General features: G+C 66.4%; 388 protein-coding genes, 2 tRNA genes, 2 other RNA genes, 5 pseudogenes, 3 riboswitches and 1 other annotated feature (2 of these 401 cut by a window edge). Of the genes and pseudogenes, 195 read left to right on the top strand and 202 right to left on the bottom strand.

The window, feature by feature from the left end:
- Both ACFPPA_RS02890 and ACFPPA_RS02885 read right to left on the bottom strand, forming a co-directional pair.
- Positions 1-246: the 5' portion of a VOC family protein gene (locus tag ACFPPA_RS02890; protein WP_377317090.1), read on the bottom strand. 123 nt of this gene lie to the left of the window's left edge; only the first 246 of its 369 coding nucleotides appear in the window; the start codon lies at positions 244-246; its stop codon lies off the left edge, out of view.
- Between the two features lie 114 nt (positions 247-360).
- Positions 361-2,319, bottom strand: a complete 1,959-nt coding sequence (locus ACFPPA_RS02885) for an ATP-dependent DNA helicase (protein ID WP_377319431.1) — start codon at positions 2,317-2,319, stop codon at positions 361-363.
- A 114-nt stretch (positions 2,320-2,433) separates the two neighbouring features.
- Here ACFPPA_RS02885 and ACFPPA_RS02880 point away from each other — a divergent pair, with 114 nt between their 5' ends.
- Positions 2,434-2,823 (top strand): MAPEG family protein, encoded by a 390-nt coding sequence (locus tag ACFPPA_RS02880; protein WP_377317088.1) that lies wholly within the window; start codon positions 2,434-2,436, stop codon positions 2,821-2,823.
- Positions 2,824-2,839: 16 nt separating this feature from the next.
- On the top strand, positions 2,840-3,403 hold the full coding sequence (locus tag ACFPPA_RS02875) for a DUF4166 domain-containing protein (RefSeq protein WP_377317086.1): 564 nt from the start codon (positions 2,840-2,842) through the stop codon (positions 3,401-3,403).
- Between the two features lies 1 nt (position 3,404).
- Here the strand turns inward: ACFPPA_RS02875 and ACFPPA_RS02870 are convergent, their stop codons facing one another.
- From ACFPPA_RS02870 to ACFPPA_RS02850, 5 genes are all read right to left on the bottom strand, one after another.
- Positions 3,405-3,938: a tetratricopeptide repeat protein gene (locus ACFPPA_RS02870; protein ID WP_377317084.1), complete on the bottom strand. Its 534-nt coding sequence runs from the start codon at positions 3,936-3,938 to the stop codon at positions 3,405-3,407.
- A 2-nt stretch (positions 3,939-3,940) separates the two neighbouring features.
- Complete coding sequence (mrcB, locus tag ACFPPA_RS02865) at positions 3,941-6,292, bottom strand: penicillin-binding protein 1B (protein ID WP_377317082.1); 2,352 nt, start codon at positions 6,290-6,292, stop codon at positions 3,941-3,943.
- 114 nt (positions 6,293-6,406) lie between these two features.
- Entirely contained in the window at positions 6,407-7,246 is an 840-nt protein-coding gene (locus ACFPPA_RS02860) for an NAD-dependent epimerase/dehydratase family protein (RefSeq protein ID WP_377317080.1), read from the bottom strand.
- Between the two features lie 7 nt (positions 7,247-7,253).
- Positions 7,254-8,954, bottom strand: a complete 1,701-nt coding sequence (locus tag ACFPPA_RS02855) for a tetratricopeptide repeat protein (protein WP_377317078.1) — start codon at positions 8,952-8,954, stop codon at positions 7,254-7,256.
- An 87-nt stretch (positions 8,955-9,041) separates the two neighbouring features.
- Entirely contained in the window at positions 9,042-11,168 is a 2,127-nt protein-coding gene (locus ACFPPA_RS02850) for a bifunctional (p)ppGpp synthetase/guanosine-3',5'-bis(diphosphate) 3'-pyrophosphohydrolase (RefSeq protein ID WP_377317076.1), read from the bottom strand.
- 158 nt (positions 11,169-11,326) lie between these two features.
- Between ACFPPA_RS02850 and ACFPPA_RS02845 the strand changes: the two genes are divergently transcribed.
- Complete coding sequence (locus ACFPPA_RS02845) at positions 11,327-11,803, top strand: hypothetical protein (RefSeq protein ID WP_377317074.1); 477 nt, start codon at positions 11,327-11,329, stop codon at positions 11,801-11,803.
- A 9-nt stretch (positions 11,804-11,812) separates the two neighbouring features.
- Here the strand turns inward: ACFPPA_RS02845 and hrpA are convergent, their stop codons facing one another.
- Positions 11,813-15,961, bottom strand: a complete 4,149-nt coding sequence (gene hrpA, locus ACFPPA_RS02840) for an ATP-dependent RNA helicase HrpA (protein ID WP_377317072.1) — start codon at positions 15,959-15,961, stop codon at positions 11,813-11,815.
- 131 nt (positions 15,962-16,092) lie between these two features.
- On the opposite strand from hrpA, the gene ACFPPA_RS02835 reads away from it, so the two are divergent.
- Complete coding sequence (locus ACFPPA_RS02835) at positions 16,093-16,560, top strand: Dps family protein (protein ID WP_377317070.1); 468 nt, start codon at positions 16,093-16,095, stop codon at positions 16,558-16,560.
- 76 nt (positions 16,561-16,636) lie between these two features.
- On the opposite strand, the gene ACFPPA_RS02830 is transcribed toward ACFPPA_RS02835, so the two are convergent.
- Positions 16,637-19,300 (bottom strand): M16 family metallopeptidase, encoded by a 2,664-nt coding sequence (locus tag ACFPPA_RS02830; protein ID WP_377317068.1) that lies wholly within the window; start codon positions 19,298-19,300, stop codon positions 16,637-16,639.
- Between the two features lie 748 nt (positions 19,301-20,048).
- On the opposite strand from ACFPPA_RS02830, the gene ACFPPA_RS02825 reads away from it, so the two are divergent.
- The 3 genes from ACFPPA_RS02825 to ACFPPA_RS02815 all read left to right on the top strand — a co-directional run bounded on the left by ACFPPA_RS02825 (position 20,049) and on the right by ACFPPA_RS02815 (position 28,405).
- Entirely contained in the window at positions 20,049-22,667 is a 2,619-nt protein-coding gene (locus ACFPPA_RS02825) for a glycosyltransferase family 2 protein (protein ID WP_377317066.1), read from the top strand.
- Positions 22,668-22,821: 154 nt separating this feature from the next.
- On the top strand, positions 22,822-24,594 hold the full coding sequence (locus ACFPPA_RS02820) for an autotransporter assembly complex protein TamA (RefSeq protein WP_377317064.1): 1,773 nt from the start codon (positions 22,822-22,824) through the stop codon (positions 24,592-24,594).
- A gap of 1 nt (position 24,595) precedes the next feature.
- Positions 24,596-28,405 carry a translocation/assembly module TamB domain-containing protein gene (locus tag ACFPPA_RS02815; RefSeq protein WP_377317062.1) on the top strand — a complete coding sequence of 1,270 codons (3,810 nt, stop codon included), beginning with the start codon at positions 24,596-24,598 and terminating at the stop codon, positions 28,403-28,405.
- Positions 28,406-28,410: 5 nt separating this feature from the next.
- Here ACFPPA_RS02815 and ACFPPA_RS02810 read toward each other — a convergent pair whose 3' ends face one another.
- The 4 genes from ACFPPA_RS02810 to ACFPPA_RS02795 all read right to left on the bottom strand — a co-directional run bounded on the left by ACFPPA_RS02810 (position 28,411) and on the right by ACFPPA_RS02795 (position 31,405).
- A complete protein-coding gene (locus ACFPPA_RS02810; RefSeq protein WP_377317060.1) occupies positions 28,411-29,112 on the bottom strand; it encodes an SDR family oxidoreductase in 702 nt (233 codons plus the stop codon).
- Positions 29,113-29,223: 111 nt separating this feature from the next.
- Positions 29,224-30,369, bottom strand: a complete 1,146-nt coding sequence (locus ACFPPA_RS02805; protein WP_377317058.1) for an HlyD family secretion protein — start codon at positions 30,367-30,369, stop codon at positions 29,224-29,226.
- Complete coding sequence (locus tag ACFPPA_RS02800; RefSeq protein WP_377317056.1) at positions 30,366-30,815, bottom strand: PaaI family thioesterase; 450 nt, start codon at positions 30,813-30,815, stop codon at positions 30,366-30,368. The genes ACFPPA_RS02805 and ACFPPA_RS02800 overlap by 4 nt, the downstream gene beginning before the upstream one ends.
- Positions 30,812-31,405, bottom strand: a complete 594-nt coding sequence (locus tag ACFPPA_RS02795) for a TetR/AcrR family transcriptional regulator (RefSeq protein WP_377317054.1) — start codon at positions 31,403-31,405, stop codon at positions 30,812-30,814. The genes ACFPPA_RS02800 and ACFPPA_RS02795 overlap by 4 nt, the downstream gene beginning before the upstream one ends.
- A gap of 66 nt (positions 31,406-31,471) precedes the next feature.
- On the opposite strand from ACFPPA_RS02795, the gene ACFPPA_RS02790 reads away from it, so the two are divergent.
- The 4 genes from ACFPPA_RS02790 (at position 31,472) to ACFPPA_RS02775 (ending at position 34,896) form a co-directional block, all read left to right on the top strand.
- Positions 31,472-33,067 carry a DHA2 family efflux MFS transporter permease subunit gene (locus tag ACFPPA_RS02790; RefSeq protein ID WP_377317052.1) on the top strand — a complete coding sequence of 532 codons (1,596 nt, stop codon included), beginning with the start codon at positions 31,472-31,474 and terminating at the stop codon, positions 33,065-33,067.
- A gap of 92 nt (positions 33,068-33,159) precedes the next feature.
- The gene (locus tag ACFPPA_RS02785; protein WP_377317050.1) at positions 33,160-33,420 is read left to right on the top strand and encodes a hypothetical protein; all 261 of its coding nucleotides are present in this window, start codon (positions 33,160-33,162) and stop codon (positions 33,418-33,420) included.
- Between the two features lie 24 nt (positions 33,421-33,444).
- Entirely contained in the window at positions 33,445-34,515 is a 1,071-nt protein-coding gene (hemE, locus tag ACFPPA_RS02780; RefSeq protein ID WP_377317048.1) for a uroporphyrinogen decarboxylase, read from the top strand.
- Positions 34,516-34,545: 30 nt separating this feature from the next.
- Positions 34,546-34,896: a DUF3147 family protein gene (locus tag ACFPPA_RS02775; RefSeq protein ID WP_377317046.1), complete on the top strand. Its 351-nt coding sequence runs from the start codon at positions 34,546-34,548 to the stop codon at positions 34,894-34,896.
- Between the two features lie 28 nt (positions 34,897-34,924).
- Here the strand turns inward: ACFPPA_RS02775 and ACFPPA_RS02770 are convergent, their stop codons facing one another.
- From ACFPPA_RS02770 to ubiH, 3 genes are read right to left on the bottom strand one after another with little or no spacing between them, the layout of a single operon-like run.
- On the bottom strand, positions 34,925-35,719 hold the full coding sequence (locus tag ACFPPA_RS02770) for a dienelactone hydrolase family protein (protein ID WP_377317044.1): 795 nt from the start codon (positions 35,717-35,719) through the stop codon (positions 34,925-34,927).
- Between the two features lie 56 nt (positions 35,720-35,775).
- Positions 35,776-36,987 carry a UbiH/UbiF/VisC/COQ6 family ubiquinone biosynthesis hydroxylase gene (locus ACFPPA_RS02765; protein ID WP_377317042.1) on the bottom strand — a complete coding sequence of 404 codons (1,212 nt, stop codon included), beginning with the start codon at positions 36,985-36,987 and terminating at the stop codon, positions 35,776-35,778.
- Positions 36,984-38,213: a 2-octaprenyl-6-methoxyphenyl hydroxylase gene (gene ubiH / locus ACFPPA_RS02760; protein ID WP_377317040.1), complete on the bottom strand. Its 1,230-nt coding sequence runs from the start codon at positions 38,211-38,213 to the stop codon at positions 36,984-36,986. The genes ACFPPA_RS02765 and ubiH overlap by 4 nt, the downstream gene beginning before the upstream one ends.
- Positions 38,214-38,300: 87 nt before the next feature.
- Here ubiH and ACFPPA_RS02755 point away from each other — a divergent pair, with 87 nt between their 5' ends.
- The 9 genes from ACFPPA_RS02755 to ACFPPA_RS02715 all read left to right on the top strand — a co-directional run bounded on the left by ACFPPA_RS02755 (position 38,301) and on the right by ACFPPA_RS02715 (position 47,567).
- Positions 38,301-38,897 (top strand): hypothetical protein, encoded by a 597-nt coding sequence (locus ACFPPA_RS02755; protein WP_377317038.1) that lies wholly within the window; start codon positions 38,301-38,303, stop codon positions 38,895-38,897.
- A 9-nt stretch (positions 38,898-38,906) separates the two neighbouring features.
- Positions 38,907-39,479 (top strand): cob(I)yrinic acid a,c-diamide adenosyltransferase, encoded by a 573-nt coding sequence (locus tag ACFPPA_RS02750; RefSeq protein ID WP_377317036.1) that lies wholly within the window; start codon positions 38,907-38,909, stop codon positions 39,477-39,479.
- Between the two features lie 11 nt (positions 39,480-39,490).
- The gene (locus ACFPPA_RS02745; protein ID WP_377319430.1) at positions 39,491-40,411 is read left to right on the top strand and encodes a histone deacetylase family protein; all 921 of its coding nucleotides are present in this window, start codon (positions 39,491-39,493) and stop codon (positions 40,409-40,411) included.
- A gap of 199 nt (positions 40,412-40,610) precedes the next feature.
- Positions 40,611-43,022 (top strand): LPS-assembly protein LptD, encoded by a 2,412-nt coding sequence (locus ACFPPA_RS02740; RefSeq protein WP_377317034.1) that lies wholly within the window; start codon positions 40,611-40,613, stop codon positions 43,020-43,022.
- Positions 43,023-43,056: 34 nt separating this feature from the next.
- Positions 43,057-44,400: a peptidylprolyl isomerase gene (locus ACFPPA_RS02735; RefSeq protein ID WP_377317032.1), complete on the top strand. Its 1,344-nt coding sequence runs from the start codon at positions 43,057-43,059 to the stop codon at positions 44,398-44,400.
- A gap of 14 nt (positions 44,401-44,414) precedes the next feature.
- On the top strand, positions 44,415-45,464 hold the full coding sequence (gene pdxA / locus ACFPPA_RS02730) for a 4-hydroxythreonine-4-phosphate dehydrogenase PdxA (protein ID WP_377317030.1): 1,050 nt from the start codon (positions 44,415-44,417) through the stop codon (positions 45,462-45,464).
- Positions 45,461-46,252 carry a 16S rRNA (adenine(1518)-N(6)/adenine(1519)-N(6))-dimethyltransferase RsmA gene (gene rsmA, locus ACFPPA_RS02725; protein ID WP_377317028.1) on the top strand — a complete coding sequence of 264 codons (792 nt, stop codon included), beginning with the start codon at positions 45,461-45,463 and terminating at the stop codon, positions 46,250-46,252. The genes pdxA and rsmA overlap by 4 nt, the downstream gene beginning before the upstream one ends.
- Before the next feature lie 64 nt (positions 46,253-46,316).
- Positions 46,317-46,700 (top strand): Co2+/Mg2+ efflux protein ApaG, encoded by a 384-nt coding sequence (gene apaG / locus ACFPPA_RS02720; protein ID WP_377317026.1) that lies wholly within the window; start codon positions 46,317-46,319, stop codon positions 46,698-46,700.
- Positions 46,701-46,715: 15 nt separating this feature from the next.
- On the top strand, positions 46,716-47,567 hold the full coding sequence (locus ACFPPA_RS02715; RefSeq protein ID WP_377317024.1) for a symmetrical bis(5'-nucleosyl)-tetraphosphatase: 852 nt from the start codon (positions 46,716-46,718) through the stop codon (positions 47,565-47,567).
- Between the two features lie 65 nt (positions 47,568-47,632).
- Here ACFPPA_RS02715 and secA read toward each other — a convergent pair whose 3' ends face one another.
- Both secA and ACFPPA_RS02705 read right to left on the bottom strand, forming a co-directional pair.
- Positions 47,633-50,374: a preprotein translocase subunit SecA gene (gene secA, locus ACFPPA_RS02710; RefSeq protein ID WP_377317022.1), complete on the bottom strand. Its 2,742-nt coding sequence runs from the start codon at positions 50,372-50,374 to the stop codon at positions 47,633-47,635.
- A gap of 191 nt (positions 50,375-50,565) precedes the next feature.
- Positions 50,566-51,495 (bottom strand): M23 family metallopeptidase, encoded by a 930-nt coding sequence (locus tag ACFPPA_RS02705; RefSeq protein ID WP_377317020.1) that lies wholly within the window; start codon positions 51,493-51,495, stop codon positions 50,566-50,568.
- A gap of 27 nt (positions 51,496-51,522) precedes the next feature.
- On the opposite strand from ACFPPA_RS02705, the gene ACFPPA_RS02700 reads away from it, so the two are divergent.
- Positions 51,523-51,987 (top strand): DciA family protein, encoded by a 465-nt coding sequence (locus ACFPPA_RS02700; protein WP_377317018.1) that lies wholly within the window; start codon positions 51,523-51,525, stop codon positions 51,985-51,987.
- A gap of 247 nt (positions 51,988-52,234) precedes the next feature.
- On the opposite strand, the gene lpxC is transcribed toward ACFPPA_RS02700, so the two are convergent.
- From lpxC to rsmI, 17 genes are all read right to left on the bottom strand, one after another.
- On the bottom strand, positions 52,235-53,149 hold the full coding sequence (gene lpxC, locus ACFPPA_RS02695; RefSeq protein ID WP_377317016.1) for a UDP-3-O-acyl-N-acetylglucosamine deacetylase: 915 nt from the start codon (positions 53,147-53,149) through the stop codon (positions 52,235-52,237).
- 484 nt (positions 53,150-53,633) lie between these two features.
- The gene (gene ftsZ / locus ACFPPA_RS02690) at positions 53,634-54,824 is read right to left on the bottom strand and encodes a cell division protein FtsZ (RefSeq protein WP_377317014.1); all 1,191 of its coding nucleotides are present in this window, start codon (positions 54,822-54,824) and stop codon (positions 53,634-53,636) included.
- A gap of 144 nt (positions 54,825-54,968) precedes the next feature.
- Positions 54,969-56,201, bottom strand: a complete 1,233-nt coding sequence (ftsA, locus tag ACFPPA_RS02685; RefSeq protein ID WP_377317012.1) for a cell division protein FtsA — start codon at positions 56,199-56,201, stop codon at positions 54,969-54,971.
- Positions 56,202-56,211: 10 nt separating this feature from the next.
- A complete protein-coding gene (locus tag ACFPPA_RS02680) occupies positions 56,212-56,946 on the bottom strand; it encodes a cell division protein FtsQ/DivIB (protein WP_377317010.1) in 735 nt (244 codons plus the stop codon).
- On the bottom strand, positions 56,943-57,896 hold the full coding sequence (locus tag ACFPPA_RS02675) for a D-alanine--D-alanine ligase (protein WP_377317008.1): 954 nt from the start codon (positions 57,894-57,896) through the stop codon (positions 56,943-56,945). Before ACFPPA_RS02675 ends, ACFPPA_RS02680 begins: the two co-directional genes overlap by 4 nt.
- A complete protein-coding gene (murC, locus tag ACFPPA_RS02670; RefSeq protein ID WP_377317006.1) occupies positions 57,893-59,332 on the bottom strand; it encodes a UDP-N-acetylmuramate--L-alanine ligase in 1,440 nt (479 codons plus the stop codon). Before murC ends, ACFPPA_RS02675 begins: the two co-directional genes overlap by 4 nt.
- Entirely contained in the window at positions 59,329-60,402 is a 1,074-nt protein-coding gene (murG, locus tag ACFPPA_RS02665) for an undecaprenyldiphospho-muramoylpentapeptide beta-N-acetylglucosaminyltransferase (protein ID WP_377317004.1), read from the bottom strand. Before murG ends, murC begins: the two co-directional genes overlap by 4 nt.
- A complete protein-coding gene (gene ftsW, locus ACFPPA_RS02660; RefSeq protein WP_377317002.1) occupies positions 60,399-61,637 on the bottom strand; it encodes a putative lipid II flippase FtsW in 1,239 nt (412 codons plus the stop codon). Before ftsW ends, murG begins: the two co-directional genes overlap by 4 nt.
- Entirely contained in the window at positions 61,637-62,737 is a 1,101-nt protein-coding gene (mraY, locus tag ACFPPA_RS02655; RefSeq protein ID WP_377317000.1) for a phospho-N-acetylmuramoyl-pentapeptide-transferase, read from the bottom strand. The genes ftsW and mraY overlap by 1 nt, the downstream gene beginning before the upstream one ends.
- The gene (locus ACFPPA_RS02650; RefSeq protein ID WP_377316998.1) at positions 62,727-64,109 is read right to left on the bottom strand and encodes a UDP-N-acetylmuramoyl-tripeptide--D-alanyl-D-alanine ligase; all 1,383 of its coding nucleotides are present in this window, start codon (positions 64,107-64,109) and stop codon (positions 62,727-62,729) included. Before ACFPPA_RS02650 ends, mraY begins: the two co-directional genes overlap by 11 nt.
- Positions 64,106-65,611 carry a UDP-N-acetylmuramoyl-L-alanyl-D-glutamate--2,6-diaminopimelate ligase gene (locus ACFPPA_RS02645; protein ID WP_377316996.1) on the bottom strand — a complete coding sequence of 502 codons (1,506 nt, stop codon included), beginning with the start codon at positions 65,609-65,611 and terminating at the stop codon, positions 64,106-64,108. The genes ACFPPA_RS02650 and ACFPPA_RS02645 overlap by 4 nt, the downstream gene beginning before the upstream one ends.
- On the bottom strand, positions 65,608-67,425 hold the full coding sequence (locus ACFPPA_RS02640) for a peptidoglycan D,D-transpeptidase FtsI family protein (RefSeq protein WP_377316994.1): 1,818 nt from the start codon (positions 67,423-67,425) through the stop codon (positions 65,608-65,610). Before ACFPPA_RS02640 ends, ACFPPA_RS02645 begins: the two co-directional genes overlap by 4 nt.
- Entirely contained in the window at positions 67,425-67,694 is a 270-nt protein-coding gene (gene ftsL, locus ACFPPA_RS02635; RefSeq protein WP_377316992.1) for a cell division protein FtsL, read from the bottom strand. The genes ACFPPA_RS02640 and ftsL overlap by 1 nt, the downstream gene beginning before the upstream one ends.
- Entirely contained in the window at positions 67,691-68,656 is a 966-nt protein-coding gene (gene rsmH / locus ACFPPA_RS02630) for a 16S rRNA (cytosine(1402)-N(4))-methyltransferase RsmH (RefSeq protein WP_377316990.1), read from the bottom strand. Before rsmH ends, ftsL begins: the two co-directional genes overlap by 4 nt.
- 41 nt (positions 68,657-68,697) lie before the next feature.
- On the bottom strand, positions 68,698-69,144 hold the full coding sequence (gene mraZ, locus ACFPPA_RS02625; RefSeq protein WP_377316988.1) for a division/cell wall cluster transcriptional repressor MraZ: 447 nt from the start codon (positions 69,142-69,144) through the stop codon (positions 68,698-68,700).
- A gap of 310 nt (positions 69,145-69,454) precedes the next feature.
- Positions 69,455-69,817, bottom strand: an RNA gene (rnpB, locus tag ACFPPA_RS02620) — RNase P RNA component class A.
- Positions 69,818-69,876: 59 nt separating this feature from the next.
- Positions 69,877-70,710 carry a 16S rRNA (cytidine(1402)-2'-O)-methyltransferase gene (gene rsmI / locus ACFPPA_RS02615; protein WP_377316986.1) on the bottom strand — a complete coding sequence of 278 codons (834 nt, stop codon included), beginning with the start codon at positions 70,708-70,710 and terminating at the stop codon, positions 69,877-69,879.
- Positions 70,711-70,787: 77 nt separating this feature from the next.
- Here rsmI and ACFPPA_RS02610 point away from each other — a divergent pair, with 77 nt between their 5' ends.
- The 10 genes from ACFPPA_RS02610 to ACFPPA_RS02565 all read left to right on the top strand — a co-directional run bounded on the left by ACFPPA_RS02610 (position 70,788) and on the right by ACFPPA_RS02565 (position 82,176).
- Positions 70,788-72,719 carry a penicillin-binding protein activator gene (locus tag ACFPPA_RS02610; RefSeq protein ID WP_377316984.1) on the top strand — a complete coding sequence of 644 codons (1,932 nt, stop codon included), beginning with the start codon at positions 70,788-70,790 and terminating at the stop codon, positions 72,717-72,719.
- On the top strand, positions 72,719-73,075 hold the full coding sequence (locus tag ACFPPA_RS02605; protein ID WP_377316982.1) for a YraN family protein: 357 nt from the start codon (positions 72,719-72,721) through the stop codon (positions 73,073-73,075). Before ACFPPA_RS02610 ends, ACFPPA_RS02605 begins: the two co-directional genes overlap by 1 nt.
- A gap of 30 nt (positions 73,076-73,105) precedes the next feature.
- A complete protein-coding gene (locus tag ACFPPA_RS02600; protein ID WP_377316980.1) occupies positions 73,106-74,476 on the top strand; it encodes an FAD-binding oxidoreductase in 1,371 nt (456 codons plus the stop codon).
- Between the two features lie 12 nt (positions 74,477-74,488).
- Positions 74,489-75,085 (top strand): uracil-DNA glycosylase family protein, encoded by a 597-nt coding sequence (locus ACFPPA_RS02595; protein ID WP_377316978.1) that lies wholly within the window; start codon positions 74,489-74,491, stop codon positions 75,083-75,085.
- 117 nt (positions 75,086-75,202) lie between these two features.
- Positions 75,203-76,483, top strand: a complete 1,281-nt coding sequence (locus ACFPPA_RS02590) for a nucleoside permease (RefSeq protein ID WP_377316976.1) — start codon at positions 75,203-75,205, stop codon at positions 76,481-76,483.
- A 58-nt stretch (positions 76,484-76,541) separates the two neighbouring features.
- Positions 76,542-77,528, top strand: coding sequence for a tRNA dihydrouridine synthase DusB (dusB, locus tag ACFPPA_RS02585; RefSeq protein WP_377316974.1), 987 nt, complete (start codon positions 76,542-76,544; stop codon positions 77,526-77,528).
- Positions 77,529-77,838: 310 nt separating this feature from the next.
- Complete coding sequence (metK, locus tag ACFPPA_RS02580; protein WP_377316972.1) at positions 77,839-79,038, top strand: methionine adenosyltransferase; 1,200 nt, start codon at positions 77,839-77,841, stop codon at positions 79,036-79,038.
- 269 nt (positions 79,039-79,307) lie between these two features.
- The gene (locus ACFPPA_RS02575; RefSeq protein WP_377316970.1) at positions 79,308-81,182 is read left to right on the top strand and encodes an ATP-binding cassette domain-containing protein; all 1,875 of its coding nucleotides are present in this window, start codon (positions 79,308-79,310) and stop codon (positions 81,180-81,182) included.
- Positions 81,183-81,254: 72 nt separating this feature from the next.
- Positions 81,255-81,884, top strand: a complete 630-nt coding sequence (locus ACFPPA_RS02570; RefSeq protein WP_377316968.1) for a glutathione S-transferase family protein — start codon at positions 81,255-81,257, stop codon at positions 81,882-81,884.
- A gap of 4 nt (positions 81,885-81,888) precedes the next feature.
- Entirely contained in the window at positions 81,889-82,176 is a 288-nt protein-coding gene (locus ACFPPA_RS02565; RefSeq protein WP_377316966.1) for a GIY-YIG nuclease family protein, read from the top strand.
- Positions 82,177-82,213: 37 nt separating this feature from the next.
- Here the strand turns inward: ACFPPA_RS02565 and ACFPPA_RS02560 are convergent.
- Positions 82,214-83,488, bottom strand: a pseudogene (locus ACFPPA_RS02560) (phosphoenolpyruvate carboxylase); the annotation flags it as partial.
- A 129-nt stretch (positions 83,489-83,617) separates the two neighbouring features.
- Positions 83,618-85,156: pseudogene (locus tag ACFPPA_RS02555) on the bottom strand (phosphoenolpyruvate carboxylase); the annotation flags it as partial.
- A 96-nt stretch (positions 85,157-85,252) separates the two neighbouring features.
- A riboswitch (S-adenosyl-L-homocysteine riboswitch) is annotated at positions 85,253-85,382 on the top strand.
- A 20-nt stretch (positions 85,383-85,402) separates the two neighbouring features.
- Here ACFPPA_RS02555 and ahcY point away from each other — a divergent pair.
- From ahcY to ACFPPA_RS02535, 4 genes are all read left to right on the top strand, one after another.
- Positions 85,403-86,845 carry an adenosylhomocysteinase gene (gene ahcY / locus ACFPPA_RS02550; RefSeq protein ID WP_377316964.1) on the top strand — a complete coding sequence of 481 codons (1,443 nt, stop codon included), beginning with the start codon at positions 85,403-85,405 and terminating at the stop codon, positions 86,843-86,845.
- A 380-nt stretch (positions 86,846-87,225) separates the two neighbouring features.
- Entirely contained in the window at positions 87,226-88,050 is an 825-nt protein-coding gene (gene metF, locus ACFPPA_RS02545; RefSeq protein WP_377316962.1) for a methylenetetrahydrofolate reductase [NAD(P)H], read from the top strand.
- A 25-nt stretch (positions 88,051-88,075) separates the two neighbouring features.
- Complete coding sequence (locus tag ACFPPA_RS02540) at positions 88,076-88,675, top strand: DUF4124 domain-containing protein (RefSeq protein WP_377316960.1); 600 nt, start codon at positions 88,076-88,078, stop codon at positions 88,673-88,675.
- Positions 88,676-88,717: 42 nt separating this feature from the next.
- Positions 88,718-89,635, top strand: coding sequence for a branched-chain amino acid transaminase (locus tag ACFPPA_RS02535; protein ID WP_377316958.1), 918 nt, complete (start codon positions 88,718-88,720; stop codon positions 89,633-89,635).
- A gap of 52 nt (positions 89,636-89,687) precedes the next feature.
- On the opposite strand, the gene ACFPPA_RS02530 is transcribed toward ACFPPA_RS02535, so the two are convergent.
- The 8 genes from ACFPPA_RS02530 to ACFPPA_RS02495 all read right to left on the bottom strand — a co-directional run bounded on the left by ACFPPA_RS02530 (position 89,688) and on the right by ACFPPA_RS02495 (position 96,321).
- Positions 89,688-90,971 carry a sensor histidine kinase gene (locus ACFPPA_RS02530; RefSeq protein ID WP_377316956.1) on the bottom strand — a complete coding sequence of 428 codons (1,284 nt, stop codon included), beginning with the start codon at positions 90,969-90,971 and terminating at the stop codon, positions 89,688-89,690.
- Positions 90,955-91,641, bottom strand: a complete 687-nt coding sequence (locus ACFPPA_RS02525) for a response regulator transcription factor (protein WP_377316954.1) — start codon at positions 91,639-91,641, stop codon at positions 90,955-90,957. The genes ACFPPA_RS02530 and ACFPPA_RS02525 overlap by 17 nt, the downstream gene beginning before the upstream one ends.
- A 347-nt stretch (positions 91,642-91,988) precedes the next feature.
- Positions 91,989-93,734, bottom strand: a complete 1,746-nt coding sequence (locus tag ACFPPA_RS02520) for a TonB family protein (protein WP_377316952.1) — start codon at positions 93,732-93,734, stop codon at positions 91,989-91,991.
- Positions 93,734-94,129: a BlaI/MecI/CopY family transcriptional regulator gene (locus tag ACFPPA_RS02515; protein WP_377316950.1), complete on the bottom strand. Its 396-nt coding sequence runs from the start codon at positions 94,127-94,129 to the stop codon at positions 93,734-93,736. The genes ACFPPA_RS02520 and ACFPPA_RS02515 overlap by 1 nt, the downstream gene beginning before the upstream one ends.
- A gap of 77 nt (positions 94,130-94,206) precedes the next feature.
- Positions 94,207-94,695 carry a hypothetical protein gene (locus ACFPPA_RS02510; RefSeq protein WP_377316948.1) on the bottom strand — a complete coding sequence of 163 codons (489 nt, stop codon included), beginning with the start codon at positions 94,693-94,695 and terminating at the stop codon, positions 94,207-94,209.
- A gap of 110 nt (positions 94,696-94,805) precedes the next feature.
- Complete coding sequence (gene rimK, locus ACFPPA_RS02505; protein ID WP_377316946.1) at positions 94,806-95,729, bottom strand: 30S ribosomal protein S6--L-glutamate ligase; 924 nt, start codon at positions 95,727-95,729, stop codon at positions 94,806-94,808.
- A gap of 10 nt (positions 95,730-95,739) precedes the next feature.
- Positions 95,740-96,207, bottom strand: a complete 468-nt coding sequence (locus ACFPPA_RS02500) for an ATP-dependent zinc protease family protein (RefSeq protein ID WP_377316944.1) — start codon at positions 96,205-96,207, stop codon at positions 95,740-95,742.
- A 40-nt stretch (positions 96,208-96,247) separates the two neighbouring features.
- Positions 96,248-96,321: transfer RNA gene (locus ACFPPA_RS02495), tRNA-Gly, on the bottom strand.
- 284 nt (positions 96,322-96,605) lie between these two features.
- Between ACFPPA_RS02495 and ACFPPA_RS02490 the strand changes: the two genes are divergently transcribed.
- The 3 genes from ACFPPA_RS02490 (at position 96,606) to ACFPPA_RS02480 (ending at position 101,700) form a co-directional block, all read left to right on the top strand.
- Entirely contained in the window at positions 96,606-98,798 is a 2,193-nt protein-coding gene (locus ACFPPA_RS02490; RefSeq protein ID WP_377316942.1) for a DUF6600 domain-containing protein, read from the top strand.
- 133 nt (positions 98,799-98,931) lie between these two features.
- Positions 98,932-99,648, top strand: a complete 717-nt coding sequence (trmB, locus tag ACFPPA_RS02485; RefSeq protein WP_377316940.1) for a tRNA (guanosine(46)-N7)-methyltransferase TrmB — start codon at positions 98,932-98,934, stop codon at positions 99,646-99,648.
- Positions 99,649-99,882: 234 nt separating this feature from the next.
- Complete coding sequence (locus tag ACFPPA_RS02480) at positions 99,883-101,700, top strand: SLC13 family permease (protein WP_377319429.1); 1,818 nt, start codon at positions 99,883-99,885, stop codon at positions 101,698-101,700.
- Positions 101,701-102,086: 386 nt separating this feature from the next.
- Here ACFPPA_RS02480 and ACFPPA_RS02475 read toward each other — a convergent pair whose 3' ends face one another.
- On the bottom strand, positions 102,087-102,449 hold the full coding sequence (locus ACFPPA_RS02475) for a Rieske (2Fe-2S) protein (RefSeq protein ID WP_377316938.1): 363 nt from the start codon (positions 102,447-102,449) through the stop codon (positions 102,087-102,089).
- Positions 102,450-102,526: 77 nt separating this feature from the next.
- Here ACFPPA_RS02475 and ACFPPA_RS02470 point away from each other — a divergent pair, with 77 nt between their 5' ends.
- From ACFPPA_RS02470 to ACFPPA_RS02460, 3 genes are all read left to right on the top strand, one after another.
- Positions 102,527-102,802, top strand: coding sequence for a hypothetical protein (locus ACFPPA_RS02470; RefSeq protein ID WP_377316936.1), 276 nt, complete (start codon positions 102,527-102,529; stop codon positions 102,800-102,802).
- A 126-nt stretch (positions 102,803-102,928) separates the two neighbouring features.
- Complete coding sequence (gene yedA, locus ACFPPA_RS02465; protein WP_377316934.1) at positions 102,929-103,846, top strand: drug/metabolite exporter YedA; 918 nt, start codon at positions 102,929-102,931, stop codon at positions 103,844-103,846.
- A 108-nt stretch (positions 103,847-103,954) separates the two neighbouring features.
- On the top strand, positions 103,955-105,343 hold the full coding sequence (locus ACFPPA_RS02460; RefSeq protein WP_377319428.1) for a short-chain fatty acid transporter: 1,389 nt from the start codon (positions 103,955-103,957) through the stop codon (positions 105,341-105,343).
- 46 nt (positions 105,344-105,389) lie between these two features.
- Here the strand turns inward: ACFPPA_RS02460 and ACFPPA_RS02455 are convergent, their stop codons facing one another.
- The 4 genes from ACFPPA_RS02455 to ACFPPA_RS02440 all read right to left on the bottom strand — a co-directional run bounded on the left by ACFPPA_RS02455 (position 105,390) and on the right by ACFPPA_RS02440 (position 110,051).
- Positions 105,390-106,646 carry an ABC transporter permease gene (locus ACFPPA_RS02455; protein WP_377319427.1) on the bottom strand — a complete coding sequence of 419 codons (1,257 nt, stop codon included), beginning with the start codon at positions 106,644-106,646 and terminating at the stop codon, positions 105,390-105,392.
- Between the two features lie 29 nt (positions 106,647-106,675).
- On the bottom strand, positions 106,676-107,842 hold the full coding sequence (locus ACFPPA_RS02450; RefSeq protein ID WP_377316932.1) for an ABC transporter permease: 1,167 nt from the start codon (positions 107,840-107,842) through the stop codon (positions 106,676-106,678).
- A gap of 181 nt (positions 107,843-108,023) precedes the next feature.
- Positions 108,024-108,710 (bottom strand): ABC transporter ATP-binding protein, encoded by a 687-nt coding sequence (locus ACFPPA_RS02445; protein ID WP_377316930.1) that lies wholly within the window; start codon positions 108,708-108,710, stop codon positions 108,024-108,026.
- A 105-nt stretch (positions 108,711-108,815) separates the two neighbouring features.
- Positions 108,816-110,051, bottom strand: a complete 1,236-nt coding sequence (locus ACFPPA_RS02440) for an efflux RND transporter periplasmic adaptor subunit (protein ID WP_377316928.1) — start codon at positions 110,049-110,051, stop codon at positions 108,816-108,818.
- A 272-nt stretch (positions 110,052-110,323) separates the two neighbouring features.
- On the opposite strand from ACFPPA_RS02440, the gene ACFPPA_RS02435 reads away from it, so the two are divergent.
- The 3 genes from ACFPPA_RS02435 (at position 110,324) to ACFPPA_RS02425 (ending at position 113,108) form a co-directional block, all read left to right on the top strand.
- Positions 110,324-111,010, top strand: a complete 687-nt coding sequence (locus tag ACFPPA_RS02435; protein WP_377316926.1) for a fumarylacetoacetate hydrolase family protein — start codon at positions 110,324-110,326, stop codon at positions 111,008-111,010.
- 80 nt (positions 111,011-111,090) lie between these two features.
- Positions 111,091-111,501 (top strand): large-conductance mechanosensitive channel protein MscL, encoded by a 411-nt coding sequence (gene mscL / locus ACFPPA_RS02430; RefSeq protein WP_377316924.1) that lies wholly within the window; start codon positions 111,091-111,093, stop codon positions 111,499-111,501.
- 164 nt (positions 111,502-111,665) lie between these two features.
- On the top strand, positions 111,666-113,108 hold the full coding sequence (locus tag ACFPPA_RS02425) for a M20/M25/M40 family metallo-hydrolase (protein ID WP_377316922.1): 1,443 nt from the start codon (positions 111,666-111,668) through the stop codon (positions 113,106-113,108).
- A 74-nt stretch (positions 113,109-113,182) separates the two neighbouring features.
- On the opposite strand, the gene ACFPPA_RS02420 is transcribed toward ACFPPA_RS02425, so the two are convergent.
- Both ACFPPA_RS02420 and ACFPPA_RS02415 read right to left on the bottom strand, forming a co-directional pair.
- The gene (locus ACFPPA_RS02420; RefSeq protein ID WP_377316920.1) at positions 113,183-113,575 is read right to left on the bottom strand and encodes a hypothetical protein; all 393 of its coding nucleotides are present in this window, start codon (positions 113,573-113,575) and stop codon (positions 113,183-113,185) included.
- A 336-nt stretch (positions 113,576-113,911) separates the two neighbouring features.
- Positions 113,912-114,376, bottom strand: a complete 465-nt coding sequence (locus ACFPPA_RS02415) for a MarR family winged helix-turn-helix transcriptional regulator (RefSeq protein ID WP_377316918.1) — start codon at positions 114,374-114,376, stop codon at positions 113,912-113,914.
- Between the two features lie 67 nt (positions 114,377-114,443).
- Here ACFPPA_RS02415 and ACFPPA_RS02410 point away from each other — a divergent pair, with 67 nt between their 5' ends.
- Complete coding sequence (locus ACFPPA_RS02410) at positions 114,444-114,965, top strand: O-acetyl-ADP-ribose deacetylase (protein ID WP_377316916.1); 522 nt, start codon at positions 114,444-114,446, stop codon at positions 114,963-114,965.
- On the opposite strand, the gene ACFPPA_RS02405 is transcribed toward ACFPPA_RS02410, so the two are convergent.
- The 11 genes from ACFPPA_RS02405 to ACFPPA_RS02355 all read right to left on the bottom strand — a co-directional run bounded on the left by ACFPPA_RS02405 (position 114,952) and on the right by ACFPPA_RS02355 (position 127,360).
- Positions 114,952-116,637, bottom strand: a complete 1,686-nt coding sequence (locus tag ACFPPA_RS02405) for a BatD family protein (protein WP_377316914.1) — start codon at positions 116,635-116,637, stop codon at positions 114,952-114,954. The two genes, ACFPPA_RS02410 and ACFPPA_RS02405, sit on opposite strands and share 14 nt — an antisense overlap.
- Positions 116,634-118,535, bottom strand: a complete 1,902-nt coding sequence (locus tag ACFPPA_RS02400; RefSeq protein WP_377316912.1) for a VWA domain-containing protein — start codon at positions 118,533-118,535, stop codon at positions 116,634-116,636. Before ACFPPA_RS02400 ends, ACFPPA_RS02405 begins: the two co-directional genes overlap by 4 nt.
- A complete protein-coding gene (locus ACFPPA_RS02395) occupies positions 118,532-119,518 on the bottom strand; it encodes a VWA domain-containing protein (protein ID WP_377316910.1) in 987 nt (328 codons plus the stop codon). Before ACFPPA_RS02395 ends, ACFPPA_RS02400 begins: the two co-directional genes overlap by 4 nt.
- Complete coding sequence (locus tag ACFPPA_RS02390; protein ID WP_377319426.1) at positions 119,511-120,041, bottom strand: DUF4381 domain-containing protein; 531 nt, start codon at positions 120,039-120,041, stop codon at positions 119,511-119,513. The genes ACFPPA_RS02395 and ACFPPA_RS02390 overlap by 8 nt, the downstream gene beginning before the upstream one ends.
- Positions 120,042-120,043: 2 nt before the next feature.
- A complete protein-coding gene (locus ACFPPA_RS02385; protein WP_377316908.1) occupies positions 120,044-120,964 on the bottom strand; it encodes a DUF58 domain-containing protein in 921 nt (306 codons plus the stop codon).
- Positions 120,965-120,975: 11 nt separating this feature from the next.
- On the bottom strand, positions 120,976-121,971 hold the full coding sequence (locus ACFPPA_RS02380) for an AAA family ATPase (protein WP_377316906.1): 996 nt from the start codon (positions 121,969-121,971) through the stop codon (positions 120,976-120,978).
- Between the two features lie 170 nt (positions 121,972-122,141).
- Positions 122,142-124,316 carry a type IV pilus secretin PilQ gene (gene pilQ / locus ACFPPA_RS02375; protein ID WP_377316904.1) on the bottom strand — a complete coding sequence of 725 codons (2,175 nt, stop codon included), beginning with the start codon at positions 124,314-124,316 and terminating at the stop codon, positions 122,142-122,144.
- Positions 124,317-124,372: 56 nt separating this feature from the next.
- Entirely contained in the window at positions 124,373-124,915 is a 543-nt protein-coding gene (locus ACFPPA_RS02370) for a pilus assembly protein PilP (RefSeq protein WP_377319425.1), read from the bottom strand.
- Positions 124,915-125,559, bottom strand: a complete 645-nt coding sequence (locus tag ACFPPA_RS02365) for a type IV pilus inner membrane component PilO (protein WP_377316902.1) — start codon at positions 125,557-125,559, stop codon at positions 124,915-124,917. Before ACFPPA_RS02365 ends, ACFPPA_RS02370 begins: the two co-directional genes overlap by 1 nt.
- A complete protein-coding gene (locus ACFPPA_RS02360; protein WP_377316900.1) occupies positions 125,559-126,302 on the bottom strand; it encodes a PilN domain-containing protein in 744 nt (247 codons plus the stop codon). The genes ACFPPA_RS02365 and ACFPPA_RS02360 overlap by 1 nt, the downstream gene beginning before the upstream one ends.
- The gene (locus ACFPPA_RS02355) at positions 126,302-127,360 is read right to left on the bottom strand and encodes a pilus assembly protein PilM (protein ID WP_377316898.1); all 1,059 of its coding nucleotides are present in this window, start codon (positions 127,358-127,360) and stop codon (positions 126,302-126,304) included. The genes ACFPPA_RS02360 and ACFPPA_RS02355 overlap by 1 nt, the downstream gene beginning before the upstream one ends.
- A gap of 252 nt (positions 127,361-127,612) precedes the next feature.
- Here ACFPPA_RS02355 and ACFPPA_RS02350 point away from each other — a divergent pair, with 252 nt between their 5' ends.
- Together ACFPPA_RS02350 and ACFPPA_RS02345 are read left to right on the top strand one after the other, a co-directional pair.
- Positions 127,613-130,138: a penicillin-binding protein 1A gene (locus ACFPPA_RS02350; RefSeq protein ID WP_377316896.1), complete on the top strand. Its 2,526-nt coding sequence runs from the start codon at positions 127,613-127,615 to the stop codon at positions 130,136-130,138.
- Between the two features lie 70 nt (positions 130,139-130,208).
- Complete coding sequence (locus ACFPPA_RS02345; protein ID WP_377316894.1) at positions 130,209-130,880, top strand: hypothetical protein; 672 nt, start codon at positions 130,209-130,211, stop codon at positions 130,878-130,880.
- A gap of 96 nt (positions 130,881-130,976) precedes the next feature.
- On the opposite strand, the gene ACFPPA_RS02340 is transcribed toward ACFPPA_RS02345, so the two are convergent.
- The 7 genes from ACFPPA_RS02340 to rpoZ form a co-directional block, all read right to left on the bottom strand.
- Positions 130,977-132,272, bottom strand: a complete 1,296-nt coding sequence (locus ACFPPA_RS02340; RefSeq protein ID WP_377316892.1) for a citrate synthase — start codon at positions 132,270-132,272, stop codon at positions 130,977-130,979.
- A gap of 278 nt (positions 132,273-132,550) precedes the next feature.
- Complete coding sequence (locus tag ACFPPA_RS02335) at positions 132,551-132,805, bottom strand: type B 50S ribosomal protein L31 (protein ID WP_377316890.1); 255 nt, start codon at positions 132,803-132,805, stop codon at positions 132,551-132,553.
- A gap of 105 nt (positions 132,806-132,910) precedes the next feature.
- Entirely contained in the window at positions 132,911-133,846 is a 936-nt protein-coding gene (locus tag ACFPPA_RS02330) for a nucleoside hydrolase (RefSeq protein WP_377316888.1), read from the bottom strand.
- Between the two features lie 60 nt (positions 133,847-133,906).
- Positions 133,907-136,021 (bottom strand): ATP-dependent DNA helicase RecG, encoded by a 2,115-nt coding sequence (recG, locus tag ACFPPA_RS02325; RefSeq protein ID WP_377316886.1) that lies wholly within the window; start codon positions 136,019-136,021, stop codon positions 133,907-133,909.
- Between the two features lie 94 nt (positions 136,022-136,115).
- Positions 136,116-136,499, bottom strand: a complete 384-nt coding sequence (locus ACFPPA_RS02320; RefSeq protein WP_377316884.1) for a RidA family protein — start codon at positions 136,497-136,499, stop codon at positions 136,116-136,118.
- 84 nt (positions 136,500-136,583) lie between these two features.
- A complete protein-coding gene (locus tag ACFPPA_RS02315) occupies positions 136,584-138,752 on the bottom strand; it encodes a RelA/SpoT family protein (RefSeq protein WP_377316882.1) in 2,169 nt (722 codons plus the stop codon).
- 126 nt (positions 138,753-138,878) lie between these two features.
- Positions 138,879-139,169 carry a DNA-directed RNA polymerase subunit omega gene (gene rpoZ, locus ACFPPA_RS02310; protein WP_007509529.1) on the bottom strand — a complete coding sequence of 97 codons (291 nt, stop codon included), beginning with the start codon at positions 139,167-139,169 and terminating at the stop codon, positions 138,879-138,881.
- Positions 139,170-139,365: 196 nt separating this feature from the next.
- On the opposite strand from rpoZ, the gene ACFPPA_RS02305 reads away from it, so the two are divergent.
- Positions 139,366-140,193, top strand: coding sequence for an MlaA family lipoprotein (locus tag ACFPPA_RS02305; RefSeq protein WP_377316880.1), 828 nt, complete (start codon positions 139,366-139,368; stop codon positions 140,191-140,193).
- A 69-nt stretch (positions 140,194-140,262) separates the two neighbouring features.
- Here ACFPPA_RS02305 and ACFPPA_RS02300 read toward each other — a convergent pair whose 3' ends face one another.
- From ACFPPA_RS02300 to ACFPPA_RS02270, 7 genes are all read right to left on the bottom strand, one after another.
- Positions 140,263-140,571, bottom strand: a complete 309-nt coding sequence (locus tag ACFPPA_RS02300; RefSeq protein WP_377316878.1) for an STAS domain-containing protein — start codon at positions 140,569-140,571, stop codon at positions 140,263-140,265.
- Positions 140,568-141,254 carry an MlaC/ttg2D family ABC transporter substrate-binding protein gene (locus ACFPPA_RS02295; protein WP_377316876.1) on the bottom strand — a complete coding sequence of 229 codons (687 nt, stop codon included), beginning with the start codon at positions 141,252-141,254 and terminating at the stop codon, positions 140,568-140,570. Before ACFPPA_RS02295 ends, ACFPPA_RS02300 begins: the two co-directional genes overlap by 4 nt.
- 52 nt (positions 141,255-141,306) lie before the next feature.
- Positions 141,307-142,155, bottom strand: a complete 849-nt coding sequence (gene mlaD, locus ACFPPA_RS02290; RefSeq protein ID WP_377316874.1) for an outer membrane lipid asymmetry maintenance protein MlaD — start codon at positions 142,153-142,155, stop codon at positions 141,307-141,309.
- A gap of 52 nt (positions 142,156-142,207) precedes the next feature.
- Positions 142,208-142,984 (bottom strand): lipid asymmetry maintenance ABC transporter permease subunit MlaE, encoded by a 777-nt coding sequence (gene mlaE, locus ACFPPA_RS02285; RefSeq protein ID WP_377316872.1) that lies wholly within the window; start codon positions 142,982-142,984, stop codon positions 142,208-142,210.
- Positions 142,981-143,817: an ABC transporter ATP-binding protein gene (locus tag ACFPPA_RS02280; protein WP_377316870.1), complete on the bottom strand. Its 837-nt coding sequence runs from the start codon at positions 143,815-143,817 to the stop codon at positions 142,981-142,983. The genes mlaE and ACFPPA_RS02280 overlap by 4 nt, the downstream gene beginning before the upstream one ends.
- A gap of 81 nt (positions 143,818-143,898) precedes the next feature.
- On the bottom strand, positions 143,899-144,525 hold the full coding sequence (gene gmk, locus ACFPPA_RS02275; protein WP_377316868.1) for a guanylate kinase: 627 nt from the start codon (positions 144,523-144,525) through the stop codon (positions 143,899-143,901).
- Positions 144,526-144,606: 81 nt separating this feature from the next.
- A complete protein-coding gene (locus tag ACFPPA_RS02270; RefSeq protein WP_377316866.1) occupies positions 144,607-145,467 on the bottom strand; it encodes a YicC/YloC family endoribonuclease in 861 nt (286 codons plus the stop codon).
- Between the two features lie 93 nt (positions 145,468-145,560).
- Between ACFPPA_RS02270 and rph the strand changes: the two genes are divergently transcribed.
- The 12 genes from rph to cydX all read left to right on the top strand — a co-directional run bounded on the left by rph (position 145,561) and on the right by cydX (position 158,270).
- A complete protein-coding gene (gene rph / locus ACFPPA_RS02265) occupies positions 145,561-146,289 on the top strand; it encodes a ribonuclease PH (protein ID WP_377316864.1) in 729 nt (242 codons plus the stop codon).
- A 19-nt stretch (positions 146,290-146,308) separates the two neighbouring features.
- Positions 146,309-146,908: an RdgB/HAM1 family non-canonical purine NTP pyrophosphatase gene (gene rdgB, locus ACFPPA_RS02260; RefSeq protein ID WP_377319424.1), complete on the top strand. Its 600-nt coding sequence runs from the start codon at positions 146,309-146,311 to the stop codon at positions 146,906-146,908.
- Positions 146,905-148,071: a radical SAM family heme chaperone HemW gene (gene hemW, locus ACFPPA_RS02255; RefSeq protein ID WP_377316862.1), complete on the top strand. Its 1,167-nt coding sequence runs from the start codon at positions 146,905-146,907 to the stop codon at positions 148,069-148,071. Before rdgB ends, hemW begins: the two co-directional genes overlap by 4 nt.
- 75 nt (positions 148,072-148,146) lie before the next feature.
- Positions 148,147-150,372: a DUF1631 family protein gene (locus ACFPPA_RS02250; RefSeq protein ID WP_377316860.1), complete on the top strand. Its 2,226-nt coding sequence runs from the start codon at positions 148,147-148,149 to the stop codon at positions 150,370-150,372.
- Positions 150,369-150,737 (top strand): PilZ domain-containing protein, encoded by a 369-nt coding sequence (locus ACFPPA_RS02245; RefSeq protein ID WP_377316858.1) that lies wholly within the window; start codon positions 150,369-150,371, stop codon positions 150,735-150,737. Before ACFPPA_RS02250 ends, ACFPPA_RS02245 begins: the two co-directional genes overlap by 4 nt.
- Positions 150,738-150,888: 151 nt before the next feature.
- Positions 150,889-153,180 carry a DUF1631 family protein gene (locus tag ACFPPA_RS02240; RefSeq protein ID WP_377316856.1) on the top strand — a complete coding sequence of 764 codons (2,292 nt, stop codon included), beginning with the start codon at positions 150,889-150,891 and terminating at the stop codon, positions 153,178-153,180.
- Entirely contained in the window at positions 153,177-153,536 is a 360-nt protein-coding gene (locus ACFPPA_RS02235) for a PilZ domain-containing protein (RefSeq protein WP_377316854.1), read from the top strand. The genes ACFPPA_RS02240 and ACFPPA_RS02235 overlap by 4 nt, the downstream gene beginning before the upstream one ends.
- A 169-nt stretch (positions 153,537-153,705) precedes the next feature.
- A complete protein-coding gene (gene pepQ / locus ACFPPA_RS02230; RefSeq protein ID WP_377316852.1) occupies positions 153,706-155,022 on the top strand; it encodes a Xaa-Pro dipeptidase in 1,317 nt (438 codons plus the stop codon).
- Between the two features lie 132 nt (positions 155,023-155,154).
- Positions 155,155-155,385 carry a cytochrome oxidase putative small subunit CydP gene (gene cydP, locus ACFPPA_RS02225; RefSeq protein ID WP_377316850.1) on the top strand — a complete coding sequence of 77 codons (231 nt, stop codon included), beginning with the start codon at positions 155,155-155,157 and terminating at the stop codon, positions 155,383-155,385.
- Entirely contained in the window at positions 155,385-156,944 is a 1,560-nt protein-coding gene (locus tag ACFPPA_RS02220) for a cytochrome ubiquinol oxidase subunit I (protein ID WP_377319423.1), read from the top strand. Before cydP ends, ACFPPA_RS02220 begins: the two co-directional genes overlap by 1 nt.
- Before the next feature lie 10 nt (positions 156,945-156,954).
- Entirely contained in the window at positions 156,955-158,085 is a 1,131-nt protein-coding gene (gene cydB, locus ACFPPA_RS02215; RefSeq protein WP_377316848.1) for a cytochrome d ubiquinol oxidase subunit II, read from the top strand.
- Positions 158,086-158,129: 44 nt separating this feature from the next.
- Positions 158,130-158,270, top strand: coding sequence for a cytochrome bd-I oxidase subunit CydX (cydX, locus tag ACFPPA_RS02210; protein WP_377316846.1), 141 nt, complete (start codon positions 158,130-158,132; stop codon positions 158,268-158,270).
- On the opposite strand, the gene ACFPPA_RS02205 is transcribed toward cydX, so the two are convergent.
- Together ACFPPA_RS02205 and ACFPPA_RS02200 are read right to left on the bottom strand one after the other, a co-directional pair.
- A complete protein-coding gene (locus tag ACFPPA_RS02205) occupies positions 158,267-159,649 on the bottom strand; it encodes an aminopeptidase P N-terminal domain-containing protein (protein ID WP_377316844.1) in 1,383 nt (460 codons plus the stop codon). The genes cydX and ACFPPA_RS02205 overlap by 4 nt on opposite strands.
- Positions 159,607-160,170: a UPF0149 family protein gene (locus tag ACFPPA_RS02200; protein ID WP_377316842.1), complete on the bottom strand. Its 564-nt coding sequence runs from the start codon at positions 160,168-160,170 to the stop codon at positions 159,607-159,609. Before ACFPPA_RS02200 ends, ACFPPA_RS02205 begins: the two co-directional genes overlap by 43 nt.
- A 110-nt stretch (positions 160,171-160,280) precedes the next feature.
- On the opposite strand from ACFPPA_RS02200, the gene ACFPPA_RS02195 reads away from it, so the two are divergent.
- The 6 genes from ACFPPA_RS02195 (at position 160,281) to rpiA (ending at position 162,945) form a co-directional block, all read left to right on the top strand.
- Positions 160,281-160,514 carry a TIGR02449 family protein gene (locus ACFPPA_RS02195; protein ID WP_377316840.1) on the top strand — a complete coding sequence of 78 codons (234 nt, stop codon included), beginning with the start codon at positions 160,281-160,283 and terminating at the stop codon, positions 160,512-160,514.
- An 8-nt stretch (positions 160,515-160,522) separates the two neighbouring features.
- Complete coding sequence (locus ACFPPA_RS02190) at positions 160,523-160,831, top strand: cell division protein ZapA (RefSeq protein ID WP_377316838.1); 309 nt, start codon at positions 160,523-160,525, stop codon at positions 160,829-160,831.
- A 76-nt stretch (positions 160,832-160,907) separates the two neighbouring features.
- Positions 160,908-161,093: non-coding RNA, 6S RNA (gene ssrS, locus ACFPPA_RS02185), on the top strand.
- Positions 161,094-161,196: 103 nt separating this feature from the next.
- A complete protein-coding gene (locus ACFPPA_RS02180) occupies positions 161,197-161,802 on the top strand; it encodes a 5-formyltetrahydrofolate cyclo-ligase (protein WP_377316836.1) in 606 nt (201 codons plus the stop codon).
- Positions 161,799-162,257, top strand: a complete 459-nt coding sequence (locus ACFPPA_RS02175) for an EVE domain-containing protein (protein ID WP_377316834.1) — start codon at positions 161,799-161,801, stop codon at positions 162,255-162,257. Before ACFPPA_RS02180 ends, ACFPPA_RS02175 begins: the two co-directional genes overlap by 4 nt.
- A 46-nt stretch (positions 162,258-162,303) precedes the next feature.
- Entirely contained in the window at positions 162,304-162,945 is a 642-nt protein-coding gene (gene rpiA / locus ACFPPA_RS02170; RefSeq protein WP_377316832.1) for a ribose-5-phosphate isomerase RpiA, read from the top strand.
- A gap of 232 nt (positions 162,946-163,177) precedes the next feature.
- On the opposite strand, the gene ACFPPA_RS02165 is transcribed toward rpiA, so the two are convergent.
- The 3 genes from ACFPPA_RS02165 to rplM all read right to left on the bottom strand — a co-directional run bounded on the left by ACFPPA_RS02165 (position 163,178) and on the right by rplM (position 164,094).
- Positions 163,178-163,251: transfer RNA gene (locus ACFPPA_RS02165), tRNA-Gln, on the bottom strand.
- Between the two features lie 12 nt (positions 163,252-163,263).
- On the bottom strand, positions 163,264-163,656 hold the full coding sequence (rpsI, locus tag ACFPPA_RS02160) for a 30S ribosomal protein S9 (RefSeq protein ID WP_377316830.1): 393 nt from the start codon (positions 163,654-163,656) through the stop codon (positions 163,264-163,266).
- Between the two features lie 9 nt (positions 163,657-163,665).
- Complete coding sequence (gene rplM, locus ACFPPA_RS02155) at positions 163,666-164,094, bottom strand: 50S ribosomal protein L13 (RefSeq protein ID WP_077440973.1); 429 nt, start codon at positions 164,092-164,094, stop codon at positions 163,666-163,668.
- Between the two features lie 138 nt (positions 164,095-164,232).
- On the opposite strand from rplM, the gene ACFPPA_RS02150 reads away from it, so the two are divergent.
- Together ACFPPA_RS02150 and coq7 are read left to right on the top strand one after the other, a co-directional pair.
- On the top strand, positions 164,233-165,441 hold the full coding sequence (locus ACFPPA_RS02150; protein ID WP_377316828.1) for a (Fe-S)-binding protein: 1,209 nt from the start codon (positions 164,233-164,235) through the stop codon (positions 165,439-165,441).
- Between the two features lie 76 nt (positions 165,442-165,517).
- Positions 165,518-166,159 carry a 2-polyprenyl-3-methyl-6-methoxy-1,4-benzoquinone monooxygenase gene (gene coq7 / locus ACFPPA_RS02145; RefSeq protein ID WP_377319422.1) on the top strand — a complete coding sequence of 214 codons (642 nt, stop codon included), beginning with the start codon at positions 165,518-165,520 and terminating at the stop codon, positions 166,157-166,159.
- A gap of 113 nt (positions 166,160-166,272) precedes the next feature.
- On the opposite strand, the gene speD is transcribed toward coq7, so the two are convergent.
- Complete coding sequence (gene speD / locus ACFPPA_RS02140) at positions 166,273-167,055, bottom strand: adenosylmethionine decarboxylase (protein ID WP_377316826.1); 783 nt, start codon at positions 167,053-167,055, stop codon at positions 166,273-166,275.
- Between the two features lie 373 nt (positions 167,056-167,428).
- On the opposite strand from speD, the gene crp reads away from it, so the two are divergent.
- Complete coding sequence (crp, locus tag ACFPPA_RS02135) at positions 167,429-168,043, top strand: cAMP-activated global transcriptional regulator CRP (protein ID WP_377319421.1); 615 nt, start codon at positions 167,429-167,431, stop codon at positions 168,041-168,043.
- 165 nt (positions 168,044-168,208) lie between these two features.
- On the opposite strand, the gene ACFPPA_RS02130 is transcribed toward crp, so the two are convergent.
- The 9 genes from ACFPPA_RS02130 to pdsR form a co-directional block, all read right to left on the bottom strand.
- Positions 168,209-168,910, bottom strand: a complete 702-nt coding sequence (locus ACFPPA_RS02130; RefSeq protein ID WP_377319420.1) for a haloacid dehalogenase-like hydrolase — start codon at positions 168,908-168,910, stop codon at positions 168,209-168,211.
- Positions 168,911-168,915: 5 nt separating this feature from the next.
- Complete coding sequence (gene trpC / locus ACFPPA_RS02125) at positions 168,916-169,710, bottom strand: indole-3-glycerol phosphate synthase TrpC (protein ID WP_377316824.1); 795 nt, start codon at positions 169,708-169,710, stop codon at positions 168,916-168,918.
- Positions 169,711-169,799: 89 nt separating this feature from the next.
- On the bottom strand, positions 169,800-170,858 hold the full coding sequence (gene trpD / locus ACFPPA_RS02120) for an anthranilate phosphoribosyltransferase (protein ID WP_377316822.1): 1,059 nt from the start codon (positions 170,856-170,858) through the stop codon (positions 169,800-169,802).
- On the bottom strand, positions 170,855-171,451 hold the full coding sequence (locus tag ACFPPA_RS02115; RefSeq protein ID WP_377316820.1) for an anthranilate synthase component II: 597 nt from the start codon (positions 171,449-171,451) through the stop codon (positions 170,855-170,857). Before ACFPPA_RS02115 ends, trpD begins: the two co-directional genes overlap by 4 nt.
- 138 nt (positions 171,452-171,589) lie before the next feature.
- Entirely contained in the window at positions 171,590-173,065 is a 1,476-nt protein-coding gene (trpE, locus tag ACFPPA_RS02110; RefSeq protein ID WP_377316818.1) for an anthranilate synthase component I, read from the bottom strand.
- A gap of 185 nt (positions 173,066-173,250) precedes the next feature.
- A complete protein-coding gene (locus ACFPPA_RS02105) occupies positions 173,251-173,643 on the bottom strand; it encodes a hypothetical protein (RefSeq protein ID WP_377316816.1) in 393 nt (130 codons plus the stop codon).
- 173 nt (positions 173,644-173,816) lie between these two features.
- The gene (locus tag ACFPPA_RS02100; RefSeq protein ID WP_377316814.1) at positions 173,817-175,832 is read right to left on the bottom strand and encodes an ATP-binding protein; all 2,016 of its coding nucleotides are present in this window, start codon (positions 175,830-175,832) and stop codon (positions 173,817-173,819) included.
- A gap of 30 nt (positions 175,833-175,862) precedes the next feature.
- Entirely contained in the window at positions 175,863-176,465 is a 603-nt protein-coding gene (locus ACFPPA_RS02095; RefSeq protein WP_377316812.1) for a hypothetical protein, read from the bottom strand.
- Positions 176,453-177,142, bottom strand: coding sequence for a proteobacterial dedicated sortase system response regulator (gene pdsR, locus ACFPPA_RS02090; RefSeq protein ID WP_377316810.1), 690 nt, complete (start codon positions 177,140-177,142; stop codon positions 176,453-176,455). Before pdsR ends, ACFPPA_RS02095 begins: the two co-directional genes overlap by 13 nt.
- 303 nt (positions 177,143-177,445) lie before the next feature.
- Between pdsR and ACFPPA_RS02085 the strand changes: the two genes are divergently transcribed.
- The 3 genes from ACFPPA_RS02085 (at position 177,446) to ACFPPA_RS02075 (ending at position 180,366) form a co-directional block, all read left to right on the top strand.
- A complete protein-coding gene (locus tag ACFPPA_RS02085) occupies positions 177,446-177,577 on the top strand; it encodes a hypothetical protein (protein WP_377316808.1) in 132 nt (43 codons plus the stop codon).
- 246 nt (positions 177,578-177,823) lie between these two features.
- Entirely contained in the window at positions 177,824-179,782 is a 1,959-nt protein-coding gene (locus ACFPPA_RS02080; RefSeq protein WP_377316806.1) for a marine proteobacterial sortase target protein, read from the top strand.
- Positions 179,779-180,366, top strand: coding sequence for a class GN sortase (locus ACFPPA_RS02075; RefSeq protein ID WP_377316804.1), 588 nt, complete (start codon positions 179,779-179,781; stop codon positions 180,364-180,366). The genes ACFPPA_RS02080 and ACFPPA_RS02075 overlap by 4 nt, the downstream gene beginning before the upstream one ends.
- A 245-nt stretch (positions 180,367-180,611) precedes the next feature.
- On the opposite strand, the gene rpe is transcribed toward ACFPPA_RS02075, so the two are convergent.
- The 3 genes from rpe to ACFPPA_RS02060 form a co-directional block, all read right to left on the bottom strand.
- A complete protein-coding gene (rpe, locus tag ACFPPA_RS02070; protein ID WP_377316802.1) occupies positions 180,612-181,280 on the bottom strand; it encodes a ribulose-phosphate 3-epimerase in 669 nt (222 codons plus the stop codon).
- 126 nt (positions 181,281-181,406) lie between these two features.
- Positions 181,407-182,213 (bottom strand): co-chaperone DjlA, encoded by an 807-nt coding sequence (gene djlA / locus ACFPPA_RS02065; protein ID WP_377316800.1) that lies wholly within the window; start codon positions 182,211-182,213, stop codon positions 181,407-181,409.
- Positions 182,210-182,530: a c-type cytochrome gene (locus ACFPPA_RS02060; RefSeq protein ID WP_377316798.1), complete on the bottom strand. Its 321-nt coding sequence runs from the start codon at positions 182,528-182,530 to the stop codon at positions 182,210-182,212. The genes djlA and ACFPPA_RS02060 overlap by 4 nt, the downstream gene beginning before the upstream one ends.
- Positions 182,531-182,656: 126 nt before the next feature.
- On the opposite strand from ACFPPA_RS02060, the gene ACFPPA_RS02055 reads away from it, so the two are divergent.
- The 3 genes from ACFPPA_RS02055 to ACFPPA_RS02045 are packed head-to-tail and all read left to right on the top strand — an operon-like array spanning position 182,657 to position 184,448.
- Positions 182,657-183,553: a phosphoribosylaminoimidazolesuccinocarboxamide synthase gene (locus ACFPPA_RS02055; RefSeq protein ID WP_377316796.1), complete on the top strand. Its 897-nt coding sequence runs from the start codon at positions 182,657-182,659 to the stop codon at positions 183,551-183,553.
- Positions 183,554-183,573: 20 nt separating this feature from the next.
- Complete coding sequence (locus tag ACFPPA_RS02050; RefSeq protein WP_377316794.1) at positions 183,574-184,044, top strand: Mpo1 family 2-hydroxy fatty acid dioxygenase; 471 nt, start codon at positions 183,574-183,576, stop codon at positions 184,042-184,044.
- The gene (locus tag ACFPPA_RS02045) at positions 184,041-184,448 is read left to right on the top strand and encodes a hypothetical protein (RefSeq protein WP_377316792.1); all 408 of its coding nucleotides are present in this window, start codon (positions 184,041-184,043) and stop codon (positions 184,446-184,448) included. Before ACFPPA_RS02050 ends, ACFPPA_RS02045 begins: the two co-directional genes overlap by 4 nt.
- 67 nt (positions 184,449-184,515) lie before the next feature.
- Here the strand turns inward: ACFPPA_RS02045 and ACFPPA_RS02040 are convergent, their stop codons facing one another.
- The 6 genes from ACFPPA_RS02040 to ACFPPA_RS02015 all read right to left on the bottom strand — a co-directional run bounded on the left by ACFPPA_RS02040 (position 184,516) and on the right by ACFPPA_RS02015 (position 191,999).
- Positions 184,516-184,947: a hypothetical protein gene (locus tag ACFPPA_RS02040; RefSeq protein ID WP_377316790.1), complete on the bottom strand. Its 432-nt coding sequence runs from the start codon at positions 184,945-184,947 to the stop codon at positions 184,516-184,518.
- A 117-nt stretch (positions 184,948-185,064) separates the two neighbouring features.
- Positions 185,065-188,142: an error-prone DNA polymerase gene (locus tag ACFPPA_RS02035; RefSeq protein WP_377316788.1), complete on the bottom strand. Its 3,078-nt coding sequence runs from the start codon at positions 188,140-188,142 to the stop codon at positions 185,065-185,067.
- A complete protein-coding gene (locus tag ACFPPA_RS02030) occupies positions 188,139-189,542 on the bottom strand; it encodes a Y-family DNA polymerase (RefSeq protein WP_377316786.1) in 1,404 nt (467 codons plus the stop codon). The genes ACFPPA_RS02035 and ACFPPA_RS02030 overlap by 4 nt, the downstream gene beginning before the upstream one ends.
- 12 nt (positions 189,543-189,554) lie before the next feature.
- The gene (imuA, locus tag ACFPPA_RS02025; protein ID WP_377316784.1) at positions 189,555-190,199 is read right to left on the bottom strand and encodes a translesion DNA synthesis-associated protein ImuA; all 645 of its coding nucleotides are present in this window, start codon (positions 190,197-190,199) and stop codon (positions 189,555-189,557) included.
- The gene (lexA, locus tag ACFPPA_RS02020) at positions 190,199-190,819 is read right to left on the bottom strand and encodes a transcriptional repressor LexA (RefSeq protein WP_377316782.1); all 621 of its coding nucleotides are present in this window, start codon (positions 190,817-190,819) and stop codon (positions 190,199-190,201) included. Before lexA ends, imuA begins: the two co-directional genes overlap by 1 nt.
- A 103-nt stretch (positions 190,820-190,922) precedes the next feature.
- A complete protein-coding gene (locus ACFPPA_RS02015; protein WP_377316780.1) occupies positions 190,923-191,999 on the bottom strand; it encodes a tetratricopeptide repeat protein in 1,077 nt (358 codons plus the stop codon).
- 310 nt (positions 192,000-192,309) lie between these two features.
- Between ACFPPA_RS02015 and ACFPPA_RS02010 the strand changes: the two genes are divergently transcribed.
- The gene (locus ACFPPA_RS02010) at positions 192,310-192,654 is read left to right on the top strand and encodes an antibiotic biosynthesis monooxygenase family protein (protein ID WP_377316778.1); all 345 of its coding nucleotides are present in this window, start codon (positions 192,310-192,312) and stop codon (positions 192,652-192,654) included.
- A gap of 269 nt (positions 192,655-192,923) precedes the next feature.
- Positions 192,924-193,322 (top strand): MAPEG family protein, encoded by a 399-nt coding sequence (locus ACFPPA_RS02005; protein ID WP_377316776.1) that lies wholly within the window; start codon positions 192,924-192,926, stop codon positions 193,320-193,322.
- A 118-nt stretch (positions 193,323-193,440) separates the two neighbouring features.
- Here the strand turns inward: ACFPPA_RS02005 and ACFPPA_RS02000 are convergent, their stop codons facing one another.
- Together ACFPPA_RS02000 and ACFPPA_RS01995 are read right to left on the bottom strand one after the other, a co-directional pair.
- Positions 193,441-195,582, bottom strand: coding sequence for a beta-agarase (locus ACFPPA_RS02000; RefSeq protein WP_377316774.1), 2,142 nt, complete (start codon positions 195,580-195,582; stop codon positions 193,441-193,443).
- Between the two features lie 59 nt (positions 195,583-195,641).
- Complete coding sequence (locus ACFPPA_RS01995) at positions 195,642-196,973, bottom strand: APC family permease (RefSeq protein WP_377316772.1); 1,332 nt, start codon at positions 196,971-196,973, stop codon at positions 195,642-195,644.
- 180 nt (positions 196,974-197,153) lie between these two features.
- Positions 197,154-197,229: riboswitch (S-adenosyl-L-homocysteine riboswitch) on the top strand.
- Positions 197,230-197,245: 16 nt separating this feature from the next.
- On the opposite strand from ACFPPA_RS01995, the gene ACFPPA_RS01990 reads away from it, so the two are divergent.
- Positions 197,246-198,499: a gamma-glutamylcyclotransferase gene (locus ACFPPA_RS01990; protein ID WP_377316770.1), complete on the top strand. Its 1,254-nt coding sequence runs from the start codon at positions 197,246-197,248 to the stop codon at positions 198,497-198,499.
- 304 nt (positions 198,500-198,803) lie between these two features.
- On the opposite strand, the gene ACFPPA_RS01985 is transcribed toward ACFPPA_RS01990, so the two are convergent.
- A complete protein-coding gene (locus tag ACFPPA_RS01985) occupies positions 198,804-199,481 on the bottom strand; it encodes a type 1 glutamine amidotransferase domain-containing protein (RefSeq protein WP_377316768.1) in 678 nt (225 codons plus the stop codon).
- Positions 199,482-199,613: 132 nt separating this feature from the next.
- Between ACFPPA_RS01985 and dinB the strand changes: the two genes are divergently transcribed.
- Positions 199,614-200,708, top strand: a complete 1,095-nt coding sequence (gene dinB, locus ACFPPA_RS01980; RefSeq protein ID WP_377316766.1) for a DNA polymerase IV — start codon at positions 199,614-199,616, stop codon at positions 200,706-200,708.
- Between the two features lie 245 nt (positions 200,709-200,953).
- Entirely contained in the window at positions 200,954-201,631 is a 678-nt protein-coding gene (locus tag ACFPPA_RS01975) for a hypothetical protein (protein ID WP_377316764.1), read from the top strand.
- Positions 201,632-201,651: 20 nt separating this feature from the next.
- Here the strand turns inward: ACFPPA_RS01975 and ACFPPA_RS01970 are convergent, their stop codons facing one another.
- The gene (locus tag ACFPPA_RS01970; protein ID WP_377316762.1) at positions 201,652-201,978 is read right to left on the bottom strand and encodes a DUF6249 domain-containing protein; all 327 of its coding nucleotides are present in this window, start codon (positions 201,976-201,978) and stop codon (positions 201,652-201,654) included.
- A 124-nt stretch (positions 201,979-202,102) separates the two neighbouring features.
- Here ACFPPA_RS01970 and ACFPPA_RS01965 point away from each other — a divergent pair, with 124 nt between their 5' ends.
- Both ACFPPA_RS01965 and ACFPPA_RS01960 read left to right on the top strand, forming a co-directional pair.
- The gene (locus tag ACFPPA_RS01965) at positions 202,103-202,681 is read left to right on the top strand and encodes an RNA polymerase sigma factor (RefSeq protein ID WP_377316760.1); all 579 of its coding nucleotides are present in this window, start codon (positions 202,103-202,105) and stop codon (positions 202,679-202,681) included.
- Positions 202,678-203,154, top strand: coding sequence for a hypothetical protein (locus ACFPPA_RS01960; RefSeq protein ID WP_377316758.1), 477 nt, complete (start codon positions 202,678-202,680; stop codon positions 203,152-203,154). The genes ACFPPA_RS01965 and ACFPPA_RS01960 overlap by 4 nt, the downstream gene beginning before the upstream one ends.
- A gap of 21 nt (positions 203,155-203,175) precedes the next feature.
- Here ACFPPA_RS01960 and dapB read toward each other — a convergent pair whose 3' ends face one another.
- Positions 203,176-203,976: a 4-hydroxy-tetrahydrodipicolinate reductase gene (gene dapB / locus ACFPPA_RS01955; RefSeq protein ID WP_377316756.1), complete on the bottom strand. Its 801-nt coding sequence runs from the start codon at positions 203,974-203,976 to the stop codon at positions 203,176-203,178.
- 84 nt (positions 203,977-204,060) lie between these two features.
- Between dapB and ACFPPA_RS01950 the strand changes: the two genes are divergently transcribed.
- On the top strand, positions 204,061-204,654 hold the full coding sequence (locus ACFPPA_RS01950) for an NADPH-dependent FMN reductase (protein ID WP_377316754.1): 594 nt from the start codon (positions 204,061-204,063) through the stop codon (positions 204,652-204,654).
- 49 nt (positions 204,655-204,703) lie between these two features.
- Here ACFPPA_RS01950 and ACFPPA_RS01945 read toward each other — a convergent pair whose 3' ends face one another.
- Positions 204,704-205,051: a glycine zipper 2TM domain-containing protein gene (locus tag ACFPPA_RS01945; protein WP_377316752.1), complete on the bottom strand. Its 348-nt coding sequence runs from the start codon at positions 205,049-205,051 to the stop codon at positions 204,704-204,706.
- A gap of 485 nt (positions 205,052-205,536) precedes the next feature.
- Between ACFPPA_RS01945 and ACFPPA_RS01940 the strand changes: the two genes are divergently transcribed.
- Positions 205,537-207,735: an HD domain-containing phosphohydrolase gene (locus ACFPPA_RS01940; protein ID WP_377316750.1), complete on the top strand. Its 2,199-nt coding sequence runs from the start codon at positions 205,537-205,539 to the stop codon at positions 207,733-207,735.
- A gap of 168 nt (positions 207,736-207,903) precedes the next feature.
- Here ACFPPA_RS01940 and lpdA read toward each other — a convergent pair whose 3' ends face one another.
- From lpdA to ACFPPA_RS01925, 3 genes are read right to left on the bottom strand one after another with little or no spacing between them, the layout of a single operon-like run.
- Positions 207,904-209,751, bottom strand: coding sequence for a dihydrolipoyl dehydrogenase (lpdA, locus tag ACFPPA_RS01935; RefSeq protein WP_377316748.1), 1,848 nt, complete (start codon positions 209,749-209,751; stop codon positions 207,904-207,906).
- Between the two features lie 27 nt (positions 209,752-209,778).
- Positions 209,779-210,867, bottom strand: a complete 1,089-nt coding sequence (locus ACFPPA_RS01930) for a mechanosensitive ion channel family protein (protein WP_377316746.1) — start codon at positions 210,865-210,867, stop codon at positions 209,779-209,781.
- 11 nt (positions 210,868-210,878) lie between these two features.
- On the bottom strand, positions 210,879-212,300 hold the full coding sequence (locus tag ACFPPA_RS01925) for a dihydrolipoyllysine-residue acetyltransferase (RefSeq protein ID WP_377316744.1): 1,422 nt from the start codon (positions 212,298-212,300) through the stop codon (positions 210,879-210,881).
- 229 nt (positions 212,301-212,529) lie between these two features.
- Between ACFPPA_RS01925 and ACFPPA_RS01920 the strand changes: the two genes are divergently transcribed.
- Positions 212,530-213,414 carry an ABC transporter ATP-binding protein gene (locus ACFPPA_RS01920; RefSeq protein ID WP_377316742.1) on the top strand — a complete coding sequence of 295 codons (885 nt, stop codon included), beginning with the start codon at positions 212,530-212,532 and terminating at the stop codon, positions 213,412-213,414.
- A 49-nt stretch (positions 213,415-213,463) separates the two neighbouring features.
- Positions 213,464-217,048, top strand: coding sequence for an ABC transporter permease/M1 family aminopeptidase (locus tag ACFPPA_RS01915; RefSeq protein WP_377316740.1), 3,585 nt, complete (start codon positions 213,464-213,466; stop codon positions 217,046-217,048).
- 45 nt (positions 217,049-217,093) lie between these two features.
- On the opposite strand, the gene ACFPPA_RS01910 is transcribed toward ACFPPA_RS01915, so the two are convergent.
- The 10 genes from ACFPPA_RS01910 to ACFPPA_RS01865 all read right to left on the bottom strand — a co-directional run bounded on the left by ACFPPA_RS01910 (position 217,094) and on the right by ACFPPA_RS01865 (position 223,948).
- Positions 217,094-217,972 carry a mechanosensitive ion channel family protein gene (locus tag ACFPPA_RS01910; RefSeq protein ID WP_377316738.1) on the bottom strand — a complete coding sequence of 293 codons (879 nt, stop codon included), beginning with the start codon at positions 217,970-217,972 and terminating at the stop codon, positions 217,094-217,096.
- 127 nt (positions 217,973-218,099) lie between these two features.
- Positions 218,100-218,909, bottom strand: coding sequence for a DUF2884 family protein (locus ACFPPA_RS01905; RefSeq protein WP_377316736.1), 810 nt, complete (start codon positions 218,907-218,909; stop codon positions 218,100-218,102).
- Between the two features lie 124 nt (positions 218,910-219,033).
- Positions 219,034-219,345: a DUF2845 domain-containing protein gene (locus ACFPPA_RS01900; RefSeq protein WP_377316734.1), complete on the bottom strand. Its 312-nt coding sequence runs from the start codon at positions 219,343-219,345 to the stop codon at positions 219,034-219,036.
- Between the two features lie 55 nt (positions 219,346-219,400).
- Positions 219,401-219,976, bottom strand: a complete 576-nt coding sequence (locus ACFPPA_RS01895) for a DUF924 family protein (RefSeq protein WP_377316732.1) — start codon at positions 219,974-219,976, stop codon at positions 219,401-219,403.
- Positions 219,977-219,986: 10 nt separating this feature from the next.
- Positions 219,987-220,424 carry a DUF2383 domain-containing protein gene (locus tag ACFPPA_RS01890; protein ID WP_377316730.1) on the bottom strand — a complete coding sequence of 146 codons (438 nt, stop codon included), beginning with the start codon at positions 220,422-220,424 and terminating at the stop codon, positions 219,987-219,989.
- 124 nt (positions 220,425-220,548) lie between these two features.
- Positions 220,549-221,301 carry a DUF2884 family protein gene (locus tag ACFPPA_RS01885; protein ID WP_377316728.1) on the bottom strand — a complete coding sequence of 251 codons (753 nt, stop codon included), beginning with the start codon at positions 221,299-221,301 and terminating at the stop codon, positions 220,549-220,551.
- Positions 221,302-221,435: 134 nt separating this feature from the next.
- Positions 221,436-222,275 carry an energy transducer TonB gene (locus tag ACFPPA_RS01880; protein ID WP_377316726.1) on the bottom strand — a complete coding sequence of 280 codons (840 nt, stop codon included), beginning with the start codon at positions 222,273-222,275 and terminating at the stop codon, positions 221,436-221,438.
- A 101-nt stretch (positions 222,276-222,376) separates the two neighbouring features.
- The gene (locus ACFPPA_RS01875) at positions 222,377-222,847 is read right to left on the bottom strand and encodes a hypothetical protein (protein ID WP_377316724.1); all 471 of its coding nucleotides are present in this window, start codon (positions 222,845-222,847) and stop codon (positions 222,377-222,379) included.
- A complete protein-coding gene (locus tag ACFPPA_RS01870) occupies positions 222,847-223,377 on the bottom strand; it encodes a peroxiredoxin (protein WP_377316722.1) in 531 nt (176 codons plus the stop codon). The genes ACFPPA_RS01875 and ACFPPA_RS01870 overlap by 1 nt, the downstream gene beginning before the upstream one ends.
- A gap of 112 nt (positions 223,378-223,489) precedes the next feature.
- Positions 223,490-223,948: a hypothetical protein gene (locus tag ACFPPA_RS01865; RefSeq protein WP_377316720.1), complete on the bottom strand. Its 459-nt coding sequence runs from the start codon at positions 223,946-223,948 to the stop codon at positions 223,490-223,492.
- A 304-nt stretch (positions 223,949-224,252) separates the two neighbouring features.
- Between ACFPPA_RS01865 and ACFPPA_RS01860 the strand changes: the two genes are divergently transcribed.
- Both ACFPPA_RS01860 and ACFPPA_RS01855 read left to right on the top strand, forming a co-directional pair.
- Entirely contained in the window at positions 224,253-224,669 is a 417-nt protein-coding gene (locus ACFPPA_RS01860) for a universal stress protein (RefSeq protein WP_377316718.1), read from the top strand.
- A 137-nt stretch (positions 224,670-224,806) separates the two neighbouring features.
- Positions 224,807-225,628 (top strand): ferritin-like domain-containing protein, encoded by an 822-nt coding sequence (locus ACFPPA_RS01855; protein ID WP_377316716.1) that lies wholly within the window; start codon positions 224,807-224,809, stop codon positions 225,626-225,628.
- A gap of 94 nt (positions 225,629-225,722) precedes the next feature.
- On the opposite strand, the gene ACFPPA_RS01850 is transcribed toward ACFPPA_RS01855, so the two are convergent.
- The 4 genes from ACFPPA_RS01850 to ACFPPA_RS01835 all read right to left on the bottom strand — a co-directional run bounded on the left by ACFPPA_RS01850 (position 225,723) and on the right by ACFPPA_RS01835 (position 228,362).
- Positions 225,723-226,169, bottom strand: a complete 447-nt coding sequence (locus ACFPPA_RS01850) for a DUF6491 family protein (protein WP_377316714.1) — start codon at positions 226,167-226,169, stop codon at positions 225,723-225,725.
- Positions 226,170-226,322: 153 nt separating this feature from the next.
- The gene (locus ACFPPA_RS01845) at positions 226,323-227,057 is read right to left on the bottom strand and encodes a hypothetical protein (RefSeq protein ID WP_377316712.1); all 735 of its coding nucleotides are present in this window, start codon (positions 227,055-227,057) and stop codon (positions 226,323-226,325) included.
- Positions 227,058-227,127: 70 nt separating this feature from the next.
- On the bottom strand, positions 227,128-227,994 hold the full coding sequence (locus ACFPPA_RS01840) for a LytTR family DNA-binding domain-containing protein (RefSeq protein WP_377316710.1): 867 nt from the start codon (positions 227,992-227,994) through the stop codon (positions 227,128-227,130).
- A 65-nt stretch (positions 227,995-228,059) separates the two neighbouring features.
- Positions 228,060-228,362 (bottom strand): DUF3247 family protein, encoded by a 303-nt coding sequence (locus ACFPPA_RS01835; protein WP_377316708.1) that lies wholly within the window; start codon positions 228,360-228,362, stop codon positions 228,060-228,062.
- 160 nt (positions 228,363-228,522) lie between these two features.
- On the opposite strand from ACFPPA_RS01835, the gene ACFPPA_RS01830 reads away from it, so the two are divergent.
- The 6 genes from ACFPPA_RS01830 (at position 228,523) to ACFPPA_RS01805 (ending at position 234,501) form a co-directional block, all read left to right on the top strand.
- Positions 228,523-229,788, top strand: a complete 1,266-nt coding sequence (locus ACFPPA_RS01830; RefSeq protein WP_377316706.1) for an MFS transporter — start codon at positions 228,523-228,525, stop codon at positions 229,786-229,788.
- A 35-nt stretch (positions 229,789-229,823) separates the two neighbouring features.
- Entirely contained in the window at positions 229,824-230,741 is a 918-nt protein-coding gene (locus tag ACFPPA_RS01825; RefSeq protein WP_377316704.1) for an arginine deiminase-related protein, read from the top strand.
- Between the two features lie 108 nt (positions 230,742-230,849).
- Positions 230,850-232,691, top strand: coding sequence for a family 43 glycosylhydrolase (locus ACFPPA_RS01820; RefSeq protein ID WP_377316702.1), 1,842 nt, complete (start codon positions 230,850-230,852; stop codon positions 232,689-232,691).
- A gap of 101 nt (positions 232,692-232,792) precedes the next feature.
- A complete protein-coding gene (locus tag ACFPPA_RS01815) occupies positions 232,793-233,392 on the top strand; it encodes a hypothetical protein (RefSeq protein ID WP_377316700.1) in 600 nt (199 codons plus the stop codon).
- A complete protein-coding gene (locus tag ACFPPA_RS01810; RefSeq protein ID WP_377316698.1) occupies positions 233,389-234,060 on the top strand; it encodes a glutathione S-transferase family protein in 672 nt (223 codons plus the stop codon). Before ACFPPA_RS01815 ends, ACFPPA_RS01810 begins: the two co-directional genes overlap by 4 nt.
- A gap of 105 nt (positions 234,061-234,165) precedes the next feature.
- Positions 234,166-234,501, top strand: a complete 336-nt coding sequence (locus ACFPPA_RS01805; protein ID WP_377316696.1) for a hypothetical protein — start codon at positions 234,166-234,168, stop codon at positions 234,499-234,501.
- Between the two features lie 80 nt (positions 234,502-234,581).
- On the opposite strand, the gene aceE is transcribed toward ACFPPA_RS01805, so the two are convergent.
- From aceE to rsgA, 5 genes are all read right to left on the bottom strand, one after another.
- Positions 234,582-237,275, bottom strand: coding sequence for a pyruvate dehydrogenase (acetyl-transferring), homodimeric type (gene aceE, locus ACFPPA_RS01800; RefSeq protein WP_377316694.1), 2,694 nt, complete (start codon positions 237,273-237,275; stop codon positions 234,582-234,584).
- 146 nt (positions 237,276-237,421) lie between these two features.
- Complete coding sequence (locus ACFPPA_RS01795; protein ID WP_377316692.1) at positions 237,422-239,713, bottom strand: NADP-dependent malic enzyme; 2,292 nt, start codon at positions 239,711-239,713, stop codon at positions 237,422-237,424.
- Between the two features lie 101 nt (positions 239,714-239,814).
- On the bottom strand, positions 239,815-241,104 hold the full coding sequence (locus ACFPPA_RS01790) for a flavohemoglobin expression-modulating QEGLA motif protein (RefSeq protein WP_377316690.1): 1,290 nt from the start codon (positions 241,102-241,104) through the stop codon (positions 239,815-239,817).
- Positions 241,101-241,574 carry a hypothetical protein gene (locus tag ACFPPA_RS01785; protein WP_377316688.1) on the bottom strand — a complete coding sequence of 158 codons (474 nt, stop codon included), beginning with the start codon at positions 241,572-241,574 and terminating at the stop codon, positions 241,101-241,103. Before ACFPPA_RS01785 ends, ACFPPA_RS01790 begins: the two co-directional genes overlap by 4 nt.
- A gap of 67 nt (positions 241,575-241,641) precedes the next feature.
- Positions 241,642-242,697, bottom strand: a complete 1,056-nt coding sequence (gene rsgA / locus ACFPPA_RS01780; protein ID WP_377316686.1) for a ribosome small subunit-dependent GTPase A — start codon at positions 242,695-242,697, stop codon at positions 241,642-241,644.
- A gap of 166 nt (positions 242,698-242,863) precedes the next feature.
- Here rsgA and ACFPPA_RS01775 point away from each other — a divergent pair, with 166 nt between their 5' ends.
- The 4 genes from ACFPPA_RS01775 to grxD all read left to right on the top strand — a co-directional run bounded on the left by ACFPPA_RS01775 (position 242,864) and on the right by grxD (position 246,706).
- On the top strand, positions 242,864-244,111 hold the full coding sequence (locus tag ACFPPA_RS01775) for an aminotransferase class I/II-fold pyridoxal phosphate-dependent enzyme (RefSeq protein WP_377316684.1): 1,248 nt from the start codon (positions 242,864-242,866) through the stop codon (positions 244,109-244,111).
- 18 nt (positions 244,112-244,129) lie between these two features.
- Positions 244,130-244,753 (top strand): SGNH/GDSL hydrolase family protein, encoded by a 624-nt coding sequence (locus tag ACFPPA_RS01770; protein ID WP_377316682.1) that lies wholly within the window; start codon positions 244,130-244,132, stop codon positions 244,751-244,753.
- A gap of 94 nt (positions 244,754-244,847) precedes the next feature.
- Complete coding sequence (locus ACFPPA_RS01765; RefSeq protein ID WP_377316680.1) at positions 244,848-245,705, top strand: UDP-2,3-diacylglucosamine diphosphatase; 858 nt, start codon at positions 244,848-244,850, stop codon at positions 245,703-245,705.
- Positions 245,706-245,782: 77 nt separating this feature from the next.
- The gene (gene grxD / locus ACFPPA_RS01760; protein WP_377316678.1) at positions 245,783-246,706 is read left to right on the top strand and encodes a Grx4 family monothiol glutaredoxin; all 924 of its coding nucleotides are present in this window, start codon (positions 245,783-245,785) and stop codon (positions 246,704-246,706) included.
- An 88-nt stretch (positions 246,707-246,794) separates the two neighbouring features.
- Here the strand turns inward: grxD and ACFPPA_RS01755 are convergent, their stop codons facing one another.
- Together ACFPPA_RS01755 and ACFPPA_RS01750 are read right to left on the bottom strand one after the other, a co-directional pair.
- Positions 246,795-248,285, bottom strand: coding sequence for a tetratricopeptide repeat-containing sulfotransferase family protein (locus tag ACFPPA_RS01755; RefSeq protein ID WP_377316676.1), 1,491 nt, complete (start codon positions 248,283-248,285; stop codon positions 246,795-246,797).
- Between the two features lie 560 nt (positions 248,286-248,845).
- Positions 248,846-250,177, bottom strand: coding sequence for an aspartyl/asparaginyl beta-hydroxylase domain-containing protein (locus ACFPPA_RS01750; protein ID WP_377319419.1), 1,332 nt, complete (start codon positions 250,175-250,177; stop codon positions 248,846-248,848).
- Positions 250,178-250,372: 195 nt separating this feature from the next.
- On the opposite strand from ACFPPA_RS01750, the gene ACFPPA_RS01745 reads away from it, so the two are divergent.
- A complete protein-coding gene (locus tag ACFPPA_RS01745) occupies positions 250,373-251,947 on the top strand; it encodes a tetratricopeptide repeat-containing sulfotransferase family protein (protein ID WP_377316674.1) in 1,575 nt (524 codons plus the stop codon).
- Between the two features lie 184 nt (positions 251,948-252,131).
- Positions 252,132-253,673, top strand: a complete 1,542-nt coding sequence (locus ACFPPA_RS01740; protein WP_377319418.1) for a tetratricopeptide repeat-containing sulfotransferase family protein — start codon at positions 252,132-252,134, stop codon at positions 253,671-253,673.
- A 16-nt stretch (positions 253,674-253,689) separates the two neighbouring features.
- Here ACFPPA_RS01740 and ACFPPA_RS01735 read toward each other — a convergent pair whose 3' ends face one another.
- The 3 genes from ACFPPA_RS01735 to ACFPPA_RS01725 all read right to left on the bottom strand — a co-directional run bounded on the left by ACFPPA_RS01735 (position 253,690) and on the right by ACFPPA_RS01725 (position 259,872).
- Positions 253,690-255,525 carry a tetratricopeptide repeat-containing sulfotransferase family protein gene (locus tag ACFPPA_RS01735; protein ID WP_377316672.1) on the bottom strand — a complete coding sequence of 612 codons (1,836 nt, stop codon included), beginning with the start codon at positions 255,523-255,525 and terminating at the stop codon, positions 253,690-253,692.
- A gap of 80 nt (positions 255,526-255,605) precedes the next feature.
- Complete coding sequence (locus tag ACFPPA_RS01730) at positions 255,606-258,575, bottom strand: TonB-dependent receptor plug domain-containing protein (RefSeq protein WP_377316670.1); 2,970 nt, start codon at positions 258,573-258,575, stop codon at positions 255,606-255,608.
- Positions 258,576-259,080: 505 nt separating this feature from the next.
- On the bottom strand, positions 259,081-259,872 hold the full coding sequence (locus tag ACFPPA_RS01725) for an AMP nucleosidase (protein WP_377316668.1): 792 nt from the start codon (positions 259,870-259,872) through the stop codon (positions 259,081-259,083).
- A gap of 190 nt (positions 259,873-260,062) precedes the next feature.
- On the opposite strand from ACFPPA_RS01725, the gene ACFPPA_RS01720 reads away from it, so the two are divergent.
- The gene (locus ACFPPA_RS01720; protein ID WP_377316666.1) at positions 260,063-261,007 is read left to right on the top strand and encodes a DegV family protein; all 945 of its coding nucleotides are present in this window, start codon (positions 260,063-260,065) and stop codon (positions 261,005-261,007) included.
- A gap of 87 nt (positions 261,008-261,094) precedes the next feature.
- On the opposite strand, the gene ACFPPA_RS01715 is transcribed toward ACFPPA_RS01720, so the two are convergent.
- Entirely contained in the window at positions 261,095-261,877 is a 783-nt protein-coding gene (locus ACFPPA_RS01715; protein WP_377316664.1) for an SDR family oxidoreductase, read from the bottom strand.
- Positions 261,878-261,999: 122 nt separating this feature from the next.
- On the opposite strand from ACFPPA_RS01715, the gene ACFPPA_RS01710 reads away from it, so the two are divergent.
- On the top strand, positions 262,000-262,203 hold the full coding sequence (locus ACFPPA_RS01710) for a hypothetical protein (protein ID WP_377316662.1): 204 nt from the start codon (positions 262,000-262,002) through the stop codon (positions 262,201-262,203).
- A gap of 56 nt (positions 262,204-262,259) precedes the next feature.
- On the opposite strand, the gene sppA is transcribed toward ACFPPA_RS01710, so the two are convergent.
- Entirely contained in the window at positions 262,260-264,134 is a 1,875-nt protein-coding gene (sppA, locus tag ACFPPA_RS01705) for a signal peptide peptidase SppA (RefSeq protein WP_377316660.1), read from the bottom strand.
- Positions 264,135-264,156: 22 nt separating this feature from the next.
- The gene (locus ACFPPA_RS01700) at positions 264,157-265,554 is read right to left on the bottom strand and encodes an MATE family efflux transporter (RefSeq protein WP_377316658.1); all 1,398 of its coding nucleotides are present in this window, start codon (positions 265,552-265,554) and stop codon (positions 264,157-264,159) included.
- Positions 265,555-266,322: 768 nt separating this feature from the next.
- Here ACFPPA_RS01700 and ACFPPA_RS01695 point away from each other — a divergent pair.
- Positions 266,323-268,500 (top strand): primosomal protein N', encoded by a 2,178-nt coding sequence (locus tag ACFPPA_RS01695; RefSeq protein ID WP_377316656.1) that lies wholly within the window; start codon positions 266,323-266,325, stop codon positions 268,498-268,500.
- Positions 268,501-268,521: 21 nt separating this feature from the next.
- On the opposite strand, the gene tatC is transcribed toward ACFPPA_RS01695, so the two are convergent.
- The 4 genes and pseudogenes from tatC to ACFPPA_RS01675 all read right to left on the bottom strand — a co-directional run.
- Entirely contained in the window at positions 268,522-269,307 is a 786-nt protein-coding gene (gene tatC, locus ACFPPA_RS01690) for a twin-arginine translocase subunit TatC (RefSeq protein WP_377316654.1), read from the bottom strand.
- On the bottom strand, positions 269,294-269,716 hold the full coding sequence (gene tatB, locus ACFPPA_RS01685) for a Sec-independent protein translocase protein TatB (protein WP_377316652.1): 423 nt from the start codon (positions 269,714-269,716) through the stop codon (positions 269,294-269,296). The genes tatC and tatB overlap by 14 nt, the downstream gene beginning before the upstream one ends.
- 24 nt (positions 269,717-269,740) lie before the next feature.
- Positions 269,741-270,004 (bottom strand): Sec-independent protein translocase subunit TatA, encoded by a 264-nt coding sequence (gene tatA, locus ACFPPA_RS01680; RefSeq protein WP_377316650.1) that lies wholly within the window; start codon positions 270,002-270,004, stop codon positions 269,741-269,743.
- A 66-nt stretch (positions 270,005-270,070) separates the two neighbouring features.
- Positions 270,071-270,742, bottom strand: a pseudogene (locus ACFPPA_RS01675) (lipid-binding SYLF domain-containing protein); the annotation flags it as partial.
- Between the two features lie 109 nt (positions 270,743-270,851).
- Between ACFPPA_RS01675 and hemH the strand changes: the two are divergent.
- The 7 genes from hemH to ACFPPA_RS01640 all read left to right on the top strand — a co-directional run bounded on the left by hemH (position 270,852) and on the right by ACFPPA_RS01640 (position 277,939).
- Positions 270,852-271,988 (top strand): ferrochelatase, encoded by a 1,137-nt coding sequence (gene hemH / locus ACFPPA_RS01670; RefSeq protein WP_377316646.1) that lies wholly within the window; start codon positions 270,852-270,854, stop codon positions 271,986-271,988.
- Positions 271,972-272,865, top strand: coding sequence for an alpha/beta fold hydrolase (locus ACFPPA_RS01665; protein ID WP_377316644.1), 894 nt, complete (start codon positions 271,972-271,974; stop codon positions 272,863-272,865). Before hemH ends, ACFPPA_RS01665 begins: the two co-directional genes overlap by 17 nt.
- Positions 272,866-272,993: 128 nt before the next feature.
- Complete coding sequence (locus ACFPPA_RS01660) at positions 272,994-274,325, top strand: TCR/Tet family MFS transporter (RefSeq protein WP_377316642.1); 1,332 nt, start codon at positions 272,994-272,996, stop codon at positions 274,323-274,325.
- Positions 274,322-274,828 (top strand): DUF1993 domain-containing protein, encoded by a 507-nt coding sequence (locus ACFPPA_RS01655; protein WP_377316640.1) that lies wholly within the window; start codon positions 274,322-274,324, stop codon positions 274,826-274,828. Before ACFPPA_RS01660 ends, ACFPPA_RS01655 begins: the two co-directional genes overlap by 4 nt.
- Before the next feature lie 186 nt (positions 274,829-275,014).
- Positions 275,015-275,308: a hypothetical protein gene (locus ACFPPA_RS01650; protein WP_377316638.1), complete on the top strand. Its 294-nt coding sequence runs from the start codon at positions 275,015-275,017 to the stop codon at positions 275,306-275,308.
- 198 nt (positions 275,309-275,506) lie between these two features.
- The gene (locus ACFPPA_RS01645) at positions 275,507-277,153 is read left to right on the top strand and encodes an NAD(P)/FAD-dependent oxidoreductase (RefSeq protein WP_377316636.1); all 1,647 of its coding nucleotides are present in this window, start codon (positions 275,507-275,509) and stop codon (positions 277,151-277,153) included.
- Between the two features lie 123 nt (positions 277,154-277,276).
- Positions 277,277-277,939 (top strand): DsbA family oxidoreductase, encoded by a 663-nt coding sequence (locus ACFPPA_RS01640; protein WP_377316634.1) that lies wholly within the window; start codon positions 277,277-277,279, stop codon positions 277,937-277,939.
- Here ACFPPA_RS01640 and ACFPPA_RS01635 read toward each other — a convergent pair.
- Both ACFPPA_RS01635 and ACFPPA_RS01630 read right to left on the bottom strand, forming a co-directional pair.
- Entirely contained in the window at positions 277,918-280,884 is a 2,967-nt protein-coding gene (locus tag ACFPPA_RS01635) for a bifunctional diguanylate cyclase/phosphodiesterase (protein WP_377316632.1), read from the bottom strand. The genes ACFPPA_RS01640 and ACFPPA_RS01635 overlap by 22 nt on opposite strands.
- A gap of 200 nt (positions 280,885-281,084) precedes the next feature.
- Positions 281,085-284,042, bottom strand: a complete 2,958-nt coding sequence (locus ACFPPA_RS01630; RefSeq protein ID WP_377316630.1) for a bifunctional diguanylate cyclase/phosphodiesterase — start codon at positions 284,040-284,042, stop codon at positions 281,085-281,087.
- A 225-nt stretch (positions 284,043-284,267) separates the two neighbouring features.
- Between ACFPPA_RS01630 and dinG the strand changes: the two genes are divergently transcribed.
- The gene (dinG, locus tag ACFPPA_RS01625; RefSeq protein WP_377316628.1) at positions 284,268-286,373 is read left to right on the top strand and encodes an ATP-dependent DNA helicase DinG; all 2,106 of its coding nucleotides are present in this window, start codon (positions 284,268-284,270) and stop codon (positions 286,371-286,373) included.
- A gap of 169 nt (positions 286,374-286,542) precedes the next feature.
- Here dinG and ACFPPA_RS01620 read toward each other — a convergent pair whose 3' ends face one another.
- Positions 286,543-289,500, bottom strand: coding sequence for a bifunctional diguanylate cyclase/phosphodiesterase (locus tag ACFPPA_RS01620; protein WP_377316626.1), 2,958 nt, complete (start codon positions 289,498-289,500; stop codon positions 286,543-286,545).
- 758 nt (positions 289,501-290,258) lie between these two features.
- Between ACFPPA_RS01620 and ACFPPA_RS01615 the strand changes: the two genes are divergently transcribed.
- From ACFPPA_RS01615 to ACFPPA_RS01595, 5 genes are all read left to right on the top strand, one after another.
- Entirely contained in the window at positions 290,259-290,819 is a 561-nt protein-coding gene (locus ACFPPA_RS01615) for a HutD/Ves family protein (RefSeq protein ID WP_377316624.1), read from the top strand.
- Positions 290,820-290,873: 54 nt separating this feature from the next.
- Complete coding sequence (locus tag ACFPPA_RS01610; protein WP_377316622.1) at positions 290,874-291,452, top strand: NnrU family protein; 579 nt, start codon at positions 290,874-290,876, stop codon at positions 291,450-291,452.
- Positions 291,453-291,542: 90 nt separating this feature from the next.
- Positions 291,543-291,740 (top strand): hypothetical protein, encoded by a 198-nt coding sequence (locus ACFPPA_RS01605; protein WP_377316620.1) that lies wholly within the window; start codon positions 291,543-291,545, stop codon positions 291,738-291,740.
- 1 nt (position 291,741) lies between these two features.
- The gene (locus tag ACFPPA_RS01600) at positions 291,742-292,338 is read left to right on the top strand and encodes a DUF938 domain-containing protein (RefSeq protein WP_377316618.1); all 597 of its coding nucleotides are present in this window, start codon (positions 291,742-291,744) and stop codon (positions 292,336-292,338) included.
- Positions 292,339-292,384: 46 nt separating this feature from the next.
- Positions 292,385-292,786: a YchJ family protein gene (locus tag ACFPPA_RS01595; RefSeq protein ID WP_377316616.1), complete on the top strand. Its 402-nt coding sequence runs from the start codon at positions 292,385-292,387 to the stop codon at positions 292,784-292,786.
- Positions 292,787-292,814: 28 nt separating this feature from the next.
- On the opposite strand, the gene ligB is transcribed toward ACFPPA_RS01595, so the two are convergent.
- The 5 genes from ligB to gltB form a co-directional block, all read right to left on the bottom strand.
- Complete coding sequence (ligB, locus tag ACFPPA_RS01590) at positions 292,815-294,506, bottom strand: NAD-dependent DNA ligase LigB (RefSeq protein WP_377316614.1); 1,692 nt, start codon at positions 294,504-294,506, stop codon at positions 292,815-292,817.
- A gap of 108 nt (positions 294,507-294,614) precedes the next feature.
- Positions 294,615-295,388, bottom strand: a complete 774-nt coding sequence (locus tag ACFPPA_RS01585) for an NRDE family protein (protein WP_377316612.1) — start codon at positions 295,386-295,388, stop codon at positions 294,615-294,617.
- A 10-nt stretch (positions 295,389-295,398) separates the two neighbouring features.
- Positions 295,399-296,628 carry a nucleoside recognition domain-containing protein gene (locus ACFPPA_RS01580; protein ID WP_377316610.1) on the bottom strand — a complete coding sequence of 410 codons (1,230 nt, stop codon included), beginning with the start codon at positions 296,626-296,628 and terminating at the stop codon, positions 295,399-295,401.
- Positions 296,629-296,698: 70 nt separating this feature from the next.
- On the bottom strand, positions 296,699-298,135 hold the full coding sequence (locus ACFPPA_RS01575; protein ID WP_377316608.1) for an FAD-dependent oxidoreductase: 1,437 nt from the start codon (positions 298,133-298,135) through the stop codon (positions 296,699-296,701).
- A gap of 112 nt (positions 298,136-298,247) precedes the next feature.
- Positions 298,248-302,702: a glutamate synthase large subunit gene (gene gltB, locus ACFPPA_RS01570; protein ID WP_377316606.1), complete on the bottom strand. Its 4,455-nt coding sequence runs from the start codon at positions 302,700-302,702 to the stop codon at positions 298,248-298,250.
- A 271-nt stretch (positions 302,703-302,973) separates the two neighbouring features.
- Here gltB and ACFPPA_RS01565 point away from each other — a divergent pair, with 271 nt between their 5' ends.
- Both ACFPPA_RS01565 and ACFPPA_RS01560 read left to right on the top strand, forming a co-directional pair.
- Positions 302,974-304,209, top strand: coding sequence for a murein hydrolase activator EnvC family protein (locus ACFPPA_RS01565; RefSeq protein WP_377316604.1), 1,236 nt, complete (start codon positions 302,974-302,976; stop codon positions 304,207-304,209).
- A 130-nt stretch (positions 304,210-304,339) separates the two neighbouring features.
- Positions 304,340-305,734 carry a S41 family peptidase gene (locus ACFPPA_RS01560; protein WP_377316602.1) on the top strand — a complete coding sequence of 465 codons (1,395 nt, stop codon included), beginning with the start codon at positions 304,340-304,342 and terminating at the stop codon, positions 305,732-305,734.
- A 101-nt stretch (positions 305,735-305,835) separates the two neighbouring features.
- Here the strand turns inward: ACFPPA_RS01560 and rpoH are convergent, their stop codons facing one another.
- The 6 genes from rpoH to ACFPPA_RS01530 form a co-directional block, all read right to left on the bottom strand.
- Positions 305,836-306,693 carry an RNA polymerase sigma factor RpoH gene (gene rpoH / locus ACFPPA_RS01555; protein WP_377316600.1) on the bottom strand — a complete coding sequence of 286 codons (858 nt, stop codon included), beginning with the start codon at positions 306,691-306,693 and terminating at the stop codon, positions 305,836-305,838.
- Positions 306,694-306,886: 193 nt separating this feature from the next.
- Positions 306,887-307,585 carry a uracil-DNA glycosylase gene (ung, locus tag ACFPPA_RS01550; protein ID WP_377316598.1) on the bottom strand — a complete coding sequence of 233 codons (699 nt, stop codon included), beginning with the start codon at positions 307,583-307,585 and terminating at the stop codon, positions 306,887-306,889.
- Positions 307,582-308,424 carry a response regulator gene (locus tag ACFPPA_RS01545; RefSeq protein WP_377316596.1) on the bottom strand — a complete coding sequence of 281 codons (843 nt, stop codon included), beginning with the start codon at positions 308,422-308,424 and terminating at the stop codon, positions 307,582-307,584. The genes ung and ACFPPA_RS01545 overlap by 4 nt, the downstream gene beginning before the upstream one ends.
- Before the next feature lie 139 nt (positions 308,425-308,563).
- The gene (gene ftsX, locus ACFPPA_RS01540; protein ID WP_377316594.1) at positions 308,564-309,544 is read right to left on the bottom strand and encodes a permease-like cell division protein FtsX; all 981 of its coding nucleotides are present in this window, start codon (positions 309,542-309,544) and stop codon (positions 308,564-308,566) included.
- Positions 309,541-310,218: a cell division ATP-binding protein FtsE gene (ftsE, locus tag ACFPPA_RS01535; RefSeq protein WP_377316592.1), complete on the bottom strand. Its 678-nt coding sequence runs from the start codon at positions 310,216-310,218 to the stop codon at positions 309,541-309,543. The genes ftsX and ftsE overlap by 4 nt, the downstream gene beginning before the upstream one ends.
- A 121-nt stretch (positions 310,219-310,339) precedes the next feature.
- Positions 310,340-312,118 (bottom strand): DEAD/DEAH box helicase, encoded by a 1,779-nt coding sequence (locus ACFPPA_RS01530; RefSeq protein ID WP_377316590.1) that lies wholly within the window; start codon positions 312,116-312,118, stop codon positions 310,340-310,342.
- Positions 312,119-312,509: 391 nt separating this feature from the next.
- Between ACFPPA_RS01530 and trxA the strand changes: the two genes are divergently transcribed.
- From trxA to ACFPPA_RS01505, 5 genes are all read left to right on the top strand, one after another.
- The gene (gene trxA / locus ACFPPA_RS01525) at positions 312,510-312,836 is read left to right on the top strand and encodes a thioredoxin TrxA (RefSeq protein WP_377316588.1); all 327 of its coding nucleotides are present in this window, start codon (positions 312,510-312,512) and stop codon (positions 312,834-312,836) included.
- A gap of 187 nt (positions 312,837-313,023) precedes the next feature.
- Positions 313,024-314,874 carry a transcription termination factor Rho gene (rho, locus tag ACFPPA_RS01520; protein WP_377316586.1) on the top strand — a complete coding sequence of 617 codons (1,851 nt, stop codon included), beginning with the start codon at positions 313,024-313,026 and terminating at the stop codon, positions 314,872-314,874.
- A gap of 117 nt (positions 314,875-314,991) precedes the next feature.
- Positions 314,992-315,777 carry an ankyrin repeat domain-containing protein gene (locus tag ACFPPA_RS01515; RefSeq protein ID WP_377316584.1) on the top strand — a complete coding sequence of 262 codons (786 nt, stop codon included), beginning with the start codon at positions 314,992-314,994 and terminating at the stop codon, positions 315,775-315,777.
- Between the two features lie 132 nt (positions 315,778-315,909).
- Positions 315,910-317,277, top strand: coding sequence for a glutamate--cysteine ligase (locus ACFPPA_RS01510; RefSeq protein WP_377316582.1), 1,368 nt, complete (start codon positions 315,910-315,912; stop codon positions 317,275-317,277).
- Between the two features lie 131 nt (positions 317,278-317,408).
- Positions 317,409-317,924 (top strand): SecDF P1 head subdomain-containing protein, encoded by a 516-nt coding sequence (locus ACFPPA_RS01505; RefSeq protein WP_377316580.1) that lies wholly within the window; start codon positions 317,409-317,411, stop codon positions 317,922-317,924.
- A gap of 22 nt (positions 317,925-317,946) precedes the next feature.
- Here ACFPPA_RS01505 and pyrC read toward each other — a convergent pair whose 3' ends face one another.
- The 3 genes from pyrC to hemB form a co-directional block, all read right to left on the bottom strand.
- Positions 317,947-318,993: a dihydroorotase gene (gene pyrC / locus ACFPPA_RS01500; protein ID WP_377316578.1), complete on the bottom strand. Its 1,047-nt coding sequence runs from the start codon at positions 318,991-318,993 to the stop codon at positions 317,947-317,949.
- Positions 318,994-319,820: 827 nt separating this feature from the next.
- A complete protein-coding gene (locus ACFPPA_RS01495; RefSeq protein WP_377316576.1) occupies positions 319,821-320,330 on the bottom strand; it encodes a HEPN domain-containing protein in 510 nt (169 codons plus the stop codon).
- A 40-nt stretch (positions 320,331-320,370) separates the two neighbouring features.
- Positions 320,371-321,363, bottom strand: coding sequence for a porphobilinogen synthase (gene hemB / locus ACFPPA_RS01490; RefSeq protein WP_377316574.1), 993 nt, complete (start codon positions 321,361-321,363; stop codon positions 320,371-320,373).
- Between the two features lie 197 nt (positions 321,364-321,560).
- Between hemB and glk the strand changes: the two genes are divergently transcribed.
- From glk to ACFPPA_RS01465, 5 genes are all read left to right on the top strand, one after another.
- Positions 321,561-322,577, top strand: a complete 1,017-nt coding sequence (gene glk, locus ACFPPA_RS01485) for a glucokinase (protein ID WP_377316572.1) — start codon at positions 321,561-321,563, stop codon at positions 322,575-322,577.
- A gap of 42 nt (positions 322,578-322,619) precedes the next feature.
- Complete coding sequence (locus ACFPPA_RS01480) at positions 322,620-323,303, top strand: HAD family hydrolase (RefSeq protein WP_377316570.1); 684 nt, start codon at positions 322,620-322,622, stop codon at positions 323,301-323,303.
- Positions 323,304-323,435: 132 nt separating this feature from the next.
- Positions 323,436-323,756: a hypothetical protein gene (locus tag ACFPPA_RS01475; protein ID WP_377316568.1), complete on the top strand. Its 321-nt coding sequence runs from the start codon at positions 323,436-323,438 to the stop codon at positions 323,754-323,756.
- Positions 323,757-323,897: 141 nt separating this feature from the next.
- A complete protein-coding gene (locus ACFPPA_RS01470; protein WP_377316566.1) occupies positions 323,898-326,642 on the top strand; it encodes a DUF2339 domain-containing protein in 2,745 nt (914 codons plus the stop codon).
- On the top strand, positions 326,632-328,023 hold the full coding sequence (locus tag ACFPPA_RS01465; RefSeq protein ID WP_377316564.1) for a DUF3999 family protein: 1,392 nt from the start codon (positions 326,632-326,634) through the stop codon (positions 328,021-328,023). Before ACFPPA_RS01470 ends, ACFPPA_RS01465 begins: the two co-directional genes overlap by 11 nt.
- A gap of 9 nt (positions 328,024-328,032) precedes the next feature.
- On the opposite strand, the gene ACFPPA_RS01460 is transcribed toward ACFPPA_RS01465, so the two are convergent.
- From ACFPPA_RS01460 to secB, 3 genes are all read right to left on the bottom strand, one after another.
- The gene (locus tag ACFPPA_RS01460) at positions 328,033-331,050 is read right to left on the bottom strand and encodes a DEAD/DEAH box helicase (RefSeq protein ID WP_377316562.1); all 3,018 of its coding nucleotides are present in this window, start codon (positions 331,048-331,050) and stop codon (positions 328,033-328,035) included.
- A gap of 105 nt (positions 331,051-331,155) precedes the next feature.
- Positions 331,156-332,181 carry an NAD(P)H-dependent glycerol-3-phosphate dehydrogenase gene (locus ACFPPA_RS01455; protein ID WP_377316560.1) on the bottom strand — a complete coding sequence of 342 codons (1,026 nt, stop codon included), beginning with the start codon at positions 332,179-332,181 and terminating at the stop codon, positions 331,156-331,158.
- 9 nt (positions 332,182-332,190) lie between these two features.
- Positions 332,191-332,694 (bottom strand): protein-export chaperone SecB, encoded by a 504-nt coding sequence (secB, locus tag ACFPPA_RS01450; RefSeq protein ID WP_377316558.1) that lies wholly within the window; start codon positions 332,692-332,694, stop codon positions 332,191-332,193.
- A gap of 327 nt (positions 332,695-333,021) precedes the next feature.
- Here secB and rpmB point away from each other — a divergent pair, with 327 nt between their 5' ends.
- Both rpmB and rpmG read left to right on the top strand, forming a co-directional pair.
- Positions 333,022-333,258 carry a 50S ribosomal protein L28 gene (gene rpmB, locus ACFPPA_RS01445; RefSeq protein WP_377316556.1) on the top strand — a complete coding sequence of 79 codons (237 nt, stop codon included), beginning with the start codon at positions 333,022-333,024 and terminating at the stop codon, positions 333,256-333,258.
- A gap of 10 nt (positions 333,259-333,268) precedes the next feature.
- A complete protein-coding gene (gene rpmG, locus ACFPPA_RS01440; protein ID WP_184418896.1) occupies positions 333,269-333,436 on the top strand; it encodes a 50S ribosomal protein L33 in 168 nt (55 codons plus the stop codon).
- A 315-nt stretch (positions 333,437-333,751) separates the two neighbouring features.
- Here rpmG and ACFPPA_RS01435 read toward each other — a convergent pair whose 3' ends face one another.
- Positions 333,752-334,945 (bottom strand): DesA family fatty acid desaturase, encoded by a 1,194-nt coding sequence (locus ACFPPA_RS01435; RefSeq protein WP_377316554.1) that lies wholly within the window; start codon positions 334,943-334,945, stop codon positions 333,752-333,754.
- A 172-nt stretch (positions 334,946-335,117) separates the two neighbouring features.
- On the opposite strand from ACFPPA_RS01435, the gene ACFPPA_RS01430 reads away from it, so the two are divergent.
- From ACFPPA_RS01430 to mutM, 6 genes are all read left to right on the top strand, one after another.
- A complete protein-coding gene (locus ACFPPA_RS01430; RefSeq protein WP_377316552.1) occupies positions 335,118-335,882 on the top strand; it encodes an ABC transporter ATP-binding protein in 765 nt (254 codons plus the stop codon).
- Entirely contained in the window at positions 335,879-336,649 is a 771-nt protein-coding gene (locus tag ACFPPA_RS01425; RefSeq protein ID WP_377316550.1) for an ABC transporter permease, read from the top strand. The genes ACFPPA_RS01430 and ACFPPA_RS01425 overlap by 4 nt, the downstream gene beginning before the upstream one ends.
- Positions 336,649-338,004, top strand: coding sequence for a GldG family protein (locus ACFPPA_RS01420; RefSeq protein ID WP_377316548.1), 1,356 nt, complete (start codon positions 336,649-336,651; stop codon positions 338,002-338,004). The genes ACFPPA_RS01425 and ACFPPA_RS01420 overlap by 1 nt, the downstream gene beginning before the upstream one ends.
- 3 nt (positions 338,005-338,007) lie before the next feature.
- A complete protein-coding gene (locus tag ACFPPA_RS01415; protein ID WP_377316546.1) occupies positions 338,008-338,505 on the top strand; it encodes a hypothetical protein in 498 nt (165 codons plus the stop codon).
- A 103-nt stretch (positions 338,506-338,608) separates the two neighbouring features.
- Complete coding sequence (gene gndA, locus ACFPPA_RS01410) at positions 338,609-339,892, top strand: NADP-dependent phosphogluconate dehydrogenase (protein WP_377316544.1); 1,284 nt, start codon at positions 338,609-338,611, stop codon at positions 339,890-339,892.
- On the top strand, positions 339,893-340,720 hold the full coding sequence (mutM, locus tag ACFPPA_RS01405) for a bifunctional DNA-formamidopyrimidine glycosylase/DNA-(apurinic or apyrimidinic site) lyase (protein ID WP_377316542.1): 828 nt from the start codon (positions 339,893-339,895) through the stop codon (positions 340,718-340,720).
- 126 nt (positions 340,721-340,846) lie between these two features.
- Here mutM and ACFPPA_RS01400 read toward each other — a convergent pair whose 3' ends face one another.
- The 3 genes from ACFPPA_RS01400 to ACFPPA_RS01390 all read right to left on the bottom strand — a co-directional run bounded on the left by ACFPPA_RS01400 (position 340,847) and on the right by ACFPPA_RS01390 (position 343,717).
- Positions 340,847-341,614 (bottom strand): hypothetical protein, encoded by a 768-nt coding sequence (locus ACFPPA_RS01400; protein ID WP_377316540.1) that lies wholly within the window; start codon positions 341,612-341,614, stop codon positions 340,847-340,849.
- A 24-nt stretch (positions 341,615-341,638) separates the two neighbouring features.
- Positions 341,639-342,271 (bottom strand): thymidine kinase, encoded by a 633-nt coding sequence (locus ACFPPA_RS01395; RefSeq protein ID WP_377316538.1) that lies wholly within the window; start codon positions 342,269-342,271, stop codon positions 341,639-341,641.
- Positions 342,272-342,376: 105 nt separating this feature from the next.
- Positions 342,377-343,717: an NAD(P)/FAD-dependent oxidoreductase gene (locus tag ACFPPA_RS01390; RefSeq protein ID WP_377316536.1), complete on the bottom strand. Its 1,341-nt coding sequence runs from the start codon at positions 343,715-343,717 to the stop codon at positions 342,377-342,379.
- A gap of 288 nt (positions 343,718-344,005) precedes the next feature.
- On the opposite strand from ACFPPA_RS01390, the gene ACFPPA_RS01385 reads away from it, so the two are divergent.
- Positions 344,006-345,988, top strand: a complete 1,983-nt coding sequence (locus ACFPPA_RS01385; RefSeq protein ID WP_377316534.1) for a UvrD-helicase domain-containing protein — start codon at positions 344,006-344,008, stop codon at positions 345,986-345,988.
- A 284-nt stretch (positions 345,989-346,272) separates the two neighbouring features.
- Entirely contained in the window at positions 346,273-347,850 is a 1,578-nt protein-coding gene (locus tag ACFPPA_RS01380) for a tetratricopeptide repeat-containing sulfotransferase family protein (protein WP_377316532.1), read from the top strand.
- A 134-nt stretch (positions 347,851-347,984) separates the two neighbouring features.
- Here the strand turns inward: ACFPPA_RS01380 and ACFPPA_RS01375 are convergent, their stop codons facing one another.
- Together ACFPPA_RS01375 and ACFPPA_RS01370 are read right to left on the bottom strand one after the other, a co-directional pair.
- Positions 347,985-351,011: a TonB-dependent receptor domain-containing protein gene (locus ACFPPA_RS01375; protein WP_377316530.1), complete on the bottom strand. Its 3,027-nt coding sequence runs from the start codon at positions 351,009-351,011 to the stop codon at positions 347,985-347,987.
- Positions 351,012-351,142: 131 nt separating this feature from the next.
- Complete coding sequence (locus tag ACFPPA_RS01370) at positions 351,143-352,174, bottom strand: AI-2E family transporter (protein WP_377316528.1); 1,032 nt, start codon at positions 352,172-352,174, stop codon at positions 351,143-351,145.
- A 135-nt stretch (positions 352,175-352,309) separates the two neighbouring features.
- Here ACFPPA_RS01370 and ACFPPA_RS01365 point away from each other — a divergent pair, with 135 nt between their 5' ends.
- The 6 genes from ACFPPA_RS01365 to ACFPPA_RS01340 all read left to right on the top strand — a co-directional run bounded on the left by ACFPPA_RS01365 (position 352,310) and on the right by ACFPPA_RS01340 (position 360,389).
- On the top strand, positions 352,310-353,203 hold the full coding sequence (locus ACFPPA_RS01365; RefSeq protein WP_377316526.1) for a 5'-nucleotidase, lipoprotein e(P4) family: 894 nt from the start codon (positions 352,310-352,312) through the stop codon (positions 353,201-353,203).
- 305 nt (positions 353,204-353,508) lie between these two features.
- Positions 353,509-354,450, top strand: a complete 942-nt coding sequence (locus ACFPPA_RS01360) for a hypothetical protein (RefSeq protein ID WP_377316524.1) — start codon at positions 353,509-353,511, stop codon at positions 354,448-354,450.
- 25 nt (positions 354,451-354,475) lie between these two features.
- Entirely contained in the window at positions 354,476-357,181 is a 2,706-nt protein-coding gene (gene plsB, locus ACFPPA_RS01355; protein ID WP_377316522.1) for a glycerol-3-phosphate 1-O-acyltransferase PlsB, read from the top strand.
- Between the two features lie 139 nt (positions 357,182-357,320).
- Positions 357,321-358,679 carry a metal-dependent hydrolase family protein gene (locus ACFPPA_RS01350; RefSeq protein ID WP_377316520.1) on the top strand — a complete coding sequence of 453 codons (1,359 nt, stop codon included), beginning with the start codon at positions 357,321-357,323 and terminating at the stop codon, positions 358,677-358,679.
- A 216-nt stretch (positions 358,680-358,895) separates the two neighbouring features.
- Entirely contained in the window at positions 358,896-359,663 is a 768-nt protein-coding gene (ubiE, locus tag ACFPPA_RS01345; protein WP_377316518.1) for a bifunctional demethylmenaquinone methyltransferase/2-methoxy-6-polyprenyl-1,4-benzoquinol methylase UbiE, read from the top strand.
- A 60-nt stretch (positions 359,664-359,723) separates the two neighbouring features.
- The gene (locus ACFPPA_RS01340) at positions 359,724-360,389 is read left to right on the top strand and encodes a Pr6Pr family membrane protein (RefSeq protein WP_377316516.1); all 666 of its coding nucleotides are present in this window, start codon (positions 359,724-359,726) and stop codon (positions 360,387-360,389) included.
- Between the two features lie 15 nt (positions 360,390-360,404).
- Here ACFPPA_RS01340 and ACFPPA_RS01335 read toward each other — a convergent pair whose 3' ends face one another.
- Positions 360,405-361,103 (bottom strand): glutathione S-transferase family protein, encoded by a 699-nt coding sequence (locus tag ACFPPA_RS01335; RefSeq protein WP_377316514.1) that lies wholly within the window; start codon positions 361,101-361,103, stop codon positions 360,405-360,407.
- 19 nt (positions 361,104-361,122) lie between these two features.
- The gene (locus ACFPPA_RS01330) at positions 361,123-362,043 is read right to left on the bottom strand and encodes a DMT family transporter (protein ID WP_377316512.1); all 921 of its coding nucleotides are present in this window, start codon (positions 362,041-362,043) and stop codon (positions 361,123-361,125) included.
- A 125-nt stretch (positions 362,044-362,168) separates the two neighbouring features.
- On the opposite strand from ACFPPA_RS01330, the gene ACFPPA_RS01325 reads away from it, so the two are divergent.
- From ACFPPA_RS01325 to pip, 5 genes are all read left to right on the top strand, one after another.
- Entirely contained in the window at positions 362,169-362,663 is a 495-nt protein-coding gene (locus ACFPPA_RS01325) for an Lrp/AsnC family transcriptional regulator (protein WP_377316510.1), read from the top strand.
- A 247-nt stretch (positions 362,664-362,910) separates the two neighbouring features.
- Positions 362,911-364,467, top strand: coding sequence for a S10 family peptidase (locus ACFPPA_RS01320; protein WP_377316508.1), 1,557 nt, complete (start codon positions 362,911-362,913; stop codon positions 364,465-364,467).
- A 16-nt stretch (positions 364,468-364,483) separates the two neighbouring features.
- Positions 364,484-366,046, top strand: a complete 1,563-nt coding sequence (locus ACFPPA_RS01315; protein ID WP_377316506.1) for a S10 family peptidase — start codon at positions 364,484-364,486, stop codon at positions 366,044-366,046.
- 27 nt (positions 366,047-366,073) lie between these two features.
- On the top strand, positions 366,074-367,780 hold the full coding sequence (gene acpA, locus ACFPPA_RS01310) for an acid phosphatase (RefSeq protein ID WP_377316504.1): 1,707 nt from the start codon (positions 366,074-366,076) through the stop codon (positions 367,778-367,780).
- Positions 367,781-367,804: 24 nt separating this feature from the next.
- Positions 367,805-368,758 (top strand): prolyl aminopeptidase, encoded by a 954-nt coding sequence (gene pip, locus ACFPPA_RS01305; RefSeq protein WP_377316502.1) that lies wholly within the window; start codon positions 367,805-367,807, stop codon positions 368,756-368,758.
- Between the two features lie 17 nt (positions 368,759-368,775).
- Here the strand turns inward: pip and ACFPPA_RS01300 are convergent, their stop codons facing one another.
- On the bottom strand, positions 368,776-370,989 hold the full coding sequence (locus tag ACFPPA_RS01300; protein WP_377316500.1) for a hypothetical protein: 2,214 nt from the start codon (positions 370,987-370,989) through the stop codon (positions 368,776-368,778).
- Between the two features lie 165 nt (positions 370,990-371,154).
- Here ACFPPA_RS01300 and ACFPPA_RS01295 point away from each other — a divergent pair, with 165 nt between their 5' ends.
- The 4 genes from ACFPPA_RS01295 (at position 371,155) to ACFPPA_RS01280 (ending at position 375,552) form a co-directional block, all read left to right on the top strand.
- Positions 371,155-371,796, top strand: coding sequence for a glutathione S-transferase family protein (locus ACFPPA_RS01295; RefSeq protein WP_377316498.1), 642 nt, complete (start codon positions 371,155-371,157; stop codon positions 371,794-371,796).
- An 86-nt stretch (positions 371,797-371,882) separates the two neighbouring features.
- Positions 371,883-373,742: a M1 family metallopeptidase gene (locus ACFPPA_RS01290; protein WP_377316496.1), complete on the top strand. Its 1,860-nt coding sequence runs from the start codon at positions 371,883-371,885 to the stop codon at positions 373,740-373,742.
- Between the two features lie 114 nt (positions 373,743-373,856).
- Positions 373,857-374,801 (top strand): alpha/beta fold hydrolase, encoded by a 945-nt coding sequence (locus ACFPPA_RS01285; RefSeq protein WP_377316494.1) that lies wholly within the window; start codon positions 373,857-373,859, stop codon positions 374,799-374,801.
- Positions 374,802-374,964: 163 nt separating this feature from the next.
- Positions 374,965-375,552 (top strand): sterol desaturase family protein, encoded by a 588-nt coding sequence (locus ACFPPA_RS01280; RefSeq protein ID WP_377316492.1) that lies wholly within the window; start codon positions 374,965-374,967, stop codon positions 375,550-375,552.
- Positions 375,553-375,559: 7 nt separating this feature from the next.
- Here ACFPPA_RS01280 and ACFPPA_RS01275 read toward each other — a convergent pair whose 3' ends face one another.
- The 5 genes from ACFPPA_RS01275 to ttcA all read right to left on the bottom strand — a co-directional run bounded on the left by ACFPPA_RS01275 (position 375,560) and on the right by ttcA (position 380,313).
- Positions 375,560-376,138 carry a methyltransferase family protein gene (locus tag ACFPPA_RS01275; protein ID WP_377316490.1) on the bottom strand — a complete coding sequence of 193 codons (579 nt, stop codon included), beginning with the start codon at positions 376,136-376,138 and terminating at the stop codon, positions 375,560-375,562.
- A 167-nt stretch (positions 376,139-376,305) separates the two neighbouring features.
- A complete protein-coding gene (locus ACFPPA_RS01270; protein WP_377316488.1) occupies positions 376,306-377,076 on the bottom strand; it encodes a M48 family metallopeptidase in 771 nt (256 codons plus the stop codon).
- A 127-nt stretch (positions 377,077-377,203) separates the two neighbouring features.
- A complete protein-coding gene (locus ACFPPA_RS01265; RefSeq protein ID WP_377316486.1) occupies positions 377,204-378,121 on the bottom strand; it encodes a recombination-associated protein RdgC in 918 nt (305 codons plus the stop codon).
- A gap of 83 nt (positions 378,122-378,204) precedes the next feature.
- Complete coding sequence (locus ACFPPA_RS01260; RefSeq protein ID WP_377316484.1) at positions 378,205-379,407, bottom strand: amino acid aminotransferase; 1,203 nt, start codon at positions 379,405-379,407, stop codon at positions 378,205-378,207.
- Between the two features lie 42 nt (positions 379,408-379,449).
- Complete coding sequence (ttcA, locus tag ACFPPA_RS01255) at positions 379,450-380,313, bottom strand: tRNA 2-thiocytidine(32) synthetase TtcA (protein WP_377316482.1); 864 nt, start codon at positions 380,311-380,313, stop codon at positions 379,450-379,452.
- Positions 380,314-380,422: 109 nt separating this feature from the next.
- Between ttcA and ACFPPA_RS01250 the strand changes: the two genes are divergently transcribed.
- Both ACFPPA_RS01250 and ACFPPA_RS01245 read left to right on the top strand, forming a co-directional pair.
- Positions 380,423-380,629: a YdcH family protein gene (locus tag ACFPPA_RS01250; RefSeq protein WP_377316480.1), complete on the top strand. Its 207-nt coding sequence runs from the start codon at positions 380,423-380,425 to the stop codon at positions 380,627-380,629.
- 14 nt (positions 380,630-380,643) lie between these two features.
- Positions 380,644-381,264, top strand: coding sequence for a GNAT family N-acetyltransferase (locus tag ACFPPA_RS01245; protein WP_377316478.1), 621 nt, complete (start codon positions 380,644-380,646; stop codon positions 381,262-381,264).
- Here ACFPPA_RS01245 and pssA read toward each other — a convergent pair.
- Positions 381,248-382,642 (bottom strand): CDP-diacylglycerol--serine O-phosphatidyltransferase, encoded by a 1,395-nt coding sequence (gene pssA / locus ACFPPA_RS01240; protein WP_377316476.1) that lies wholly within the window; start codon positions 382,640-382,642, stop codon positions 381,248-381,250. The genes ACFPPA_RS01245 and pssA overlap by 17 nt on opposite strands.
- Positions 382,643-382,879: 237 nt before the next feature.
- On the opposite strand from pssA, the gene ACFPPA_RS01235 reads away from it, so the two are divergent.
- The 4 genes from ACFPPA_RS01235 to ACFPPA_RS01220 all read left to right on the top strand — a co-directional run bounded on the left by ACFPPA_RS01235 (position 382,880) and on the right by ACFPPA_RS01220 (position 386,210).
- Positions 382,880-383,515 carry a sigma-70 family RNA polymerase sigma factor gene (locus tag ACFPPA_RS01235; protein ID WP_377316474.1) on the top strand — a complete coding sequence of 212 codons (636 nt, stop codon included), beginning with the start codon at positions 382,880-382,882 and terminating at the stop codon, positions 383,513-383,515.
- Positions 383,512-384,174 (top strand): ChrR family anti-sigma-E factor, encoded by a 663-nt coding sequence (locus tag ACFPPA_RS01230; protein ID WP_377316472.1) that lies wholly within the window; start codon positions 383,512-383,514, stop codon positions 384,172-384,174. The genes ACFPPA_RS01235 and ACFPPA_RS01230 overlap by 4 nt, the downstream gene beginning before the upstream one ends.
- Before the next feature lie 35 nt (positions 384,175-384,209).
- Positions 384,210-385,622 (top strand): cryptochrome/photolyase family protein, encoded by a 1,413-nt coding sequence (locus ACFPPA_RS01225; RefSeq protein WP_377319417.1) that lies wholly within the window; start codon positions 384,210-384,212, stop codon positions 385,620-385,622.
- A gap of 234 nt (positions 385,623-385,856) precedes the next feature.
- Positions 385,857-386,210, top strand: a complete 354-nt coding sequence (locus tag ACFPPA_RS01220) for an HNH endonuclease (protein ID WP_377316470.1) — start codon at positions 385,857-385,859, stop codon at positions 386,208-386,210.
- Between the two features lie 150 nt (positions 386,211-386,360).
- Here the strand turns inward: ACFPPA_RS01220 and ACFPPA_RS01215 are convergent, their stop codons facing one another.
- From ACFPPA_RS01215 to ACFPPA_RS01200, 4 genes are all read right to left on the bottom strand, one after another.
- On the bottom strand, positions 386,361-388,589 hold the full coding sequence (locus tag ACFPPA_RS01215; RefSeq protein WP_377316468.1) for an AAA family ATPase: 2,229 nt from the start codon (positions 388,587-388,589) through the stop codon (positions 386,361-386,363).
- A 262-nt stretch (positions 388,590-388,851) separates the two neighbouring features.
- Positions 388,852-389,445, bottom strand: coding sequence for a GNAT family N-acetyltransferase (locus tag ACFPPA_RS01210; protein ID WP_377316466.1), 594 nt, complete (start codon positions 389,443-389,445; stop codon positions 388,852-388,854).
- A gap of 29 nt (positions 389,446-389,474) precedes the next feature.
- The gene (locus tag ACFPPA_RS01205; protein ID WP_377316464.1) at positions 389,475-390,086 is read right to left on the bottom strand and encodes a hypothetical protein; all 612 of its coding nucleotides are present in this window, start codon (positions 390,084-390,086) and stop codon (positions 389,475-389,477) included.
- 143 nt (positions 390,087-390,229) lie between these two features.
- On the bottom strand, positions 390,230-390,718 hold the full coding sequence (locus ACFPPA_RS01200; protein WP_377316462.1) for a TspO/MBR family protein: 489 nt from the start codon (positions 390,716-390,718) through the stop codon (positions 390,230-390,232).
- A gap of 162 nt (positions 390,719-390,880) precedes the next feature.
- Between ACFPPA_RS01200 and ACFPPA_RS01195 the strand changes: the two genes are divergently transcribed.
- The 8 genes from ACFPPA_RS01195 to ACFPPA_RS01160 are packed head-to-tail and all read left to right on the top strand — an operon-like array spanning position 390,881 to position 398,281.
- Positions 390,881-391,888 carry an acyl-CoA desaturase gene (locus ACFPPA_RS01195; protein ID WP_377316460.1) on the top strand — a complete coding sequence of 336 codons (1,008 nt, stop codon included), beginning with the start codon at positions 390,881-390,883 and terminating at the stop codon, positions 391,886-391,888.
- 3 nt (positions 391,889-391,891) lie between these two features.
- Complete coding sequence (locus ACFPPA_RS01190) at positions 391,892-393,190, top strand: NAD(P)/FAD-dependent oxidoreductase (RefSeq protein ID WP_377316458.1); 1,299 nt, start codon at positions 391,892-391,894, stop codon at positions 393,188-393,190.
- On the top strand, positions 393,187-394,014 hold the full coding sequence (locus tag ACFPPA_RS01185) for a DUF1365 domain-containing protein (RefSeq protein ID WP_377316456.1): 828 nt from the start codon (positions 393,187-393,189) through the stop codon (positions 394,012-394,014). The genes ACFPPA_RS01190 and ACFPPA_RS01185 overlap by 4 nt, the downstream gene beginning before the upstream one ends.
- Entirely contained in the window at positions 394,011-395,297 is a 1,287-nt protein-coding gene (locus ACFPPA_RS01180; protein WP_377316454.1) for a class I SAM-dependent methyltransferase, read from the top strand. The genes ACFPPA_RS01185 and ACFPPA_RS01180 overlap by 4 nt, the downstream gene beginning before the upstream one ends.
- Positions 395,294-395,848, top strand: a complete 555-nt coding sequence (locus tag ACFPPA_RS01175; RefSeq protein WP_377316452.1) for a DUF2878 domain-containing protein — start codon at positions 395,294-395,296, stop codon at positions 395,846-395,848. Before ACFPPA_RS01180 ends, ACFPPA_RS01175 begins: the two co-directional genes overlap by 4 nt.
- Entirely contained in the window at positions 395,845-396,627 is a 783-nt protein-coding gene (locus tag ACFPPA_RS01170) for a DUF1295 domain-containing protein (protein ID WP_377316450.1), read from the top strand. Before ACFPPA_RS01175 ends, ACFPPA_RS01170 begins: the two co-directional genes overlap by 4 nt.
- Positions 396,624-397,706 carry an SAM-dependent methyltransferase gene (locus ACFPPA_RS01165; RefSeq protein ID WP_377316448.1) on the top strand — a complete coding sequence of 361 codons (1,083 nt, stop codon included), beginning with the start codon at positions 396,624-396,626 and terminating at the stop codon, positions 397,704-397,706. The genes ACFPPA_RS01170 and ACFPPA_RS01165 overlap by 4 nt, the downstream gene beginning before the upstream one ends.
- 23 nt (positions 397,707-397,729) lie before the next feature.
- Positions 397,730-398,281, top strand: a complete 552-nt coding sequence (locus tag ACFPPA_RS01160; RefSeq protein WP_377316446.1) for a lipocalin family protein — start codon at positions 397,730-397,732, stop codon at positions 398,279-398,281.
- A 16-nt stretch (positions 398,282-398,297) separates the two neighbouring features.
- Here the strand turns inward: ACFPPA_RS01160 and ACFPPA_RS01155 are convergent, their stop codons facing one another.
- The 3 genes from ACFPPA_RS01155 to ACFPPA_RS01145 form a co-directional block, all read right to left on the bottom strand.
- Complete coding sequence (locus ACFPPA_RS01155) at positions 398,298-399,002, bottom strand: DUF1003 domain-containing protein (protein ID WP_377316444.1); 705 nt, start codon at positions 399,000-399,002, stop codon at positions 398,298-398,300.
- Positions 399,003-399,208: 206 nt separating this feature from the next.
- Complete coding sequence (locus tag ACFPPA_RS01150; RefSeq protein ID WP_377316442.1) at positions 399,209-399,613, bottom strand: DUF4156 domain-containing protein; 405 nt, start codon at positions 399,611-399,613, stop codon at positions 399,209-399,211.
- A 141-nt stretch (positions 399,614-399,754) separates the two neighbouring features.
- Positions 399,755-402,676, bottom strand: coding sequence for a M16 family metallopeptidase (locus ACFPPA_RS01145; RefSeq protein WP_377316440.1), 2,922 nt, complete (start codon positions 402,674-402,676; stop codon positions 399,755-399,757).
- Positions 402,677-402,946: 270 nt separating this feature from the next.
- Here ACFPPA_RS01145 and ACFPPA_RS01140 point away from each other — a divergent pair, with 270 nt between their 5' ends.
- The 7 genes from ACFPPA_RS01140 (at position 402,947) to ACFPPA_RS01110 (ending at position 407,888) form a co-directional block, all read left to right on the top strand.
- The gene (locus ACFPPA_RS01140) at positions 402,947-403,150 is read left to right on the top strand and encodes a hypothetical protein (protein WP_377316438.1); all 204 of its coding nucleotides are present in this window, start codon (positions 402,947-402,949) and stop codon (positions 403,148-403,150) included.
- 41 nt (positions 403,151-403,191) lie between these two features.
- On the top strand, positions 403,192-403,662 hold the full coding sequence (gene trmL, locus ACFPPA_RS01135) for a tRNA (uridine(34)/cytosine(34)/5-carboxymethylaminomethyluridine(34)-2'-O)-methyltransferase TrmL (RefSeq protein WP_377316436.1): 471 nt from the start codon (positions 403,192-403,194) through the stop codon (positions 403,660-403,662).
- A 27-nt stretch (positions 403,663-403,689) separates the two neighbouring features.
- Positions 403,690-404,340 carry a ubiquinone biosynthesis accessory factor UbiJ gene (locus tag ACFPPA_RS01130; RefSeq protein WP_377316434.1) on the top strand — a complete coding sequence of 217 codons (651 nt, stop codon included), beginning with the start codon at positions 403,690-403,692 and terminating at the stop codon, positions 404,338-404,340.
- Positions 404,337-405,986, top strand: a complete 1,650-nt coding sequence (gene ubiB / locus ACFPPA_RS01125) for a ubiquinone biosynthesis regulatory protein kinase UbiB (RefSeq protein WP_377316432.1) — start codon at positions 404,337-404,339, stop codon at positions 405,984-405,986. Before ACFPPA_RS01130 ends, ubiB begins: the two co-directional genes overlap by 4 nt.
- A gap of 132 nt (positions 405,987-406,118) precedes the next feature.
- On the top strand, positions 406,119-406,841 hold the full coding sequence (locus ACFPPA_RS01120; RefSeq protein WP_377316430.1) for a pseudouridine synthase: 723 nt from the start codon (positions 406,119-406,121) through the stop codon (positions 406,839-406,841).
- Between the two features lie 31 nt (positions 406,842-406,872).
- Positions 406,873-407,295: an alternative ribosome rescue aminoacyl-tRNA hydrolase ArfB gene (gene arfB, locus ACFPPA_RS01115; protein ID WP_377316428.1), complete on the top strand. Its 423-nt coding sequence runs from the start codon at positions 406,873-406,875 to the stop codon at positions 407,293-407,295.
- A complete protein-coding gene (locus ACFPPA_RS01110) occupies positions 407,292-407,888 on the top strand; it encodes a 1-acyl-sn-glycerol-3-phosphate acyltransferase (RefSeq protein WP_377316426.1) in 597 nt (198 codons plus the stop codon). The genes arfB and ACFPPA_RS01110 overlap by 4 nt, the downstream gene beginning before the upstream one ends.
- Positions 407,889-407,999: 111 nt before the next feature.
- Here the strand turns inward: ACFPPA_RS01110 and ACFPPA_RS01105 are convergent, their stop codons facing one another.
- On the bottom strand, positions 408,000-409,040 hold the full coding sequence (locus ACFPPA_RS01105) for a LysR family transcriptional regulator (RefSeq protein ID WP_377316424.1): 1,041 nt from the start codon (positions 409,038-409,040) through the stop codon (positions 408,000-408,002).
- Between the two features lie 123 nt (positions 409,041-409,163).
- Here ACFPPA_RS01105 and aceB point away from each other — a divergent pair, with 123 nt between their 5' ends.
- Both aceB and aceA read left to right on the top strand, forming a co-directional pair.
- The gene (aceB, locus tag ACFPPA_RS01100; protein WP_377316422.1) at positions 409,164-410,759 is read left to right on the top strand and encodes a malate synthase A; all 1,596 of its coding nucleotides are present in this window, start codon (positions 409,164-409,166) and stop codon (positions 410,757-410,759) included.
- Between the two features lie 36 nt (positions 410,760-410,795).
- Positions 410,796-412,091, top strand: coding sequence for an isocitrate lyase (gene aceA, locus ACFPPA_RS01095; RefSeq protein WP_377316420.1), 1,296 nt, complete (start codon positions 410,796-410,798; stop codon positions 412,089-412,091).
- 114 nt (positions 412,092-412,205) lie between these two features.
- On the opposite strand, the gene ACFPPA_RS01090 is transcribed toward aceA, so the two are convergent.
- The 6 genes from ACFPPA_RS01090 to ACFPPA_RS01065 form a co-directional block, all read right to left on the bottom strand.
- Positions 412,206-413,951, bottom strand: a complete 1,746-nt coding sequence (locus ACFPPA_RS01090) for a sensor domain-containing diguanylate cyclase (RefSeq protein WP_377316418.1) — start codon at positions 413,949-413,951, stop codon at positions 412,206-412,208.
- 128 nt (positions 413,952-414,079) lie between these two features.
- Positions 414,080-414,379 (bottom strand): hypothetical protein, encoded by a 300-nt coding sequence (locus tag ACFPPA_RS01085; protein WP_377316416.1) that lies wholly within the window; start codon positions 414,377-414,379, stop codon positions 414,080-414,082.
- A gap of 174 nt (positions 414,380-414,553) precedes the next feature.
- The gene (locus tag ACFPPA_RS01080; RefSeq protein WP_377316414.1) at positions 414,554-415,387 is read right to left on the bottom strand and encodes an SAM-dependent methyltransferase; all 834 of its coding nucleotides are present in this window, start codon (positions 415,385-415,387) and stop codon (positions 414,554-414,556) included.
- Positions 415,388-415,483: 96 nt separating this feature from the next.
- Complete coding sequence (locus ACFPPA_RS01075; RefSeq protein WP_377316412.1) at positions 415,484-417,316, bottom strand: cation:proton antiporter; 1,833 nt, start codon at positions 417,314-417,316, stop codon at positions 415,484-415,486.
- 102 nt (positions 417,317-417,418) lie between these two features.
- Positions 417,419-418,912: a YifB family Mg chelatase-like AAA ATPase gene (locus ACFPPA_RS01070; RefSeq protein ID WP_377316410.1), complete on the bottom strand. Its 1,494-nt coding sequence runs from the start codon at positions 418,910-418,912 to the stop codon at positions 417,419-417,421.
- A 152-nt stretch (positions 418,913-419,064) separates the two neighbouring features.
- Positions 419,065-419,322, bottom strand: a complete 258-nt coding sequence (locus tag ACFPPA_RS01065; protein ID WP_377319416.1) for an accessory factor UbiK family protein — start codon at positions 419,320-419,322, stop codon at positions 419,065-419,067.
- A gap of 193 nt (positions 419,323-419,515) precedes the next feature.
- Here ACFPPA_RS01065 and glnK point away from each other — a divergent pair, with 193 nt between their 5' ends.
- Positions 419,516-419,854, top strand: coding sequence for a P-II family nitrogen regulator (glnK, locus tag ACFPPA_RS01060; RefSeq protein ID WP_377316408.1), 339 nt, complete (start codon positions 419,516-419,518; stop codon positions 419,852-419,854).
- Between the two features lie 138 nt (positions 419,855-419,992).
- A riboswitch (cobalamin riboswitch) is annotated at positions 419,993-420,206 on the top strand.
- A gap of 288 nt (positions 420,207-420,494) precedes the next feature.
- On the top strand, positions 420,495-422,810 hold the full coding sequence (locus tag ACFPPA_RS01055) for a ribonucleoside-diphosphate reductase subunit alpha (RefSeq protein WP_377319415.1): 2,316 nt from the start codon (positions 420,495-420,497) through the stop codon (positions 422,808-422,810).
- 102 nt (positions 422,811-422,912) lie between these two features.
- Here ACFPPA_RS01055 and ACFPPA_RS01050 read toward each other — a convergent pair whose 3' ends face one another.
- Positions 422,913-423,209, bottom strand: coding sequence for a GIY-YIG nuclease family protein (locus tag ACFPPA_RS01050; protein WP_377316406.1), 297 nt, complete (start codon positions 423,207-423,209; stop codon positions 422,913-422,915).
- 195 nt (positions 423,210-423,404) lie between these two features.
- On the opposite strand from ACFPPA_RS01050, the gene ACFPPA_RS01045 reads away from it, so the two are divergent.
- The 3 genes from ACFPPA_RS01045 (at position 423,405) to ACFPPA_RS01035 (ending at position 426,845) form a co-directional block, all read left to right on the top strand.
- Positions 423,405-424,430, top strand: coding sequence for a ribonucleotide-diphosphate reductase subunit beta (locus ACFPPA_RS01045; protein WP_377316404.1), 1,026 nt, complete (start codon positions 423,405-423,407; stop codon positions 424,428-424,430).
- Between the two features lie 149 nt (positions 424,431-424,579).
- Complete coding sequence (locus ACFPPA_RS01040; protein ID WP_377316402.1) at positions 424,580-424,966, top strand: BlaI/MecI/CopY family transcriptional regulator; 387 nt, start codon at positions 424,580-424,582, stop codon at positions 424,964-424,966.
- 1 nt (position 424,967) lies between these two features.
- Positions 424,968-426,845: a M56 family metallopeptidase gene (locus ACFPPA_RS01035; protein WP_377316400.1), complete on the top strand. Its 1,878-nt coding sequence runs from the start codon at positions 424,968-424,970 to the stop codon at positions 426,843-426,845.
- A 54-nt stretch (positions 426,846-426,899) separates the two neighbouring features.
- On the opposite strand, the gene ACFPPA_RS01030 is transcribed toward ACFPPA_RS01035, so the two are convergent.
- Positions 426,900-429,260 (bottom strand): S9 family peptidase, encoded by a 2,361-nt coding sequence (locus ACFPPA_RS01030; RefSeq protein ID WP_377316398.1) that lies wholly within the window; start codon positions 429,258-429,260, stop codon positions 426,900-426,902.
- A 260-nt stretch (positions 429,261-429,520) separates the two neighbouring features.
- Between ACFPPA_RS01030 and ACFPPA_RS01025 the strand changes: the two genes are divergently transcribed.
- Positions 429,521-430,273 (top strand): glutathione S-transferase family protein, encoded by a 753-nt coding sequence (locus tag ACFPPA_RS01025; RefSeq protein WP_377316396.1) that lies wholly within the window; start codon positions 429,521-429,523, stop codon positions 430,271-430,273.
- Positions 430,274-430,300: 27 nt separating this feature from the next.
- On the opposite strand, the gene ACFPPA_RS01020 is transcribed toward ACFPPA_RS01025, so the two are convergent.
- On the bottom strand, positions 430,301-431,200 hold the full coding sequence (locus tag ACFPPA_RS01020; protein ID WP_377316394.1) for a LysR family transcriptional regulator: 900 nt from the start codon (positions 431,198-431,200) through the stop codon (positions 430,301-430,303).
- Between the two features lie 103 nt (positions 431,201-431,303).
- Here ACFPPA_RS01020 and ACFPPA_RS01015 point away from each other — a divergent pair, with 103 nt between their 5' ends.
- The 3 genes from ACFPPA_RS01015 to ACFPPA_RS01005 all read left to right on the top strand — a co-directional run bounded on the left by ACFPPA_RS01015 (position 431,304) and on the right by ACFPPA_RS01005 (position 433,991).
- On the top strand, positions 431,304-432,311 hold the full coding sequence (locus ACFPPA_RS01015) for an aldo/keto reductase (protein WP_377316392.1): 1,008 nt from the start codon (positions 431,304-431,306) through the stop codon (positions 432,309-432,311).
- A 55-nt stretch (positions 432,312-432,366) separates the two neighbouring features.
- Positions 432,367-433,191, top strand: coding sequence for an NADPH-dependent 7-cyano-7-deazaguanine reductase QueF (gene queF, locus ACFPPA_RS01010; protein WP_377316390.1), 825 nt, complete (start codon positions 432,367-432,369; stop codon positions 433,189-433,191).
- Between the two features lie 209 nt (positions 433,192-433,400).
- Positions 433,401-433,991: a hypothetical protein gene (locus ACFPPA_RS01005; protein ID WP_377316388.1), complete on the top strand. Its 591-nt coding sequence runs from the start codon at positions 433,401-433,403 to the stop codon at positions 433,989-433,991.
- Positions 433,992-434,441: 450 nt separating this feature from the next.
- Here the strand turns inward: ACFPPA_RS01005 and ACFPPA_RS01000 are convergent, their stop codons facing one another.
- From ACFPPA_RS01000 to ACFPPA_RS00990, 3 genes are all read right to left on the bottom strand, one after another.
- Complete coding sequence (locus tag ACFPPA_RS01000) at positions 434,442-435,326, bottom strand: ThiF family adenylyltransferase (RefSeq protein ID WP_377316386.1); 885 nt, start codon at positions 435,324-435,326, stop codon at positions 434,442-434,444.
- Positions 435,327-435,513: 187 nt separating this feature from the next.
- Positions 435,514-436,338 (bottom strand): PEP-CTERM sorting domain-containing protein, encoded by an 825-nt coding sequence (locus ACFPPA_RS00995; protein WP_377316384.1) that lies wholly within the window; start codon positions 436,336-436,338, stop codon positions 435,514-435,516.
- Positions 436,339-436,918: 580 nt separating this feature from the next.
- The gene (locus ACFPPA_RS00990; RefSeq protein WP_377316382.1) at positions 436,919-437,974 is read right to left on the bottom strand and encodes a nitroreductase family protein; all 1,056 of its coding nucleotides are present in this window, start codon (positions 437,972-437,974) and stop codon (positions 436,919-436,921) included.
- Between the two features lie 200 nt (positions 437,975-438,174).
- Here ACFPPA_RS00990 and ACFPPA_RS00985 point away from each other — a divergent pair.
- The 8 genes and pseudogenes from ACFPPA_RS00985 to prsT form a co-directional block, all read left to right on the top strand.
- Positions 438,175-439,092, top strand: a pseudogene (locus tag ACFPPA_RS00985) (IS3 family transposase); the annotation flags it as partial.
- Positions 438,407-438,522: a sequence feature (AL1L pseudoknot), on the top strand. It overlaps the preceding pseudogene by 116 nt.
- Before the next feature lie 291 nt (positions 439,093-439,383).
- A complete protein-coding gene (locus ACFPPA_RS00980; protein ID WP_377316380.1) occupies positions 439,384-440,202 on the top strand; it encodes an N-acyl amino acid synthase FeeM domain-containing protein in 819 nt (272 codons plus the stop codon).
- 684 nt (positions 440,203-440,886) lie between these two features.
- Positions 440,887-442,254: a nucleotide sugar dehydrogenase gene (locus ACFPPA_RS00975; protein WP_377316378.1), complete on the top strand. Its 1,368-nt coding sequence runs from the start codon at positions 440,887-440,889 to the stop codon at positions 442,252-442,254.
- Entirely contained in the window at positions 442,254-443,375 is a 1,122-nt protein-coding gene (locus tag ACFPPA_RS00970; protein WP_377316376.1) for an SDR family oxidoreductase, read from the top strand. Before ACFPPA_RS00975 ends, ACFPPA_RS00970 begins: the two co-directional genes overlap by 1 nt.
- Positions 443,376-443,443: 68 nt before the next feature.
- Complete coding sequence (gene wecB / locus ACFPPA_RS00965; RefSeq protein WP_377316374.1) at positions 443,444-444,640, top strand: non-hydrolyzing UDP-N-acetylglucosamine 2-epimerase; 1,197 nt, start codon at positions 443,444-443,446, stop codon at positions 444,638-444,640.
- Between the two features lie 39 nt (positions 444,641-444,679).
- Positions 444,680-446,746 carry an XrtA/PEP-CTERM system histidine kinase PrsK gene (gene prsK, locus ACFPPA_RS00960; protein WP_377316372.1) on the top strand — a complete coding sequence of 689 codons (2,067 nt, stop codon included), beginning with the start codon at positions 444,680-444,682 and terminating at the stop codon, positions 446,744-446,746.
- Positions 446,743-448,104, top strand: a complete 1,362-nt coding sequence (gene prsR, locus ACFPPA_RS00955; protein WP_377316370.1) for a PEP-CTERM-box response regulator transcription factor — start codon at positions 446,743-446,745, stop codon at positions 448,102-448,104. The genes prsK and prsR overlap by 4 nt, the downstream gene beginning before the upstream one ends.
- 38 nt (positions 448,105-448,142) lie before the next feature.
- Positions 448,143-450,962 (top strand): XrtA/PEP-CTERM system TPR-repeat protein PrsT, encoded by a 2,820-nt coding sequence (prsT, locus tag ACFPPA_RS00950; RefSeq protein ID WP_377316368.1) that lies wholly within the window; start codon positions 448,143-448,145, stop codon positions 450,960-450,962.
- A gap of 618 nt (positions 450,963-451,580) precedes the next feature.
- Here the strand turns inward: prsT and ACFPPA_RS00945 are convergent.
- Together ACFPPA_RS00945 and ACFPPA_RS00940 are read right to left on the bottom strand one after the other, a co-directional pair.
- Complete coding sequence (locus tag ACFPPA_RS00945; RefSeq protein WP_377316366.1) at positions 451,581-451,784, bottom strand: hypothetical protein; 204 nt, start codon at positions 451,782-451,784, stop codon at positions 451,581-451,583.
- On the bottom strand, positions 451,781-452,470 hold the full coding sequence (locus ACFPPA_RS00940; protein WP_377316364.1) for a phosphatidylserine decarboxylase: 690 nt from the start codon (positions 452,468-452,470) through the stop codon (positions 451,781-451,783). Before ACFPPA_RS00940 ends, ACFPPA_RS00945 begins: the two co-directional genes overlap by 4 nt.
- 525 nt (positions 452,471-452,995) lie before the next feature.
- Here ACFPPA_RS00940 and ACFPPA_RS00935 point away from each other — a divergent pair.
- A complete protein-coding gene (locus tag ACFPPA_RS00935; protein WP_377316362.1) occupies positions 452,996-454,207 on the top strand; it encodes a VanZ family protein in 1,212 nt (403 codons plus the stop codon).
- 83 nt (positions 454,208-454,290) lie between these two features.
- On the opposite strand, the pseudogene ACFPPA_RS00930 reads toward ACFPPA_RS00935, so the two are convergent.
- Both ACFPPA_RS00930 and ACFPPA_RS00925 read right to left on the bottom strand, forming a co-directional pair.
- Positions 454,291-455,015 (bottom strand): annotated as a pseudogene (locus ACFPPA_RS00930) (IS5 family transposase); the annotation flags it as partial.
- A 55-nt stretch (positions 455,016-455,070) separates the two neighbouring features.
- Positions 455,071-456,786 carry an asparagine synthetase B family protein gene (locus tag ACFPPA_RS00925; protein WP_377316360.1) on the bottom strand — a complete coding sequence of 572 codons (1,716 nt, stop codon included), beginning with the start codon at positions 456,784-456,786 and terminating at the stop codon, positions 455,071-455,073.
- A gap of 902 nt (positions 456,787-457,688) precedes the next feature.
- Between ACFPPA_RS00925 and ACFPPA_RS00920 the strand changes: the two genes are divergently transcribed.
- Positions 457,689-459,692 carry an acyltransferase family protein gene (locus tag ACFPPA_RS00920; protein ID WP_377316358.1) on the top strand — a complete coding sequence of 668 codons (2,004 nt, stop codon included), beginning with the start codon at positions 457,689-457,691 and terminating at the stop codon, positions 459,690-459,692.
- Positions 459,693-460,226: 534 nt separating this feature from the next.
- On the opposite strand, the gene ACFPPA_RS00915 is transcribed toward ACFPPA_RS00920, so the two are convergent.
- A complete protein-coding gene (locus ACFPPA_RS00915; protein WP_377316356.1) occupies positions 460,227-460,976 on the bottom strand; it encodes a hypothetical protein in 750 nt (249 codons plus the stop codon).
- Positions 460,977-461,049: 73 nt separating this feature from the next.
- Positions 461,050-461,373, bottom strand: the 3' portion of a protein-coding gene (locus ACFPPA_RS00910) for an asparagine synthetase B family protein (protein ID WP_377316354.1). Its footprint extends 1,329 nt past the window's final position; the window shows 324 of its 1,653 coding nt (coding positions 1,330-1,653); its start codon lies off the right edge, out of view — the gene reads right to left on this strand; the stop codon is at positions 461,050-461,052.

Here is a 461,373-nt window from a genome sequence, read left to right as displayed (position 1 = left end):
CAGCAATGCGTCGAGATCGTCGACGCGGAAATTCACCATGAACGGCTGCGTGCTGGGCGCGAAGTAGGTGGTGTCGGCAGCAAACGCCGACCACAGAGTGTAGCCGGGACGCTCCTCGTCCTCGTCGAAACGCACGCCGCCCCAGTCGTCGACCTGCAGGCCGAGATGCTCCGCGTACCACGCGGCCAGCGCGGTCGGGTCGCGCGACTTGAAGAAGATGCCGCCCAGTCCGGTGACCCTGGCCATGACCTGCCTCCTGTCGAAACTGCTGTCTTTGCGGGAGCGGCTTCAGCCGCGATGCCTTTGCCGTGTGTACCGAAACAGTCTTCGCGACTGAAGTCGCTCCCACAGGGTGCGCTTCTACCGATCGGCCGTCACGTCCACGGCTACATCATCGAAGAATGCCTGCACCTGCGCCAGTTCGTTCGTTCGCGGCATCGGCGGCAGGCTGGCCAGGAACAGGCGTCCATAACCCTTCGTGGTCAGCCGCGGATCGCACAGCACCAGCACGCCGCGATCGTGCACGTCGCGGATCAGCCGGCCGGCACCCTGCTTCAACGCGATCACCGCGCTGGGCACCTGCCAGCCCATGAACGGGTTGACGCCGGACTGCTCCAGCGCCGCCAGCCGTGCCATCAGCACCGGATCGTCCGGCGCGGCGAACGGCAGCTTGTCGATCACCACCACGCTGAGCGCCTCGCCGACCACGTCGACGCCTTCCCAGAAACTGGCCGCACCCAGCAGCACGCCGTGGCCGCTGGCACGGAACTCCTCCAGCAGTCGCGGCCGCGGTGCGGTGCCTTGCACGAACAGCGGCCAAGGCACTTTTTCCTGCAGCAGCTCGGCGGCGCGGCGCAGCGCGCGATGCGAAGTGAACAATAGGAACGCCCGACCGTTCGATGCCTGCAGCACCGGCAACACCGCCTCGATCACCTTGTCGATGTAGTCGCGCGCATTCGGGTCGGGCAGCGCGGGCGGCAGGTAGCACAGCGCCTGCCGGGCATAGTCGAACGGGCTGTCCAGGCTCAGCGTGCGCGGATCGTCCAGCCCGAGCTGGCGGGCGAAGTGGTCGAAGTTGCCGGCGACCGACAGCGTGGCCGAGGTATGGATCCATGCCGCCTGGGTGCGCTCGCGCAGGCCGCGCATCGGCACGGCCAGGTCCAGCGGCGTGGCGTACAGCGCGAAGCCGCGCGGGTACTGCTCGTACCAGCGGACATCGCGATCGCCGTGGCCTTCGACGATGCGGTCGAGCCGCGAGGTGAACAGCACGGCGCGTTCGTGCAGGTTCGCGAAGCCGCGCGAGCGTTCCGCCTGCGAGGCGAGCAGTTCGGTCAGCGTGGCCAGCAGTTCGCGCAGGTCGTGCAGCGCCCCGGGCACGCCGGCGCGGTCCTCCAGTTGCTGGAACGCGCCGCGCTGCGGCAACGGATCCATCGCCAGGCGCAGGCGTCGCGCCGCATCCTGCAACGCCTCCACCGGCTCCAGCAGCAACCCGATCGCACCGGTGACGCCGCCGCATTCGGCCAGCGCATCCTGCGCCAGCTCGGTCAGCTGGCGCGCGCTGATGCTCTGCGAGAAGAACTGTCCGGCCAGTTCGGGAATCTGGTGTGCCTCGTCGAGGATGAAAGCCGCCGCGCCGGGCAGGATCTCGCCGAAGCCTTCCTGTTTCAGCGCCAGGTCGGCGAACAGCAGGTGATGGTTGACCACCACCACGTCCGCCTCCAGGGCCTCGCGGCGGGCCTTCACCACGTGGCAGTCGTCGAAGAACGGGCACTCCACGCCCAGGCAGTTTTCCGGCGTCGAGGTGACCCGTGGCCACAGCGGCGATTCCTCCGGCACCTCGGCCAGCTCCATCCGGTCGCCGCGACGGGTGCGCGCGGACCACGCGCGGATCGTCGCCAGCTGCGCCGCCTGCGCTCGCTCGAAAGTGGCACCCTCGCGCACGGTCTGGTCGAGCCGGTACAGGCACAGATAGTTCGCGCGCCCCTTCAGCAAGGCAGTCTTCAGGCGGGCGCCCAGCACCGAACGCACCTTCGGCAGATCGCGGAAATACAACTGATCCTGCAGCGCCTTGGTGCCGGTGGAGATGATCACCCGCTCGCCCGACAGCAGCGCCGGCACCAGATAGGCATAGGTCTTGCCGGTACCGGTGCCGGCCTCGGCGATCAGCGTGTCGCGTGCGGCAATCGCCTGCTGCACCGCCCGCGCCATCGTCTGCTGCGCCTCGCGCGGGGCGAAGTTCGGCAGTTCGCGGGCGAACGGGCCTTCGGCGCCGAGCAGGGCTTCGACGTCATCGCCGTCGTTGGTATCGAGATCCATCATCGACGCAGTATCGCCCAGCACCGGCAAGCGGCATACCCGTGGCAGCCACGGCAGCTGGCAGGGGCCGGCGGATTGATTCACCATGGCCGCACAACTCAACAGGGGAAACGCATCATGACGACCGAATTGTGCCTGCTGACGGCGAGTGTCGCGCTGGGACTGCTGCAGATCGTGATTGCCGCCACCGGTTCGACGGTGCAGCGCGGACTGGGCTGGGCGACCAGCGCGCGCGACGGCGATGCCAGGCTGCTGACCGGCGTCGTCGGGCGTCTGGATCGTGCCCGCGGCAACTTCCTGGAAACCTTCCCGCTGTTTGCGGCGGCCGTGCTGCTCGCGTTCGCCCTGCAGCGCCACAACGGCATGATCGTGCTCGGCGCGCAACTCTACTTCTGGGCGCGCGTGGCCTACGTGCCGGTATACGCCGCCGGCATTCCCTACCTGCGCACGCTGATCTGGACGGTCAGTATCGTCGGCATCGTGATGGTGCTGGCGGCGTTGTTCTGACTTGCGCCGGCCCGCCGTGACGACGGACACCGGTGACACGGTCGCAAGCGCGTGGTTCGGATCGAACTTCACCCGGCTGCATCCGCTGCTGCAGTCATTGCATCGCCACGGCGGACGGCTGCGCGGCCCCGTCGAGGTTTCGTTCGGGCGCGGCCTGGCGGGCGCGACGGGCCGCCGGATTGCGCGCCGGCTCGGCATTCCCCCGGAGGCGGGAACCCACCAGCTCGAGGTGACCATCAGTCATCACGACGGACTGCTGCACTGGGATCGGCGCTTCGATCAGGGACAACGCTTTCCGTCGACCTTTCTTCCGCTCGGCCACTGGCCCGACGGTTGCTGGATCGAGCAGACGGCCGCGATCGCATTGCGGCTGCAGGTCGATGTCGTTGACGGCGGCTGGTACTGGCGCTGCATCGGCGCGCAACGCGGTCGCTGGCGCCTGCCTCGCTGGCTGTTGCCACGCAGCGAGGCGTTCAAGCGCGTGGAAGGCGGCCACTACCGCTTCAGCGTCAGTTTCGCCTTGCCCCTGCTCGGCGAGGTACTGCGCTACGGCGGACTTCTCCTCGCCGTGACCGATTGACTCAATAGCGCGGAACGCCGGCCTTGTGGCATGCCTGCACATCCTTGCGCGCCGTAGCTGCACCGAAACGATCACCGGCCTGCAGACGTGTCTCCACGATGGTCTGCCAGTTGCGCGCACACAGCGGGCCCAGTTTCGGGCCCAGCGACCACGACTGCCGCGCCAGCTGCTCGGCGCGAGCGAAATCCCGCATGCCGATCGCCGCCTCGGCGCGCTCCTGCAACAGGTCGGGTGCGTCCGGATTGAGCTTGATCGCCTGATCGAGCTTGCCCGCGGCGTCGGCAAACCTGCCCGTCTGTTCGTCGTGTTGGGCGGCATCCTGCAGCGCGGTGACCGCCGGATCGCGCAGCGGGTTGACGCTGATGATCGAGGTTTCGTGCTCGCCTGCCGCACGGATGGAGGCCACCAGATCGTGGCTCGGCGTCGCCGGCGGTCGGGCCGCCGGAGGCTTGGAGGCAAACAGGCTGCAGCCGGCGGCCAGCATGGCGAGCAGCGGCACGGACAACAGGCGAAGACGCTTGAACGGGAGCGGCATGATCAATTCCTGGTCGGGGTGCCGGAAGGTTGCGCGGGAGGGGGCGTGCCGCCATTCGGCGGCGGATGGTCACCGCCGCCGAACAGGCTTTGCACGCCCTGCCAGAAACAGCCTTCGGTATCGGCAGGCAGGCTGCCGGCAACCACCGGCACCTGCTGCGCCCCCTGGCATTGCGACTCGGTGCGCTTGCCGTCGGCCGGGTTGACCCAGGCCATTTCCAGACCGGCGCCGGGCGCCGCCGACAGCGGTCGGGTGGGCAGCTTGGAGAACAGGTCGCGCCAGGCGCGCAGGCCGCCGCTGGCACCGAACAGGGTGGTCGGCTTGTTGTCGTCGCGGCCCAGCCAGAACACCGCCAGGTGTTCGCCGGTGAACCCGGCGAACCAGCTGTCGCGCATGTCGTTGCTGGTGCCGGTCTTGCCGGCGGCATGCAACCAGGCCAGGCCGGAATTGCCGATGGCGCTGGCGGTGCCGTATTCCGCCACCTGCTGCATCGCCCAGGTGGTCAGCCGCACCGCCTCCTGGTATTCGCCGTTGCCGCCCTGCACCTGATAGCGCTTGATCGTGCGGCCATTGCCGTCGAGTACGCCACGCACCGCCACCAGCGGCAGCGCGTGTCCGTCGGCGGCCAGGTACTGATACAGCTGGGTCACCTGCAGCGGAGCCAGGTCGATCGCACCGATCAGCAGCGAAGGGCTGGGGTTGACGTCGGTGAGGCCGAACGATTCGAGGAACGAGACGATCCGCGGCAGGCCTACTGCCATGCCCAGATGAATCGTCGCCAGGTTCCACGAATGCGCCAGCGCATCGACCATCGTCAGCGGGTCGTGGCTGCGGTGGTCGTCGTTCTGCGGTGTCCAGGTGCTGCCGTCGGGCTGGCGCATGCTGACCGGGCCGTCATCGAGCAGAGTGGCCAGGTTCCAGCGCTCGGGCTGGGTCAGCGCCACCAGGTAGACGAACGGCTTGATCGTCGAACCGATCGACCGGCGCGCGTCGAGTGCGCGATTGAAGCCCGGATCACCCGGCGTGCTGCTGCCGACCACGGCCAGCACGCTGCCACTGTGCGCGTTGGTCACCACCGCCGCCGCCTGCACGCCGTTGCCGCGCTTGCCCAGGCTTTTCAGCGTGCTGGTGATCGCCTGCTCGGTGTACAGCTGGGCCGCCGGATCGAGCGTGGTGAAGATCGACAGGTTGCCCTCGCGCAGGGCCTTCTCGTCGAAGTCGGCGGTGATCTGCTTGCGCACCAGATCCATGAACGCGGGGAAGCGGTTGTGTGGCAACTGGCCATTGCTGACGACATCCAGCGAGGCGGCCTGGGCGGCATTGAGCTGCGCGGCGCTCAGCAGGCCCGTGTCGGCGAACTCCTGCAACACCAGGTTGCGGCGGACCAGCGCACGTTTCGGCGAACGGCGCGGATCGTAGTAGCTCGGCCCCTTGACCATGCCGACCAGCAGCGCGATCTCCTGCGGGCGCAGGTCCTGCAGGCGGCGGCCGAAGTAGAACTCCGACGCAGCGGCGAAACCGTGCACCGCCTGGCCACCCTGCTGACCGAGGAACACGTCGTTGACGTAGGCCTCGAGGATCCGCCCCTTGCTGTAGTGCGCCTCCAGCAGCAGCGACATCAACGCCTCGTTGATCTTGCGCGTGAAGTTCTGGTCGCGACTGAGGAACAGGTTGCGCACCAGCTGCTGGGTCAGCGTCGAGCCACCCTGCACGGTATGCCCGGCTCGCAGGTTGGCGAACGCGGCGCGCGCGATCGCACCGAAGTCGATGCCGATGTGATGCTTGAAATTGCGGTCCTCGACTGCCTGCAGGCCATTGATCAGCAAAGGCGGCACGTCGGCCAGACGAACGAAGCGGCGCTCTTCCTGGGTGGCGCCGTAGAGGGTGGCGATGCGCGCCGGATCCAGATGCGCCAGGGCGATCGGCTTGCCGCTGCGCGCATCCTCAACCGACTGCACGATGCCCCTGCCGAGCGTCACCTGGATGCGCTTGGGCAGTTCGCCACCGTCGGGCCCGGCGTAGCCGCGCGAGGAAATCGTGTAGTGCACGCCATGCTTCACCCAGCTGCCGGCCACCTCGCCGTGTCCGTCGTGGCTGTAGCCGGCGAAGGTGAGCTCGAGCTCCAGCGCCGCCGGTGTCATCGGCACCCCGGCAGCCAGCGGCAGTGGCCGTGCGTAGACTCGCGTGGGCACCGCGAATACCAGGTCGCTGAAGCGATCCTGCACGCGCTTGTTCAACACCAGTGTGTAAGGCAGCACGAAGCCGAACAGCAGGCCCATGCCGATCCAGAACGGGATGCGCAGCCATGGCCAGCTGCGGCGTGCGAACGAACGAGTGCGGGTCAGAAAAGCCAACGTGGGGGGAATCCGGCAATCAGGAGGGTTCGATCATAGGGCCTGCATACCGGCGCGCATATGAACGCAGCGGCCGATTTGCGGGCAAAACGCGGGCAATGCGGAAAGTGTGCGTCAGCGCGGCGGGATCCACATCGACGACTCGGGCTGGAACGGTCTCGGATGGACACCGAGCAATCGGTGCAGTTCACCGTTGTCCGCCACCAGATCGCTGTCCAGGCGGCTCAGCGGGCCACGCAACGGCGGCAGCAGTTGCCGTCCCATGCGCAGCAGCCACGCCGGCAACGGCAGCGGTACGGTGGCGCGCGGCAGGCTGCGGCGCACCCGCGCAAACATCTGTCCGCTGGGCAGTCGCTCGCCGCCGCCGATCGGAAGAATCTGCCCGCTCGCCGCCGGGCAGTCGAGCGCCGCCAGCACCGCCTGCGCGATATCGTCGGCATGCACCGGCTGGCGCAGGCCCTGGCCGGACGGCAACGGGAACAGCCGCAGGCGCATCGCCCGGCGCGCGATCGGGGTCAGGCTGCGGTCGAGCCCGGCACCGTAGACCAGGGTCGGTCGCAGCACGGTCCAGGCACAACCGTGGCGGGCGCAGGCCGCGGCCAGCGCGATCTCGCCATCGCGCAGCTGACGGGAGATCTCGCGTTCCGCCGGCACCGCCGAATCGCGTTTGGTCTCCGCGCTCATCGAACTGGTGGCGATCACCCGCGGCGCGTCGCTCAAGCGCGCCTGCGCCAGCCAGCCGGCCAGCGCCTGCAATGGGCCGAAACTGATGATCGCCGACAACGCCGGCAGCGCCGGCACGGCATCGGGCAGCGCCCCCTGCAACCACTGCACGCCGGACTGCGGCGGTCGTGGCTGCCGGCTCAGCGCCAGGATCGGTTCGCCGCTGGCCAGCAGTCGGGGCAACAGGAAATGACCGATCTGGCTGCTGCCGCCGAATACCAGTACCGTCATGCGGCGCTCACCGGCCACCCTGCAGTCGGGCGGTCAGATCGAGCACGCGCGGATGATTCGGCGCCAGCTTGCGCGCATGATCCAGCGACTGGCCGGCACCGATGCGATCGCCGCTGGCCAGCTGTTGCTCGGCCTGATCCAGCCAGGCAGTGGCCAGTCGATCGCTGAGTGCAGCCTGCGCGGCGTCGCCCGGCGAAAGTTCGCCCAGGTCGGCCAGCATGTCGCCGGCCTGGGCCAGCCTGCCCGCCGCCAGCGACTGGTTGAACTGCTGCTCGACCTGGCCGGGCAAGGCCTGCAATCCGCGCAGCGCCACCGCACTGTTGCCGTCGATCGCCAGCGCGCTGCGATACAGGTCATAGGCGCTGTCACCGGGCGGAGTCATGATGTTGCCGTGACTGGCGGCCACCTGGGCGCGCTGCACCAGCTGGGCCACCGCTGCGCTCTGCTGCGGCGACAGCACGGCTGCCGCCAGCGGCGCTGCCGGTGCACGCTCCTGCCCGGTCGTCGCGGTCGCCGTCGAGTGCGCGCTCATGTTGTCCAGGCGCGCCCGCGCCGCCGCGAGATCCGCCGATTTCGGTGCCAGCTCGGTCGCCTGGTCGAGCAGTCTGGCGGCCTGCATCGCGTCGCCGCCGTCGATCGCCGCGTTCGCCTGCACGGTCAACGCCTGCGCGACCCGGCCCAACCCGGCCCGGGCCTGTGCATTGTCCGGGTCGAGTGCCAGCGCCGCCTTGAAATGGGCCAGCGCGGTGTCGTCGCCGGCGCCCGCGATACGGCCGGCACGCAGCGCGTCCTGACCCTGCTTGATGGCTGCGTCCAGCGCGCTGCTGTCCTGCTTGCGCGCCTGCGCCTGCAACGCACGCAATGCCGGCAACGCACCATTGTTCGGCTGCAACGCGGCCAGTTGCTCGATGCGCGCACTGGCCGTGGCGTCATCCTTCGCGTCGAGTGCCTTGCGCGCCTGCATCGCCAGCGCGTAGCCCACCTGATCGAGCCCGTGCGCCGCCACCGCATTGTCGGGATCCGCGTGCAGCACACGCAGGTACAGCGCCCCGGCGCCATCGGTACCATCCAGCTTGCCGGCGGCGAACGCCTGCTGTGCCTGATCGACCAGGTCCACCGTCTTCACCTGGGTCGCGTGTGCATGGCTGATCAGGCTGTCGAGCCGGTCGACGTCGCGGCCGCCGCCAAGCAATTCGCGCGCGACCGCGGCCTCCTGCGCGGCCTGGGTCAGCTGACCGGCTTGCAGCGCCTGGTCGGCCTGTACCAATTCTGCCTGGCCTACCTGACGCAGGCCGGCGCGAGCGAGGTCGTTGTCCGGCTCCAATGCCACCGCTTTCTGGAACAGCTCACGTGCGCTGGTGCCGTCCTGGCCGTCCAGATGGCCGGCCTGCAATGCCTGTTGCGCCTGGGTCAGCACGTTGTTGAGATCGGTGCGTGGCAGCAGGCCGCGCAGGCGGCTCTGGTTGAGCCAGAGCGCGCCGACCAGCACCATCGCCAGCAGCAGCAGAAACGGCAGCAGCCATCGGCGTCGTTTGCGGCGCGCCTGCGACGCCGCCCGGGTGCTGCGCGAGCGGCGCGGCTCGACCGTGACCTGGGGCAAGCCATCGCCCGCAGGCACGCGCGGCGCGTCCGGGCGATCGAGCTCACCCAGGGTGGGCTCGGTGCGAAGATGGGGGCTTGCGTTGTACGGGTCTCGGCGTCCGCTCATGATCCATGGCTGTCAAGGCTTGCCGGGCAAGCTTAACATCGGGCCGCGCACCGCCATGCCGCCGATGCTCCGGCATTGCAGGGGCATTCAGCCGACGCCGACCCGCCGCACATCCACGACATTCGGCAGCGCCAGCAGCTTGCCGAGCAGGGTCGACAACTGCTCGAAGTCGCGCACGCGCAGGGTGAAGCGCATCTCCACTTCGCCGGTCTGCGCGAACAGGCGACTGGACGAGGCGATGATGTGGGCACCGGCATTGCTGATCACGCCGGTGACGTCCTTCTGCAATTCCTTGCGATCGTAGCCGCGCAGCTCGATGTCGACCTCGTAGGCCTGGCTGGCGGCACTGCCCCAGCTCACGTCGATCACCCGGTCCGGATCGCGCCGCGCCAGCCGCGCCAGGCTGCCGCAATCGGCCCGATGCACCGACACGCCGCGACCCTTGGTGATGAAACCGCGCACCGGATCGCCCGGCAGTGGCTGGCAACAGCGCGCCAGCGTCGTGAGCAGGTTGCCGACCCCCTCGATCGTCAGCGCGCTGTGGTCGAGCGCGGGGAGCCGCGCGGTCGAGCCGGTCGGCGCGATCGCCGCCGGCGCGGGCTGGGCAGCCTCCTGCAGGACGCGGGCAATCTGGCCGCTGGTGATTTCCCCGAGCGCCAGCGCCACCAGCAATTCGTCCTGGGTCTGCAGGTGAAAATGCGCGGGCAGGCGCGACACGTCCGCACTGGACAGCGCCAGCCGCTTCAGCTCGCGCTCGAACATGTTGCGCCCGACGCTGAGGTTGGCGTCATGGGCGATCCGCCGGAACCACGCGCGCACCTTGTCCTTCGCCCGCGAGGTATGCAGGTAGCCGTGATGCGGCGACAGCCAGTCGCGGCTGGGCTCGCCCAGCTTGGTGGTGAGGATCTCCACCCGATCGCCGCTTTGGGGCTGGAAGGTCAGCGGCACGATGCGGCCGTTGACCTTGGCGCCGCGGCAGCGATGGCCCACCTCGGTGTGCACCATGTAGGCGAAATCGAGCACGGTGGCGCCGCGCGCCAGGTCGAACACCTCGCCCTTGGGCGTCAGCAGGTAGACCCGGTCCTCCAGCAACTCGGTATGCAGGTCGGCGGCCAGGGTGCTGTCGTCGTCGCCGCGCGGCTCCAGCAGCTTGCGCATCCAGGCGATCTTCGCCTCGAACTCGGCGTCGCCGCTGCCGCCCTCCTTGTAGCGCCAGTGCGCGGCCACGCCGAGCTCGTTGGCGCGATGCATCTCGTGGGTGCGGATCTGCACTTCCAGGGTCTTGCCGGCCGGGCCGATCACCGCCGTGTGCAGCGATCGGTAGCCGTTCGGCTTGGGCCGCGCGATGTAGTCGTCGAACTCGTTGGGCAGGTGCGGCCAGCGCGCGTGCACCACGCCAAGGGCGCCGTAGCAGTCGGTGATGTTGTCCACCAGCACGCGCACCGCGCGGATGTCGTACAGGTCGGAGAAGTCCAGCGCCTTGCGCTGCATCTTCTTCCAGATCGAGTAGATGTGCTTCGGCCGTCCGGCCAGCTCGGCATGGATGCCGGCGACGGCCAGGGCGCGCTGCAGTTCGTCCAGCGATTCGCGGATGAAACTCTCGCGGTCACTGCGCCGCTCGTCGAGCAGCTTGGCGATGCGCCGATAGACCTCCGGCTGCAGGAAGCGGAATGCCAGATCCTCCAGCTCCCATTTCAGCTGCCAGATGCCGAGTCGATTCGCCAGCGGCGCATGGATATCGCGGGTCAGCCGCGCCAGCGCGGCCGCCTGTTCGGGCGGCAACGCCGCCGCCGCGCGCATCCGCGCCAGCTGCCGCGCCAGCAGCACGAACACCACGCGCAGGTCGCGCACGATCGCCAGCAACAACCGGCGCAAGCCCTCGGCAGCGCCCTCCGGTGGCCGCTGCGCATGCAGCGCCCAGACCTGCTCGGCCGCCTGCTGACCCGTGACAAGCCGGCGCAGCTCGTCCGGCAGCTTGCCGCTGCGCGCGGCCCACAGCGCCGGGTCGACCCGGGCCAGCTCGAACCACAGCGCCGCTGCCTGGGTCTGCGCATCGCACCCCAGCATCGCCAGCAGATCCAGTACGTCGCAGCACTCCGCTTCGTTCAGCAGCTGCGACTCGGCCACCTCCAGCACATCGGCCAGCGGCGGCGCCAGCGTGCCGGCACGATCGCGCCACTGGGCCAGCCGGGAAGGTTTTGGGGGTTGAGCCATGTCGCCAATGTCCTTTGCGTGGCCCCATAGTAACGACAGCGCGGCAGGATGAACGCCGGATACGCGGATGGCACCGGTGCGATAACAGGACGCTTGGCTTGGGCATGGCTTACCGCGCAGAATCGCCACTTGCCTTCCGCGTCCAGAGGATTCACCCGATGATGATCCGTCCACGTCACCTGATGCCGTTCGTGCTGGCGCTTGCGCTGTGCGGCCTGTCCGCGCATGCCCAGCAAACCGGCGGGCTGCAGCAGCGCATGAGCCAGGCCGAGTTCGAGGCCGCGGGTCTGGACAAGCTGTCGCCGCAAGAGCTGCAGAATCTCGACAACTGGTTGCACACGCACGGCCAGGTCACCACCAAGATGGTCGACTCCAGCGGCGAACCGGTGTTTTATCCCGGCAAGAAGAAATACAGCAAGATCGAGGCCCATCTGGTCGGGCATTTCGACGGCTGGCACGGCAACAACGAGATGACCCTGGACAACGGCCAGGTCTGGAAGCAGATCGGTTCGGATGCGCCGATGTGCATGAACTCGGACAACCCGGCCGTCAAGGTCAAGCCTTCGCTGATGGGCAACTGGCTGATGTACGTCAAGGGCTGCAACGATACCGCCCACGTGCGACGGATCCGCTGACCGGGCCGGTCAATCCAGCGCTGCCAGCGCCTTCGCCAGCCGCTTGGCCGACACCGGCTCGGCGGTCTTCAGTTCCTGCGCGAACAGCGACACGCGCCATTCCTCGATCAGCCAGCGCAGTTCCTCCAGGCCCGAGGCATCGGCACCGGCGGCGCGATGCTGCAGGTACGCCCGCCAGTACGGCATGACCTGCAGCATGCGTTGCTGATCCTTCGCCGGATCCTGGCGCAGCCGTTCGCCGCGCAGGCGCATCGCCTTCAGATAGCGCGGGAAGTGGGCCAGCCGCGTTGTCGGCAGTTCGCGCAGGAAGCCCGGCGTGAGCAGCGCATCGAACTGCTCGCGCAGGTCGTCGTAGCTGGCGCGGGCGAAGCCCAGCAGCGGCGGCTGCAGCCACGGTTTCAGTTCGGCCTGCGCCTCGATCACCGGCTCGGCCAGCTTGAGGCGTTCGACGCCGGCACCAAACAGTTCGCGTGCGCACTGCACGCGCAACTGCTCGAACGCAGCGGCGGTACGCACGTCCAGTTCGTGGCGCTCGAGCAGGTCGCCGAAGCCGCCTTCCAGCAGATCCTCGCGCAGCCCGTCCACGCTCCCCAGCGGCGCGTACTTCAAGGCCAGTGCGTTGCCGATCGGCAGGCGCCGGCGCGCCTGCTTGGTTTCGCTGGCCAGCGCATTGCGCAGCAACCGCACCACACCGTGCCGGTGCGCGTCGCGTGCCTCGTCGCTGCGTTCGAACACCCGCAACGCCACCGTCTCGCCCAGGTCGACCAGCGCCGGAAATGCCATCAGCCCGGCATCGGAACGCACCTGCGCGGGGATCTCCGCGAAGTCCCAGCTGGCGACTTCCTCGCGGCTCAATTCGATATCGGTCTTGCGCGAAAACGCCGCGCGCGCCTGGCCTTCCCATTGCCCGCGCAGCACGGCCAGGTCACGACCGCTGGCCAGGGTCTCGCCCGGCGCGGACGAGGCGTCCGCGTCATGCAGCCGGTAACGCATGCGAAAGTGCGCCGGCAGGTCGATGCCGGCGAATTCCGCCGCGCTCACCTCGACCCCGGTGGCGCGTTTCAGGAAGCCCGCCAGGGCCTTCGCCAGCGGCTCGTCGCGGGGTGACTCCGCCTCGGCGAACGCCCGTGCGAAGTCCGGCGCCGGCACGAAGTTGCGTCGCAACGCCTTGGGCAGGCCGCGGATCAGCTCGGCCACCTTGTCGGCCAGCAGGCCGGGCACCAGCCACTCGCAACGCGCGGCAGGCAGGGCATTGAGCATCGCCAGCGGCAGATGCAGGGTCACCCCGTCGGCCTCGTCGCCGGGCATGAAGCGGTATTCGAGCTTGTAACGCTGCGCGCCGATCTCCAGCGTCGCCGGGAAGGCCTTCGCATCCAGCCCGCTGCCGCCGACCAGCACGTCGTCCAGCGACCAGCGCAAGGCCGCCTGCTCGGCCGGGCGCGCGTTGCGATACCAGGCATCCAGCGCGCGGCTGCTGGCAATTTCCTCGGGCAGCTTGCCTTCGAAGAACGCCACCAGATCGTCCTCGTGGCGAATCAGTCCTTCGCGCCGCTGCTTCGCCTCGATATCGGCCGCCTCCTGCAGCACGCGCTGATTGGCACGCACGAAGTCCGCAGCCGCTCCTGCGCGTCCTGCGCCCGCGGCACTTGACCTTCCCTGGTCGGCGCGGCTGTCGATGTCGCCGCGGGTCAACGCCTCGCGCAGGAAGATCGCATGCGCCAGCGCCGGATCCTGCGCCTGGAACGTCACCGCGCGCTTCTCCACCAGCACCAGTCCGAACAGGCTGACCTGTTCCCAGGCGACCACGCAGCCACGCTTCTTCGACCAGTGCGGATCGCGGCAACTCGTGCGCAGCAGATGCGCCGCCTGCTGCTCGATCCACAGCGGCTCGACCCGCGCGTTCGCCATGCCCCACACGCGCCCGCCGACATCGAGGATCTGCGCCGAGAAAATCCAGTTCGGCGGCGCCTTCGCCAGCGCCGAACCGGGAAACACCTGGAACTTGCGCTCGCGCGTGCTCTGGTACACGCCCTTCTCGTCCTTGCGCCCGACCTGGGTCGGCAGCCCGGCCAGGAGGCAGCGGTGAAGTGCCTCGAAGAGGCGCGAAGCCGCTGCCTCCTGATCAATAACCGGCTCTTCGCGTTCGCCCCCTCTCCCCTGCGGGGAGAGGGTTGGGGTGAGGGGCGGGTGCTCGCGCGAAACTCTCCTGTCCGTGCTCTTCCGTGCCGCTACCGCGTTGACTCGCGGAGTCTGCCGCGAGCGCGCCCCCTCATCCCAGCCTTCTCCCCGCAGGGGAGAAGGGGCAGAGCCGCTGGCCTCCAACTGCCAGCCCAGCTCCTGCACCACCAGCAGCAGCTGCCGATGCAGCTCGCGCCATTCGCGCATGCGCATGAAGCTGAGGAAATGCCGCGAGCACCAGTCGCGCAGCTTCGACTGGGTGAGTTCCTCGTGCACGTCGTGATAGGCGCGCCAAAGATTCAGCACGCCGACGAAATCCGAGCTGGGGTCGGCGAACACGGCATGGGCCGCGTCGGCCTGCTGGCGGGCGTCGGAGGGGCGTTCGCGCGGATCCTGGATGCTCAGGAACGACACGATCGTGAGCACCTCGCGCAGCGCATGCCGTTTCTCGCCCTCGACCAGCATGCGCGCCAGCTGCACGTCGATCGGCAGGCGCGCCAGCGTGCGACCGGTCGCGGTGAGCTTGCGCGCCTCGTCGATCGCCGAGATTTCGGCGAGGCGGCGATAGCCGTCGGCGACCACGCGCGGATCGGGTGCCTCGAGGAACGGGAACCGGTCCACGTCGCCCAGCTGCAATGCCAGCATGCGCAGGATCACGTTGGCCAGCGACGAACGCAGCAGCTCCGGATCGGTGAACGCGGCGCGGCTGGCGAAATCCGCTTCGTCATACAGGCGGTAGCAGATGCCCGGCCCCACGCGGCCGCAACGACCCTTGCGCTGGTCGGCGGCGGCCTGCGAGATCGGCTCCACGTGCAGCCGTTCGAGCTGGCTGCGCTGGCTGTAGCGCTTCACCCGTGCGGTGCCGGTGTCGATCACGTAGCGGATCCGTGGCACCGTCAGCGAGGTCTCGGCCACGTTGGTGGCCAGCACCACGCGGCGCTTGATGCCGGGCTTGAACACGCGATCCTGGTCGCCGGCGGAGAGCCGCGCATACAGCGGCATGATCTCGGTCTCGCGGTATTGCCGACGCGACAGCAGCAGATGCGTGTCGCGGATCTCGCGCTCGCCGGGCAGGAAGATCAGCACGTCGCCGCGCGGGTCGTCATGGCTGATTTCGTCGAGCACGGCGGCAATGTGTTCGGCGCTGCCCTGCTGCATGTCCTTGCTGCGTCCCTGCCGCGCGGCGACTTCGTCGAGCGAGCGCCAGCGCAGCTCGACCGGATGCGCGCGCCCCTCCACCTCGACCACCGGCGCGCCGTCGAAATGCTCGGCGAAGCGCGCGGTGTCGATCGTGGCCGAGGTCACGATGATCTTCAGCTCGGGCCGCTTCAGCGCCAGCTGCTTCAGGTAGCCGAGCAGGAAGTCGATGTTGAGGCTGCGCTCGTGCGCCTCGTCGATGATGATGGTGTCGTACGCGCCCAGCCAGGGATCGCCCTGGGTCTCGGCCAGCAGGATGCCGTCGGTCATGAACTTGATCAGGCTGCGTTCGGAGACCTGGTCGTTGAAGCGCACCTGGAAGCCGACGATCTCGCCGACCGGGCTGCCCAGTTCCTCGGCTACCCGCCGCGCCACCGAGCGCGCGGCCAGCCGGCGCGGCTGGGTGCAGCCGATCATGCCCGCCTCGCCGCGACCGGCCGCCAGGCACAGCTTGGGCAGCTGGGTGGTCTTGCCCGAACCGGTCTCGCCGGCGATCACCACCACCTGGTGCTGGCGGATCAGCTCGATGATGTCCTCGCCGCGGGCGCTGATCGGCAGCGATTCGTCCAGCCGGATCGGCGGCTTCGCTTCCACCCGCGCTCGTCGTTTGCCGGCCGAACGCTCGATATCCGCCTGCAGCGCCGCCAGCTTTCCTTCGTCCGGCCGACGGGTCAGCACGCGCCAGCGCCCCAGCAGGCGACCGAAGTCGCGGCTGGAGACCGTATCGAGCTGCCGGCGCAGGGCGCGCAGGCCGGGGTCGGCGGCGGAATCGGAAGCGGGCATGCGGATATCGTTCATCGGGCCGCCCATGATAGCCGCTGGCTATCGGCAACATCGGCAGGATTCATTTCCACGCCGTCGCTCGACCCGCTAGTGTCTGCAAACAGCATTCCCCCTCCCGGAAGGAGCAGCACATGGCCATTTCCATCGGTATCGCCAGGAAGGACCGCGAAACGGTCGCCAAGCATCTGTCCAAGATGCTGGCCGACACCTATTCGCTGTACCTGAAGACCCACAGTTTCCACTGGAACGTCACCGGACCGCAGTTCAACAGCCTGCACCTGATGTTCGAGGCGCAGTACAACGAGCTGTGGCTCGCCGCCGACGAAGTCGCCGAGCGCATCCGTACGCTCGACGTGTTCGCCCCCGGCTCCTACAGCCAGTTCGGCAAGCTCACTTCGATCAAGGAAGAGGCGGGCGTGCCGGAATGGAAGGAGATGGTAAGCCAGCTGGTCGAAGGCCACGAGATCGCGGCGCATACAGCCCGCCTGGCGACCAAGGCGGCCGCCGGTGCAGGCGACGAGGGCACGGCCGACATGCTCACCGGCCGGCTGAAGGCGCACGAGAAGACCGCCTGGATGCTGCGCTCGCTGCTGAAATAGGCGGCTCGCGGCACCAGAAGAAAAGGCCCGTCGATGACGGGCCTTTTCTTTTTGCCGATTTGCTTCGCGGACTCGTTCAGCCCTTCGGCGCCGGCCCCTTCACCGCGATGACGAAGCCGTCCGGGCGGATGTGCTTCGCGTACGCCTGCTGCACGTCCTTCGCGCTGAGCTTGAGGTAATGCTGGCCGGCAATCGTCATCGCATCCAGCGGCTTGCCTTCGATCGACAGGTTCAGCAGCTGGCCGCCGATCGCGCCGAAGCTGGACTCGCCCAGCGGGATCTGCCGCAGCAGGATGCCCTTGGCGCGCTTCAGTTCGGTCTCGGTCACCGGCGCCTGCTGCATCTGCTTCAGGTCGTGCACCACGATGGCGCTGGCCGCCGCGACCTTGTCCGGGTCGGCACCGAACGACACGGTGTAGGTACCGCGATGCGCGTCGAGGTCGAAGCTGGTGCCCACGTTGTAGACCAGCCCGCGGGTATCGCGCAGGTCGTGGTACAGGCGCGAGGCGTAGAAGCCGCCACCGAGCACCTGATCGCCCAGATTCAGCGCGAACCGGGTCGGGTCATTGCGGGTCACGTCCAGGGTCTGCGCCATGTCCACGCTGTCCTGGCTGGCGCTGGCGTCCGGCGCGTTGAACTGGCCGGGCCGGTTGGCCGGCACCGCGGCGTAGTCCACGTCGGGCCTGGCGCCGTCCGCCTTCCAGTCGCCGAATGCCTGCTCGACCAGCTGCCGGGCCTTCGCCGGATCGACCTTGCCCACGATGACGATGGTGGTCATGTCCGGTCGGAACGTTTTCGCGTAATAGCTCTTCACCTTGTCCAGCGTCAGCGCCATCACGTTCTGCGGGGTGGCGTGGCGCAACTGCGGATCGTTCGCCGGCAGCAAGGCCTTGCCCAGGCCCAGCTGGGTGAGGAACTCGGGCGACTGCAACTGGCCGGCGACGATGCCGGCCACCTGGTGTTGCACCACCGCGAACGCCTGCGCGGGCATTGCCGGATGCAGCTCGTTGTCGGCCAGCAGGCGCAGGCCCTCGGCGAAATGCGCGGACGGCACCGCCAGCGAAAAGCTGGTACCCGCCGATTCCGTCGCGCTGATCCCGTCCAGTGCCTGCTGCAGCTGCAGCCGGTTCAGGCCGGTGCTGCCGAACGGGAACAGGCCGTCGAGCACCTCGGCCACGCCCTCCTCGCCCTTGCCCGACTGCAGGTCCTGGTTGGTCTTGACCCGGCCGAACAGTTCCACCGTGTCGCTGATCGACTCCGGCTGCACGATCAGCTTCAGCCCGTTCGGCAAGGTGTACGAGGTCGGCTTCAGCGTGGAAGGCGGCACTGCCAGCCTGGCGAACGCCTGCGCGGCCCAGGCCGGCAACTCCACCGGCTTGTCCGGGCTGGAGGCGAAACTCTCGGCGCCACCGAAGCCCTTGCCGGCGATCGGCTTGCCGGAACTCTCCGGAGTGAGGATCGCGGTCACGGCATGCGCCGGATCGAACGTGGCCCGGGCCAGCGCGTCGACCGACACGGGGGTGACTGCCTCGATCGCCTGTTTCATCGCGTCGGGCGATTCCAGGCCCTGGAATGCCAGCGCGCCCGACCAGGCATTGGCCAGCCCGTCGACCGAGTTCTTCTTGAACTCCAGCTCGGCGATCGCCTTGCGCTTGGCCGCCTCGACCAGGGCCGGGTCGATGCCCTTGCTGGCAGCTTGAGCGAGGATGGCCTGCATCCGGGCCAGGATCGGCTGCGGATTGCCGCCCCGGGGGAAAATGCCCACGGCCATGCCGAACCCGGCCTGCGGCATCAGGTTGGCGCCGAACGTGCCGTACAGCGCGGTGCCGTCCATGCCCATGCCGAACAGCGCCGCACGCTGCGAGGCCAGCGCACTGCCCAGCACCATCGCGGTGGCGTAATCCTTCGACTGCGTGCCGGGCATGCGATAGCCGAGATATACCGAGCCATATGGGCTGTCGGTGGGCAGCTTGATCGTCTTCGCCTGCACCGGTTTGAACGCGAACGTCGGCCGTGCCGGCAGGGCCTTGCGTGCAATATCGCCGAACTCGGCCTTGACCGTCGCCAGCGTGGCGACCGGGTCGACGTCGCCGGCAATCACCAGGATCGCGTTGTTCGGCACGTACCAGCGGTCATGGAATTGCTTCAGCATCGCCGCGGTGGTCTTGTCGAACGAGGCCCGCGTGCCCAGCGGCGTGTGCGCATAGGGCGTGCCGTCGAACAGCCGTGCCTGCAGCTGCTCATAGAACTTGTACGAGGGGTTGGACAGGTCGCGCGAGACTTCCTGCTCGATCGCCCCACGCTCCTTCGCCCAGGCCGCCGCGTCCATGTCCACCCCGCGCATGCGCAGGCTCTGCACATGCAGCGCCACGTTCAGATCCTGCGATGGCGCCACGAAGTAGTACTGGGTCACGCCCTGGGTCGTGTCGGCGTTGAACGCCCCGCCCATGTTCGCCGCGATCGCTGCCAGCTGATCCTTGCTCAGGCCCGGACTGCCACGGAACATCATGTGCTCCACCGCATGCGCGGTGCCCGGAAAACCGGCCGGCACCTCGTCCGAACCGGCCAGGTAATTCATCTCGGTAGTCACCACCGGCGCCAGCGCATCGCGCACGATCACCACGCGCAGGCCGTTGTCGAGGGTGGCGCGGGTGACGTCGGCTGTGCCACTCGCAAGAGCACCGCCGGCACTCAATGCCAGCGCGATCGCGGTGGTCAGTAGCACAACTCGTTTGTTCATCAGGTTTGTCCTTGCAGGTGAATTGGATGTCAGGCCGAGGCATCAGGCGCGCTCCCGACTTGCCGCAACGCCGGCTTGTCGCAGTCGGACTCTTGTGTCCAGGCACACTCGTCAATCCGACCGTGGGTGGCCACTCAACGTTCCCGGCGGCTGCCGGGTGAGGGCACGGGCCGGAATCGGCGTGCTGCATCCAGGGGGCGGCCGGCAACGTGACGACCGCTGCGAGCAGTACGGCGACGATGCCGGAAAACTTCTCTTTTTCAGACTTCATGTTTCGGCGACAGGGGTCTATAGGAAATATTCGCGGTTGTGGATCCCCGCAAGAAAATGCAGGACCGGCGACGGCCGGGGATCGCCTCGAGGCCACTGCGTCGAAACAGGAGCGTAGGAGGCGGATGGCGGGCTCCCTGACGGCTCTTCCCGAGCGAGCCCCGAGCGGAGTCGCGTAAGCTGACGGCGGCGTGTGCGACGGAACGGTCGCGGCCGACCTGAGCCACCCGTTACTGTCCCCCCCGGGGCCGTCCTGGCCTTTCCATGATCGACGCGCTTCCGGTCAAAGGAGCATGGGTCCACCACGTCGACGATATCCGTCGACCAGACCTCCCCCGGGCCGGCTGTCGCACCGGTCATGGCTGGACTTCTGACCTTGCGCTGACCGGCCGGCCCGGGGTTTATTGGCCGCCGGCCCCACATTCGTTAAGCTCCTCAGGCTTCATTGCCTGTTGCGCAGGCTCCCCCGGGAATTTTCTTGAGCGCTACCGCAACAAACCACGACAGCCGCTATCCCCTGTTCACCGCCCTGGTGCTTGCGCTGGTCGTGGCCGCGATGAATATCGGGCTGTGGTGGTGGGGCAACCTGCCGCACGGGCCGGAGGACTGGCACGGCGAGATCGACGGCTTCGCGCTGTCGGTGTTCCAGCGTTACCAGAGCCCGCTGAAGGGAGACTTTCCCACCGACGAGCAGATCGACGGCGACCTGAAGCTGCTCAGCCGGTACACCTCGCGCGTGCGCACCTATTCGATGCTGCAGACCCCGCAGTTGCCGCGGCTGGCCGAGAAGGAAGGCCTGAAGGTGATGGCCGGCGCCTGGATCGACCGACGGCTGGGCAACAACGAGAAGGAAATCGAGACCCTGATCGCCCAGGCGCGGCACTACCCGGGCACGATCAACCGGGTGATCGTGGGCAACGAGGCACTGTTCCGCAACGACGTCACCCCCGAGCAGATGATGGCCTACGCCGACCGCGTCCGCGCCGCGCTGCACCAGCCGGTGTCGATCGCCGAGCCGGACTACATCTGGTTGAAGTACCCGGAGCTGGTCCAGCACGTGGACTTCATCACGATCCACCTGTTTCCGTTCTGGAACGGTGTGCCGCTGACCAATTCACGCGGCGACAAGCTCGCCGTGAACCAGGCGATCGGCGCCTACGAGGCCATCCGCAGCCGTTATCCGGACAAACCGGTGGTGGTCGGCGAGATCGGCTGGCCATCCAACGGCGACCGGCATGAATATGCCTCGCCGTCGGTATCCAACGAGGCGATCTTCCTGCGCACCTGGTTCAACGTGGCCAGACGCGACCACATCGACTACTACGTGATGGAAGCGTTCGACCAGCCGTGGAAGGAAGGCCTGGGTGAAGGCCGCACCGGTGCCTACTGGGGCATGTTCAATGCCGATCGCCAGCCGAAGTTTCCGTTCACCGGCCCGGTCACCGAGGACACCGCCTGGCCGTTGAAGGCACTGGCGGCGGCACTGCTCGCGCTGGGCCCGATGATCTGGTTCGGCCGCCGCTTCAGCCGCTTCAAGCTGACCGGACGGTTCTTCTTCGCCGCCCTGATCCAGCTGGCCTGCGGGTTGATCGTGTGGGCCGCCACGCTGCCGTTCAATTTCTACCTGAGCTGGATCGACTGGACCATGCTCACGCTGTTGTTCCCGGCACAGATCGCGATCCTGGCGATCCTGCTGATCAACGGCTTCGAGTTCACCGAGGTGCTGTGGCGCCCGACCTGGATACGCCATGGCAGCATGCTGCGACCGGATCGGCCGGACCGTCAGCCGTTCGTGTCGATCCACCTGGCCTGCTACAACGAGCCGCCGGAGATGGTGATCGTCACGCTCGATTCGCTTGCTGCGCTGGACTACGCCAACTACGAAGTGCTGGTGATCGACAACAACACCAAGGACCCGGCGGTGTGGAAGCCGGTGCAGGAATACTGCGAGAAGCTGGGCAAGCGCTTCCGCTTCTTCCACCTGGAGCCGTGGCCCGGCTACAAGGCCGGCGCGCTGAACTTCGGCCTGAAGGAAACCGACCCGGCTGCCGACGTGGTGGCGGTGATCGACGCCGACTACGAGGTGCGCCACGACTGGCTGGCCACCCTCACCGGTCACTTCCACGACCCCAAGGTGGCGGTGGTGCAGTGCCCGCAGGCGCATCGCGAGTTCGAGCACAACACGTTCCGCCGCATGACCGCGTGGGAGTACGACGGCTTCTTCCGCATCGGCATGCACCACCGCAACGAGCGCAACGCGATCATCCAGCACGGCACCATGACCATGGTCCGGCGCAGCGCGCTGGAAGGTACCGGTGGCTGGTCGGAGTGGACGATCTGCGAGGACGCCGAGCTGGGCCTGCGCCTGATGCATGCCGGCTACGACCTGGTCTATGTCGACGAGCTGATGGGCAAGGGCCTGACCCCGGCCGACTTCAAGGCATACAAGAGCCAGCGTTACCGCTGGGCGTTCGGCGCGATGCAGATCCTCAAGGGCCGCTGGAGCTGGATGGTCAGACCCGGACCGCTGTCGGCCGGCCAGCGCTTCCATTTCCTCACCGGCTGGTTCAGCTGGTTCGCCGACGCGCTGCACCTGATCTTCACCCTGATGGCGCTGTTCTGGACCGCCGGCATGGTGGCGTTCCCGCAGTACTTCAGCCTGCCGATGCAGCTGTTCCTGATTCCGGTGATCGGCTTCTTCTTCGCCAAGGCGATCTTCGGCATCGTGCTGTACCGCGCCCGCGTGCCGTGCAGCTGGCGCGACACGCTGATGGCCTCGCTGGCCAGCATGGGCCTGTCCCATGCGATCGCCCGCGGCATCCTGCACGGGCTGACCCGCGAGAAGACCTCGTTCGTGGTCACCGCCAAGAGCCGTCGCCTGGGCGGCAGCAACTTCGCCGCGTTCGCCCCGGTGCGCGAGGAGCTGCTGATGGCGATCGCGCTGGCGCTGTGCATCGTCGGCATGGCCGCGGGCTACGGCACGCGCTACCTCGAAAGCACCTTGTGGATGATCATCCTCGCGGCGCAGTCGATCCCTTATGTGTCGGCGGTGATCGGCGCCTGGATCGCGCACAAGGCGGGCGACAAGGCCGGTTGACGGCGCCTGCCGATGCGGCGTCGCTCGTATCGGCAGGCGAAGCGGGCGCTGCGACGCTGCCGCTGAAGGCATCCCGCGCTTTCATGCGAAGCCCACTCCGACTTGGGTAAGCTGCCTTCACTCCCGCACACGCCCCGAGGATGGATCCCCACGCATGCGCCGATCTTCCCGACGCCCGAGCCTGCTGCTGTCGCTGTTGCTGCTGGCATCGCAGGCGCATGCCGGTGTGCAACTGGTGGTCGACGGCGTCGCGGATCCGCTCAAGGCTGCGGTGATCTCGGGCGTGGAACTGTCGCAGTATGCAACCCGCCAGGTCAGCGCGGCACAGGTCACGCGGCTGGTCGAGCGGGCGCCGGGACAGGTGCAATCGGCACTGCAGCCCTATGGTTACTATGACGCCGGCGCCAGTACCGACCTGCGGCAGCTCGGCGAGAACTGGCAGGTGACCCTGCACGTGAAGACGGGCGAGCCGGTGAAGGTCACGTCGGTCGAGGTGCAACTGGACAAGGCCGCCGCCGCCATCGCGCCGATCCGGCGGGCCCGGCGCACGCTCGAACGACTGCAGGGCCGCACCCTCGATCACGGCACTTACGAGACCGCGCGCGATGCCCTGAGTGCCCAGCTCACCGCCAACGGCTTCCTCGATGCGCGGCTGGTCACGCACCGGGTCGAAGTGACCCGCGCCAGCCACAGCGCCGCGATCAAGCTGGCGTGGCAGGCCGGACCCCGCTACCGCTACGGCGAGGTGCGCTTCGAGGGCTCGCAGTTCAACGATGGCTTCCTGGATCGCTATGTGCCGTTCAAGTCCGGCGATTACTTTTCGCAGGATCAGCTGCTGGAGCTGCAGCAGGCGCTGAACGGCGCCGACTATTTCGCGGTGGTCGACGTGCTGCCGGACGTGGACACGGCCAGCAACGGCAAGGTGAATGTCACCGTGCAGCTGACCCCGGCCAAACGCACGATCTACACCGGCGGTCCGTTCATCGGCACCGACACCGGCTTCGGCCTGCGCGGCGGGATCGAGCGACGCTGGGTGAACCGGCGTGGACACAAGTGGAAGAGCGAGCTGGCGATCGCGCAGCGGCTGAAGACGCTGTCCACCCAGTATTCGATCCCGCTGCCCGGCGAGGACCAGCGCAGCTACAACTTCGGCGCGAACTATCGCGATGCGGACACCGACACGTCGCAGTCGCGCACGCTCGAACTGGTCGCCAACGAGAGCCGCCAGTGGCATGGCTGGGTCCGCAGCGTGGGCGTGCATGCGCTCGCTGGCACGTTCACCGTGGGGCGCCGCGGCAACGAACCGGAGAACACGCCGGGGATCGATCACGGTCGCAGCACGCTGGCGTTCGGCGAGGCCTCGCTGACCCGCAAGCAGGCCGACAACCCCACGTTCGTGCGCCGCGGCTGGTCGATCAGCCTGGCCGCGCGCAGCACCGCTGGCAGCCTGCTGTCCGACACCCGCTTCAGCCAGCTGACCGCCGACGCCAAGTGGATCCGTGCATTCGGCGCCAGGCAGCGCAACCGGCTGATCCTGCGCGGCAGCGCCGGCACGACCTGGACCGGCGACTTCAGCGCGTTGCCGCCGCAGTTGCGCTTCTTCGCCGGCGGCGACCGCTCGGTACGCGGCTACGGTTACCAGTCGATCGGCCCGACCAACAGCTTCGGTCGCGTCATCGGCGGCAGGAACCTGCTGGTCGCCAGCAGCGAAGTCGAGCATTACTTCACCCGCAACTGGGGCATGGCCGCCTTCGTCGACGCGGGCAACGCGTTCAGCGGCACCGATTACCGGCCGAAGATCGGCGCCGGCCTGGGCCTGCGCTGGCTGTCGCCGGTGGGCATGGTCCGGGTCGACCTCGGCACGCCGATTCACGACGCGCATCGCCATGGCATCGAGCTGCACCTGGTGATCGGGCCGGACCTCTGAGATGAGCACGACAACCGCCCCCGCCGCAGCCGCCCCCACACCGCCACGCCGACGCTGGCTGCGCCGGCTGGGCATCGCGTTGCTGTTGACCCTGGCCCTGCTCGCCCTGCTCGCCCTGGCGGCCGGCTGGCTGCTGGGCACCGGCGCCGGCCTGCGTTTTGCGCTGGCGCGGGTCGAGGCGGCCAGTGCGGGTGCGCTGCAGGTACGGCAGGCGCGGGGCCGGCTGATCGGTCCGCTGGATCTGGCCGGCATCCGCTACGACGACGACGGCGAGGGCACCGTGGCCAGGGTGGCCACGCTGCACCTGGACCTGCGCTTCTGGCCGCTGCTGACCGGGCGCGTGCACGTGATCGTGCTCGATGCCGACGGGGTCGAGGTGACGCTGCCGCCCCCCGCGCCGGCCAACGGCACCGCTTCCGGCCGCCTCTCGCTCGAGCCGCCGATCGGCTTGATCCTCGACCGGGTGCGGGTGGGAACGCTCAAGGTCAGCCGGGCGGGCGAGCCGCTGTTCGCCTCCAACCAGCTCGAGCTGGCCGGCAGCTGGACCCGGCAGGGGATCGAATTGCGCCAGCTCACCCTGCAGGCACCCGACGGCCATGTCGGTCTGGCGGGCAAGCTGGCGGTCGGGCGGAACTACCGGGGCGACGGCAAGGCCAGCTTCGCCTGGAAGGTCGGCGATACCGAATACGCCGGCGACCTGCTGGCGCACGGCGACGGCCAACGGGCGCATCTCGAGGTCCGGCTCAGCGCCCCGACCGTGGCGCAGCTGCAACTGGATCTGGACCAGGGCAGCGATCTTGCCTGGACGGCCCGGCTCGATGCACCGCGTTTCGATCCCCGACCGCTGCTCGGTGGCGGCTCGCTCAAGGCGTTGGCGCTGGCGCTGCAAGGCCATGGGGATCGCCACGGCGGCATGCTCGACGGCAGGATCGATCTGAACGACTACCGGTTGCTGCTGCAACCGCTGCGCGCGCAATTCAGTCATGACTACACCACGCTGGACCTGCAGCGGGTCAGCCTCGGCTCGCCACAGGTCAAGGGCCAGCTGGAGGCCAGCGGCACCGTGCAGCTGGCGGCGCGGCCGCTCAGCGGTGAGCTGGCCATCCGCTGGAACGATCTGCTGCTGCCGGCGGCCCTGGCCGGCCAGGAGCTGGCCAGCCACGGCGCACTCACCGCCAGCGGCAGCGTGGGAAAATATCACGCCGAGGGCGACCTCGAAGTCGGCCCGCCAGGCAGGCCGACCCGGCTGGCGCTGAATCTCGATGGCAATGCACGACTGATCACCCTGCACACGCTGGCGCTGAAACAGGCGCAGGGTGGCTTGCAGGCGAACGGCACGCTGAGCCTGCAGCCGATCGTGGCGTGGCAGGCCGAGGTCAGCGCGAACCGGTTCGATCCGGGCCAGATATTTGCCGGCTGGAATGGCGCGCTGGATGCCGACATCGTCAGTCGCGGCAGCCTGCCCGCCGCGGGCCCGGATGCCACGCTGGAGATCCGTCGCCTCACCGGCAAGCTGCGCGAACGCGCGGTCAGCGGCGGCGGCAAGCTGCATCTGTCGCCGAGCCAGGTCGTCGATGGCCGGCTGCGGCTGGCCTCCGGCGACAGCACGCTGCAGCTGGATGCACGACCGGGCAACAGCAATGATGCGGAACTGCAGCTGGTGGTCGCTTCGCTGGGCGACTGGCTGCCGAATGCCGGCGGCCGTCTGGACGGCCATTTCGCGATCCGCGGCAGGCAACCGAAACTCAGCATCAATGGCCAGCTGCATGGGCAGGCGCTGAGCTGGCAGCAACAGCGTGCGGAAAACCTGCGCCTGATCGTCGGCGTCCCCGACCTCACGCGACCGGCCGGCAAGCTGGATCTGCAGGCGAGTGGCCTGATCCTGCAGGGTCTCACGTTCCAGCGTCTGCACCTGCTGGCCGAGGGTAGCCAGGGCGATCACGTGCTGCAGGTGGAGGCGCATGGCACCCAGCTTTCCGGCCAGCTGGCCCTGCACGGCGCGCGCCAGGGATCGAGCTGGAACGGCACGCTTTCCAGGCTCGACCTGCAGCCCCAGGGCATGCCCGGCTGGCACCTGCTGCAGCCTTCCCGACTGAGCTACGACGAAGGGGCGATGAGCCTGTCCGAGCTGTGCCTGGGCGCCGGCGATCCGCGACTGTGCGTGGCGGCCAAACGCGACCGACCCGGCAATCTCGACGCCAGCTATCGGCTGAACAAACTGCCGCTGGCGCTGCTGCTGAATGCGGCCGGCGAAGCCGATCTGCCGATCCGCGCCGATGGCCTGTTGCAGGGCAGCGGCGAGATCTGGCGCAGCGCCGGTGGCACCCTCGGTGGCCACGCGTCGATCGGTTCCGCCCGGGGCAGCATCAGCTACGCCGACCGTACCGACGCGCCGCTGCTGCACTACACGCAGCTGCAGCTGAACGCCGAATTCGGCGCCACAAGCCAGCGCATCGACGTGCACAGCGGCCTGGATGACGGTGGCCGCATCGATGGCCGGGTCACTCTCAGCGGGGCGCAGCAGACGCTGGCCGGCCGGCTCGACCTGCACCTGAACAACCTCGCCTTCATCGAGCTGCTGAGCAGCGACGTGGCCAGCGTCAAGGGGCACGCCGACGGCCATTTCCTGGTGGCCGGCACGCTGCAGCAACCGGCGCTCAGCGGCCAGGCCACGCTCGACGGCCTGAGCGCCGAAGTGCCGGCGGCCGGACTCAAGCTCAGCCAGGGCCGGCTGCGGGTCGGCAGCACCGATGCGCGGCAATTCCAGATCGAGGGCAGCGTGATGTCCGGCCACGGCACGCTGGCCGTCAGCGGTCACGCCGGCCTCGGCGCCACCGCGCAGACGGCGATCACGCTCAAGGGCAGCCGCTTCACCGCCGCCGACATCCCCGCCGCCAGACTGGTGGTCTCGCCGGACCTGACCCTGCAGCAGGACGCTACCGGCATCCGTATCGGCGGCAGCCTGGGCATCGACAGTGCCGACGTGAATGCCGACAAGCTGCCCGGTGCCGGCGCCACCCAGGCCTCGCCCGACGTGGTGGTGATCGACGAGAAACAACAGCAGCAGGCGGTCCGCAAGCTGCCGATCAGCGCGCTGGTCAAGGTGGATCTGGGCAGCAAGACGCACATCGTCGGGATGGGGCTCGATGGCCGCGTGACCGGCGTGCTGACGGTGCGCGAACAACCCGGCCGCGCCACCACCGGGCAGGGCCAGATCGCGGTCGACGGCACCTATCGCGCGTATGGCCAGAAACTTGACATCCAGCGCGGCCAGCTGCTGTTCGCCAGCACCCCGATCGACAATCCGGGGCTGAACATCCGCGCCGTGCGCAAGCTCAATCCGAACGCCACCATCGACGCCGGCCAGCAGGTGGGCCTGTACGTCACCGGCACCGCGCAGCGGCCGATTCTCACCGTGTTCTCCAATCCGGCGATGGAGCAATCCGACGCCCTGTCCTACCTGATCACCGGCAAGCCACTGTCCGAGGTTCGGGGTGGTGAAGGCAACATGGTCACTGCGGCCGCCCAGGCACTGGGTTCGGCCGGCGGCAACCTGCTGGCCAGGAGCGTCGGCTCTCGCCTCGGCATCGACGACATCGGCGTCGCCAGCAACGCCGCGCTGGGCGGCGGCTCCGCGTTCACGGTCGGCAAATACCTGTCGCCGCGGCTGTACCTCAGCTACGGCGTCGGCCTGTTCGAACCGGGCGAGGTGATCACCCTGCGCTACCGACTCAGCAAGCGCTGGAACTTCGAGGCGCAGCAGGCCACCGAGTTCAGCCGCGCCAGCCTGAACTATCGCCTGGAGCGATGAGCAGCTCAGCTGCCATGAGCCTTCAGGTACATCGAACCGGCGAAGCCCAGCTTCACCTGCCTGGAAGTCTCGTCGGACAGCACTTCGGTATCGCCCGCCTCGATGCCGGCGATGACGGCAGCGGCGATATCTTCCGGCCGTGACTTCGGGCTGTCGACGTCCTTCACCATGTCGGTATCGATGTAGCCCGCATGCACGCCGACCACCTGGGTACCCTGCCCGCGCAGTTCGTTGCGCAGGCCGTTGCTGAGCGCCCACGCGGCCGCCTTGGTCACCGAATACGCACCCGAGCCCGGCAGGCTCACCCAGCTCAGTGCCGACAGCATGTTGACCAGCGCGCCACCACCGTTTTTCGCGAGTACCGGCGCAAACGCCTGGCTGACCGCCAGCATGCCGTAGAGATTCGTCTCCATCGCCGTACGCAGGGCGTCCGTGCCGTTCGTGCCGAGCAGGGGCTCGCTCGCAATCACGCCGGCATTGTTGACGACCAGATCGACATCGGCGCATTGCGCCGCGGCCGCCGCGATATCGGCCGGGTCGTTCACATCGAGCTTCACCGGCACCACGCCTGCGAGCGTCACCGTCGACGGATCCCGCGCGCCGGCGTAGACCTTCCTGGCACCGGCGGCCAGCAACGCCCTGGCATAAGCCAGGCCGAGTCCGCGATTGGCACCCGTGACGAGTGCGGTACTGCCTTGGATTTTCATGAGAAGTCACCTGATTCGAATGGAGAGAGAGAAGCCGGGCGCCGCGCCATCACGGGTTGTGCCCGACCACGCGATGCGGCGCATTGCGCATCGGGGGAAACAGCGGGGCCGTCAGCGCGAGGCCTCGCGTACGGGCTCGCCGGTCAGTCGCACCGTGACCGTGCTCGACAGGCCGGGGCGCAACCGCGCCAGCGCGGCCTGACCGGGGTCGAAGCGGATGCGTACCGGCACCCGCTGCACGATCTTGGTGAAGTTGCCGGTGCCCGGCTCGAACGGCAGCAACGAAAATTGCGAGCCGGAGCCGGGCGCGAAGCTCTCCAGCCGACCCGTGAGCGTCCGGCCCGGCAAGGCATCGACCTCGACATCGGCGCGCTGGCCGACCAGCATCCGCGCAGTCTGGGTTTCCTTGAAGTTGGCGACGACGTACAGCGCGTCCAGCGGCACCACGGTCAGCAAGCGGCTGCCCGGCTGCACGTAGTCGCCCGGCTCGACCTGCCGGTCGCCGACCACGCCGTCGATCGGCGCACGCACGATCGTGTTCGCCTGATCCTGATGGGCCAGATCGAGGGCCGCCCTGGCGCTGGCCACCGACGCCTCGGCCTGGGCCAGATTGGCCTGCAGGCTCAGCCGCCTGGCGCGCGTCACCGATGCGGCATCCCGACTCACCGCAAACTCGGCGCGACTGTGCTGCGCATTCGCCTGTGCGGTCACCGCCGCCGTGCGGAAGTGCTCGGCCGCGCTGCGCGCCACCGCGCCGCTGGCGATCAACGCGTCGTAGCGGCGGCGATCGGCCTCGGCCTGGTGCTGTTCGGCATCGGAGGAGAGGATCGACGTTCGCGCCGCACGCACGTTCGACGCGGCGAGTTGTTCTTCCGCATCCAGTGCCACCAGCCCCGCCTGCGCCGCTGCTACCGAGGCCCGGGCGTTCTGCAGTGTCGCGGCGGCGGCGGCCACCCTGGCATCGAATTCCTCCGGGTCGATGCGCACCAGCGGGTCGCCGCGATGCACGGCCTGGTCGTGCATCACCAGCACCGCGGCCACCAGGCCACGCACTTTCGGCGCGACCACCGAGCTGTCGGCCTGCAGATAGGCATTGTCGGTGGACACGCTGCGCGCGGGCGAAGCGATGTACAGCGCGCCGGCCAGTGCGATCACGACTGCCGCGGCGGCGACCACCAGCGGCCGCCGTGACAGCGGCAGACGCCGCGGCGGCGCCACGTCGGAAACAACCGGGGGGACAGTACCGTCAGCGCTCATTTCTGCATCACCAGCAAGGTGGAGGTGGCCGAGGCGTAGAGCTTGCCCTCGGCATCGACGAGACGGGCTTCGGCAAACGCCACGCGGCGGCCGATCGAGAGCACGCGGCCTTCGGCCCGCACGCGACCGCTCTGCGCGGTCAGTGGCTTGTGGAAGGCCACCTTCAGCTCGAGGGTCGTATAGGCCTGGTCCGCCGAAAGCGCGGAATGCACGGCGCAACCGCAGGCCGAGTCGAGCAAGGTGGCGAACCAGCCGCCATGCACCATGCCCATCGGATTGAAGGTATGCGGGCCCGGTTCGCCGGCGAATACGGCCACGCCGTCGCCCACCTCGACCAGGTCGAAATCCAGCGCATCGCCGATGCCCGGGCGCCGGCCAGCGGCCATGAACGCTTCCAGTTGCGCACGACCGTCCAGACCGGCGCCGAGGTCACTGACCATGCTCATGCCCTGGACTCCAGGCCGAGACGCCGGATCAGCTGCGCCCTGGAGGCGGCCAGGATCGCGTCCGAGCGCGCGCGATCGGGCTCGATCCGGGCCAGCGACAGCGCACCGACCAGTTCGGCCACCATCGAACGTCCCTCGTCTTGTGCATCGGCATGGCCGAGCAAGGCGAGCTTCTCGCCCAGGCTGCTGGCCAGGTATTCCACCCCGGCGGCGAATTCCTCGCGCGACGGTGCCGTCAGCCGCGGCAGGTCCGAGGCCAGTGCCGCGATCGGGCAGCCGCCACCGCGCGCATCGCGATGTTTCGCCGACAGATAGAACGCGATGTAGGCGAGCAGGCCTTCGGCCGGAGTGCGCCCTTCGAGTTCACGCACCATGCGGGTACGCGACTCGTCGAACATGGTGCCGATGGCCGCGGCGATCAGCTCGTCCTTGGATTTGAAGTGGGCATAGAAACCACCATGGGTCAGCCCCGCCTCGGCCATCACGCCGGCCACGCCCACGCGCTCGGGGCCGTCGGCGCGGATGGCCCGGGCGGCCACCTGCAGCACCTTGGCGCGGGTCTTCTGCTTGTGCTCGGTGTCGTAACGCATGGACTTTCGCCTCGCTTTATATGATGATCATCATACTTAAAATTTCCGCCGATGCAAGAGGCTCGCGTGAACGCCGTCGTCGCCACTTTCCGAAACACCCCCATCGCGCCCGCCGAGCTGCCGCTGGCGCGCAAATACCTGATCTTCGGCATCATGGCGTTCGGCCAGTTCATGGCGCTGATCGACATCCAGATCGTGGCCGCCTCGCTCAACGACGTGCAGGCCGGCCTGTCGGCCGGGCCGGACGAGATCAGCTGGGTGCAGACCGGCTACCTGATGGCCGAACTGGTGATGATCCCGTTCGCCGCGTTCCTGGCCCAGGCGCTGTCGACGCGCTGGCTGTTCGCGCTGTCGGCCGGACTGTTCACCCTGGCCAGCGCGCTGTGCGGCCTGGCCTGGGACATCCACTCGATGACCGCGTTCCGGGTCATCCAGGGCTTCGTCGGCGGCGCGATGGTGCCGACCGTGTTCGCCACCGGTTTCGCCCTGTTCACCGGCAAGCAGCGCGCGATGATCCCCGCCATCCTCGGCATGATCTCGGTACTGGCGCCCACCCTCGGCCCGACCGTGGGCGGCTGGCTCACCGACGCGGTCGGCTGGCGCTCGATCTTCTACATCAACATCGTGCCGGGCATCGCGGTGACCGTGCTGTCCGCCCTGTTCGTGAAAGTGGACGCGCCGAACCTGTCCATGCTGAAACGCATCGACTACGTGCATCTGGGTGCGATGGCGGTATTCCTGGGTGGCCTCGAGTTCGTGCTGGAGGAAGGCCCGCGGCACGAATGGTTCGGCGACCCGACCATCGTCACCGCCGCCTGGCTGTCGTTCGTGGGCTTTGCGCTGTTCCTCGAGCGCTCGTTCCGCTCGAGCATGCCGGTGGTCAGGCTGTCGCCGTTCCGCAAGGCGACGTTCGCGTTCGCCTGCCTGTTCAGTCTGGTGATCGGCTTCGGGCTGTATTCCGCCACTTACCTGATTCCGGTCTTCCTCGGCCGCGTGCGCGACTACAACAGCCTGCAGATCGGCACCACGGTATTCGTCACCGGCATCGCGCAGATCGCCAGCGTGGTGGTCGCCGCGCGACTGTCGCAGAAGATCGACCCGCGCTGGATGATCGCCGCCGGCCTGCCGCTGTTCGCCGCCAGCCTGTGGCTGGCCTCGACCATGACACCCGAATGGGGCTTTGCCGCGCTGCTGGCGCCGCAGATGCTGCGCGGCTTCGCGATCATGCTGTGCATCGTGCCCAGCGTGACCATGGCGCTGGGCGGCTTCGCCCAGGCCGAGCTGCGATATGCCTCCGGCCTGTTCAACCTGATGCGCAACCTCGGCGGCGCGATCGGCATCGCGGTGGTCAATACCTGGCTGCAGGACCAGACCCGCATCCACGCCGCGCGACTCGGCGAAAGCCTGGGCGAGGCCGGACGCTCGGCACCGGACACGGTGGCGGCGCTGGCGGCACGCATCGGCACCTTCACCAGCGACTCGACGCATGCCTTGCTGATGGCACAGGCTGAAATCGCCCACGTGGTGGCGCGCAACGCGCTGACACTCGCGTTCAACGACGTGTTCCGGCTGATGGCCTGGCTGTTCCTCGCGGCGTTGGTGCTGGTGCCGTTCTGCCGGCCACCGGCCCATGTCGCCCCGGACGCCGCGGCGGCACACTGAGGCGCTTGTCGCCCGCAGCGCTCGCTACCCGGTCGCCAGCCTTCTAGAATGCGCAGTCTGCGGCACACCTTGCCGCCTCGCCCCTGGAACCCATGCGCCTTTACCTGCAAACCGCGCCCGGCAGTGCCGACGCCCCACGCTACGTCCAGATCACGCTGGAGCAGGATCTGCTCGGCGGCTGGACGCTGTACCGCGAGTCGGGCACGCAGGGCGGCCGCGCCACGATGAAGCGCGAGCAGTTTCTCGAGCGCGACGAGGCGATCGCCGCGTTCGAGAAGGCCCGCGACGTCCAGCTCAAGCGTGGCTTCCGGGTGATGTTCGCGCAGGGACAGGAAGGCCCGTACGGCCGCTGACACCCACCCCACCAGTTGATGACCATGCCCGATGTGTTGAAGAACGACCGCTTCCTGCGCGCGCTGCGTCGCGAGCCCACCGACACCACGCCGATCTGGGTGATGCGCCAGGCCGGCCGCTACCTGCCCGAGTACCGCGCCACGCGCGAACGCGCCGGCAGCTTCATGGGCCTGGCGCAGAACCCCGAATACGCCTGCGAAGTAACCCTGCAGCCGCTGGAGCGGTTCGAGCTCGACGCGGCAATCCTGTTCTCCGACATCCTCACCATTCCCGATGCGATGGGCCTCGGCCTCAGCTTCGCCGCCGGCGAAGGCCCGCAGTTCGCACGGCCGGTGCGCAGCGCGGCCGACGTCGCCCACCTGGCCGTCCCCGACATGGACGGCGAGTTGCGCTACGTGATGGACGCGGTGCGGCTGATTCGCCAGGAACTGCATGGCCGCGTGCCACTGATCGGCTTCTCCGGCAGCCCGTGGACGCTGGCCTGCTACATGGTCGAAGGCCACGGCTCGAAGGACTTCGCCACGCTCAAGACGATGTGCTGGAATGAGCCGAAACTCGCCCACCAGCTGCTCGACACGCTGGCCGAGGCGGTCGCCGCCTACCTGATCGCCCAGGCCGCTGCCGGTGCGCAGGCGCTGATGGTGTTCGATACCTGGGGCGGCCTGCTCGGCCCTGCCCCGTTCCGCGAATTCTCGCTGCGCTACATGGCGCAGATCGTCGCCGTGCTGAAGGCCGACCCGGTCTCGCGCGAGCTGCCGGTGATCCTGTTCTCCAAGGGTGCCGGGGCGCACCTGGCCGCGCTGGCCGATACCGGCTGCGCCGGCCTGGGAGTGGACTGGACGATGGATCTGGCCGACGCCCGCCGCCTGGTCGGCGACCGCGTCGCGCTGCAGGGCAACCTCGATCCGGCGATCCTGCGCGCCAGCCCCGAGGTAATCCGGCGCGAGGCGCGTGTCGTGCTGGACAGCTACGGCAACCATCCGGGCCATGTGTTCAACCTCGGCCACGGCATCACCCCGGAAGTCGATCCCGGGCACGTGCGGGTGCTGGTCGACGAGGTCCACGCCTATGGCCGCACGCTGCGCGGCGGCTGATCACTTTCCTCCCTGCATGGAGTTGTGCCGATGGCATGGCTGTTCACCAAATACCTGATCACCGCTGCCGTGGTGGTGATCGTGTCCGAAGTCGCCAAGCGCAGCGACCGTCTCGGCGGCCTGATCGCCGCGCTGCCACTGGTCACCGTGCTGGCGCTGATCTGGCTGTACGTGGAACGTCAGTCGGAAACCAAGATCGCCAACCATGCCTGGTACACCTTCTGGTACGTGGTGCCGACGCTGCCGATGTTCCTGGCCTTCCCGGTGCTGCTGCCGCGCCTCGGGTTCTGGCCAACCCTGGCCGCCTGCGTGGTCATCACGCTGGTCTGTTTCGGCTTGTTTGCGCTGCTGGTGCGTCGCTTCGGCATCAACCTGCTGTAACCGCCGGCTTGCCGCAAGCGGCCGCAGCTCAGGGCGTACCGGCGAACGCGTGATCGAGCCAGTCGTGCATCAGCCGGTAGCTGCGCGCCGCGGCGGCGGCGTCGTAGCGGCAGCCGGGCGACTGCTCGTCGACCTCGGTGAAGCAATGCACCGCATGACCGATCACCACGAACTGCCAGTCGGCCGGGCTGCCGCGCATTTCGTCCATGAACTTGTCCGCATCAGGCATGGTGCCCTTGTCGTCAGCGCCGTTCATCGCCAGCACGCGTGCCTTGATCTGCTTCGCCAGCGCCGGATCGTCGGTGCCCAGGCCGCCATGGAAAGACACCACCGCCGCGATGTCGGCACCGCTGCGCGCCAGGTCCAGCACGGCCGAGCCGCCGAAACAGAAACCGATCGCGGCCAGCCTGGTCAGGTCGATCGGCGCGCTGCCGGCCTGCGCCTTCAGTTGCTCGAGTGCCATGTCGATCCGCTTGCGCATCAGCGCGCGGTCGCCGTACAGCGGCTTCACCGCGGCCTGCGCCTGTGCCGCGTTGCCCTGCTGCGGGCGCACGCTGGCGCCGTACATGTCGGTGAGCAGGATCACGTAGTCGCTGCCGGCGATCATCTCGGCCTTCTTCACCGCCGCATCGTTGATGCCGTACCAGTTCGGCACCATCACCAGGCCCGGGCGTTTCGCCGCGCCCGCATCGTCGTAGACCAGCACGCTGTGGAAACGCGTACCGTCCAGGTTCCATTCGACCGGTCGATGCACCATCTTCGCCTGCGCGGCGAGGCTTGATCCGGCCAGCAACAGCAGACAGCAGAGTCGGGCGATGCGCATGACAGCTTCCTCCAGCGTGGGGAGTGGTTGATCGCCGACGGACCCGAGAGGGAAACTCAAAGTCCGCCAGCGTGTTCCGAAAGACGCCGCTTCAGCGGGGTGAGGCGATCGAGCAGGCGCACGCCCAGCCCACGCGCCGCGACCAGCGCCGGCGACTGCCAGGCGTAGATGCGCGCCAGGGCGTCGAAACCCAGCGCATCCAGCGTGTCGGCGCTGCGCCGACGACGCGCGTAGCGGCGCAGCACGTGCGCGGCGCCGATATCGCGCCCGGCGGTGCGCGCAGCCAGCAGCGTATCGCGCAACTCGACCACGTCGCGCAGGCCCAGATTCACGCCCTGTCCGGCCAGCGGATGCACCGCATGCGCGGCGTCGCCCAGCAACACGAACCGATCGGCCTGGTAGCGTTCGGCCAGCTGCAGCTTCAATGGAAAGGCGGCGCGCGGCGTGGTCGAGGTGATCCGCCCCAGCCGGAAGTCGCTGGCCAGGCCCAGCTCCTCGAGGAACGCCCGGTCGTCCAGCGCCAGCACGCGCTGCGCCTCGGCTTCGGGCAGGGACCACACCAGCGAACTGCGCCCGTCGGCCAGCGGCAGCAGGGCCAGCGGCCCGCTCGGCAGGAAGCGCTGCCATGCGGTGTTCTGGTGCGGCCGCTCGGTGCCCACGTGCGCCACCACCGCGCGCTGCGCATAGTCGCGACCGCGGGTACCGATGCCGGCCAGCCGGCGCAGCGGCGAGGCCGCGCCGTCGGCAGCCACCAGCAGCAGCGCGGACAGCGTCTCGCCATCGGCCAGCTGCAACTGGATGCGATCCTCGTTCGCCTCGAATCCGGTGACCTCGGCCGGACACAGCCGGCGCACGCCGGCCGCATCCAGTGCCTGCCACAGGGTCCACTGCACCAGGCTGTTCTCGACGATATGGCCGAGCCCGTCGCGTCCCTCGTCGGCCGCATCGAAATCGATCGCCGCGCCGCTCTCGGCATCCCATACATGCATATGCGCGTAGGGCCCGCTACGGGCCTCGCGAATGGCCGTCCAGACACCCAGATCATTCAGCAGGGCCAGCGACGACGGTGCCAGGCCGACCACGCGAAGATCGACTTCGGCAGCGGCATCCCACGGTGCCGGTGCGCGTGCCTCCAGCAAGGCCGTACTGAACCCGGCCCGGGCCAGCGCCAGCGCGGTGGCGGCGCCAACCATGCCGCCACCGACTACGGCCACGTCCAGCGCCGGCGCGCGGCGACGCCTTGAAACATCGGCTGCGGATGCGCTCATGGCAAGCGCTCCAGTACCGCCAGCGGTGGATCGCCGCGGAAACCCATGCCCCGCCGGGCCAGCGCCCGTTGCAGCGGCGGTACCCGGTCGCAGGCCAGCAGGGCCAGCGATCGCAGCGGCGCCAGCAGCGGTTGCGGCAGACAGGCCAGTTGCACCAGGCCATGGCTCATCGCCATGGTGCCTTCGCGATCCGGTGCACGACGGGCCGCGTAGCGCTGCAGCAGATCGGCCGCACCGGGATCGGCCGCGCCCGCCACCATTTCGGCCAGGGTCAGCGCATCGCGCAGGCCCAGGTTGAAACCCTGCGCACCGATCGGATGCACGGTCTGCGCCGCGTTGCCGACCAGTACCGCACGCGGCGCCACCAGCGCGCTGGCGGCAACGCGCCGGATCGCATACGGATGACGCTTGCCGGGCCGGCTGAGCCGACCCAGCCGCCAGCCGAGACGGCGCTGCGCCAGTTCGATGAAAGCCGCATCGTCGAGCGCGGCCACCCCGTCCGCCGCCTCCGCCGCCACGGTGAGTACCAGTCCGCAGCGACGTTCAGCCAGCGGCAGCAGCGCGATCGGCCCGCCGTCGGCAAAGCGTTCCCAGGCACGGTTCGCGTGATCGCGTTCGGGTGTGATCGTGCAGACGAACAGCGTCTGCCGGTAGTCGTGGCGCTCGGCCTCGATGCCGAGTCGGGCACGCACGAACGATTCGGTGCCGTCGGCGCCGACCAGCAGCGGCGTATCGATGCAACGGCTGCCGTCGGCACTGTCGATCCGGGCACGCCAGCCGCCAGCCAGCGGCTCCAGCCCGGCCAGGGTGGCGGGCGCGAGCCGGGTCAGCCGGGTGCATTCGTCGAGCCGGCGCAGCAGCGCCACGCCCAGCTCGCGCGCCGGCAGGGTCCAGCCCAGCGCATCGACCCCGTGTTTGTCCGCATCGATGCGCGCACTGCCGAATTCGCCGGCACGACTCACATGGATGTGCCGGATCGGCGTGGCGCCGGCACGGGCATGGCGCCACACGCCGATCGCCTCGAGCCCGTTGACGGTGGCCCGCGCCAGCGCCAGGTTGCGTTCGTCATAGCTGGGCTGTGCGTCGGCCCGCGGCGCGGCCGTTTCGACCAGGGTGGCGGCGATGCCGGCTGCATCCAGCGCGATCGCCAGGCTGGCGCCGACCAGGCCGCCACCGATGATCAGCACGCCGGAGTCGTTCGTGGCGGGGGATGTCGGGACATTCATGCGCCGATGATACGCGCTGAGGCCGCGTGGGTCGCTACGCATTGGGCTAGACTATTGGACTATTCAGACGCCTACACGGAGCACCACATGGCCAAGACGCAGACCCAACGCCTGGGCATCTTCCTGATGCTTGCCCTGGTGATGGCGGCCACCCGCCTGCATCATTTCGACGCCTTGCCCGACGCCTCATGGGGGGTGTTCTTCCTCGCCGGCTTCTGGCTGCGCGGATCGGCCCGCTGGGCATTCCCGCTGCTGATCGCCGAAGCGGTGCTGGTGGACTTCTTCGTGATCACCGGCCAGGGCATGGACTTCTGGGCGCATTACTGCGTGTCGCCGGCATACTGGTGCATGCCGGTGTATTTCGGCGCGCTGTGGCTGGGCGGCCAGTGGCTGGCCCGTCACCAGTTCGGCCTGCGCCTGCCCACGCTGGGCCTCGCCGCGGTGACGCTGATGGTCAGCGAGACGGTCTGCTACCTGATCTCCAACGGCAGCTTCTACTGGCTCAGCGACAGCGTGCCGCTGCCGCGCAGCTTCGCCAGCTGGTTCGTCAATCTCGGTGACTGGTACCTGCCGTTCCTCGCCACCACCGCGCTGTACGTCGGCATCGGTGCCGTGCTGCACGTGGCCGCCACGCTGCTGGCGCGCACGCTGCGCGGATCCGGCCAGCCCGGCCTGAGCCACTGAGCGATCGCGATGGGCAACCGCCTCTCGAAGATCTACACGCGCACCGGTGACGACGGCAGCACCGGCCTCGGTGACGGCTCGCGCGTGGGCAAGGACTCGCTGCGGGTCGGCGCCTACGGCACGGTGGACGAGCTGAACAGCACGATCGGCATGCTGCTGGCTGCCGAGGGCGTCACCGACGACGTGCGCGAAGCCCTGACCCAGGTGCAGCACGACCTGTTCGACCTGGGCGGCGAGCTGTGCATCCCCGGCATGGCGATGGTCGAGGACAGCGACATCGATCGGCTCGAGGCGATCCTCGACCGGCTCAACGAGCCGCTGCCGCCGCTGAAGGAATTCATCCTGCCCGGCGGCGGCATGGCCGCGGCCTGTGGCCATCTGGCCCGCACGGTATGCCGTCGCGCCGAGCGCGAGGTGATCGCGCTGGCGCGGGTGGAAGCGGTGCGCACGCAACCGCAGCGCTACCTGAACCGGCTGTCCGATCTGCTGTTCGTGATCTCGCGGGTGCTGGCGCGCGCCAGCGGCCACGGCGAAGTGCTGTGGCAGCACGAGCGTCGCCGCAAGCCCCAGCCGGCCGGATAGCTGCCAGCATGCTGCGGCTCTATACCCACCCCGCCTGCCTGCAGCACGATCCCGGCCCCGGCCATGCCGAACGGCCGGCACGGCTGAACGCGGTGCTGCAGGCGCTGGATCACGATCGCCATGCCGCACTGGACCGGATCGATGCACCGGCCGCCACCCGCGAACAGTTGTTGCGCGTGCACAGCCTGGCCCACGTCGACCACATCCTGGCCAGCAGCCCGCCCGAGGGCGGTCACTATCTGCTGGACGAGGACACCGTAATGTCGGCGGGCTCGGCCGAGGCAGCGCTGCACGCCGCCGGTGCCGCCGTGGCGGCCGTCGACGCAGTGCTCTCGGGCGCGACCCAGCATGCGTTCTGCGCGGTGCGGCCACCCGGCCACCACGCCACCCGCGACCAGGCCATGGGTTTCTGCCTGTTCAACAACATCGCCGTGGCCGCCGCGCACGCGATCGCCGTGCACGGCCTGAAGCGGGTCGCGATCGCCGATTTCGACGTCCATCACGGCAACGGCACCCAGGCCATTTTCGAGCGCGAGCCACGCGTGTTGTTTGCGTCCAGCCATCAGTCGTCGCTGTATCCGCACAGCGGCCAGGAGGATGAGCGCGGCGTGGGCAACATCATCAATGGCATGCTCTCGCCCGGCGCCGGCTCGCATGAGTTCCGCGAGCTGTGGGACAGCATCCTGCTGCCGAGGCTGCACGCCTTCAAGCCACAGCTGGTGCTGGTTTCGGCCGGCTTCGACGCGCACCGCAGCGACCCGCTGGCGGACGTCAGACTGGGCCAGGAAGACTTCGCGTGGATCACCGGACGGCTGGTGGCCCTCGCTCGCCAGCATGCGGGCGGGCGGCTGGTTTCCACGCTCGAAGGGGGCTATGACCTCGCCGCACTCGCCGCCAGTGCCAGCGCGCATGTCGGCGGACTCGTCGATTGAATGCACTCCTGGCGGCATCCTGCCCCGCTCATTCGAAAAACCGGCGCGAAGATGCCCTGCCTGAACCGGAGCGCCCGCGCGGATCACGCAACCGGACGCCTACCCGGACTGAATCCGCCGATCGGCTGCGAATGTTTGCCTGCCGTCCACCGGGTCTTTCTGCTAGCTTAACGAGCCTTCGAAGCCGGTAGATGCCATCGTGACGCCCAAGCTACCCCCACGCCGCCTGCTGGCGATAGCCGCCGCCCTTGCCCTGATGGGGGGCCACGCCGATGCCAAGGCCGGTCACGGCCACCGGAAAGCCGCGTCGGACGACGCCGACCAGTCCTGTCCGCTGGGTTCGTTCAGCTGTGCGCCGCGCCCGCTCAACTACGCGATGTGCCGCCCGAATGCGCTGCTGGAGTTCTACGATCCCAGCCTGGACAAGGACAGCAGCCTGCGCGATACCAGCCCGGCCCACGTGCAGGCACAGCGCGTGGACAGTTCCAATCAATCGGTCTACCACCTGTCGGGCAACGTGAAACTGCAACGCGCCGACCAGTTGCTGCAGGCCGACCGTCTCGATTACAACAGCGGCAGCACCGACTACGACGCGCGCGGCAACGTGCGCTACCAGGAAGCCGGCCAGCTGCTCGCCGCCTCGCACATGCAGGGCAATACCGAAGCCAGCCGCGGCACGGCCGACGACGTGCGCTATCAGATGCTGGAGGCACGCGGCAACGGTGTCGCCAGGCAGGGAAACATGCTGGACGCCCAGCACACGCGTTATTCGGGGGCCACGTATTCCACCTGTGACGTCGGCCATCATGTGTGGGAGTTCCGCGCCAGCTCGATCAGCATCGACAAGGCCACCGGCGTGGGCGTGGCGCGCAACGCCACCATGCGGCTCGGCAGCGTGCCGTTCCTGTACCTGCCCTATTTCACCTTTCCGGTCGATGATCGGCGCAAGAGCGGCTTCCTGTACCCGACCATCGGCAACACCAGCCGTTCCGGTTTCGAAGTCAGCCTGCCGTACTACCTGAACCTGGCGCCGAACTACGATGCCACGCTGGATCCGCGCACGTACAGCGATCGCGGCGCGATGCTGGCCGGTGAATTCCGCTATCTGTTGCCCGGCACCCATGGCCAGCTGAACCTGCAATACGTGCCGAACGATCATGGCGCCAGCGACGGCCTCGCCGATACCAAGGGCACGTCGCGCTACCTGATCAACTTCGCCGATCAGACGAACCTGTGGCAAGGCTGGCGGTTCGTCAGTTCGTACAACCATGCCTCGGACAGCAGCTACCTGTACGACTACGGCAATGCGCTGTCGCACGCGGCGATCTACACGCTGGGTTCCAATGCCGCGGTCTTGGGTGGCGGCAAATGGTGGAGCGCATCATTCGGCGGGACGATCTACCAGAACGTGAATCCGTTCGTGGGCGACCGCGGGTTGCCTTACCGGCAGCTGCCGTATGCGAAGTTCAGCATGGAAATTCCGCTGTCACGCTGGCTGGAGGTCGGCATGGACAGTTCGGCTGTGGCGTTCCGCAAGAACGGCTTCGTCGAGGGCGAGCGAGAGGATCTGTACCCCTATCTGGCGGCCGATTTCGGCAGCTCGGCGTGGTTCGTGCGACCCCGGCTGGCCTACCGCTACACCGCTTACCAGTTGAGCGGCGATTACCGGAATTACGGCTACTACGGCCTGCTGGGCAGCGGCAGTACCGGCCCGTTCACGCAGAAGTCGCCGAGCCGTTCCCTGCCCGTCGTCAGCATCGACAGCGGACTGGTGTTCGACCGCAGCACCTCGCTGTTCGGCAACAGCTACACGCAGACCCTGGAGCCACGGCTGTACTACCTGTACGTGCCGTACCGCAACCAGAACGACCTGCCGCTGTTCGACACCAACGTGATGTCGTTCGACTACTGGCAGCTGTTCTCGCCCAACCGCTTCTCCGGTGCCGACCGGCAGATGGATGCGAACAACCTCACCGCGGCGCTGACCACCCGACTGCTCGATGACAGTGGTGTCGAACGGCTGTCGGCCAGCATCGGCCAGATCCACTATTTCAGTCCGCAACGCGTTCAGTTGCCGAACGGACAGGTCCACGTGGTAGCGGGTACCGACTGGGTCCACTCGGCCTATGTCGCCCAGCTCGACCTGCAGCTCAGCGACCTCTGGCGCTTGAGCAGCTCCTACCAGTGGGATCCGAATACGCGCCTTACCGACCTGGGCGCACTGGAACTGCAGCGCCGCCTGGGCAACGACGGCATCCTGAACTTCTCGTATCGCTATCGTCGCGGGCGACTGGAACAATACAGCGCCTCGGTGGTCTACCCGATATCCGAGCGCTGGCGCCTGATGGGATCGTGGACATATTCGGTGAAAGAACGCGAGACCGTCGAAGCGCTGGCTGGCGTGGAATACGACAGCTGCTGCGTGACATTGCGGCTGGTCGATCGCAACTACGTGAATCAGACGTCCTACGGCTCCATACCGGCTCCAGCAGGCAGCAACGTCAACCTGCGTGACAACGCGATCATGTTCGAAGTGGTTTTCAAGGGGCTCGGCTCATCGGGTGGCCAAATCGATCCACTGCTGCGCCGTGATATTCTCGGCTATCAATAAACGCACTCGCCCCGGCGACTCAGGCTTTCCACTGATGAAGCAACTCATTGCATCTTTCCTGCTCGCGCTCGCGATCATGTCCCCCGTCCACGCCCAGCTGTTGACGCCCAACGCGCCTGCCAGCCAGCCGCTCGATCGCATCGTTGCCGTCGTCAACGACGATGTCGTCCTGCAGAGCGATCTGAACGATGCCGTACGCTCGGTCCAGCAGCAATACGCCGGTCATGCCGAGCAGCTGCCGCCGATGAACGTGCTGCAGCAGCAGGTGCTCAATCGCCTGATACTGATGCGCCTGCAGATCCAGAAGGCGCAGGAACAGGGCGTTACCGTTTCCGATGCCGATATCGACCAGGCCGTCGCCGGCGTGGCACGGCAGAACAAACTGACCCCGGAACAATTGCGTGCGGAAGTGGAACGCAGCGGCGCCAGCTTTGCGGCGTTCCGGCAGCAGCTCGGCGAGCAGATCACCGTGCAGCGACTGCATCAGAGTGTGGTGCAGAGCTCGGTATCGGTCACCGACAGCGAAATCGACAACCTGCTCAGCAGCCCGTCCTACAAGGCTGGCGAGGTGCATCTCGCACACATCCAGATCAGCATCCCCGGCGGCGCTGATGCGGCGGCGATCCAGGCCAGCCAGGCCAAGGCCGAGCAGGCACTTGCGGCGATCAAGGGCGGCATGGATTTCAACGCCGCGGCGATCCGCTATTCCGACGCCCCCGATGCACTGGACGGCGGCGACCTGGGCTGGCGACGGATGGACGAGGTGCCGGCAGCCTTCGCCGACACGCTCGAATCGATGAAGCCCGGCGATGTCAGCCCGGCACTGCGCGGCCCTACCGGTTTCCACATTCTCAAACTGATCGACCAGCGCCAGAGCAGCCGCAAGATGGTTACCGAATTCCACGCACGGCAGATCCTGATCAAGCCGAGCGAGCTGGTGACGCCGGCCCAGGCCGAACAGAAGGCAAGGGATCTTTACAACCGCATCGTCAAGAAGCACGAGGACTTCGCCACCCTGGCGAAGGAGAACTCCAAGGACGACACCACGGCCAATCTCGGCGGTGACATGGGCTGGTTCCAGCAGGACGCATGGGGATCCACCATCGCCGGCCAGCTGAACGCGCTGAAGGACAATCAGGTATCGCAACCATTCCAGAGCCAGATGGGCTGGCATATCCTGCAGCGCCTGGGGACACGCCAGAGTGACCTGACCGACAAGATCGCACGCGACCAGGCACGCCAGGCCATCGGCAACCGCAAGTCCGAACAGGTTTACGACGATTTCCTGCGCGACCTGCGCTCCAATGCCTACATCAACATCCTGGTGCCCGAGCTGCGCGTTGCAGACAGCCAGACTGCCACCGGCAGTGCGCCGTAAGACGATTGGACGCCATGCCACTGCCCCGGCTCGCGCTGACCGCCGGTGAGCCGGCCGGCATCGGCCCGGAGCTTCTGATAAGACTGGCCGCCATACCGCTGGCGGCCACTCTGGTTGCGATCACCGATCGGGCTCTGCTGGAACGTGCTGCCGCACGCTGCGGCGCCAGCATCGAGCTGATCGAGGACGATGGCAGCAACGCAACTGAACCCTGCCCCGGCACCCTGCGCGTGCGTCACCTGCCGCTGGCGATCGACGAGGTCCCCGGCCAGCCGGATCCGCGCAATGCCACGCATGTGCTGGCCACGCTGACCGAGGCGGCCGATGGCTGCCTGGCCGGCCGCTACGATGCGGTGGTCACCGCGCCGTTGCAGAAATCCTCGATCAACGACGCCGGCATCCGCTTCAGTGGGCATACCGAGTTCTTCGCCGAACGGGCGCATGTCGATGTGGTGATGATGCTCGCCAGCCCGGAGTTGCGCGTGGCCCTGGCGACCACCCACCTGCCACTCGCGGCGGTGGCGTCGGCGATCACGGCCGAGTCGCTGACCCGCACGCTGCGCATCATGCACGGCGAACTGCGCATGAAGTTCGGCCTGGCCGACCCACGCATCGCCGTGCTCGGGATCAACCCGCATGCAGGTGAAGGCGGCCACCTCGGGCACGAGGAGATCGACACGCTCATCCCGGTCCTTGAAACGCTGCGCGGCGAAGGCATGCGCCTGACCGGCCCCTTGCCGGCCGATACCGCCTTTGTCCCCGCACAGCGGCGTCACTATGACGCGGTGCTGGCGATGTACCACGACCAGGCCCTGCCGGTACTGAAGAGCGAGGCGTTCGAGCGCACCGTGAACCTCACGCTCGGCCTGCCGTTCATCCGCACCTCGGTCGACCATGGCACGGCGCTCGACCTGGCCGGCACCGGGCAGGCCGACCCGGCCAGCCTGATCGCCGCCGCCAGGATGGCGTTGGAACTCGTGGCGCGCCGCGTCACTCATTCCCCTTCTCCCTTGCGGGGAGAAGGCCGGGATGAGGGGCCAATCTTGCCGAGAACGATCAAATGAATGCCCGCCCCAAGAAAAGTTTCGGCCAGCACTTCCTGCACGATCGACGCTACATCGAGCGCATCGTCGATGTCATCGCGCCGCGCAGCGAGGACTTCGTGGTCGAGATCGGTCCCGGCGAAGGCGCCTTGACGCTGCCCCTGCTGGCCGCGGCGGGCAAGCTCACCGCGATCGAGCTGGATACCGATCTGATCCCGGGCCTGCAGGCCCGCGCCGCCGGCAAGGGCGAGTTGCACATCGTCCACGCCGATGTGCTGAAAGTGGATTTCACCGCGATGGCGCACAGCCATGGCGTGCAGCGGCTGCGCGTGGCCGGCAACCTGCCCTACTACATCTCCAGCCCGATCCTGTTCCACTGCGTCGAGCACGCCGCGGCGATCCAGGACATGCACTTCATGCTGCAGAAGGAAGTGGTCGACCGGATGGCCGCCGAACCCGGCAGCAAAGTGTACGGGCGGCTTTCCGTGATGCTGCAGCTGGCCTGCCGGGTCGAGCCGCTGTTCAATGTGCCGCCGGAGGCATTCCGTCCGCCACCTAAAGTGGAGTCTTCGGTGGTGCGGCTGCTGCCGCTGGCATCGCACGAGTTGCACGATGCCCGACCGCAGGATGTCTACGCAGTGGTCAAGGCGGCCTTCGGGCAACGGCGCAAGACGCTCGCCAACGCGCTCAAGCAGTTGCTCGACAGCGATGCCATCCGCCGGGCGGACGTCGACCCCAAGGCGCGCGCGGAAACGCTCTCTCCGACTGATTTCGTGCGCCTGGCCAAGGTCTACGCCAGCCGGGAATGATCATGATGGAGCCCAATCGCGACCGCTCCGCCCCATTCCTCCCGGCAGGCCTTACAATCCTCGCATGACTGAAAAATCTTCCTACACGATCGACGTGCAGGTCGAAACCCGCTTCGTCCCCGATCAATCGAAGCCCGGTGACAATCGCTACGTTTTCGCCTACACCATCACCCTGCGCAATGCCGGCAAGATGCCCGCACGCCTGCTCACCCGCCACTGGATGATCACCGATGCCAACGGCAAGGTGGAGGAAGTGAGCGGTGACGGCGTGGTGGGTGAACAACCGTGGATGCGGCCCGGTGAAAATTTCGAATACACCTCGGGCGCGGTGCTCGAGACGCCGGTCGGCATCATGGGTGGCAGCTACCGCATGCTGGCCGACGATGGCACCGAGTTCGAGGCCACCGTCCCGACGTTCACCCTGTCCATCCCGCGCACGCTGCATTGATGGCTCCGGTCTGACATGGCTACGTACGCGATCGGCGACGTACAGGGCTGCTATCCCGAACTGCAACGCCTGCTGGAAAAGCTGCGTTTCGATCCGGCGCGGGATCAGCTGTGGTTCTGCGGCGACCTGGTCAACCGCGGCGGCGAGTCGCTGGAGACGTTGCGGCTGATCCATGACCTGCGCGAGCAGAGCGTGATCACCCTGGGCAACCACGACCTGAGCCTGCTGGCCATCGCCCAGCGACGGCCCGATGCCCAGGCGCGGGTGAATCCCGAACTGCGCGAAGTGCTGTTCGCCGATGACGCACCGGTGCTGTTCGAATGGCTGCGCTCGCAGAAGCTGCTGCACCACGACGAACGCCTGAACTGGACCATGGTGCATGCCGGACTCGCCCCGATGTGGACGTTGCGGCAGGCCCTGCGCGCGGCGCAGGAGGTCGAGCGCGAACTGTCCAGTCCGCGTCATCCCCGCCTGCTGCGCAATCTGTTCGGCAACCGCCCGGCGATGTGGTCAAGCCGGTTGCAGGGGCTGGAGCGGCAACGCGCCACCATCAATACCATGACCCGGATGCGCTACTGCGACGTCAACGGGCGCATCGACTTCGAGGCCAAGGACATCCCCGGTACGCAGAAGCCCGGACTGTATCCGTGGTTCTCGGTGCCCGGCATGCGCCGGCGCGACACCCGCATCGTCTGCGGCCACTGGTCGGCCCTCGGTCGCTTTGCCGGACTGGGTGTATACGCGATCGATACCGGTTGCGTCTGGGGCGGGCAACTCACTGCACTGCAGATCGACGCCGAAGAGCCACGGTACATCACGGTCAATGCCGAGCCGCATCGCAAGCGCCCCCCCGGCGCCGAGGACTGAGTTCGCGCCCATGAAAAACCCCGCCGCGGCGGGGTTTTTCATGGGCGCTGGAACTGCTCGACTGCTCAGGCCAGCTGGCCATGGCAGTGCTTGTATTTCTTTCCCGAGCCGCACGGGCAAGGCTCGTTGCGCCCCACCTTGGGGCCGTCGTGCTGCGCCGGCTGTTGGGCGATGCGCATCCCGGGACCGACCGCAGGCATGTCCGGCTCGCCGCCGCCAAATGCACCTACCGGTGCACCGCCGCCCGTGGCCAGCATCTGCTTCTGCAGGCGCTCGGCCATACGCTGCTGTTCCGCCTCCATCGCCGCGACTTCCTCTTCGCTGCGGACGCGGATACGCGCCAGCATCTGCACGACCTCGGCCTTGATCCGGCCGAGCATCTCGGAGAACAGCCTGAACGATTCGCGCTTGAACGCCTGCTTCGGATCCTGTTGCGCGTAGCCCACCAGATAGATGCCCTGGCGCAGGTAGTCCATGCTCGCCAGGTGATCCTTCCAGGCGTTGTCGACCACGGTAAGCATGATGTGCTTTTCCAGCTGGCGCATGGTCTCGGCACCGATCTGTGCCTCTTTCGCCTGGAACAACCCGTTCACCGCATCGCGCACATGCTCGAGAATCATCTCGGCATCGATCTCGTGCTGCTGCTCGACCCACTTCCTGAGTTCGAGCGACAGGCCGAACTCGCTTTCCAGCTCACGGTCGAGGCCGGCCAGATCCCACTGCTCATCGATGCTTTCGGCCGGCACGTAGGCACGCACCATGGTCTGCACCACGTCCTCGCGAATGTCGGCGACGGTGGCCGAGACATCCTCGCCCTCGAGCAATTCGTCGCGCTGGCGATAGATCACCTTGCGCTGGTCGTTGGCGACGTCATCGAATTCCAGCAGGTGCTTGCGGATGTCGAAGTTGTGCTGCTCGACCTTGCGCTGCGCCTTCTCGATCTGCCGGCTGATCATGCGATCCTCCAGCGCGTCGTCGTCCTTCATGCCGAAGCGCTTCATCCAGCGCACCAGGCCTTCGCCACCGAAGATCCGCAGCAGGTTGTCTTCCAGCGACAGGTAGAAACGCGATGAACCCGGATCGCCCTGACGCCCGGAGCGACCACGCAGCTGGTTGTCGATGCGCCGCGACTCGTGCCGCTCGGTGCCGATGATGTGCAGACCGCCGGCGGCGAGCACCTGTTCGTGCAGCTTCTTCCACTCGGTCTTGGCGCGCTGGCGATCCATCTCGCTGGCACCCTCGGGCAAGGCCGCCAGGGCCGCTTCCAGACTGCCGCCGAGCACGATGTCGGTACCACGGCCGGCCATGTTGGTGGCGATGGTGACCTGGGCCGGCGCGCCAGCCTGCGCCACGATGTGCGCCTCGCGCTCGTGCTGCTTGGCGTTGAGCACTTCGTGCGGCACCTTGGCCTCGGTCAGCAACCCGGAAAGCAGCTCGGACACCTCGATCGAGGTGGTACCCACCAACACCGGCTGGCCACGCTTGTGGCAGTCCTTGATGTCCTCGATCACGGAGCGATACTTCGGCCCCTGCGACAGGAAAATCATGTCCGAGTTGTCCTTGCGGATCATCGGCTTGTGGGTGGGGATCACCACCACCTCCAGGCCGTAGATGCTCTGGAACTCGAACGCTTCGGTATCGGCCGTGCCGGTCATGCCGGCCAGCTTCTTGTACATGCGGAACAGGTTCTGGAACGTCACCGTCGCCAGGGTCTGGTTCTCGCGCTGGATCGGCACGCCTTCCTTCGCCTCGACCGCCTGGTGCAGGCCGTCGGACCAGCGGCGGCCCGCCAGGGTACGGCCGGTGAATTCGTCGACGATGATCACCTCGCCGTCGCGCACGATGTAATCCACGTCGCGCTGGTAGATACCGTTGGCGCGCAGGGCGGCATTGAGGTGATGCACCACGGCCAGATTCTTCGAGTCGTACAGGCCGCTGTCCTGCTCGATCACTCCGGCCTCGCGCAGAAGCTCGTCGGCATGCTGCATGCCTGCCTCGGACAGATGCACCTGTTTCTGTTTCTCGTCGACCCAGTAGTCGCCCTCACCGTCTTCTTCGGTCTGCCGGATCATCCGCGGCACGATCTTGTTCACCGCCAGGTACAACTGCGGCGAATCCTCGGCCGGACCGGAAATGATCAACGGCGTGCGCGCCTCGTCGATCAGGATCGAGTCGACCTCATCGACGATCGCGTAGTGCAGGCCGCGCTGATAGCGCTGCTCCTTGCTCAGCGCCATGTTGTCGCGCAGGTAGTCGAAGCCGAATTCGTTGTTGGTGCCGTAGGTGATGTCGGCGGCATAGGCTGCGTGCTTGTCCGCGTGATCCATGCCCGGATACACCACGTCGACGGTCAGGCCAAGGAAGTTGTACAACTTGCCCAACTGCGCGGAATCGCGCCGCGCCAGATAGTCGTTGACGGTGACCACATGCACGCCCTTGTCGGCGAGCGCATTGAGGTAGACCGGCAACGTGGCGACCAGGGTCTTGCCTTCACCGGTACGCATCTCGGCGATCTTGCCCGAATGCAGCACCATGCCGCCGATCAGCTGCACGTCGTAATGACGCATGCCCAGCGTGCGCTTCGCCGCTTCGCGTACCACCGCGAAGGCTTCCGGCAACAGCTTGTCCAGCGATTCGCCGCCGGCCAGCCGCTGCTTGAACTCGTCGGTCTTGCCGCGCAGGGCCTCGTCGCTCAGCTTCTCGAATTCGGGCTCCAGCGCATTGATGCGATGGACGGTTCTGGAAAGTTGGCGCAATACGCGTTCGTTGCGGCTACCAAACAGGCTCGTCAGGGCACGGTTGAACATCGATTTTCCGGATTGGGGAACAGAAGGCCCGCAACAGACACGGGCCAATCGAGCATGTTACTACATGCCCGCAAAGGCAGGCCTGCCGCAGGCAGCCCGGATCGAACCAGGCCCGATCCGGGCACGCCGACACAGCCATTCTTGATGGCGTCGATCGGGGCTCGATTCAAGTGGCGTCAGACGGGAGGGGTCTAGCGATGATTGCGCACAAACGCCAGCGGATTGACCACGCGGCCGTCGTACCAGACCTCGAAATGCACGTGTGACCCGGTCGAGCGGCCGGTGGATCCGGCCTGGGATATCACGTCACCTACCTGAACGTGCTGGCCCGGATGCACATCCAGCCGGCTGTTGTGGGCATATCGGGTCATGTAGCCGTTGCCATGGTCGATCTCGACCACGTTGCCGTAACCGCTGCGCACGCCGGCAAAGGTCACCATGCCTTCGGCCACGGCATGCACCGGGGTACCTAACGGGGTGGCGATGTCGATACCGGTGTGCCGCGCCGAGTGCCCGTCGAATGGATCCGGACGCACGCCGAAATAGGACGAGATGTAGCCCGCCACCGGCATCCCGGTCGGTTTCAGATTCGATTCGATGCGGGCATCGAGCAACAAGCTCTGCAGCGCCGACAATTGCGCCTGCTGAATGTTGAACTGGCTGGCCAGCTGGTTGATGCTGCTGTCCAGCGCCGGCGGCAGCGCATAGGCACTCCCCCCGAGATCCTCGACACCACCGACGGCCGGCTGCTGATTGAAATCGAACTCGCCGTCGTCAAGCTTGCCGACCTGGGCCAGTCGTTCGCCCAGCGCATTCAGCCGGATCGACTGGGCCTGCAACTGCCCCAGTTTCACCGCCAGTGCATCGAGGTCACGCTGGGCATCCTGGCGCACGCCACCCAACTGGGCCTTCTGCTGCCGGATCTGTTGCTGCAGATCGTGGATCTCGGTCAATGCCCGGTCACGCGGACTGGCCACCATCAGGGCCAGGGCCATGCCTGCCCCCATGCAACCAATCACCGCCAGCGACAGCATGGAAAGAAGCTTCCAGCGTACGCGCCGATTGGCCAGATCGAGAGTCTTCGGCAATTTCCTGGCGCGTGATACGAGTATGATCTGCATGTCGTTCCAAAATCGAATTCCGGCACCATGCAACGCGCTACGCCCGCCACTTCCCGCCGCCTCGGCAACGGACCGAAGTCCCTCGTCGACTGCGGCTCCTTCGCGACGCTGGCCAGGAAGGCCGGCGCGCTGGAAGCGCTGGATCGCGCCTTGCGCCAGACGTTGCCGTCACCGTTGCGCGAGCAGGTGAGATTCGCCAACCTGCGCAACGACCGCCTCGTCTTTCTGGCGTCCTCACCGGCCTGGGCCTCGCGCCTGCGCTTGATGCAGACACAAATCCTTGCCACCGCACATGCCATCGGCACCTGCGCCAGTTCAGTCACCGTGAAAGTGGCCCCCCAACCACCGGTTGCAATAACGCCGGATCGGTCAAAACCGCTTTCGCCTGCCGCCGCCGCCCATCTCAGGGCCGCTGCCGCGTCATTCACAGACCCCGAGTGGCGGGCACTGTTCCTTGAGCTGGCGTCCCTCGCCGAAACCGCTGATTCCTGAACCGATACATGCGCCGCGCATCTGGCAGCGCATCACAATACCTCTCGCGACAGCCCGGCCTGTGCCCGATACCGTCGCGAACGCTGGGTTTATACCACGCGTTCCGGGCTGAACACCAACGGGATGATGAAACCGTGAAGTTGATTCGGCCGGCGCCATCGGGCGCACAAAAGAAAACGGCCGCGTCTCGCGACGCGGCCGTTTTCGGAAAGTCCTGGCAACTGCAGACGGAAAACAGGACGGAAAATCAGATCGCCTGTGCCGGATGAGCATAGGAGATCGGCGAGGTCGCCGGATCGTCCTGGTAGCTGACTTCTTCCCACGCCGAGGCATCGGCCATCAGCGCGCGCAGCAGTTTGTTGTTGAGCTCGTGGCCGGACTTGTGCGCGTGATAGGCACCGATCAGGCTGTGACCGAGCAGGTACAGGTCGCCGATCGCGTCGAGGATCTTGTGCTTGACGAATTCGTCCTCGTAACGCAGGCCGTCCTCGTTGAGCACACGGTAATCGTCCAGCACCACCGCGTTGTCCATCGAGCCGCCGAGCGCGAGGTTGTGCTCGCGCAGCATCTCGATGTCGCGCATGAAACCGAAGGTACGCGCGCGACTCACTTCCTTGACGAAGGAGGTGGTGGAGAAATCGATCTCGGCGCGCGAAGTCCGCTTGCTGATGATCGGATGATTGAAATCGATCGAGAAACCGACCTTGAAACCCTCGAACGGATCAAAGCTGGCCCACTTGTCGCCTTCCTGCACCTTCACCGGCTTCTTGATGCGGATGAAGCGCTTGGCCACGTTCTGCTCTTCGATGCCGGCCGACTGCAGCAGGAACACGAAGGGGCCGGCGCTGCCGTCCATGATCGGTACTTCCGGCGCGGACAGGTCGACGTAAGCGTTGTCGATGCCCAGACCGGCCATCGCCGAGAGCAGGTGCTCGACCGTGGAGACGCGGGCATCGCCATTGACCAGTGTCGTCGACAATCGGGTATCGCCGACATTGTCCTGGCGTGCCCGTATGTCCACCGGCGGATCAAGATCCGTGCGACGAAACACGATACCGGTATTGGGCGCGGCGGGACGCAAGGTCATGTACACCTTGTCGCCCGTGTGCAGTCCGACACCGGTCGCCCGGATGATGTTCTTAAGCGTACGCTGCTTAATCATTGTTGTTGGTACCTGTGTAGGCAGCAGCCAATCAGGAGCGGATGCTAACACAGTTTTAACCTGTGATAAAAGCAAACCGTACCGTACAGTGTTGTTAAGCCTTCATGCTCCTTTCATCCTTGAAAGTCATCGGCATCCTTCGCCGCCACTCCCGACACTCCGGCGGATCGACACAATGCCCCGTGCCTGGGACGGGAATCCGGCACGGAACATCGGACCAGCCATAGCGCGCAAACCCGCGTGGACTGGCCATGCGTCATCCCGACGCACAGTCTTGCTGCTACACCAGCGAACGCCTGACCCATCTCGATCCATCCGAGCCCTCCATGTGCAGCCGGACCCGGCTGCACCGGACACCGAACCATGCCGCGGAACAGCTGGGATGGACACGTTTGAACAGTGACCGGTCCAACGTGCGTTCGTTCAATACTTTCTCATTTTCTTAACGTATGCAATCCCCCCGGGGTTGACCGGTCAGTCCGATTCAGTCCGCCTGACGGCGCAGGAATGCAGGAATGTCCAGATAGTCGAAACCCGGTTCCGCCTGCTTGGCCGGCGCGGTTGACTCGGTTCGCCCATGACTGCTCACGGCCATGTCCGGCTGCGCATAGTCGACCACTTCGTTGCCGGTACCGGTACGCAGTACCACCGGGCGTGGGCGCATCTGCACCTGCTGCGTCTCGACCATGCGGATCGACGGCTGCTGACGCGAAGCCGCGGCGCGGTTGAGGCCGGTGGCCACCACGGTAACGCGAACGTCGTCCTTCATGTCCGGATCGAGCGAGGTACCGATCACCACGGTGGCATCTTCGCTGGCGAAGTCGTGGATGATCCGGCCGATCTCGTCGAACTCGCGCATGGTCAGGTTCGGACCGGCAGTGACGTTGACCAGGATGCCGCAGGCGCCGTTGAGGTTGACGTCTTCCAGCAACGGGTTCTTGATCGCCGCTTCGGCGGCCGCCTGGGCACGATCGTCGCCGCGGGCCGTACCCGAGCCCATCATCGCCAGGCCCATTTCCGACATCACGGTGCGCACGTCGGCGAAGTCGACGTTGATCAGGCCGGGGGCTGTGATCAGGTCGGCAATGCCCTGCACGGCGCCCTGCAGCACGTCGTTGGCTGCCTTGAACGCATTCAGCAGCGTCACTTCACGGCCGAGTACGCTGAGCAGCTTCTCGTTCGGCACGGTGATCAGCGAGTCGACATGCTGCGACAGATCCTCGATGCCCTTCAACGCCACCTGCATGCGCCGGCGACCTTCGAACGGGAACGGCTTGGTCACCACCGCCACGGTCAGGATGCCCTTCTCCTTGGCCAGCTGCGCCACCACCGGTGCCGCGCCGGTACCGGTACCGCCGCCCATGCCGGCGGTGATGAACACCATGTCGGCACCTTCGAGCATCGCCTCGATCCGTTCGCGGTCCTCCAGCGCCGCCTGCCGACCGACCTCCGGATTGGCACCGGCACCGAGGCCCTTGGTCACGTTGCCACCGAGCTGCAGGTGGGTGCGCGAGCCGCAGCTGCTCATCGCCTGCGCATCGGTGTTGGCGACGACGAATTCGACGCCTTCGATATTGGCATTGAGCATGTGTGCCACGGCATTGCCGCCACCACCGCCCACGCCAATCACCTTGATCACCGCATTGGGTGCGAGTTTATCTATCAATTCAAACATTTCCCGTCCTCCTTAGAGTTGTTGTCGTTGTAACCAGGGAACGCGACTCCTGCCGGCTCCTGGTGCTGGGCGAACGTCCTTCTGCCCATGGCTGCGCGTCCTGCACCGCCGAAAAAATCACGTTGAAAAACACATTGGCGCCCATCAGAAATTCCTCGTCAGCCAGCCGCGCAGCTTGCCGACCAGGCCACCGACCGTGCCGCCGGCGGGACCGCCGATGCGCATGCCACCGGCACGCGAGCCGTGCAGCAGCAGGCCCACGCCGGTGGCGTGCAGCGGACTGGCGACGACGTCGCCGAGACCCTCGATCTGCTGCGGCACGCCGATGCGCACCATCTTGTGGAAGATCTCCTCGGCCAGCTCGAGCGCGCCCTCCATCTTCGAGGCGCCCCCGGTCAGCACCACGCCGGCGGCGACCAGGCTCTCGTACCCGGAGCGGCGCAGCTGGTCCTGCACCATCTCGAAGATTTCCTCGTAGCGCGCCTGCACGCTCTGCGCCAGCGACTGCCGGGCGAGCCGGCGCGGCGGGCGGTCGCCGACGCTGGGCACCTGGATGGTCTCCTCCGCATGCGCCAGTCCGGTCTGCGCGCAGGCGTACTTGATCTTGATTTCCTCGGCGTGCGCCGTGGGCGTATGCACGCCGTAGGCGATATCGCTGGTGACCTGGTCGCCGCCGACCGGCAGCGAGGCGGTGTAGCGGATCGAGCCCTGGGTATAGATCGCGATGTCGGTGGTGCCGGCACCGATGTCGACCAGGCATACGCCGAGCTCGCGCTCGTCATCGGTCAGCACCGCCTTCGCGCTGGCCAGCGCCGAGGGCACCAGCTCGTCCACGGTCAGGCCGCAGCGCTGGATGCACTTGCTGATGTTCTGCACCGCCGCTGCCGCCCCGGTAACCAGATGCACGTTCGCCTCCAGCCGCACGCCACTCATGCCGACCGGCGAGCGGATGCCGTCCTGGCCGTCGATGCGGTACTCCTGCGATTCCTTGTAAAGCACTTTTCGATCGGCCGGAATCGCCACGGCGCTGGCGGCCTCCAGCACCTGCTCCAGGTCGCTGGCGGTCACTTCGCGGTCACGGATCGCCGCGTTGCCGTGCGAGTTGCGGGTTTCCAGATGGCTGCCCGAGATGGAGGCATACACCGAGCGGATGTCGCAGCCGGCCATCAGCTCGGCTTCCTCCACCGCGCGCTGGATCGAGTGCACGGTCGACTCGATGTCCACCACCGAGCCGCGCTTCATGCCGCGCGACACATGAGTACCGATCCCGATCACGGTGATCGGCTCGCCCGGTTCGTATTCGCCGACGATCGCCACCACCTTCGAGGTGCCGATATCCAGCCCGACCACCAGCTGCTTTTCGTTGCGCGGTTTCATAGGGAGATAGTCATGAGCGGGGCGAACCTCCAGCGTTGGCGGTGGCCGCTGGCGGCCAGCGCACGGCAAATCCGTTGGTGTAGCGAAGATCGGCATAGGCGAAGCCGTCGGTGTGACCGGCCATCAGCTGCGGATAGACATCGAGAAAACGGTGCAACCGGCGCCCGGCCTGGTCGCGGTCGCCGATCACGATCCGCGCCCCGGTGGCCGTACTGACGCTCCAGCTGCCGCGCTCGGTCAGCGCGACACCGGTGATCTGCAGGTGCGTGCCGGCAAACGCCTTGCGGGTTTCCGCATAGAAGCTCACCACCTCGGCCAGCCGCGCATCGGGGCCGCGCAGGTCCGGCAGGGCGCTGAGGTCGGCCGCGCCGGGCGCATCGAATACCCGACCCTGCCGGCTGATCAGCTGTCTGTCGTTCCAGCGCGCGAACGGCTGCCGCTCGTAGATGCGCAGCTGCAAGGTGTCCGGCCAGCGCTTGCGTGCCTCGACCGACTCCACCCACGGCAGCGCGGCGACGGCCTGCTGCACCGCATCCAGGTCCAGCGCGAAGAAGCCCTTGCCCAGGCGCGGACGCACCGCCGCACGGATATCGGCGGCGCTGACATGTTTGAACTCGGCCTGCACCGTCAGCTGTGTCACCGGCCAGCGACCGGCGGCAAACCAGCCACGCAACACACCGACGATCGGCAGCGCGACCAGCGCGATCGCCAGGCACCAGGCAACGAGGCGGATGCTCCCTTTCACGTGCCCTCCCGGAAGCTGGTTTCCAGCACGCGCCAGCACAGCTCCTGATAATCGATGCCGGCCGCCGCGGCGGCCTTGGGCACCAGCGAATGCGAGGTCATGCCCGGCGCGGTATTCACTTCCAGCAGCCAGTTGCGGCCGTCGCGATCCCGCATCACGTCGACCCGGCCCCAGCCGGAGCAGGCGAGCGCGTCGAACGCGGCGAGCGACAGCGCACCCAGCTCCTCGCCGGCGACACCTTCGAGGCCGGGGCAGATGTACTGGGTGTCCTCGGCCACGTATTTCGCGTTGTAGTCGTAGAACGCCGCCTTCGGCACGATGTGGATGCTGGGCAGGACCTGGCGACCGAGAATCGCCACGGTCAGCTCATCGCCCTCGATCAGGGTTTCCATCAGCAGGTCGCCGGGATATCTGGCGGCCAGCTCGACCGCCGCGTCCAGATCCTTCGCGGCGAACACCCGGGTCACGCCGACGCTGGAACCTTCGCAGGCCGGTTTCACGATCAGCGGGAAGCCGATCCGCTGCGCGGCCGCGTGCACGTCCGCACCGCGCGGCAACGGCACGAACGTCGGTGTCGACAGCCCGAGCGACTGCCACACCCGCTTGGAGCGGGTCTTGTCCATCGACAACGCCGAGCCGAGCACGCCCGAGCCGGTGTACGGCACATTGAGCGATTCCAGCGCGCCTTGCAGCACGCCGTCCTCGCCCCCGCCATGCTGGCCGTGCAGGATGTTGAACACGCGGGCGAAGTGTCCGGCTCGCAATGCATCGAGCAGCGCGGGGATGCCGTCGATCGCATGCGCGTCGACTCCGCGCGCGCGCAACGCGGCCAGCACGTTGCGACCCGAATCGAGCGACACCTCGCGCTCGGCCGAACTGCCGCCCATGACCACGGCGACACGGCCGAACTGGGCCGGATCGGTGATTTTCGGGGTGTAGTTGCTGTTCACTTGTCTGTCCTCAAATGGCCGGCCTGCGCCAGCTCCAGTGCCGCCGCGCCGATATCGCCGGCACCCAGCAGCAACAGCACATCGCCATCGCGCAGCAGGCTCGGCAAGCTGTCGCGGAATTCGCGCGGATGCTCGACCAGCACCGGATCGACCTTGCCGCGGGCACGTACCGCGCGTGCCAGCGCGCGCCCGTCGGCGCCGGCAATCGGTGTCTCGCCGGCCGGATACACGTCGGTCAGCACCAGCACGTCGACCTCGGCCAGCACGTTGGCGAAATCGTCGAGCAGATCGCGGGTGCGGCTGTAGCGATGCGGCTGGAACCCGACCACCAGGCGGCGGTCCGGCCAGCCGCCACGGACGGCCGCGAACACGGCCGCGAGCTCCCGCGGATGATGACCGTAGTCGTCGATCAGCAGCACGCTGCCATGGTCGAGCGCGATCTCGCCGCGCCGATGGAATCGGCGCCCGACGCCCTCGAAATGCTTCAGCGCGTGGGCGATCGCCTCCGCCTCCACGCCGAGCTGCCAGCCGATCGTGGCGGCGGCCAGCGCGTTCAATACGTTGTGCCGACCCGGCAGATTCAGCGTCACCGGCAGCGTCTCGTCCCGGCCCGGCAGCTGCAGGTCGAAATGCATCTCGAAGCCCTGCTGGCTCAGGTTCAGTGCGCGCACGTCGGCGTCCGCGCTGTCGATGCCGTAGGTCGTCACGCGGCGGGTGGTGGACCTGGCCAGCTCGGCCACTTCCGGGTCATCCACGCACAGCACGGCCAGGCCATAGAACGGCAGGCGGTGCAGGAAGGTGTCGAACGCCTGCTTGACCTGGGCGAAGTCGCCGCCGTAGTTCTCCAGGTGATCGGCATCGATATTCGTCACCGCGGCGATCACCGGCGACAGCAGCAGGAACGAGCCGTCCGACTCGTCCGCCTCGGCGACCAGATACTGGCCGGTGCCGAGCCGCGCGTTGGCGCCGGCGGCGTTGAGCTGACCGCCGATCACGAAGGTGGGGTCGTAGCCCGCCTCGGCCAGCACGCTGGCGGTGAGGCTGGTGGTGGTGGTCTTGCCGTGGGTGCCGGCGATCGCCACGCCGCGACGGAAGCGCATCAGTTCGCCGAGCATCTCCGCGCGCGGGATCACCGGGATGCGCGCCTCGCGGGCGGCGACCAGCTCCGGATTGTCCGGCCCGATCGCGCTGGAGGTCACCACGACGTCGGCATCGCCGATGTTCCCGACGGCGTGGCCCACGTGCACGGTGACACCCATCTGCTGCAATCGCTGCGCCGTCGCCGAATTCGCCCGATCCGAACCGGACACCGCATAACCGAGGTTGTGCAAGACCTCGGCGATGCCGCTCATGCCGACGCCACCGATACCGATGAAGTGCACCCGACGAAACGTGCTCATCAGGTCCTCGTGTGCAAGCAGTCGACGCAGCGTCATGCGGCCACCTCCACGCAGGCACGCGCGATCATCTCGGCGGCATCGGGTTTGGCCAGCGTGCGCGCCGCCTCGGCCATGGCCAGCAGCGTGCCGCGGTCAGCCAGCAGCGACTCCAGCCGCTGCGCCAGTATCTGGACGTCCAGTTCACTCTCCTGCATCACGATGGCGGCGCCGACCGCCACCAGTACTTCGGCATTGCGCGTCTGGTGGTCATCCACCGCATGCGGAAACGGCACCAGCACGGCACCGAGTCCGGCCGCGGTGAGCTCGGCCAGGGTCAGCGCCCCGGCGCGGCACACGGCCAGGTCGGCCCAGCCGTAGCTGGCCGCCATGTCATCGATGAACGGCACCACCTCGGCATCGACACCGGCGTTCGTGTAAGCCTCGCGCGCTTCCTCGAAACCGCGGCTGCCGGCCTGGTGCAGCACGTCGGGGCGCTGCTCCGGCGCCAGCCGGGCCAGTGCCTGCGGCAACGCCAGATTCAGCGCACGGGCGCCCAGGCTTCCACCGAGCACCAGCAGGCGCGGCCGGCCCTCGCGCCCGGCCATCCGCCGGGAGGGCGCTGGCAGCGCCGCAATCGTCGCGCGCACGGGATTGCCGACCCAATCGGCCTGCGGCAGCGCGTCCGCGAAACCGACCAGCACGCGCCGGGCCACGCTTGCCAGCTTGCGGTTGGTGAAGCCCGCCACGCTGTTCTGCTCGTGCACCAGCAGGGGTCGATGCAGCAGCCAGGCGGCAAGCCCGCCGGGGCCGGCCACGTAACCGCCCATCGAGAGCACGCTGCGCGGTTTGACCTTGCGCAGCACCGCCAGCGACGCGAACAACGCACGGAGCAGCATCAGCGGCGCCTGCAAGCGGGTCTTCAGGCCCTTGCCGCGCAGGCCGCCGACCGCCACAGAGTGCAATTCGATCCGCTGCGCCTGCACGACCTTCGTCTCCATGCCGCCGACCGCACCCAGCCATACCACCGGCACGCCCTGCGCCCGCAGGCACTCGGCCACGGCCAGGCCGGGGAAAATGTGGCCGCCAGTACCACCGGCCATGATCAGCACGGGTGCGGAAGTCTTCATGCGGCCTCCGCCTCGCGCGGCTTCGCCGCGACATTCGCATCGGGCACGGCAACCGCCGCGGGCATGCGCGTGGCCATCTGCCGCGCGTCCAGCGCGCGATTGATCTCGAAGGTGGCGCGCAGCAGCACACCGGCCATGGCGCAGGTCAGCACCATCGAGGAACCGCCATAACTGATCAGCGGCAAGGTCAGGCCCTTGGTCGGCAGCGCGCCGAGGTTCACCCCGACCGACACGATCGCCTGCATCGCCAGCATCAAGGAGACGCCGAAGGCGACATAGCCGGCAAAGCGCTGGCCCACCTCGACGCCCTTCAGACCCAGATACAGGCCACGCCCCACCGCCAGCCCGAACAGGCCGATCACCAGCACCACGCCGGCCAGACCCAGTTCCTCGCCGATCACCGCGAAGATGAAATCGGTGTGTGCCTCGGGCAGGTAGGACAGCTTGAGCACGCTGGAGCCCAGCCCCACGCCGGTCCACTCGCCGCGACCGATCGCCATCAGCGACTGGGTCAGCTGGAAGCCGTCGTTGAACGGATCCTTCCACGGATCCATGAACGAGGTCAGCCGCTTCATGCGGTAGCTCTCGCCGGTCGCCGCCACGTACAGCAGCGGCATCAGCGGCAGGCCCATCAGGAACAGGAAGATCGGCCGTGCGCCACCGAGCCACACCATGGCAATGGTCACCGCGATCACCAGCGTGGCCGAACCGAAATCCGGCTGTGCCAGCAGCAGCAGCACGATGATGCCGGCCACCATCACCGGCTTGAACAGGCCCAGGAAACGTGTTTCCACGCTGTCGCGGTGGCGCACCAGGTAGCTGGCGATGTAGATCACCAGGATCAGCTTCACCGCCTCCACCGGCTGGAACGTGGTGACCAGCAGGTTCAGCCAGCGCCGCGCGCCATTGATGCGCATGCCGAAGTGCGGCACGAACACGGCGAGCAGCAGCACGAACGCGAGCAACATCAGGTGGAACGCGTATTTTTCCAGCAGCTTCAGTTCGGTGCGCATCGCCAGGCCTGCCGCGACGATACCCAGGCTGAGGAAGATCAGATGCTTCCTGAGGAAGTAGAACGCGCCCAGGTGCTCGCTGTCGGCGACCGAGATCGAGCTCGATGCCACCATCACCACGCCGACACTGGCCAGCCCGACCAGCGCGACCAGCAGCCACAGGTCGAAGCTGCCGCGCGGGCCGCTTCGCTTGATCGCCTGTGAGGAGCCGGGCTCGAACATCAGCGCACCTTCAACGTGGCAAGACCGATCAGCACCAGCACCACGCTGATGATCCAGAAACGCACGATCACCCGCGGCTCGGGCCAGCCTTTCAGCTCGAAGTGGTGATGGATCGGCGCCATTCGGAACACCCGTTTGCCGGTGAGCTTGAAGCTGGCCACCTGGATCATCACCGAGGCGGTTTCCATCACGAACACGCCGCCCATCACCAGCAGCACGATCTCCTGGCGCACGATCACCGCGACGCAACCCAGCGCTGCGCCCATCGCCAGCGCGCCGACATCGCCCATGAACACCTGCGCGGGATAGGTGTTGAACCACAGGAAGCCCAGGCCCGCACCGGCCAGTGCGCCGCAGAAGATCGACAGCTCGCCCGCACCCGGGATCGACGGTATGCCCAGGTACTCGGAGAACACCTTGTTGCCGGCCAGGTACGCGAACACACCCAGCGCGCCGGAAACCAGCACCGTCGGCATGATCGCCAAGCCGTCCAGCCCGTCGGTGAGGTTCACCGCGTTGGAGAAGCCGACGATCATGAAATACGCCACCACCACGAACATCAGCCCCAGCGGCAGCGCCACGTGCTTGAACAGCGGCAGGTACAGCGCGGTCTCGGCCACCGGCAGGCCGGCGGCCGCATGCGGCGCGCTGAGATAGAGGAACAGCGCTGCGCCGAGGCCGAACACCGACTGCCAGAAGTACTTCCAGCGGCTGGCCAGTCCGCGGCTGTCCCGCAGCACCAGCTTGCGGTAGTCGTCGTAGAAGCCGATCGCGCCGAACGTCAGCATCACGGCCAGCACCGCCCAGACATAGCGGTTGCCCAGGTCGGCCCACAGCAGCGTGGCGACGCTGACCGAGAGCAGGATCATCACGCCGCCCATGGTCGGCGTGCCGGCCTTGATCAGATGGGTCTGCGGACCATCGCTGCGCACCACCTGGCCGGCCTTGAGCGCGCCCAGTTTGCGGATCAGCGCCGGACCGAGAAGCAGCGACACGGCCAGCGCCGTGAGCGCCGCCATGATCGTGCGGAAGGTGATGTACTGGAACAGATGCATGGCGGTGAAATGCCGTGCCATCCAGTCGGCCAGCTCAAGCAGCATCGGAAGCCCCCTTTTTGTCCTGTTGCGCATCGCCGGCGCGATGACCCAGCGCCATCACCACCTGCTCCATCCCGGCCGAGCGCGAGCCCTTGACCAGACAGGTGACCCCTTCATGCAGTTGCGCCTGCAGTGCGGCGATCAGCATCGCCTTGTCCTCGAAATGGGCGCCCTGCGCGCCGAAGGCCTCTACCGTGGATAGCCCGAGCGGGCCGACCGCGAACAGGCGGTCGACCCCGCGTTCGCGCGCGAGCGTGCCGACGGCGGCGTGCAGTACCGCTGCCTGCGGGCCCAGTTCCGCCATGTCGCCCAGCACCAGCCAGCGTTCGCCCGTGGCCAGCAACAGCGTGTCGATCGCCGCCGCCATCGAGCTCGGATTGGCGTTGTAGCTATCGTCGATCACGGTCCAGCCGCCAGCCATCACTTCGCGGCGCAACCGCCCGGCCACGCCGGGTACCTGTTCCAGGCCGCTGACGATGGTGTCCAGCGGCACCTCGAGCGCCAGCGCGATCGCCGTCGCCGCCAGCGCGTTGGCGATGTTGTGACGACCGGGCAGCGGCAGCGCCACCTCGGCATGGCCGGCCGGCGTGCGCAGCACGAAGCGCGAGCCGTCCGCGCGTTGCTCGATGATCTCCGCGCCGATATCCGCCGGCTGGTCGAGGCCGAAGCGCAGCACCTTGCGCGTGCCGGCCAGTCCAACGAAGAAACTGGCGAAGCTGTCGTCGGCATTGATGATCGCTACACCGTCGGCAGGCAGCGCCTGGTAAATCGCCCCCTTGGTCTCGGCCACGCCTTCGATGCTGCCCATGCGTTCAAGATGCGCCGGCGCGATGAGCGTGACGAGGCCGATGTCGGGCCGCGCGATGGCAGCGAGATACGCGATGTCGCCCGGCTTGCCGGCACCCATCTCGAAGACCGCGTAGTCGGTGTCCTGCGGCATCGCCAGCAGGCTCAGCGGCAGGCCCAGTTCATTGTTGTAGTTGCCCGCGCTGACATGGGTGCGGCCATGTCGCGACAGGATCGACGCCGCCAGCGTCTTCACCGTGGTCTTGCCATTGGAACCGGTGATGCCGACCACGCGCACGCGGCGTTGCGCGCGGACCGCACTGGCCAGGTCGCCCAGCGCCAGGGTGGTGTCATCCACCAGCACCTGTGGCAGTTCGCTGTCGACCCGACGCGTCACCAGGGCGGCGACGGCGCCACGAGCCGCGGCCTCGGCCAGGTAGTCGTGCCCGTCCACCCGCTCACCCTTGATCGCGACAAACAGGTCGCCCGGCTGCAGCCGACGGGTATCCATGGCCACGCCCGTGATCTCCGCGTCGTCCCCGAGCAGGCGACCGTGGGTCCACATCGCAATGGTGTTCAGCCGCATCATGCGCGCGACCCCCGCTGCATCCGTTCCAGCACGGCGTGCGCCACCGCCAGATCGTCGAACGGGCGCTTGCCGGCAGCGCCCTCCTGATAGGTTTCATGGCCCTTGCCGGCAACCAGCACCACGTCGCCGGCGCGTGCCATGCCAAGCGCGGCGCCGATCGCCGCGGCGCGATCGCGCTCGACCGTCATCGCCCGGGCCGCCGTCATGCCCGCGACGATCTGCGCCACGATCGCGTCGCCGTCTTCGCCGCGCGGGTTGTCGTCGGTGACGATGGCGACATCCGCCAGTCGTGCCGCAATCGCCCCCATCAACGGACGCTTGCCGGCATCGCGCTCACCGCCACAGCCGAACACGCAGATCAACTGGCCGGCGCAATGCGCACGCAGCGCGGTCAGGGCCTGCTCCAGTGCATCCGGGGTATGGGCGTAGTCGACCACCACCAGCGGCAGGCCATGCAGACCACCGAGCCGGCTCATCCGGCCATTGACCGGCTGCAATTGCTCGACGGCGTTGACGATGCGCCCGAACGATTCTCCCAACGCGCCCAGACAGGCCACCACGACCAGCAGGTTCGCCACGTTGAAGCGGCCCAGCAGATGACTGTGCAGCGTGCGACTGCCCCAGGGCGTGCGCAGCTTGAACTCCAGGCCCTCGGCCGAGGTGACGATGCCGCTGGCGGCGATTTCGGCCTCGCTGTCGTCGGCCATGCTGAAACGCAGCGCCTGCACGCCGGCGGGCAGCTGCGCTGCCAGTTCATGGCCGTACGCGTCGTCGATATTGATCACCGCCGCCTGCAGGCCCGGCCAGGCGAACAGCCGGGCCTTGGCCGCGCCGTACGCTTCCATGCTGCCGTGATAGTCCAGATGGTCGCGGGTGAGGTTGGTGAACGCGGCCACTTCGAAGTCCACCGCGGCCACGCGGCTCTGCTCCAGCGCGTGCGAGGACACCTCCATTGCCACATGGCTGACCCCGGCTTCGCGGAAGTCCGCCAGCAGCTCCTGTACCGTGACGGCATCCGGCGTGGTGCGCTCGCCTTCCCGCAACTGCCCATGCACGCCCGCACCCAGGGTCCCGATCGAGGCCGCGCGATGGCCCAGCAGGGTCAGCGCCTGGGCCAGCAACTGCACGCAGGACGTCTTGCCATTGGTGCCGGTGACCCCGATCACCCGCAACGACTCGCTGGGGCGATCGTGAAAGCGCGCGGCGATCTCACTGACCTGCCGGCCCAGATCGTCGATCCACAGCAGCGGCACATCGAGCTCGGCGACCTCGACGGGCGGCGCCTCGGCCAGTACCACCTGGGCGCCGCGCCGCACCGCGCCGGCCGCGAATTCGATGCCGTGGCCCTGGCTGCCGCGCAGCGCGAAGAAGGCGTCGCCACGGTTCACCCGGCGGGAGTCGAGGGTCAGCCCGGATACCACGATGCGCCCGGCGGCGGGCGCGGCGGCGAGCTGCGCATCGGCGATTCCCAGCAGCAGCTGATCGAGATGGCCGGTGCTCATGGCGTGTCCTCGTCGACGGGCGCGTCGTCGATCGGCGCATCGACCGGCGGCTGGCTGCCGACCAGTCCGCCGGCGCCCTGCAACGGACCGCCGACGTACCAGCGGCCGATGTTGTCCGGTGGCACGTCGAGCAGGCGCAAGGCGCCGTCCATCACCTTGGCGAACACCGGAGCGGACACCATGCCGCCGTAGTAGCTGCCCTTCTGCGGATTGTCGACCACCACCACACCCACCAGCCGCGGATTCGACGCCGGGACGATGCCGGCGAAGGCGGCGGTGTAGCTGCTCTTGTCGTAGCCGCCGGCATTCGCCTTGTGCGCCGTGCCGGTCTTGCCGGCCACGCTGTAGTTGGCGATGCGCGCCTGCGGCGCCGTGCTGCCCGGCCCGGTCACCGTTTCCATCATCCGGATCAGTTCGTGCGCCACTTCCGGCGAGATGATCTGCTTCGCGCTGTTGTCGTTGCCCTTGATGAAGGTGGGGCTGTGCATCACGCCGCCATCGGCGATCGTGGCGTATGCGTTGGCCAGCTGCAGCACGGTCACGTTGAGACCGTAGCCGTAGCCCAGAATCGCCTTTTCCAGCGGCCGCCAGTCGCGCCCGATGCGCAGGTGACCCGACGCCTCGCCCGGAAAGCCGCTGTCGGTGCTGTTGCCCAGCCCGAATGCGCGATAGGTGTCGTACATCAGCCCGGTATCGAGCTGCATGGCGATGTGCGCCGCGCCGACGTTGCTCGACTTGGTGATCACCCCGGTCGGGGTCAGCAGTCCGTAATTGTGGGTGTCGTGGATGTCGTGGCCCTGGAAAAACCAGTGGCCGCCGGTGGTGTCGATGATCGGGCTGGTCGGGGTGAACTTGCCGCTGGACAAGGCCGCCGCCATCAGGATCGGCTTCACCGTGGAGCCCGGCTCGAGCACGTCGGTCATCGCCCGGTTGCGACGCTGGCTGGGCTTGCTGCCGTTGATCGCATTCGGGTTGTAGGTCGGCAGGTTGACCATCGCCAGCACTTCGCCGGTCTTCACGTCGAGTACCACGATCGAGCCCGAATCGGCCTGGAACTTTTCCAGCGTGCTCTTCAGTTCACTGTAGGCGAGGAACTGGATGCGCCGGTCGATGCTGAGCGTGAGGTTCTGCCCCGGTTTCGGCGCGCGCACCTGCTCGACGTCCTCCACCACATGGCCCATGCGGTCGCGGATCACCCGCTTGGCACCCGGCTTGCCGGACAACCAGTCGTCATAGGCCAGTTCCAGCCCTTCCTGACCACGATCGTCGATATTGGTGAAACCGAGTACGTGCGCGGTCACTTCGCCGGACGGGTAGAAGCGCTTGAACTCGCGCTGGCCGTTGATGCCGGGAATGCCCAGATCCAGGATCGCCTGGGCCGCTTCCGGCGCCATCTGGCGGCGCAGGTAGACGAATTCGCGATCGGAGCGCTGCGCCAGGCGGCTCTTCAACTCGTCCGCATTCACGCCGAGCGCCTGCGCCAGCTGGGGAATGCGCTCGTCGTTGTCCAGCACCTCGGAAGGATTGGCCCAGATCGACATCACCGGGGTCGACACCGCGAGCGGCTCGCCGTTGCGATCGAAGATGGTGCCGCGCGAGACCGGAATGGGCATCTCGCGCAGGAAGCGCGCGTCGCCCTGACGCTGATAGAACTGCTTGCGCACCACCTGCAGGTCGAACGCCCGTGCCATCAGCCCGGTCGCGGCCAGACCCAGCAGGCCGACCACCACCACCATGCGCCGGCGCGCACTGGGCCCGGCGCCGCGACGGCGACCGGGCGGATGAGGCGGGCTGATGTGTTTGCGCCAGCTCATCAGCGCAGCAACCGGATGTCTTGCGGGCGCGGATCGACCATGCCCAGCTTCTGCCGTGCCTCGTCGTCGATGCGGCGCGGCTCGGCATAGGTAGCCTGCTCGAGCTCGAGCTTGCCGTATTCGATGTTCAGTTCGTCGCGCTGGTTCTGCAGCGCGGTCAGGTTCACGAACAGCACGCGACTCTGATGGCGCGTCCATACCACGCCCAGCGCACTGGCCAGTACGGCAACCAGCGCGGCGAACGCGAACAGGGCGCTGACCGCCTTCATGCCTGCCCTCCGTCTGCCAGCTTCTGCGCCACCCGCAGCACCGCCGAGCGCGAACGCGGATTCGTCGCCAACTCGGCATCGGACGGAAACTGCGCCTTGCCGACCGCCACCAGCTGCGCCGGCGCCGCCGCCACCGGCGGCCCGCGACGACGATTCTGCACGTGGCCGGAGTGGTCGCGAATGAACAATTTTACCGCACGGTCCTCCAGCGAATGGAAACTGATCACCGCCAGTCGGCCACCGGGCTTGAGTCGATCCAGCGCGGCCTGCAGACCCTGCTGCAGGGCCTCCAGCTCGCCGTTCACGCGAATGCGCAAGGCCTGAAAACTGCGCGTTGCCGGGTGCTTGCCCGGCTCGCGCCGCCCGACCACACGCTCGATCAGCGAAGCCAGCTGGGCGGTGCGGGTGAACGGAACAGTCGCCCGATCGGCCACGATCGCCCGGGCGATGCGACGCCCGTGACGCTCCTCGCCAAAATGCCACAGCACCTCGGTGATCTCGCGCTCGCTGGCATGCGCCAGAAAATCGGCCGCGCTCTCGCCCTGGGTGGTGTCCATGCGCATGTCCAGCGGCGCATCGGCCATGAAACTGAAGCCGCGTGCGGCTTCGTCCAGTTGCGGCGAGGACACGCCCAGATCGAGCAGCACGCCATCGAGGCCGGCAGCGGTTTCGTCCCACTCGGCCAGGCTGGAGAAATTGGCATGCCGGATCGACACGCGTGCGTCGCCGGCAAACTCGGCCTGCGCCGCGGCGATTGCCTGGGGGTCGCGGTCCATCAGCAGCAGCCGGCCGTCGGGGCCCAGGCGCGACAAGATCGCGCGAGCGTGTCCGCCGCGTCCGAACGTACCATCCAGATAGCGCCCGCCAGGCTGCACGGACAATCCCTCCACCGCCTCACCCAACATCACCGGGATGTGCTGCAGCGGCCCGGCGCCTGAATCTGTATTCCGGCTCTGGGCCATACCGCACTCCCGCTCCCGTTGTTCGTTCATTCCCGCGCCGGTTACAGGCGCAGGTCTGCCATTTCGTTGGTGATCTCGTCTTCGCCGATGCTCTGGCGGATCTTGGCCAGATGGGCCTGTTCGCTCCACAGCTCGAACTTGTTGCCCATGCCCAGCAGCACCGCCTTCTTCTCGATGCCGGCCGCGCTGCGCTGGCTGGCCGGCAACAGGATCCGCGCCGCGCCGTCGGGCTCGACCACGGCGGCGGCGCCGACCAGCTTCATCTGCATGTCGCGGTGGGCGGTCTTGACCTTGGGCAGTGCGTTCACCTGGTCACGCACCTGTTCCCATTCGGCATAGGGGAACAGCCACAGGCAGCCCGACTCGAACGGGTTGTAGGTGACCACCAGACGATTCGCGCATTCGCCCGCAACCTGTTCCCGATACGCGGTCGGGATGGCCAGGCGGCCCTTGTCGTCAACGGTGATGGCGGTTTCGCCCTGGAACACGATCAGCAGACTCCACTAAAACCCACGATTTCACACTGGAACCCACGATAGTCTCGGGACATGAGACTGTCAAGGGAAATCGCTTGCGAATCAATGAGTAAAGGCGGAATTCTGACCGTATGTGCAGCATTTTCTCAGGAACACCAGCAAGGTGTTTGAATGCATGGATTTTTTTGCGAATCAATCCGCGCCAATTCGGGATCAAACCGGACGAAATTGCGCGTCGACAGCGGTTCGGGATGAATCGGCGTTCACAAAGCCGCGTACCCCGCCAGCGCGGTGAGCCGCGCTGGCGGGGTACTTGCGAAAGAGGTGGAGTCGGCCTGTAAGCCGGGTTCTGTACGTCTTGCGACGCGACAGTCATTCCTCTCGGCCAGACGTCACCGTCTGGCTCCAGCAACCTACCCGGGAACAACGCGGGCCGCGTTATCGTTCCCCTATTTGGTCTTGCTCCGAGTGGGGTTTACCGTGCCACGCGACGTTGTCCCCGCGTGCGGTGCGCTCTTACCGCACCCTTTCACCCTTACCTGTGCCCTTGCGGGCCATCGGCGGTCTGCTCTCTGTTGCACTGGCCGTCAGCTCACGCTGCCCAGGAGTTACCTGGCACTCTGCCCTGCGGAGCCCGGACTTTCCTCGATGCGCTTGCGCGCGACGCGACTGTCCGGCCGACTCCGCCGACAAGAATACAGGAGTGAGTGGAGAGGAGTGAGAAAAGAGTGTTCAGGCTTCCCCTCATTTCTCGCCCTCGTAGAGCGCCTTGCGTTGCGCCCCTGTGATCGCCGCGGCCATTTTTGCCGCCTTCGCCGGCGGCAGTTCCTCGCGCAGGATCGCAAACACACGCTGCCCCTCGGCCAGCTTCGCATCGATCTCCTCGCCACGCCCGGCAACCAGGATCACGCATTCGCCCCGCTGCTGGTCGGGATCGGCCGCCACCCGGGCCGCCAGATCCGCCAGCGGCTCACCCAGCACCGTCTCGAACATCTTGGTGAGTTCGCGCGCCAGCACCGCCTCCCGGCCCGGCCCGAAGATGTCGCGCATGTCGGCCAGGCTTTCGGCAACCCGGTGCGACGACTCATAGAAGATGAGGGTGCGCGCATCCCCGCACAGTTCCTGCAGACGACTGCGCCGCGCCGCCGCCTTGGGTGGCAGGAAACCCTCGAACACGAAACGGTCGCTGGGCAGGCCGGCCACCGACAGCCCGGCGATCGCGGCACAGGCACCCGGCACCGGGATGCAGCGGATGCCGGCCGCGCGTGCAGCACGCACCAGCCGAAAGCCCGGGTCGCTGATCAATGGCGTCCCGGCATCGGAGATCAACGCCACCGAATCGCCCGACTGCAACCGCCGCACGATCGCATCCACCGCATCACGCTCATTGTGCTCATGCAGCGCGATCAGCGGGGTGTCGATGTTGTGGTGCACGAGCAACGGTCGACTGTGACGGGTGTCCTCCGCCGCGATCACCGCCACCTGGCGCAAACTCTCGATCGCACGGGCGGACAGATCATCGCGATGACCGATCGGGGTGGCCACTACCCACAGGCAGCCTGGCTGAACAGATGACATCGGGGGGAACTCCATGGGCCGGCAAGACGATCGGCTATGATCGCGCATTGACGACCATGACGAACAAGGGATCGCCCATGCGCTTCATGCGCCTATCGCGCGCCGCCGCGACCGGATTGCTTTTTTCACTCGTGCTGGCCGCCTGTGTGCCGATGAATGCCCCGCGTTCGCCGGCGGAGATGGCTGCCGCGCAGAGTGCCGCCGCGCTGGCGCGCCAGGGCCAGTTCGATCAGGCCGCACAGGCTTACCTGACGCTGGCCGGCCAGTCCCCCGGTCACGCCGACAGCTATCGCCTGCTGGCTGCCGAGGCATGGCGCCAGGAAGGCCAGATCGAGCGCGCCGGCCCGATCCTCGCCAGCATCAAGCGCCAGCATCTCACCGATGACGAGCCATTGCGCCTCGACCTGCTGCAGGCCGAACTGGCACTCAAGCTGCACGATGCGGCCACCGCACTGCGACTGACCACCCAGCCCAACCTCGTCGTGCCCGCCTCGCTGCAATTGCGCTTGCTCGAGTTGCGCGCCCGTGCGATGGCGGCAAGTGGCGACAACTGGGGTGCCGCGCGCACGCGCGTCCAGATGGACGAGCAGCTGAGCGGCTTCGATCACGCCCAGAATCGCCAACAGATCCTCGACCTGCTGAACAAGCTGGGCGTCGAGCCGCTCCAGCGACGCGCCGCCGCGATGCAGCCGGGTGATCGCATGCTGCCCTGGGTCAATGAAACCCTGAGTCAGCTCGGCGTCGCCGTCGCCCAGCCCCAGCCGGAATTGCAGCAGCAGGTGGGCACGCTGCTGCCGGGTGCCGATGCCAACGTGCGCGAAGGCTACAAGGTGCCATCCCAGGTGGCCCTGCTGCTGCCCGCCGATGGCAATTTCGCGGCCGCCAGCACATCGATCCGGCAAGGTTTCTTCGCGGCCTATCTCGATGCCGGCCGCAATCATGCCCCGCGTCCGCTGGTGCGCGTGTACGACAGCAAGGGTACGGCTGACGGCGCGATCGCGGCATATCGACAGGCGGCAAGCGATGGCGCCCGGCTGGTGGTCGGCCCGCTCACCCGGGGCGAAGTCACCGCGGTGTTCAGCCAGGCGAGTTTGCCGGTTCCCGTGCTGGCGCTGAATCATCCGGACGACCGACAGTTGCCGAGCGGCGATGCCAGTGAATTCGGCCTGCTGCCGGAAACCGAAGGGGCCCAGGCCGCGGACCACATGGTCGAGCGCGGCCTGCGCCGCGGTTACGTGCTGATCTCCGGCGACGACTTCGCCCAGCGCGCGGCCAGCGCATTCAAGGCCGAGCTGGTGGCCCGCGGCGGTGAAGTCGCCGGCATGGTCGTGCTGCCGGCTGGCACGACCAGTTACGCCGACGCCATCGCCGGCATGCACATGCAAGCGTCCAGCTCCGCGCCCGCCACCGCTGCTTCGACCGGCAGCGCCACGGGTACGGGCATGGGCGGCGTCAACGACGATGCGGGCATCTTCATCAGCATGCGCCCGCAACAGGCACGCCTGCTGCTGCCGCAGCTGCGTATCGCCCAGGTCAACCTGCCGGTGATTGCGACATCGCATGTCTATGCAGGCGACGACGATGTCGCCGCCAACCGTGACCTGGATGGAGTGGAGTTCTGCGATGCACCGTGGCTGTTCGACGCCCAACCGGGCCTGCCGAACCATGCCGACGTCGCCGCGCAGCTGCCGGCTGCCCGCGGGGGTGCCGCCCGCTTGTTCGCCTTCGGCATGGATGCGTGGAATCTGGTGCCCTACCTCGACTGGCTGCGCGCACATCCGGGCAGCTACGTGCCCGGTGCCAGCGGCCAGCTCGCGGCCGACCACTTCGGCCGCGTGCGGCGCGTGCTGATCTGGGCGAAATTCCAGGACGGCCTGGCGCGACCGCTGGGTGGCAGCCTGCAGATGGACGACGTACCTTCCAGCGCGCCACCGACCAGCGCGCCACCGACCAGCCCGGCACCCGCCAGTTCGTCACCGGCGACCGGCAACCCGCCCGTCACGGGCTGATGCGCGCCGCCGGCGATGGCTTCGAGCAGCGTGCCTGTGTCGAACTCGAACGCGCCGGACTGAAGCTGCTGGCGCGCAATTACACCACGCGCCACGGCGAGCTGGATCTGGTGATGTGCGATGGCGACACCGTGGTCTTCGTCGAGGTGCGCTATCGCAGGAGTGCCAGCCACGGCGATGCCGCCGCCTCGGTCACGAACAGCAAGCAGGCGAGGCTGATCCTGGCCGCCAGGCACTGGCTGGCGGCCCATCCGCAGCACGCCCGGCGGGCATGCCGTTTCGACGTGGTCAGCTACGATGGTCCGGTCGACGCGACCCAGCGCCGATGGCTGCGTGGCGCGTTCGAAGCGGACTGACACGGCCCACGATTGCGATAGGCTTCATCCATGCCTCCAGCCGCCGAACTGCTCACCCGCCTGCGCGGAATCTTCCCCGCCGATGCGCTCGCCACCGGCGAAGCCGAGCGGATTGCCTACTCGTATGACAATTCACGCCGCCACGCCTTGCCCGATGCCGTAGTGTTTCCCACCGGGCACGCGCAGGTCGAGGCGCTGGTGCAGGCCTGCCGCGAGTACCGATTGCCGGTCGTCGCGCGCGGCCGCGGCAGCAACACCACCGGCGCCACGGTGCCGGTGGAGGGCGGCGTGGTGGTGAGTTTCGAGCGGATGAACCGGATCCTGCGCATCGATCCGGACAACCGCCTCGCCGTAGTCGAGCCGGGCGTCCTGAACGGCGATCTGCAGAAGGCGCTGGCGCCGCACGGCTTCTTCTGGCCACCGGACCCCAGCTCGGCGCCATGGTGCAGCGTCGGCGGCAACCTGGCCTGCAACTCGGCCGGACCGCGCGCGGTGAAGTACGGCACGCCGCGCGAAAATACGCTGGGCCTGCGCGCGGTGGCCGGCAGCGGCGAAGGCTTTCGTTGCGGTACATACACCAGCAAGGGGGCCACCGGTTACGACCTGACCCGCTTGCTGATCGGCTCGGAAGGCACGCTGGCGCTGATCACCGAAGCCACCCTCAAGCTCACGCCGAAGCCTTCGGCGATACGCACCGTGCGCGCGACCTACCGGGATGTGGGCGCGGCCGCCCGAGCGGTGGCGCGGATCATGGCGCAACCGGTGACGCCGTGCGCGCTGGAATTCATCGACGACGTGGCGCTGAAGCTGGCCCACGCGCATGGCGGCGACAGCGTGCCGCTGGCCGGCGCCATGCTGATGATCGAAGTCGATGGCGAACCGGCCACGCTGGACGGTGCGGTGGAGGCGGTTTCCGCCGCGGCACGCGGTGACGGACTGGAGCAGCTGAGCATCGCGCGCAGCGCCGAGGAGACGCTCGCGCTGTGGTCCGCACGCAAGGCGCTGTCGCCGGCGCAACGCACGATTTCGCCGAACAAGATCAACGAGGACGTGGTGGTGCCGGTCAGTCACCTGCCCGCACTGGTCGATGGGATCAAGCAGCTGTCGGCCCGACACGACGTGCTGATCGTCAGCTTCGGTCATGCCGGCAACGGCAACCTGCACGTGAACCTGCTGCCCCGCGACGAGGCCGAACGCGAGCGCGCGCATGCCTGCCTGGCCGACCTGTTCGCGCTGGTGATCGCACTGGACGGCACGCTGTCGGGCGAACATGGCATCGGCCTGGTCAAGCGCGAGTTCATGCCACTGGCGCTGTCGCCGAATGCACTGGGGCTGATGCGCAACGTCAAGAATGCATTCGACCCCGACGGCATTCTCAATCCGGGCAAGCTGCTGCCTTGAACGGAGCTCGCGATGGCTGACCGGCTGACCCGATTGCTTGGCGAAATCCACCGCTGCCGGCTCTGCGCGGCCCACCTGCCGCTGGGGCCACGACCGGTATTGCAGGCGTCGTCTACCTCGCGGCTGCTGATCGTCGGCCAGGCGCCGGGACGCAAGGTGCATGAGAGCGGCCTCCCGTTCAACGACGCCAGCGGCGAACGACTGCGCGAGTGGCTCGGCATCGACCGCGACACGTTCTACGACGCGACCCGCATCGCGATCGTGCCGATGGGCTTCTGTTTTCCCGGCACCGGCCGTGGCGGCGACCTGCCGCCCCGACCGGAGTGCGCACCGACCTGGCATCCGCGGCTGTTGCCGTTGCTTCGCCGGGTGCGGCTGACCCTGCTGATCGGCCAGTACGCGCAGGCCGGCCTGCTCGGCGTACCGCGCGGCACGCGCCTTACCGACACCGTACTGGCATGGCGCGCCCATCTCGCCCGCGGCCAGCTGCCGTTGCCGCACCCGAGCCCGCGAAACCGGCTGTGGCTGACCCGCAATCCGTGGTTCGAAACCGAATTGCTGCCGGCCGCACGCGAGCACGTCGCCGCGGCATTGCATGACGACGACTGAGCGCACTCACGGCGCGCCTTGCCCGGCGCCCGCCGCTTCATCTAACCTGCCGAAGCTACATGGCCCGGGATCGTCCCCCGGCCCAACCTGGGGACTCCACATGCCGGATATCTGTCGATGAGCATCAAGCTCCGCCTGATCGCGATGAACTTCATGCAATTTTTCGTGTGGGGCTCATGGCTGATCACCATCGGCGCCTACTGGTTCCAGTACCGGCACTGGTCCGGCGCCCAGTTCGGCGCGATCTTCTCGACCATGGGCATCGCCTCGCTGTTCATGCCCTCGCTGATGGGCGTGATCGCCGACAAGTGGATCAATGCGGAAAAGCTCTACGGCCTGCTGCACATCGCCGGCGCGGTGGTGCTGTTCATCATCCCGAGCATCGACAATCCCACCACCCTGTTCTGGGTGATGCTGCTGAACATGATGTGCTACATGCCGACGATTTCGCTGGCGATCGCGGTGGCCTACTCGGCACTGAAGGGCGACGGCAAGGACGTGGTGATCGACTATCCGCCGATCCGGGTGTGGGGCACGATCGGCTTCATCGCGGCGCTGTGGACCGTCAGCCTGCTGCATCTGGAAACCTCGACCGGACAGTTCTACGTGGCGTCCGCCGCAGCGCTGGTACTCGGCCTGTATGCGTTCAGCCTGCCGCCCTGCCCGCCCAAGCTCGGGCGCCTGCCGGACAAGTCGCTGCTGGACATGCTCGGGCTGACCTCGTTCAAGCTGTTCCGCAACGGCAAGATGGCGATCTTCTTCATCTTCGCGATGCTGCTGGGCGCCGCGCTGCAGCTGACCAATGCCTACGGCGACACCTTCCTGCACGATTTCGCCACGGTCGATGCCTACAAGGGCATGGTCGCGGTGCGCTACCCCGCGATCATCATGTCGATCTCGCAGGTCTCCGAAACGCTGTTCATCCTGGCCATCCCGTTCTTCCTGAAGCGTTTCGGCATCAAGACGGTGATGCTGATCAGCATGCTGGCGTGGACCCTGCGCTTCGGCTTGTTCGCCTATGGCGATCCGGGCCCCGGCCTGTGGATGATCGTGCTGTCGTGCATCGTCTACGGCATGGCGTTCGACTTCTTCAACATCTCCGGCTCCCTGTTCGTCGAGGGGCAGAGCGACCCGGCGATCCGCGCCAGCGCGCAGGGCCTGTTCATGCTGATGACCAACGGCGTCGGCGCGGTACTGGGCAGCTCGCTGAGCGGCCTGATCATCGACACCTGGTTCACCCACGCCGACGGCAGCAAGGACTGGCACGGCATCTGGATGACGTTCGCCTCGTATTCGCTGGTGGTGGCGCTGCTGTTCGTGTTCCTGTTCCGCCACAAGCACGATGCCGGTGTGCTCAGCAGCGCCCATCCCGGCCGCGGCGAGGTGGCGGCACCCTGACGCGGCGGCCCGCGCCTTCGCCGCGGGCGGCGATCCCGACTGCCGCTACAATGCGCGGATGAAGATCGGCCGCTACTGCATCGACCCGCCACTGGTGCTCGCCCCGATGGCCGGCGTCACCGACAAGCCGTTCCGCCTGCTGTGCAAACGGCTCGGCGCGGGTCTGGCCGTGTCGGAGATGACCAATGCCGATCCGCGGCTGTGGCATACGCGCAAGTCGCTGCAGCGGATGGATCACGCCGGCGAACCCGAGCCGGTCAGCGTGCAGATCGCCGGCTACGACCCGGCCATGCTGGCCGAGGCGGCTCGCTTCAACGTCGCCAACGGCGCACAGATCATCGACATCAACATGGGCTGCCCGGCCAAGAAGGTGTGCAACGTATGGTCCGGTTCGGCCCTGCTGCAGGACGAGCCGCTGGTCGCGCGCATCGTCAAGGCAGTGGTCGAGGCGGTCGAGGTGCCGGTAACGCTGAAGATCCGCACCGGCTGGAATCGTGACAACCGCAATGCGCTGAACATCGCCCGGATCGCCGAAGATGCCGGCATCGCGGCGCTGGCCGTGCACGGGCGCACCCGTGCCGACAAGTACGAGGGCAACGCCGAGTACGACACCATCGCCGCGGTGAAGGCCGCGGTACGCATGCCGGTGCTGGCCAACGGCGACGTCACCACGCCGCAGCAGGCCCGCCGCGTGCTGGACCTCACCGGCGCCGATGCGCTGATGATCGGTCGCGGCGCACAGGGGCGGCCCTGGATCTTCCGCGAGATCGCACATTACCTGGCCACCGGCGAGCTGCTGCCGGAACCCGGGCCGGGCGAAGTCGGCCACATCCTGATCGGCCACCTCGAACAGCTCTACGCCTTCTATGGCGAATTGGCCGGCGTGCGCATCGCCCGCAAGCATCTGGGCTGGTATGCGAAGGACCGCCCGGAGAATGCCGCGTTCCGGCAAGTGGTCAATCGCGCCGAGTCGGCCGATACGCAACTGCGGCTGACCCGCGACTACTTCGCTGCGCTCGCGGCCGGCGAACGCCTGGCCGCATGATCACCCGGCTGCCCCATGCGGCCGAGGGGCGCGGCGTGCCGCGGGACACCGTGTCTGGAAATCTCCGCCGGCGGGCGCGTTCGACGCCGGCCAGGCCTCTCGCCCTGGTCGGACCGACCCGGACCGTTGCCCGGCCAGGCAAGACGGTCGCAATCGTTGCGAGACGCTTTGGGAAAACACCTGCGGCCATCCAGACGTCTGAACGGACCCTGCCACGGCTGCCGGCATCCAGCTGCAAACCCGGCCGAGCCGTTGTATCATGGCCAGCTACCCTTTATCTCTCTATCCGCACGAAAGGATATATACCGCGATGTCCAACTACCTGTTCACCTCCGAATCGGTCTCCGAAGGCCATCCGGACAAGGTCGCCGACCAGATCTCCGACGCCGTGCTCGATGCGATCCTGATCCAGGATCCGCGTGCCCGCGTCGCCTGCGAAACCATGGTCAAGACCGGCGTGGCGATCGTCGCCGGCGAAGTCACCACCAGTGCGTGGATCGACCTGGAGGCGCTGACCCGCAAGGTCATCGTCGACATCGGCTACAACTCCAGCGAAGTCGGTTTCGACGGCGAGACCTGCGGCGTGCTGAACCTGATCGGCAAGCAGTCGCCGGACATCAACCGCGGCGTCGACCGCAAGAATCCGGAAGAACAGGGCGCGGGCGACCAGGGCCTGATGTTCGGCTACGCCACCAACGAAACCAGGACCTTCATGCCGGCGGCGATCCACTTTTCGCATCGCCTGGTCGAGCAGCAGGCCAAGGTGCGCAAGCAGAAGAACTCGCCGCTGCCGTGGCTGCGCCCGGATGCCAAGAGCCAGGTCACCCTGCGCTACGAGCATGGCGTCGCCACCGCGATCGATGCGGTCGTGCTGTCGACCCAGCACGATCCGGGCATCAAGCAGAAGGACCTGATCGAGGCCGTGCGCGAGTACATCCTCAAGCCGGTGCTGCCGGCGAAATGGCTGCACAAGGGCACCAAGTTCCACATCAACCCGACCGGCAAGTTCGAGATCGGCGGGCCGGTGGGCGACTGCGGCCTGACCGGGCGCAAGATCATCGTGGACACCTACGGCGGCTGGGCCCGTCACGGTGGCGGTGCGTTCTCCGGCAAGGACCCGTCCAAGGTCGATCGTTCGGCCGCCTACGCCGCGCGCTACGTGGCCAAGAACATCGTGGCCGCTGGCATCGCCGACCGCTGCGAAGTGCAGGTCAGCTACGCGATCGGCGTGGCCCACCCGACCTCGATCTCGGTCACCACGTTCGGCACCGGCAAGATCAGCGACGAGCAGATCGAGAAGCTGATCCGCAAGCATTTCGACCTGCGCCCGTACGGCATCCTCAAGATGCTCGACCTGATCCACCCGATGTACCAGCAGACCGCCAGCTACGGCCACTTCGGCCGCACCCCGCAGAAGGTCAAGGACGCCAACGGCAACAGCTACACCACGTTCTCGTGGGAGCAGACCGACCGCGCCGAGGCGCTGCGCAAGGATGCCAAGCTGAAGTAAGCCGTCGCCACGCGCTGCAAACGAGACGGGCCGCCTTGAGCGGCCCGTTTCCATTTCAGGCCAGGATGCTGTGCCACCCGGATGCGACAGGCCGCTTGTGGCCGGGCCGTGCGATCGACTTGCGCGATGCGATGCGTGCGTCAGTGCAATATCCGCGATGGCCCGGCTTGCAAGCGGTGACACCGATCCACAGGAACCACCATGAACCTTTCAAAACGATCGGAACTCTGAAAAGCGGCTTTCAAAGCGCCAGCCGCTACAATGGGCGGATGTCTCTTATCCAACTGCAACGCGTCGACTTCAGTATCGGCGGCCCGCTCCTGCTCGAACACGTCGATCTGTCGATCGAGGCGAACGAACGGGTGTGCATCGTCGGTCGCAACGGCGAAGGCAAATCCACCCTGATGAAGCTGATCGCCGGCGAGCTGCATGCCGACGACGGCGAGGTGCGCATCCAGAACGGCGTGGTGGTGGCCCGGATGGCGCAGGAAGTGCCGCAGGACACCGCCGGCAACGTGTTCGACGTGGTGTCCGAGGGGCTGGGCGATCTCGGCCACCTGCTGGCGCGCTATCACCATCTGTTGCACGAGCTGCATACCCAGGCCGATTTCGATGCGTTGGGCGAGGTGCAGTCGCAGATCGAGGCGCAGCACGGCTGGGACCTGGATCGCCGGGTGACCGAGGTGCTGACCCAGCTCGAACTGCCCGGCGAGACCGACTTCGCCGCGCTGTCCGGCGGCATGAAGCGGCGCGTGCTGCTGGCCCAGGCGCTGGTGCGCAAGCCCGACGTGCTGCTGCTGGACGAACCGACCAACCACCTCGACATCGAGGCGATCGGCTGGCTGGAGACGTTTCTCAAGCAGTTCGCCGGCAGCATCATCTTCGTCACCCATGACCGCAGTTTCCTGCGCGCGCTGGCCACCCGCATCGTCGAGATCGACCGCGGCGCGCTGACCGACTGGCCGGGCGACTACGACAACTACCTGCGCCGGCGCGAGGAGCGCCTGCATGCGGAGTCGCAGGCGAACGCGCTGTTCGACAAGAAGCTGGCGCAGGAGGAAGTGTGGATCCGCCAGGGCATCAAGGCCCGGCGCACCCGCAACGAGGGGCGCGTGCGCGCGCTGAAGGCGCTGCGCAACGAACGCGCCGAACGGCGCAACCTCACCGGCAATGCGAAGATGGCCGTGGCGACGGGGCAATCTTCCGGCAAGAAGGTGATCGACCTGCAGCACGTGCACCAGGCCTTTGGCGGTCGGGTGCTGATCGACGATCTCAGCACCACGATCATGCGCGGCGACCGCATCGGCATCATCGGCCCGAATGGTGCCGGCAAGAGCACGTTGCTGAAGATCATGCTGGGCGAGCTGCAGCCGCTGCGCGGCGAGGCGACCCTGGGCACCAGCCTGCAGATTGCCTATTTCGACCAGCATCGGCTGCAGCTCAACGACAAGTTGAACGCGCTGGACAACGTCGCCGAGGGCCGTGAGTTCATCGAGCTCAACGGCCAGCGCAAGCACATCGTCGGCTACCTGCAGGACTTCCTGTTCTCGCCCGAGCGCGCGCGTTCGCCGATCACCCGCCTGTCCGGCGGCGAGCGCAACCGGCTGCTGCTGGCCAAGCTTTTCGCCCAGCCGTCGAACCTGCTGGTGATGGATGAGCCGACCAACGACCTGGACGTCGAGACACTGGAGCTGCTCGAAGAGTTGCTGACCGACTACCAGGGCACCCTGCTGCTGGTCTCGCATGACCGCGCCTTCCTCGACAACGTGGTCTCCTCGACCCTGGTGCTGGAGGGCGAAGGCCGGATCGGCGAATACGTGGGCGGCTACACCGACTGGTTGCGCCAGCGACCCGCTGCACGCGGCGTGGCCACGGGCAAACCGGCCGCCTCCGGACCGGTGGCAGCCGTCACCCCGGCGGAACCCAGGCGCAAGCGCAGCTTCAAGGAACAGCGCGAGCTGGAGCAGTTGCCCAAGCGCATCGAGCAACTGGAAGGCGACATTGCCAGTCGCACGGCGGCGATGAACGATCCGGCCTTCTTCCAGCAGGACAGCACCGCCATCGTCAAGGCGAACGAGGCCCTGGTGGCGCTGCAGGCCGAACTCGACATCGCATTCGCACGCTGGACCGCGCTGGACGGCTGAACCCTCCGGCTCACCGGGTCCGCCCTGGCTGCGCGGCGTATCATCCGCGGACGATTCCGACGGACGATGCCCATGTACACGCTCTACTACAGCCCCGGCTCAGCCAGCATGCTGGTACACCTGGTCCTGCTCGAGTGCGGTGCCCCGCACGTGCTGGAACGGGTCGATCTGGAGGCCGGACAGCAGCGCAGCGTGGCCTACCTGGCGCTGAATCCGAACGGCGTGGTGCCGACCCTGCTGATCGATGGCGTGCCACACGGCGAAGCGGCGGCGCTGGCCATGCTGCTGGCCGAGCGGCATGCCGACGCCGCGCTGGCGCCGGCGATGGGCAGCCCCGAGCGGGCCGATTACCTGCAATGGATGCTGTACCTGGCCAACTCGCTGCAGCCGCGATTCCGCCAGTGGTTCTATCCGGACGACGACCTTCCCAGCGCCAGCGATGCGGTCAAGGAAGCGGCACGCATCGGCGTGGAGGCGTGCTGGTCGCGGATCAACACCCACCTGGCGACCCACGGTCCGTACCTGCTCGGCGAGACATTCAGCGTGGTCGACCTGTATGCGTTGATGCTGATGCGCTGGTCGCGCAACATGCCGCGTCCGGCAACCAGCTGGCCGCATCTGGCCGAGCTGGCCACGCGGCTGAAGGCGCGCCCCTCGTGGCAACGCCTGTGCGCCAACGAGGGCCTCACCGAGTGGGCCTGAACCCATGAGAGCGGCGCCCGACGCCGATGCCTGGGCCGTCTACCTGCTGGAATGCGCCGACGGCCGCGTCTACACCGGCATCGCGCGCGATCCCGAACTGCGTTACGCGAAACATCTCGGCGGCAAGGGCGCCCGCTTCACCCGCTCCAACCCGCCACGCCAGTTGCTCGGCTGGGTCTGGGTCGCCGGCCACAGCGAGGCGCTGCGCCTGGAGATCGCCTGGAAGAAGTTGCCACGCGCTGCGCGCATTGCCGCGTTGCACGAAGGCATGGCGGCGCGAGGCACGCGGTGACCCGCACTGGTGATCGCTGATCAGCCAGCCGGATCGATCAACCGGTGTTTTGCAGCCCCTGGGAAACGCCGTTGACACAGGCCACCAGCGCCTGCAGCAGGGCATCGTCGCTGCGGTCGCCTGCGCGCCAGCGTTGCAGCAGGTCGACCTGCAGCAGGCTCATCGGATCGACGTAGGGATTGCGCAGACGAATCGAGGCGGCCAGACGGGGCGCATCCTGCAGCAGCATGTCATGGCCCTTCAGCCGCAGCAGCCAGCGACGGGTACTGGCGAACTCGCCGCGTATCTTCCCGAACAGCTCATCGTGCAGGGAACCGGACAGGCGGGAGAATGCCTCGGCGATATCCAGATCGGACTTGGCCAGCACCATTTCGACGTCGTCCAGCATGTTGCTGAAGAACGGCCAGTCATTCGCCATCTCGATCATCGCCTCTTCGCCGAATTCGTGCACGCCCTGCTCCAGCGCGCTGCCCAGGCCATACCAGCCGGGCAGGATCGAGCGGCACTGGGTCCAGGCAAAGACCCACGGAATCGCGCGCAGGTCCTGCACCCCGCGCATGCTGCGGCGGCTGGACGGACGCGAGCCCAGGGTCATCCGCTCGATCACGTCGATCGGCGTGGCCGCGCGGAAATAATCCACGAAATGCGGGTGGTCGACGAAGGCGCGATAGGTTTGCCGGCTGCTGGCCGACAGCATGTCCATCTGCGCACGCCAACGCCCCTCGCGCGGTTCGTCCTCGCGCGGGCGCAGCGACGCGCTGAGCACCGCACCGACGGTCTGCTCCAGGTTGCGCAGCGCCAGCGCGCGGATGCCGTACTTGCGGTGAATCACCTCGCCCTGCTCGGTCACCCGCAGCACACCGGCGACCGAGCCGCGCGGCGATGACATCAGCGCCGGCGCGATGCGCGCGCCGCCGCGACTGGCCGAGCCGCCGCGACCATGGAAGAACGCCAGATGGATGCCGGCGGCGTGGGCCACCTCGAGCAATTCGACCTGGGCGCGCTGCAGACCCCAGCGCGAGGCCAGCGTGCCGCCGTCCTTGCCGCTGTCGGAATAGCCCAGCATCACCCACTGCTGGTCCCCGCGGGCAGCCAGATGCTGGCGATAGACCGGATCGCCCAGCAGCGCGCGCAACGTGGCCGGCGCATTCTTCAGGTCGTCGACCGTCTCGAACAACGGCGCAATGTCCAAAGGCACATTCTGCAACGCAGTATGACTTGCTCTCTTCTCCCCCTCGGGGAGAAGGTGGCCCGAAGGGCCGGATGAGGGGCGGGTGCTCGCCATGAGCACGCTGTTTGCGTTCGCCTCCTCTCCCCGTCGGGGAGAGGATTGAGGTGAGGGGCCGGTGCTCGCGGGGCCGCCGATCGAAGCTCGCTCATCGGACGCCTCTTCTCCAGCGTGTCCCCTCACCCCAGCCCTCTCCCCGACGGGGAGAGGGGGTGATTCGACCAGCCCGCCATGGCGCGCCAGCGCCAGCACCGCCAGCACATCGGCGGCCGTGCGCGCCATGCTGATGATGTACAGCCCGATCGCCCCGGCACCGTAGCGCGCACGGGCCTCACCCAGCTCGTGGAACACGGCGCGCATGGTCACCGCGTTCTCGTCATCGCTACCCGCAAATACCCGGCTGCCAGCGGCGTACGGCTCCAATCGACGCACGCGCTCCTCCGGCAGACGCTCATGCCAGTCCGGGTCGTCCTGCAACGCGGCCAGCGCATCGTCATGCACGCGCGAATCCTGGCGTACGTCGAGCCGGGCCAGATGCAGGCCGAACGTGCGCACGCGGCGGATCAGTCGCTGCACGGCGTAGGCACCGGCATGCAGGCCCCGATGCTCGATCAGGCTGTCGGCGATCAGCTGCAGGTCGTCGAGCAGCTCCGCGACCGTCCGGTAGCCTTCGGCATGATCGTCATCCAGGCTGGCTTCGAGACGGGCACCGACCAGGGTCAGCAGGCAGCGGTAAGGCATGTCGGCGTGGCGTGGGCGGATCTTCGCGGCGGCCTGCGGAAAGCGCGCGCGATAGTCGGCCAGCCGCTGCTGCAGGGCGGCGGAGACGGCGACGCGCCCCTCGGTCTGGCTGAGCAGTCGCGCCAGACCGGTCACGTCGGCCAGATAGTGTTCGATCACATGCGCGCGCTGGGTGGCCAGGCTGGCGGCGATGGTGTCCGCGCCCACGTTCGGATTGCCGTCCATGTCGCCACCGACCCAGGTCGCGAAGCCCAGCAATTGCGGCAGCCTCGCCGCCACCCCATAGACCTTCTGCAGCGCATCGGCCAGCGATTCGTACAGCGCCGGCACGATGCGATAGAGCGGGTTGGCGAGGTAGAAACCGACGTGATGGTGCTCGTCCTGCACGGTGGGACGCACCGGCGACGCCTCGGCAGTCTGCCAGCCGGAGGACAACGCCATGTAGATGCGGTCGTCGTCCTCCTTGCGTTCCTGCGGGGTGCGGGTGGGGTCGAAATTGTCGATCAGCGAACGCACGACCGCCTGCTCCTTCTCCAGCAGCGAGCGACGCACCGCTTCGGTCGGATGCGCGGTGAACACCGGCTCGATCCACAGCTTCTCCAGCCACTCGAGCAATTCCTCCGGTCCCACCCCCTGTGCCTTCAGCCGCCCCAGCACATCGAGCAGGGATTCGGGTTGCGGCGCCCCGCCCTCGCGCTGGTAGTCGCGGCGACGGCGGATGCGGTGCACCCGTTCAGCCGTGTTCACCGCCTGGAAATAGGTGGCGAACGCGCGCGCCAGCGCCTCGGCATGTCCGGCATCCAGGCCGGCCAGCGAGTCAGCCAGATCGGTGACCGGCGCCCCTTCCCGGCGCCGCCGGATGGCCGCCATGCGTACCTGTTCGACCCGCTCGAAAAAAGCATTTCCGCCCTGCTCGGCCAGCATCCGGCCGACCATCGCGCCAAGCCGCCCCACGTCCTCGCGCAGTGGACCGTCGTGCGGCAGGAAGTCGGGTTCGCGGCTGCTTTCCATAAACGGGCTCCAAACGGGTCAAGCCCCCAGCGTAACCAATCCGGGGCATGTAAGGCGTCAAATCGAATCTCCCGCTACAATAAGCGGCTTGTACTGCCCGCCGAGGGGCGCTGCGACCGTTGTCGTGATAGTGCGGAACCACCCGCGATCGCCTGCACAGCTTGTGCATGCACATCACCCGACGGCCAGGCTCGGCGCGCACGTTCCACAACGGCGCCCGGTTGATACAACTAACCGGAGATACGCATGAACGCTGTCAGCAAAGACGCTGTTACCCACGATTACAAGGTCGCCGACCTTTCGCTCGCCGACTTCGGCCGCAAGGAACTGGACATCGCCGAGCACGAGATGCCGGGTCTGATGTCGATCCGCAAGAAGCACGCCACCGCGCAGCCGCTGAAGGGCGTGCGCGTGACCGGCTCGCTGCACATGACGATCCAGACCGCCGTGCTGATCGAGACGCTCAAGGACATCGGCGCCGACGTGCGCTGGGCCTCGTGCAACATCTTCTCGACCCAGGACCACGCCGCCGCCGCGATCGCCGTGACCGGTACGCCGGTGTTCGCCTGGAAGGGCGAGACGCTGGAGGAATACTGGGACTGCACGCTGGAGGCACTGAGCTTCCCCGACGGCAAGGGCGGCTTCCTCGGCCCGCAGCTGGTGGTCGATGACGGTGGCGACGTGACCTTGCTGATCCACAAGGGCTTCGAACTGGAGAACGGCTCGGACTGGGTCAACGAGAAGGCGTCCTCGCACGAGGAGCAGGTGATCAAGAACCTGCTCAAGCGCGTGCACAGCGAGCGTCCGGGCTACTGGCATACCGTGGTCAAGGACTGGAAGGGCGTCTCCGAGGAGACCACCACCGGCGTGCACCGCCTGTACCAGATGCTGGAGGCCGGCAAGCTGCTGGTGCCGGCGATCAACGTCAACGACTCGGTCACCAAGAGCAAGTTCGACAACCTGTACGGCTGCCGCGAGTCGCTGGCCGACGGCCTGAAGCGCGCGATGGACGTGATGCTGGCGGGCAAGCTCGCTGTGGTCTGCGGCTACGGCGACGTCGGCAAGGGCTGCGCCCACAGCCTGCGTGCCTACGGCTCGCGCGTGGTGGTCACCGAGATCGATCCGATCAACGCGCTGCAGGCGGCGATGGAAGGCTTCGAGGTCAATACCGTCGAGTCGACCCTGGGCCGCGCCGACATCTACGTCACCACCACCGGCAACAAGGACGTGCTGACGCTCGATCACCTGAAGGCCATGAAGGACCAGGCGATCGTCTGCAACATCGGCCACTTCGACAACGAGATCCAGGTCGACGCGCTGAACACCATGGCCGGCGTGCAGAAGATCAACATCAAGCCGCAGGTGGACAAGTACGTGTTCCCGGATGGCCACGCGATGTTCCTGCTGGCCGAAGGCCGGCTGGTCAACCTGGGCTGCGCCACTGGCCACCCCAGCTTCGTGATGTCGAACTCGTTCTCCAACCAGACCCTGGCGCAGATCGACCTGTGGGCGAACAAGGACACGTACGAGAACAAGGTCTACATCCTGCCGAAGAAGCTCGACGAGGAAGTCGCGCGTCTGCACCTGGAGAAGATCGGCGTGAAGCTGACCAAGCTCAGCACCGAGCAGGCCAAGTACCTCGGCGTGCCGGTGGATGGCCCGTACAAGCCGGAGCATTACCGCTACTGATCGGCCGATCGGCCAGCTGCTGGTGAATGAAGAAGGGCGCACTCCGGTGCGCCCTTTTTTTGCCTCGGCGACTCTCCAGTCCACGGGAATCGGCGGCTCATGCGTCTTCCCGGGTTGTCCCCTGGGAGGCCTGCCATGTCCTTGGCGCGGTCCCACCCGGCCGAGTCGATTCGCGCAGGAAACACCGATCGACGCCGCGGTCCCCGGTACCCGATGGCCAGCCGGTCAGTACCTGATGACGGACGACCCCCGACAGGCCGTCGTGACGATCGGCTCCGGAACGATGGACCCGCCCGGGCGTGCCGGATCCATACGATATATCGCTTCATCGCGAAATAGAGATATATACTTGCCCACATCGTTCATCAGGAACCCAGGCGATGCCGGCCATCAGCTTCGAATTCTTCCCGCCCAAGACCGACGAACAGCGCACCCAGCTCGACCGCGCGGCGCAGTTGCTCAAGGCCCATCGGCCGGAGTACGCCTCGGTGACGTTCGGCGCCGGCGGCTCCACGCTCAGCTATACCGGCGATACCGTGGCGCGGCTGCATTCGCACCATGGCCTGAACGTGGCGCCGCATCTGTCCTGCGTGGGCGGCACTCGCGCCGAACTGGCAGCGTTGCTGGATGAGTACCGCGCGGCGGGTTATCGACGCATCGTCGCGCTGCGCGGCGACATGCCGTCGGGCATGGCCACGGCCGGTGACTTCCGCTACGCCGCCGAGCTGGTCAGCTTCATCCGCGAGCATTGCGGCGACCACTTCCACATCGAGGTGGCGGCCTACCCGGAAACCCATCCGCAGGCCGACGACGCGCTGCGCGACCTGCACCATTTCAAGGCCAAGATCGACGCCGGCGCGAACGGGGCAATCACCCAGTATTTCTTCAATCCCGACGCCTACTTCCGCTTCGTCGACGACGTGCGCAAACTGGGCGTAAACGTGCCGATCGTGCCGGGCATCATGCCGATCTCGAACTACAGCCAGCTGAAGCGCTTCTCGGACATGTGCGGCGCGGAAATCCCGCGCTGGATCGTCAAACGCATGCAGGCCCACGGGGACGACGCCGAGTCCGTGCGCGCCCTCGGCACCGAGGTGGTGGCGCAGCTGTGCCGGCGCCTGCTCGAGGGCGGTGCGCCCGGCCTGCATTTCTACACGCTCAATCGGGCCAGGGCGACACAAGCGGTACTGCAGCAGCTTTCCTGACGCACGGGACGCGTATGCTGATGCGATGCGCCGTCCGATCATCCTGCTGTGCCTCGTCCTGCTTGTCCGGGCCGTCCCGGCCATGGCCCAGGCGGCTATCCACCACTGCATCGGTGCGAATGGCGGCGCGGTGTTCACCGACCAGCCCTGCGCCGCGCTGCAGGCCACACCGGTCGACTCCGCCGCCCGACCGAATGCCGAGGCGCCGTCTGCCGCGCCGCCGCCGATCCTGTGCGCCGCCAGCCTGGGCCAGCTGCGACAGGGCGTGATCAACGCGTTTGCCGGTCGCGACGCCAACCGCATGGCCGGCCTGATGCTGTGGGACGGTTACGGCCGCGGCGACGTGGTGGCGGACATACGCTCGCTGACCCAGTTGATGAAAACGCCACTGCTGGATGTCGACATCCCGGGCGAGCCAGCCGACAGCGACAACGATTCGCCAGCGCAGCCCGGGGCCGGCGACGACGGTGCCCCATTCGGCGCCGATGCCCCGCCGGACCAGCCGCCGCGGCACGATCAACTGGTGCTGCACATGGCCGGCAACGACGGCGGCGAGAGCCCCCGCGAGCAGCGGTTCGACGTGGTGCGCAGTGCCGGCTGCCTGTGGCTGCGCAGCGCGGACTGAGCCGCAGCGGTTATCATGGGCAGTCCCCCTTGGAGAACCGACATGGCCCAGCAATACCCCGATTGGATCTGGCAGAACGGCAGCGTCAAGCCGTGGGCCGAGGCGACCACGCATGTGATGTCGCATGCCCTGCATTACGGCTCGTCGGTGTTCGAGGGTATCCGCAGCTATGCCACGCCCGATGGCGCGGCCATCTTCCGGCTCACCGACCATCTGAACCGGCTGTACCAGTCAGCCAAGATCTACGACATGGTGCTGCCGTATTCCGTCGACGAACTGGCCACGGCCTGCCGTGCGGTGCTGAAGAAGAACGGACTGGGCGCCGCCTACCTGCGCCCGGTTGCCTACCGCGGCCTGGGTGGATTCGGCCTGTCCGCCGAAACCCCGATCGACGTGGCCGTGGCCGCGTGGCCGATGGGTCCGTATCTCGGGCCGGAAGCGCTCAAGAACGGCATCGACGCCTGTGTGTCGAGCTGGCAGCGGTTCGCGCCGAACACCCTCCCGGCGGGCGCCAAGGCCGGCGGCAACTATCTGTCCGGCCAGTTGATCGCGCGCGAGGCGCGCAGGCTCGGCTTCGGCGAAGGCATCGCGCTGGCGTCCAGCGGCCTGCTCAGCGAAGGCGCGGGAGAGAACCTGTTCCTGGTCTTCGATGGCGTGTTGCACACCACCCCGGCCAGCGCCTCGATTCTCGCCGGGATCACCCGCGATACCCTGAAAACGCTGGCCCGCGAGGACGGCATCGAGGTCATCGAACGCGACATCCCGCGCGAATACCTCTACCTCGCCGACGAGTTGCTGATGTGCGGCACCGCCGCCGAGATCACCCCGATCCGCTCGGTCGACGGCAAACAGGTCGGCACGGGCAAGGCCGGCCGCGTCACCGAGCGGCTGCAGGAACTGTTCTTCGGCCTGTTCGATGGCCGCACCAACGACAAGTGGGGCTGGCTCGAGCAGGTCTGAGTCCGGTGCAAAAAGAACCCCGCATCGCGGGGTTCTTTTTGCACCCGGGTACTCAACTGAAGACGATGCTGGCGATGGCGCCGTTGCCGTCGCTGCGCGGTCGCATCGAGACATCCCAGCCATAGAGCTCGCACAGCCGCCGCACGATCGCCAGGCCGAGGCCGGCGCCGCTGCCACCGGCACCTTCACCGCGCACGCCGCGCTGAAACAGCCGCTCGGCATCTTCCGGCTTGATCCCCGGGCCGGTGTCGATCACCTCGATACTGTCGACGCCCACCTCGACCCTTACGCTGCCTTCCAGGGTGTACTTGATCGCGTTGCCGATCAGGTTGGTCAGTGCCACCGCCAGTACGGAAGCGGGTGCGTTGACGGTCACGGGGTCGATCACGTTCAACTCGATGGTCAATGGCTTGCCACGCATCTGCGGGCGCTGGCTCTCGATCACATCGGCGGCGACCTTGCCGACTTCGGTGGTCTCGCCACGGGTCGGGCCGCGCCGCTCGGCGCGCGACAACAGCAGCAGCGCCTCGATCAGCTCGGTCGCCTGGCGCGAGGCACGCTCGATCCGCTTCAGCCGCTCGCTGATCTTTTCGGTGAGATCGGGCGAACCCTGCAACAATTCGGTGGTGCTGGCGATCACCGCCAGTGGCGTGCGCAGCTCGTGGCTGACGTCGGAGTTGAACTCGCGATCACGCTCGACCATGGCGGTGAGCCGCGCCGAATATTCGTCCAGCGCCAGTGCGAGCTCGCCCACCTCGTCGTCCGCAAAATGCGGTGCCAGCGGCTCGGCCTTGCCCGCCTTGCGGAAGTCGCGCAGGCGCCTGGCCAGCTCGCTGACCGGCTTGAGCACCTTGCGCGAGAGCCACATGCCCAGCACCAGCGAGAGCAGTCCGAATAGGAAGACCGCACCGATCACGCTGACCAGCAACTGCTGCTTGCCCAGTTCATCGCGCGAGACGTCGTAGCGCAGGAAGCTGATCACGCCACCTTCCCGCCGCACCGCCAGCTTGTAGCGCTTGGTCTGGCCGTCGGCGTCGGTTTCGCTGATGTCGTGCACGCCCGTCGTCAGCTGTTGCCAGCTGAGCGGCGCCTTGTAGATCGTACGATCGCTCCACGTCCACGCCTTGACGATGTTGAAGTGGGGCGTCTGGGTAGGATCGGCACGCACCTGTGCATTGAGGCTGTCTACCTCGTCCTGCAGGCTTGCCGTGATCAGCTGGTCTTCCACCTTGGCGCGGATATTCAACGCCGCCACGGCAAACAGCGCGCTGAGGCCGAAGCCGAACAGCGCGAACGAGACGATCAATCGGAAGCGAAGCTTACGCCTGGACTGCATCCGGCTCGACCATTCGATAGCCAATGCCGTGCCGCGTGTGGATCAGCGGCTTCTCGAATGGTTTGTCGATCGCCGCACGCAGACCGTGGATATGCACGCGCAGCGAGTCGCTGTCCGGCAGTTCCTCGCCCCACACGCGCTGTTCCAGGTCCTGCCGGGTCACCACCGACGGACTGGCCTCCATCAGCGCTTGCAGCAGCTTCAGGCCGATCGGATTGAGCTGGATCGACTTGCCTTCGCGGTTCACCGTCAGCGTGTCGAGGTTGAAGGTAAGGTCGGCCACCTTCAGCACCCGGCTCTGCGGGCCCTTGCCGCGACGCGCCAGCACTTCCAGCCGCGCCGCCAGTTCCTGCAACGCGAACGGCTTGGTCATGTAGTCATCGGCGCCGGACTCGAAGCCGGTCAGCTTCTGCTCCAGCGCATCGCGCGCGGTGAGCATCAGGATCGGCGTCTGCTTGTGTGCCTCGTGCCGCAGCTTGCGCGCCACTTCGAGGCCATCCATGCCAGGCAGCGTGAGATCCAGCACGATCACGTCAAAATCGTGCACCACGGCCAGGTGCAGGCCGGTCACGCCATCGCCCGCAAAATCGACCATGTTGCCGCGGTCTTCCAGATAATCGCCGATGTTGGTCGCGATATCGCTGTTGTCTTCGATCACCAGTACACGCATGTGTCACTCCTGCACAACCGGCGCACGGGCCGACTGGGGCTGCCAGCTTAACAAGCTTGCGTGAATGAAGCGTACCGCTTGCCAGGCGAAAATGAACGTCCCGGGACACAGGCAAGAAAAAGGCCCAGATGCGCGACTCGCCGTCGTCACACCTGGGCCCAAACTACTGCCCCGATACCATCATCTGCCTTCGCTCGGCCTTGCGGCTGAAATACCTGACAAATCGATAGAGACTGAGTTATACGACGCCCATGGTTACGGTACGGTTAATCGGACCTGCTCTGCGAGCAAGCACATCGGAAGACGCCATGGCGTTCTCTCCCAATGGTCGGTGCCAACGGCAATTTTCACTGGCGCCCCCTGACGAGGCCCGCATCGTCTCCGGGCCAGCGGCAAATATGCGTCCCGGTGACGACCTGGCAAGCCGCCCGGGCCCGGATCTCCTCGCTGCCCGCATGTGCATCGGATGACGCGCGCGTGCCGGCCATCGCCGCATTCAGCACGAACACCATGGTCTGGCGGTATCGCCGCTGCTCCGCCGAGCCCCGCGGGGCCGGATATCTCCAGCCTCGCATCGCACGCATCGCCGCCTGGTCGAATATGCCGGTCGGCTCGGCGTGGACGACCTGCAAATCCCGCAGACCGCCATCGGCAGTGAGCCCGAATTCGATCACCACCTTCCCTTCGATCCCCCGCATCAACGCCATCTGCGGATAGATCGGCTGCCGGATGCGGGTTGGCGTCAATGGAGGCGTCGATGCAGGGGATGGCGGCGACTCCGTCGTCGCTATCGGTGCCACTTTCGGCATGGTCGCTGTCGCCAGCGGTGGCGCGACCCGCTGGGTCGGTACGGCCAGTTCAGGGATGGCTGCGCTGGGCACAGACAGCCGCGGCGCTTCGATCGCCCCGGCCACAGGCTCCTGCCGGACCGGAATCACCGGCGATGGACGCAGCGGTGCCAGATGCGGCAGGAAGGCCGCCGCCGCGACATCCAGTGCGGGGATCATCGGACTTTTCATCGCGATCACGAACGGAGCAATCGTCGAGGGCATTTGCAGGGAGGCTTCGGCCAGCGTTTCCTGCTGACGGATCTGCCTCCACTCCAGCCGCAGGGTGAGCGCAATCAACGTGGCGCCAAGCAGCACCGCGACGAGGTGAGCTGGCGTCCTCCTCCGTTCGACCCGCTGCGCCGGCAGGACCATGTACTGCACGCGATCAAGCAAAATACCGCCATTGGCAGCGAGCAGCAGCGAGCCGGGACGCTGACGCAACTCACCGAGTTGGGCCAGTGTCGCCGCGAATTCCTGCCGGCTGCCACCGGTGACCGACAATGCGAGCTGGTCGCAGCAGATTTCGCGTTCGTTGCGAACATCACGCGAAATCCAGTGCACCACCGGATGATAGAAATGCAATGTTTCCAGGATCACCTGGAACAGGTTGGCCACCGGATCCAGCCGCTTCAGGTGCGCCAGCTCATGGGCCAGGATCAGCTCGACCTGGGTCACCGGAAAATCGCACGCCACCGCCATGGGCAACAGGATCACGGGGCGTATCCAGCCCACCAGAATGGGGGTGACGACGAGCTTGCTGCACAGCACGGCGACACGCCGGCGCAACCCGAAGCGGTCGGCCATCAGGTTGAGCCTGGCCTGCCACAACGGTGCTCGTTCAGCCACGCACACCAGGACCTTCAGTCGCCGCCACTGCTGCCAGGCACGCAGCGACAGCAGCAGCACACCCGCCGACCAGGCCAGCACCAACCAGGGCAGCAAGGCGTCTAGCCCGGCCTGCCAATCCAGTCCCTCATTCGCTGTTGCGGAGGACATGGACAGGGCCGGCGTCACCGTGTCGATGGCCGCCTGAGCTTGCCCGGCAACGGTCGCCGCATCCAGCAGCCACCAGCAAGTGAACACGGGGCACGCCGCAAGCACGATCAGCGCGCCCATGCCGAAGCGGTAACGCCATTCGCCGCGCGGCAACGCCGACCGTACGGCCCCGTAGACCACACCCACCAGGGCAGCCTGCCACAGGAAATGCAGCAACACCCAGCCGATGATCCGCACGCCGCTCAGCATCAGGGAGAACGCGTCCATCACGGCGCGTCCTTGTCGAGCTTGTTCAACAGGCGGCGGATCTCGCGCAATTCCTCGGGGCTTGTCTGCTGACTGCCCAGCGCATGCAACACCAACTGGGAGGACGAACCGTCGAATACCCGCTGCACCAGATCGACCAGGAACCGCTTCTGCGTACGCTCCTTGCTCACCGCCGCACGATACACATGCGCGCGCTGCGAATCGTCACGCTCCACCAGTCCCTTGGCATGCATGACCTGCAGCAGTTTCAATGCCGTGGTGTAGCCGGTGCCTTCATTGAGGTGCAGCACGTCATGCACTTCGCGCACCGTGCAAGCATCCCGCGACCACAGCACGTGCAGGATCTCCAACTCGCCCTCGGTTGGCTTCGGCACACCCGCGCGCGTCTTCTTCATGTGAAATCACCCTCTGCGGCGGGCCGGGCATCCCTTGCCCGGCCCGCCTCGGTTCGGCAATGAGCGGCGCTCTTTCTTCAGTTGCCGCCGCCCCGGAGATTCTGCACGTGTTTCATCTGATCCATCACATGCAGCCTGTCGCGTTCGTTCTGCATTTTCTGTCCATAGGTCACGCACGTTGTCCGCGGGATATGCGATCCCACCGGTGCGATCGACTCGCAAATCAGACGATCATTGTCCCGATGGGTCAAGGTCGCATTTACCGCTTCCTGATCATTGAAAAGCTGGATCTTTGCGTTCGGATCCATCTTGTCGACAGTATCGTATTTGTCGAACAGCGACTGCATGTCGGCCAGATGGCTGTCCACTTCGCCACGCTCTTTTTCACTGATGAGATCGTATCGGCCGCCCGGAAGCATTTCCTTGTGCACCGTCGCGACGACCGCCGTAAAGTCCGCCTTGTTGTCCACCTTGACGGCCACCTTGGCCTTGGATGCCTGCGCGGCTCCCACCTGCAGCATCACCGCGACAGCAAATACTCCGATCAAACTACCCTTCAGTTTCATGCCCCACTCTCCCGATCAAGCCGCACACCCGTTGCGGGCTGCCTGTCGCAAGATCCCTGTGCGGGGATCATAAGAGAGAGTTTTCGACGCTGTCAACGAAGATTGTCGTACTACGCTTTTCGTAGCATATTCCGTCTCGGCCGGGCCTCTGCCGCCACCTCGGCTGCATTCGATTGAAGCAGCTCGATGATGGCGCCGGCCACATCGACGCCGGTGGCCGCCTCGATCCCTTCCAGCCCGGGTGAGGCATTCACTTCCAGCAACAACGGACCGCGCCTGGAACGCAGCAGGTCGACCCCCGCGATGCCCAGGCCGAGCGCACCGGCGGCACGCACGGCGATGCGTTTTTCCTCCGCGCTCAGGGTCGCCGCCAAGGCGCGCCCGCCCCGATGCAGGTTGGCGCGGAACTCGCCGGGGCTGGCCTCGCGCTGCATCGCCGCCACGACTTTCTTGCCGACCACGAAGCAGCGCAAGTCGCTGCCGTTGGCCTCGGCGATGAACTCCTGCACCAGGAAATTGGCGTACAGGCCGCGGAACGCCTCGATCACGCTTTGTGATGCGCTGCGTTTCTCGGCCAGCACCACGCCGGTGCCCTGGGTGCCTTCATTGAGCTTGATCACGTGCGGCGGATCGCCGAGCAGGGCCAGCACGTCGGCGGTGTCGTCGGGGTTGTCGCCGAATACCGTGACCGGCATGTCGATGCCCTGCGCGGACAGGATCTGCAGGCAACGCAGCTTGTCGCGCGCGCGCAGCACGGCATCGGAGGGATTGGGCGTGTACACGCCCATCATCTCGAGCTGCCGCAACACGGCCGTGCCATAGAACGTGCTGGAAGTGCCGATGCGCGGAATCACCGCATCGATGTCGCGGACCGCCTTGCCGTTGTAGCGGATCGCCACGGCGCCCGGTGCGATCCGCACATAGCAGCGCAAGGGGTCGAGCACGCGCACCACATGGCCGCGCACGCGCGCCGCCTCGACCAGTCGCTTGGTCGAATACAGGCGGGTGTTGCGCGACAGGATCGCAATTTTCATACAGAGGCCATCATGCCGGGAAAGCGGCCGCCGAGAGCGGTCGCGACTGGGTATAGGAAAGTGCCGGGTCCACCGCGAAACGGCCATGCAGCGCACTGCGGCCCAGCAACATCGGAAACAGCATGTGCCGACGATCGGTGAGGTTGATGTCGACGCTGAATTGTTGCCCCGCCAGCAATACTTCGCTGCGGATGAACCAGCGCTCGGTACGACGACCGCCGGTGTCGGTCACCGTGCGCCGATCCAGTGCCGGTGCCTCGCAACATACCTCCAGCGGATGCCGGCGACCGACATGCATGGTGAAGCGCAGCCAGGTGGCGCCGTCGTGCTGAAATTCCTCCAGCGTGTCGACATGCAGCGAGCTGCTGCGGGCGCCGGTGTCGAGCTTGGCCTTGAGCATGCCGATGCCCAGCTGCGGCAGCGCCAGTCGCTCCCGCCAGCCCAACGTAACCAGGCGCGCGCTGATCAGATCCGCCATAGGGGTTCGCGATAGCTCGGGGATCGGAGGACCGGGGGAATGGAGCGGGTGAAGGGAATCGAACCCTCGTCAGTAGCTTGGGAAGCTACAGCTCTACCATTGAGCTACACCCGCGCTGGTCGGCGGATGGTAACCCGGGATTCGCCCGGTTGGAACTACCGGAATCCTTTCCCACGGCATCCGATTCGATTCGACCGCGTCCAAGGCGGGCCGTCACTCTCGACCCAACAGCGCATGAATCGCAGATGGCGGCCAGCTGAACCGGCAACGGCACGGAGCGGCAAAACTAAGCCCGTCCTAATCCCGCCCATGCGCATAATCTGGCCGTCATCGCAGAACGGACCGCGGATCGAGTGGATCCATCGTGCGATACATGCCACCTCACCCGAGGAAACACCATGCGCTTGCTTGCGAAGTTCCTTGCTCCACTGCGCCGCCACGGACGACTGCTGGCTGTTCTGCTGCTGTGTGCCGGCGCCGGCCTGGCCCAGGCCCAGTCCGGCGTGAACGACGACAGCGCCGACCCGCCCGGCCGGGTCGCCCGGCTGTCGTACGTTGCCGGCGACCTGGGCTTCCTGCCCGCCGGCGCCAGCGACTGGAGCGATGCCGACCTCAACCGGCCGCTGACCACCGGCGACCGCTTGTCCACCAGCGACAATGCCCGCGCCGAACTGGAATTCGGCGGCGGCACGCTGCGCATGGACCACCGGACCGACGTCGGCCTGCTCGACCTCGACGATCGGCTGGCCCAGGTCGAACTGACCCAGGGCACCCTCAGTCTCAGCGTCCGTCATCTGGATGACGGCCAGAGCTACGAGATCGACACGCCGACCGTGGCGCTGGTGATCGACCAGCCCGGCACCTTCCGGGTGGACATCGACGACCGTGGCGGCACCCGGGTCACCGCGTTCGACGGCAGCGCCTCCGTCTATGGACAGGACAACGCCCAGCGCACGATCAATCCCGGTCGCAGTTATCGCTTCGCCGATTCCAGCCTGGCGATGGTGACGATCATGGATATCGACGGTGGCGATGCGTTCGACGCCTGGACCGACCGGCGCAACCGGCGCTACGCGGAATCGGTCAGCCGCCGGTACGTCTCCGACGACGTGGTCGGCTACCAGGATCTGGACCAGTACGGCGACTGGCAGGACACCAGCGACTACGGTGCCGTGTGGTACCCGACCCAGGTCGCCGCCGACTGGGCGCCTTACCGCGACGGCCACTGGGCCTATATCGCGCCGTGGGGCTGGACCTGGGTGGACGATACCCCGTGGGGTTATGCGCCCTACCACTACGGTCGCTGGGCCTACACGCATCGCGGATGGGGCTGGATCCCGGGGCCGCGCGACGTGCGTCCGATCTACGCGCCGGCGCTGGTTGCGTTTGTCGGCGGCGGCGGCTGGTCGGTCGGCATCGGTAGCGGCCCGGTCGGCTGGTTCCCGCTCGGCCCGGACGAAATCTACGATCCGTGGTACCACACCAGCCGCGGCTACTACGCCGACATCAACATCCACAACATGCGCGAGCGCCATGGGCACGATCACCGCGCCGACATCGATCATCACTACGATCGCTATCGGCGGGGCCTGCCGGATGCTGACGGGCGCCATGCCAACCGCGACGCGCCCCGCGGCTTCACTGCCGTGCCGGGCCGGACGTTTGCCGCCGGCCGGGATGTCCGCCGCAACCTGGTCCGGGTCGACGCACGCGAACGCGCCGCGGCGCCGATGCTTGCACGCGGATCCCGTCAGTTGCGCCCGGATGCGGAAGCCGCAAGAGCACCCGGAAATGCCCATGTGCGCAATCTGCCGGCCGGCGGTTTCAACCGCGAAGTGGTGGCGCGCCACGCGCCACCGGTCATGACGCGAGGCGCAGGAGACATCGGTCATGCCGACCGTTCGATCGGTTCGCGGCGCGCTGGCCCTGCCGTCGACTCCCATGTCCGCGTGCTGGATCGGCGCCAGGTCTCCGGCCCGATCCGGGCGCTGCCGGTCGCCACGCGGGTGACCGCGGGTACGCCGGCCGACCGGGGTCATGGCGATGCTGCCACCGTCCGCGCGGAGTCCGGATTGCCATCGGCCCGATTCGCCCATCCGCAGGGCCGGGACCATATGGACCGACGCGAGTCGATGCCGCGACCGGGCGTCAGCTACATCTCCGGCGCCGGCGAAAGAGCGAGTCGCCCGATGTCCCGAGGTGGTCCGGACCTGCCCGCCGTGCCGCAGATCCGGCGCGCCGAACCGGTCAACCGGATCGCGCCGACCAGCGAGGCACGCCCACAACAGCGCTTCGAGGCCGACCGCAGCAGACAGCCTGACCGGGCCGCCCGGAACATCCCCATGCGCAACGCCCCCGAGCCACGCTTCCAGCGTGCGGCGCCCGAGCCGCGCAGCTACGTCCGTGAGGCTCCACGCCCGATGCCGGCGCGCAGCGAACCGCCGCGGCAAATCATGCAGCAGCCGCGCTACCAGCAGCCGCCACGGGTCGCCGCGCCACCCCGCGCCGAAGCACCTCGTGCGCAGCGCAGCGAGCCCCGGCCCGAGAGAGAGCCGCCACCGAAACGGCGGAAGGACGGGCAGCGACCATGAAGCTGAGGTAGAGTCTGCTCCCTCGCCGCGGCACCCGGCAGATCGGGTGCCGCGCAAGCCACGACGCCTCACCACGTTGCATGGGTGCGCCGCCCCGCCGTTGCCGGGGCGGCGTCACACCCCTGGATTCAGCATGACCGACATCAGCGACAGCGAACCCCACGACACCTCCACGGGCTACATGCGCCGCATCCGCAGCTTCGTGCTGCGCGAAGGCCGCATGACCCCCGCTCAGCAACGGGCGTTCGATACCCTGTGGTCGCGCTTCGGACTCGACTACCGGGGCAAGCCACGCGATCTCGACGCCAGCTTCGGGCGGCAGGCGCCGCACGTACTCGAGATCGGCTTCGGCAACGGCGAAGCGCTGGCCTGGGCCAGCGAGCACGACCTGGCGCGCGACTTCATCGGCGTGGAAGTGCATGGCCCCGGCGTCGGCCGCCTGGTGAACGCGCTGGCCGCACGCGATGCCGGCAATGTGCGGGTGTACCGGCACGATGCCGTGGAAGTGCTGGAACACGAGATCGCCCCGGCCTCGCTGGCCGAAGTGCGCATCTGGTTTCCCGATCCGTGGCACAAGAAGCGCCACAACAAGCGCCGCTTGATCCAGCCCGACTTCGCCGCGCTGCTCGCTTCGCGCATGGTGCCGAACGGCCTGCTGCACCTGGCCACCGACTGGCAGCCCTATGCCGAGCACATGCTCGACGTGATGGAGGCGGCACCCGGCTGGCGCAACGACCTCGGCCCGGGCCAGTACGCCGAGAAGCCCGCGTGGCGCATCGAGACTCACTTCGAGCGGCGCGGACTGAAGCTGGGGCATGGGGTGCGGGACCTGCTGTACCGCAGGGTCTGAACTCGTTGCTGCACCGTTTCGACACCGGCGTCGCGGGAAACGGCATCGTGGTGCATGCAACCGAGCCATCCATAGTGCGGCGATTCACCAGCCGATGCGCTGGCCCGCTTATACTCGCCCCATCCACCCAGGGACGAATCGACGCAGCGTGAAGCTTCCACTGCCCTGTCATATCCAGCATTCCCCGCCGCCCTTCCGGGACGTCCGCTAGTGGGACTGTCGCTCACTCCCGAAATGATCCTGGTACTCGGGCTGGTGGGCTTCACCATGCTGATGCTGGTGCTGGAATGGATCCGCGCCGACATGGTCGCGCTGCTGGTGGTGGTGGCGATCGGCCTGACCGGGCTGATTCCCTCCGACCGCGTGTTCAACGGCTTCGCCGGCAACGCGGTGATCGCGATCATCGCGATCATGATCATGGGCGAGGGACTGGACCGTGCCGGCGTACTCAGCCACACCGCGCACTTCGTGATGCGCATGGCGCGCGGCATGGAATCGCGCCTGGGCGTGGTGATCAACCTGGTGACCAGCCTGTTCAGCGCGGTGATCCCGAGCCAGGCGCTGGCCGCGCTGATGATCCCGGTCAGCAGCCGGCTGTCCGCGCGCACCGGTGTGCCGCTGTCCCGGCTGTTGCTGCCGATGGCGTTCTGCATCCTGACCGCCACCAACACCACGCTGATCGCGAACTCCCCGCTGATCGTGCTGAACGACCTGATCGCCAGCGCCAACCTCAACCTGCCGCCGGGTGCGCACACGATCCCGAAGTTCGGCCTGTTCAGCGTGACCCCGATCGGCCTCGCCCTGGCCCTGGTCGGCGTGCTCTATTTCTACCTGTTCGGCCACAAGCTGCTGCCCAGCCACGAGGACGAGCGGCTGAAGGTGACACCCGGACGCACCGAGAGTTACTTCGCCGAAACCTACGGCATCGGCGGCGAGACCGCCGAACTGACCGTCACCGCGGAAAGCCCGCTGGTCGGCATGAGCATCGGCGAGGCCGAATCGCTGTACGAGGCGCCGCTGATCCTGGCGATCAAGAGCGGCAACGACTCACGCATGGCACCGCCGGCCGATCATGTGATCTGGGTCGGCTCGGTGCTCGGTGTGCTCGGCCCGCGCGAGCAGCTGAGCCAGTTCGCCAACAACCAGCTGTGCCGGCTGTCCACCCGCATGCGCCAGCTCGGCGAGCTGTTCAACCCGACCCGCGCCGGCATCTCCGAGGTGGTGATCCCGCCCAGCTCGCGCTTCATCAAGCAGACCGTGGGCGAGTTGCGGCTGCGCAAGCGCTTCGGCATCTCGGTGCTCGCGGTGACCCGCGGCGACCAGGTGTTTCGCGATGACGTGCGCGCGGTGAGCCTGCGTGCGGGCGATACGCTGGTGCTGCACAGCAACTGGCGTGACCTGGCGCTGGCCTCGGAAGACAAGGATCTGGTCGTCGTCACCGACATCCCGAAGGAAGAACAGCGTCCCGGCAAGATCTGGCAGGCCGTGGGCTTCTTCCTGATGGCGCAGGGGCTGGCGCTGTTCACCAACCTCGACCTGTCGGTATCGATGATGACCGGCGCGATCGCGATGCTGCTGACCGGCGTGCTGAACATGGACGAGGCGTACAAGGCGGTCAACTGGAAGACGATCTTCGTGATCGCCTGCCTGATCCCGCTGGGCTGGTCGATGGACGCCACCGGCACCGCCGCGTGGATCGCACAGGAAGTGCTGCTGCATCTGGGCGGCGGCGCGCCCTGGGTGCTGCAGCTGTGCCTGGCGGTACTCACCCTGCTGTTCTCGCAGGTGATGTCGAACGTCGGCGCCACCGTGATGATGGTGCCGATCGCGATCAGCGTGGCGGTCGCCACCGGCGGCAATCCGTCGGCCTATGCGCTGATCGTGGCGGTGTCCTCGTCCAACACCTTCCTGCTCAGCTCGGGCCACCCGGCGCTGATGATGGTCACCGGCCCGGGCGGTTATCGCGGCAAGGATTTCCTGCGCGTCGGCGCACCTCTGACCGTGGTGGTACTGGTCGTCACCCTGGTCGTGGTCAACCTGATGTTCCATTGAATGCCCACCCGGGTCAGCGCGCCATGACGGTCAACTCCGCTCGCGGCAGCTCCGACAAGCCCGTGCCGCCCACGTCGCGGAGCGGCACGACGGTTGCGTGGTCGACGTCCTGCACGAGTGGCGGGCCGTGAGCGCTGGGATCACGTCCATGATCCCTGGGCGGATGCGGACGAGGCGCAGCAGAAACTCGGCATCCGGCCCATCGCGCAGGTCGAGGAAGGGGTCTACGACGCCGTGATACTCACCGTGGCCCACCGGTGTTTTGCCGAGCTGGGCAGCGAGCCCATCCGTCGCTTCGGGCGGGCAACCTGTGCGATCTTCGACATCAAGAACCTGCTGCCACGGGATGTCGCCGACGGCCGTCTGCAAGCGGCGGATCGGGCGGATCAGGCGCCGGGCAACAGGTGGATCTCGCCGCCCTCCACCCGCAGCGCCACTTCGCGCAGATGTTCGCCGCGGCAGGGTCCGGCGATGCACAACCCATCGACGCGGTTGAACGTGGCCCCGTGCACGGCACAGATCAGCGTGTCGTTCTTGAGCAGGAACTTGCCGGGAGCGTAATCGAGCCGGCGACCGGTATGCGGACAGATGTTGAGGTAGCCGCGCACCTGCCCGCCATGGCGCAACAGGATCAGATTCTCCTCGCCATCGGCCAGCACGGCATCGACCGCGCTGGCACCGCCATCCGGAATCTCGTCCAGCCGGCACAGCGGCTGACTTGTGGATTCGACCGGGGTAACTGTATCCATCGGCACTTGCCTCGCGGGCCGGTTGGCCTCATCGTTGTCGCGTAAGTCGTTGATTTTAACACACGGATTTTTAACACATGTACTTTTCCATGCCCTCCATGCGTCGCCCCCGTCACCCGCTGGCCCGTTTCCTGTCGCTGCTGCTGGGCATGGCGGTCATCGGTGTGTTGCTGGTGTTCGGGCTGGTCGTGGCCGGGGTGCTGCTGGTCGGCGGCATCGTGCTGCTGGCCGTGCGCCAGTGGAAGCATGCACGCAGCCCGGCGCAATCCGCGTCGTCGGTCTCCGCCCACCATCCGGCCGTGCTGGAAGGCGAGTTCGTGGTGGTCCGGAACCATCGTCCCGTCGCGCATTGAGCTCCGCCGCAACCGACTCCTGACTCAATCCGGGCGATCCCGCTGTCGATCACGGGGTGCCGCTTCGGCTGACGACAAGCGCTGCAGGCTCGCGGATAATGCGCCCTCCCCACACGATCCGCGCCCATGTCCGATATCTCTGCCCCTGCCGCGGCGGAATCACCGCACCCGCTGAGCGATCCCCGCTGGATGATTCCGTTGGCGCTGTTCGCGCTCTACGTGATCTGGGGCTCGACTTATCTGGGTATCCGCTTCGCGCTGGAAAGCTACCCTCCGTTCCTGCTCGCCGGCATCCGCTTCCTTTGCGCCGGCCTGGTGCTGTACGGCTTTCTGCGCCTGCGCGGGATGGCCTCGCCGACGCCCCTGCAATGGCGCAATGCCGCGTTCACCGGGTTGCTGCTGCTGGGCATGGGCAACGGCCTGGTCTGCTTTGCCGAAGAGCGGGTGAGCTCGGGGATCGCGGCGGTGGCGGTGGCCAGCATGCCGCTGTTCGCCGCGCTGTTCACCGGCCTGTATGGCCAGTGGCCGAACCGGCGGGAGATCGCCGGCCTGGCGATCGGCTTCGCCGGCGTGATCGTGCTGAACCTGGGCAGCAGCCTGTCCGGCTCGCGCCTCGGTGCACTGGCGCTGCTGGTCGCGGCGATGTGCTGGGCGTTCGGCTCGGCCTGGAGCCGGCATCAACAGATGCCCCCGGGGCCGATGAACACCGCCGCGCAGATGCTCTGCGCCAGCGTCGCCCTGCTGCTCGTCGGTTTTGCCGGCGGCGAGCACCTGCCGTCGCATCCCACCGTGCATGCCACGCTGGCGCTGGTCTACCTGGGCGTGTTCGGTTCGATCGTCGCGTTCAGCGCCTACCTCTACGTGCTCAAGCACGCCCGGCCGGCCTTGGCCACCAGCTACGCCTATGTGAATCCGCCGGTGGCGGTGCTGTTCGGTGTCATGCTGGCCGGTGAACATGTCGGCCCGTATGACCTCGCCGGCATGGCGATCATCCTGTTCGGCGTGGCGGTGATCACGCTGGCCCGGCAGAAGCGTCCCGCCTGAGTCCGTCCGCCGACCCCGGGCATGGCCGACTTGCCTGCATGCCGGGTCGGGCGCGACGATGTCGCGTCATCAGCGGAGAACGGAATGAACGCCTCGCAGGACGGATGGATGGCACGCGCCGCGCTGCGCTGTGCAACGTGGGCGGAGCAATGGTTTCCCGATGCCTGGGTGTTTGCCGCACTCGGCGTGGTCATCGTGACCGTGGCGGCGCTCGGCTTCGGCGCCGCGCCGACGGCCGCGCTGAACGCGTTCGGCGAGGGCTTCTGGAGCCTGATCCCGTTCACCATGCAGATGGCATTCGTGGTCATCGGCGGCTACGTGCTGGCCACCGCACCGGTGGTGGCACGCTTCATCGACGTACTCGCGCGCGCGCCACGCACGGGCCGGGGCGCGATCGTCTACGTGGCCCTGGTCAGCATGCTGGCGTCGCTGCTGAGCTGGGGTTTCTCGCTGGTGTTCGGCGGCCTGCTGGTGCGCGCGCTGGCCCGACGCCACGACCTGCGCATGGACTATCGCGCGGCCGGCGCGGCGGCCTACCTCGGACTGGGCGCGATCTGGGCGATGGGCCTGTCGTCGTCCGCCGCGCAATTGCAGGCCAATCCGGCCAGCATGCCGCCGGGCCTGCTGGCGATCACCGGCGTGCTGCCTTTCAGCCAGACGATCTTCCTGTGGCAATCGATGGTGCTGACCGGGGTACTGATCGTGGTCTCGCTGCTGATCTGCCGGGTCACGGCACCGTCGGACGCGTATGCCCGCACGGCAGCGGACTTCGATGCCGTCGTGGCGCCGGCGCCGCCCTTGCCGGCGCGCACGCGCCCCGGCGAATGGCTGGAGTACAGCCCGCTGCTGTCGATGGCGATCGGCCTGCTGGGCCTGGGCTGGCTCGGCCACGAGTTCGCCAGCAAGCCGGCGATCAGCGCGATCGCCAACCTCAATACCTACAATTTGCTGTTCCTCACCCTGGGCATCCTGCTGCACTGGCGCCCGCGCAGCTTTCTCGATGCGGTGACCCGCGCCGTGCCCGCCACCTCGGGCATCCTGATCCAGTTCCCGCTGTATGGCGGCATCGCTGCGCTGCTGACCCGGGTGCCGGGTGCCGGCGGTGTGACGCTGGCGCACCGGCTGTCGAAGCTGTTCGTGCATGTGGCCAGCACCGACAGCTTTCCCGTCGTGATGGGGGCCTACTCCGCCGTGCTCGGTTTCTTCGTGCCGTCCGGCGGCGGCAAGTGGCTGGTCGAGGCACCCTACGTGATGCAGGCCGCCAACGACCTGCACGTGCACCTGGGCTGGGCGGTGCAGGTGTACAACGCGGCCGAGGCGCTGCCGAATTTGATCAATCCGTTCTGGATGCTGCCGCTGCTCGGCGTGCTGGGATTGAAGGCACGTGACGTGGTGGGCTACACCTTCATCCAGCTGGTGGTGCACGTGCCGCTGGTGCTGGGCATGCTGTGGCTGCTCGGCACCACCCTCACCTACGTGCCGCCGATGCTGCCGTAGCCAGGCTTCCGGGAGCGCCTGCCGCACGCTCCCGGAAGTGTTCCCGCTACAACTCGCGCAATGCCGTAGTCACCGGCAACCGCGCCGCACGCAGGGCCGGGAACAGGCCACCGATGAAACCGATGGTCAGTGCCCACAGCAGGCCGACCCACAACAGCTCGGCGGATACCCTGAGTTCGAAGCTGAGCTTGCCGACCGTACCGGCAGCCAGTGTGGAGGCGCTGTAGCCGTTGAACAGCAGCCATGCGAGCAAACCACCGATGAGCCCGCCGAGCAGGGCCAGCAACATGGTTTCCAGCATCACCGCCACCACCACCGGCAGACCGCGGAAGCCGATCGCGCGCAACGTGGCGATCTCGCGGGCGCGCGCCGCCACCGCGGCGAACATGCAGTTGAGCGCACCGAAGATCGCGCCGATCGCCATGATCGCGCCGACCACGATGCCGATCACGGTGAGAAAGCGGCTCATGCCCTCGGACTGCTTGCTGAAGTAGTCCAGCGTGGTGCTGACATCCACCTTCAGCTGCGGATTCGCCTCCAGGCCGGCCTTGAACGCATCGAATGCCGCGGGATTCGCCAGCTTCACGGTGACCGAAGCGCGGCTGCTGCCGCGACGATAGGTATTCGCCACCACGTCGGCGTCGCCCCACACCTCCGAATCCATCGCGTCACCCGAGGAGAAGATGCCGACCACCGTCCAGAGCTGGCTGCCGAGCCGGACCTCGTGACCGGGTACCAGTCCTTCGAACTGCCGCGCCGCACCCTTGCCCACGATCAGCTCGCGCAGGCCGGGCTTGAAGTTGCGACCCTCGACGATCTTCAGGTTCGGCCTGACCGCGAATGCCTGCTCACCGACGCCACGCAGCTGCACGCTGCCTTCGTCGTCCGCCTGGCCACCCTTGAGCGGCAGGTTGGCCGCCACCACCAGCTCGGGCGAGGCGATCGGGCGTCCCTTCGCATCCTTGGCGATGCCTGCGGCCTGCTGGATCAAGGTCGCGCTGTCATGGTCGAGCACCGACATCACCTCGGAGGCGGAGGCGCCGCGCATCACGATGGCAGTGTCGGTGCTGCCGGTCTTGCTGAGCGTCTCGCGATAGCCGTCGCCCATCGCCAGCAGCGCGACCAGCACGCCGACCACGCCGGCGATGCCGATCACGATCACCGACGACATGCCGATCCGTTGGCGCAGCGTGCTGATGCCAACGGCGGTCACCGAAACTGCCTGCCGTCCCTGTCGGGTAAGCAGCATCCAGCCGCCGATGGCGATGACGAACAACAACACCAGCGTGGAAAAAAACAACATCAGGGAATGCAGGAACATGGATGTTCTCCTCAGCGACCGGCCAGTGCATCGACGATGTTCAGACGCATCGCGCGCATCGCGGGCAAGGCGCCCACCAGCAGGCCGACGATGATCATCAACAGCAACCCGTGCAACCAGATGCCACCGTCCACCGGCGCCATCGGAATCGCCCCGCCCATCGCCGCATGCACGCCACCGACCACCAGCATCGCCAGCGCCAGGCCCAGCACGCCCCCGAGCAGCAACAGCAGCACCGACTCGGCCAGCACCATGGCCAGCACGGCATGGCTGGAAAAGCCGATCGTCTTCAGCACCGCCAGTTCGGACGTGCGTTCGCGCACCGCCTGCATCATGGTGTTGCCGGACAGCAGCAGCAGGGTGAAGAACACCGCGCCCATGATCGAGCTGACGATCAGCCCGATATCTGCCAGCTGCTTCATCCACGAGGCGGTCGCCGCTGCCTCGGTCTGGGTGCGGGTTTCGTGATCGGAGTTGGCCGAGATCGCATCGATCGCCTTCGCCACCCGATCCGCCTGGTTGACGTCGCTGACACGCGTCACATACCAGCCGACCTGGCCGCGATTGTATGGCGTGGTCTCGTCGAAGTACTTCCAGTGCAGCAGGAACAGCTGGTCGTAGAAGCCGGCAGCCTTCTTGTCCTTCGAATGCATGATGCCGGCGATGTCGAACGTCCAGTTCTTGCTGCCTTCGTGGTTCGGGAAGATGGTCGACTGCATCGGGATCTTGTCGCCGACCTTCCAGTGGAACCGCTGGGCCAGTTTCTCGCCCACCAGCGCGCCGGTGCGGGTATCGTCGAAGGCCTTGCGCTCGGCCGCACTGACCGCGATCTCCGGATAGATGTCGATGTAGTTCGGCGCCACCGCGAAACTGAAGACCTGGTTGTGCGGATCCTGGTAGGCACCGCCGAACCAGTTCGCGTAGGTGACCATCTTCACGCCGGGCACCTGCGCGATGCGTGCCTCCAGCGACGACGGCAGCGTCTGGATGAAGGAAAGTTTCGAGCCGGTCTGCAACCGTTCCGCGCCATTGGCGCTGTTGCCGGCCTGGTCGAAGCCGGTGCGCACCGCATCGAGCATGCCGAACAGCAGGAACGCCGCGATGATCGACACCAGGGTGAGAATCGTGCGGGTCTTGCGCCGGAACAGCGCCGCCCAGATCAGATGAAGGTATTTCATGAGAAATGCTCCTCTGCAAAGCCGCTTCTCTCCGCCGGGGAGACCAATTGGCAGGACTGCCAATTTGCACGACGCACGTCGCCCGGAGGGTGAGCGCCAGGGATGGCGCGAATGAAGGTGGCCCGAAGCGATGGGCGAAGGTTTCGGGATCGTGATGAAACGAACATGATCCGGATGCTGCTCACGCGGTCGCCTGCTCGACCAGGGTGCCCTTGTCCAGGTGCAGGGTATGGCGAGCGTATTCGGCAGCCTTCGGATCGTGCGTGACCATCACGATGGTCTTGCCGTGCTCTCGGTTGAGCTGCTGCAGCAAGCCCAGCACGTCCTCGGCCGACTGACGATCGAGGTCACCGGTCGGCTCGTCGCAGACCAGCAGCGCGGGATCGGAAACGATGGCACGGGCGATCGCCACGCGCTGCTGCTGACCGCCGGAAAGTTCGCCAGGCTTGTGCGTGGCGCGATCGGCCAGGCCCACCAGCTGCAACGCGATCGACGCGTTCTTCCTGCGCTGTGCCGCTGACAGCCTGGTCAGCAGCAGCGGCAGCTCGACATTGCGCTGCGCCGACAGCATCGGCATCAGGTTGTAGAACTGGAAGATGAAGCCGACATTCGAGGCGCGCCACTTCGCCAGTGCGCCACCACCGAGCTGGTCGATACGCTGACCGCCCACGACGATGCTTCCCGCACTCGGTGCATCCAGCCCGCCGATCAGGTTGAGCAAGGTGGTCTTGCCGGAGCCGGACGGCCCCATCAGCGCCAGGAAATCGCCCTCGGCGATGTCGAGGTCGACGTGGTGCAGCACCTCGACCTTCTGCTTGCCGCGTTCGTAGGTCTTGGCCAGGTTGTTGATCTCGATCAGCGTGCCCATGGCGGTTCTCCAGATGGCTGTACGGATACGTGGTGAAGCGTTCTTGTGTATGAAAACAGGGGGAATGCGGCGCTTCCTTTTCCGCGCTTTAGCGAATGGATGCAACTACGGCTTGGCCGTCCGGACGTCCGAACCGTCCCGCAGCCCGGCCGGCGGCGCAATCACCACGCGATCGCCCGGCTTCACCGCCGCGGGCAGCAGGCGCAACTCGCCGTAGGTCCGGGGGGCCGGGCTCACCGTGCGCCGATGCACGCGGTCGCCGTCGAGCACGAACACCACGCTGTGCCCGTCGCGCTGCACGATCGCCGCCGCCGGTACCAGCACGCCCTGCGGAACCTGCGCTTCGGTCTGCGGCCGCTCTTCCAGGAACGAGACCCGTGCGCCCATGTCGGGCACCACGCGGGCATCCTTCCTTTGCAGGGCCACGCGGACCTTGATGGTGGCCTTGCCGCGATCGGCGGTAGGCACGATGGCGACCACGTGGGCGGGAATCTTCCAGTCGGGGTAGGCGTCCAGCACCGCTTCGGCGGCCATGCCCGGCTTGATCCGGCCGATGTAGGCCTCATTGACGTCCACGTCCACTTCCAGCGAATCCATGTCGACGATGGTGCCCACGCCGGTGCGGGTAAAGCCGCCGCCGGCCGACAGCGGCGAGATGATCTCGCCGACCTGCGCATCCTTGGTGGTGACCACGCCGCTGAACGGCGCACGCACCACGGTGTAATCGAAGTTCACCTTCGCGACCTTGGCCTGGGCATCCGCCGACCTGGCCTGCTGCTGCTGCGCGTGGAGCTGGGCGCGCAGGCTGTCGACCTGGGTCCGGGCCTGCTCGGCACTCTGCCTGGAAACGAGCCCGCGGGCAGCGAGCGACTGCAGTCGCGCCGCATCGTGCTCGCTCTGCGCCAGTTGTGCCCGATTCTGCGCCAGCAGCGCATGCGCCGCATCGGCCTGCGCCCGCGCCGCGGCGAGGTTGGCCTTGTAACCGCTGTCGTCCAGCCGCGCCAGCACCTGGCCCTGCCTCACGTGATCGCCCTCCTCGATCAACACCGCCGTCAGCGTGCCGGTGATCTGCGCCGACACCGTGGCCTGCCGCCGCGCGGTGACATAGCCGGTCGCCTGCAGCACCGCGCCAGCCTCGCTGTCGGAACCCGGGCTCACTGCCTGGGCAACCTGCACCGTCACGACCCGGTGACCCAGCCAGGCCCAGCCGATGCCACCGAGCAGCAGCAGGATGGCTATCGCGCCGCCGGCAAGCCATGGCCAACGCCCCGGATCGCGTCCCTGATCCTCGCGCTGATGCCGCTCGATGCGCAGTTCCTTCAACAGATCGGCGTTGTCCACTCGTGTTCCCCGCCCGGCGCTGCCGGTTGCTCGATGGATACAAGTCTGGCCGATCGACCGTCCCACGATCAGGGCGCGGCATCAGCCATCGGCGATGACAGGTGTCATCCCGGGCGCGCCTTGCGCTGCGCGGTGTCCCGGGCCCGGTCGAGATTACCGCCGGGCCGGCATCGACTGCCACCTTGCGTCGCAAGCGACCTTCGCGGCGCGCCCGAAGTCGGCTCCGGGTCGGGGCCACGACGGCGCGGATCCGGTTTGCTACGCTTGCCGGCATGACCTACGCCATCGCCCCACCTGCCCCGACCAGCCTGCCGATCATCGGCAGCGAAGTGCGCTTCCCGATCCGCCGGGTGTTCTGCATCGGCCGCAATTACGCCGAACATGCGCGCGAGATGGGCGCCAGCGTGGACCAGACCGCCCCGATGTTTTTCTGCAAGCCAGCCGACGCGGTGGTCGGCGACGGCGCCGACGTGCCCTATCCGCAAGCCACCGGCGACCTGCATCACGAAGTCGAGATGGTGGTGGCGCTGGGTGCCGGCGGCCATGACCTCACGACGGAACAGGCTGCTGCCCTGGTATGGGGTTACGGCGTGGGGCTGGACCTGACCCGCCGCGACCTGCAGGCGCAGGCCAAGGCCAAGGGTCATCCATGGGACGTGGCCAAGGCATTCGATCACTCGGCACCGGTCTCCGCCCTGCGGCCGGCTGCCGCGACTGCGCTGGATGCAGACAGCGTGCTGCGCCTCAGCGTCAACGGCGAGGTGCGTCAGCAGACCACGCTGGGCGAGATGGTCCACGACGTGCCGCAGATCATCGCGGCGCTGTCCGGCCTGTTCGAACTGAAGGCCGGCGACCTGATCTTCACCGGCACGCCCGCCGGGGTGGCTGCCCTGCAGCGCGGCGACCGCTTTCATGCCGAACTGGTCGGCGTCGCCGAGCTGGAAGGCCGGATCGTCTGAGCCTTGCCGGCATCCCTTTGCACGATCCCGATGCCGCGCTAAAGTCTCCTGGCCATTCGGCGCACACCGGGGAGAAATGCATGAGCATGCTGCAGGAATTCAAGACCTTCGCCATGCGCGGCAACGTGATGGACATGGCCGTGGGCATCGTCATCGGCGGCGCCTTCGGCAAGATCGTCAGCTCGCTGGTCAACGACATGATCATGCCGCCGATCGGCTGGCTCACCGGCGGCATCGACTTCTCCGAGCTCAAATGGGTGATCAAGCCGGCCGACGCCAGCAATCCCGCGCACAAGATCGCCGAAGTGGCGATCAACTACGGCAGCTTCATCAACACCATCATCACCTTCATCATCATTGCCTTCGCGATCTTCATGATGATCAAGGCGATCAACCGCATGCAGCGCAAGCAGGACGAGGCGCCCGCTGCACCTGCCGCGGACGTGGTCCTGCTCACCGAAATCCGGGACCTGCTGAAGAACAAGTCGTAATACCGCTTTCCTGCGCGGGAACGAGCGGCATCGGCGGCACGGCCTCCGGCCAGATCGTGCCGAAGGCATCGCGGTGGAGCCGCTCCGACCACACCCATGACTTCCGGCCTGAGCGATCGTTGACGATCACGCCATAATCGGGGCTCCCCCAGCGGAGTTCCCCGATGCATCGTCCCCGTCTCTCCCTTCTTGTCGCCAGCCTGTTGCTGGCCAGCGGCATCGCCGGCGCCACCCCTCCCGTCACCACGATTCCAGGCACCGCGGTGAAAACCGCCGAGCGGCTGCGCGACAAGGCGCTGCACGACGACACCGGCTACCGGATCGTCACGTCGCTGACCACCGAGGTCGGCCCGCGCCTGGCCGGCAGCGACGCCGATCAGCGCGGCCGCGACTGGGCCATCGCCAAGTTCAAGGCGCTGGGTTTCGACAAGGTCTACACCGAGCCGGTGACGTATCCGCTGTGGGTTCGCCGCAGCGAGCACGGCGCCATCGTCGCGCCGTTTCCGCAGGCACTGGTGCTGAGCGCGCTGGGTTATTCGGCGGGTACGCCGAAGGGCGGACTTACCGCACAGGTCGTCCGGTTCGACAGCCTGGATGCGCTGAAGGCGGCCGCGCCGGCTGCGGTGAAAGGCAAGATCGTCTACATCGGTTACCGCATGCAGCGTGCGAAAGACGGCCACGATTACGGCATGGGCTCGGCCGTGCGCGTGACCGGGCCGGCGATCGCCGCGAGCAAGGGCGCGGCCGGCTATCTGCTGCGTTCGGCCGGTACCGATGCGCACCAGCGCATCGCCCATACCGGTGTCACCGACTTCGAGGATCCGGCCAGGGCGATCCCCGCCGCGGCATTGTCCAATCCCGACGCCGACCAGCTCGAACGCATCCTGGCGATGGGCAAGCCGGTCACCGTGAAGCTGGACCTGGACTGTGGCGTGGTCGGGGAATATACCGGCGCCAACGTGATCGGCGAAATCACCGGCCGCAAATACCCCGATCAGGTGGTGGCGATCGGTGGCCACCTGGATTCCTGGGATCCGGGCACCGGTGCGATCGACGACGGCGCCGGCGTGGCGATCGCGATGGCGGCCGGCAAGCTGATCGGCGACTTGCCGCGACGACCCGATCGCACGATCCGGGTGATCGCCTTCGCCAACGAGGAGATGGGCCTGTGGGGCGGCCGCGCTTACGCCGCGAAGCATGCCGACGAAGTGACGAAGTTCCAGCTCGGCACCGAGTCCGATTTCGGTGCCGGCCCGGTCTGGCGCATGAGCGCCAGCGTCAAACCCGGTGCGCGCGATGCGATCGGACAGATCGCGGGTGTGCTGGCACCACTCGGCGTGACCTATGACGTCTCGAAACCCGGCGGTGGCGGCTCGGATCTGTCGCAGATGCATGGCAAGGGCATGGCGGCGTTGTCGCTGACCCAGGACGGCACGCACTATTTCGACTGGCACCACACCAGCAACGACACGCTGGACAAGATCGATCCGAAGGAACTGGCGCAGAACGTGGCCGTGTATGCCGCCTTCTCCTACATGGCGGCGCAGGCCGATGGCGATTTCGGCTCGGCGACCGGTGCGTTTGCCGGCGACGGTGCCGGCGAATAACCGGGCAGCAGCGAGCAAGCGCGGGGAAGGGAGACGAGTGAAAGCCGGACTCGTTTCCCGTTCCTCTCCGCTTCCTACTTGCTGTAGTACTGCCCCGAGGCCACCAGCGGCTGCGGTATGCAGAACGTCTTCTGGCGTACGGTGATCGCGATCGGCACCAGCACGTCCTTCTCCACGCCACCGACGCTGGCGCAACGGGTATCCGCCGGCAGGCGGTAATGGATGATGCGCACGGTGTACTGCGGACACACGTCCGAACAGGGAAACTCTGCAACCACCGGCACATTCCGATAACGGCCCAGTTCCACCGTGGTGTTCATCAGGGCCGCCTTGTCCCACGGCTTGCTGGCATAAGCGCGCAAGGCGGCGGCATCCATCTGCACGGGCGAGCCCGCGCAGGCGGCCGCGCCGACGGCCAGGCCGATGCAGACGGCGAGTACGGAAATGATCGATATCAGCCGGTGCATGGTCGCTTCCTCGCATGGGGTTCGACCAGCCTAGCCGCCCCGCCCTGAACATCGCAAATTATTGCGCCCGTTTCACCGGGCTTGCAGGCCTTCGGCAGCGCGTTCGCCGGCAACTTCGGCTACGCGGGCAAGCCACACACCACCAGCGCGGTCGGCGGCAGCACGGTCATCACCCCACTCTCAACCCTGACCGGCGAGGATGCGCCCATGTGCACCGTCGACCCACAGCGGCCAGTGCGCGTTTCTTCCCGGGTAGCTGTGCGGCATGACGTCCGCGACCATGCTCAGCGGGACGCCCCACCGGCACCGAAGGCACATGCCATGCCGGTCGTCGGTTCACTCGCCGCGATCCTGCACCGACTCGGTGACATCCAGCGCCTGCAGGTTTTCCTTGATCCGGTTGAGTACCGTGATCGCCTGGGTCATCTCGGCATGGGTGATGCCGGTGGTGGCGTCGTGGCGCAGGTCCCGCGCGATCAACTCCATGTCGCCGACGATGACGCGCGCCTGCTCGGTCGTGTACAGCCGCCACGCACGGCGATCCTTCGGGTCGGGTCGACGCTCGACGAAACCGGCGGCCTGCAGGCGGTCGATCACCCGCCCCACCGCAATCGGCTCCATTTCCAGCAATTCGGCCAGTTCGGTTTGCCGCAACCCTTCGCGGTGATGCAACATCTTCGTCGCACGCCACTGCGCGCGGGTCAATCCGAATTTCACGGCGCGCCGATCAAAATGCTTGCGGAACAACAAGGTCACGTCATTGAGCAGGTAGCCGAAGCTGATGTCTTCTGTTTTGGCCATGATCCGTCGTCGTCCCGTCACACTCCGATGCATGGCCGCAGCATAAGCCGCTACCCTCCATGAAGCCATGTTCCTGAAAGTCATCACCGCCGACATCACCCGCTTGCGCATGGACGCGATCGTCAACGCGGCGAACCCGAGCCTGCTCGGCGGTGGCGGCGTGGATGGCGCGATCCACCGGGCGGCCGGCGCGGCACTGCTGCAAGCCTGCCGCAGCCTGCCCGAATGCTCCCCCGGCGTGCGCTGCCCCACCGGTGAGGCACGCATCACGCCGGGTTTCGCGCTGCCCGCGCTCTACGTGATCCACACGGTGGGACCGGTCTGGCACGGCGGCCAGGCGGATGAAGCCTTGCTGCTTGCGCGCTGCTACCGAAACTCGCTGCGGCTGCTGCGCGAACAGCAATTGCACACCATCGCATTCCCCGCCATCAGCTGCGGCGTCTACGGCTATCCCGCGGACGCTGCGGCGGTCGTGGCGACGAGCATCCTTCGCGACGAACTGCAGCACGACGATGCCATCGAGGTGACCCTGTGCTGCTTCAGCGAGGCGATGCGCGAGGTCTTCCAGCGAGCCCTCAATGCAGCTTGAATGGATACAGCGGCGGCAGGTCCGAACCCGGCTCCCCAGCGTCTTCAGCGCGCCAGGCAAAGCCGCGCTTGAACGCCTCGGCCAGCATTCCGCCGGTATCCGGCCCCGGTGTGCCTCCGGCGTAATGGCGTTCCTGCAGGGCGGCGATCGCCGCCTGTTGCCGCGGGTCGTCCAGCGCCGCCGCCAGTCCGCCCAGATGCTGGATCAGCGGCCGTTCCGTACGCGCCCACGCCAGCAGGCAGCGCACCTGGGTGGTTGGGTCGCCGCCACGCGCGGCGGCGAGAAAGGCCAGCTGCGCCTGGCGTGACGAAGGCCGTTCCACCGGTGAATTGATCGACGACATCACGCGACGCCGACGCCACAGCCACCATGCCATTGCGCTGAACAGCCACAGGCCGATGCTTGCCAACGCGATCCAGCGCCATGTCGAAGGCATCGCGGCAGTCGCCGTGTCAACCTTGCCGGCACTCGACGCGGCGGCGGGCGCGGACGGCGGCGCGGTCGCAACCCCTGCCGCGGGCAATACGGTCAAACTGTGTTCCGGAATCGTGGCCATTTCCGTCCGGTCGGTCAGCACGTTCCACCACTTCACCGTGGTCGCCGGGATCGTCAGCGTCCCGGCACGTTCCGGCACGACCGCAAACGCCTGCTGGCGTCGCCCGACCAGCCACTGGCCGTCCTGCCGGGTGCCGGTAACCGGTTTGTCCGGATACACCGTGGCGCCATCCAGCGCCGGCAGGCTGAGCGCCGGCAACGCCTCGAACGACAGCCCGGTAGCCTGCAGTTTCATGGTCAGGTTCAACGGCTGCCCCACCCGTACCGGTTGCTGCGGGTTCGGCCAGCCCTCCAGGCTGAGGCTCAGCTCGCGCGCCGGCAGCCAGGCGGTATTGCCCCAGTCGGCAGGCGCGGGCTGCACGTCGATCGACACGGCCGGCGAGCTGGCCGACACCGTCGCGCTCGCCCCGAAGAAACTGTTCGGGTCAGTCGGGTCGATCGCCTCGCCCTGAAAGTCCGCGGCGGGAATCTCGATGTGGCCGGCACGCTGTGGAATCAGGGCATAGCGTCGTTCCAGCACATGGTAGTTGCGGTCGCCGCGTTCGGTGTCGTAATTGATATCGCTTCCGATCTGGTTCAGCTCCACGCCATCCACTCTGGGCGTGTTCAGCGCGCCGCTGCTGATGCTGGTGGCGTAGTACAGCCGCAACACGTAACTCAGTTGCTGGCCGACATAACCGCGGGCGGGGTCGACCCGCGCCTCCAGGAAGACGTCCTTGCCGGTCGCCGCCGCAGCGTTCGGAGCGGCCGCGCCGACCTCCAGTTGCAGCGGCTCGGTCAGCTGGCCGGCTACGTTCAGCGCGGGGATCCGCAGCGTTCCAACATGCTTCGGCCGCAAGGCCACACCGAAGGTCAGGCTCGACGTGGCCTTGCCGTTGATCACGCTGAGGCTGCTGTTCTGCGAGGTCCCCAGGATCTCGAAGTCCTGACCGAGCACACGCAGGTCGGGCATCTGAACATCATCGCCGGCACCTTCGACCCGCAGGTTCAGGGTCACCGTGTCGCCCAGCTGCACGCTGTTGCGATCGAGCGTCGCGGTCACCTGGGCCGCATGCACCAGAGCCGGAACCAGCAGCAGGGCCAGCATCCAGGCGCCGATGAGTCGTCGAAACTTCACGGTTGTCCCTCCTCTTCCGGAACGCCGCCGTGGCGCTGTTGGTACTCGAGTTCGAACTTGCGTCGAAGCAGTGCACCGGGGTCATCCGGCACGCGTTGCAGCGCGTGCTGCAGATCGGCCGGCAGCTTCGATTGCGGATCGTCCTTCCCGATGGCACCCAATTGGTGCGGCGAGGTCTTCCCGGACGGTTTGTCCGGCCGCCCGGCCAGGGCCTGGTCCATCTGCTTCTTCAGCGCCTGCCGCGCCTTGTCGAGCTGCGCCTGCTGGGCGGCCTGTTCCTGCGCCGACGGCGGTTTCGGTTGGTCGCCGGACGCTGCCTGGCCGGAACGATCCCGGGCGGATGCGTCCTGGCCGGAACCATTCTGCCCTTGCGGCTTGCCCTGCTGGCCGGCCTGGCCGGAAGGCTTGGCGCCCTCCTGCCCGGATTTCTGCTGCGCCCCGGGCTTGCCACTCTTGCCCTGATCATCCGGCGACGACGATCCCTTGCCGCCCTCGTGGCCCTCGTGCTTCCGCTGATCCGACGACTGCTGTTTCTGCTGCTGACGCAGCCAGTCCTCGACCGCCTTGCGGTTGGCGCGGGCGTCGGCATTGGCCGGATCGAGTTTCAGCGCCTCGTCATAAGCCTTGATCGCCTGCTGATAGTGCTTCGCCCTGGCCAGGGCATTGCCCCGGTTGTATGCCGCGTCGGTGCCCGGCTGACCCTGCAAGGCGAGTACGGCCGCGGGGTAATCGCCGGCGCGATACGCAGCCGCACCGCGCCAGGCCGGATCACGCGCGAGTCGTTGTGCCCGCTTCGCATGCCCTTCCCGCAAGGCCTGCACCGCCTGCTGATCCGGGCGCTGCCACAGGTCCTGCCAGGTCGTCGCCTCGGCCGTGGCCGGCAGCATGGGAAGCAGCACCAGCGGCAACAGCAGCAGCCAGCCGCGGCGAAATGCCAGGGCCACGATCAGCAGCAAGGGCAGCAGCAGCCAGGGGCCGCGATCCTGCCACTCGTCACCGACCTGAGCCGTTGCCGTCGTTGTCGGCGCCGCACGCAATTGCCCGTGCAATGCGTCGATATCGCGCCGGTCCGCCGTCATCGTCACGTAACGGCCACCACCGGCGTTGGCCAGTGCACCGAGTGCCGCATCATCGCGGCCGGCAAGCACCATGCGACCATCCGCATCGTGCAGAAACCCGCCGTCGGGCAGTGGCACCGGTCCACCCTGCGATGTGCCGACGCCGAGTACCGATACCCGCACACCGGCCGCGCGCGCCTTGCGGGCCGCGGCCTGGGCCGCGGCATCGGCCTGGTCGGTGATCAGTACCAGCGAACCGCCACCGGCCTTGCCGTCGTGGATCAGTTGCACACCCAGCGCGATCGCCGCCGCCGCGTTGTTGCCGTCCTCCGGCATGGTATCGGGCGCCATCGCCTCGAGCAGGTCGTTCAGACTGTTCGCATCGGAGGTCAGCGGCGCCACCACGAAGGCCTCGCCGGCATAGCCGATCAGCGCATTCAGTCCGTCGCGATTGCTGGCCAGCAGATCACGCGCCTTGTAGCGCGCACGATCGAGACGGCTCGGTGCGACGTCGCGTGCCAGCATGTGCCGCGACAGCGAAATCGCCACCACTTGCGCGGCGCGACTCGCGTACAGCGGTTGCTGGATGCGGTTCCAACTCGGTCCGGCCAACGCCAGTGCACTCAGTAACCAGCCCACCATGAACAGCCACACCGGCAAGCTGCGGTTGCCGGCGCGCCCGTGCAGCAGATGCGGAAGCAGGTCGGCATCGACCAGCCGCGACAACGCCTGTTGCGCCGTGCTGCGTTGCAGACCCAGCCAATACAGCAGAGGCAGCGCGGCCAACGCGGCCAGCCACCATGGCCGAAGAAAGTGAAACTGCTGCAGCGCTTCGTTCATCCGGCTCGCTCCGCTACGCGACCGATCCGCCGCGGCACGATCACCAGCAACAGCAACACGATCGCGGCCAGCAACGGCCAGCGGAACAACTCATGTCGCGGCCGCAGGGTCGGCCCGTGCTGCGGCATCGGCTCCAGCGCATCGATCGCGCGATAGGCTTCGGCCAGTTCGCTGCTGTCGGTGGCGCGAAAGAACTGGCCGCCGGTCTCCCTGGCGATCGCGGTGAGCATGTCGGCATCCAGATCCGCCGAAGGATTGACCAGCTGGCTGCCGAAGAAACCCGGCACGCGCATCCGCGTGGCACCGATGCCGATCGTGTAGATCCGCACGCCGGCGGCCTTGGCCGTACGCGCCGCCTCGCGGGGGGTAATGTTGCCGGCGTTGTTGACGCCATCGGTCAGCAGCACCAGCACGCGAGCCTGCTCGGGCAACGCCGACAGCCGCTTCACCGCCACCGCAATCGCATCGCCGATCGCCGTCTCGCTGCCGGCCAGTCCCACCGCGGCACTCTGCAACTGCGCGCGCACGGCCGACAGGTCGTAGGTCAACGGCGTCACCAGGAAGGCCTGGCTGCCGAACAGGATCAACCCCATCTCATCGCCGCTGCGGCGACTGATGAAATCGCCCGCAATCGCCTCGACTGCACCGAAGCGGCTCACCGGCTGACCACCCAGTTCCATGTCACCGGTGCGCATGCTGCCGGACAGATCGACGGCCAGCATCATGGCGCGTCCGCTGCGCTGCTGCGCCTGGGGCGGGCCGACCCATTGCGGTCGCGCCACGGCGGCCAGCAGAAGCAGCCAGGCCAACCCCAGCGCCCAAGGGGCGATGCCGTGGCCGCGCTTGCCCGTCACCGTGGCCAGCTGCATGCCCGGCTGCGGCAGATGCAGCGCCTGTCCCGGAGCCGCCGGCCGCAGCCATCGACGGAGCAGCCACGGCAAGGGCAGCAGCACGATCACCCACGGCCATGCGAAGTCAGGCATCGGCGTGCTCCGGCGACAGCGGCTTCCAGCTTGCCGGCACCACGGCCAGACGCAACCACCGCCGCATGGCCTCGATCATGACGGCATCATCGAACGACGACGGCGGTTGATAAATCAGTCGATCCAGCGCGAGCAGATGCTCCAGCGTGGAGGCGTCGACCGGAACACGGGCCAGGGTCTGGCGCCACGCGTCACCACGCTGCTGTGCCGCCGTCGAATCATGGCGTCGAGCCACCCGCCGCAACAGTTGATGCATGCCGCTGACCAGGGCCGCCTGATCACCCGACTGCCGATGCTGGAGCACGAGGCGATCGAGTTCGCGCAGGACGTCCTGCTGTTGCCGTCGCACGCGCCGGCGGCGTCGCCACCACCAGGCAGCGGCGACCATCACGGCCAGCATCAGCGCCGCCAGCACCCACCAACCCGGCGCCGGCGGCCACCATGACGGCGCCGCGGGCAGATGGATGTCCCGCAACTGGGGACCCGGCGTGGATGCCGCCGGCACCGGCTGGACGGGCGGCATCCTCATCGTGGCGCCCTCGCCACACGGAACAGGCCAGTGACTGCGTCGAATGGATCGGCGGTGGTGTCGATGCTGCCGCAGCGCAGTCCCAGCGACCGGGCCAGCGCGCCCAGCCGGGCCGGGCCCACGCCCAGCGCATGCTGGAACTCGCGGCGCTGGCGCTCGGACTGCAGCAGCACCTCGCGGCGCTCGCCCGCATGCTCCAACGGATAACGTCCCGGCGGAGCCGGCACCAGCTCCAGCGCATCGGCTACCACCAGCACGCTCAACCCGGCATGCCGGGTGAGATCGAGCATGCGTTGGCGCGCCAGCGCATCGCAGCTGAAGCCGTCGCTGATCAGCAGCACCCGACTGGCACCATGCAACACGCGCGAGGCGCGGGCCAGCGCATCGGCCAGCGGCTCGACCTTGCCGGACGGCGGCTTCGTGTCCCACTCGGCAAGTGCACCGCATACCGCCAGCGCGCCGTGCGGCCCGGCGCGGGGACGCAGCAACTGATCGGCATGACCGAACGCCATGACGCCGACGCGCTCGCCCGCGCGTACCGCATGCCAGGCGGCCACCGCCGCCGCGCGCGCGGCCTGCACCGACTTGAAGCGCTCGCGTGTGCCGAAGTGCATGCTGGCATGCGTGTCCAGGAGGATCAGCAGGCAACCCTCGCGATCCTCCTGGAACAACTTGGTGTGCAACTTGCCGCTGCGTGCGGTGAGTCGCCAGTCGAGCCGCCGCACATCGTCGCCCGCCTGGTAGACGCGCGATTCGGCATAGTCCATGCCGCGGCCGTACAGACGGCTGGACTGTTGACCGCTGCGCATGGAGCGACTCGGCAGAGGTACCAGCCGCACGCGCCCGACCCGCGCCCGCAGTGCGATCAATTCGGCCAGCGAAACCTGGCTTCGGCCATCGCCATCGATGTAAGGCATCACGGCGGTGTTCACGGCAGCGGCACGAGATCCAGCAGGCGGTCGATCACCTGATCCGGTCGCACGCCCTCGGCTTCCGCCTCGTAACTGAGCAACACCCGATGGCGCAGGACTTCATGGGCGATGCCATGCACGTCCTCGGGCAGCACGTAATGACGCCCGTCCAGCCACGCATGCGCCCGTGCGCAGCGATCCAGCGCAATGGTGGCGCGGGGGCTGCCGCCCCACGCGATCCAGCGCTTCAGTTCGGCCCCGTAGCGACCGGCATCGCGGGTGGCCAGCACCAGCTGGGTCAGGTATTCCTCCAGCGCCGGCGCCATGTGCACCGCCATCGCCGCATCGCGTGCCGCAAACACGTCGCTCTGGCTCAGCAGCGCCGGCTGCGTCGGCAGCGGGTGTGCCCGCCGGCTGGCCTGCTCGCGCGCGAGCTTGAGGATCGCCAGCTCCGCGACCGCGTCCGGATAGCCGATTGTCACGTGCATCAGGAAACGATCGAGCTGGGCTTCCGGCAGGGTGAACGTGCCCTCCTGCTCGATCGGGTTCTGGGTCGCCATCACCATGAACAGCTCGGGTAGCTTCCAGGTACTTCGCCCCACGGTGATCTGCTGCTCGGCCATGGCCTCCAGCAGCGCGGATTGCACCTTGGCCGGCGCACGGTTGATCTCGTCGGCCAGGATGATGTTGTGGAACAGCGGTCCGCGCTCGAACTCGAAACTGCCCGACTGCGGGCGAAACACATCCGTACCGGTCAGGTCGGCGGGCAGCAGATCGGGGGTGAACTGCACCCGATGGAAATCCGCCTCGATCCGCGCGGCCAGCGCCTTGACGGCCGTGGTCTTGGCCAGGCCCGGAGCGCCTTCGACCAGCAAGTGACCATCGGCAAGCAACGCCACCAGCAGGCAGTCGATCAGGTGTGGCTGGCCGATGATGCAATGGCGCAGGTCCTCGCGCAGCTTTGCGAATGACTGCTGCAAATGGCTCAAGACAGGGATTTCAGGCATGTCCATGATCGGGTTCCGTGGTCGACGTGACGCTGGCGGCATCCGGCGATACGCGGTGGGCGCCGCCAGCGTGCTACAGACCACCATCGGCGCAGGAAGTTTAATCTGCTGTCTGCTGCATGCAGACGGCAAAAAAAAAGGCGGCCGAAGCCGCCTCTTTTTTCAGGTGCTGAAACTTACTGCAAGGTGTCGCTGAGAATACGCGGCGTCACGAAGATCAACAGCTCGGCTTTGGTGTCGTCGCGGCTCGTTTTCCGGAACAGTATGCCGATGCCCGGGATGTCGCCCAGCCCCGGAACCTTGGTCACGGTGTTGGACTTGTTGACCTCGTAGATGCCACCAAGCACCACGGTCTGCCCGTTGTCCACCAGCACAGAAGTGTTGATTTCGCGGGTGTCGATGGTCGGCACCTGGCCACTGCCGGGAACCGTCACGTAGCCGGCCAGAGCATCCTTTTTGACGTTGATGGCAAGGTAGACGCGATTGTCCGCGGTGATGGTCGGCGTGACCTTCAACTCGAGCACGGCGTCCTTGAACGCCACGGTGGCGGTACCGCTGCCGGCGGCACTGCCGCTGGTATTCTGGAACGTGACGTAGCCGATCTCCTGACCCTGCCGGATCACTGCTTCCTGCTGGTTGGCGGTGATTACCCGAGGGCTGGAGATCACTTCGCCCCGACCCTCGGTCTGCGCGGCAGACAATTCCAGGTCGAGAGCATAGTTGGCGCCCAGGATGGCCAACCCGAGACTGCCTGCAGCCCCGCTGGCAGGCAGGTTCACGTTGAGCCCACTTGCGGTGCCCTTCCCGTTGTCGGTTCCGCCGATGGAAACCACGTTGCCACCACCAGTACCAGCAGTCAGCGCCGGCACCGCCGCCGCGGCATTCTGGAACTGCGTGTTGTTCTGGCGGCCGCTCACACCAAACTTGGCACCCAGTGTGCGGGTGAAATCGTCGGTGGCCACTACGATGCGCGACTCGATCAACACCTGCTGCACTGGCTTGTCGAGCACCGCGATCAGCTCACGCAGCTGCTTTATTTTTTCCGGCGTATCGTTCAGCAACAAGGTGTTGGTGCGCTGATCGAAGGAGACGCTGCCCCGGGGCGAGAGAAAACCGTGCTGTGTATTCGCTCCGCCGCTTCCGCCGGCACCCTGCTTGCTGCCCGTAGTCAGAAGGGTCGCAATATCGGAGGCCTTGCCATAGCTGATCGGTACGTAGTCGGTCACCAGCTCGGCGGTGTCCTGCGCCTTGAGCTTGGCCTCGGCGAGATCCTGCTCGTATTTGGCCAGTTCGGCCTGCGGCGCAACCCACACTACGTTGCCATTGCGACGCTTGTCCAAGCTCTTGGCGCGCAGGATGACGTCGAGCGCCTGATCCCACGGCACATTCACCAGGCGCAGGGTGACACTGCCGCCGACGCTGTCGGACGCCACCAGATTGAGACCGGAAATGTCGGCGATCAACTGCAGCGCGGAGCGCACCGGAATGTCCTGGAAATTGAACGTCACGCGCTTGCCGTTGTAGCTCGGCTCGCTGCCCAGCTTGGCCAGCTTGGCGTCCTTGGCATCGGCTTTCTTCGGCGCCACTTCGACCACGTACTGGTCGGGAGTCTGGTAGGCCGAAGTCTCGACGTTGCCCTTGATCGCGATCTCCATGCGGGCGCCACCACCGATGCCACTATGGGTGACGATGGATTGCACCGGCGTAGCGAAGTCCAGCGTATCCAGCCGCTGAGCCAGATTGGCCGGTAGATTGGCATGGTCGATGGTGACCAGCACCTTGTCGCCCTTGCGGGTCATCTCGGCATTCGCGCCGCTGCCGCTGAAGCTGATCAGCACGCGACCCTCTCCGTTCGGACCACGGCGGAAATCGATATTGGAGATGGCCGGCCCAGCCGAGGACGAAGGCAATGCCTTGGTCGGATCGATGGTGGAGGCCGTGGTGACGGACTGATCCGTGCTGCCGTTGTTGACCGTAAGCACCAGGCTGTGGCCCTCGACCCGCGACCGATAACTGGACTCGCGCATCAGCTCGACCACCACCCGGGTACGACCGCCAGCGGATACCGCGGACACTCCGGAGGTCGAACCCTTGCCGATATCCAGATGACGCGCAGCGGCATTGTCGGTATCGGCAAAATCCACTGCGATACGCGGCGGATTGCCGGTGGTGAATATTTTCGGCTGCGGCACGGGACCATCGCCGAAGTTCATGTGCAACTCGACGCTGCCCCCAGGCAGGGCGTCGTAGCTGATGTCCTTCAGCGTGGTGGTCGCTGCCATCGCAGCACTGGCCCAGGTGGCACCGGCGATCAGCAGGCCCATCAGCATGTAACGGCTCGCATGGCGCATGACTCGGCCCCGGACGGATTGGATTTGGTTGGTCATTGCATCTGCCCCTGTATTTCCTATTGCTCGCCGAGCGCGATGCTGGCAGGACGTTCCATCCAGCCACCATTACCGTTGGATACCAGCTCGACCAGATCGATGTGGTCTTCACTGATCGCGGTGATATGCCCGTAGTTCTGACCCATGTATTCATTGACGTGGACACGATGGATCACGCCACCCGGATCCTTGATCAGGACTTCCATGTTCGCGCCGACACCGACCGTACCCACCATCTTGAGGCTGTCCAATGCGAACATTTCCAAGGGCTCCTTGGCGCGATTGGCATCCGGTCGCGGACCACTGGTACTGCTGGTGGTCTGCAACTCTGCCGTGCTCGGACTGAATGGATCGCGTCGATCCTGATCGTCGTATTTGAACGTTTCGAAGGTCTTGATCACGGGCAAAGGCTGGATCGGCACGCCTTTCTTGGCCTTTTCCTGCGCGACCCAACTGCGCAGATCCGACATGCCGCGGGTGCAACCACTGAGCACCACGGCCGCAGTCAGCATGATCAGGAGACGCGCAGCCTGGGTCGGCTTGATGGCAATCGACTTGTTCATCATTTCGCCCCCCTCGCCTTGCTGCCCGGGGTGGTGCTCTCCTCGTCATCCAGATAACGATAGGTCTTTACCGTGCCCTGCAGCACAAGCTGGCCGCTGCCCTCACCCTTGCTCGGTCCTTTCGGGGTCAACGAGACATCATGCAGGGTCAGGATCACCACTCGTGGCAGTGACGCCACACCACTGATGAATGTGCCGAACTGGTGATAGGTACCGCTCATGCGCAGCGTGATCGGCTTCTCCGCATAAAAATCTTTCTTGGTTTCGGGGCCAGGCTGGAACAATTCAGTCTCCAGTCCCGCCGACTGCGCCGTCTGCGAAATATCGATCAGCAATTCGGGCATTTCGGTCTTGCTTGGCAGCTGACGCAGCAACTGGCGCAGCATGTCCTGCATCTCGTCGAGCTGCTGCTGCAGCGCCTCGAGATTCACCGATTTGGCTTGTTTGGTCGAGAACTCCTGCTTGAGCTGGTTTTCCTTGCCGGCCAGTGTCGCCAGCGAATCCTGTTGATCGCTGACGAAGAAGTACCAGCCGACCAGCAGGACGACCGCGCACAGCAGACCGGTGAAGAACACCTTGACCGACTGCGGCCAGCCACCGACGTTGTTGCGGTCGAGGTTCTGGATGTCGTTTAGAAAGCTCATCACCTGACCCCTCCCTTGGCAACTGGCGCAGTCGCCGGTTTGGCATCCGGCACCGCCGGTGCAGCTGCGGGATTCTGTGGCACGCCGGTCATCGCCTTGGCAGCGTTGCTGACCCCGGCCGGAATTGCCGCCGCCGGAGCCGCAGTGGAACTGGCTTCACCCGGCATCACCGGCGTCTTGCCGGCATCGACCTCATCCGTCTTGGGTCGGCTCAGCGCCACATTCAGCCCGAATACGTACGGCATGCGGGTGGCGTCGTGGGTATTTTCGGTTTTCCTCAGGTCGGCATGTCCCATCCAGGGGGAGGCCTCGATGTTGCGCATGTACTCGGCGACGCTCGCGTTCGATTGCGCCACGCCGTCCAGCGTCATGGCTTGACCGCTCTGCTTCAGCCCGGTCAACCGTGCGCTGGAGGGAATCGTCTTCACCAGCTCATCGAACAGATGGACCATCTGCGAACGATCCGCCTGCAGTTGCTCGATGATCTGCTTGCGCGCCAGCAGGTGCTCGCGCACCTTCTCCAGATCCTTGATCTTGGCAATGCGCACGTCGAGCTGCTTGATTTCGGTTTGCAGGTACGCGTTGCGATCGTTCTGGTTGTCGATGCGCTGATCCATCCAGAAGATCCACAGCAGCAGTACACCCAGGGCGACCACGAAGGCCGCGGCGAGTTGCATGTAGAACTCGCGTTCGCGTTGCTTGCGCCGCTCGGCGCGCCATGGAAGTAGATTGACGTGTGCCATCAGTCGAAGCTCCTCAGGGCGAGGCCGACCGCGATCATCAGTGCGGGCGCGTCCTGTGCCAGCGACTGTGCCTGTACCCGCGGAGACAACGACATGCGCGCCAGCGGATTGGCAACCACGCAGGGCACCCCGAGCTGCTCTTCCAGCATCGGGCCCAGCCCTTCGATCGAGGCGCAGCCACCGGCCAGCACGACCTGATCGACCTTGCTGTATTCACTGCCCGCAAAGAAAAATTGCAGCAAGCGACTTATCTGCTGGATCAACGATTCCTTGAATGGCTCCAGCGCCTCGGTCTCATAGGATTCGGGCAAGCCGCCCTTGCGCTTGGCACGACCGGCCTCCTCATAGGAGAGCCCGAAGCGACGCATGATCTCGTCGGTCAACTGCTTGCCGCCGAAAACCTGTTCGCGCGAGTAGATCGTGCGCTGATTGCGCAACACCGACAGTGTGGTCATGGTGGCGCCGATGTCGACCACGGCCACCAGGGCATCGCGGCCGACGTTGAGCTGATCGGCGACCATCGCGAAGGCGTTCTCCATCGCGAACGCCTCGACATCGATCACGCCAGCGGTGAGTCCGCCCAGATCCAGTGCAGCCACCCGCATGTCCACGTTCTCGGTGCGCGAGGCAGCGAGCAGCACGTTGTTCATGTCGGGGTTGTCGCGTACCGGGCCGACCACCTCGTAATCGAGGCTTACCTCATCGATCGGGTACGGAATGTACTGGTTGGCCTCGACCTGGATCTGGCCTTCCAGATCGTCGTCGGAAAGCTCGCTGGCCATCGGAATGATACGGGTGATCACCGCCGACCCGGCCACTGCGGCCGCCGCATGCTTGAGCTTCGAACCCGAGCGGGCCAGCGCGCGACGAATCGCGTCACCGACCGCCTCGACCTCGACGATGTTCTTTTCGACCACGGCATTGGGTGGCAGTGGCTCGACCGCGTAATGCTCCACGCGATAACGACCGCCCGCTTGACTTAGCTGCAGCAACTTGACGGCAGTCGAACTGATGTCGACACCAATCAGCGCCGGCTTCTTCGGTGTAAAGAGCCCCACGGTGTTTCCCCCTTGCCGCTGACGCCCCGAACCAGAATCCTGGCGGGATGCGCACTGGCATTAAATCGAAAATTTGACGTAAAGGCAACGGTCTACGGCGACTTTCTCAAGTAATTGACGTGATGTCCACCACATTTGCAGCAATGGTCGGATGGCCCGACCCTTGCTTTAACCGACGCACATCTCATGCGTCGAATACTGCTACATCTATACTCTGCCATGTTTTGACTCAGGTCTCGCTATCCCCACACCATGCAAATTTTCAAGCGTTTGTTGCGCTGGGCACTGATCCTGGCCTTTTCCGGTTTGCTTCTGGCAGTTGTCGCGGTTGGCGTGGCGTATTGGCTGATAGCACCAAGACTTCCTTCGGTGACAGTCCTCAAGGACTATCACATGCAGGTGCCGCTGCGCGTGCTGAGCGCCGATGGAAAGCTGATTGCCAGCTTCGGCGAGACCCGGCGCATCCCGGTGGACATCGCCGACGTGCCCGACCGGCTCAAGCACGCGGTGCTCTCGGCCGAGGATGCCGACTTCTACCACCATCCCGGGGTGGACTGGCACGGCATCGCGCGCGCGGGCTGGCACGTGATCGTCACCGGTGGCGACAAGGGACCCGGTGGCTCGACGATCACCCAGCAGGTCGCGCGGAACTTCTTCCTCAGCCCTGAGAAGCTGTACTCGCGCAAGCTCACCGAGATTTTCATCGCGCTGCGCATCGAGCACGAGCTCAGCAAGGATCAGATCCTCGAGCTGTATCTCAACAAGATGTTTCTCGGCCATCGCGCCTACGGCGTGGCCGCGGCAGCGGAGTATTACTACGGCAAGACCCTGGATCAGCTGACCGTCGCCGAATGCGCGATGCTGGCCTCGACCTTCCAGCTGCCCTCGGCGGTCAATCCGATCAACAGTCCCAAGCGCGGGATCGCCCGGCGCAACTGGGTACTGGGCGAGATGCTGCGGCACGGTTACATCACCAAGCCCGTGTATGAACAGGCAGTGGCCGAGCCGAACCACGCCTACCCGCATGAGCAACCCATCGAGGTGGATGCACCGTATCTGGCGGAGATGGTCCGCCGACAGGTGCTCGACCGGCTCGGCAATGACGCGCTCACCGAAGGTTACGTAGTCAGGACCACGGTGCAGAGCGATCGTCAGCAAACTGCGGTGGATGCCGTGCGCAACGGATTGATTGCCTACGATCATCGGCATGGCTGGCGCGGCCCCGAGGCCCATCAGGATCTGCCCGCCAGCGCCGGCGAGTCGGACTACGACCGTCTGCTGTCGAATTACGGCAGCATCTCGGGCATGCAGCCTGGCCTGGTCACGGCCAGCGATGCCAAGCAGGCCACGATTTATCTTCCCAGCCACGAGAACGTCATTCTCGACCTGGCCGGCATGAGCTGGGCCCGGCCGCATATCAATGATGACCGGGTCGGCGCTGCGCCAACCCGCGTGGACAGCGTGCTCAAGCGGGGCGACATCATCCGGCTCGCGCGCGATGACAAGGGGGAGTGGCAGCTTGCACAGATCCCCGCCGCGCAGGCCGGGTTGACCTCGATCAATCCGGAAGATGGCTCGATCCAGGCCCTGGTGGGCGGCTTCAACTTCGCGCGCAGCAAGTTCAACCGCGCAGTGATGGCGGCACGCCAGCCCGGATCCAGCTTCAAGCCGTATCTGTATTCGGCCGCATTCGAGCGCGGGTTCACCCCGGCATCGATCATCAACGATGCGCCGTTGGCACTGCCCGATCCGTCGCGACCGAACGGCATCTGGACCCCATCCAACGATGACGGGAAGTTCGCCGGGCCCATGCGCTTGCGCGAAGCGCTGGTGCAATCGAAGAATCTGGTCTCGGTGCGCCTGCTCGACGCCGTCGGCGTGCGCTTCGTGCGTGAATACGCCACCCGCTTCGGCTTCTCGCTCGATGCGATACCCGCCAATCTGTCGATGGCGCTGGGCACCGCCTCGGTGTCGCCGATGAGCATGGCCCGCGGCTACGCCGTGTTCGCCAACGGCGGCTACCTGGTCACACCGTATTTCATTCACGAGATCGATGACCGGGACGGCAAGCCGATCTACGTGGCCAATCCCGCACGCGCCTGCCGCAACTGCCAGGAGCGGCTGCTGGACACCAACCCACCCGGCCCGCCTCCCACCGAGATGAACAAGACACCCGGCAACAGCGTGGCCAGCGCCGAGGCAGCACCGGCAGCCCCCAGCAGTGTCGATGGCGTGGGTGAAGCAGTCCTGCCGGCCGACGTGCACGACGAAAGCACTCATCCACCAGTGCTGGCACCGCACGTCATCGGCCCCCGCAACGATTACCTGATCACCTCGATGATGAAGGACGTGATCCTGCACGGCACCGGCTCGGCGGCGCGCGCGCTGGATCGCGCCGATCTGGCCGGCAAGACCGGTTCCACCAACGATCACCGCGATGCGTGGTTTGTCGGCTTCAACGAAGACCTGTCGACGGCGGTGTGGGTGGGCTTCGACGACTACAGCTCGCTGGGTCGCGGCGAATTCGGCGCCAAGGCCGCGCTGCCGATCTGGATGGAGTACATGGGCGCCGCGCTGAAGGGTCTGCCACTGAGCACGTTGCCGATGCCGCCGGGAATCAGTACGGTATGGATCAACCGGCAGAACGGCCTGCCCACCTCGTCGTCCGATCCGGACGGCATGAACGAGATGTTCAAGGTGGAAGACATCGATCGGCTGCGCAGTCAGGCGGCCCAGCAGAAGGAGCAGGATCAGCAGCACGCCTACGACATCTTCTGAATCCCTGGGGGGAGTCCCGGTCATGCGGGCTTCGCCCCCGTGCCGCCCACCGACAGATGAGGAGTGCGCCATGTCCCGAGGCGAACACCACCGCATCCACGCGCATGACCGATTGCAGCGCAATCGTCTGCGCGTCGCACAGGAAGCCGCTCGCCTGATGAGCGAGCACGGCATTCGCGACTTCCATCACGCCAAACTGAAGGCGGCCGAGCGCCTCGGCATCGTCGACACCCAGGCGCTGCCACGCAACCTGGAGATCGAGCGGGCACTGCGCGAACACCAGCGATTGTTCCTCGCCGACAGCCAGCCACGCTTGTTGCGGCAGCGGCGCGAGGCAGCGGTGGAAGCCATGGGTTTCCTGGCCACGTTCGAGCCCCGTCTGGTCGGCGCCGTACTCGAAGGCACCGCGGATGCGCACTCGGCCGTATGCCTGCATGTATTCAGTGACGACCCGGATGCAGTCGCACTGTACCTGCGCGAACACGGCGTGCCGATCGAGGCGCAGGTTCGCCGCTTGCGCTACGGCCGCGACGAGCAACCCGAATACCCGGTACTGCTGTTCGCCGCCGACGAGCTCCCCTTTGACCTCACCGTGCTGCCGCGGGATGCGCTGCGCCAGGCGCCGCTGAACCGGACCGATGACCGGCCGATGCGCCGCGCCACGCTGGCCCAGGTGGAAATGCTGCTGGATGAAGACTCCGATGACGCCTTCGAACAGCAATTGACCGCTGCGTTGCGCTGAGCCGTTTCCCCAACGAAAACGCCCCGACCGAAGCCGGGGCGTTTTTCATTGGGCGGGTCGGGGAACCTCAGCCGCCCGTCGGCATCGACACGGCGCTCAGCGCTTCGCGGTCGGCACGTAATCGCGCACATCGGCACCGGTATAGACCTGGCGCGGACGGCCGATCCGCGATCCCGGTGTTTCATGCTGCTCGATCCAGTGGGCAATCCAGCCGGAAGTGCGCGCTATCGCGAACATCACGGTGAACATCTCGGTGGGAATGCCCAGTGCCTTGTAGATGATGCCCGAATAGAAATCGACATTCGGATACAGCTTGCGCTCGATGAAGTACTCGTCCTTCAGCGCCGCCTCTTCCAGCTTCATCGCGACATCCAGCAGCGGGTCCTTGACACCCAGTTCGGCCAGCACCTTGTGACACATCTCGCGAATGATCTTGGCGCGGGGATCGAAGTTCTTGTACACGCGGTGACCGAAACCCATCAGGCGGAAGCTGTCGTTCTTGTCCTTCGCACGCAGGATCGCCGACTCGACATTGTCCGGGCTGCCGATCTCCTCCAGCTGCTTGAGCACCGCCTCGTTGGCGCCGCCATGCGCCGGACCCCACAGGGCGGTGATACCGGCAGCGATCGATGCGTACGGATTCGCGCCCGTCGAGCCGACCAGACGCACGGTCGAGGTGGACGCGTTCTGCTCGTGATCGGCATGCAGGATGAACAGCAGGTCTAGCGCCCTGGCGGCCACCGGGTTCATCTGCAGCGGCTCGCTCGGCACTTCGAACATCATGTGCAGGAAGCGGTCGACATATTCCAGGTTGTTGCGCGGGTAACGCAGCGGCCAGCCCACCGAATAGCGGTAGCAGGCAGCAGCGATCGTCGGCATCTTGGCGATCAGGCGGATCGCGGCGAGCTTGCGGTCAGCCGGATCGTCGACGCTCAGATTGTCATGGTAGAACGCCGACAGGGAGGCGACCGCGGCGGCAAGCATCGCCATCGGGTGTGCGTCGTGGCGGAAGCCCTGGAAGAAGTTCTTCTGTGCCTCGTGCATCATCGTGTGATGCGTGATGTCGTGCTCGAAGCTGGCGAACTGCTCCTTGTCCGGCAGCTCTCCGTTGAGCAGCAGGTAGGACACCTCGAGGAAACTGGAGTTTTCCGCCAGCTGCTCGATCGGGTAGCCGCGATACAGCAGCACGCCCTGGTCACCGTCGATGTAGGTGATCGCGCTCTTGGTGCTGGCGGTGCTGCCGTAGCCAGGATCGTAGGTGTAATGCCCCGTGTCCTTGTACAGCGTGCTGATGTCGATGCAGGCCGGGCCGAGCGTACCGCTGACCAACGGCAGCTCACTGCTGCGTTTGCTCGACTCATCGACCAGCTTGACGATATGGGAATCGGACACGGAAACCTCCTTACATGTGGGTCACCACCAGCGGCTACCGCGATGACGGCGCCGCCCGGCGAGGGGAATGTCTGGGTATCGCGTACCGGGGCAGGCAGGCGATGCAACCGACGCGGCGGCGTCAGTTCACCCGCCATTATCGCACAGGGTCCCACCTGCATTCGATGGCGAATGGTCGAAATCCGGCCACGAAAAAACACGGGGCAAGCTTGCGCTCACCCCGTGTCTGAATTCGATACCAATGGCCGGCCGCCGCGAACGATGGCCGCGACCGTCGCTTACTCCTTGACGGAGCCCGCGTAGCGGCGACGGAACTTGTCGACGCGACCGCCGACATCCAGCGTCTTCTGCTTGCCGGTGTAGAACGGATGCGAATGGCTGGAGATATCCACCTTGATCAGCGGGTACTCATTGCCGTCTTCCCACTTGATGGTTTCCTTGCTGGACATGGTCGACTTGGTCAGGAACGCGAAGTCGGACGACAGGTCCTGGAATACCACCGGCTTGTTGTTCGGATGGATATCAGGCTTCATGACAGGCTCTAAAGCGGTGGTGAAAAGAGCGGCATTGTAACGAGGAAGCGCTCCTCGCCGCAAGTCTGGCGGTAGTGGGCTCCGAATCGGGGGGCCTGCATGCGATCAGCGCTGAGCTCCGAGGGCACGCTGCACCATCGCGGCAAAGCGGGTCTGATCCACCTCCAGCACGATGCGGGCCTGGGCCGGACGTCCCAGTCGCCCGGCCCAGTCCACCACGGTGGCACCGCGGGTGAGGCGTCCGTCCAGTTCCACCGCCACCGCCCGCGTCTCGCTTCGCGTGACGATCGACGGATCGAGCGCCACCGCCATCGCCAGCGCGTCGGCCGCGATCAGGCCGCTACGCTCATGGCTGGCGTTGTAGCGACGCGCCGCCCCCACGATCTTTCCGAAAAAGTCCGCCCGTCGATCGCCGGCGGCCAGCCAGTCATCGAATTCCGCATTGTCGAACGCATGCCGCAAGGTGACCTCCCAGTCGATCAGGTCGAACGCCGGAAATGCCTCGAACACGACGTGTGCCGCCTCCGGATCGAAGCCGACGTTGAATTCCGCCGGCACCCTGCCGGTGTTGCCGTGGCCGGTCACCGCGCCACCCATCACCACCAGCCGGGCCACGCGCAGGGGCAGCGTCGGATCCAGCCGCAACGCCAGCGCGAGATTGGTCAACGGCGCCAGCGCCACCAGGGTCAGTTCGCCCGGTCGCTCACGGGTCAGGCGCAGCAAGGCCAGGGCGGCCGACTCGTCGGCCAGGGCGCTGGCCGGTTCGGGGAAGCCGATATCGCCAAAGCCATCCTGCCCGTGCACGAACGCGGCGTCCTCCTCCGCCGCGCGCACCAGTGGCGTGGCACATCCGGCGAACACCGGCACCGGCGAGCCGAGCAGATCGACCAGGGTGCGCGCGTTGCGCACGGTATGACCGAGCCCGACGTTGCCCGCGGCAATGCACAGGCCGGCGATGTCGGCATGCGCATGCGCCATCAGGATCGCCAGCGCGTCGTCGACGCCGGGGTCGGTATCAATCAGGAGTTGCGGTCGAATCATGGGTCGCGGTCACCGGGCGGCAAAGCGGCAGCTTAGCGGAACAGGCGCGATGTCCGGCCGTCATGCGTGCACGTAACGTGCGGCGCCTCCGATCCAGCGCTCGATCAGCTGCCCGGTCTGCCGTGGGTGGTGCACCAGCATGTGCTGGCCTACCCGTTGCACCGCCGGCAGCAGATGCGCGTCGCGGGTCAGGTCGGCGATGCGGAAGCTGAGCTGACCGGTCTGGCGCGTACCGAGCACCTCCCCGGGCCCGCGCAGTTCCAGATCCTTCTCGGCGATGCGGAAGCCGTCATTGGTCTCGCGCATCACCTGCAGCCGCTCGCGGGCGAGCTGGCCCAGCGGGGGCTGATACAGCAGCACGCAGTTGGAGGCCTGCGCGCCCCGCCCCACCCTGCCGCGCAGCTGATGCAGCTGGGCCAGGCCGAGCCGCTCGCTGTTCTCGATCACCATCAGGCTGGCATTGGGCACATCCACGCCGACCTCGATCACCGTGGTCGCCACCAGCACGGCCAGCTCGCCGGCCTTGAACGCCGCCATCACCACCTGCTTCTCCTTCGGCTTCATGCGACCGTGGATCAAGCCGACCCTGTAACCGGCGAGCGCGGCGGAGAGCTCGGCATGCGCCACCTCGGCCGCCTGCGCACGCAGTTGCTCGGACTCCTCGATCAAGGTGCATACCCAGTAGGTCTGCCGCCCCTCGCCACAGGCTGCATGGATGCGTTCGATCACCTCGCTCCGTCGTGCATTCGAAATCGCGATGGTCTGCACCGGGGTGCGGCCGGGCGGCAACTCGTCGATCGAGGACACGTCCAGATCGGCATACGCACTCATCGCCAGGGTGCGTGGAATCGGCGTGGCGGTCAGCACCAGCTGGTGCGGCACCCGTTCGCCATCGCGACCCTTGTCGCGCAGCGCCAGCCGCTGCTGCACGCCGAAGCGATGCTGCTCGTCGACGATCACCAGCCCGAGCTGCGCGAACGCGACCCCCTCCTGCATCAGCGCATGCGTGCCGATCACCACCGGCGCGCCGGCGGCGACCCGCTCCAGTGCCAGCTTGCGCGCCTTGCCGGAAACCTTGCCGGCCAGCCATTCCACCTCGATCCCCAGCGGCTGCAGCCAGTACCGGAAATTGTGCAGATGCTGTTCGGCCAGCAACTCGGTCGGCGCCATCAGCGCCACCTGCCGGCCCGACTCCACCGCGGCCAGCGCCGCCAGCGCCGCGACCACGGTCTTGCCCGAACCGACATCGCCCTGCACCAGCCGCAACATCGGCCGGGGCCGCGCCAGGTCGCCGGCCACTTCGGCGCTCACCCGTTGCTGCGCCGCTGTCAGCTGGAACGGCAACCCCGCCAGCAGTTGCTGCCGCAGCACGCCATCGCCGCCCAGCCGAGGCGCCTGCCGGCGTTTCACCGCAGCGCGCATGCGTTTCAGGCTCAGATGCTGGGTCAGCAACTCCTCGAACGCCAGCCGCTGCTGCGCCGGATGCCGCCCCTGCATCAGCTGATCAAGATGCGCGTCCGGCGGCGGTCGATGCACATACATCAGCGCATCGCGCAACGAGGTCAGGCCGTGCTCGGCGCACAGTTCAGGCGGAATCAGCTCCAGTTGCGCGGCAGGTGGCAGCAGCGCCAGCGCCTTGCCGATCACCCCGGCCAATCGTTTGGTTCCCAGCCCCTCGGTGGTCGGATAGATCGGGCTGAGCAGCTCATCCACGGCGGCCGCTTCGGCGCCACTGAGCCGCTGGTAGCTCGGGTGCACCATTTCCAGTCCCTGCGCACCATGGCGTACTTCGCCGTAGCACAGCAGACGGGTCCCGGGCAGCAATTGGTCGGCCTGCGCGCGGTTGAAATGGAAGAAGCGCAGCAGCAGGGTCTGCAGGCTGGCGTCGCCGATCGCGACTTTCAGCTGCGGGCGATAGCGAAAACCCCGCTCCACCGCCTCGACCACACCCTCGACCTGCGCGCGCTCGCCGGTCCGCAGGTCGGCGATCGCGGTGACCCGCGTCTTGTCTTCGTAGCGCAGCGGCAGGTGAAACCACAGGTCCTGCACCCGCTCCAGCCCGAGCCGTGCCAGCGACGCGACCAACGCGGGGCCGACGCCGGGCAGCGCAGCCACCGGCGTGACGCCCGGATCGGTGCAGGAAGTGGAAGCGGGACGGACGGTGCGGGCAGCCATGACGCAAGCCTAACCGAGCGACGCTCGTTGCCGTAAGCCGGACGCCGACAGGGGCTGTCGGTGCAAGCCGGCTGGAGCAATCAGACCATCCCGATCAGGGCAATACCATCACCGCATCGACCTCGACCTGGGCGGCCTTCGGCAGGCCGGACACCTCGATGGTGGAACGCGCCGGATAGGGTTGCTGGAAGTATTCGGCCATCACCGCATTGACCGCGGCGAAATTCGCCAGATCGGTGACATAGATGCCGACCCGCACGATCTGCGCCAGCGAACCGCCGGCGGCCCTGGCGACGGCATCGAGATTGTCGAACACCCGCCGCGCCTGGATCGTGATGTCGCCGTCGACCAGCGCCGCGGTGGCCGGATCGAGCGGAATCTGGCCGGAAAAGTACACCGTGTTGCCAGCGCGCACGGCCTGCGAATAAGGGCCGATCGCGGCCGGCGCCTGCTCGGTGAAGATCGTGCTGCGGGACATGGGCAACCTCGCATGATGGAAAGCCCGATTGTAGGACGAGACCGGGGGTCGGTAGCGGCTTCGCCGATTTCGCCGGTGCCCGCTTCACAGCGGGTAGCGATAGGCCCCGCTGACCACGCCGGTACGACGCACGCGACGGATCACGTCGGCGAGGTGCTTGCGGCTCTTCACTTCCATCGCAAACAGCAGCGTCGCGGCCGACGCATCGCGCTCCACATATTCCACGTTCTCGATATTCGAATCGGCCGCGGCAATCGCCGCGGCCACGGTGGCCAGCACGCCCGGGCGATTGATCACCTCGATGCGCAGTTCCGCGCGATAGTCGCCCTGGACGCCACGATCCCATTCGATCCCGACGCAACGCTCCGGCGACTTGCGCAGCTCGACCACGTTCGGGCATTCCTCGCGATGCACCACGATGCCCTTGCCCGACGACAGGTAACCGATGATGTCGTCGCCCGGCAGCGGATGGCAGCAGTTGGCAAAGCTGAGCACGCCTCGTTCGGCACCGGTGATGCGAATTTTTTCCTGCACGGGCGACGTTGCCTGTTTCGTCCCGGTGGCCTTCTTGCGACGCGAACCCAGCAGCTGGCTGGCCACCACGTCGGGCATGCGATTGCCCAGCGCGATGTCCGACAGGAGCTCCTCCAGCCGCTTGAGCTTGGAGGTCTCGAGGAAGCGATCCAGCACGGCCGCCGGAATGCCGTCCAGACTGCTGCCCTGCGCATCCAGCGCGCGATCGAGCATGCGATGACCGAAGTCGACCGCATCCTCGTGCTGCAGGTGCTTCAGGTACTGCCGGATCGCGGTGCGCGCCTTGCCGGTGACCACCACCTCCAGCCACGCCGGATTCGGCACCGCCGACGGCGCGGTGATGATTTCCACCAGCTGACCGGATTCCAGCCGCGTGCGCAGTGGCAGCAGTTTCTTGTCGACCCGCGCGGCGACGGCGTGATCGCCGACATCGGTATGCACGGCGTAGGCGAAATCCAGCGCGGTGGCGTTGCGCGGCAGCGAGAGGATGTCGCCGCGCGGCGTGAACAGGTAGACCTCGTCGGGAAACAGGTCGATCTTGACGTTCTCGATGAACTCCGACGAGGAAACCGTGTTCGCCGAGCTGTCGACCATCGAGGACAGCCATTCGCGCGCCCGCGCCTGCGCGCTGTTGGCCGGACCGCTGTCGGTCTTGTAGGCCCAGTGCGCGGCCACGCCACGCTCGGCGACGGAATCCATCTCGGCGGTCCGGATCTGCACCTCGATCGGCGCACCGAACGGCCCCAGCAGCACGGTATGCAGCGACTGGTATCCGTTCGCCTTGGGAATCGCGATGAAATCCTTGAAGCGCTTGTCCACCGGCTTGTACAGCGCATGCACGACGCCGAGCGCCATGTAGCAGCTGGTCGCGCTATCGACGACCACGCGAAAACCGTAGACGTCCATCAGCTGCGTGAAACTCTTGTGCTCGCCGCGCATCTTCGAATAGATGCTCCAGGGCGATTTGATTCGCCCCACCACATGCGCTGACAGGTGCTCGTCGGAGAGCCTCGTCGACAGCGCCGTCTCGATCCTGCCCATCGCCTCGCGGCGGTTGCCGATCGCGGCCCGGATGCGCTCGCTGATCACGCGGTAACGATCCGGATACAGGGCGCGGAAACCCAGGTCCTGCAGCTCCGCCTTGAACTTGTTCATGCCCAGCCGCTGCGCGATCGGGGCGAAGATTTCCAGCGTCTCGCGCGCGATCCGGCGACGGGAGTCCGCGTCCTTGGCACCCAGGGTGCGCATGTTGTGCAGCCGATCGGCCAGCTTGATCAGGATCACCCGGATGTCGCGCGCCATCGCCAGCAGCATCTTGCGGAAACTTTCCGCATCCGCCTCCTGACGGCTGCCGAAGCGCATCTTGTCGAGCTTGGTGACGCCGTCGACCAGCTCGGCCACGACCTCACCGAACTCGGCCGCCAAGGCCTCCCGGCTGAGCTCGGTGTCTTCCAGCGTGTCATGCAGGATCGCCGCGATGATCGTCTCGGCATCCAGCCCGAGTTCGGCCAGGATGCCGGCCACGGCCACGGGATGGGTGATGTAGGGCTCGCCGCTCTTGCGCTCCTGCCCGGCATGCGCCTTGGCCCCGATCTCGAACGCGCGCAACACCCGCTCGACCTGCGCGTCGGACAGGTAGGCAATGCGCTCTTTCAGCGCCAGCACATAGGGCGGCAGCGCGGACATGTCGGCAGAAGCGGAATGAGTCGCCGCAGTCATGGATGCTGGCGCCGAGTCAGGCGCCTACCCCGCGGCACGAACCACCAACGACCGCCATGCGCGCGCACGCCGTCATACCGGATCCACCGGCATGAAAGAACCGCGCGCTACAGCAGTCGCCTTCCATCAGTCGTCGCCACCCTTGGACAGATCGTCGTCAACCTCGGCCGCAGCCCACTCCAGCGCCTCGCGCTCGGCACGCTCCCGCTCGGCCTTGTCGATCTGGTCGATCGTGGCCTGGTCGATGCGGCGGGCGGCGATCTCGCGCAGCGCCAGCACGGTCGGCTTGTCGTGATCGGGATTGACAGCCGGCTCGGCGCCCTTTTCCAGCTGGCGCGCACGCTTGGTCGCCATCAGCACCAGCTCGAAACGGTTGTCGACCACCTCGAGGCAGTCTTCCACGGTAATACGTGCCATGCGAAATCCTCTAAGAATAAATAACTTATATGGTCTGACAGTGTAGCCAGCGGCTTCTTTGCTGGCAATGCGGCTGACGCGTATGATGGTGGGCTGACCATGGATCGGCTCTTGCGAAAGCACAACGAAAGCCGTGCAAGATATAAAACCAGACAGTACACTTAATGCTGTCCCCGACATCAATCCCCGGCACCCAATGTCCCTACAGCTACGACTTTCCTCCCTGAGCCGCTGGTTGCCCGTGCTGGCAATCGTCTTGTTGACCGGCTGCACCATCGCCAAGCCGCGTACCGACGATCCGCTGGAAAAATTCAATCGCGGCGCCTACAAGTTCAACGACACGCTGGACAAGGCCGTCATTCGGCCGGTCGCCATGGGCTATCGCAAGGTGACCAATCCGCCGGTGCGTCGCTCGTTCAGCGACTTCTTCACCAATATCCGCATGCCGGTCACGGTTGCCAACGACCTGCTGCAGGCGCGCCCCAAGCAGGCGCTGCAGAGCACCAGTCGGTTCCTGGTCAACCTGACCCTGGGCATCGGCGGCTTCTTCGATCCCGCCAGTCAGCTCGGCCTGCCACTGGAGGACAATGACTTCGGCATCACCCTGGCTCGCTGGGGTGCGCCGGAGGGCGACTTCCTGATGGTGCCGTTCCTGGGTCCCAGCACCGCACGCGATATCTGGCGCACACCCGTCGACGGTTATTTCTTCGACCCGCTGGTCCTGTTTGCCAACAATCATCATTACAACGGCCTGCAGTATCTGCCGCAGGCGATGTATCTGGTGACCCTGCGTTCGCGGGGGATCGACGCCGAGAGCTTCCTGCAATCGGCCTATGATCCTTACGTGTTCATCCGCGACGCGTACCGGCAGCAACGCCTGTACAAGATCTACGACGGCAACCCGCCCATGGAGATCATCCAGCAGATGCAGGGTCTGGATACCCCGGACTTCGATCCCGAACAGTTGCTCGACCAGCAGCACCAGTGGGAGAACAAGCACGTGGAGCAACCCGCCAAGCACTGATCGGCGGGCTCGAAAAGAGAAAGGGGCCGATCGGCCCCTTTCTCTTGTTTCAGTGCAAGGCAGACGGGATCAGGACATCAGGCGATCGACTTCGCACACCTGCGCCAATGCCTTCATGCCCTCCGGCATGTGGAGCACCTGCAGCACCTGCCCGCGTCGGTCGGCCTCGGCCACCACCGCCAGTACACAGGCAAGGCCGGCACTGTCGCTGTGATCGAGGCCGGCCAGGTCGAGTTCCACCACGGTCCCGGCCGCAGCGGCCAGCGCAGCCTCGATCGCCTGCAGGGCCGCGGCGGCGGTGTCGAAGCTCAGCACCCCGCTCACCCCAAGCCTTCCGGGGGCGGCGGTATCCAGTTGGAACCCGTCGATGGCCGTCACTTCGCTTCCCTGTTTTCCTTGTCCATGATCTCCAGTGCCTTTTCGCCCTGGGTTTCGAGATTCGTGATCAACTGGTCGATACCGACCTTGCGGATCTCCGCATCCACCTGGTTGCGATAATTGGTGACATAGGAGATACCTTCGATGATCACGTCATAGGCCTTCCAGTCGCCGCTGCGGCTCTTGCGGAAGGCATAGTCGATCGACACCAGCTTCCCGTCGTCCAGCACCACCTGCGTGCGCACCACCGTGCGCTTGTCGTTGAGGTCACCCTTGAACGGAAGCACCTTGACCCGGCCACGGGTGTAGTTGAGCAGGCCCTCCGCGTAGCGGTGCGTGATCGAATTGTAGAACGCCCTGGCAAAGCGCTCGCGCTCGGCCGGAGTGGCTTCCCGGGCGTGCTGGCCGAGCACCAGGATCGACGCATAATCGAGGTCGAAGTGCGGAAGGAACACTTCGTCGATGATGCTGATCAACTTCTCCCGGTTGTGCTTCAGCTCGTCGCGGTGGCCGTCGATCGCGGTGGCCAGCTGATCGGCAATGCCCTGCACGATCTGCGCCGGGGTCTGCAACTGGGTGGCGGCCGTCGGTGCGGCAACCGGGACGGTATCCTGGGCGATCGCGGGGACGGCGACCACGCAAGCGAACGCGAGGGCGGCGGCAAGGGCCAGTCTGCGCAACATGGGTAACTCCTTCAGCAGAACCGGCTCAATGCGAGCCGGTGGGGAAATCAGGCTATTTGCCGTTGCCGGCGTCTTTTTTGTCACTGGGCGAACCATTGACCAGGAATTTGCCGATAAGGTCCTCCAGTTGCATCGCCGACTGGGTCAGGATCATCTCGTCACCATTCTTGAGCGCGTCCGGCGAACCGCCGGGCTGGATCGCAACATACTGGCTCCCGATCAAACCGCTGGTGAACACCGCGGCAGCCGAATCGTCCGGAATCTGGTTGTAGCGCTTGTCGATCGCCATCACGACCTCGGCATTCAGCTTGACCGGATCGGCATGCACCGACTGCACGCTGCCGATCGCCACACCGGCCATCTTCACCGGTGCGCCGGCAGACAACGTGCCGACATTGGTGAAGTTCGCCTTCACCGTATAGGTGCCACCGATATTGTCGGCCACGCCGCCTGCGCCGAAGAACTTGCCCAGCATCTCCTCCAGCGGCTGGGAGGACTTCGTGCGTGCCAGCGTGCCACCGGCCGCCACCACCTGCTTCGAACTGCCGTACTCGATACCGACGTACTGGTCACCCAGCAGACCGCTGGTGAAGATGGTCGCCACCGAATCCTGCGGAATGTGGTCGTACTTCTTGTCGATCGACAGCTGCACTTCGGCCACGTCGTGACCCGGCGTCAGCGTGATCGACTGCACCTGGCCGACCCGGACGCCGGCAATCTTCACCGGCGCGCGTTCTTTCAGCTGGCCGATGTTGGTGAACCGCGCATCGACGCTGTAGCTGTCGCCCTGATGCACGTTCGCCACCGAACTGGTCTGCGTCGCCAGGTAAGCCAGGGCGGTAAAGCCCAGCACGATGAACAGACCGGTGCCGACGGCATAGGAACTTCTCTGTTGGCTCACGGCACGATCCTCGATGAACGATGGGAAATAACGGTAATGGTCATGGCGGCAGTCACATCAGGAAGGCGGTCAGTACGAAATCCAGCGCCAGGATCGCGATCGACGAGGCGACCACGGTGCGGGTGGTGGCGTAGGCCACACCCTCGCTGGTCGGTGGCGTGGTGAAGCCCTGGTACACCGCGATCAGGGACACCACCGCGCCGAACGCCAGGCTCTTCAGCAGCACGCCGTTGACGATATCGGTGTGCACGTCCACTTGCGCCGTCATGTTCGACCAGAACGTACCGTTGTCGATGCCCAGCCAGGTCACGCCAACCAGATGGCCGCCGAATATCGCCATCGCGCAGAATACGCAGCACAGCAGCGGCATCGCGATCAGACCGGCCAGGAAGCGCGGCGTGGCCACGTAGGCGACCGGATCGACCGCCATCAATTCCATCGCATCGATCTGGTCGGTGGCGCGCATCAGGCCGATCTCGGCGGTGATCGACGTGCCGGCACGGCCGGCGAACAGCAGCGCCGTGATCACCGGACCCAGCTCTCGATAGACCGCCAATGCCACCACCATGCCGCTGGCCGAGGTACCGCCGAAGATCGACAGCACGTGATACAGCTGCAGCATCAGCACCATGCCGACGAACAGGCCGCAGACCATGATGATGGTCAGGCTCATCGCACCGACAAACCAGAGCTGGCGGATGGTCTCGCGGAAGTAACGCAAACTGCGCGGAACCGCCGCCAGCAAGGTCAGCAGGAACAGACCGCAACCACCGATTTGCGTCAGCGCCTGGGTCACTACGTTGTTGCCTTGCGGCGTGTACCGGTTCATTTCGCGACTCCGGAAAAACCCAGTGCCTGTGCGTAATCGTCCGCCGGATACTGGAACGGCACGGGGCCGTCCGCTTCGCCGCCGAAGAACTGCCGCGTCCACGGCGAACCATCGTCGGCGATGGTCTTCGGGTCGCCCTGCGCGACCACCTTGCCGTTCGCGATGAGCAGCACGTGCTCGGCGATCTGCCGCACGGCAGCCAGCTCGTGCGCCACCAGCACGCTGGTAATGCCCAGGGTCTGATTCAGCGTACGGATCAACTTCAGCACCTGGTTCAGCGCCACCGGATCGAGTCCCACGAACGGCTCGTCGTACAGGATCAGCATCGGGTCGAACACGATCGCCCGCGCCAGCGCCACGCGACGCGCCATGCCACCGGACAGCTCGCTCGGAGTCAGCCGCGCGGCACCGCGCAGGCCCACGGCCTGGAGCTTCAGCAACACCACGTCGCGGATCAGCACCTCGGGCAATTTCGTATGCTGACGCAGCGGAAAGGCGACATTCTCGAACACGTCGAAATCGGTCAGCAGGGCCGAGTTCTGGAACAGGTAACCGATGCCCTCGCGCAACTTGTACAGCTGTTCGCGCGACAGCTCGGCCACGTTGCTGCCGTTGACTTCGATCGTGCCGGCATCGGCATGCATCTGCCCGGTGATGTGCTTGAGCAGGGTGGTCTTGCCGGTGCCGCTGGGCCCCATGATCGCGGTGATCTTGCCGCGCGGGATGTCCATGTCCAGCGAGTCGAAGATGGTCTTGCCATTGAGTACCGTGGTCAGTCCACGGATCCGCACCAGGATGGTGTCGTCAGACGTGGCGCGAACGGGATCGGTCATGGGCGGCAAATACAGTCGGGGAGTTGCACAAGGTAGCCGAAGCGCGTTTCGAAGGCCATGCGGGAAGTCTCACCGGGAAACTCAGGCTTCAGCCGCCAGCAGGTCGGCGATCAACCCTTCGTGCCGCTGCCACTGCAACGCACCGCGCAGACGCACCGCCCGCACGATCGCCTGCAGGTCGGCCAACGCATTCTCGAACGAGTCGTTGACCAGGATGTAGTCGAACTCGTGTGCGTGGGCGATTTCCCCGCGCGAGTTGCGCAACCGGCGCTCGATCACCTCGGCGCTATCCGAACCGCGTCCGCGCAGGCGCCGCTCCAGCTCCGCCCGCGAGGGCGGCAGGATGAACACGCTGACGCAATCGGGCTTGCTGCGACGGATCTGCTCGGCGCCCTGCCAGTCGATCTCCAGCAGCACGTCACGCCCCTGAGCCAGCAACTCCTGCACCATGGTCCGCGAGGTGCCGTACAGGTTGCCGTGCACCTCTGCGTGCTCGAGGAAGATGCCCTCGGCTACCTCGCGCTCGAATTCGCTGCGCTCGACGAAATAATAATGCCGCCCGTACAACTCGCCCGGGCGGGGCGGACGGGTGGTGTGCGAGATCGACAGCGAGATCGCCGGCTCGCGTTCCAGCAGGGCATTGACCAGGGTGGACTTGCCCGCGCCCGAGGGTGCGGCGACCATGAACAGGGTGCCTTCAACGGACATGATGCGCACCTCCGTGCACCCGCTCGACGCCGGGGCGGCAGCCGCCGGGCTCAGGGGCCGAAACCCGCGTGATACACGTCTTCATTCGATGTTCTGCACCTGTTCGCGCATCTGCTCGATCAGCACCTTCAGCTCGACCGCGGCGTTGGTGCTGCGCGAGTCGACCGACTTGGAGCCCAGGGTGTTCGCCTCGCGGTTGAACTCCTGCATGAGGAAATCCAGTCGGCGACCCACCGGCTCCTTCAGGCCGAGCACGCGCCGGGTTTCGCCGATGTGCGTCGTCAACCGGTCGAGTTCCTCGTCCACGTCGGTGCGGGTGATCTGCAGCACCAGCTCCTGCTCCAGCCGACCCGGCTCCACCGGCTGCTTCAGATCGGCCAGCCGCGTCTCCAGCCGGGTACGCAGGGCCGCACGGATCTCCGGCATCCAGCCGCGCACGTCGGCCACCACCCGCTCGACCGCATCGAGCTTGTCACGCAGGATCTCGCCCAGCTTCTCGCCCTCGCGCTCACGGGTCGCGGTGAGCGCGTCCAGCGCACGATCCAGCACGTCGAACAGCGCAGCCTGTTGCGCCTCCGGATCCGACTCGGCCTGTCGCATCACGCCGGGGAAGCGCAACAGCTCGGTGAACTGCACCTGCAGGCCGGGGAACAAGGCGGTCATGTCGAGATTCAGCTCGGCCAGCCGGGACAGCAGCGCGCTGTTGACCTGCAACGACTCGCCGGGCGCGTCACTGGCCCGACGCACGGTCAGGTCGAGCTTGCCGCGCGACAGCTTTGCCGCCACACGCTCGCGCAGCTGCGATTCGAAGGCGCGCAGGTCGTCGGGCAGGCGCGGGCTCAATTCCAGGTAACGGTGATTGACCGTGCGCAATTCGCAACTGAGCGTACCGGCGGGACCGGTGGATTCGGCACTGGCATAAGCCGTCATGCTGCGGATCATTGGGGCGGCGTCCGGACGTGGAGAAAGAGCGCAATGGTAAACTCTCCGGTCACGCCTTGCCCAATCCGGCCAAGCGACGCCAGGAACCACCCCATGAACTCCGTCACCCGCCCCAGTGGCCGCGCCAGCGACCAGCTGCGCACCGTCAGCATCGAACGCCACTACACCCGCCACGCCGAGGGCTCGGTACTGGTGAGCTTCGGCGACACCCGCGTGCTGTGCACCGCCAGCATCGAGGACCGCGCCCCGGCCTGGCTGCGCGGCAAGGGCGAGGGCTGGATCACCGCCGAGTACGGCATGCTCCCGCGCGCCACCAACACCCGCATGCAGCGCGAAGCGGCGCGGGGTGGCCAGGGCGGCCGCACGATGGAGATCCAGCGCCTGATCGGCCGCTCTCTGCGCGCCTGCGTCAACCGGCAGGCCCTGGGCGAACGCGTGATCACGCTCGACTGCGACGTGCTGCAGGCCGACGGCGGCACCCGCACGGCGGCGATCACCGGCGCCTACGTGGCCCTGGTCGATGCGGTCAACCTGCTGATGAAGCGCGAGAACCTCAAGCGCAACCCGATCGTGGGCGCGGTCGCCGCCGTCTCGGTCGGCATCTATCAGGGCATGCCGGTACTGGACCTGGACTATGCCGAAGATGCCAATTGCGACACCGACATGAACGTGGTGATGAACGACGGCGGCGGCTTCATCGAGGTGCAGGGCACCGCGGAAGGACATGCGTTCCGCCGGGACGAGATGGACGCGCTGCTGGCGCTGGCCGAACAGGGCATCGGCGAGCTGGTCATGGCGCAGCGCGCGGCGCTGGCCGAATAAGCCGGGGAGTCCGTACATGATGCAACGTGTGGTTTTGGCCAGCGGCAACCGCGGCAAACTGGCGGAGTTCAACGCCCTGCTGGCCGACAGCGGTCTCGAAGTCGTGACGCAAGCCAGCCTCGGGGTGGACGACATCGAGGAAACCGGCCTGAGTTTCGTCGAGAACGCGCTGCTGAAGGCGCGTCATGCCGCCAGGATCACCGGCCTGCCCGCACTGGCGGACGATTCCGGCCTGTGCGTGAATCACCTGGATGGCGCGCCGGGCCTGCATTCGGCCCGCTATGCCGGCGGCCATGGCGATGCGGCGGCGAACAACGCGAAGCTGCTGCGTGAACTGGCCGGCGTATCGGATGAACGACGCCGCGCATTCTTCATCTGCGTGCTGGTGCTGTTGCGCCGCGCCGACGACCCTGCCCCGCTGATCGTGGAAGGCCGCTGGCACGGCCGCGTGCTCGAGGTGGCGCGCGGTGTCCAGGGCTTCGGTTATGACCCGTTGTTCCTGCCCGATGGGCAGGCGGTCAGTGCCGCCGAACTCGATCCGGCCACGAAGAACCGGCTCAGCCATCGCGGCCAGGCGCTGGCGGCCCTGCGCGCGCGACTGGCCGGACAGCCCGCATGAGTCTGCTGGCGCCCCCGTTGTCGCTGTATATCCACATGCCGTGGTGCGTGAAGAAGTGCCCGTATTGCGATTTCAACTCGCACGGCCTGCGCAACGAGCCGCCCCCCTACGCCGACTACATCGACCACCTGCTCGCCGACCTGGATGCCGACCGCAGCGACTTCGCCGCGGCGCTGGAGGGTCGTCCGATCCTCAGCATCTTCTTCGGCGGCGGCACGCCGAGCCTGTTTTCGGCCGAACTGATCGATCGCCTGCTCGACGGCGTGCGCGAACGCGTGGCGCTGGCCGATGACGCCGAGATCACCCTGGAGACCAATCCCGGCACCGTCGAACACGGCCGCTTCGACGGTTATCTGGCGGCCGGGGTGAACCGGATCTCCTTCGGCGTGCAGAGCTTCGACGACGACAAGCTGCGCCGCCTCGGCCGCATCCATTCGGCCGGCGAGGCCGAGGCGGCGGTGAAGTCGGCGCAGGATGCCGGCTACCGCAATATCAATCTCGACCTGATGTACGCACTGCCGCTGCAAACGCTGGACGGCGCCCTCGCCGATGTCGAGCGTGCGCTGGCGCTCGAACCCACGCATATCTCGCACTACCAGCTGACCCTGGAGCCGAATACCGCGTTTGCCGCCAACCCGCCACCGTTGCCGGACGATGATCATGCGTGGGCGATGCAGGAGGCCTGTGAAGCCCGGCTGGCCGGCGCCGGCTACGGTCAGTACGAGATCTCCGCCTATGCGCGGGCGGACCGGCGCTGCGCGCACAACCTCAACTACTGGCGCTTCGGCGACTACCTCGGCATCGGCGCCGGCGCACACGGCAAGATCAGTGATGCCCACAGCGGCCAGATCCATCGCCGCTGGAAGACCCGCCACCCACGCGCCTATCTCGATGCCGCCGGCGGCGCTGCGCGCCTCGGCGGCGACCAGCGGATCGACCCCGCCGAGCTGCCGTTCGAGTACATGCTCAACGCCTTGCGGCTGGTCGACGGCGTGCCGATGACGGACTTCGCCGAGCGCACCGGCCTGCCGGTCGACCGCATCGCCACCGCGCTCGGCGCCGCGCGTGCTTGCGGCTGGCTGCACGACGACCCGGACCACCTGCATACCACCCCGCTGGGCCAGCGCTTCTTGAACAACGTGATCACCAGCTTCATGGAGTGAAGACCCCTTCACACCGGGCCCTCACGGTTGGGCATAGACTCAAGTCACAAGTCTGGTCGCCGATAACTGGGTGCCATGAACACTGATTGCCTGAATTCGCCGCCTTCGGATCACGCCAGCCCCGGCCAGCATCCCGATGCGCGCTGGCCACCGCGAACCCGACGTCTGCTTGGCGAATTGCGCGTGCTGTGCGGCAAGTGGTTGCACAAGCCGCTGCTGCGAAGCCTCGATCACTTCGACATGTGCCTGCACCAGCAGGCAGAACGCAGCCGCAGCCACCTGGACCAGACGCATTACCTGGCCACCCGGCAGCTGCTGATGATGGAACGCCAGACGTTCGACGAGCGCTTCATCGCCAGCATCGACCAGGCGTTCGACCGACTGGGCCAGCCAGCGGCGGAGCCGGTGGCTCGTGCCAGGCAGGCACTGAGTCTGGTCGATCCGACGGAGCACGAGCTGACCACCTCGATCGATCAGCTGGTCGCGCGCAGCGAGGCCCGCGGCGGAGCCCAACTGGTCGAACTGGGCTACCGGCTGGCCGCGCTGATTGCCTCGGCACCGCTCGAAGGCGCAAGCGTGCCGATCGGCCCGCAGGCGATGGCCAGGGCATTCTGCGACGCCAGCAAGATATTGGAGCTGCCGAGTCAGCACGAGTTGTTGCTGCTGCAAAGCCTGGAAAGCAGCCTGATCCAGGAACTGACCTCGCTGCACGAGCTGGCCAATGCGCATTTGCAGGCCGACGGCATCCTGGCGTGCCTGCGGCCGTTTGCGCTGCCGCGTGCCACGCCCCGGCGCGAGCGCACATCGGAAAAGGCCGCCCCCGCCGCAACAACTGCGCCACCGGACAGCGAGCCGTCACCCGCCGAAGCACCGACGATGCAGGACAGCCCGCCCGAGCCCCCCGCGCAGGCCTCCGCTCTTGCGCGAGCCGACCTGCCGGCCAGCGGCACCGTCAGCAATGCCGAGCTGCAGGTCGCGCTGGCCGCACTGCAGGACTATCTCGTGCAAGCCGACGAGCAGGCCCGTCGCGCCCTGCGCGACCCGCAGCATCTGCGCGAGGAACTGCTCATCCAGCTCAACGTCGGACGCTCCGGCGATGCCGCACGTGCCATTCTCGGGACCGAGCAGGACGACGCCCTGGAAATGATCGCGCGGCTGTTTGAACAGATTGCGCAGCAGCTGCCACGGAGCCGCGAAGCGCAAACGTTGCTGGGCAATCTGCAGTTGCCGATGCTGCGCGCGGCATTGAACGACCACCGATTTTTCGAGCAGCACGAGCACCCGGCACGCAAGATGCTGGGCAGGATCGCTGAAATCGCCCGCGACTGGCTCGATGACGCCAACGGCGAGACCGACCGCACGCTGCGCACCAAACTGGGCCAGCTGATCGAACGTGCAGGACGCGAGCCACCTGGTGCCAGCCTGTACATCAACCTGCTGGATGACATCGAGCAGTACCTGACCCAGCTGCAGCACAAGACCCGGCTGGCCGAACGCCGTCAGGTCGAGGCGATGCAGGGACTGGAACGGCTGGAGCAGGCACGCCACCGCACCGCCGAACTGCTGGGCATGCGTTTTGCCCCATCCTCTGCGCAATGCCGGCGACTGGGCCAGCTCGATCGCGCCTGGTCCGACGTGCTTGCGCTGACCCTGTTGCGACACGGCGAACATAGTGAAGTCTTCGATACCCGGCTGGTGGTCACCGACCAATTGCTCGGTGCCCTGCCCGTCGGTGACCGGGGCAAACTGCTGCATGAAGTGGATGCCGGCCTGCGCCAGATCGGGCTGCACGGTGACGAGGCCGCTCAGGTGGCGCAGCGGCTGATCGATGCCCGCCACACCGAGCCCGGCCGGGATGCCGGTGCGGCTGATGTTGCGGGCAGCGGGCCCACCGAACGAAGGGGTTCGCCCGACCAGCGGCAGCGGGGCGTCGCCGAAATCACTACCGATAACGCGTCCGTCGAGCCCAGTCCCGAGGTATTGCGCATCCATCGACACCTGCGTTCGTTGCCGGCCGGGGTCTGGTTCGAGTTCGTGGATCCTTCCGGCGAACGCGGCAAACGCCGCCGACTGGCCTGGTATTCGCCGCTGACCGGGCACAGCCTGTTCGTTACCCGCAGCGGCCATCGCGCCGAGGAATTCAACCAGCTGCAACTGGCGCATGAAATCTCCTGCGGCCACATGCGTGAGGTTGCGATCGACCACGATGAGGACATGCTCGATCATGCATGGCGTGTCGTCTCCGAGGAGCTGGCCTTGCCCCATTCGCATCGTCCGCTCGCTCCCGGGGCGAGCTCATGAACCAGGCCAGTCAGGACCAGGCTCAACGTGACCAGCGCAGGAAACAACGCAAGCCGGTCGATTTCGACGCCGTCGTCACCGACGTCATCACGGATCAGCCGTTCGGCCGGATCGGCAACCTGTCTGCCACCGGCATGCTGCTGATCAGCCCCACGGCACCGCAAGACGAGGCGATCTATCAGCTGCGCCTGCCCTTGCCCGACAACGGCAGCGGCAGCGGCCAGGTGCATATCGATGTGGGGGTACAGGAGCAGTGGCACGACCAGGCGGCCTCGGCCGACCTGATATGGGCAGGCTATCGCATCATTGCAATCAGCGATGCCGACGCCACGCGGCTCCACGCATGGCTGGAACAGCCGGATTGACGCCTGCGCAGCACGCTCGTTCAGGTTGGAAGTGCCCCCACTCGACGACGCAAGAGCCCGTCTTGCCGGGCACGGCACCGATTCGGCGAATATGGCGTACGTGCGGCATCCGGCATAGACTGAGCCCTCCGGGGAAAAGACAGGTTCTTGCATGGATGTCGGACAGGATCGACGCCGCTCGCTCGCGCCGCACCAGCCCGCTCGCCTCACCAGCGGGCGCTGGCCTGCGCGTGCGGAGCGTTTGATCGAAGCCAGCTATGCCTCGTGCATCGAGGGTTTGCATGAACCCGTGCGGCATTGCATGAGCGAGTTCGAGCAAAAGCTGTTCACCCTGGCCGACCATGCCCTGCGCGCGGACGAGCAGCAGGATCTCTTTGCCAGTCGTCAACGCGTGCTGCAGGATCGAACCACCTTCCAGCAACGTTTTCTGGAAGCGCTCGCCACCGCGTTCAATGAACTGGGCAATCCGGCCACCCCGCCAGTCGCTGCTGCGCTCGAAGCGAAGCCGTGGCAGTCGCTGGAGCTGCTCGACCCGGTCGTGCAGGAGCTGTCCATCGCGCTGACCCAGCTGGGAGCGCGTGGCGAAGTGCGCCACAGTGGCGTGCTGCACGAACTGGGTTACCGGCTCGCCGTGCTGATCGGCGCGCCACCGCTGGAGGGCCCGGCGCTGCCGTTGGGGCCGCATGCGCTGGCGCAGGCATTTCATCGAGCCAGCGCCGAGCTGGAGCTGCCACTGAAGCATCAGCTTCTGCTGTTGCAACTGTTTGATCAATGGGTGATTTCATCGCTGGCGCCGCTGTACGGCATCATCAACGCGCAGCTGCAGGCCGATGGCATCCTGCCGCAGATCCGCAGCATTCCGATTCCCCGACATATCACCAAGCGTGCACGTTCCGCCGGCGCGGAAACGGCGCCGGCAGCTGAACCGGCAGCGGCTTCGGAGAAGACGGCAAAACCCCAGAGCGGGGGTGCCGGCGGCGATTCCATCGAGGTGCTGGAGTCCCTGCGTGACCTGCTGGCGCAGCGGCGGGCCAGTCAGGGAGGCATCCCCGGCCAGCCCGCCGGTCGCGCTGCCAGCGAGGATGAACTGCAGTCCGCGCTGGGCGCGTTGCAGCAGCATCTGGCCAAGGTCACCGATCACGCCAGCCGTGAACTGCGCAGTGCGGCGCGCCTGCGCGAGGAACTGCTGACCCAGCTCAATCTCGGCAAGCCCAGCGACGCTCCCCCGACCCAGCTCAGCGCAGAACAGGGCGATACCGTGGAGCTGGTCGCCGGATTGTTCGAGCAGCTCGGCCAGCAACTGCAGCAGGGCGGCAATGCCCGCGGCCTGCTCAGCAACCTGGAGCTGCCGGTGCTGCGCATGGCGGTCGCCGATCATGCCTTTTTCGAGAAGCGCGAGCATCCGGCGCGGCAGTTGCTGGAGACCGTCGCCACGGCGGCCAACGACTGGCTCGACGGCAGCGATGACGAGAGCAACCGTCCGCTGGCGACCAAGCTCGAACAGCTGGTCGGCCGCGCCAACCAGGAGCCGCCCAGCACGGGCCTGTACACGACCCTGCTGGCCGACATCGAACACCATCTGGCCCTTCTCACGCGCAAGGCGCAGGCCGCCGAGCGCCGTCACGTGGAGGCCGCACAGGGTCGCGAGCGGCTGGATCAGGCGCGCCACCGTGCCAGCGAGCTGATGGCCGAACGTTTTGAGCAATCGCCACCCCGTGGCCTGCTGCGCGCCCTGCTGGATCGCGCCTGGTCGGACGTATTGGCACTGACCTTGCTGCGCCATGGCGAGGACAGTGATGCGTTCCGGACGCAACTGGCGATTACCGACCAGTTGCTCGGTCGCCTGCCCACGAGCGACTGGCTGCAGCTGCAACAGGACGTGGAAAGCGGGCTCCAGCAGATCGGCATGCATGCCGAGGAATCGGTGCAGGTCGCGCAACGGTTGCTCGGCGCGGGCAAGCCCGATCCGGTCGTGCCGCTTCCCAGCGCCACCGATCTCGCGCTGCGCCTGAAACAACATCAGCGGCTGGGTGAACAGCATGCCGCGCATGAGCCGCTCGCTGCCGGCCCGGCATCCCAGTCACCACCGACGCCGCCACCTGCCATCACACCGCGCGAGCTGCATATCCAGCAGCACCTGCGCGAGCTGCCGTTCGGCAGCTGGTTCGAATTCGTCGATCCGACCAATGGGCAGATCGTGCAGCGCAAGCTGGCCTGGTATTCGCCGATGTCCGGACGCTGCCTGCTGGTCAGCCGACGTGGCCAGCGGGGTGAAGAAATGACCCTGACCCAGCTCGCACGCGAAATAGCCAGTGGCCGCGTATGTGAGGTCCCGCCGCAGCGCGAAGGCATGCTCGATCGCGCCTGGCGCAGCCTGACCGGCAGTCTGCGCCAGGCCAGCGGCGCCCGGCGCGCCAATCCGCAAGAGTCCGATCGCCGATGAGCAGCAACGACAGCGCCAGCAACCAGCGTCGCGCCGAACGCAAGCGCGCGGCCACGAATGCCATCGTGACCGACGTGATCAGTGGCCTGCCGATCGGTCACCTCGGCAACCTGTCCAGTACCGGCATGCTGCTGATCAGCGGAAAGGCCCCCCGCAGCGAGGCGCTCTATCAGGTCAGCGTCGCGTTGCCGGCGAGTGGCCGGGCGCTGCTGCAGTCGCAGCCGATCGAGATCGGTATCCAGGAGCAATGGCACGAGCAAGCCGCCAGTTCGGGGCAGATCTGGGCCGGCTTCCGGATCGTGGCGATCACCGATATCGATGCCGTCCGGCTCGAAGGCTGGCTTGCCGAGGCGTGATCCGCCGGTCGACTGGAACTGTCGACGTCAGCGCGTCATCATGGACGTTCGCCTCCCAGACCCCCGGGCCCTGCCGCGTGCGCGTGCTGCTGAAGCGGCCGACCCAGCCGATCGCAGACGTCATCATGTACGCCTATCGATGGCATGGCCCCTTTCCGCAGGAACCCCCATGCACGATCGACTCGCGACGCTTTATCCGCAGCACCTGGCCACCGTGCGCGAGCATGCCGACAAGGCGCTGGCGCTGGGTGGCTTCGACCACCTGCTGATCGCCGCCGGCATGCCCGGCCTGAAATTTCTCGATGACCTGCACTATCCGTATGCGGTCAGCCCCCACTTCAAATACTGGCTGCCGCTGACCGGCGCACCGGGCAGCTGGATCGTCCACACCCCGGGCGCGAAGCCGAAGCTGATCTTCCTGCAGCCGCGCGACTACTGGCATGTGGTGCCGGACGCGCCCAGCGGTTACTGGGTGGATTCGTTCGACATCGTGATCGTGCGCACGGCCGAAGACGCCGTCGCCCAGTTGCCGCAAGGTCGCTGTGCGGTCATCGGCGAAGCCACGGCCGGGGTGGCCGGCATCGTGATCAACAACCCGCAGCCGGTGATGGACTACCTGCACTACTACCGGGCGTACAAGACGCCGTACGAGCTGGTGTTGATGCGCGAGGCCAGCCGCATCGGTACCCGCGCGCATCGTGCGGCCGAGCAGGCCTTCCGCATGGGCGAGAGTGAACTGGGCATTCACCAGGCTTACCTGGCCGCTGCCGGCCAGATCGACGCCGAGCTGCCGTATGCGAGCATCGTGGCACTCAATGAGCACGGTGCCGTGCTGCATTACACCGAGTTCACCCGCACGCCGCCGCAGCCGGCGCGCTCGCTGCTGATCGATGCCGGGGCCAGTGCCCGCGGCTATGCCAGCGACATCACCCGCACCTATGCCGCAGCCGATGCCGGCGAGTTCCAGGCACTGATCGATGCGATGGACGCGGCCCAGCAGAGTCAGGTCGCGATGGTACGCAGCGGCCGCCCCTATGCCGATCTTCATCTTCACGCCCATCACCAGCTGGCCGGCGTCCTGAACGAGCACGGCTTCATCCGCATGAGTGCGGAAGCCGCCGTGGCCAGCGGGGTTACCCGCGCGTTCTTCCCGCACGGACTGGGTCATTCGATCGGTCTGCAGGTGCATGACGTGGCCGGTTTCGCCCGGAACGATCGCGGCGACACGATTGCCCGCCCGGACGGCCATCCATTCCTGCGCATGACCCGCACGCTGGAACCGAACATGGTGGTGACGATCGAGCCGGGCCTGTACTTCATCGACATGCTGCTGGCCGAACTGCGCGACAAACCGGTGGCCAGGGACATCGACTGGGCGAGGATCGAGGCATTCAAGCCTTACGGTGGCATCCGCATCGAGGACGACGTGGTGTGTACGGATGACGCACCGGAGAACATGACCCGCGATGCGTTCGCGTTGAACTAGCTCGTATCGGGCCGGCAGGAACACCATCGCGTTGCTGCCGGCAGCGGCGATCCGCCGCTGCGACATCGCTCCACGTCATCGCAGCGGCGATGCGGCGTATGCTTGCACCAAGCCAATGCACGGACACGTCGCATGCCCAGTTCCGCGGTTTACGTTTCGTCGCCCGCGAATTCAAGCACCCCGTCACGACCGCTGCGTCGGCTGACACTCGAACTGTTCGGCCTCATCGCGCTCAAGCTGGAGCTGCTCATGCTGATCTGGTGGGTCGCGTTCGCGCCGCACGCCAGACCCGACGTCAGTCCGGCGATGGTTGCCGATCGGCTGGCCCCCGCTTCCCCTGCATTGCCGGAACACCGACCATGATCATCGATACCGATGTCGTCACGCTGTCGCGCCTGCAGTTTGCACTGACCGCGCTGTACCACTTCCTGTTCGTGCCATTGACGCTGGGTCTGGTCTGGATGCTTGCCGTGATGGAGAGCGTCTACGTGATGACCGGGCGTGAGGTGTGGAAACGCATGGTGCAGTTCTGGGGCGTGCTGTTCGGCATCAACTTCGCGATGGGTGTGGCCACCGGGGTGACCATGGAGTTCCAGTTCGGCATGAACTGGGCCTACTACTCGCATTACGTCGGCGACATTTTCGGCGCGCCGCTGGCGATCGAGGGGTTGATGGCGTTCTTCCTCGAGGCCACCCTGGTCGGCGTGTTCTTCATGGGCTGGGAGCGCATCTCGCGGGTCAAGCACCTGTTGGTGACCTGGTTCCTAGCCCTCGCCACCAGCCTGTCCGCGCTGTGGATCCTGATCGCCAACGCATGGATGCAGCATCCGGTGGGGGCCGAATTCAACCCACAGACGATGCGCATGGAAGTGACGTCGTTCTCCGACGTGCTGTTCAACCCGGTGGCACAGGACAAGTTCGTGCACACGGTGAGCGCCGGCTACGTGATGGGGGCGATGTTCGTGCTGTCGATCAGCGCCTGGTACCTGCTGCGCGGTCGCAACGTGGATTTCGCCAGGCGCTCGATGACGGTGGCCGCCAGTTTCGGCCTCGCCGCCGCGCTGTCGGTGGTGGTACTGGGCGACGCCTCAGGCTACACGGTGTCGCTGAACCAACAGATGAAGATGGCCGCGATCGAGGCGATGTGGCATACCGAGCCAGCACCCGCCCCGTTCACGCTGATCGGCATCCCCGACGTGCAGCAGCGCACCACCCACTTCGCGCTGAAGATCCCCTGGGTCATGGGGTTGATCGGCACCCATTCGACCGACCAGACGATGCCCGGCATCGCCGAGCTGGTGGACACTGCCAAGGGGCGCATCAGCAACGGCATCCCCGCCTACGACGCGATGCTGATGCTGCGGCAGGACCGGAACGACCCACAGGCCAAAACCACGCTTGCCGCGCACGAGCAGGATCTCGGCTACGCCCTGCTGCTGAAGAATTATGTCGATGACCCGCGCCAGGCCACGCCGGCGGATATCCAGAAAGCCGCGGACAGCACGATCCCGAACGTGCCCGTGCTGTTCTGGGCCTTCCGCATCATGGTCGGCTGCGGCTTCTATTTCATCGCGCTGTTTGCGCTGTCGTTCTGGAAGGCCAGCAAGCGCCATCTGGACACGCCACGCTGGTATCTGCGCGCGGCGCTGTGGAGCCTTCCGCTGCCCTGGGTCGCCGCCGAGCTGGGCTGGATCGTCGCCGAATACGGCCGTCAGCCCTGGGCGATCGAGGGCATCCTGCCCACCGCGCTGGGCGTGTCCTCGGTAACTGCCGGTCAGGTGCTGACCTCACTGGGCGGCTTCGTGCTGTTCTACAGCGCACTGGCGGTAGTCGACGTGATGCTGATCCTGAAGTTCACCCGCAAGGGTCCGGACGGGCTGGGCCTCTGGCCTCCCGCCGACGCCGCCGCGCTCGGCCACTGAGGATATCGATATGCTCGACTACGCCACGCTGCGGGTGATCTGGTGGGCCCTGCTGGGCACCTTGCTGATCGGCTTTGCGATCATGGATGGCTTCGACTTCGGGGTCGCCGGCCTGCTCAAGGTGCTGGGCCGCGACAACGAGGAACGGTTGGTGCTGCTGGAGGGCATCGAGCCGACCTGGGAAGGCAACCAGACCTGGTTCATCCTGGGCGGGGGCGCGACGTTCGCGGCGTTCCCGATGCTCTACGCGGTATCGTTTTCCGGCATGTACCTGGCCATTTTCCTGGTGCTGCTGGCCTTCATCCTGCGCCCGGTCGGCTTCAATTTCCGCGGCAAGATCCACGATCCGCGCTGGGCCAGCCTGTGGGACTGGGTGCTGGTGGGCTCGGGCATCGTTGTCATGCTGATCTCCGGCGTGGCCTTCGGCAACCTGTTCCTGGGCCTGCCATTCCGCTTCGACGACGATCTGCGGATGACCTGGCAAGGTGGCCTGCTCGACCTGCTGCACCCGTTCGCCCTGCTCACCGGGCTGGTATCGCTGAGCATGTTGCTGGCCCATGGTGCCTGCTGGGCCGCGCTCAAGGCCGACCACGTGATTGCGGCGCGGGCGACCAGGATCGCTCGCTGGATGACGCTCTCCTACGCGGTGTTCTATGTCGCTGCCGGCATCTGGCTGGCCTACGGCATTCCCGGCTATGCCGTCACCGGCACCGCGATAAGCGAAGCGGTGTCCAATCCGCTGTACAAGCAGGTGGCCCGGGGCGGCAGCTGGTTCGCCAGTTACATGCAGTATCCGGGGTTCTGGCTCGCGCCCCTGCTGGCCCTGACCTCGGCGGTGGCGGTGCAGATGCTGATTGCCCGGCGCAGCATCGCCGGCTTCATCGCCAGCAGTCTGATGGTGGGCGGCACGATCGCTTCGGCCGGGTTCGCGCTGTTCCCGTTCCTGCTGCCCTCGAGCCTCGACGCCCGCTCCAGCCTGACCCTGTGGGATGCCTCCTCCAGCCGCGGCACCCTGCAGCTGATGCTGGTGGTGACGGCCATTTTCCTGCCGATCATCATCCTGTACACCGGTTGGGTGTACCGCGTGATGCGGGGACGGGTCACCCTGGAACAGGTGCGCAAGGCGCACGGCGGCTATTGAACGGCGACCACGGTCGCTTCCGCACCGACACGAGGACAACCTGCATGTGGTATTTCGCCTGGATCCTGGGACTGGGACTGGCCTGCGCCTTCGCCATCCTCAATGCGATGTGGTACGAGGTACATGCCACCGACGAGGCCCATCGGCGGCCCATCGATGCCGACCTGCCGGACGAGCTGAGCTAGCCGCGAGTTGTGAGCAGCGCCTCGATCGCGTCCGCGTCCTTCGGCATCGCCGCGGTGAGCACCTCGTTGCCCTCGCGGGTGACCGCCACGTCGTCCTCGATGCGGATGCCGATGCCACGCCAGCGCTCGGCCACCGAACGGTCGTCCGGCGCCACGTACAGGCCCGGCTCCACCGTCAGCACCATGTCGGGCTCCAGCAACCGCGATTCGCCGTCGATCCGGTAATCCCCCACATCGTGCACATCCAGCCCCAGCCAGTGACCGGTCTTGGCCGGGAAGAAGCGCTGGTAGCTGCCCTCGGCCACCGCCGCTTCCGCATCGCCCTTGAGCAGGCCGAGCTGGCACAGGCCTTCGGTCAGCACCCGCACGGCCATGGCATGCGCGGCGTCGAACGGCCGGCCGGGCCGGACTTCGTCGATCGCCGCCAGCTGGGCGGCCAGTACCACTTCATAAAGCGCCCGCTGCTCGCGGCTGTAGCGACCGTCGACCGGGAACGTGCGGCAGATGTCGGACGCATAGCAGTCCAGTTCGGCGCCGGCGTCGATCAGCAGCAGCTCGCCCGCGCGCAGCGGCGCGCGATTGCTCTGGTAGTGCATCACGCAGGCATTCGCGCCGCCGGCGACGGTGGGGGCGAATGCCGGCACCGCGCCGCGGCTGCGTATCACACTCAGCAGTTCGGCCTCGACCTCGTATTCGTGGCGATCCGGCCGTGTCACCCGCAAGGCGGCCAGATGTGCCTCCACCGCGATGACTGCCGAGGCACGCATCAACTTCAACTCGGCGCGCGATTTGAACAGCCGCAAATCATGCAGCAGATGGCCGAGCGCCACGAACTCCTTCGGCACCACCCCGCCACCGCGCAACTGGCGCAGTCGGCGCACCCAGCCGAGCAGTTGCGCATCGAATTCCGGTTCGCGGCCGAAATGACAGTAGACCCGGCCACGACCCTCGATCATGCCGGGCAGGATGTCGTCGATGTCATCGATCGGAAACGCGTCGTCCATGCCGTAGTCGGCCACCGCCTGTTCGGTGCCGATCGTGCGGCCATGCCAGCGCTCGCGCGCGGAGTCGCGCTCGCGGCAGAACAGCACCGCTTCGCCATGCTGGCGCCCGGGCAACAAGGCCAGCACCGCGTCGGATTCGGGAAACCCGGCCAGATAGTGAAAATCCGAGTCCTGCCGGTACGGCCAGGCCGCATCGGCATTGCGCATGCGCTCGGGCGCCGCGGCGACAAGCAGCACGGCATCATCGCCGGCCATCTGCATCAGCTGGCGCCGCCGCCGCGCGAACTCGTCCGCCGTGATCGCCAGCGCGGCCAGCTTCGGCGCGCTGGGGATCAATGCAGGGTGCCGCGGGTGGAAGCGTCGCGCGCCGCGCATTCGGTATGCAGCAGCATGGCGGCGACCCGCACGAACTCCTGCACCTCGATCAGCGCGTCCTCGTCCTCGCTTTCATTGCCGAAATCGAACGCGGAGGCGGCGACCGTGCCCAGGTCACGCAGGATCTCCTGCGCCTCCTCCGACAGCTGCGCGTGGGCGCCGGTCCCGGCCAGGCCGAAGCCACCGAGGAAACCGCGGCACCAGTCGACCATCGCCTCGGCGCGCTCGGTCAGCGGCCGGTCGTCCTCGGGCAGCAGCGGCTCGAAACCCAGTTCCGGGTCGAGCAGCTCGCTTTCACACTGGCTGGCCAGACGCTGGAGCAGGGCCTGGTCTTCCGGCGACGGGTCGGTCGCCTCGCCGTCGAGCTGCAAGGCAGCCAGTACCGAAGTGCCGCGCAGGGAACCGCCCCCGGCCAGATAGCCGCACAACGAGCCATGCAATTCGCTGGCCTCGGTACCCAGGCGCAGGCGCATGATCAGTGCATCGATTTCGTCGTGGCCCACAAGCCCGCTTGCCGTCATGGAGATGCTCCCGCTGGAATTGACCGCCAGTTTAATGCAGCACGCATGCCTTCCCTCGCCCTGCCAACGGCTCCGCTGATTTCCGCCGACGTCCTGCTATAGTTTCGGGCATGAGCACGCCTGATCATGTTGACCCCGTCCACCAGGAATTGGCCGCACTGAGCCAGCAGCTCGATCGCCTGCTCGACACCGTGCGCCGGCTCAACGAGGAGAACCGCAGCCTGCGTCAGAGCCAGGAGCAGTTGTCCGGTGAGCGGGCAGGTCTGCTGGCCCGCAACGAGCAGGCCCGCAGCCGCGTCGAAGCAATGATCCAGCGGTTGAAATCGCTTGAAAGCAATGGTTGATAGAGCCCATGTCCAGCAGTGAACCGGTCGCACTGCGACTGATCGACCGCGAATTCCTGATCGCCTGCGCGCCGGAAGAGCGCGACGGCCTGCTCGAGGCAGCCGGCTTCCTCGACCGCAAGATGCGCGAACTGCGGGCGAACGCGAAAGCACCCAGCTTCGAGCGGCTGGCCGTGCTCACCGCCATCAGCGTCACCCACGAATTGCTGACCCTGCGCAAGCAGCACGACAGCCAGGAGCAGCGCCTCACCGATGGCCTCGCCGCCCTGCGCAGCAAACTGGATCTCGCGCTCGACGGCGACCCACGGAAATCCTGAACCCCGGGTCGCGGATGAACCCCGGTTGCCACGATCAGTGGCGCATTCCGGGACAAGCGCTTAAAATGAAACCCGGCGTTTTCTGCGATGTGCGCCAGCACACTCTTACATTTGCCTTGTTCCTAATTACGGCCCCGGGTCGGCTTAACATGGCTGTTGTGCATGTCCGCCACGTGCGGAAAGCCTTGAGGTCATGTAGCTCTCCCACCTGATCCATCTTGGATCAAGGTCGTTTGGTGGGCAGCGGCATCGCGGTTGACGCCACTTCATTCCCTGCCCCGGTTGTCGCCCACGGCGACGACCGGGATCAGTCGCCCGCAGCGACGTCCGCCGGGCGCGCTTTTCGCCTGGAGACGCCCGACAACGTGGACGCCCCCGCCCAACGCCGCCAACTGCGCCAGGATCTGGCGGAGCGCCGTCGAGCCCTCAGCCCGCCCGAGCGGATGGCTGCGGCGCAAGGCCTGCGCCGCAGCCTGGAGCTGCTGCCGGAATACCTCACCGACGCCCGCGTGGCCGGCTACTGGGCCAGTCAGGGCGAGCTACCGCTGAACCTGGTGATTGCCCCGCTGGCGGCACGCGGCCAGCAGTTCCTGCTGCCGGTGATCGGCAAGGGGCGCCGGCTGCGCTTCGCGCCATGGCAGTCCGGCGAGGAGGTACAGCCGAATCGTTTCGGCATCCCCGAGCCGGTCGCCCCCGCACAGCTGTTCGAACCATTCCAGCTCGATCTGGTACTCGTGCCGTTGCTGGGTTTCGATCGCCGCGGCAACCGGCTCGGCCATGGCGCCGGTTACTACGATCGCAGCTTTGCCTTTCTCAACGAGCAGGTGCGCCCGACCGAACCGTTGCTGGTCGGCATCGCCTACTCGTTCCAGGAATTGCCGCGGCTCGAGGAGCAGGACTGGGATGTCCCGCTCGATTTCGTCGCCACCGAACGCGAGCTGATCGATTGCAATCCCCAGGCGCACCCATGAATCACTGGTTGATGAAATCCGAACCCGAGGCGTTCTCGATCGACGACCTCAAGCGCAAGAAGCAGGAGGCCTGGGACGGCGTACGCAACTACCAGGCGCGCAACTTCATGCGCGACGGCATGCGCCCCGGCGACCAGGTGTTCTTCTATCACTCCAACTGTGCCGTACCGGGAATCGTCGGCATCGCCGAAGTGGCCACGGATGCGTATCCCGATCCCAGCCAGTTCGATCCGAAGAGCAAGTATTTCGATCCGGGCAGCTCGCGCGACAACCCGCGCTGGATGCTGGTCGACGTGAAGTTCGTGCGCAAGCTGAAGCGCACGATCAGCCTGGACGAACTCAAGGGCCATGACGCGCTGGTCGAGATGCCGCTGCTGCGCAAGGGCAACCGGCTGTCGGTGATGCCGGTGGATGCCGCCGACTGGAAGTACATACTCGCGCTGGAAAAGGCCTGACCCTCCCTGGCGCGCACCACTCCAATTCACACCCGGAATCGATCCCATGAGCAACGCCAACGAAAAACGCCAGGCCGGTGAGGCCGCGATCCGTTACGTCGAGGACGGCGCCATCGTCGGCGTCGGCACCGGCTCCACCGTCGCCTTCTTCATCGAGGCGCTGGCCGACCTGAAGGATCGCATCCAGGGCGCGGTATCCAGTTCGGAGCAATCCACCGCGCAGTTGAAGCGGCTCGGGATCCCGGTGCTCGATCTCAACAGCGCCGGGCCGCTGACGATCTACATCGATGGCGCCGATGAGTGCGACCCGCACAAACGCCTGATCAAGGGCGGCGGTGCGGCGCTGACCCGCGAGAAGATCGTCGCGGCGGCGAGCGAGAAATTCGTCTGCATCATCGACTCGAGCAAGCTGGTGAAGCTGCTCGGCACGTTCCCGGTGCCGATCGAGGTGATTCCGATGGCGCGCAGCCTGATCGGTCGCGAGATCGTCAAGCGCGGCGGGCAGCCGGTGTGGCGCGACGGCGTGGTCACCGACAACGGCAACTGGATCATCGACGTGCACAACTGGCAGATCACCGATCCGGTGGCGCTGGAGAGCGAGCTCAACCAGCTGCCGGGCATCGTCACCGTGGGCCTGTTCGCGCGGCGGCCCGCCGACGTGGTGCTGGTCGGCGACCGCGTCCTGTAAGGCCCGCCTGCCTCGGCGGCATCTGGAAAACGGCCCTGACGGGCCGTTTTTTTTGTCGCGTCGCACGGCGCGCGCCACACCTTCAACCTACCTGCCCTGCGCGGGTTCAAACCGCGGCGACTGCTGCAGGGCAAGCCACCGGAACGTCGGCTTGCGGAAACGAAAAAGCCCGCCGAGAGGCGGGCTTTTGACCGTGTCAGCCTGCATGACTGCAGACGATCGGATCGGGATATGGCAGCCCCGGATGGATTCGAACCACCGATGCCTGAGTCAGAGTCAGGTGCCTTACCGCTTGGCGACGGGGCTATAAAACGGATTTTAGCGCTTGGAGAACTGGGTCGCGCGACGCGCCTTGTGCAGACCGACCTTCTTGCGCTCGACTTCGCGGGCGTCGCGGGTCACGAAACCGGCCTTGCGCAGCGGCGACTTCAGCGCTTCGTCGTATTCGATCAACGCGCGGGCGATACCCAGGCGGATCGCGCCGGCCTGGCCGGTAATGCCGCCGCCAGCGACGGTGACCGTGATGTCGAACTTCTCGGTGTTCTCGGTCAGTTCGAGCGGCTGGCGCACGATCATGCACGAGGTCTCGCGACCGAAAAACGCCTCAAGCGTCTTGCCGTTGACCACGATCTCGCCCTTGCCCTTGCGCAGGAACACGCGGGCGGCGGAGGTCTTGCGGCGGCCAGTGCCGTAATTCTGCTGGATCGTCATGATGGGTCCTTAGAGTTCCAGCGCCTGCGGCTGCTGTGCGGTATGCGGATGTTCGGCGCCGCCGTAGACCTTGAGCTTGCGGTACATCTCGCGGCCCAGCGGGTTCTTCGGCAGCATGCCCTTGACGGCGATCTCGATCACCCGCTCCGGGTAGGTCGCCAGCAGATCCTTCAGACTGGTGGTCTTCAGGTTGCCGATGTAGCCGGTGAAGCGGTGATACTTCTTGTCGTCCAGCTTGGCACCGGTGACGGCCACCTTCTGCGCGTTGATCACGACGATATAGTCGCCGGTGTCGCAATGCGGGGTGTATTCCGGCTTGTGCTTGCCGCGCAGACGACGGGCGATTTCAGTCGACAGGCGACCGAGCGTCTTGTTCGTGGCATCGACCACGAACCAGTCGCGCTTGACGTTGTCTGCATTGGCGCTAAAGGTTTTCATTTCAAATACCTGGTATGCCGCCGTCAGGCGGTACGCGTCATCGGTGGATCAAAGGCGCGAGATGATAGCGGAGCCGTCATCCATGGCGCAAGCCCACCGACCGGCGGGCTGTGAGCTGGCAATGATAGCATGATGACCATGCCGCTTGAAAAGTCCCCCCTGCACGCGCCCGTCGGACGCATCGCCGAGCTGGCCGATCAGTGCGTGCAATGCGGGCTGTGCCTGCCGGTCTGCCCCACCTATGCGCTGGATCGGAACGAGGCGGAATCGCCGCGCGGGCGGATTGCCATCGCCTCCGCGCTGGCACGGGGCCTGGCCGACCCCACCGCGGAGCTGCGCGCGCACCTGGATCACTGCCTGGGTTGCCTGAACTGCGAAAAGGTCTGTCCGGCCCACGTCCAGTATGACGAATTGCTGATCGACACCCGGGCCCTGCTGGGTCCCACGGTCCGGCGGCCGCGACTGCTGCTGGGCCTGATCCGGCGGCCGGCATTGATGCGCGCGTTGCGCCGGGCCGGCGCATGGCTGGGCCTGGCGCACTGGAAGTCGTGGCTGGCCGGACGGCTGCCGGCGCATTCGCCCTGGCGCGCTGCGCTGCTCAGCCTGTCAGGCGATCCGCCGGCAGGCCGCGCGAAAACTCCTGAACGGGATAGCGGAAAGCCCGTTCTGGCGCTGTTTCCGGGTTGCGTGGCCAGCGTCGACGATGCCGAGGCGCAGCGGGCGGCGATCGTCCTGCTGCAGGCGACGGGCTTCCACGTGCACGTGTTGCCGGCGTTCTGTTGCGGTGCGATGGACTTGCACGGCGGCATGCCGGAGGCGGCCGAACGCGCCGCGCAGCAGGTCCGCCAGGCCTGGCTCGCCAGCGGCGCGACCCGGCTGCTTTCGGTGACGCCTGGCTGCCTCGGCACGCTGCGCCGCGCCTTGCCCGGGGTGAGCGTGGTCGATCCGGTGGAACTGCTGGCGACACGGGCCGAGTCCCTGCGCTTCCGCCCGCTGGCGCAGCGGGTGGCACTGCACTTGCCATGCACGCAGATCAACGTGGCAGGCACCGATACCGCCCTGCTGCAGTTGCTGCGCCGCGTTCCCGGGCTCGAGGTGCTGCCGCTGCCGCGGCCACCGCACTGCTGCGGTGCCGCCGGCAGCCATCTGCTGGAGTTTCCCGAACGCGCCGCGCAGCTGCGCGACGCGACCCTGCGGCAGGCCGCCACGCTGGAACCGCAGCAGCTGTTGTCGTCCAATATCGGTTGTCGCCTGCATCTGGCGGCCGGTCTTCGAGCGCAGGGCCTTCCCTGGATGCAGCAGCATCCACTGAGCCTGCTGGCACGACAACTGGAAAACGACCATTGAATAATGAAGAGTCCGCGCACGAAGTGCGGTTTTACCCTTCGCAAAACGGACTTCGCGTAAAATGACCTTCATGCCCATGAATGCCCGCACGCTCACTTCACTGGATCGTTTCCTCGCCGGCTGCGAGCGCGCCCTGGAAGCGATCGCCGGATCGCCGCCGGCCCGTCGCCCCACTCCCGCCGCCGACATCGGCGAGGCGGATCTGGACGACACCGAACGCCGTCACGTGGCCGGCCTGATGCGGATCAACCACACCGGCGAGGTCTGCGCGCAGGCGCTGTATTTCGGTCAGGCGGCACTGGCACGCGACAGCGACAATCGCGAACACCTGCTGCACGCCGCGGCCGAGGAGACCGATCACCTGGCCTGGTGCGCCGAGCGCCTGGAGCAGCTGGACAGTCGCCCAAGCCTGCTCAACCCGCTGTGGTACGCCGGCAGCTATGCGATCGGTGCCGCCGCCGCCCTGGCCGGCGACCCGGTCAGCCTCGGCTTCGTGGTCGAGACCGAACGCCAGGTGGAGGCGCATCTGGCCGAGCACCTGGAAAAGCTGCCGCCGCAGGACGAGCGCTCGCGTGCCGTGCTGAGCCAGATGCAGGCCGACGAGATCCGCCATGCCCAGGCGGCGCAGCAACGCGGCGGCATCGACCTGCCCTTCCCGCTGCCGCAGCTGATGCATGCCAGCTCGATGGTGATGAAGGCGGTGGCCTACCGCCTGTAGGAGCGCACCCTGTGCGCGATGCTGTTCCTCACGCCACGCAAAGAGCTATCGCGCACAGGGTGCGCTCCTACAAGAGAACCCCGAAAAAAACCCGCCTTTCGGCGGGTTTTTCGTCACATCAGGTTGCGGCCGTGGAACAGTTCCTCGATCTCGCGGCGCAGCAGCGACTCGATGCGCTGGCGCTCCTTGAACGACAGGTCGTCGGCATGCGACTCGAACAGGTAGGTGTCCAGGTCGAAGTCCTTGATGTGCATCTTCGTGTGGAACATGTTTTCCTGATACACGTTGACGTCGAACATTTCGTACTTCTGGCGGATGTGCTTGGCCAGGTAATCCTGCACCGAGTTGATCTTGTGGTCGATGAAGTGCTTCTTGCCCTTCACGTCGCGGGTGAAACCGCGCACGCGGTAATCGCACACCACGATGTCCGACTCGAAGCTGTCGATCAGGTAGTTCAACGCCTTCAGCGGCGAAATCACGCCGCAGGTGGCCACGTCGATATCCGCCCGGAAGGTGGCTATGCCGTTGTGCGGATGCGTTTCCGGGTAGGTATGGACGGTGATGTGACTCTTGTCCAGATGCGCCACGGCGCCGGCGATCGAGTCGCGACCGAGCTTCTCCAGCACCGGCTCCTCGGAGATCAGCATGGTCACCGAGGCGCCCTGCGGGTCGTAATCCTGACGTGCGATGTTGAGGATGTTCGCGCCGATGATGTCGGCCACGTCGGTGAGGATCTGGGTCAGGCGATCGGCATCGTATTGCTCGTCGATGTACTCGATGTAACGTCCGCGCTGCTCCTCGGACACCGCATAGCAGATATCGTAAATGTTGAAGCTCAACGCCTTGGTCAGGTTGTTGAAACCCTGCAGGCGCAGACGGGGGAGTGGTTTGACCACAAGCGACTCTCCATGACCGGACTCGGTCAGCATGTAGAGGCGGGTTAGCGACAAGGGTCCCCGCGGAATGGTGTGGAGCACAGGCGGCAGCCTGCACGACCCTTGTGAACGACAGGCGACAACGGCGTCGCTGCCGAAAGACCGCGAAGTATGCGACAAATCGACAGAAAATTGAACCTGCGGCAAGTCGCCCAGGTTTGCCATAATGCCGGGCATACGGCCCGATTGGCGCAACCGCGGCCCGCGGGCCGGCAATCTCCGCTGAAATCCGACAGATCCAGGAGTCATCGTGGCGCAACCCCTCAAATACCAGCTGCAACAGGCCTTCGAACGCTCGCAGGCCCCACTCGGCTTCGCCCCGGATCCCGCCTCGATGGAGCGATTTCTGGCGCTGTGCCATCGCCGGCGCTACCCGGGCAAGACCGCGATCATCCGTCCCGGCGATCCAGCCAACACCTTGTACTACGTGGTCGAAGGCTCGCTGGCGGTATGCACCGAGGACGAACAGGGACGTGAACTGATCCTCGCCTACATCAGCCGCGGCCAGTTCATCGGCGAGATGGGCCTGTTCGTGGAGCAGGCCCAGCGCGAGTCGATGGTGCGCACGCGCACGCCGTGCGAGATGGCCGAAATCAGCTACGAGCGCCTGTTCCAGCTGATGGAAGGGCCGTTGCGCGAGGAGTGTCCGAAAATCCTGTTCGCGATCGGCGCCCAGCTCACCAACCGACTGCTGCGCACCTCGCGCCAGGTCAGCCGGATGGCGTTCATGGACGTGACCAACCGCATCTCGCGCACCCTGCTCGACCTGTGCCAGGAGCCGGATTCGATGACGCACCCCGACGGCACCCAGATCCGCATCTCGCGCCAGGAAGTGAGCCGCATCGTCGGTTGTTCGCGCGAGATGGTCGGCCGCGTGCTCAAGCAGCTGGAGGAACAGCGGCTGATCGACGTCTCCGGCAAGACCATCGTGGTGCGCGGCACGCGCTGATCCCGCTGCGTTTCGATACGCCCGCCATCCGGACCGGATGCCGACGCTGGCGGAGCGAGCACGGTATATCGCCATCGGCTGCGGGACGGCACGCGGATGGCGGCCCCGCCCATCCTCGTCGGGGCCGGTCTACCCGCCCAGTCGGCGCAGCCGCTGCGGCGACGGTCAGAACCAGTCGACGCGGGTGATCACCCGGCCCAGTGCCTTCTCGACTTTCTTGCACAGGGTCGGCGTGCCGTTGACCAGCACCACCTCGACCGACGGCCGCAGCATCGGCACGTCCTGCAGCGAGTCGCTGTAGGCCAGCTGCCACGCCGTGACACCGTGCTGCGCCAGCAGCTGCACCTTGCGCGGGCCCACGTTGTGTCGCAGCGTGCGCATGCCGAGCCAGCCGGGGCGCAACTGCGAGGCAAGCACCTCGAGGTTGGTCAGCCCCAGCTGCTGCAAGATCCCGCTCACCAGCGTGTGCTCGCAACCGGTCACCACGATCACGCGGTCGCCTTGCGCCTGATGCTGGCGCAACGCGCGCAGACCGTCGCGACTGAACTGCCGCGGCCGCCGCGCCAGGGCGTCGGCGAACGCGTTCGCGGCGGCCCGGTAGTGCTGTTCGGCGAGCCCGAGCAGCGCGATGCGCACCAGTACCCGCTCGGGCAAGCGGCGCGAGAACGGCAACAGCAACAACAGCAGCGGCAGACTCGACAACGCCAGCAACTTCCGCCACAGCGAACCGGCGTAGCGCTGGCGCATGAACAGGTAGAACGCGTCGCCATGGATCAGCACGCCGTCGAAATCGAACAGCACCACGCGTGGCTGCGTTGCAGTCATCTCCTCGGGCAGCGCCTGCGCCTCCTGCTCCTCCTCCGGCATGTTGTTCACGGCGTGGCGAACAGCCGTCGCAACTCGCTGCCCGGATCCTCGGCACGCATGAACGCCTCGCCGACCAGGAACGCCTGGATGCCGCCCTCGCGCAGCCGCGCCACGTCGGCCGGCGTGTGGATGCCCGACTCGGCGACCAGCACGCGGTCGTATTCGATCAGCTCCTGCAGCGCCAGTGAGGTCTCCAGCGAAGTCTCGAAACTGCGCAGGTTGCGGTTGTTGACGCCGATCAGCGGCACCGGCAGCGCCAGCGCGCGTTCCATCTCCTCCTCGTCGTGCACCTCGCACAGCACGTCCATGTCGAGTTCGGCCGCAAGCAGCGACAATTGCAGCAACACGTCGTCATCCAGCGCCGCGACGATCAGCAGGATGCAGTCGGCGCCGATCGCGCGCGACTCGTACACCTGATAGGGGTCGATGGTGAAATCCTTGCGCAGCAGCGGCAGCGAGCAAGCCGCCCTCGCCTGCTGCAGGAAGGCCTCGCTGCCCTGGAAGAAATCGCTGTCGGTCAGCACCGACAGGCAGGCCGCACCGGCCGCCTCGTAACTCTTCGCAATCGCGGTCGGGTCGAAGCTGGCGCGTATCACGCCCTTGCTCGGGCTGGCCTTCTTCACTTCGGCGATCACCGCCGGCAGGCCGGCGGCGATCTTCGCCTCGATCGCTGCGGCGAAGCCGCGCGTGTCCGGCTGCTTCTCGATGCGCGCGATCAAATCTGCCAGTGGCAGCTTGGTCCGGCGTTCGGCAATCTCTTCCGCCTTGCGGGCAAGAATTCGATTGAGGATGTCGGTCATGGCATCTCGCTCGTGGGTGTATGAGCGCATCCTATGCGCGATTGGGGTGCGGCGTACCGATCGGCAGCAATCGAGCGCACGCTGAACCGCTACATCGGGCTGGTCAACCGCCGGGTGGCGGCCACGAAGGCCTGCATTTTCGCATGCGCGGCGCCGCTGGCAATCGTGCCGCGGGCCAGTTCGATGCCCTCGCCGATCGATCCGGCAACATCCGCCGCATACAGCGCCGCTCCGGCATTCAGGCAGACGATGTCGTGCGGCACACCGGCCCGCCCTTGCAGCGCCTCCAGCAGCATCGCCTTCGACTCGTCCACGTTCTCGACCCGCAGATTGCGGCTGGACGCCATCGCCAGACCGAAATCCTCCGGCTCCACTTCGTATTCGTGCACCACGCCATCGCGCAGCTCGCCGACCAGGGTCGCCGCGCCCAGCGAAATCTCGTCCATGCCGTCGCGCCCCCACACCACCAGCGCATGCCGTGCGCCCAGTGCCTGCAGGGCTCGCACCTGGATGCCGACCAGATCGGGATGGAACACGCCCATCAGGATATTCGGCGCGTCGGCCGGATTGGTCAACGGGCCGAGGATGTTGAACAGCGTGCGCACGCCCATTTCCCTGCGCACCGGCGCCACCACCTTCATCGCCGGATGATGGTTCGGTGCGAACATGAAACCGATCCCGGTCTCGACCATGCACTCGGCCACCTGGGCCGGCGCCAGGTCGATCGACGCCCCGAGCGCCTCCAGCACGTCCGCACTGCCGGACTTCGACGACACGCTGCGCCCGCCGTGCTTGGCGACCCGCGCACCGGCCGCGGCCGCGACGAACATCGAGGCGGTCGAGATATTGAAGCTCGAGGCACCATCGCCGCCGGTGCCCACGATGTCGAGGAAATGCGGATGCGGCGCGGCTTCGACCTTGGCCGACAGCTCGCGCATCACCCGCGCCGCGCCGGTGATCTCGCCCACGGTTTCCTTCTTCACGCGCAGGCCGGTCATGATCGCGGCGGTCATCAGCGGACTCACCTCGCCGCGCATGATCTGGCGCATCAGCGAGATCATTTCGTCATGGAAGATCTCGCGATGCTCGATCGTGCGCTGCAAGGCCTCCTGCGGCGTGATCGTGGTGATCCGCTCCCGTCCGTTCATGCCGCCAACCGCAGCGGCAGCCCGAGGAAATTGCGCAGCAGGTCATGCCCGTGCTGGGTCAGGATCGACTCCGGGTGAAACTGCACGCCCTCGACCGGCAGCGTGCGGTGGCGCAGGCCCATGATCTCGTCGATCGAGCCATCCGGATTTTCCGTCCACGCGGTGACTTCCAGGCAATCCGGCAACGACGACTGCTCCACCACCAGCGAGTGATAGCGCGTCGCCTCGAACGGATCGGGCAGGCCGGCGAATACGCCCTGGCCGCGATGACGCACCGGCGAGGTCTTGCCGTGCATGATCTGCTTGGCCCGGATCACCCTGCCGCCGAACACCTGGCCGATCGCCTGGTGGCCGAGACACACGCCGAACACCGGAATCTCGCCGGACAGCTCGCGCAACACGTCCAGCGACACGCCCGAATCATCCGGCGTGCCCGGTCCGGGCGAGATCATGATGTGCGTGGGCTGCAGCGCCCGGATGCCGGCCAGATCCAGCGCATCGTTGCGCACCACCTTCACCTGCTGGCCCAGCTCGCCCAGGTACTGCACGAGGTTGAAGGTGAAGCTGTCGTAGTTGTCGATCATCAGGAGCATGGACGGGCCTTGCCGAAATCATGGCGCCACGCGCCAATCGATAGCGCATTATAGCCATCCCTTTCAGGCTGCCCGGTACGCCTGATCCCGTGCCAGCGCCGGGCAACCACCGCGAACTTGGCGCCGGTGCGCCCGGGGTTACAGCCCTTTCGCAGCCTGCGCCACCGCACGGAACAGCGCGCGGCCCTTGTTCATCGTCTCCTCCCACTCCGTCGCGGGATCGGAGTCGTAGACGATGCCGGCGCCGGCCTGCACGTGCAGGCGACCGTCCTGGATCACCGCGGTGCGGATCGCGATCGCGGTGTCGGCATCGCCCCACCAGCCGATCCAGCCGATCGCACCGGCGTAGATGTTGCGCTTGTACGGTTCCAGTTCCTGGATGATTTCCAGCGCGCGGATCTTCGGCGCGCCGCTGAGCGTGCCGGCGGGAAACGTGGCCTTCAGCACGTCCATGTAGCTGAGGTTCGGCTTCGCCGTGCCCTGCACCTGCGACACGATGTGCATCACGTGCGAATAGCGCTCGATCGCGAACGAGTCGGTCACCTCGACCGTGCCGGTTTCGCTGATCCGGCCGATGTCGTTGCGGCCCAGGTCGATCAGCATCACGTGCTCGGCGCGCTCCTTCGGATCGGCCAGCAGCTCGGCCTCCAGCGCCCGGTCCTCTTCCTCGGTGGCGCCGCGCCGGCGCGTTCCGGCCAGCGGCCGCACCACCACCTTGCCGTCCTTCAGCCGCGCCAGGATCTCCGGCGAGGAGCCCACGATCTGGGTCTCGCCGAGATCGACGAAGTACATGTACGGCGACGGGTTCAGCGCGCGCAGCGCGCGGTACACGTCGACCGGCCGCGCATTGAAGCCCACGCTGAGCCGTTGCGACGGCACCACCTGGAAGATGTCGCCGGCGCGGATGTATTCCTTGGCCTTCTCGACCATCGCCTCGAATGCTTCCCGGGTGAATGAGGATTTGAAGTCGCCCTCGTCCAGCGCGATCGACTGGGTCAGTTGCGGATACGAGGCGCCGCCCTGGCGCAGCCGGTAGACCAGCGCGTCGAGCCGGCGCTGCGCCTGCGCATAGGCCTGCGGCTGCGCCGGATCGGCGTGCACGATCAGGTACAGCCGGCCCTTGAGGTTGTCGAACACAGCCACTTCCTCGGCCAGCATCAGCAGCACGTCGGGTGTGCCCAGCTCGTCGGCGCGATCCCACTGCGCCAGCCGCGGCTCGATGTAGCCGATCGTCTCGAAGCCGAAGTAGCCGACCAGGCCGCCGCTGAAGGCGGGCAGCTGCGGCAGCCGCGGCACGTCGTACTGCAGGCGCAGCTGCTCGATCTCGGCCAGCGGATCGTCCAGGTGACGGCGTTCGGTGACCTCGCCCGAATCCTCGACCTCCAGCTCATGCCCGCGCAGGCGATACACCCGCTTCGCCGGCAGCCCGATGATCGAATAGCGTCCCCAGGTGGCACCGCCCTCGACCGATTCGAACAGGAACGTGTACGGGCCGTCGGCCAGCTTCAGGTACACCGACAGCGGCGTGTCGAGGTCGGAGAACACCTCGCGCACCAGCGGAATGCGCGTATGCCCCTGGGCGACCAGCGCGTCGAATTCGTCTCGGGAGATCACGTGGGGAACATCCGGATGGCCAAACGAGGAAGCGGCCATTGTAGGGGAAGCGCGCGTCTTCCCATGCCATCACCGCCTGCGCACCGCCCGGGTCAGCAGGCACACGGCGGATCCTGCCCGTCCATCCGGCCGAATCAGGTCGTCCCGGCGGATTCCCGGCGAGCTGTCGCAGGCCGGTCGACGGATCAGGCGTCGCCCACCGCTTCTTCGGCGACAACCGCCCGGTCTGCGCCTTGCGCCGTGCCATGGGGTTCGCGCTCGTCGTCCGGCGTACCGTTGCCGGCCCCGAAGGCGCCCCGAGCCGCGCCGGCCGAGTTCCCGTCGAGCTCATCGCGATCGGCACGCATGGCGATACGCGACGCCACCAGCGCGCGCATGTTGCGTTCGACTTCCGCGATCGTCATCGGAAAGAAACTGTCGTCCCGGTCGCTCACCGACCAGCTGCGCACCCGTTGCTGGTCTACCGCCACCTGCATGTCCTGCAGCGCTTCGACCATCTCGGCCGCCTGCACGTCGGCCACTTCGCAGATCAACCGCCACAGCCAGTTCATGCGCATGGGATCGGTGGCGCGGCTCATCGGCGGTCGTCGATAGGGCTGTCGGCTGAGATCGAATGAATTCATCGGTGGCATTCCGGCACGTGAACACGGTAGTGACCTAGCGGCCCGCAGCGAAAAATCTTGAGCCGGTTCAAGCGGGTGTGTCGGCCAGCCAGAGCCAGGGGGAAGCCGCGGCGGTGCGACGACGGCGCTCAGCCCCCCAGGCGCAGACGCGACATGCCGCGCAATTGCAGCGTGAACGCCACGCCGCTGCCGTCGTCGAGGTTGCGCGCCGACGCCACCCCGCCGTGGCGCTCGGCCACCAGTCGCACCACGTACAGACCCAGGCCCAGATGCGGTGCATCGCCGGGAGTGGCCTTGTCACGCAGGCTGACCAGCGAATCGAACAGCCGGCCCTGCATCGCCTCGGGCAGCAGCGGACCCTGGTTGGCCAGCTCGATCTCGGCACCGTCGGCGCTGGCGCGCAGGCTCAGCCGCAGCCAGCCCTGCTCCGGGGTGAACGACAGCGCGTTGTCGAGCAGCTTGTCCAGCGCCTGCGCGATCAGCTCCGGCGCGCAATGCAGGGACAAGGGCGCGTCGGGCAGCACACAGTCGAGCCGGCGCTTGCCGATCAGCGCGCGATAGGCGTCCGCGCAGCCGCGCACCACCTCACGCAGGTCCACGTCCTCGGGCTCGGCTGCGGTGATCGAGCGTTCCATCCGGCTCGACTCGCTCATCGCCCGTACCAACGCACCGAGCCGCGCCACGCCATCGCGGGCACGCGCGAGATACGGCTGCGCCTCGGGCGGCAGGGCCGCATGCTCGAGGTTGTCCAGCGAGGACTTCACGATCGCCAGCGGCGTGTTGAGTTCGTGCGACAGCTTCGAGGCCAGCGTGCGCAGGTAGTCGGTGTAGCCACCGACCACCTCGAACAGCCGCTCGAAACTGCGCGCCAGGTCGCCGATCTCGTCCGCCGCATCGGTCATCGGGAAGCGGCCCTGGGCGAACAGCCCGTCCAGGCGGCCATCGCCGAGCTGCGCGCGCTCGGCCGCATTGCGCAGGCGGCCCAGCCGCAGGCTGAGCCGGGTGGCGAAGACCAGCAGGATGGCGCCGGCCGCCAGCAGCACGCCCAGGCTGGTCAGCAGCAGGCCGAACAACGCCCGATTGGCGAGCAGCGGCACGCTGCGGCTGGCCTGCTCCAGCAACAGCACGCCATCGACCCTGCCCGCGCGTTTGATCGGTACCGTGGCGGACAGCACCACGCTGCCGCGCTCCTCGCCGCTGCGCCAGACACTGACCGAGCGGCCGGCGCGCGCCTCGGCGAATTCGGTCGTGTCCAGTCGCGGCACGTCCTGCGACCACAGGTTGGCGTCCTCCAGCCGGGTCGCCAGCAACGAGCGATAGACCAGCGAGGCGAACCAGCCCGGCTGCCCGTCGGCACCGGCTGCACTGTTCAGACGGCCACTGCGCGCCAGCAGCCAGCCCTGCGACGACAGCACGCGCGCCTGCACCCGATCGGGCACCAGCCGCGCCAGCTCGCCGGAAAGCTTGTCGGAATAATCGACCAGGGCGCGCGTGTCCGCCGCCATCCGGTCACCACCGTATGCGGCGTCGTACGCACCCAGTCCCAGCGCGCGCAACGACAGCGCGCGCGGCAGGCGCAACTCGACCCGGTAGCCGCTGCCGTCCTCCTGCCATTGCGCGGTGATCAGGTCGGGCAGGCCGTCGACCGCCGGATCGAGCGGGCGGGCGACCAGTCCGCCCGGCGCCGCGCTGGCCAGCAGGTAGCGCCGCCGGCCGGCGGCGTTCTCCAGGGTCAGGATCAGGTGGTCGGCGGCCAGCGCATTGGCATCGTCGGCATCGGCGCGCGTACGCTGGATATCGCTCACGTCGGCGTACAGATACAGCCAGTCATCGTCCTCGGCCAGCAGCAACTTGCCACGCCGGGCGAACGGCTGGCTCCACGGCGTCAGCGGGGCCCAGTCATCACCGTAACCGTCGACCGTGATCGGTCCCGGCATCGGCTGCACGTACCAGGTCGGACCGGTGACCGGCGATACCGCGCCGGTCACCACCAGGCTGCGCGCCACCACGTCGGCCGAGGCCAGCAGCGCCTGCGCCTGGCCATCGCGCAGCAGGGTTTCCATCTGCCGCACATACGTCCAGCCGGCAATCGGCAGGGCCAGCGTGCACAGCGCGACCAGCAGCAGTTTCTGGCGCAGGGTCATCCGCGACCACCAGCTGTGGAACGATGAAGTTCAGCCACCATGCGCGGGCGGGGCGACATAGGGCAGGTAGCGTGATGCCACCACCACCTGCATGAACGCATCGAGCAGGGCGCGGCGGGAGGGATCGGCGGCGTCGAACGCCATCGACCAGCTGAAGCGCAAGCCGCTGGCCTTGCCCGGATCGCAGAACACCACCACGTCGTCGACGTGGTCGCTGCCCTGATAGACGCTCGCCTGGCACGGCATGCCCGGATGGTGCACCGCGAAGCCGGACACCTTGCCGGCCGGATCGTGTCGCAGGTAGCGCTGGTGGTCGGCCTGCACTTCGGCGGCCAGCGTCGGCAACTTGCGCGGGGTCACGTTGAGCACCATCACCCGCTGCGGCTTGCCGCTCCAGTCGCCCTGGTAGAGCACCGCGTCGACGCCGATCGCCCGCGCATAGGTGCAGCAGTCGCGGGTCCAGCCGGCCGGGGTCCGCAGCGCGATCGCCCATGCCGACGCATCGCCATCGCGCGCACCGTGCGCCAGCACGTCGCCGGGCGGCGCACCCGCCCGTGCCGGCGCGACCCACCCCGCTGTCATCAGCACGGCCAGCAGGCCGAACAGCAGCCGCTGCCGGATCATGGCTTCCATCGGTAGCCGACTCCGTGCACGGTCTCGATCGCGTCGAACTCCGGCGCCACCGCGATGAACTTCTTGCGGATGCGCTTGATGTGCGAGGTGATCGTGGCATCGTCCACCACCAGTTCCGCCTCGCGCATCAGCTGGTCGCGGTTCTTCACGTGGCCGGGAAACCGGATCAGCGTGTGCACCATCCAGAACTCGGTGACGGTGAGCGGCACCTCCTCGTCGTTCCAGCTGATCCGCATGCGCTCGGACTCCAGCTTCAGCGGCCCGTGCTCGATTACCGTCTCGCTCGAGGCCGGCGCCTTCAGCGACTCGATCCGGCGGAACAGCGCGGCGATGCGGGCGGCCAGCTGGTGCAGGCTGGTGTCCTTGCTGAGGTAGTCGTCCGCGCCCAGGCGCAGGCCGGAGATCACGTCGAAATCCGAATCGCGCGCGGTGAGGAAGATCAGCGGCAGGGTCGACGATTTCGCGCGCAACTCGCGGCACAGGTCGAAGCCGCCCTCCGGCTCGTCGCCGAGACCGATGTCGATGATCACCAGTTCCGGCAGGCGCATCGCGAAGGCACTGGACGCTTCCTGGCGCGAACCGTAACCGCGCGCGTCGTAACCGAAGCGGTTCAGCGCCTCGACGTAGTTGGCGCGGATCAACGGCTCGTCTTCGACGATGGCAATGCTGCGGCCCATGCTGTGCTCCCTTGGTGGTGGACGCAGCGTGCTATGCGGATCGCGTGCGCGCAAGCCATCCGGCGCCACTGCCCGCGTTTTGCCACAAGCCGGCGGCAAACCGGCCGCTTTGCGCCGCACACGGCGCCGCACACGGCGCTTTCATGTGAATCACGTACCACGCAGGGAGACCGGCCATGAAAGTTGAATCCAGCGAACACGACCCGAATGCCGAGCTGCACGGCTTCGAGCCGCTGCGCATCACGCTGGCACTGGGCGCCCTGCTGCTGGGCCTGCTGCTGGGCATCCACTGAGGAGATCACCATGCAGACCACTCCGTTCCGAACCATCCGATTCATGCCGTTTGCCGTGGAAGGCGTTGGCACGCCCGGCGCGAAGGGAATCGCGCCGGGCCTGGGCCAGGACGAGCCCGATCCCGACTGGCACCCGCTGTAGCACCCACCGATTCCGCGGCCCTGCCGCACTCCCGTTCCCTCCGACATGGTGGTTACTTTCCCCTCCTCGCGAGGGGATTTTTTTGCCTGTCGCGCGGGCGGCCCGCGCCGGTCAGGCCGGCGATCGCCCGTGCGGTCAGCGTTTCGCCCCGAATGCGCCGCATCCCGACGCAAATGCGACCGCATCCGGGCCGCTGGCGATGCGGCAATGCAAGCCGAAAGACCCGTATTCCACCAGGGGATGGCCATGTACCGATCAAGACGATTGTTTCCCGCGCTACGCAACCTGCTCGCACTCGGCGGGCTGCTGCTGGGGCTCGCCGCACACGCCGGCACACCGGGCAGCGGCGAGCTGCGCCTGCACGACCGCGCCGGCCATGCACAGAGCCTGGCCAGCCTGGACACCGACGTCGATTATCGCGTCAGCGGCCTGGTGGCCGAGGTGCAGGTGCGCCAGCAGTTCCGCAATACCGGCAAGGACTGGCTGGAAGGCGACTACCTGCTGCCGCTGCCCACCGGTGCGGCGGTGTATGCGATGGCGCTGGACATCGGCGAGCGCCACATCGTGGCCGAGATCAAGCGCAAGGAGGCGGCGCAGAAAGTGTTCGAGCAGGCCCGCGCCAACGGCCAGAAGGCCGCCCTGATCGAGGCAGACAGCGGCAACCTGTTCCGCACCGCGGTCACCAATGTGGCGCCGGGCGAGACGGTGACCATCGTGCTGCACTACTGGCAGCGGGTCGACTACCGCGCCGGCGGGTTCTCGCTGCGCTTCCCGCTCACCTTTACCCCGCGCTATCACATGCGCGAGGGCGCGCAGCCGGGCGATGCCGGCATCGCCACCGCCCAGGTGTTTGCCGACGACGATGCGCGGGCGCCGTTGCGCACGCATATCGCGGTGCGGCTGGACGCCGGCGTGCCGCTCGTCGCGGTCAGCAGTCCCAGCCATGCGATCGTCAGCGAGCGGCACGGCAAGCGGTGGGATGTCCGCCTGCGCGACGCCAGCGTGCTGCCGGATCGCGACTTCGTGCTGCGCTGGCAGCCGAAGCCGCAGACCCAGCCGAACGTGGCCAGTTTCAGCCAGGACATCGACGGCCAGCACTACGCCATGCTGATGTTGTTGCCGCCGCAGCAGCAGGCGCAGCGGCTGCCGCGCGAGCTGATCCTGATCATCGACACCTCCGGTTCGATGGGCGGCGAGTCGATCCGACAGGCGCGCGCCGCGCTGGATCTGGCGCTGAGCCAGCTGCAGCCGGGCGATCGCTTCAACGTGGCCGAATTCAACTCGATCCTGAACCCGTGGCGCAGCGACGCCGTCGCCGCCACGCCGGAGGCCTTGCAGCAGGCGCGCGCCTGGGTCGACCAGTTGCAGGCCCGCGGCGGCACCGAGATGGAGCCGGCGCTGCGCTTTGCGCTTGCCGGCCACGCGCCGCCGGGCTATGTGCGCCAGGTGCTGTTCGCCACCGATGGCGCGGTCGACGATCCGAACGGCCTGATGCAGCTGATCGACCGGCAACTAGGTGACTCGCGGCTGTTCCCGATCGGCATCGGCAGCGCGCCGAATGCCGGCTTCCTGCAGGCGGCGGCCCGCCACGGCCGCGGCAGCGAAACCCTGATCACGGATCTGGGCACGCTCACCGAGTCGATGCAGGGCCTGCTGGCCAGGCTCGACCATCCGGCACTGCGCGACATCAAGGTCGACTGGCCCGCCGGCACCGACGCCTACCCGCGGCAGTTGCCGGATCTGTACCTGGGCGAGCCGCTGCTGGTCACCGCGAAACTGCCCCAATCGACCGCGCAGGTGCAGGTCCACGGCAGTCTGGCCGATCGCGCCTGGACCGCGCCGGTGGACCTGTCGAGCCCGACCGCCGCCGAAGGACTGGACCGGCTGTGGGCGCAATCGCGCATCGCCGACCTGGAGGACCAGCTGGCCCGCGGTGGCGAATTGCCCGCCCTGACCGAGCAGATCACCCGGACCGCGCTGGCCGCGCATCTGGTCAGCCGCTATACCAGCCTGGTCGCGGTGGACCGCACGCCTTCGCGCAGCGCCGATGCCGCGCTCAGGCACGAGCAGATTCCCAACGTGATGCCGGCCGGCACCCACTTCGCGCAGACCGCCACCCCGGCCGAACTGGAACTGTGGCTGGCTCTGCTGGCCCTGCTGCTGGCCGCGCTGGGCTGGTGGATGCAAAAGAGGGTATGTCGATGAAACGGCGGCAGGCGTGGCGCTGGTTGATGTTCGGCGCGCTGATGCTGGCCGCCGGGCTGGGCCTCGACGGCATCTGGATCCATGCCAAGGCGGCGCTGGCGCAGGTGCTGATGGCGCGGGCCTGGGCACGATCGGATCACGGCCGCGTAACGCAGCGGCCGTGGCCGTGGGCCGACATCGCGCCGATCGCGCGGCTCAGCGTGCCCCGGCTGCAGCGGGATCTGATCGTGCTCGACGGCGACAACGGCCAGGCACTGGCATTCGGCCCCGGCTGGATGCGCGCGAGCGCGCCACCAGGCACGCCCGGGCTCAGCATCATCAGTGCCCATCGCGATACCCAGTTCCACTTCCTGCAGGCGCTGCATCCGGGCGATCTGCTGCATCTGGAGGGCCGGGGCGGCGGCAGCGACTACCGGGTGGAGGGCAGCCGCGTCATCGACAGCCGGCATGTCCGCGTGCCCGCCGCCGACAGCATGGACGGCCTGTGGCTGGTCACCTGCTATCCGTTCGGGGCGATTGTCCCGGGCGGGCCGCTGCGTTATGTCGTCCAGGCACGCCGGCTGAATCCCCGCTCCAGCGGATGATCCATCCCGCGGGAACCAAACCGGATCGGCCCGGTCAACCATATCGATTGGTGGCGTTCCTCTTGCCGTGGAACGTGCCGGTACGGCGGCTGACCCTCCCTCTGCAGTCGCCGTATCGGCAGCCCCAATCCATGGTGTTCCCTCTTGCGTCAACCGATGACGTTCATCCCGGCGCAGCCGTTCACTGCGCCGGGATTTTTATGCGCTGAAGGTGTGTCGCCGGAGAGCACCCGCGGCGGGAGTCTTCAGCCGATCGCCTTGCGCATGGCGTCGATCTCGGCACGGTAGTCCTTGGCGTGGAAGATCGCCGAGCCGGCCACGAAGGTGTCCGCACCGGCCGCGGCGATCGCCCCGATATTCTCCGCGGTGACGCCGCCATCCACTTCCAGCCGGATCGTGCGACCGCTGGCATCGATCCGCTGACGCGCCTGGCGCAACTTGTCCAGCGTGCCGGGGATGAATTTCTGGCCGCCGAACCCGGGGTTCACCGACATGATCAGGATCAGGTCGAGCTTGTCCATCACGTAATCGAGATGATCCAGCGGCGTGGCCGGGTTGAACACCAGCCCCGCCTGGCAGCCGGATTCGCGGATCAGCCCCAGCGTGCGATCGATGTGTTCGCTCGCTTCCGGATGGAAGCTGATCAGGCTGGCACCGGCCCGGGCGAAATCCGGCACGATCCGGTCGACCGGCTTGACCATCAGATGCACGTCGATCGGCGCGCTGATGCCGAACTTGCGCAGCGATTGCAGCACCATCGGGCCGATCGTGAGGTTCGGCACGTAATGGTTGTCCATCACGTCGAAATGTACCCAGTCGGCACCGGCCGCCAGCGCGGCGGCGGTGTCTTCGCCCAGCCGCGCGAAATCGGCGGCGAGGATGGACGGGGCGATCATCGGAGCTTGCTTGGGCATGGTGGCACCTGGCTGTACGGATGGTGTCTGTGCGCGAACGCTCTTGACGCAACACCCGGGCAAAAGGCATCGCGCACTGGGTGCGCTCCTGCACGTATGGGAGTACCTGGGGGACTCAATCTACGATTATTTGAATCCTCGCGCTTCCTTGATGCGGTCATAGGCGGCATTGATCTCGCTGGCGCGCGACTCGGCACGCTTGCGCATGTCCTCGGGCAGGTCGCCGAGGCGATCGGGATGGTGCTCGGAAATCAGCTTGCGGTAGGCGCGCTTGATGGCGCGGTCGTCGGCCTGGCGGTCGATCCCCAGCACCGCGTACGGATCCGGCCCCTGTGCCGAACGCTGCGGCGGTACATAACCGCTGCTGCCCTGGCCGTGGCCATACTGGCGCTGACCACCGCCTGCGTTCCACGCGTAGCCCTTCATCGCCATCAGCGCCATCAACTCCATGTCGCTGACCCGCAACGCGAACGCCAGCTGGCGCAGGATCGACATCTTCTCCGGCCCCGGATTGCCCTCGGCCAGCACCGTCTCGATCACCACGTCGAGTACCGGAAATGCATGATCGCGGCGCATGCCGACCCATTTGCGCAACGCCGTGATGGTCTGGGTGACGTCGAACTCCGGCTGCTTGCCGACATTGAAGCTGACCACCGCCTGCTTGCGCAGCTCGGTGTCCAGCTTCATCCGGGTCATCAGGCGCTCGGCGATCGCGATCTCGGCCTCGGACACGCGGCCATCGGCCTTCGCCACCGCACCGAGCAGGGTGAACAGCGGGCCGACGAAACCGCCTGCCTCGGGAATGGCCCGCTTGCGCTGGCCATAGCGCAGGTTGTCGAAGATGAAGCCGATCACCGCGCCGACCAGGGCCCCGGGCAGGCGCCCCATGAGCAGGCCGAAGAACGCGAACCACATCGTGTAGGTGAAGCTCATGAATGATCCTGCGGCTGCGGCGACTGCATGCTGTACCAGCGGGCCAGCGCGTCGAGTTCGGCCTCGCTGAGCGGGCCGATCGCGGTACGCATGACGGGCACGTCGCGGCGGCCATCGCGGTATTGCCTGAGCGCATGGCGCAGGTAATCCAGCTTCTGGCCCGCCAGGTTCGGCACGCCGGGCATGCTGGCGTGGCCACTCGGCCCATGGCAGGCCGCGCACAGGCCCAGCCGGGTGGGCGGTGCCGATGGTGCCGTCTGGGCATGGCTGGGGAGGGCTGCGGCCAGGCAAAACGCCGCGGTCAGTAGGATACGCATCGGCAACAGATGGGGCTAAAGGTCGCCAATTCTAGCAGTCCGCCCGGGATCGCCCATGCGACATCTTCGGCAAGCGCGCCGCAGCGGCTAGAATGGGTCGCTTACTCGCCCGCGGAAGTGCCGAACGTGCCCACCACCCTGCTGCAATCGAACCTGCCCGGTCTGGAGCTGATCCATCGCGGCAAAGTGCGCGATGTCTACGCGTTGTCCGACGATCGCTTGCTGATGGTCGCCACGGACCGGTTGTCGGCGTTCGATGTGGTGTTGCCCAACCCGATCCCGGGCAAGGGCGAGATGCTCACCCAGATCTCCAATTTCTGGTTCCACAAGACCGCGCACCTGCTGCCGAACCACCTGCTCGACGTGCCGCTGGCCGAGGTGTTGCCGCCCGGCACCGATCTGGCGCTGTACGAGAAGCGCGCGGTGGTGACGCGCCGGCTGAAGCCGGTGCCGGTGGAGGCGATCGCCCGTGGCTACCTGATCGGTTCGGGCTGGAAGGATTACCAGGCCAGCGGTTCGCTGTGCGGCATCGTGTTGCCGCCCGGCCTGCAGCAGGCGCAACAGTTGCCGGAACCGATCTTCACGCCGTCGACCAAGGCCGCGGTGGGCGACCACGACGAGAACGTCAGCTACGACGCGGTGGTCGACGCGATCGGCGCCGAGCTGGCCGGCCAGGTGCGCGACGCAACCCTGGCGATCTATCGCTGGGCGGCCGCCTATGCGGCGGAGCGTGGCATCATCATCGCCGACACCAAATTCGAGTTCGGCACCGATGCCGGCGGCACGCTGTACGTGATGGACGAGATGCTGACGCCGGATTCCTCGCGCTTCTGGCCCGCCGACGAATACCGCGTGGGGATCAGCCCGCCCAGCTACGACAAGCAGTTCGTGCGCGACTGGCTGGAGACGCAGGACTGGAACAAGACCGCGCCCGGCCCGGTGATTCCCGACGAGGTGATCGCCCGCACCGCCGCCAAATATGCCGAGGCGCTGCAGCGCCTGGCCGGTATCCGACTCAGCTGAATCCGACGGGGGAAAGGCAGATGCGCGACATGCAGAGCTGGCTCGACAGTTACAGCGAGGACCACCGGAATCCGGTCAATCGGGTGTTCCACTGGTTTTGCGTACCCCCGATCGTGTGGTCGGTGATCGCGCTGCTGTGGGCGATCCCGGTGCCGGCCTCGCTGCTGCGCCCCGGCTCATGGGCGGTGGCGGTGATGGTGCTGGCGTTCTACTGGTACTGGAAGCGCTCGCACCGGCTGGCGATCGCGCTGCTGATCGCGTTCGCCCTGCTCGGCCTGCTCACCAACCTGCTGTATTACCGGCTCGGCGCGGCTTCGCTCTGCTACCTGGCCGTCGGCGTGTTCGTGGTCGCCTGGATCGGCCAGTTCATCGGCCACAAGTTCGAGGGGCGGCGCCCCAGCTTTCTCACCGACCTGTCGTACCTGCTGATCGGCCCGGCCTGGCTGATGGCCAAGCTGTTGCGCGGACTGGGATTCAAGCAAGTCACATGACCACCCTGCTTACCGTGATCAGCAGCCTGCTCTGGTGGGTGCTCTACAGCAGCATGGCGGCGCTGGTGTTTGCCCTGATCGGCTGGTCGGTGCTGCGCTGGACCGAACGTTGTGCGGTGGTGTTCAACCGCATCTACTTCGCCTGCCTGCTGTGGAGCATGATCGGCATGCTGCTGGTCGTCGGCGTAGCCGCCTACGAAGGCCACCTGCATCCCCCGTACACGGCACTGCTGAGCTCGGGCCTGTTGCGCGTCGTGCTGGTGCTGGACATGTTGATCGGCACCGTGCTGCTGTGGCGGCTGGTGCCGCGCATCGATGCCCGGCGCATTCGCCCCGGCAGTGCCTGCATGGCGATCGCCATGATCATGGCGATCGGCTTCGGCGTGGCCACCAGCCTGGTGTGAAGCCGCACGAGACGACGGCGGGGTGGACCATCCACCCTCGCCGTCGTCCTGCCTCGCCGGTCCGGACTCAGTGCATGCCCAGCATCGCCGCGCCAAACACCATCGAGAAGATGAAGCCGATGATCAGGGCCAGCAGGATGCCGATCACCAGGTAGAGCAACTGCACCACGCAGGCCTTGCCGTAGCCGATCCGGCTGCCGTTCCGGGCGAGCAGCAGATAGTTGACCACCGCGGCGCCGACCAGGAATTGCGTCACCAGCGACAACAGGCCGCTCAGGCCGCCCGGCAGGATCATGCGCAGGATGATCGACACCACCACCACGGCTACCGCGGTCAGCAGCACCGCGCCCAGCGCACGCAGATAGGACGGCATGTAACCCACCACCAGCCGGAACGCCACGCCCAGCACGAGTGCGGCTACCAGGATGCCGACCACGCACGTCACCAGCATGGCGAACAGGCCCATGCCGGCCAATGCAGCAAACGAAGAAGTACCCATGACTGACTCCCCTTTCATCGGTAATTAAGGAAAACCGCCGGTGGCATCCCCATGCCTCCCCTTTCCCGGCGGTGTGGGCAGCCTAGGGGCCCGGGCGACGGCAGCGCAAGCGGAGCCTCAATGGAAGTCGCGCGAGCGGCTGTCCAGTGAACCCAGCAACGCACTCAGGTCGACCAGCCGCCGGGCAATCAGGTGACTGACCCCGTCGACGGCTTCCCATTGCCCTTCCACGCCCAGCAGGCGGGCCTCCAGATAGACGCGCCGCTGCCGCTGCGCCACGTGGTTCCAGACCACCACGTTGATGCAGCCATGCTCGTCCTCGATGGTGATGAAGGTGACCCCGCTGGCCGTCTGCGGCCGCTGCCGCTGGGTGACCAGACCGGCCGCGCGCACCCGGCTTTCGTGCGGCTGGCGGCGCAGGCTGTGCGAATCGGCGTAATGCGCGGCGCGCAGCCGCGACCGGATCAGCTTCAGCGGATGCGGCCCCAGGCTGAGGCCGGTGCGCGCATAGTCGGCCGCCAGGTTTTCCGCGACCGAGGGCGGCGGCAGCACGATGGCCTGCTCCGTCGGGCTGTCCCGGCCGAACAGCGGCAGCTGCGGCTCGACCCCGGCCACCGCCCACTTCGCCCGATGGCGGTGCCCGGCCAGCGCGCTCAGCGCACCCGCCTCGGCCAGCAGCTCCTGCTGGCGCCGGTCGATGCCGGTGCGCGCACACAGATCCACCACATCCGTGAACGGATGTTCGGCGCGTGCCCGCGACAGCCGCTCGGCGGCGTCCTGCCGGAACCCGCGCACCTGCCGCAGCCCCAATCGCAGCGCCGGCTGCCCACGACCGCGCGGATCCTCCTCCAGGGTGCAGTCCCAGTCGCTGTGGCGTACATCCGGCGGGCGCACCGCGATGCCGTGGCGCTGCACGTCCTGCACGATCTGGCTGGGCCCGTAGAACCCCATCGGCTGGGCATTCAGCAGCGCGCAGGCGAACGCGGCCGGCTCGTGGCATTTCAGCCAGCAGCTGGCGTAGACGATGCCGGCAAAACTCGCGGCGTGGCTTTCCGGGAAACCGTAGCTGCCGAAGCCCTTGATCTGCTCGAACAGCTGCGCGGCGAAGGCCTCGGAATAACCGCGTTCGGTCATGCCCCGCATGATCCGCTCGCGATGTTTTTCCATGCCGCCGTGGCGTTTCCACGCGGCCATCGCCCGACGCAGCTGATCGGCTTCGCCGGGCGTATAGCCGGCCGCCACGATCGCCAGCTTCATCACCTGCTCCTGGAACAGCGGCACGCCCAGGGTGCGTTCGAACACCGCCTTGAGATCCTCCGACGGATAGTCGATCGGCTCCTCGCCACGGCGCCGGCGCAGGTACGGATGCACCATGTCGCCCTGGATCGGCCCGGGCCGCACGATCGCCACCTGGATCACCAGGTCATAGAAATTCGCCGGCCGATGCCGCGGCAGCATCGCCATCTGGGCGCGACTCTCGATCTGGAACACGCCGATGGTGTCGGCGTTCTGGATCATCCGGTAGGTGGCCGGATCATCGTCGGGCAACGTGGCCAGGGCGTAATCCTGGCCGCGATGCGCGCGCAGCAGATCCAGGCACTTGCGCACGCAGCTGAGCATGCCCAGCGCCAGGCAATCCACCTTGAGCAGCTTCATCGTGTCCAGGTCGTCCTTGTCCCACTGGATGATCGTGCGCCCGGGCATCGCCGCGTTTTCCACCGGCACCAGTTCGCTCAGCGGTGCATCGCTGATCACGAAACCGCCCACGTGCTGCGACAGGTGCCGTGGCATGTCGAGCAGCTCGGCGGTGAGTTTCAGCACCCGCCGCAGCACCGCACTGTGCGGATCGAAACCGCCTTCGCGCAGCAACTCATCCAGGCAGGCCTCGCCATCCCACCAGGCGAAGATGCCGCTCAGCTGGTCCACCTGCTCCGGCGGCAGACCCAGCGCCCTGGCCACGTCGCGCACCGCGCTCCGGCCGCGATAGCAGATCACCGTGGCCGCCAGCGCGGCCCGCTCGCGGCCGTACTTGCGGTAGATGTACTGGATCACTTCCTCGCGCCGCTCGTGCTCGAAATCCACGTCGATGTCGGGCGGCTCGTTGCGCTCCTTGCTGATGAAGCGTTCGACCAGCAGGTTGATCCGCGCCGGATCGACCTCGGTGACGCCGAGCGCGAAACACACGGCGGAGTTGGCGGCCGAGCCGCGGCCCTGGCAGAGGATTTTCTCGCTGCGCGCGAAGTGGACGATGTCGTGCACGGTGAGGAAGTACGACTCGTAGTGCAGCTCCTCGATCAGGTTCAGTTCGTGCTCGATCTGCACGCGCACCTTTTCCGTCGGCCCTTCCGGCCAGCGCCAGCGCATGCCCTGCTCGGTGAGCTGGCGCAGCCAGCTGATCGCACTGTGCCCCGCCGGCACCAGTTCGTCGGGGTAGCGGTATTCCAGTTCGTCCAGGCTGAACCGGCAGCGCGCGGCGATCGCCACGCTCTCCTGCAGCAAGGCGGCGGGATAGATCGCCGCCAGCGCCTCGCGCCGGCGCAGATGGCGCTCGCCATTGCGGAAGATCAGCGCGCCGGCCTCGGCAACCGGCACGCGATGACGGATCGCGGTCAGCGTGTTCTGCAGGGCCAGCCTGCGGCGCACGTGCATGTGCACGTCGCCGGCCGCGACCAGACGCAGGTCCAGGCTGGCCGCCAGCAGCTCGAGCTCGCGCAGGCGCTGCGCATCGTCGGCGCCGTGGTGCAATTCCACCGCCAGCCACGCCCGCTCGCCGAAGGTGGCGCGCATCCAGCGCCCGTGCGCGGGATCGGCATGACGCCCGGGCAACCACAACGCGAACGTGCCCGGCAGGCCATCGGCCAGGTCGGCGCAGTGCAGCCGATACGTACCCTTGGCCGAGGCGCGCCGGCCGCGCGTGATCAGTCCGCACAGCGCGGTATAGCCGGCGCGGTTCTCGCACAGCAGCACCAGCTTCGGTCCGTCCTCCAGCTGGAACTCGGCGCCCACGATCAGTTTCACCCCGGTCTCGCGCGAGGCTTCCAGCGCACGCACGATGCCGGCCAGCGAGCATTCGTCGGTGATCGCCAGCGCACTGTAGCCGCAGGCCCTGGCCCGTTCGAACAACTCGCGCGCGCTGGAGGCGCCGCGCCCGAACGAGAACGCCGACAGGCAATGCAGTTCGGCATACGCATTCATGCGAACCAGCCCTGCAGCATCCAGCCAGCCTGCTCGCCCGGCGCACAGAACACCCATGCGCGCTGGCCCTGCGCGGTCTCGACCACGTAGTAATCGCGACACACCTCGCCGCCATCCCACCAGCCGGTTTCCAGCCGCTCGGGGCCGGCCAGGATGCGCGGCGCGCCCCCGCGCAGGGGAATCGGTCGCTCGAGCAGCCAGGTCGGCCGCGGCGACGGTTCCTGCCAGCCGTCGTCGCGCGCCGCAATGCGCTGGGCCCGCTCGGGACGCGGGTCGGTGGTGCTGCCCAGTTGATGCACGGCACGGTCGCCGAGCCGCGCGCGCAGGCGCTCGCGCAGCTGCTCGATCGGCAAGGCGTTCGCCGGGCGTTCGTCGAACAGGTCGCGACCGGCCGGCACGAACGGCGGCAGCTCGCGCGCCACCAGCCGCAACGCCAGCACCGGCGCGGGCAGCTGCACCTGTTCCAGCCGCCCGCGCGCCAGCTCGAACAACATGCCGGCATCGCGCTCCGGCGCCAGCAGGCCGACCGGCACGTCGGTGCTGCTGCCGTCACGATGCTCCAGGCGCAACACGAAGCGCTGCACGCCACCGTCCCGACCGGTCAGCCAGGCGGCCAGGTCGCCGGTCAGGCGGCGCAGCGGAAAGATCAGCGCGGCGAGGTTCTCCACCTCGTGCTGCAATTCGCTGCGCAGGTCGAAGCTGTCCGGCGGGCGGAAGATTTCCAGGCCGGCAGGGACATCGCCGGTCAGTCGATCCAGCGCCGCCAGCAATTCGGCGCCGAAGCGGCGGCGCAAGCCATCGCGCGGCAGGCTCAGCAACTGGCCCAGCGTGCGGATGCCCATGCCCGGCAGGGCCTCGGCCGCGGCAGCGGGCAAGCGGCTCTTGCGCAACGGCACCGGCTGCAGCGCGCGGCGCAGCGCCTCCGGTGCCAGCACCGCCTGGCCGTCATCGACGCCCGCCAGCACATAGGCGGCATGCGCGGTGGGCGCGACACTGATGCGATGGCGAAAGCCCAGCGCGGTGAAGTCCGCACGCAACAGGCCTTCCAGCCGCGGCCACGGACCGAACAGGCCCATGCTGCGGCTCACCTCCAGCACGATGGCATGCGGCAGCAGGCTCACTTCGGAACTGTAGCGATACGCCACCGCAGCCAGGAATCGCTGCCAGCGCTCGACCATCCCGGGGTCGTACGGCAACGCATCGAACGGGGTGAGCAGCGCCTGGGCCGCGCTCAGTTGCTGACCCGGGTGCAAACCGGCCTCACGCCCTGCGGCATTGACCGCCACGATGCGCCGCGCCTGCGCGGCGCCGGCCACCAGCACCAGCGGACCGTCGCCGGACCGCCGACGGAGGACCCCATCCAGCGCCAGTTGCGGCAGCAATACACAGGCCCACAACATCTGCGCCGGCCATCAATGCAACGAAGCGCAAGCGAGCGGCACCGGTTGCGCCGGCACCGCGCCACCACGGCATTTGCGCACCCATGCCTGGGCGCGCGGCGTGGCTTCCAGCTCCAGTCGCAACGCGGCCGGCGAGGCATTCGCCAGATGCCGGCGATCGCGAAACGCGAAGGCCAGCGCGCGACCGCGGTCGGCCGCCACCTGCAGGCGGCGCAGCGCGCGGTCGTCGGCCTGCTGCGGCCACGCCAGCACCGCCGCGCAACTGCCCGAGCGCAGGCACTGCTCCGTCGCCCACAGCACGTCGCGCTCCGTCGCCGTGACGATCTCGACCCGGCGCATGTCCACGCCCTGCTGGCGCCAGCCGGCCACGCAGGGCACATACGGCGGCGCCACCAGCACCACCGGGCGCGCGCCCCGACTGAGCCGCGCCAGCGTGGGCAGCACCAGCTGCAGCTCGCCCACGCCATCCAGCGGCAGCAGGATCTCCGACAACGAGGCCTCGGGCCAGCCGCCGCTGGGCAGCACGGCATCGAGCGCGGCCCAGCCGGTCGGCTGCGCGCCGGCCGACCGTTCACCGTTGGAAGCCGGCGCGGCGCGCCCGCGCCAGACCTGTTGCGCGTCGAGCAGCGAGGACAAGGCCACCACCACCGCGCTCATCAGCTGCCCCTCAACAGGCCCGCAAACAGACCTTCGATGGCGAAGTCCTCGGTCGGATCCGGATCGATCGGCTGGTAGCCCGCGCTGTTCGGCAGCAGGCGGATCACCTCGCCCTGCCAGTGCAGCCGCTTGATCGTGAAGCGATCCCCGCCGACCCGCGCCGCCACCACCTGGCCGTGCCGCGCCACCGGCGTGGCATGCACACCGACCAGATCCTGATCGAGGATGCCCTCGTCGCGCATCGAGTCGCCGACCACCCGTACCAGATAGTCCGGCCGCAGCCGGAACAGCCAGCGCGACACCCGCAGCGTGCGCTCGATCCGCGCCTCGGAGAACAGCGGCTCGCCGGCGGCGATCCGGCCCACCAGCGGCAACTCCATGGTGTCCGCATCCAGCGCATCGGCCGAGCTCACCAGCCGGATCCCGCGCGAGCGATTCGGCTCGATCACCAGCCGCCCCTTGGCCTCCAGCGAGCGCACGTGCTTCAGCACCGCGCTGACATTCGCCAGCCCCATCGCCTGGCCGATCTCCTCCAGCGTGGGCACCTGCCCGGCCTGCTCCAGCCGGGCCCGGATGAAGTCGAGGATGTTGGATTGGCGGCTGGTCAGTTGCAGGCTCATGGCCGCCATATTTTCACCTTTTTTGGTGAAAATAAAGAAAAACATGGCATAGCCCTGAAATGCGTGTCGGAGCCGCGCCAGGCCGCATGACGGCGTATTCCCCTCATTGCCGCTGGCTGACCCGCCCGGCCTGATACGGCTCGTCAGTGCTGGCCTGACTGAGCCGGTGGGCGTGGCCGAGGGCATGACGTGCGCGGCGTTGGTCGCCCAGCTGCTGGTAGGCGCGAGCCAGTCCGAAGTAAAAGAGCGGCTCGCTGTCATACAGATGGATGGCCTGCTTGTAGTGTTTCACCGCCTCCGCGAAGTCGCCCTGCTTCTCGTCATCCAGGGCCTGCAGGAACTGGTAGTAGGGGTCCTTCAGCTGCACTTTCTCCAGGCGCCGTTTGAAGACGGCGCTGCGTGCCTCATCGCCCTGGTTCTGGTACAGGGTCACCAGGTTGAAGAGCGCGCCGGTATTCACCGGATCCAGTGCCAGCGCCTTCAGGTAGTCGCGCTCGGCGCCGCGCAAGTCGCCCAGGCGCAGTTGCAGCACGCCGGCGTTGCTCCAGCTGTTCGCGTAGCCGGCATCCAGCTGCAGCGACATCATCATGTAGGGAACGGCTGCGGCGGGTGATGCACCGGCCATCAGCTCGGCGGCGCGGTTGTTGTAGTAGAGCGCCAGCAGTCGCTGGTCGGAAATGGTCTTGGGCGGGTGCCGCACGAGCACCGAATCCCGCGCCACGTCCATGGTGAAGCGCCTCTGGCCGATGGCGATCCCCGTGTTGACGTGGTCGCTGCGATAGACGATGCCGCCCTCTTCGCGCCAGGCCAGGGCATCCTCGATTTCCTGTGCGTAAGCCCGTAGCCCCGCTTCGCGTGCCAGCGCCACGGTCAGCAGGGTGAAAGTCAGGCAGTTGGCCTTGCGTGTCCGGTAGGCCTGCCCGACCGTCAAGGTGGCATCGGTCGCGTATTGCATGCCCAGGTCGGACTCCTGGAACATGAAGTCCACCAGCCGCTGCAGCCGCTGCATGCTCGAGCCGCCCGCACCGATGACCTTTTGCTGCAGTTGCGCGCGCAACTCCGGCGGCACCGCCATGACCTGTTCCGGGCGCGGCATCTCTGGTTCGGCCAGCGCAACCGGTGCCGGCGTGGCGGTGGAAGTGGAAAACGCCAGTACTGCCGCGTACACCCAAGTGACCACACTGAAACCCTCCGCGCCCTGGGGCGGGAACGTCCGGTTGCAGCCAGTCTAGACCTTTCAGCGCGGGCCGGCGCACCATCGGCCACTCGGTCTGTTTTTCCGTTTCCACAGCCATGAGACACGACACCTCGAGTCGCGGGAATGCAACGACGATCCTCACCCCTCATGACGGGCCAACCCTCCGCGGAACCCTTCCGCGTGAGCCCACGTGCGCTCGCTCAAAATTGGCTGTACGGTCTTGCCTGCCATTCCGCTCGAGGCGGACGGCTACGTCGCCTGACTCCAGCGTTGCACGGCATGGGAGAGTTTGATGATCTGCCGCATGTGGCACGGTGTTACCCCGCGCTCGAAGGCCGATGCCTATGCAGCCTTCCTCGAGAAGCGGGCGATTCCGGATTACCGCTCGGTTCCGGGCAACCTGAGCGTCGCGGTGCTGCGCCGTGACGAGGCCGAGGTGTCGCATTTCATGACCGTCACGCATTGGGCGTCGGAGGAGAGCATTCGTGCCTTTGCCGGCGACGATCTGCTCAGGGCCAGGTACTACCCGGAAGATCAGGATTACCTTCTGGAGTTCGAGCCGTTGGTTCGACATTTCGTGGTCACGGCCATGGAAATGCCGCCCGGCCACTCGTTCACGTCCGGCAGCCCGGCCTGATACAGCGCGCGGCCGTGAGGGCCTCGTTCGTGATTGCTGCGCATCGAACTTTCCTTTCAGGTCATGGCAGCGAAGACGCGAGACCCGCCGGTCGAAATGCGGGCACCGCGGAAGACCCTGGTGAGCAGCGAACGAGGGCAAGGGAGTTCAACTTCCCCGGTCTCCCCGTCGCTGCTTGACGCAGGCCGCCAGGAAGCTGAACATCCGGCGCACGAGCCCCTACCGGGGTCTCGACAGCGTCAGGCACCTCCGCCGGCGAAGGAGCCACCTTGATCCCGTTTGAGATTCGCGTCCTCGGCTTCGGTGTCCTTCTCGGCTTCGCCCATATTGTTCTTGCCTCGCATTCGGCAAGTCTCCAGCGCGGTTATCGCTGGACAGCAGGTGCCAGAGACGAGCCCGTTGCACCGCTTGCAGGAACCGCCGCTCGCCTCGCTCGCGCGCTGGCCAACTTCTGCGAAACGTTTCCTTTTTTCGCCGCTCTCGCACTCGCCGTCGTTCTCGCTGATCGAGTTGGCCTGGTATCCCGGTGGGGCGCGGGCCTCTACATCACCGGCCGAATCCTGTACCTGCCGCTCTATGCCTTCGGCGTCCCGCTTGTTCGTTCGCTGGCGTGGAACGTCTCCGCAGCCGGAATCCTGTTGTTGGCATTTGCGTTGCTCCGGGGCTGAGCGGGTTCTCCCCCGTCGATGCGGACACTTCCAGAAATTCGGCACAAGGGGAAACAGGGCCTGACGGCAGGGTGAGTCGTGGAGTCGAGCGGTGGATGCACCATGCCCAGGTCCCTCGTCATTGCAGCGGCTGCTTTTGCGACTGCCGGTTCGCCGCCCGCACCGCCCCGACAAATCCCCCGAACGGGATATCGGTGATGCCGACCAGGCCGATATGGCTGTTCTCGCCATCCAGCAACCGCCCCGTCACCGGCTGGTCGGTGTACTGGAACCAGTGCGCGCCGACGATCTGCGGGTCGCTCTCGGCAGCGGCGAGGAAACGGGCATAGGCCGTCCCGCGCTGCGCTTCGTTCGCGACCGACACCACGCCCTTGCCGAACGGGCCGCGGTCGTCGGAGCCGAAATGGAACTCGCTGATCAGCACGGGCTTGTCCAGCGACTGCATGGCGGTCGCATCGAAGCCGTGTTGCGGCAGGTCGGCGTAGATGTTGAAGCTGACCACGTCGCAGTACCGGGCGCAGGCGGCGACGGCTTCGGGGGTGTTGACCGCGAAGCGGCCGCCGAGGAACAGGTGGTGCGGGTCGTGGCGGCGGATCGCCTCGGCCACCGTACGGAAATAGGTATCGGCATAGCGGCGCAGCCAGGCGCTGTAGTCGCGTGCGATCGCCGGGTGCGCCTCATCCGGCGCCGGCGCATGGAATCCGGTGACGTTCAGCGCATCCCAGGAGGTCAGCGCGATGCCCCACGCGGTGGCCAGGGTTTCCGGCGCCACGTATTCCTTCTTCAGCGTCGCGATGAAGGCCTGCTTGGCCGGGCTGTGTGCGTCACCGGCGAGCGTGCCCAGCGCCAGCCCCCAGCGCCCCTGCGCCCCGCTGCCGGCCCAGGCCAGCTCGTTGTCGGCGAAGTAGCCGAGCAGCCAGGGATCGTCGCGTACGTCGGCGCTTGCCTTGAGCACCGCACGCTCGGTGGCCTGCACGAAGCGCGGGTCGAACGGATCGGGCATGCGCCCCCAGTAGTCGTAGCCGCTGGCGACGTTGGCGTAATCGCCGGCGATATTGATCGAACGCGTATACGGCAGCCGGTGCGCCTGGCCCAGCGCGGCATCGCTCCAGTCGCCGAGGGTATTGAAACCCCAGGCCTGCAGGCGATCCAGCGTGCGGCTGCGCCATGCGGCCAGCCAGTGGTTGCCGTCGACGCGATACAGGTTCGCTGCCTGGAAATCGAACCAGCGGCCGTGGTTGTCGCCGATGCCCGCGCTGGCGGCCTGCTCGGGGCGACGGCTGTCGCTGCGGCCGTAGAACGCGGCCCACGCCCCGCTGTCCGGCGGCAGGTCGTGGAACATGAACTCACGGCCTTCGACATAGCTGCGACCGCCATCGGCTGCCACCGCGTTGACGCCCAGCGAGAAGAACGCGTGGCCGTCGGGGCTGACCAGCTGCCAGCGGCCGTCCAGCTTCTGCGTGTGGAACCAGCCCGTCCTGTTCAGGCCCTGGACGTCCAGACGTCCGCCCCAGACATCCCGTCCGCTCGGCGGCGGTTCCGCCGGCGCGGCTTTCACGGCCGCCCGCAGTGCGGCATCGGTGGCGATCTTCTCCGGCCAGCCGGCGCGGGTGAACTGGCCGTAGCGGTCGACGATGCCCGCATAGGCCTGGTGCAATGCGGCGGTGCCCGGCGCGGTCTCCACCCGACCGAACAGCAGGGTCTGCACCGCCTGCGGCGCGGGCACTTCCAGCCGGATCGCGCCGACCTTGTGCAAATCCAGCCGACCTTCAACCGTGGCCGCCACCAGCACGGGCTGGCCATGATCGTCGAACGGCATCGGCGGGCCCGCCTGCATGCCCTGCACCCGGGGCGAAGTGGCCTGCAACGGAATCACCAGGGTCTGCGCCGGCCCCGCCGGCACGCCCACGATGGCCTGCAGGCGCTGGGCCGGAACCGCGCCGTCGATCTCGACCCGCAGGGTGACCGCCCATGGCATCGCATTCTGCACGCGCAGGCGCAGCTCGCCCTGGCTGGACCAGTCCCAGCTGCCGCGGGCGGGCGTCAGCACGAGCTGGGGATGCGTCGCCGGCTGGAACGCATAGCGCTGTTGCGCCACACGATCGCCGGCCTGCTCGGCCGCACCGATCCGCTGCACATGATCGAGAGTGAGCTGCGGCGTCGCCGCCGGGCTGGCCAGGTCGAGCACCCCCGGCGCGGTCGCCGCGTGGCAGCCGCCCAGTCCGCCCAGGCACAACCAGATCAACAGGTGACGTTTCATCGGCAACGGGTCCCTGCGGAAAATGCCGCCATTATGCCGAGGCGCCAGGTCAGCCGGGATTACACCGGATGGCGACGCGTCCAGCGCTGCCAGCCGTAATACACCGGCACACCCAGCGCGATGATCAGCAGGCTCATGCCCGCGTCACCCGGCGCATGGATCGCGCTGGCCACGATCACGCCGAATACGGTGATCACGAAGATCAGCGGCAGCAGCGGATAGAACGGCACCCGGTACGGCGCGGGATCGTCGATGAAGTGCTTGCGGTACCAGAACAGCGTGCCGATGCCGAACACATGCCCCAGCCATTCGCCTACCGTGGTGTAGTTGAGCAACTGGTTGAAGGTGCCCGACAAGGTCAGCACGATCGCCCACGCACCCAGCACGGCCAGCGCGATCTGCGGCGCACGCGTGCGCGCATCCACGCGTCCGGTGGCGCGGAAGAACACGCCATCGGCACCCATCGTCTGCAGCACGCGTGCGCCGCCGGCGATCGCGATGCTGCAGTAGCCGAAGGTGGAACAGGCGATGCCCACCTCGATCACGGTGGCCCCGCGTACGCCGAACAACCGCTGCATCAGGTCCGCCGCCGGCGCCAGGCTGGCCGCGAGGCCGGCATGGCCGAGCCCGGCCAGGTAGGCGTAGTTGACCAGCAGGTAGCAGATCACCACGCCGGCCATGCCCATGCCCAGCGCGCGCGGCAGCGTGCGCTGGGGATTGCGCACTTCGCCGGCGAGGTCGTTGAGGTAATGAAAGCCGCCATAGCTGAACAGCACCGGCAGCAGGGCGCCGGCGAGGGCGCCCGACGACACCGACTGCGACGTATCCACCGCCAGCGCCAGGCCCAGGTGCCCGTCCGCCAGCACCAGCCCGGCGACCACCAGCAAGGCGATCGCCGCCACCTTGAGCACGGTGAATACGTTCTGCATCCACGCGCCGGCGCGGATGCCGAAAAGATTGATGCAGACGATGAACACGATCGCGCCGACCGCGACCGGCAACTCGTAGAGCCGCGTCACGCCGAGTGCCCGGCACAAATACACGGCGAACTTCGTCGCCACCGCCGCCACGCTGCCGGGGTAGTTGATCAGCGCCATGGTCCAGCCGAACAGGAACGCCGGCAGCAGGCCGAATGCCTCGCGCAGGTACACGTAGATGCCGCCCGCCTGCGGCCGCCGCGCGCCCAGCTCGGCGTAGCACAGCACGCCGGCCAGGGTCAGCAGGCCGCCGAGCGCCCACAGGATCAACACCTGCGTGCCCGACGACGTGTTGTGCGCGACCGTTGCCGGGGTGAGGAAGATGCCCGCCCCGATCACGCCGCCGATGACGATCATCGCGGCGTCCCAGGTATTCAGGCGACGGGCATAGGCATTGGCGGGTTCGGTCAGCATGGCCGCTACCATGCCATTGTGGACCGTGGTTGAGCCAGTCCCGATTGGCAGGTGCGGCTGGCGAGGCGGCAACAGGGGCATCGTGCAAATTGACAAGCGCCGGCCGCACCGGAACACTTCGCTCCGCGGCGCGGCACGCGCCGCCAATGCATGACGCGGCGGTCGCTTCGCCGGGTCGGCGCTGCCGAGGGGTGCTGCAGCGGATCGTCGTCCGCCACGCTCGGCATGCGATCTCTCGCAAGGGCGCCCTTTCCGTTACTTGAGATGTCGCCATGTCCAACCCCCCTGCCGCTCGCCGGCTCGCCTTCGCCACGTGCGCTGAACTGCCATCGATCCAGCGGGATGACGCTCATCTGGCCGTATCGCTGGAACGCCTCGGCATCCAGCCAATCTCCTGCATATGGAATGATCCGACGGTCGACTGGTCGCGCTTCGACGCGGTGCTGATCCGCACGATCTGGGATTACTTCAAGCAGCACACGGCATTCCTGGCCTGGCTCGATCGACTCGACCAACTGGGCGTTCCCACCATCAACGACAGCCGGCTGCTGCGCTGGAACAGCGACAAGCGCTACCTGCTCGAGCTGGCCGAACACGGCGTCGCGATCATCCCCACCCGGCTCGCCGGCGCGCAGCAGCTGCACGACGTGCTGGCGACGATGCCGGCACAACAGGTGGTGATCAAGCCGCGCATCAGCGGCGGCGCCTGGCATACGCTGCGCGGCACCGTCGGCGATCCGGCCTTCGCGCAGGCGGTGGCCCGGTTGCCGCGGGAACTGGACTACCTGGTGCAGCCGTTCGTGCCGGAGGTCGTCAGCGACGGCGAATGGTCGCTGCTGTATTTCGGCGGCAAGTTCAGCCACGCGGTGATCAAGCGCCCGGCTCCCGGCGACTACCGCGTACAAAGCGAATACGGCGGAAGCATCGAGCCGATCCAGCCCGGTGCCGCGACGCTGGCCGCCACCGAACTGGCACTGGCCGCGGTCGCCGGGATCGGACATGCCGATCACGGCTACGTGCGCGTCGACGGCGTGATCAGTGGCGGACGCTTCCTGATCATGGAGCTGGAACTGATCGAGCCGTTCCTGCACCTGGCCGAACGGCCGGAGGCGGCCGAGCGCTTCGCGCGCCTGTTGGCGGCGCAACTGGACCAGCTGCCGTCGCGCGACACCGATGCCGATGCCACCGAATACCTGTTCTCCTACGGCACCCTGCAGGATGCCTCGGTCCAGCTGGCCACGTTTGGCCGTCTGCTCGCCGGCCAGCCCGACCGCCTGCATGGCTATCGCCGCGAGATGATCCGCATCGACGATCCGCAGGTGGTCGCCACCAGCGGCGCCGGTCACCACCCGATCGTCCACTACACCGGCAGCGCGGAAGACGCGGTGGACGGCAGCGTCTTCCGCATCAACCCACGCGAGCTGGCCCACGCGGACGCCTACGAGGTCGACGACTACCGCCGTGTCGCCGTCACGCTCGCCTCCGGTATCGAGGCATGGGTCTTTGTCGGTACCGCCGCGGGCTGACGTCGAACGCACGCGTGCCCCGTGGGCTCGCGGTGTGCGCGGGCGCGGTCATCCGGGCTGCATCGATGACCGTATCCGATGCGATCCATACGGCGCCAGCACGTCCGCCAGATTGCCGAGGCAGCTGGGGTGCGCGTCGGCGCGGATGATGCAGGGCATCCCAGCCGAGCATGACGCGGGATTGCCGTGCAGCACACCGGGGATACCGAAGACCGCTCCTCACGGACGACCGCTTTCATGCCGGCACGCTCTTCGATGACTCGCGCAGAAGCCCGCTAGAGCGTCCGCCGGACTGGCCTGACCGTCAGCGCAACAGGGCCAGCACGGCCGCCGCCGCGGCCTCCGACGAAGCCGGATTCTGCCCGGTCACCAGGTGGCCGTCGGTGATCGCATGGGATTGCCAATCATCCTTCTTCGAGTACTTGCCACCGTTGTCCCTGAGCATGTCCTCGACCAGGAACGGCACTACCTCGGTGAGGCCGACCGCAGCCTCCTCGGTATTGGTGAAACCGGTGACCGCCTTGCCCTTGACCAGCGGCGTGCCATCGGCTGCCTTGACGTGGCGCAGCACGCCGGGCGCGTGACACACCGCGCCGACCGGCTTGCCGGCGGCGTAGGTGGATTCGATCAGCCGGATCGAGTCGCGATCCTCGGCCAGGTCCCACAGCGGACCGTGCCCGCCGGGATAGAACACCGCGTCGTAATCGCCACCGGCCACATCGGCCAGCCTGTGGGTGGCCGCCAGTGCGGCAACGGCCTCGGCATCCTTGCGAAAACGTTCGGTATTCGCCGTCTGCGCATCCGGCGCATCGCTCTTGGGATCCAGCGGCGGCTGGCCGCCGCTGGGCGAGGCCAGCACGATCTCGGCGCCGGCATCCTTGAAGACGTAATACGGCCCGGCAAACTCTTCCAGCCAGAAGCCGGTCTTGTTGCCGGTATCGCCGAGGCGATCGTGCGAGGTCAGGACCATCAGGATCTTCATGGGCGCTCCACTTCGAGTCGAACCCGAAGCATAGCCGCCACCTCGCGAACCGAATGTGACGCCGGCCGGCTCCGCTCGCGGTGGGGCCCGCATCGACCTAGAATCGAGGCCGATCCCCCGTCGGTTGACCGCGTGCCTTCGCCCCCCCGAAAAATCCTGCATGTCGACATGGATGCGTTCTACGCCTCGGTGGAGCAGCGCGACGATCCCGCGTTGCGCGGCAAGCCGGTGGCGGTGGCGTGGCGCGGCGCCCGCTCGGTGGTGTGCGCGGCCAGCTACGAGGCGCGCGTGTTCGGCGTGCGCTCGGCGATGCCGGCGCTGCGCGCCGAGCGGCTGTGCCCGCAGCTGATCTTCGTGCCGCCGGACTTCGTCCGCTACAAGGCGGTGTCGCGGCAGATCCGCGAGATCTTCGCGCGGCACACCGAGCTGATCGAGCCGCTGTCGCTGGACGAGGCCTATCTCGACGTCACCGTGACGCATAGCGGGTTGCCCTCGGCCACCGCCACCGCCGAGGCGATTCGCGCGGCGATCCGCGAGGAGACCCGGCTCACCGCATCCGCCGGCGTGGCGCCGAACAAGTTCCTGGCCAAGATCGCCTCGGACTGGAACAAGCCCGATGGCCTGTGCGTAATCCGCCCGCATCAGGTCGAGGCGTTCCTCACGCCGTTGCCGGTCGGTCGGCTGCCCGGCGTCGGCAAGGTGATGGAGGCGAAGCTGGCCGAGCTGGGCATCGGCACGGTCGGCGAGCTGCGTTCACATGCGCTGGCCGCGCTGGAGATGCGCTTCGGCCGCTGGGGACGGCGCCTGCACGAACTGGCGCGCGGCATCGACGAGCACCCGGTGCAGCCGGAGCGGCCCACCGTGCAGATCTCCGCCGAGGACACGTTCGAGCACGACCTGCTGCTGGACGAGCTCGAACCGCATATCCGCCGGCTCGCCGAAAAGGCCTGGGCCGGCTATCAGCGGGAGCACGAGCGCGTGGCCCGCACCGTGGTGCTGAAGCTGAAGACATCCGACTTCCGCACGCTGACCCGCAGCCTCACGCCGCCGCAACAGCCTCGTTCGGCCATCGAACTGGCCGACATCGCCTGTGCGTTGCGCGAGCGGGTCGAGCGTGCCGCCGACGACCGCTATCGGCTGGTCGGCGTGGGTCTGGCCGGCTTCGTCGACCGCGACAGCTACCAGGCCCAGGCCGACCTGTTCGAACAACCTGCCATCGACCGCTGATCCAGCGCGGCAACTCGCGCCACGACGGCTTCTTGCCGCTCGTCGGGAAGAGGCCGTCGCCGTTTTCTCCATGCGGCTTCTCCCGCGCGACCGTGGCGCCGGCGATCCGGGCAATGCAATGGCATGCAGCGACGACACGCACGAAGGTGGTCGGCGGCGCGGCACGCGTACTGCGCTGATCGGGCGGCACGGATCGTGTACCCTGCGCGTCGATGGGGCGCGACGCCCATGCACGGAACCGCGAGATGCACATCGAGTTACCCAAAATCCGCCTTCAATCGCCGAAGGAGTTTCTCAAGCATTACCTGATGATCGTGCTGAGTATCCTCACCGCGCTGGGGCTGGAGGCGTGGATCGAGCACGCCCACCACACCGATGCGGCAGAGACGGCGAGCCGGCAGATGAGCGCCGAACTGCGCGAAAACCTGGCCGAGACCCGCGACTCGTTGCGGCAAAACGACCAGTCGCTGCAGGCGGTCGACCAGCTCGACGCCATCCTCACCGCCGACCTCAGGAACGGCGCCCCGGTCGCCGTCATCAACCAGCACCTGCAGGCGCACAGGAGCGGCTTCCGGCTCAGGATCAACTGGCCGACCCTGCCGACCTCGGCCTGGGACGTGGCCGTGACGAACCACTCGGTGAGCTGGATCGCGCCGGGCCCGCTGAAGAAGTATTTCGCAGCCTACGCAGCGCAACACGATGCGGCCTCGTGGGTACAGCACGACAGCTTGCTGTCGCTGGACATACGCCAACAGATCAATTTCAGCACCGACCTGGACATGAATCGCCCGGTCGATCCGCAGGCGTTCCAGTACACGCTGCGGCAGATGAAGATAACCCTCACGTCGATGAACAACAACCTGCGGGCGCTGGAAAAACACCTTGCCGATGCGATGCCGGGCGACGACCACGCCGCCGGGTAGACCGTCGCCGGACCGGTCGGCTAACCCAGTTTGCGGGCGATCGCGAAGAAAGCCAGATTGCCCAGGCCGGTGACTCCGGCCAGCACGGCGATCATGCCGGGGGTCACGTCGCGCCAGCCGAACCACTGGATCAGGCCGAAGCCGAGACCCACCGATATCAACACGATGCCCCATTGCAACGAGGAATGCCGCCGCCGCTGCGCCTCGTCGCGCAGGATCGAATTCACCAGCTCTTCCGAGCCGCCGGCGCCGATCATGCGGCTGCGCACCCTGGCGTCGACCACCACCTTGATCGCGTAGGTGATGCAGATGAACAGGCTGATCGGGATGAACATTCCGAGATCCATGATGAAACTCCTCGTTGGCTGGCCGCGGAAGGGCGGCCGTTCACAACGATAGATACGCGCAGGCTCGCGGCGGTTGCAGCGAAAGGCTTGCAACCGTTCACCGGGTGGGCGTATCCCTTGTGCCATGGATGACATCAGCAGCCCGGACCGCGAACTGGTCGACGCCGTGCTGGCCGCGAGGCCGGGCGCGTTCGAGCGGCTGGTCCGCGAATACCAGGGCTTGTGCTGGCACATCATCCAGCGCATGGTGCGCAACCCCGAGGATGCGCGCGAGCTGTGCCAGGACACCTTCCTGCGCGTGCACCGCTACCTGCATCAATACCGCTACGAGAGCGCGCTGAAATCCTGGATCGGACGGATCGCCTACACCACGGCGCTGCGGCACCTGCAGCGCAAGCGCATTCCGCTGGTCGACTCCGCCGGGCCCGACGACGACCATGCACTGGTGGACAACATCGGCAGCGACTTCGACCTGGAAGCCGCCTGCGCCGACCAGCAGACCGCACAGCACCTGCACGCCGCGATCGAATCGTTGCCGCCGTTGCAACGCGCGGTGCTGACCCTGTATTACCTCGAGGAGACGTCCATCCCGGAGATCGCCAGGATCACCGGACTGGCCAGCGGCACCATCAAGAGCCACCTGTTCCGCGCCCGACTGCGCCTGCGCGGCGCGCTCGAAGCCCGGCTTGGAGTTGCAGCATGAATCACGACATCGACGAGCACATCCCCGCGTTCGACGATCCTGCCAGCGAACGCGAATGGCTGGCACAGGAACGCGCGATGCGGCGGGAACGGCTGCAGCTCGATCCCGCCGGCGACGATGCCCGCGGACAACGCTACCGCCTGCTGGCGCGGGTCTTGCGCGAACCGCTGGCCGACGGCCTGCCGGCCGATTTCGCCGAGCAGCTCGCTGCCCGGGTGGCCGCGGCGCCCGCGCGCACGGCCGATGCCGGTTTCGAGCGGGTGTTGACGCTGGCCCTGGGCATCGCGCTGCTGTTGGGCGCGATCGTGGTCGGCCTGCTCTACGGCAGCACGTGGCTGCCGCCGATCCTGGCGATCCTGCCGACGCCGCAACCCTCGGCCGCACGCTGGCTGCTGGTCTTCGCCGCCTGCATCGGCGGGTCCTGGCTGCTGGGCGCGTGGCAGCAGCACGGGCACGGACAACGGCCGCACTGAACGGCACGGCGGGCCCGGGGCTCACAGCTCCAGCACGGTATCCAGCCCGCGATGCAGGCCGATCAGGCCGGACACCTTGCGGATCGCCAGCAAGGCGCCGTCCACGTACGGCTTCGCGCTGTTCCCCGCATTCTGGCGCAGGCTCAGGGTCTGGTCCGGCATGCCGAAGATCACTTCGGCGCCGATCACGAAGCCCGGCAGGCGCACCGCATGCACCTGGCTGCCGGCCAGCGTGCCGCCGCGGGTCTCGCGTATGCCGATGGTCTGCTCCAGCGGCACATCGAGCTGCGGTTGGCGCAGCTTGCCCAGCCGTCCGGCCAGTTCGCGCACCGTGCCGCTGGGCGCATCCGGCTTGCCCGCGTAGGCATAGTCGATGATCTCCCAGTGCGGAATGATCTTCGCCGCCATCTCGGCGAATTTCTGCAGCAGCACCACGGTCAGCGCGAAGTTGCCGCAGGCCAGCACGCCGCGCTGGCGTTCCCGCGCCACCGCGTCGATCTGCGCGTAGTCCTCGTCGGACAGACCCGAGCTGCCCACCACCACGTGGGTGCCGTGTTCCAGCGCCGCGAGGACGTTCGCCTTCGCGCTGTCCGCATGGGTGTACTCGACGAATACGTCGCACGGTTGCGCCAGGGCTTCGTCCACACGGGCAAAGATCGATGCCGTCAGCCGCGGTTCGTCCAGCACGTCACCGAGCTTTTGCCCGGCGTGCCGGCGCGCCACCGCGGCGACCATGCTGAGATCGTCGGTCGCGGCAATCCCCCGCGCGAGCTCGGACCCGGCCCAGCCGGTGGCACCGGCAACACAGACTGTGAGTGACATGGCTATCCCGTTTCATCCGATCGGTCGGTCAGGGTAATCTGGATCGGCGGAATTATCCCAGTCCACGGATCCATGGAGCCCGGCATGCCCAGCGAAACCCCGCCGATGTCGTTCGCCGTGCTGCTCGGTTCGGTGCGACACCAGCGCATGGGCATCCGCGCCGCGAAGCTGGTGATCCGGGCGCTGCAAGCGCGCGGCCACGAGGCGGTGCTGGTCGATCCGATGGAACTGCAGTTGCCCCTGCTCGACCGCATGTACAAGGAATACGCGGCCGGCACCGCGCCCGCCGCGCTGGGACAACTGGCCACGCTGTATCGCCGGGTGGACGGCTTCCTGATCGTCAGCGGCGAATACAACCACGGTATCCCGCCGGCACTGAAAAACCTGCTCGATCATTTCCTCGAGGAGTATTTCTGGCGTCCGTCCGGCATCGTCTGTTACTCGGCAGGCATGTTCGGCGGCGTGCGCGCGGCCGTCGCGCTGCGCACCACGCTGGCCGAACTGGGCATGCCGAGCATCTCCAGCGAATGCCCGATCCCACGCATCGCCTCGGCGCTGGATGAAGACGGCGTGCCGCAGAACGAGCACGTCAGCCACACGCTCAAGCGTTTCCTCGACGAGTTCGAGTGGTACGCCCGCGCGCTGCGACGGCAGCGCCAGGACGGCACGCCGTATTGAGCGGAGGCACGGACGGACGGCCTGATCGGCCCGCCCACGCCGGCACGCCTCAGTCGTAGACCTCGTGGCAGCGACGCTCGGTGGTGTAGTAGGTCTTCTTGTCCTGGGCGTGCTTCTGCACGCGATTGCCGACGTAACCGCCGGCGACCGCACCACCCACCGTGGCCAGCGTCTTGCCCTTGCCGCCCCCCACCTGATGGCCGAGCAGGCCACCCGCGAGCGCTCCGATACCGGTACCGATCAGGCGGTGTTCGTCCTTCGAGCCGATGTGCTTGACCCGCACATCCCGGCAGACCGTGTGATGGTGATGATGGCGGCTCTGCGCCTGGACGCTTGTCGCCGTGAGTGCTGGCAAGGCCAGGGCCAGCGAGGCAACCAGGATCAGTGACTTTTTCATGGAGGATTCTTCGTGTGGGTGGAGACTCTTCATAATCCGCAACGCGTGATGGAGCGGTCAAGCGGCATCGTCCAGCCACAGGTCCAGTCCCGTCTGCCCGGTCACGGTACGCACCACCCTCGCCCCCATCGATCGGCGCAATGGACGCACCGGAGTACCGACGCTGCCGGGCCAGCACTTCACGTACCGAGTGGACTGGCGAACGGTTTCCACGGGGAGGGAAATCAGCCCTCCTGCAATCGGATTGGAGCGCCGGGGGCCTGTCGACAAGAGACCGCTGCGCGACACCGGGCCGCACGACATCGCACCCATGAAAACGGCCGATACCGCTTCGCGAGAGTATCGAGCCAAGCCGGGCCGGACGTTCGCGACAGGCTTCCTCGATGCCCGGAGCGACGGCATGCGGCCAGTAAAGCCGGGCGCTGCGCGGCGCGCGCGATGGCGGTAGCATGACGGGCGGCATCAGCCGCCGGAGGGGGCGAGCAATGGGTCCAAGGAAATGGCTTGCGTGGCTGACAAGTCCTGTCGGCGCCGCTTCGCTGGTCGGCGTGCTTGTTTTCGGTGCAGGGTTCCTGCTGCTGTACGTGCTGCGCACCTATTTCGCGCCGTTGACCCAGTTGGAGATGGAGCACGTCAGCTGGGATATGGTCAACGCCGCCGTGCTGACGCTGCTGGTGGCTCCGGCGCTTTACCATTTGGTCCTCCGCAGGCTGCATGCCAGTGAAACGCGCCTTGGTCAGGCCAATGCCGCGCTGCTGGAGGCGCTGGCGGCACTGCGCGTCCACGAAGCGCATCTGGCGCTGATCCACGACCACGCCTCCTGCCCCCTGTTCATGCTGGAAGTGGAAGCGGACGACCGCTTGCGCTTCGCCTCGGTCAACCGCAATTTTCTCGAGACCACCGGCCTGATGCCGGAGCGGCTTGCGGGCGCCTTGCTCGAGGAGATCGTTCCGGCCGCTGCGATGGGCGTCGTGTTGAAAAAATATCGCGAGGCGCGCGCCACCGGCGAACCGGTCAGCTGGGAGGCCTCCGCGAATTATCCGGCGGGACGCAAGACCGGCGTGGTCACCATTGCCCCGGTCTTTGGCGCCGATGGCCGCTGCACGCAACTGGTCGGGACAGTACACGACATGACCGAACTTCGGGCCAGCGAACGGAAGCTGCTGCACCAGACCCAACTGTACGTAGCGCTGTCGGAGTGCAACGAGGCGATCGTGCGCTACAGCAGCGAGCAAGCCTTGCTGCGGGAAATCTGCCATATCGCAGTGGAGAGCGGTGGCGTGAAACTCGCGTGGATCGGCCAAGTCGACCCCCACAGCGGAGCATGCCGGGTTGTCGCCAATACGGGGGGCCATTCTGATGAATTCCTGGACGGCCTGCAGGTCTCGGTAGCGGGCAACAGCCCGCTCGTCGTCGACATGGCCATGCTGGCCGCGCGGGAAGACCGACCGGTCTGGCACGAGGACTTTCCAGGCGACGCGCGCGATGCGGGCTGGCATCAGCGCGTCGCCCGCTTCGATCTGGGTTCGGCAGCGGTGCTTCCGCTGCGACGCAACGGCATCCCCACCGAGATGTTGGTGCTGTTTTCTCACGCCGCGGATGCCTTTGAACCGGCGACGCGCCAGCTGCTGGTGCAGATGGCAGCAAACATCAGTTTTGCGCTCGACAACTTCGCCCGCGAAGCAGCACGCCGAAAGGCGCTGGACGAATTGCGCGAGTCCGAGCAGCGCTATCGCTGCCTGATCGAGCAGTCGATTGCCGGGGTCTACCTGATTCAGGATGGCAGGATGCGTTACGTGAACCCGCGCATGGCGGAGATGCTCGGCTATACGACCGCCGAATTGATCGACCAGGAGCCGTTGCTGATCGTGGCCGAGAAGGATCGCGGTGCGGTCGCCGAAAACATCCGGGTGCGCCTCGAGGGCAACGTGGACCAGATCAGCTACGCCTTCACTGCGGCATGCAAGGATGGGCATGAGATCGAGGTCGGAGCGCATGGCGCCACTGCTTCGTTCCACGGCCGGCCGGCGATTGTCGGATTGATGCAGGACATCACCGGAAAAGTACATGCCGAACGGCTGGCCAAACAGCATCTGGCGGAGCTCGAGGCGGCTTTCATGAGCACCGTGCGAGTGGCCACCAATCTGTCCGAATTGCGCGATGCCTACACGCAGGGCCATTCGCACCGGGTCGGCGAAATCGCCGTGGCGATCGGCGCCGAGCTCGGCTTCGACGAGCGTCGCCAGCAGGGCCTGCAGGTTGCCGGCAGCCTGCATGACATCGGCAAGATCAGCATTCCATTGCAGACCCTCACCACGCTCGAGCCGCTGACCAACGACCAGTGGGAACTGGTCCGCCAGCATCCGCAAACCGGCTACGAGATCCTGCAGGGCATCGAACTACCCTGGCCGGTGGCCATGGTCGCCTGGCAGCATCACGAACGGATGGACGGCAGCGGCTACCCGCAGGGGCTGAGTGGCGAGGCCATCCTGCTCGAATCGCGCATCGTGATGGTCGCCGACGTGGTCGAATCGATGGCATCACGCCGACCGTACCGGTCAGAGCTGGGCATCACCCGGGCACTGGCGGAAATAGAACGGGGACGCGGCAGTCTCTTCGATGCCGAGGTGGTCGACGCGTGCCTGCGGCTGTTTCGCCAGAACGGTTATGCACTGTCGGCCTGAAGTGATGGCAAGCGAAAGCCTTCGGCCTGTGCTGCATGTCGGTCCATCCGGCACGCAGCTGCGCTGCCGGCCTTGCTGGCCAGGCGCCGATGGCAATGTCTGCACGGCGGGCGGCGGCGTCAACGGAAAGTCCGGGAAGGCCCGGACTTTCCGTTTCGCCTGAGCCGCCTACTTCTTTTTCGGCATGTACAGGTCGGTGATGGTGCCTTCGTAGATCTCCGCCGCCATGCCCACCGATTCGCTGAGCGTGGGATGCGGGTGGATGGTCAGGCCGATGTCGGCCGCCTCGCTGCCCATCTCGATCGCCAGCGCGATCTCGGAGATCAGGTCGCCCGCGTGCACGCCGACGATGCCGCCGCCGACCACGCGATGGGTTTCCTCGTCGAACAGCAGCTTGGTGAAGCCCTCGGTGCGGTCGATGCCGATCGCGCGGCCACTGGCCGCCCACGGAAACTTGCCCACGCCGATCTTCAGGCCCTTTTCCTTCGCCTCGCGCTCGGTCACGCCGACCCAGGCGATTTCCGGATCGGTGTAGGCGACCGACGGGATCACCCGCGCATCGAAGTGGCTCTTCTGCCCGGCGACCACTTCGGCGGCCACCTTCGCCTCGTGCGTGGCCTTGTGCGCCAGCATCGGCTGGCCGACCAGGTCGCCGATCGCGAAGATGTGCGGCACGTTGGTGCGCATCTGGCCATCGACATTGATGAAGCCACGCTCGGTGACGGCGACGCCGGCCTTGTCCACGCCGATCTTGCCGCCGTTGGGCGAGCGACCGACCGACACCAGCACGCGATCGAACAGCGTGGTCTCGGGCATGCTGTCGCCCTCGTAGCTGACTTCGATGCCCTTCTTGGTGGCCTTGGCCTCGACCACCCTGGTCTTGAGATGGATGCCCTTGAGCCGTTTGCCCAGGCGCTGCGCCAGCGGCTTGACCAGGTCGGCGTCGGCGCCGGGGATCAGCTGGTCCATGAACTCGACCACGGTCACCTCGCTGCCCAACGCCACGTAGACGGTGGCCATTTCCAGGCCGATGATGCCGCCGCCGACGACCAGCAGTTTCTTCGGCACGTCGCGCAGTTCCAGCGCGCCGGTGGAGTCGACGATGCGCTCGTCGTCCCACGGAAACGAGGGCAGCTTCACCGACTGCGAGCCGGCCGCGATGATCGCGTTTTCGAAACGGATCAGCTTCACGCCATCCTTCGTCCGGACTTCCATTTCGTTCGGCGACACGAAGCTGCCGATACCCTGGAGCGTACGCACCTTGCGCTGCTTCGCCATCCCGGAAAGACCACCGGTGAGCTTGCCGACGACCTTGTTCTTGAAATCGCGCAGCTTGTCGATGTCGATGCTCGGCTTGCCGAAGCTGACGCCGTGCGCGGCCATCGCCTCGGCCTCGTCGATCACCGCGGCGGCATGCAGCAGCGCCTTGGACGGAATGCAGCCCACGTTGAGGCAGACGCCGCCGAGGCTCTCGTACCGCTCGACCAGGATCGTGTCGACACCCAGATCGGCGGCGCGGAAAGCCGCGGTATAGCCGCCCGGGCCGGAGCCCAGCACGACCAGCTTGCACTCGAGGTCCGCCGTTCTTCCTGACAACGACGCCGCTTGCGGCACCTTCGCCTCCTCTCCCCTCTGGGGAGAGGATTGAGGTGAGGGGCGGATGCTCGCGGGAGACTCACCGCCTTTGTTCGCGCTGTTCGAACTGTCCGGCGACCGTGCCCCCTCATCCCGGCCTTCTCCCCGCGGGGGAGAAGGGGTGGTCGTGTCGGCTACGCCGACTGTTTCCAATACGGCGATCACCGCCCCTTCGGACACTTCGTCGCCCACCTTGAGCCGAAGCTCCCTGATCACGCCGGCGGCGCTGGAGGGGATCTCCATGGTCGCCTTGTCCGACTCCAGCGTGATCAGGCTCTGCTCCTTCGCCACGGTGTCGCCGGCCTTCACCAGCACCTCGATCACCGGTACGTTGTCGTGGCCGCCGATGTCTGGAATCTTGATCTCGATGGTGTTGGCCATGGCTTGCTTCCTTCGTGTTGCGGGACGTCAGCGCGCTGCGTCCGGATCTTGGGGGGGATGGGTGTCGGAGCGGCCGGCGGATTTTTCCGCGATGTCGCGTGTGACATCCTTTGCCGCGTCGTTGTCATGCGTGCCGGCGTCGCGCGCGATCGGAGCGGCCGCTTCGGGCCGGCCCTCATCGTCGCGCTGACCTGGCCGGGTCCAGCTCTTCACGTGCAGGTCGCGCTGCGGGAACGGGATCTCGATGCCGTACTTTTCCAGCGCGGTATGCAGGGCCCAGTTGTAGGCGGCGGTGATCGCGCCGACGCGACGGGTGGCCTCGGCGTTGAGCCAGACCACCAGCTGGAAATCCAGCGAGGAATCACCGAAGCCGGCCAGCCATACCTGCGGCGCGCGCGGGCCATCCAGGCTGAGCGTGAACGGCACCGCGGCGGCGGCTTCCAGCGCGGCCTTCTTCACCAGCTCCTTGTCGGTGCCGTAGGCGACGCCGAACGGGATCTTCTGTCGCCGCGCCACCTCGCGCAGGGTCCAGTTGACGACCCGCCCGGTCACGAACTCGGAATTCGGCACCAGGATGTCGATGTCGTCGTTGGTGCTGATCAGGGTGGCGCGGATGCGGATCTCGCGCACGTGACCGTGCACCCCGGAAGCCAGCTCGACGAAGTCGCCGACCTTGAGGCTGCGGTCGAACAGCAGGATCAGGCCGGACACGAAATTGTTGAAGATCGCCTGCAGGCCGAAGCCCAGCCCCACACCCAGCGCGCCGGCAAAGACGGTCATCTTCGCCATCGGGATACCGGCCACGCTGAGCGCCCACAACAGGCAGATGCTCAGCAACAGGTAGTGCAGCAAACGCTCGACGGTGTAGACCGTGGAGAGATTGACGTGCTCGTTGCGCAGGGCGTAGCGATGCAGCAGGCGCTTCAGCACCCCGGTGCCGAACAGGAACAGCGCAAACAGCAGTACCGAGCCCAGCAGCGAGCCGATGGTCACGGTGACGCCGCCGAACCTGACGCCCAGCTCCAGCCACTCGGCGACCTGCCTGATGCCCTGGTGGATGGCCGTCGACGTGGCCGGAGCCATGTCGAGGTAGAGGAATGCGCTGGGAGCCTGCACCGGGTCGTCCGTTACAGCAGCAGCCGACGGATATCGCCGAGCTGGTTGGCCAGGAACGAGGCGAAGCGCGCGGCCAGCGCACCGTCGATCACCCGGTGATCGTAGGACAGCGACAGCGGCAGGATCATCCGCGGGGCAAACTCCCTGCCGTTCCATACCGGCTTCATCGCCGCCTTGGACACGCCGAGGATCGCCACTTCCGGTGCATTGACGATCGGCGTGAACGCGGTGCCGCCGATGCCGCCCAGCGAGCTGATCGAGAAGCAGCCGCCGGACATCTCGGCCGGGCCGAGTTTCTTGTCGCGTGCCTTCTTCGAGATCTCGCCCATTTCGCGGGCCAGCTCCAGCAGGCCCTTCTTGTCGCAATCACGCAGCACCGGCACGACCAGGCCATCGGGCGTATCGACCGCGATGCCGATGTGGAAATACTTTTTCAGGATCAGCTTCTCGCCGGATTCGTCGAGCGAGGCGTTGAACTGGGGGAACGCCTTCAGGGCCGCCACCACCGCCTTGATCTGGAACACCAGCGGGCTGATCTTCAGCTCCTTGTTCTCGGCACCGAGCTGCTTGCGAAACGCCTCCATCTCGGTGATGTCGGCGTCCTCGTGCTGGGTGACGTGCGGGATCATCGCCCAGTTGCGCGCCAGGTTGGCACCGGAAATCTTCTGGATGCGCGACAGCGGCTTCTCCTCGATTTCGCCGAACTTGGCGAAATCGACCTTCGGCCACGGCAACAGGTTGAGCCCGCCCAGCGAGGCGGACGCGCCGCTGCTCGGACGCGCGCCGGAAGCCAGCGCATGCTTGACCCAGGCACTGACGTCCTCGCGCTGGATGCGACCGCCGCGGCCGCTGCCCCTGACCTGGGTGATGTCCACGCCCAGCTCGCGCGCGAACGCGCGGATCGCCGGGCTCGCGTAGGGGGCGTCGCCGGGCATCACGATGCTGGCATCCAGCGGCGGGCGCGCGGCCGCGGGCGCGACAGCGGGCGCCGGTTGCGCGGCCGGTGCGGCAGCGGGTGCGGACTTCGGTTCGGCTGCCGTCGGGGCCGGGGCCGGGGCGGATTCTTGCGTGGGCTGTGCGTTTGCTCCCGCTGCGGGAGAGCGGCCGGTCTCCTTGTCGGAGCCACCCCGTACGCCCGCACCCTCACCCCTGCCCTCTCCCGAAGCGGGAGAGGGGGACGCTGTGTCGGCTGCGCCGACGACTTCTATAAGGGCGATCACCGCGCCTTCGGACACTTCATCGCCCACCTTCAGCTTCATCTCCCGCACGATGCCGGCGAACGGTGCGGGAACTTCCATGGTCGCCTTGTCCGACTCCAGCGTGATCAGGCTCTGCTCCTTCTCCACCCGGTCGCCGGCCTTGACCAGCACTTCGATGACGGGGACGTCGGCGTGGCCGATATCCGGGACGCGGGCTTCTTTGAGGTCGGCCATGATGACTCCTGCTGATGGCTGTGGCGTGCCGCTCGGGGATGGCGGTCGCATGCAAGGCCTCAATCATAACGAAGGCATGGGCCATCCGTACTGCACAACGCGTTCCGAACCGACGAATCGACCTGTTCCATGCGCAGGCGTATGCATTACCTTGTGCGCACGCACCACCCCCGCCCATGCCCTACCCTGACTTATCTCCAGCCGCGCGGAGCGGCGCAGGAAGCCAACGATGCTGACGATACGTGACCTGTCCAAGACCTATGCGAACGGCGTCAGGGCCCTGCGCGGCGTCTCGCTGGACATACCCAACGGCATGTTCGGCCTGCTCGGCCCCAATGGCGCCGGCAAGTCCTCGCTGATGCGCACGATCGCCACGCTGCAGGATCCGGACGAAGGCAGCATCAAGCTCGACACGATGGATCTGCTCGCCGACAAGCAGGCCACCCGCCGCCTGCTCGGCTACCTGCCGCAGGAATTCGGCGTGTATCCGAAGGTCTCGGCCGAGGCGATGCTGGAGCACTTCGCCGTGCTCAAGGGCGTCACGGTGAAGGCCGAGCGGCGCGAGCTGGTCGAGGCGCTGCTGCGCCAGGTGAACCTGTGGGACGTGCGCAAGCGCAAGCTGGGCACCTACTCCGGCGGCATGCGCCAGCGCTTCGGCATCGCCCAGGCACTGATCGGGGATCCGCGCCTGGTGATCGTGGACGAGCCCACCGCCGGCCTCGATCCGGAGGAACGCAACCGCTTCCTCAACCTGCTGGCCGAGATCGGCGAGCGGGTGGTGGTGATCCTGTCCACCCACATCGTCGAGGACGTGACCGACCTGTGCTCGCACATGGCGATCATCGGCCAGGGCCAGGTGCTGCTCAGCGGTGAGCCGGCCGAGGCGATCCGCTCGCTGGACGGCCGGGTCTGGCGCCGCACGATCGACAAGGCCGAACTGGACGGCTATCGCGCCCGCATGAACATTCTGTCCACCCGCCTCGCCGGGGGCCGCACCCTGCTGCACGTGCTGGCCGACTCGCTGCCGGAAGAAGGCTTCGAGGCGGTCGCGCCGGATCTGGAAGACGTCTACTTCGGCCGCCTGCGCGCGCAGGCCACCGCCAGGGCCGCCTGAGCGACTCCACGCTCACCGCCGCTTCCGACACGCCGGACGGGAATACCGAATGTTCTTCGAGATACTCCGCTTTGAATTGCGCCAGCAGCTGAAGGCACCGTTGTTCTGGATCATCGCGGTGGTGTTCGGTGCGCTCGCCTTCACCCTGGTCAGCACCGATGCGGTGGTCGCCGGCGGCGCCAGCGGCAACGTGCTGCGCAATGCGCCACTGGTGATCGTGCGGCTGCTCACCGTGCTGACCCTGCTCAGCACGTTCCTGGTCACCGTGTTCGTGGCCGGTGCCGCCCTGCGCGATTTCGACCATCGCACCGCCGAGCTGTTCTTCAGCACGCCGATCAGCCGCACCAGCTACCTCGGCGGACGCTTTGCGGCCGGTTACCTGGCGGCGCTGGCGGTGATGCTGGCCTGTGCCCTCGGCATCGCCATCGGCGGCATGATGCCGTGGATCGACGCCGCGCGGCTGGGGCCGTCAAGCTGGCATGGCTATGCGTGGGCGTTCGGCGTGATGGTGGTGCCGGACATGCTGTTCATCGCCGCGCTGCTGTTCCTGATCGCATCCACCACGCGCTCGTTGCTGGCCACCTACATCGGCCTGATCGCCTACTTCGCGTTGAATCTGATCGTCGGCCTGCTCTCCCGCGACGTCAACAACCATTTCCTCGCGGCCATGCTCGATCCATTCGGCGGGCGCACCGTCGGCCTGGTCACGCGCTACTGGTCGGCCTACCAGTCCAACCACGAGCTGCCCGCGCTGACCGGCGTGCTGCTGTTCAACCGGCTGCTGTGGCTGGGCGTGAGCCTGGCCCTGCTGGGCGCCAGCGCCGCGTTGTTTCGCCCGAACCGGGAGGGCCTGCAACTGCCGCGGCGCAAGAAGCGCTCGGAGCCGCCGATGATGCGGCCTGGCGCGAGCCATGCCACGCTGAGCTTGCCCACGGTGCGGCTGACCGACGACTTTCGCGCCCACTTGCTGCAGTTGCGCGCGCAGTTCGCCTTCGACACGCTCGGCGTGCTGCGCGGCGCTCCGTTCCTGATCATGCTGGCGCTGGGCCTGACCAACCTGGTTGCCTCGCTGTTCCTCGCCGGGAAGATCTACGGCACCGCGACCTGGCCGGTCACCCACCAGGTGCTGGAGATGTTGCAGGGCGCATTCCAGTGGCTGCTGTTCATCATCATCACGTTCTATGCCGGCGAGCTGGTGTGGCGCGAGCGCAGCCAGCGCTCGGCCGAGGTCAGCGACGCGTTTCCGCTGCCCGACTGGATCCCGCTGACCGCCAAGCTCGGTGCGCTGCTGGCGGTGATCGGCACATTCCTGCTGGTCGGCGCCGTGGTCGGCATCGGCTGGCAACTCGGTCATGGCTACACGCACATCGAGCCGGGTCTGTACCTGTCGACGCTGGCGCTGAACGCGATCCCGTTCGTGCTGCTGGCGGTGCTGGCGCTGTTCCTGCAGGTGCTGTCGAACAACAAGTTCCTCGGCTACCTGCTGACCATCCTGTGGTTCGTCGCCCAGCTCGGTTTCGGCCTGCTGCACTGGGAGCAGAACCTGTACAACTACGGCAACGCGCCCGGCGTGCCGTATTCGGACATGAACGGCTTCGGCCATTACCTCGGCGCCGCACTGTGGTTCGACTTCTACTGGGCGAGCTGCGCCGCCGCCTTGCTGGTGCTGGCCGCGCTGTTCTGGGTACGCGGCACCGGCCAGGCGTGGCCCGACCGGCTGCGCGAGGCGCGGGCGCGGCTGCATGACCCGGCGAAGCTCGTGCTGGCACTGGCCCTGCTCGCGTTCATCGGCAGCGGCATCTGGATCTACTACAACACCAACGTGCTCAACCATTTCCAGAACAGCACGGCGAAGCTGCGCCAGCGCGCGGACTACGAGAAGAAATACGCGAAGTACAAGGATCTGCCGCAACCGCGGATCACTTCGGTGCAGGCGGATGTGGACATCCATCCGTACCGGCGCAGGCTCGACATCCGTGGCCACTACACGCTGGTGAACAAGCACAGTGCGCCGATCAGCGAGCTGTACGTCAACTTCACCGACGGTTTCACGGTCAAGTCGCTGAACTTCGCACCGCACGACACGGTCAGCGCGGACAAGGCGCTGGGCTTCACCATCTACCGGCTGAAGACGCCGCTGGCGCCGGGTGCGTCGATGGCTTTCGACTTCAGCCTGGAATACGCGCCCAGGGGCTTCACCAACAGTCCGCAAGGCCAGTTCCTGGCGCACAACGGCACGTTCTTCAACAACCAGGTGATGCCGCAGTTCGGCTACCAGAGCCAGGTGCAGATCACCGACCGCAACGACCGGCGTAAATACGGCCTCAAGGGCGACGTGCCGCGGATGCCGGAGCTCGGTGACGAGAAGGCGCGTGCCAACACCTACATCAGCAACGACGCGGACTGGATCAGCTTCGACACCACCGTGTCCACCGCCGCCGACCAGATCGCGGTGGCACCGGGCTATCTGCAGAAGGAATGGACGGCGCATGGCCGGCATTACTTCCACTACACGATGGACAAGCCGATGCTGCCGTTCTTCTCCTGGCTGTCCGCCCGCTACGCGGTGAAGCAGGTCGAGTGGAAGGGCGTGCAGATCGGCGTCTACTACAACCCCGCGCATGCCTGGAACGTGGACCGGATGATCCAGGCGGTTAAGGATTCGCTGGACTATTACGACGCGAACTACACGCCGTACCAGTTCCGCCAGCTGCGCATCCTGGAGTTTCCGAACTATGCCGGCTTCGCGCAGTCGTTCGCGAACACCGTGCCGTTCTCCGAATCGATCGGCTTCATTGCCGACCTGCGCGATACCTCGAAGATCGACTACGTCTATTACGTCACCGCCCACGAAGTCGCGCATCAATGGTGGGCGCATCGGGTGATCGGCGCCAACATGCAGGGCTCGACCATGCTCAGCGAGTCGCTGGCGCAGTACTCGGCGCTGATGGTGATGAAGCACAAGTACGGCGCCGGGCAGATGCACAAATTCCTGAAATACGAACTGGACAGCTACCTGGCCGGGCGCGCCACGGAAAAGCTGGCCGAGGAGCCGCTGGCCCGGGTGGAGAACCAGCAATACATCCACTACCGCAAGGGCTCGCTGGTGTTCTACGCCCTGCAGGACTACCTCGGCGAGGACGTGGTCGACCGCGTGCTGAAACAGTTCCTGATCGACAAGGGCTTTCAGCAGCCGCCCTACACCACCTCGAGGGAATTCCTGGACGCGCTCGGCGGCGCCATCGATCCGAAATGGAAGAGCCTGCTCGACGACCTGTTCTGGAAGATCACCCTGTTCGACAACCGCGTCATCGACGCCACCGCGAAGAAACTGCCCGACGGCAAGTACGAAGTCACCCTGAAAGTGCATGCCAGCAAGGTCTACGTCGACGGTACCGGCAAGGAGACCACCGGCAGGCCGGACGTCCCGATCGAGATCGGCGTGTTCGCCGCCTCGCCGGGAGCCGGCAAGGACGGCAAGCCGCTGTACCTGCACAAACGCATGCTGCCCGATGGCGACAGCACGCTCACGGTCACCGTCGACGGCCTGCCCGCGCTGGCCGGCATCGACCCCTACAACGAGCTGATCGACAAGGTGTCCAGCGACAACCGGCGCACGGTGACCGTGGAATGATCCCGGTATGGCAGCGGCGGAATTGCCCGTCGCTGCCGTGTCCGGTCAGTCCTTTCGCGCCGGCGAACCTGCCGGCAGGCTGCCCTGCACCACCGTGAGCTCGCGCTGCGGAAACGGGATGCTGATGCCGGCCGCGTCGTAGTGCTCCTTGATCGCCCGCAGCAGGTCGGTCTTGGTGGCCCAGAAATCTTCCGGCCGGGTCCAGGCCCGCACGATCAGGTCCACCGAACTCTCGCCCAGCGCGGACGTCCACACGCCCGGCGCGGGATCCTCGAGGATGCGCTCGTCCTGCTCGAAGAGCTGCTTGATCTCGGCCATCGCGGCACCGATGTCGTCCTTGTAGCCGATGCCCACGGTGAGCTCGAACCGGCGCGTGCCCCGGCGGTTGTAGTTGATGATGGCGTCGCTGCCGACCTTGCCGTTCGGCATGATCGCCTCGCGACCGTCCGGCAGCGACAGCAGGGTATGCATCAGGTTGATGCTCTCCACGGTGCCCTCGACGCCGCCGGCGGTGACGAAGTCGCCGACCCGGAACGGCCGGAAAATGACCAGCAGCACACCCCAGGCCATGTTGCTCAGCGTTCCCTGCAAGGCCAGCCCGATCGCCAGCCCCGCCGTGCCGAGTGCCGCGACCATCGGCGCCGAAGGCACACCCAGCACGCCCAGTGCGGTCACCACCAGCAGGGCGACCAGCACGCCGTAGGTGAGATTGCGCACGAAGCCGCTGAGGGTGGTATCCAGCCTGGCCCGCCCCAGCGCGCGCTGGGTGAAGTTCGCCATCCGGCGCGCGATCCACATGCCCACCAGCAGCACCAGCAGCGCACCGATCAGGCGCAACCCGATCTGCACCGCCTGATCGGTATAGCCGGAAATCCCGTGGGTCGCCGCGACGGCGGCGGCCGCCTTGATCGGGCTATCGAGCATGGCCTTGCCTCGTGTCAAGAAAATCGAGGGTCAGCCTAGCAGCGTGCCCGTGAAAATATCTCCCGGGGCCGCGGCAACCGATCAGGACAAGCGGCAGTCGCCGGGCGATGGCACCGCCGCAACCGGCTCAGCGACCAGCCCCGGCCAGGGCTGCCTCGTCCTTGCGGGCGCTCGTGCGGCTCAGCAACTGCAGGCGCGAACCGTCGCCGAGCCGGAACTGCCACTGCTGCTGCAGCTGTTCCAGTTCACTCAGGCGGGGACATAGCGCCTGGGCACGCTGGCCGAGTCGGTCCGCGCGTGCATCGACCTCCTGTTCGATCGTCTTCTCCAGCGAGTCGGCGCGTGCCTGCAAGGCCGCCACCCGGGCGTCGTCGCCGCTGAGCGCGGCGCTTACCGCGCTGGCGGTGATCGTGCCGACCATCTCGGAGACGCCGCTCTCGACGCCGTCCTCGATCGTGTCCGCGATGTCGCTCTGCTTCCACACGCCGCTGCCGATGCCGTCGTCGACCTGGCGCAGTGCCGCCGCATGCCTGCGATTGAGCCGCTGCAGCAACTTGTCGCGCTGCTCGCCATTCGCGGCGAACGTCGTGGCCACCATGGTCATCGCGGAAAAGCCGATATCCAGCCCTTCCCGCACGATCCCCGCCACCGCCGGAAGCAACTGGCGAACGTCGCCCTCGTATTGGCGCAGGCGATCGGCATCCGCGGCGGACAGGGCCACTGGCCGGCCATCCACGCGCAGCCGCCCGTCATGCATGAAGACGCTGGCCGCCGGCCGGCCCTGGCGATCGAACGCGATGCCGTCCGCAGTGACCCGTATGTCGTAGTCCGTGGTGTAGCCGCAGTGGTCGTTGTCGAAGTGCAGGTCATGCGCCTGCGTCTGCGCAGCGGAGGCCAGGCCGAGGGCCAGCGCGAGCAGCGGGAGTATCTTGCCCATGAGCGTATCCCCGTGAGGGCGGCCGGTACCCGATGACCGGACCGTACGACCACGATGTACCGGTGCGAGCGCTGCGGCATGGGCCAGCCGTCATGCCCTGTCATCAGTCACGGATGCCGCGGGATCAGAGCCGCTCGTCCTCGATGTCGGTGACCCGGCCATCCACCAGCGTCACCACGGTGACGTGGTCGCCACGCCGGTACCGCCATCGTTCGCCGCCCGGGTTCCGCTCCAGCACGCGCACGCCGCCGCGACGGCTGCCGTGGCTGTTGCGAGAGCTGTGCTTGTGCGACTTCGAGGACGGCTTGCCCAGCAACTCGGTGACGCGCTCGCGGCTGTCGCCGGCGGTAAGCACCTGGTTGCCCACGCGCAAGGTGCTGGAGGCCTGCCCGGCGGCACTGAAGACGAACAAGGCAACAACGAGACACATGCGCATGACCTGCTCCCTGGTCGGTGATGAATCGGCTATCCATTGCGCCGCATCGGCCGGTTCAGAACCCCGCGCCGGGCTGGGCCAGGTAGTGGATTTCTTCCGGCGTACTGAGCCGAGCCAATGCAGCATTGCGATGCGGAAAGCGGCCGAAGCGCGCGATCACCTCGCGATGTCGCCGAGCATAGTCCAGGAAGTCCGCAAACTGCGCGCGCTGTTCCGGCGGCACTTCCACGCCCAACGCCTCGAACAGTTCGACGGAACGCTGCTGCAGCGCCATGTCTTCGGCATGTTCCAGCGGCAGGTAGGCGAATACGCGCTGCAACGGCAGCAGTTGCCGGTCATGCCCGCGGGCAAGACCTGACAAGGCGACACGTTGCGCCTTGACGTCGGCGGCCCAGGCACCGGCGTCGCCACGGTACAGATTGCGCGGGAATTGATCGAGCAGGATCAGCAACGCCAGCCACCCTTCCGCTGTGGCCATCCATTCGTCCAGCTGTCCGCTCGCGGCCGCTTTCACCGCCGTGCCGAAGCGCTCGCGGATCTGCGCATCGAAGTCCGCATCCGCAACAAACCAGTTTCCCGCATGCGCTTCGTCGAACCAGAAATCCACAACCTCTTGCGCGGACGCTGCCATCGCGACTCCTTCAGTGTGCGCTGCCGACCAGACTGTGCATGTCCAGCTGGATGCCGCGCAAGCGCGGCAACTGCCGGCACAGGCCCGGCACCGAACCGGGCGGCAGCGCGGCGATGGTCTGCTCGAACGCCTGCAGCAGGGCACTTTCCTGATGTGCCAGTGCGTGGATCCAGGCCGTGTCCGGTCGACTGGCAAGGCGTACCAGCCATCCGGTCAGCCGCCGTCGGATGGCGCCATGCCAACTGCCGTGTGCCTTCGGGCTGCCGCCATCGGCGCGCAGCTGCGCCTGCAGTTCGGCGATCAGCAGACCCAGCGTCTGCGCATTGTCATTCAGCACCACGCGCAGCCCCGGCTCGCACGCCGATGCCGCCTGCCGATACAGCAGCCGCAGGTCGATGCCACGCCGGATCAGGGCATTGCAGGCGCCATGCGGAGTGCGCGGCGGCATGAGCGCTTTTTTCCGGGTCGGGGACTGATTCACCGGGCCATCGTCGCCCCCGGCCACTTAGCGCAGCATTAACCCCTCGCCGAATAGCGCAAGCCAGTCAGCTGGCAGTGGGCCACCCCGGCTCTCACTGGCCGATCTGCAACAGATCCAGTGGCTGTCCGTTGCTGCCACGCACGCCCTGCTGCAATTCGGCGAGGCGCCGGATCGAGGGACACAACGCCTCGATCTGGGGGCGCAGCGCCTGCATGCGCTGCTGCAGCCGCGGCTGCAGTTCGGTCGCCAGCGAGGTGGCGCGGTCGCGCAGACTGCCGGCAGTCTGCATATCCCCGCTCAAGGCCGCGCTGATCGCCTGCTGGCCGAGATCCGCCGCCAGCAGGGGCAGCAGGTCCGCCGCCATCCGGTTCATGCTCTGGTCCGCGGCCTCACCCTGCCAGTCGTGGGTACTGCGGCTGATCGCGATGCGTCGCTTGAGCTCGCTCGCGTCCGCACTCAGGCGGCGATCGAACTCGGCGCGGGTATCGGCACCCAGGCCCATGCCATCGGCTTCGGCGCGAATGGCCCGCACCGCCATGTCCACGCCGTTCAGGGCCACCGAACGCACCCGCGGTGCCAGCGCGCGCAATGCACGCTCGAACAGCACCATTCGATCCTGGTCCTCGGCATTCAGAGACACGGCCGCACCATCGGTACGCAGCGCGCCGTGCTGGATATCGACATGGAAAGGCGCCGGCGCGGCGCGGTCGAACAGCACGCTGTCCGTCTTCAGGGTGACGTCATAGCTGCTGCTGGCATGGCAGGTAGCGGCCAGATCCTGCGCCTGCAGCGGCGATCCGGCGAACAGGAAAAGGAGGATGGCAAGCGAACGGTAGAGACGCATCGGCAGTTTTTTCCGGGGACAAGGCCTACCAGCGATAGCTGCTGTCCTGCCAACCTCGGCTGAATGTGCTGGCGCGTGCAGGCGAAACGTCGCCCGAACAGGATGATGGCACTATGCAACAGAGCAGGCTCAGTTCAGGCGCCATTGAGTGAGGTGGTCATCTGCAGGCCCCGGCCAACCTGGGAGATGCTACCCGCGGGAATGGCATCGGCACTGCCCCCTACGCCAGGCTCCTCCATCATCCAAGCGGGCGTATTCTGCGGCCCCGGCACATAAGCATGCCAGGCGCCATACTTCGCGACCGGAACCGGCTTACCCCACTCACTCAAACTGAACTCGACCGGTACCCTGATCACCCAGGAGGGCGCCGCAGCATCGCGTCCCGAGGTTGGCGGGTTGTACGTCCATTTCCGTGCTGCGCGCAACGCCGCATCGGCAAGCACGGTTCGCCACCGCTTCATCTCTGTATCGTTGGCAACAACGTCCAGGTTGACCTGTTCCGCCGCAGCATCCACCACCATTCCCTGCCGGTTCACCCTCAGCACCAGATAGACCGTACCGGAAACGCGCGCTTCCACGGCAAACGGCGGGTAGTTGGGTGGCCGCCGCTGCCTGGCAGTGACGGTTTCCCTGCCGGGATCACCGCTCGATGATGGCTGGCTGAAATAACTGCTGCCGATGCCCAGCGAGTACTTGCCGTCACCCAACGGCTTTGCCACGATGCGCAGGTTCATGGCCGCCTTGGCGAACACCGGCCGACCATCGAGAACGACCGGCACGAACCGCCACGTCGGCACGCTGCGCTTGATCAGACCGATGACCGGCGACGGCAGCTGTTCGGGCTGGTCAACGACATAGCTTTTGACACTGCCGTCCGGCGCCACCGTGATCGAGCCGGTGACCAGCATGCTCGCCTGCACCCGCTTGCGCACTGCGGCTGGCCCGGCAGCCAACGCCATACCGGTCAGCATCATGCACGACAAAACCAGCCATCCACGTTTCATTCCCCAGCCCCCGAGGTAAACCCGAAGCGAGTCTAGCGCCGGTTGGCTCCGTTGCACCGATCGTGCGCAGTTCAGCGCCGCCGCCGGAATTGCGCGCGCACCGCCGGCCGGCCCAGCTGCCAGGCCAGCCACAGCAGCAGCGGTATCCCCAACGCTTTCAGCGCCAGCCCGATCTGCCAGGTGCGTTGCGCCCGCGCGATCATCCACAGCGCGATCGGGCCCAGTTGAGGTTGTGCCTGGGCGTGTTGTCGGGCGATCTCGAAATCGCCCCAGTGCTGCAGCATCAGCACGCCGCTGGCCAGCGCCCACAGCGCCAGCAGCACGGCCAGCAGCTGCATCGTGGAGCGCGCCCACCCCTGCCGCAGGATGCAACCGGCGCTCACCACGATCACCAGCAGGGCTGCCAGCAGATAGGCGTACTCGGCGTGCTGCAGATACTGCACGAAGCCCAGGCCTGCGATCAGCAGCAGCACCCACGGACCGATCGCCCATGGCGCAAACCGCCGTGCCGCCGCCGTGTCGGTGCGTATCGCCAACGGCATCAGGGTGTGGCCTTCAGCGTGGCGAGGTCACTCAGCACCTGGGCCGAGTTCTTCTCCGGGTCGACATCCACGTAGACCTTGGCGATCCTGCCCCGGGGGTCGATCAGGAAGGTGGTGCGCCTGGCGTAGTGCATGCCCATGTGCGAGGTCAGCACACCGTAGCGGGTCGCCACCGTGCGGCCGGTGTCGGACAGCAGCGGGAACGGGACGTGGTATTTCGCGGCAAAATCGGCGTGCGACTTCACGTCATCGAGGCTCACCCCGACCACGTCGGCACCGGCCTTGCGCAGTTTGGCGATGTCGTCGCGGAACGTGCATACCTCGGTGGTGCAACCGGGGGTGAAATCCTTCGGGTAGAAGTACATCACCAGCCAGTGACCGTGGAAATCGGCGGGTGTGCGCCAATGCCCGTTCTGGTCCTGCAAGCGGAACGTCGGTGCGGCGTCGCCCGGTTGCGGGCTGGCAGCAGATGCCGGGGCGGTCAACGCGCACAACAGGGTCAACACGAGCAGACAGGCAAGGCGACGCATGAGGAATTCTCCTACCGGGAAAGGGCGCGGTGCAGCGATCGCCGCAGTCTACCCGCAACCACGAAAGAAGGGCGCCCGGGGGCGCCCTTCTTCTTGTCGCCTTCGGTGACTATCAGAGCTTGCTGATGGTGAACTTGCCGGCCGAAATGCCCAGGTTGACGCCTTCGCCCGTGCCGGCGATCGCCAGCGACACGGTGCCCTTGGTCATGACCTGCGCGGTGGAACTCTTGACCACGCCCGCCTCGGCGCCGGCCTGTGCATAGTCGCCATAGACATCGGCGATGCTGTGCACGTGGCTGATTTCGCCCTTGCCGTGGTCGATGTGGTACTTGCCGGCGGTGAGGCCACCACCGACCACCGTGATCTTCACGCGTGCGGTCTGACCGTTGTTGCAGGTCACCGTGCCGGTGCCTTCGGCATGCTTGTAGATCAACGACCAACCGGACAGGTTGAAGCTGAGGTCACATTCCACCGACGCTTCGGCAGCCTGTGCATTGCTGGTCGGCAGCACGGTCATCGCTCCAGCACAGGCCATCACCAGGGCAGCCATTCCAAAAGTACGCTTGATCATCGGTTCTCTCCTTGTCACATGCAGGATGGGATTGATTGCCGCCGCAGCATCGGCGATGCCCCTCGAAAGGTCGGCAGGTCGCTGCGTTGGTGTTGGAATCGTGTGCACTGCAGCGTGATAGAGACGTGCACAAGGATGACTGTCCGTTCAGGCAGCCCGCCTTGATGCCGCAATAACGGGGTGCCGCGCAGACTGTCCCTGACCGGCGAGACCGGGTCGCTGCAGCATGCCGCGGGTTGTGGCGAGACCGAAACACTGCATAGACTCGACAAGGCTCCGAGGCCGGATCGCAGGATGGAAAAGCATGGTCAAGTACTCACTCGTGGGATATGACGGCTCGGATGCTTCCCGCCGAGCATTCCAGTTCGCGATCGATCTGGCCCGCTGCGGCGGCGGCCGGGTCCGCGTGGTGTCGGTGCTGCAGGTCACCGAGGGCGGCGCCGACGTTTGCGCCCTGATGATGGCGGACTCCGGCACCCGGCGGGCGCAGGAGCTGCTGGCCGAACTGACCGCGATCGTGCCGGACGCAGCCAGCCTGGTCGATGTCGAATTGACCCATGGCAGCCCCGGCGACGTGCTGCTGAGCCAGGTCGAACAACACGGCATCGATCACATCGCGATCGGCCATACCGAACGGGGTGCGCTGGCACGCTGGCTGCTCGGCTCGGTGTCCGGCAACGTGCTTGCGCGCGCCCACGTTCCGGTGACGGTGGTTCGCTGAAAACGGCGCCACCCTGAACGGCAAGTCGGTTGGCGTTAATCCGTGGCCCGGCCAAGGCCTTATCCTGTGCCATCTTCCGGTCACGTGAGTGACCTCGCAGCAGCCTTGTCGGCTGCCTTGCCGCACGGGAAATTCGCTTGAGTCATGGCACCGACCTACCCTGGACGCTGGACAGTCTGGACTTCGACCGGATCGACATCGCACGCGTGCGTCACAACGAGGATCTGTTCTTCCTGCTGTGCAGCGCGTCTTTCGTCGAGAGTGGTTCCGACCTGTATGCGCGCAACCTGATCGATCATTTCGCCGGCGACCAGGAGCTGCAGACCTGGCTCAGCCAGCACTGGGAACACGAGGAACTGCAGCATGGCCGCGCACTGGCCGCCTACGTCGGCAAGGTCTGGCCGGAGTTCGACTGGAACAAGGGCTTCCAGGCGTTCTGGAATGCATACGGCGCGGTCTGCACCACCGGACAGCTCGAGGCCAATCGCGGGCTGGAGCTGGCCGCACGCTGCGTGGTGGAAACCGGCACGGCCAGCCTCTATCGCGCCCTGCACGAGATCACCGACGAACCCGTGCTGAAGCAGCTGACCAACCATATCAAGGGCGACGAAGTACGCCACTACAAGCACTTCTACCAGCACTTCCGGCAGTATCGGGAACGCGAGGGCTTCGGTCGCTACAAGGTCTTTCGCGCGATCCTGCGGCGGGTCAACGAGGTCAAGGGCGAGGACAGCGACATCGCACTGCGCCAAGTGTTCAACCAGTGCTATCCACAGCACCTGGGCAACGAGCAGGAGTTCCGCCGCATCAGCGACCGGACGCAGGGCCTGCTGCGCCGGCACATGCCGGCGGCCATGACGGTGAAGATGCTGCTCAAGCCACTGGACCTGCCGGCGGGACTGCAAGCCGCGCTGGAAAGGCCACTGGCCCGGATTACCGCGAAGCTGTTCCTGCACTGACGCCCCGATCGCAGACCGGTGGGGCCGGAAGCTGTTCCGGCCGCCTTCGTGGGCACCATGGCCGCGGCCCGCTACCGCGGTCGGCGCCGGCAGTTCACTGCGCGCCGGCGGCGGAACGCGGCTCCGTTTCGATCTTGCGCTGCTGCGCCTGGGTGGCCTTCAGGCGCTTCACGTCGATCGGGCGGATCTGCGTGATCGTGCAGGGAAGATTGCGTCGCCCAGTCAGCACCTTGTCGAAGCCGACGCTGACCTCGCCCAGGTTCGAGGTCAGCCCGATCGCGTTGGTGTAGTCCAGATCGAGGCAGCCGCCGGCATCGAGCAGGAACGCCTGCTGCGGCCGGGTGTAGACCACCAGCTGATCCCGGCCCAGCGGCTCCCACGACCACAGCGAATGATAGAAACGGAAGCTGTGCACCGGCGCACCGGCCGCTGCCGCGTAGGCGGCCTGGCGCTCGGCGAGCCGCTGCGAATACGGCACGCTGGAGCAGGCAGCAAGCCCGAGGCTGGCCGCCAGGAGACCCAGCACGAATATTCTCGACATGACCTGATCCTGCTTGGGGAACCCATGACTAGATACCACGCCGCGCCCGCGAAGTTCATCGCCGCCGGCCGGGCCGGCGCAAACCCGTTTCCCGAAAAACACGACGGACAGCCAGCACCACCGTTTCTCGGCGGAGCAAGCGCGCTCCCGACGCTACTTCCTGCCGCCCTTGCCCAGGGGCTGCCATTTGGCCGGATCGAAACCCGCCACCTCGTAAACCAGGGTTTCCTTCTTCTCGCCGTCGGCCAGCGTTACCTGCATGCTGAGCTTCGCACTCTTCTGCAACAGGGCGAGGAAGGCCTTGTCGTCGCGGATCATCAACGCAGGCTCGCCGGTGGAGGGCGCAAACGCCTTGATCCGCACCGGCTTGCCGTCGGCCGTGGCGACAACGGTGCAGTTGCCGCGGCAGACAAACCCGGGCTTGCTGCCGTACAGGAACACGCTCTGGCCCCAGCTGGTATGCCGACGCAGCACCAGCTGCACCCGCTCGCCGCCGGACGGCTCGCTGTTGTAGATGGCGGCAGTGGACTGCGTGCCGCCGGCCATCGGCGCCACCTGGTAGACCCACAGGGCCGCCAGGCGGTTCTTCTCGTGGTTCTCGGTGTAGCGCTTTTCGATCGCCGGCAGGGTCTTCTGTACTTCCTTCGCCGCAGCACTGTTCGGGAAGCGGCTGACGATGTCCTTGCCCATCGTCACCACCATCTCGTCGTTGCCGATGCGCAGCAGTTGCCGATAGGTGTCCAGGTTGCGCGCTGCCGCGGCCGCGTCGGCTTGTGCCTGCTGCTGCGCGGGCGTCGGCGCGGGCGCGCTCGCCTGTTGCGAACAGCCGGCCAGCAACAGGCCCGCGCACAGCGCGGTCGCGTAGTAACGATGGATAGCGGAATTCATCAGTGGCACACCGATCGGAAACGGGGCTGTAGCTTGGAACGAGCGACCCGCATGGCGCAACCGGCGCGGCTCAGTCCACCGACCCGAAGCGCTCGCGCAAGGCCGCCCGGTAGCGCCGGCTGCACGGAATGCTGGCGCCGTCGCGCAATTGCAGGCGGGCGTCGCCGGTCTCCAGCGGTTCGATCGCGGCGAGGCAATCGAGGTTGACGAAGTAGCTGCGATGCACCCGCACGAAGCGCGCCGGATCCAGCCGCCCCTCGATGCCCGCCATGGTGGCGCGCAAGGGATAGTCACGGCCGTGCAGATGCAGGTTCACGTAGTTGCCCGAGGCCTGCAGCCACTCGATCTCGCGCGCGTTGAGCAGGAATTCGCGACCCAGCTTGCGTACCAGGAATCGTTCGGGGCGCTCCAGCGGCTCGGCCGGCGCGCCTTCATCCGGCGCGGCCAGCAGGCGCGCCTCGCCCTGCAGCCGCAGCAGCCATAACCGGTACAGGGTCAGGACGGTGATGATCGAGAAATAGGTCCGTACGTCCTTGAGGTACTCGTAGCCGGCATTGATCCACCACGGGCCGAAATCGTAGTGCAGTCCCGCCACGGCATAGGCCAGTTTGCGCAACGCGATCATGCCGCCCACGTGGAGCAGGCTGAACGGCACGCTGGCCAGCAGGTGCCATGGCAGGCTGCGCGACCACGTATCGAAACGGATCGGCCAGCGCCGCTCGGCGGCGATCGCGGCCGGCAGCAGGGCCAGCAGCGCCAGTGCGCTGCTCCACTCCCACGACCACGGCTGCCACGCCGGAACCCCGGCATGATCGATCGTCGAGGTGACGCTGTTGAATGTGGCGTTCAGCGTGAGCAACAGCAGCCAGAAGCCGATTTCGACCGGTCGTTGCCAGCGCTGGAAGTCGCGGTAATCGAAAGCGGCAGGATTCGTCATGCCGGGGATTCTACGGCCTGCACCGCCGATCGCCCGACGCCCCACCCCCACGGGCTCGCGCGGGCTCAGCTTTCGCCGGCCATGCCCGAATCCAGATGTTCGACCCGCAGGACCTGGTCCAGCCATATCCGGCGACGCCACTCCGGCACGTCGGGGCGCTGCAGCTGCACCACGGCATTGATGCCTTCGTGCTCGTCGGCATCACGGAACACCTGCACGGTCGGTCGCGCGCTGACCACGCCATCGCAACTGCTGCCGTCCTTCATCAGCAGCACCACGTGGCCCTGGGCCGGCAATTCGTCGACCAGCAACTCGAGTTGCCGGATGCTGGCTTCGTCGGTGTATACGCGCTGCGCCTGTCTGCCCATGAGCTTCGCCCTCAACGGAACGGTGCCTGGTGACCCTTGGCCGGAAGATGGCAAGAACATGTCAATTCGCCTGTCTGCCAGCTAAACGGTCGCCCGCGGCCCACGGCACTTTGCCGGATGCGGCGCCGGTTCGATAATGGCCTCCCCGCAAGGACACCCGATGCCATCGCCCACCACGCCCCCGGCGGATTCGCTGCTGCAACACCGCGCGTTTGTCGCATTCTGGCTGGCCCGGATCGCCTCCAGCTTCGGCTTCCAGATGCTGTCGGTCGCGGTGGGCTGGCAGATCTATTCGATCACCGGCCGCGCGCTCGATCTGGGCCTGATCGGACTGGTCCAGTTCATCCCCTCGCTGCTGCTGGCCTTGCCGGCCGGCCACGTGGCCGACCAGTTCGAGCGGCGCCGCATCGTGCTGTTCGGGCAGATCGTCGAATGGATCGCGATTGCCCTGCTGGCGGGCCTGAGCCTGCGCCACGGCATCCATGAAGTCGGCATCCTGGCGCTGGTGTTCGCGATCGGCGTGGCCAAGGCGTTCGAGTTTCCCGCGCTGCAGTCGATGCTGCCCGCGCTGGTGCCGGCGCAGATCCTGCCGCGGGCGATGGCGGTGAACGCCTCGGCCGGACAGGCCGCCATGATCATGGGCCCGGCGCTGGGCGGCTTGCTGTATGTCGCCGGGCCGGGCGTGGTCTATGCGGTGGCCGCCGCGCTGTATCTGGTCTCGGTGATCCTGCTGAGCCGGCTGCGCCATGAACAGGCGCCGCCACGACGCGAGCCGGCCACGCTGAAGACCGTGTTCGCCGGCGTGCATTTCATCCGGCACCGACCGGACGTGCTGGGGGTGATCTCGCTGGACCTGTTCGCCGTGCTGCTGGGCGGTGCCACTGCGCTGCTGCCGATCTTCGCCCGGGACATCCTGCACACCGGGCCGTGGGGCCTGGGCCTGCTGCGCGCGGCGCCGGCCGTGGGTGCGCTGCTGATGTCGCTGTGGCTGGCGCGGCACAACATGCAGCGGCGGGTGGGCCCGATCATGTTCGCGTCGGTGGCGGGCTTCGGCGTGGCCACGCTGGTCTTCGCGCTGTCGACCACGTTGTGGCTGTCGCTGGCCGCACTGTTCGCACTGGGCGCGTTCGACATGGTCAGCATGGTGATCCGCGGCGCGCTGGTGCAGCTGGATACGCCGGACGACATGCGCGGCCGGGTCAGCGCGGTCAACGCGATCTTCATCAACACCTCCAACCAGCTCGGCGAATTCGAGTCCGGCATGCTGGCCGCGTGGCTGGGCGCAGTCGGCGCCACCGTGATCGGCGGTGTCGGCACGCTGCTGGTGGTGGGCCTGTGGATGGCGATGTTTCCCGGCCTGCGGCGGCGCCAGCAGTTGCATGTCGAGGCCAGTGGCCCGGGCGAGCCGGTACCGGATATTCTCTAGGCTGCACACCTCTTCACAGCATGCGGAGTCCTGCCGTGATCACCCAGTCGCCAAGCGAGTTTCTAGAGGCCTATGTCGCACTGGCGCCACATCCCGCTGCCGCGGCGACGGCGCGCGCGGCGTTTCTGGTGGCGCCGGCCGAGTTCGCCCTGGCGGCCGAGTCGGCACGGGACAACCGCTACATGGACACCAGCCTCGCGGTCGACCCGCTGAAGGCGCTGGCGCAGCACGGCGCCCTGGCGCAGGCCTTGCGGGCCGACTGCCCGATCATCACGTTTCCCGGCGATCCGGCCACGCCGGATGCCATTTTCCCCAACAACGTGTTCGCCACCGCACCGGGGCGGCTGATCATCGGCCGCATGCGGCATGCGGTGCGCCAGCGCGAGGCCGAACGCACCGACATCCGTGCGTTCTTCGGCGACCTGCTGGGCTACGACGAGATCGACCTGTCCGCTTGCACCGACCTGGTCGCCGAGCTGACCGGTTCGCTGATCATCGACCGCGTGCGGGGCGTCGGCTATTGCGGCCTCAGCGAGCGTTGCGACATGGCCGGCGCACGCGCGATGCACCAGGCATTCGGGCTGCGCCTCACGTTCTGCTTCGAACTGGCCGACTCGGAATACCACACCAACGTGGTGCTGGCCCTGCTGGCCAGTCGCGCGGCGATCATCGCGGTCGACGGCTTTCGTGATCCCGCGGTCGCCGCCGCGATCGCGCAGGCCTACGGCAACCGCGCGATCTGGTTGACGCCCGCCCAGAAACGGGCGTTCGCCGCCAATGCCATCAGCCTGTCCGACCGCAGCGTATGGATGAGTGTCGGCGCCGCCGCCGCACTCACCACCGAGCAGCGCGAGACACTGGCCGATTACGATTTTGCGATCGGCGCGGTGGAACTGGACGAGATCGAGAAGGCCGGCGGCAGCCTGCGCTGCTGTGTCGGCGAGATCTACTGAGTTCGAATCGCAGCCGCCGCCATCGACCTTGCACCCGGCGAATCGCCGTTGCATGCTCGCCCGATGCCGCAGTCAGGTCGCCCTCCACGCATTCCCCCCGGACCGCCGATGCGGTCCTGGCGGTTGCCGCTCGCCGTCATCGCACTGCTCGGTCAGGGTGTCGTGGCTGCCCCGGCCGCCGCGGCCGGCGCCCATGGACGCACCTGGGCAAACCCGGTCGATATCGACTACCGCTACAACTACGAGCAGATGAACGACGGCGTCTCGTACCGCACCGGTGCCGACCCGGCGATCGTGCGCTTCGGCGATGCCTGGTACCTGTTCCAGACGCTGGCCGATGGTTACTGGCGCTCGACCGACCTGCTGCACTGGCAGTTCGTGAAACCGGATCGCTGGCCGTTCGACGGCCCGGTCGCACCGGCCACCCTGGTGGCCGACGGCAAATTGTTCCTGATGCAGTCGGCGATGCAGCCGGTGCCACTGCTGTATTCCACCGACCCCGCCCACGGCCACTGGAAGTTCTGGACCCGCATGCTGCCGCCGGTACCCGGCGCCACCTGGGTCGGTCACGAGAGCGAGATGAAGCCCGGTGACCTGCCGCCCGGGCCGTGGGATCCGGGCCTGTTCCGCGACGAGGACGGCAAGACCTACCTGTACTGGGACTCCTCCAACATCTTTCCGCTGTACGGCGCGCAGATCGACCTGGCGCTTGACCACGCCAGCGAAGGCGAAGGCAAGCGCGTCTCGTTCGTCAGCAAGCCGCAGGCCCTGCTGCGCCTGCATCCGGAGGAGCACGGCTGGGAGCGCTTCGGCCAGGACCATACCGACAACACCGTCGCGCCATACGTCGAGGGCGCCTGGATGAACCGGCACGGCAACCGCTACTACCTGCAGTACGCCGCGCCGGGCACCGAGTACAACGTCTACGCCACCGGCGTCTACACCAGCGACAAGCCGCTCGGCCCGTTCCATTACGCGCCGTACAACCCGATCGGCTACAAGCCCGGCGGTTTCGTGGTCGGTGCCGGCCATGGCTCCACCTTCGAGGACGCCTACGGCAACAGCTGGAACACCGGCACCATGTGGGTCGGGGTGAACTGGAAGTTCGAGCGGCGCATCGACCTGTTCCCGGCCGGCTTCCATGCGGACGGCCAGATGTGGGTCGACACCCGCTTCGGCGACTTCCCCCAGCGCATGCCCGAGCACAAGCTCAAACCCGGCGAGAGCACCTTCACCGGCTGGATGCTGCTGTCCTGGCACAAGCAGGCCAGCGCCTCGTCGCAGTTGCCCGGTCACGGCCCGGCCGAGGTCACCGACGAAAACCCTCGCACTTACTGGGTCGCCGCGTCGAGCGCGCCGGGGCAGACGCTGACCGTCGATCTGGGCGGCGAGCGCACCGTGCGCGCCGTGCAGGTGAACTACACCGACTACAAGGCCGGCCGCTACGGCGACGCACCGGACATCATCACGCGGTTCAAGCTGGAAGGCTCCAGCGACGGCTCGCACTGGAGCACGCTCGCCGACCTTTCGCACGAGCAGCGCGATCGCCCCAACGCCTACGTGGAACTGGACCGGCCCGCCCGCATTCGCTATGTGCGCTATGTGCATGTGCACGTCGGCGCAAGGCACCTGGCGATTTCCGACCTGCGTGTCTTCGGCAACGCGGACGGCGACCCGCCTCCGGCGCCCGAACTGGTTTCCGCCACCCGTGATGCCGATACGCGCAATGCCGACATCGTCTGGAAGCCGGTGCCGGGTGCCGTCGGCTACAACGTGCGCTGGGGACTCGCCGCAGATCGCCTGCACGAAACCTGGCAGCGCTTCGCCGACCAGCCGACGCAGCTCCGGCTGCGTGCCCTCAACAAGGGCGTGCGCTACGTGGTGGCGGTCGAAGCCTTCGACGAAGCCGGTGTATCGGTGCTCTCGCGGACGGCCACGCTCGATCCATAGTCAGCGCCTCATGCAACCCGTCGGGAAACGTGCGCACGGTGTCGTTGCCGGTCGGCGCCCGATCCCCCATGCTGGCAGCTCTTCAATGGAGAGCTGCCCCGATGTCCGTGCCGCCAGCCATGCCCGTCGCCCGCTCCAGTTTCATCAACGTGCTGGGATGGATCTTCATCTGCCTCGCCGGTTTCACCACGCTGATCGGGCTGCTGCAGAACCTGATGCTCCAGCTGGTATTTCTGCCCACCATGCAACAGCCACTCGCTACCCAGCCCTTGCCGCCGGACATGCCGGCGCCGACGGGCTGGATGCTGGCCCACATGGTCTGGTTCTTCCGCGGATTCCTGCTGCTGTCCATCATCACCCTGACCGCCGCCATCGGGCTGTTGCGTCGGCGCGAATGGGCTCGCCGCCTGTTCATCGGCCTGATGGCTTTTGCCATCGCCTACCAGTTGTTCGGCCTGGTCTTCCAGTGGTGGTTCATGGGATCGATGCAACGGGTCATGGCCTTGCCGGCCAACGCGCCAGCCCAATTCGCCAGTGGCATGCATGGGTTCATGCTGGCGATGCAGGTCTTCGGCGCGATCATGGCGATCGGTTTCAGCGTGCTGTTCGGCTGGATCATCAAGCGGCTGCGCAGCGCGCCGATCCGGCGCGAATTCCATCCCGCCCGCACACCGTCCACCGTTTCCGGTGCTCCCGAATGATCACCCTCCACCATCTGAACAACTCGCGTTCGCAGCGCGTCCTGTGGCTGCTCGAGGAACTGGGCGTGCCGTACGAGATCAGGCGCTACCAGCGCGATCCGAGGACCATGCTGGCGCCGCCGGAGCTGCGCGCGATCCATCCGCTGGGCAAGTCGCCGGTGATCACCGATGGCGAACTGACCGTGGCCGAGTCCGGCGCGATCATCGAATACCTCGCCGGGCGTTACGGCGAGGCCCGCCTGCTGCCGCCCGCCGGCACGCCCGAACGACTGCGCTGCACCTACTGGCTGCATTACGCCGAGGGTTCGGCCATGCCGCCGCTGCTGCTGAAACTGGTGTTCCGCCGGGTCAGGACGGCGCCCGCGCCGTTCTTCGTCAGACCGGTCGCCCGCAGCATCGCGGACAAGGTCGAGCGCAGTTTCATCGACCCCCAGCTGAAGCTGCACCTGGACTATCTGGAAGGCGAGCTGGGCAGCGGCGACTGGTTTGTCGGCGATGCCTTCAGCGCCGCCGACATCCAGCTCAGCTTTCCGCTGGAGGCATTCGTGGCCCGCGGCGGCCTGGGCGGCGACTATCCGCGGCTGGCGGCGTTCCTGCAGCGTATCCATGCCCGGCCGGCGTATCAAAGGGCGCTGGAACGCGGCGGCGAGTACCGGCTCGGCGGCTGAACACCTCCCGCCGGCTGAACGGAGGTGACCGGCACAGGCCGCTGTTTACGCTTCGGTCACGGCGACGCTGGCAGCCTGTGGGACCAGATGCCAAGGAGAACCCTCATGCGCAATCGTGATATCGAGCGTCAGATCCGCGACACCGCCGAACAGGCCGGTGAGCGTGTACGCCATTACGCCGACGGTGCCAGCAGCAGCGCGCAGAGCCTGCTCGAACGTGGCCGCCGCCGCATCAACGAGCGCTTCGGCAAGCGCGGCAAGCCGTACGGCCAGCAGCTGTCGCACGCGGCCGAGGACCTGGCCGACGAGGCCAACTATCAGTATCGGCGCCTGCGCCGGCAGGTGAACCGTCATCCGGCCGCCACGGTGGCGATCGTGGCCGGTACGATCGGCGCGTTCCTGCTGCTGCGCCGTGCGTTCCGCAGCGACGACGAGGATTGAATCGGCGCGGTCGCGGGTGAGCCCGCCGCGCATGAAAAAACCCGCCGAGTGGCGGGTTTTTTCATGCGCGGTCCCGTTGCTCAGACGGTCAGCGGATTCGGCTTGTCCTGGTCGAGCTTGTATTCCTTGATCGCCCGGCTGACGTCCTTGGCATTGACCTTGCCATCCTTCGCCAGCGCCGCCAGCGCGGCGTGCGCGATCCAGTAGCGATCCACCTCGAAGAACTCGCGCAGGTGCGCGCGTGTGTCCGAACGCCCGAAGCCGTCGGTGCCCAGCACGGTGTAGCGCATGCCATCGGGCATGAATGCGCGGATCTGGTCGGCGAACTCACGCACATAGTCGGTGGCGGCGATCGCCGGACCCTGGCGCCCCTCCAGCAGGGCGGTGACGTACGGCACCCGCGGCTCCGCCTCCGGGTGCAGCCGGTTCCAGCGTTCGGCATCGAAGCCGTCGCGACGAAGCTCGATGAAGCTGGGGCAGGACCAGATATCCGACTTCACGCCGAAATCCTTCTCCAGCAGCTCGGCCGCCGCGATCGCCTCGCGCAGGATCGTGCCCGAGCCCAGCAGTTGCACGCGCGGCTCGCCCTTCTTCGGCTTGCCGCCGTCCTTGAACAGGTACATGCCCTTGATGATGCCTTCCTCGCTGCCGCCGGGCAGGTCGGGGTGGCTGTAGTTCTCGTTCATCACGGTGATGTAGTAGTAGATGTCCTCCTGCTCCTGCATCATCCGGCGCGTGCCGTCCTGCAGGATCACCGCCACCTCGTACGAGAACGTGGGGTCATACGACTTCACGTTGGGGATCACGCCGGACATCAGGTGCGACTGGCCGTCCTCGTGCTGCAGGCCTTCGCCATTCAGCGTGGTGCGACCCGCGGTACCGCCGATCAGGAAGCCGCGCGAACGCATGTCGCCGGCGGCCCAGGCCAGGTCGCCGATGCGCTGGAAACCGAACATCGAGTAATAGATGAAGAACGGCAGCATCGCCTGGTTGCTGGTCGAATAGCTGCTCGCGGCGGCCATCCACGACGCCATGCCGCCGGCCTCGCTGATGCCCTGCTGCAGTACCTGGCCCTTCTGGTCCTCGCGGTAATACAGCAGCTGGTCGGAGTCCTGCGGTCGGTATTTCTGCCCGAACGGCGCATAGATGCCGATCTGGCGGAACATGCCTTCCATGCCGAAGGTACGCGCCTCGTCGGCCACGATCGGCACCACGCGCTCGCCCAGTTGCTTGTCGCGCAGCAGCAGGTTGATGCCGCGCACCAGTGCCATGGTGGTGGAGATCTCGCGCTCGCCGGTGCCCTTGGTGATCTGCTCGAACGCCGAAAGCTCCGGTGCCTTCAGCTTCGCCTCGGCCTTGCGTCGGCGCTGCGGCAAGGCACCGCCGAGCGCCTTGCGGCGCTCCAGCATGTACTGCACTTCCGGCGAGTCCTGGCCCGGGTGGTAGTACGGCACGTCCTTCAGCTTGTCGTCGGGGATCGGGATCTGGAAGCGGTCGCGGAAGTGGCGCACCGAATCCTCGTCCAGCTTCTTCTGCTGATGGGTCGGGTTCTGCGACTCGCCGGCCGCGCCCATGCCGTAACCCTTGACCGTCTTGGCCAGGATCACCGTCGGCATGCCCTTGGTGTTGGATGCCGCGTGATATGCCGCGTAGACCTTGTGTGGATCATGGCCGCCGCGGTTCAGCCGCCAGATGTCGTCGTCGCTGAGGTTCGCCACCATCTCGCGCGTCTCCGGATACTTGCCGAAGAAATGCTCACGCGTGTAGGCCCCGCCGAACGCCTTGCAGGCCTGGTACTCGCCGTCGACGGTTTCCATCATCAGCTTGCGCAGCACGCCCTTGTGGTCGCGCGCCAGGAGCGGGTCCCAGTAGCTGCCCCAGACCAGCTTGATCGCGTTCCAGCCGGCGCCGCGGAACTCGCCTTCCAGTTCCTGGATGATCTTGCCGTTGCCGCGCACCGGACCGTCCAGCCGCTGCAGGTTGCAGTTGATCACGAAGATCAGGTTGTCCAGACCTTCGCGGCCGGCCAGCGAGATCGCGCCCAGCGACTCCGGCTCGTCGGTCTCGCCGTCGCCGAGGAAACACCACACCTTGCGGTCGCTCTTGGGAATCAGTCCACGATGCTCGAGGTATTTGAAGAACTGCGCCTGGTAGATCGCCTGGATCGGACCCAGGCCCATCGAGACCGTCGGCACCTGCCAGTAATCCGGCATCAGCCACGGATGCGGGTACGACGACAGCGCGCGGCCCTTGCCGACCACCTCCATGCGGAACAGGTCGAGCTGATCCTCGGCCAGCCGGCCTTCGAGGAACGAGCGCGCATAGATGCCCGGGCTGGAGTGGCCCTGGTGGAATACCAGGTCGCCCGGGTGATCGGCGGACGGCGCCCGCCAGAAATGATTGAAGCCCACGTCGTACAACGTCGCCGACGAGGCGAAACTGGCGATATGCCCGCCCAGTTCGCCCGGTTTGCGGTTGGCCCGCACCACCATCGCCATCGCGTTCCAGCGGATCAGCGAGCGGATGCGCCATTCCATCGCCGCATCGCCGGGGCACTTGGCCTCCTGGGCGGGGGCGATGGTGTTGACGTATTCGGTGGTCGGATCGAACGGCAGGTAGCCACCCGAGCGGCGCGTGGTATCGACCATGCGCTCCAGCAGGAAGTGCGCGCGCTCGGTACCGTCGTGCTGGATCACTGCATCGAGCGAGTCGACCCACTCACGGGTTTCGGTGGGGTCGATGTCCTGGTTGAGGATATCGTCGAGCTGATCCATGAAGTTCTCCACGGCACGGTGGGACGTGCCTGCAAGGGGTTCGCGCCGCCGGGGATGTGGCGCGGCAACAGTTGAGTTTAGCGGCCTGTCCCGGTGGTCGCCAAATAGCCGTCCGTACGTGAGCGCATGGACGGCATGACGGCCCGTCAGCCGCGCCGCTCGCTCTGGGCCGCACGAATCTGCGCATCGACCGCGGCCACCGCCGTCATGTTGACCACGCGGCGCGCGGTCGAGGCCGGGGTCAGGATATGCGCGGACTTGTCCAGCCCCATCAGGATCGGACCGATCGCCACGCCGTCGGTCATCACCCGCACCATGTTGTAGGCGATATTGGCCGCATCCAGGTTCGGCATCACGAACAGGTTGGCGCGGCCGCTGAGCGTGGTGTGCGGAAACATGCGCTGGCGCAGCACCTCGTCCCACGCGGTATCGGCCTGCATCTCGCCGTCCATCTCCAGCTTCGGTGCGCGCGCCTTCAGGATCTGCCACACCTTGCGCATTTTCGCGGCGCTGGGGTTGTCGTGGCTGCCGTAGTTGGAATGCGACAGCAGCGCCACCTTCGGCTCCACGCCGAACCGCTTGAGGCGATAGGTGGCCTGCAACGTGGCCTCGGCGATCTGCTCGGCGGTGGGGTCGCACTGCACATGGGTGTCGAGGAAGAACCATGCGCCCTTGTCGTTGATCACCCCGCTCATCGCCGAGGTGCACTGCACGCCCGGATCGAGGTTGAACACGCTGCGCAGGTAACCCAGTTTCTTGTGATAACGACCGACCAGACCGCAGATCATCGCGTCCGCCTCGCCACGCTCGACCATCAGCGCGGCAATCAGGGTCGGGCGGGAACGCAGCAGGTTCTTCGCTGCCGCCGGGCTGACCCCGCGGCGCTCGGTCATCGTGTGGTACTGCTGCCAGTACTCGTTGAAACGCGGGTCGTCGTTGATGTTGGTCAACTCGAAATCCACGCCGGCGCGCATGCGCAGACCCAGTCGCTCGATACGGGTCTGGATCACGTCCGGACGGCCGATCAGGATCGGGAACGCGAGGTGCTCGTCGATCACCGTCTGCACCGCCTGCAGCACGACCTCCTCCTCGCCTTCGGCGTAGGCGACGCGCTTGCGGTCGGCGCGCGCGCGTTCGTACACCGGCTTCATCAGCAGGCCGGTGCGGTAGATGAACTGGCCGAGCTTCTCGACATAGGCTTCCATGTCGGCGATCGGTCGGGTGGCCACGCCCGAGTCCATCGCCGCCTGGGCCACGGCCGGTGCCAGCACGACCAGCAGGCGCGGATCGAACGGCCGCGGGATCAGGTACTCGGGCCCGAAGCACGGCACTTCGCCGCCGTAGGCACCGCCCAGGTCGGAAGCCTCCATCCGCGCCAGCGCGGCGATCGCGCGCACGCAGGCCAGCTTCATCGCCTCGTTGATGACCGTGGCGCCGACGTCGAGCGCGCCACGGAAGATGTACGGAAAACACAGCGCGTTGTTGACCTGGTTCGGGTAGTCCGAACGGCCGGTGGCGATGATGCAGTCCGGGCGGACCCGCTTGGCATCCTCCGGCATGATCTCGGAATTGGGGTTGGCCAGCGCCAGGATGATCGGCCGGTCGGCCATCGTCGCGACCATCTCCGGCTTCAGGATGCCGCCGGCGGAGAGGCCCAGGAATACATCGGCGCCCGCGACGATCTCGGCCAGGCTGCGCTTGTCGGTATCGCGCGCGTAGCGCTGCTTGTCCGGATCCAGATGGTCGCGCCCGGTGTACAGCACGCCCTCGCGGTCATAGGCGAGGATGTTTTCCGGTTTCAGCCCCAGCGCCACCAGCATGTCCAGGCAGGCGATACCCGCCGCACCGGCGCCGGCGGTGGCCAGCTTCACGTCCTCGATCTTCTTGCCGACCACTTCCAGCGCATTGAAGATCGCCGCACCCACGATGATCGCGGTGCCGTGCTGGTCGTCGTGGAACACCGGGATCTTCATCCGCTCGCGCAGCTTGCGTTCGACGATGAAGCATTCCGGCGCCTTGATGTCCTCCAGGTTGATGCCGCCGAAGGTCGGCTCCATCGAGGCGATGATATCGACCAGCTTGTCCGGGTCGTTCTCGCTGATCTCGATGTCGAACACGTCGATGCCGGCAAACTTCTGGAACAGCACGCCCTTGCCTTCCATCACCGGCTTGGCGGCCAGCGGGCCGATGTTGCCAAGCCCCAGCACCGCCGTGCCGTTGGTGATCACCGCCACCAGGTTGGCGCGGGCGGTGTACTCGGCGGCCGACCCCGGCTCCTCGACGATCGCGTCGCAGGCGGCGGCGACCCCCGGCGAGTACGCCAGCGACAGGTCGCGTTGGGTCAGCAGGGAGGTGGTCGGGGTGACCTTGATCTTGCCCGGCCGCGGATGGCGGTGATACTCCAGCGCGGCAAGGCGAAGTTCTTCGGGAAGGGACATGGGATGCGCTTTCATCGGGGAGGGAACGCCATCCGCCAGGGCAGATGACGAATGCCGATATTAGCATCGGGCGGGCTTCGTCGGCCGCCCGCAGGCGACGGCTACACGCTCAGCAGCAGCTCGTCTTCCTGCACCCGGTGCATGTGGATGCGGTTGACGAACAGCGAAAACGCCAGCTTGCCGGCAAGCCCGTGCACGTGCTGCATCCACGGCGGCAGCCACAACGGCGGCAGGATCGCGCCGGACTGGAAATGCGGTTGCAGGCTGATCACGTCGTGCAGCGCCAGCTTGCCGGCGAACAGGTGCCGCAGCAGATCCATCCGGCGTTGCTTCAGGGCCCAGCGGAAGAACGTGTGCACGGTGAGCAGGCCGGACAGGTAGACGTTGTCCTTGGCGAAGGCGGCGCCGCCGCCCAGCGGCACGCCGCGAAACACCCGCTGCGCCGAATGGAAGCTGTCCGCCACGCTCTGGCCGCGATCGCTGAAATAGCGGTAGACCTCGACGAAATCGGCCCCGTTCAGGGCCATGTCGATCGCCAGGATGCGCAGGCTGATCCGCTTCAGCCGGGTGATGTCGATCGCACCGGACATCAGCTCGGCAAACACGGCCAGCCCTTCCTGGGTGGCGGTCACTCGCGGCGAGGTACGCCCCAGCGAGCTCAGCAGCGGCTGCCGGCGGCCGTTCAGCGCGGTCAGCGAGTGCACGTAGGCCTCGTGCGCCAGCAGTTGATGACGGTCGTACTCGCTGAAGCTGGCGCCGCCGCGCAGGCGGATCCGGGTGGCCCCGGCGGCGGCCTTGGCGGTGAGCTCGGGATCGACCTCGACGCTGATCCGGCCGGCGCCGAAAAACGCATCCAGGGTCAGCGCCAGCTCCGCCTGCAGCACGTCGGCCGGCACGTTCACGCTGCTCTCGTCGGCCAGCAGATCGGCACCGAGCTCATCGGACAACTCGACGAAATAACGTGCCGCATCGAGGTTGCTGCGCTGGCTGCCGGGAATCAGGTCGCCGGGCTTGCCGTACAGGGCGATCGACGGCGCGGTGACTTCGCTGGTACCGACGGCTTCCAGCATCTGTGCCGCGATCCGCCACGATTCGGCGGTGCGTCGCAGGTAGTCGCCGAGCGGATCGACATCCTGCGGATCGCTGCCACCGGCGGCCGCCTCGATCGCTGCCAGCTCGGCGCGGGCCTCGGCCAGATCCGGCGGACGGTAGTGCACCTGCGGCAGGGCGAACCGGCCGTTGCCGTACGCCTCGATCATGCGGTTTTCCAGCGATGCCGGCCAGCCTACCGTGCCCAGGATATGGATGCCGCGGACCGCCGCCAGCAGGCGCTGGTCGAGCGCGGCGTAGCGCCTGAGCCCGGGCGCGAGCGCGCCGTGATCGGCGTTCATCGACGGACCTGGCGCAGCGCATCGACTCGCCCGATCAACTCGACGGCGATCGGATCGGGCTTGAACGCCGAGGCAAAGCCGCGCGGGCTGGCCGGGATGAAACTCACGTTGCGGCCGAAGCGCGAGTCGCTGCGCAACATCAGCGTGATGCGCCGCGGGTTGGTCATGCTGGTGGTATTGACGTTGACCACGTCGGCCAGCGCGATGCGTGCCTGCAGTCCGCGGCTTTTCACCAGCAATTGCTCGCCATCGAGCCAGACCTCGTCGACCAGGTCGAAGATCAGCTTCTTGAACAGCACCAGACCGATCGCGGGGATTACCAGCATCGGAAAAAGAGCGGGCCAGCGAGGCTGTTGCGCATGCGCCGGGATGTTCCACAGCAGCCAGGCCGACAACAGCGGAAGCAGCAACCAGACGAAGGGCAGCACGCGCTTGTAGAACACGGTATAGCTGGAGGACAACCGGCGCATGTGGCAATCCATGGGGGCTCGACCCGATAGTAAACCGACCGCCGGGCAGCCGACAGCGTGCGACCGGTCAATCCCGATCGCGCTGCCCGCGATGCCCACGCGGTTGCTCGATCGGCCGGCCACCGCGCTGCCGGCGCAGTCGGGCTTCCAGCGTCGCCGCCTGCTCCTCGCGCTCGTCGTGCAGCTTCAGGTAATTGCGCCAGCGGCCCGGGGTCAGCTCGCCGTTGTCCAGCGCCACCTGCACCGCACAGCCGGGCTCGCTGCCGTGGCCGCAATCGGCGAAACGGCATTGCTCGGCGAGCGCCTCGATGTCGGCGAACAGGTCGAGGTTTTCCTCGCCGGTGAGTTTCAGTTCGCGCATCCCGGGCGTATCGATCAGGCAGCCGCCGCTGGGCAACTGCAGCAGCGCCCGATGGGTGGTGGTATGGCGGCCGCGGCTGTCGTGGCTGCGCACGGCGGCGGTGGCCATCGTGGCGCTGCCGAGCAGCGTGTTGGTGAGGGTGGATTTGCCCGCGCCGGACGAGCCGACCAGCACCGCGCTGTCGCCCGGCTGGAGATACGCCGCCAGCAGCAACGCGCTGGCCGGGTCCTTGCAGTTCAGGGCGTGGATCGGGGTGGTATCCGGCAGCCGCGCGCGCAACGCGGTGATTTGCCCGGCGGCGTCCTCGCGCGTGTCCAGCTTGCTCAACAGCACCACCGGCTGGGCGCCGGAGTCCTCGGTCAACGAGAGGTAGCGCTCGATCCGTGACGGGTTGAAATCGCCGTCCAGCCCGGTCAGCACCAGCACGTAGTCGATATTCGTGGCGATCAGCTGGCGTTCGTAGCGCTCGCCGGCAGCAGCGCGGGAAAGCACCGTGCGCCGGGGTGCCACGGTGACGATATGCGGCGGCGCGCCACTGACCACTTCGACGAAGTCGCCGACCACCGGGCGCTCGCCGGGATCGATCCCGCGTTTGAGAAAGCGCCCGTCCGGCTGCGCGCCGAACAGCGTTTCGCCATCGTGGAGCTCGTAACCGGCGCGGTGCTGGGCAACTACCCGGGCCAGGCGCAGGCCGGCATCGGGCAGCGTGTCGCCGCGCCAGCCGATGTGCCGCAGCCGTTCGATCGTTTCGGCATCACTCATGGCGAGGGTCTGTCTGCATGGTCTGGTGATTATGCCCTGCCAGAAGGTTTCCAGACGATGAACCGCGATTTGGCCCCGACGGGCCTCGCGCTGCAGTGCATCACGCTGCTAGCATCGACCCGACCGGCACTGGCGCCGGCCATTGACCTCACCTAGGACACCGGCGTTGGCTTCGATCACACCCAGTGCGCACCTGGCTGACGTGCGCTACGAGATTCGGGGCGCGCTGACTAGGCGCGCCCGCGAGCTGGAGGCGGCCGGCCTCGACATCATCAAGCTCAACATCGGCAACCCCGGTCGCTACGGTTTCGAGGCGCCAGCGCACCTGCGCGAGGCGATCGCCAGCCACCTGCATGAGAGCGAGGCCTACGGCCACGAGCAGGGACTGGAGGTCGCCCGCGAAGCCATCGCGGCACAGCAGCGGGCCCGCGGCGCCCGGGGGATCGAGCCCGAACGCATCTTCATCGGCAATGGCGTCAGCGAGCTGATCGACATCTCGCTGCGCGCGCTGCTGCACCCCGGTGACGAAGTCCTGCTGCCGAGCCCGGATTACCCCTTGTGGAGCGCCGCCACGATCCTCAACGGCGGCCAGCCGCGCTATTACCGCTGCCTCGCCCAGCACGGCCACCTGCCCGACCCGGAGGAGATCGAGGCACTGATCACCCCGCGCACCCGTGCCCTGGTGCTGATCAATCCGAACAATCCCACCGGCGTGGTGTATCCGCGCGAGCTGCTGCAGCGCCTGGCGGCCATCGCGGCACGCCATCGGCTGCTGCTGCTGGCCGACGAGATCTACGACGAAATCCTTTACGACGGCGAAACGTTCCAGCCATTGGCCGAGGTGGCCGGCGACGTGCCCTGCCTCAGCTTTGGCGGCCTGAGCAAGGTGCATCGCGCCTGCGGCTACCGGGTCGGCTGGATGAGCCTGTCCGGCGATCCCGCCCGCACGACGGCGTATCGCGATGCCCTGCAGTTGCTCGCCGCGCTGCGCCTGTGCGCGAACGTGACCGCGCAATGGGCGGTGCAGCCGGCGCTGCAGAGCGCCGCCACCATCGGCGCCCTGACCGCGCCCGGCGGGCGCCTGCACGAGGCGCGTCGCGCCGTGCTGGAAGGGGTGGCCGCCAGTGATTATCTCGAGCTGGTGACCCCCGGCGGTGCGCTGTACGCCTTCCCGCAGGTACGTGCCGATCGCATCGTCAGCTTCGACGACGAGTCGTTCGCACTGCGCCTGCTCGAGGAGGAATCGGTACTGGTGGTGCCGGGCAGCAGCTTCAACGTGCCGCGCAGCCGCCATTTCCGGCTGACCCTGCTGCCGCCGCCGGTGCAGTTGCACGAGGTCTTCGTGCGCATCGAGCGGGTGCTGGCGCGGATGGCGCGGGAACAGTCGGATACCGCCGTCGTCGCGGTCGCCTGAATCCCGGCACGTCGCCACATGACGCCTGCCAGCACTTCATCGCACTATCTCGCCCTCGGTGACTCGTACACCATCGGCGAAGCGGTGGCCGCCTCCGGGCGCTGGCCCGCCGTGCTGGTGCGGCAGCTGCGCCAGGCGGGCCGGGTGATCGACGAGCCGAAGATCGTGGCCGTCACCGGCTGGACCACCGACGAACTGGCGCACGGCATGGATGCGGCGTCGCTGGCGTCCGCGCACGCGCTGGTCACCTTGCAGATCGGCGTCAACAACCAGTATCGCGGCCGTCCGGTGGATGACTATCGCGAGCAGTTCGCCAGCCTGCTGGCCCGCGCGATCGCGCTGGCCGGCGATCGGGCCGGGCGGGTGCTGGTGGTGTCGATTCCCGACTGGGGCGTTACCCGCTTTGCCGGCGAGCAGGGCCGCGACCGCGCGGTCATCGCCGCCGAGCTGGATGCCTACAATGCGGCGGCCCGCGACGAGGCCCGGCGGCGCGGCGCCCGGTTCGTCGACATCACCGACATTTCGCGCAGCCACCCCGGGCTCGTCGCCGACGATGGCCTGCACCCTTCAGCGGCGCAGTACGCCTTGTGGGTCGAGCGGATCGCGCCGGTGGCGGACGCGGCGCTGCGTTCGCCGGACTGAGCGGGGCGGCAACGCCGCTGCAACCTGTTCGCCATCGCACGGTGATTTGACGTCCGCATACTGGCGCCCCGGCAACCACCGGGGAATCCGCGCCATGAAGACTTTCCACTGCCGCACCGCGTTCATTTCCGATGTCCATCTGGGCACGGCGGACTGCAAGGCGACCTACCTGCTCGATTTCCTGCGCCAGTTGCGCTGCGAACGGCTCTATCTGGTCGGCGACATCATCGACATGGAGGCGTTGGCGAAGCGACCCTGGTGGCATGCCACGCACAGCGCGGTGATCGGCGAGCTGTTCCGGCTGGCCCGTGGCGGGGTCGAGGTGACCTATATCCCGGGCAACCACGATGCACCGATGCGCGCGCTGCATGGACAGAATTTCGGCGGGATAAGGATCGAGCGGGAGGCCGTGCATGTCGGGGCCGATGGCCGTCGCTACCGGGTCAGCCACGGCGACGAATTCGATCCCGAGCAGCTCGGCCGGCGCTGGATGCTGCAGCTGGGCGAGGCGATGCATCGCTTCATCTGCTGGGGCAATCGCCGCCTGCACGTGGTGCGGCAGCGGCTGGAGCTGCCTTATCTGCCGCTCTCGATCATCGTCAAGTCGCATATCGGCAAGGCGCTGGCCTATATCCGTGCCTACGAGGAGCGTGTGGCCGGCGATGCGCGCGCACGCGGATTCGACGGGCACATCTGCGGTCACATCCACTTTGGCCATGTGCGCGAGCTGGGCGGCGTGCTCTACCTCAACGACGGCGACTGGGTGGAGCACTGCACCGCGCTGGTCGAGGATCACACCGGGGCGATGGAGCTGTTCCACTGGAGCGAGCGGCCGACCGCGCTGGGCCGCGCCAGCCGCGAGCTGGTCTGGCCCTCGCCCGCCGCCGCGCTCGCGCTGGCGCCACTGGGACTGTGCCGGCGCGATCTCAGCGAACTGCACCGGGCCGCCTGAACGGCGGCCTTGAAGGCGGGCGGGATCGCCGCATATCTGGCGGGCGTATCATTGCCTTCTTTGCCCGGAGTTTCCCCATGTCCCTCGACACCACCACCCGCGAACGTATCGAAACCCTGCTCAAGGACCACCGCGTGGTGCTGTTCATGAAGGGCAACCGGCAGCAACCGATGTGCGGCTTCTCCGCCGCCGCCACCAATACGCTGAACGAATTGCTGCCCGACTACTACACGGTCAACGTGCTGGACGACCCCGAAATCCGCGAAGGCATCAAGGCGTATGGCGAATGGCCGACGATTCCGCAGCTCTACGTAGAAGGCGAGCTGGTCGGTGGCGCCGACATCATCAGCCAGATGTACGGCAGCGGCGAACTGCACGCGCTGTTCGGGGCGGCCGCGCCGGATCGCACGCCGCCGGAGATCACCATCACCGATGCCGCCGCCGAGGCCATCCGCCAGGGCACCGCGAACGCACAGGGCGTGGCGCTGCACCTGGAAATCGGCCCCGACCACAGCGCCGGCTTCCAGCTGGCACCGGCCGGCGCACACGACATCGTGGCGCATGCGAACGGCCTGGAAGTCCATTTCGACCCCGCCAGCGCCCAGCGCGCCAAGGGCATCGTGATCGACTGGGTGTCCACCGTGCAGGGCGAGGGCCTGAGCCTGAAGTTCCCGGGCGCGCAGGAGATCAAGTCGCTCAGCGTGCAGGAATTGCAGGCGCGGCTCGCCGCCGGCGACATCACCCTGATCGACGTGCGGCCTGCCGCCGGTCGTGCCCAGGCCGCTCCGCTGGCCCAGGCGCGCGTGCTGGAGGACGAGGGCTACGAGAGCCTCGCCGGCTTGCCGAAGGACACCCCGCTCGCCTTCATCTGCCACCACGGCATCTCCAGCCGCGGCATGGCCGAGCGCTTCGCCGCTCACGGCTTCAGCAACGTGCACAACGTCGAAGGCGGCATGGACGCCTGGGCGCGCGAGGTGGATTCCAGCGTGCCGAGGTACTGAGCGAGCGGGAAGCGGCGACGCAGTGAGCCTGCGAGACGCATCGGCCGGTCGAAGCCCGGCCTGACCATCGAACGGGGTCTTGCCCCCGTCAGAGGGCGACAGCCTCGTAAAGCGACTGCAGCTGCTTCTCGTAGTGCCGCCACTCCTGGAAAAAGCGCTGGTGGATCGGCTCGCGGACCTGGGCGGCGCTGAGGGTCGCGACCACTGCCTTGTTGCTCGTGATATCCACGCAGCCCGGCTCCCACTCCAGACCGCAGAACGCAAGCGCCTTGCGGGTGGTAGCTTCCGGATCCCTGACCAGTTCACTGTACGACACGTCATGGACGACCCCCGGCATGGCCGCGTGCCAGTGGGCCAGCACCTTCCGGTATTGCAGATAGTGCGCGGCAAGCGCCTGCAGGTCGTAGTTCCACGGAAACGATTCGCCCATGACCCAGGTGCGGAAATTGGAAAAGCACACGTCCATGGGATCGCGCACCATGTTGAGTATCCGCGCCTGCGGCAAGGCGCGATGGATCATCCCGGCAAGCATCCAGTTGCGCGGCATCTTGTCGACAAAAAACCGCGTGCCCTGAGCGCGCCACTGGGTCCGGTTCAGGTACCGGCGCCCGATATCCGCATAGTCCAGTCCGGGCAATCGCTCCACGACGCGTTCGTCCAGGATGCTCTGGTTGTCCGCCGCCCAGCGAAGCTGCATCCCGAAATCGTAGAGTTCGCCCGCGGAGGTCACCTGTGAGTGGTTGCTGATCACGCGCTCCATCAGCGTCGTCCCGGAGCGGGGCATGCCGATGATGAAAATGGGTTGCGGCCCTTCGTGAACCACATCCGCGGGCTGCAGAAATTCCGGGGTGCAGCGTTCGATCAGGCCATCGAACAAGCGCCACGCATAATCGGGATCATGGTTCTGGCGTGCATACATGGCCGCATTCGCACGTTCCAGCGCATCCCAGGCCTCGTCATAGCGACCAAGATCTTCCAGTTCCTTGTAATACGCAAACAGCAGGATCGCCTGGTCGTCCGTCCCCGCGGCGACCTGCTGCAACTGCTGCCTCAATCGGTCCAGGTGATTGCGCTCGCTGGTCTGCTTGCGCACCCTGGAGAGTGAGAGCGTCGTCATGCCGTCCAGCGGCCTCAGGCGAAGGCTCGCTTCCAGTTCGGCCTCCCCCTCCTGCAGATGCCCGTTGAAGATCAGCGCATGCGCACGATCGAATCTGAACTCGGGGCTGTTCATGCCCGCGGCGTCAGCGCGATTCAGCAAGGCCAATGATCCCTCATGGTCGCCCAGAATGCGGCGCAGCTTGGCCATCCGGGCAAGCATGGCGGCGTCGCCGATTCGCGCAAGGGCGGCATGTTCCAGGGTGTCCCGCGCCACCACCGTTTCGCCCACCTGCAATAGCGCATCCACCACATCGATGATCAACTCCGGATCGTCCGACAGATGCTCCACGGCGGTCAGAGCCAGCGCAGTGGCCGCCTGCACCCGTCCATCCTCCAATGCAATGGCGTGAAGGGCCAGCATCGAGGGAACATGCACCGGATTGCGCTGGAGCAGGGACTCCAGAGCAATGCGTGCGGCCATGGTCTGGCCATTGAGAAGATAGCGCTGGGCTCGATCCCAGTACTTGGTTGTTGCATCAGACATCTTGGATTGCGCCGGCGATTGCTGTCACGAATCAGGGCGAAGCAGCAGTGAGTTGGCCAATGACCCGAACGGCATGCAAACGCATCTGCGTTCGTCATCGATTGAGTCACCATGCTCTCAGATTGAACTTCGGCGCGCCAGCTTGGGCCTCGTCCGGCAAGAGGCGGGCCTGGGAGACGCCGGCCGGTTCCGCTGGCGGGCGAGCCAACGGGCTTCCTCGCAGGAGGATCTTGTCCCGGGCATCCCGTCGCTGCCCCCGCAGGTGCGGGCGTGCCGGAGCCAATGGTCCCGTGCGCCACACCGCGATCGGCGTACCGAGCGAAACGGGGAACCGGCGCCCGCCCCTGCGGGTGGCGAGATCCCTGCCGAACGCTACGCTACCCGGGCGCCAGCCGCGGCAAACGAATGGCACCGCACTGAAATTGGCGGGTTCGGCAACGGTTCCATTCCACCCTGGATCATCTCGGCCCGAAGCGATTCGAGCGGCTCCAGGGGGCTCAGGCCGGTGTCGGGGATTCCGAGGCTGCCTCACTCGCCTGGTTGAAATCGCCGATGGCCTCCACCAGGTCCGTCACCGCGAGGCACTCGGCCTCGCTGAGATCCGGATTCCAGCTGTCCAGAATGAGCACGACCCGGGTTTCGCCGCTGCGGTTCCACGCCTCGTGTTCAAAGGTATCGTCGAAGGTGACACAGTGACCTTCCCGCCAGACGTGGTCCTCGCCACCCACGCGAATAGCGCAATCGGGCGGCACGATCAGCGGAAGATGAGTCACCAGACGCGTGTTGGTCACGCCGGTGTGCGGCAGGATATGGGCACCCGGACTCAGTACGGAGAAAAGTGTTTCCGGCGCATGATCGCGGATGCGAACCAGCGGCAGGGTGTCGAGCAAGCTCGTGGTCTGCGGACAGGCGGCGCAATGTGCGTCGTAGCGCTTGCCGTGACGGTAGAAGAAGTAGGCATCCCAGGCGGCAGTCCGATCACTGGATGAACGCAGCATCTCCCTGGCATCTTCGGGAGACTGTACGCCGAGGAACGGTTCCAGTTGACGATCCTCCGACAACACCGCGCGCAGTTCCTCACGCACGGCGCCGGTCGCCGCCTCCAGCGCCTCCAGCCAGGGGAAGCGCTCGCGCGGATAGAACGGCTGGCTCGGAATATCCGGAAAGTAGAGGAATTTCGGCTTCTGACGCTGATCCGGGATGCTCTTCGGCTGCTCGCCCAGATAGATGGCCAGGGCATGTTCCACCCGTGTCAGTTCGGACCTGCCGTAACGCTGCCGCAGCGGGTCCAGCACCTCGTTGAACAACCGCTTGCGCCCCTCGTTGGCGTAGTTCATGGCGTACTTCACCACGTCACGCAGCACCGGCGCCGTGGTGGCATCGTCAAGCCAGCGCCCTTTCATTTGCGCCGTTCGCACTGCCGTGAAATAGGCCTGCAGTGCCTCATGCGCACGCCCCAGCTGCTCCAGCGCGATACCCAGCTGCAGACGCGTGATGAAGGCCTGCGGTGTCCGCGCGAGCGCGCTCCCGAGACTGACCGCGGCGGCGCTGAAATCGCCGGCTGCCAGCTGGACCGAACCCAGCTGGCTCAGGACGGCGGGGTCTTCCGGTTTGACCCGGTCGGCGTCCCGCAACAGTTTGATCGCTTGCGCGTGGTCATTGCGGGCAAGATGACGATCGGCAAGGAACTGCAGCGCCTGCACGTCATCCGGCGCGATTCCGTGAAGACGGGCAAAGCACTGTTCGGCCAGATCGGCCTCGCCGCGACGCAAATGCTCCATCGCCATCGACCGGCATGTCTCGGGAGTTGCCTGCTGCAAGTTGTTCATCATTCCGGTTTCATTCCCTCGTTGACTGGTACCGACACCATGCTGCGTCTACGGGCCGGCCACAAAGGCATAATACGCGTTCGCGCGATGCCTCCATCACATACCCGGCCAGTCACGGGCAGTACGGTCTCTGGTCGGAATACGACGCATCGGAACAGCGGCCATGGCGCCGCCGCCGGCAACCCGGAGTGAAGAATGACTACACGCCTCGATGGATTGACAGTGACTGCCGCGCAACGAGTGGTCGCCGCGGGGCAGGCACTGGATGCCGGTCGTGTCGACCAGGCCAGCCTCTATCTGGCCAGCGTCACGGCGGAGCACCCCGAGCATCCGGAAGTCCTGCGCATGTTGGCCGGCATCCAGGGTATGCAGGGGCAACACCAGGAGTCGGTCCGCACCATGCGCCGCGCGCTGGCGCAGCGGCCTGACGATCCCGCTTATCACAACACCCTGGGCACCCTGCTCGGCCAGGCCGGCGAATACGATGCTGCCATCACCGCCCTGCGACGCACCTGCGAACTGCAACCGGACATGGCCATTGCCTGGTACAACCTGGGCGTGATGCTGGTGCGTTCGGTGCGCAACGAAGAGGCGCTGGGCGCACTGCAACGGGCCGTGGCGATTGCCCCCGATCACATGCCGGCACGAGCCCTGCTGGCTGACATGCTGCGCATGCGTGGCGAAGCCGGACAGGCCGCTACGGAGTATCGGCGGGTGATCGCGGAGCAACCCTGGGCCGGCATGGCGTGGTGGGGGCTGGCCGATCTCAGAGCGCAGCGTCTTGACGAAGGAGATATCCAGCAGATGCAGCAGGCGCTGCTTGCGCCACAGGCAACGGACGACGATCTGATGGCGATCGGCTTCGCCCTGGCCAAGGCCTATGACGATACCGGGCAATACGCTCAATCGCTCGAGGCGCTGGCCACCGCCAATGCGATTGCACGCCGTCGCCGGACCTGGGACCGACGGGGCTACTCCACGGCGATTTCTTCGCTCAATGCGGTCTTTACGCCGCCGCCCGCGGGTGCGCCGGGGATGTTGGGCGAAGAGGTTGTCTTCATCGTCGGCCTGCCACGCTCCGGCTCGACCCTGGTCGAGCAAATACTCGCATCGCATTCATTGGTGAACGGTGCCGGTGAGTTGCCCGACCTGCCTCAGGTGCTGGCTGAAGAATCGCGACGTCGTGGCCAGCACTTTCCGCAATGGGTCAATGCGATGCAACCCGCCGATTGGGAGCGGCTGGGCCGCCGCTACCTCGAACGTACCGCCTATTGGCGGAGCACGCGGCCGCGCTTCACCGACAAACTTCCGGGCAACTGGATCTATCTCGGTGCGATCCGCGCCATGCTGCCGGGCGCGCGCATCATCGGCTGCCGTCGCGACCCGCTGGAAACCTGTTTTTCGTGCTATCGACAGCGCCTCGACAACAATGAATACACCCGGGACTTCGACGATCTCGCGAGTTTCTGGCGTGACTACGACCGCAGCTTGCGGCACTGGCAGAACCTGCATCCCTCGCGCGTACTGATCCACGATTACGAGGCCATGCTGGCGGACCCGACCGCCCGCATTCGCCAGCTGCTGGAGTTCTGCGACCTGCCGTTCGAGGAAGCCTGCCTGCGGTTCCACGAGAACACGCGCGAGGTGCGCTCGCCCAGTGCCACCCAGGTGCGCCAACCGCTGATGTCGAACACCGCCAGGGCGCCTCGTTACGGCGCCTTGCTCGATCCGCTGCGTTCCGCGCTGGACTTGCCCGCGTGGCGCGACTGACAGGGCGCGGGGCGGTCGTGTCGAGACTCACCTCGCCCAGTTCGACACCTGAGTCCGTGCATCGTAAGGTCGCTTTCCAATGAATCATTCCACCGAAAGCGCTTCCGGCGGTCCCAGCAGGACCGACCTCGCCCTGGCTGAGTACGATCGCCAATGCTCCGCCGGCATCCGCACGCACCGGGCGTTGACTGATGCCCTCACCGGCGCACCGGAGCCAGTCTGGCTGGAATGTGCCCAGATGCTGATTCTTCGCGGGGATAGCGAGGCTACGCTGGCCGTTCTGGACGCTGCGTTGGCGCAATTCCCCGCGTCCCCCGAAGTACGACTGGCGCTGGCCGGCATCGTGTTTCAACAGGGATCGAGCGAACGCGCGGAATCCTTGCTGCGCGGCGTACTCGATGATGACCCGGACTGCGTCGCGGCGACCTTCCAATTGGCACGACTGCTGAAGGAGCAGGGACGCATGCATGCCGTTGCATCGGTGGTTCGCGCCGGCTTTCAGCGCGAGCGGCATGATGCCGACCTGGTCATCCGTGCTGTCGAACTGCTCGACGACTGCGGTCGCAAGCGCGAGGCGGCGGCGTTATGCGAACACGAAATCGCCGCCGGGTCCGGCGATCCCCGCCTGCATGCCTATGCGGGCATGCTGCTGACCCAGCTGGGTCAGTTCGAGCTGGCCCGCAAGCGGCAGGAATACGTACTCGATCACGACCTGGCCGGCCTGGAATGGCACGTCCCGCTGGGCCTCACCGGCCTGCAGCGTTACGCCGACGGCAGTCACCCCGACTTCGCCCGATTGCGCCGATACCTTCTGCTGCCCGACCTCAGCGACCAGGCACGAGCCTCACTGCTGTTCGGACTGGGCAAGGCCCACGATGACATCGGCGACTATGCCCAGGCCACCGGCTACCTGCGCCAGGCAAACACCATCGTCCATGCCGCCACCCGCTGGCCCCGCAAGCGCTGGCGGCGGAGCATCGAGGCGAGACTCAGCCGCACCCTCCCGGCCGAACAGCTCGCTGCGCCCATGGACTGGACGCCCCTGTTCATCATCGGCTTGCCCCGCTCCGGCACCACCGTGCTGGCCGAGCGGCTGGCCCGACATCCCGAGGTCTGCCAGCGCGGCGAACTGCCCTGGCTCCCCGTGCTCGCCGAGCAGGTCATCACCGGCAGCGGCGAATATCGCGAGCGCCTCCAGCGGGCGGCCGTGACCTATGCAGCCCAACTGCGCCAGGACGATTCCAGTGCGCGCTGGATGCTCGACAAGCAGCCGCACAACTTCATGCACGTCGACCTGATCCTGGCGCTATTTCCGAATGCCCGCTTCCTCTATTGCAGGCGCCATGCGCGTGACAATGCGCTTTCACTGTGGATGCAGTCGTTTCAGGCTGGAACGCAGGATTTTGCCTATGATTTCACCGACATCGGCGCGGTGATCCACGGCTCGCGCCGGCTGATGAAACATTGGCTGACGCGCTATCCCGATGCCATCCGCACGGTCGAGTACGAACAGCTGGTAGCGGACCCGGCAAGCCTGTTGCGCAGCGTGGCGGACTGGCTGGAGCTGCCACCGCATGACCTGCTTTCAGGCAACGCGGATAGCGGCTCCATCATCAGCACCGCCAGCCTGTGGCAGGCCCGGCAGCCGATCAACGCGCGATCGCTTCGCCGATGGAAGAATTACGCCGCGTACGTGCCCGAGTTGCTGCAGATTCCGGACAACTGAACGATTCCCCCAGGCATCAAACGGGCGCATCCACCGAATAGCCCCAGTGATCGAGCATGGGCTGCAAGATGGGCAGCGCCGGCGCCAACGCCTCCCGATAGCGCACCCATCGATTGAGCCCCTTGCGGTTCACCGGCACGATCACCTGGGCATAACTCGGTGTGGCGATGTATCCCTTGTCGCGTGCATGCTGATCGAAATTCAACATGGCCGAGGCATCTTCAAGGCCGATGAACTCGGCGATCTTGCGGGTCTGTCCGACCGTATCGGCGACCAACTCCTCGTACCGCGAAATGAAGACGTTGGGCTTGAACACCTCGACATGATCGAGCCAGCATTCCATCGCGGTGACGTAGGCCCTTGCCAGCTGGGGCAGCGATTCGCAGGCCATCGCCAGCACGGTCGAACGGAAATTCTGCATGTAATTGCTGAGCAACACGTCGCATGGGTGCCGCAACGCCAGGATGATCTTCGCCTCCGGAAAGAGTCGATGAATCATCGGCAGCCACAACATGTTGAGTGGATTCTTGTCCACCAGTTGCGTGTCCCACCGGCGCGGAACCTTGGTGCACACCATGCTCACGTAGGCCTTGCGCAGCTCGTCGCAGTCGCGCTGGTCGAGCTTGTACATGTCCCGTGGAAACTGGAATTCATGGTCGTCCAGACGATCGACCAGGACGTTGAAGAACGGCCGCTCGTCCATCGACTGCAGCTTTGGATGAGCATCCAGCATCTGTTCCAGCAAGGTGGTTCCGGAACGGGGGAACCCGACGATGAAGACGGGGGAGTGCGACGCGTCGGGGGCGCTGAGTGTCGGCCATGCGCGGAAATCCTGTGCCGTCACCCGGCCTACCGCGGTCGGAATGATGGGGGCGTCCGGTGCGTAACGATCAGGCACGACCGCACGCATTTCCTCTGCCTGCAATGCGTGTGCCGACTCCAGCGCCCGCAGTGCGCCCGGGAGATCGCCGAGCTTGTCGCACACACCTGCCAGGATGAAGTAGTGGGTGTAGTCGCCCGGAGTCCGCGGTCCGGCAAGCTCCAGCAAGGCCCTTCCGGCTGCCATATCACCCCGGCGCACCGCGAGCGTAGCCCGCTGGTGCGCGATTTCGCGGCGCACCGTGTCGTCGGACTCGTGCTCGCGCTGCCCGGCTTCGATCTCCTGCAACCTGGCTTCGGCCAGATCCAGCTGATTGACCCTCTCGTACACGCTCGCCAACTGCAGTTGTGCCTGCAGGTGCGACGGCATCCGCATCAGCAGATCCTCGAGCAGCGCCTGCACCGAATTGGCATCGCCCAGCATCAGCTGCAGCATGGCCAGCTCGAACTGCTCGTCCGGCTCCAGCGGCAGCCAGCTACGCCACGGCTTGAGCAATTCGTCTACGCGTTGATCATCCCTGCAGGCCGCACAGGCCCGCGCCGCGTGGATCCGGATCGACGGAACATCCGGCTCGATTGCGAAGGCATCCAGCAAGGTGTCGCGCGCTTCGATGAAACGATGCTGTTGCAACTGCAGCATGCCCAGGTTGAGTAGTTGCTCGGTATTCGCCGGGTCCAGCCGCAGCGAAACACGATACGCCTCTTCGGCCTCGTCCAGGGCACCGGCATCCCGCAAGGCGGTGGCATGGTTGCCCACATGCAGGCTGTTTTCCGGAAACAGTCGCGCCAGTTCCGCGTATACCGGCAGGGCTTCCTGGAACTTCTGCTGCTGCTGCAGGCTCAGAGCCAGCAAGAACAGCAGATCTTCATCTCCCCCCTGCTGCTCCAGCTGGGACCGGGCGAGTTGTTCCGCCTCGGCCAGTTGGCCGATCTGGAACGCCTCGAGAATTCTTTGTTTCGCTTGTGTCGTCATGGCCATCTTGAAAAAAAAGGAGCCGCGCGAAGTGATTCGCGCGGCTCGTCAACATACAACTATTGCAGCAGGTTACTCGATCAGAACTTGACCGTCACGCGAGCCCAGAAGTAGCGGCCAATGAGGTCGAAGTCGCTCGGATCGGTGTTCGCATTCAGCGTGTTGTTCGCGTACAGGAACGGCGGCTGCTTGTCGAACAGGTTGTTCACGCCGAAGTCGACGCGGGTGTTGTACGGCTCGATGTTGTAGCCGACCGATACGTCGTTGTAGACCGTGGCGCCGTACTTGAAGACCAAACCGGTCGCGTTGCAGTGGTTACCCGCGGGCTTGCCCTCGTAGTAGCACACGCCACCCGGGAACGTATCCTGGCTCGGGCTCTTCGAACCGTTCTGGAAACGGCCGATGTAACGCATGCGCCAGGAAGCGTCCCAGTTGCCCAGGTTCCAGTTCAGGAAACCCTGCCCACGCCAGCGCGGGAACAGGCAGACGCCACCGCCGCTGGGGCAGGCTGCAGCCTGTGCCGAACCGAACGGCATGAAGTGACCGGCATCATGATAGACCGCGTTGGCATCGCTGCCCGGCGCCGTCTGCTGGTCCCAACGCGACAGGTAGGTCGCGTCCACACCGATCGTGAAGTTGCCGAAGGAGAACTGCGGCAGCTTGTAGCGCAGGGACAGATCCACGCCGCCCGCATCGGTACGGCCGAGGTTGCCGGTCGGCTCGATGATGTTGTCGATCTGTCCGGCATTGACGTTGCCGGCCGGGAAACGCTTGATCAGCGGGCAGTACGTGGTTTCACCGGCGTAGCACAGGTTGAGTACCGTCTGCGCACCAATGGTGGTGATGGTGTCGTTCAGGTAGATCTTCCACATGTCCACGCTGGCGGACAGGCCCGGAGCGTAGCTCGGCGAGTAGACGAAGCCCCAGTCGAAGGACTTGCCCTTCTCCGGCCCGATCGGAATGCCCGCGTACGAGGCACCGGATGCCACACCCTTGATCTGCTGGCCGGCCGCCACATCGGTATTGGTGAAGGTGCCGTCGGTCGGCACGCCCACGCAAGCCGGGTTGCCGGCGGTGGTGATGCCGTTGCAGGGATCGTTGCTGAGCTTGGGCGCATCGCTCGTCGCTGCACCGAACTTGTCGAGCACGGTCGGGGCGCGGAACACGTCCGACACGGTGGCACGCAGCAGCAGGTCGTTGATCGGGCGATATTCCACCGCGAACTTCTTGCTGTTGTTGGTACCGAACAGGTTGAACTTGGAATAACGGTCACCGATAGTGACGTTCAGGCTCTGCACGCCCGGCAGATCCTTCAGGATCGGCACGAATACCTCGGCGTAGGCTTCCTTCGCGGTGTAGCCGCCCTGCAGCGGCGACGCGCACTGGCTACCCAGCGTGCAGTTCAGGCTGACCGGATCGATCAACAGCAACGGGTCGACCGTGCTGTTGGTGTATTCCTTGCGATAGTCGGCGCCGGCAGCGAGCTGCACGGTACCGGCCGGCAGGTCGAACAGGCCACCGTTGACATCAACCGAGTAGACCTTCTCGATCCGGTGGCGGTTGCTGATCGCGGGAACGGCGGCGGCCTGCAAGGCAGCGACCGACTTCGGGTCAAACATGTTGAACGGGTTGAACGGGGTGCAACCGGCAGCGCCCGAATCGCAGACCACCTGGCCGGTGGCCGGATCGAGATGGGACGGACCGAGATCGGCATTGAGCTTGGCCGTGTTCGGCAGGCCGCGGGTAATCAGATCCTGCGAGAAATGGCCATAGCTCATTCCCGCATCCCAGTTCCAGGCCTGGTCGAGGATGGTGAAGTCACCCTTCAGTCCGGCATGAACCTGATCGGTCGAGGTGCCGTAGTTGGCGCTGCGATTGCCGGCCGAGACCAGGCGCACGCGGAAATCATTGCCACCTGGTACGAAATCCTGACCAAACGGGTTGTAGTAGCTGTCCTTCGAGATCATCGCACCGTAGGCGGTACCGTACAGGGCCGGCGCGAGCTGGAAGCCCGACGTGGTCTTGTTGTGGTATGCATCCATGTACGCCGTGACGTGCTCACCCAGGTTATAGGTGCCGTTGACGAACAGGCTGGTACGTTCCTGCGGGGTCTGGATCAGATTGACGCTGGCGTAGTTGTACTTGTCGGCATTGGTGAAGCAATGGTAATCGGTCGCCGGGTTCTGACCGCTGGCGCCGGTATTGGCCACGCCGTACTTGCAACCCAGGCTGGCCTGCAGAGCGGCCGGCAGCTGGACGCGACCGTGCGCGATGAAGGTCGAACCACCGATAAAGCTGTGAACCGGGGTGCTCTTGGTGCCATAGAGCGACACCGAGTTCTGGGAGAACTTGCGGTTCGAGGCCAGGATGGCGTCGGACTTGTTGTAGTCGATGCCGGCAACGATGCTGCCCTTGTCCGAGGTCTGGCCGAACGTGAACTGGGCACCACGCGAGGCACCGTCGTTGTGGTCGGATTCACCGTAGTTCACCGAAACCTGGGCGCCCTGATAATCCTTCTTCAGGATGAAGTTGACCACGCCGCCGATCGCATCGGAGCCGTACACCGACGAGGCACCGTCGGTCAGCACTTCGACGCGCTCGATCATGTCGGCCGGGATCGAGTTCGGATCCTGGTTGATGATGCGCTTGCCGTTGATCAGCAGCAGGGTCCGCTGGGAACCCAGGCCGCGCAGGCCGACCGAAGAACCGCCGGTGCCGCCGCTGTTGTTGACCTGCGGGTTGATGTTGCCGCCCGTCACTGCCGGCAGCGACTGCAGCACGTCACCGAGGGTCAGCTTGCCGGTTGCCTTGATGGCGGCGGCGTCGATCGTGACGACCGGGTTGGACGTTTCCAGATCCACACGACGAATGTGCGAACCGGTAACCACGACCGTCTGCAGTGTCTGCGCCTGCTTGGTGCTGGCGGTGTCCTGCGTTGAGTTGCTCGTATCCTGCGCGAATGCAGTGCTCGAGGCACCCACCGCGATGACAGCACCCAGCGAAAGCGCCAGGCGAACTGCCGAAGAAAGTTTCTTGACCCCAAGTTTCATAAAGACACCCTCCGATTAATTATTTACCTTGGGTCAGAAACGTTCTGCCCAAAAGCTTGACGACTTGGCCCGACTCTCCCAGACCGATGAACCGCAGACCCTGGAGTTGCTGATCCAGGGTGATACTAACAGGCAAATAACGCTACGTGAACAAGCTGCAAACCTTCGCGAACCATCAAGCTCAAGCTCCCGATGGCGCGCGGTACGCTTCGTCCTTAAGTACCCAAATCACACGCTTCACCAGTCCTTCGCCGCCTCTTGTCTCGTGCACCTTAACGCATTGTCAACATATTTTGTACAAGTGCGGCCGAGGTCGCGGGGCTCGAGACACCTCATTCCCGATCCATACAGCTCCGATACGGATTTCCCCAGTGCTCACCATGCCGGCCCGTGCGAGGCACTGCGCGGCATACGCCCGTGCGGACTTCAGCAAGCCGACAACCAGCACGCCAAAACATACGCGCGCGTATCCATAATCCCGGATACAAGATTCCCCGCGACCGGTTCACTCGGCTTCCCCATCCTCCTCGAAGCGCAGGTGTTTCACGCTGCGTCCGTTGCGACGCACCAGCTTGAGCGCCTCGATGCCGATCCGGATATGCGCCTCCACAAACTGCGAGGTGATGTTGCGATCGCTGGCCTCGGTCTTCACGCCTTCCGGAATCATCGGCTGATCGGACACCAGCAGCAGCGCACCGCAGGGAATCCGGTTCGCAAACCCGGCGGCGAAGATCGTGGCGGTCTCCATATCCACGGCCATGCAGCGGGTACGCCGCAGATAGCTCTTGAATGCGTCGTCGTGTTCCCACACGCGGCGGTTGGTGGTGTACACCGTGCCGGTCCAGTAGTCGTGGCCCAGGTCGCGGATCATCGTCGACACCGCTCGCTGCAGCTGGAACGCCGGCAGTGCCGGGACTTCCGGCGGCAGATAGTCGTTGCTGGTGCCTTCACCGCGAATCGCCGCGATCGGCAGCACCAGGTCGCCGAGCCGGTTCTTCTTCTTGACCCCGCCGCACTTGCCCAGGAACAACGCGGCCTGCGGCTGGATCGCACCGAGCAGATCCATCACGGTGGCCGCGTTGGGGCTGCCCATGCCGAAATTGATCAGGGTGATGCCATCCGCGGTGGCGTTCGGCATCGGCCGGTCGCGCCCTTGCACCTCCACCCCGTGCCATTGCGCGAACAGCTCCACGTAATGACCGAAATTGGTCAGCAGGATGTGCTCGCCGAACTGCTCCAGTGGGGTACCGGTATATCGCGGCAACCAGTTGGAGACGATTTCGTGCTTGTTTTTCATCAGGACCCTACTCGAATCACGTGACCGGGGAAGACACCCGCGCGGGACGTCGGATATGTCCTTCCATCTTAGGCGGCGGACGCGGCGGCCTGCCAGCTTTCTCCCGGGTGGATCCGGCCCTCGCTGGCGCTCCTTCCACGTCACGGTCCGCATGCTATGTTTCTCCTGCCATCCATGGGGGAATCAAGTCATGCGGATAGGTCTTGCAATAGATGCGGCCTGCGATCTCTCGCCGGCATTCATGCAGCAGCACGACATCGCGGTGATGCCGATCACGGTCAAGGTGGATGGCCAAGTCTTCCTGGACGATCGCAAGCCGGCTGAGCTTCAGCGGTTCATCGATCTTCGGCTCGGCAGCCGCAGCCATTCGGCGGAAACCGAGCCATGCCCGGTGGAAGAGGTACAGAAGTTGTTCCTCGACAAACTGGTACTGGAGCAGGATTGCGTGTTCTGCCTGACCATCACCGCTACCCGCAGCCCGATCAACGAGCATGTCAACCGCGCCAGCTTCGTGATCCTCAAGAACTATCGCCAGGCACGCGAAGCGGCCTCCATCCCCGGTCCCTTCATGATGCGGGTCATCGACACCCGCAACATCTTTGCCGGTGCAGCCCCCGCCGTGTACGAGGCGACCCGGATGATCGCGGCCGGCGACACCCCGGCGGCGATCCGTGAGCGACTGCTTTACATCGCCAACAACAGCTATGGCTACATGCTGCCGCGGGACCTCTACTATCTGCGTGCCCGCGCCAAGAAAAAGAACGACCGCAGCGTCAGCCTGTTCAGCGCGATGCTTGGCTCGGCACTGGACATCAAACCGCTGCTGCGCTGTTTCCGCGGCGAAACCGGCCCAGTCGGCAAGGTTCGTGGCTTCGAGCAGGGCGCGGAAGCACTGTTCGGCTATGCCGCCCAGCGGGTGCGTGCCGGTCTGCTGGTGCCGCTGGTCTGCGTGAGCTACGGCGGCGACCTGGCCGTGCTGACCCACCTGCCCGGCTATGCCGGACTGCGTGCGGCCTGCGAGGAGCATGGCGTCGAACTGATGGAGGCACCGATGAGCATCACCGGCATGGTCAACGTCGGCGAGGGTGCCGTGACACTCGGTCTGGCCGCCGAGGAACACGACGCCGAATTCTGAGGACTCCTTGGACTTTTGCCCGGCAGGGGAAGACGACACGCCTTTGCGCTCACCGGCAGGCGGACCGGGTCGTTCCGGGCGTGCCGCTCAGAAACCGTAGTTCAGAAATCCGCCGTCCACCGCCAGTACCTGGCCGGTGATGTAGCTGGCCGCCGGCAGGCTGAGAAAGGCGATCGCCGCCGCCACCTCCTCGGGCTCGCCGATGCGCTTGAGCGGCGTCCTTTCCAGCACCTCATCCAGGTAGTCGGCGTCCGCCAGCGCCGGTTCCGAGCGCTGGGTGCGGATATACCAGGGCGCCACCGCGTTGACGCGGATGCCATCCACCGCCCATTCGGCGGCCAGGTTGCGGGTGAGCTGGTGCAGCGCCGCCTTGCTCATGCCGTAGGGTGAACCCGTGCGCACATGGGTGATTGCCGATACCGAGCCCACGTTGACGATCGCCGCATTGGCGTGCTGCACCAGGTGGGGGTGCGCCAGCCGGCACATCTCGAAGGCGGAAATCAGGTTCTGCTCCAGGATCGCCCTAACCTCGTCCGTGCTGTATTCGAGCGTCGCCCTAGGCAGGTTGCCACCCACATTGTTGATCAGCAGCGACACCGGCGCGCCCAGATCCGCGATCCAGTCGAACACCGCCAGGCGCTCCTCGGCCTCGGTCAGATCCGCACCGAAGGCCAGGATCTCGACGCCGGGAAAGTCATCGGTCAATTCCACCCGGACCTGCTCGAGGTGGTCTTCGTCGCGCGCCACCAGCAGGAGGTCGCAACCCAGCGCGGCCAGTTCCCTGGCAACGGCGTAACCGATGCCCTTGCTGGCACCGGTGATCAGGGCGGTGTGGCCTTGCAGTTGCCAGGCATCGAGGCGGCTGTTCATGGACGCAGCTTAAAACGTCGGCCCCGGCACGCATAGCTCGGACATCGCCTTGCCGACACCATGCTTGCCTGCACGCACCCGCGGCGAGACACTCCCAGCGCTCATCCATTGCGAGAAACGCCATGAACAAGTTGCCGCTCCTGCTCTGCCTGCTGGCTCTGGGCGCCTGCTCCGGCAAGCCGCCGGAACCGAAGGCCAGGGCGGCGGATGTCGCCACCCCGTTCGACGCCATGAAGGCGCAGGAACAGCGCGCCAGGGACGTGCAGAAAGTGGTGGACAAGCAGGCCGAAGAACAGCGCAAGCAGATCGAGGCGCAGCAGCAGTAACCCTGCCCCGCGGCCTTACCCTCCGGCGGCCACCGCCGCCTGCCGCGGGTCCGCGCCTAGCGCGGACGGCACAGGCAGTCGGCGTAGATGTTCGGCGTGCCGGCCCGGGCATCGCGCAGCAGCTGCAGTTCCGGCGCCAGCGCGGGCAACTGGGCGAACCAGCCCGGCAGGCGAATGCCCCAGGACTGCATCACCCGCACGCTGGCACTGCGGTTGAGGCCGATCAGGAAGCGCTCGAAACCGCCCAGCGGGGCCTCCTCGTAACGCACCGGATAACCCTTGCCCAGCTTGGCCAGCCGGGCCGCTTCGGCGACGGCGGCGGCCAGTCCGCCGAGCTGGTCGACCAGACCACGATCGAGCGCCTGCTGCCCGGTCCAGACACGGCCCTGTGCGATCGCATCGATAGCCGCATAGCTCTTGCCGCGGGCCTTGGCCACGTTGCCGACGAAGTCGCGATAGCCCTTGTTGATGATCGCCTGGATCACCGCACCGACATGCGGATCCAGCGGACGGGTGATGTCGAATGCGCCGGCCATCGGTCCGGTACCGACGCCGTCGCTCCGGATGCCGAGCTTCGCCAGGGTATGCGGCACCGAGTAATACATGCCGAAGATGCCGATCGAGCCGGTGATGGTGTTCGGCTCGGCAAAGATGCGGTTGGCGTTCATCGAGATCCAGTAGCCGCCGCTGGCCGCCACGTCGCCCATCGACACCACCACCGGGATACCGGCCGCCCGGGTCAGCTCGATCTCGCGACGGATCTGCTCGGCCGCATACACTTCGCCGCCGGGGGAGTTGACCCGCAGCACCAGCGCCCTGGTCTTGCGGTCCTCGCGCGCGGCGCGGATCAGCGCAGCGGTCGATTCGCCGCCGATGGAACCGGGCGACTGCTTGCCGGCGCTGATTTCGCCTTCGGCCACCACGATCGCCACCCCGGCCGCGAACGGATGGCCATCGCTGGGCAGGCTGGCGACATAACGCGACAGATCGACCTGCCGGAAACTGTGTCCCTTGCGGTCGGCCGGCACGCCTTCCTTGCGCATCATCGCGATGAGCTCGGCGCGGGTTGCCGTGCCGTCGATGAGATGCTCGTTCAGGGCCAGCTGGGCCAGGTCGCCCTGGGTGCTGGCGATATGCTGCGGCAGGTTGTCGATGTCGTCGCGCAGCGTCGCCGGGTCGAGTTTCCGCAACGCGGACACTTCGGCGAGATAGCTGTCCCACAGGCCGCCCATCCAGTAGCTGTCGGCCTGCTTGGCTTCGGCCGAGGCGTGGTCGAGGATGTACGGCTCGGCCGCGCTCTTGAACTCGCCGACACGGAACAGGTGCACGTCGACGCCGAGCTTGTCCAGCAGATCCTTGTAGAACAAGCGGTAATTGGCCAGCCCGGTGATCATCACGCCGCCCTGCGGATCGACCAGCAGACGGTCGGCGTGCGCGGCGAGGTAATACTGGCCCTGATCCAGATTCACCGCCCACGCGATCACCGGCTTGCCCGCCGCGCGGAACCGGTCCAGCGCCGCACCGACTTCGCGCAACGCGGCAAAACCGCCGCCTTGCAGGTCGCCGGGAAGCAGCAGGATGCGGCTGATCCGCTTGTCGCTCGCCGCCGCGTCGATCGCGCCGATCAGGTCGCGCACCTGCACCTGCTTGGGATCCTCGCCGGACAGGCCGGTCAATGCACGCTGCAGCGGCTCGATGCTGTACTGCTCGACCAGCTGGCCCTGCGGCCTGATCACCAGCACGCTGTCGCTCTGCAGCGTGCCATCCAGCCTATTGCCGGCCACGCCGGCGGTAACCACCAGCAGCAGCACAAGAAGCAGGCCGAAGAACACCAGGTTGAGGATGATCAACCGGATCATGTTGAGGCCACGCCCGAACGTGCGCAGAAAGGCCCAGAAGCCGTGGCGACGGAGCGGGGGCGGAGGGGTCATGCGGGTTTCCTGAGTCATGGGATCAAGCGTAGCCGGTCGCACCGGCGTGGTCATGCGAACGTGGCCGCCAGCGCTGTTTCCAGGCGCTGCGCCAGAACCGGGTGAACAACATCACCGCGGCCACCGACAGGCCGGCGATCAGGCCGATCCACATGCCGCGCGCGCCCATGCCGCGATGGAACGCGAGCCACCAGCCCACCGGCATGCCGATGCCCCAATAGGCGAACAAGGTGATCGCCATCGGCACGCGGGTGTCCTTGAGGCCGCGCAACGCACCGTTGGCGGCGACCTGGATGCCGTCCGAAAACTGGAACAGGCCAGCCAGCATGATCAGCTGCGCGGCCAGCGTGATCACCCGGGGGTCATGCGTGTACAGCACCGCGATGAAGTACGGCAGGCACAGCATCAGCGTGGCCGAGAACAGTTGCGTGACGAGAGTCAGCCCGATGCCGCAGAGGCCGGCATAGCGCACACCGCGTTCGTCGCCGCGCCCCACCGCGTTGCCGACCCGTACGGTAATCGCCATCGCCAGTCCGAGCGGGATCATGAAGAACAGCGAGGCGATGTTGACCGCGACCTGGTGACTGGCAATCACATCCTCGCCAAGCGTGGCGATGATCAGCGCCGTGGCCACGAACAGCCCGGCCTCGGCCAGCAGGCTCACCGCCATCGGCAGGCCGACCTGCACCAGCGCGCCGATCCGGCGCAGGTCCGGCCACTCGAAATGATCGAACAACCCGAGCCCGCGGTAGTGGCGCCGACAGATCACGTAGACCGCGAAGGACAGCATTTCCAGCCACAGGACGATCGCGGTGGCGACACCGCAGCCGTGCGCGCCCTGCGGCGGGATGCCCAGCTTGCCGAACATCAGCACATAGCCCAGCGGCACCAGCAGTACCAGTCCGGCCAGGCTGAAATACATCGACGGCCGGGTCAGCGACAGGCCTTCGGACAATCCGCGCAGCGCGAAATAGCAGGTCAACGCCGGGGCGCCCCAACTGATCGCCAGCAGGAAGCGCTGCACGTCATGGCGCAAGCTCGGCGTCACGCCGATCAGATCGATCAGCGGCGCCGCATGACGCACCGCGAACCACAGCAGCACACCCATGCCCAGTGCCAGCCACAGCGCCTGGCGGAACACCGCGCCCACCTCGTGTCGACGGCCGGCGCCATCGAGCTGCGCTACCGACGGCGGCACCGCCATCATCATGCCGATGCCGCTGACGATCGCCAGCGACCAGATGCTGGCACCCACGGCCACGGCACCGAGTACATGCGCACTGACGTGTCCGGCCAGCACCGCATCGATCACATTGCTGCCGATCGCGGCCAGCTGGGCAGCGATCAACGGCAGGGCGAGACGCACGGTGGCACGCATCTCGTGCACCAGACGGGCGCGCTCGGGACGGAAAGCTTTCATGGGCACAGCAGACTCCAGGGCCGGCCATTCTACCTGAGCCATAGGTCACGGCTGGCCTGCATCCCGACCGGTGTGCAGATCGCCCGCTGCGCCGGGTGGGGAATCTTGGTGAAGCGGCCGGCCCACCGAGGGCCCGCACTGCGCCAGCTGCGGCGTCTGGCTCGGCAAGCCGCCGGGCAGGACGGAAACCGGCCCGGGCTTCCGGGCCCCGGTCTACCTGCCGATCAGGCATGAACGGATCGATCGGCAACGCTGCCCGCCGACGGTGTAGAAATATCGGGTGGCCGGCTGCTGCCGCATCCGCCTGCTGGTCCCTGCCCTGCTCGTCTCCGGCTCGTCGGGCATGGCCCACCGACGCTCGAAAGCCCCTCCCAAAAGCCCGCTCGACGAGCACCGCCGTGGCGGTTTTGCACAGCGTCACCGGCCTGTCAAGGTGCGTGAAGATCGTTTGTCAATCATGTGAACGTCGGCTTACCGACATTTTCAACAGATTGAATTAAAACGTTTTTTTTGCCTGACCAAAACTTGGTCATGCTGTCGTGAAGGGCGCCACGGCGCGCTTTGAGGCCCTCCTTCCCCGCCACATCCACAGACTTATCCACAGCTCTTGTGGATAAGCGCAAAAACCTCCGATTGATAGCTACTTACCCTCAACTCCTCAGATAGATGAGCAGCAAGTGCGCGCAACACCTGACCGGTAATTTCCAGACCCGCCGCGGTCAGGGTGCGACGATGCTGCGGTTACACTGGGCCGCCATTGAGGTCACCATGCCCGCCGTCCTTCGCGTCGCCCTGCCACTGCCCTTGCCCACCCTGTTCGACTACCTGCCCCCCGCGGCGGGAGAGTCGCACGTGGGCAGCCGGGTGCTGGTGCCGTTCGGCCGTGGCAAACGGGTCGGGGTGGTGGTGGCGATCGATGCCGAGGCGACGATCGGCAGCCACCGGCTGAAACAGGTCGTCCGGCTGCTCGACGATGCCCCGCTGCTCGATGCCGAGCTGATGCGGACCCTGGCCTGGGCCGCCGATTACTGGCTGGGCGCCCCCGGCGAGGCCTATGCCAACGCGCTGCCCCTGAGCCTGCGCGAAGCCAGGCCCCTGCCGGCCATCGGCGACGAATACTGGTCGCTTACCCCCAGCGGTCGCAGCACCCATGATGCCGGCGGCCGGCGCGGTGGCAGCCAGGCCTTGCTGGCCGCCCTGGCGGCTGGCGCATCGAGTGCCCAGGAGCTGACCGAGGGTCTGCCCGGGTGGCGGGCGGCGGCCCGTCGCCTGGCCGAGGCCGGCCTGCTCGAACGCAGCGAACGCCCCCCGCTCGATCACCACCCGTTGCCGGCGTCGCTGGCGCCGCAACTGAGCGACGAACAGCACCAGGCCGTAGCCGCAGTCGGTGCCTGCCTCGGCCAGTACCAGCCGTTCCTGCTCGATGGCGTGACCGGCAGCGGCAAGACCGAGGTCTACCTGGCGCTGATCGAGCAGGTGCTGGCGCAGGGCCGACAGGCCTTGCTGCTGGTACCGGAAATCGGGCTGGCGCCGCAGACCGTGCGACGGCTGCGCGAACGCCTCGGGGTGATCGTGGAAGTGCTGCACTCCAACCTGTCCGAGGGCGATCGCGCACGCGCCTGGCTGCGGGCGCGGGCGGGCACGGCACGAGTGATCCTGGGCACCCGCTCGGCGGTGTTCACGCCGCTGCCGCAAGCCGGACTGATCATTGTCGACGAGGAGCACGACAGCGCCTACAAGCAGCAGGAGGGTTTCCGCTATCACGCCCGCGACCTGGCGCTGGTGCGTGCCCGCGCGCTGGGCGTGCCGGTGCTGCTGGGTTCGGGCACGCCGTCGCTGGAATCGCTGGCCAATGCGGAGAGCGGCCGCTATCGCAGCCTCCATCTGCGCGCCCGCCCCGGGGCGACCCGCCCCCCGCAGGTGCAGATCATCGACATGCGCGCGCAGCGACTGGAACACGGCCTGTCGCCGGCCCTGCTGACCGCGGTCGCGGAAACGGTGGCCCGCGGGGAACAGGCCCTGGTATTCCGCAACCGCCGCGGCTACGCGCCGGTGCTGCTGTGCCACAGCTGCGGCTGGCACGCCGAGTGTTCCCGCTGCGACCGGCCCTTGACCCTGCACGCCGGCCGGCGCCAGCTGATCTGTCATCACTGCGACTATCGCCAGCGCCTGCCGGACGCCTGTCCCAGTTGCGGCGCGACCGAGCTGAAGGCGCAGGGCCAGGGTACCGAGCGACTCGAGGAGGCCCTGGTCACGCAGTTCCCGCAGGTGCCGGTGCTGCGGGTGGATCGCGAAACCACCCGCCGCCGCGACGCGTTCGAGCAACTGCTGGGCACCCTGCGGGACGATCAGCCGGCGATCCTCGTCGGCACCCAGATGCTGGCCAAGGGCCATGACCTGCCCAACCTCACCCTGGTGGCGATGGTGGGCGTGGACGAGGGCCTGCACAGCGTGGACTTCCGGGCCAGCGAGCGGCTGGCCCAGCTGGTGGTGCAGGTGGCCGGGCGCGCCGGGCGGGCGCGCAAGCCCGGCCGCGTCCTGCTGCAGACGCACCAGCCGGATCACCCCTTGCTGCGTGGCCTGCTGGCCCACGGTTATGCCGCCGCCGCGCGCGGACTGCTGGCCGAGCGGCGCCAGATCCAGTTGCCGCCGTACAGCCATCAGGTGCTGCTGCGCGCCGATGCCGGGTTGCGCGAGCATGTCGATGCATTTCTCGCCGACGCCTGCGCCGCCCTGCCGCCCGACGGCGCCTGGCAGCTCGCCGGCCCGATGCCCGCGCCCATGCCGCTGCGCGCGGGTCGGCATCGCAGTCAGTTGCTGCTGGAGGCAGTCAGCCGCAGCGTGCTGCATGGCATGTTGCGCTCGTGGCAACTGGCCCTGCTGGCGCTGCCATCGGCACGCCGGGTGCGCTGGTCACTGGATGTCGATCCGATCGACCTGTATTGAACCGGTCGCAGCGGGCCGCGCTCAGCTTGCGTCGGGTCGCAACGAACCCGGCTTCACCAGCCAGCGCACGGCCAGCACACCCAGTTCGTAGAGCAGGCACATCGGAATGCCCAGCATCATCATCGAGGTGATGTCCGGCGGGGTGATCAGCGCCGCGATCGCGAACGCGCCGACGATGGCGTAACGGCGTCCACTGCGCAGCTTGTCCAGGTCGACCACGCCCACCGCGGCCAGCACCACCACCGCCACCGGCACCTCGAAGCACAGCCCGAAGGCGAAGAACATCAGCATCACGAAGTCGAGGTAGTGGCTGATGTCGGTCATCATTTCCACCCCCTCCGGCGTCACCGCCGTGAGGAAGCGGAAAGCCGCCGGCAGCACCAGGAAATAGGCGAACGCGCAGCCCAGATAGAACAGGCCCATCGCCGCGACCAGCAACGGCCGCGCCAGCCGCTTCTCGTGTTTGTACAGGCCGGGGCTGACGAACGCCCACAGCTGGTACAGGATCACCGGCATGCTGATGAAAAGTGCCGTATAGAAGGCCAGCTTCAAGGGCGTGATGAACGGACTGGTGACCTCGGTGGCGATCAGGTGCGCACCGTGCGGGAGACGCGCCACCAGCGGCGCGGCCAGCTCCGAATACAGCCTGTTGGCAAACGGCACCAGCGCCAGCAGCAGCAGCACGACGGTGGCTACCGACTTGAGCAATCGCGTGCGCAGTTCCAGCAGATGCGAGAACAACCCCTGCTGCAGGCTCTCGCCGACACCGTCGGAATTCTCCGGTGCGTCCGGCTCAGGCGTGGTCATGCGGGGGTTTCCTGGTGGTTTCAGGCGGCAGGTCCAGCGGCAGCTCGGCCTGCACCTCGTCGGCCCCCTCGTCGCCGCTCGGCACCGGATCGCCGGGGGCGGGCGGCGGACCGGTTACCGCCGCGACCTCGGCAGCGACCTTTTCGAGCGGCTCGCGCATCTGCTGCAGACTGTCTTTCATTTCGTTCTGCGTCGCTTCGGCCAGGGCGGCGGCTTCGCGTGCGCTGCGCCGGATCTGTTCGATCTCCAGCTCGCGCTCGACTTCGGCACGCACATCGTCCCAGCCGCTGCGCACGCGCCGCAACAGGGCGCCGGCGGTTCGCGCCGCACCGGGCAACTTCTCCGGACCGAGCACGATCAGCGCGATCAGGGCGAGCAGTACCAGTTTGCCGAGACTGATCTCGATCATCGCCGCGCCCCGCCCACCATGCGTCTACTTGGCTTTTTCGCTGGAGTCGCGCTGACGCTGCGTGCTGGCGCGGTCGGTCGGCGCCTCGTCGGCGCGCAGTTGCTCGGCCTCCTTGCGCCGGGCCTCTTCTTCCTTCTGTTTGGCCTCGTCGTCGCCGCTGAGGCCCTTCTTGAAGTCGCGAATGGCGGCGCCCAGGTCCGGCCCGAGGTTGCGGATCTTCTTGGTGCCGAACACCAGCAGCACGATCGCCAGCAGGATCAGCCAATGCCACACACTGTCAAAACCCATAATCGACCTCTGAACCCATCTTGGCGAACCGACGGCGCCCCATGCGCCACAACACTTCCGCGTTCAACGCGCAGTGTACTCCTCAAGCCGGTCGCGAAAATCGACGACCGGGGTCGGCACGTGGCTGACACCGCCCTCGAATATGCGTCGCGGCGTGATGCCGGCCCCATAGACCGCCGCGTTGGCATCGTAGTCGATGCGCAGCGCCGAGCCGTCCAGCGCCACGCCGGCAAACAGGCCGCGGGTGCGCGAATAGGAATAGATCTCGGCCTTCAACTGGCTGTCGGTGGCCGCCGTGGCGGTACGCCCGACCGGGCCGGCCGCGGCCGAAGCATCGGCGCCCAGGGTGAACTTGCCGCGCACGATCGAATCCACTCCGCGCTGGGTGCGGAACACCAGCACCACGTCGGTCGAGGACACCCCGGCCTGGAAACCGATGCTGCCGCCGGTCATGGTGATGAAGCTGGGATTGGACCAGGTGCCGTCCGGGCTCTTGATCGAGATCAGGCCTTCGCCACGACGGCCGCCGAAGATGAAGCCGGCCTTGATCATGTCCGGAATCACCGCGATCGCCTTGGCGTCGCGCAGCAGGTCCTGCGGAATTGCCTTGTCCGGCGCCTGCATGATGTCGTTCAGCACGCGCACGGCGTTGGTCGCGCGCACCAGCGGGGGATCCTCGGCATGCACGGCCAGCGCCGGCAGCAACAGGGCCATGCCGACAAGCAGCAGACGACGCAATGGGGTCTTCAACATGGGCAGCTCCGTACAGATTCGGGGACGGGGCGACGCACCGCGGTGCGCCGGGCTTGTGGCAGACTCCAAGGCTGATCCAGCCCTGACTGCCACGATGCCATTCAGCAACAACTATACCGGCCTTGCCGGCTATTCCCACGAGCCGGGCACGCCGTCCGTTCAGGCTGGCGTATTGCTGGTCAACCTGGGCACCCCGAGCGCCCCCACGGCCAGGGCGGTACGGCCGTATCTGGCGCAGTTCCTCGCCGACCCGCGGGTGATCGAATACCCGCGCTGGCTGTGGTGGCTGATCCTGCACGGGGTGATCCTGCGCATCCGGCCGGCGCGTTCGGCACACGCCTACGGCAAGGTCTGGACCGAGCGGGGCTCGCCGCTGCGCTTCGGCAGCGAGGCGCTGGCCAGCGGACTGCAGGCCGAGCTGATCCGGCAGCGGCCCGACGCACCGATCCGGGTGGCACTGGCGATGCGCTACGGCGAGCCCTCGGTGGCACACACGATTGCGCAGCTGCAGCGCGAGGGCGTACGCCGGTTGCTGGTGCTGCCGCTGTATCCGCAGTATTCGGCTACCTCCACCGGCTCGGTGCTGGATGCGCTGGCCGACAGCATCAAGACCCTGCGCTGGCCGCCGGAGCTGCGCATCGTCAACGATTACCACGATGATCCCGGCCACATCGAGGCGCTGGCGCTGAGCATCGAACGCTGGTGGAAAGCCCATGGCCGCGGCGAGAAACTGCTGCTGTCGTTCCACGGCATTCCCGAGCGCTACCTGCATGCCGGCGACCCGTATTTCTGCCAGTGCCATGCCACCGCGCGGCTCCTGCGCGAACGACTGGGACTGGCCGACGACCAGCTGGTGATCAGCTTCCAGTCGCGCGTGGGGCGCGAGCGCTGGCTGCACCCCTACACCGACGCGACGGTGCGCCGGCTCGCCGCCGAAGGGGTGCGCAAACTCGACGTCGCCTGCCCCGGGTTCGCGGTGGACTGCCTGGAGACGCTGGAGGAGATCGCGATGCAGAATCGTGATTTCTTCATCGACGCCGGCGGCGAAACCCTGCGCTATATCCCCGCGCTCAACGACAGCGCCGAACAGGTCGACAGCCTTGCCGCCCTGGTCCTTCGCCACACCCAGGGCTGGCCGGAATTCGCGGCCGACTACGATGCGACCGCCGCACGGCAAGACCGCAGCGACGCCCGGCAACGCGCGCAGCAACGCCGTGACCGCCCCGACTGAACTGGCGGTCCGGCTGGCGCATCTGACCCTGCGCGCGCAGCTGTGGGGCGATGCGGCGGCGCCGCCACTGCTGGCGCTGCACGGCTGGCTGGACAACGCCGGCAGCTTTGCGCTGCTGGCGCCGCTGCTGGCCACGCATTATCGGGTGATCGCGCTGGAGCTGCCCGGCCATGGACACTCCGATCACCCGCCTGGGGGCGCGGACTACCACTATCTCGACCACGTGCAGACCGTGCTGGCCGCCGCCGAGATCCTGCAGCTGCCCCGCCATGCCCTGCTCGGCCATTCGCTGGGCGCCGGCATCGCCTCGCTGGTCGCGGCCGCCCGGCCGGACCGGATCGAACGCCTGTTGCTGATCGAGGGCCTCGGGCCGCTCGGCGACGATGGCTCGCATACCCTGTCGCGCTTTCGCGAGGCGCTGGCGCCGCGCGCGGAAAACCGCCGGCCGTTGCGGGTATTCCACAGCATCGAGCAGGCGGTCGGCGCGCGCTGCCTCGCCAGCGGCATGCGCGCCGAACTGGCATGGCCGATCGTGCAGCGCGGCCTGACGGAAACCGAAGGCGGCTGGCGCTGGCGCAGCGACCCGCGCCTGACCCGGCCCAGTCCGTTGCGACTGGCCGAGTCGCAGATTCACGCCCTGCTGCGCGGCATCGCCGCACCCACCGCGCTGCTGCTGGCACAACCCGCCACGTCGTACCTGCCCAGCGCGCTGATGCAGGCGCGTGCGGCATGCGTGCCGGACATCGCGGTCAACCACATGCACGGCAGCCATCACCTGCATCTCGAACATCCCGAGGCCGTGGCCGCCTGGATCCACGCGTTCGGCCAGGGGCGCATCGGCGCCGAACCCGTCCCCGCACATCCGGACCCTGCATGAAGCGGATGCCGGCCGGTGTCATCGTCGGATCGAACGCTCGGTAGCGCCATCGGGCCACCCCGACCATTGCAGATGTGGCGCCATCGCGATTCCGCTATCGTGCACGTCCCACCGCATCGCCCCGCCCGATGGACTCGCCGACTGCCGCCGCACCACCCCAACGCGCCGCGCTCACCTTCATCTTCGTCACGGTGATGCTGGACATGCTGGCATTCGGCATCATCATCCCGGTGCTGCCGCATCTGATCGTGCAGCTGATCGGTGGCAGCATCGCCAAGGCCGCCGTCTGGGCCGGGGCGTTCGGCGCGCTGTTCATGCTGATGCAATTCGTGTTCTCGCCGGTGCAGGGCGCCTTGTCGGACCGCCATGGCCGGCGCACGGTGATCCTGATTTCCAGCCTCGGCCTCGGCATCGACTTCATCCTGATGGCGCTGGCGCCGGCACTGTGGCTGCTGTTCATCGGCCGGGCGGTGTCCGGTGTGTGCGCGGCGAGTTTCTCGACCGCCAATGCCTACATCGCCGACATCACCCCGAAGGAGAAGCGCGCGGCCGCGTTCGGCACGCTGGGCGCCGCCTTCGGTATCGGTTTCATCGTGGGCCCGGCGCTGGGCGGCTTTCTCGGTCACCTGCATGTGCGCCTGCCGTTCTGGGTCGCGGCCGGCCTGTCGCTGGTCAATTTCTGCTACGGCCTGTTCGTGTTGCCGGAGTCGCTGCCGAAGGAGCGACGCAGTGCGCGCTTCGACTGGCGCCACGCCAACCCGTTCGGCGCGCTGGTGCTGCTGCGCCGCTACCCGCAGGTGTTCGGGCTGGCAGCCGTGTTCTTCCTGATCAATCTGGCGCAGTTCTCGCTGAATTCGACCTACGTGCTCTACACCGACTACCGCTACGGCTGGGGACCGCAGGCGGTCGGCTACACGCTGGGCCTGGTCGGCCTGTGCAGCGGCCTGGTGCAGGCGGTGCTGGTGCGGCGGCTGATGCCGGCGCTGGGCGAGCGCCGGCTGATCCTGGCCGGACTGCTGCTGTGCGTCGGCGGTTATCTGCTGTTCGGCTTCGCGGGGACGGCGTGGGTGTTCGTGCTGGGTATTCCGTTCCTGTGTCTTGGCGGGCTGGCCGGGCCACCCGCGCAGGCGATGATGTCGCACCAGGTCGACCCGCACGAACAGGGCCGACTGCAGGGTGCACTGACCAGCCTGGCCAGCCTCGCCGGCATTTTCGGGCCGGCACTGTTCGCGAACCTGTTCGCGCTGTTCATCAGCGACCACGCGCCGGTACCGCTGCCCGGTGCCGCATTCCTGCTCGCCGCGACCCTGCTGATGGTCGCCGCCGTGCTCGCGCTGCGCGTGACCGGGAATCGACCCCTCGTGGCGGCCGCGCCGATCGTCGCGCCCGTGGCCGCGCTGCCCTTCAACGACGTATCCACCGACACCTTGTCCCACGACCCATCGGAGCCATACCCATGACACTTTCCATGTATCAGGCCAGCGTCCCCGTGTTCGTCCGCGCACTGGACAACCTTGCCCACGTGCTGAACAAGGGCGCGGCGCATGCGAGCGCCAAGGGCGTCAGCGACGAGGTGCTGCTGCAGACACGCCTGATCCCCGACATGCTGCCGCTGGTCAAGCAGGTGCAGATCGCCTGCGACATGGCCTCGCGCGGCACGGCCCGGCTGGCCGGCGCCGAACCCCAGACGTTCGAGGACAACGAGACCACGCTGGAACAGGTCCACTCACGCATCGCCCGCGTGATCGAGTACATCCAGGGCTTCGGACCGGAACAGATCGACGGCAGCGAGGCACGCGCCATCGTGCTGAAGATGCGCAGCGGCGAGATGAACTTCGAGGGCCAGGCCTACCTGCTGCAGTTCCTGATCCCGAACCTGTTCTTCCACTGCACCACCGCCTACAACATCCTGCGCGAAGCCGGCACCGAGATCGGCAAGAGCGATTTCATCGGCAAGCCCTGAGCTGTGCCCGCGGCGATCCGGCAACGGATCGCCGCAGCCCGGCCGCCGTCAGATGGACCTGCATCGCGAATTCCGACAGCAAGACTCGAAACTGTGACGAGGGTCCCGTTCGCACCCTCCATGCTGGCCCGACACCTGCTTGATGTATCGCGTACCTCCAACCCACGCGACACGAGAGCGGACATCATGGAAAAGATCATCGAATGCATCATCGCCGGCGGCCCGCAACATGGGCTCGTGCGTCGCCAGCTGTGGGATTCGGAGTATTCCGCGATGCCGGTACTGGCCACCCGGGACGGTCAGATATGCATCGCGGCCGCCCATCGCCCGGCCGACACCCAGAGCGATTGCTTCATCCTGCTGCACCCGCAGGCCACCGGCGAGCAATTCACCGATCTCCTGGCCTCCCTGAGTTGCCGCAGGGCGTCAGCTTCTGCCCCTGCCCGAATGGATCTCCGCCGCATCGCGTCAGCCGCCTGAAGATAACCGCCCGCCTCCCGGCCGACAGCCGGAGCAGCTGAAGGCGCCCCGCCGCATCGATCCACTCGTTGGCGCCCGCGCCGCTCGCGGCAGGGTTCGACGGCGGCGATCGAGCCGCGCCATCCGGCGGATCCCCCGCACCGCCATGGCGACGTGCGAAAATCCGGCCCTGCCGCCGGAAGAACCCCACGACCCCGCATGCTGCGACTCACCGACCTCAAGCTGCCGCTGGATCACTCCGGCGATGCGCTGACCGCTGCGATCCTGCGGCGGCTGGCGATCACCGCCACCGAACTGACCGGTTACAGCGTGGCCAAGCGCAGCTACGACGCGCGCAAGCGCGGGGCGATCGCGCTGATCTACGCGCTGGACATCGATACCCCGCGGGAAGCGGAGCTGCTGCAGCGCTTCGCCGATGATCCGCACGTCCAGCCCACGCCGGATACCGACTACCATGTCGTGGCGCAGGCGCCGCCACGGCTGGCGCACCGGCCGCTGGTGATCGGTTTCGGTCCGTGCGGGTTGTTCGCGGGACTGATCCTGGCCCAGATGGGTTTTCGCCCGATCATCCTGGATCGTGGCAAGGCGGTGCGCGAGCGTACGAAAGACACCTGGGACCTGTGGCGCAAGCGCCAGCTTCACCCCGAATCCAATGTGCAGTTCGGCGAGGGCGGTGCCGGCACGTTCTCCGACGGCAAGCTGTACAGCCAGATCCGCGATCCGCTGCATCACGGCCGCAAGGTGCTGACGGAATTCGTCAAGGCCGGCGCGCCGGAGGAAATCCTCTACGTCAGCAAGCCGCACATCGGCACCTTCCGGCTGGTCACGATGGTGGAGAACATGCGCGCCACGATCGAATCGCTGGGTGGCGAAATCCGCTTCAGCAGCCGCGTCGACGATCTCCTGCTGGAGCCGGCGGCGGACGGGCGGCAACAGATCCGCGGCGTGACCCTGGCCAGCGGCGAACAGCTCCGCGCCGACCACGTGGTGCTGGCGCTGGGCCACAGTGCGCGCGACACCTTCGAGATGCTGCACGCGCGTGGCGTCTACGTCGAGGCAAAGCCCTTCTCGATCGGCTTCCGCATCGAACATCCACAATCGGTGATCGATCGCGCCCGCTTCGGGCCGCAAGCGGGCCATCCGATCCTGGGCGCCGCCGACTACAAGCTGGTGCATCACGGCAAGCCCGGCCCGGATGCGCCCGGACGCACGGTATACAGCTTCTGCATGTGCCCCGGCGGCACCGTGGTGGCCGCCACGTCCGAACCCGGCCGCGTGGTCACCAACGGCATGAGCCAGTATTCGCGCAATGAGCGCAATGCGAACGCCGCGATCGTGGTCGGCATCGACCCGTCCGACTTCACCCCGTTCGACGGCAGCGGCAGTCCGCTGGCCGGCATCGCGCTGCAGCGCGCACTGGAAAGCCACGCCTACGTGCTGGGCGGCAGCGATTACAGCGCACCGGCCCAACTGGTCGGCGACTTCCTCGCCGGACGGGCCTCGCGCGAGTTCGGCGACGTGCAGCCGTCCTACCAGCCCGGCGTGGTCCTGGGCAACCTCGAAAGCGCCCTGCCCGACTACGCGATCGCCGCGATCCGCGAGGCGTTGCCCGCATTCGAGCGCCAGGTGCGGGGCTATGCGATGCACGACGCCATCCTCACCGGGGTCGAGACGCGCACCTCCTCGCCGGTGCGGATCAAGCGCGACGACAGCCTGCAAAGCCTGAACACGCGAGGACTCTACCCGGCCGGCGAGGGCGCCGGGTATGCCGGCGGCATCCTCTCGGCCGCCGTCGACGGCATCCGCATCGCCGAAGCCGTGGCGCTGGACATCACCGGCGGCTGACCTGCGCAGATCGGTCGCGCATCCGGTGCAGCCCTGGCCAGGCGCGATTGAATGCACGCCAGGCGACCTCATCTAGGCGTGACGGGCAGTCGCCCGGCTGCGCCCTCCCGGCCAAGGTTTCCCATGTCCACCTCAAGCACCGCCGTCCCGATCCGCATCGACTTCGTCTCCGACGTTTCCTGCCCGTGGTGCGCGGTGGGGCTGGCCTCGCTGCAGCAGGCGCTGGCCAATCTTGATGGCGAAGTGGCCGCGGAGATCCACTTCCAGCCATTCGAGCTGAATCCGCAGATGCCCGCCGAAGGCGAGGATTCCACCGAACACCTGGTGCGCAAATACGGCAGCACCGCTGAGCAGATCGATGCGAACCGCGAAGCGATCCGCGCCCGCGGTGCGGCGCTGGGCTTCACCTTCAACATGGATCGGCGCAGTCGTGTCTACAACACCTTCGATGCGCATCGGCTGTTGCACTGGGCCGAACTGGAAGGTCGCCAGCTGGCACTGAAGCAGTTGCTGCTGCGCGCTTATTTCACCGATGGCGAGGACGTCAGCGCGCACGACACGCTGCGGCGACTGGCGCAGCAAGCGGGGCTGGACGCGACACGGGCGAGGGAAATCCTTGCCGGTGACAGCTACGCCGACGAGGTGCGTGCGCAGGAACAGTTCTACCTGACTCGCGGCATCCAGTCGGTCCCGGCCACGATCATCAACGGCCGGCAGCTGATTTCCGGCGGCCAGCCACCGGAAGCCTTCGAATCGGCCCTGCGTCAGATTGCCGCCAGTTCGTGACCGGCCGGATGCGGCTCGGCGCGGTCGAGCCCTCCGGCCAGCGGGCCGGGATATCCAAGCAGATAGCCCTGGCCCATGTCGCCGCCCATCGCTTTCAGGGCGGCGCGCTGGGTCTCGGTTTCGATGCCTTCGGCGATGACCTGGATGTTCAGCGCGCGCGCCAATGCGAGGATCGCCGCCACCACCGTGGTGCTGCTGGTATTGGCCCCATGCTGCAGCTCGTGCACGAACGACTTGTCGATCTTCAACATGCGCAGCGGCAGCGAATGCAGATAGCTCAACGACGAGTAGCCGGTGCCGAAGTCGTCCAGCGCCGCACCCACGCCCACCATCCGCAGCCGATCGAGCGTGTCGCGCACGCGCCCGGGGCTGTCCAGCAACGCGCCTTCGGTGACTTCAACGATCACGCGCGTGGGTGACAGTCCGGTTCGGGCCAGCAGCTGCAGCAGGCGCACATCGAAGTCGAGATGGCGAAGATGGCGCGCCGAGACGTTGATGGTCACGAAGATCCCGGATGGCGCGTCCCGTTTGAAGCGCGTGCAGCTCATTTCGAACATGCGCCAGTCGATCGTCTCGATCAGGCCGCTGTCCTCGGCCACCCGGAGGAAATCCGCCGGCATCAGCACACCCCGCTGCGGGTGGTTCCAGCGGATCAGTGCCTCGTAGCCGACCACCTCGCCGCCATCGAGGCGGCAGATCGGCTGAAAGTGTGGTTCGAACTCGTCGTGCATGAGCGCGTGGCGCAAATCGCCTTCCAGGGTCAGCACGTCAATCGCATCCGTCGCCAGCGTCTCGTCGAACATCTCGAACCGCTTGCGCCCGCGTTCCTTGGCGCGATAGAGCGCGATGTCGGCGTCGCGCAACAAGTCGTCGCTCTTGAGATAGCGGCTGTCGCCAATCGCGATCCCCATGCTGGCCGACGGCTCCAGCTCCTTGCCCGACAACCGCAGCGGCGCGCCCAGCACGCGCAGGATGCGCTGGGCGACTTCCGCCGCGGTTTCGGCTCCCGGAACGTCCTCGAGCAGGATCGCGAATTCATCGCCGGACAGCCGCGCGACCATGTCCGGGTCGCGAACGCAGCAGCGCAAGCGATCGGCGACCGCCTTGAGAAACTCGTCACCGGCCAGGTGACCGATGCTGTCGTTGATGACCTTGAATCGATCGACATCCAGGTAAAGCAGCGCACAACGCCGCTCCGGATGACGCTGCAAGGTCTCCAGGACACAGTTCAGACGATCGCGCAGGAAACCCCGGTTGGGCAGCCCGGTAAGCCGATCGTGCATCACCTGATGTTTCAGTTGCTCCTGCACCCGCTCGCGCTGCTGGATTTCCTGGCGCAATTCCTGTGTGCGCTCGTCCACCCTGCGCTCCAGTTGCACATTGGATTCATGCAGGGACACCGCCGTGCGGCGCCGGTAGATGCTGTTGGCGATCTGCAGGGCCGCGAAGGTCAACAGCTCGCGGTCGGCCTCGCTGTAGCGTGCCTCGGGCACGTAGCTCTGCACTACCACCAGCCCGATCACCTCATCACCGACCTGCAGCGGCACGCCCAGCCAGCTGGTGGCGACGTTCGGCGTGTCGCTGGGACCCATCTCGCCCTGGCGCACCAGCTCGTCGATTTCGGCCCGACAGACCAGTATCGGCCGGGCATGCCGCAGGACATGCTCGCTCAGCCCACGGCCCAGCGCACGCGACGATTTGCTGTGTCCGTTGACATCGACGTAATAGGGAAACTCCAGCATGCTGCGGTCGTCGGCAAGCAGCGCAATGAAGAAATTCTCCGCATTGAGCAGCGCGCCCACCACGGTGTGCACGCGCCGATAGAACGAGTTCTCGTCGATGTCGACAGTGGCCAGCTGGGCCAGCTGGAACAGCGCGCGCTGCAACTGCTCGGCGCGCTGGCGATCGAGTATCTCCTGCTGCAGGCCCGTGTTGGCCTGGGCCAGCTCGCGGGTGCGCAGCCGCACGCGCGACTCCAGTTCGTCCTTGTCCTGCTTGCGCTCCAGCGCAGTCAGGATGTGGTTGCCGACGAAGCCGAGCAACTCCTGATCCTCCATCGTGAAGCTCACGCCCGGCTTGTAACTCTGCACCACCAGTGCACCGTGTACCTGGCCGTCGAGCACCATCGGCACGCCAAGCCAGTCACTGCTGTCGGGACCCATCTTGAGCAGGACGCCGTCGATCGTGGCGCGCAACGCTTCGGCGCTGCCCCTCATCGGCTGGCCGCTGGTCAACACCCGGTGGGTCAGGGTGCCGCGCCAGTCATCCAGTGGCGTCTCGCGCGTCGTGTCCTGCCCCTCAGTGTCGATCACGTCGGCGTAGTACAGGAAACGCCAGGTCCGACGTAGCGGGTCATGCCGCACGATGAAGAAATTCTCTCCATACATCAGGCTGCTGACGATCTTGTGGATACCGCGCAGCATCTTCGGCATCGGCAGGTCGGAGCCAGCCAGATCGGCGATCGCGAATAGCGCGCGCTGCAGGATTTCCGAGCGCTCCAGTTGCTTGTTCGCGCCTTGCAGATTGCTCAGCTCGAACGTCTGCGCCAGGCGCTGGCCGGCCAGCCCGAGGTCGGCGGAGAGCGCTTCGCGCAGTTGTTCCGCCACCTGGCCAGCAGCGAAGTGAAGCAGCAGAACCACGCGTTCGCCCGAGAGCAGCGGCCATGCCGCCCAGCGGCCGTCCTCACTGAGACAGAGTTCGTCACGGCTCAGTGCGGCCCGCGCCCAGACCATGCCCGCCGGCCTCGCCGCGGTGCCTGGGCCGATCGACGCCTCGTCGGGTCCATGCAGCAACGTTGCCGTCTGGCAATCCGGCAGCGACTGCGCCAGCGCGATGATCAGTGCCGTCACGTCCGCCGGCGTCGCCGCCTGGATCAGGCGACTCAGCCATGCTGGCCGGTCCGTCCCGTCCGACGCGTTCGGACTCGGCGTGCGCTTGGGGTTCATCCGAATGACCCGACTCCGGCGCTGACCCGCCGAAACACGAACCCCGCGCCGCCGCGGTCGCCACCACTGTCAATCGGTGTCGCGTGGCGCCGGAGATCGAGGTTATCCATACGATGATATCGGCCCGGGCGTCGCCGGCTTGAGCCAGCCGTGACAGCAGCCCATCGTGGCACCCCCGGACAGCGCGATCCTTGCGCCGGTCACGCACCCGCGGCGCGGGATTCCAACCAGAAGGCGATCGGTGACGGACGCCCGATCAGATAGCCCTGAGCCATGTCGCAGCCCATCGCGGTGAGGGCCGCACGCTGGATCTCGGTCTCGATGCCTTCGGCGATGACCTGGATGTTCAGCGCGCGCGCCAGTGCGAGGATCGCCGCCACCACCGTGGTGCTGCTGGTATTGGCGCCCTTGTCCAGCTCCTGCACGAAGGCGCGATCGATCTTCAGGATGCGCAGCGGCAGCGAATGCAGGTAGCTGAGCGAGGAGTAGCCGGTGCCGAAGTCGTCCAGCGCGGCACCTACGCCGATCACCCGCAGGCGCTCCAGTGTGGCGCGCACGCGCTCGGGGTTGTCCAGCAGCGCGCCTTCGGTGACCTCGACCACCAGCCGCGACGGCGGCAGGCCGGTACGCTCCAGCAACTGGATCAGGCGCGTGTCGAAATCCGCGTGACGCAGATGCAACGCGGAGACGTTCAGGGTCAGGAAGGTGTCGTCGGATGCGTACTGAAGCAGCAGCTGGCAGCTGAGCTCGAACATGCGCCAGTCGATCACCTCGATCAGGCCGCTGTCCTCGGCGATCCTCAGGAAATCGGCGGGCTGCAGCAGGCCGCGCAACGGGTGGTTCCAGCGGATCAGCGCTTCGTAGCCCAGCACCCGGCCCCCATCGAGCTGGCAGATCGGCTGGAAATACGGCTCGAACTGGTCGTGCTGCAGGGCCTTGCGCAGTTCGCCCTCCAGCGCCAGCACATCGATCACGTTCTTGGCCAGCGTCGCATCGAACAGCTCGAAGCGCTTTCGCCCGAGCTCCTTCGAGCGATACAGCGCGATGTCGGCATCGCGCAGCACCTCATCGGCTGCCACGTAGTTTCCATCGGCGATCGCTATGCCCACGCTGGCGGTCACCTGCAGCTCCTTGCCGTCGATCTGCATGGGTGCACTCAGCGCATCCATCACGCGCTGCGCCACGGCGGTGGCATCCACCGGCAACTGCACCTGTTCCAGCAATATCGCGAATTCGTCTCCCGCCAGTCGGGCCACCAGGTCCGGATGCCGCACGCAACTGGCGAGCCGGGTCGCGACCTCCTTCAGTACCTCGTCGCCGGCCAGGTGACCGAGGCTGTCGTTGATGATCTTGAAGCGGTCGACATCCAGGTACAGCAGCGCGCAGTGACGCTGCGACTCGCGCCGGATCACGGCCAGCACGCGGTCGATGCGGTCGCGCAGGTAGCTGCGGTTCGGCAGCCCGGTCAGGGCATCGTGCATGACCTGGTGCCTGAGCTGGTCCTGCATGCGCTCGCGCTCGACGATCTCGTTGCGCAACGCCAGCGTGCGCTCCTCGACCCGGTGTTCGAGCTGTTCGTAGGCACGCCTGAGCGACTCGGCGGAACGGCGCCGGGCCACGCTGTTGGCGATCTGCGACGCGACGAAGCTGAGCAGTTCCTGGTCGGCCGGCCCGTACACCACCTCCGGCCGGTAACTCTGCACCGTCACCAGGCCGATCACCTCGTCGCCGACGATCAGCGGCACGCCCAGCCAGCATATCGCCGGCGAACCCATGCGCCCCGGGGCGATCTCGCCGCGCTGATCGAGTTCCTCGATCTCGGCATTGTCGACGCGCAGCGCGGTACCCAGGCGCAGCACGTACTCGCTCAGGCCACGTCCGAGCTGGCGACTGACCGGCGGACGCTTGACCGCGTCCACCGCGTACGGAAACGTCAGCTGCTGGCGATCGTCCGAGAGCAAGGCGATGAAGAAGTTCTCTGCATTCAGGAGTTCACCGACCACCTCGTGCACGCGCCGGTAGAACGCCTCCTGATCGACATCCGCGGTGGCCATCTGGGCGATCTGGAACAACGCCGCCTGCAGGTGCTCGGCGCGCTGCCGCTCGAGGATTTCCAGCTGCAGGCCCCGATTGGCCTCGGCCAGTTGCTGGGTACGCAGATGCACCCGCTGCTCGAGGTCGTCCTTGCCCTGCTTGCGCTCCAGCGCGGTGAGGATGTGGCTGCCGACAAACTCCAGCAGGGTCAGGTCCTCGCCGGTGAAACCGATGTCCTGCTGATAACTCTGCACGACCAGCACACCGGCGGGCCGGCCCTCGCGCATCATCGGCACGCCGAGCCAGTCGTAGCTGTCCGCACCGACCAGGGCGACCGGCCCGCGCACCTGGCTGCGCAGTTCCTCGGCATCGCCCATGCGCGCCTTGCCGTCGCGCAGCACGTACCAGGTCAGCGTGTACTCGATCGCACTCAGCGGCAGGTCATCCCCGTCGCCGGGTGGCGTCGGATCCTGCACGTCGACGAAATACAGGAAGCGGATCGTGTCCTGCACGGCGTTGTGCAGCACGATGAAGAAGTTTTCCGCGTACATCAGGGTGCTGACGATGGCATGGATGCCGCGCAACATCGCCGGCATGTCGCGCTCGGAGCCGGCCAGGTCGGAAATCGCGAACAGTGCGCGCTGCAGGTTTTCCGAACGCTCGAGCTGCTTGTGCGAGTCCTGCAGTTCGGACCACTGCAAGGCGCGCCGCAGATGCAGGCCGGCGAGTTGCAAAGGCGCGGCGAGGCCATCGAAAAATGCGTCGGGGGCCACGCCGGCCTGCAGGCGCAACAGCAGCACCGCGGCCTCGGGCTGTTCGCACAGGCGAATCGCGACGCGTTGCCGATCCGGATGCCCGTGGGGGCCGCCCGCCCGGCTGGCGTCGCCGAGCCAGGTGCGATCGGCCGCGTCGATCGGGGTTGCCGGCACGCTGTGGCACGAGGTGGGATGGTCCAGTCGCCACACCACGCAGGCCGCCATGCAACCCGGCCGGTCCTGCGCCAGCAGCGCGATCGCCTCGGCCACTTCATCGGGCGTTTGCGCGGCGCTCAGTCGTGCCAGCCAGACCAGCTGCAACGAGCTGTTGTCGGACGGCGTCGACTCAATGGCACCCCGATGCGTCATGGATGGAGCTCTCCCCCAAGCCCGGGCTGGCCAACGCCCGTGGACCAGCATACCGCGCAATGCCCCTGGCGGGACCTGTGCAGGGCACTTGTCTGCGCCCGGGTACGCAATGACGATAGACTGCCCGATTGACTCGGGCGCGGCCTTTCCGGCGCGACGCGCATCGGCACAATTCGCCGCTGCCGCGACCCACGCGTCATCCGCGCCACAGGCTCTCCATCCCGCATGCTCGCCGACACCACCAAAGATGCCATCCGCGCCGCCTATGCCCGCCTGAAGGACGGCCTGCCGGGTTTCCGCGCGCGCGCCTCGCAGGGCCGGATGATCGCCGAGGTGGCCAAGGCGTTCGGCACGACCGGCGGCGTGGCGGTGATCGAGGCGCCGACCGGCACCGGCAAGTCGATGGCCTACCTGATCGCCGGGGTGGAGGTGGCGCGCTTCCAGAAGAAGAAGCTGCTGATCGCCACGGCCACGGTGGCGCTGCAGGAACAGCTGGTACAGCGCGATATCCCGTTGTACCTCAAGCTCAACGGCATCGAGGCGAAGGTGGCGCTGGCCAAGGGGCGCGGCCGCTACCTGTGCCCGCGCAACCTGGCGATGGCGGTGAACAGCATCAACGACACCGCGCAGATGGGTCTGGCCGGTTTCGATGCGGACCTGGTGTTGTGGACCAGGCCACCGCAACCGCGCGACAAGCAGGCATTGGCCAGCCTGCGCACCGCCTTCGACCAGCACGAATGGAACGGCGACATGGACACGGCGCCCGAACCGGTCAGCGATCTGCTGCGCCCGATGGTGACCACCAGCGCCGGCGGCTGCACCGGGCGCAAGTGCGGCCAGTTCATGATCTGCCCGTTCTTCGCCGCGCGCCGCGCGGTGGACGACGCCGAGATCATCGTGGCCAACCAGGACCTGGTGCTGGCCGATCTCACCATGCCGGGCGAGGAAGAAGGCTGGGGCGGGGTGATCCTGCCGCGGCCGGACGAGACGCTGTATATCTTCGACGAAGGCCACCACGTGCCGGCCAAGGCGATCGACCGCGGCGCCAGCGAGGTCTACATGAGCGCCACCGTGCGCCAGCTGAGTCGACTTGGCCGGCAGGTGCACGCGGCCTATTCGCTGACCGACAAGGAAAGCCTGGGCAAGCTCAGCCTCGATCGCGGCGACGAGAAGCTGCAGGAACTCAGCAACGCGCTGGAGGAACTGGAGAAGGAAATCCGTCTGGGCTGGCTGCCCGATCCGGCCGAAACCGAGCCGATGTACCGCGGTTCGCTGGGCCAGTTGCCCGCGCCGTGGGTCGAGCACGCACGCATGCTCAGCCTGAGTACCGGCGAGATCCAGCGCTGGCTCACCGCGGTGCGCCGGGCCGTGGTCGAGATGACCGATGGCGGCCCGACCCAGGAAGCCCTGTCGCGCGAGCTCGGCATCGCACTGGAACGCATCGGCAAGCAGGCCAGCTGCTGGCGGGCCTGGTCGAGCGAGGATCCCGACGAGGCGCCGCCGCTGGCGCGCTGGGTCACCCTCGGCAGCGACCAGCAACTGGTCTGCCATGCCTCGGCGGTGTCCGCCGGCGGCCTGCTGCGCAGCGTGCTGTGGGGCAACGCCAGCGGCGTGGTGATGACCTCGGCCACGCTCAGCGCGGGCGGCAACTTCCGCGGTTTCGCCGACGCGGTGGGGCTGCCCGACGACGCGATCACCCTGAGCCTGCCCTCGCCGTTCGACCTGGCCGCGCAGGCGCGGCTGGAAGTGCCCGCGATGCGCACCCTGCCGGATGCACGCGAGGCCCACGCCGAGGAGATCAGCCAGTGGCTGGCCGATCACCTCGACTGGGACGCCGGCAACCTGGTGCTGTTCACCTCGCGCGCCAAACTGGACCGGGTGCTGCAGAAGCTGCCGATCGCGCAGGTGCGCAAGGTGCGCGCGCAGGGTTCGCTGGGCAAGTCGCAACTGATCGCCGAGCACTGCGCCGACATCGAGGCCGGCAAGGGCAGCACGCTGTTCGGCCTGGCCTCGTTCGGCGAGGGCCTCGACCTGCCCGGCAAGCTGTGCGAGACGGTGGTGATCACCCAGCTGCCGTTCGCGGTGCCGACCGATCCGGTCGGCGCCACCTACGCCGAATGGCTGGAATCGCGCGGACGCAATCCGTTCATGGAGGTCAGCATTCCCGAGGCCACGCGCCTGCTCACCCAGTACTGCGGTCGCCTGATCCGCAACGAAACCGACCGCGGTCGCATCGTGCTGCTGGATCGCCGCGTGGTGACCAAACGCTACGGCAGCGGCATGCTGAAGGCGCTGCCGCCGTTCCGGCGACTGATCGAGCGAACCGCGTGAACGCCTCCGCCGACCGCCGCCAGGGATGAGCGCCGACGGCACGCGAACACCGGCTCGACGGACGCCCCGGCACAGTCATCCTTCCATCTGACGCAGGCAGCGAACACCCTGCCCCGCTGATCGGCCTCGGCGCGCCCGGCCTGCCGGCGGCGTCCCGCATCACGCGGTTTCATGCCTCCAGGCTCCCTGTCGGCACGGGTGGATGATGGGGTGCCAGTCGCGCACGCATCGGTTCGGGATGGCCCAGCAGGTAGCCCTGGCCCATCTCGCAACCCATCGCCAGCAGGGCGGCGCGCTCGACTTCGGTTTCGATGCCTTCGGCGATCACCTGGATATCCAGCGCCCGTGCCAGCGCAAGGATCGCCGCGACCACCCGGGTGCTGCTGGTGTTGCTGCCCTTGTTCAGCTCGCACACGAACGCGCGGTCGATTTTCAACATGCGCAGGGGCAGCGAATGCAGGTAGCTGAGCGAGGAGTAGCCCGTGCCGAAATCGTCCAGGGCCGCGCCCACCCCGAAGCTGCGCAACCGCTCCAGCATGGCCCGCACGCGCTCGGGGTTCTCGATCAGCGCGCCTTCGGTCACTTCGGCGATCAGTCGCCCCGGCGGCAGACCGCTGCGCCCGACCAGCTCGAGCAGGCGCGCGTCGAAATCCGCGCTGCCCAGGTGCAGTGCCGAGACATTCAACGTCATGAAGGGCTCACCCTCGTCATAGCCCGCCAGCGCACGGCAGCTGAGCTCGAACATGCGCCAGTCGATTGCCTCGATCATCCCGCAGTCCTGGGCGATCTTGATGAAATCATCCGGCTTGAGCAGGCCACGCCGTGGATGATTCCAGCGGATCAGCGCCTCGTAGCCCAGCACCTGGCCACCATCGAGGCGGCAGATCGGCTGGAAGTAGGGCTCGAATTCGTCGTGCAGGAGGGCATGGCGCAACTCGCCCTCCAGGGTCAGTACATCGACCACGTTCTTCGCCAGCGTCTCGTCGAACAGTTCGAAGCGCTTGCGGCCCTTTTCCTTGGCGCGATACAGCGCGATGTCGGCGTCACGCAGCACTTCGTCGGCGCCGGCATAGCTTGCGTCGCCGATGGCGATACCGATGCTGGCGGACGGTTCCAGTTCCCTGCCCGCCATCAGCAACGGCATGCCAAGCGTGGAGAGAATCCGTTGCGCCACGCTGACCGCGGTGGCCGGCAGCGGTACGTCCTCCAGCAGGATCGCGAACTCATCCCCGGAAAGCCGCGCGACCAGATCCGGGTCGCGTACGCAGCACAGCAGCCGACGGGCCACCTCCTGCAGGAATTGATCGCCGGCCAGATGCCCCAGGCTGTCGTTGATCACCTTGAAGCGGTCGACATCCAGGTAGAGCAGCGCGCACCGCCTGCGCGGCTCGCGCTTCATCAATCCCAGCACGCGACCCAGCCGATCGCGCAGGAAACCCCGGTTGGGCAGTCCGGTCAGCGGATCGTGCATCACCTGATGCTTCAGCTGTTCCTGGATCTCTTCACGCTGGCGGATCTGCTGGCGCAACTCGTGCGTACGCTCCTCCACACGTCGCTCCAGCTGCGTATTGGCCTCGTGCAACGAGGCGGCCGAACGGCGTCGGTAGATGCTGTTGGCGATCTGCAGCGCGGCGAAGGAAAGCAGCTCCTGATCGGCCAGGTCGTAGGCCACTTCCTCGGCATAGCTCTGTACCGCCACCAGGCCGATCACCTCCTCCCCCACCATCAGCGGCACACCCAGCCAGCACGCCGAAATCGATCCCACGGCCTTCAGCTCGACGAGCCCGCGCGCGGCCATGTCGAACACGGTTGCCTTGTCGGTGATCAGCGGCCCATGCGCCATGACGTATTCGCTGAGACCGCGCACCAGCGGCCGATCCTCGTACGCTTCACCGGTGACATCGACGACGTAGGCGAATCTCATCATGGCCACGGTCTGATCGACCAGACCGATGAAGAAGTTCTCCGCGTTGATCAGCGCCCCGACCACGGCGTGCACCCGCCGATAGAATTCGTGTTCATCGATGTCGGCCGTGGCCAGCTGGGCCAGCTGGAACAACGACGCCTGCAGTTGCTCGGAACGCTGGCGCTCCTCGATTTCCAGTTGCAGGCCACGGTTGGCTTGGGCCAGTTCCTGCGTGCGCAGGCGCACGCGGGTCTCCAGTTCGTCCTTGCTCTGCTTGCGCTCCAGCGCGGTAAGGATGTGGCTGCCCACGAACTCCAGCAGCGCGCGGTCCTCATCGGAGTACACCAATGCCTCGCGGTAGCTCTGCACTACCAGTGCCCCCAGCACCTGGCCGTTTCGAAGCATCGGTACGCCAAGCCAGTCGTCGCTGTCCGGGCCGTTCACGACCAGCTCCCCGTCCACCTGTTCACGCACCTGATCGAGCGAGCCCATCAGCGGCTTGCCGCCGGTCAGCAGATGCCAGGTAAGCGTGTGGCGCAAATCCTCCAGCAGTACGTCCCGGCTGGTGTCGGGCACCTCGATGTCCTCGGCGTCGACGAAATACAGGAACCGCAGCGTGCCGCGCTCGGGATCGTGCCGCACGATGAAGAAGTTTTCGCCGTACATCAGCGTGCAGACGATGGCATGAATGCCCCGCAGCAGTTCAGGCATCTCCCGCTCGGAGCCGGCCAGGTCGGATATCGCGAACAGCGCGCGCTGCAGACTTTCCGAGCGCTCCAGCAACCCGTGCGACCGGTGCAGGTCCGCCAGATCCAGCACGTGACGCAGGCGGCGTATAGCCTGTGCGAGGTTCGAATCGAGAAGCTCGCGAATCCGCGCAACCGACTGCGCGCAGCTGAAATCCAGCAGTAGCACGAAGCGTTCGCCCGGCATCAGGCGCCAAGCCACGCGACAATCATCGTCGGCAAGGCACAGCCCGTCGCCGGTGAGCGCACGCCGGGCCCAGGCAATTTCGTCCGACGTGCCTGGCGCCCCATAAGGGTGCGCTTCGGCCTCGTCCCAGAACAGGCTCACGCGCCTGCAATCGGGCAGGGATTCGGCCGATTCAACGATCAGGGCGCCGACTTCCATCGGTGTGTTGGCTTCGATCAGCCGGCTGAGCCACACCAGCGGTGCGGCACCCGCAGGCGTTTCGAGAGGCGGGGCGAGCCGGAGATTCATCACCCGACGCCCCGCCACGGACCGGAGGTCCGAAGGATCGAAAGCCGATCGGCGTTGTCGCCGCGCTCATCCTCCGTTGTCCACCGCTTTTCGTCAAACGCCGTATTCACTCTCCTCATCTGCCTGTAAATCCACCTTGATAGTGCCTTGCCTGGTATGACCCGGTTGCCACCCGCGAGGAATCCAGTGGATCACCAAAGGGGTGGATGATATTCAACCCACGTCGCAGGAACGTGATTGCGTGAGGATCTCCATGCAATCTCTGTTCCATCACGTGACGGCACCGTGGTGACAGCGCTGTCGCCTTCATTTCGAGACAAGCACGAACCTCGGGCGGGCATATTCCACCGGGTATCGGCCGGAGCCCCACCCGTGCAGCCCCGCACGTCGCGCCTGCCGAGTGGGGCATCCGGCGTCGGCGCATGCGCGCCCGCAAGGGAAGCCACATGCCGATCCGGCCCGATCGGCGATGTCGCGATGAGAGTGCTTCCGGCGAGCAAGACCGTCGCCGGCCGACCCGATGGCGCGCCTCACAGTGACCCCATGTGTCCAATGGTGCCCCCGCGTGCCGATCGCTGCGCACGGCGGCCATGCCATCGTCCCCGGAAGCGGGTCCCGCTGCTCTCGAAGGAATGCCTCTCGACGACGTAAGGATCTTGCGTGCCGCGTTCATCCATCGCCGGCGTGATGACCCAGGAGTGCCGCAACGTTATGCTCGACGCCCCGTCGCCCTTCCAGCGCATGCACCGGCGAAACCCATGATCATCCGCCTGCAGGATTGCCCGCCGCAGCCATGGAGAAACGGTCTCGGCCGCACTCGCGAAATAGCCGTCCATCCGGCGGACGCAGGCAGTGGCGATTTCCTGTGGCGGGTCAGCGTTGCCGAAGTCGACAGCGACGCACCGTTCTCGCGTTTCCCGGGTATCGACCGGCAGATCGTGCTGCTCGACGGCAATGGCTTCACGATGACCCTCGACGATGACCGCGTCCATGCGCTGAGCGTGCCCCTGCAGCCGTTTGCATTCCCCGGCGAAGCTGCGGTGGCGGTGACCCTGATCGACGGCGCGACCCGTGATTTCAACCTGATGTCCCGTCGCACGCAGGTGCGCGGTGAAGTGCTGCCGTGGCGGCAGCCCGGAGACCGCGCGGTGGATCCGGCGATCGTGCTGGTCCATTGCGCCGGCGGCGTGATCGACACCGTCGATGGGCCGCTGCATGCCGGCGATGCCTGGTTGTCCTCCGGCCGTCCAGCCGCCCCGGTCACACTGCGCCACGGCGCCGCGGCACTCGCCGTCCGGATTGAACCACGCACCGCCTGAGCACCCCCCGTCGTCGCCTATACTCGGCCCACCTTTCGAACCAGGGTGCCCGTCATGTCCGTGCTGATCCTCGGTCTGCTGATCTTTCTCGGCGCGCACTCGCTGCGCATCTTCGCGGATGACTGGCGCAGCCGGCAGATCGCCAGGCTCGGCGCGAAGCGCTGGAAAGGCCTGTTCGCCCTGGTGTCGGTGACCGGTTTCGTACTGCTGTGCTGGGGCTTCGGGCTGGCACGGCAACATCCGGTAGTGCTGTATGTGCCGCCGCTGGCACTGCGCCATCTCAATGCCCTTTTCACGCTGATCGCATTCGTGCTGTTTTTTGCCGCGCGGGTGCCGCGCAATCATTTCAAGTCGAAGCTCGGCCATCCGCAGGTGCTGGCGGTGAAGGTATGGGCCTTCGGCCACCTGCTGGCCACCGGCATGCTGCATGACGTGGTGTTGTTCGGCGCGTTCCTGCTGTGGGCGGTGGTGTTGTTCATCGTGTCGCGGCGACGTGACCGCAAGGCGGGCACCGTTTATCCCGCCGGCACGCTGAGGGGCGATGCGCTGACCCTGGTCATCGGTGTGGCGGTCTGGGTCGCCTTCGCGTTCTGGCTGCATCTGTGGCTGATCGGCGTGAGCCCGATGGCATGACCCGGTCGCGGGGTGCCGGGAGTCATCTGCCCGTCGCCCCGGACCTGCGCTAAAATCCGGCCTGTCCCCACCACCCGCGAGGAACGACGCATGGCTGGTTTCCTGCTTTGGCTGTTGCTGCTGGTGTTCTGCTGGCCGCTGGCGTTGCTGGCGCTGGTGCTGTATCCGATCGTGTGGCTGCTGTTGCTGCCGTTGCGTCTGGTCGGCATCACGGTGACCGCGGTGTTCGCCTTTCTCGGTGCGCTGCTGATGCTGCCCGCGCGCGTGCTGCGCGGGCATCCGGTCTAGCATGGACAAGCCGCACTCGCCCTCGTGCGAGCGCAATCGTGAACCGATCCTCGAGGTGCTGCGCGAGCAGCTTGCCGACCGTCGGCATGTGCTGGAGATCGGCAGCGGCACCGGCGAGCATGCGGTGCATTTCGCCGCGGCACTGCCGCATTTGAGCTGGCAGAGTTCCGACCGCGCCGAATACCTGCCGGGCATCCGCGCATGGCTGGATGAAGCGGCGCTGCCGAACGCGCCCGCGCCACTGGAGCTGGACGTCGCCGGCAACTGGCCCGACGGACCATTCGACGCGGTGTTCAGCGCCAACACCCTGCACATCATGGCCTGGCATGAAGTGCAGCAGCTGTTCGCGCGGCTGCCCACGATCACCAGCGCCGATGCGCGCCTGATCGTCTACGGCCCGTTCAATTTCCACGGCCGCTACAGCAGCGACAGCAACGCCGCATTCGATCAATGGCTCAAGGCGCGTGGCGCGCACATGGCCATCCGCGATGCCGAGGCGGTGGATGCGCTGGCCGCCGACGCCGGTTTCACCCTCGTCGACGACATCGCGATGCCGGCCAACAACCGTTGCCGGGTGTGGCGCCGAACCCGCGCCTGAACACCACCGACCTGTACAAACCCGTCGAACCGGGTACAAAGGCGGGATGAAGTCGATCGACACGCTGACGCCCTGCCCCTGCGGCAATCCCGCCGGTTACATCCAGTGCTGCGCGCCCCTGCATGAAGGGGCGGCGGCAACCAGCGCCGAACAGCTGATGCGCTCGCGCTACAGCGCCTACGTGTTGAAGCGCGAGGACTACCTGCTGGCGAGCTGGCATGCCACCACCCGTCCGGCCTCGCTGCGGCTGGCAGCGCAACAGCCGCCGCCCACCTGGCTGGGACTGGAAATCCGCCGGCAGCAGGCCGTCGACGAGGACCACGCCAGCGTCGAATTCGTGGCCCGCTACCGCCTCGGCGGCGGCCGCGCGCAGCGCCAGCACGAAACCAGCCGCTTCGTCCGCGAAGCGGGACGCTGGTATTACCTCGACGGCGAACTCAAGAGCTGAGCCACCTCAGCAGCGGGTTGTCCCGCGCTCAAAACCCCGCCACCCCGGCCGCATGCAGGCGGGCCGCCTGTGCCCGCACCCCGGGATCGTCGAAGAATGCGACAAGCTGGTCTGCGCGGCCGGCCGCGATGCCATCGCAGGCCTGCCAGTCCGCGGTGGCGCGCACGCTCAAGGCCGCCCAGCCCGGCAGCCTGGCCGTCCCGCTGGCCGGCATGCCGAGCGCATGCAGCCAGCGCCCGAAGGGACGCTCGCGCGCCGCGGCAAAGGCCTGAGCCAGCGCGGCGGCACGGGTCGGACCGAGACCCGGCACCGTGGCGAGTTGCACCGGGGTCAGGCTCATCCAGTCCAGCAGCTGGTGGATCAGTCCCGCGTCGATCAGCGCCTGCCAGGTATCGGCGCCGATCCCTTGCAGTTGCAATCCCTGCCTGCCGCCCAGCCACACCAGCCGCGCCCGGAATTGCTGCTGACAGCCCGCACTCGGCTGCCAGCAGCTCCAGCGCGTGTAGGCCTTCGGATCGGGCGGCGTCAACGGTGCACGGACCTGTGTGCGCCAGGCCACCGACTGCAGCCGTGGAATGGTCAGGCCGGCGAGCACCACCTCGACCTGATCGCCTGGTCGGATATCCAGCTTTCGCCAGCGCTGCAACGAGCCGACGCTGACCCGCTGCACCCGGTGGTCATCCAGCTGCACCGGCTCCAGTTCCAGCACCGGCGTGATGCGACCACTGCGGCCGATCGCGAAATCCACCGCGCGCACCTCGGCCAGTGCCGACGCCGCCGGGTATTTCCAGGCCACCGCCCACGCCGGTGGCTCCGGCTGCCAGGTGACGGCCGGCGGTCGATGACCCTGACGCAGCACCGTGCCATCCGCCGCGAACGGCATCGCGTGGCGGTACCACTGCGCGCGCCAGCGCTTCACCTCGTCCAGCGTGTGGACCGGCCGGGTATACGTCACGCTGTCGAGCAGCCCCATCGCCTTCAATCCGGCCAGCCGCGCCGGCATGTCGGCCGGGCCACTGGGCCAGTCCCAGACAAACAGGCCGATCCGTGCGGCGGTGGCGGCGTCCAGCGCATCGCGGGCCAGTGCACCGGCCACCATCGAGCGCGCGTTGACACCACCGTCGCCGGCCTGCACATGGCCCGGCAGGCGCCAGTAGAGTTCACCCTGAAGCACCACCCGCGCCAGCGCATCCGGCAGATGCTGGGGGATGGCGGCGATGCGCCGTGCCGTCGCGGTCCAGTCCGAGCCGTGCAGGCCGTCGCCGCGGCTGCTGGCCTGGCGCAATTGGCCGTCCAGATACAACAGGGTCACTGCCACGCCATCGGCCTTCGGCTGGACCCACAGATCGCGCTGGCCGCGCTCGCGCATCCACGCCGCCACCGCCGCGGCATCCGGCAGCTTGGCCAGCCCGGTCTGCGCCACCGGTGCGGTCGACCGGCCGCCGGCGTCCGCCAGATGGGCCAGCGGCGCCGGCGCCTGCGCGGGAAAGCAGCGACGCCACCGCTCCAGCCGCTGCAGGGCCTGGTCGTAGATCGCGTCATCCACCGGCGACTGCCCGCTGACCCGGTAGGCATGGTTCCAGTCGTCGAGCCGGTCATGCAGCGCAGCCAGCTCCCGCTTCGCCTGCGCGGCCGACCAGCCCGGGCATCCGGCCGCGTGGCTGGCACCGGCCGCCAGCAGCATGATGCCGGCGACCGGCAGCCACCGTCCCTTGTGCATGTCCGTGCTCCCCTGCGTTGACATGGGTCACAGGCTAGCCAGCCGCCAGCGGAGCAGGCAGCCGACAATGCCGATGCGCGGCGTAGGCATCGAACCCCGGCAAGCGCGCTAGGGCGAAGGCAGATCCCCAAATCGCAGCAAGCTCTCCCCGACCAGGCGACCGAGCGGGCCGAAGCGCCGCTCCACGATCACTCCGCCGCCGTCATGGCCGATCGCCACCACGGTGCTGGCTCGCGTGCCGTACTGCTCGCCGTGGATGAAGGCACTGGACAGCCAGCGCTCGCGCTCCAGCCCTACGCCGGTGTCCGGCAGTTGCGCATCCGGCGCCACCTGCTCGTCGGCCAGCGCCTCGAACAGCGGTGCGAAGTCGGTGTCGCCGCCCGCATCGATCCAGTCGCGCAGCCGCTGCATCAGGATGCGCGTCTTCGGCCACGGCGTATTGAAGTCGGCGTTCGACAGGCCGTGCACCCCCGGCGTGACCGACTGCGCACCCGCTTCGGGCCGGTTGCCCAGGTAGAACGCCGCCTGCGCATCGAAGGTGAGCAGGTTGAACGGCCGATAGTTCGCGGCCGCCCGCAGCAACTGCTGCGCATGGCTGGCGGCATCCGCACGGCCGGTCAGGTAATCGGTCGCCAGCAAGCCGCGCGAACTGCCGATCTGCGGGTCGCGCGGATCGCGCACATTGGTCACCACGCAACAGCGCGCCGCATCGGTCACCCCGAGCCAGGTACCACCGGCCTCGAGATCGCGACCGCCGATGATCGGCGCATCGTCCCAGCGCGCCAGCGGCGCGCTGGGACGCGCATGGAATTCATCGCGATTGCCGGCCAGCAGCAGGCGCCAGCGCGGATGCACGTTCCAGGCGAAAGCAATCAGGCACATGCGTATCTCCTCAACCGAAAAACCAGTAGCACACGCCGATCGACGCCAGCACACCGGCGAGGTCGGCCAGCAGCGCGCAGCCGATGGTGTGGCGTACCCGGCGGATGCCGACCGCGCCGTAGTACACCGCGACGACGAAGAACGTGGTCTCGGTGCTGCCCTGCACGGTGGCGGCGAGCAACGCCGGAAAACTGTCGACGCCGGAATGATGCATGGTCTCGATCAGCATCGCGCGCGCCGCGCTGCCGGAAAACGGCTTGACCAGGGCGGTCGGCAACGCATCGACGAAACGCGCATCCAGCCCCGCATGCAGCACCAGCCAGCGGATGCCGTCCAGCGCGAAATCCAGCGCGCCGGACGCCCGCAGCACGCCGACGGCACACAGCATGCCGATCAGGTAAGGCAGCAGATTCTTCGCCACGTCGAAGCCCTGCTTCGCGCCCTCGACGAAACTGTCGAACAACGGCACCTTGCGCCAGGCACCCACGCTGACGAAGGCGATGATCACCCCGAACAGCAGCAGGTTGCCCATCAACCCGGACAGCGAAGCCAGCGCTGTCGCCGTCATCGTCGAGAGCAGCGCCATGAAACCGCCCAGCAACACCGCCGAGCCGCCCATCCACGCCAGCACGACCGGATCGCGCAGGCGCAGCTTCTGCATGAAGGCCACGCTGAGAAAGCCGACCAGGCTGGAGGCACTGGTGGCCAGCAGGATCGGCAGGAACACCAGGGTGGGATCGTGCGCGCCGGCTTGCGCGCGGTACATGAACACGGTCACCGGCAGCAGGGTCAGCGACGAGGCGTTGAGTACCAGGAACAGGATCTGTGCGTTGCTTGCGGTGTCGTCCGACGGGTTCAGCGTCTGCAACTCGCGCATCGCGCGCAGGCCGATCGGGGTGGCGGCGTTGTCCAGCCCCAGCACGTTGGCGGCGAAGTTCATCGTGATCAGGCCGATCGCCGGATGCCCGCGCGGCACTTCCGGCATCAACCGGGCGAACAGCGGCCCCAGCATCCGTGCCAGACCGTCGACCAGACCGGCCTGCTCGGCAATGCGCAGGAAGCCCAGCCACAGGGTCAACGTGCCGAACAGCAGCAGCATCACCTTGACCGACAGCTCGGCCATGTCGAACAACGCGGCCACCACCGCCGCGAATACCTCCGCATGGCCACCGATCAGCCATTGCGCCAGCGCCGCCACCGCGGCAGTCAGGAAGAAGCCAAGCCAGAGTCTGTTGAGCACGCCGCACGCCATTGACCATCGACAGACCCGAGCTTACCCAAGCGCGCGAGCGCCGGGGCAATCCGTCGGCTCAGGCGAACTGGGCCAGGGTCTGCGCCTGCACGCTGAGCACCTGCGCGATCGATTTCGCGGCCTCGCGGCCATCATGCACGGCACGTACCACCAGGTCGGCGCCGCGCATGTTGTCGCCACCGGCGAATACCCGTGCGTGCCCGGTCTGGAACGGCAGCCGCCCGGCGCCGCCGGCGAGGATGCGGCCGGCGGCGTCCAGCTCGATGCCGTGCTCGGCACACCAGGCCGGCGGACTGGCGCGAAAGCCGAACGCCTGGATCACCACGTCCGCGCGCAGCTCGGTTTCGCTGCCCTCGACATTGCGCGGCCTCGGCCGGCCGTCGCCGCTGTCGACCAGTTCGGTGGTCACCACGCGCACCGCGCGTGCATTGCCCTGTTCGCCCAGGATCGCCAGCGGCTGGCGCTGGAACAGGAACCGCACGCCCTCCTCGCGGCTGTTGCCGACCTCGCGCCGCGACCCGGGCATGCTCGCCTCGTCGCGCCGATAGACGCAGGTGACCGAAGCGGCACCGAGACGGATCGCGGTGCGATTGCAGTCCATCCCGGTATCGCCGCCACCGAGCACCACCACGTGCTTGCCGTTGAGGTCGAGCGCGGCCGGCACCGGCTGGTCGTCGAGCAGGCGGTTGGCGTTGGCGATCAGGAACGGCAGTGCGTCATGCACGCCGTCGAGCTCGCGTCCCGGCAGCTCGCCGTCGACGAAGGTGTAGGCGCCGGTGCCGATGAAGACCGCGTCGTAATCGGCGAGCAGGCTATCGAACGTGATGTCGCGACCGATCTCCACACCGAGGTGGAAGCGCACGCCCATGCCTTCGAGCACTTCGCGCCGCACGCGCACCACCGACTTGTCCAGCTTGAACGGCGGAATGCCGAATGTGAGCAGGCCGCCGATCTCGCGCTGGCGATCGAACACGTCGGCCGCGATGCCGGCGCGGCGCAGCCGGTCGGCACACGACAGCCCGGCCGGACCCGCACCGACCACCGCGACCCGCCGGCCGGTCTCGACCACGCCGGACAGGTCCGGCCGCCAGCCCTGGCGGAACGCCTCGTCGGTGATCGAGCGCTCGATGCTCCCGATCGTGACCGCGCCGAACTCGCCCTGCTCCAGCGTGCAGGCGCCTTCGCACAGACGATCCTGCGGGCACACGCGGCCGCAGATCTCCGGCAGCGGATTGGTCTCGTGCATCAGCGTGGCCGCTTCGAACAGCCGTCCGTCCTGCACCAGCTTGAGCCAGTCCGGGATGTAGTTGTGCACCGGGCAGGCGTGCTCGCAATACGGGTTGCCGCAGTCGATGCAGCGCTCGGCCTGGCCGACCGCCCCGGCCGGGGTGAAGTCCCCGCTGATCTCGCCGTAGCCGAGCACGCGGATCGCCACCGGCACCGCCTTCGGCGACTGTCGCGGCAGATTGAGGAACTGGAACAGTTTGTCGCTCATGCCATGGATCCAGAAGTGAGAGAGAAGAAGTGGGACACGAGAAAAAGCAAGGCAAGGGCGGCAGCCTTCTCTCGTTTCTCTCTCCTCGTCGCTCTTTTCTCGCTCTTGTTGCTCATGCGGCTCTCCGCAATTCGTCGGCCAGCGCGGCCAGGCTCGCCGCCTTCGGCTTGACCAGCCAGAAACGCTGCAGCAGGCCGCGGAAGTCGTTCAGCAGATGACGCCCCCACGCGCTGCCGGTGAGCTCGATGTGCCGCGCGATCAGTCCGCGCAGGTGTTGCATGTAATGCTCCATGCCTTCCGGCGAGATGCGCACGATGTCGACCAGTTCGTGGTTGTAGCAGTCGACGAAGCTGCGCTCGAGATCCAGCACGTAGGCGAAGCCGCCGGTCATGCCGGCACCGAAATTCAGCCCGCACGAACCGAGCACGGCGACCACGCCGCCGGTCATATATTCGCAGCAGTGATCGCCGGCGCCCTCGATCACCGCCAGCGCGCCGGAGTTGCGCACGGCGAAGCGCTCGCCCGCGCGTCCGGCGGCAAACAACTCGCCGCCGGTGGCGCCGTACAGGCAGGTGTTGCCGAGGATCGACGCCTCCTGGCTGGCAAACGGCGACTCGTCCGATGGCCGCACCACGATGCGCCCGCCGGTCATGCCCTTGCCGACGCCGTCGTTGGCCTCGCCGGTCAGCTCGATCTGCACGCCGCCGGCATTCCACGCCCCCAGGCTCTGGCCGGCGCTGCCGTCCAGCTGCAGGGTGATCGGCTCGATCATGCCGTGGTCGCCCCAGCGTCTCGCCACGTCGCCGGACAGGCGTGCGCCGATCGCGCGGTCGGTATTGGCGATCGCATAGTGGAACGTGCCGCCGCTGCCGAGTTCGACCAGCGGCGCCGCATCGGTCGAGATGCGGGTGGCCAGCGCGGCTTCGTCGCGCATCGGATTGCGCGGCAGGGTGCACGCGGCATCCACCTCGACTCCCAGCCCGTCGCTGGCGATCAGCCGCGAGAGATCGAGCTGGCGCTGCACCGGCGTGCTGCCTTCGACCTGGCTCAGCAGGTCGCTGCGACCGACCAGTTCGCCCAGGCTGCGCACGCCCAGCCGGGCCAGGTGGCTGCGCACGTCCTCGGCAACGAAGCGGAAATAGTTCATCACCATTTCCGGCAGGCCGATGAAGTGGTCCTTGCGCAGGATCTCGTTCTGCGTGGCCACGCCGGTGGCGCAATTGTTCAGGTGGCAGATGCGCAGGTACTTGCAGCCCAGCGCGACCATCGGGCCGGTACCGAAACCGAAGCTCTCGGCACCGAGCAGCGCGGCCTTGATCACGTCCAGGCCGGTCTTCAGGCCACCGTCGGTCTGCAACCGCACGCGCCCGCGCAGGCCGTTGCGACGCAGGGTCTGCTGCGCCTCGGCCACGCCCAGTTCCCACGGCGTGCCGGCGTACTTGATCGAGGTGAGCGGGCTGGCACCGGTGCCGCCGTCGTGGCCGGAGATGGTGATCAGGTCGGCCCCGGCCTTGACCACGCCGGCGGCGACGGTGCCCACGCCGGCATGCGAGACCAGCTTCACCGAGATCAGCGCGGCCGGATTGATCTCCTTCAGGTCGTGGATCAGCTGGGCCAGATCCTCGATCGAGTAGATGTCGTGATGCGGCGGCGGCGAGATCAGGCCGATGCCTGGCTTGGCATAGCGCAGCCGCGCGATCGTGGCATCCACCTTGTGCCCGGGCAGCTGGCCGCCCTCGCCCGGCTTGGCACCCTGGGCGACCTTGATCTGCAGCACCTCGGCGTTGATCAGGTAGGTCGGCGTGACGCCGAAGCGGCCGGAGGCGACCTGCTTGATCTTCGACATCTTCTCGGTGCCGTAGCGCGCGGGATCCTCGCCACCCTCACCGGAGTTGCTGCGCGCACCGAGCCGGTTCATCGCGATCGCCAGCGCCTCGTGCGCCTCCGGCGACAGCGCGCCCAGCGACATGCCGGCCGAGTCGAAGCGCTTGAGGATCGTTTCGACCGGCTCGACCTCGTCCAGCGGAACTTCCGCGCCGGCCGCGTGCGGCAGCAACAGGTCGCGCAGGGCCGAGGGCGGGCGCCCGTCGACATGCTGCGCGTAGCTTCGGTAGTCGGTCATCGAGCCGGTGCGTACCGCCTTCTGCAGCGTATCGATCACGTCCGGGTTGTACATGTGGTATTCGCCGCCGTGGACGAACTTGTAGATGCCGCCGGCGCGCAGCGGCTGCGCCTCGTTCCAGGCATCGGCGGCGAGCAGGCGCTGGTCCTGCTCGAGTTCGGCGAAGCCGGCGCCGCCGATCCGCGACGGCGTGCCGGCGAAACACAGCGCCACCACCTCGGGCGCGAGCCCGACGATCTCGAACAGCTGCGCGCCCCGGTAACCGGCGACGGTGGAGATGCCCATCTTCGACAGGATCTTCAGCAGGCCCTTGCGAATGCCCCGTCGGTAGCTGCGGCCGATCTCGCGCGGCGTGCCGTCGCCGCGCTTGAGGTAGCCGTCGCGGCCCAGCTCGAACAGGCTCTGGTAGGCCAGCCACGGATAGATGGCGGTGGCGCCGAAGCCGATCAGGCAGGCGAACTGGTGCGCATCGCGCGCGGTGGCGGTCTCCACCAGCAGGTTGCACTGGCAGCGCAGGCCGGTCTCGACCAGATGCGCGTGAATCGCGCCGACCGCCAGCAGCGCGTGCGCCGGCAGCGTCTCGCGGTTCGGGTAGCGGTCGGTGAGAAACACCATGCCGGCGCCGCCACGCACGCCGAGTTCGGCTTCGCGGCAGAACCGGCGCAGCGCCGCCTCGAGCCCCTCGCCGAGCGGGTAGCACAGGTCGATCTTGACCGTGGCGTCGACGAACTGCGGCATCGCGAGCATCTGCCGCAACTTGCGCTGCGAGCAGATCGGCGAGTTGAGCAGGGTCTGCCTCGCGTTCTCCGCCGACAGTTCGAACAGATTGCCCTCCGGACCGATCTGCGTGGTCAGCGACATCACCAGCCGTTCGCGCAGCGGATCGATCGGCGGATTGGTGACCTGGGCGAAGGCTTCACGGAAGCGGTCGAACAGCGGGCGGATCTGCCGCGACATCGCCGCCATCGGCGTGTCGTCGCCCATCGAACCGGTCGCCTCGGCCTCGGTCTCGGCGAGTACCTTGAGCACGCTCTCGCGCTCCTCGCGGCTCAGGCCATAGAGCTTCTGGTAACGACGCAACTCGTTCGCCGGCAGCGGCTCGGCGGCCAGGCTGGGATCGATCAGGTCGGATTCGAGATAGTGGACGCCGGCGCGCAGCCAGTCGCGGAACGGCGCGCGGCTGCGGTTGATCGCGTCGATGTCGGCATCGTGCAGCAGCCGCTTTTCGGCGAAGTCCACCGCCAGCATCTGGCCCGGACCGAGCCGCCCCTTGGCCAGCACCCGCGCCGGCGGCATGTCCCACAGACCGGCCTCGGAGGCCACGATCAGATGGTTGTCGTCCGACAGCGCCCAACGCGCCGGGCGCAGGCCGTTGCGGTCGAGCGTGCATACGGCGTAGCGGCCATCGCACATCACCAGCCCGGCCGGGCCGTCCCACGGTTCGCTGTGCAGCGCGTAGTACTCGTAGAAGCCGGTGAGGTCCTCGTCCAGATCCTCGCGCGCGGCGTAGGCCGGCGGCACCAGCACGCGCATCGCGGTGAGCATGTCGAGGCCGCCGGCCAGCAGCACTTCCAGCGCGTTGTCCAGGCTTTCCGAATCCGATCCGGTCTGGCGCACCAGCGGGCCGATGTCGGTCAGGTCGAGCAGCGGCGAGCGCAGGATCGCCTCGCGCGCCTGCATCCAGCGGCGATTGCCGCGGATGGTATTGATCTCGCCGTTGTGCGCCAGCAGCCGGAACGGCTGCGCCAATCGCCATTGCGGTGTGGTGTTGGTGGAGAAGCGCTGGTGGAACACCACCGCATCGCTGACCAGGGCCGGATGGGCCAGATCGGCAAACACCTCGCGCAGCCGGCCAGGCGCAGCCATCGCCTTGTAGCCGATCACCTGGGCGGAAAGACTCACCACATAGAACTGCGGGTCCTCCGCCAGCGCCGTTTCGGCACGGCGCCGGGCGCGGAACAGCGCACGCTCGAACGCCGCGTCGTCCATGCCGGCGGGGGCGTTCACGAACACCTGGCGCACACGCGGACAGGTCGCGCTGGCAAGGGGGCCGCAGGCATCCCGATTGACCGCCACGTCGCGCCAGCCGGCCAGCCGCAGCCCGGCTTCCAGCAGGTGCCGCTCGAACTCGATCGGCACCGCTTCGCCGCCCGCCGGATCGAGAAAGACCAGGCCCGCGGCAAACCGTTCGGCGGGTGCAATGCCGGACTCCGCCGCCAGCGCGCGCAGCCAGGGGGCCGGGCCATGGATCAGCACGCCGCAACCGTCACCGCTGACGCCGTCGGCATTCACACCGCCGCGATGGGACAACCGGCCCAGCGCGGCGAACGCGGTGTCGACCACCCAGGCGCTGGCACGCCCATCGATCTGCGCGACGATGCCGAAGCCGCAGCTGTCGTGCTCGAAAGACGGGTCGTACAACGTGGTGGAAACTGACTGCGCCATCTTGCCTCCCCGGCGGACGAAATTGCTGGACGCGCGCCGGCGGCGCTGCCATGAGCACCGTCGCTGCGCGCGGGGTGTTGTCCGACTAAAGCACAATTGCTGCGCCGCGTCAAAAGTTATTTGGACGTCTATATGCCCGCGGCGGTTCCGTGCGACCCGACCCGCACGAGCCCGTTCAGCCAGGCTGCGGCATCGCGCAGGCCGCCGTGAGCCAGCGGCGATCCGCACGATCCGTCTCGCCGCGGTCGTCCAGCTCGGTAATAATCGACCGATGCCCAACCATGCCCGCTTCGCCCGCCCGTTTGTCCCTGGCCTGCTCGCCTTCGCCGTGGCCTGTACCCTGCTCGCCCCGCCGGTCCAGGCCCGCCAGGATGGCAAGAACCGTACCGAACAGGCCGAGGCCAGGCAGAAGCTGGCCGATCTGCGCAGCAAGATGGAGGCGCTGGCGAAGCAGCAGGCCGATACCGCGGCACGCCGCGACAGCGTCAACGCGGAACTGGCCCGACAGGCCAATGCCCTGGCGGCGGCGGCACGCTCGGTACGCCAGACCGACAGCGAACTGGCGGCCAAACAGCAGCAGCTGGACCAGCTGCAACAGCAACGCGCCAGCCTGCAGCAGACGCTGGACAACCAGCGTGCGGCCATTGCCGACCTGCTGCGCGCCACCTATGCGCTGGGTCACGGTTCGGATCTGCGCCTGCTGCTCGGCGACCAGGACGTGGCGCGCATCGCCCGCGCACTGGTGTATTCGAAGTATTTCCAGCAGGACCGGGTCAGTCGTGTGCAACGGCTGATGACCGACCTGTCGAAATTGCAGGAGCTGGAGGACGCCATCAGCGCCGACCAGCAGGCACTGCAGGCGACCAGGGCGCAGCGCGAGGAGCAAGCCAAGGCGCTGGCCCGGCAACGCGCCGCACAGCAGAAACTGGCCGCGGAGACCGACGCCAGATACAAGGACCAGGCCCAGCGGCTGGCGGCGCTGAAGCAGAATGCGCAGTCGCTCAACCGCCTGGTCGCGCAGTTGCAGAAGGTCATCGACCAGGCCGCCCGCGAAGAGGCCACCCGCGCCGCGGCGGCGCGCACGGCGACGACGGGAAGACATCCGGGCCATCGGGCACCCCCGCCGATCGAGGTCGGCCGGGCCAGCGCGGACATCCGTGGCAACCTGCCGTGGCCGGCCAGCGGCGCCGTCAACAGCTACGGCAGCGGCGTACTGATCAAGGCCAGCGGCGGCAGCGAGATCCATGCCGTGGCCCGCGGCCGCGTGATCTACGCGGGTTTCCTGCGTGGCTACGGCATGTTGATCATCGTCAACCACGGCAATGGCTGGATGAGCATGTACGGCAACAACGAGACCCTGCTGCATGGGGTCGGTGACAAGGTGGAACCGGGCGAGGCGATCGGCACCGCCAGCGCCCCCACCGGCATCAACACCGGCGTATATTTCGAGTTGCGCAAGGGCGGCAAGCCGGTGGATCCACGCAGCTGGCTCAGCCAGCGCCGTTGACGCGATCACGCCATCACTGCAGGCTGGTGCTTGAGCAGTGAATTACCCTGGCGTTCGGTTGTCCATGGCTTCCGCCGCCTTTTCTGTCGCGCTCCGGCGCGATGTTTCCCCGTTGTACGGAGTCACCCGCATGCGCCTTCCCTCCCGTCATCAGTTCGTCCTGCTGCTGACTGTTCCATTCCTGTTCGCCGTACCGGGCGTGCACGCGCAAAGCACCGTGGCCGGCGGCAGCAGCACGGCCGCACCGCCGATCGACCTGCCGGCCGCCAGCAGCAGTGCCAGCGTACCGGCCAGCGCCAGTTCCAGCACCGATCAGGTCGACCTGGACGACATCCGCAATTTCAGCCGGGTGTACGAGGTGGTGCGCCAGGCCTACGTGGAGAAGGTCGACAACAAGACCCTGATGAAGGCGGCGATCACCGGCATGCTCAGCGGACTCGATCCGCACAGCGAATACCTGGACAAGGACGGCCTGGCCCAGCTCAGCGAGGACACCACCGGTCAGTACAGCGGCCTCGGCATCGAGGTGCTGCAGGTCGACGGCGGCCTGCGTATCGTCTCGCCGATCGATGACACTCCGGCCGCACGAGCCGGCATCAAGCCGGGCGACAGCATCGTCAAGATCAACGGGATCCTGATCGATTCGCAGAACGTGGACGAGATGTTCAAGCAGCTGCGCGGCAAGCCCGGCAGCAAGGTCGCGCTGACCATCATCCATCAGAACAGCAACAAGCTGATCGACCTGCAACTGGTGCGCGAGAACATCTCGGTCAGCAGCGTCAAGGTGCGCGAGCTGGAACCTGGCTACACCTACATCCGGATCAGCCAGTTCCAGGATGACACGGTGGGCGACCTGCAACGAAAGCTGGCCGAGCTGCTGAAGAAGAACGGTCCGGCGAAGGGTGCCGTGCTGGATCTGCGCAGCAACCCCGGCGGCCTGCTCACGGCGGCGGTGGGGGTCAGCGACGATTTCCTCAACTCCGGCATCATCGTCACCACCCGCGGGCGGTTGCAGGACGCCAACATGAGTTTCAACGCCCACCCCGGCGACCAGCTCGACGGTGCGCCGATGATCGTGCTGACCAACAACGGCACCGCCTCGGCGGCGGAAATCGTGTCCGGCGCGCTGAAGGACAACCATCGCGCGCTGATCATGGGCCAGCGCACGTTCGGCAAGGGCGTGGTGCAGACGGTGCTGCCGCTGGACGCCGACCATGCCGTGAAGATCACCACCGCCCGCTACTACACGCCGAGCGGTGCCTCGATCCAGGCCGAAGGCATCAAACCGGATATCGCACTGGCCGATCTCACCGTGAGCAAGGCGGACAGCGCACCGTCACTGATCAATTCCGAGGCCGACCTGCCCAATCACCTGGCCAACGAGCATGCCAAGGCCGGCAACGACATCAACGACGACGGCAGCGCCGACGACGGCAAGCTGGCGACCAGCGATTACGCGCTGTCACAGGCGCTGAACGTGCTCAAGGGCATGGCCCTGCGCCAGGCTGCAGCGATCCGGCGCTGAGGCCGGCGCAACAACGCAAACGGCCCGGTTTCCCGGGCCGTTTCGTTGCGTGCCGTGACAGGGTCCGCAACCACTGTTGCGGCCTTGCCCGACGCCTCGCATTACACCGCGAAGAGGCCGCGCATCTTCTTCATCGCGTTCGCCTCGACCTGACGGATGCGCTCGGCGGAGACACCGTACTCGTCAGCCAGATCCTGCAGCGTGGCCTTGTTCTCGTCGTCCAGCCAGCGACGCTGGATGATGTCGCGCGAACGCTTGTCCAGATGGCTCAGGGCATCGGTCAGGGTCTGCATCTGGTTGTCGGCGTAGTCCTCGTCGGACACGTTCTCGTACGGATCGGCTCCATCGTCGATCAGGAACGCCGCTGGCGCCGGCTTGGCGTCCTCGTCGTCGCCGATCGGCTCGAAGCCGATGTCCCGACCGGACAGCCGCGACTCCATCTCGCGCACCGTCGCCTCGGGCACACCCAGATCCTTCGCCACCGTGCTCACTTCGGCCGCGTTCATCCAGCCCAGGCGCTTCTTGCTCTTGCGCAGATTGAAGAACAGCTTGCGCTGCGCCTTGGTGGTGGCGACCTTGACGATGCGCCAGTTCTTCAGGATGAACTCGTGCATCTCGGCACGGATCCAGTGCACTGCAAAGCTGACCAGGCGCACGCCCTGATCCGGATCGAAACGCTTGACCGCCTTCATCAGGCCGATGTTGCCTTCCTGAATCAGGTCGGCCAGTTGCAGGCCGTAACCGCTGTAGCCGCGGGCGACATGCACCACGAAACGCAGGTGCGACATCACCAGCTTCTTCGCCGAAGCCAGATTCGCTTCTTCGAGATAATCCCGCGACAACGCCTGTTCTTCTTCCACGCTGAGTACCGGAATCCGGTGCACCGCGGAAATATAGGCATCCAGACTACCCACCACGCTCGGTAGCGGAAAGTTGGCAGTCACCAAGGCTTGAGACATGGGTGAAACCTCCTGCATGACGTCAAAGTTTAGCACTCACATAATTAGAGTGCTAAAACCTCGATTGGTTCGAACCGGATCGGACCCGGGCCTTAATGAACCGAATGGTACAGATATAGATCGGCCTTGTCCAGCACCCCTGATGCATCCACATGAGGCTCGCACGCCCCCATTCAAGCGGCCGTGAGGCGGCCTACAGCAGGGATCGCGACGGCAACGACCAGTCGATGGCCGACTGCCCCCTGGCCTGCAGCCAGGCGTTGGCCGCGGAGAAATGGCCGCAGCCGATGAAACCGCGGTGGGCGGACAACGGCGACGGGTGCACCGAACTCAGCACGCAGTGCCGGCCAGGGTCGATCAGCTGGCCCTTGCGCTGGGCATAGGCACCCCACAGCAGGAAGACCAGGCCCTCACGCTCGCGGTTCAATGCGTCGATCGCCGCGCCGGTGAAACCTTCCCAGCCCCGATTCGCATGCGATCCGGCACGCCCCTCCTCCACCGTCAACACGCTGTTGAGCAGCAGCACGCCCCGATCGGCCCAGGCCGTGAGGCAGCCATGGTCGGGGCGCGGGATGCCGAGGTCGCGCTGGATTTCCTTGAAGATGTTGTCCAGCGACGGCGGCACCCGGACACCGGGACGCACCGAAAAGCACAGGCCATGGGCCTGGCCTGGACCGTGGTAGGGATCCTGCCCCAGGATAACCACGCGCACGGCGTCGAACGGGGTGTGTTCGAACGCGGCAAAGATCTCCGGGCCAGGCGGGTAGATCCGCTTGCCAGCGTGCTTCTCGGCGCGCAGGAACGTCGACAGGCCCTGCATCTCCGGGCGCAGCAGATAGTCGCCGATGCGCGCCTTCCACGACGGCTCGAGTTTGATCGGGGTATCGCTCATGCGTCTTGCGCGTGCGCGCGCAGATGCCCGGCCACGCGCAGCTGGAACAGCAGTTTGGTGACCAGCAGCTTCTCCTCGACCGGCTTCTCGACCAGATCGTTCGCACCGGCCCGGATCAGCGCGGCCTGGTTGGCCGGATTCTCGTCGCCGGTCATCACCAGCACCGGCAGCCGACCCTTGCCGTAACCGAATTCGCCACGGATGTGCTTGAGCAGATCGCCGCCGGTCAGCTCGCCTTTCAGGCTGACGTCGGTCAGCACCAGGTCGGCACCGATCCAGCCCAACGAGCGATCCGTCTCCAGCAGGGCGATCGCATCCTCGACGCTGACCACGTGACGCACGGTAAGTCCGATCTTCTCCAGCATGCGGCGGGTCGCCAGCGCCACCACCCGACTGTCCTCGACGTAAAGCACAGTACCTTCCGCGCTGGCTTGCGGACTCACATAGCCGCGAATGAACTCGGCCAGCGCCTGGAAACCCAGTGCCTTGTCGAAATAATCGGTGACATCCTCGCCCAGCGAGCGCCGGTGCAGGCGGTCTTCGACGTCGCCGGACACCACCACGATGGGCACGTAGATCTGCGGCGCCGATTCGCGCACGAACTTCGCCAGTTCCAGCCCGTCCATGTCGGGCAGCCGCAGTGCGATGGTGATGAAGTCGAACACGCCCTCGCCGAGTACCTGTTGCGCCTCCTCGCCGCTGCCGCAACCCACCACTTCGACCCCGGGCAGCTCGGCCTTGAGCACGCGGCTGATCAACTGTCGCACCACGCGCGAGCCATCGACCACCAGCACGCGCGGCGCCTCGGTCAGCAGACGGCCGCTGATATTTGTACTCATTCCTTCACTCACCCACCCGACCCGTGGCGGTCCCTAGCCGATGAACCTGCGGGCGCACCCCCGCGCCCGCTTCAATTGAAGATAATGCACCGAGGCCCACATCAACCGCTGCGATTCACGTCACCGCATCGAAGAGCCATCACACCACCCTGCGCAATTGCCAGGCACTGACCAGGCGCGCTCCCAGCCAGCCCAGCGCCGCCGCCGCCAGCGGAACCGCCAGCAGCAACCACAACGGCAATCCGCCGACCTCGAGCCGCCCATCATAGGCCCGGCTCAGTTGCGCCACCGGCGCGGCCAGCGCGAACTCGATCAGCACCGCCAGCAGCGCGGCGAGCACCCCGCTGAACAGCCCATACCAGAGCCCCGCATACAGATAGGGGCGACGCACGAACGCGCTGCTGGCACCGACCAGCAACAACACACCGATTTCCTCGCTGCGGCTGGCGATGTCCACCCGCACCGTGTTGCCGACCACCAGCAAGGCCGCCAGCGCCAGCAACGACGCCAGTATCAATACGGCCCGCCTGCCGACGCCGAGCAGGGCATCCAGTCGTTGCCGCCAGCTGCCGCTGTCCTGCACCAGATCGACGCTGCGCATCGTGCGCACGTCGGTCACCAGTTGCTCGAGGGCGCTGGCGCCCACGTCGGCACGCGGCTGCAGCTGCAGCACGTAAGGCAGCGGATTGTCGTCGAGCGTCTTCAGGGCGCCGGAGAATCCCTGCATTTTCGCCAGTTCGTCCATGCCTTGCTGCGGGGTCTTCACGGTGACCGCGGCCACTTCCGCGCGATCCCCCAGTTGCCTGGCCAGCAACTGCGCCTGCTGCGCGGTCTGCCCCGGCTGCATGAATACGCTGATCGACTGGCTCTGGCCCAGCGCGTCGCCGAGTTTCTGCACGTTGCCCAGCAACAGGTAGAACGCCAACGGCAAGGCCAGCGCCAGCCCCATCACCGCAATCGTCAGCAGGCTGCCCAGCGGACGCGAAGCCAGCCGCCGAAGGCTCGCCGCCGCGCTCCAGCCGTGATGCTCCTGCCAGCTGGCGAAGCGCCGCCCATGGCTGTGCTGGTTGCGCGCCGGAGCGTCGGAACCGGCTGAAATGTTTTCCGCAGGCCTGTTCACAGCACCTCCTGCGCAGCCAGGTCGGCCACCAGCCGGCCATGGTCGAGGACGATCACGCGTCGCTTCATGCGCTTGATCAGCGGCAGGTCGTGGCTGGCGATCAGCACCGTGGTGCCGACCTGCTGGAACTCGGCGAACAGGCCCATGATCTCCAGCGCCAGTTGCGGATCGAGATTGCCGGTCGGTTCATCGGCGATCAGCAGGGTCGGTCGCGCCACGATGGCGCGGGCAATACCCACGCGCTGCTGTTCCCCGGCAGACAGGGTCGCCGGCAACTGTCGCTCATAGGCTAGCAGGCCGACCTTCTCCAGCGCCGCGCGGACGCGCCGGGCGCGTTCGGCGCGGGCGATGCTGCCGATCACCAGCGGCAGCTCGACGTTGGCAAATACCGTGCGGTCCATCAGCAGGCGGTGATCCTGGAACACCATGCCGATCTGTCGACGCCATTTCGGTACGCCGCTGCGGCGGATCTTCGCGAGGTTCTTGCCGCCCATGCTGATCGCCCCGTGGGAGGGTCGCTCGATCAGCCCCAGCAGCTTGAGCAGGGTGCTCTTGCCGGCACCGGAATGGCCGGTGACAAAGGCCATCTCGCCGGTCGGCACCTCGAATGAAAGCTGCGAGAGCGCCTCATGGCCGCCCTCGTAGCGTTTGCTGACTTGATCAAACTGGATCACCGCGTATCCCCGAGCCTGCGCGTCGTCATGCCAGCGGCAAGGATAAGGGAAGCCGGCACCAAGATGCGGACTTCCCCAACCCATCGATCGCCGCGGATTCATCCCACGGCAATCGACCCGCTCAGCGGCCGGTGAACAGCCGGGTCAGCCGGCGGAACAAGCCGGGCTTGTTCGGGTGGGCATGCTCGCCGGTCTTGCCGGCGGTGACCTCGACCTGCCGCGACGGACGCTGGTGACCCGATCCGCTGGATTCGGTCGCCTTGTTGCGGTCCCGCGGCGGACGGCGCTCGCCCCTCGGAGCGCGCTCGCTGCCGGCTTCGGCGGTACTCTGGCCGTTCGTCTGGCCGTTCGTCTGGCCGTTCGTCTGGCCGGCCTCGGGCGCCTCGCCCTCGCGACGGCGATTGCGTCCGCCGCGACGACGACGCGGCTTGCGTGCACCTTCGACAACGGAGGTATCCCCGGTCGCCTCAACCGTTTGCGCGGCGACCGCGACCACCGGCTCGACCACCGCGGCGGCAACGCTTTCGGATGCCACGGCGGCCGGCCTGCGCTCACGTGGCGGGCGCGAGCCGGCATGGCCGGCGCCACCGCTGCGCTCACCGCTACGGCCGGCACCACCGGTACGGCGCGGCTTTTCGCCAGGCCGTGGCGGCACCACGTCGCCGTAGGCGGCGCTGTCGGCAGCAGCATTGGCAGCAAACTCGGCGTCGACCGCACGCGGCTTGGGCATGATCAGCAGTTGCGGATCCATCTGCGCCACCGGAATGCTCTGCCCGATATAGGCTTCGATGTCGGGCAGCGACATCGCATACAGGTCGCAGGCGAAGCTGATCGCATCACCCTCGGCGCCAAGCCGCGCGGTACGCCCGATCCGATGCACGTAATCCTCGGCCTCGTGCGGCAGGTCGTAGTTGAAGACGTGGCTCACCGCCGGGATGTGCAGGCCGCGCGCGGCCACGTCGGTGGCGACCAGGATGTCCAGCTGGCCTTCCTGGAAACGCTGCAGCAGTTTCTGCCGCTTCAGCTGCGGCACGTCGCCGGAAATCGCGCCGACGCGGCAACCATGGCGCTTGACCCGCTCGGTGATCCGCTCGGCGGCGGCCTTGGTGTTGACGAAGATGATGCTGCGGCTCGGCTTGGCCTGGTCGAGCAGGTTCAGCAGCAGCGGCATCTTCTCTTCCTTGGCCGGGAAGTAGACCAGCTGGCGCACGTGATCGGCGGTGACGTTCTCGCTCTCCACCACCAGCTTCTCGGCCTCGTGCATGTGCTCGTACGCCAGCTCCAGCACGCGGTGGCTCAGCGTGGCGGAGAACAGCAGCACCTGACGCTGCTCGCGTGGCGGCAGGCGGCGGAAGATGAAGCGCACGTCCTTGATGAAGCCCAGGTCGAACATGCGATCGGCTTCGTCGATCACCATCACTTCGACGCTGTTGAGGCTGAAGACCCCCTGCTTGTGGTAGTCGAGCATGCGGCCGGGCGTGGCGATGATGATGTCGCAGCCGTCCTTCAGCTGCTGGCGTTGCTTGTCGTAATCGACGCCGCCATAGATCAGCGCGGTCTTCAGACCCGTGTGCCGGCCGATCGCCTGCGCATCCTTGTCGATCTGGATCGCCAGCTCGCGGGTGGGGGCGATGATCAGGGCGCGCGGGTCGCTGTCCTTGCGGTCGGCCACGGCCGGTGTGGTCAGCAGGCGATTCATCAGCGCGACCAGGAAGGCACAGGTCTTGCCGGTGCCGGTCTGCGCCTGGCCGGCGACGTCGCGTCCGGCCAGTGCCAGCGGCAGGGTCATTTCCTGGATCGGCGTGCAGCGGGTGAAACCGCTGTCGTCCAGACCCTGCTGCAGCAGCGGATGCAAATCGAAATTGGTGAAGAAGGTGTCGGTGAGTACAGTTTGTGACATATGGGGAATGAAAACCTTGCCTGACGGCGGCGTGATGCGCTGCACCCGCCTCGGACGCCGGACATCGGCAGCGGGCGGTGCAGGACGGGTGCGCGATGCGCAGCGAAGCGGCTCGATGTCAGGGTCAACAAGGTCGCGCCGCGGCGTGCGACGCCGTATTTGCCGGCGGTCTGACGGGCGACTGTGCAAGCCGCCCTTGAATCGTGCCCGGAGTTGCGCTGGAATGAACACCTGCCGTCATGGCACGTCTTCTTCCGACCCAACCCAGCTTCATGGGCGCCTGAGTGTAGCTGATGATGGCCCCGCCCGTCCTCACTCCTTGTGTTGCCACCCTTGCCACCCCATTGTGTTTCACCCGCATGTTTTGCGCCCCCAGCCACGGAGATTCCCGGTGAGCGACCTGATTACCCATGTGAACGACGACGCCTTCGAGCAGCAGGTGCTCAAGTCAGAAACCCCGGTACTGCTGGATTTCTGGGCCGAATGGTGTGGCCCGTGCAAGGCCATTGCGCCGATGCTGGACGAACTGGCCCAGCAATACGAAGGCAAGTTGCGCATCGTCAAGGTGAATATCGACGAGAACCAGCAGACCCCGCGCGCCTATGGCGTACGCGGCATTCCGACCCTGATGGTGTTCAAGAACGGCAAGGTCGAGGCCACCCAGATCGGTGCCGTGAGCAAGGGCCAGCTGACCCAGATGATCGACAAGGCCATCTGATCCGTTCGTGACAAACCCGCTGCCGGCGACCTGCTCCGCGTGACCGGGCAGGTTGCCGATGCTTTACGCCGACATGCGGCGGGTGCTAGATTCAATGCGTCCGTCGGGGCAGTCCTGTCCCCTTGCGCCTTCCGCGCGACGCACATCCTCCCTCCTGTAATTCAACGGCGCCCTGCGAGGATTGCCCGTGTCCGATACCGATAACCTGATTCCGAACGACGCCAAGAGCGCCGACGCCAAGCCCGTTGCCGAAGGCAAGCCCGAGCCGCGCCCCCGCGCGCCGAGGCGCACGGCGGCAGCGATCGCGGCGGCGAATGCCGAAACCGCGTCGAAAACCGAGAGCCCGCCGAAGGTCGACAGGCCGGTCGCTGCCACGTCGGCACCCGCACCGGCGCCGATGCCCGCGGCCGAGCGACCGGCACCCGCTCCGGCGCCGCCGGCAGCGCCCCAGGCCGCCCAGACCGAGGCGCAGCCGCCCCGGCCCGCCGCCGAACCGCGCGAGCAGGTCAACCCGCCGGCCGCGGATCCGAATGCCGCGTCGAACCAGGCTCCCGCCCAGGGTCAGGGCCAGAACCCGAATCCGAACGCCGGCCAGAACAATGCCCCCCGTGAAGCCCGCGAAGGCCGCGGCCGGCGCCGTCGCAACGAGCGCGGCGGCAGCGGTGGCGGCGGCAATCCGCAGCAACCCCGTCCGCAGGGCGGTGGCCACCCGCGACCCAACCCGAACGGCCTGCCGGTGGACGACGACAACGCCGATCCGGGCAGCAACGACCGGGTCATCAACCTTACCGAGCTGAAGCGCAAGAACGCGATCCAGCTGCTGGAGTTTGCCGAGTCGCTGGGCGTGTACGAAGGTGTCGCCCGCGCCCGCAAGCAGGACGTGATCTTCAACGTGCTCAAGGCGCACGCCCGCTCCGGCGGCGGCATCTGGGCCGAAGGCGTGCTGGAAATCCTGCAGGACGGCTTCGGCTTCATGCGTTCGGCCGACGAGTCCTACCTGGCCGGCCCCGACGACATCTACGTCTCGCCCAGCCAGATCCGCCGCTTCAACCTGCGCACCGGCGACTACATCACCGGACGCGTGCGTCACCCGAAGGAAGGCGAGCGCTATTTCGCCATGCTGCGGGTGGAGACGATCAACGGCGATCCGCCGGAAGCGTCGAAGAACAAGATGCTGTTCGAGAACCTCACCCCGCTGTTCCCGCGCAAGGCGTTCAAGCTCGAGCGGGGCAACGGTTCCAGTGAGGACATCACCGGGCGCATCCTCGACCTGATCGCGCCGATCGGCAAGGGTCAGCGCGGCCTGATCGTCTCGCAGCCGAAATCCGGCAAGACGATGATGCTGCAGAACATCGCGCAGGCGATCCAGTACAACCACCCCGAAGCGCACCTGATCATGCTGTTGATCGACGAGCGGCCGGAGGAAGTCACCGAGATCGCCCGCACCGTGCGCGCCGAAGTCATTTCCTCGACCTTCGACGAGCCGGCCGTGCGCCACGTGCAGGTCGCCGAGATGGTGATCGAGCGCGCCAAGCGCCTGGTCGAGCACAAGAAGGACGTGGTGATCCTGCTCGACTCGATCACCCGCCTGGCCCGCGCCTACAACACCGTGGTACCGAGCTCCGGCAAGGTGCTCACCGGCGGCGTGGATGCGAACGCGCTGCAGCGTCCGAAGCGCTTCTTCGGCGCCGCGCGCAACGTCGAGGAAGGCGGCTCGCTGACCATCATCGCCACCGCGCTGACCGACACCGGCAGCAAGATGGACGAGGTGATCTACGAGGAGTTCAAGGGCACCGGCAACATGGAAGTGCACCTGAGCCGGCGCATCTCCGAGAAGCGCGTCTACCCGGCGATCGACATCAACCGCTCCGGCACCCGCCGCGAAGACCTGCTGATCGATCCGGACCTGCTGGCCAAGATCTGGATCCTGCGCAAGTTGCTGCACCCGATGGACGAACTCAGCGCGATGGAGTTCATGCTCGACAAGATGAAGAACACCAAGTCCAACGACGAGTTCTTCAATTCGATGAAGCGCTGATCGTCTTCGGACGTGACCTGGAAAGGCCGGCACATGCCGGCCTTTCTGCTGTCGTGCACTTGCGAAACGACCCTGCCTGGGATGAAATCGAGCCGCAGCCTTGGGGGTGAACCACCGATGCTCTCGCGACCCGTATTGCTGGCATGCACACTGCTGTTGTCCTGTCCTGCGCTCGGCCGGGACAACGCCCCGTCGACACAGGACCTGTGCCGCCAGGCCACGCCGGTGGCGCGCGATCTGTGGAACCGGGATCTGTACGATGCCCCGCCCGGCGTAGCCGCACTGATGGTCGATGTGATCGACGGCCGACTCGCCGAGGCGCGCGAACAGCTCGCGAGACTGAATCCGGGCGAAGTGGCGCGCTGGCGCCAGACGGCCATGCTCACGGCCATCTATGCGGGACACACCGACATGGTCGAGGCACTGCTGGGCGATGGCGCCGTGGCCGACGGCATGGGCTGGATACCTCCGCTCAGGGACAGCTTCTTCCGGCAGACCGTGGCCGCCATGAAGCAGGATGCGCGCCTGGAGGGCTCCAGTACGGTCAAGGGTCTCGCTGCCGCCGGATTGCTGAAGAACGAGGGCCGGTATTACGGGCCGGCCCTGGTCATTGCCGCCAGCTGCGGCGACGCCGCGACGGTGGACGTGCTGTTGCGCCACCACGCCAATGGCCTGGCCCGTTCGTCAACCAACGGCGCCGATGCACTGACCGTGGCCACCGTCCTTGGCCATGCCGAAATCGTGGAACGCCTGCTCGATCACGGCGCCAACCCGTGCATCGACGACCGCTTCATCCAGATGCACCAGCCCGACGCCTCGCTGGCGACCATCGGCCGGCAGAAGGGGCTGCCCGCGGCGCTGGTGCAACGGCTGGTCTGTCCCGCTGTCGACACCGCGCACTGAGAGGCCCGCGGCGCCTTCGAGCCTGGCGTCGGCAACCATCTGTACCGCCACGTACAATTATTTCCCGTCAAGCCCTTTTCGTGGCCGCTCAGCACCCCCATAGTGACTCGCTCCACCCAGCGAGGCGTGCCCGTGTCCATACCCAGTGCCGTGAAGAGCACCCCGATCGCAGGCCGCCAGCAACTGGCCGACTACCTGGCCGCCGGCGAGAAGCCGCGCGAGGCATGGCGCATCGGCACCGAGCACGAGAAGTTCGGCTTCCTCACCGACAGCCTGCGGCCACCCACGTTCGAGGGCGAGCGCGGCATCAAGATCCTGCTGGAGACACTGGCCAGCCGCTACGGCTGGGAAGTCTCCCGCGAAGGCGAGAACCCGGTCGCCCTTTCCCGGGAAGGCGCCTCGATCACGCTGGAGCCGGCGGGCCAGCTGGAATTGTCCGGTGCGATGCTGGAAACGATCCACCAGACCTGCTGCGAGGTGAACTCGCATCTGAAGGACGTGCGCTCGGTCGCCGACGAACTGGGCATGGGCTTTCTCGGCATGGGCTTCCAGCCGAAGTGGCGCCGCGACGAGATGCCGTGGATGCCCAAGGGTCGCTACAAGATCATGCGCGAGTACATGCCCAAGGTCGGCTCGCTGGGCCTGGACATGATGACCCGCACCTGCACCGTGCAGGTGAACCTGGATTTCTCGTCCGAAGCGGACATGATCAAGAAATTCCGCACCAGCCTGGCGCTGCAGCCGATCGCCACCGCGCTGTTCGCCGACTCGCCGTTCACCGAGGGCAAGCCGAACGGCTACCTGTCGTATCGCTCGCACATCTGGACCGATACCGATCCGCAGCGCACCGGCATGCTCGACTTCGTCTTCGCCGACGGTTTCGGCTACGAGCGCTACGTCGACTACATCCTCGACGTGCCGATGTACTTCAGCCTGCAGGACGGCCAGTACCTCGACCTCGCCGGCCAGGATTTCAAGCGCTTCATCGCCGGCGAACTTCCGGCCCTGCCCGGCACCCGCGCCACCATGAAGGACTGGGCCGACCACCTCACCACCGCCTTCCCGGAAGTGCGCCTGAAGCAGTACCTGGAGATGCGCGGCGCCGACGGTGGCCCGTGGAACCGGCTGTGCGCGCTGCCCGCGTTCTGGGTCGGCCTGCTCTACGACGACGAGGCGCTGGATGCCGCCTGGGACCTGGTCAAGGACTTCAGCCCGGTCGAGCGCCACGCGCTGCGCGACGGCGTACCGAAGCACGCGCTGAAGCTGCCGTTCCGCGGCGGCACGGTACGCGACCTCGCCGAGGAGGCGCTGAAGATCGCCGGCCACGGTCTCAAGCGCCGCGCCCGCCTCAACAAGCACGGCGCCGACGAAAGCATCTTCCTCGAGCCGCTGCTGGAGATCGTGCAGGCCAACCAGACCCCGGCCGAACGCAAGCTGGAGCTGTTCCATGGCCCGTGGAACGGCAGCGTGGATCCGGTCTTCCGCGAGTTTGCTTATTGATCCTTCATGTCGAAGCACCCTGGAATAATCGGCCGCTCGGCCGCCGATCTGTGAAATACGCCTGATATCATCCTGGCCGCTTATGCCTCGAGGTCATCGCGGCATCAGATCCAATCATTGAGGTGACCCCGATGCGCATGATGAGCGTCGTATTTATCAGCGCCTGTGCGTTAGTTATGTTCGGTTGCGGAAAGGACGGAAAGCCGCTTGATCCTGCTCGAACTGTTTTCACCTTTGCACCGATTACGCTCGCGCTCTCCTGTCCGGCGCATGGCGCACTCGAGGAAGGTGCTGCGTACTTCTCTCGTGCACCGGGTGTTTTCGATCCGAGTGGCACCCCCCGGGAATGTGTCGACCGTAGCAGGATGGCCCGCGACCTGACGCCCCTTGGGATCCGCCTTGTGGACGGCAAACGCACACAGATGTGGGCTGTGGTGATCAGGCTCAGGCCTTCCGATGCGACAGAGATGCTGCACCTGACCACCAACGCCGAAGGTAGGCGGATCGTGGTCGCCGTAAACAAAAAGGTTTTACGGAGCGCCACTGTTTATGGTGCCATCACCGGCGACGAACTCTACTTGAGTGCCACATCTCAAGCCGACGCCGCGCAGCTTGCCGAGCACTTCCTGAAAAGAAACAGATCATAGGGTTCGCTTCGCTCACACCAATCTACGGGGTTTCCGTGACCGCCCAGGCGACCGACTCGCCTGCGCGCATCGGCCTGCAGGTCGATCCGGCCAGCGGGTATTCCTCCGGCACGATCCACGGCATGCGTTCGAGCACGATGCGATCCTGGTTCCGCGGCAGCCGGTAGAAGTCCGGGCCATGGAAGCTGGCAAACGCTTCCAGCCGATCCAGCCGGCCGGCCTGCTCGAATGCCTCGGCATACAGCTCGATGGCGGCGTGGGCGGTGTAGATGCCGGCACAGCCGCAGGACGTCTCCTTCGCTGCGCGGATGTGCGGCGCGCTGTCCGTGCCCAGGAAGAAGCGGGGGTCGCCGCTGGTGGCTGCCTTTACCAGCGCAGCGCGATGTGTCTCGCGCTTGAGGATCGGCAGGCAGTAATGATGCGGATTGATGCCGCCTTCGAAGATCGCGTTGCGGTTGAGCAGGAGATGATGCGCGGTGATCGTCGCCGCCACGTTCGCCGATGCCCCGCTGACAAAGTCCACGGCATCCCGCGTGGTGATGTGTTCCAGCACCATGCGCAGTGCCGGAAACCGCTCGCGCAGCGGCATCAGATGGCGCTCGATGAACACCCGCTCGCGATCGAAGATGTCGATCTCCGGGTCGGTGACCTCCCCATGCAGCAGCAAGGGCAGGTCGTGCCGCTCCATCGCCTCCAGCACGGGATACACCCGCGACAGCTCGCGCACGCCGGACTGTGAATTGGTGGTGGCGCCGGCAGGGTAATACTTCACCGCAAACACGCTGTCGCTGGCCCTGGCGCGGGCGATCTCCTCGACCGGGGTCTCCTCGGTGAGGTACAGCGTCATCAGCGGCTGGAAACGCGACCCCGTCGGCAGGCTCGCCAGAATCCGTCGACGATAGTCTTCAGCCAGCGCCACCGTCGTCACCGGCGGCTTGAGGTTCGGCATCACGATGGCGCGCGCAAATCGCTGCGCGGTGTGGGCGACGACCGAGGCCAGCGCGTCGCCATCACGAAGATGCAGATGCCAGTCGTCGGGACGGGTAATTTCAAGACGCGTGGGTGTCATGGATTGCGGACTCGGTTTGCGGTCTGAGGCGGCAATGGTATCGCGCGATGGTGATCCGGGGCCTCCGCCACGCACCGGCATCGCAGAAAACAGAGCTTTCACCCTCCTGCGGAGGGCGAGTCACTTTCTCTCGCTTGCCCGAGAGAAAGTAACCAAAGAGAGGGGCACCCCGCTTCCGCGCCTTGCGGGCATCCCTGCCCGCAAGGTCCGCGTGCGGGTTACGGGGTTTGTCGACAGTCCATCCATGGACTGACGCCAAACTGACCGGCATCCCTGCCGGTCACCCTGCGGGCTGTTCCTCCACCCGCCCGCCGCTGCAGAGGGGCCCCGGGCAGAGCGACGCGCATCCTGCGCGTACTTTTCAGAACAGCCAGATCAAAAGCCCCCTCACCCCAGCCCTCTCCCCGGCGTTGCCGGGGAGAGGGAGCAAAGCAGTCAACGCCGCGCATGTCGCTCTTCCGCTTTCGCCGCCGCGCAGCGGCGGCGCACCGAGTGCGGGCCACGACGGCCCGCTGCTCTACCCGGGGCCCCTGTGCGGCGGTGAGCTGGGGACGACAGGCCCGCAGGGGAGTCGACAGGGATGTCGACTCCTTTTCGCCCGGACAGGAGTCCGGTCGAAAAGCCCGGCCCCAGCTCACGGACTTGCCGGGCAGGGATGCCCGGCAAGCGCCAAGGGGGGTGTCGTTTTCTCTTGGTTACTTCTCTTTTGGACAAGCAAAAGAGCAAGTGACTCGCCCTCCGCAGGAGGACGAAAGCTCTTGCCCCTGCGATGCACACTGGCACATCGCAGAAACTGAATCTGAATCCGCTAGCCTACAGCCTCGAGACTAAAATTTCCCACACGTTTCAACTCGTTTACGAGCACCCTCTTCACCCAATAAGAGCGCCAAGCAATAGTCATGTAGTTCGTGCGTGAACCTCTTCGCCAACGGAGCAATGAGGGACCAGAATGGGAGCGTCTTCAACCCAATCTTGATGTATCGGAATTCATGCATCTCGTAATGCACATTCAAGTCAGCCACAACTTGTCGATCGACGTCATCGAGCAAAACCAGGCTGTTCAGTCCTAGCCTTTCGGCTTCCGAAATAAGCTGATTGAGCTTGTGCCCAAACTCAGGTCCACGTAGCTGACGGTTCCCATGGCCCATGGAAAGTAAATAGGCCTTCAGACTCAGCTCAATCGACTGCGCAATGAGGTTGTATGCAGGCATCAGCAACTTACTTTCAAGTGGGCTGCAATCGCCGATTACCTTCTCTGCAGCAATGCGATAGTCCTCTGCGTAGCGCAACGTGCCAAACGGCGAGGGTTCACCAGTTCCATCGTTAGTCACGCACATGCCCCCAGACTCGACAAGTCTTGTTGTTTACGGGTTCCTGCTACTCTCCTCGCAACCACCGCGCTGCATCGATCGCGTAATACGTAAGAATCGCATCCGCCCCCGCCCGCTTCATCGAAGTCAGCGACTCCAGTACCACCGCCTTCTCGTCCAGCCATCCATTCATCGAGGCCGCCTTCAGCATCGCGTACTCGCCGCTGACCTGATAGACGAAGGTGGGCACGCCGAACGCGTCCTTCACCCGGCGCACGATGTCCAGGTACGGCAGGCCCGGTTTCACCATCACCGCATCCGCGCCTTCGGCGATGTCGAGTTCCACTTCGTGCAGTGCCTCGTCGCTGTTGGCCACGTCCATCTGGTAGGTGTGCTTGTTGCCCTTGCCGAGATTCGCCGACGAGCCGACCGCATCGCGGAACGGGCCGTAGAAGGCGGAGGCGTACTTGGCCGAGTAGGCGAGGATGCGGGTATGGATGTGGCCGGCCGCTTCCAGCGCATCGCGGATGGAGCCGATGCGGCCGTCCATCATGTCCGATGGCGCCACGAAATCCATGCCGGCCTCGGCCTGCGCCAGCGACATCCGGATCAGCGCCTCGACGGTGGGCTCGTTCATCACGTAGCCGCTGGCGTCGATCAGGCCGTCCTGACCGTGGGTGGTGTACGGGTCGAGCGCCACGTCGCCGATCAGGCCCAGCTCCGGGTACGCCGCCTTCAGCGCGCGGGTGGCGCGCTGCATCAGGCCATCCGGATTCCACGCCTCGGCGGCATCCTCGGTTTTCACCGACGATCCCGGCGACGGGAACAGCGCCAGCGCGGGAATGCCCAGCCGCACGCACTCGCCGGCCAGCTTCAGCAGTTCGTCGATCGACAACCGCTCGACGCCCGGCATCGACGGCACCGCCTCGCGCCGGCCTTCGCCCTCGATCACGAACGCGACCATGATCAGGTCGGTCGGCAGCAGGGTGTGCTCGCGCATCAGGGCGCGGGAGAAGGCATCGCGGCGCATGCGCCGCATGCGGATGGCGGGAAAGCTCATGGCGGGTACTCGCGGGACGTTGCCGCGCATTTTACGCCGTCACGGGCCGTCACCGGCGGGGCCACCTGCGCCGCGATCGGCTGCGCGTCATCCAGCCAGCGCCCGCGACCACCCATTCCATCGCGTACGGTGGGCAAAACACTGGACTAACCTGCGTTACGTCGGCACGCTTGGCGTTCCACGACGTAGGAAGTTTCATGAGCCAGCCCCACAGTGCCCCCACCCTGCTCGTCGATCTCGGCGGCACCAATGTCCGTTTCGGGGTGGCCGATCCATCACTCAGCCAGCCCCTGCTGCCCGACAGCATCCGGCGCTACCGGGTGGCCGATCATGAATCGCTGGTCTCCACCGCGAAGCAATACCTGGCCGATACCGGTTTGCAGGTCCGCCGCGCCATCATCGCCGCCGCCGGGCGCATCGACGATGGCGAGACGGTGAAGGTCACCAACAACCCGTGGGCGATTTCCGCGCGGCAGACCGCCAGCGCGCTCGACCTGGAATACGTGCACCTGGTCAACGATTTCGCCGCCCAGAGCATGGCGGTGACCCTGCTGCAGGGCGATGACCTGGTCGATGTGGGCACGGTGCCGCGGCCGGTGATCGGCGCCCATGACGAACAGACCTTTGCCATCGTCGGCCCCGGAACGGGTCTCGGTGTCGGCGGCCTGCTGGTTCGCGGCGGCCATTGCAGCGTGCTGCAAACCGAGGGCGGCCACGCCGGCTTCGCCGCGCATTCGCCCGAGGACATCTCGATCCTCGATTACCTCAACCACAAGTACGGGCGCGTCTCCAACGAGCGACTGATCTGCGGCCAGGGGCTGGTCAACCTGTACGACGCGATCTGCCACATGGTCGGGGCCAGGGCCGATGAGCTGAAACCGGAAGACATCACCGCCCGCGCCAAGGACGACAGCTGCCCGCTATGCACGCGCACGGTGGAAACCTTCGCCGGGATCTTCGGCAGCGTGGCCGGCGACCTGGTGCTGACCCTGGGGGCCTGGGACGGTGTCTACCTTACCGGCGGGCTGATCCCGATCCTGCTGCCGTGGCTGGAGCGTGGCCGCTTCCGCGAGCGCTTCGAGGCCAAGGGCCGCTTTCGCGACATCATGGAAAAAGTGCCGACCCAGGCGATCATGAACCCGGAGCCGGGCCTGCTGGGCGCGGCCGCGCTGGCCGTGCTGGAATCGGGACGGCCGCTGCTGAAGCGAGGCTAGCAAGCTGCCGGCGAGGCCCCGGCGACCCAAAGGAGAACGAGCATGCCCCGCAGCGACACCGCCTTCCTGTTCGACCTCGACGGCACCCTGATCGACAGCGTGTACCAGCACGTGCTGGCCTGGAAGGAAGCGCTGGACCGCGAAGGGGTGGATATCTCGGTATGGCGCATCCATCGCAAGATCGGCATGAGCGGTGGCCTGTTCGCCGACATCCTGTTGCGCGAGACGGACCTGGAAATCACCGCGGAGCGGCTCGAACGTCTGCGCCAGTGGCATGCAGAGGTCTTCAAGCAGCTGCATGCGCAGGGCTCGGTGCGGCCCTTGCCGGGCGCGCGCGAATTGCTGGCCTGGCTGACCGAACGGGACATTCCGTGGGCGATCGCCACCAGCGGGCGCATGGAGACCGCGGCACCGAATATCGAGGCGCTCGGCGTCGATCCATCGAAGGTGCCGGTGGTGACGCGCGACCAGGTACGCCATGCCAAGCCCGACCCGGATCTGTTCCTCGCCGCCGCCGCACGCCTGGGCGTGGACATCCACCAGTCGCTGGTGATCGGCGACAGCGTGTGGGACATGCTGGCCGCCCAACGTGCCCGTGCACTCGGCGTCGGCGTGCTCTGCGGCGGCTATGGCCAGGCCGAACTGCAGCAGTCCGGCGCCTTCCGCGTGTATGACGATCCCGCCGACCTGCTGCGGCACATCGACGAAGTCGCCGCACGCGACTGAACCGGCGTGTTGCGGTGCCGCGACCTGCTCGCTGAACGCCGTCGCAGACCGCCGCGGGCCTCATGAAAAATTAATCATCGGCCGGAGTCGAGAGGGTAGGCTGCACGTAGCCAGCCGCCCACGGAGACGCCCATGCGCCGACTCGTCGCCAGCCTTCCGCTCGCCCTGCTGCTCGCGGCGTGCTCGCCCTCGCCGGCACCGCCGCAGGCCGACGCCGGTCACGCCGCGCCGACGAATGTCGCGCTCGGTTCCGCCCAATGGTATGCATGGGTCGACCGCAGCCTGGGCATCAATGACGGCAGCGGACGCCCCCTGGAGCACGGTTCCGATGCCTGGAATCAGGCGGTGCAGGATGAACTGGGCCAGGAAGCGCCGCAATCGCCGCCCGGTTCGCCGCAATGGCAGCAGTCCGTCGATGCGCTGCTGCGCACACGCATGCCGCCTTCGTCCTGAACGTGGCGAACCCGCACCTTGTTCGTCGCGGATCGCGGCGATCGGGGCCGGTACCGGCGGCCTGCCTACCGACCGGCTGACGTTCCATGCCAGACTGCCCGGGCCGGCGGAACGTGAGGCGGCGTGGCTCGGGGGGAGCTCATGTATATCGGTTGGGGACTGGCGGGACTGGTGTTGTTCATGGTCGTCGGCATGATCGACGGCTCGGGTTCCGGCGACCATCTGTACGGCATGCTGACGGGCGTGCTGCTGGGCCTGATCTGGGCGCATCAGAAAAAACTTCGCGGCGAACTGGACAAGACCCGTGCGCAGCTCGATCGGGCGCTGGCGCAAGGGGTCGCGACACCACCACCGGCGAGCCAGCGCGAACGAGCCGCGCCCGCCGCTCCGGCGACATGGGAGCCGGTGACTCAGTCGGACACCCCCCACGCCGACGTTCCCGCGCCTGCCGCACCGCCACCGCTGGCGAGTCCACCGGGAAGCCCACCCCAGCGCCCCCGTATTCCCACATCGGTGCGCGCATACAAACCGGCGCAGCCCGACATGGCCGCGGTCGCGATATCCCGCATCAAGAGTTGGTTTACCGAAGGCAACGTGCCGGTGAAGATCGGCATGCTGGTGCTGTTCGCTGGCGTGGCGGCCTTGTTGAAGTACGCCTCGGACGCCGGCATGCTGCGCGTGCCGATCGGTCTGCGCCTGAGTCTGGTGGCACTTTCGGCGATCGTCGCGCTGCTGCTCGGCTGGCGTCAGCGCGATTCGCGGCGGGTGTTTGCGCTGTCGCTGCAGGGCGGCGCGATCGGCGTGCTGCTGATCACCGTGTTTGCCGCATTCCGCTTGTATGCGTTGCTGCCGCCGTCGGCGGCGTTCGTCTTGCTGGTGGTGCTGGTCGCCGGCGTCGGCTTGCTGGCCGTGCTGCAGGATGCGTTGGCCCTCGCGGTGCTAGGTCTGCTGGCCGGCTTCCTGGCACCGATCCTCACCTCGACCGGCCATGGCAGCCACGTCGCCCTGTTCAGTTACTACGCGGTGCTCAACCTGGCCATTCTGGGCATCGCATGGAAGCGTTCGTGGCGGGTGCTCAACCTGCTCGGCTTCGTGGCCACGTTCGGTATCGGCAGTGCGTGGGGCGTGTTGCAGTACCAGCCCGAACTGTTCGCCAGTACCGAGCCGTTCCTGATCCTGAATTTCCTGTTCTACCTGGCGATTCCGCTGTTGTACCTGCGCCGCGCCGCTCCGGATCAGCGCAGGCTGATCGATGGCTGCCTGCTGTTCGGCAATCCACTGATCAGCCTGCTGCTGCAGGCGGCCCTGCTGCACTGGCGCGGCCAGCCGCTGGCGTTTTCCGCGCTGGCGGCGGCGGCCATCTATGTGGCCGTGGCGTGGAGCATCCGCGGGCGCGACAACCTCGGCATCCTGCGGGATGCCTGGGCGGTGCTGGCGATCGCGTTCGCCACCCTGGCGGTGCCGCTGGCGCTGAGCGCCAGCCTGACCGGCGGCGTCTTCGCGCTCGAGGGCGCCGGCCTGATCTGGCTCGGCCTGCGCCAGCAGCGCCGGCTGTCGCGCTGGAGCGGCGTGGCCCTGCAGCTGGCGGCGGCGGTCGCCCTGCTGATCGGGCACGTCGACAGCGCGCCGATGATCGCCACGGCGTGGCTCGATCGCGACTTCATCGGTGCCTTGACCCTGGTCGCCGCCGCCTTCGCCAGCGCATCGTTCTACGCGCGCCTGGGCACGGATGCGGTGCTCCAGCGCTGGACCGCGGTGCTGTTGTACGGGTGGGGCCTGTGCTGGTGGCTGGGCGCGAGCTGGAGCGAGATCGGCCGGCATGTCGACGCCTCCGGCGAAACCGCCGCAACGATCATCCTGCTCGCGTTGACCGCCTGGGTCGCCGCCGAAGTGGCGCGGCGGCGGCCGCGCTTCGAACTCGGTGCCGTGGTGGCGTGGACCGCGCCGATCCTGTTCGCCGCGATCCTGCCGCTGGTGTGGCGGCAGCTGATCGACGGGCAGCAACCCTTGGCGGGCTGGAATCTGCTCGCCAACGTGCTGGCGGCCGCGCTGGGCTGGCGCACGCTGCAGTGCCTGCGCAGTTGGCCATCGCCGGCGCTGCTGACCCAGCTGGGCTGGCTGTGGCGCTGGGCACTGGTGGCCAGCGTCGCGATCAAGCTGCAGTTGCAGGGCACGGCCGGGATGTCTGCTGCCTGGATGCTGCTGCTGGTGATGCTGCCGTTGTGCGCGCTGGCGGCACTGGCACTGATCCGGCCGCGCTGGATCGCACCGCCGCTGGCCGACTTGCTGCCGGCGCTGCGCCCACCCCTGCTGGGCTCGGTACTGTTCGTGCTGGGGTTGAACTGGCTGGCCGGCCTGTTCCTGGCCGGTGACGCCACGCCGATGGCGTATCTGCCGCTGCTCAATCCGCTGGAACTGCTGCTGATCATCATCGGCCTGCTGTTCGCCCGCTGGCTGGGCGACGCGACAACACCGGCCTCGCTGCGCTCGCGCCGGGCGATGCTGCTGGGCGTGCTCGTCATGGCGTTCGCCACCAGCGCCACCTTGCGCGCCGTGCACCAGCTCGGCCACGTACCGTGGAACGGCGCCCTGTTCGACTCGAGCCTGGCGCAGATGTCGCTCACCGTGGCCTGGAGCGTGTTCGGCCTGCTGGCCTGGGTGTGGGGTTCACGCCGCGGCCAGCGGCTGGTCTGGCTGGCCGGTGCACTGACCATGGGCGTGGTGCTGGCCAAGTTGCTGCTGGTCGATCGCAGCCATCTGGGCAACCTGTTCGGGATTGCCTCGTTCATTGCCTACGGCCTGCTCTGCACGGTGATCGGCTATCTGGCACCGGCACCGCCGCGGCGGTCATCGCCGTCGAACGGGGAGCTTGCCGATGCGCCCTGATCCGCGCCCGCCGACATGGCGCGCCTGGCCGCTGCTGTGCCTGCTGCTGCCGTTCGCCGCCGGCGCCGTCACGCCGGCCGACTACGCCTACCGCTACGCCCTGGCTACGCCGGGCCGCAGTGCGGCGTGGCGGGTCGAGCTGACGCCCGCGGTCTATGCGGCCTCCCGGCCAGACGCCCATCTGCGCGATCTGGTGGTGGTCAATGCGCAGGGCCAGGAGGTGCCTTTCGCGCCCCTGTCCGAGGCACCGCCGCGACCGCAATCGTTCCGTCTGCAAGCCACCCTGCTGCCGCTGCCGGCCAGCAGCGCGAGCAACGGTACGGGCGTGCGCGTGCAGCGCAACAGCAACGGCGACATCGTGATCGAGCAGCCGTCCACTCCCGCCGCGTCGGGCCGCCCGAGCCAATGGCTGCTCGATGCCCATCGCCGGGTCGAGCTGGATCGCATCGAGATCGACCCGCTCGCCCTGCCGGCCGACTCGCGCTTTCATCTTTCCGCACAGTCCAGCGACGACCTGCAGTCATGGGTCGAACGGGGCCAGGGTGCCGACATCGTCAGCGTCAGGCGCGGTGTCGAGGCGGTCGAGCAGCACACCATCACGTTGAGCGGCGGCGCTCCCGCGCGCTACTACCGCCTGAGCCTGCGCGCGGACGACGTCGCGCCGTGGGACAGCGCACAGACCCCGCGGGTGGAACTTCGCGGCAGCTACACCGACCCGTTGGCCGGGCGCATCGCCGCGCGTCACTGGCTGACCCTGACGGCCACGCCCGCCTCGACGGCCAGCGGCGGTGGCGTCAATTACGACTACGCCCTGCCCGCGGCCCTGCCGGTGGAAGCGGCGCGGATCGATCTTGCCGGCGACAACACGGTGGCGCGATTCAGCCTGCTCGACCGCGATGGCGGCAGCGAGCGGCAACTGGCCATGATCACCGCCGTGCGGCTCGGCGCGAACGAGGGCGAAGATCCTTCCACCGCAGTCGCGACCGTGCGCGTGCAGCACCTGCGCCTGCATACCGACACGCCGCTGTCGCAGCCACCGTCGCTGCGCGTCGCGTGGCGGCCGGATGTGTTCGTGTTCCTGGCCGAGGGCGACGGCCCGTACAGCCTGCTCGCCGGCAGCTATGCCGCACGACGCGGCGACTATCCGGTGGACGCGGCGCTGGAACGCCTGCGCCCAGCCGGCGCCGACTGGCAGCCGCCGCTGGCGACGCTTGGCGCGGTCAGCGACGCCGCGGGCGCTTCGGCCCTGATGGCGCCGAAGACGCCATACGACTGGACCCGTTCGCTGCTGTGGCTGGTGTTGATCGGCGGCGCACTAATGGTGGCCGGCATGGCCTGGAGCCTGCTGCGGCAGGCGCGGCGCGGCGACGACCAGCGCTGATCGCCGCGGTCAGCCCGGTGCCAGCAGCGAGTCCAGGTCGTCCTGTTCGAAACTGAGTTTCTCGCGGCTGCCGCCGCCTTCCAGCACCGCGGCGGCGAGTTCGGCCTTGCGCAGTTTCAGCTCCTCGATGCGCTCCTCCACCGTGCCACTGGTGATCAGGCGGAACACGAACACCGGCTTGTCCTGGCCGATGCGATGGGCGCGATCGCTGGCCTGCGCCTCGGCCGCGGGATTCCACCACGGGTCGTAGTGGATCACCGTGTCGGCCGCGGTGAGGTTGAGACCGACCCCGCCGGCTTTCAGCGACAGCAGGAACAGCGGCACCTCGCCGTTCTGGAAACGTTGCACCGGCTCGGCGCGATCGCGGGTGTCGCCGGTGAGGGTCACGTAGCGGATGCGCCGGCGATCGAGCTCGGCCGCGATCAGCTTGAGCATGCCGGTGAACTGGGAGAACAGCAGCACCTTGCGGCCCTCGTCGAGCAGCGCCGGCAGCATGTCCATCAGCAGGTCGAACTTGGCCGATTCGTGCACGCCGCGCGCCGCTTCCAGCTTCACCAGGCGCGGATCGCAGCAGACCTGGCGCAGTTTCAGCAGCGCGTCCAGCACCACGATGCCGGAATGCGCGATGCCGCGCTGGGCGATCACCTCGCGCAGTTCCTCGGCCAGCGACAGGCGCAGGCCTTCGTACAATTCGCGCTGGCGACCTTCCAGCACCACCCGGCGGGTGATCTCGGTCTTCGGCGGCAATTCCTTCGCGACCTGCGCCTTGGTCCGGCGCAGGATGAACGGCGCCAGCCGCAGGTTCAGCCGCTGCTGGCACTCCTCGTCGTGCTGCTTCTCGATCGGCACCCGATAGTGGCGGCGGAACGCGCCTTCGTCGCCGAGCAGGCCGGGCACGCACAGGTCGATCTGCGACCACAACTCGCCCAGGTGGTTTTCCAGCGGGGTGCCGGTAAGGCAGACGTAACGCGACGTGCGCAGGCTGAGCAGGGCACGCCGTGCCTGCGTGCGCGGGTTCTTCACCTGCTGCGCCTCGTCCAGCACGATCAGCGCGAACGGCTGCTGGCGCAGTGGCGCCACATCCCGCGGCAACAGCGCATAGCTGGTCAGCACGATGTCCTGCGCGCCGAGCTGGGCAAACTCTTCGGCGCGCTGCGGACCATGCAGGGTAAGTACATGCAGGGCCGGCGCGAAACGCGCGATTTCCGACTGCCAGTTCGGGATCAGGCTGGTCGGCACCACGATCAGGGCGGGCTGGGTCAACGCCCCGCCCTGCTTGAGCGACAGCAGGTGGGTGATCAACTGCAGGGTCTTGCCCAGGCCCATGTCGTCGGCCAGCACACCCCCGACGCCGGCCTCGGCCAGCGCGTTCAGCCAGCGCAGGCCCTCGCGCTGGTACGGCCGCATCTCCACCGTGAGGCCTTCGGGCACCGCATCGCTGGCGCGCTCGGCCGCATCGCGCAGGCGCGCGGCGAAACCCAGCAGCGGCTCGGCCGCCTCCAGCGTGCCGCCACCGGGCATCGCGGCGATCAGCTCCTCCAGCCGCCCGGCCTGCACTCGCGGCAGATGCAGTTTCTTGCGCGGCCTCTCCAGGTATTCGGCCAGCGGTGCCAGCAAGCCGCGCAGTTCGCTCAGTCGCACCGGCACGCGGCGGCGCGCATCGACCGGCGCATACCACACGGCATCTTCGGGCTCGTTCGGCGCCGGGCTGAGGCTCAACTGGTGCTCGGCCAGCGCCTGCGCCACGGCCGGCAACAGGTTGTGCCGCACGCCATCCAGCTCGATGCCGATCTCCAGGTCGAACGCATGGTCGTCGGCATCCTCCACCGCATGGCCGTACCAGCTCACCGGGCCTTCCAGCACCTCGAACGGGAAACTCGGCGCGTACTCGACCTGAAATCCCTCCTGCTCCAGCTTGGGCCGCAGCGCCAGCCAGCGCGCGGGCGTGTTGACCTCCAGCGCACCGGCGTAACCGGCACCGGGGAACAGCCACGCATCGTCGGGCAGGGTTTCGGCGACATCCCAGGGCAGGCCCTCGGTGTCCACGCCCGGGGTGAGGCCGGCACGCTCGAGCTGCTCCATCGCGGTGAGTTCTTCGGCGCGCCGGCGGGTGATCTCGACCAGCTGGCCATTGCGCACGCGGCGTACCAGCGGCTCGCCGCCGCGACCGGGCAGACGTTCGCCGGCATAGTCGAACGCCAGTCGCGCGTAACCCAGCGGCGGCGTGCCAGCGGCAAGCCGCGCGTGGCGGGTCAGCGCATGCAGCACCAGCACCGGTTTCGGCGCCAGCCGCGAACGACGCACCTCGCCGAACACCTGCGGTAACGGTACCCGCGTGGCCAGCCGGCTACCGGGCAGGCGATTGCGCAGACGACGGCCATGCTCGTGTTTCAGCGGCGGCAGTTCGAGCCAGTGGGTTTCCTCGGCCGCGGCGTCGAACAGCCCCAGCGTGGCGCGCTCGGCATCCAGATACCAGAGGCTGTCGATCCGCAGCAGGCGCTGGCTGTGCGGCAGCAGGGGCAACAAGCGCTGGGTGCCGTCCGCCTCCATCTGCCAGTGCCAGTTGAGCTGATGCGACTTGCCGCGCGACAGTCGCAGGCCGGCCAGGCCACCGAGGAAACACGGTGCGGTATCGAGGACTTCGGCCAGCAGGGTGTCACCGACATGACCACCCAGACGTGCATAGCTTCGACTCTTGCGCACACTCTGCGGCAAGCCGAGGATGGTGGCGGCAAGACGTTGCTCATGCGGTTGCAGCGGCGACTGCGCCAGGTGCCGGCTGTCCAGCGGTACGGGCCGCGCATAGCGGCCGTGCTCGGCCACGGCCAGCAATACCGGCGCCACATCCAGCCGGGCAAACGCGGCTCCATCTTCCGGCATCACTTCCAGGAAGAAACCGAGCACGCCGTGATCGTCGACCACGGCCGGCTTGGGCGCCGCCAGCAAACGGCGCCAGGCCAGCGGCAAGACTTCGTCATCGCCGGATGACGTTGCGGTGATCTGCGGTTTCTCGTCCGGCTGCTGCATGCGCATGCGATCCGTGGCGACAATCAAAACATTGAGCTTAGCAGCGCGGAGACAGGATGCGACCGCTTGCCTGAAGACGGGTGATGCCGCTCCAGGCAACCGGCTTCAGGGTGTGCGGAACAGGCCCTGCGGATATTCCGGCTTCTGCTCGCGCGCCATCAGCGCCTTGAGCCCGTCGACCGGGGTGACCTCGCCGTGCAACACGGCGCGCACGCCGGCGCTGATCGGCAGGTCCAGCCCATGCTTGTCGGCCAGTCTCGCCACTTCGTCGGCGGTGAGCACGCTCTCCACCACCTGGCCGATCTGGCGCAGTGCCTCGTCGATCGCCACGCCACGCCCCAGTGCCAGCCCGAGCCGCCGGTTGCGCGACAGGTCGCCGGTGCAGGTCAGCACCAGATCGCCGAGGCCGGACAGCCCGATCAGGGTTTCCGGCCGCGCACCCAGCGCCACGCCCAGGCGCAGCATCTCGTTCATGCCGCGGGTGATCAGGCCAGCGCGGGCATTCAGGCCCAGCTCCATGCCATCGGCGATGCCGGTGGCTACCGCCAGCACGTTCTTCATGGCTCCACCGAGCTCGGCACCGAGCACGTCGCGGCCGGAATAGGCGCGCAGGTTGGGGGCATGCAGCACGCTCGCCAGTTGCTGGGCGAACGCGTCGTCATCCGAGTGCACGGTGACTGCACTGGGCAAGCCGGTGGCCACCTCGCGCGCGAACGAGGGACCGGTCACGACCGCGGCGGCACGGCCGGGCAGTTGCTCGGCCACCAGTTCATGCAGGAAGCGTCCGGTACCGGGCTCGAAGCCCTTGGTCGCCCAGGCGATCGATGTACCGGCATCGAGCAGCGGCGCCAGCTCGGCCAGCATGCTGGCGAACGCATGGCTGGGCACCACGATCAGCACGATGTCGGCACCGCGCACGGCACGGCCCAGATCGCTTTCGTATTCCAGTTCGACGGGCAGGCTGATGCCCGGCAGATAGCGCTGGTTGCAGTGCTCCTTCGCCATCGCGGCAAGCGCTGCGCCATCGCGCCCCCACAGCCGGGTGGGCACCCCGTTGCGCGCGATGAGCGCGGCCAGCGCGGTGCCCCAGGAGCCCGCACCGAGTACGGTCAGCTTCGGGTTTTCAGCCATGAAGGCGACTCAGCTGTTGAGCGTCGCCGGGGCCTCGTCACCGCCCATCGCCCGACGCTGCTGCTCGGCGAACAGCGCATCGAAATTGATCGGCTGCAGCAGGAATGGCGGGAAGCCGCCCTCCAGCACCAGCGAGGAAATCACCTGGCGCGCGTACGGAAACAGCAGGTTCGGACAGTAGCTGCCGATGATCCCGGCATGGTCCGACTCATTGAAACCGGCGATACCGAACACGCCGGCCTGCTCCACTTCCGCCAGATAGGCGGTGCGCTGGCCGATCGTGCAGGTCAGGGTGAGGCTGAGCACCACTTCGTAGAGGTCGTTGCCCAGATCGGTGGCCTTCTGCCCCAGATTCAGCTGCACCTGCGGCTGCTCCGTTTCGTCGATCTCATGAAAGATCTGCGGCGCATTCGGCGCCTCGAAGGAAACGTCCTTCACATAGATCTTCTGCATCACCAGCTGAGGCTGACTGGCCTGGCCGTTGGCCTGGTCGTTGGTGATCACTTCTGCCATCGGGAGTTCCTCGGGTCTTGGTCGTATCGAAAAAGAGTCTGATTGTTCCATACATCCCTTCCCCGCGCACCTGCGATTGGCGCTCGATGGGGCTCCATGGATTGCGCACAGCCTTGTTTTTCTGCCAGAATACGCGGCTCGCCCCATGTCGACCCGGTTCTCCGGGTGGTCCGTTACGCGATACGGACCTCACGATCGAGCGTTGCAACATTCTCCAGCATTGCGTGGCGCAAGGCGCCGCTGGGCCGATATCGCCCTGGCTAACGGGTGGTAATCACGGCTGTCGGCAAGCTTCGGCTTGTTCGAGCCATTCTTACGGAGGTCATCATGGCCCGTGTATGTCAAGTCACCGGTAAAGGTGTGATGAGCGGCAACAACGTCTCGCACGCCAACAACCGCACCCGTCGCCGCTGGTTGCCGAACCTGCATGAGCGTCGCTTCTGGGTCGCCAGCGAAAACCGCTGGATCAAACTGCGTGTGTCCAACAACGCCCTGCGCACGATCGACAAGAATGGCATCGAAGCCGTGATTGCCGAGATGCGCGCCCGCGGCGACAAGGTCTGAGGATTGAGCCATGGCTAACAAGACACAAGACAAGATCCGCATGATCTCTTCGGCCGGTACCGGCCACTTCTACACCACGCAGAAGAACAAGAAGAACACGCCGGAGAAGTTCGAGTTCAAGAAATATGATCCGGTCGTGCGCAAGCACGTGATGTACAAGGAAGGCAAGATCAAGTGACGTGACGGCCCGCTCGCGCCTGGCGCGGGCGGCATTGCCGGAACGTCATCCCGGCGAAGGCCGGGACCCAGCGCCTCCAGGAAAACCCGCCCATGTGGCGGGTTTTCTTTTGTCTGCGCGACCGCCCGCTCGCATCATCGCCGCATGAGATCCGGCGCACGGCTGCAGGCGCGCGCGGGCGATGCTCCGGCCGAACACGCCGCTGGCACCGATCAGCAACACTCGAGGCGTCATCCGCACTACCTCTGTTACCAGCCCCCAAAAACAGAACCCGCCAGTTGGCGGGTTCTGCTGGAACACGATACGTGCGTGCGCTCAGGCGGTCGCGACCGCGTAGCCCTTGAGCCGCTCGGCGAACTCCTGCAGCGCACGGATACCGCTCTGTTCGGCCTCGTGGATCCACTGCTGCAGGCCTTTCAGTGCCTGCTCGGCTCCGCGCTGCTCCATCAGCGCCGCCAGGCGATTGCGGAATTCCACCACGATGGCCAGCGTCGGACGCTTGGCCAGCACCGCCTGCATCCGATCGCGGCCCTCGCTGTCGAGCCAGCGACCGCCGTCGGCCATGGCCAGCCGGATGCGGCGAGGCATCGACTTCAGGCTTTCGCCGGCATGCTGCGCTTCGTCGCTCAGCGTCGGCACGATCACGCCGCGGTAGTAGTCGGTCATCGCCTGGAAGCGGTGGGTGAGCACGGCCTTCAGCGTCTCGGCATCGGGCAGGCGCACGTTCGGACGAACGTCCAGCGACGGCGCCACGCGCAGTACCTTGGCCAGGCCGACCGCACGCAGGCCGCAGATCGCCGCCCAGCCGATGTCGAACTCCCACTTGCGCAGCGCGAACTTGGCCGAGCTGGGGAAGGCATGGTGATTGTTGTGCAGCTCTTCACCGCCGATCCAGAAACCCCACGGGATCAGGTTGCGCGCGGTGTCGGCGCTTTCGAAATTGCGGTAACCGGCCCAGTGGCCGATGCCGTTGACGAAGCCCGCGGCCCAGAACGGGATCCACACCATCTGCACGGCCCAGATCGCCGCACCGATCACGCCGAACAGCGCGATGCTGATCAGCAGCATCAGGGTCGGCCCCCAATAGGGATGCGCACCGTAGACGTTGCGCTCGACCCAGTCGTCGGGCGTGCCGCGACCGTACTGCTCCATGTCCTGCTTCGACTCGCAGGCGTCGCGGTACAGCGAGACGCCGTCCCAGAACACCTTCTTGATGCCGTAGACCATCGGGCTGTGCGGGTCTTCCTCGGTCTCGACCTTGGCGTGGTGCTTGCGATGCACCGCCACCCATTCTCGGGTGACCATGCCGGTGGTCAGCCAGCCCCAGAAACGGAAGAAGTGCGCCAGCACCGGGTGGAAATCCACGCCGCGATGGGTCTGGCTGCGATGCAGGTACAGCGTCACCGTGAAAATGGTGAGCTGCGTCACGATCAGGATGTAGACCAGCATCTGGCCCCAGCTCGCGCCGGTGAGACCATCGTTCAGGAAATTGAGTACCGCGTTCAGCATGGAAAGTACCGGGTGAGGGACAAGTCAGTGTAAATCAGGGGTTTCCGTACCCGCCAGCATGGTGTAGGCAGCATCATATCAGTCGCCCGGGAAGCGGACGTCAAGTGGAAGTTGTTCACGGACATGACGCGCGCCTGTTGTTTAACAATGGGGGCGACGTGACAATCACGCAATGACTCCGAACCATTCCGCCCCTGCTCCCGTCCTGCTGCAACTGGATCGACTCAGTCGCCGGCGCGCGGGCCGCCCCGCCGTAACCGACCTCAGCCTGCGGCTGGAACGCGGCCAGGTACTGGGCCTGCTGGGCGTCAACGGTGCCGGCAAATCGACCACCCTGTCGATGATTGCCGGCGCCATGCGCCCGGACAGCGGCTGCATCAAGCTGAACGGCAGCGATTTCCTGGAGCAGCCCGAACTGGCCCGCCAGTTGATCGGCTGGCTGCCGGAACGCGCCCCGCTGTGGCCGGAACTGACCGTCGGCGAACACCTGGATGCCCACGGCCGACTGCGCGGGCTGGGCGGCGCGGCCCTGCGCGAGGCGCGCGTGGCGATCATCGAGCGGCTCGAACTGCAGCCCCTGGCCCGGCGACTGGCCGGCGTGCTGTCGCAAGGCCAGCGCCAGCGGCTGGGACTGGCCTGTGCGCTGCTGCACCGCCCCGCCCTGCTGGTGCTGGACGAACCGGCCAACGCGCTCGATCCGGTGCAGGTGGCCGCGTTGCGCACGCTGATCCGCGAGCAGGCCGCCGCCGGCACCGCGGTGATCCTGTCCACCCATCTGCTGGCCGAGGTCACTGCCGTCTGCGACCGCGTGGCGATCCTGCATGAGGGCACGTTGCGCCATGACGGCCCGGTGCATGCCGACGATCATGCGGCGCTGGAACGCACTTTCTTCGAGATCGCGATGAACGGGAATCCCCAGCCGGCGCAGGCCGCATGAGCTCCACCCTGAGTGGCCTGTTTGCCGTGACGCGACTGGAATGGCGGCGCCTGCTGGTACGCCCGCTGGCCTGGGTACTGGCGGCGCTGACCCTGGCATGGCTGGCATGGAGCTTCACCCTGCTGCTGGGTGGCTTCCTGGCCGGACAGATCCAGCGCGCCGCCATGCCCGACGGCCCCGGTTTCACCGACCTGGTCGCGGTCCCGCTGCTGGGCCAGCTGGCCCAGCTGGCCTTCCTGGTCGTGCCGCTGCTGACCATGTCGGTGATCGCCGGCGAACGGCGCAGCGGCACCTTGCCGTTGCTGTTCGCGGCCGGCGTGCCGGCCGCGCGCGTGGTGCTGGGCAAGTACCTGGCGGTGCTGGGCTGGTTGCTGCTGTGGCTGGCATTGACCTTGGCGATGCCGCTGGCGCTGGCGCACGCCACCCATCTCGACTGGGGCAAGCTGGCCGCCGCCGCGCTGGGCATGGCGCTGATGCTGGCGGCATTGGCGGCGCTGGGCGTGGCCTGCTCGGCCTTCGCCTCGCACCCGGCGATCGCCGCCGCCGCCACGCTGATTCTCACGCTGGTCCTGTGGAGTGTGAACCTGGGCGCGCAGATGGCCGGCATCAACGGCGGCGCGATCAACTGGTTGGCCATGAGCACCCATGTGCAGCCGCTGTTGCGCGGACTGGTTTCCAGCGACGATGTGCTGTGGTTCGTGCTGCTGATCCTGCTGGCGCTGGCGCTGGCCACACGTCGGCTCCATACCGAGCGGGAGCGTGGCTGATGGGACATTTTTCCAGACGTCTGGACAGCTGGCTGTTCACCCTGCTGCTCGTGCTCGGTGCGGGTGCGATCGGCTATCTCGGCAATCGCTACGCCTGGCAGGCCGACTGGACCGCGAACGGCCGCATCAGCCTGTCGGCGGAGAGCCGGGCCGTGCTGGCCCAGCTCGACGGCCCGGTGGAAATCGTCAGCTATGCGAACCCGCAAGGCGATCTGCGCCAGACCGTGGCCGGGTTCCTGCAGCGCTATCAGGCGGTGAAGCCCGACCTGAGCCTGCGCTTCGTCGATCCGCAGCTGGACCCGGCGAAGATGCGCGAACTGGGCATCACCGTGGATGGCGCGCTGATCATCCGCTACAAGGATCGCGAGCAGCGTCTGGACGAATTGTCCGAACGCAGCCTGACCAACGCGCTGGAGCGCCTGGTACGCGGCAGTGATCGGATCGTGGCCTTCGTCACCGGCGATGACGAGCGGCGTGCCGACGGCAAGGCCAATGCGGACATGGGCACCTTCATGGCGCAGCTGGAGAGCCGCGGCATGCGCGCGGTGCCGCTGAACTTCGCCCAGGTCGGCACCGTGCCCGAGCATACCGACCTGGTGGTGCTGGCCAGTCCCTCGCTGGCGCTGGCCCCCGGCGCGGTGAAGGCGCTGGTGACCTATGTGCAGAACGGCGGCAACCTGCTGTGGCTGACCGAACCGGGCAACGACGACCTCGGCCTGAAACCGCTGGCCGCCGCGCTGGGCGTGCAGGTGCTGCCCGGCGTGCTGGTCGACGGTTCCGGTACCGCGCTGGGTCTGCACGACCCGCGCATGCTCACGCTGGGCGACTATCCGCCGCAGGCGATCACCCGCGGCTTCCGCCTGACCACGCTGTTCCCGCAGGTGTCGGCCCTGGCGCAGGTGGCCCAGGCCGGTTGGGCGGTCAAGCCGTTCCTGCGCTCGGGACCGCAGAGCTGGACCGAGTTCCATCCGATCGACAACACCAAGCCCTCGGACATCCGCTTCGACGCCTCGGCCGGCGAGCTGAAGGGTCCGCTGGACTTCGGCTTCGCGCTGAGCCGGCTGTCGCCCAGTCCGGACAAGAGCGAACAGCGTGCGGTGGTGATCGGCGACGGCGACTTCCTGTCCAACACGTTCCTCGGCAACGGCGGCAACCGCGCGCTGGGCGAGCGCGTGTTCGACTGGTTGCTCGGCGACGACAAGCTGGTCGACCTGCCGCCGCGCGGCGCACCGGACCGGCTGCTGGAAATCTCGCAGACCGAATTGAATGCGCTGAGCTTCGGCTTCCTGATCGCCCTGCCGCTGCTGCTGCTGCTGATCGGCGGCGCGATCGTGTGGCGTCGGCGGCGGCGCTGAGCGATGAAACGCGCCGCGCGCCAGCGCCTGCTGCTGTTGCTCGCCGTGCTGGCCCTGCTGGCGCTGGCCGGCTGGCAGTTGCAACGCGACGCCGGCAACGCCACCGGCACGCTGACCTCGCTCGATCCCGCCACGATCAGCCACATCGGCATCACCCTGGCCGGCGCGCCGCCGCTGCACTACGAGAAGCGCGGCGACGGTCACTGGTGGCGCACCGACGGCACCCCGGCGCGGGTCGCCGACGACGCGCGCCTGCTCGACCTGGCCGATACCGCCACCGCCCATGTGCTGAGCTGGCGTCCGGCCAGCGATTTCGACCTCGCGAAAATCGGCCTGGCGCCGCCGCGCGCCACCCTGACCCTGGACGGCCAGGCGCTGGAATTCGGTGAAAGCGTGGTCACCGGACCGCAGCACTACGTGCGGGTGGGCCGGCGCATCGCCCTGGTCTCAGCGCGCTACGTGCCGCGTTCGCCCGCCATCAGGGCGACCGAAATGCACTGATCCCCCGTGCGCCTGCATCCGGCACGCGCTACGGCGTAAGCTTGCAGGCCTGCCTGCGCGCCCCACATCGGGGGCAAGAGATTTCCTGTCAGGAGTGGATCAGATGACTCAGCAAGCGATCGGCGTGATCGGCATGGCCGTGATGGGCAAGAACCTGGCGTTGAACATCGAGAGTCGCGGTCACGCGGTCTCGATCTACAACCGCAGCCGCGCAAAAACGGACGAGGTGATCGCCGAGCATGCCGACAGGCGCCTGGTGCCCACGTACACGCTGCAGGAATTCGTCGATTCGCTGGAGAAGCCACGCCGCATCCTGCTGATGGTGAAAGCCGGCCTGCACTTCATCGGCACCGGCGTATCCGGCGGCGAGGAGGGTGCGCTGCACGGACCGTCGATCATGCCCGGCGGGCCTCGCGACGCCTACGACCTGGTAGCGCCCATCCTCACCGAGATCGCCGCCCGCGCGAAGGACGGCACGCCCTGCGTGGCCTGGATGGGGCCGGACGGCGCCGGCCATTACGTCAAGATGGTGCACAACGGCATCGAATACGGCGACATGCAGCTGATCGCCGAAAGCTATGCCGTGCTCAAGCATGTGCTGGGCCTGTCCAACCGTGAACTGGCCGAGGTCTATACCGACTGGAACCAGGGCGAACTGGACAGCTACCTGATCGAGATCACCGCGAAGATCTTCGACCGGAAGGATGAAAAGACCGGCAAGGATCTGGTCGACGTGATCCTCGACCGTGCCGCGCAGAAGGGCACCGGCAAGTGGACCAGCCAGAGCGCGCTGGATCTCGGCGTGCCGCTGCCGTTGATCACCGAATCGGTGTTCGCCCGCGTGCTGTCCTCGCTGAAGGACGAGCGCGTCGCCGCCAGCACGCAGCTGGCCGGACCCGAAGCCAAACCATTCAGCGGCGACCGCAAGGCGTTCATCGCCGCCGTGGGGCGCGCGCTGTATCTCAGCAAGATCGTCTCCTACGCGCAGGGCTTCGCCCAGCTGCGCGCGGCGTCGAGCGAATACGACTGGAACCTCGACTACGGCACCATCGCGCGGATCTGGCGTGGCGGCTGCATCATCCGCGCGCGCTTCCTGCAGGACATCACCGAGGCCTACGCCGGCGACCGGTCGCTGGCCAACCTGCTGCTCGCGCCCTACTTCCGCGACATCGCCGCGAACTATCAGGCGGCGTTGCGCGAGGTGGTGGGCGCCGCCGTGGCCGCCGGCATCGCGGTGCCGTGCTTCTCCTCGGCCATCGCCTATTACGACGGCTACCGCAGTGAACGGCTGCCGGCCAACCTGCTGCAGGCGCAACGCGATTTCTTCGGCGCGCACACCTTCGAGCGCATCGATCAGAAGGGCAGCTTCCACGAGGCGTGGAACTGAGTGCCTGAACTGCCCGAAGTCGAAACCACCCGCCGGGGCATCGCGCCGTACCTGGTCGGCCGGCGCGTGCTGGGGGTGACCCTGCGCCGGCCCGACCTGCGCTGGCCGATTCCCCCCGAGATCAGCGAGCTGCTGCCCGGCCAGCGCATCGACGCGGTGGAACGCCGTGCGAAATACCTGTTGCTGCACACCGAAGTCGGCAGCGCGCTGCTGCACCTGGGCATGTCCGGTTTACTGCGCGTGCTGCCGCCGGATGCGCCGGTCGGCAAGCATGATCACGTCGACATCGCGCTGGAGCGCACCCCGGCGCAGGCACCGCGCATCCTGCGCTTCACCGACGCGCGCCGCTTCGGCTGCCTGCTGTGGCAGGCGCCGGGGGCGACCCACGAACTGCTGGCGAAACTCGGCCCGGAACCGCTGACCGAGGCGTTCGACGGCGACCTGCTATGGCATCTGTCGCGCAGCCGCACGGCAGCGGTGAAGCTGTTCCTGATGGACAACGCAAACGTCGTGGGCGTGGGCAATATCTACGCCAGCGAGGCGCTGTTCGCCGCCGGCATCGATCCCCGTCGCGCCGCCGGCAGCGTCTCGCGGGCGCGCTACGCCCGGCTCGCCGGCGAGGTGAAGCGCATCCTGGCCTGGGCGATCGAGCGTGGCGGCACCACCCTGCGCGACTTCCTCAGCCCCGACGGCGCGCCCGGTTACTTCTTTCGCGAACTGAACGTCTACGGTCGTGCCGGCGAACCCTGCCGCGTGTGCGGCACGCCGATCCGGCAGGCGGTGCTGGGCCAGCGCTCCACGTTCTGGTGCCCGCACTGCCAGCGCTGAACCGTGTTCCTGGTGGGAGCGGCTTCAGCCGCGATGCTCCTGCCTTGATCGACCCAACGGCCAGGAGCATCGCGACTGAAGTAGCTCCCACAAGTCGCTCACAGAAGTCGAGCGGCATCGGGGTGCCTATGCCGGCCAGCTGAACTCGACGAAGGTGTTGTTGAACTGCGGATCGTCCAGCCCGCCGCCCAGCCGTACCGCGACGCCCTCCCTGATCCCCTCGATATCCAGCGTCTGGCCATCGGCGAAATGCGCGCCGAGCGCTTCCAGCTCGACCAGCTTCTCGCACAGCAGACCGGCCCGGTCGATCGCGGCATCGGGCACCCGATGGATGCTGATGTCGGGGCGGCCGAACTTGCGCATGCCGCGGGTATGGATCCACGAACGGCCGGGTTCCGGCTCGCCATCGCACAGGATCAGCAGATGGTTGCGGATCGGCGCGCCGTCGCGGATCAGGTATTTCCGGCGCCACTCCCCCGCATCGAGCAGGCTCAGGATCTGCGGATCGAGGATCGCCTGGCCGCCGATATCCAGCATCCCGGCCAGCACGCCCAGGGTATCGCGCAGGTAGCCGGTGGCCTGGCTGTCCTTCAGCGTGCCCCGTACCAGCATGACCTCCGGCGCATCGAAGGCACGCTGCCAGGCCTCCGGTGCATCGGCCTTGAACATGCGGCCCATCGCACCCTTCAGCGGATAGCCTTCCCACGCGCGCAGCTCGGCATGCGGGTGGTTGGTCGCGGTGATGCCCGCCGGCAGGCCGGGGCTGCCGTAGTCCTGCGAAGGTACGCGCACCGCGTCGAATTTTCCGAACACGTAGAACTGCAGCAGGATCTCCTCGTCGCTGGCTCGCCAGTGCGGACGCTGCCACGCGGGGATGGTGATCGGATGGCTCATGGGATTCCTTGGGATGGGCGCGCTTCAGCGCTTGTCGCCGAGCGGCAGCACGGATTGCTGCAATTCGATCTGGCCATTGCCTTCGCTGATCTTCTTGAACTCGGCACGGCTTACCGAGACATAGCGGTCGTTGCCGCCGATCTCAACCTGCGGCCCCTCGGTGACGGCGCGACCGTGTTGATCCACGCGCACCACCATGGTGGCCTTGCGCCCGCTATGGCAGATCGTCTTGATCTCCTCCAGGTTGTCGGCCCAGGCCAGCAGATGGCGACTGCCCTCGAACAGCTCGCCGCGGAAGTCGGTGCGCAGGCCATAGGCCAGCACCGGGATGTTCAGCCGGTCGACCACGTCGCTGATCTGCCACACCTGGGCCTTGCCCAGGAACTGTGCCTCGTCCACGAAGACGCAATGCAGCGCACCATGCGCCGCGATGTCGGCCTCGACCAGGGCGAACAGGTTTTCATCGGCAGCGAACCGGCGCGCATCCGCCTTCAGTCCGATCCGCGAGGCCACCACGCCCTCGCCGTAGCGGTTGTCCAGCGCCGGGGTGAGGATCAGCGTGCGCATGCCGCGTTCGCGATAGTTGTACGCGCTCTGCAGCAGCGTGGTGGTCTTGCCGGCGTTCATTGCCGAGTAATAGAAGTAGAGCTTGGCCATAAGATCGGAAATGAGTGCCTCAGGAGTGAGAAACGAGAATGGTGGCATCGGCCGGGTGACGAGTATGCACTCTCGCTGCTCGTTCCTTGTCACTCGCTCCTGCTTTCAGGCCTCGTCCAGCGGCGTGGTGCCCCCGCTGAACGGCGCACGCGCCTGCGCCAGCCGATAGCGACGCTCGGCCCGGCTGCGGCGCCAGTCGCGCAGGGCGCTGATCGCGTAGACCAGCTTGAACAGGCGCAGCTTGCGCAGCACCCGTGGCGTGTCGAACAGGTCGCCGGCCAGCATCGAGATCACGCCCTGCTCCAGCTGCCAGGTATTGCGCGGATCACGGAACATCTGCTGCATCACCGGCCCGTTGAAGCGGTAGATGAAGAACGAGAAACGCCGCATCGCGGCACGCTGGCGCCGCTCGAGCTTGCGCAGCAGCGCCAGCTCGAGCCGCGGCTCGCGCAGCGCCCGATCGACCAGCTCCGCCGCCTGCTCGGCCCCGCTCATCGCCAGGTAGACACCCGAGGAAAACACCGGGTCGAGAAACGCGAACGCATCGCCCACCAGGATCCAGCCCGGGCCGCCCATCCGGGCCGCATCGTAGGAGTAGTTGCCGGTGACGCGAACCTCGTCGTCGATCAGCTGCGCCTGTTCGATGCGTTGCCACAGCGCAGGGTTCTGCTTCAGGGTCTCGACGAGAAACTCGACCGTGCGGCCCTTGCGCCGCTTCAGGTATTCCGGCCGGCACACCGCACCCACGCTCATCACGCCGTCGGGCAACGGGATCATCCACATCCAGCCGTGCGCGAAACTGTAGATGCTGATGTTCCCGGCATCCTCGCCGGTGCGGGCCGTGGCGCCCCGGTAATGGCCGAAGATGGCCGCACTCTGGTGCTGGTCGTTGCGGCGCCGCAGTTTCTTCCGCGACGACAGCAACGCATCGCGGCCACTGGCGTCGACCACGTAGCGCGCCTGGATGATGTAGCTGCCGCCGTCGTCGCGGCGTACCTCGATCCGTGTCTCGCGCGGCCCGGACTGCTCCATCCCCACCACCTCGTGCCCCTCGCGCGCATCCGCACCGCAACCGCGCGCGTGGTCGTAGAGCATCTTGTCGAAATCCTGCCGCCATACCTGGTAGGCATGCGGCGGGCTCTCCCCGATCGCGCGGGCAAACGCGTACGTGTTGTAGCCGCGCTCGTTGTCGGCCTCGAAGTCGGCCCCGGGTTTGAACACCCCCAGCGCGCGCACCTGTTCCAGCACGCCGAGCCGCTCGAAGATCGGCAGGTTCATCGGCAACAGCGACTCGCCGATATGGAAGCGCGGATGATGCGCCTTCTCCAGCGCGATCACCCGGTAGCCACGGCGTGCCAGCAGGGTCGCCGCGGTACTGCCGCCGGGGCCGCCGCCGATCACCACCACGTCACACTGTTCGATCGCTGTCTCGGTCTGGTCCGTCATGCTGTCCCCGCCCGGCCTCGCCACCCCGGCGCGCGCCACAAGTGGTGGATTATGACCCAGCAGCCTGTCGGGCTTTGGTGGTCGAGGCGAGAATTCGGCTGTGCGAGGAGAGATTTTCGACGCTTCGCCGGCCCATAGTGGTTCTATGGGCCAGGAAGCGGCGGAAATATGGACCGCACAGCCGGATTCGCAGCCCGGCCGACCAAAGCCCGACAGGCTGCCGGTCGCCACGGACTTCGGCAGCCGCTCTGCTACCATCGACCGCCGCCTCTCGCATCGCCCCGATCCATGCTCAATCCGCAACAACTGGCCGCCGTCGAACATTGCGACAGCCCGCTGCTGGTGCTGGCCGGCGCCGGTTCCGGCAAGACCTCGGTGATCACCCAAAAAATCGCCCACCTGATTGCGCGCCGGCACCTGGCACCGTCGAAGATCGCCGCGATCACGTTCACCAACAAGGCCGCCCGCGAGATGCGCGAACGCGTGGCCAAGCTGATCAGCACCGATGACGCGGCGGCGCTGACCGTGTGCACCTTCCATGCGCTGGGACTGAAATTCCTGCAGATCGAGCACGCCCGCGCCGGCCTGCGCAAGGGATTCTCGGTGCTGGACGCCGACGACAGCGGCGCCATCGTCAAGGAGCTGGCGCCCAAGGGCGCGAAGAACGATGTGCTGTTCGGCATCCGCAACCTGCTCGGCCGCGCCAAGAACGGCGGCCTGTCGCCGGAAGAGGCACTGGCCGCCGCCCGCAGCCCGCGCGAGCTGGAAGCGGCCACGATCTACGACATGTACCAGCAGCGGCTGGCGGCGTTCAACGCGGTCGATTTCGACGACCTGATCCGGCTGCCGCTGCGCATCCTGGAAGCCGATGCCGAATGCCGCGAGGCGTGGCGCGAGCGCTTCCGCTACCTGCTGGTGGACGAATACCAGGACACCAACGACGCCCAGTACCGCCTGCTCAAGGCACTGACCGGCGAGCGTGGCGGCATCACCTGCGTGGGCGACGACGACCAGTCGATCTACGCCTGGCGCGGCGCCAACCCGGAGAACATCGACCAGCTCGGCCGCGACTGGCCGAACCTGCGCGTGATCAAGCTGGAGCAGAACTATCGCTGCGGCAAGCGCATCCTGCGCGCGGCGAACCAGTTGATCGGCAACAACCCGCACCTGCACGAAAAAAAGCTGTGGAGCGACCTGCCCGAAGGCGCGCCGATCCGCGTGCTGGAATGCAAGGAGGCCGAGCACGAGGCCGAGCGGGTCGCCGCGATCGCCACCACGCTGGCCGAGAAGCACAAGGCGCGCTGGCACGACATGGCGATCCTGTATCGCGGCAACTTCCAGGCGCGCCCGCTGGAGAAGGCCCTGCGCCTGGCGCGCATTCCCTATCACCTCACCGGCGCACTGAGTTTCCTCGACCGCGCCGAGGTGAAGGACCTGCTGTGCTACCTGCGCCTGCTGACCAACCCCAGCGACGATGCGGCCTTCCTGCGCGTGGTGAACGTGCCCAAGCGCGAGATCGGCTCGACCACGCTGGAGAAGCTCGGCCAGATGGCCCAGTCGCGGCACAGCTCGCTGCTCGATGCGACCCGCAGCGACAGCGTGCTGCGCCAGCTCACCCCGCGTCCCGCCGCCGCGCTGGCGTCGTTCTCGAACCTGCTGGACGAACTGCGCAGCGCCTCGCTGCACCAGAGCGCGGCGGACCTGGTCGAGCTGATCCTCAAGCGCACCGGCTACGCGGCGCAGATCGCCGCCGGCACGCCGGACGCCAGCGTGCGCGAACGCAAGCTGGGCAACCTGCAGGAACTTGCCGACTGGTTCCGCGCGATGCAGAAGGGCGGCAACACGGCCGGCGATCTCGCCTCGCAACTGGCCCTGCTCAGCCACGCCGACCGCGACGAACCGGGCAACGCGGTGCGCATGATGACCATGCATGCGGCCAAGGGGCTGGAGTTCCGCTTCGTCTTCATCGTCGGCTGCGAGGACGGCACCCTGCCGCACGAAGGCGCCATCGACGAAGGCCGCCTCGACGAGGAGCGCCGGCTGATGTACGTCGGCATCACCCGCGCGAAGGAACTGCTGACGCTGTCGTGGTCGGCGCAGACCAAGCGCTACGGCGACATCCACCGCAATCAGCCCAGCCGCTTCCTGCACGAACTGCCCCAGGCCGACCTGCACTGGCAAGGCAAGGATCCCGAGGCGGACAAGGAAGTCACCCGCGAAACCGCCCAGTCGCACATGGCGAAGATCGCCGCGATGCTGGCGGGGGGTTGAGAAGGGTCGCCACTCGCTGGCAGCGCCCGCAACGCGCATGCAAACGACGGACCGACGCGGCACGACCGAGCCTGCTGGAGAATTCATGCGATTGTCCAAAGGCAGCGAGGCCGGCGACAAGTTGCGACGGGTGGTCAGTGGCGACACCACGGCCCCCAACCCGACCGGTGACGCGAGACAGTGCGGCGCACATTGCAGCGGGCCTGGCGCGATCAAGATGTCTCTTCGGGGCGAAAGATGGAAACACGGTATCTTTGCCCCATCCGTTATTCATGACCTGACCGATGATCGATCCCGCCACGCTATTCGCCGAACTCACCATCGCATTCAACCAGCACGCCTGGGCCAAGGCCCAGGCACTCGCCGTACGGCTGCTGCCGATGGCGCCCCGGCATCCCGCGCTGCACTACATGGCAGGCGTGGCGGCCATGGAGCTGCAGCAAATGCCCAAGGCGCTGGCGCACCTGCATCAGGCTGCCGACCTCGACTCCGGGCGCGTTGAATTCGTCACGCAATTCGCCAAGGCGCTGACTCTCGGCCAGATGCCGCGCGAGGCGCGGCTGGCGGCCGATCGCGCGATGGCGTTGTCGCCCACCGACCCGGCCACGTTCGACACGCTCGGCGTCATCTACACACAAACCCACGCGCATGCCGAGGCGGCGGCCGCTTTTCGCGGAGCCGTCGCACTCAACCCGACCCATGCGCCCTATCACTTCAACCTCGCCACGGCGCTGCTGGCAACCGGCGAAATCGAATCGGCCAGGAGCACGCTTGAAACCTGCATCGATATCGACCCGTGTTACTGGAAGGCGCACCTGACGCTGGCCCAGCAACGCCGTCAGTCGGCCGAAGACAATCACATCGAGCGCCTGCATTCGATATTGAAGGGGCGCGATGCCGACCTCAAGGCACAGACCTATCTGCATATGGCACTCGCCAAGGAATACGAAGATTGCGGCGACTACCCCACCGCGTTCACGCACTACACCCGTGGCAAATCCGCGGCGGGGGCCGGGCGCAACTACGACATCGCTCAGGACGAGGCACTGTTTGCCGCGATCACGGCAGCGTTTCCGGCACCGCAAGCCAGCCCGGGGGGATGCCCATCGGACGAGCCGATTTTCGTGATCGGCATGCCTCGCAGTGGAACGACCCTGGTGGAACGCATCATCAGCAGTCACCCGGATGTCCATTCCGCCGGTGAGCTGTTGAACTTCGGCCTGACCCTGAAGCGGCATTCGGGCAGTCGTACATCGCCGATACTCGACCTCGACACCGTCCATCGCCTCCAGGGACCGGACTGGAAGAAGGTCGGCGAGGATTACCTCGCCAGCACCCGTCCAGGCACGGCGCACAAGCCTCGATTCATAGACAAACTGCCGCACAATTTTCTCAACGTGGGCTGGATTGCCCGGGCGCTGCCAAACGCCAGAATCATCTGCCTGCGGCGCGATCCGATGGATACCTGCCTCAGCAACTTCCGCCAGTTGTTTGCGGCACAATCTCCCCAATACGGCTACTCGTTCGATCTGCTCGACACCGGGCGCTACTACACCCTGTTCGATCGACTGATCGCGCACTGGCAACGCGTGCTTCCCGGTCGCATCCTCGAAATGCACTACGAAGCACTGGTGGACTCACAAGAGGCCAGCACGAGGCAGTTGCTGGAATTTTGCAGGCTGCCCTGGCACGACGATTGCCTGCGCTTCGAAGACAACAAGGCACCGGTCAATACCGCCAGCGTCGTGCAAGTGCGCAAGCCCGTCTACCGCACTTCACTGCAGCGCTGGAAGAAGTACGGGGCGCAATTGAACGAGCTGCAGGAACTGTTGAACGCGGCCGGTATCGCGATCCCCTCCTGATCACCGACGCGGCGACGGCTCCGCCTCCCGGCTGCAGCACGCCTTCGACGTCTCCCTGCGACCATCGGCACTAGCGGAAACGAAAGCGGCCCCGCCGAAGCGGGGCCGCTGTATCAACGACTCACCGATGACGATCAGCCGCCACCAGCTCCGAACTTGTAGTTCGCCTCGAGGAACATGCCACGACCGTAAGGGTTGTAGTTGTCCGAGTTGTACGGCGAGTAGTAGGACGGGTAGCTGTTGTCCTTCGGCGGCATCTTGTTGAACACGTTAGTGACTTGCAACGAAAGACCGAGGTTCTCGATCGGGTTGTAGGTCACGCTGGCGTTGTACAGGGTCCACGAAGGCAGTTTGCCCGCAAGCTCGTTGCCCGGCGTGTGTTCATAGCTGTCGCTTTGCGAGGCCTGGTAGTTCGGTGAGCGACCAAACCGGTTGGCCAGCAGCGTTGCGGTCCACTTGTCCCTGCTCCAGGTCAGCGCGGCGTTGGCCTTGCTCTTGAAGTCGGTGCTGTAATAGGGATGACGCAGCAGATCCACCGTCGGGTCAAGCGCATAGGCTTGGGAAGTGTGCTTCAACATGTCCGAATAGGACACATTGAGCCCCAGGTGCCCGAACCCGCCCATGTCACGCTCATAACCGAAGTTCGCCGTGATGGCGTTGACCTGCTCGTTGGCCACATTGAGCTTGGGCGTGGTGATGGCGCTGATCGGCCCGAGCAGCGTCACCCCGTTGACCGTCCTGCCGGGACCTCGGGTAATCAGGTTGAACGCCGTCGTGCAGGTCGGCGACGATGGGGCGATCGTACCGATGTCACACAGATACTCGGTATTCGACAAGGTGTCGGTGCTTAGCTGGGCGACTTCGTTGTTGATGTCCCAGTGCAGGTAATCCACGGAAACCGACATCTTCTCGATGGGTGCCCACACGACACCATAGCTCCAGACCTTGGCCTTGATCGGCTGCAGCGCCGGGTTGCCCACCGTGGTACCGGTGAACTGGGCCGTCTGATACAGCTGCGGGCAGTTCTGGAAATTGGAGCCACTGAAACCCAGCCGGCCGCAATTCAGGTAATCGTTGACGCTGTTGTAATAGTTGCTCGCGCGCTGGAACTCATCGGAAAGCGTCGGCACCTTGAACGCCGTGCCATAGCGACCACGGAGCAGCAGGGTCTCGAACGGACGATATTCCAGGCCAATGTTGTAGGTGCCGGCATGCACATCCTGGCCGGACACCTTGTAGTTGTCGTAGCGGCCGGAAACATCGGCGGTCAGCTGCTGCAGCAAAGGCATCCTGAGCTCGACCGTGGCGGCGGCACGCGACCGGTGGCCCGCGCCCGGAGTGGCACTGGTTCCCCAGTAATACGGAGTGGTTTGCCCGTTGACCACAACCGTCTGCAGCAACCGCGGATCGGGAGTGGAATCCCAGCCTTCATTGCCACCCTCCACCACCATGGCGATACCCGCATCGCCACCCGGCAGAGTGAACAGCGATGCATTGGTCAGCTGCCCGCGCAACAGGTTGTCCCAGGTCTTTGCGTGGCTGTTCGAATAGCCCGTGAAGCTCTTGAAATCGGCCACCGACACCGGGTTGTAGAAGTTCGCGTAGTCGGGCGTGAACACCGGATAGCCGGAATAGGTACCCTGCTGCGCACCGAGCAAGTGACTCGCGTAGTAGGCCTCCATCGGAGCGGCCAGACGCTGGAAACTGAGGTCTCTCAGTTGGTCGTCGGAATGGGTGAAGCCCAGGTCATAGTCCCAGTTCGACTCGCCAAACGTGCCCTTGCCGCCCAACGTCAGCAGGTAGGAGTTCTCATACTCCTTGTTCATGATGTGCTGGTAGCCACCGACTTCCTCGGGCGCGAACGGATGCTGCAGCTGCACGAGGCTGCCGCCGTTCAACGACGGATCCCAGATATAGCCGCTCGTACTCTTGGCCACGACACCGCTGGTGTTCCAGAACATGGTGTTGCTGCCGTTCGCAAACTTCTTTTCCGAATAGTTGTAGAGCAGGTCGCCGTACAACTGCAGGTTGTCGCTCACGTCAAACGTGTTGTGGCTGTAGAGACTCGCCGCCTTGCTATCGAGGGTCAGCGTACCGGGGCCGACGCTGTTGAACGATCCGCAGTAATCTCCGCGACCCGGGCGATTGTATTTGGCCGTGGTTCCACCCCAGTTGCCAGCGACCTTCGAGCAGTTGTTCGGATCCGCAAAATAGTAGCCCGTCGGCGCTCCGTCATTGTTGTAAGGGCTGTACACCAGATAGTCGCGATTGGCGACATTCGGACCGGTGCCGTTGAGATTCAGGCCCCTGGTGAGGCTGCGGTCCTGGGTCCAGATCGGCTGTGTGCTGTCGAACTGGATGCCCAGCAGCGAATTCCACTTGCCCGCGCTGAAACTGTCCGCAAAGCTGATACGGCGACTCGCGCCGCCACCCTCAGAGTACCAGCCGTAACGGGCATCGAGGGTAGGTGCGTCAACGTGCTTCTTGAGCACGATGTTCACCACACCCGCAATCGCATCGGAGCCGTAGAGGGAGGACTGGCCGCCCGGCAGGATGTCGATGTGATCCACCATATCCATGGGGATGCCGCTCAGGCTGTTGAACGTGTCGCTGCCGTTGTACAGGCCGGGAAAGTTGCCCATCGGGCGGCCATCGACCAGGTACTTCACGAAACCGACCGGCAGGCCAAACATGCTCAGCGTTTCGGCGCCGGTCGTAAACGAATTGGTGTCCTGCATGCCTTGCACGGTGCCTGTGGCAAAGGAGGACTGTTGCAACGCCTGCGCAATGGTGTTGAAGCCACGCGCCTTCATGTCGGCCGCGGTGATCGTGAGGATCGGCGTAGCCGTCTCGATCTCGGTTTGCGGAATCAACGAGCCGGTCACGGTGACCGCCTGCAGTCGTTTGGCCTTGGCGGTATCTGGCGTTTGCGTGGAATTCTGCTGAGACGCATCGGACGGAGCCGATTGCGCGTACGCAGAGGTATAGCCGAGCGCCAAAGCCGCAACGATAGCCACGGCAATTTTTGATTTGATCATTATTTCAGGAACTCCCCTCAGAGTTTTTGCAGCGGTCGAGCCCGCGCCAGGTGAATGGGCGGGCAATGGGTCCGAGACGGCATGTTGAAAATGCAACGGCCAGCACCCCCACCCGCTGGCCATCGACTCACGACTCCTGTGAGTTCTAGCATGCTCGCAGGATTTTGCACTACGAAATTTTCACATGGATTTTCGATTTCATTTGCGGTATGGACTTTACCGAGAGGCCCGTGCACGGCCTCCCGAGAGCGCTTTCAAACCAGCTCTTCCATTTCCAGCTCATACTTGAGATAGGCGTAATAGATCGGTGCGGCGATCACTCCGGAGAGCCCGAAAACCGCCTCCATCAGCAACATCGCGATCAGCAACTCCCAGGCGCGGGCACGGATCTGGGTGCCGACGATGCGCGCGTTGAGAAAGTATTCCAGCTTGTGGATCAGGATCAGGAATACCAGCGCAGCCATACCCACGCCCAGCGATACCGACAGTCCGGCGATGGCGATGGCGGTATTCGAGATGAGGTTCCCGATGACCGGCATCAGGCCGACGATGAAAGTCACGACGACCAGGGTCTTGGACAGCGGCACATGGATACCCAGCAGCGGGAGCAAGCCGAGCAGGAAAGTCGCGGTGAACAGGGTGTTGATCAGCGAGATCTTGATCTGGGCGAACACGATGTTGTGGAACGCCTCGGCCAGGCGCTGGCAACGCAGGCTCAGGGTCGCTGCCAGCGGGCGCATCTGGTGTGCGGGGCGGGTGCGGCTGAGCGCGATGATCGCGCCCAGCACCAGGCCGATGATGATATGCACGAACAGACGCACCGCTCCCTTGCCGGCCAGCTGCAGCGTCACGGCGTGCTTGCGCACCAGTTCGATCGTACCGACGCGCAGGTCATCCACGCTGTCCGGCAGGTTGTTGACCAGTATCGGCGGCAACTGCTGGCGGGCTTTTTCCACCAGCGGCATCAGCTGTTGCTGCAAGACCAGCTCGGGATTGCCGATCTCGTGATGGAAGAAGGTAATCGCCCCAAGGGTCAGCAGGATCAACAGACCGACTACGGTTGCACCGAGCAGGGCCACCACCACCACCCGCGCACCATCGCCGGAGATCCACCTTTCAAGCAACGGGCTCATCGCCTGCACCAGCTCGTACACCAGCAGCCCGGCCAGCAAGGCAGGCAGCAGGTGGACCTCGATCAGCAGCAGCAACGCCACGGCGGCCAGCAGGTAACTCGCATAGCGCATGGCAAGCGAAGGTTCGCTCGAGGCGGGCAAGAAGGAGTCCATGCGAGGCGCAACCGTAACCAGGGGATCGCCAGTCTGTCAGCAGCCCGCGATGGCTGCCAGCCCTGCAGGTGCTGCCATACGGCTGTCGTAAACTCCGGCCATCGTTCCGATCCCTCTTGCACCCGGAAAGCCTGCATGTCGCTTCGCCTGTCCACGACCCTGCTCGTATTCATCCTGCTCGGCGGTTGTGCCGCCTCGCCACCGCGCCCGCCAGTCGCGGCGACCGCGCCACAGCCTGCTGCGGCACCGGCAAGCGTCGCGGCCAATGACGATCTGAACGCCGTAGCCTGGAGCCAGACCGCGATCGAGCACGACCTCATCTTCATGCAGACCTATCGCGACGCCCAGTCCCGGCTGCTGGCCGCGCTGCGTGACCGGCACTGGGACGCCCTGCCCGGGAACGACCGCGTGGCACCCCTCCGAGGGTTGAAACCGGCGGTGGTGCTGGATATCGACGAGACCGTACTGGACAACTCGCCCTATCAGGCCCGGCTCATCCGCAGCGGTGGCGAGTTCAACGAAGCCGACTGGGCCGCCTGGTGCAAGGAGGAAACCGCGCGCGCCCTGCCCGGCGTGGTCCAGTTCACCCAGTTCGCCGCCAGACACGGTATCGCGGTGATCTATGTCTCCAACCGTGCCAAGGACCTGGACCAGGTCACCCTGGCCAATCTGCGCAAGGTCGGCCTGCCGGTGTCGGGGCCGCAGGCGTTTCTTGGCCTGGGCACGTTTGTGGAGGGTTGCGAGCAGATCGGCAGCGAGAAGGGTTGTCGGCGCCAGCGGATCAGCCGCCAATATCGCGTGCTGATGCAGTTTGGCGACCAGATCGGCGATTTCGTCACGGTGCTCGCGAACAACGCCGAGGGCCGTCGCAGGGCCATGGCACCCTATCTCGACTGGATCGGCACGCGCTGGTTCGTGCTGCCGAATGCCACCTACGGCGCGTGGGAACCGGCGCTGTTCAACAACGACTGGACGGCCCCGCTGGAAAAGCGCCGCCAGCAGAAGATCGACGCACTGCGCTATAAGTAAAGTAATTTATGTTTATAAACAATAAGCTATGGTGTAAAACAAAAGTATTGCCTTAACTTTGACGAGCGGATAACATTTGTCTGCCAACACCTGCTGACCTACAACTTTTTGCAGGCAAGGCCATTTCCCTTCCGGCTCTGCCGGATTTCCCCGCGAGGCTTCAGGCCCGTGGGGTTTTCTTTTTGTGGCCCCCGGAAAGCCCCGGCACACCTTGTTTCATTGCCGCCGCGCCGCTTACCCTGCGCAATCACCATCGCCCGCGGCGCGCCTGCGCTCCGCCCACCACCCACCGCGAGAGCCTGCCGATGCGCCTCCCCTTCCTCCGCCATGCCATGTTGCCGCTGTTCGCCGCCCTGCTGCTGAGCGCCTGCCATGGCAAGGACGAAGCCTCGCAAGCGGGAGGCAGCACGCCGCAAGCGGCACTGCAGGGTTCGATCGACCTGATCAAGGCCGCCGATTTCAACGGCCTGTGGAAACACGCGCTGCCGCCAGCCGATTACGCCAACCTGCGCGCCGACTGGAGTCGTCAGCAAAAGGATGTAAAGCCGATGAGCGCGGAAGATCGTGCCCGGTTCGACCAGACGATCCAGAAACTCACCGAAGCGGGCGCAGAGGACAAGCTGTATGCCGAATTGCAGCCCAGGCTGAGCGGCATGGAGCAGCAGTACAAGGATCAGCTGCCGGTACTGATCAGCGTCGGTGAGGCGCTGGTGAAAAATGGCATCGCCCAGAGCAAGGGCCTCAGCAACGTCCAGAAGACCCAGGCCGACAGCGTGCTCGATGTCCTGGTGCCGTGGGCCCAGCACACGCCCTGGTTCGATCAGGCCAAGGCCCGACAGGCGGTCGGGGTGGCGGTGACGACGGCGCGCAAGCTGGGCCTGAAAAGCCCGGATCAGATGCGCTCGATGGATTTCGACACCACCATGGCGAAGTACTCGACCGGCTTCACCGGCCTGAAGCAGTTGCTGGCGATCTATGGCCTGTCGGTGGACGACACGCTGAACTCGATCAAGCTCACTCCGGTCTCCAGCAGCAACGGCCATGCCGTGGTGAGGGTCGACTACACCTTGCTGGGCAAGCCGCTGTCGGTCGAGTCGAAACTGGTGCAGCAGGATGGCCGCTGGTACAGCGAGGACATGCTGGACAATGCGCGCCAATCCCACCAGCGGCTGGTGCAGGCACAGAGCCTGCCGACGGCCAGCGCCAGTGCCGCGCAGGCCAGCAGCAACCCGGTCACGAAAGACTGACCGGCGCAACCGTTAGAATAGGCGGATGCAGAACTTCTCTAGCGCGGACTCGACCGCCCGCCAGCGTGCGCCCTGGTGGTTCAACCTGGCAGGCCAGCTGCTGCAACCCTGGGTGCGCATCCGCCGCGATCCGGCCGAACCCACTGCGCTGCTTCAGGCCGGGGTGCCGGTCTGCTATGTGATCGAGCGCGACGGCTTTTCCGACGCGCTGATCCTGCAGCGCGCCTGTCGCGAGGCCGGGCTGCCCAACCCGATGCAGCCGCTGCCCGGCACCCGCCGCCGGCGCTCGGTGTTCGCACTGGCGCGTCGCGACGGCTGGATCTTCGGGCGCAACCGCCAGCGCGCGCCGAACGAGCCCCTGCGCCAACTCGTGCGCTCACTCGAGGGGATGCCCGAGCGCGACATCCAGATCGTGCCGGTATCGATCTACGTCGGTCGCGCGCCGAGCCGTGACAGTGGCTGGTTCAGCGTGCTGTTTTCGGAGAACTGGGTCATGGTCGGCCGCTTCGGGCGTTTGCTGGCCCTGCTGCTGAACGGGCGCGACACGGTCGTGCACTTCTCCGCACCGGTGTCGCTGCGCAGCGTGCTGGACGAATCCGGCGAGATCAGCCCGGAGCGTTTCACGCGCAAGATCGCGCGCGTGCTGCGGACGCATTTCCACCGCATCCGCGCCGCCGTGATCGGGCCGGATCTGTCGCACCGGCGCACCGTGGTCGACGCCGTGCTGAATGCCGAACCGGTCCGCGCGGCGATCGCCGCCACCGCGGCCAAGGAAAAGATCAGCCACGCCAAGGCCTGGCGCAAGGCGCACAAGCTGATGCTGGAAATTGCTGCCGACTACTCGCACCCGGTGGTGCGCTCGGTCTCGTTCCTGCTGTCGAATTTCTGGAACAAGCTGTACGACGGCATCGCGATGCACCACTTCGACAAGGCCCGCGCCGCCGCGCCCGGCTACGAAGTGGTCTACGTGCCCAGCCATCGCAGCCATGCCGACTACCTGCTGATGAGCTACCAGCTGCACGTATCCGGCGTGGTGGTGCCGCATATCGCCGCCGGGGTGAACCTCAACCTGCCGGGACTCGGACCGATCCTGCGCCGCGGCGGCGCGTTCTTCATGCGTCGCAGCTTCACCGGCAACCCGCTGTACTCGGTGGTGTTCAAGGAATACATGGCACAGCTGATCGACCGCGGCGTGCCGATCGAATATTTCACCGAAGGCACCCGCTCGCGCACCGGCCGATTGCTGGCGCCGCGCGGCGGCCTGCTGTCGATGACCGTGCGCGCCTTCCTGCGGGCACCGCGCCGACCGGTGCTGTTCCAGCCGGTATACATCGGCTACGAGAAACTGATGGAGGGCAAGAGCTACATCGGCGAACTCAGCGGCAAGCCGAAGGAAAAGGAATCCCTGCTCGGCCTGCTGCGTGGATTGAAGGTATTGCGTCAGCACTATGGGCACGTGGCGCTGAACTTCGGCGAGCCGATCGAGCTGACCCCGTTGCTGGATGCCGCCAGCGCCGACTGGCGCGCGGCCAGCGCCGACTCCGATGCCAAGCCGGAGTGGCTCAACGGCGTGGTCAGCCAGCTCGCCGAACAGATCCAGATCAACATCAACCGAGCCGCCGACGTCAATCCGATCAACCTGCTGGCGCTGGCCCTGCTGGCCACGCCGAAGCATGCGATGGCCGAGAGCGACCTGCTGACCCAGCTGGAGTTGAGCAAGACGCTGCTGCAGGAGCTGCCGTATTCGGACCGGGTCACGCTGACCCCGATGAATCCGGCCGCCATCATCGCCTACGGCGAGCAGATGCAGTGGATCCAGCGCGTACAGCACCCGCTGGGCGACGTGCTCACCGTCAGTGGCGAGCAGGCGGTGCTGCTGAGCTATTTCCGCAACAACGTGCTGCACCTGACTGCCAGCGCCGCCTGGGTCGCCTGCTGCTTCCTCAACAACCGGCGCATGTCGCGCGCGTCGGTGCTGCGACTGGGCCGGATCATCTACCCGTTCATCCAGGGCGAGCTGTTCCTGCCGTGGGACGGCGAGGGTTTTGCGGCGCAGCTGCAGGCCACCATCGACTTCCTCGTGCGCCGCGGCCTGCTCGAGTCGAGCAACGATGGCCGCACGCTGGAGCGCAGCCCCGGCCAGGACGACGGCGCGTTCCAGCTCAAGGTGATCGCGCGCAGCCTGATCCAGGCGTTCGAGCGCTACTACATCACGATCGCCGCACTGGCCAAGAACGGTCCGCACACGATGACCGGGGCGGAACTGGAGAACGCCTGCACGCTGACCGCGCAACGCCTGGGCCTGCTCAACGAACTGTCGGCTCCGGAGTTCTTCGACAAGGCGCTGTTCCGCGGCTTCATCCAGAAGCTGCGCGAGCGCCGGGTGGTATGGACCGACGAGGACGGCAAGCTCGACTACGACGCCGCACTGGAAGGCATGGTGCGCGATGCACGGGTCATCCTGTCGCGCGAAGTGCGGCATTCGATCCTCAAGATCACCCCGGGCGGCAACGAGAGGGAGCCGGCTGCCGGCGAGGGGCTCGACGAGGCGGACGCCGGCGCACCGACCGGCGGCGAACCGCAGGCGACAGCCAGCCCGGCCGCGGAAACGGCCCCGGCCGATATCGCCAGCGCGGCTCTGCATGAGCGCCATGTCGACGCCGAACACCGTGCCCATGCGCAAGAAGCGGTGACACCCGCCGGCAACGACGGCACATCGCCGCGCGAATAGGCGGCACCCCGAAGCCGCGATGACGGCGACGCGCCATGGGATTCATGGGCGGGCGTCATGCCGCCGTGCCAAAGGTCACGGTGACGCCGGTGGACCGTCGTCCCTACTATGGTCACTTCATCCGCCGGAAGGATCCCACATGACTGCACGCCGCGCGCTCGCCCTCGCTGTCTTCGCCCTGTCGCTGCCCGTCGCTGCCCAGGCCGCCGACAAGCCGGCCAACCACGACGTCAGCGTGCTGCATTGCGCGCGCCTGCTCGATCCCGCTGCCGGCAAGATGCTGGGCGAGACCAGCGTGGTCGTCGCCGACGGCCGCATCCGGGAACTGCACGCCGGCGCGGTGGATCTCCCGTCCTACCGCGAGGCCGCCGCCAAGGCCGGCGAAGCATTCCGCTATGTCGACCTGCCCGATGCCACCTGCCTGCCCGGCCTGATCGACTCGCACACCCACCTGACCGTGCAGTTCAGCAAGAGCACCTACAGCGACAAGTTCCGCCTCAACCCGGCGGACTACGCCATCCGCAGCACGGTGTATGCGAAGCGCACCCTGCTGGCCGGCTTCACCACCGTGCGGAATCTCGGCGACGCACACAACGAATCCATCGCGCTGCGCAATGCGGTCAACGCCGGCATCGTGCCCGGCCCGCATATCTTCAGCGCCGGCCAGTTCGTCGGCAGCACCGGCGGCCACGCCGATCCCACCAACGGCTTTCGCTGGGACCTGCAGGGTGACCCGGGTCCGAAGGACGGCATCATCGACTCGCCCGCGGACGCCTGGAAGGCGGTGCGCCAGCATTACAAGGACGGCGCCGACCTGATCAAGATCATGCCTTCCGGCGGCGTGCTCGATGAAAGTTCGAGCTCCGAGAATCCGCAGATGACCCTGGCCGAGATCAAGGCCGTGGTCGCCGCCGCGCACGACTACGGCTTCACCGTGGCCGCCCACGCGCACGGCGCCGAGGCGATTCGCCGCGCCGTGCTTGGTGGCGTGGATTCGATCGAGCATGGCACCTTCATGGACGCCGAAGACATGAAGCTGATGAAGGAACACGGTACCTGGTACGTGCCGACCATCATCGCCGGCCAGTTCGTGATGGAGAAGGCGAAGGAAGGCTGGTATCCGCCGCAGGTCGCCGCCAAGGCCGAGCAGGTCGGCCCGGTGATCATGGCGACCGCTGGCAAGGCCTACCGCGCCGGGGTGAAGATCGCCTTCGGCACGGACGCCGGCGTCTATCCGCACGGCGAGAATGCCAGGGAATTCGCCTACATGGTCCAGGCCGGCATGCCGCCGATGTTCGTGCTGCAGGCCGCCACCACCCATGCCGCCGAGTTGCTGGGCAAGTCCGACCGGTTCGGCGAGATCGCGGTGGGGCGCGGCGCCGACGTGATCGCCGTGCCGGGCAACCCGCTGAAGGACATCACCGTCATGCAGAAGGTCAACTTCGTGATGAAGGATGGCGTGATCTACAAGGAAGGCGGCAAGCCCACGCTTCAATGAGGCACGGCGCTCCTTGCCTTCGCTCCCTCTCCCCGTTCGGGGAGAGGGGTTGGGGTGAGGCGACAATCTCGCCCGGAGCTCCAGCGGAGCAGGCTTTGATCGGCATTTCGGCGAGCACCCGCCCCTCACCTCAATCCTCTCCCCCGCAGTGGAGAGGAGGCGAACATCACAAGCGAGGTATCTGCTTGAAACGGTCATTGCTGTAGCATTGCCGACATGACCGAGCAGCCTGAATCCCCTCCTGAATCGACCACCCACTTCGGCTTTCGCGACGTCCCCGTCGCCGAAAAGCAGAAGCTGGTCGGGCAGGTGTTCACCTCGGTGGCGCGCAGCTACGACCTGATGAACGACCTGATGTCGTTCGGCGTGCATCGCCTGTGGAAGCGCCATTTCGTGGCGGTCAGCGGCGTGCGCCGCGGCGATCGCGTGCTGGACCTGGCCGGCGGCACCGGCGACATCGCCGCGCTGCTGAAGCCGGTGGTGGGTGAGCAGGGCGAGGTGGTGGTCGGCGACATCAACGCGGCGATGCTGGGCGTCGGCCGCGACCGCATGACCGACCGCGGCCTGGTCGGCGGCCTGCGCTGGGCCCAGCTCAACGCGGAGATGCTGCCGTTTCCCGACAACAGCTTCGACGCGGTGACCATGGCCTTCGGCCTGCGCAACGTCACCGACAAGGACAAGGCGCTGGCCGACATCTGCCGCGTGCTCAAGCCCGGCGGGCGGCTGCTGGTGCTGGAGTTCTCCAGGGTACAGAGCGAACTGTTCGGCAAGCTCTACGACTTCCACTCGTTCAGGGTGCTGCCGAAACTGGGCCAGTTGTTCGCCGGCGACGCCGACAGCTACCAGTACCTGGCCGAGTCGATCCGCAAGCATCCCGACCAGCAGACGCTCAAGGGCATGATGGAACGTGCCGGCTTCGGCCGGGTCGAGGTGCGCAACCTCAGCGGCGGGATCGTGGCGATCCATCGCGCCTACAAACTCTGACGACACCCGCGGCACCAACCCCCGAAAGGGACTGAACGCGGGTCGGAGCAGCAACCGGCCATGCCCAACCGTTATCGTCATTTTGCCGCCATCAGTGCCCTGCTCGGCTGGCTGGCGCTGGCGTTGCAACTGCTGCTGTCGATCCAGCTGACGGTGGCGAACGGCCAGGGCGTGCTGACCGGGGTGTGGATCTACCTCGGCTATTTCACCGTGCTGACCAACGTGCTGGTGGCGTTGGCGTTGACCGCGGCGGCGCACAGCCGACCCGGTTCGATCCGAAGATTTTTCCGGCGCCCTGACGTGCATACCGCCATCGCGATGAGCATCGTCATCGTCTGCGCCATCTACAACCTGATGCTGCGCCAGCTGTGGCATCCGCACGGCTGGCAGATCGTCGCCGACGACGCCCTGCATGTGTTGATGCCGCTGCTGTTCGTGCTGCACTGGTGGCTGGCCGTAGCCAAGTCGACGCTGCGCTGGGCCCAGATCGCGTACTGGCAAAGTTACCCGGCCATCTATTTTGTCTATGCGCTGACGCGCGGCGCGGTGAATCACTGGTACCCCTACCCGTTCCTCGACGTCGCCACGCTGGGCTATCTCCACGTGCTGCTCAATGCCTGCGCGGTGCTGCTGGTGTTCGTCGCCGTGGCCTCGCTGCTGCTCGCGCTGGGACACTGGCAGGTGCGGCGCGAGGGAAAGGCCATCGTGGTACGCGCGCAGCCCTGACCGATCGGACGCGATTCAGCCCGCTGGCACGCGCAGATCCTCCAGCAATTCGCCTGAGCGCGGCATCTCCTCCTCGTGCTCGGCGTCGCGCCAGCTTTCCTGCAGGGCATCGGCGTACCAGCGACGCATCGCCGGCAAGTCGAGCAGCCGCTGCGTGTAATCCGCCGCCGCCTGACCGAGGGCGATGCCGTAGGTCTGGATGCGGAACGCCACCGGCGCGAAAAACGCATCGACGGCGGTAAACCCCGGGCCGGCAAGGAAGGGACCGCCGAACCGGCTCAGTCCCTCGCTCCACAGTTCGTCGACACGCGCGATATCGGCAGCCAGCGCCGTCGGCAGGTCGCTCCGCAAGCGGATGCGCACGCCACAGTTCATGCCGCAGTACTGGCGCAGGGCGGAAAAGCCCGAATGCATCTCTGCCGCGGCACAACGTGCCCACGCCCGTGCGACGGGATCGGACGGCCAGGCCTCCGGATGACGTTCGGCCAGGTACTCGGCGATGGCCAGCGTATCCCACACCACGGTGGCGCCGTCATGCAGACACGGCACCTTGCCGTTCGGCGAGAACGCGCGGAACGCGTGCCAACTGGCACCGTTGCCCTGCGCGAACGTCACCAGCCGCTCCTCGAACGGAATGCCCAGCGCACTGAGCAGCAACCATGGCCGCAGCGACCACGACGAGTAATTCTTGTTCGCGATGTAGAGCTGGTACATGCCGCGGGTCCGCTCGGGATCAGTTCTGTTCGCAGGCTTCGGCCGGCGGCGGCATGCTCGGCAGGGCCCGTCGCCGCACGTTCGCCAGCGCCACACCGGCCACCGTGACCACGCCGCCGACGAGGGTCAGCAGGCCCGGGCGTTCGTCCAGCCACAGCCAGCCGATCAGCACCGCGATCGGCGGCGAGAAATAGATGAAGCTGGACACCTGCGAGGCGGATGCGCGCCGCAGCGCCGCATTCCAGGCCATGTAACCGACGAAGGTGGGCGCGATGCCCAGCCACAGCAGGGCAGCCACGTGCGACCACGGCGCCGCCCGCAGCGCGCCCGCGAAACCGGTGGCGAACGGCAATGCACCCAAGGTGCCGGCGAACAGCGTGAAGGCGGTGACGCCGATCATGCTGCTGCGGGCAAAGAACGGCTTCAGGCCGACGAAGAAGATCGCCGAGGCGAGCACGCTGAGCAGCACCAGAATCGCCATCGGCTGGAACTTCACCTGCTTGCCGCTGGCCAGCACCACCAGCACCACGCCGACCAGGGCCACGCCGAGACCGATCAGGGTGCGGGCGGACAGCCGTTCGTGCAGCCATACCGCCGAGACCGCCGCGGTGGCGGCGGGCACCAGCGAAATCAGGATCGATGCGGTGCCGCTGGCGATCCGCGTTTCGGCGTAATTGAGGCACAGGTGATACACGGTGAGCCCGATCACCCCGAGCAGGGCCAACTGCGGCCAGTCGCGCCGCGCCGGCAACGCGACTCGCCTCGCCGCCAGCAGGGCGGCGAAGCAGACCGAGGCAATGGCCAGCCTCGCGAATGCCACTTCGCCGGGAGTAAACGAAGACAGCGCGTAGGCGATTGCCGCGTAGGCCGACGACCAGGTCAGCAGGGCGACGCCGATCAACAGGAGCGTGCGCCCGTCAAGGCGCTCAGAGGTATCCATGGGGACGGATTCCGATGCAGGGGAAGTGCGCATCCTAGTCTTGACGAGGGCGCCGAGGAATAATGCATCAAGTCATGATCGACATGTTCAGCCAACGATTGAAGCCATCAACGAGTGATCCTGCCTTGGAATCGAAACCCGAATTGGACAGCAAGGATTGGCAGCTGCTGGAAGCGCTGCAACGGGATGCCCGCCTGGGCTACGCCGAGCTGGGGCGCAAGGTGCAGCTTTCCGCGCCGGCGGTAGCCGAGCGGGTCAGGCAGCTGGAGGATGCCGGCGTGATCACCGGCTATCGCGCCACGATCGACCCCAGGCGCCTCGGCTACGCGATCAGCGCCATGATCCGGCTGCGCTGCGACGGTGTCACCTGCGCCCGCATCGGCAGCCTGGTGGAGGACATTCCCGAGGTGCTCGAATGCCGCCGGCTGGCCGGCGAGGATTCCGCCCTGCTGCATGTGGTGGCGATGTCGATCGGCCATCTCGAGGCGGTGCTCGACCGCCTGCTGAAGACCGGCGCCAGCACCAGCACCACCACCCTGATCGTGCTGCAGACGCCGCACGCGCATCGCCCGCTGACCCGCGCGATGTGGCAGGCCGCGCAGGCCATGTCGGGCGACTGACTCGCACCTAGCAGCCTGTCGGACTTTGCTCGGGCGGGCTGCGAATCCGTCTGTGCGGTCCATATTTTCGCTGCTTCCTGACCCATAGAGCCACTATGGGCCGGCGAAGCGTCGAAAATCTGTCCTCGCACAGCCGAATTCTCGCCTCGACCAGCAAAGCCCGACAGGCTCCCAGTACTTTTGTCACGGTCGCCCGCGCGACCAGGCACGCATACTCGGACGCTGGTTCGATGCCACAGGGGTTCCCATGCGCCACCTGATTTCCCTCCTGCTGGCGGGCGCGTTCGCGCTTGCGCTGGCTGCTCCCGCTCCCGCCTACCCGGCCGCTGCCGGCGGCAAACCGGCCGATACCGAAGGTGGCACCACCCCACCCGTCGAGAGCGCCACACGGACGCAGCACCGCGTCAGCATCGGCGGCCATGCCATCGATTACACCGCCACCGCCGGCACGCTGATCATCCGCGACGACAAGAACGAGCCGCAGGCCAGCGTGTTCTACGTGGCCTATACGCTGGGCAAGGGCGGCCCGGACACTAGCGGGCGAAATCACCGGCCGCTGACCTTCCTGTACAACGGCGGCCCCGGCTCCTCCAGCATGTGGCTGCACATGGGCTCGTTCGCGCCGATGCGGATCGAGACGGCCAGTCCCGCCGCGACCGCGCCGCCGCCGTACCACCTGGTGCCGAACCAGGACAGCCTGCTGGACAAGACCGACCTGGTCTTCATCGACGCCGTCGGCACCGGTTACTCGCGCGCGCTGGGCAAGGCGACCGGCAAGGATTTCTGGGGCGTGGACCAGGACGTCTCGGCATTCACCCGCGCGATCCAGCGCTACGTCGACATCAACCGGCGCTGGAATTCGCCGAAGTTCCTCTACGGCGAAAGCTACGGCACCACCCGTTCGGCGGCGCTGGTCGATGCGTTGCAGGACAAGGGCATGGCCTTCAATGGCGTGATCCTGATGTCGTCGATCCTCAACTACGGCATCCGCATCCCGGGCTATGACGAGAGCTACGTCGGCTACCTGCCGAGCTACGCGGCGGCCGCCTGGTACCACGACAAACCGGCCCACAAGCCGGCCGACCTGAAGACCTACCTCGACCAGGTACGCGCCTGGGCGCAGGGCCCGTATGCCGCCGCGCTGGCGCAGGGACAGAACCTCCCGCCAGCCCAGCTCGATGCAGTGGCGCGCCAGTTGGCCGCCTATACCGGGCTGTCGGTGTCATTCGTCAAGCAGGCGAACCTGCGCATCGACCTGGGGCGGTTCCGCAAGGAGCTGCTGCGCGGCCAGCGCCTCACCCTGGGCCGCTTCGACAGCCGCTTCACCGGTACCGATCCCGATGCCGCGGGCGAGAACCCGGACTACGACGCATCGGACGCCGGCATCAGCGGCGCGTTCGTCGCGGCGTTCCACGACTACCTCGACAGGCAGCTCGGCTACCACAGCAAACTGGACTACCGACCCACCTTCGGCGAGATCAACAAGCACTGGGACTGGAAGCACAAGGCCGCCGATATCGAACACCCGCTGCCGCTGGCCTACGTCGCCGGCGACCTGGCCCACGCGATGCGCAGCAACCCCCACCTCCAGGTGTTGTCGGTCAACGGCTACTACGACTTCGCCACGCCGTTCTTCATCACCGAGTACGACCTCGCGCACATGAATCTCGATCCCTCGCTGCGCGGCAACCTGCAGTTCCTGTACTACCCGTCGGGGCACATGATCTATCTGAACACCGACGCGCTGAAGCAGCTCAAGGGCGATCTCGCCCATTTCTACGATCGCGCCGCACCGCAGCGCTGAGAGGGAGTTACCGACCATGCGCCAATCACCGCTCGCCCCATTCGCCCTCGCCCTGCTGATGTGCCTCGGCAGCCCCGTCCACGCGGCCGATGCGCCGAAGGATGCCGCCAAGGCGCAGTCCGACAAGGACGGCAAGAAGGACGAACTGCCGATACCGCCCGAACGCAGCGTGGTCACCCGGCACAGCGTGCGCATCGATGGCCGCAGCATCGGCTACAAGGCCACTGCCGGCACCCTGCTGATCAAGGACGACAAGGACAAGCCCGCGGTCAGCGTGTTCTACGTCGCCTACACCGTGGACGACGGCAAGCCGGACCGGCGCCCGGTGACGTTCATGTTCAACGGCGGCCCCGGCTCTTCCAGCATGTGGCTGCACATGGGTTCGTTCGGTCCGGTGCGGGTGGCCAACAAGGGCGACCAGCCGATTCCGCCACCGCCATACCAGACCGTGCCGAACGAATACAGCCTGCTCGACAAGACCGACCTGGTCTTCGTCGACGCGCCCGGCACCGGCTACTCGCAGCTGGTCGGCGCGGCCAAGGGCAAGGACTACTACGGCGTGGACCAGGACGCCGCCGCGTTCGCGAAATTCATCACCCGCTACGTCGGCGACAACCATCGCTGGAACTCGCCGAAGTTCCTGTTCGGCGAGAGCTACGGCACCACCCGTTCGGCGGTGCTGGTGAAGCTGCTGCAACAGCAGGGCATGGAGTTCAACGGCGTGGTGCTGATGTCCTCGATTCTCGACTTCAGCGTGTGGGCCAATACCGGCGTCGACCATGCCTACGTCGTCAACCTGCCGACCGAGGCGGCGATCGCCTGGTACCACGACAAGGTCCCGGGCAAGCCGGCCGACCTCGCCGGCTTCCTGGCCGACGTGCGCCGGTTCGCCGGCGGCGACTACACCCTGGCACTGGCCAAAGGCGACGCGCTCGCACCGGCCGAGGCCGATCGCATCGCCGACCGGCTGAGCAAGTACATCGGCCTTTCGCCGACCTACATCAAGGAGGCGAACCTGCGCATCGATCCGAGCCGTTTCCGCAAGGAACTGCTGCGCGACCAGCGCCGCACCGTGGGACGTCTGGACGGCCGTTTCGAGGGCATCGATCCGGACGCCGCCGGCGAGACTCCCGACGGCGATGCCGCCAGCGACGCCGCCACCGGCGCCTACCTGGCCGCGTTCAATCAATACGTCGCCACCGAGCTCAAGTTCAGCGGGAACCGCTCCTACCTGCCCAACAACTACGGCGTGATCAACCGCGGCTGGGACTGGAAGCACAAGCAGGGTCGCGGCTTCGGCTTCACCCAGGCGCCATACGTCGGCAGCGACCTGGCCTCGGCGATGCGCCGCAACCCGCACCTGAAGGTGTTCTCGGCCAACGGCTACTACGACCTGGCCACGCCGTTCTATGCCACCGAATTCGACCTGGGCCATCTCGGCCTCGACCCGTCGATCCGCAAGAACATCGAGTTCGGCTTCTATCCCTCCGGACACATGATCTATTTCGACATCGATGCACTGAAGCAGGTGAAAGCGGACCTGGCACGCTTCTATGATGAGGCGGCGCCGCGCACCTGAGCAGCCCAGACAAACCGGATACCGCCGATGACCCGCAAGCCACCCGACCCGCCACCCGTGGCGAACGACCCGCCCCCGGCCGACCCGCAGCGGCGACGCCTGCTGGGTGGCCTGCTGCTGGGCGGCGCGGCGCTGGGCATCGGCGGTTGCCAGGCCGCCAGCGGGCAGCGCCCGCCTCCCCATGACACCGCGGAATTGCCCGCGGAGGCGGTCGACGCGCTGCTGCAGGAACACATCCGGCACGTGGTGGTGCTGTACGCGGAAAACCGCAGCTTCAACAACCTGTTCAGCGGATTCCCCGGCCTGCAGCAACCACTCGAAGCACTGCCGCCGGAACGCTACCGCCAGCGCGATCGCAACGGCGAACCGTTCACCACCCTGCCGCCGATATGGCAGGGTCTGGTGCCGCACAAGCAGGTGGTCAACCACCACAGCTACAAGATCGGCGAGCACGACATCACCGGCCTGCCGAACGCGCCGTTCGCCCTGCGCACGCCGGCGGGCGAGCCGCTGCCGCACGGCGTGGTGACGCGCGACCTGGTGCATGCGTTCTATCAGAACCAGCTGCAGATCAACGGCGGTCGCAACGACGGCTTCGTCGCCTGGGGCGACAGCGGCGCGCTGGTGATGGGCCACTACGCCGACAGCGCGGTGAACCTGCGGCTGTGGCGACTGGCCGAGCAGTACACGCTGTGCGACAACTTCTTCATGGGCGCGTTCGGCGGCTCCTTCCTCAACCACCAGTATCTGGTCGCGGCGCAGCCGCCGTTCTACCCGCACGCCGACCAGAGTCCGGCGAAGTTCGGCATCGCCACCACCGCGAGCGGCGGCGCCACCGACGTGCAGCTCAAGCTCGCCGACGACTCCCCCGCCAGCGCGATGCAGGGCAAGGCGAAGTTCGCCACGCCGAATACGCTGACCCCGGATTTCCACGCGGTGAACACGATGGGTCCGCCGTATGCGCCGGGCTTCAGCCAGGACCCGCACGACCCGGCACTGGCCGATGCCGCCAATCCCAACACCTGCCCGCCACAGACCCACCAGCACATCGGCGACCTGCTGTCGGCCAAAGGCATCGACTGGGCCTGGTACGCCGGTGCGTGGCAGGCCGCGCTGGATGGCCACGGCGATGGCGTGGCGGGCGAGTTTCCGGAGCAGCCCAACTTCCAGCCGCACCACCAGCCGCTGAACTATTTCGCCAGCCTGGCGCCCGGCACCGCCGCACGTCGGCAGCACCTGCGCGACGGCGGCGTGGGCGAAACCGCCGGCAGCAATCATTTCCTGGCCGATGTCGCGGCGGGCAAGCTGCCGCCGGTGACGTTCTACAAGCCGCAGGGCGACCTCAACATGCACGCCGGCTACTCCGACGTGGAGGCCGGCGACCGCCATCTCGCCGGCGTGGTGCATGCGCTGCAGGGCAGTCCGCAATGGGCGCAGATGCTGGTCGTGATCACGGTCGACGAGAACGGCGGCTGGTGGGATCACGTGGCGCCGCCCAGAGGCGACCGCTGGGGGCCGGGCACGCGCGTGCCCGCCATCGTCGTCTCGCCGTTTGCCAGACGCGGCCATGTCGATCACACGGTCTACGACACCGGCTCGATCGCCCGCTTCATCACGCGCCGCTTCGGACTGCCCAGACTGCCCGGCCTGATACTGCGCGAGCAGTCCATGATCGCCGCCGGCGGGCCACCGCCGGGCGACCTCACGGCGGCGCTGCAGTTCGACACCCGCTGATCACCCGCACCACGGAGCCCTGCCATGCGCGAGCTGTATCCCGAGATCGAACCGTACCGGACCCATCGCCTCGCGGTCGATGCGCTGCACACGCTGCACGTGGAGGAATGCGGCAACCCGGCAGGCCTGCCGGTGGTGTTCCTGCATGGCGGGCCTGGCGCGGGCATCTCGACATACCACCGTCGCTTCTTCGACCCGGCGCGCTACCGCATCGTGCTGTTCGACCAGCGCGGGGCCGGCCAGTCCACTCCGTTCGCCGAACTGATCGACAACACCACCGCGCATCTGGTCGCCGACATCGAGGCGATCCGCGAACGGCTCGGGATCGAGCGCTGGGTGGTGTTCGGCGGTTCGTGGGGGTCGACGCTGGCGCTGGCCTATGCGCAGGCCCATCCGCAACGCACGCTCGGCCTGGTGTTGCGCGGCATCTTCCTCGGCCGACCGCAGGAACTGCGCTGGTTCAACGAGGCCGACGGCGGCGCCTCGCAGATCTTCCCCGAGCGCTGGGCGCGCTTCCTCGGTTTCATTCCTCCGGAGGAGCGCGGCTCGCTGCTGGATGCCTACTGGCAGCGCCTGAACGGCACCGACGAGGCGGTCCGGCTCGCCGCGGCGCAGGCGTGGAGCGCATGGGAAGGCGGCAGCACCACGCTGATCCACGATCCCGACGCGCCCGGCATTTTCGAGGAGCCGCAGAAGGCGGTCAGCCTGGCGGTGATGGAGGCCCACTACTTTCGCCACGCGCTGTTCCTCGAGCCCGACCAGCTGCTGCGCGATATCTCGCGCATCCGGCATATCCCGGCCACCATCGTGCACGGCCGCTACGACATCATCTGCCCGGTGAAGAGTGCCTGGGACCTGAGCCAGGCGTGGCCCGAGGCGGCGCTGCGCATCGTGCTGGCCGGGCACAGCGCGGCCGACCCCGCGATCGTGGACCAGCTGGTGGAAGCCACCGACCAGCTGGCCGATCGCTACGCCTGATCCGGGCCGGCGGGTGGCTAGTGTGGTGTTGCGCGTTGGGGGCTCGACCCGGCCTCGGCCGGCAGCAGATCCGGTTGCGCGCGGTACCAGCGTCCCGCATGCAGCAGATGGAATTTGCGCTGGCCGTCGGTCAACGCCACGGCCAGCCCCAGCACGCCCCAGCGCGCGTACAGATCGCCGCTGGGCTTGCCGTCGCGGATGCGCAGGTGCGCGAACAGGTCCACGCGCCGGTTGCTGGCGACCAGGTGGTCGAGGATGAAATCACCACGCTGCGCCTCGATCCGGACGTGGGCGGTCGCGTTGCCGTCATTGATCACGTTGGCGATCCACTTGGGAAACGCGCTGCGGTCGGCAAACAGCGACAGCAACAGGCTGACGTCCTTCATCTCGATCGTGGCAGCGCCCTGCATCCGCATCGGTTGATCCCAGTCCAGCCGCGCATCCTGCAGGGTGATCCGGGCCCACCACGGCGGCGCACGGGAGCCCTCGACGCGCACGCCATCGAGGCCCAGGGTGAAGTCCTTCAGGTCGAAGGCATGCCCGCTGCGACTGGCGCGGTCGAGTCGGGTGTCCATCTTCAGGTCGCCGCTCAGGCGCGACACACCCAGCGCAAGCCGCGCATCGGGGCTGCTCATCTGCATTCGGCCGGCGCTGACATCGCCGTTCTCGTCGATGCGGAAGTCGGTGCTCATGCGCCCGTGGCCACCGAGGAAACTCAGGCTCTTGCCGGGCAGGTAGCGGTTGTACGCGCGCAGGTCGGGCACCTCGGCGTCGGCGAAGTGCAGTCGTGCCAGGAAGTCGCGGCCCAGCTCGGCCAGCGTGGCCGAGGTCCGCATGTCCACCTGCAACGCCTGTCCGCGCAGGTAGGCCTGGCCCGGGGCGCTGCGGGGCGCCAGGGTGAACCGGTCCACGGTCAGGCCGACCAGCGTGTTCGCGCCGACCGCGGCCGCCACTACGCGCGCCTGGGCGTGCGCGTTCCCGGCGAACACGTTGTCGAGCACGCCGGCGGCCAGGTCGACCGTGGGTACCTCGACGTGACTGCCGGGCAGCAGCGTGCCGGCGTCGACATGCAACTGGCCATCGATGTCGCCGGCGCCGTCCAGTTGCAGCCACGGCCGGGACGACGTCAGCGGCGTGAGCCAGCGTAGCGAGGCGAAATGCCAGCGCCAGTCCGCGGTGCCGGAGAGCAGGTGCAACAGCTGGCCGGCCGATTGATCCGGCAGCCACCGCCGCGTGGCGACACGCAAGTCCGCTTCGAGGCGATGGGCCGTCTTCGCACCGCGGCTGCCGTCCAGCGGCCGAATGCGCGCGTGCATCATGACCCCGTCGGGCTGCACCGCCAGATCGAGCTGACCGCGGCGACGCTGTTGCGAGCCATCGGCATCGGTGATCGCCACCGGCGCATTCCACTGCAACGTCCCGCCCGGTGCGAGCACGCCGTGATGGAGCGAGAAGTCGGCGCTGAGATGACCGCCCAATGGTGCCGAGCTCACTGCCAGCGCGCCGGCCCGGCTGGCTCCCAGCGCGATCGTGGGCGTCGTCCCGGCCATGATCACGCGCAGGTCGGTCCGCTCGATCTTGCGCCAGCCCGCCGGCTGCTCATAGGTGAAAGAGTCCATCGCAATGCGCAGCTCGACGTGCGCATCGTGCAGCAGTTCCTGCCCGGCATAGCGCACCCGTGCCGCGGGCATCTCCAGCCGCGAAGGGAAGACCTCGCTCGCGCCGCCACGCAACTGATGGGTGAAACCGATCCAGGACGCGGCCCGGCCGTCGCTGTCGGCAACCAGCTCACCCACGCGCAGCTGGCGCAGCGAAAACGTGGTCAGATGATCGACGGTGACGCGCCATGCGTCGGGCCGGAAAGCCGGCGGCTTCAGGTCGGCAGCAGCCATCTGCACATCGAGCTTCACCGTCGTGGCGCGGACCACCCCGAAGCGCAGCTCGCGGCGGAACAGCGGCCACAGCATGACCCGTCCCTGCGCGGAGTCGCCCCGGGCACTCCACAGCAACTTGCGGGCCTGCCCGCGCAACTGCAGCTGCTGCACGCCGATCTGCCCGGGCCACAGCGTCCACGCCCAGTCCCATTGCGCATGGAAGACCCGCGGATTGCGGTTCACCGCCGTGCGCGCCAGCGGACTGTTGATGAAACTGTTGCCTGCGAGCAGATAGAGCACGTACAGCACACCGGACAACCACAACAATCGACGCAGGGGTGCAGGCAGGGTGCGCATCGGGCTCGATTCGGGGGACGGACAAGCAGCATGGGCCCGTCGGTGTGATGACCGGGTGGATCACGCAGCGGCAGCCTGCGGCGAAGGCATTCCCGCGCAAGAAACGGAGTGCGGCAGCTGACCGTGTCGCCCACACTGGATCAGCTCCTCCACCGGGACCGCGCCATGCTGACCTTGTTCGACTACCTGCCGTCGCAGAACGCCTGGAAAGTGCGCCTGCTGCTGAACCATCTGGACCAACCGTACCGCACGGTGCCGGTGAGCATTTTCGATGGCGAGGGGCGCACCGAGACTTACCTGCGCATCAGTCCGACCGGTACGGTACCGGCGATCCGGCTCGATGACGGCCGCACGCTGGCCGAATCGAATGCGATCCTGACCTACCTGGCCGACGGCACCCGCTATCTGCCCGACGATCGCTACCGGCGCGCGAAGGTGCAGCAGTGGCTGCACTTCGAACAGGAGCGGGTGGAATCGGTGATCGGCGCGCTGCGTCACTGGACGATGACCGGCAAGCTGGCACGGCGCTCGCCGGAAGTGGTCGAGGGCAAGCGCGTCGCGGCGCGACGAACCCTCGACATCCTGGAGGCCGAATTGCAGGCACGGCCGTTCCTCGTCGAGGACAGCTACACCATCGCCGACATGGCGGTGTTCGCCTATGCCAGCCGCGCCGAAGAAGCCGGCCTGTCGCTGCAGCCCTGTCCGCACATCCGCGCCTGGCTCACGCGGGTCGAGGCGCAGCCGGGGTTTCTCGCCACCATGCATCCGTATGCGATCGATCCCCATTCGACCAGGGAACTGCCCTAGCAAACTGCTTGGACCACGGCTTTCGTCACGGGCGAACGACGTGGAGGCAATGGCATACTCGGGGTTTCCCGGTTCGAGTATCGTCCATGCGTCTGTTGCCCACCGCCGTCTTCGGCATGCTGTTGCTGCCGCTGGCAGCTCATGCCGCCGACCCCAATTCCTACGCGCAGCCGAAGCAGGTGCGGGTGACCCATCTGGATCTCGACCTGCGCATCGACTTCCCGCACCATCGGCTCGACGGCCAGGCCACGCTGAAGCTGGACTGGAAGAATCCCGCGGCCACCTCGCTGGTGCTGGATACGCGCGACCTGAAGATCGCGAAGGTCGAGGCGCTCGGTGCCGACGGCCAGGCCACGAAGCTGAAATATGCGCTGGCCTCGCGCAACGAGACGCTCGGCAGCAAGCTGACCATCGCCACGCCAAAGCATCCGGCACGGGTGCGCATCGTCTATTCCACCTCGCCGGAAGCCTCGGGCCTGCAGTGGCTGACTCCGGCCCAGACGGCCGACAAGACCCAGCCGTTCATGTTCTCGCAGTCAGAGTCGATCCACGCCCGCTCATGGGTGCCGCTGCAGGATTCGCCGGCGGTGCGCTTCAGCTATGACGCCCACGTCCACGCACCGAAGGGCATCCGCGTGGTGATGAGCGCGCTCAACGACGCCGGGCATCCGCTTGACGGATCGTTCGACTTTTCCCAGCCGCATCCGATCCCGTCGTATCTGCTGGCGATCGCCGCCGGCGACATCGCGGTGAAGCAGACCGGCCCGCGTTCGGCCGTGTATGCGGAACCGGGCGTGGTCGCCAAGGCCGCGCACGAGTTCGAGGACACCGAGCAACTGATCGCCGCCACCGAAAAGCTCTACGGGCCCTACGCCTGGGGCCGCTACGACATCCTGGTGCTGCCGCCGTCGTTCCCGTACGGCGGCATGGAAAACCCGGACATGACCTTCGCCACGCCGACCGTGCTGGTGGGCGACAAGAGCCTGGTCTCGCTGGTCTCGCATGAGCTGGCGCATTCGTGGTCGGGCAATCTGGTGACCAGCGCCTCCTGGCGCGACATCTGGCTCAACGAGGGCTTCACCACCTACGTGCAGGGGCGCATCACCGAAGCGGTCTATGGCAAGGTGCTGGCCGACGAAGAAGCCCTGCTGTCCGCCCGCGCGCTGCAGAAGAGCATCGGCGCGATGCCGGCCAATGCACAGAAGCTGGCGCCCGATCCGCGCGGCGTCGGCGCCGACGACGCGCTGTCCGACGTGGCCTACGACAAGGGCTCCTGGTTCCTGCGCACGCTGGAGCAGCGCTTCGGCCGCGCGGCGTTCGACGAGTATCTGAAGGGCTACTTCAAGCATTTCGCGTGGCAGAGCATCACCACCGAGCAGATGCTCGACTACATGAAGCCGAACCTGATCGAGAAATACCCCGGCAAGATGAGCTGGGACGAGGTGAAGGCCTGGGTCTACGCCGACGGCATCCCGAAGAATGCGCCGCTGCCGGACTCGCCGCGCTTCACCGCCATCGACCACGAGCGCAGCACATTCCTGGAAGGCACGCTGGCCGCGGACAAGCTCGACGCGAAAGGCTGGAACACGCAGGAATGGATGTACTTCCTCGACCGCCTGCCCGACGTGGCGCCGCTGGACAAGCTGCAGCAGCTCGACGCCGCCTGGCACCTCACCGGCACGCCGAACGCCGAGATCGGCATGCGCTGGTACAGCCACGCGATCGCCGGCGGTGACAGGGCGGTCTGGACGGCCGCCGCCGAGCACATGACGCGGATCGGCCGGCTCTACCTGACGACCCCGCTGTACAAGGCCTTCGCCAGGACGCCGGAGGGACTGGCCTACGCCGAGACGGTCTATGCCGGGGCCAAGGCGGGCTATCACCCACTGACCCAGCAGGCGGTGGAGGCGATCTTCACCGCGGCGAGGAAAGCGGAGCACCCGTAGGTACAGCCGCTCTCCCCGCCTGCGGGAGAGAGCGGGGACCATCCGCCACACGAACCCGAAGAGCCGCTCATGCCGTCATCGACACCTCCCGCTGCCGTTCCCCTGTGGAAACGCATGCTGCTGCGCCGCCTGAAATTCCTGGCGTGGCTGCTCGCCCTGCTGGCCATCGTGCTGGGCGGCAGCTACCTGTTTGCGCCGCAGTGGCTGATGCGGGCGAACGTCGCGCGCGAGGCGATGGCCGCTCACCTGGAGAAGCATTCGGTGCAGGTCGGCGATACCCGCTGGGTCTACTACGAGGGCGGCGAGGGTCCGACCATCGTGCTGCTGCACGGCTTCGCCAGCAGCAAGGAAGTCTGGATGCAGACGGCCAGACGGCTCACGCCGCATTTTCACCTGGTCATTCCCGACCTGCCCGGCTGGGGCGACTCCTCACGCCTTGCCGGCGCCAGCTACGACATCGACGCCCAGGCCAAGCGGCTCGATGCCTTCGTGCAGACGCTTGGGCTGCAGCGGTTCGTGCTGGTCGGCCATTCGATGGGCGGCGCGATCGCCGGGGTCTATGCGGCCGGGCACCCCGAGCATGTGGCCGAACTGGCGCTGGTCGACGCGTTCGGCCTGAAGGCGAGCGACACCGCGTTCAGCCGCGCGGCGATGGCCGGCAAGGACCCGTTCGTGTTCGACGATCGGGCCGGCTTCGAGCGCGCCAGCGCCCAGGCCTTCGCCCACCCGCTCGACCTGCCCGGCCGGTTTGTCGACGTGCTGGTCAAGCGCAACCGGCGCGACCATGCGTTCATCGAACGCACCTTCGACGCATTGCGCCAGCCGTCCCAGCATCTTGCGGTGCAGGACCGGCTCGGCCAGCTGGGCATGCCGGTACTCGGCCTGTGGTGCCACGACGACAAGATCGTCGACGTCTCGGCACTGGACAGCCTGCGCAACGGCCTGACCCGCGCCAGCGCGATCAGCACCAGTGTCATCAACGGCTGCAACCACATGCCGATGCTGGAAAGGCCCGATGAAACCGCGCAGATTCTCACCGGATTCGCGCTCTCGCATTGAACGCTCGCGACCGGATCCGGTCCTTTTTCCATACGGTCATGCTCGGCTCAGCCTGCCGCGGTACATCATATTGTGAATTACCGATGACAACATGGGACAATGCCTCGGTGATTCCGAGGTTTGGCGTGCCATCCTGCAAGAAAACGGAACGATGCAGCGACCCATGAAACAGAACCTCATTCGAACCGGTGTGGATGCGATCGTGCGCATGTCCTCCACCCGCGCCAATTACTGGGCCGAACTCGGCCTGGACGCGGCCCTGGGGCTGCTGCTGGTGGTCGAGGGCTGGCGCCACCACACCGGCCAGCCGTGGATCGCGCTGCTGGCCTGCCTGCTGGGCCTGTTCGTCTTCAGCTTCATCGAGTACTTCTTCCACCGCTGGATGTTCCACACGCGGATCCCGCTGTTCGAGCAGGGCCATCGCATGCACCACGAACGTCCGCTGGGCTACGACTCGCTGCCGTTCTTCCTGCCCGCCGTGGTGCTGCTGGTTCTGGCCGGTATGTTCATGCTGATCATGCCCGACGGTTTTGCGATGCTGATGGCCGGCTCGATCACGTTCGGCTACATCGCCTACGGGCTCAGCCATTTCACCATCCATCACGTACGCTTCCGGCAGCCGCTGCTGCGCCGCTGGGCCGGCGCCCACCACGTCCACCACTATCACCCCGAAAGCAATTTCGGGGTCACCACTCCACTGTGGGATGTGCTGCTGGGCACGCGCTACGTCCGGCAGCCCCGGAAGAGCTGAACCCGCCTCAAAGGATGCCCGGAATCAGCGCCTTCACCCGTCGCATGTAATCCGTGTAGGCCGCACCGAACTGTTCGGCCAGCCAGCGCTCCTCCAGCCGCAGCTTGCGCCAGAACGACACCGCCACGATGACCAGCGCCAGCAGGCCGCGCCATTCGCCGATCGCCACGGCGGTGCCCAGGAAGGCCAGCAGCAGGCCGGTGTAGATCGGGTGGCGCACGTAACGGTAGGGACCGCGCTCGATCAGCTCGTGATCCTGCTTGAGCTGAACCACCGCGCTCCAGTTGTTGCCCAGCACCACGCGTGCCCAGCAGGCGAACAGCAGGCCGGCGATCGTCAGCACCAGGCCGGTCAGCGCCAGCCAGTCCAGCTCCGGCAGGAAGCGCCCACCCAGCATGCTGCCGCGGTACCACCGGTTCGGCTCCATCAGTACGGCCGCGATCAACAACGGCAGCCAGTACTTGAACAGGCGCGACCACGCCGGCTCGGTGCGCGCGGTGCTCTTGACCTGGCGCGCGCTCCAGATCCAGTACAGCACGAACAGGACCCAGCAGGCATTCAGCAGGGTGGTCATCGAGAACGGCATGGACTGTCCGTGAGGTGGCGACCGGCAGGGCGGCGGAGAGGCAGAGCCTAGCAGCCCATCGGGCGTGGGTGATCGAGTTCACGGGTCGGGCCAGGCCGTTCGACGGCAACTCGTCCGTGGACTGCCTGTGCGGGATGCCGGACACCCGGACGCCACGAGCCCCGCACTCAGTCGGCGACGTCGGCCACCAGCCGATCGAGCTCGGCCTTGAGGATCGCACCATGCTGGCGCAGCCAGTCGCGCTGCACGCGCCAGTCGGGAAACAGGTTTTCCACCTGCGCCCAGAATCGCGGCGAATGGTTGCGCACCTTGAGGTGGCACAACTCGTGCGCCAGCACGTAGCGCAGCGCCGCCGGCGGCGCCAGCGCCAGCGCCAGATCGAGGTTGATACGGTCGCGCGTGTCCAGGCTGCCCCACAGGCTCTTCATCGGACGGATGCGCAGCGAGGTCGGGGCCAGCCCCAGCTGTGGCACGTAGCCGGTCAGCCAGCGCGACACATCGCGGCGGATCTGCGCCTCCAGGTGCGACGCCAGCAGGCCGCGTGCGATCGGCAGCGCGCGGGTGTGCGGACGCGGGATCACCAGGGTCAGGCCGTCGGCGCCGGGTTCGATGCGCGGATACGGCCCTTCGGCCCAGTCCAGCGTGGCGGTCTCGCCGCGCAGGGGAAAGTCGGTGGGATAGCCCACGCGCAGCGGCGGCAACGGCTTCACGATCAGGTTCAGCTCGTCGAGCTTCTGCTCCAGCCAGTCGGCGTGACTGCGCAGGAACGCGCTGACCTGGGCCGGATGGGTGCCGTGCGGATAGGACACCCGCGCGCCCTTGGGCGTCACCGTCAGGCGCAGGCGACGCGCACGCGGATGGGCGGCCTTCAGCACCCGGATGGTGCTGCCGCCCGCCGTTGCCAGTTCCAGCCAGTCGCCTTCCAGATGTTGCGCCATGTTCCTGCCCGTCGCTGCCGACACGCCGCGGCGAACGCGGCGTGTCGGGTCAGTATGTGGGGAAACCGAGGGTCCGGTGCAAGAGCTATTTGTCACGACCGGGGCAAACATCCGCCCGGCGGGCGTCTCAGCCGTCGTTGGGACGCGGCAGGCCGAACCATTCCTCCAGTTTGCCCAGCAGCCGCTCCAGTTCCAGCGTCAGCAGGGCGAAGCTGGCGTCCATCTCGGCGTGGGCATCCTGCTGGCTGTCGCCCAGCTCGTCCATCACCACGTCCAGGAACTTCAGCTTGCGAATCACCAGATCCTCGCCCAGCACGAAGCTGATGCGATCGTCGAAGGTGAGGCCGAGCAGGAACACCTGCTTGCCGTTGCGCAGATGCTCCTTGACCTCTTCGGCGTCCAGGTCCTGGCGACGGCAACGGGCGATCGCGCCGGTGGCGGTGGCCGGATCGCGCAACTCGCACTCGTCGCCCAGGGCCAGCCCGGCCGGCAGGTTGCCGTTGGCCAGCCAGTCGGTCATCAGCACCCGCGGACCTTCCTCCGGCGCCAGCGGCACCGCGGGAAAACTGCCCAGTGCCTCGCGGATCTGGGTCAGCGCGTTCTCGGCGGACTTGCGGCTGGAGGTGTCCAGCACCAGCCAGCCGTTCTTGCGGTCGGCGTAAGCGGACATCCGCGACTGGCGCACGAACGCGCGCGGCAGCAGCTCGGTCAGCAAATCCTCCTTGATCCGCTTGCGCTCGCGTCCGCCGACCTTGCGGCCTTCCTCCTCGGCGATCTTCTGCACCTTGCGATGCAGCTCGTCATTGATCACCGCCGCCGGCAGCAGCTTGTCCTCGCCACCGACGGTGAGCAGGGTGCATTGCTTGACCACGTGGGTCAGCGGCTCGCCCTCGCCCCGCCCGACCGGCGGCACGAAACCCTTGGTGAACATTTCCAGCGGTCCGCACGGGCGCAGCCGATGCTCGGCCAGGACTTCGTCGAGTCGGTTCAGATCGGTGGCAACGGCGGGGGAAAAGCGGAACAGCGTGAGGTTGCGAAAAAACATTCAATATCCGTGATGAGTGGCGGCCCGAAGGCGGGGTTGTGCTGCCGCGATCCCGGCCCGGGCCGGGATCGCGATGAAGGGGCTCAGCGGGTGACCGCCGCCACGGCCGCGGCCACCGTGTCCAGGTTTGCGCGGTTGAGCGCGGCCACGCAGATGCGGCCGCTGTCGAGCGCGTAGATCGCATGTTCCTCGCGCAGGCGCAGCACCTGGGCCTTGCTCAGGCCCGAATAGGAGAACATGCCGGCCTGGCCCTGGATGAAGCCGAAATCCGGTGCACCGTGCGCTGCCAGCCGCTCGACCAGGCCGGCCCGCATCGCGTGGATGCGCGTGCGCATCTCGCCGAGCTCCTGCTCCCAGCGCCCGCGCAGCTCGCTGCTGCCGAGCACGCCGGCGACCAGGCTGGCGCCGTGCGCGGCCGGGCTGGAATAGTTGGTGCGAATGGTCTGCTTGATCTTCGACAGCAGCCGCGCCGCCTCGTCGCGATCGGCGCCGACCATCGACAGCGCACCGACCCGCTCGCCATACAGCGAGAACGACTTGGAATACGAATTGGCCACCACGAACGCCTCGATCCCCGAGGCCGCCAGCAGCCGGATCGCGGTGGCATCCGCCGCGATGCCCTGGTCGAAGCCCTGGTAGGCGATGTCGATGAACGGCAGCAGCTTGCGCTCCTGCAGCAGCGCGATCACCTGCTGCCACTGCACCGCGTCCAGGTCCACCCCGGTCGGGTTGTGGCAGCACGCATGCAGCAACACCACGGTGCCCGGCTCCAGCTTGCCCAGGTCCTCCAGCATGCCGGCCAGATCCAGGCCGTGGCTGGACGGATCGTAGTAGCGGTATTCCAGCAGCTCGAAGCCGGCGGTGCGGAACACCACGTGATGGTTGCCCCAGCTCGGGTTGCTGATCGCGATCTTCGCGCCCGCACCGGCGACCTGCCGCAACAGGTCGGCGCCGACGCGCAGCGCGGCGCTGCCGCCGATGGTCTGCGCGGTGGCCACGCGGCCGGCCTCCAGCAGCGGCGACCCCGCGCCGAACAGCAGTTGCTGGGTGAGCTGGTTGTAGGCCGGCAGGCCATCGATCGGCAGATAACCGCGCGGCTTGGCCGCCGACGCCAGGCCCAGCTCCACTTCGTGCACCGTGCGCAGCAGCGGGACATGCCCCTGCTCGTCGACATAGATGCCCACGCCGAGATTGATCTTGCCCGGCCGGGTGTCGGCCAGATAGGTCTCGGTCAAACCCAGGATCGGATCGCCCGGGGCCATTTCAACGGATGCAAAGAAGGACACGGTGAGTACTCGACAGGTGAGATGGAAAGGGCGGCGGAACGGTCAAGCCTGCGTGGCGGCGGTCTCATCCGCTGCGTCGGCATCGGGTGGCCCATCCATGGCGCCGGCACCGGGCACACCGAAATCGAACAACTGCCGATCGGCCAGATGCGAGGGTGACACATTGCCCAGCGCGCGGAAGATGTTCTCGCTGCGGCCGGGCTGCAACTGCTCCCATTCTGCCAGCATGCGCCGCACCGCCTGGCGCTGCAGGTTGTCCTGCGAGCCGCACAGGTTGCACGGGATGATCGGAAAGCGCTGTTGCGCGGCATAGTCCGCGATATCGCTCTCGCGGCAATACGCCAGCGGCCGGATCACCACGTGGCGGCCGTCGTCCGAACGCAATTTCGGCGGCATCGCCTTCAGTTGCGCCTGGTAGAACAGGTTCAGGAAGAAGGTGGCGAGGATGTCGTCGCGATGGTGGCCCAGTGCGATCTTGCTGATGCCGTTGGCCGCCGCCCAGGTGTACAGCGCGCCGCGGCGCAACCGCGAGCACAGGCTGCACATGGTCTTGCCCGCGGGAATCAGGCGCGTCACCGTGCTGTAGGTGTCCTGTTCGATGATGTGGAACGGTACGCCGCGGGCGCGCAGATAGTCCGGCAGCACCTGTTCCGGGAAGTCCGGCTGCTTCTGGTCCAGGTTCACCGCGATCAGCTCGAATCGCACCGGCGCCCTGGCCTGCAGCTGCAGCAGCAGGTCCAGCATGGTGTAGGAATCCTTGCCGCCGGACAGGCACACCATCACCTTGTCGCCGTCCTCGATCATGCCGAAATCGACGATCGCCTGGCCCACCTGATGACGCAGGCGCCGGGCCAGCTTGCCGGCCTCGGCAACGGTCGGGTGGATCGGGTCGGACGATGCGGACATGCGGGCCAGTCGAACGGAAAGAGCCGCCATTGTAGCCGGCCGGCGGTTCGGCTTCCGAGGCGCCAAACGGCGTTAAACTAGGAGAACCGTCCCACGCGTTGCCATCACCATGCAGGTTCAGGATCACGCCGAAATCGTCCACCTCCTGGCCGAGTTGCGGATCGAGCACCGTGAGCTTGATGCGTTCATCGCCAAGCTCGCCAGCGGGATAGGTCGCGACGAACTGCAGCTGACCCGGCTGAAGAAACGCAAGCTGCTGCTGAAGGACAACATCGCCCGTCTCGAAAGCAAGCTGATCCCCGACCTCGACGCCTGAGCCCGAACCCGCCGATGACTTCCTTTGCCCCGACCCGCCTGCACGACGAGCATGTCGCGCTGGAGCCGCTGAGCCTCGACCACGTGCCCGCGCTGGAGGCGGCCGCCGCCGACGGCGAGCTGTGGAACCTGTGGTTCACCAGCGCACCGGCACCCGGGCAGGCCCGTGGTTATGTCGAGAAGGCCCTGCAGGGCCAGGCCGACGGCCTGATGCTGCCGTTCGCCGTGCGCGAAGCGTCCAGCGGCGAGATCGTCGGCACCACCCGCTATTACGACTACGTGCCCGAGTTGCCGCGGCTGGCGATCGGCTACACCTGGTATGCGAAGCGCTGGCAGAAGAGCCATCTCAACACCGCCTGCAAGCGCCTACTGCTGCGCCACGCGTTCGAGTCGCTCGACTGCGTCGCGGTGGAGCTGCACACCGACCACCGCAACCTCGACTCGCAACGCGCGATCGAACGCCTCGGCGCCCATCGTGACGGCGTCCTGCGCGCGCACAAGCGGCGACCCGACGGCAGCCTGCGCGACACCGTCTGCTACAGCATCCTGGCGACGGAATGGCCGGACGTGGATCGCTGGCTGGGCCTGCGACTGCAGCGTCTTGGCCAGGCCCGGGCGATCACAGCAGCCGGTTGAGCAGGCGATCCAGCCGGGTGCGATTGAGCCGCTTGAGGTTCTTGCGCACCGGCGCCGGGTAGTGCCGCGGACTCTCGAGGGAACGGTAATCGGACAGCCGCATGGCATGCCGCCGCAGGCTCGCCCATTCGGCCGCATGGCTGGCATGCAGCAGGCGCGCGGGATCGCGCAGCAGCAAGCCGTTTTCCAGATCCAGCGACCAGGCGCGCGGATTGAGGTTGTTGCCGGTGAGCACCGCCACGTCGTCGTCGATGAACAGGCCTTTCAGGTGGTAGCTGTTGTCGCCGTCACGCCACAGATGGAGATTCAGCTGGCCTTCGTCGATCTGCCGCCGATGCGCGCGGGCAAACCGGCGCAGGTTGTTTTCGTACAGGTACGGCAGCAGGCCGATGGTCTTGAACGGCTGATCCGGCGGAATGTAGAAATCGCTGGCGGTCTTGTCGCCGACCATGATGTCGATCGTGCAGCCGCGCCGCAGCAGCTGGCCCAGCATCAGTCGCACCGGGCGCGGCAGGTTGAAATACGGCGTCAGCAGGATCACCCGTTCGCGCGTCTCGCGCAGCAGCGCCAGCAGCACCTCGTTCAGCGTGTTGTCGGTGCGGCCGAAGCCGAGCAGCGGCGTCACCGCCACGTCGGCGGGTGCCGGTGTCTCGCGCGGCACCTCGTAGGCCGCGTGCTGCAGGTCCTGGCGCAAATCGCGGATCGCCGGCTGCAGCGTGCGCGTGGCCGGCACGTCGGCCACGTTCAACGGGCGCACCGCCTCGCTGCCGACGAGATGCTGCTGCACGAAAGCGGCCATCGCCTCGGCCAGGCCGCGATGGCGCAGCACGTGATAGCGGTCGAGCCGGTAGCGCCCGTGCCGGGCCAGATAGACGTCGTTGAGGCTGGCGCCGCTGTACAGCACGGTGTCGTCGATCACGAAACCCTTCAGGTGCAGCACGCCGAACAGCTCGCGGTTCTGCACCGGCACGCCGTAAATGTTCACCCCGGCGCCCAGCCGCGCGGCATACGCGCGATACATGCCCGCATTGCCCTCGCTCTTCTGCTTGCCGATCAGCCCGCGCCGGGCGCGATGCCAGTCGACGAAGACCGATATCTGCAGGTCCGGCTGGCGCGCCCGGGCGGCATACAGCGCCTCGAGCACTTCACGCCCGCCGTCGTCGTCCTGCAGGTACAGGGTCACGATCACGATGCGCCGGGTGGCCTCGCCGATCAGCCGCAGCAGGGTCTGCCGGAAAGCCACCGGATCGGGCAGCCCCTGGATGGCATCGGCCGGCACGGAAAACGCGGGCAGCGTGTCCAGCAATTCTCGCGCACGGCGGGGAAACGGCAACAGCCGGCGGGCGAGCCGGCCGGGAGCGGTCATCAGGCTATTCATCGGTCGTAACGATCGGTCATGCCGACCATCATCGCAAACCCGGCCGCAGGCGCCTACCGCGGCGGCGTGGCCGTGTCGTGTCCGGACACCCGCCGATCACCCCGAGTGGGCGGGGCAGGCCCCTCGCCGGCCGGCGGCCGGGTGCATCCAAAATCCGTTCGTCGACGTATGCAGCCCAGATGAAGCCCGCTTTTCCGGCGGGCTGTGCACGCGGTCATGTGCGACGGGAACATGCGTATGATGGGTTCAGATCAAACGGTCGCCGAGGTAACGCCCTTCCGGGCGAAACGACACGTGTCCCCTTCCCTGAGCAACGCCGCGCCCGACGCGCTGTACTGGTCGGCCCAGATGGCCGCGGTGTCGGCAAGGCGCGACCGCGCCAGTTTCATGCGCATCTACGATCATTTCGCGCCGCGCCTGCAGCGCTACCTGCGCAACCTCGGCGTGCCCGAATCGATGGCCGACGAGCTGGTGCAGGAGGCGCTGCTGACGCTGTGGCGCAAGGCCGCGATGTTCGATCCGGCGCGTGCCAGCCTGGGCACCTGGCTGTACCGGGTGGCGCGCAATCTGTACATCGACCACGTGCGGCGCCAGCCGCACTGGTTGCCGATCCAGGACGGCCTGGACCGGCTCGATCATGCCGAGTCCGCCCGGCTCGACTCGCAACCGGAGTCGTCCGTCGACCAGGACATCCTGAAACAGGCGATCGATCGCCTTCCCCCCGTGCAGGCCAAGCTCGTACGCATGTGTTACCTCGAAAGCAAAAGCCACAGCGAGATCTCCGCTGAACTGGACATGCCGCTGGGCTCGGTCAAATCCTCGCTGCGGCGCGCCTTCGCGAAACTGCAGGGCAGCATGAGGGCGCCGCGATGAGCCCGAACCACCACCTCGACGACGCCACCCTGCTCAGCTATTCCGCCGGCGCGCTGCCGGCGGCGCTGGCAGTGGTCGCTTCCGCGCACCTGGAGCGCTGCACCACCTGCCGCGCGCGCCTGCTCGATGCCGACCAGATCGGCGGCGTGCTGATGCAGCAGCAGCGCGTCGACCTGCCGAGCGAGGAGGCGCGCGTCGCCATGCTGGCCCGGCTGGATGTCGAGCCGGCGCTCGAGCCACCGGCGCCGCCGGTCGACGTGGTGGCCGAAGCCGACCCGGATCGGCTGCCCAGCGCGCTGCATCCCTGGTTCGGCCACTCCCTGCGCGCGCTGCGCTGGCGCCGCGTGGCGCCCGGCGTGCAGCGCATCCTGGCCAGGGACATCAGCGGCGGCGACCTGATGCTGCTGCGCATCGCGCCGGGCAGCAAGCTGCCGTTGCACAGTCATCGCGGCAACGAGCTGACCATGATCCTGGACGGCGCCTACGACGACATGCTCGGCCATTTCGGTCCCGGCGACGTCGCCGACCTGGATGGCGAGACGAACCATCAACCGGTGACCTCGCCGGGCGTGCCGTGCATCTGCGTGGCCGCCACCGACGCGCCGCTGAAGTTCTCCGGCTGGGTCGCCCGCACGTTGCAGCCGCTGTTCGGCTTTTGAGCGCGGCCGTGGCGGTATCGACCGGGCGCAGCGCGATGAGCACGGCGCTGGTGCTGTTCCGCCGCGACCTGCGCCTGGCCGACAATCCCGCGTGGAGCGCCGCCTGCGCCGAGCACGCGCAGGTGCTGCCGGTGTTCATCCACGGCGACGACGACGGCGCGTGGCGGGCCGGTGGCGCCTGTCGCTGGTGGCTGCACCACTCACTGGCCGCGCTCGAGCGCGGCCTGCGGGACGCCGGCGCCGGCCTGCACCTGCGCCGCGGCGAGCCGCTGCAGATCCTGCGCGCGCTGATCGCCGCCAGCGGCGCCGGCGCGGTGTACTGGAACCGGCTATATGAGCCGGCCGCCATCGCCCGCGACACGCGGATCAAGAGCGCGCTGCAGGACGACGGCATCGCGGTGCACAGCCACAACGCCGCGCTGTGGTGCGAGCCCTGGCAGATCGCCACCCAGCAGGGCTTGCCGTACAAGGTGTTCACGCCGTACTGGCGCAACCTGCGCCCGCAGCTGCAGGCGGTGGAACCGCTGCCCGCGCCCCGCGTGCCGGGCTGGCGCGACCTGCCCGACGGCTTGGCGCTGGCGGCGCTCGATCTGCTGCCGCGCATCGCCTGGGCCGATGGCCTGGCCGCCAGCTGGCAACCGGGCGAAGCGGGGGCGCAAGAGCTGCTCGAGATCTTCGGCGACGACGCCCTCGGCGACTACGCCCGCGCGCGCGACCTGCCCGCACGTCACGGCACCTCGCGCCTGTCGCCGCACCTGCACTTCGGCGAGATCTCGCCGCGGCAGATCCACTTCGCCCTCGAGCGTCGCGCCGGCGCGACCGACCCGAAACGCCGTCCCGACATCGAGCCGTATCTGCGCGAACTGGGCTGGCGCGAATTCGCCCATCACCTGCTGTATCACTTCCCGCACACGCCGACCGACAACTTCAACCCGCGCTTCGACGGCTTTTCGTGGGCGCCCGCGGATCCGGCCGCGCTGGAACGCTGGCAGCGCGGCCGCACCGGCATCCCGCTGGTCGACGCCGGCATGCGCGAGCTGTGGCATACCGGCTGGATGCACAACCGCGTGCGCATGATCGTGGGCAGCTTCCTCACCAAGAACCTGCGCCAGCACTGGCAACACGGCGCACGCTGGTTCTGGGACACCCTGGTCGACGCCGACCTCGCCAACAATACGCTGGGCTGGCAATGGGTGGCCGGCTGCGGCGCGGATGCCGCGCCGTATTTCCGCGTGTTCAATCCGGTTACGCAGGCGAAGCGCTTCGACCCGGATGGCGTCTATCTGCGGCGGTGGTTGCCGGAGTTGGCGGAGGCGCCGTTGGCTTTGTTGCATGAGCCGTGGAAGGATGCCGATCTGCTCAGGCGCAGCGGCTATCCGGCGCAGATGGTGGATCTGGGGGAGTCGCGGCAGCTAGCGCTGGAGGCTTATGGCGCGCTCGCGCGCTGACTTCGTGTTTGCGGCGCAGAGGTAACTTGCGAAGTTGCGCTTTGGTTCGCGCCTAGTCCATGGGTCGGCTTGCAATGCGCTCGCTACCGGGCTTATAAAGCAACGGCTGATCGGTGATATCCGCCAGTGTTGTGCCCATGACGAGGATATTCGCTGGGTGCCCGTTCTGACGCCAGAGGCGCGGCGGGAATCAAACCACCTCTTTATTTCTACCCTTAGCGAGGGATCTTCGACATGGCCAACTTTCGGGCGAAGCGCGCCCATGCTTTCAAGCAACAACACGGGCAGTGCTTCTACTGCCAGCTTCCAATGTGGCTCATAGACATGGCCACGTTTGCTCGCCAGCGCGGATTCACCATGCGTCAGGCCATGCACTTTCGTTGTACCGCAGAGCATCTGGTGCCGCGATGCGAAGGAGGAGGAAACATTCAAGAAAACATCGTTGCTGCATGCTGGTGGTGCAATACCCGCCGACACCATTGCAAGCATCCGTTACCGCCAGCGGAATTTCATGCGTACGTGATCAGGCGTATTCGCACAGGCCGGTGGCACGATCGAACGCTTGTAAGGTCTGCACCGAGGGTGTGATCACCGACGATTGATCGCATCCAATCGCACAAGGAAAACCACGATCTGGAGGATGGGCTCAACAGAAGCGGGGGCAGGCTCACTTATTCCGCTCGCATTGCGGCAGCAAGTGAACTTGGCCCCGTTCTCGCCAATATCTTCAGCAATCCCCTAGGCCACAGAAACCTGCGGCACTTCCTCGCCCATTTTGCGGAGGTAGTGATTCTCGTGCCCGACTGCCTTAAGCAAGGCACGCAACTTGCCCATGTAGTAGTCGATGTCGTATTGCGACCAATCGATGGGCGGACCATTGATCCCATCTTTGTGCGAACCCCGATTTAGGTATCGCTCAAGAGGCGTGAACTTATTCGAGTGATCAGCAAGAGCCAAGCATTTCAGAGCATTGGCTAGGTCAGCGGTACCAGCTGTGAAAGTAAAAAACTGTTCGAGAATGCACCGCATGGTATTGGGCACGACTTGGACGGGGGCCTTGTTATCTCGCGCATCGCGCAGCACCTGCCACAGCGCATCGTAATCGTTCATGAGCGCCAAGGGGTCGAGTGCCACGACCGCTGAGTAGTCGTTCTTCTGAACCCTGAGCAGCTGACACTTGGCTGCTGCCTTCTCTAGCGATCCACCGGCAAGTTGGTAGATAAGTTCGTGGAAGAAAAATAGATTATGGGTAAGAACAATCACCTGCCTCACCTTGGGCAAGCCGGCCAAAGGCTTGATCAGCTGGTGTTGGATGATCGTCGCTACGTCATAGATGTAGTTCTGTGACAGGCTGGAGATCGGATCGTCAATCACGACAATCGTCTTGCTCACCTCAACATTCCCGGCCTCTTCATGCGAGCCCTTGATCAGCTCGATGAAATAGAGGAAGGAGATAAGAGTTTTTTCGCCTTCACTGAGAGACTGAGCGCTGCAATTGACGTCATGCGGCCTTGCTAGGCAATACAGGTGACCATCCCCATCTTTTCTCGTGATCCAGAACGATGTGATCCCCATGTCCTGTAAGCGGGCATTTATGGCTTCGACGGATGCATCGACGCCAGTTTGTTGGCCGCGAAGCTCGGCCAGGCGAAGCGTGTTGGCAGCGATGCGTTGCTCCAATTCGACATTGCGGGCCTTCACAGCCGTCAACTGTGCCTCTAGCGGTGCAAGAGCCGCATCGTGGGCTGCATACGCCTCTACGCGATCCGCCTGCAAAACCCCGTAAAACATCTTCCTGATATTGGCGCGCTCACCGCTGCGGTCAAGGATCCGCTTGTTGAAGTCATCCACCTTCGCTTTCAGTGCAGCCAAGGCATCTCTCATGGGCTGGTGATCGGCAACCGCGATTTTAATCGCGTTACTGGGCTTGGCCTGCTTGGTGCGCATCAAGGACAGGCTGGCTTTCATCTGGCCTTCCAGCTTGCTCCAAGCCAGCTCCAGTCCCGTCTCCTTCGTAATCGGATCGTCAAACACGCCGCTCATGCGCTCTTGCAGCTGCTCCAGACGCAACGCGTAGTTCGACACCAGCCCGGCGATCTTGTCGATCTTGAGCTTCCGACCACCTTCAAGCAGCTTGGCCAACTCATCCTCGAAATCGTGGGGCAACCGTTGCTGGCAGAACGGGCATTGCTCGTCCCACGCATAAGGCCGCCCCTGGTCGACCCAATCACCATTTCCCAACTTAGCGATGAGGGGAGCTAGTCGGCTGGCAGCTGACACCTCCACTGGATCCGCCCAGATGGCATCTTCTTCGATCTCTGCCAAGCCTGAGAGGTCGATCGGAGACACAGTTTTGCTAGCCTCAGTGCCAGATACATCTGCATAGCGCTGCTCCAACCGTGCGATGGTGTCCAGCTTGATGCCTTGGACTACCTCATAGGTCCGGAGATCATTGAAAAAGCCCTTCTTGTTCCTTCCATAGCCCTCCAGCATGCTCGCCAACTTCGTGGCCTTTCCGGTGCCATGGGCTTTCCAAATGTCGTCGATGCCGCGAGAGATCTCGTCATCGACCAACTTTTGCGCCACCTCAATCCGCCCGCGCAGCATCGTTACATCAATGTTCAGCGCTGCGTTCTCTGCGTCCTTTTCGTCGATATCCTTCTGCTTGGCAGTATCCACCTCACCGATGGTGAATATCCCCTGCATCGTCTCACCGATTACTCGGCCCGCGAACGCATGGTTGTAGACCAGATGACGAAACGGGCCAGTCCCCGTCGTCTCGACCTGACAGTGCGCAAATTTATCGTCTTGGACAGAGCGACCATGAACAACTTCTCCGATCGCTGATTTGCCCGCTCCATTCAAGCCGTAGATGAAGGTGGCCTGCTTGCCTGTATCGAAATCGATAGCTGCGAGCGTGGTCGGGTGAAAACTCTTGTAATTGTGGATCGAGATCTTCTTGATCATGCCCTTCCCCTGCAGCACCCAGCCCAGGTTGCCTTGACCAGCAACGTTTCCGTATTTATTGGTAGCCGATGAACACTGTGCCGGCCTTGTTTTCCAGCCGCGCCGCATCATCGGGGAGCGCCAGGCCATCGAATACTGGATCCATCCTATTCCCCACATCGCGCTCCGGGACAGCCACGACCCTGTTTGCTACTGACAACAAGCCTCAGGGTCAGAGTGCACTGTCGAAAAATCGACACCGCTCCAGACTTCGGGCGTTTAATCACTCGGAGCTAACCACCCGAGTCATGATGATGTCGCGCTGCGGATCGCTTCCGACAGCAAAGATGTGATCGCCCACTTCTGCGAAGCCCCACTTCCTGTAGAAAGCGATGGCGCGGGGATTGCGCTCCCACACCCCCAGCCAGACCTGGTCGGCGCCGGAAGCCCTGGCTAGTGCCATGGACTCGGACATGAGCTCCTGCGCGATGCCCTTTCCGTGCCACGCCTCGCGGACATACAGGCGCTGAATCTCGACGGGCCGTTCGGCCTTGATGCAGTCGGGGGTATGTCCCCAGCGAAGCTGGGCGAATCCGACGAGTTCGCCATCGTGCTCACAGACCAGGGTCGCCATTTTCGGGTCCGCGATTTCCCGCCCCTGGATGGCTTCGCTGTAATGGCTCGCGCAATGCAGGTTCATGTCATCAGGCGTGTTGGTCGCCTTGAAGGTGTCTCGAAACGTCAGCTCCGCCAGTTCGGCGAGACGCCGTGCGTCGGATGGTTCGGCTGGGCGAATGACGGGCAAGGTCGACTCCTGGAAAGCGCCTGATTGCATGAAGAAATCGGGGGCATAGTGCACTTTTTTTGAAGAGCCCACACTTGCCCAAGCCTCCTGTTTTGGTGGGCCTAGTCGGTCGCTGAGTGCGTGGCGTGAACTTCAGTGATCGCGCCATTCTTGATTTTCAGAGCCAGGACGCTGGACACATCGTACCCAGCCTCCTTGCCAAGGTACGCGTAGTACACGACGGAATCCGGGGCCTCATTGGGCTTACCGAGGGCAGCCTCCACGAAACTCTCGGTACTGCCGAGCGAAATGCCGTGGTCGGTCGTGGCGATGGCAGACGGCGCGCCGGCAATGGCGGGGCACATCGTTTCCGCACCAACATTTCCGGGCTCTCGCCTTACAACAAAGCCATCAATGTACTGCTTCCCTCCAAGTTCACTCGACGTAAGCCAAAGGCGAGCGTGCATCGCTGGAAGCGTGTAGCAAACCCACATCTGAAACCCGCCGGCGTCACCGCGTTGCCCCACAGGGGCGCTCCCGAGGTGAGCGGCAACGTCTTCGAATGTGGTTTGCTCGAGCTTGATACCGAACGCGCCGATCGTGATTCCCGTGACAGGCTGAGCGACAACCGGACCTGGCTTGATGTCCGGGACAGGCCAAGGCGGCGGCACCACGGGACCCGCGGCGTGGGCAATTCCGAGAACCAGGCTCAATGCGAGGAACGACGCTTTCATGATGCCCAACGATGGAGTGGAGGGGCGGCTTGGTCGTCTGGCGAAAATGGTGGCGAGCTCACCCATTTTCGGAATGGGGTCGGGTTCATTCAGTTCGCTCGGAACGCCGCGGCAAGTGAGTCTAACCCCGTTCTCCACACACCTCACCCCAGGATCCCCGGATTCAGATGCCACACGGCGAAGTTCAGCGCCGCGGCGAAGCTGACCCAGCACAGGTACGGCAGCAGTAGCGCGCCTGCCAATGGGCGCACGCGCCAGAAGCTGATCAGGGTGGCTGCGATCAGCAGCCACAGCACGACGATGTCGGCGAAGGCCAGGGCGCCGTGGTGCCAGGCGAAGAACAGCCAGCTCCACAGCGCGTTGATCGCCAGCTGGAGCACGAACAGGGTGAGCGCGCTGCGCTGGCGGCGCCAGCCGCCTTCGCGCCAGACCAGCCAGGCGGCGATGCCCATCATCGCGTACAGCGCCGACCACACCGGGCCGAATACCGACGCGGGCGGCGCCCACGTGGGTTGCACCAGCTGCTGGTAGAAGCTGGCGGCCTGCACCGAGGCCAGCGCGCCGGTCGCCGCGGCGGCGAAGCTCAGCAGCAGCCAGCCGATCAGTCCAACGATCTGCTTCATGCCTGGCATGCGTTTCTCCCGGTCATGCAGTTGGTTACGCAAGCGGCGGCATTCCGGATCCACGGGTTCGTGCGGACGCCGGTGGCCCGGCGTGACATCCGCTGCCGGCACATGCATCCAGCGGAGCGTTTCTCCCGTATCTGTCATTGAACCGCTGACAGGCATGTTTCCATGGCTACCCCCGAACCGATCCTGATTGCGCCGCGCCGCCGTGTCGACCCCTCGACCACGGGCGTGGCCGGTGGCGCCGGCCCGTCGCGTTCCTGGCTGGTGCGCGGCGTGCGTCGCTGGTTCGACACCAGCGCCACGGGGGAGATCGACGCGAGCCGCGAGGACCGCATCGACTGGCTGCGCGCAACGCCGTTCGTGGCGATGCACCTGGCCTGCCTCGGCGTGATCTGGGTCGGCGTGTCGCCGGTGGCGCTGGGGGTGGCGGCCGTGCTGTATGGCGTGCGCATGTTCGCGCTGACCGGGTTCTACCACCGCTATTTCTCCCACCGCACGTTCCAGACCTCGCGCGCGGTGCAGTTCCTGTTCGCCCTGATCGGTGCCTCCTGCGTGCAGCGCGGGCCGCTGTGGTGGGCGGCGCATCACCGCCGCCATCATCGGGTGACCGACACGCCGGCCGACCCGCATTCGCCGGGCATCCACGGCTTCCTGTGGAGCCATGTCGGCTGGTTCCTGACCCCGCGCAACTTCCGCACCGACCTGGCGCGGGTGCCGGACCTGGCGAAGTATCCGGAGCTGCGCTGGCTGGACCGCTTCGACATCGCGATCCCGCTGCTGCTGGCCGTCGGCATGTACGGGCTGGGCGTGCTGCTGCAGCACGCGGCGCCGCAGCTGGGCACCAGCGGCGGCCAGATGCTGGTCTGGGGCTTCTTCGTCTCCACCATCGTGCTGTTCCACGCCACCGTGACGATCAACTCGCTGGCGCACCGCTACGGCAGGCGCCGCTTCGAGACCAAGGACAATAGCCGCAACAACGTGTGGCTGGCCCTGCTCACGTTCGGCGAGGGCTGGCACAACAACCACCATTTCTTTCCCGGCTCCAGCCGCCAGGGCTTTCGCTGGTGGGAGGTCGACCTGACCTGGTACGGCCTGAAGCTGATGGCGGCGCTGGGTCTGGTGCGCGGGCTCAAGCCGGTGCCGGCCTGGGTGCTGACGAAGGCGAGGAGCTAGGTCATGCGGATTGCCGTGGTGGGATCGGGCATCGCCGGGCTGGCCTCGGCGTGGCTGCTGTCGCGCAAGCATGAGGTGACCCTGTTCGAGGCGAACGACTACTTCGGCGGACACACCCACACCCACGACGTGGAGCAGGCCGGCCGGCGCTATCGCATCGACAGCGGCTTCATCGTGCACAACCCGGCGCACTACCCGCTGCTGACCCGCCTGTTCGGGCAGCTCGGCGTGGCCTCGCAGCCGACCACGATGAGTTTCTCGGTGCACAGCGAAGCGAGCGGACTGGAGTACAACGCCGCCACGCTGGACACGCTGTTCTGCCAGCGCCGCAACCTGCTGTCGCCGCGTTTCCTGGGCATGGTGCGCGACCTTGCGCGCTTCTATCGCGAGGCGCCGGCGCTGTTGCTGCAGCGCGACGACCTGACCAGCCTGGGCGAGTACCTGGAGCGGCACGGCTACGGCGCGGCGTTCCGCGACGAGCACCTGATCCCGATGGCCTCGGCGCTGTGGTCGTCGCCGGCCACGCAGATCCTGCAGTTCCCCGCGCGCTACCTGGTGCAGTTCATGGCCAACCACCAGATGCTGCAGATCAGCGGCCGCCCGCAGTGGCGCGTGGTGGAGGGCGGCTCGGCGAGTTATGTGGCGGCCTTGCGCGCGCACTGGTCGGTGCACGAGCGGCTGAACTGCCCGGTGCGCTCGATCCGCCGCGGCCCCGACGGGGTCGAGCTCGACAGCGCCGCCGGCCTCGAACACTTCGAGCAGATCGTGCTGGCCTGCCACAGCGACCAGGCACTGGCGCTGCTGGCCGATGCGAACGAGCGCGAGCACTCCGTCCTGGGCGCGATGAGCTACCAGGCGAACGAGACCGTGCTGCACACCGACGCCAGGGTATTGCCGCGGCAGCGCAAGGCCTGGGCCGCGTGGAACGTCTGGCTGCCGCGCGATCGCGACGCCGCCTGCACGGTCAGCTACTGCATGAACCTGCTGCAGGGGATCGAATCCCCCGAGCCGTTCGTGGTCAGCCTGAACCGCAGCGACGCGATCGACCCGGACAAGGTGCTGGCGCGCATGCGCTACCACCATCCGGTCTATACCCAGGCAGCGGTCGGCGCGCAGACGCGCAAGGCCGAGATCCAGGGCTGGCGGCGCACCTGGTTCGCCGGGGCGTACTGGGGCTGGGGTTTCCACGAGGACGGCATGCGCAGCGCGGTCGAAGTCGCCGCCGCGCTGGGCGTGCACTGGCCGCTGCATGGCGGCCCCCTCGCGCCGATCGACATGCACCGGCAGGAGCTGGCGGCGTGACCGTCCGGCCCGCCACCGCGAAGCTGCAGTTGGCCAGCGCCGTCTACGAGGGCGTGGTGCGCCATCGCCGGCATGCACCGCATGCTCATGCGTTCGAATACCGCATGGCCCAGCTGTACCTGGACCTGGACGAAGTCGACCGGGTGTTCCGGCAGCGCTGGCTGTGGTCGAACGAGCACCGCAACATCGCGCAATTCCGTCGCCGCGACTACCTCGGCCCGACCGACCTGCCGCTGGCCGAGGCGGTGCGCCGGCGCGTCGAGCAGGCCACCGGCCAGCGCCCCACCGGACCGATCCGGCTGCTGGCCCATCTGCGCTATGCCGGCCTGGTGTTCAACCCGGTCAGCTTCTACTACTGCTTTGCGGAAGACGGCGAAGCCCTGGTCGCGGTCGTGGCCGAGATCACCAACACGCCGTGGAAGGAGCGCCACGCCTACGTGCTGCCGGTCGAGCACGCGCAGATCCACGGCCGCGCGCTGCACTGGACGTTTCCCAAGACCTTCCACGTCTCGCCGTTCATGCCGATGGACTGCGAGTACGACTGGCGCTTCACCGTGCCGGGCGACGACCTGCGCGTGCACATGGACGTGAAGCGCGAAGGCCGGCGCGCGTTCGACGCCACGCTGACCCTGCGGCGCCGGCCGCTGACCGGCGCGGCGCTGGCCCGCGTGCTGTGGCGCTACCCGCTGATGACCGCCCAGGTGGTCGGCGCGATCCACTGGCAGGCGCTGCGCCTGTGGCTGAAGCGCAACCCGGTCCACGACCATCCCGCGCCTCGCTCCCCTCGCCCCGATCGAGAACATACGCACCGAGGTTCGCCATGAACGACATCGTCGACACCGCCGACTACGAGACGCCTGCCTTGGGCGGCTTCGACCGCTTCCTGCGCCAGCAGCTGATCGGCCAGATGGCCGGCCTGCGCCATGGCCGTCTGCTGCTCGAGGACGCCTGCGGCCGGGTCGAACTGGGCGAGCCGGGGAGCGACCTGCAGATCCATCTGCAGGTGCTCGACCCGGCCTTCTATCGCGCCATCGCCCAAAACGGCAGCGTGGGCGCGGGCGAGTCGTTCATGGACGGCCACTGGCGCTGCGACCACCTGGTCGGGCTGATCCAGTTGCTGGTGCGCAACCGCGACCTGCTAGACGGCATGGAGAGCGGTCTGGCCCGGCTCGGCGGCATGGCGATGCGCAGCTGGCACGCGCTGCGCCGCAATACCCGCCACGGCAGCCGGCGCAACATCGCGGCGCACTACGACCTGGGCAACGATTTCTTCAGCCTGTTCCTGTCGCCCGACCTGATGTACTCCTCGGCGCTCTGGACCGATCCGGCCGACACGCTGGAGACCGCCTCCACCCGCAAGCTGGAGCGGATCTGCCGCAAGCTCGAGCTGCAACCGAGCGACCGCGTGATCGAGATCGGCACCGGCTGGGGCGGTTTCGCCCTCCATGCGGCACAGCACTACGGCTGCCACGTCACCACCACCACGATCTCGCACGAGCAGCATGCGCTGGCCAGCGAACGGGTGGCGGCCGCCGGACTCGAGGACCGCGTCACCCTGCTGCTGGAGGATTACCGCGACCTGCGCGGGCAGTACGACAAGCTGGTCTCGATCGAGATGGTCGAGGCGATCGGCGCGCCGTACCTGGACGTCTATTTCGAACAGCTGGGCGCCCTGCTCAAGCCCGACGGCCTGGCGCTGGTGCAGGCGATCACGATCGAGGACCACCGCTACACGCAGGCGTTGAAGTCGGTCGACTTCATCAAGCGCCACGTGTTTCCCGGCAGCTTCATTCCGTCGATCCATGCGCTGCTGGCGGCGAAGACCCGCGCCAGCGACCTGGCGCTGACCCAGCTGGAGGATTTCGGCCACTCCTATGCGCTGACCCTGAAGGCCTGGCGCAGCCGCTTCATGCAGCAGCTGGCCCAGGTGCGCGCGCAGGGTTTCGACGAGCGCTTCATCCGGATGTGGGAGTTCTACCTGGCCTATTGCGAAGGCGGCTTCCGCGAGCGCTCGATCGGCGTGGCGCATCTGCTGCTGGCCAGGCCCGGCCACCGCCGCACGGCCGTGCTGCCCGAAATTCCGACGACTGGCGGATCGCCGGCATGAACTTCTGGATCAGCCTGATCGGTTACCAGCTGGTCTGGTTCGCCTGCGTGATCGGCGCGGGCCACGACCTGGTGTGGCCGGGCCTGCTGGGGTTGGCGCTGTATGCCGCGTGGCAGTTGAGCTGTTCGCCGTCGCGCGTCACCGACCTGAAGCTGATGGCCGCGGCGCTGCTGCTCGGCAGCCTGCTCGACGGCGGCCTGATCCATTTCGGCGTGGCCCGCTACGCCACCGCGTGGCCGCTGGCGTCGTTCGCGCCGGTCTGGATTCTCGCGCTGTGGGCCACCTTCGCGCTGACCTTTACGCAGTCGCTGACGTACCTGCAGACGCGCCCGGGGCTGGCCGCGCTGCTGGGAGTGATCGGCGGCCCGCTGGCCTATCTGGGCGCCGCCCGCGGCTGGCACGTGGTTAGCTTCGCGGCTCCGGCCTGGCACGCCCTGCTGTGGCTGGCGATCGGCTGGGGTGTCGCCACGCCGTTGCTGGCGTGGCTGGCCCGGGCCGGGTCGCGAACGCCCACGCTGAATCCGCTGCCGCTGCAGGAGCGCGCGTCATGAACCCGTGGTGGTCACTGCTTGCCGTGTGGCTGTTGGCGGCAGCGATGATGACGCTGGGCTGGCAATGGCAGCGCGTTCGTGGGAACGCCGGCATCGTCGACGTGCTGTGGGCCGCCGGCGTGGGCGGCAGCGCGGTGGTGCTGGCGCTGATCGGCGACGGCGCCTGGCCCACCCGACTGGCGCTGGCCGTGCTCGGGGGTGCCTGGGGCATCCGTCTGGCCGTCCATCTGTGGAAGCGCGTGCGCGGCGAGCCGGAGGACGGCCGTTACCAGAACCTGCGCGCGCATTGGCGCGGCGACCAGTGGAAGTTCTTCGCGTTCTTCCAGTTCCAGGCGCTGCTGATCGTGCTGTTCGCGCTGCCATTCCTGGCGGCGGCGCGCAATCCCGATACGTCCGGCCTGTGGTTGCCGGCCGCGCTCGCGATGTGGCTGCTCGGCGTAGGCGGCGAGTCGATCGCCGATGCCCAGCTGGCCCGCTTCCGCGCCGATCCGGCCCACCGCGGCCGCACCTGCCGCGACGGCCTGTGGCGCTACTCGCGCCATCCCAACTATTTCTTCGAGTGGCTGCACTGGTTCGCCTATGTCTGCCTCGCCGTCGGCTCGCCGATCGGCTGGCTGGCCTGGTCCGGTCCGGTCGTGATGTATGTGTTCCTGCGCTGGATCAGCGGCATCCCGTTCACCGAAGCCCAGGCTCTGCGCAGTCGCGGCGAGGACTACCGCGCCTACCAGCGCAGCACCCCGATGCTGATTCCATGGTTTCCGAAGAGGACCGCACGATGAACATTGCAGCGAACGCCGGCACCGAACCGGCGCAGGAGCGTCCTGCGTCCGGACTGCTGGGCATGGCCGAGCGCGGCCACCTTCCCGATGCGCTGCTGCGCCAGGGCATCCGCCGGCTGTGCGCGCAGCGCCTGCGCGAGGAACAGGCCGGCGGCCTCGATGCGCAGGCCGCGCGTTTTGCCGAGCGGATCGAGATGCTCAGGCACAGTCCGGTGGCGATCCACACCGACGCCGCCAATGCGCAGCACTACGAACTGCCGCCGGCGTTCTTCCAGCTGTGCCTGGGCAGGCGGCTGAAATATTCCAGCTGCTATTACCCGCGCGGCGACGAATCGCTGGAGCAGGCCGAGAACGCGATGCTGGCGCTGTATGGCGAACGCGCCGAACTGGCCGACGGCCAGACGATCCTGGAGCTGGGCTGCGGCTGGGGTTCGCTGACCCTGTGGATGGCCGAGCGCTATCCGAACGCGCGGATCAAGGCGGTCTCCAACTCGAACCAGCAGCGCGAACACATCGAGGCGCAGTGCCGCCGGCGCGGCCTGTTCAACGTGCGCGTGATCACCGAGGACGTGAACCAGCTGGCGCTGGAGCCGGCGCGGTTCGACCGCTGCGTGTCGATCGAGATGTTCGAGCACATGCGCAACTACGCGACCTTGCTCGGGCGCATCGCCGGCTGGCTGCGCCCCGGCGGCAAGCTGTTCGTGCACATCTTCGCGCACCGGACGGCGATGTATCCGTTCGAGACCGACGGCGACGACAACTGGATGGGCCGGCACTTCTTCACCGGCGGCCTGATGCCCGCGTCCGACACCCTGCTGTGGTTCCAGTCGGCGCTGAACATCGAGCGGCGCTGGCACGTCGACGGCACGCATTACCAGCGCACCGCCAATCAGTGGCTGGCCAACCAGGACGCGAACCGCGAGCGCGTGATGGAGGTGCTGGCCAAGGCCTATGGCCGCCCATCGGCGCCGTTGTGGTTCCAGCGCTGGCGCATGTTCTGGATGTCCTGCGCCGAGCTGTTCGGCTACGCCGACGGCCAGGAATGGCTGGTCGCGCACTACCGCTTCGTGCGGCCCTGACCCCGACGATCCACGGAGAACCCATGAACCTGCTCAAGCTCATTCCGCTGCTGGCCTGCGCCGTGCTGCTGGCATCCACCAGTGCCTGCGCCGGCACCCTGCCGCCGATCAAGCCGGTGGCGCATGTCGACCTGCCGCGCTTCATGGGCGACTGGTACGTGATCGCCACCATCCCCACCCGCTTCGAGAAGCATGCCTACAACGCACTGGAAACCTACAGCCTGACACCCGATGGCCAGGTGGCCACCTCGTTCCACTTCCGCGACGGCTCGTTCGACCAGCCGGTCAAGAGCATCCACTCCACCGGCTTCGTGAAGCCGGACAGCGGCAACGCGGTCTGGGGCGTGCAGGTGTTCTGGCCGATCAAGGCGCAGTACATCGTGGCCTGGCTGAAGGAGGACTACAGCCAGGTGATCGTCGCCCGCGATGCCCGCGACTACACCTGGATCATGGCGCGCACGCCCAGCGTCCCGGCGGCCGACTACGACCGGCTGATGGAGAAGGTGAAGGCGCTGGGCTATCCGATGGACAAGATCCGCAAGGTGCCGCAGGCGTGGCCCGAAGCCGCCCCCTGAAGCAGGCGCCCGGCCCTTACTTCCTGGCGCCGAGCTCCGCCAGCAACTGCAGCTGCAGCTCCTGGATCTCCACCAGCCGATCCCACTGGTGCGACAGCAGGTGATCGACCTTCTCGTGCAGGTGGCGGATCTCCAGCTCTGCTTTCAGGTTGATCTGGTAGTCGTGCTGGGAGCGCACCCGGTCCTTCGCCTCCTGCCGGTTCTGGCTCATCATGATCACCGGCGCCTGGATCGCCGCCACGCAGGACAGGATCAGGTTGAGGAAGATGAACGGGTACGGATCGAGCGGGCGTATCCACAGCGTCAGCGAGTTCATCCCCACCCACAGCAGCAGGAAGACCGCGAACCAGCTCAGGAACGCCCAGCTGCCGCCGAAGGCGGCGATCCGGTCGGCCAGCCGCTCGCCGTACGTCCACTGCTGCTCGAACGCGGAGTCCACATCCGTGGCCAGCAGCTCGTGCTCCTTGAGGCTGCGCAGCACCTGGGTCTCCAGCGACGACAGCTCACCCTTCTCCGAGGCCAGCAAGGCGTGCACGTAGCGTCCGCGGAATTCGGTGAGGCAGGCGCGGCAGATGAACTTGCCGGGCGCCCAGTCCGGCACCGCCTTGAGGATCTCGGCGGCGATCTCCTCGCGCACCGTCTCGGCCGCGACCAGATGGGCAGTCGAGAATGCCTTGCCGCAGACCGCGCAATGCTGCTGGGGGAGTTTGCTGGAAACCATGTCGCGCCATCCTTCACCGTGGATCCGCCGGCGAGGCCGTCGCCGCTGTCTTCAGTGTGCCCCACAAGCCGGCGCGCCGACCAGCCGGACGGTGACGACAGTTCCTGCGCAAGCCGGACGCGGGGCGGACCCCCCATGCGATCCGCGACATCACGCAATCGAAAGGCGCCACTCGGGCGCCTTTCGACTACCCGGAACGGCCTGACTCAGCCGCCCTTGATCGGGAAAGTCTTCGCGTTGCCGGCGGCCGAGGTCGTGGCTGCCGGCCTGGCCTGCTGTCCGGGCTTCAGCCCGGCCGTGCCGCACTGGTAGGCGCCCCATGGCTGCGAACCGTCGGTCGGCTCGGCCAGCGGCTTGATCGTGTCGGCGTGCATTTCGGCGGCCTGGTTGCGCGCCAGCACTTCCAGCTCGTCGCGCACGGTGATGGTGTTGCGGTCGACCGGACCGACGTGGTCCATCACCGACACGGTGACCTTGCCCAGCTGGCGGCAACCGGAAACGTCGCCGCTCCAGGCGGTACGCACGTTCTTTGCGCCTTCGTCCATGGTGATGCCCCAGCTGCAGGCGTTCAGCAGCAGCACGGGGACGAGCAACAACAGGGTCTTGCGCATGGGTGACTCCACGACGGTGACTTGGATGAAAGAGGCCGGGCCGTTGCCGACCCGGCCTCCATCCTAACGCGGCGACGGCAACCCGTCCCCCAATGGATCCGAAACGCGCGGTGGCGGAACTCGCCCACCCCGCGCACGAATTCACTTCGACGCGTTCACCGCCCCGGCGGGCATCGCCTGGTGGGCCACCACCGGCTTGCCGTCGGCATCGAGCACCTGCACGGCGCCGAGCTTCAGCGCGCGGATCGGCGCCTCGATCTTGCTGAGGTCGCCCACGATCACCCAGGTCAGCTGCTGCGGCCTGATCACCTCTTCGGCCGCGGCCTGCACCGCCTTGTCGCTCTGCCCTTCGATACGCGACTTCAGCGTCTGCACATAGTCGTCCGGCCGCTTGTACAACGTGATGTTCTGCATGGCGCCGAGTACTGCCCCGATGGTCTGGTACTCGCCCGGCATCGCACGGATGTCGTTGTGCTTGATCTTCTGGATCTCGGCCGCGGTCAGCGGTTTCGGCCCGATCACGCCATCGACCTCCTTCAGGGTCTCCTCGATCGACGGCGCGGTCTTGTCGGTCTGCACCGGCGCGTAGAGCATGAACGGGCGCTGCCCTTGCGCGTTCTGCAGGAAGCTGAAGGCGCCATAGGCCCAGTGCTTGTCCTCGCGCAGGTTCATGTTCAGGCGCGAGGTGAAGGTGCCGCCGAACGCGCCGTTCATCGTGCCGATTTCGAGGTTGTTCTCCGCTTCAGTCGACGGCGCCACTTCGCCGGCGAGAATCACCGATTGCAACGATCCCGGGCGATCCACCAGGTACACCCGCGCCTTGCCCGGGTAAGCGACCTTGGCGATATTCTTGTGCGGAATCTTTCCCGCCGGTGCCTTCCAGTCACCGAATACCGCGTTGAGCTGCGGCACGATCTTCGCCAGCGTGGTATCGCCGGCCACCAGCAGCGTGGCGTTGTCCGGGCGGATGAAGTCGCCCACGAAGTCGCGCATGTCGCTGACGGTCAGCGATTTGATCGACGCTTCGGTGCCCGTACCGGTAAACGGGATGGCATAGGCGTGGCCCTTGCCGTAGAGCAACGGCGGCAAGGTGCGCAATGCCATGCTGATGGGTTGCGACTTCTCCTGGGCGATGCCGGCCAGCCACTGGCCGCGCAGCCGCCAGATATCGCCTTCGCGGAAGGCCGGGTGGCGCACGATGTCGGCAAACAGCTTCAACGACGGCACCAGCTTGTCCTCCAGCGAGTTCAACGAGGCGTCGCAGTAGTCAAGCCCGCAGCCGCTCATGATGTAGCTGCCCAGCCTTTCGCGCTGCTTGGCGATCTGGATCGAATCGAGATCCTGCGTTCCCTCGTCGAGCATGGCCATGGTGAAGCTGGAGGTGCCCAGTTTGCGACCCTGGTCGGCAGCGTAGCCGGCGTCGAACAGCATCTGCATCTGCACCAGCGGCACAGCGTGACGCTCGGCCAGCACCACCTTGATGCCATTGTCGAGAGTCGCGTGCTGCAGGACCGGGAACTTCAGGTCGGGGAAAGCGGTGACGTCGGGCACGCCGGTGCTGCGATCGACCGTGCTCTTGACCGTGTGCCAGGCCTGCTTCGGCGGCATCACCGGCTTGGGCGCGCCGGGTGCATCGCCCAGGCCACCGGTGGTCGCCACATCGGCCGTGGAGGCTTTCTCGCCCTTGGCCAGCGGCGACACCGTCAGGGTGTAGTCGCCGCGGCTGAGCCACTTGCGCGCCGCATCGCGCACTTGCGCCGGGGTGGCCGCCATCATCTGCGCCAGATCCCTGCGCCAGGCGCCCGGATCGCCTTCATACACCTGCGAGGCAGCCAGCAGGGTCGCCTTGCCGCCGAAGCCGCCCACCTTTTCGATGCGGCGCACGTAGTACCCGCGGAACGAGGTCTTGGCCCGCTCCAGTTCGTCAGCAGTCGGACCGTTCTCGAGGAAGTCTTTCCAGACATCAGCGACCGCGGCGTCCACCTTGGCCGTATCGACACCCTTCTTGACGTCCACTTCCAGCTCGAACTGGGAAGCCAGCTCACCGCTGTTCTGGCTTACCGACACATCGTCGGCCAGCTTGTCCTGATAGACCAGGCGCTGATACAGCCGCGAGGCCTTGCCGTTGCCCAGCACGGTGGCGGCGAGGCTCAGATAACCATCCGCCGGCGTGCCATTCTGCGGCGTGTTCCATTCGCGGTAAACGTGCACCTGGGGCACGTCCATGCTCATGCTGCCCTCGGTGGAGGCCTCGCGCGGGAAGACCCACGGCTGCTGTCGCGCTACCGGCGGCCCGGCCGGAATCTCGCCGAAATACTTGAGCGCCTTGGCCCGCGCCTCGGCCGGAGTGATGTCGCCGACCATCACCAGCGTGGCGTTGGCGGCACCGTAATAGGTGCGGAACCAGGTCTTGAAATCGTCGATCGACGCGGCGTTGAGATCCTTCATCGAGCCGATCGTGTCGTGATGGTAAGGATGGTTCAGCGGATAGGTGTTGGCCTCGATATTCTCCTGAACGCGCAAGCCATAGGGCTGGTTCTCGTCCTGCCGCTTCTCGTTCTGCACCACACCGCGTTGCTGGTTCACCTCGTCCTGGCGCAGGCCGTCGAGCAGGTAGCCCATGCGGTCGGACTCCATCCACAGCGCCATGTCCAGCGCGGTGGTCGGCACGGTCTCGAAATAATTGGTGCGGTCGTTCGCCGTGGTGCCGTTCATGCCGGTGGCACCGACCTTCTCGAACGGCTGGAAGTAGTTGCCGTCGTGGTGGCCCGAGCGCTCGAACATCAGATGCTCGAAGACGTGGGCATAGCCGCTCTTGCCGATCGGCTCGCGTGCCGAACCCACGTGATACCACATGGCCACCGCGACCACGGGCGCCTTGTGATCCTCGCTGACCACCACGGTCAGGCCGTTCGGCAGGGTGAAGCGGCTGTAGGCGAGATCGGGGATCTGTTGCGTCGCGGGAGCATGGGCAGTGGCCCCGGCAGAAGCGAGGGCCAGCGGCATGCCGCCGGTCAGGGCCAGCAGACCGGCAACGAGCAGGGCGAGCGGTTTCCTTGTCACGGTGAACCTCCTGTTTCACGGATGAGTCCGGGCAGGCTAGCGGCCCGGCCCGGGCTCCGCAAATGACTTGCGGCAGGGACAGGCATCTCTTCCGGACGGCGTGTCCGGTTGTCCGCTCGCCCACGGGCAACTGTCCGCGGACAGCGTCCGGTCGCGCGCGACTTTCAGGAAAAATAATCGAATCAACGGATTGCAGGGCACCAGGGACTTGGCACAGCGCTTGCTCCATTGAGCAGCGGAAGCCCCCTTCACCCCTATGGAGACCCGATCATGAAATTCGAAGCATTGATGTTGCGTGGCCTGTTCCTCGCCTGCGTGACGGTTTGCGGCCTGATCCTCGGCGCCATGCTGACGACCACGCCGTCGGGTGCGCACTTCGCTGCCAGCAACAGCGTCGCGGCGATCCTGCTGGCCGCCCCCAGCAGTTGCGCGCTGCCGCCGGACGGCGTGGTCTGTCCGCTGGCCGGTGGCTGAGCAACCGCCGCATCGTTGCCCGGACACGCGATAATGGCCGGATGCTGCATGTCATCCTGTTCCGTCCCGAGATCCCGCCGAACACCGGCAACGTGATTCGCCTTTGCGCGAACACCGGCGCCTCGCTGCACCTGATCCGTCCGCTCGGTTTCGAACTCGACGACGCCCGGCTGCGGCGCGCGGGACTGGATTACCACGAATATGCCCGCCTGGCGGTGCACGACGACCTGGCCGGCTGCCTCGATGCGATCGGCACGCCACGCGTCTTCGCCTTCACCACCCGCGGCACGGTCGCCCATGTCGATGCGCGGTTCGCCGACGGTGACGCGCTGCTGTTCGGTTGCGAAACCGCCGGCCTGCCCGAAGACGTCCTCGCAGCGATACCCGCGGCGCAGCGCCTGCGCCTGCCGATGTGCCCGGACAGCCGCAGCCTGAACCTGTCGAACACGGTCGCGGTGGCGGTCTACGAGGCCTGGCGCCAGCTCGATTTCGCCGGTGCCGCGGCGGTCTGAGCGGGCCGGCCGGGCTACAATCGCCGGATGAACGCCGCCACTCCCAACTCCTGGTTGCCGCAACCGCTGCGCAAGCTCGCTGGCCGAGCCCTGCAAACCGCGCTTAACCACACCCTGTCGCTCGATCCGGATACGCAGCAGCGGCTGGCCGCACTGAACGGCCGCAGCGTGCAACTGCATCTGCGCGGACCGGAAATCGCCCTGGCGGTGACCGTCGACGAGGGTCGCCTGCAGGTCGGGCCGCCGCTCGAGGGTAGCCAGCTGCGCGTGGCCGCCACGCCGGGCAGCCTGCTGGCGATGATGTTCCGCCGCGACGACGACGGCATCGCCCCGGGCAAGGTGGAGATCGCCGGCGATGCCGAACTGGCCCGTCGACTGGAAAAGCTGGCCAGCCGCTTCGCTCCGGATTTCGAGGAGGCGTTCGCCCGCACGTTCGGCGACGTGCTGGGCGTGCCGCTGGCGAAGGCCGTGCGCAAGGGCCTCGCGCATGCGCGGGAAACCGCCGCGCATCTCACCGAGGACAGCGCCGACTGGCTGCGCGACGAAGCGCGCGTCGCGCTGGCGCCGGGCGAGGTCGAGGGCTTCCTCGATGGCGTGGACAGCGTGCGCGAGCGCAGCGAGCGGCTGGAATCGCGCGTGCAGCGACTGGCCCGGCGCCTGCAGGGCAACGCCGCGTGACGCCGCTGAAGGTGGTGCCGCGACTGCTGCGGGTCGCGTCGGTGTTGCTGGCCTGGCGGCTCGACGAACTGGTCGACGCCACCCATCTGTACCGCCCGCTGAAACTGCTGCGGCCCTTGCTGGCGCGACCCCGCGCCAACGTGGCGCAGCTTTCGCGCGGCGAACGGCTGCGCCTGGCGCTGACCGAACTGGGCCCGATCTTCGTCAAGGCGGGCCAGGTGCTGTCGACCCGGCGCGACCTGATCCCGTTCGACATCGCCGAGGCGCTGAGCCTGCTGCAGGATGAGGTAACCCCGTTCCCTGGCAGCGAGGCGCGCGCCATCGTCGAGCGCGAGCTGAACGCATCGACCGACCGGCTTTACGCTCACTTCGACGAAACCCCGCTGGCCTCGGCCTCGATCGCCCAGGTGCATGCCGCCACCCTGCATGACGGTCGCGAGGTGGTGGTGAAGGTGCTGCGCCCGGGCATCGACGGGCAGATCGCCCGCGACGTACGGCTGCTGCATTCGCTCGGCGAGCTGGCCCAGCGCTGGCATCCGAACGCCGACAAGATCCGCCCGCTCGACGTGGTCGCCGAAGTCGAGAAGATGCTGGAGAACGAGCTGGACCTGCAGCGCGAAGGCGCCAGCGCCAGCCTGCTCAAGCGCAATTTCGCCAGCGGCGTCGATCTGTACGTGCCCGCGGTCCACTGGGAGCTGACGGCGCAGCGCGTGCTGACGCTGGAGCGCGTGCATGGCATCAGCAGCGACGACATCGCCGCGATCGACGCCGCCGGCCTCGATCGCAAGGCACTCGCCGCCAAGGGCGTGCGGGTGTTCTACGAGCAGGTGTTCCGCGACAATTTCTTCCACGCCGATGCCCACCCCGGCAACATCTGGGTCGACCCGGCGCGCCTGGACGAGCCGCGCTTCATCGCGCTGGACTTCGGCATCATGGGCTCGCTGCCCGAGGCCGACCAGTACTGGCTGGCACAGAACTTCATCGCGCTGTTCGAACGCGACTACGCGCGCATCGCGCAGCTGCACGTCGCCGCGGGCTGGATGCCGGCCGACGTGCGGCTGGACGAGCTGGAAGCGGCCGTACGCACCGTGTGCGAACCGTACTTCACCCGGCCGCTGTCGCAGATCTCGCTGGCCGAGCTGGTGGTCAAGCTGTTCCAGACCGCGCGGCGCTTCGAGCTGACCCTGCAGCCGCAGCTGATCCTGCTGCAGAAGACCCTGCTCAACATCGAGGGCGTGGGGCGCATGCTCGACCCGGAGATCGACATCTGGGCGGTGGCGCATCCCGTGCTCAAGCGCATCCTGCGCGAACGCTACAGCCCGCTGCGCACGCTGCGCGATGTGCGCAAGCGGCTGCCGGAGTGGTTGCACAACGCGCCGGAGTTCCCCGAACTGGTACGCGACGCGCTGCGCCAGATCGCGCGCGGCGAGCAGCGCAGCCGCAGCGACCCGCAAGCACTCGCGCTGCTGCAGGAGAACGCCCGCCGCCAGCACCGGCTGCTCGCCTGCGGTTTGCTGGGCGGTGCGCTGCTGGTTTGTGCGGCCCTGCTGATGACGCTCGCGCCGGAACATGGCATCTGGCCGTCGCTTTGCGCCGGCGTGGCCGGGTTGCTCGCGTTCCTGGTCGGCTGGCCCCGATCGCGCTGAAACGCCCAGACACGATGGGAGTTTCCGTGGGAGCGACTTCAGTCGCGACGCCTTTGCTCAACCACCCATCCAGAGCGATCGCGACTGAAGTCGCTCCCACCGTCGCAACCGCACCTATCCCGACGAACTCACATGCTTGAAATTCTCTACCAGGACGACGCGCTGATCGCGGTGAACAAGCCGGCGGGCCTGGCCGTGCACCGCTCGAAGATGGTCGGCAACGCGGAGGAATTCCTGATCGACCGGCTGCGCGAGCAGATCGGCGACAGCGTGTATCTGGCGCATCGGCTCGATCGCGCCACCAGCGGCGTGCTGCTGATCGCCCGCAGCAAGGACATCGCTGCCGCGCTGGGCGAACAGTTCATGGGCCGCGACGTGCACAAGCAGTACCTGGCGGTGGTCCGCGGCTGGCCCGACCCGGCCGAGGGCCTGATCGACTACCCGCTGCCCGGCTCGCGCGAGACCGGTCCGCGGCGCGAGGCGCGCACCGGTTTCCGGCGGCTGGCCACGATCGAGGTGCCGATCGAACTCGGCCGCTATCCGCAGCAACGCTACGCGCTGGTGCTGGCCGAACCGGAAACCGGACGTTTCCGGCAGATCCGCAAGCACCTGGCGCATGTCCATCATCCGGTGATCGGCGACTGCCAGCACGGCCGCGGCGATCACAACCGGCTGTACAAGCAGTACTTCGGCTGCCACCGCATGCTGCTGCACGCCTGGCGGCTGCGATTGACGCACCCGCTGAGCGGAGCGCCGCTGATGATCGAGGCGCCGCTCGACACGGCCTATACCGCGCTGCTCGAGCGGTTCGGCTGGCCGCAGCCACCCTACCCCGACCGATGCAGCGCAGCATAAGGCGCGGCAAGGCCCCCGTTAGACTGTCGCCATGTTGATCATCAGCCGCACCATCACCCTGCCCGAATCCGAACTGGTCGAGCGCTTCCTGCGCGCGGACGGCCCCGGCGGGCAGCATGTGAACCGGACCGAGAGCGCGGTGGAACTGCGTTTCGATGTGCTCAACTCGCCTTCGTTGCCCGACGACATCCGTGCGCGGCTGCTGGCGCGGCGCGATCGCCGGCTGACCGGCGACGGCGTGCTGGTGATCCAGGCACGCCGCTTTCGCGACCAGGCACGCAACCGCGACGACGTGCGCGAACGGCTGGTCGAGATCATCCGCGGCGTGCTGGTGCCACCGAAGAAGCGGGTCGCCACCCGACCCACGCGCGCCTCGAAGGAACGCCGGCTGGTCGGCAAGCAGCAACGCGGCAAGATCAAGCAAACCCGCTCACGCAAACCGGATCTGGAATGAAGGGATATCTCCCCACCCCCGAACAACTGCCCGGATCGATGCCGCATCTGCGCGACGGCTGGCGGCGCCGGGCCTGCCGCGGCGTCCTGCGCCTGTGTGGCTGGAGCCTGGTCGGCGAATTTCCCGACGTGGCCCGGGCCGTGCTGATCGCCGCGCCGCATTCCTCGTGGTGGGACGGCATCTGGGGGCTGCTGATGAAGGTGGGCATCGGCGCCGACGTAAAGTTCATGGGCAAGCAGGAACTGTTCATGGGTCCGCTCGGCGGCCTGCTGCGTCGGCTCGGCGGCATACCGATCGACCGGGGCGCGGCGCGCGGCCTGGTCGAGCAGATGATCGACCAGTACCAGCAGCGCGACGCATTCTGGCTGGGGATCGCGCCCGAAGGCACGCGCAAGCCGGTGCAACGCTGGAAGAGCGGCTTCTGGCGCATCGCCCACGATGCCGGCGTGCCGATCGTGACGGCCAGCTTCAACTATCCGGACCGGACCATCGTGATCGGTCCGCTGTTCCACACCAGCGACGACATGGCCGCGGACATGCTGCGGCTGCGCACGTTCTACGAACGCTTCCGGGGCAAGCACCGCAACGTGTAGGAACACTGGTGGGAGCGACTTCAGTCGAGATGTTCCTGCTCTGGACTTCCCCAAGACCCGCGCATCGCGACTGAAGTCGCTCCCGCGGGCCCTGGCGAACCATTCTCGGACTCAGCGCTGCGAATGGCCGGATTCGTCGTAGTCGCGATGGGTCAGCAGGCCGGGCCGGATCAGGTCGATGAATGCGCGCGCCTCGGCGCTGAGGAACTTGCCCTTGCGCATCACCACGCCGTAACTGCGCTGCGGGAAATACTGCTTCATGTTGCGCACGGCCAGGCGTTCGCCGTCGGCCGCGGTGATGCAGATCCCGGTGACAATCGAGATGCCCATGCCCATCGCCACGTATTCCTTGATCACGTCCCAGCCGCCCACCTCGATCGCCACGTGGTACGGCACCTGGCGCTGCTGGAACACCAGGTCGACCAGCCGGTAGGTGGACAATCGCTGCGGCGGCAGGATCAGTCCGTACGGCGACAGGTCCTCCAGCGTGATCTTTTCCTTCGTCGCCAGGGGATGATCCGGCGGCATGATCAGCATCGGGTCGTAGTGGTTCACCGGCGCCCAGGCGATGTCGTTCGGCACGTCCAGCATCGAGCCGACCGCGAAGTCGGCCTCATCGGCACGCAGCAGCGCCAGCCCGTCCTTGCCGGTGACATTGGCCAGCTGCAGCTGCACGGCAGGAAAGCGCTCGCGATAACGGCGCACCAGCTCGGGCAGCAGGTACTGGATGGTCGAGGTCCCGGCGGCGATGGTCAGCTTGCCGCCCTGCAATCCCTTCACCCGCGCCTGGAAATCGCGATCCAGCGTCTCCCAGCCTTCGATCAGCGGCCGCGCCAGCTCATACAGCGCCTCGCCGGCGTCGGTGAGATTGATGCGGCGGCGCCGACGGTCCATCAGGCTGACGCCGAGCTCCCGCTCCAGCGCCTGCAGCTGCAGGCTGATCGTGGGCTGCGACAGGTACAAGGCCTCCGCGGCGCGGGTCAGCGTCCCCAGCTTCACCACGCTGACAAAGGCCCGCAGCTGCTTGTGACGGTTGCCCTTGTAGTAGTAGCGGCCGCCGCTTTCGCTCGTCGGCGCGCCGCCGCCCGGCTTCTTCGGGGCGGTTCGACGCGCGACTTTCACCGCGTTCAGCGCATCAACGGGCTTTTTCATCGTTCCTGGTCAATAAGTTATCTAGAGTATTGGACATGCTCATAATACTGATTGAAACATTCACTTTGTCAAACAGCGTTCTCAGGCCTAGCTTGGAGCCTCCAACGAAGGCGGAGCGCAGTCATGGCAGTACCCCGGGAACGACTCGATATCGGCGCACTGGAGATCCACGCCGACAGCAGCGGCCATGAAGGCATCCTGACGCCGGCTGCGCTGGGTTTCCTGGCCCAGTTGCACCGTCGCTTCGATGCCACGCGGCAACAGCTGTTGCAGGCCCGGCGCCAGCGCCAGGCCGGCTACGACGCCGGTGGCCTGCCCGATTTCCGCGCCGACACGGCGGCCATCCGGACATCGGACTGGCAGGTCGCCGCGATCCCGGCTGCGTTGCAGGATCGCCGCGTCGAGATCACCGGCCCGGTCGAGCGCAAGATGATCATCAACGCGCTGAACTCGGGCGCCAAGGTGTTCATGGCCGACTTCGAGGACTCCTCGTCGCCCACGTTCGCCAACCAGCTCGATGGCCAGATCAACCTGCGTGACGCGGTTGCCGGCACGCTCGAGTTCCAGTCGGCGGAGGGCAAGAGCTACCGCGTCGGCGACAACCCGGCGGTGCTGGTGGTGCGACCGCGCGGCTGGCATCTCAACGACAAGCACTTCAGCGTGGATGGTGAGCCGATGTCCGGCGCGCTGGTCGACTTCGGCCTGTTCGTGTTCCACAACGCGCGCGCCCTGCACGGCCGCCAGCGCGGTCCGTACTTCTACCTGCCCAAGCTGGAGGCGATGGAAGAGGCGAGTCTGTGGGACGAGGTGATGGCCGCTGCCGAAGACGATCTGCAACTGCCGGTCGGCACGATGAAAGCCACCGTGCTGATCGAGACGCTGCCGGCGGCGTTCCAGATGGACGAGATCCTGCACGCCCTGCGCGGCCGCGTCGTCGGCCTCAACTGCGGTCGCTGGGACTACATCTTCTCCTACCTGAAAACCCTGCGCGGCCACCGCGACCGGCTGCTGCCCGAGCGCGCCCAGGTCGGCATGACCGCGCCGTTCCTGAAGGCCTATTCCGAGCTGCTGATCCAGACCTGCCACCGCCGCGGCGCATTCGCGATGGGCGGCATGGCCGCGCAGATCCCGATCAAGGGCGACCCGGCGGCGAACGAAGCGGCCATGGCCAAGGTCCGCGCCGACAAGCTGCGCGAAGTGCAGGCCGGCCACGACGGCACCTGGGTCGCGCACCCGGCCCTGGTGGCGGTGGCACAGGAGATCTTCGACCAGTACATGCCCACGCCGAACCAGCTCAGCATGCTGCGCCAGGATGTCAGCGTTTCCCGCGAGCAGTTGCTGGCCGCGCCCAGCGGTACGATCAGTCGCGCCGGCTTCGACAACAACGTCGAGGTGTGCCTGCGCTATACCGCCGCCTGGCTGGATGGCCTGGGCTGCGTGCCGATCCATCATCTGATGGAGGATGCCGCCACCGCCGAAATCGCGCGGGCGCAGCTGTGGCAGTGGCTGCATCACGGCGGCCTGGAGTTTTCCGATCATGCGCCGATCGACTTCGCCCTGTTCGACCAGGCACTCGCCGCCCACACCCACCTCCTGCGCGACAGCGAACACCCCGGCGCCGCGCGCGCCGACGCCGCCGCCGCACTGCTGTCGGCACTGACCCACGCCGACACGCTGAGCGACTTCCTCACCCTGCCCGCCTACGACCAGCTCGCCTGAGTGCGCGCCGCATTCCCTTCTCATCTGGAAACCGTCATGAAGAACCACTTGCCCACCGCCGAACAGATCACGCTGGACTGGAAAAACAACGCACGCTGGTCCGGCATCCAGCGCAACTACTCCGCCGAGGACGTGGTGCGCCTGCGCGGCACCGTGGCGATCGAGCACTCGCTGGCCCGTCGCGGTGCCGAGCGGCTGTGGAAATCGCTGCACAAGGAGGACTTCGTCAATGCGCTGGGCGCGCTCACCGGCAACCAGGCCATGCAGCAGGTCAAGGCCGGCCTGCAGGCGATCTACCTGTCCGGCTGGCAGGTGGCCGCCGACGCCAACGTCGCCGGCGAGATGTACCCGGACCAGTCGCTGTACCCGGCCAACTCGGTGCCGCTGGTGGTCAAGAAGATCAACAACACCCTGCTGCGCGCCGACCAGCTGCATCACGCCGAGGGCAATGACGAGACCGACTGGCTGGTGCCGATCGTGGCCGACGCCGAAGCCGGCTTCGGCGGCGTGCTGAATGCGTTCGAGCTGATGAAGGCGATGATCGAGGCCGGCGCCGCCGGCGTGCATTTCGAGGATCAGCTGGCCGCGGCCAAGAAGTGCGGCCACATGGGCGGCAAGGTGCTGGTGCCGACCCGCGAGGCGATCGACAAGTTGAACGCGGCGCGCCTGGCCGCCGACGTCGCCGGCGTGCCGACCCTGCTGATCGCGCGCACCGATGCCGATGCCGCCGACCTGCTCACTTCGGACATCGACGACGTCGACAAGGCATTCACCACCGGCGAGCGCACGGTGGAGGGGTTCTTCCGGGTGCGCCCGGGCCTCGACCAGGCGATCAGCCGCGGCCTTGCCTATGCGCCGTACGCCGACCTGATCTGGTGCGAGACCAGCAAACCGAACCTCGAGGATGCACGCAAGTTCGCCGAGGCGATCCACGCGAAGCATCCCGGCAAGATGCTGGCCTACAACTGCTCGCCCAGTTTCAACTGGAAGAAGAATCTGGACGACGCCACCATCGCGAAATTCCAGATCGAGCTGGCCGCAATGGGCTACAAGTTCCAGTTCATCACGCTGGCCGGCTTCCACAGCCTCAACTACGGCATGTTCGACCTGGCCCATGGCTACGCCCGCCGCCAGATGAGCGCCTTCGTCGAGTTGCAGGAAAAGGAATTCGCCGCCGCCGATCGCGGCTTCACCGCGGTGAAGCATCAGCGTGAGGTCGGCACCGGCTACTTCGATCAGGTGACCCAGGCGATCCAGCAGGGCCAGTCATCGACCACCGCGCTGACCGGCTCGACCGAGGAGGCACAGTTCAAGCAGACCTCGGCGGCGTAACCGCGCGGCACGCGCACAGCAATACCCGGTGCGCGAAACTCTTCGGCCGACCAGCGAAGAGCTTCGCGCACCTCATTGCGTAAGCACATCCAGCCGGGTGTGATCAACGAAAGATCAGGCGCTGGCGGTGTCCGGCATGTCGGCATTCACCACGACCGGCGTGTCCCCGCCGGCATCCACCACCAGCCGGTTGCGGCCATCGTGCTTGGCGCGATACAGCGCGGCGTCGGCATCGGCGAACAGTTGATGGAACGCATAGCCGGAGACGGCACTGTGCGCCAGACCCAGGCTGGCGGAGACCACCACGGTGGTTTCGGGATCGAGCTTCAGCAGGGCGGCGGCGAGGTTGCGGCGAATCCGGGTGGCAATCTCGATGCCCTGTTCGCATGTACAAGCCGGCATCAGGATGCCGAATTCTTCGCCTCCAAGGCGACCGAACAGGTCGGAGTCGCGCAGCTCCCGCCGGCAGATTTCAACCACGCGTCGCAAGGCTTCGTCGCCGGCCGCATGGCCGTAGGTATCGTTGATCCGCTTGAAGTGATCCAGATCCAGCGCGACCAGGCAGGCACCCGCATCGGCCTGGTGCAGACGTTGCAGTATCCGCGCGGCTTCGTTCAAGAAGTGCTGACGATTGAATACCCCGGTCAAGCCGTCATGACGCGCCATCTTCCGGAAGCGCAACTGGGAATGCTTGAGGCGGAACGTCCATAGGCCGATGACGACGACCACCAGCGCCAGCAGCACGATATACAGCCGGCTGGTTTCCTGCGCCTTGCCCGCCAGCGCCTGACGTAACTCGAGAATCCTGTTCTGCTTGTCCAGCGCCTCCAGCTTGAGTTTCTTGTCCACAACCTGCTGCCGGACCATCTGGTAGGCCAGCGCGCGCGTCTTGATGTCGTCCATCGCGGCCTTGTCCTGGCGAACGTACTTCTCGTAATAGGCCAGCGCTGCCCGGTCATGACCGGCACGTTTCTCGATTTGGTAAAGCAGTTCGTAAGCCGTCTGCAGCGGCCAGGTGAAACTCTTCGGGTCGCTTGCTGCCACTGCGGCCAGCGCCGACTGCCTTGCTTCGGCGTCTTTGCCCAGGTTCACATAGGCCTGCGCGAGGCTGACGTGGAGCCCTGCAATATGCGGCTGGAACCCGGTTCGCAATATACCCGGCTCGATCCTTTTCAGCAGGGCAACCGCCTGATCCGCGTGCCCCTCTTCATTCAGTAAATCCGCGCGACTGAGACGCAGCGTGTCGGCGTACACCGTCTGCTTGTCGGCAAGACATATGGCAATCGCCCGACGAAGTCCGGGATCTTGCGAGGAAAGCGTGGTGACGTAGCTTGTCGCATTGATTTTATATGAATAATTCGCGCATCGATTTTCGGGAGATGCCTCTCCAGGGTTCAGCTGTCGCGCGTACTTCAAGGCTCGATCGGACTCTCCCGCCAGGTCAAGCATCTGCACGATCGCGCGCAAAGCCTCGGCACGAGCGTTGCTGTCAGTTGCCCGCGGCAGATCGACCATCAACGTATTGGCCAGCTCGTAGGCCTCTTCATAGTGGTGGTCGCGCGACAGAACATTGATCAACAGGGCCGATGCCCGGGTCACCAGAGCTGATTCGCCCGCATGGTCAATGACGTTGTGCAGGAGCGGCGTGGCCACGGCGAGATTCCCGGAATAGGCTGCCCGCCAAGCCTCCAGATAGCGCAGATGCCATTGCTGCATCGGCGAAAGCAGGCCTTCATCTTCATGCAGTTGCTTCAGGGTACCCAAAAAATGTGGGTACTCAGTCAATTTTTCTTTTTCAGCCCGGGTAAACCAACCCGCCGGAGTGACTGGGTCCGGAATCGCTGCGTGAACGTTGCCCATGACAAGTGCGACAAGCCCTGCTGCAAGGAGAGCTCGTCCTGCAATGGCACTTGGTGCGACGCTTTGCATGAGCGGTTGGCCGCGCTAAAGCTCAGCGAGCCAATGGATGGGACGCGCCTCGATTACTATCACTCTGGCATTCCCGGGACACCATGATCCTTGCCATCGTCCTTGTCGTGATCCTTTCCACCGTCGTTGCCGTCATCATCATGGCAAGGGCCGTGATTCTGGTTCACGTGATTAGGCCCCTTGATGTCCCTGTGGCCAAGCTCCTTTACCAGCGGACCGTCATCACCCGAGATAGCCGCCCGTTTGAGCCCCTCGCTGGCCTGCAATCCACTCAAGGCCTGCGACAGGTCCTCTCCGGACGCGTGACGAAGCGACGCATCTTTACCAATGACTTCCAGCAGCTCGATGGTATTGCTCATGTCACCCCCCGTTTTCGTTGTCGATGAATTACCTGTCACGCCAAGGAAGATCAAGTCATCCCATGGCGAGAGACATTCCTTGCGATGGGGCGAGGCTCCGATGCTCTTCATCACGGGACGCCCCCTGACGTTGGCACTGAGCCTACCACCTGCCCAAGCGGCCTGCGCCGAGCTTCAGCTCGTCTGGCCCGGGGCCTCCCGAGCCCGATCCAGCACCGCCAGTCGCTCCCGTACGACCCGGCTCGGGCGCAGCGCCGAGGCGGGTGGCAGGATCACGGTTTCCTCGGCGCTCACGTCCGTTGCCGGCAGATCGCGCAGGGCCACGCGGCGGACGCGGGGCCGCTGGATCGGCAGGGTCGCGCCACGATAGATGATCACCTCATGATCGAGCGGGTAGTCTTTTTCGAGCACGTCGACCAGTACCTGACGGTATTCGGGCCCGGTGGAGAATCGTTTCAACGAGCGGTCGCCCACCAGCCCCACCTGCCACAGCACCAGATAGGCCCCTGGATTGAGGGGGGTCTCGCAGAACAGCAACTGGCTCGCTTCGTAATGCTGGCAGCCGTAGCGCCCCGGGTCGATGCCGAGGTCGGCATACAGGCAATCCTCGGCGGAGATGCCCGGCTCCATGTGCGCCCGGTAGCCTTCCGCGCGCGCCACCTTGATCACTTCATGCGGCGACCAGGCGAATATGCCGGGATGGCCGTAGAACACGGCACAGACTTTCCTGCCCGCGCGCACCTCGGCCATCATCACCTCGACCCACTCGCGGTAGGTGAGCAGGCGTGACTTGTCGCCCTGGCCGTAATACGGCTGCAGGCTGCGTACGTCCGGGTGCATGCCTTCCAGCCACATTTCCACGATGCCATCGGAGAGCGCGGCGAATACCACGTCCGCCTGTTCGATATGACTGCGCGCCAGCGGGCCGAGATGCGAGCCCAGGGTCATGCCGAGACCGACGCAGGCGATGCTCCCGCGTTGCCTCGCGATTGCTGGTTCAGGCGCCATGTTTGTACTCATCAAGGTATTCCGTGTTGCGACGGTGGACATGTAAAACGCGCAAGGTGTGTCGAGGGCACGTGCCGGTGAACCTCTACGCGACGGTCAGTGGTGCGAAGATCCGGCGGCAAGATCACCCGGCCGGGTCTCCTGCACGCTGCCTGGCGGCACCAGTGCGATCACCGTCCAGCCCGGCCGAGGTTCCAGTTCACGCTTGGATGAGACCACCCGCAGCGCGCCCTTCTCTTCCACGCCGAACAGCAGCACGCTGGTCGAGCCGTATTGCTCGATGAAATGCGGCCAGTCGAACGTGCTGCTGAGCCGGGTCGTCTTGATACGCCAGCCCTGGTGGAGCATCTCGGCGAAGCGCCCGTGGGTCATCTGCTCGTCGAACAACGGCGGCGCCAGCAGATTGCCGGCCAGCGCGGCGCGATCGGTATTTTCCAGCGGGCTCAGGTTGCGCAGGCGATAGACCTTGTCGCGACCGAACTCCTGCCGGTAGTGCACGCAGGCCAGCGAGTTGCGCTCGCGGTGGGTGGACAGCGCCAGCAGACGCCCGATGCCGGTGAGATCCAGATAGCGCTCGGCATGGGGCGAGGCCGGATTGCCGAAGAACGTGTTCAGCCCCTCCATCCGCGCCAGCCGGATGTCATCCCACGAATCGTCGGCCAGCACCACACGGAAACCGGCTTCGGTCAATGCCTTGCCGATCGCCCGGGCCACCCCGTCGGAACCGAAGATCAGCAGCCCGCGCGGCTCCGGCTCGGCCACCTTCAACCACAAGGCCAGCGGCCGGGCGGTGGCGCTCTGCAGGACCACGGTGCCGATGATCAGGATGAACACCAGCGGCACCAGCACGTCGGCACCGGGCACGTGCAGCGCGTCCAGGCGCAAGGCGAACAGTGCCGAGACCGAGGCGGCGACGATGCCGCGCGGCGCCACCCAGCCGATCAGCGCGCGCTCGCGCCAGCTCAGCCCGCTGCCGATGCTGGACAGCGCCACCGTCAACGGCCGCACCAGCAACTGCGCCACCGCGAACAGCGCGATGCCGCCCAGCAACATGCCCGGCGGCAACGGCCAGTGCAGCCGCGCCGCCAGCAGGATGAACAGCACCGACACCAGCACGGTGGTGATGTTCTCCTTGAAATCCATGATGTCGTCGATGTGAACGCCGCGCATGTTGCCCAGCGCGATGCCCATGACGGTGACCGCCAGCAGGCCCGACTCGTGGGTCAGCGTGTTGGAGACGCTGAAGGCCAGCAGCACCGTGGCCAGCACCGCGTAGTTCTGCAGGTATTCGGGGATCATCTGCCGGCGCAGCAGGAACGCCGCCAGCCAGGCTGCCGCCGCTCCGATCAGCATGCCCACGCCCAGCGTGGCCACGAACACGCCGAGCGTGTGACCCTGCTGTCTCGAAACGACCGCTTCGAAGATCAGCACCGCGAACAATGCGCCGAGCGGGTCGATCACGATGCCTTCCCAGCGCAGGGTGTTGGCGATCCGCTCGTTCGGCCGCAACGTGCGCAGCATCGGCGCGATCACCGTCGGCCCGGTCACGCAGCCCAGCGCGCCGAACAACAAGGCGATCGGCCAGCTCAGTCCAGCGATGGCATGCGCGGCCCAGGCCAGCAACAGCAGCGTGGTCACCGCGCCGTAAGTGACCAGCCCACGCACCGCCCTGCCGATCCCGGGCAGCTCGTGGAAGCGCAGGGTCAGGCTGCCCTCGAACAGGATCAACGCCACCGCCAGCGACACCACCGGAAACAGCAGCTCGCCCAGCAGCTGGTCCGGATCGAGCACGCCGCCCACCGGCCCCAGCAGTATCCCCGCCAGCAACAGGAACAGGATCGCCGGAAGCTTGACCCTCCAGGCCAGCCACTGCGCCAGAAAGCCGGTCATCAGCAGGGCGGCCAACATCAGGCCGAGCTCGATAGTCATCAACGTCCCCCAGGCGAGCATCAACCTGCGATCAGAGCATGCACCTCCGCCGGCGTCCAGTCGGTGACGATCGTCCGCGGCATCGGGCCACCGAAGTGGCGTCTACAGCCGCCGATACTGCAGGGCTTCGGCAAGATGCTCACGCTCCAGCAGCGCGGCGCCACCGTCGATATCCGCAATCGTGCGGGCGACCCGCAACACGCGATGGTAGGCACGCGCGGACAGGCCCAGTCGCTCCAGCGCGGATTCGAACCAGCGTCGTTCCGCCGGCCCCAGCGCGCAATCGCGCTCCAGCTCGCGGGTACTGATCTCCGCGTTCGGTCGTCCCGCCCGCATCAGCGACTGCCGCCGCGCCTTGAGCACGCGGATGCGCACCGTGGCGGAATCCTCGTCGCGCTCGCCGCGCGGGGTCCCCAGCTCGGTCAACGGCACCGGCGGCACCTGCACGCAGAGATCGATGCGGTCGAGCAGCGGCCCGGAAATGCGCGATCGGTAGCGCTTGATCTGATCGGGCGTGCATTGGCAGCGCGGGGCGCCGGCGTAGCCGCATGGGCAGGGATTCATCGCGGCCACCAGCTGGAACTGGGCCGGAAAGGTGGTCTGCCGTGCCGCCCGGGAAATCATGATGTGGCCCGATTCCATCGGCTCGCGCAGCACCTCCAGTACGTGCCGGCTGAACTCCGGCAATTCGTCCAGGAACAGCACGCCGTTGTGCGCCAGCGAGATTTCGCCCGGACGCGGATACGAGCCGCCGCCCACCAGCGCCACCGCCGACGCCGTGTGGTGGGGCGAGCGAAAGGGACGCCGCCGCCAGCGCGCGAGGTCGGTGGTCTGGCCCGCCACCGACAACACTGCGCAGGTCTCCAGCGCCTCCGACTCCGACAGCGGCGGCAGAATGCCGGGCAGGCGCTCGGCCAGCATGGTCTTGCCGGTACCCGGCGGCCCCATCAGCAGCAGGTGATGACCGCCCACGGCGGTGATCTCCAGCGCACGACGGGCCTGCAATTGCCCGCGCACGTCACCCAGATCCGGGCCGTCATGGGCACCGCCATCGCTGGGGAGGCCGAGCGGCACCGACAGTTCATGCGCCCCGCGCAGCCAGCCGCAGACCTCGGCCAGCGTATCGGCCACCCGCACATCCACATCCGATACCAGTGCGGCCTCGGCGGCATTTTCGCGCGGCACGACCACGCGCCGACCACGCGCCCGCGCCCGCAGCAAGGCCGGCAGCACACCGGAAACGCTGCGCAGCGCACCGGTCAGGGCAAGCTCGCCGAGAAATTCGCAATCGTCCAGCTTGTCGCGCGGCACCTGCCCGCTGGCAGCGAGGATGCCCAGCGCGATCGGCAGGTCGAAACGGCCACCGTCCTTGGGCAGCTCGGCCGGCGCCAGGTTCACCGTGACACGGCGATTGGGGTATTCGAACGCGGTGTTCTGGATCGCCACCCTTACGCGATCACGCGCTTCGCGCACCGCCGCTTCGGGCAGGCCCACGATATTCGTGCACGGCAGGCCGCCGGAGAGATGCACCTCGACCATCACCTGCGGCGCGGCGATGCCTTCCTGGGCGCGACTGAGGGTAACCGCAAGACTCATGCGACCGCGGGTTGCTGACGCAGGGAAGTGGGTTCGCTGATATGCAAGGACATCAAGCGACTCCATCAGCAGCGCTGGATAAATAACCGCCCCCGATCGTTCTCGGGGTGAGGGTGACGGATCGGAGGCGGCTCCCGGGAGATTGGTTGTCGCTAGCTCCCGCGGGCAGACACGACAGCCTCGAGTTCGGCGACGCGCTGTTCCAATTCGTCGACCTTGGCGCGGGTACGCGCCAGCACCTGAGACTGGACTTCGAATTCTTCGCGGGTGACCAGGTCGAGGCGGCGCAATCCCTGCGCCAGAACATCCTGGAAGTTGGCTCGCAAATCCTGTTGCGCCTGTGCCAACCCTGGCGGTACCAACGACACAAGCCGCAGGGCAATCTGATCGATATCCTGCCTATCCATCATGGACAGCGCCTCGCACTCGTCGAGGTAAATACTAGATGAACGGAAATTGCAGGCGCCATCGGGTTGCTCCGTCAGAAACTGTAGGGATTGTCCTACACCGACGCCGATCAGGCGACAACGCCGGGCCGGGCAGGCAGAATGGCGATTCTGCACGGCCCGTCGTGCCAATGCCTGTCGATTCAAGGAACTCTCCATGAAACTGGTCGTGGCGATCATCAAGCCGTTCAAGCTGGACGATGTACGCGAGGCGCTGGCCGACGTCGGCGTCCAGGGCGTCACCGTCACCGAAGTGAAGGGCTTCGGGCGCCAGAAAGGCCATACCGAGCTGTATCGCGGCGCCGAGTATGTCGTCGATTTCCTACCCAAGATCAAACTGGAAGTGGCGATCGCCGACGACCAGCTCGATCGGGTGGTGGAAGCGATCCAGCACTCTGCGCGCACCGGCAAGATCGGCGACGGCAAGATCTTCGTCAGCACGCTGGAGCAGGTCATCCGTATCCGCACCGGCGAACTGGATCACGACGCGCTCTGAAACGGAGCCCGGCACTCCATCCGGTACCCCGTCGCAGCCCCAATCATCGACTCGTCGGCATCGCCGCGAGGGCTCGCCCCTGCCCGGTGGCTCTCCGACTCACCCACAACGTGTTGGGTTGACCACGCCCCGCCCACCCGATATGTTGTGCCCGTCGGTGCCCGACCAGATGCGACATCGGTCGGGCTTAAAAGGGAATCCGGTGTAACTCCGGAACTGCCCCGCAGCGGTAGAGCGGAAACGAACGTCCCCACACGCACTGGCCCTCGGCGGCTGGGAAGCGGGGACAAGTAGGCGGATCGCAAGATCCATGTCCGCAAGTCCGAAGACCTGCCGGCACATCGGGATGAACGTGCCCGATGCGTAGTGATGGCTTCCGCGGGGAGGCACGTCGCAATGCCGTCGGCCGCCAGGCGTCTGCGTTGTGTGTCGTTCCCGGAATCCATCGCTTCAGGCCCTGCGCGCGGGAGCAGGCGTTTGATGTCCATGCCGGGAGCCACCAGCCATGCAACCCCTCGATACCGCCGAGCGCGAGCGCACCGTCGCGCGCGCCGATCACCGCACCGCCGTTGACGATGCATCGTCAGCGCGCTTGCCCGAAACATCCTTCGCACTGACCCCGCCCCACCACCCCGGCCAGATGCGCGTGACCAAGCGCAACGGCGGCCAGGAGACTGTCGACGTCAACAAGATCGTGCGAGCGGTGACCCGCAGCACGGACGGCCTGCACGCAGTCGATCCGCTGCGCGTGGCGCTGAAGACCATCGGCGGCCTGTACGACGGCGCCACCACGCAGGAGCTGGACCAGCTGTCGATCCGCACCGCTGCCGCGCTGACCGCCGAAGAACCCGAATACGGCCAGCTGGCTGCGCGCCTGCTGGGTGCGTACATCGACAAGGAGGTCAGCGGACAGGAAATCCAGAGCTTCTCGCAGTCGGTCGTACGCGGCGCCGAGCTGGGCATCCTCAACGATCGGCTGCGCGATTTCGTGACGACCAACGCGCGCAAACTGAATGACGCCATCGACCCGCTGGCCGGTCGCCGCTTCGAGTACTTCGGACTGCGCACGGTGTACGACCGCTATCTCCTGCGCCACCCGCAACAGCGCTTCGTGATCGAGACGCCGCAGTATTTCTTCATGCGCATCGCCTGCGCGCTGGGCGGCAACGACATCGCCGAAACGCTGGAGCTGTACCGGCTGCTGTCATCGCTGGAATACCTCGCCAGCTCGCCCACCCTGTTCAACGCCGGCACCTGTCACGAGCAGCTCAGCTCGTGCTACCTGCTCGACTCGCCGCTCGATTCGCTGGAGTCCATCTACGACAAGTACGCGGACGTGGCCAAGCTGAGCAAGTTCGCCGGCGGCATCGGCCTGGCCTACACCCGGGTGCGCTCGCGTGGCTCGCTGATCAAGGGCACGAACGGCCATTCCAACGGCCTGCTGCCGTGGCTGAAGACGCTGGACGCCTCGGTCGCCGCGGTGAACCAGGGCGGCAAGCGCAAGGGCGCGGCCTGCGTGTACCTGGAATCGTGGCATGCCGACATCGAGGACTTCCTCGAGCTGCGCGACAACACCGGCGACGATGCCCGCCGCGCGCACAACCTCAATATCGCCAACTGGATTCCCGACGAATTCATGCGCCGGGTCGAGGGCGACGGCGACTGGTCGCTGTTCGATCCGAAGGTGGTGCCGCAGCTGGTGGACAGCTGGGGCGACAGCTTCGACCAGGCCTACCGCGAAGCGGAGACGAACGGACTGGCCGTGAGGACCGTGAAGGCGCGCGAGCTCTACGCGCGCATGATGCGCACGCTGGCGCAGACCGGCAACGGCTGGATGACGTTCAAGGATCGCTGCAACGCCACCAGCAATCAGACGGCCAAACCCCAGAACGTGATCCATCTGTCCAACCTGTGCACCGAGATCCTCGAAGTCAGCTCGGCCAGCGAAACCGCGGTATGCAACCTCGGATCGGTGAACCTGGCCCGGCACGTGGTCGACGGCGCCTTCGATTTCGGGCAACTCGCCGCCACCGTGCGCACCGCCGTGCGCCAGCTCAACCGGGTGATCGACCTCAACTTCTATCCGATCGAGACCGCGCGCACGGCGAACATGAAGTGGCGCCCGGTCGGACTGGGCGTGATGGGCCTGCAGGACGTGTTCTTCAAGCTGCGCCTGCCGTTCGATTCGGCCGAGGCGCTGGCCTTGTCCAGCCGCATCGCCGAGGAGATCTATTTCCACGCGCTGGGCATGTCGTGCGAACTGGCCGAGACCGAGGGCGCGCATCCGGGTTTCGCCGAAAGCCGCGCGGCCAGCGGTGAACTGCAGTTCGACTACTGGCCCGACGCCGCGCCGCACGACCGCGCCCGCTGGGATGCGCTGCGCGAACGCATCGGCGCCCACGGCCTGCGCAACTCGCTGCTGATCGCGATCGCCCCCACCGCCACGATCGCCTCGATCGCCGGCTGCTACGAATGCATCGAGCCGCAGGTGAGCAACCTGTTCAAGCGCGAGACGCTGTCCGGCGACTTCCTGCAGGTCAACCGCTACCTCGCCGACGAGCTGAAGGCGCTGGGGCTGTGGACGTCCGACATCCGCGATGCGATCAAGCTGGCGGAAGGCTCGATCCAGGGCATCGTCGCGATCCCCGAACGCCTGCGTGCGATCTACCGCACCGTGTGGGAGCTGCCGCAGAAAGCGCTGATCGAACTGGCCGCCGCCCGTGGCGCCTTCATCGACCAGAGCCAGTCGCTGAACCTGTTCATGGAAAACCCGAACATCGGCCAGCTCAGCTCGATGTACATGTACGCGTGGAAGGCCGGCATCAAGACCACGTATTACCTGCGCTCCCGACCGGCGACGAAGATCAGCAAGACCACGGTGTCGGACCAGGCTCAAGCAAGTGCTGCGGTGGTTTGCTCTCTCGAGAACCCCGAGTACTGCGAGGCGTGTCAGTAGAACCCTCTCACCTCAACTTCGTCATCCCAGCGAACGCTGGGATCCAGCGCCGTTGCGTCAAGTGGACCAGAGGCGCTGGGATGACTGTGAGGGTTGATGGACTCAACCGCAAACCTGCAGGTACAGGTCTCGCCAATACGGATTGGACTTCTCTATGAGCTCGATTTTCCACGCACGCCTCCACGCCTTGATCGCCTTCTCGCGGGCGATTGCCGAATTCATGGTCTCGTGCATCTCGAACCAGACCAGGTCATGCACGCAATAACGTTGAGTGAAGCCCTCGACCACGTTGTTCCGATGTTGCCAGATCCGAGCCGGCAGGTTCGATGTGACGCCAGCGTAGAGCGTGCCGTTGCGATGACTGGCAAGGATATAGACGCATGGATTTCTTTCTTGCATGCGACACCATCCACGCGGGTCAGATACCTGGAAACATATCAATGAAGAGCGCGTCATCCCAGCGAACCCTGGAATCCAGAGCCGTTGCCCTACAAGACATTGCGATGAAGACCAAAGTCACTGGATCCCAGCGTTCGCTGGGATGACGGTCAAAACCACAACACCCCACGGCTGTAACACTTTTCGGGAAACCCCATGCATTCACGACCCACTGACAGCACGCACCTGCTCGATCCCGGCTACAACCTCACCCTGCGCCCGATGCGCTATCCCGGTTTCTACGAGATGTATCGCAATGCGATCCGCAATACGTGGACCGTGGAGGAGGTGGATTTCTCGACCGACACCAGCGACCTGGCCGCGAAGATGTCGCCGGCCGACCGCCACCTGATCCAGCGGCTGGTGGCGTTCTTCGCCACCGGCGACACCATCGTCTCGAACAACCTGGTGCTGAACCTGTACCAGCACATCAACGCGCCGGAAGCGCGCATGTATCTGTCGCGCCAGCTGTACGAGGAATCGCTGCACGTGCAGTTCTACCTCACCCTGCTCGACACCTACATTCCCGATCCGGCCGAACGCAACAAGGCCTTCGCCGCGATCGAGAACATTCCCTCGATCCGCGCCAAAGGCGAGTTCTGCTTCAAGTGGATCGACTCGATCCAGCACCTCGCCCGGCTGGATACGCGCGAACAGCGGCGGCAGTTCCTGCTCAACCTGATCTGCTTTGCCGCCTGCATCGAAGGGCTGTTCTTCTACGCCGCGTTCGCCTACGTCTATTTCCTGCGCTCGCGCGGCCTGCTGCATGGCCTGGCAGCCGGCACCAACTGGGTGTTCCGCGACGAGTCGGGCCACATGACGTTCGCGTTCGAGGTGGTGCGCACGGTACGCGAGCAGGAGCCGGAACTGTTCGACGACGGCATGCGCGCCGAGATCGAAGCCATGATGGAAGAGGCGATCGCCTGCGAAACGCTGTTCGCCGAGGACGTGCTCTCCGGCGGCGTCGCCGGCCTGTCGGCAAGGGACATGCGCCAGTACCTCGAATACTGCGCCGACCAGCGCTTTGCCCAGCTCGACATGCCGAGGAAATACGGCGCGAAGAACCCGTTCGACTTCATGGACCTGCAGGACGTGCAGGAAGTCACCAACTTCTTCGAGCGCCGCGTCTCGGCCTACCAGGTCGGCGTGCAGGGCGAAGTGGCGTTCGACATGGCGTTCTGAAATCCGCCGATGCCGACCGACGCGCCGCATCCTTCGGGGAGACAGCGAGGGGCGGCGGGCTGGTCGGGGCGTCCGTCGACGGACATCTTGACTACAGGTGTAGTCATGGCGTAGTTTGACTACACCTGTAGTCAAACGTGATGTCCGCCATGCCCAAGCCGACGATCGGTGATCAGGAGCTCGCGCTCCTGCATTACCTTGCCGAATACCCAAGCGCCTCCGTGGGCGAGGTCGCCAGCGGCTTCGGCGAGCCCCGCGGGCTGGCCCGCTCCACCGTGCTCACGATGATGGAGCGCCTGCGCAGCAAGGGTTACCTGCGGCGGCGCCAGCTCCGGGGCATGTACCGCTACAGCGCCGCCACCGCACCCGGCGAAGCGATGCGCAGCGCCGTGGGCAGCTTTGTCGAGAAGACCCTGAGCGGCTCGGTATCACCCTTCGTGGCGTGGCTGTCGGAGAGCGCCGAGGTCAGCGACAGTGAACTGGCCGAACTGGAAGCGCTGGTCGCGCAACTGCAGACCCGGCGCAGGGAGTCCTGAGATGCAAGCCCTCGATGATCTTGCCAGCATGCTGCTGAGCCGGCTCGGCTGGACCTCCGTGCAGGCGGTCGTGCTGATCGCCCTGGTGGCGTTGCTGATCCGTCTGCTGCCGCGGCTGTCCGCGGCGATGCGCTGCACCTTGTGGTGGCTGGTCGGCCTGCAACTGCTCGTCGGCCTGTGCTGGCATGCACCACTGCAACTGGCGCTGCTGTCGCCGCCCGCGGTCCAGCGGATCAGCGCCGCCGATGCAGTCGCCCCGCTGACCGAACTGGCGCCCGTGCGGGTGCGACCCCCGACGGTCCGGGTGGCACGGTCGGACCACGCATCGATGCCCGCCGCAGCCGAGCCCCGGCGACCCTCACTGCATGGCCGGTTGTTGCTGGCGCTGTTGTGGCTGGCCGGCCTGCTGGCCCAGTTACCGCGCACGATCCGGCAGTGGACGCAGACGCGTACCCTGTTGCGCGAATCGATGCCGCTGACAGACCCGGCGATGCAGGCGCGGTGCACCAGGGAAGCCACCCTGCTGGGGCTGCGCCGCTGTCCGCGGCTGCGTGTGTCACGGACGATCACCTCGCCCCAGGTGATCGGCCTGCGGCAGCCCACCGTCCTGCTGCCCGCCGACCAGGCACTGACCCCCGCGGAGTCGCACCTGGCGCTGGCGCACGAACTGGCCCACCTGCAACGCGGCGATCTCTGGCTCGGCTGGGTTCCGGCAATCGCGCAACGGCTGTTCTTTTTCCACCCGCTGGTGGCGTGGGCGACTCGCGAGTACGCGCTCGCTCGCGAAGCGGCCTGCGATGCACAGGTCCTCGCGCAACCGGGCACCGAGCCGCAGGCCTATGCCCGGCTGTTGCTGCGCCTGGGCGTGGCCCATCCCCTGCACTCCGGCCTGGCCGGGGCGTCTTCGTCGTTCCGTACCCTGAAGAGGCGACTGATCATGTTGCAACGAACCGAAATTTCTCCGCGCCCGGGCCGATCCGGCTGGCTGCTGGTGGTACTGATCGCGTTGGCCGGCACCCTGCCCTATCGGGTGACCGCGGCCGACGCGAGTGATGCGGGAAAGAACGCGCCGGCGAGCAGCGTGCAGACGCCACCGCCCGCACCGCCCGCACCGCCGGCTCCACCCGCGCCGGCGCCAGCGCCCATGCCGCCGCTGCCTCCGTTGCCCGCCGTTGCAAGCCCGCCACCGGTTCCGCCCGCACCACCCGCACCACCGGCGAATAGCGGTGGCTTTTCGGCGCATCACGTCAGCATCGATACCTCGACGAGCGCCCGCGATGGCTTCGCCCTGTTCGACGGCGACTCGATCACCATCACCGGTAACGACAGCGACCTCGCCACCGCGAAGCGGCTGCACCGGACGAACGATCCGATGCTGTGGTTCCGCCGTGGGGACAAGGCCTGGCTGATCCGCGATCCGGCAATGCTCCAGCGCGCACGCGCCATCTACCGGCCGCTCACCGAACTGGCGAGCCAGCAGGGTCGGCTGGCCGGCCGGCAGGGCGAGTTCGCGGGTCGCCAGGCCGGGCTGGCCGCCCGCAGCAGCGCCTTCGCGCAGGAGCAGGCCACGCTGGCGCAACAACAGGCAAGGCTGGCGCAGGAGACGGCCGGCCGCACCGGTGCCGAGCCGGCGCTCGAAGCACGCCGCCGCGCACTGGAGGCGCAGCAAGCCGAGCTGGACCGCCGCCAGGACGTCGTGCAGAAAGCGCTGGATGAACAGCAGCGGGCGCTGGAGCAGAAGCAGGCCACGCTCGATCGCCAGCAGGCCGCCATGGACAAGCGTCAGCAGGAGGTGGAAGCCCGGGCCGAGCGCGAGATCCGGAAGCTGCTCGACGAGGCGCTGGCCAAGGGTGTGGCGCAGTCCGTGAGCGCCCACTGACTGGAGCCGGCGCCCTCGCCGGACACCGTCCGGCGAGGGCGCCGTTTCAAGCGGTCAGAGCCATGGCCACGGCTTCAGCTCGTACGCTTTCGGCGGCGTGTCGCCGGCGAGGTACTGCACGAAATAGTCCCAGCGGCGGCGCGTGACGTACGGCGTGGCGGCGGCATAGCCGTGATGCACGTCGGGAATCGCGATCATGTCGAAGTCGCGGTTCGCCTTGATCAGCGCCTGCACCACCAGCAGCGTGTTCGACGGCGGCACGTTGTCGTCCAGCGTGCCGTAGGTCAGCATCAGGTGGCCCTTGAGGTTCCGCGCGAAGTCCTGGTTGGCCTGGGCGTCGTAGTTGCTCTTGCCATCCTTGCCGGTGACCAGCAGGCCCTGCCATTTCTCGGCCCAGTCGTCCTCGTACTCGCGGTTGTCGTGGTTGCCGCTTTCGGCCCAGCCGACCTTGAAGAAGTCCGGATAGTGGAACATCGCGCCCGCGGTGGCATTGCCGCCGCCGGAGTGGCCCCAGATGCCGACGCGGTCCAGGTCGACCCAGGGATACTTCGCGGCCAGTTGGCGGATCGCGCCGACCTGGTCGGGCAAGGTGTTGTCCTCGACGTGCTCGAAGTAGGCATCGTGGAAGGCCTTGGAGCGCCACGGCGTACCCATGCCATCGAGCGCGATCACGATGAAGCCCAGTTCGGCCATCGCCTGGTGATCGCTGCGCGAGGGCGCGAAGCTGCGCCCCCGTACCGAACCGGTCTGCGGCCCCGGGTAGACGTAGTCGATGAGCGGGTACTTCTTCGACGGATCGAAGTTCGTCGGCTTGAACATCATCCCGTACAGCTCGGTCTTGCCGTCGCGCGCCTTCACCGTGAACGGGATCGGCGGCACCCAGCCCGATGCTTTCAGACGGCTGATGTCGGCGCGGGCCACGGTGGCCAGCGCGTGCCCGTCATCGGCGTCGCGCAGCACGGTCACCGGCGGGGTGGTCGGCGTGGAGTACGCATCGACGAAAGCCTTGCCGTCGGGCGACAGGCTGATGGTGTGGTCGGCGGCCTCCGGCGTGAGCAGGGTCGGCTGACCACCCTCGAGGCTGACCTTCCAGAACTGCTGGTAGTAGGGATTCACGCCGGGCGTGCGACCCACGCCGCGGAACCACACCGTGCGTGTCTTCGGATCGACCTTCAGCACCTCGGTGACATTGCCCTCGCCGCGGGTGATCGCATGCTTGAACTTGCCGGTGGCGAGGTCGACCAGGTAAAGCTGGCCCCAGTTGCTGCGCTCGCTGAACCAGATCGCCTCGTGCGTGGCCGGCAGGTAGCGCCAGTTCACCGCACCGTTGCCGCTTTCGTACCAGGTCGGCACGACTTCATCGAACACGGTGCGTACCGCGCCGGTGGTTGCATTGGCGATGCGGAACCATTCGTGCCGGTGGTCGCGCGAGGTGGAGACGAACGCCAGGGTGCTGCCATCCGGCGCCCACTTCACGTCGTCCCAGCCGCCATCCGGCCCGCAACTGACGTCGTCGCACAGGCTCGAGCGGTGCTGATCCGGCGGCATCTTCAGCCGCACCACTTTCTTCGCCGCCACGTCGATGATCACCCGCTCGATCATCGTCACGTGCTTGTCGCCGACCAGCGGATATTTCCACTTCAGCAGCTCCGGGTGACCGACCCGGGTGCGGATCAGATACATCTCGCCGGTCTTGCGCTGGTCCTGCTGGAACGTGGCGATGCGGCTGGAATCGGGCGACCATTCGAGGATCGCGTGGTCGGTGTGCTTCCAGCCGGCGTTGTCTGTGGCGTAACCGAAGTCCTCCACGCCGTCGCTGGTCAGCCGGGTCTCCCGACCGCTGGCCACGTCGCGCAGCCACAGGTTCCAGTCGCGGATGAACGCCTCGGACTTGCCGTCCGGCGACAGCACGCCGGGTTCGTCGGCGGCCGCGTCCTTGCCGGTGTGTCCGGCCTTCGCCTCGCAGGTACCGGCGTCCTTCAGGTCGCACAGATAGTGCTTGTCGTCGAGCCTGACGTCGAGCCGACCGTCGGGCTTCACGCTGTAGTCGAACGCGTGCGGAAATTTGCTCGCGTCGACCGGCTGGCCGCCGGCCTTGCCCAGCGCGAACGCCAGCTTCGCCTGGTCGAACGCAGGCGCGGCCTTGCCGTCGGCGATATCCATCTGCATGAAATGGTCGCCATCGGCGTCGTGGTCGCGGTACCAGAAATGGCCATCGTCCAGCCACTTCACCTTCTGCACATCGTGGTCGACCAGCGGCAGGGTGCGGTACGGCAGGAAGCGTTCCGCCCGCGCATAGTCCTGCGCGGTGAGCACGCGCGTCTGCGCCGCCAGCCCGCTCGAGCACAGGCCCGCCGCAATCAGGCCCACCAACCACGCGCCGGACAGACGCCACGTACCGTTCATCGAACTCATCCTGCACTCCCCTCGGAAATCCCGTTGCGCCGGCGGCCACGCGCGCGCCGGCCGGCCATGCTAGCGCGATACGCTACCGGCCGACCCTGCCACAGGTTGGCCGGCTTCACCGGACCCGGTCGCGCTGCGGGAGGTCGCTCCGCCTGCCTGCGCATTTTCCTGCGGGGACACCGGTGCAACTTGCGTCGCCGGCGTGTCGCTTGACGCCGATCGGCCAGCACATGCAGGCTGATCATCCCAGCGACGCAGGGAGCCGTGCGATGTCCGCGCGCCTGAAAATCATCGGCAACTATCTTTCGCCCTACGTGCGCAAGGTGCTGGTGTGCCTCGAGCTGAAAGGGCTCGACTACGAAATCGATCCGATCGCGCCGTTCGTCGGCAACGACAAGTTCTCGCAGCTCAGTCCGTTGCGGCGTGTCCCGGTGCTGATCGACGACGGCTTCGTGCTCAACGACTCGTCGGTGATCTGCCAGTACCTGGAGGACCGGTACCCGACCCCCATGCTGTATCCGCCCGACCTGGGCGACCGCGCGCTGGCGCGCTGGCTGGAGGAGTACTGCGATACCCGGCTGGCCGATGTGCTGGTCTGGCGCCTGTTCTACCAGTTGGGGGTCAAGCGCTACCTGTTCCACGAGGAGACCGACCAGGCGACAGTGCAGCAGGCACGCGAGGTGGAAATTCCCGCCACTCTGGATTACCTGGAAAACCAGTTGCCCGACGACGGCTTCGTGTTCGGCACGCTGTCGATCGCCGACATCAGCATCGCCAGTTTCTTCCGCACCGCCTCGTTCGTGCGTTACGTGATCGACCCGGCGCGCTGGTCACGCTGCGCCACCCTGGTGGCGCAGGTGCAGGCCTTGCCGGCCTTCCAGAAACTCGCCCGCTTCGAGGACTGCATGCTGCGCCTGCCGCTGGCCGAGCAGCGCGAGGCGCTGCTCATGGTCGGCGCGCCGCTGTGCAGCGACACCCTGGGCACTGCCACGCCACGTCACGGTTTGCGTAGGGAATCGTGATCGTTCAGAAGGCAACGACTCGACGACTCAGCGCTGCGCGGCGGTCAGTTCGACCAGCCAGTCGACGAATACCCGCAGCCGCGCCGGCATCTGCCGCTGCTGCGGGTACAGCACGGTCATCGGCAGCGACGGCGGCGGACAGGCCGGCAGGATCTCGCGCAGCCGGCCGCTCTTCAGCCCGTCGGCGATCCGGTAACGCGGCATCTGCGCGATGCCCAGGCCCGCCTCGCAACAGCCGAGGTAGGCATCGACGCCGCTGACGCTGACGCGACCCGGCAGCGCGATCGCGCGCCGCTTGCGGCCGACGAGGAAGTCCAGTGGCTCGGCACGACGGGTCGTCGGCGAGACCCAGTTCACCGCGAGGTGGCCGTCCTGCAGCGCGGCCAGCGAATCGGGCTGGCCGTGTCGCCGCACGTACCCGGCGCTGGCCACGGTCACCTGCTGCAGCATCGCGACGCGGCGGCCGACCATGCCGGAATCGCCCAGCTCGCCGACGCGCAGCACGCAATCCACGCCTTCGCGTACCAGGTCGACGAAGCGGTCGCCGGTGCCGATGTCCAGCGTGATCTGCGGGAAGCGCGCAAAGAAATCCGGCAACGCGGGAATCACCAGCAGCCGCGCCAGCGACACCGGAAGATCGACGTGCAGGTGGCCCTTCGGCTGCACCAGCGCCTCGCGGAAATCGGTCTCGACCTCGTCCATGTCGGCAAGCAGGCGCAGGCAATGCCCGTAGTAGGTCTCGCCGTCACGGGTGGTGCGCACGCGGCGGGTGGTTCGCTGCAGCAGCTGGGCGCCGAGCCGTTCCTCCAGCCGCTTGATCGCGTGGGTCACGGTGGCGCGCGGCAGGCTCAGGTCGTTCGCCGCGGCGGTGAAACTGCCCAGCTCGACGATCCGGGTGTACAGCCGCATGGCTTCGAGGCGGTCCATGGAGATTGTTGTCTACAATTGAATGGTCATTCCCATTATTGAGCATTTATCCAATCACCGTCGCGGTGCACCATGGCCTCCACTTCCACTCAGGAGCGACATCATGCAGACCCGCACCCTCGGCAAAGGCACCGCTACGGCACCGGCCCCCCGGGTTTCCGCGCTCGGCCTCGGCTGCATGGGCATGAGCGATTTCTACGGCACGCGCGACGATGCCGAGTCGATCGCCACCATCCGGCATGCGCTGGACCGCGGCCTCAACCTGCTCGATACCGCCGACATGTATGGGCCGCACACCAACGAGGTACTGGTCGGCCAGGCGATCAGGGGCCGCCGCGAGCAGGCCTTCATCGCCACCAAGTTCGGCATCTTGCGCGACCCCGCCGATCCGACGGTTCGCGGCATCAGCGGGCGCCCGGAATACGTGCGCGCCGCCTGCGACGCCAGCCTGAAGCGCCTGGGCATCGACACCATCGACCTGTACTACCAGCACCGCGTCGACCCGAACGTGCCGATCGAGGACACCGTGGGTGCGATGGCCGGTCTGGTGGCCGCCGGCAAGGTGCGTTACCTCGGCCTGTCCGAGGCTTCCGGCGCCACGCTGGAGCGTGCCTGCAAGGTGCATCCGATCGCCGCATTGCAAAGCGAGTTCTCGCTGTGGACGCGCGACCCGCAGACCAACGGCATGCTCGATGCCTGCCGCCGCCACGGCGTGAGCCTGGTCGCCTACTCGCCGCTGGGACGCGGCTTCCTCACCGGCGCGATCCGCTCGCCGGACGACTTCGCCGCCGACGACTACCGCCGCACCAGTCCGCGTTTCCAGGGCGAGAACTTCGCCCGCAATCTGCGGCTGGTCGAACAGGTGAGGGTCCTGGCCGCCGACAAGGGTTGCTCGCCCGCGCAGCTGGCGCTGGCCTGGGTGCTGGCGCAAGGAGACGACGTACTGGCGATTCCCGGTACCCGGCACCGTTCGCGGCTGGATGAGAACCTCGGGGCGCTCGACGTGCAGCTGAGCGCCGCCGAGCTGGCCACCATCGACGCGGTGTTCCCGCCCGACGTGGCCGCCGGCACCCGCTACCCCGGCGCGGGGATGCAGCTGGTCAACGCGTGAGTGCCCCGGCGCCGTTCACGCGGAGGGCGGCGCCGGACCCGTTAGACTGCGCGGCATGAGCACGCCCGAACACTCCCCGCTTGGCAAGAACACGATCTACGCGGATCGCTACGATCCCCGACTGCTGTTTCCGATACCGCGCGCCGACAAGCGCGCGGAAATCGAGGTGGCCGAACCGCTGCCGTTCCACGGCGTGGACATCTGGAACGCCTACGAGCTGTCGTGGCTCGATCCGCGCGGCAAGCCGGTGGTGGCGATGGCCGAGTTCCGCATCCCCGCCGCTTCCCCGAACCTCATCGAATCGAAGTCATTCAAGCTGTATCTGAATGGCTTCGCGCAGGAGCGCATCGCGGACACGGATACGCTGACTTCCACCCTGATGCATGACCTGTCCGCCGCGGCGGGTGCGGTGGTCAGCGTGCAACTGGCGGAGGCACGCGCGGCCACGTTGCCCACCGTCGACCTGGACGGCCTGCTGCTCGACCGGCAGGACATCGAGATCGACCACTACGGTCCGCCGCAGGCCGATTTCCTGCTGGCCGACCTGTCCGTGCAACCGGTGGCGGAAACCCTCGTTTCGCACCTGCTGCGCTCGAACTGCCCGGTCACCGGCCAGCCCGACTGGGGCAGCGTGCAGATCGCCTATCGCGGCGCGCCGATCGACCACGCCGGGCTGCTGCGCTATCTGGTCTCGTTCCGCACCCACGACGAATTCCACGAGCAATGCGTGGAACGGATCTTCGTCGACCTGATGCGGCGCTGCGCTCCGCAGCAGCTCAGCGTGTACGCACGCTACACCCGCCGCGGCGGGCTGGACATCAATCCGTTCCGCAGCAGCACACCAGCCACGCCGTGCAACCCGCGCACGGTGCGCCAGTAGCCCGCGCGGCCCGCCTGACGGCGATGCGCGATCGGATACGGCCCGCAACCCCGCCTGTCATGGTGGCGTGAAAGTTCAGGCCCCGGGTTGCCTCCCGGTAATCGGCGCTTCATGTCGACGCCACTAGCCTCGGTGCCAGACCCAAGCACCCGACGACGGCGGCAGTCGCCACGCAGCGGCACCCGCCCGCGATCGACCCAGGAGTTCCCATGACACCTTCCATTCGCACCACCGCGCTGCACGGCGCCGCCCTGGCCGGCCTGCTGCTGCTCAGTGCCTGCGGCAAGAGCGAGCCGGCCTCGCCGAACGATACCCCTGCCCCCGCCAGCACCGCACCCGTGGCCATGCTGCCCGCGCCTGCAGCCACCACCGCGACCACACCGGTGGCCGGCAGTGGCACCACCGGCGTGGCGACGGCCGCGTCGGTCGCCGTCTCCGAGGCTGCCGCAGTGAGCGTCCCCCTGACCGTGGCCAGGCTGACCGTCGGCAGTGACGTGAATGCCGAGCATCAGGTGACCCATGCCGCGAACAGCTTCGCCAGCAACGACAAGACCATCTATGCCAGCGTGGCCACCGAGGGCAGCAGTGGCGGCGCCACGCTCAACGCCAAGTGGAGTTATCTGGAAGGCTCCGGCCAGCTGGTCAGCAACATCAGCCAGTCGATCGCCACCGACGGCCCGGCCATCACCACGTTCGAGGTGCAGAACCCCGACCTGTGGCCCGAAGGCAGGTACAAGGTGGAGATTTCGCTGGATGGCAAGCCGGTCGCCAGCCGGGATTTCCGGATCGGCAAACACTGAGGTTCGCCCATTGTCAGCGCAAAGAGGCACCCTTCCTGGCGCTGGTTGCCGCAAAGGCAACGCGCGGCGGTTCACAAGCCGTCATCGTCACGGCAATCTGGAGCGATAGGCATTCGGCAATGGCACGTTCGGCTGGATTCGAACCCACGACCACCCTTCGGAGATCAGAAAGGCATCCGGGGTCTCGCTACGGAACTGGACACGTAGGCGGCAACAGCCAGGCCAAAATCCACGATTCATCGATCGACAGTCAGCTCATACGGTCGCGTTGAGAGATGAAACGAACCTCGACGTCTGCTCGGGAATGACGCGATCAAGAGGTATGAGTGCGGCGAAGCGCACAGGTCGGGGTCGGCCAGGAGGAGCGACCATTGCATTTTCCTGATCCGGCGACCGTTGGAGCTCACTCCAGCGGAATTTTTTCTTCGCCTGCTTGTTTGTGCGTGCTGCTTACTGGCGCATGAATCGGCGGCGGGCCACGGACAGCATCAGTCGTTGCAGCGGGTTGTTGTTGCCCCCTGGCCGCCACGTGTGTACGAGCTTGTTGCGGTAGGCATCGAAGTGCAGGCCGTGCGGTGCCGCGAGCACTTTGCCCCTGCCAAGCAGGATCTTCAACGCTTGGGTACCGGCTATCCCGGCACAGATTTCACATGCCATGGGCGTCGACGGCCCCCGCTGGTTGATCAGGTCGACCGCTGAGGGATCGACCAGATAGCCTTGATGCAGCACGGCAGGCGCCAAACCCACCATGAAGCGCAGCAACTGCTCGTTCTTCGGGCGGCCTTCCAGCCGGAAATACTCTTCGAATGTCATCTGGCCCGGCAGGAACGCCAGCACCGCAGCACCCATGCCCAACGGCGCCGCGGTAAGCGCCGGAATGCCGCGCTCGGCACACAGAGCAAACAGCTTGGCACGAATATCGAGTACGAAGAAATCCAGCCCGTCGACGTACAGATCCACCCCCGACAGGAACTGCTCCATGTTGTCGACGGTGACGCCATCGGAAAACTTGTTGATGTCCAGATCCGGATTGATATCCCGCGCGATCCGGGACACCACGTCGACTTTGGGCTGGCCAATCGTCGACTGGAATGCCCCGGCCTGCCGGTTGAAATTTTCCATGCCGAAACGGTCGAAATCCGCCAGGTTGAACGACTGGATGCCGAGTCGAGTCAGGGTCAACAGATGGCTACCGCCAACCCCGCCGAGCCCGGCAATTGCCACGCGCCTGGAACGAAGCCTCGCCTGTTCGGTCGAGGTTATCCAGCCAATCGTCCGGCTGAAGGCCGTGGCGTAGTCGAACGGCTCAATTGAAACCGGTGCATCAGACATCATGAGACATTTACCCTCGGCATCATGGATGCAGAGCTGTGTTGCCAAGCTGGCACGATAACGCTGGCTTGCGGCGTATTACCGCGACTGGCCAGCGAACCCGTTCAACGAAAGCAGCGCACGGAAAAATGGCGCCGCTTCGGAAAGCGGCGCCATCAATCGTCAAACCGCATGCATGGGATACCCCGCTCTATGACAGCCGCTCAGCCTCTTTGCGGCGCCACCAGGTGAAGAGTCCCAGGAACGCCAAACCGAGGCCCAACAGACCGGCTGCACCCGGCTCAGGTACGACGGATCTGCCGATCAACGTGGCCGTTCCCGTAATGGGATAATGGCAGGGATTGGTCGGATCGGACGAGGGCGGAGTCCCACAGCCTATCCTTTGGAATTGGGAAAACAGGAACTCCGAATTAAGCGTAAAGTCCGCGAATCCACCCAGCCCGTCGGCTTGTGTATGAGTCTGGAAGTAGGATGCCGCAGGACCTCCGGTCGCGTCCAAAAAGCCGATTCCGTTGGATCCAGTCAGGGGATTTGTAACAGTGCCAACAACCGTGGAGAAAAGCTGCGCTGTGCCTCCATAGCCAAGCACCGAACCTGTATGGCCGGACAAGGTGAGCCACGGCGTACCAATCCCGGCCGTAGTCGGATCCAGCACATTGAAGCCACTACTGTTGTCAACGTAAAAGCTGATGGAGCCAGGACTGAACTCGACCTGAGGACCCGTGATGTTCGACACCGTGTACTGGAAGGTGAAGTTGAGATCGCAACCCGGGCAAAAGTATGACGCATTTTGCCCGTTGAACGAGCCAATCACCCCGTAACCGGTCAGCACGTCGCCGACGTTCGTAACGGTCGATTCGCGGAAGTTGAGTGCCTGGACGGTCAGGTCCAACGGACTGCTGGGGTCCCACACGACGCCGCCCACACTTATGGGAGTTGCAAACGTCGATCCACTCCACGCACCCAGCGCAAGTGCGCAGGCGAGTGCGGCTCTGATGAATTTCTTCTTCAACATGACTTTCTCCTCGATTGAGAACCAATCCAGACAACTGCAGCAGTGGCGCCGGATCGACGCTGCCCTTGCAGATTCTGAAAGGCAAAAGGCATGCCATACGCATAACATGCTGTTTTGTATTGAATTGTTCATTCAAGGCTGTCGGATTTTCTCAATATTTGTAAGGTATTTCGACGCCATGCCGCGATGGAATGTCTGTGATCGAATAGGACACCGCGCGCCCATGCCCACATGCCGCGGACGCATGGCGTGGTGCACGGCGAGACGGCACGATCTGATTCGCCGTTAAGGTAGAAAACCCTGTTTTTTCAAGGCGCGTGTCGCCATTTTGACGTGACCGTTTATCCGACGGCACCGACCACACGCTGCGTTTGTAAAGAATTCCGACACAGGGGGAAAACACCTGTCCTTCGCCCTCGCGACGTGAAACCCCGAAGGCAAGGGAATACGGGACCGGCGTGTTTCGATTTCGACTCTCTATCGCCGGGTGCCTGCGGCAGGCCGCGGCGGATGGGCGAATAACCAAGGTCGCGCAGTGCCTGTGGCCATCTCACACAAACCAATATCGCATCCGGTCCAGCTATTGGAAATCGCCGAAACTGGCTAGTCCCCTTCGCCCACTGCGATCGCGTGATGCTGATCCCGCGTGGCCAAGCCGTAAAAACACGAGCCCGTGCCCCGGCGCGCACAGTGCGCCCAGAGCCGAACTCAAGCGCGCGAGCGGCCGCTGAAAGACTGGCTCGACGGGTACAAATCCCAGGCTGAGTATCCCCGCCGCCGCATACGGCTGGACTGACAGCCCGGCCAGGGTGGCCTCAAGCCACACACGCTGCAAGGCGCGGCCACCCGCGAGAACATCGGATCGCGCCGTGGACGGAATGACGAGCAGACAGAGACCGGGCGACAGCCGGATCGGCAGCCAGGCCGAGCGCAGGCCCAGAACGGACGCCGCGCCCAACCAGTTGAACATGGCCATCACCGAAGGACGACGCAGCGCCTGAAAGACCGGGCGCATCGGTGGCTCCACAGCCAACGTCGCGGGTGCAAGGCCTTCCTCGCAGGCGCTGTGCCAGCCCACCGCAAAGCGGATACTCGAAAACAGCTCCGCGTGCAGCGTCGGGCTCCTGAAACGCAGCGTCTCGGCCTGCCTGATGACGTTGAGTGCCGTTTTCTTCTCGCGCGGTGTCTGTGGCCAATAAAGCCGCTGCCCGGGAATCAGCCGGGCCTGGGCATCCAGGCGCGCCTGCATATCGGTGGTGATCGGGCCGCGCCAAGGGAAGCGGCGGTCGGTGTGACGCTGCTCGATGGCCCCAGCCAGCGGCTCGTGCGGGTCGCACTCGGGATCGCGGTGCCAACGGATGCGGGCGACCCATAGTTCGTCGTCGTCTCGCGGAAAGGTCTGCAGGTCCGCCACATAACCAAGCGACCGGGCGTAGATGATCATGTTTTCCAGGCACGCGCCGGCAGCCAGGTCGCTGAGGACATATCGGGTATCGGATACGCGGCCGCTTCGGCTCGCATCGATCCGAAGGTCCAGGTCGTCGCCCGACCAAGCAAACCGCCACGGCTGCGAATTATCCGCCGAGGGCGCTGCGATGCCCGCACGCAGGATGGCTGCTTTTGTCTGTCGGTTCACGGCCCGCGCCCGTTCATATTTTAAAACCGTGCGATTTGGTGCAAAACACGCCCAGGCACTATACGCGGGGATAGAGGCCTCCACCAAAATACGTTCTGAACTGCCCCGGCACTCTCTCGGAGGCTCCACATCTTTGACGGGATGGAGCGATGAGCAAGTCAATCAACGACTCTCCGGCGACTCGTAAATGAGCGGTCAGGATGGCGTTCGAACACCAGCAAGGAGCATGCCTCGCAGCGAGCGACGATCGAGTCGATTGCCGCCAGGATGGGGAGGCACGGCGGCGAGGTTGTACAACTGGATCCGGCAGGCCGAGCGTGATCCGGGCGGCCTGCGTGAGGGTCTGAATACGTCCGAGCGCGAGAAGATCATGGCGCTGGAGCGTGCAAGGCGCGAGCTGCGCCTCGCCAATCAATTCTTGCGCAAGGCGTCGGCCTATTTTGCCCAGGCGGAGCTCGACCGCCGACCGCAAAAATGAAGGTATTCATCAACGATCACCGTCGTGCCTATGGAGTCGAGTGACCTGCCGGGTACTGCCGCTTGTCCCGCCGACATATTATCTGCACGCGACTCGCCAGGCCGATCTGCCCAAGGTGCCCGCCCGGGTTCGCCGCGATGCCGGATTGTGTGCGCCGATCCGGCGGGTCCGGGACGAGAACTTCCATGTGCATGGCGTGCGAAAGGTTTGGCAACAGCTGCGCCGCGAGGGTGTTCGCGTGGCGCGTTGCACGGTCACTCGGCTCTTGCAGCAGATGGAACTATGGGGGTGCGGCGGGGCACATCGGTTCGGACCAGGGTCAGTGATGCAAAGAGCGTTTGCCCGCTGAACTTTGTCCACCGGCAGCTCCGGGCGGAGTGGACTGGACACGCTGTGGTCAAGTGACTCTACGTATTTGTCGACGTGGGCAGGTTTCGTCTACGCGGCCTTCGTGATCGACGTGTTCGCACGCCGCATCGTGGGCTGGAAGGTGTCGTCTTCGACGCGCACGCACTTCGTGCTCGATGCGCTGGAACAGGCGCTATGCGCGTAGCGACCGGCTGAACGCCAGACCCGCCAAAGTGATCGAAGAGTGCGATTGGTGCCCATTTGCTACACCGAGCGCCTGGCCGAGGCCGGTGCCGGCTCAGCCGCACTTCAATCTGAAGGTCAGTGTGTCAGGCCTGCTGGTGGCAGCCACCTGTTACCGGCTATGACCAGAATGCATCCTGTGCAGCGAACGACGGTAGGTTGCTGACATTCGACGTGAATCTGACCCGCAGTGTTCACACACAGTTCACAAAACTGACAGTCTAGTCGATGTTTTGCCTCTTGATCCATAGCTTTCACACGTGGTTAACATAATCATAGCTCGGCCGTGGCATATGATAGGTGACGGAAACATGAACCTAATCAGATCGGTAGAGTAGAAATGCCTCAGACAGTCATCGACATCACGGCGCATCGCGCTCGTTCAGCAGCCCGCAGCAGCGCGCCGCCGTGTTTGTGCGCGACCAGCCTTGAACAGGTGGAATCGGCGTGGGGGTTAGTATTTGAACGATACTCACAAATGGGGCTGATCGACGAAAACCCGTATGGCGTTCATGCTGTTCCCACCGCTGTGGGACCACATGCATGCGTGATATGGGGGCCGGAAGGCCCGGATGTCGGCTATACGATGACACTATTCCGCGACAATCCCATGGGGCTCGCGCTGGATAGCGTATATGCACCATATCTGGACGAACTGCGGCGAAAGGGGCGCCGTTTGCTTGAGGTGGGGATGCTGGCGGATCGTCGCCAGAGTGCTACACGCGGCATCGGAGCCCTGTTCAGCATGATGCGCTGGGCCATTCACTTTGGGGTGCACACCGATTTGACCGATATCGTTATCGGTGTGCATCCGCGGCACGCCGACTTCTACATACGTTGTTACGGCTTCGAAAAATTTGCTCCACCGACGAGCTACGCCTTGGTGCGAAACAACCCGGTGGTGCTCTTGCGCCTCAGCCTGCTCGAGGCACTCGCGAAAGACTTGTTGCCGCGAGGGCTCGCTGATGCGCGCGACAATCCAATACCCAGCAGTGCGTTCTCGCATCGCTTCGAGTTTGAGCCCGAGCAGCTGCGTGGTTCCCAGATAGCGGGCTTTTTGAAAGCCCGGTATGGTATTGATCCGAGCCGCAGGGCCAGCCCGGCCGAGTCGACTGCTGGTCAGCGTCCTGTAGCATTGCAATCTTGTGTGAACCTATAAGTAAACCGCCCTCCCCACTGTCGTTTTGCGACGGGGCCTGCGGAGAGATGGTGTGCGAGGAGGAGCGCATGGATCTCACCCGACTGGTTCACTCCAAGCTCACAAGCATCAGGCTGCTGTTGCGTGCCCGTATCGTTTTGCTGGCGGCCGAGAGCAAGCAGATCAAGGCGATTGCGGCGCGGTTGAGCCTCGGCGGATGCGGGCCGCGCGCTGACGCGAACGCCATGCCCAGCATCGACTCGCCGGTATCGAACGCGGCCGACCGTATGATGCGCCCCCCATCGAAGGTCGACTTGGCCCGGCTGGTGGAACTGACCACACCAAGTCGGGGCAGCCACCATTGGAGGGCGCACACGATGGCCGCTGAGCTTCGCATCCGCGCCGCCAGTGTTGTGCGCCACCGGCGCGCGACCGGAATTGAAGCCTCCCCGCGCGCGGGGCGTCAAGCTTGCGCGCGATCCCCACGCCGAGAAGCTCGAAGATGCCGCGGGCCTCACCGCCCGAGCACTCGCTGGAGTTGTCACGATGGGTGCGTGCAATGATGCTGTGCAAGCCACATCCCGAGTCGACTTCGCGCTTGGCGAGCAATTTTCTTGGCTGAGATTGAGGGCTAATCAGGTAATCTCTTCACTCGCACGTCCAAACACACCACCTGAACCCTCTCCGATCAGCCAAGGAGGCTCCATGAAATCAGTGGCCAGCGCCAAGATCGCCATCATCGGGTTGGGCTACGTGGGTCTCCCGCTGGCGGTGGAGTTCGGCAAGCGCTATGACACCGTCGGTTTCGACATCCGCGCCGGCCGCATAGATGAACTGCGCGCCGGACGCGACAGCACGCTGGAAGTGGATGCGAACGAACTGGCGGCAGCGCAACGGCTGCACTTCAGCGCGTCGCTGGACGACATCCGGCACTGCAACGTCTACATCGTCACCGTGCCCACCCCCATCGACAGCGCCAAGCGCCCCGACCTCACCCCGCTGATCAAGGCCAGCGAAGCCATCGGCAGCATCCTCAAACCCGGCGACGTGGTGATCTTCGAATCCACCGTCTACCCCGGCTGTACCGAAGAAATCTGCGTTCCCATCCTGGAACGCACCTCAGGCCTCAACTACGCTACTAGCCCCGCTCCCGCTCTCACCGAACATCCAACACCGAACACCGAACACTGCCCTTCCGCTCCTACCGAAAACCGAAAACCGAAAACCGAAAACTTCTCCTGCGGCTACAGCCCCGAACGCATCAACCCCGGCGACAAACAACACCGCGTCACCACCATCCTCAAAGTCACCTCCGGCTCTACCCCGGCAACGGCCGATTTCGTCGATGCGCTGTACGCCAGCATCATCACCGCCGGCACCCACAAGGCCAGCTCCATCAAAGTCGCCGAGGCCGCCAAGGTGATCGAGAACACCCAGCGCGATCTCAACATCGCGCTGGTCAACGACCTGGCCATCCTGTTCAACAAGCTCGGCATCGACACGTTGGAAGTGTTGGAGGCCGCCGGCACCAAGTGGAACTTCCTGCCGTTCCGTCCCGGTCTGGTCGGCGGCCACTGCATCAGCGTCGATCCCTACTACCTCACCCACAAGGCGCAGGAAGTGGGCCATCACCCGGACGTGATCCTCGCCGGCCGGCGCACCAACGACAGCATGGGTCAGTACATCGCCAACGAGGTGATCCGCCTGATGGTGCGCAAGGGCATCAACCCGGTCGGCGCGCGCATACTGGTGCTGGGGCTGGCCTTCAAGGAAAACTGCCCCGACCTGCGCAATACTCGCGTGGTGGACATTGTGCAGGCGCTGACGGGCTACAACACCCGCGTCGAGATCCATGACCCCTGGGTCGACGCCGAAGAGGCGCACAAGGAATACGGCATGGAGCTGCTGGCCCGGCCAGTCAACGGCACCTATGACGCCGTGATTCTGGCTGTCGGACACCGGGAATTCGCCAGCATGGGAGCGGGCGCTATCCGTGCATTAGGCAAGGCCGAATCTGTCCTTTATGACGTGAAATACGTCTTGCCGCGCGATGCTGTCGACGGGAGATTGTGATGAGTGACTTGGTCAAGGCACTTCCAGTCGCACTCAAGGAACGTATTCTGGCTTCCCACCAGAGCTGGTTGGTTACGGGTGCAGCGGGTTTCATTGGTTCCAATCTCGTCGAGGCACTCCTTGGGCTGGGCCAGCATGTGGTTGGCTTGGACAATTTCGCTACGGGCTACCAGCGCAATCTTGATGAAGTTGAACAGATCGTGGGAGCGCAGGCATGGTCACGTTTCCATTTCATCACGGGTGACATCCGCAATATCGAAGACTGCCGTAAGGCGTGTGCAGGCGTACAGCACGTGCTGCATCAGGCGGCGCTGGGATCGGTGCCTCGCTCGATTGAAGATCCGTTGGCCATACATGACACCAATTGCTCCGGCTCACTCAACATGCTGGTGGCTGCGCGCGATGCCAGGATCAAAAGTTTTACCTATGCCGCCAGTAGTTCCACCTATGGCGATCATCCAGGGCTGCCCAAGGTGGAGGATCAGATTGGCAATCTCCTGAGCCCTTACGCCGTAACGAAATATGCCAATGAGCTGTATGCCAGCGTTTTTGCACGCTGCTACGGCTTCAATACCATTGGCCTGCGTTACTTCAACGTGTTCGGTCCGCGACAGGATCCCGATGGTGCCTATGCAGCGGTCATTCCCAAGTGGATAGCCAGCCTCATCAGGGGCGAGTCAGTGTTCATCTATGGTGACGGTGAGACCAGCCGTGATTTTTGTTACGTCTCAAACGTGGTGCAGGCGAACTTGCTGGCTGCGACGACGGAAAGTCCCATGGCCGTGAATCAGGTTTACAACATAGCGGTAGGTGACCGTACGACACTCAACGAGCTTTACTCCCAGCTTCAGACCAATCTGCTGCCGTACTACGCGCATCTACAAGATGCACAACCAGTGTATTGCGGCTTTCGCGCGGGTGATGTTCGTCATAGCCTGGCCGACATAAGCAAGGCGACTGCGAATCTGGGTTTCACGCCTACGCAAAACATTGGACAAGGACTGGCCTTGGCGATGCCCTGGTACATGAAACCCCGGGCACAGTGCCGTCATCAGGATGATGGACCTTCGCGGCAAAAGCTGGATCCAGGGAATGGCAACGGAAGGATTCTTTCGGGATAACACGCTAGACTGCAATCAGCGTCTTGCTACACTCAAAACCATGTGGCTCGTCGGGGGAATACCCTGTTATGCAGCGGCTCAGGATTGACTTGATCGCGGCCGCGCGGCCCAATTTCATGAAGGTCGCGCCGCTGTTCCACGCGTTGCACGAGGAATCCTGGTGCAGTTTGCGGCTGGTGCATACTGGCCAGCATTACGACCGGAACATGTCGGAGGCTTTTTTTCGCGATCTGAAGTTGCCGTCGCCGGATCTGAACCTGGGCGTAGGCAGCGGCAGTCACGCCGAACAGACCGCCAACGTGATGCTCACCTACGAAGGCGCCTGCGTCGCGGATCGACCGGACCTGATCGTCGTGGTTGGGGATGTCAATGCAACGCTTGCCTGCACCTTGGTCGGCACAAAGATGGGCATTCCGGTGGCGCATCTTGAGGCCGGGTTGCGCAGTCGCGACCGCCGGATGCCCGAGGAGATCAACCGGCTGGTGACCGATGCGGTGGCCGACATCCTGTGGACGCCGTCACCAGACGCGGACGAGAATCTCGCTGCCGAAGGCGTTCCGCCGGAAAAGATCACACGCGTCGGCAACATCATGATCGACTCTTACGAACTGATGCGCGAGCGCATCGATGCCAGCGGCGAGCGGAGTCGGCTCGGGCTTGAGAAGCGCGAGTACGCGGTGGTAACACTGCACCGCCCGTCCAACGTGGATGCGCCCGAACCACTCAAGTTACTGATAAGTCAACTGAAGGGCATTGCAGCCAGATTGCCGTTGGTGTTTCCGGTACATCCGCGCACCCGCAAGAATCTGGAAGCCTTCGGCCTGTGGCCTAAACTGGCGGAAGCGCCTAATCTGCAGGTCATCGAGCCGCTCGGTTACGTCGATTTCATGAACCTTGTCTGCGGTGCACGCCTGACCATCACGGATTCGGGTGGTGTCCAGGAGGAGACCACCTATCTCGGCATACCCTGCCTGACGTTGCGCACCACCACCGAACGGCCGATCACCGTCACGGAGGGTACCAACCGACTGGTCACTACCGTCGAGCTGGTGCCGGCGGTGGACGAGATTCTCGCTGGTCAGTGGCCGCATGGACGCAAGCCACAGCTCTGGGACGGACATACGGCGGCGCGCGTAGCGGCCGACATTCGTAGCCGTTTGCTGATTGCGCCGCCTCCGTTACCGAAGAACCAGCGGTCTCCGCAAGTTCCAGTCAGCATGTGCCAGGCAATGCGTGAATCCGGGAGAGGGCGAATAGCCGGTTGATTGCAGACAGCCGATCCACGCGCCAGGGATCACCCAGATATGCACCTCATCGTCATTACCAGTTACTTGACCGCCGCCGCCGCGTTCCTCGCAGGTATGGCGCTGCTGGGCGTTGGTTGGCGCGGACAGCGTACCGGCGCCCTGCTGATCCTGGCCACGATGGTCTCGGTTCTGTGGAGCACGTTTCTGGCTTACGTAGAATGGCAGCACACCGTGGCGATCAGCTGGATACTGATGGCCGAGATTCTGCGCTACGGCGCCTGGCTCGTTTTCCTGAGCGCCCTGTCCGGTGCCGGGCTGCGTGGTTTGCGCGTCGCCGCGAACGCAATCTGGATCATGCTCGCGCTCTACTGCCTGTGGCCGCTGACTGGTTTGCCGCAAACGACCGCGTTGACGTTCAGCGTCAACGTGCCGCTAGTCGGTGTGCTGGTTCTCGCCCTCACCGGCGTGGTGTTTCTCGAACAGATCTACCGCAACGTTCAACCGGAACAGCGCTGGGCGCTGAAGTTTCTGGTGATCGCGCTCGGCTTGTCGTTCGCCTACGACATCTTCCTGTATTCCTACGCGATGCTCTACTGGCAGTTCAACATCAGCGTGTGGGCGGCGCGCGGTTTCATCGATGCCTTGTTGGTGCCGCTACTGGTGGTGGCGGCGGCCCGCAATCCGCAATGGTCGCTGGAGGTAGGTGTGTCGCGGCGCGCGGTGTTCTATTCCACGAGCCTGCTGGTGATCGCGTTTTACATCATCGCCACGTCGATCGGTGGTTATTACGTTCGCCTGTACGGAGGCGACTGGGGCCGGGTGGCGGAAATCACGCTTGCCTGCTTCGCGCTGCTGGTCGTGCTGCTGATCACATTCTCCGGGCAGGCGCGCTCGCATCTGCGGGTGTTCCTGAACAAGAACTTCTTCAGTTTCCGCCACGACTACCGCGAGGAATGGCTGCGGCTGTCGGCCACATTGTCGGCCAGCGGCACGGAGCTGCCACAGCGCGCCGTGCACGCGATGGCGCAGATCATGGACAGCCCGGGAGGCGCACTGTTCATGCGCAGCGATGCTGATGAATTCGTGCCGGAAGCATGCTGGAACATGCCGACGCCAGTCGGTCTGAAGCTTCCATCCTGCTTGCCGGCGTTCGGCATCATGCGCTCACACCGGTGGATTTATGATTTGAGCGAACCGCCGCCTCTGGGCGATGAACAACTGCGGGCGCCCGCCGAATTGATCGCCCTGACACGCGCATGGTTGCTGGTACCGTTGGTGCTGGAAGATCGGCTCATCGGTTTCGTGGTTCTCGCGCACGCGCGCGCGCGCCGCGCGTTTGACTGGGAGGATATTGATTTGCTCCGGGCAGCCGGCATTCAGGTGGCTGGCGCCCTGGCGCAGGCGGCCGATGCCCTGCGCCTTGCCGAAGCGCGCCAGTTCGAAGGCTTCAATCAGCTCACCGCTTTCCTGATGCACGACCTCAAGAACCTGGCAGCACAGCAATCCTTGCTGCTGCAGAACGCCGATCGTCACAAGCACAATCCGGCGTTCGTGGACGACATGCTCACGACCGTGGCGAATTCGGTGCACCGCATCTCGCGGCTGCTCGAGCAGCTGCGTGGCGACGCGGCACCCGCCACGCACAGCCGCGTGCAGCTCGCGGCAGTGATCCACAAGGCGCTCGACGAATGCAGCTCGCAATTGCCGCAACCGGACTACCAGCCGGCAGTGGAGGACCTGTGGGTGCGGGCAAATGCCGAACAGCTTGCCACAGTGCTGGGACACGTGATCCGCAACGCACAGGATGCAGCACAGGCCCACGGCCATGTCACGCTGCGAGTCAAGCGCGAATCCGCGCATGCTTCGATCGAAATCGAGGATGACGGAGCAGGTATGGATGAGGACTTCATCCGAAACCGCCTGTTCAAGCCGTTTTTCACCACCAAGGCGAGCAGAGGCATGGGCATCGGCGCCTATCAGGCCCGCGAGTACGTGCATTCACTGGGTGGAGCGATGCGCGTGAACAGTACCCCCAGCCAAGGCACAGTGTTCGCCATTCAGCTGCCGCTGGCTGAGCCCGTGGGGGATGAAACAACGGCTGGCAGGCTGAGGGCCGCGTCATGAGCCAGAAGCAGCCTTGCCTATTGATCGTCGAGGACGATGTCGGTCTGCAGAGCCAGTTGCGCTGGAGCTTCGAGGATTATGACTTGGTCATGGCCGGCGACCGGCCGACAGCGATCTCCCTGCTTCGCCTCCACCAGCCAGCGGTAGTACTGCAGGACCTGGGCCTGCCCCCGGATGCCTCCGGCACGACCGAGGGTTTTGCCACGATTACGGAAATCTTGGAGGAGGCCCCGCACACCAAGATCATTGTGGTCACCGGCAACGGCGACCGTGACAACGCGGTCAAGTCCATCGGCTCCGGCGCCTATGATTTCTGTTCCAAGCCTCTGGATCTGGAAGTTCTGCGCCTGATAGTGGATCGCGCATTCCGGGTGCACGAACTGGAGGCCGAGAACCGCAGGCTAAGAAGTCATTCGCCCGCGGTGTTTGAAGGCATCATCGGCAGCAGCAAAGCCATGCTCGATGCCTACCGGATGGTCGAGAAGGTCAGCCCCTCGAACGCCACCGTCCTGCTGCTCGGTGAGACCGGTACCGGCAAGGAATTGTTCGCGCGTGCGGTGCATCGCCTGAGCTCGCGGCGCGACGGGCCGTTCGTGGCGATCAACTGCGCGGCCATCCCCGAAAATCTGCTGGAAGCCGAGCTGTTCGGCTACGAGAAGGGCTCGTACACCGGCGCGCACAAGCAAACCAAGGGCAAGATCGAACTGGCCGTCAACGGCAGCTTGCTGCTTGACGAGATCGGCGACATGCCTTTATCGCTGCAGTCCAAGCTGCTGCGCTTTTTCGAGGAGCGGGTGGTCGAGCGCATCGGTGGACGCGAAGTGATCCCGGTGGATGTGCGCATCATCTGCGCCACGCATCAGGACCTGCCGGCCCTGATCCGCGAAGGGCGTTTCCGCGAAGATCTTTTTTACCGCATCAGCGAAGTGACCGTTCGGCTGCCGCCACTGCGTGAACGCGCCGGTGACGCGGTGACCCTCGCGCGGCATTTTCTTGAGCAGGCTGCCACTCGCCATGGACGCGCAGTTCGTGGATTTACCGCCAAGGCACTCAAGGCGATCGCGGCATGTCCCTGGCCCGGCAACGTGCGCGAATTGGAAAACGCAGTCAACAGCGCCGTCATCATGGCGGATGAAAAGCAGATCGGACTTGAGGCATTGAACCTTGGTGCGATCGGCGAGGATATCCTGGATCTGCACAAAGTGCGCAGCGACGCCGAAAGGCGGGCGCTCCAGAAGGCCATGACCCAAGCTGGTGGCAATCTCTCGCAGGTCGCAAGCTTGCTGGGCATCAGCCGGCCGACGATCTATGATCTTCTGGACAAACACGGATTGAAAAGGCCTAGCGGTGCAGAATGACTCCGCGCGTCGCGCTGGATGAACTCAAGGGGTAAAATATGCGCTTGATCAAGCTCAATACCTGGGTTGTTCGTCTCGGCCTGGCGTTGCTTTGCGTCAACCTGTTGCTGAGCGGTTGCGGCCTGACCGGTGGACACGGCAACCTCGATGCTGGCGCCAAATATCAAGCCGAAGGACAGTATCGCGCGGCCTACATCGAGGCCAAGAAAGTCCTGCAGCGGGACAACAAGAACGGTGCAGCATGGCTACTTCTGGGCCGGGCTTCCCTGATGCTCGGCAATTCGACGGAGGCCTTGAACGACCTGCAAAATGCCCAAGCCAACGGCGTGTCGAAAGCACAATGGGCGGTGCCTATGGGACAGGTGCTACAGGTGACGCAGCAGCACGAAAAGCTGCTCAACATCGTATCTGCCGACAAGCTCACGGACCCAAGAGTCAAGGGGCTGGTGCACGTGCTGCGCGGCGACGCTTATCTCGGCCTGAAACAGCTTGACCAGGCGAAGCAGTCGTATCAGGCCGCGTTGACGCTGGATCCGAAGGATCCACGCGCACTTGCCGGACTCGCCAAGGTATCGGCGGCTGCCAACGATCTGGATTCCGCCAACGGGTACGTGCAACAGGCGCTGGCTGCGGCGCCGGAAAATCCGCAGGCCTGGATTGTCAAGGGCGATCTGGCATTCACCAACCAGGATTTTGCCGGCGCAGAATCGGATTACCAGAAAGTGCTGGGCTTCAAGAACCCCGACTGGCTGCCGCAAGAGCGCTTTTATGCGTTGACTCGGCTGGCCAGCGCACAGGTGCAACAAAACCGCTACGACGAGGCTCTGGTCAACATTCAGACACTGGAAAAAATGTCCCCGAAGCAGCCGTTCCCCCACTATCTGCACGGCTTGGTGCTGTACAAGCAGGGGCATCAGGATGATGCGATTTCCGAGCTTCAACAGGTGCTCAAGGAGCAGCCCGACAATGCACAGGCGCAGTTTCTCATGGGCGCGGTCAACTACGCGCAGGGCAACTACGACCAGGCGGAAATGAACCTCAGCAACGTCATGGGCATGGACAAGAAAGATGTCCGACCGCGCAAGTTGCTGGCACTCACGCTCTATCGCTCAGGCCGCTCGCGCCAGGCGCTGGACACGCTGCGACCGGCAGTACCGGGCAACCCATCCGACACCGAGCTGCTGGCGCTGCTGCAGAGGGCCGTCGCCGAAGGCACCGGAAAACCGGGGCCAAAAGCTGCCGCAACGAGCGCAGACAATCCACCCGATACCCAGTTCGCGCAGGCCGGCACAGCTTTGGCCAGCGGAGATGAATCCGAAGCGATCCGTCTGCTGAAGGAAAAGCCCGCCAGCGATACCTCCACCGAGGCTCGACGCAACCGCCTTCTGGTCATGACCTACTTGCGCGAGCAGCACCCGGCCAATGCGGTAAAGGTGGCGGCCGAATATGCCGCCAGGAATCCGCACGACAGTGCCGCGCACCTGCTGTACGGGACCGCGCTGGTTGCAGCCGGTCAGCGCACTGAAGCACGCGCCCAATATTTCGAGGCCTACAAGCTGGACCCCAAGAGCCTCGCCGCGCTCCTGAACCTCGGCAACCTGGATTCAATCGAGGGCCATTACGGAGATGCCGGCGTTCGGTACAGAGCGGTGTTGAAACAGGACCCGCAAAACGAGGTGGCCATGACCGCACTCGGCCGGATTGCCATGCTGCAAGGCAACAAGGCAGAAGCCCTCAAATGGTTCAAGCAGGCAATCGTCGCAGCGCCGAAGTCGGCCGAGCCATATTTCGGGCTGATAGTGGTGTACAGCGAAAGCGGTCAATTCGACGAAGCCGAGAGCACCGCCAAACGCCTGGTGGATGTGAACCCCAATAATCCGGCTGCTCTCAATATCCTCGGAGCGGCGGAACTCAGTGCCGGCCATCAGGGCAAGGCGCTGATCTCGCTGCAGCAAGCCGTGAACCTCGCGCCGCGGGTGCCCTTGTACCGCACCAATCTGGCGCGTGCACAGGTCATCAACAAGGACACCAAGGGTGCCAAGGACAATCTCGCCCAGGTAATCAAGGCTGATCCCGGTCAGGTGGCGGCGGTGACGCTGCTCGCATTCATGAAGTTGCAGGACCATGATCTGCCGGGCGCGATTTCCCTGGCGCAAACGCTGCAGAAGCAAACCGCTTCCAAGGCCGCGGGATTCAGCCTTGAAGGGGATCTGTATATGGCAAACAAGTCCTGGAGCAAGGCCGCCCAAGCCTACCAGCAGGGATTGAAAGTTCAATACGATCGGCCTCTGGTGATCAAGAACTTTCAAGCACTTAGCAAAGGAGAGGCCAAGGAGGCGGAAGGGGTGCTGCGTGACTGGTTGGCCAAACATCCGGACGATGCCGCCACACGCCTGCTTTTGGCCCTGTACTACCTGAACCACGGGCAGAACGCGCAGGCTGCCAGCCAGTACGAACGCGTGTTGAAGACTTACCCGTCCGACATCGGCACACTCAACAACCTCGCCTGGATTTACACCGAGCAACACAATCCCAAAGCGCTCGCACTGGCTGAGCAGGTCTTCAAGCTGGCACCTGATTCACCCGGCATTGCGGACACATATGGCTGGGCGCTGATCGCGAACAACCAGCCAAAAACAGCCCTGCCGATCCTCATGCAAGCGGCCAAGGCGGCTCCAAAGGTTCCGGTCATCCAATATCATCTGGCTGTAGCCCAGGCGCGCACCGGCGACACAGTCGGCGCGCAAACCACCCTCAAGACACTGCAAAAATCAGGCGCTGATTTCAAGGACAGGCAAGCCGCGGAAAAACTGTACCGCGAACTGGGCGAGGCAGCCGGCGGCGATCCCGGCAAGTAGTGCCATTTTTTGCTTACCCGCGAAGTTCTCTTGCGACCTTCCCTCTTCCTGCGGGAAAGGGTGCCTCGCAGGAGCGGGTTGAGCGAATGCCTCTCCAGCGCATACACAGGAAGACTCTGCCGCGAAGCCAAATGCTTTGCCGGGCATGGATGCTGCCGGAAACCAGTCCCTCACCGTGAAACCGGTCCCATCGCGCGCGCAGCAATAGCTCCCTTGATTTCGCGTTCCCGCCGCGTCCGGTGCCGCACAAACCCGTCGATTCAATGCCGCGGCGGGACACCGCCAACAGCATCGGATTGGTCTCGATAATCAGAGCGTGTTTCCCCTCTTTTTTCGTGGAGTTGGCAGCGCGAAACACGCAACGAGGGTCCGGCCCCAAACTGAGCCTCCCCCCAGATTTGGTTTGGGTTCGATCACGGGCCGTGCTCCTTCATTCGCCAGCCACGGCATCGTCCTGCACACCAGCACTTACCCCGCTCAATCCAGCCCACGAACCGCTCCCATGGTTCGCAAACATCGTCTCGCGTCCCTGCAACGAATAGCACTGATGGGGGGGTGACTTTTGGACAAGTCATCCGGCAGCTTGCGGCTACAAAGCGGCTCGGATATCTGGCAGCCTTACCCGTTGGATCCATAAAATCCCAGCAAGATCAGCCCAACACCGATAATCCAGCCGACCGACATCGCAACCGCGAAGCGGACAATCCTGACGCTTCTCAATCGCCAGACCAGATCAGACAGCAGCAACCACAGGCCGGTGAACACGACAAGCGAAAAAAAGCTCCAACCCAGATGACCGGATGTCCAGAAGAAACCATTCATGGGGCGGTCAAGCCTTCTGCAACAACCGTTTGTCCTGCCCATACGCGATCGCCCGTGCGCACCAGCAGCTTCGTGGCGGCAGGCAGCTCGAGTACCACGGTGCTGCCCAGCAATATCCTGCCGATCCTTTGGCCTCGCTGGATTTCCTCGCTCTCGTGAACCCATGTCTCGATGCGCCGCGCCGCGAGGCTGGTAATCAAGCGCACCGCGACTTGTCCGGCGTCGGTCGCAATCACGAGGCGCTTTTGCACCGGGCAGGACTTCTCCCGCAGAAAGGCAAACTCTCGGCCCTCGCCGTCCATGAAGTCGTCACCGTGCGACTCCACGCTGAGCACGCTCCCGGCGAGTGGACTGCGTTGCACATGCATATCCCAGAAGCTGAGCGCAATCACGAGGTAGCGTGTTCCCGCGCGTACCTCCGCACTGGTGATCAATCCATCTGCCGGCGCAAGCACGCCATTTCCCGGAGGCGCCATACGCTCGGGATCACTGTAAAAATGGCGCAAAAAAGCACGCTGAAATACCCCTTTTTTCAACCACGTGCGGATTTGCTTCTCAGGCCAGCGCTTGCGCGGTGGGAGCCAGCGCCGTATCAGCGGCGATGGATACGGGAAATAAAGAGCCCAGAGCACTGTGGCCGTGGCCACCAGGCACAAAATCGCAATTTGCAGGACAAGCATCGTCATCTCTCAATTGCTCGAACACCGTTTGCCAGATCGTAGCCGACTTCGAGCAACGCACGCTGGCTGCACGCGCTGCGACACGCCCGGCACGAGCTGCCGGATAATCCCACGGGCGTGCTCGTTCGGGCCCTGGGTACGCAGATCCTCCCTGACCCGTCCGCCCCCCTGGATGCGGACCGTGGTCAGATCGTAGAACACTGGCAGCGTCATCCAGCAACTGGCGCACTGCTGCGGTCTCCACTCCCGTGGCCCGGTTCATCCCCATATCCGCGACGCGCCGCAGGTGATCGTGCGAGAGTTCGTTCGCTATCTGCGGCATCACCACCGTCTCGAGCTGGCACAGCACCCCGAGCTCGGACCCTGGTTCGCACAGCGGGTTAAACGCCATCGCACGCGCCAGGGCCGCCACGTCGAATCACCACGTGTTTCGCAGCCATCCACACGTCGGCCGGCAAGTGACCCCACGCCCGTCATGCAACAGTGCCCATTCTGGCTGCGCAGCGAGGTCGATGGCATGATGCCTGCCTTATGTCGACCGAAACCCATGCCGCCGTGACGGCGCGATCGAAACGCCTGCGCTGGACGCTGCTGGCCGCATGTGTGTGCCTGGTCGTCTACGGCACGTTGTTCCCGTTCATCGGCTGGCGTACCCCGGGAGACTTCCACCGGCTGTTCAGCGCTGCCGCGCTCGATCATGTATCGGCCACGGATGTACTTGCCAACGTCCTCCTGTACATGCCGCTGGGGTTTCTGGCCGGTTTGGGCCGGCGCTTGCGCAGGATCCCTCTGATCCTGTTGGCGGCCCTGTTGCTCAGCCTCTGCCTGGAAACCATGCAAGCATTTCTCCCGGAACGCGTGGCGTCGTGGCTGGACGTTGCGACGAACGTTTTTGGTGCCGGAGTTGGTGCCGTGCTTGCTACCGCCACTGCTGCGATGATGCGCTGGCCGCGCGCCGGATGGGGCCGCAACCTTGCAACACGGCTGCGGGGTGACCGCGCCGCTTGGTTGGGTATTGCGGCATTGGTTGCCTGGGGGTGCACCCAACTGATCCCATTCGCACCTTCGCTCGATGTGAGTGAATTGAAGACCGGGTTGAAACCGGTATGGCACGTGCTGCAGGGCTCGCGATCGGTCGATTTCTGGCGCTGCGCCGCCTATGTCGCGGCCACGGCCGCGCTGACGATAACCGGCGCCAGCGCGCTGCGTATCCTCAGTTGGGGCGGCGTCGCAGCCATTTGCCTGCTTGCGGTGCTGCCTCTGAAGGTATTGGTGGTCGGACGGCAACTGTCGCCGGAGGCCCTCGCCGGCACCTGCGCGGGCGTGGCACTCGGCCTGATCCTCTGGCGCAGCGGCCGACAACGCGTACTGGTTGTTGCGGCACTGTTGCTTCCCGCCCACATCGTGGCGGAAGCGTTGCATCCCGGCGCGCCCAACACCCTGATCCACGCATTCAACTGGATACCGCTGCATGCCCAGTTGGTCCACCCCATCAATGGCCTGGCCAATCTCGCGGACTCCATCTGGCCACCACTCGCGTTGGCCTGCCTCTGCCTCCGCCTGGGAATGCAGTCCCTGTGGTATTTGCTTCCGGCGGTCGTGCTGCTGTTGTTTGCAGTCGAATGCGCCCAGCTCTGGATACCCGGCCGCTATCCCGATATCACAACGGTATTGACGGGCACGGCGGCCTGGGCTGTCGCCGCGGCTTATGCCGGAAGGCAACCGTCTCGGAAGCGAGCCTGAAAGGCGCTGGGCTTGGTCCCCGAGAATGCACGGAAAATGCCCAAGTCCGGTATGCGGATATGATGCAGCGGCGACGGGACCGGTTTGGCCGCGATGTACCCCGTATGACCGCGCTTGGGGGCTTGCTTGTCGGCGCCCGGTAGCCCGCATCGGCGTACACCGTCCGCTCCTGACGGTGCAGCAGCTTTGTCCACTTCGGTCACATCGCCCGCATTGGCTGGCGTCGTGGTCACCGCGCGCGCCAGCCCGGATTCCAAATCCACCCAGATGTGCGCCGTCATCCCAAGTACCACGGCTGACCTTTCTTGGTCTGGCGCATCTCCGGATCGCGCTGCTTGTCTCGATTCCTGGTCGAGGACGGCGCCTGGACGACGGTGACATCCACGATCGCGCCCCGGCGCAGCAAAGGCTGCTGGCCCAGGTGCGCATTGGCCCTCGCGAGGATCTTCGCCGCCAGCCCGTGCCGCTCCAGGAAGCGACGGAACTTCAGGATCGCCGTTTCGTCGGGGATTGCGTCCTCGTTCAAGTCCAGTCCCGTGAAACGGCGCATCGACTCGATCTCCTGCAGGGCATCTTCCATGGCCGGATCGCTCAGCGCATACCACTGCTGCATGATGTGGATGCGCAGCATGGTCGCCGCAGGCATCGGCGGTCGGCCACAGCGATCGGAGGCGGGATAGCTGGGCTCGATCGACACCAGCAGCACCTCCCACGGCACCTTCTTGTCCATCTCGCCAAGAAACTGCTCCCGACGTGTCGGCTACTTCCTGGACTCGACACGCAGTGCGGCAAAGGAACGCTGCTTCATGGCTGATGGGGTTCCCGAGGACTGGTCGCTATGATGCCGCAGACGGGGAATGGAATCAGGGCACCCCTAAGGAGCCAAGCGTTCGTTCCAGCTTGTTCTCGTGGACCCATTGCCAAGCTTTCCAGTGGAACAGCAGCTTCCATGCAAGGTAGTTTTCCGGGGAAATTCCTTTCAACCGTTCGTGCACCCGAGGGTGGAGCCACTTGTCGTTTTCCTCCAAGAGATGTTCACCAAGAAAAGCGGATCGTTCGACTCCGGAGCGCCGACCGCCGGGGAACAGGCTGGGGTGACGCGTGCGCTGGTTGTAATAGGCGTTACGTAGGCGTTCGCGGCTATACGCCGGACTGAACCACTCGCCCTTCATCAGTTCTCCGCCGCTCAAGAACGGAACGCCCAACGCGCGTTTATCCAGTTGTGCGAACAGGCGTCGGTAAAAACGGCTGTGACGTTTTTCCTCGAACGGAATCGTGGCTGCATGGGCCATGAAGTCCTTCGACAGGCCCGGGGTAAAGGCTTCCGCACGGTTTGCGTACACCTTCAGCGGATTCATGGATGCGCGGTTACGGCTGCGATTCTCGATCACGAAGCGACTAAGACCATGCGCATCATGCGGCAGGCGAGACACTTCGGCGCGAAGATCCTCCGCAAACCCGTCGTGCATCGCCTCTACAACCTCACGCTTGAACAGGACCTTTGCCGCTCGCCAGATTGCGCTATACGGCCCTCGAATCTCCTGCTGCAGATACGTATCGAAGCCGCCCTCGGGCTGATGCAGGGGCATGAACACGAATCCCGGTACAAGCCCGTCCCACACTGCAGTGCCGGGGAGGTGTGACGCCACCTTGGCAATGAACAAGTCCAAACTCGGGTAACCGGCATCGCTGGCGCGCAAATAATCGAGGTAAGCCGATGAGGAAAAAAAGCCTGGTGGCGGATAGGCTTTTCGAAACGGGACGTCAGTCAAAGTTGCGACCGCCTCGGCAAGTCGGCCGTCGGCATCACCGTATTCGTCTTCGTGCGCGATGATCAGGGCATGTATGGGGATCCCCGCACGCTCTAACAGGAAAAGCAGCAACCTCGAATCGAATCCGCCACTGAGCAGCAGCGTACCCGAGTCACCGAAAGCGGCACAGGCGTGGATGTCCTGTTCCAGCGAGCTCAGAAAGTCGTAGCCCCGCCACGCATCCGATGGATCCGGCCACTGCCAATAGCGACGGATATCCAACCGCTGCCGCGCGCAATCATAGGTCAGGATGCTCGCGGGTGGCACGCGCACCAAGTCCTGCATCAGGCTGCGCTCGCTGATGGGGTGGCCGATCGAGATGAATGCGCCCCAGGCGGCAGGATCCGGATCGCCACGTATCGCCTTCGTCTCGGAGACAAACGTCAACTCGCCGTCGGCGTGACGCATGTACAGCGGCTGCATGCCTAGGCAATCGGTGGCGACGACCAGAACCTGCCGCTCTGCATCCAGGAAGACCCCGGTAAAGGCGCCGTCGTACTGCGAAAAGAGCCGCGCCGCTGCATCAGCATCGACGATCTCCCGCACGTCGGGACCGTTGATCGGTGCGCCGGTAAAAAAACAGGCGTTGCCTTGCGCCGGCAATGCACCGCCCAGGCACCCGAGCGTGCCAGCGGGGAAGTCCCGGCGGCTCGCGGTTTGCCCTTTCAGAATTTGCCGCTCCAGCATGATGTCGACCTGCCGGGCAGCGTCGCCACCTATGTGTATGGCGAGCTTCTTCGCCCTGTGGGTAGCCGGCACGATGTTCATATGCTCAGTAGCTGGGTCCTTACCTCCTAGAGTGTTCTTACCTCCCAGGGTGGTCAATAGCCGGTCCCTACCCCTCGGGATTATCGGAACAAGGCCGCCGCAAATAATCGCCGTGATGGAAGGTGCCGGGCGTCATCCATCCGATGCCGGCTTGGCGATGGTGGCGATGGTGGTGCTCGAAGAACGAGGTTTGGCTTCGAGCCAGTTTCCCTGAAATGGTCGCGACAGCCGGCATCCGTGTTGTACGCAAGGCCGCACGCGGACGAGCCAACAAGGGCTGGGCCTTGCCCGAGACAGTGTGCGACGCACAACGCGCGCCTGGACGGTATCCGCAATGACCAATGAATGTATGGACAGCAGCAAGAGCCGCTGACGCGGCCCTTGCCGCAACGGTCGAGGGTATAGATCCCCGAGGTAGAGCAACGCTGGAGTAATTGCCGAGACTGGCGCGATTCTGGCGCCGCATCGAACACAACGGCTGGTGGTCAGCGGCAACGCGGGACATCATGTTCTCCGACGCGAATCGGAGACGGGTTTTTGCGTGCATCTTGACCGGCGCAGCGAAATGGCGGCCCTCTTTGCCGTCTGCAGGACGCCAAACGCGACATGCCCGACCGTTGGCGATGCTGCACCATCCTCAACTGGGACCGAATCGGAGCCATCTGGCTCAACCCGGACAGGCTGACCGAACCGCTACCCGAAACCACGCAAATCACTGCATGAAAAAGCGGACAGCTTTGTCGAAAACTACCGAATCGATCGGTGACGAATCATGCTAAAGTTTTCTCGGTTCTGCGGTCTTCGTGATCCCTTTTGCGGGGAGCGATACGACTATCGTGCGCCAGAGGCTCCGCAGGTCATGCGACGATCGGGCAAGTAACAACGCAACCCTGGGGGCAAGCTTGAACAGCTCAGCGGGTGGGTTTCGCCTCGGCTATCGGGGAGATATCGAAGGGCTGCGCGCGGTCGCAATTCTCCTCGTGGTGGCCGTGCACGCCGGCGTTACATGGCTACCGGGCGGGTTTGTCGGCGTAGACGTCTTTTTCGTCCTTTCCGGGTACCTGATTACGGGCTTGCTGGTGCAAGAAGCCGTGACGACCGGGCGCCTAAGCTTTACGAACTTCTACGCCCGAAGGCTACGCCGTCTGCTGCCGGCATTTCTGCTGATGCTGGCGGTTACGTGCGTCCTCGCACGGCTCGTGGCGCCTCCCACGACATTGCCCAAGCAAGCTTCGAACGCCGCGGCCGCCGTCCTGTGGCTGAGCAATTTCCAGTTCGCTTTCTGGAATACGGACTACTTCGCGCCGCAGTCGGAGACCGCGCTCTTCCTGCATACGTGGTCGCTCGGTGTAGAAGAGCAGTTCTATCTGATGTGGCCGTTGCTCGTCTTAATAGTGATGGGTGCGTGGAAACGGGCCAAGCAACCGCCCAACATGGCGCGGTTGAAGTGGTTATTCGGTGGCATCTTCATTGTGAGCTTTGCATTGTCCTGGTACTGGACCCTTCACTCACCATTGTTTGCCTTTTACCTGATGCCATCCCGAGCTTGGCAGTTTGCTTTGGGCGCGATTGTATTCTTGATGGTAGGGTCGCCTTCATTCAGGGGCCGTTCTATCCTTGTCCGACCGATGTCGCAGCGGACAATAGGGTGGCTCGGCATTGCAATGGTCGTGCTTGCCGCGTTGTTTATTCGGCGCAGTGCGCCGTATCCGGGTACTTGGGCACTATTGCCCTCGTTTGGGGCGGCGCTGGTCTTAGGCGCCGGTGGGTTCGACGCCACTACGGGCGTCGGGCGCGTTCTATCGTGCCGCCCCCTTCAGGCGGTCGGGCGCGTGTCCTACTCGTGGTACCTCTGGCACTGGCCGATCCTGCTGCTCGGCGCGTGGGTGGTGGACGTGGGCAACGCGCGGAACCGGTTGATTCTCGTCGTGGTGTCGTTGGTGGTCGCCGCGGCGTCGTATCATCTTTTTGAAACGCCGATCCGGCACAACCGCAAACTCGTCGCGAAGCCGAGCCTCGCCGTAATTGCCGGACTCGCGGTCATGTTAGTTGCGGTGCTTCTGCTACGTGGGTGGCGGTTTGAAGCCGAACGCACGGCGCAGGCCCCGAACTTGGCGCGTTTCGTGGCTGCGAGATCCGACGAAGCGGCCGTCTACGCCATGGGCTGTTTCGGTTCGTACCGATCAACAAGGGTTGAGATCTGCGAGTTTGGTGACCCGCACGCGACGCACACGGCCATTCTTGCCGGTGATAGCAAGGCAGCACAGTGGCTTCCAGCCTATTGGCCGATGTTCAACAGGCCAGGTTGGCGACTCCTGGTCATCACGAAATCGGCGTGCCCAATGGTCGATGCATCGTACTTTGCGCAGCCGCTGCACCGCGAGTATGCGGAGTGCGCCCGTTGGCGACGCGCCGTTATACGCAAAATAGAGTCCCTCGACCCGGATATGGTTGTGCTGAGCGAGAGCATGGGTTATCCATTCACGCGGGAACAGTGGATAACCGGTACCCAGCAGGTCCTTCACGCGTTGACCCACCACGCACGGCGCATCTATCTGATGCGCCCGACCCCGGAACTTCAGATGAACGGTCCGCTTTGCCTGGAACCGCGCAGCCGGCTGTACACCGCCGTGGTTGGCACACCCGATTGCTCTGGCGAAGCGCGCACAGGGCGCTTTGATGACATAGGCCGGTGGTTGGCGGGCGCGTCCGCGCAATTTCGCAACGTCAGAATTGTCGACATGACGGACAGCGTTTGCCCTGGCGGCCTATGCCGAGCAAAGATCGGCAGCAAAATCGTGTTTTCCGACAACGGCCACATGACGGCGACGTTCGCTCGCACTTTGACGTCTGCGCTTGCCAAAGCCACCAGCTTGGGTGATTCGTCCCTTTTATCCGCCCCCTGAGTCAGTCCGTCAAGAGGCTTTTGTCGACAACCCGGCGACAAATGGTCCCAACCACGACGCAGGATACGGAAACCGGATTACCCAAATAACCGCTAGCACCACCAGCACAGCGAATATCAGTCTCTGCGTGACGAGGACAGCCATGTGTTATTCCACCCAACTAAAGCACATCGCGGATCGCTACGTGAAAGCATCCTGAGTGGGACCCAAAACCTGAGCCGCATCCATCATCCACAATGGCTTCCCTTGAAGACCACGCCGATATTGGATCAACGGCGCCTTCACGCGCGAGAAACCTGAAATCCAACTCTTCGTCCCGGAAAGATTCCCGCCAGTGGGGCTCTCGTGCGGATTATCAACAGATCTGGATGATCTTGCAGAATATCGAATTGCAAAAAATGCCATTTGTCACGAGATCTGTCGAGATACGCGCATACCTCATCGGGTGCACACCAAAATAATGACTGGCATCTTCGCCACAGCCGAAGCCGAAGCCGATGTTTCCTTTGGAACGTCGTGTAATGCTATCAATCATCAGTCGACCAATGCTCGGACCGACGCATGCTCCTCTGCGCTGAATACGTCAGGAAACTCTGATGCTGCGTGTCTGATGAACGCTATCCAGGGCGCCCGTGGTTCGACCGTCGCGAAACGTTCGCTCAGTTGACTGGAAGACGGCTGCGCCTGGCGGTTTCCGAACGACGAGCCAAGGCCTACCATGTGAGGTGAGATGTCATGGTTCAATCCAAGTTGCGCCAGAAATTCGCGTCGCCACACCTCATCATTGCACCAACGCTCGAACCGCCAGACAGCACCCTGGGGGTTCTTGATGTGACCCTTCAAAGTCTCAAAAAATTTGCCCTGCATAGTTTGCAAACTCGCGCCCAGACCTTCTTGAGCCCTTCTGTTGAGATTTTGAAACCGGCTAGCCATGAGATTGAGCGTATCGCGCCGCGCAAGGATCATCTCACTGCGACGAGGGATACGCCATCCGCGCCCAACGGATGCATCCTTGTCTTCCGCCGAGATTATTATGAATCGTGCTTGACGTATTTTATTCCGATCCTGGGCGAGTGACTTGAGGTATCTTCGACCGTCCATGGTAGAAACGTCATTAACAAAGAACGTCCTGCCGCTATCTGAATAGTTGAAATTATTGATGCGGTTACTTTCGATCAACGTAACTGCCTCGCCTTCCAAAGCATTTGTCAGCCATCCAATGCATGCATGGTTCCCGGAACGACGCATTCCATAGACAAAAAATACACGTTCTGCGCGGGACATTATCCATTCTGTGTAACACCGCGAAATCAATTCCTTCATTGCGATCTTCCCGGAAAATTGAACAAATTCGTGATCAATCAGATGGGACGCGACGTTTTTTCTCCATCAACGTTTCGATTTGATCAAGATATAGGATAAATGGTGAAACCCATGGATTAATATGGCCAAGGGAAAGAACGCTGGTCAACATCTTGGCCCTGGGCAACAGGTTTTTCATGAGGCCTGATGGTCTTTTCAGCAGAAACATGCGCGCGGCGTCCGCAAGGAAGCGCGCCCGCACTTTGGTGTCGTCGGCGGGTGGTGCGGCTTTGTCCACATAGGGAAAGTTTGCAAAATTCGGATACGCACGGGCAATCGTGTCATCGTGGAAGCTGTGGTCCAGCAGCATGCTTGACGG

The sequence above is a fragment of the Rhodanobacter ginsengisoli genome, from assembly GCF_042657065.1.
Taxonomy (GTDB): Bacteria; Pseudomonadota; Gammaproteobacteria; order Xanthomonadales; family Rhodanobacteraceae; genus Rhodanobacter; species Rhodanobacter ginsengisoli.
The sequence above is the reverse complement of the archived record's forward strand: the minus strand, read 5'-3'. Positions and strand labels throughout refer to the sequence as shown.

Excerpts from the sequence above, each read along its gene's own strand:
- ACFPPA_RS01395 (WP_377316538.1), bottom strand. The coding sequence starts at position 342,271 with ATGGCCAAGCTCTACTTCTATTACTCGGCAATGAACGCCGGCAAGACC.
- ACFPPA_RS02105 (WP_377316816.1), bottom strand. The coding sequence starts at position 173,643 with ATGAGCCGCGCCACCGATCCCATGCGCATGAACTGGCTGTGGCGGTTG.
- ACFPPA_RS02035 (WP_377316788.1), bottom strand. The coding sequence starts at position 188,142 with ATGAATGCGTATGCCGAACTGCATTGCCTGTCGGCGTTCTCGTTCGGG.
- ung (WP_377316598.1), bottom strand. The coding sequence starts at position 307,585 with ATGAGCGATACCCCGATCAAACTCGAGCCGTCGTGGAAGGCGCGCATC.
- ACFPPA_RS01200 (WP_377316462.1), bottom strand. The coding sequence starts at position 390,718 with ATGCCAGGCATGAAGCAGATCGTTGGACTGATCGGCTGGCTGCTGCTG.
- ACFPPA_RS02795 (WP_377317054.1), bottom strand. The coding sequence starts at position 31,405 with ATGCGTTACGACACCGAGCACAAGCAGAAGACCCGCGCCAAGGTGCTG.
- ACFPPA_RS01765 (WP_377316680.1), top strand. The coding sequence starts at position 244,848 with ATGAAGACTTTCCACTGCCGCACCGCGTTCATTTCCGATGTCCATCTG.
- grxD (WP_377316678.1), top strand. The coding sequence starts at position 245,783 with ATGTCCCTCGACACCACCACCCGCGAACGTATCGAAACCCTGCTCAAG.
- ACFPPA_RS01865 (WP_377316720.1), bottom strand. The coding sequence starts at position 223,948 with ATGATCAAGCGTACTTTTGGAATGGCTGCCCTGGTGATGGCCTGTGCT.
- ACFPPA_RS01360 (WP_377316524.1), top strand. The coding sequence starts at position 353,509 with ATGCGCCTCCCCTTCCTCCGCCATGCCATGTTGCCGCTGTTCGCCGCC.
- ACFPPA_RS01205 (WP_377316464.1), bottom strand. The coding sequence starts at position 390,086 with ATGAAAGCGTCGTTCCTCGCATTGAGCCTGGTTCTCGGAATTGCCCAC.
- ACFPPA_RS01860 (WP_377316718.1), top strand. The coding sequence starts at position 224,253 with ATGGTCAAGTACTCACTCGTGGGATATGACGGCTCGGATGCTTCCCGC.
- ACFPPA_RS02385 (WP_377316908.1), bottom strand. The coding sequence starts at position 120,964 with ATGCCTTACATCGATGGCGATGGCCGAAGCCAGGTTTCGCTGGCCGAA.
- ACFPPA_RS01350 (WP_377316520.1), top strand. The coding sequence starts at position 357,321 with ATGACTGCACGCCGCGCGCTCGCCCTCGCTGTCTTCGCCCTGTCGCTG.
- ACFPPA_RS01885 (WP_377316728.1), bottom strand. The coding sequence starts at position 221,301 with ATGCGTCTCTACCGTTCGCTTGCCATCCTCCTTTTCCTGTTCGCCGGA.
- ACFPPA_RS02830 (WP_377317068.1), bottom strand. The coding sequence starts at position 19,300 with ATGAACAAACGAGTTGTGCTACTGACCACCGCGATCGCGCTGGCATTG.
- ACFPPA_RS02040 (WP_377316790.1), bottom strand. The coding sequence starts at position 184,947 with ATGGGTACTTCTTCGTTTGCTGCATTGGCCGGCATGGGCCTGTTCGCC.
- dinG (WP_377316628.1), top strand. The coding sequence starts at position 284,268 with ATGCTCGCCGACACCACCAAAGATGCCATCCGCGCCGCCTATGCCCGC.
- ACFPPA_RS01560 (WP_377316602.1), top strand. The coding sequence starts at position 304,340 with ATGCGCCTTCCCTCCCGTCATCAGTTCGTCCTGCTGCTGACTGTTCCA.
- ACFPPA_RS01455 (WP_377316560.1), bottom strand. The coding sequence starts at position 332,181 with ATGGCTGAAAACCCGAAGCTGACCGTACTCGGTGCGGGCTCCTGGGGC.
- ACFPPA_RS02305 (WP_377316880.1), top strand. The coding sequence starts at position 139,366 with ATGTCCCTACAGCTACGACTTTCCTCCCTGAGCCGCTGGTTGCCCGTG.
- ACFPPA_RS01105 (WP_377316424.1), bottom strand. The coding sequence starts at position 409,040 with ATGAAAAAGCCCGTTGATGCGCTGAACGCGGTGAAAGTCGCGCGTCGA.
- ACFPPA_RS01025 (WP_377316396.1), top strand. The coding sequence starts at position 429,521 with ATGTCCGCGCGCCTGAAAATCATCGGCAACTATCTTTCGCCCTACGTG.
- lpdA (WP_377316748.1), bottom strand. The coding sequence starts at position 209,751 with ATGGCCAACACCATCGAGATCAAGATTCCAGACATCGGCGGCCACGAC.
- cydX (WP_377316846.1), top strand. The coding sequence starts at position 158,130 with ATGTGGTATTTCGCCTGGATCCTGGGACTGGGACTGGCCTGCGCCTTC.
- ACFPPA_RS02700 (WP_377317018.1), top strand. The coding sequence starts at position 51,523 with ATGCAACGCGCTACGCCCGCCACTTCCCGCCGCCTCGGCAACGGACCG.
- ACFPPA_RS01565 (WP_377316604.1), top strand. The coding sequence starts at position 302,974 with ATGCCCAACCATGCCCGCTTCGCCCGCCCGTTTGTCCCTGGCCTGCTC.
- ACFPPA_RS02010 (WP_377316778.1), top strand. The coding sequence starts at position 192,310 with ATGATCTGCCGCATGTGGCACGGTGTTACCCCGCGCTCGAAGGCCGAT.
- ACFPPA_RS01055 (WP_377319415.1), top strand. The coding sequence starts at position 420,495 with ATGCGCGTGACCAAGCGCAACGGCGGCCAGGAGACTGTCGACGTCAAC.
- ACFPPA_RS01505 (WP_377316580.1), top strand. The coding sequence starts at position 317,409 with ATGCGCATGATGAGCGTCGTATTTATCAGCGCCTGTGCGTTAGTTATG.
- tatA (WP_377316650.1), bottom strand. The coding sequence starts at position 270,004 with ATGGGTTTTGACAGTGTGTGGCATTGGCTGATCCTGCTGGCGATCGTG.
- ACFPPA_RS02870 (WP_377317084.1), bottom strand. The coding sequence starts at position 3,938 with ATGCCGCTCCCGTTCAAGCGTCTTCGCCTGTTGTCCGTGCCGCTGCTC.
- ACFPPA_RS02815 (WP_377317062.1), top strand. The coding sequence starts at position 24,596 with ATGAGCACGACAACCGCCCCCGCCGCAGCCGCCCCCACACCGCCACGC.
- ACFPPA_RS02530 (WP_377316956.1), bottom strand. The coding sequence starts at position 90,971 with ATGCAGTCCAGGCGTAAGCTTCGCTTCCGATTGATCGTCTCGTTCGCG.
- ACFPPA_RS01215 (WP_377316468.1), bottom strand. The coding sequence starts at position 388,589 with ATGATCAAGAAGATCTCGATCCACAATTACAAGAGTTTTCACCCGACC.
- pdxA (WP_377317030.1), top strand. The coding sequence starts at position 44,415 with ATGCCACTGCCCCGGCTCGCGCTGACCGCCGGTGAGCCGGCCGGCATC.
- ACFPPA_RS02600 (WP_377316980.1), top strand. The coding sequence starts at position 73,106 with ATGCCTCCAGCCGCCGAACTGCTCACCCGCCTGCGCGGAATCTTCCCC.
- recG (WP_377316886.1), bottom strand. The coding sequence starts at position 136,021 with ATGGCTGCCCGCACCGTCCGTCCCGCTTCCACTTCCTGCACCGATCCG.
- ACFPPA_RS01755 (WP_377316676.1), bottom strand. The coding sequence starts at position 248,285 with ATGGCCGCACGCATTGCTCTGGAGTCCCTGCTCCAGCGCAATCCGGTG.
- apaG (WP_377317026.1), top strand. The coding sequence starts at position 46,317 with ATGACTGAAAAATCTTCCTACACGATCGACGTGCAGGTCGAAACCCGC.
- ACFPPA_RS01900 (WP_377316734.1), bottom strand. The coding sequence starts at position 219,345 with ATGCGCATGTGTCTCGTTGTTGCCTTGTTCGTCTTCAGTGCCGCCGGG.
- ubiH (WP_377317040.1), bottom strand. The coding sequence starts at position 38,213 with ATGAATGTCCCGACATCCCCCGCCACGAACGACTCCGGCGTGCTGATC.
- ACFPPA_RS02640 (WP_377316994.1), bottom strand. The coding sequence starts at position 67,425 with ATGAGCTGGCGCAAACACATCAGCCCGCCTCATCCGCCCGGTCGCCGT.
- ACFPPA_RS01700 (WP_377316658.1), bottom strand. The coding sequence starts at position 265,554 with ATGAAAGCTTTCCGTCCCGAGCGCGCCCGTCTGGTGCACGAGATGCGT.
- ACFPPA_RS01140 (WP_377316438.1), top strand. The coding sequence starts at position 402,947 with ATGAAATTCGAAGCATTGATGTTGCGTGGCCTGTTCCTCGCCTGCGTG.
- ACFPPA_RS02475 (WP_377316938.1), bottom strand. The coding sequence starts at position 102,449 with ATGGATACAGTTACCCCGGTCGAATCCACAAGTCAGCCGCTGTGCCGG.
- ACFPPA_RS01830 (WP_377316706.1), top strand. The coding sequence starts at position 228,523 with ATGCCATCGCCCACCACGCCCCCGGCGGATTCGCTGCTGCAACACCGC.
- ACFPPA_RS01970 (WP_377316762.1), bottom strand. The coding sequence starts at position 201,978 with ATGGATCTCGGAATGTTCATCCCGATCAGCCTGTTCATCTGCATCACC.
- ACFPPA_RS01390 (WP_377316536.1), bottom strand. The coding sequence starts at position 343,717 with ATGACGGACCAGACCGAGACAGCGATCGAACAGTGTGACGTGGTGGTG.
- hemW (WP_377316862.1), top strand. The coding sequence starts at position 146,905 with ATGAGTCTGCTGGCGCCCCCGTTGTCGCTGTATATCCACATGCCGTGG.
- ACFPPA_RS02715 (WP_377317024.1), top strand. The coding sequence starts at position 46,716 with ATGGCTACGTACGCGATCGGCGACGTACAGGGCTGCTATCCCGAACTG.
- ACFPPA_RS02605 (WP_377316982.1), top strand. The coding sequence starts at position 72,719 with ATGCGCGCCGCCGGCGATGGCTTCGAGCAGCGTGCCTGTGTCGAACTC.
- ACFPPA_RS02415 (WP_377316918.1), bottom strand. The coding sequence starts at position 114,376 with ATGGCCAAAACAGAAGACATCAGCTTCGGCTACCTGCTCAATGACGTG.
- ACFPPA_RS02115 (WP_377316820.1), bottom strand. The coding sequence starts at position 171,451 with ATGCTCCTGATGATCGACAACTACGACAGCTTCACCTTCAACCTCGTG.
- tatC (WP_377316654.1), bottom strand. The coding sequence starts at position 269,307 with ATGACCACGCCTGAGCCGGACGCACCGGAGAATTCCGACGGTGTCGGC.
- prsK (WP_377316372.1), top strand. The coding sequence starts at position 444,680 with ATGCACCTCATCGTCATTACCAGTTACTTGACCGCCGCCGCCGCGTTC.
- ACFPPA_RS02100 (WP_377316814.1), bottom strand. The coding sequence starts at position 175,832 with ATGACCCTGCGCCAGAAACTGCTGCTGGTCGCGCTGTGCACGCTGGCC.
- ACFPPA_RS01575 (WP_377316608.1), bottom strand. The coding sequence starts at position 298,135 with ATGAGCGACAAACTGTTCCAGTTCCTCAATCTGCCGCGACAGTCGCCG.
- ACFPPA_RS02595 (WP_377316978.1), top strand. The coding sequence starts at position 74,489 with ATGGCTGACCGGCTGACCCGATTGCTTGGCGAAATCCACCGCTGCCGG.
- rsgA (WP_377316686.1), bottom strand. The coding sequence starts at position 242,697 with ATGAGTGATGCCGAAACGATCGAACGGCTGCGGCACATCGGCTGGCGC.
- ACFPPA_RS00970 (WP_377316376.1), top strand. The coding sequence starts at position 442,254 with ATGAGTGACTTGGTCAAGGCACTTCCAGTCGCACTCAAGGAACGTATT.
- ACFPPA_RS01820 (WP_377316702.1), top strand. The coding sequence starts at position 230,850 with ATGCGGTCCTGGCGGTTGCCGCTCGCCGTCATCGCACTGCTCGGTCAG.
- ACFPPA_RS01635 (WP_377316632.1), bottom strand. The coding sequence starts at position 280,884 with ATGAACCCCAAGCGCACGCCGAGTCCGAACGCGTCGGACGGGACGGAC.
- ACFPPA_RS01915 (WP_377316740.1), top strand. The coding sequence starts at position 213,464 with ATGTTCTTCGAGATACTCCGCTTTGAATTGCGCCAGCAGCTGAAGGCA.
- ACFPPA_RS02510 (WP_377316948.1), bottom strand. The coding sequence starts at position 94,695 with ATGAAACTGAAGGGTAGTTTGATCGGAGTATTTGCTGTCGCGGTGATG.
- ACFPPA_RS02315 (WP_377316882.1), bottom strand. The coding sequence starts at position 138,752 with ATGACTGCGGCGACTCATTCCGCTTCTGCCGACATGTCCGCGCTGCCG.
- metF (WP_377316962.1), top strand. The coding sequence starts at position 87,226 with ATGCCGGCCATCAGCTTCGAATTCTTCCCGCCCAAGACCGACGAACAG.
- ACFPPA_RS01460 (WP_377316562.1), bottom strand. The coding sequence starts at position 331,050 with ATGCAGCAGCCGGACGAGAAACCGCAGATCACCGCAACGTCATCCGGC.
- ACFPPA_RS02240 (WP_377316856.1), top strand. The coding sequence starts at position 150,889 with ATGGATGTCGGACAGGATCGACGCCGCTCGCTCGCGCCGCACCAGCCC.
- ACFPPA_RS02280 (WP_377316870.1), bottom strand. The coding sequence starts at position 143,817 with ATGACCGATCCCGTTCGCGCCACGTCTGACGACACCATCCTGGTGCGG.
- ACFPPA_RS01720 (WP_377316666.1), top strand. The coding sequence starts at position 260,063 with ATGCGGATAGGTCTTGCAATAGATGCGGCCTGCGATCTCTCGCCGGCA.
- ACFPPA_RS01995 (WP_377316772.1), bottom strand. The coding sequence starts at position 196,973 with ATGCTGACCGAACCCGCCAATGCCTATGCCCGTCGCCTGAATACCTGG.
- ACFPPA_RS01300 (WP_377316500.1), bottom strand. The coding sequence starts at position 370,989 with ATGCGCACCCTGCCTGCACCCCTGCGTCGATTGTTGTGGTTGTCCGGT.
- ACFPPA_RS01415 (WP_377316546.1), top strand. The coding sequence starts at position 338,008 with ATGAAACGCGCCGCGCGCCAGCGCCTGCTGCTGTTGCTCGCCGTGCTG.
- ACFPPA_RS01875 (WP_377316724.1), bottom strand. The coding sequence starts at position 222,847 with ATGCCGTTGGCGATACGCACCGACACGGCGGCGGCACGGCGGTTTGCG.
- sppA (WP_377316660.1), bottom strand. The coding sequence starts at position 264,134 with ATGACCCCTCCGCCCCCGCTCCGTCGCCACGGCTTCTGGGCCTTTCTG.
- rph (WP_377316864.1), top strand. The coding sequence starts at position 145,561 with ATGAACTCCGTCACCCGCCCCAGTGGCCGCGCCAGCGACCAGCTGCGC.
- ACFPPA_RS01180 (WP_377316454.1), top strand. The coding sequence starts at position 394,011 with ATGAACGACATCGTCGACACCGCCGACTACGAGACGCCTGCCTTGGGC.
- ACFPPA_RS01245 (WP_377316478.1), top strand. The coding sequence starts at position 380,644 with ATGACTTCCTTTGCCCCGACCCGCCTGCACGACGAGCATGTCGCGCTG.
- ACFPPA_RS01695 (WP_377316656.1), top strand. The coding sequence starts at position 266,323 with ATGCCCGCCGTCCTTCGCGTCGCCCTGCCACTGCCCTTGCCCACCCTG.
- ACFPPA_RS01640 (WP_377316634.1), top strand. The coding sequence starts at position 277,277 with ATGTCCACCTCAAGCACCGCCGTCCCGATCCGCATCGACTTCGTCTCC.
- queF (WP_377316390.1), top strand. The coding sequence starts at position 432,367 with ATGAGCACGCCCGAACACTCCCCGCTTGGCAAGAACACGATCTACGCG.
- ahcY (WP_377316964.1), top strand. The coding sequence starts at position 85,403 with ATGAACGCTGTCAGCAAAGACGCTGTTACCCACGATTACAAGGTCGCC.
- ACFPPA_RS01040 (WP_377316402.1), top strand. The coding sequence starts at position 424,580 with ATGCCCAAGCCGACGATCGGTGATCAGGAGCTCGCGCTCCTGCATTAC.
- aceB (WP_377316422.1), top strand. The coding sequence starts at position 409,164 with ATGGCAGTACCCCGGGAACGACTCGATATCGGCGCACTGGAGATCCAC.
- pdsR (WP_377316810.1), bottom strand. The coding sequence starts at position 177,142 with ATGGGCCGCAGCATTGCCATCGTCGAAGACGAGCCGTTGATCCGCGCC.
- ACFPPA_RS00980 (WP_377316380.1), top strand. The coding sequence starts at position 439,384 with ATGCCTCAGACAGTCATCGACATCACGGCGCATCGCGCTCGTTCAGCA.
- ACFPPA_RS02270 (WP_377316866.1), bottom strand. The coding sequence starts at position 145,467 with ATGATCCGCAGCATGACGGCTTATGCCAGTGCCGAATCCACCGGTCCC.
- dusB (WP_377316974.1), top strand. The coding sequence starts at position 76,542 with ATGAAGATCGGCCGCTACTGCATCGACCCGCCACTGGTGCTCGCCCCG.
- ACFPPA_RS02075 (WP_377316804.1), top strand. The coding sequence starts at position 179,779 with ATGAAACGGCGGCAGGCGTGGCGCTGGTTGATGTTCGGCGCGCTGATG.
- ACFPPA_RS01545 (WP_377316596.1), bottom strand. The coding sequence starts at position 308,424 with ATGAGTACAAATATCAGCGGCCGTCTGCTGACCGAGGCGCCGCGCGTG.
- ACFPPA_RS02410 (WP_377316916.1), top strand. The coding sequence starts at position 114,444 with ATGTTCCTGAAAGTCATCACCGCCGACATCACCCGCTTGCGCATGGAC.
- ACFPPA_RS02460 (WP_377319428.1), top strand. The coding sequence starts at position 103,955 with ATGGCACGCGCCGCGCTGCGCTGTGCAACGTGGGCGGAGCAATGGTTT.
- ftsZ (WP_377317014.1), bottom strand. The coding sequence starts at position 54,824 with ATGTTTGAATTGATAGATAAACTCGCACCCAATGCGGTGATCAAGGTG.
- ACFPPA_RS01175 (WP_377316452.1), top strand. The coding sequence starts at position 395,294 with ATGAACTTCTGGATCAGCCTGATCGGTTACCAGCTGGTCTGGTTCGCC.
- ACFPPA_RS02205 (WP_377316844.1), bottom strand. The coding sequence starts at position 159,649 with ATGCGCGGCGCGCGACGCTTCCACCCGCGGCACCCTGCATTGATCCCC.
- trpC (WP_377316824.1), bottom strand. The coding sequence starts at position 169,710 with ATGACCGACATCCTCAATCGAATTCTTGCCCGCAAGGCGGAAGAGATT.
- ACFPPA_RS02785 (WP_377317050.1), top strand. The coding sequence starts at position 33,160 with ATGCGCCTTTACCTGCAAACCGCGCCCGGCAGTGCCGACGCCCCACGC.
- ACFPPA_RS01725 (WP_377316668.1), bottom strand. The coding sequence starts at position 259,872 with ATGAAAAACAAGCACGAAATCGTCTCCAACTGGTTGCCGCGATATACC.
- ACFPPA_RS02860 (WP_377317080.1), bottom strand. The coding sequence starts at position 7,246 with ATGACGGTACTGGTATTCGGCGGCAGCAGCCAGATCGGTCATTTCCTG.
- imuA (WP_377316784.1), bottom strand. The coding sequence starts at position 190,199 with ATGAGCGCGGTGGTGGTGGCCTTGTCCTCGCTGCTCGACGCGCAACAG.
- ACFPPA_RS01745 (WP_377316674.1), top strand. The coding sequence starts at position 250,373 with ATGACTACACGCCTCGATGGATTGACAGTGACTGCCGCGCAACGAGTG.
- ACFPPA_RS02565 (WP_377316966.1), top strand. The coding sequence starts at position 81,889 with ATGAGAGCGGCGCCCGACGCCGATGCCTGGGCCGTCTACCTGCTGGAA.
- ACFPPA_RS02575 (WP_377316970.1), top strand. The coding sequence starts at position 79,308 with ATGTCTCTTATCCAACTGCAACGCGTCGACTTCAGTATCGGCGGCCCG.
- ACFPPA_RS02400 (WP_377316912.1), bottom strand. The coding sequence starts at position 118,535 with ATGAACGAAGCGCTGCAGCAGTTTCACTTTCTTCGGCCATGGTGGCTG.
- gmk (WP_377316868.1), bottom strand. The coding sequence starts at position 144,525 with ATGTCCGTTGAAGGCACCCTGTTCATGGTCGCCGCACCCTCGGGCGCG.
- ACFPPA_RS02295 (WP_377316876.1), bottom strand. The coding sequence starts at position 141,254 with ATGTTGCGCAGACTGGCCCTTGCCGCCGCCCTCGCGTTCGCTTGCGTG.
- ACFPPA_RS00925 (WP_377316360.1), bottom strand. The coding sequence starts at position 456,786 with ATGAACATCGTGCCGGCTACCCACAGGGCGAAGAAGCTCGCCATACAC.
- ACFPPA_RS02445 (WP_377316930.1), bottom strand. The coding sequence starts at position 108,710 with ATGGGCACGCTGATCGAGATCAACAACCTGGCCAAGACCTACGAACGC.
- ACFPPA_RS02470 (WP_377316936.1), top strand. The coding sequence starts at position 102,527 with ATGTACTTTTCCATGCCCTCCATGCGTCGCCCCCGTCACCCGCTGGCC.
- ACFPPA_RS02370 (WP_377319425.1), bottom strand. The coding sequence starts at position 124,915 with ATGAACAAGTCGATTGCCATCAAGCCGACCCAGGCTGCGCGTCTCCTG.
- ACFPPA_RS02425 (WP_377316922.1), top strand. The coding sequence starts at position 111,666 with ATGCATCGTCCCCGTCTCTCCCTTCTTGTCGCCAGCCTGTTGCTGGCC.
- ACFPPA_RS01230 (WP_377316472.1), top strand. The coding sequence starts at position 383,512 with ATGAGCCCGAACCACCACCTCGACGACGCCACCCTGCTCAGCTATTCC.
- murC (WP_377317006.1), bottom strand. The coding sequence starts at position 59,332 with ATGACGCTGCGTCGACTGCTTGCACACGAGGACCTGATGAGCACGTTT.
- ftsA (WP_377317012.1), bottom strand. The coding sequence starts at position 56,201 with ATGAAACCGCGCAACGAAAAGCAGCTGGTGGTCGGGCTGGATATCGGC.
- ACFPPA_RS01990 (WP_377316770.1), top strand. The coding sequence starts at position 197,246 with ATGTCCAACCCCCCTGCCGCTCGCCGGCTCGCCTTCGCCACGTGCGCT.
- ACFPPA_RS01895 (WP_377316732.1), bottom strand. The coding sequence starts at position 219,976 with ATGGCAGCGTCCGCGCAAGAGGTTGTGGATTTCTGGTTCGACGAAGCG.
- ACFPPA_RS01285 (WP_377316494.1), top strand. The coding sequence starts at position 373,857 with ATGCTGCTGCGCCGCCTGAAATTCCTGGCGTGGCTGCTCGCCCTGCTG.
- prsT (WP_377316368.1), top strand. The coding sequence starts at position 448,143 with ATGCGCTTGATCAAGCTCAATACCTGGGTTGTTCGTCTCGGCCTGGCG.
- ACFPPA_RS01495 (WP_377316576.1), bottom strand. The coding sequence starts at position 320,330 with ATGTGCGTGACTAACGATGGAACTGGTGAACCCTCGCCGTTTGGCACG.
- pip (WP_377316502.1), top strand. The coding sequence starts at position 367,805 with ATGCGCGAGCTGTATCCCGAGATCGAACCGTACCGGACCCATCGCCTC.
- ACFPPA_RS02820 (WP_377317064.1), top strand. The coding sequence starts at position 22,822 with ATGCGCCGATCTTCCCGACGCCCGAGCCTGCTGCTGTCGCTGTTGCTG.
- ACFPPA_RS01890 (WP_377316730.1), bottom strand. The coding sequence starts at position 220,424 with ATGCCGCCGCGCACTCCGCATGGCGCCTGCAATGCCCTGATCCGGCGT.
- ftsL (WP_377316992.1), bottom strand. The coding sequence starts at position 67,694 with ATGAAGGCGGTCAGCGCCCTGTTCGCGTTCGCCGCGCTGGTTGCCGTA.
- ACFPPA_RS01840 (WP_377316710.1), bottom strand. The coding sequence starts at position 227,994 with ATGACGAATCCTGCCGCTTTCGATTACCGCGACTTCCAGCGCTGGCAA.
- mscL (WP_377316924.1), top strand. The coding sequence starts at position 111,091 with ATGAGCATGCTGCAGGAATTCAAGACCTTCGCCATGCGCGGCAACGTG.
- ACFPPA_RS02420 (WP_377316920.1), bottom strand. The coding sequence starts at position 113,575 with ATGCACCGGCTGATATCGATCATTTCCGTACTCGCCGTCTGCATCGGC.
- ACFPPA_RS01920 (WP_377316742.1), top strand. The coding sequence starts at position 212,530 with ATGCTGACGATACGTGACCTGTCCAAGACCTATGCGAACGGCGTCAGG.
- ACFPPA_RS02045 (WP_377316792.1), top strand. The coding sequence starts at position 184,041 with ATGACCACCCTGCTTACCGTGATCAGCAGCCTGCTCTGGTGGGTGCTC.
- lexA (WP_377316782.1), bottom strand. The coding sequence starts at position 190,819 with ATGAGCCTGCAACTGACCAGCCGCCAATCCAACATCCTCGACTTCATC.
- ACFPPA_RS01170 (WP_377316450.1), top strand. The coding sequence starts at position 395,845 with ATGAACCCGTGGTGGTCACTGCTTGCCGTGTGGCTGTTGGCGGCAGCG.
- ACFPPA_RS01650 (WP_377316638.1), top strand. The coding sequence starts at position 275,015 with ATGGAAAAGATCATCGAATGCATCATCGCCGGCGGCCCGCAACATGGG.
- ACFPPA_RS02250 (WP_377316860.1), top strand. The coding sequence starts at position 148,147 with ATGAACACTGATTGCCTGAATTCGCCGCCTTCGGATCACGCCAGCCCC.
- ACFPPA_RS01660 (WP_377316642.1), top strand. The coding sequence starts at position 272,994 with ATGGACTCGCCGACTGCCGCCGCACCACCCCAACGCGCCGCGCTCACC.
- ACFPPA_RS02490 (WP_377316942.1), top strand. The coding sequence starts at position 96,606 with ATGCGCTTGCTTGCGAAGTTCCTTGCTCCACTGCGCCGCCACGGACGA.
- ACFPPA_RS01845 (WP_377316712.1), bottom strand. The coding sequence starts at position 227,057 with ATGAATTCCGCTATCCATCGTTACTACGCGACCGCGCTGTGCGCGGGC.
- rsmH (WP_377316990.1), bottom strand. The coding sequence starts at position 68,656 with ATGGCCCAGAGCCGGAATACAGATTCAGGCGCCGGGCCGCTGCAGCAC.
- glk (WP_377316572.1), top strand. The coding sequence starts at position 321,561 with ATGAGCCAGCCCCACAGTGCCCCCACCCTGCTCGTCGATCTCGGCGGC.
- ACFPPA_RS02395 (WP_377316910.1), bottom strand. The coding sequence starts at position 119,518 with ATGCCTGACTTCGCATGGCCGTGGGTGATCGTGCTGCTGCCCTTGCCG.
- ACFPPA_RS01045 (WP_377316404.1), top strand. The coding sequence starts at position 423,405 with ATGCATTCACGACCCACTGACAGCACGCACCTGCTCGATCCCGGCTAC.
- ACFPPA_RS02175 (WP_377316834.1), top strand. The coding sequence starts at position 161,799 with ATGAATCACTGGTTGATGAAATCCGAACCCGAGGCGTTCTCGATCGAC.
- rplM (WP_077440973.1), bottom strand. The coding sequence starts at position 164,094 with ATGAAAACCTTTAGCGCCAATGCAGACAACGTCAAGCGCGACTGGTTC.
- ACFPPA_RS01810 (WP_377316698.1), top strand. The coding sequence starts at position 233,389 with ATGATCACCCTCCACCATCTGAACAACTCGCGTTCGCAGCGCGTCCTG.
- ACFPPA_RS01750 (WP_377319419.1), bottom strand. The coding sequence starts at position 250,177 with ATGAACAACTTGCAGCAGGCAACTCCCGAGACATGCCGGTCGATGGCG.
- ACFPPA_RS01850 (WP_377316714.1), bottom strand. The coding sequence starts at position 226,169 with ATGTCGAGAATATTCGTGCTGGGTCTCCTGGCGGCCAGCCTCGGGCTT.
- ACFPPA_RS02150 (WP_377316828.1), top strand. The coding sequence starts at position 164,233 with ATGCCGCTTGAAAAGTCCCCCCTGCACGCGCCCGTCGGACGCATCGCC.
- ACFPPA_RS01710 (WP_377316662.1), top strand. The coding sequence starts at position 262,000 with ATGAACAAGTTGCCGCTCCTGCTCTGCCTGCTGGCTCTGGGCGCCTGC.
- rpiA (WP_377316832.1), top strand. The coding sequence starts at position 162,304 with ATGAGCAACGCCAACGAAAAACGCCAGGCCGGTGAGGCCGCGATCCGT.
- ACFPPA_RS02755 (WP_377317038.1), top strand. The coding sequence starts at position 38,301 with ATGGCCAAGACGCAGACCCAACGCCTGGGCATCTTCCTGATGCTTGCC.
- ACFPPA_RS01430 (WP_377316552.1), top strand. The coding sequence starts at position 335,118 with ATGACTCCGAACCATTCCGCCCCTGCTCCCGTCCTGCTGCAACTGGAT.
- ACFPPA_RS00995 (WP_377316384.1), bottom strand. The coding sequence starts at position 436,338 with ATGTTGAAGAAGAAATTCATCAGAGCCGCACTCGCCTGCGCACTTGCG.
- pyrC (WP_377316578.1), bottom strand. The coding sequence starts at position 318,993 with ATGACACCCACGCGTCTTGAAATTACCCGTCCCGACGACTGGCATCTG.
- ACFPPA_RS01585 (WP_377316612.1), bottom strand. The coding sequence starts at position 295,388 with ATGTGCCTGATTGCTTTCGCCTGGAACGTGCATCCGCGCTGGCGCCTG.
- ACFPPA_RS01425 (WP_377316550.1), top strand. The coding sequence starts at position 335,879 with ATGAGCTCCACCCTGAGTGGCCTGTTTGCCGTGACGCGACTGGAATGG.
- ACFPPA_RS02735 (WP_377317032.1), top strand. The coding sequence starts at position 43,057 with ATGAAGCAACTCATTGCATCTTTCCTGCTCGCGCTCGCGATCATGTCC.
- ACFPPA_RS02365 (WP_377316902.1), bottom strand. The coding sequence starts at position 125,559 with ATGAGCTTTCTAAACGACATCCAGAACCTCGACCGCAACAACGTCGGT.
- ACFPPA_RS01655 (WP_377316640.1), top strand. The coding sequence starts at position 274,322 with ATGACACTTTCCATGTATCAGGCCAGCGTCCCCGTGTTCGTCCGCGCA.
- ACFPPA_RS01940 (WP_377316750.1), top strand. The coding sequence starts at position 205,537 with ATGGGTCCAAGGAAATGGCTTGCGTGGCTGACAAGTCCTGTCGGCGCC.
- ACFPPA_RS01110 (WP_377316426.1), top strand. The coding sequence starts at position 407,292 with ATGAAGGGATATCTCCCCACCCCCGAACAACTGCCCGGATCGATGCCG.
- rpoH (WP_377316600.1), bottom strand. The coding sequence starts at position 306,693 with ATGTCTCAAGCCTTGGTGACTGCCAACTTTCCGCTACCGAGCGTGGTG.
- hemB (WP_377316574.1), bottom strand. The coding sequence starts at position 321,363 with ATGAGCTTTCCCGCCATCCGCATGCGGCGCATGCGCCGCGATGCCTTC.
- ACFPPA_RS02130 (WP_377319420.1), bottom strand. The coding sequence starts at position 168,910 with ATGCCGGAGGAGGAGCAGGAGGCGCAGGCGCTGCCCGAGGAGATGACT.
- ACFPPA_RS02570 (WP_377316968.1), top strand. The coding sequence starts at position 81,255 with ATGTACACGCTCTACTACAGCCCCGGCTCAGCCAGCATGCTGGTACAC.
- ftsW (WP_377317002.1), bottom strand. The coding sequence starts at position 61,637 with ATGTTCGAGCCCGGCTCCTCACAGGCGATCAAGCGAAGCGGCCCGCGC.
- ACFPPA_RS02610 (WP_377316984.1), top strand. The coding sequence starts at position 70,788 with ATGCGCTTCATGCGCCTATCGCGCGCCGCCGCGACCGGATTGCTTTTT.
- hrpA (WP_377317072.1), bottom strand. The coding sequence starts at position 15,961 with ATGCCCGCTTCCGATTCCGCCGCCGACCCCGGCCTGCGCGCCCTGCGC.
- ACFPPA_RS01370 (WP_377316528.1), bottom strand. The coding sequence starts at position 352,174 with ATGGACTCCTTCTTGCCCGCCTCGAGCGAACCTTCGCTTGCCATGCGC.
- ACFPPA_RS01020 (WP_377316394.1), bottom strand. The coding sequence starts at position 431,200 with ATGGACCGCCTCGAAGCCATGCGGCTGTACACCCGGATCGTCGAGCTG.
- ACFPPA_RS02500 (WP_377316944.1), bottom strand. The coding sequence starts at position 96,207 with ATGGCGGATCTGATCAGCGCGCGCCTGGTTACGTTGGGCTGGCGGGAG.
- rpe (WP_377316802.1), bottom strand. The coding sequence starts at position 181,280 with ATGCCCAAGCAAGCTCCGATGATCGCCCCGTCCATCCTCGCCGCCGAT.
- ACFPPA_RS01735 (WP_377316672.1), bottom strand. The coding sequence starts at position 255,525 with ATGACGACACAAGCGAAACAAAGAATTCTCGAGGCGTTCCAGATCGGC.
- ACFPPA_RS01420 (WP_377316548.1), top strand. The coding sequence starts at position 336,649 with ATGGGACATTTTTCCAGACGTCTGGACAGCTGGCTGTTCACCCTGCTG.
- ACFPPA_RS01160 (WP_377316446.1), top strand. The coding sequence starts at position 397,730 with ATGAACCTGCTCAAGCTCATTCCGCTGCTGGCCTGCGCCGTGCTGCTG.
- ACFPPA_RS01610 (WP_377316622.1), top strand. The coding sequence starts at position 290,874 with ATGTCCGTGCTGATCCTCGGTCTGCTGATCTTTCTCGGCGCGCACTCG.
- ACFPPA_RS01615 (WP_377316624.1), top strand. The coding sequence starts at position 290,259 with ATGATCATCCGCCTGCAGGATTGCCCGCCGCAGCCATGGAGAAACGGT.
- ACFPPA_RS01290 (WP_377316496.1), top strand. The coding sequence starts at position 371,883 with ATGCGTCTGTTGCCCACCGCCGTCTTCGGCATGCTGTTGCTGCCGCTG.
- ACFPPA_RS01715 (WP_377316664.1), bottom strand. The coding sequence starts at position 261,877 with ATGAACAGCCGCCTCGATGCCTGGCAACTGCAAGGCCACACCGCCCTG.
- ACFPPA_RS01600 (WP_377316618.1), top strand. The coding sequence starts at position 291,742 with ATGGACAAGCCGCACTCGCCCTCGTGCGAGCGCAATCGTGAACCGATC.
- ACFPPA_RS02200 (WP_377316842.1), bottom strand. The coding sequence starts at position 160,170 with ATGACGGCAAGCGGGCTTGTGGGCCACGACGAAATCGATGCACTGATC.
- ACFPPA_RS02705 (WP_377317020.1), bottom strand. The coding sequence starts at position 51,495 with ATGCAGATCATACTCGTATCACGCGCCAGGAAATTGCCGAAGACTCTC.
- cydP (WP_377316850.1), top strand. The coding sequence starts at position 155,155 with ATGCCCAGTTCCGCGGTTTACGTTTCGTCGCCCGCGAATTCAAGCACC.
- ACFPPA_RS01365 (WP_377316526.1), top strand. The coding sequence starts at position 352,310 with ATGTCGCTTCGCCTGTCCACGACCCTGCTCGTATTCATCCTGCTCGGC.
- secA (WP_377317022.1), bottom strand. The coding sequence starts at position 50,374 with ATGTTCAACCGTGCCCTGACGAGCCTGTTTGGTAGCCGCAACGAACGC.
- ACFPPA_RS00940 (WP_377316364.1), bottom strand. The coding sequence starts at position 452,470 with ATGACGATGCTTGTCCTGCAAATTGCGATTTTGTGCCTGGTGGCCACG.
- ACFPPA_RS02525 (WP_377316954.1), bottom strand. The coding sequence starts at position 91,641 with ATGCGTGTACTGGTGATCGAAGACAACAGCGATATCGCGACCAACATC.
- ACFPPA_RS01950 (WP_377316754.1), top strand. The coding sequence starts at position 204,061 with ATGCCCAGCGAAACCCCGCCGATGTCGTTCGCCGTGCTGCTCGGTTCG.
- ACFPPA_RS01050 (WP_377316406.1), bottom strand. The coding sequence starts at position 423,209 with ATGCAAGAAAGAAATCCATGCGTCTATATCCTTGCCAGTCATCGCAAC.
- ACFPPA_RS01790 (WP_377316690.1), bottom strand. The coding sequence starts at position 241,104 with ATGAACGCCGATCACGGCGCGCTCGCGCCCGGGCTCAGGCGCTACGCC.
- ACFPPA_RS01375 (WP_377316530.1), bottom strand. The coding sequence starts at position 351,011 with ATGGCCAGCGGGTGGGGGTGCTGGCCGTTGCATTTTCAACATGCCGTC.
- ACFPPA_RS01385 (WP_377316534.1), top strand. The coding sequence starts at position 344,006 with ATGCTCAATCCGCAACAACTGGCCGCCGTCGAACATTGCGACAGCCCG.
- ACFPPA_RS02835 (WP_377317070.1), top strand. The coding sequence starts at position 16,093 with ATGGCCATTTCCATCGGTATCGCCAGGAAGGACCGCGAAACGGTCGCC.
- ACFPPA_RS01630 (WP_377316630.1), bottom strand. The coding sequence starts at position 284,042 with ATGACGCATCGGGGTGCCATTGAGTCGACGCCGTCCGACAACAGCTCG.
- ACFPPA_RS02435 (WP_377316926.1), top strand. The coding sequence starts at position 110,324 with ATGACCTACGCCATCGCCCCACCTGCCCCGACCAGCCTGCCGATCATC.
- rpmG (WP_184418896.1), top strand. The coding sequence starts at position 333,269 with ATGGCTAACAAGACACAAGACAAGATCCGCATGATCTCTTCGGCCGGT.
- prsR (WP_377316370.1), top strand. The coding sequence starts at position 446,743 with ATGAGCCAGAAGCAGCCTTGCCTATTGATCGTCGAGGACGATGTCGGT.
- ACFPPA_RS01080 (WP_377316414.1), bottom strand. The coding sequence starts at position 415,387 with ATGGCGCCTGAACCAGCAATCGCGAGGCAACGCGGGAGCATCGCCTGC.
- ACFPPA_RS00935 (WP_377316362.1), top strand. The coding sequence starts at position 452,996 with ATGTCGACCGAAACCCATGCCGCCGTGACGGCGCGATCGAAACGCCTG.
- ACFPPA_RS01340 (WP_377316516.1), top strand. The coding sequence starts at position 359,724 with ATGCCCAACCGTTATCGTCATTTTGCCGCCATCAGTGCCCTGCTCGGC.
- ACFPPA_RS01595 (WP_377316616.1), top strand. The coding sequence starts at position 292,385 with ATGAAGTCGATCGACACGCTGACGCCCTGCCCCTGCGGCAATCCCGCC.
- metK (WP_377316972.1), top strand. The coding sequence starts at position 77,839 with ATGTCCAACTACCTGTTCACCTCCGAATCGGTCTCCGAAGGCCATCCG.
- aceA (WP_377316420.1), top strand. The coding sequence starts at position 410,796 with ATGAAGAACCACTTGCCCACCGCCGAACAGATCACGCTGGACTGGAAA.
- ACFPPA_RS01085 (WP_377316416.1), bottom strand. The coding sequence starts at position 414,379 with ATGAGCAATACCATCGAGCTGCTGGAAGTCATTGGTAAAGATGCGTCG.
- ACFPPA_RS02345 (WP_377316894.1), top strand. The coding sequence starts at position 130,209 with ATGTCCCGAGGCGAACACCACCGCATCCACGCGCATGACCGATTGCAG.
- ACFPPA_RS01910 (WP_377316738.1), bottom strand. The coding sequence starts at position 217,972 with ATGCTCGATAGCCCGATCAAGGCGGCCGCCGCCGTCGCGGCGACCCAC.
- ACFPPA_RS01465 (WP_377316564.1), top strand. The coding sequence starts at position 326,632 with ATGCGCCCTGATCCGCGCCCGCCGACATGGCGCGCCTGGCCGCTGCTG.
- ACFPPA_RS02085 (WP_377316808.1), top strand. The coding sequence starts at position 177,446 with ATGCAGACCACTCCGTTCCGAACCATCCGATTCATGCCGTTTGCCGTG.
- ACFPPA_RS01005 (WP_377316388.1), top strand. The coding sequence starts at position 433,401 with ATGACACCTTCCATTCGCACCACCGCGCTGCACGGCGCCGCCCTGGCC.
- ACFPPA_RS02450 (WP_377316932.1), bottom strand. The coding sequence starts at position 107,842 with ATGAAATACCTTCATCTGATCTGGGCGGCGCTGTTCCGGCGCAAGACC.
- ACFPPA_RS01515 (WP_377316584.1), top strand. The coding sequence starts at position 314,992 with ATGCTCTCGCGACCCGTATTGCTGGCATGCACACTGCTGTTGTCCTGT.
- ACFPPA_RS01770 (WP_377316682.1), top strand. The coding sequence starts at position 244,130 with ATGACGCCTGCCAGCACTTCATCGCACTATCTCGCCCTCGGTGACTCG.
- ACFPPA_RS02855 (WP_377317078.1), bottom strand. The coding sequence starts at position 8,954 with ATGAGCGGACGCCGAGACCCGTACAACGCAAGCCCCCATCTTCGCACC.
- ACFPPA_RS01620 (WP_377316626.1), bottom strand. The coding sequence starts at position 289,500 with ATGAATCTCCGGCTCGCCCCGCCTCTCGAAACGCCTGCGGGTGCCGCA.
- ACFPPA_RS01330 (WP_377316512.1), bottom strand. The coding sequence starts at position 362,043 with ATGGATACCTCTGAGCGCCTTGACGGGCGCACGCTCCTGTTGATCGGC.
- ACFPPA_RS00915 (WP_377316356.1), bottom strand. The coding sequence starts at position 460,976 with ATGTCCCGCGCAGAACGTGTATTTTTTGTCTATGGAATGCGTCGTTCC.
- ACFPPA_RS01120 (WP_377316430.1), top strand. The coding sequence starts at position 406,119 with ATGCTTGAAATTCTCTACCAGGACGACGCGCTGATCGCGGTGAACAAG.
- gndA (WP_377316544.1), top strand. The coding sequence starts at position 338,609 with ATGACTCAGCAAGCGATCGGCGTGATCGGCATGGCCGTGATGGGCAAG.
- ACFPPA_RS02520 (WP_377316952.1), bottom strand. The coding sequence starts at position 93,734 with ATGGACGCGTTCTCCCTGATGCTGAGCGGCGTGCGGATCATCGGCTGG.
- ACFPPA_RS01165 (WP_377316448.1), top strand. The coding sequence starts at position 396,624 with ATGAACATTGCAGCGAACGCCGGCACCGAACCGGCGCAGGAGCGTCCT.
- dapB (WP_377316756.1), bottom strand. The coding sequence starts at position 203,976 with ATGTCACTCACAGTCTGTGTTGCCGGTGCCACCGGCTGGGCCGGGTCC.
- ACFPPA_RS01070 (WP_377316410.1), bottom strand. The coding sequence starts at position 418,912 with ATGAGTCTTGCGGTTACCCTCAGTCGCGCCCAGGAAGGCATCGCCGCG.
- trmB (WP_377316940.1), top strand. The coding sequence starts at position 98,932 with ATGACCGACATCAGCGACAGCGAACCCCACGACACCTCCACGGGCTAC.
- ACFPPA_RS02360 (WP_377316900.1), bottom strand. The coding sequence starts at position 126,302 with ATGGCACACGTCAATCTACTTCCATGGCGCGCCGAGCGGCGCAAGCAA.
- secB (WP_377316558.1), bottom strand. The coding sequence starts at position 332,694 with ATGGCAGAAGTGATCACCAACGACCAGGCCAACGGCCAGGCCAGTCAG.
- ACFPPA_RS02330 (WP_377316888.1), bottom strand. The coding sequence starts at position 133,846 with ATGATTCGACCGCAACTCCTGATTGATACCGACCCCGGCGTCGACGAC.
- ACFPPA_RS02805 (WP_377317058.1), bottom strand. The coding sequence starts at position 30,369 with ATGAGCGCTGACGGTACTGTCCCCCCGGTTGTTTCCGACGTGGCGCCG.
- ACFPPA_RS02645 (WP_377316996.1), bottom strand. The coding sequence starts at position 65,611 with ATGAGCACCGGCCATCTCGATCAGCTGCTGCTGGGAATCGCCGATGCG.
- ACFPPA_RS01150 (WP_377316442.1), bottom strand. The coding sequence starts at position 399,613 with ATGCGCAAGACCCTGTTGTTGCTCGTCCCCGTGCTGCTGCTGAACGCC.
- ACFPPA_RS01785 (WP_377316688.1), bottom strand. The coding sequence starts at position 241,574 with ATGCGCCGGTTGTCCTCCAGCTATACCGTGTTCTACAAGCGCGTGCTG.
- ACFPPA_RS02060 (WP_377316798.1), bottom strand. The coding sequence starts at position 182,530 with ATGCGTATCCTACTGACCGCGGCGTTTTGCCTGGCCGCAGCCCTCCCC.
- ACFPPA_RS01335 (WP_377316514.1), bottom strand. The coding sequence starts at position 361,103 with ATGTACCAGCTCTACATCGCGAACAAGAATTACTCGTCGTGGTCGCTG.
- ACFPPA_RS01400 (WP_377316540.1), bottom strand. The coding sequence starts at position 341,614 with ATGAGCCATCCGATCACCATCCCCGCGTGGCAGCGTCCGCACTGGCGA.
- ACFPPA_RS01295 (WP_377316498.1), top strand. The coding sequence starts at position 371,155 with ATGCTGACCTTGTTCGACTACCTGCCGTCGCAGAACGCCTGGAAAGTG.
- ACFPPA_RS02030 (WP_377316786.1), bottom strand. The coding sequence starts at position 189,542 with ATGTTGTGGGCCTGTGTATTGCTGCCGCAACTGGCGCTGGATGGGGTC.
- ACFPPA_RS02195 (WP_377316840.1), top strand. The coding sequence starts at position 160,281 with ATGAGCACGCCTGATCATGTTGACCCCGTCCACCAGGAATTGGCCGCA.
- hemE (WP_377317048.1), top strand. The coding sequence starts at position 33,445 with ATGCCCGATGTGTTGAAGAACGACCGCTTCCTGCGCGCGCTGCGTCGC.
- ACFPPA_RS01220 (WP_377316470.1), top strand. The coding sequence starts at position 385,857 with ATGGCCAACTTTCGGGCGAAGCGCGCCCATGCTTTCAAGCAACAACAC.
- rimK (WP_377316946.1), bottom strand. The coding sequence starts at position 95,729 with ATGAAAATTGCGATCCTGTCGCGCAACACCCGCCTGTATTCGACCAAG.
- ACFPPA_RS02775 (WP_377317046.1), top strand. The coding sequence starts at position 34,546 with ATGGCATGGCTGTTCACCAAATACCTGATCACCGCTGCCGTGGTGGTG.
- rsmI (WP_377316986.1), bottom strand. The coding sequence starts at position 70,710 with ATGTCATCTGTTCAGCCAGGCTGCCTGTGGGTAGTGGCCACCCCGATC.
- ACFPPA_RS02235 (WP_377316854.1), top strand. The coding sequence starts at position 153,177 with ATGAGCAGCAACGACAGCGCCAGCAACCAGCGTCGCGCCGAACGCAAG.
- yedA (WP_377316934.1), top strand. The coding sequence starts at position 102,929 with ATGTCCGATATCTCTGCCCCTGCCGCGGCGGAATCACCGCACCCGCTG.
- ACFPPA_RS02350 (WP_377316896.1), top strand. The coding sequence starts at position 127,613 with ATGCAAATTTTCAAGCGTTTGTTGCGCTGGGCACTGATCCTGGCCTTT.
- ACFPPA_RS01805 (WP_377316696.1), top strand. The coding sequence starts at position 234,166 with ATGCGCAATCGTGATATCGAGCGTCAGATCCGCGACACCGCCGAACAG.
- ACFPPA_RS02515 (WP_377316950.1), bottom strand. The coding sequence starts at position 94,129 with ATGAAGAAGACGCGCGCGGGTGTGCCGAAGCCAACCGAGGGCGAGTTG.
- ACFPPA_RS01815 (WP_377316700.1), top strand. The coding sequence starts at position 232,793 with ATGTCCGTGCCGCCAGCCATGCCCGTCGCCCGCTCCAGTTTCATCAAC.
- ACFPPA_RS01925 (WP_377316744.1), bottom strand. The coding sequence starts at position 212,300 with ATGGCCGACCTCAAAGAAGCCCGCGTCCCGGATATCGGCCACGCCGAC.
- trmL (WP_377316436.1), top strand. The coding sequence starts at position 403,192 with ATGCTGCATGTCATCCTGTTCCGTCCCGAGATCCCGCCGAACACCGGC.
- ACFPPA_RS01320 (WP_377316508.1), top strand. The coding sequence starts at position 362,911 with ATGCGCCACCTGATTTCCCTCCTGCTGGCGGGCGCGTTCGCGCTTGCG.
- ACFPPA_RS01945 (WP_377316752.1), bottom strand. The coding sequence starts at position 205,051 with ATGAAAAAGTCACTGATCCTGGTTGCCTCGCTGGCCCTGGCCTTGCCA.
- rdgB (WP_377319424.1), top strand. The coding sequence starts at position 146,309 with ATGCAACGTGTGGTTTTGGCCAGCGGCAACCGCGGCAAACTGGCGGAG.
- ACFPPA_RS02080 (WP_377316806.1), top strand. The coding sequence starts at position 177,824 with ATGTACCGATCAAGACGATTGTTTCCCGCGCTACGCAACCTGCTCGCA.
- ACFPPA_RS02590 (WP_377316976.1), top strand. The coding sequence starts at position 75,203 with ATGAGCATCAAGCTCCGCCTGATCGCGATGAACTTCATGCAATTTTTC.
- ACFPPA_RS01075 (WP_377316412.1), bottom strand. The coding sequence starts at position 417,316 with ATGACTATCGAGCTCGGCCTGATGTTGGCCGCCCTGCTGATGACCGGC.
- ACFPPA_RS01435 (WP_377316554.1), bottom strand. The coding sequence starts at position 334,945 with ATGCTGAACGCGGTACTCAATTTCCTGAACGATGGTCTCACCGGCGCG.
- aceE (WP_377316694.1), bottom strand. The coding sequence starts at position 237,275 with ATGGATCAGCTCGACGATATCCTCAACCAGGACATCGACCCCACCGAA.
- ACFPPA_RS02880 (WP_377317088.1), top strand. The coding sequence starts at position 2,434 with ATGACGACCGAATTGTGCCTGCTGACGGCGAGTGTCGCGCTGGGACTG.
- crp (WP_377319421.1), top strand. The coding sequence starts at position 167,429 with ATGGAGCGATTTCTGGCGCTGTGCCATCGCCGGCGCTACCCGGGCAAG.
- ACFPPA_RS01035 (WP_377316400.1), top strand. The coding sequence starts at position 424,968 with ATGCAAGCCCTCGATGATCTTGCCAGCATGCTGCTGAGCCGGCTCGGC.
- ACFPPA_RS02850 (WP_377317076.1), bottom strand. The coding sequence starts at position 11,168 with ATGGCTCAACCCCCAAAACCTTCCCGGCTGGCCCAGTGGCGCGATCGT.
- ACFPPA_RS01605 (WP_377316620.1), top strand. The coding sequence starts at position 291,543 with ATGGCTGGTTTCCTGCTTTGGCTGTTGCTGCTGGTGTTCTGCTGGCCG.
- trpD (WP_377316822.1), bottom strand. The coding sequence starts at position 170,858 with ATGAACGGACGGGAGCGGATCACCACGATCACGCCGCAGGAGGCCTTG.
- ACFPPA_RS02380 (WP_377316906.1), bottom strand. The coding sequence starts at position 121,971 with ATGGACATGCCTGAAATCCCTGTCTTGAGCCATTTGCAGCAGTCATTC.
- ACFPPA_RS01475 (WP_377316568.1), top strand. The coding sequence starts at position 323,436 with ATGCGCCGACTCGTCGCCAGCCTTCCGCTCGCCCTGCTGCTCGCGGCG.
- ACFPPA_RS01470 (WP_377316566.1), top strand. The coding sequence starts at position 323,898 with ATGTATATCGGTTGGGGACTGGCGGGACTGGTGTTGTTCATGGTCGTC.
- djlA (WP_377316800.1), bottom strand. The coding sequence starts at position 182,213 with ATGAGCTTCACCTACACGATGTGGTTCGCGTTCTTCGGCCTGCTCATG.
- pssA (WP_377316476.1), bottom strand. The coding sequence starts at position 382,642 with ATGAATAGCCTGATGACCGCTCCCGGCCGGCTCGCCCGCCGGCTGTTG.
- coq7 (WP_377319422.1), top strand. The coding sequence starts at position 165,518 with ATGAATGCCCGCACGCTCACTTCACTGGATCGTTTCCTCGCCGGCTGC.
- ACFPPA_RS01000 (WP_377316386.1), bottom strand. The coding sequence starts at position 435,326 with ATGATGTCTGATGCACCGGTTTCAATTGAGCCGTTCGACTACGCCACG.
- ACFPPA_RS02245 (WP_377316858.1), top strand. The coding sequence starts at position 150,369 with ATGAACCAGGCCAGTCAGGACCAGGCTCAACGTGACCAGCGCAGGAAA.
- ACFPPA_RS01380 (WP_377316532.1), top strand. The coding sequence starts at position 346,273 with ATGATCGATCCCGCCACGCTATTCGCCGAACTCACCATCGCATTCAAC.
- ACFPPA_RS01225 (WP_377319417.1), top strand. The coding sequence starts at position 384,210 with ATGAGCACGGCGCTGGTGCTGTTCCGCCGCGACCTGCGCCTGGCCGAC.
- ACFPPA_RS01905 (WP_377316736.1), bottom strand. The coding sequence starts at position 218,909 with ATGGGCAAGATACTCCCGCTGCTCGCGCTGGCCCTCGGCCTGGCCTCC.
- ACFPPA_RS01965 (WP_377316760.1), top strand. The coding sequence starts at position 202,103 with ATGGATGACATCAGCAGCCCGGACCGCGAACTGGTCGACGCCGTGCTG.
- tatB (WP_377316652.1), bottom strand. The coding sequence starts at position 269,716 with ATGATCGAGATCAGTCTCGGCAAACTGGTACTGCTCGCCCTGATCGCG.
- ACFPPA_RS01870 (WP_377316722.1), bottom strand. The coding sequence starts at position 223,377 with ATGCGTCGCCTTGCCTGTCTGCTCGTGTTGACCCTGTTGTGCGCGTTG.
- ACFPPA_RS02390 (WP_377319426.1), bottom strand. The coding sequence starts at position 120,041 with ATGCCGCCCGTCCAGCCGGTGCCGGCGGCATCCACGCCGGGTCCCCAG.
- ACFPPA_RS01195 (WP_377316460.1), top strand. The coding sequence starts at position 390,881 with ATGGCTACCCCCGAACCGATCCTGATTGCGCCGCGCCGCCGTGTCGAC.
- ubiE (WP_377316518.1), top strand. The coding sequence starts at position 358,896 with ATGACCGAGCAGCCTGAATCCCCTCCTGAATCGACCACCCACTTCGGC.
- plsB (WP_377316522.1), top strand. The coding sequence starts at position 354,476 with ATGCAGAACTTCTCTAGCGCGGACTCGACCGCCCGCCAGCGTGCGCCC.
- pepQ (WP_377316852.1), top strand. The coding sequence starts at position 153,706 with ATGCACGATCGACTCGCGACGCTTTATCCGCAGCACCTGGCCACCGTG.
- ACFPPA_RS01985 (WP_377316768.1), bottom strand. The coding sequence starts at position 199,481 with ATGAAGATCCTGATGGTCCTGACCTCGCACGATCGCCTCGGCGATACC.
- ACFPPA_RS02885 (WP_377319431.1), bottom strand. The coding sequence starts at position 2,319 with ATGATGGATCTCGATACCAACGACGGCGATGACGTCGAAGCCCTGCTC.
- ACFPPA_RS01645 (WP_377316636.1), top strand. The coding sequence starts at position 275,507 with ATGCTGCGACTCACCGACCTCAAGCTGCCGCTGGATCACTCCGGCGAT.
- ACFPPA_RS02765 (WP_377317042.1), bottom strand. The coding sequence starts at position 36,987 with ATGAGCGCATCCGCAGCCGATGTTTCAAGGCGTCGCCGCGCGCCGGCG.
- ACFPPA_RS01975 (WP_377316764.1), top strand. The coding sequence starts at position 200,954 with ATGCACATCGAGTTACCCAAAATCCGCCTTCAATCGCCGAAGGAGTTT.
- ACFPPA_RS01015 (WP_377316392.1), top strand. The coding sequence starts at position 431,304 with ATGCAGACCCGCACCCTCGGCAAAGGCACCGCTACGGCACCGGCCCCC.
- mlaE (WP_377316872.1), bottom strand. The coding sequence starts at position 142,984 with ATGAACCGGTACACGCCGCAAGGCAACAACGTAGTGACCCAGGCGCTG.
- ACFPPA_RS02050 (WP_377316794.1), top strand. The coding sequence starts at position 183,574 with ATGCGCGACATGCAGAGCTGGCTCGACAGTTACAGCGAGGACCACCGG.
- lpxC (WP_377317016.1), bottom strand. The coding sequence starts at position 53,149 with ATGATTAAGCAGCGTACGCTTAAGAACATCATCCGGGCGACCGGTGTC.
- ACFPPA_RS01480 (WP_377316570.1), top strand. The coding sequence starts at position 322,620 with ATGCCCCGCAGCGACACCGCCTTCCTGTTCGACCTCGACGGCACCCTG.
- ACFPPA_RS01250 (WP_377316480.1), top strand. The coding sequence starts at position 380,423 with ATGCAGGTTCAGGATCACGCCGAAATCGTCCACCTCCTGGCCGAGTTG.
- ACFPPA_RS02335 (WP_377316890.1), bottom strand. The coding sequence starts at position 132,805 with ATGAAGCCTGATATCCATCCGAACAACAAGCCGGTGGTATTCCAGGAC.
- ACFPPA_RS01795 (WP_377316692.1), bottom strand. The coding sequence starts at position 239,713 with ATGTCCCTTCCCGAAGAACTTCGCCTTGCCGCGCTGGAGTATCACCGC.
- ACFPPA_RS02650 (WP_377316998.1), bottom strand. The coding sequence starts at position 64,109 with ATGATGCGGCTGAACACCATTGCGATGTGGACCCACGGTCGCCTGCTC.
- ACFPPA_RS01530 (WP_377316590.1), bottom strand. The coding sequence starts at position 312,118 with ATGTCACAAACTGTACTCACCGACACCTTCTTCACCAATTTCGATTTG.
- ACFPPA_RS02320 (WP_377316884.1), bottom strand. The coding sequence starts at position 136,499 with ATGTCCCGCAGCACGATCTTCACCGAGCAGGCGCCGGCCGCGATCGGC.
- ACFPPA_RS01265 (WP_377316486.1), bottom strand. The coding sequence starts at position 378,121 with ATGTTTTTTCGCAACCTCACGCTGTTCCGCTTTTCCCCCGCCGTTGCC.
- rpoZ (WP_007509529.1), bottom strand. The coding sequence starts at position 139,169 with ATGGCACGTATTACCGTGGAAGACTGCCTCGAGGTGGTCGACAACCGT.
- ACFPPA_RS01730 (WP_377316670.1), bottom strand. The coding sequence starts at position 258,575 with ATGAAACTTGGGGTCAAGAAACTTTCTTCGGCAGTTCGCCTGGCGCTT.
- arfB (WP_377316428.1), top strand. The coding sequence starts at position 406,873 with ATGTTGATCATCAGCCGCACCATCACCCTGCCCGAATCCGAACTGGTC.
- ttcA (WP_377316482.1), bottom strand. The coding sequence starts at position 380,313 with ATGTCCGCATCGTCCGACCCGATCCACCCGACCGTTGCCGAGGCCGGC.
- ACFPPA_RS00975 (WP_377316378.1), top strand. The coding sequence starts at position 440,887 with ATGAAATCAGTGGCCAGCGCCAAGATCGCCATCATCGGGTTGGGCTAC.
- ACFPPA_RS01270 (WP_377316488.1), bottom strand. The coding sequence starts at position 377,076 with ATGGCGCAACATCTGGAAGGCGACTGGCTGGAACTGGCAACGGCGGGC.
- ACFPPA_RS01190 (WP_377316458.1), top strand. The coding sequence starts at position 391,892 with ATGCGGATTGCCGTGGTGGGATCGGGCATCGCCGGGCTGGCCTCGGCG.
- ligB (WP_377316614.1), bottom strand. The coding sequence starts at position 294,506 with ATGCACAAGGGACGGTGGCTGCCGGTCGCCGGCATCATGCTGCTGGCG.
- ACFPPA_RS01275 (WP_377316490.1), bottom strand. The coding sequence starts at position 376,138 with ATGCCGTTCTCGATGACCACCCTGCTGAATGCCTGCTGGGTCCTGTTC.
- ACFPPA_RS01280 (WP_377316492.1), top strand. The coding sequence starts at position 374,965 with ATGAAACAGAACCTCATTCGAACCGGTGTGGATGCGATCGTGCGCATG.
- rpmB (WP_377316556.1), top strand. The coding sequence starts at position 333,022 with ATGGCCCGTGTATGTCAAGTCACCGGTAAAGGTGTGATGAGCGGCAAC.
- ACFPPA_RS01155 (WP_377316444.1), bottom strand. The coding sequence starts at position 399,002 with ATGGTTTCCAGCAAACTCCCCCAGCAGCATTGCGCGGTCTGCGGCAAG.
- ACFPPA_RS02845 (WP_377317074.1), top strand. The coding sequence starts at position 11,327 with ATGATGATCCGTCCACGTCACCTGATGCCGTTCGTGCTGGCGCTTGCG.
- rsmA (WP_377317028.1), top strand. The coding sequence starts at position 45,461 with ATGAATGCCCGCCCCAAGAAAAGTTTCGGCCAGCACTTCCTGCACGAT.
- ACFPPA_RS01065 (WP_377319416.1), bottom strand. The coding sequence starts at position 419,322 with ATGATGGATAGGCAGGATATCGATCAGATTGCCCTGCGGCTTGTGTCG.
- ACFPPA_RS01130 (WP_377316434.1), top strand. The coding sequence starts at position 403,690 with ATGAACGCCGCCACTCCCAACTCCTGGTTGCCGCAACCGCTGCGCAAG.
- ACFPPA_RS02000 (WP_377316774.1), bottom strand. The coding sequence starts at position 195,582 with ATGAAACGTCACCTGTTGATCTGGTTGTGCCTGGGCGGACTGGGCGGC.
- ACFPPA_RS00945 (WP_377316366.1), bottom strand. The coding sequence starts at position 451,784 with ATGAATGGTTTCTTCTGGACATCCGGTCATCTGGGTTGGAGCTTTTTT.
- ACFPPA_RS01880 (WP_377316726.1), bottom strand. The coding sequence starts at position 222,275 with ATGATGCTGACCGGTATGGCGTTGGCTGCCGGGCCAGCCGCAGTGCGC.
- ACFPPA_RS02810 (WP_377317060.1), bottom strand. The coding sequence starts at position 29,112 with ATGAAAATCCAAGGCAGTACCGCACTCGTCACGGGTGCCAATCGCGGA.
- ACFPPA_RS02770 (WP_377317044.1), bottom strand. The coding sequence starts at position 35,719 with ATGCGCATCGCCCGACTCTGCTGTCTGCTGTTGCTGGCCGGATCAAGC.
- gltB (WP_377316606.1), bottom strand. The coding sequence starts at position 302,702 with ATGGCGCAGTCAGTTTCCACCACGTTGTACGACCCGTCTTTCGAGCAC.
- pilQ (WP_377316904.1), bottom strand. The coding sequence starts at position 124,316 with ATGCGCCATGCGAGCCGTTACATGCTGATGGGCCTGCTGATCGCCGGT.
- murG (WP_377317004.1), bottom strand. The coding sequence starts at position 60,402 with ATGAAGACTTCCGCACCCGTGCTGATCATGGCCGGTGGTACTGGCGGC.
- hemH (WP_377316646.1), top strand. The coding sequence starts at position 270,852 with ATGCCATTCAGCAACAACTATACCGGCCTTGCCGGCTATTCCCACGAG.
- ACFPPA_RS02540 (WP_377316960.1), top strand. The coding sequence starts at position 88,076 with ATGCGCCGTCCGATCATCCTGCTGTGCCTCGTCCTGCTTGTCCGGGCC.
- ACFPPA_RS01090 (WP_377316418.1), bottom strand. The coding sequence starts at position 413,951 with ATGGGCAACGTTCACGCAGCGATTCCGGACCCAGTCACTCCGGCGGGT.
- ACFPPA_RS02480 (WP_377319429.1), top strand. The coding sequence starts at position 99,883 with ATGATCCTGGTACTCGGGCTGGTGGGCTTCACCATGCTGATGCTGGTG.
- mraY (WP_377317000.1), bottom strand. The coding sequence starts at position 62,737 with ATGCTGCTTGAGCTGGCCGACTGGATGGCACGGCATTTCACCGCCATG.
- rpsI (WP_377316830.1), bottom strand. The coding sequence starts at position 163,656 with ATGACGATCCAGCAGAATTACGGCACTGGCCGCCGCAAGACCTCCGCC.
- ACFPPA_RS01835 (WP_377316708.1), bottom strand. The coding sequence starts at position 228,362 with ATGGGCAGACAGGCGCAGCGCGTATACACCGACGAAGCCAGCATCCGG.
- ACFPPA_RS02455 (WP_377319427.1), bottom strand. The coding sequence starts at position 106,646 with ATGTTGTTTTTTTCCACGCTGGTGTTGTTGTTCGTCATCGCCATCGGC.
- ACFPPA_RS02535 (WP_377316958.1), top strand. The coding sequence starts at position 88,718 with ATGGCCCAGCAATACCCCGATTGGATCTGGCAGAACGGCAGCGTCAAG.
- ACFPPA_RS01030 (WP_377316398.1), bottom strand. The coding sequence starts at position 429,260 with ATGAGTTCGATGAACGGTACGTGGCGTCTGTCCGGCGCGTGGTTGGTG.
- ACFPPA_RS01235 (WP_377316474.1), top strand. The coding sequence starts at position 382,880 with ATGATGGGTTCAGATCAAACGGTCGCCGAGGTAACGCCCTTCCGGGCG.
- ACFPPA_RS01315 (WP_377316506.1), top strand. The coding sequence starts at position 364,484 with ATGCGCCAATCACCGCTCGCCCCATTCGCCCTCGCCCTGCTGATGTGC.
- cydB (WP_377316848.1), top strand. The coding sequence starts at position 156,955 with ATGCTCGACTACGCCACGCTGCGGGTGATCTGGTGGGCCCTGCTGGGC.
- ACFPPA_RS02800 (WP_377317056.1), bottom strand. The coding sequence starts at position 30,815 with ATGAGCATGGTCAGTGACCTCGGCGCCGGTCTGGACGGTCGTGCGCAA.
- glnK (WP_377316408.1), top strand. The coding sequence starts at position 419,516 with ATGAAACTGGTCGTGGCGATCATCAAGCCGTTCAAGCTGGACGATGTA.
- ACFPPA_RS02095 (WP_377316812.1), bottom strand. The coding sequence starts at position 176,465 with ATGGAAGCCATGATCCGGCAGCGGCTGCTGTTCGGCCTGCTGGCCGTG.
- ACFPPA_RS02750 (WP_377317036.1), top strand. The coding sequence starts at position 38,907 with ATGGGCAACCGCCTCTCGAAGATCTACACGCGCACCGGTGACGACGGC.
- ACFPPA_RS01960 (WP_377316758.1), top strand. The coding sequence starts at position 202,678 with ATGAATCACGACATCGACGAGCACATCCCCGCGTTCGACGATCCTGCC.
- acpA (WP_377316504.1), top strand. The coding sequence starts at position 366,074 with ATGACCCGCAAGCCACCCGACCCGCCACCCGTGGCGAACGACCCGCCC.
- wecB (WP_377316374.1), top strand. The coding sequence starts at position 443,444 with ATGCAGCGGCTCAGGATTGACTTGATCGCGGCCGCGCGGCCCAATTTC.
- ACFPPA_RS02190 (WP_377316838.1), top strand. The coding sequence starts at position 160,523 with ATGTCCAGCAGTGAACCGGTCGCACTGCGACTGATCGACCGCGAATTC.